391 protein-coding genes, 5 tRNA genes and 1 pseudogene (2 of these 397 only partly in view) are annotated in these 456,383 nt (G+C 63.6%); 181 read left to right on the forward strand and 216 right to left on the reverse strand.

Annotation, left to right across the window (positions count from 1 at the left end; all coding sequences use genetic code 11):
- The 4 genes from EAH73_RS02180 to EAH73_RS02195 form a co-directional block, all read right to left on the reverse strand.
- Positions 1-513: the 5' portion of a glycosyltransferase gene (locus EAH73_RS02180; RefSeq protein WP_140464763.1), read on the reverse strand. 192 nt of this gene lie to the left of the window's left edge; 513 of the gene's 705 nt are visible here — the first part of the coding sequence; the start codon lies at positions 511-513; the stop codon falls past the left edge of the window.
- A gap of 69 nt (positions 514-582) precedes the next feature.
- Positions 583-1,017, reverse strand: a complete 435-nt coding sequence (locus EAH73_RS02185; protein WP_140464765.1) for an arsenate reductase ArsC — start codon at positions 1,015-1,017, stop codon at positions 583-585.
- Positions 1,018-1,062: 45 nt separating this feature from the next.
- Complete coding sequence (locus EAH73_RS02190; protein ID WP_140464767.1) at positions 1,063-1,521, reverse strand: DUF6428 family protein; 459 nt, start codon at positions 1,519-1,521, stop codon at positions 1,063-1,065.
- 28 nt (positions 1,522-1,549) lie between these two features.
- Complete coding sequence (locus EAH73_RS02195; RefSeq protein WP_140464769.1) at positions 1,550-1,900, reverse strand: ArsR/SmtB family transcription factor; 351 nt, start codon at positions 1,898-1,900, stop codon at positions 1,550-1,552.
- Between the two features lie 174 nt (positions 1,901-2,074).
- On the opposite strand from EAH73_RS02195, the gene EAH73_RS02200 reads away from it, so the two are divergent.
- The 4 genes from EAH73_RS02200 to EAH73_RS02215 all read left to right on the forward strand — a co-directional run bounded on the left by EAH73_RS02200 (position 2,075) and on the right by EAH73_RS02215 (position 6,940).
- Positions 2,075-3,403: an NAD(P)/FAD-dependent oxidoreductase gene (locus tag EAH73_RS02200; protein WP_140464771.1), complete on the forward strand. Its 1,329-nt coding sequence runs from the start codon at positions 2,075-2,077 to the stop codon at positions 3,401-3,403.
- Positions 3,404-3,525: 122 nt separating this feature from the next.
- Positions 3,526-4,878 (forward strand): 4Fe-4S binding protein, encoded by a 1,353-nt coding sequence (locus tag EAH73_RS02205; RefSeq protein ID WP_140464773.1) that lies wholly within the window; start codon positions 3,526-3,528, stop codon positions 4,876-4,878.
- 39 nt (positions 4,879-4,917) lie between these two features.
- Positions 4,918-6,369: a cellulose synthase family protein gene (locus EAH73_RS02210; RefSeq protein ID WP_140464775.1), complete on the forward strand. Its 1,452-nt coding sequence runs from the start codon at positions 4,918-4,920 to the stop codon at positions 6,367-6,369.
- A gap of 37 nt (positions 6,370-6,406) precedes the next feature.
- Positions 6,407-6,940 (forward strand): rhodanese-like domain-containing protein, encoded by a 534-nt coding sequence (locus EAH73_RS02215; protein WP_140464777.1) that lies wholly within the window; start codon positions 6,407-6,409, stop codon positions 6,938-6,940.
- A 34-nt stretch (positions 6,941-6,974) separates the two neighbouring features.
- Here EAH73_RS02215 and EAH73_RS02220 read toward each other — a convergent pair whose 3' ends face one another.
- The 3 genes from EAH73_RS02220 to EAH73_RS02230 all read right to left on the reverse strand — a co-directional run bounded on the left by EAH73_RS02220 (position 6,975) and on the right by EAH73_RS02230 (position 9,608).
- Positions 6,975-7,592, reverse strand: a complete 618-nt coding sequence (locus EAH73_RS02220) for a DUF6134 family protein (protein ID WP_240047107.1) — start codon at positions 7,590-7,592, stop codon at positions 6,975-6,977.
- A 133-nt stretch (positions 7,593-7,725) separates the two neighbouring features.
- A complete protein-coding gene (gene arsM, locus EAH73_RS02225; protein WP_140464779.1) occupies positions 7,726-8,694 on the reverse strand; it encodes an arsenosugar biosynthesis arsenite methyltransferase ArsM in 969 nt (322 codons plus the stop codon).
- A 113-nt stretch (positions 8,695-8,807) separates the two neighbouring features.
- A complete protein-coding gene (locus EAH73_RS02230; RefSeq protein ID WP_140464781.1) occupies positions 8,808-9,608 on the reverse strand; it encodes a DUF547 domain-containing protein in 801 nt (266 codons plus the stop codon).
- A 182-nt stretch (positions 9,609-9,790) separates the two neighbouring features.
- On the opposite strand from EAH73_RS02230, the gene EAH73_RS02235 reads away from it, so the two are divergent.
- The 6 genes from EAH73_RS02235 (at position 9,791) to EAH73_RS02260 (ending at position 14,624) form a co-directional block, all read left to right on the forward strand.
- Positions 9,791-10,480, forward strand: coding sequence for a TIGR04283 family arsenosugar biosynthesis glycosyltransferase (locus EAH73_RS02235; RefSeq protein WP_140464783.1), 690 nt, complete (start codon positions 9,791-9,793; stop codon positions 10,478-10,480).
- On the forward strand, positions 10,480-11,511 hold the full coding sequence (locus EAH73_RS02240; protein WP_140464785.1) for an NAD-dependent epimerase/dehydratase family protein: 1,032 nt from the start codon (positions 10,480-10,482) through the stop codon (positions 11,509-11,511). Before EAH73_RS02235 ends, EAH73_RS02240 begins: the two co-directional genes overlap by 1 nt.
- Positions 11,501-12,328 carry an SDR family oxidoreductase gene (locus EAH73_RS02245; RefSeq protein ID WP_140464787.1) on the forward strand — a complete coding sequence of 276 codons (828 nt, stop codon included), beginning with the start codon at positions 11,501-11,503 and terminating at the stop codon, positions 12,326-12,328. The genes EAH73_RS02240 and EAH73_RS02245 overlap by 11 nt, the downstream gene beginning before the upstream one ends.
- Before the next feature lie 54 nt (positions 12,329-12,382).
- Positions 12,383-12,715 carry an arsenosugar biosynthesis-associated peroxidase-like protein gene (locus tag EAH73_RS02250; RefSeq protein ID WP_140464789.1) on the forward strand — a complete coding sequence of 111 codons (333 nt, stop codon included), beginning with the start codon at positions 12,383-12,385 and terminating at the stop codon, positions 12,713-12,715.
- A gap of 92 nt (positions 12,716-12,807) precedes the next feature.
- Positions 12,808-13,854, forward strand: a complete 1,047-nt coding sequence (gene arsS / locus EAH73_RS02255) for an arsenosugar biosynthesis radical SAM (seleno)protein ArsS (protein WP_140465284.1) — start codon at positions 12,808-12,810, stop codon at positions 13,852-13,854.
- An 80-nt stretch (positions 13,855-13,934) separates the two neighbouring features.
- Positions 13,935-14,624 (forward strand): MIP/aquaporin family protein, encoded by a 690-nt coding sequence (locus EAH73_RS02260; RefSeq protein WP_140464791.1) that lies wholly within the window; start codon positions 13,935-13,937, stop codon positions 14,622-14,624.
- Positions 14,625-14,910: 286 nt separating this feature from the next.
- On the opposite strand, the gene EAH73_RS02265 is transcribed toward EAH73_RS02260, so the two are convergent.
- Positions 14,911-15,573, reverse strand: a complete 663-nt coding sequence (locus EAH73_RS02265; protein WP_140464793.1) for an HAD family hydrolase — start codon at positions 15,571-15,573, stop codon at positions 14,911-14,913.
- A 161-nt stretch (positions 15,574-15,734) separates the two neighbouring features.
- Here EAH73_RS02265 and EAH73_RS02270 point away from each other — a divergent pair, with 161 nt between their 5' ends.
- The 5 genes from EAH73_RS02270 (at position 15,735) to EAH73_RS02290 (ending at position 21,533) form a co-directional block, all read left to right on the forward strand.
- Positions 15,735-17,810 carry a VWA domain-containing protein gene (locus EAH73_RS02270; protein WP_240047108.1) on the forward strand — a complete coding sequence of 692 codons (2,076 nt, stop codon included), beginning with the start codon at positions 15,735-15,737 and terminating at the stop codon, positions 17,808-17,810.
- A 92-nt stretch (positions 17,811-17,902) separates the two neighbouring features.
- Positions 17,903-18,577 carry an NAD-dependent epimerase/dehydratase family protein gene (locus tag EAH73_RS02275; RefSeq protein WP_140464795.1) on the forward strand — a complete coding sequence of 225 codons (675 nt, stop codon included), beginning with the start codon at positions 17,903-17,905 and terminating at the stop codon, positions 18,575-18,577.
- 70 nt (positions 18,578-18,647) lie between these two features.
- Positions 18,648-19,763 carry an MBL fold metallo-hydrolase gene (locus tag EAH73_RS02280; RefSeq protein ID WP_140464797.1) on the forward strand — a complete coding sequence of 372 codons (1,116 nt, stop codon included), beginning with the start codon at positions 18,648-18,650 and terminating at the stop codon, positions 19,761-19,763.
- Between the two features lie 90 nt (positions 19,764-19,853).
- Positions 19,854-20,558, forward strand: coding sequence for a pseudouridine synthase (locus EAH73_RS02285; RefSeq protein ID WP_140464799.1), 705 nt, complete (start codon positions 19,854-19,856; stop codon positions 20,556-20,558).
- Positions 20,559-20,639: 81 nt separating this feature from the next.
- Positions 20,640-21,533, forward strand: a complete 894-nt coding sequence (locus EAH73_RS02290; protein ID WP_161599422.1) for an alpha/beta hydrolase — start codon at positions 20,640-20,642, stop codon at positions 21,531-21,533.
- A 15-nt stretch (positions 21,534-21,548) separates the two neighbouring features.
- On the opposite strand, the gene EAH73_RS02295 is transcribed toward EAH73_RS02290, so the two are convergent.
- On the reverse strand, positions 21,549-22,148 hold the full coding sequence (locus tag EAH73_RS02295) for an HAD family hydrolase (RefSeq protein ID WP_140464802.1): 600 nt from the start codon (positions 22,146-22,148) through the stop codon (positions 21,549-21,551).
- Positions 22,149-22,386: 238 nt separating this feature from the next.
- Between EAH73_RS02295 and dnaK the strand changes: the two genes are divergently transcribed.
- Complete coding sequence (gene dnaK, locus EAH73_RS02300; protein WP_140464804.1) at positions 22,387-24,321, forward strand: molecular chaperone DnaK; 1,935 nt, start codon at positions 22,387-22,389, stop codon at positions 24,319-24,321.
- Positions 24,322-24,446: 125 nt separating this feature from the next.
- Here dnaK and EAH73_RS02305 read toward each other — a convergent pair whose 3' ends face one another.
- Positions 24,447-24,845 (reverse strand): GNAT family N-acetyltransferase, encoded by a 399-nt coding sequence (locus EAH73_RS02305; protein WP_140464806.1) that lies wholly within the window; start codon positions 24,843-24,845, stop codon positions 24,447-24,449.
- A gap of 106 nt (positions 24,846-24,951) precedes the next feature.
- Between EAH73_RS02305 and EAH73_RS02310 the strand changes: the two genes are divergently transcribed.
- On the forward strand, positions 24,952-25,602 hold the full coding sequence (locus tag EAH73_RS02310; protein ID WP_140464808.1) for a hypothetical protein: 651 nt from the start codon (positions 24,952-24,954) through the stop codon (positions 25,600-25,602).
- A 21-nt stretch (positions 25,603-25,623) separates the two neighbouring features.
- Here the strand turns inward: EAH73_RS02310 and EAH73_RS02315 are convergent, their stop codons facing one another.
- The gene (locus tag EAH73_RS02315; protein WP_140464810.1) at positions 25,624-26,742 is read right to left on the reverse strand and encodes an endonuclease/exonuclease/phosphatase family protein; all 1,119 of its coding nucleotides are present in this window, start codon (positions 26,740-26,742) and stop codon (positions 25,624-25,626) included.
- Positions 26,743-26,843: 101 nt separating this feature from the next.
- On the opposite strand from EAH73_RS02315, the gene EAH73_RS02320 reads away from it, so the two are divergent.
- The 4 genes from EAH73_RS02320 (at position 26,844) to EAH73_RS02335 (ending at position 29,569) form a co-directional block, all read left to right on the forward strand.
- Positions 26,844-27,464, forward strand: coding sequence for a MarC family protein (locus EAH73_RS02320; protein ID WP_140464812.1), 621 nt, complete (start codon positions 26,844-26,846; stop codon positions 27,462-27,464).
- 64 nt (positions 27,465-27,528) lie between these two features.
- Positions 27,529-28,557, forward strand: coding sequence for a uroporphyrinogen decarboxylase (hemE, locus tag EAH73_RS02325; protein WP_140464814.1), 1,029 nt, complete (start codon positions 27,529-27,531; stop codon positions 28,555-28,557).
- A 99-nt stretch (positions 28,558-28,656) separates the two neighbouring features.
- A complete protein-coding gene (locus EAH73_RS02330; RefSeq protein WP_140464815.1) occupies positions 28,657-29,310 on the forward strand; it encodes a class I SAM-dependent methyltransferase in 654 nt (217 codons plus the stop codon).
- Positions 29,311-29,359: 49 nt separating this feature from the next.
- Positions 29,360-29,569, forward strand: a complete 210-nt coding sequence (locus EAH73_RS02335) for a zinc ribbon domain-containing protein YjdM (RefSeq protein ID WP_140464817.1) — start codon at positions 29,360-29,362, stop codon at positions 29,567-29,569.
- A gap of 55 nt (positions 29,570-29,624) precedes the next feature.
- Here EAH73_RS02335 and EAH73_RS02340 read toward each other — a convergent pair whose 3' ends face one another.
- The 5 genes from EAH73_RS02340 to EAH73_RS02360 all read right to left on the reverse strand — a co-directional run bounded on the left by EAH73_RS02340 (position 29,625) and on the right by EAH73_RS02360 (position 35,283).
- Complete coding sequence (locus EAH73_RS02340) at positions 29,625-30,620, reverse strand: bifunctional heptose 7-phosphate kinase/heptose 1-phosphate adenyltransferase (protein WP_140464819.1); 996 nt, start codon at positions 30,618-30,620, stop codon at positions 29,625-29,627.
- A 227-nt stretch (positions 30,621-30,847) separates the two neighbouring features.
- Positions 30,848-32,062, reverse strand: coding sequence for a pyridoxal phosphate-dependent aminotransferase (locus EAH73_RS02345; RefSeq protein ID WP_140464821.1), 1,215 nt, complete (start codon positions 32,060-32,062; stop codon positions 30,848-30,850).
- Between the two features lie 65 nt (positions 32,063-32,127).
- Complete coding sequence (locus tag EAH73_RS02350; RefSeq protein ID WP_205012952.1) at positions 32,128-34,152, reverse strand: glycosyltransferase family 2 protein; 2,025 nt, start codon at positions 34,150-34,152, stop codon at positions 32,128-32,130.
- Positions 34,153-34,275: 123 nt separating this feature from the next.
- Positions 34,276-34,890, reverse strand: coding sequence for a recombination mediator RecR (recR, locus tag EAH73_RS02355; protein ID WP_140464825.1), 615 nt, complete (start codon positions 34,888-34,890; stop codon positions 34,276-34,278).
- A 111-nt stretch (positions 34,891-35,001) separates the two neighbouring features.
- Complete coding sequence (locus EAH73_RS02360) at positions 35,002-35,283, reverse strand: ATP-dependent Clp protease adaptor ClpS (RefSeq protein ID WP_140464827.1); 282 nt, start codon at positions 35,281-35,283, stop codon at positions 35,002-35,004.
- 210 nt (positions 35,284-35,493) lie between these two features.
- Here EAH73_RS02360 and EAH73_RS02365 point away from each other — a divergent pair, with 210 nt between their 5' ends.
- Complete coding sequence (locus EAH73_RS02365) at positions 35,494-36,051, forward strand: hypothetical protein (protein ID WP_140464829.1); 558 nt, start codon at positions 35,494-35,496, stop codon at positions 36,049-36,051.
- Positions 36,052-36,087: 36 nt separating this feature from the next.
- Positions 36,088-36,798, forward strand: a complete 711-nt coding sequence (locus tag EAH73_RS02370) for a hypothetical protein (RefSeq protein ID WP_140464831.1) — start codon at positions 36,088-36,090, stop codon at positions 36,796-36,798.
- 93 nt (positions 36,799-36,891) lie between these two features.
- Here EAH73_RS02370 and EAH73_RS02375 read toward each other — a convergent pair whose 3' ends face one another.
- A complete protein-coding gene (locus tag EAH73_RS02375; RefSeq protein WP_140464833.1) occupies positions 36,892-37,500 on the reverse strand; it encodes a YceI family protein in 609 nt (202 codons plus the stop codon).
- Between the two features lie 76 nt (positions 37,501-37,576).
- Positions 37,577-38,038, reverse strand: a complete 462-nt coding sequence (locus EAH73_RS02380; protein ID WP_140464835.1) for a MarR family winged helix-turn-helix transcriptional regulator — start codon at positions 38,036-38,038, stop codon at positions 37,577-37,579.
- A 156-nt stretch (positions 38,039-38,194) separates the two neighbouring features.
- Here EAH73_RS02380 and EAH73_RS02385 point away from each other — a divergent pair, with 156 nt between their 5' ends.
- Positions 38,195-38,770 carry a DUF6799 domain-containing protein gene (locus EAH73_RS02385; RefSeq protein ID WP_140464837.1) on the forward strand — a complete coding sequence of 192 codons (576 nt, stop codon included), beginning with the start codon at positions 38,195-38,197 and terminating at the stop codon, positions 38,768-38,770.
- Between the two features lie 77 nt (positions 38,771-38,847).
- Here the strand turns inward: EAH73_RS02385 and EAH73_RS02390 are convergent, their stop codons facing one another.
- Positions 38,848-39,852 (reverse strand): enolase C-terminal domain-like protein, encoded by a 1,005-nt coding sequence (locus EAH73_RS02390; protein ID WP_140464839.1) that lies wholly within the window; start codon positions 39,850-39,852, stop codon positions 38,848-38,850.
- A gap of 173 nt (positions 39,853-40,025) precedes the next feature.
- On the opposite strand from EAH73_RS02390, the gene EAH73_RS02395 reads away from it, so the two are divergent.
- The 4 genes from EAH73_RS02395 (at position 40,026) to EAH73_RS02410 (ending at position 45,345) form a co-directional block, all read left to right on the forward strand.
- Positions 40,026-41,438, forward strand: coding sequence for a dicarboxylate/amino acid:cation symporter (locus EAH73_RS02395; protein ID WP_140464841.1), 1,413 nt, complete (start codon positions 40,026-40,028; stop codon positions 41,436-41,438).
- Between the two features lie 259 nt (positions 41,439-41,697).
- The gene (locus EAH73_RS02400) at positions 41,698-42,243 is read left to right on the forward strand and encodes a hypothetical protein (RefSeq protein ID WP_140464843.1); all 546 of its coding nucleotides are present in this window, start codon (positions 41,698-41,700) and stop codon (positions 42,241-42,243) included.
- A 50-nt stretch (positions 42,244-42,293) separates the two neighbouring features.
- The gene (locus EAH73_RS02405) at positions 42,294-42,917 is read left to right on the forward strand and encodes a hypothetical protein (RefSeq protein ID WP_161599423.1); all 624 of its coding nucleotides are present in this window, start codon (positions 42,294-42,296) and stop codon (positions 42,915-42,917) included.
- Positions 42,918-42,969: 52 nt separating this feature from the next.
- Positions 42,970-45,345, forward strand: coding sequence for a GAF domain-containing protein (locus EAH73_RS02410; protein WP_140464847.1), 2,376 nt, complete (start codon positions 42,970-42,972; stop codon positions 45,343-45,345).
- Positions 45,346-45,349: 4 nt separating this feature from the next.
- On the opposite strand, the gene EAH73_RS02415 is transcribed toward EAH73_RS02410, so the two are convergent.
- Together EAH73_RS02415 and EAH73_RS02420 are read right to left on the reverse strand one after the other, a co-directional pair.
- Complete coding sequence (locus EAH73_RS02415) at positions 45,350-46,072, reverse strand: phosphatase PAP2 family protein (RefSeq protein ID WP_140464849.1); 723 nt, start codon at positions 46,070-46,072, stop codon at positions 45,350-45,352.
- Between the two features lie 122 nt (positions 46,073-46,194).
- Positions 46,195-46,276: transfer RNA gene (locus tag EAH73_RS02420), tRNA-Leu, on the reverse strand.
- Positions 46,277-46,447: 171 nt separating this feature from the next.
- Here EAH73_RS02420 and EAH73_RS02425 point away from each other — a divergent pair.
- Both EAH73_RS02425 and EAH73_RS02430 read left to right on the forward strand, forming a co-directional pair.
- The gene (locus tag EAH73_RS02425; protein ID WP_161599424.1) at positions 46,448-47,164 is read left to right on the forward strand and encodes a class I SAM-dependent methyltransferase; all 717 of its coding nucleotides are present in this window, start codon (positions 46,448-46,450) and stop codon (positions 47,162-47,164) included.
- Positions 47,165-47,286: 122 nt separating this feature from the next.
- Positions 47,287-49,251, forward strand: a complete 1,965-nt coding sequence (locus tag EAH73_RS02430; protein WP_140464852.1) for a M61 family metallopeptidase — start codon at positions 47,287-47,289, stop codon at positions 49,249-49,251.
- A 39-nt stretch (positions 49,252-49,290) separates the two neighbouring features.
- On the opposite strand, the gene EAH73_RS02435 is transcribed toward EAH73_RS02430, so the two are convergent.
- Positions 49,291-49,593 (reverse strand): putative quinol monooxygenase, encoded by a 303-nt coding sequence (locus EAH73_RS02435; RefSeq protein ID WP_140464854.1) that lies wholly within the window; start codon positions 49,591-49,593, stop codon positions 49,291-49,293.
- Between the two features lie 315 nt (positions 49,594-49,908).
- Here EAH73_RS02435 and EAH73_RS02440 point away from each other — a divergent pair, with 315 nt between their 5' ends.
- Entirely contained in the window at positions 49,909-50,925 is a 1,017-nt protein-coding gene (locus EAH73_RS02440; RefSeq protein WP_140464856.1) for an MBL fold metallo-hydrolase, read from the forward strand.
- Between the two features lies 1 nt (position 50,926).
- Here EAH73_RS02440 and EAH73_RS02445 read toward each other — a convergent pair whose 3' ends face one another.
- A complete protein-coding gene (locus EAH73_RS02445; RefSeq protein ID WP_140464858.1) occupies positions 50,927-52,120 on the reverse strand; it encodes a thioredoxin family protein in 1,194 nt (397 codons plus the stop codon).
- Positions 52,121-52,276: 156 nt separating this feature from the next.
- Between EAH73_RS02445 and EAH73_RS02450 the strand changes: the two genes are divergently transcribed.
- From EAH73_RS02450 to rpiA, 5 genes are all read left to right on the forward strand, one after another.
- Positions 52,277-53,779 (forward strand): sodium:solute symporter, encoded by a 1,503-nt coding sequence (locus EAH73_RS02450; RefSeq protein WP_140464860.1) that lies wholly within the window; start codon positions 52,277-52,279, stop codon positions 53,777-53,779.
- Between the two features lie 42 nt (positions 53,780-53,821).
- A complete protein-coding gene (locus EAH73_RS02455) occupies positions 53,822-54,271 on the forward strand; it encodes an energy transducer TonB (protein ID WP_140464862.1) in 450 nt (149 codons plus the stop codon).
- A 69-nt stretch (positions 54,272-54,340) separates the two neighbouring features.
- Complete coding sequence (locus EAH73_RS02460; RefSeq protein ID WP_140464863.1) at positions 54,341-56,185, forward strand: ABC transporter ATP-binding protein; 1,845 nt, start codon at positions 54,341-54,343, stop codon at positions 56,183-56,185.
- Positions 56,186-56,739: 554 nt separating this feature from the next.
- Positions 56,740-57,633 (forward strand): DUF2911 domain-containing protein, encoded by an 894-nt coding sequence (locus tag EAH73_RS02465; RefSeq protein ID WP_140464865.1) that lies wholly within the window; start codon positions 56,740-56,742, stop codon positions 57,631-57,633.
- A gap of 201 nt (positions 57,634-57,834) precedes the next feature.
- Entirely contained in the window at positions 57,835-58,599 is a 765-nt protein-coding gene (gene rpiA, locus EAH73_RS02470) for a ribose-5-phosphate isomerase RpiA (protein ID WP_140464867.1), read from the forward strand.
- A gap of 105 nt (positions 58,600-58,704) precedes the next feature.
- Here rpiA and pgl read toward each other — a convergent pair whose 3' ends face one another.
- The 6 genes from pgl to EAH73_RS02500 all read right to left on the reverse strand — a co-directional run bounded on the left by pgl (position 58,705) and on the right by EAH73_RS02500 (position 68,761).
- Complete coding sequence (gene pgl, locus EAH73_RS02475) at positions 58,705-59,427, reverse strand: 6-phosphogluconolactonase (protein WP_140464869.1); 723 nt, start codon at positions 59,425-59,427, stop codon at positions 58,705-58,707.
- 3 nt (positions 59,428-59,430) lie between these two features.
- The gene (zwf, locus tag EAH73_RS02480; protein WP_140464871.1) at positions 59,431-60,945 is read right to left on the reverse strand and encodes a glucose-6-phosphate dehydrogenase; all 1,515 of its coding nucleotides are present in this window, start codon (positions 60,943-60,945) and stop codon (positions 59,431-59,433) included.
- Positions 60,946-62,475: an NADP-dependent phosphogluconate dehydrogenase gene (gene gndA / locus EAH73_RS02485; RefSeq protein WP_140464873.1), complete on the reverse strand. Its 1,530-nt coding sequence runs from the start codon at positions 62,473-62,475 to the stop codon at positions 60,946-60,948.
- A gap of 105 nt (positions 62,476-62,580) precedes the next feature.
- Complete coding sequence (locus EAH73_RS02490) at positions 62,581-64,533, reverse strand: CocE/NonD family hydrolase (RefSeq protein ID WP_140464875.1); 1,953 nt, start codon at positions 64,531-64,533, stop codon at positions 62,581-62,583.
- 119 nt (positions 64,534-64,652) lie between these two features.
- Positions 64,653-66,035, reverse strand: coding sequence for an aspartate kinase (locus EAH73_RS02495; RefSeq protein WP_140464877.1), 1,383 nt, complete (start codon positions 66,033-66,035; stop codon positions 64,653-64,655).
- 140 nt (positions 66,036-66,175) lie between these two features.
- Positions 66,176-68,761 carry a PIG-L family deacetylase gene (locus EAH73_RS02500; RefSeq protein ID WP_140464879.1) on the reverse strand — a complete coding sequence of 862 codons (2,586 nt, stop codon included), beginning with the start codon at positions 68,759-68,761 and terminating at the stop codon, positions 66,176-66,178.
- Between the two features lie 144 nt (positions 68,762-68,905).
- Here EAH73_RS02500 and EAH73_RS02505 point away from each other — a divergent pair, with 144 nt between their 5' ends.
- The 3 genes from EAH73_RS02505 to EAH73_RS02515 all read left to right on the forward strand — a co-directional run bounded on the left by EAH73_RS02505 (position 68,906) and on the right by EAH73_RS02515 (position 72,363).
- Positions 68,906-70,648, forward strand: coding sequence for a S8 family peptidase (locus EAH73_RS02505; protein WP_240047109.1), 1,743 nt, complete (start codon positions 68,906-68,908; stop codon positions 70,646-70,648).
- Positions 70,649-70,837: 189 nt separating this feature from the next.
- The gene (locus EAH73_RS02510; RefSeq protein WP_140464880.1) at positions 70,838-71,665 is read left to right on the forward strand and encodes an MOSC domain-containing protein; all 828 of its coding nucleotides are present in this window, start codon (positions 70,838-70,840) and stop codon (positions 71,663-71,665) included.
- Positions 71,666-71,682: 17 nt separating this feature from the next.
- Complete coding sequence (locus EAH73_RS02515) at positions 71,683-72,363, forward strand: DUF2461 domain-containing protein (RefSeq protein ID WP_140464882.1); 681 nt, start codon at positions 71,683-71,685, stop codon at positions 72,361-72,363.
- A 33-nt stretch (positions 72,364-72,396) separates the two neighbouring features.
- On the opposite strand, the gene EAH73_RS02520 is transcribed toward EAH73_RS02515, so the two are convergent.
- Entirely contained in the window at positions 72,397-73,017 is a 621-nt protein-coding gene (locus tag EAH73_RS02520) for a deoxynucleoside kinase (protein WP_140464884.1), read from the reverse strand.
- Positions 73,018-73,231: 214 nt separating this feature from the next.
- Here EAH73_RS02520 and EAH73_RS02525 point away from each other — a divergent pair, with 214 nt between their 5' ends.
- The gene (locus EAH73_RS02525) at positions 73,232-73,684 is read left to right on the forward strand and encodes a hypothetical protein (protein WP_140464886.1); all 453 of its coding nucleotides are present in this window, start codon (positions 73,232-73,234) and stop codon (positions 73,682-73,684) included.
- On the opposite strand, the gene EAH73_RS02530 is transcribed toward EAH73_RS02525, so the two are convergent.
- Entirely contained in the window at positions 73,681-74,139 is a 459-nt protein-coding gene (locus EAH73_RS02530) for a hypothetical protein (RefSeq protein ID WP_140464888.1), read from the reverse strand. The two genes, EAH73_RS02525 and EAH73_RS02530, sit on opposite strands and share 4 nt — an antisense overlap.
- 137 nt (positions 74,140-74,276) lie before the next feature.
- Here EAH73_RS02530 and EAH73_RS02535 point away from each other — a divergent pair, with 137 nt between their 5' ends.
- Together EAH73_RS02535 and EAH73_RS02540 are read left to right on the forward strand one after the other, a co-directional pair.
- Complete coding sequence (locus tag EAH73_RS02535; protein ID WP_140464890.1) at positions 74,277-74,813, forward strand: GNAT family N-acetyltransferase; 537 nt, start codon at positions 74,277-74,279, stop codon at positions 74,811-74,813.
- A gap of 32 nt (positions 74,814-74,845) precedes the next feature.
- Positions 74,846-75,076: a CDGSH iron-sulfur domain-containing protein gene (locus EAH73_RS02540; RefSeq protein WP_140464892.1), complete on the forward strand. Its 231-nt coding sequence runs from the start codon at positions 74,846-74,848 to the stop codon at positions 75,074-75,076.
- 71 nt (positions 75,077-75,147) lie between these two features.
- Here EAH73_RS02540 and EAH73_RS02545 read toward each other — a convergent pair whose 3' ends face one another.
- The 3 genes from EAH73_RS02545 to EAH73_RS02555 form a co-directional block, all read right to left on the reverse strand.
- On the reverse strand, positions 75,148-75,516 hold the full coding sequence (locus tag EAH73_RS02545) for a hypothetical protein (protein ID WP_140464894.1): 369 nt from the start codon (positions 75,514-75,516) through the stop codon (positions 75,148-75,150).
- A 61-nt stretch (positions 75,517-75,577) separates the two neighbouring features.
- Positions 75,578-76,624 carry a hypothetical protein gene (locus EAH73_RS02550; RefSeq protein ID WP_140464895.1) on the reverse strand — a complete coding sequence of 349 codons (1,047 nt, stop codon included), beginning with the start codon at positions 76,622-76,624 and terminating at the stop codon, positions 75,578-75,580.
- Positions 76,625-76,750: 126 nt separating this feature from the next.
- Positions 76,751-77,005 (reverse strand): acyl-CoA-binding protein, encoded by a 255-nt coding sequence (locus EAH73_RS02555; RefSeq protein ID WP_140464897.1) that lies wholly within the window; start codon positions 77,003-77,005, stop codon positions 76,751-76,753.
- A gap of 100 nt (positions 77,006-77,105) precedes the next feature.
- On the opposite strand from EAH73_RS02555, the gene EAH73_RS02560 reads away from it, so the two are divergent.
- The 3 genes from EAH73_RS02560 to EAH73_RS02570 all read left to right on the forward strand — a co-directional run bounded on the left by EAH73_RS02560 (position 77,106) and on the right by EAH73_RS02570 (position 81,075).
- Positions 77,106-78,401, forward strand: a complete 1,296-nt coding sequence (locus tag EAH73_RS02560) for a metal-dependent hydrolase family protein (protein ID WP_140464899.1) — start codon at positions 77,106-77,108, stop codon at positions 78,399-78,401.
- A gap of 636 nt (positions 78,402-79,037) precedes the next feature.
- Complete coding sequence (locus EAH73_RS02565; RefSeq protein ID WP_140464901.1) at positions 79,038-80,258, forward strand: zinc dependent phospholipase C family protein; 1,221 nt, start codon at positions 79,038-79,040, stop codon at positions 80,256-80,258.
- A gap of 58 nt (positions 80,259-80,316) precedes the next feature.
- Entirely contained in the window at positions 80,317-81,075 is a 759-nt protein-coding gene (locus tag EAH73_RS02570) for a peptidylprolyl isomerase (RefSeq protein ID WP_140464903.1), read from the forward strand.
- 70 nt (positions 81,076-81,145) lie between these two features.
- Here the strand turns inward: EAH73_RS02570 and EAH73_RS02575 are convergent, their stop codons facing one another.
- Positions 81,146-83,215, reverse strand: a complete 2,070-nt coding sequence (locus tag EAH73_RS02575) for a M13 family metallopeptidase (RefSeq protein ID WP_140464905.1) — start codon at positions 83,213-83,215, stop codon at positions 81,146-81,148.
- 423 nt (positions 83,216-83,638) lie between these two features.
- On the opposite strand from EAH73_RS02575, the gene EAH73_RS02580 reads away from it, so the two are divergent.
- Both EAH73_RS02580 and EAH73_RS02585 read left to right on the forward strand, forming a co-directional pair.
- On the forward strand, positions 83,639-84,898 hold the full coding sequence (locus EAH73_RS02580) for a helix-turn-helix transcriptional regulator (RefSeq protein WP_140464907.1): 1,260 nt from the start codon (positions 83,639-83,641) through the stop codon (positions 84,896-84,898).
- A gap of 278 nt (positions 84,899-85,176) precedes the next feature.
- A complete protein-coding gene (locus EAH73_RS02585; protein ID WP_240047110.1) occupies positions 85,177-87,582 on the forward strand; it encodes a TonB-dependent receptor in 2,406 nt (801 codons plus the stop codon).
- A gap of 161 nt (positions 87,583-87,743) precedes the next feature.
- Here EAH73_RS02585 and EAH73_RS02590 read toward each other — a convergent pair whose 3' ends face one another.
- Entirely contained in the window at positions 87,744-89,855 is a 2,112-nt protein-coding gene (locus EAH73_RS02590; protein ID WP_140464909.1) for a M13 family metallopeptidase, read from the reverse strand.
- A gap of 161 nt (positions 89,856-90,016) precedes the next feature.
- Here EAH73_RS02590 and xseA point away from each other — a divergent pair, with 161 nt between their 5' ends.
- Entirely contained in the window at positions 90,017-91,354 is a 1,338-nt protein-coding gene (xseA, locus tag EAH73_RS02595; RefSeq protein WP_140464911.1) for an exodeoxyribonuclease VII large subunit, read from the forward strand.
- An 88-nt stretch (positions 91,355-91,442) separates the two neighbouring features.
- On the forward strand, positions 91,443-91,811 hold the full coding sequence (xseB, locus tag EAH73_RS02600) for an exodeoxyribonuclease VII small subunit (RefSeq protein WP_140464913.1): 369 nt from the start codon (positions 91,443-91,445) through the stop codon (positions 91,809-91,811).
- A 27-nt stretch (positions 91,812-91,838) separates the two neighbouring features.
- Here the strand turns inward: xseB and EAH73_RS02605 are convergent, their stop codons facing one another.
- From EAH73_RS02605 to EAH73_RS02620, 4 genes are all read right to left on the reverse strand, one after another.
- A complete protein-coding gene (locus tag EAH73_RS02605; RefSeq protein ID WP_161599425.1) occupies positions 91,839-94,175 on the reverse strand; it encodes a TonB-dependent siderophore receptor in 2,337 nt (778 codons plus the stop codon).
- Between the two features lie 152 nt (positions 94,176-94,327).
- Positions 94,328-95,452 carry a PepSY-associated TM helix domain-containing protein gene (locus EAH73_RS02610; RefSeq protein WP_140464917.1) on the reverse strand — a complete coding sequence of 375 codons (1,125 nt, stop codon included), beginning with the start codon at positions 95,450-95,452 and terminating at the stop codon, positions 94,328-94,330.
- A gap of 51 nt (positions 95,453-95,503) precedes the next feature.
- Positions 95,504-96,034, reverse strand: a complete 531-nt coding sequence (locus EAH73_RS02615; RefSeq protein WP_140464919.1) for a hypothetical protein — start codon at positions 96,032-96,034, stop codon at positions 95,504-95,506.
- 224 nt (positions 96,035-96,258) lie between these two features.
- Positions 96,259-96,633 carry a hypothetical protein gene (locus tag EAH73_RS02620; protein WP_140464921.1) on the reverse strand — a complete coding sequence of 125 codons (375 nt, stop codon included), beginning with the start codon at positions 96,631-96,633 and terminating at the stop codon, positions 96,259-96,261.
- A gap of 211 nt (positions 96,634-96,844) precedes the next feature.
- On the opposite strand from EAH73_RS02620, the gene EAH73_RS02625 reads away from it, so the two are divergent.
- Positions 96,845-98,875 carry a S9 family peptidase gene (locus EAH73_RS02625; RefSeq protein ID WP_140464922.1) on the forward strand — a complete coding sequence of 677 codons (2,031 nt, stop codon included), beginning with the start codon at positions 96,845-96,847 and terminating at the stop codon, positions 98,873-98,875.
- A 69-nt stretch (positions 98,876-98,944) separates the two neighbouring features.
- Here EAH73_RS02625 and EAH73_RS02630 read toward each other — a convergent pair whose 3' ends face one another.
- The 3 genes from EAH73_RS02630 to EAH73_RS02640 all read right to left on the reverse strand — a co-directional run bounded on the left by EAH73_RS02630 (position 98,945) and on the right by EAH73_RS02640 (position 100,777).
- Positions 98,945-99,355: a DUF983 domain-containing protein gene (locus tag EAH73_RS02630; protein ID WP_240047111.1), complete on the reverse strand. Its 411-nt coding sequence runs from the start codon at positions 99,353-99,355 to the stop codon at positions 98,945-98,947.
- 91 nt (positions 99,356-99,446) lie between these two features.
- Positions 99,447-100,325: a helix-turn-helix transcriptional regulator gene (locus EAH73_RS02635; protein ID WP_140464924.1), complete on the reverse strand. Its 879-nt coding sequence runs from the start codon at positions 100,323-100,325 to the stop codon at positions 99,447-99,449.
- 68 nt (positions 100,326-100,393) lie between these two features.
- A complete protein-coding gene (locus tag EAH73_RS02640) occupies positions 100,394-100,777 on the reverse strand; it encodes an MGMT family protein (RefSeq protein ID WP_140464926.1) in 384 nt (127 codons plus the stop codon).
- 194 nt (positions 100,778-100,971) lie between these two features.
- Here EAH73_RS02640 and EAH73_RS02645 point away from each other — a divergent pair, with 194 nt between their 5' ends.
- From EAH73_RS02645 to EAH73_RS02655, 3 genes are all read left to right on the forward strand, one after another.
- Positions 100,972-102,054, forward strand: a complete 1,083-nt coding sequence (locus tag EAH73_RS02645; protein ID WP_205012953.1) for an efflux RND transporter periplasmic adaptor subunit — start codon at positions 100,972-100,974, stop codon at positions 102,052-102,054.
- 83 nt (positions 102,055-102,137) lie between these two features.
- Positions 102,138-105,251: an efflux RND transporter permease subunit gene (locus EAH73_RS02650; RefSeq protein ID WP_140464928.1), complete on the forward strand. Its 3,114-nt coding sequence runs from the start codon at positions 102,138-102,140 to the stop codon at positions 105,249-105,251.
- A 177-nt stretch (positions 105,252-105,428) separates the two neighbouring features.
- On the forward strand, positions 105,429-106,715 hold the full coding sequence (locus EAH73_RS02655; RefSeq protein WP_161599426.1) for a TolC family protein: 1,287 nt from the start codon (positions 105,429-105,431) through the stop codon (positions 106,713-106,715).
- A gap of 95 nt (positions 106,716-106,810) precedes the next feature.
- On the opposite strand, the gene EAH73_RS02660 is transcribed toward EAH73_RS02655, so the two are convergent.
- The 10 genes from EAH73_RS02660 to mltG all read right to left on the reverse strand — a co-directional run bounded on the left by EAH73_RS02660 (position 106,811) and on the right by mltG (position 115,794).
- Positions 106,811-109,150, reverse strand: a complete 2,340-nt coding sequence (locus tag EAH73_RS02660; protein WP_140464932.1) for a xanthine dehydrogenase family protein molybdopterin-binding subunit — start codon at positions 109,148-109,150, stop codon at positions 106,811-106,813.
- Between the two features lie 29 nt (positions 109,151-109,179).
- Positions 109,180-110,163 (reverse strand): FAD binding domain-containing protein, encoded by a 984-nt coding sequence (locus EAH73_RS02665; RefSeq protein ID WP_140464934.1) that lies wholly within the window; start codon positions 110,161-110,163, stop codon positions 109,180-109,182.
- A gap of 128 nt (positions 110,164-110,291) precedes the next feature.
- The gene (locus EAH73_RS02670) at positions 110,292-110,918 is read right to left on the reverse strand and encodes a (2Fe-2S)-binding protein (protein WP_140464936.1); all 627 of its coding nucleotides are present in this window, start codon (positions 110,916-110,918) and stop codon (positions 110,292-110,294) included.
- Between the two features lie 144 nt (positions 110,919-111,062).
- The gene (locus EAH73_RS02675) at positions 111,063-112,334 is read right to left on the reverse strand and encodes a zinc dependent phospholipase C family protein (RefSeq protein ID WP_140464938.1); all 1,272 of its coding nucleotides are present in this window, start codon (positions 112,332-112,334) and stop codon (positions 111,063-111,065) included.
- Between the two features lie 196 nt (positions 112,335-112,530).
- A tRNA-Ser gene (locus EAH73_RS02680) sits at positions 112,531-112,615 on the reverse strand.
- 72 nt (positions 112,616-112,687) lie between these two features.
- Positions 112,688-112,774: transfer RNA gene (locus EAH73_RS02685), tRNA-Ser, on the reverse strand.
- Between the two features lie 103 nt (positions 112,775-112,877).
- Complete coding sequence (locus EAH73_RS02690) at positions 112,878-113,855, reverse strand: YihY/virulence factor BrkB family protein (protein ID WP_140464940.1); 978 nt, start codon at positions 113,853-113,855, stop codon at positions 112,878-112,880.
- Positions 113,856-113,865: 10 nt separating this feature from the next.
- Positions 113,866-114,354: an acyl-CoA thioesterase gene (locus tag EAH73_RS02695; RefSeq protein WP_140464941.1), complete on the reverse strand. Its 489-nt coding sequence runs from the start codon at positions 114,352-114,354 to the stop codon at positions 113,866-113,868.
- A 3-nt stretch (positions 114,355-114,357) separates the two neighbouring features.
- Positions 114,358-114,675: a hypothetical protein gene (locus EAH73_RS02700; RefSeq protein WP_140464942.1), complete on the reverse strand. Its 318-nt coding sequence runs from the start codon at positions 114,673-114,675 to the stop codon at positions 114,358-114,360.
- Between the two features lie 30 nt (positions 114,676-114,705).
- Positions 114,706-115,794: an endolytic transglycosylase MltG gene (mltG, locus tag EAH73_RS02705; protein WP_140464943.1), complete on the reverse strand. Its 1,089-nt coding sequence runs from the start codon at positions 115,792-115,794 to the stop codon at positions 114,706-114,708.
- Between the two features lie 183 nt (positions 115,795-115,977).
- On the opposite strand from mltG, the gene EAH73_RS02710 reads away from it, so the two are divergent.
- Complete coding sequence (locus tag EAH73_RS02710) at positions 115,978-116,610, forward strand: L-threonylcarbamoyladenylate synthase (protein WP_140464944.1); 633 nt, start codon at positions 115,978-115,980, stop codon at positions 116,608-116,610.
- A gap of 94 nt (positions 116,611-116,704) precedes the next feature.
- On the opposite strand, the gene EAH73_RS02715 is transcribed toward EAH73_RS02710, so the two are convergent.
- Both EAH73_RS02715 and EAH73_RS02720 read right to left on the reverse strand, forming a co-directional pair.
- Positions 116,705-117,607 (reverse strand): lysophospholipid acyltransferase family protein, encoded by a 903-nt coding sequence (locus EAH73_RS02715; protein ID WP_240047112.1) that lies wholly within the window; start codon positions 117,605-117,607, stop codon positions 116,705-116,707.
- Entirely contained in the window at positions 117,604-118,467 is an 864-nt protein-coding gene (locus EAH73_RS02720; protein WP_140464945.1) for a hypothetical protein, read from the reverse strand. Before EAH73_RS02720 ends, EAH73_RS02715 begins: the two co-directional genes overlap by 4 nt.
- Positions 118,468-118,500: 33 nt before the next feature.
- On the opposite strand from EAH73_RS02720, the gene EAH73_RS02725 reads away from it, so the two are divergent.
- The 7 genes from EAH73_RS02725 to EAH73_RS02755 all read left to right on the forward strand — a co-directional run bounded on the left by EAH73_RS02725 (position 118,501) and on the right by EAH73_RS02755 (position 128,387).
- A complete protein-coding gene (locus EAH73_RS02725) occupies positions 118,501-119,136 on the forward strand; it encodes a WbqC family protein (protein ID WP_140464946.1) in 636 nt (211 codons plus the stop codon).
- 157 nt (positions 119,137-119,293) lie between these two features.
- Positions 119,294-121,897: an ATP-dependent Clp protease ATP-binding subunit gene (locus tag EAH73_RS02730; RefSeq protein WP_140464947.1), complete on the forward strand. Its 2,604-nt coding sequence runs from the start codon at positions 119,294-119,296 to the stop codon at positions 121,895-121,897.
- Positions 121,898-122,025: 128 nt separating this feature from the next.
- The gene (locus EAH73_RS02735) at positions 122,026-124,158 is read left to right on the forward strand and encodes a S9 family peptidase (protein WP_140464948.1); all 2,133 of its coding nucleotides are present in this window, start codon (positions 122,026-122,028) and stop codon (positions 124,156-124,158) included.
- Positions 124,159-124,235: 77 nt separating this feature from the next.
- Positions 124,236-125,801, forward strand: coding sequence for an acyl-CoA carboxylase subunit beta (locus EAH73_RS02740; RefSeq protein WP_140464949.1), 1,566 nt, complete (start codon positions 124,236-124,238; stop codon positions 125,799-125,801).
- Positions 125,802-125,813: 12 nt separating this feature from the next.
- Positions 125,814-126,281 carry a hypothetical protein gene (locus tag EAH73_RS02745; protein WP_140464950.1) on the forward strand — a complete coding sequence of 156 codons (468 nt, stop codon included), beginning with the start codon at positions 125,814-125,816 and terminating at the stop codon, positions 126,279-126,281.
- A gap of 23 nt (positions 126,282-126,304) precedes the next feature.
- Positions 126,305-127,375: a M42 family metallopeptidase gene (locus EAH73_RS02750; RefSeq protein WP_140464951.1), complete on the forward strand. Its 1,071-nt coding sequence runs from the start codon at positions 126,305-126,307 to the stop codon at positions 127,373-127,375.
- Positions 127,376-127,598: 223 nt separating this feature from the next.
- The gene (locus tag EAH73_RS02755; RefSeq protein ID WP_240047113.1) at positions 127,599-128,387 is read left to right on the forward strand and encodes a helical backbone metal receptor; all 789 of its coding nucleotides are present in this window, start codon (positions 127,599-127,601) and stop codon (positions 128,385-128,387) included.
- Here EAH73_RS02755 and EAH73_RS02760 read toward each other — a convergent pair.
- Entirely contained in the window at positions 128,371-129,480 is a 1,110-nt protein-coding gene (locus EAH73_RS02760; RefSeq protein WP_240047114.1) for a 3-phosphoshikimate 1-carboxyvinyltransferase, read from the reverse strand. The genes EAH73_RS02755 and EAH73_RS02760 overlap by 17 nt on opposite strands.
- Positions 129,481-129,680: 200 nt before the next feature.
- Positions 129,681-130,721 (reverse strand): 3-dehydroquinate synthase family protein, encoded by a 1,041-nt coding sequence (locus EAH73_RS02765; RefSeq protein WP_140464953.1) that lies wholly within the window; start codon positions 130,719-130,721, stop codon positions 129,681-129,683.
- A 313-nt stretch (positions 130,722-131,034) separates the two neighbouring features.
- Here EAH73_RS02765 and EAH73_RS02770 point away from each other — a divergent pair, with 313 nt between their 5' ends.
- Complete coding sequence (locus tag EAH73_RS02770) at positions 131,035-134,256, forward strand: SusC/RagA family TonB-linked outer membrane protein (protein WP_161599427.1); 3,222 nt, start codon at positions 131,035-131,037, stop codon at positions 134,254-134,256.
- Between the two features lie 11 nt (positions 134,257-134,267).
- Complete coding sequence (locus EAH73_RS02775; protein WP_140464955.1) at positions 134,268-135,950, forward strand: SusD/RagB family nutrient-binding outer membrane lipoprotein; 1,683 nt, start codon at positions 134,268-134,270, stop codon at positions 135,948-135,950.
- Between the two features lie 72 nt (positions 135,951-136,022).
- Here EAH73_RS02775 and EAH73_RS02780 read toward each other — a convergent pair whose 3' ends face one another.
- Complete coding sequence (locus tag EAH73_RS02780; RefSeq protein WP_140464956.1) at positions 136,023-137,153, reverse strand: chorismate mutase; 1,131 nt, start codon at positions 137,151-137,153, stop codon at positions 136,023-136,025.
- A 117-nt stretch (positions 137,154-137,270) separates the two neighbouring features.
- Between EAH73_RS02780 and EAH73_RS02785 the strand changes: the two genes are divergently transcribed.
- The 6 genes from EAH73_RS02785 (at position 137,271) to lysS (ending at position 145,720) form a co-directional block, all read left to right on the forward strand.
- Positions 137,271-138,464 (forward strand): proline dehydrogenase family protein, encoded by a 1,194-nt coding sequence (locus tag EAH73_RS02785; RefSeq protein WP_140464957.1) that lies wholly within the window; start codon positions 137,271-137,273, stop codon positions 138,462-138,464.
- Positions 138,465-138,665: 201 nt separating this feature from the next.
- Positions 138,666-139,034, forward strand: coding sequence for a hypothetical protein (locus EAH73_RS02790; RefSeq protein WP_140464958.1), 369 nt, complete (start codon positions 138,666-138,668; stop codon positions 139,032-139,034).
- Positions 139,035-139,177: 143 nt separating this feature from the next.
- The gene (locus EAH73_RS23950) at positions 139,178-140,011 is read left to right on the forward strand and encodes a hypothetical protein (RefSeq protein ID WP_317129368.1); all 834 of its coding nucleotides are present in this window, start codon (positions 139,178-139,180) and stop codon (positions 140,009-140,011) included.
- Between the two features lie 233 nt (positions 140,012-140,244).
- A complete protein-coding gene (locus EAH73_RS02800; RefSeq protein WP_140464959.1) occupies positions 140,245-142,407 on the forward strand; it encodes a carboxy terminal-processing peptidase in 2,163 nt (720 codons plus the stop codon).
- 431 nt (positions 142,408-142,838) lie between these two features.
- Complete coding sequence (locus EAH73_RS02805) at positions 142,839-143,930, forward strand: hypothetical protein (protein WP_193560173.1); 1,092 nt, start codon at positions 142,839-142,841, stop codon at positions 143,928-143,930.
- Positions 143,931-144,190: 260 nt separating this feature from the next.
- Complete coding sequence (gene lysS / locus EAH73_RS02810; protein WP_140464960.1) at positions 144,191-145,720, forward strand: lysine--tRNA ligase; 1,530 nt, start codon at positions 144,191-144,193, stop codon at positions 145,718-145,720.
- 275 nt (positions 145,721-145,995) lie between these two features.
- On the opposite strand, the gene EAH73_RS02815 is transcribed toward lysS, so the two are convergent.
- Entirely contained in the window at positions 145,996-146,346 is a 351-nt protein-coding gene (locus tag EAH73_RS02815) for a YtxH domain-containing protein (protein ID WP_161599428.1), read from the reverse strand.
- An 86-nt stretch (positions 146,347-146,432) separates the two neighbouring features.
- Entirely contained in the window at positions 146,433-146,867 is a 435-nt protein-coding gene (locus tag EAH73_RS23955) for a CsbD family protein (RefSeq protein WP_140464962.1), read from the reverse strand.
- Positions 146,868-147,036: 169 nt separating this feature from the next.
- Between EAH73_RS23955 and EAH73_RS02825 the strand changes: the two genes are divergently transcribed.
- Positions 147,037-147,975 carry a GNAT family N-acetyltransferase gene (locus tag EAH73_RS02825; protein WP_161599429.1) on the forward strand — a complete coding sequence of 313 codons (939 nt, stop codon included), beginning with the start codon at positions 147,037-147,039 and terminating at the stop codon, positions 147,973-147,975.
- A gap of 20 nt (positions 147,976-147,995) precedes the next feature.
- The gene (locus EAH73_RS02830) at positions 147,996-148,370 is read left to right on the forward strand and encodes a cupin domain-containing protein (RefSeq protein ID WP_140464964.1); all 375 of its coding nucleotides are present in this window, start codon (positions 147,996-147,998) and stop codon (positions 148,368-148,370) included.
- A 143-nt stretch (positions 148,371-148,513) separates the two neighbouring features.
- On the opposite strand, the gene EAH73_RS02835 is transcribed toward EAH73_RS02830, so the two are convergent.
- Positions 148,514-149,284: a DUF1223 domain-containing protein gene (locus EAH73_RS02835; protein ID WP_140464965.1), complete on the reverse strand. Its 771-nt coding sequence runs from the start codon at positions 149,282-149,284 to the stop codon at positions 148,514-148,516.
- 215 nt (positions 149,285-149,499) lie between these two features.
- On the opposite strand from EAH73_RS02835, the gene EAH73_RS02840 reads away from it, so the two are divergent.
- The 7 genes from EAH73_RS02840 (at position 149,500) to EAH73_RS02870 (ending at position 156,050) form a co-directional block, all read left to right on the forward strand.
- Positions 149,500-150,222, forward strand: coding sequence for a cytochrome b/b6 domain-containing protein (locus EAH73_RS02840; protein WP_140464966.1), 723 nt, complete (start codon positions 149,500-149,502; stop codon positions 150,220-150,222).
- A 12-nt stretch (positions 150,223-150,234) separates the two neighbouring features.
- Positions 150,235-151,047 carry a molybdopterin-dependent oxidoreductase gene (locus tag EAH73_RS02845; protein WP_140464967.1) on the forward strand — a complete coding sequence of 271 codons (813 nt, stop codon included), beginning with the start codon at positions 150,235-150,237 and terminating at the stop codon, positions 151,045-151,047.
- Entirely contained in the window at positions 151,047-151,682 is a 636-nt protein-coding gene (locus EAH73_RS02850) for a sigma-70 family RNA polymerase sigma factor (protein ID WP_140464968.1), read from the forward strand. The genes EAH73_RS02845 and EAH73_RS02850 overlap by 1 nt, the downstream gene beginning before the upstream one ends.
- 19 nt (positions 151,683-151,701) lie before the next feature.
- On the forward strand, positions 151,702-151,968 hold the full coding sequence (locus EAH73_RS23340; protein WP_193560174.1) for a hypothetical protein: 267 nt from the start codon (positions 151,702-151,704) through the stop codon (positions 151,966-151,968).
- 101 nt (positions 151,969-152,069) lie between these two features.
- Entirely contained in the window at positions 152,070-153,170 is a 1,101-nt protein-coding gene (locus tag EAH73_RS02860; RefSeq protein WP_140464969.1) for a lipase family protein, read from the forward strand.
- 36 nt (positions 153,171-153,206) lie between these two features.
- The gene (locus EAH73_RS02865; protein ID WP_140464970.1) at positions 153,207-154,064 is read left to right on the forward strand and encodes a dienelactone hydrolase family protein; all 858 of its coding nucleotides are present in this window, start codon (positions 153,207-153,209) and stop codon (positions 154,062-154,064) included.
- A 78-nt stretch (positions 154,065-154,142) separates the two neighbouring features.
- Positions 154,143-156,050, forward strand: coding sequence for a right-handed parallel beta-helix repeat-containing protein (locus EAH73_RS02870; RefSeq protein WP_140464971.1), 1,908 nt, complete (start codon positions 154,143-154,145; stop codon positions 156,048-156,050).
- Between the two features lie 9 nt (positions 156,051-156,059).
- On the opposite strand, the gene ilvA is transcribed toward EAH73_RS02870, so the two are convergent.
- The 10 genes from ilvA to EAH73_RS02920 form a co-directional block, all read right to left on the reverse strand.
- Complete coding sequence (gene ilvA, locus EAH73_RS02875; protein WP_140464972.1) at positions 156,060-157,331, reverse strand: threonine ammonia-lyase IlvA; 1,272 nt, start codon at positions 157,329-157,331, stop codon at positions 156,060-156,062.
- A gap of 176 nt (positions 157,332-157,507) precedes the next feature.
- Complete coding sequence (ilvC, locus tag EAH73_RS02880; RefSeq protein ID WP_140464973.1) at positions 157,508-158,569, reverse strand: ketol-acid reductoisomerase; 1,062 nt, start codon at positions 158,567-158,569, stop codon at positions 157,508-157,510.
- Between the two features lie 94 nt (positions 158,570-158,663).
- Positions 158,664-159,269, reverse strand: a complete 606-nt coding sequence (gene ilvN / locus EAH73_RS02885) for an acetolactate synthase small subunit (protein WP_140464974.1) — start codon at positions 159,267-159,269, stop codon at positions 158,664-158,666.
- 160 nt (positions 159,270-159,429) lie between these two features.
- A complete protein-coding gene (gene ilvB, locus EAH73_RS02890; RefSeq protein WP_140464975.1) occupies positions 159,430-161,172 on the reverse strand; it encodes a biosynthetic-type acetolactate synthase large subunit in 1,743 nt (580 codons plus the stop codon).
- A complete protein-coding gene (gene ilvD / locus EAH73_RS02895; protein WP_140464976.1) occupies positions 161,138-162,856 on the reverse strand; it encodes a dihydroxy-acid dehydratase in 1,719 nt (572 codons plus the stop codon). Before ilvD ends, ilvB begins: the two co-directional genes overlap by 35 nt.
- Positions 162,857-162,891: 35 nt before the next feature.
- Entirely contained in the window at positions 162,892-163,584 is a 693-nt protein-coding gene (locus tag EAH73_RS02900; RefSeq protein ID WP_140464977.1) for a class I SAM-dependent methyltransferase, read from the reverse strand.
- Between the two features lie 241 nt (positions 163,585-163,825).
- Positions 163,826-164,947, reverse strand: coding sequence for a 3-isopropylmalate dehydrogenase (leuB, locus tag EAH73_RS02905; RefSeq protein WP_140464978.1), 1,122 nt, complete (start codon positions 164,945-164,947; stop codon positions 163,826-163,828).
- On the reverse strand, positions 164,935-165,531 hold the full coding sequence (gene leuD, locus EAH73_RS02910) for a 3-isopropylmalate dehydratase small subunit (protein ID WP_140464979.1): 597 nt from the start codon (positions 165,529-165,531) through the stop codon (positions 164,935-164,937). The genes leuB and leuD overlap by 13 nt, the downstream gene beginning before the upstream one ends.
- Positions 165,531-166,922 (reverse strand): 3-isopropylmalate dehydratase large subunit, encoded by a 1,392-nt coding sequence (leuC, locus tag EAH73_RS02915; RefSeq protein WP_140464980.1) that lies wholly within the window; start codon positions 166,920-166,922, stop codon positions 165,531-165,533. The genes leuD and leuC overlap by 1 nt, the downstream gene beginning before the upstream one ends.
- Positions 166,923-166,934: 12 nt before the next feature.
- Positions 166,935-168,101, reverse strand: a complete 1,167-nt coding sequence (locus EAH73_RS02920) for a 2-isopropylmalate synthase (RefSeq protein ID WP_140464981.1) — start codon at positions 168,099-168,101, stop codon at positions 166,935-166,937.
- Positions 168,102-168,269: 168 nt separating this feature from the next.
- Between EAH73_RS02920 and EAH73_RS02925 the strand changes: the two genes are divergently transcribed.
- The 3 genes from EAH73_RS02925 to EAH73_RS02935 all read left to right on the forward strand — a co-directional run bounded on the left by EAH73_RS02925 (position 168,270) and on the right by EAH73_RS02935 (position 170,994).
- A complete protein-coding gene (locus tag EAH73_RS02925; protein ID WP_140464982.1) occupies positions 168,270-169,814 on the forward strand; it encodes a hypothetical protein in 1,545 nt (514 codons plus the stop codon).
- A gap of 217 nt (positions 169,815-170,031) precedes the next feature.
- Complete coding sequence (locus tag EAH73_RS02930; RefSeq protein WP_140464983.1) at positions 170,032-170,442, forward strand: hypothetical protein; 411 nt, start codon at positions 170,032-170,034, stop codon at positions 170,440-170,442.
- An 84-nt stretch (positions 170,443-170,526) separates the two neighbouring features.
- Positions 170,527-170,994, forward strand: a complete 468-nt coding sequence (locus EAH73_RS02935) for a Spy/CpxP family protein refolding chaperone (RefSeq protein ID WP_140464984.1) — start codon at positions 170,527-170,529, stop codon at positions 170,992-170,994.
- An 80-nt stretch (positions 170,995-171,074) separates the two neighbouring features.
- On the opposite strand, the gene EAH73_RS02940 is transcribed toward EAH73_RS02935, so the two are convergent.
- The 3 genes from EAH73_RS02940 to EAH73_RS02950 form a co-directional block, all read right to left on the reverse strand.
- Positions 171,075-172,460, reverse strand: coding sequence for an MFS transporter (locus EAH73_RS02940; RefSeq protein WP_140464985.1), 1,386 nt, complete (start codon positions 172,458-172,460; stop codon positions 171,075-171,077).
- A gap of 183 nt (positions 172,461-172,643) precedes the next feature.
- Positions 172,644-173,351, reverse strand: coding sequence for a hypothetical protein (locus tag EAH73_RS02945; RefSeq protein ID WP_140464986.1), 708 nt, complete (start codon positions 173,349-173,351; stop codon positions 172,644-172,646).
- Between the two features lie 127 nt (positions 173,352-173,478).
- A complete protein-coding gene (locus tag EAH73_RS02950; protein ID WP_240047115.1) occupies positions 173,479-175,077 on the reverse strand; it encodes a M28 family metallopeptidase in 1,599 nt (532 codons plus the stop codon).
- A 250-nt stretch (positions 175,078-175,327) separates the two neighbouring features.
- Here EAH73_RS02950 and EAH73_RS02955 point away from each other — a divergent pair, with 250 nt between their 5' ends.
- From EAH73_RS02955 to EAH73_RS02970, 4 genes are all read left to right on the forward strand, one after another.
- Positions 175,328-176,707, forward strand: coding sequence for a TolC family protein (locus EAH73_RS02955; protein ID WP_140464987.1), 1,380 nt, complete (start codon positions 175,328-175,330; stop codon positions 176,705-176,707).
- A gap of 18 nt (positions 176,708-176,725) precedes the next feature.
- Positions 176,726-177,889, forward strand: coding sequence for an efflux RND transporter periplasmic adaptor subunit (locus EAH73_RS02960; RefSeq protein ID WP_140464988.1), 1,164 nt, complete (start codon positions 176,726-176,728; stop codon positions 177,887-177,889).
- 100 nt (positions 177,890-177,989) lie between these two features.
- Positions 177,990-181,244 carry an efflux RND transporter permease subunit gene (locus EAH73_RS02965; protein ID WP_140464989.1) on the forward strand — a complete coding sequence of 1,085 codons (3,255 nt, stop codon included), beginning with the start codon at positions 177,990-177,992 and terminating at the stop codon, positions 181,242-181,244.
- A gap of 234 nt (positions 181,245-181,478) precedes the next feature.
- Positions 181,479-182,417, forward strand: coding sequence for a D-2-hydroxyacid dehydrogenase (locus EAH73_RS02970; protein WP_140464990.1), 939 nt, complete (start codon positions 181,479-181,481; stop codon positions 182,415-182,417).
- Positions 182,418-182,631: 214 nt separating this feature from the next.
- Here EAH73_RS02970 and EAH73_RS02975 read toward each other — a convergent pair whose 3' ends face one another.
- The 8 genes from EAH73_RS02975 to EAH73_RS03010 all read right to left on the reverse strand — a co-directional run bounded on the left by EAH73_RS02975 (position 182,632) and on the right by EAH73_RS03010 (position 190,960).
- Positions 182,632-183,453, reverse strand: coding sequence for an enoyl-ACP reductase (locus EAH73_RS02975; protein ID WP_140464991.1), 822 nt, complete (start codon positions 183,451-183,453; stop codon positions 182,632-182,634).
- Between the two features lie 140 nt (positions 183,454-183,593).
- Positions 183,594-185,267, reverse strand: coding sequence for a DNA repair protein RecN (gene recN / locus EAH73_RS02980; RefSeq protein WP_140464992.1), 1,674 nt, complete (start codon positions 185,265-185,267; stop codon positions 183,594-183,596).
- A gap of 145 nt (positions 185,268-185,412) precedes the next feature.
- On the reverse strand, positions 185,413-186,333 hold the full coding sequence (locus EAH73_RS02985) for a DUF4835 family protein (RefSeq protein WP_140464993.1): 921 nt from the start codon (positions 186,331-186,333) through the stop codon (positions 185,413-185,415).
- Positions 186,334-186,344: 11 nt separating this feature from the next.
- Positions 186,345-187,001 carry a phosphopantothenoylcysteine decarboxylase gene (locus EAH73_RS02990; RefSeq protein ID WP_140464994.1) on the reverse strand — a complete coding sequence of 219 codons (657 nt, stop codon included), beginning with the start codon at positions 186,999-187,001 and terminating at the stop codon, positions 186,345-186,347.
- A 184-nt stretch (positions 187,002-187,185) separates the two neighbouring features.
- Complete coding sequence (locus EAH73_RS02995) at positions 187,186-187,767, reverse strand: flavoprotein (protein WP_317129370.1); 582 nt, start codon at positions 187,765-187,767, stop codon at positions 187,186-187,188.
- Between the two features lie 12 nt (positions 187,768-187,779).
- Positions 187,780-188,127, reverse strand: a complete 348-nt coding sequence (locus EAH73_RS03000; RefSeq protein ID WP_240047116.1) for a DNA-directed RNA polymerase subunit omega — start codon at positions 188,125-188,127, stop codon at positions 187,780-187,782.
- A gap of 122 nt (positions 188,128-188,249) precedes the next feature.
- Positions 188,250-189,089 carry an outer membrane protein assembly factor BamD gene (locus EAH73_RS03005; protein ID WP_140464995.1) on the reverse strand — a complete coding sequence of 280 codons (840 nt, stop codon included), beginning with the start codon at positions 189,087-189,089 and terminating at the stop codon, positions 188,250-188,252.
- Between the two features lie 119 nt (positions 189,090-189,208).
- Positions 189,209-190,960: an OstA-like protein gene (locus EAH73_RS03010; protein WP_140464996.1), complete on the reverse strand. Its 1,752-nt coding sequence runs from the start codon at positions 190,958-190,960 to the stop codon at positions 189,209-189,211.
- A 97-nt stretch (positions 190,961-191,057) separates the two neighbouring features.
- Here EAH73_RS03010 and EAH73_RS03015 point away from each other — a divergent pair, with 97 nt between their 5' ends.
- The 3 genes from EAH73_RS03015 to mdh all read left to right on the forward strand — a co-directional run bounded on the left by EAH73_RS03015 (position 191,058) and on the right by mdh (position 194,027).
- Positions 191,058-191,618, forward strand: a complete 561-nt coding sequence (locus EAH73_RS03015) for an adenylate kinase (RefSeq protein WP_140464997.1) — start codon at positions 191,058-191,060, stop codon at positions 191,616-191,618.
- A 21-nt stretch (positions 191,619-191,639) separates the two neighbouring features.
- On the forward strand, positions 191,640-192,968 hold the full coding sequence (tilS, locus tag EAH73_RS03020; protein WP_140464998.1) for a tRNA lysidine(34) synthetase TilS: 1,329 nt from the start codon (positions 191,640-191,642) through the stop codon (positions 192,966-192,968).
- A gap of 117 nt (positions 192,969-193,085) precedes the next feature.
- Positions 193,086-194,027: a malate dehydrogenase gene (mdh, locus tag EAH73_RS03025; RefSeq protein WP_140464999.1), complete on the forward strand. Its 942-nt coding sequence runs from the start codon at positions 193,086-193,088 to the stop codon at positions 194,025-194,027.
- Between the two features lie 153 nt (positions 194,028-194,180).
- Here the strand turns inward: mdh and EAH73_RS03030 are convergent, their stop codons facing one another.
- From EAH73_RS03030 to mutL, 3 genes are all read right to left on the reverse strand, one after another.
- Complete coding sequence (locus EAH73_RS03030; RefSeq protein ID WP_140465000.1) at positions 194,181-195,086, reverse strand: rhomboid family intramembrane serine protease; 906 nt, start codon at positions 195,084-195,086, stop codon at positions 194,181-194,183.
- Positions 195,087-195,158: 72 nt separating this feature from the next.
- Positions 195,159-195,956 carry a rhomboid family intramembrane serine protease gene (locus EAH73_RS03035; RefSeq protein ID WP_140465001.1) on the reverse strand — a complete coding sequence of 266 codons (798 nt, stop codon included), beginning with the start codon at positions 195,954-195,956 and terminating at the stop codon, positions 195,159-195,161.
- Positions 195,957-196,004: 48 nt separating this feature from the next.
- Positions 196,005-198,047, reverse strand: a complete 2,043-nt coding sequence (gene mutL / locus EAH73_RS03040) for a DNA mismatch repair endonuclease MutL (protein WP_140465002.1) — start codon at positions 198,045-198,047, stop codon at positions 196,005-196,007.
- Between the two features lie 295 nt (positions 198,048-198,342).
- Between mutL and EAH73_RS03045 the strand changes: the two genes are divergently transcribed.
- Positions 198,343-201,390, forward strand: coding sequence for a glycoside hydrolase family 3 N-terminal domain-containing protein (locus EAH73_RS03045; RefSeq protein ID WP_240047117.1), 3,048 nt, complete (start codon positions 198,343-198,345; stop codon positions 201,388-201,390).
- Positions 201,391-201,647: 257 nt separating this feature from the next.
- Here EAH73_RS03045 and EAH73_RS03050 read toward each other — a convergent pair whose 3' ends face one another.
- The gene (locus EAH73_RS03050; RefSeq protein WP_161599430.1) at positions 201,648-203,789 is read right to left on the reverse strand and encodes a T9SS type A sorting domain-containing protein; all 2,142 of its coding nucleotides are present in this window, start codon (positions 203,787-203,789) and stop codon (positions 201,648-201,650) included.
- Between the two features lie 195 nt (positions 203,790-203,984).
- Positions 203,985-205,874, reverse strand: a complete 1,890-nt coding sequence (locus EAH73_RS03055) for a M1 family metallopeptidase (RefSeq protein WP_240047118.1) — start codon at positions 205,872-205,874, stop codon at positions 203,985-203,987.
- 207 nt (positions 205,875-206,081) lie between these two features.
- Between EAH73_RS03055 and bshA the strand changes: the two genes are divergently transcribed.
- Complete coding sequence (gene bshA / locus EAH73_RS03060; RefSeq protein ID WP_140465004.1) at positions 206,082-207,218, forward strand: N-acetyl-alpha-D-glucosaminyl L-malate synthase BshA; 1,137 nt, start codon at positions 206,082-206,084, stop codon at positions 207,216-207,218.
- Positions 207,219-207,667: 449 nt separating this feature from the next.
- On the opposite strand, the gene EAH73_RS03065 is transcribed toward bshA, so the two are convergent.
- Both EAH73_RS03065 and EAH73_RS03070 read right to left on the reverse strand, forming a co-directional pair.
- Positions 207,668-208,201 carry a 5' nucleotidase, NT5C type gene (locus EAH73_RS03065; RefSeq protein ID WP_205012954.1) on the reverse strand — a complete coding sequence of 178 codons (534 nt, stop codon included), beginning with the start codon at positions 208,199-208,201 and terminating at the stop codon, positions 207,668-207,670.
- A 33-nt stretch (positions 208,202-208,234) separates the two neighbouring features.
- Positions 208,235-208,771, reverse strand: coding sequence for a hypothetical protein (locus EAH73_RS03070; protein ID WP_140465005.1), 537 nt, complete (start codon positions 208,769-208,771; stop codon positions 208,235-208,237).
- A gap of 215 nt (positions 208,772-208,986) precedes the next feature.
- Between EAH73_RS03070 and EAH73_RS03075 the strand changes: the two genes are divergently transcribed.
- Both EAH73_RS03075 and EAH73_RS03080 read left to right on the forward strand, forming a co-directional pair.
- Positions 208,987-209,334: a HesB/IscA family protein gene (locus EAH73_RS03075; RefSeq protein WP_140465006.1), complete on the forward strand. Its 348-nt coding sequence runs from the start codon at positions 208,987-208,989 to the stop codon at positions 209,332-209,334.
- 54 nt (positions 209,335-209,388) lie between these two features.
- Positions 209,389-209,580, forward strand: coding sequence for a hypothetical protein (locus EAH73_RS03080; RefSeq protein WP_140465007.1), 192 nt, complete (start codon positions 209,389-209,391; stop codon positions 209,578-209,580).
- Between the two features lie 66 nt (positions 209,581-209,646).
- Here EAH73_RS03080 and EAH73_RS03085 read toward each other — a convergent pair whose 3' ends face one another.
- The 9 genes from EAH73_RS03085 to EAH73_RS03125 all read right to left on the reverse strand — a co-directional run bounded on the left by EAH73_RS03085 (position 209,647) and on the right by EAH73_RS03125 (position 218,080).
- The gene (locus EAH73_RS03085) at positions 209,647-210,642 is read right to left on the reverse strand and encodes an MBL fold metallo-hydrolase (RefSeq protein ID WP_161599432.1); all 996 of its coding nucleotides are present in this window, start codon (positions 210,640-210,642) and stop codon (positions 209,647-209,649) included.
- Positions 210,629-211,264, reverse strand: a complete 636-nt coding sequence (locus EAH73_RS03090) for a hypothetical protein (RefSeq protein ID WP_140465009.1) — start codon at positions 211,262-211,264, stop codon at positions 210,629-210,631. The genes EAH73_RS03085 and EAH73_RS03090 overlap by 14 nt, the downstream gene beginning before the upstream one ends.
- 15 nt (positions 211,265-211,279) lie before the next feature.
- Positions 211,280-212,164, reverse strand: coding sequence for a ChaN family lipoprotein (locus EAH73_RS03095; protein WP_240047119.1), 885 nt, complete (start codon positions 212,162-212,164; stop codon positions 211,280-211,282).
- Positions 212,165-212,468: 304 nt separating this feature from the next.
- Positions 212,469-213,887: an ABC transporter permease gene (locus EAH73_RS03100; protein ID WP_140465011.1), complete on the reverse strand. Its 1,419-nt coding sequence runs from the start codon at positions 213,885-213,887 to the stop codon at positions 212,469-212,471.
- Positions 213,888-213,902: 15 nt separating this feature from the next.
- Positions 213,903-214,838 (reverse strand): ABC transporter ATP-binding protein, encoded by a 936-nt coding sequence (locus tag EAH73_RS03105; protein WP_140465012.1) that lies wholly within the window; start codon positions 214,836-214,838, stop codon positions 213,903-213,905.
- Between the two features lie 62 nt (positions 214,839-214,900).
- Positions 214,901-215,521, reverse strand: coding sequence for a hypothetical protein (locus tag EAH73_RS03110; protein ID WP_140465013.1), 621 nt, complete (start codon positions 215,519-215,521; stop codon positions 214,901-214,903).
- Positions 215,522-215,533: 12 nt separating this feature from the next.
- The gene (locus EAH73_RS03115; protein ID WP_140465014.1) at positions 215,534-216,043 is read right to left on the reverse strand and encodes an RNA polymerase sigma factor; all 510 of its coding nucleotides are present in this window, start codon (positions 216,041-216,043) and stop codon (positions 215,534-215,536) included.
- Positions 216,044-216,283: 240 nt separating this feature from the next.
- Complete coding sequence (dnaJ, locus tag EAH73_RS03120) at positions 216,284-217,423, reverse strand: molecular chaperone DnaJ (RefSeq protein ID WP_140465015.1); 1,140 nt, start codon at positions 217,421-217,423, stop codon at positions 216,284-216,286.
- A 120-nt stretch (positions 217,424-217,543) separates the two neighbouring features.
- Complete coding sequence (locus EAH73_RS03125) at positions 217,544-218,080, reverse strand: nucleotide exchange factor GrpE (protein WP_140465016.1); 537 nt, start codon at positions 218,078-218,080, stop codon at positions 217,544-217,546.
- A 210-nt stretch (positions 218,081-218,290) separates the two neighbouring features.
- Between EAH73_RS03125 and EAH73_RS03130 the strand changes: the two genes are divergently transcribed.
- Positions 218,291-219,022, forward strand: a complete 732-nt coding sequence (locus EAH73_RS03130; protein WP_140465017.1) for a LytR/AlgR family response regulator transcription factor — start codon at positions 218,291-218,293, stop codon at positions 219,020-219,022.
- Between the two features lie 109 nt (positions 219,023-219,131).
- Here the strand turns inward: EAH73_RS03130 and EAH73_RS03135 are convergent, their stop codons facing one another.
- Positions 219,132-222,188, reverse strand: a complete 3,057-nt coding sequence (locus EAH73_RS03135) for a PAS domain-containing protein (RefSeq protein ID WP_140465018.1) — start codon at positions 222,186-222,188, stop codon at positions 219,132-219,134.
- 947 nt (positions 222,189-223,135) lie between these two features.
- Here EAH73_RS03135 and rfbF point away from each other — a divergent pair.
- The 4 genes from rfbF to EAH73_RS03155 all read left to right on the forward strand — a co-directional run bounded on the left by rfbF (position 223,136) and on the right by EAH73_RS03155 (position 227,099).
- Positions 223,136-223,987, forward strand: a complete 852-nt coding sequence (gene rfbF / locus EAH73_RS03140; protein WP_140465019.1) for a glucose-1-phosphate cytidylyltransferase — start codon at positions 223,136-223,138, stop codon at positions 223,985-223,987.
- Positions 223,988-224,055: 68 nt separating this feature from the next.
- Positions 224,056-225,150, forward strand: coding sequence for an NAD-dependent epimerase/dehydratase family protein (locus EAH73_RS03145; RefSeq protein WP_240047120.1), 1,095 nt, complete (start codon positions 224,056-224,058; stop codon positions 225,148-225,150).
- A gap of 33 nt (positions 225,151-225,183) precedes the next feature.
- Positions 225,184-225,732: a dTDP-4-dehydrorhamnose 3,5-epimerase gene (gene rfbC / locus EAH73_RS03150; protein ID WP_140465020.1), complete on the forward strand. Its 549-nt coding sequence runs from the start codon at positions 225,184-225,186 to the stop codon at positions 225,730-225,732.
- Between the two features lie 41 nt (positions 225,733-225,773).
- Positions 225,774-227,099, forward strand: coding sequence for an NAD(P)H-dependent oxidoreductase (locus tag EAH73_RS03155; protein ID WP_140465021.1), 1,326 nt, complete (start codon positions 225,774-225,776; stop codon positions 227,097-227,099).
- A gap of 101 nt (positions 227,100-227,200) precedes the next feature.
- On the opposite strand, the gene obgE is transcribed toward EAH73_RS03155, so the two are convergent.
- The 6 genes from obgE to EAH73_RS03185 all read right to left on the reverse strand — a co-directional run bounded on the left by obgE (position 227,201) and on the right by EAH73_RS03185 (position 235,430).
- Positions 227,201-228,199, reverse strand: a complete 999-nt coding sequence (obgE, locus tag EAH73_RS03160) for a GTPase ObgE (protein WP_140465022.1) — start codon at positions 228,197-228,199, stop codon at positions 227,201-227,203.
- Positions 228,200-228,328: 129 nt separating this feature from the next.
- Positions 228,329-228,952: an adenylate kinase gene (locus EAH73_RS03165; protein WP_140465023.1), complete on the reverse strand. Its 624-nt coding sequence runs from the start codon at positions 228,950-228,952 to the stop codon at positions 228,329-228,331.
- An 85-nt stretch (positions 228,953-229,037) separates the two neighbouring features.
- Complete coding sequence (locus tag EAH73_RS03170; RefSeq protein ID WP_140465024.1) at positions 229,038-229,580, reverse strand: phosphoribosyltransferase; 543 nt, start codon at positions 229,578-229,580, stop codon at positions 229,038-229,040.
- Positions 229,581-229,637: 57 nt separating this feature from the next.
- Positions 229,638-231,881, reverse strand: a complete 2,244-nt coding sequence (locus EAH73_RS03175; RefSeq protein ID WP_140465025.1) for a sodium-translocating pyrophosphatase — start codon at positions 231,879-231,881, stop codon at positions 229,638-229,640.
- Between the two features lie 254 nt (positions 231,882-232,135).
- Positions 232,136-234,217 carry a GDSL-type esterase/lipase family protein gene (locus tag EAH73_RS03180; protein WP_140465026.1) on the reverse strand — a complete coding sequence of 694 codons (2,082 nt, stop codon included), beginning with the start codon at positions 234,215-234,217 and terminating at the stop codon, positions 232,136-232,138.
- Positions 234,218-234,515: 298 nt separating this feature from the next.
- On the reverse strand, positions 234,516-235,430 hold the full coding sequence (locus EAH73_RS03185) for a M20/M25/M40 family metallo-hydrolase (RefSeq protein WP_140465027.1): 915 nt from the start codon (positions 235,428-235,430) through the stop codon (positions 234,516-234,518).
- 102 nt (positions 235,431-235,532) lie between these two features.
- Between EAH73_RS03185 and EAH73_RS03190 the strand changes: the two genes are divergently transcribed.
- Both EAH73_RS03190 and EAH73_RS03195 read left to right on the forward strand, forming a co-directional pair.
- A complete protein-coding gene (locus EAH73_RS03190; protein ID WP_140465028.1) occupies positions 235,533-236,792 on the forward strand; it encodes a tol-pal system protein YbgF in 1,260 nt (419 codons plus the stop codon).
- Positions 236,793-236,799: 7 nt separating this feature from the next.
- Positions 236,800-238,155, forward strand: coding sequence for a hypothetical protein (locus tag EAH73_RS03195; protein WP_140465029.1), 1,356 nt, complete (start codon positions 236,800-236,802; stop codon positions 238,153-238,155).
- Between the two features lie 42 nt (positions 238,156-238,197).
- Here the strand turns inward: EAH73_RS03195 and EAH73_RS03200 are convergent, their stop codons facing one another.
- The 14 genes from EAH73_RS03200 to EAH73_RS03265 form a co-directional block, all read right to left on the reverse strand.
- Positions 238,198-239,271: a glycosyltransferase family 4 protein gene (locus EAH73_RS03200; protein ID WP_140465030.1), complete on the reverse strand. Its 1,074-nt coding sequence runs from the start codon at positions 239,269-239,271 to the stop codon at positions 238,198-238,200.
- Between the two features lie 9 nt (positions 239,272-239,280).
- Complete coding sequence (rffA, locus tag EAH73_RS03205; protein ID WP_140465031.1) at positions 239,281-240,417, reverse strand: dTDP-4-amino-4,6-dideoxygalactose transaminase; 1,137 nt, start codon at positions 240,415-240,417, stop codon at positions 239,281-239,283.
- A gap of 43 nt (positions 240,418-240,460) precedes the next feature.
- The gene (locus EAH73_RS03210; protein ID WP_140465032.1) at positions 240,461-241,159 is read right to left on the reverse strand and encodes a GNAT family N-acetyltransferase; all 699 of its coding nucleotides are present in this window, start codon (positions 241,157-241,159) and stop codon (positions 240,461-240,463) included.
- 26 nt (positions 241,160-241,185) lie between these two features.
- Positions 241,186-242,127: a glycosyltransferase family 2 protein gene (locus tag EAH73_RS03215; RefSeq protein WP_140465033.1), complete on the reverse strand. Its 942-nt coding sequence runs from the start codon at positions 242,125-242,127 to the stop codon at positions 241,186-241,188.
- Positions 242,128-242,163: 36 nt separating this feature from the next.
- Positions 242,164-243,387 (reverse strand): glycosyltransferase, encoded by a 1,224-nt coding sequence (locus tag EAH73_RS03220; protein WP_161599433.1) that lies wholly within the window; start codon positions 243,385-243,387, stop codon positions 242,164-242,166.
- 32 nt (positions 243,388-243,419) lie between these two features.
- On the reverse strand, positions 243,420-244,688 hold the full coding sequence (locus tag EAH73_RS03225) for a glycosyltransferase (protein WP_140465035.1): 1,269 nt from the start codon (positions 244,686-244,688) through the stop codon (positions 243,420-243,422).
- 8 nt (positions 244,689-244,696) lie between these two features.
- Positions 244,697-245,728, reverse strand: coding sequence for a glycosyltransferase family 2 protein (locus EAH73_RS03230; protein ID WP_140465036.1), 1,032 nt, complete (start codon positions 245,726-245,728; stop codon positions 244,697-244,699).
- The gene (locus EAH73_RS03235; protein WP_140465037.1) at positions 245,725-246,846 is read right to left on the reverse strand and encodes a glycosyltransferase; all 1,122 of its coding nucleotides are present in this window, start codon (positions 246,844-246,846) and stop codon (positions 245,725-245,727) included. Before EAH73_RS03235 ends, EAH73_RS03230 begins: the two co-directional genes overlap by 4 nt.
- Positions 246,771-247,823: a glycosyltransferase gene (locus EAH73_RS03240; RefSeq protein ID WP_140465038.1), complete on the reverse strand. Its 1,053-nt coding sequence runs from the start codon at positions 247,821-247,823 to the stop codon at positions 246,771-246,773. Before EAH73_RS03240 ends, EAH73_RS03235 begins: the two co-directional genes overlap by 76 nt.
- Before the next feature lie 144 nt (positions 247,824-247,967).
- The gene (locus EAH73_RS03245) at positions 247,968-248,924 is read right to left on the reverse strand and encodes a glycosyltransferase family 2 protein (protein ID WP_140465039.1); all 957 of its coding nucleotides are present in this window, start codon (positions 248,922-248,924) and stop codon (positions 247,968-247,970) included.
- A gap of 19 nt (positions 248,925-248,943) precedes the next feature.
- On the reverse strand, positions 248,944-249,819 hold the full coding sequence (locus EAH73_RS03250) for a glycosyltransferase (protein ID WP_140465040.1): 876 nt from the start codon (positions 249,817-249,819) through the stop codon (positions 248,944-248,946).
- Between the two features lie 91 nt (positions 249,820-249,910).
- Positions 249,911-250,951 carry a glycosyltransferase family 2 protein gene (locus EAH73_RS03255; protein WP_140465041.1) on the reverse strand — a complete coding sequence of 347 codons (1,041 nt, stop codon included), beginning with the start codon at positions 250,949-250,951 and terminating at the stop codon, positions 249,911-249,913.
- 108 nt (positions 250,952-251,059) lie between these two features.
- Positions 251,060-252,010 carry an NAD-dependent epimerase/dehydratase family protein gene (locus tag EAH73_RS03260; RefSeq protein ID WP_140465042.1) on the reverse strand — a complete coding sequence of 317 codons (951 nt, stop codon included), beginning with the start codon at positions 252,008-252,010 and terminating at the stop codon, positions 251,060-251,062.
- Between the two features lie 70 nt (positions 252,011-252,080).
- Positions 252,081-253,232, reverse strand: coding sequence for a glycosyltransferase family 4 protein (locus EAH73_RS03265; RefSeq protein WP_140465043.1), 1,152 nt, complete (start codon positions 253,230-253,232; stop codon positions 252,081-252,083).
- Between the two features lie 84 nt (positions 253,233-253,316).
- On the opposite strand from EAH73_RS03265, the gene EAH73_RS03270 reads away from it, so the two are divergent.
- Positions 253,317-254,216 (forward strand): alpha-1,2-fucosyltransferase, encoded by a 900-nt coding sequence (locus EAH73_RS03270; protein ID WP_140465044.1) that lies wholly within the window; start codon positions 253,317-253,319, stop codon positions 254,214-254,216.
- Between the two features lie 13 nt (positions 254,217-254,229).
- On the opposite strand, the gene EAH73_RS03275 is transcribed toward EAH73_RS03270, so the two are convergent.
- The 11 genes from EAH73_RS03275 to asnB form a co-directional block, all read right to left on the reverse strand.
- Entirely contained in the window at positions 254,230-254,784 is a 555-nt protein-coding gene (locus EAH73_RS03275) for an acyltransferase (RefSeq protein ID WP_161599435.1), read from the reverse strand.
- Between the two features lie 68 nt (positions 254,785-254,852).
- Positions 254,853-256,124, reverse strand: a complete 1,272-nt coding sequence (locus EAH73_RS03280; protein WP_140465046.1) for an ABC transporter ATP-binding protein — start codon at positions 256,122-256,124, stop codon at positions 254,853-254,855.
- 49 nt (positions 256,125-256,173) lie between these two features.
- Positions 256,174-257,076: an ABC transporter permease gene (locus EAH73_RS03285; RefSeq protein WP_240047121.1), complete on the reverse strand. Its 903-nt coding sequence runs from the start codon at positions 257,074-257,076 to the stop codon at positions 256,174-256,176.
- 94 nt (positions 257,077-257,170) lie between these two features.
- Positions 257,171-258,106: a GDP-L-fucose synthase family protein gene (locus tag EAH73_RS03295; RefSeq protein ID WP_140465047.1), complete on the reverse strand. Its 936-nt coding sequence runs from the start codon at positions 258,104-258,106 to the stop codon at positions 257,171-257,173.
- Between the two features lie 206 nt (positions 258,107-258,312).
- Positions 258,313-259,428: a GDP-mannose 4,6-dehydratase gene (gene gmd, locus EAH73_RS03300; protein ID WP_140465048.1), complete on the reverse strand. Its 1,116-nt coding sequence runs from the start codon at positions 259,426-259,428 to the stop codon at positions 258,313-258,315.
- 804 nt (positions 259,429-260,232) lie between these two features.
- On the reverse strand, positions 260,233-261,159 hold the full coding sequence (locus EAH73_RS03305) for a glycosyltransferase family 2 protein (protein ID WP_140465049.1): 927 nt from the start codon (positions 261,157-261,159) through the stop codon (positions 260,233-260,235).
- Positions 261,160-261,250: 91 nt separating this feature from the next.
- Positions 261,251-262,360: a DegT/DnrJ/EryC1/StrS family aminotransferase gene (locus EAH73_RS03310; protein WP_140465050.1), complete on the reverse strand. Its 1,110-nt coding sequence runs from the start codon at positions 262,358-262,360 to the stop codon at positions 261,251-261,253.
- Positions 262,361-262,420: 60 nt separating this feature from the next.
- Positions 262,421-262,840 carry a sugar 3,4-ketoisomerase gene (locus EAH73_RS03315; protein ID WP_140465051.1) on the reverse strand — a complete coding sequence of 140 codons (420 nt, stop codon included), beginning with the start codon at positions 262,838-262,840 and terminating at the stop codon, positions 262,421-262,423.
- A 65-nt stretch (positions 262,841-262,905) separates the two neighbouring features.
- Positions 262,906-263,853: a UDP-glucuronic acid decarboxylase family protein gene (locus EAH73_RS03320; protein ID WP_140465052.1), complete on the reverse strand. Its 948-nt coding sequence runs from the start codon at positions 263,851-263,853 to the stop codon at positions 262,906-262,908.
- A 103-nt stretch (positions 263,854-263,956) separates the two neighbouring features.
- Complete coding sequence (locus EAH73_RS03325; protein ID WP_140465053.1) at positions 263,957-265,297, reverse strand: UDP-glucose dehydrogenase family protein; 1,341 nt, start codon at positions 265,295-265,297, stop codon at positions 263,957-263,959.
- An 82-nt stretch (positions 265,298-265,379) separates the two neighbouring features.
- The gene (gene asnB / locus EAH73_RS03330) at positions 265,380-267,284 is read right to left on the reverse strand and encodes an asparagine synthase (glutamine-hydrolyzing) (protein WP_140465054.1); all 1,905 of its coding nucleotides are present in this window, start codon (positions 267,282-267,284) and stop codon (positions 265,380-265,382) included.
- Positions 267,285-267,407: 123 nt separating this feature from the next.
- On the opposite strand from asnB, the gene EAH73_RS03335 reads away from it, so the two are divergent.
- Positions 267,408-267,851, forward strand: coding sequence for an acyl-CoA-binding protein (locus EAH73_RS03335; RefSeq protein WP_161599436.1), 444 nt, complete (start codon positions 267,408-267,410; stop codon positions 267,849-267,851).
- A 95-nt stretch (positions 267,852-267,946) separates the two neighbouring features.
- Here the strand turns inward: EAH73_RS03335 and EAH73_RS03340 are convergent, their stop codons facing one another.
- The gene (locus EAH73_RS03340; protein ID WP_140465056.1) at positions 267,947-269,359 is read right to left on the reverse strand and encodes an FAD-binding oxidoreductase; all 1,413 of its coding nucleotides are present in this window, start codon (positions 269,357-269,359) and stop codon (positions 267,947-267,949) included.
- Positions 269,360-269,487: 128 nt separating this feature from the next.
- Here EAH73_RS03340 and EAH73_RS03345 point away from each other — a divergent pair, with 128 nt between their 5' ends.
- From EAH73_RS03345 to EAH73_RS03365, 5 genes are all read left to right on the forward strand, one after another.
- Positions 269,488-270,123: a C40 family peptidase gene (locus EAH73_RS03345; RefSeq protein ID WP_240047122.1), complete on the forward strand. Its 636-nt coding sequence runs from the start codon at positions 269,488-269,490 to the stop codon at positions 270,121-270,123.
- Between the two features lie 154 nt (positions 270,124-270,277).
- A complete protein-coding gene (locus EAH73_RS03350) occupies positions 270,278-273,805 on the forward strand; it encodes a TonB-dependent receptor (protein ID WP_140465057.1) in 3,528 nt (1,175 codons plus the stop codon).
- A 350-nt stretch (positions 273,806-274,155) separates the two neighbouring features.
- On the forward strand, positions 274,156-277,326 hold the full coding sequence (locus tag EAH73_RS03355; protein ID WP_240047123.1) for a carboxypeptidase regulatory-like domain-containing protein: 3,171 nt from the start codon (positions 274,156-274,158) through the stop codon (positions 277,324-277,326).
- Between the two features lie 187 nt (positions 277,327-277,513).
- A tRNA-Ala gene (locus EAH73_RS03360) sits at positions 277,514-277,587 on the forward strand.
- 168 nt (positions 277,588-277,755) lie between these two features.
- Positions 277,756-277,962 (forward strand): heavy-metal-associated domain-containing protein, encoded by a 207-nt coding sequence (locus tag EAH73_RS03365; RefSeq protein WP_140465059.1) that lies wholly within the window; start codon positions 277,756-277,758, stop codon positions 277,960-277,962.
- Positions 277,963-278,065: 103 nt separating this feature from the next.
- On the opposite strand, the gene cysK is transcribed toward EAH73_RS03365, so the two are convergent.
- Both cysK and EAH73_RS03375 read right to left on the reverse strand, forming a co-directional pair.
- Positions 278,066-278,989, reverse strand: coding sequence for a cysteine synthase A (gene cysK / locus EAH73_RS03370; RefSeq protein ID WP_140465060.1), 924 nt, complete (start codon positions 278,987-278,989; stop codon positions 278,066-278,068).
- A 63-nt stretch (positions 278,990-279,052) separates the two neighbouring features.
- Positions 279,053-279,892: a serine O-acetyltransferase gene (locus EAH73_RS03375; RefSeq protein ID WP_140465061.1), complete on the reverse strand. Its 840-nt coding sequence runs from the start codon at positions 279,890-279,892 to the stop codon at positions 279,053-279,055.
- 154 nt (positions 279,893-280,046) lie between these two features.
- Here EAH73_RS03375 and EAH73_RS03380 point away from each other — a divergent pair, with 154 nt between their 5' ends.
- Both EAH73_RS03380 and EAH73_RS03385 read left to right on the forward strand, forming a co-directional pair.
- A complete protein-coding gene (locus EAH73_RS03380) occupies positions 280,047-280,382 on the forward strand; it encodes a cupin domain-containing protein (RefSeq protein WP_140465062.1) in 336 nt (111 codons plus the stop codon).
- A 165-nt stretch (positions 280,383-280,547) separates the two neighbouring features.
- Entirely contained in the window at positions 280,548-281,264 is a 717-nt protein-coding gene (locus EAH73_RS03385) for an energy transducer TonB (RefSeq protein WP_140465063.1), read from the forward strand.
- A 17-nt stretch (positions 281,265-281,281) separates the two neighbouring features.
- On the opposite strand, the gene EAH73_RS03390 is transcribed toward EAH73_RS03385, so the two are convergent.
- The 3 genes from EAH73_RS03390 to EAH73_RS03400 form a co-directional block, all read right to left on the reverse strand.
- Positions 281,282-282,085: a mechanosensitive ion channel family protein gene (locus EAH73_RS03390; protein WP_140465064.1), complete on the reverse strand. Its 804-nt coding sequence runs from the start codon at positions 282,083-282,085 to the stop codon at positions 281,282-281,284.
- A gap of 128 nt (positions 282,086-282,213) precedes the next feature.
- Positions 282,214-284,268: a peptidylprolyl isomerase gene (locus EAH73_RS03395; protein ID WP_161599437.1), complete on the reverse strand. Its 2,055-nt coding sequence runs from the start codon at positions 284,266-284,268 to the stop codon at positions 282,214-282,216.
- 113 nt (positions 284,269-284,381) lie between these two features.
- Positions 284,382-285,443: a glycosyltransferase family protein gene (locus tag EAH73_RS03400; protein WP_140465066.1), complete on the reverse strand. Its 1,062-nt coding sequence runs from the start codon at positions 285,441-285,443 to the stop codon at positions 284,382-284,384.
- A 106-nt stretch (positions 285,444-285,549) separates the two neighbouring features.
- Here EAH73_RS03400 and EAH73_RS03405 point away from each other — a divergent pair, with 106 nt between their 5' ends.
- The 3 genes from EAH73_RS03405 (at position 285,550) to EAH73_RS22965 (ending at position 287,277) form a co-directional block, all read left to right on the forward strand.
- Positions 285,550-286,482 (forward strand): hypothetical protein, encoded by a 933-nt coding sequence (locus tag EAH73_RS03405; protein WP_140465067.1) that lies wholly within the window; start codon positions 285,550-285,552, stop codon positions 286,480-286,482.
- A 105-nt stretch (positions 286,483-286,587) separates the two neighbouring features.
- Positions 286,588-287,064 (forward strand): nucleoside deaminase, encoded by a 477-nt coding sequence (locus tag EAH73_RS03410; protein WP_140465068.1) that lies wholly within the window; start codon positions 286,588-286,590, stop codon positions 287,062-287,064.
- A gap of 39 nt (positions 287,065-287,103) precedes the next feature.
- Positions 287,104-287,277 carry a hypothetical protein gene (locus tag EAH73_RS22965; protein WP_161599438.1) on the forward strand — a complete coding sequence of 58 codons (174 nt, stop codon included), beginning with the start codon at positions 287,104-287,106 and terminating at the stop codon, positions 287,275-287,277.
- Between the two features lie 65 nt (positions 287,278-287,342).
- Here EAH73_RS22965 and EAH73_RS03415 read toward each other — a convergent pair whose 3' ends face one another.
- Positions 287,343-287,720: a hypothetical protein gene (locus EAH73_RS03415; RefSeq protein ID WP_140465069.1), complete on the reverse strand. Its 378-nt coding sequence runs from the start codon at positions 287,718-287,720 to the stop codon at positions 287,343-287,345.
- A 586-nt stretch (positions 287,721-288,306) separates the two neighbouring features.
- On the opposite strand from EAH73_RS03415, the gene EAH73_RS03420 reads away from it, so the two are divergent.
- Entirely contained in the window at positions 288,307-289,362 is a 1,056-nt protein-coding gene (locus EAH73_RS03420) for a cyclic nucleotide-binding domain-containing protein (RefSeq protein WP_140465070.1), read from the forward strand.
- Between the two features lie 10 nt (positions 289,363-289,372).
- Here the strand turns inward: EAH73_RS03420 and EAH73_RS03425 are convergent, their stop codons facing one another.
- From EAH73_RS03425 to EAH73_RS03450, 6 genes are all read right to left on the reverse strand, one after another.
- Entirely contained in the window at positions 289,373-290,380 is a 1,008-nt protein-coding gene (locus EAH73_RS03425; protein ID WP_140465071.1) for a Brp/Blh family beta-carotene 15,15'-dioxygenase, read from the reverse strand.
- Entirely contained in the window at positions 290,367-291,203 is an 837-nt protein-coding gene (locus tag EAH73_RS03430) for a bacteriorhodopsin (RefSeq protein WP_140465072.1), read from the reverse strand. Before EAH73_RS03430 ends, EAH73_RS03425 begins: the two co-directional genes overlap by 14 nt.
- Positions 291,204-291,810: 607 nt before the next feature.
- The gene (gene uraH, locus EAH73_RS03435) at positions 291,811-292,149 is read right to left on the reverse strand and encodes a hydroxyisourate hydrolase (protein WP_140465073.1); all 339 of its coding nucleotides are present in this window, start codon (positions 292,147-292,149) and stop codon (positions 291,811-291,813) included.
- A complete protein-coding gene (locus tag EAH73_RS03440; RefSeq protein ID WP_140465074.1) occupies positions 292,146-292,403 on the reverse strand; it encodes a hypothetical protein in 258 nt (85 codons plus the stop codon). Before EAH73_RS03440 ends, uraH begins: the two co-directional genes overlap by 4 nt.
- Positions 292,404-292,612: 209 nt before the next feature.
- Positions 292,613-293,257: a DUF4136 domain-containing protein gene (locus EAH73_RS03445; RefSeq protein ID WP_140465075.1), complete on the reverse strand. Its 645-nt coding sequence runs from the start codon at positions 293,255-293,257 to the stop codon at positions 292,613-292,615.
- A 266-nt stretch (positions 293,258-293,523) separates the two neighbouring features.
- Complete coding sequence (locus tag EAH73_RS03450) at positions 293,524-294,444, reverse strand: cation diffusion facilitator family transporter (protein ID WP_140465076.1); 921 nt, start codon at positions 294,442-294,444, stop codon at positions 293,524-293,526.
- Positions 294,445-294,651: 207 nt separating this feature from the next.
- Between EAH73_RS03450 and EAH73_RS03455 the strand changes: the two genes are divergently transcribed.
- Complete coding sequence (locus EAH73_RS03455) at positions 294,652-295,272, forward strand: Uma2 family endonuclease (protein WP_140465077.1); 621 nt, start codon at positions 294,652-294,654, stop codon at positions 295,270-295,272.
- A 16-nt stretch (positions 295,273-295,288) separates the two neighbouring features.
- On the opposite strand, the gene EAH73_RS03460 is transcribed toward EAH73_RS03455, so the two are convergent.
- Positions 295,289-295,663: a hypothetical protein gene (locus EAH73_RS03460; RefSeq protein WP_140465078.1), complete on the reverse strand. Its 375-nt coding sequence runs from the start codon at positions 295,661-295,663 to the stop codon at positions 295,289-295,291.
- 92 nt (positions 295,664-295,755) lie between these two features.
- Entirely contained in the window at positions 295,756-297,639 is a 1,884-nt protein-coding gene (locus EAH73_RS03465) for an ABC transporter ATP-binding protein (RefSeq protein WP_140465079.1), read from the reverse strand.
- 430 nt (positions 297,640-298,069) lie between these two features.
- Between EAH73_RS03465 and EAH73_RS03470 the strand changes: the two genes are divergently transcribed.
- Both EAH73_RS03470 and EAH73_RS03475 read left to right on the forward strand, forming a co-directional pair.
- The gene (locus EAH73_RS03470; RefSeq protein ID WP_140465080.1) at positions 298,070-298,534 is read left to right on the forward strand and encodes a hypothetical protein; all 465 of its coding nucleotides are present in this window, start codon (positions 298,070-298,072) and stop codon (positions 298,532-298,534) included.
- A gap of 437 nt (positions 298,535-298,971) precedes the next feature.
- Entirely contained in the window at positions 298,972-300,054 is a 1,083-nt protein-coding gene (locus tag EAH73_RS03475) for an exostosin family protein (protein WP_140465081.1), read from the forward strand.
- 140 nt (positions 300,055-300,194) lie between these two features.
- On the opposite strand, the gene EAH73_RS03480 is transcribed toward EAH73_RS03475, so the two are convergent.
- Positions 300,195-301,367 (reverse strand): SGNH/GDSL hydrolase family protein, encoded by a 1,173-nt coding sequence (locus EAH73_RS03480; protein WP_140465082.1) that lies wholly within the window; start codon positions 301,365-301,367, stop codon positions 300,195-300,197.
- Between the two features lie 144 nt (positions 301,368-301,511).
- On the opposite strand from EAH73_RS03480, the gene EAH73_RS03485 reads away from it, so the two are divergent.
- The 9 genes from EAH73_RS03485 to EAH73_RS03520 all read left to right on the forward strand — a co-directional run bounded on the left by EAH73_RS03485 (position 301,512) and on the right by EAH73_RS03520 (position 316,372).
- Complete coding sequence (locus EAH73_RS03485; protein ID WP_140465083.1) at positions 301,512-302,117, forward strand: hypothetical protein; 606 nt, start codon at positions 301,512-301,514, stop codon at positions 302,115-302,117.
- A gap of 51 nt (positions 302,118-302,168) precedes the next feature.
- Entirely contained in the window at positions 302,169-303,380 is a 1,212-nt protein-coding gene (locus EAH73_RS03490; RefSeq protein ID WP_140465084.1) for an MFS transporter, read from the forward strand.
- 139 nt (positions 303,381-303,519) lie between these two features.
- On the forward strand, positions 303,520-305,514 hold the full coding sequence (locus EAH73_RS03495; protein WP_161599439.1) for a transglutaminase domain-containing protein: 1,995 nt from the start codon (positions 303,520-303,522) through the stop codon (positions 305,512-305,514).
- A gap of 70 nt (positions 305,515-305,584) precedes the next feature.
- Positions 305,585-307,657 carry a DUF3857 domain-containing protein gene (locus EAH73_RS03500; protein ID WP_140465086.1) on the forward strand — a complete coding sequence of 691 codons (2,073 nt, stop codon included), beginning with the start codon at positions 305,585-305,587 and terminating at the stop codon, positions 307,655-307,657.
- 42 nt (positions 307,658-307,699) lie between these two features.
- Positions 307,700-309,658 (forward strand): DUF3857 domain-containing transglutaminase family protein, encoded by a 1,959-nt coding sequence (locus EAH73_RS03505; protein ID WP_140465087.1) that lies wholly within the window; start codon positions 307,700-307,702, stop codon positions 309,656-309,658.
- A 149-nt stretch (positions 309,659-309,807) separates the two neighbouring features.
- The gene (locus EAH73_RS23835; RefSeq protein WP_140465088.1) at positions 309,808-312,042 is read left to right on the forward strand and encodes a reprolysin-like metallopeptidase; all 2,235 of its coding nucleotides are present in this window, start codon (positions 309,808-309,810) and stop codon (positions 312,040-312,042) included.
- Between the two features lie 232 nt (positions 312,043-312,274).
- The gene (locus EAH73_RS03515) at positions 312,275-314,569 is read left to right on the forward strand and encodes a M60 family metallopeptidase (RefSeq protein ID WP_140465089.1); all 2,295 of its coding nucleotides are present in this window, start codon (positions 312,275-312,277) and stop codon (positions 314,567-314,569) included.
- 245 nt (positions 314,570-314,814) lie between these two features.
- On the forward strand, positions 314,815-314,943 hold the full coding sequence (locus EAH73_RS23840) for a hypothetical protein (RefSeq protein ID WP_262711070.1): 129 nt from the start codon (positions 314,815-314,817) through the stop codon (positions 314,941-314,943).
- Positions 314,944-315,385: 442 nt separating this feature from the next.
- Entirely contained in the window at positions 315,386-316,372 is a 987-nt protein-coding gene (locus tag EAH73_RS03520; protein ID WP_140465090.1) for a DUF5694 domain-containing protein, read from the forward strand.
- 55 nt (positions 316,373-316,427) lie between these two features.
- Here the strand turns inward: EAH73_RS03520 and EAH73_RS03525 are convergent, their stop codons facing one another.
- Together EAH73_RS03525 and EAH73_RS03530 are read right to left on the reverse strand one after the other, a co-directional pair.
- Positions 316,428-318,533, reverse strand: a complete 2,106-nt coding sequence (locus EAH73_RS03525; protein WP_140465091.1) for a ComEA family DNA-binding protein — start codon at positions 318,531-318,533, stop codon at positions 316,428-316,430.
- Entirely contained in the window at positions 318,530-319,465 is a 936-nt protein-coding gene (locus tag EAH73_RS03530; protein WP_140465092.1) for a hypothetical protein, read from the reverse strand. The genes EAH73_RS03525 and EAH73_RS03530 overlap by 4 nt, the downstream gene beginning before the upstream one ends.
- Positions 319,466-319,587: 122 nt before the next feature.
- Here EAH73_RS03530 and EAH73_RS03535 point away from each other — a divergent pair, with 122 nt between their 5' ends.
- On the forward strand, positions 319,588-320,322 hold the full coding sequence (locus tag EAH73_RS03535) for a M48 family metallopeptidase (RefSeq protein WP_140465093.1): 735 nt from the start codon (positions 319,588-319,590) through the stop codon (positions 320,320-320,322).
- Between the two features lie 10 nt (positions 320,323-320,332).
- Here the strand turns inward: EAH73_RS03535 and EAH73_RS03540 are convergent, their stop codons facing one another.
- Positions 320,333-321,475: a DUF4357 domain-containing protein gene (locus tag EAH73_RS03540; protein WP_140465094.1), complete on the reverse strand. Its 1,143-nt coding sequence runs from the start codon at positions 321,473-321,475 to the stop codon at positions 320,333-320,335.
- Between the two features lie 86 nt (positions 321,476-321,561).
- Here EAH73_RS03540 and yidD point away from each other — a divergent pair, with 86 nt between their 5' ends.
- Positions 321,562-321,786, forward strand: coding sequence for a membrane protein insertion efficiency factor YidD (yidD, locus tag EAH73_RS03545; protein WP_140465095.1), 225 nt, complete (start codon positions 321,562-321,564; stop codon positions 321,784-321,786).
- A gap of 133 nt (positions 321,787-321,919) precedes the next feature.
- Here yidD and EAH73_RS03550 read toward each other — a convergent pair whose 3' ends face one another.
- Entirely contained in the window at positions 321,920-323,434 is a 1,515-nt protein-coding gene (locus tag EAH73_RS03550; protein WP_140465096.1) for a RagB/SusD family nutrient uptake outer membrane protein, read from the reverse strand.
- Between the two features lie 23 nt (positions 323,435-323,457).
- Positions 323,458-326,556: a SusC/RagA family TonB-linked outer membrane protein gene (locus EAH73_RS03555; protein WP_140465097.1), complete on the reverse strand. Its 3,099-nt coding sequence runs from the start codon at positions 326,554-326,556 to the stop codon at positions 323,458-323,460.
- Between the two features lie 550 nt (positions 326,557-327,106).
- On the opposite strand from EAH73_RS03555, the gene EAH73_RS03560 reads away from it, so the two are divergent.
- Positions 327,107-328,057, forward strand: a complete 951-nt coding sequence (locus EAH73_RS03560) for a hypothetical protein (RefSeq protein WP_140465098.1) — start codon at positions 327,107-327,109, stop codon at positions 328,055-328,057.
- Positions 328,058-328,143: 86 nt separating this feature from the next.
- Here EAH73_RS03560 and lgt read toward each other — a convergent pair whose 3' ends face one another.
- The 7 genes from lgt to EAH73_RS03595 form a co-directional block, all read right to left on the reverse strand.
- The gene (gene lgt / locus EAH73_RS03565; RefSeq protein ID WP_140465099.1) at positions 328,144-329,190 is read right to left on the reverse strand and encodes a prolipoprotein diacylglyceryl transferase; all 1,047 of its coding nucleotides are present in this window, start codon (positions 329,188-329,190) and stop codon (positions 328,144-328,146) included.
- A 119-nt stretch (positions 329,191-329,309) separates the two neighbouring features.
- A complete protein-coding gene (locus EAH73_RS03570) occupies positions 329,310-329,603 on the reverse strand; it encodes a hypothetical protein (RefSeq protein ID WP_140465100.1) in 294 nt (97 codons plus the stop codon).
- A 13-nt stretch (positions 329,604-329,616) separates the two neighbouring features.
- Positions 329,617-330,231, reverse strand: a complete 615-nt coding sequence (locus EAH73_RS03575) for an RNA polymerase sigma factor (protein ID WP_240047124.1) — start codon at positions 330,229-330,231, stop codon at positions 329,617-329,619.
- A 196-nt stretch (positions 330,232-330,427) separates the two neighbouring features.
- Positions 330,428-332,356 (reverse strand): NAD(+) synthase, encoded by a 1,929-nt coding sequence (gene nadE / locus EAH73_RS03580; protein WP_140465101.1) that lies wholly within the window; start codon positions 332,354-332,356, stop codon positions 330,428-330,430.
- 146 nt (positions 332,357-332,502) lie between these two features.
- Positions 332,503-333,228 carry a ribonuclease III gene (gene rnc / locus EAH73_RS03585; protein ID WP_140465102.1) on the reverse strand — a complete coding sequence of 242 codons (726 nt, stop codon included), beginning with the start codon at positions 333,226-333,228 and terminating at the stop codon, positions 332,503-332,505.
- 15 nt (positions 333,229-333,243) lie between these two features.
- The gene (gene fabF / locus EAH73_RS03590; protein ID WP_140465103.1) at positions 333,244-334,491 is read right to left on the reverse strand and encodes a beta-ketoacyl-ACP synthase II; all 1,248 of its coding nucleotides are present in this window, start codon (positions 334,489-334,491) and stop codon (positions 333,244-333,246) included.
- A 96-nt stretch (positions 334,492-334,587) separates the two neighbouring features.
- Positions 334,588-334,824 carry an acyl carrier protein gene (locus tag EAH73_RS03595; protein ID WP_068229068.1) on the reverse strand — a complete coding sequence of 79 codons (237 nt, stop codon included), beginning with the start codon at positions 334,822-334,824 and terminating at the stop codon, positions 334,588-334,590.
- Between the two features lie 170 nt (positions 334,825-334,994).
- On the opposite strand from EAH73_RS03595, the gene EAH73_RS03600 reads away from it, so the two are divergent.
- Positions 334,995-335,426, forward strand: coding sequence for an IPExxxVDY family protein (locus EAH73_RS03600; RefSeq protein ID WP_240047125.1), 432 nt, complete (start codon positions 334,995-334,997; stop codon positions 335,424-335,426).
- Between the two features lie 68 nt (positions 335,427-335,494).
- Positions 335,495-336,934, forward strand: a complete 1,440-nt coding sequence (gene pyk / locus EAH73_RS03605) for a pyruvate kinase (protein ID WP_140465104.1) — start codon at positions 335,495-335,497, stop codon at positions 336,932-336,934.
- 575 nt (positions 336,935-337,509) lie between these two features.
- Here the strand turns inward: pyk and rpsT are convergent.
- Positions 337,510-337,767 (reverse strand): 30S ribosomal protein S20, encoded by a 258-nt coding sequence (gene rpsT, locus EAH73_RS03610; RefSeq protein ID WP_140465105.1) that lies wholly within the window; start codon positions 337,765-337,767, stop codon positions 337,510-337,512.
- 224 nt (positions 337,768-337,991) lie between these two features.
- Between rpsT and EAH73_RS03615 the strand changes: the two genes are divergently transcribed.
- A complete protein-coding gene (locus EAH73_RS03615) occupies positions 337,992-338,978 on the forward strand; it encodes a YheT family hydrolase (protein WP_140465106.1) in 987 nt (328 codons plus the stop codon).
- 10 nt (positions 338,979-338,988) lie between these two features.
- On the opposite strand, the gene rsmG is transcribed toward EAH73_RS03615, so the two are convergent.
- Positions 338,989-339,618: a 16S rRNA (guanine(527)-N(7))-methyltransferase RsmG gene (gene rsmG, locus EAH73_RS03620; protein WP_140465107.1), complete on the reverse strand. Its 630-nt coding sequence runs from the start codon at positions 339,616-339,618 to the stop codon at positions 338,989-338,991.
- A gap of 191 nt (positions 339,619-339,809) precedes the next feature.
- Between rsmG and EAH73_RS03625 the strand changes: the two genes are divergently transcribed.
- On the forward strand, positions 339,810-340,556 hold the full coding sequence (locus EAH73_RS03625) for a DUF2975 domain-containing protein (protein WP_161599440.1): 747 nt from the start codon (positions 339,810-339,812) through the stop codon (positions 340,554-340,556).
- Positions 340,556-340,789 carry a helix-turn-helix domain-containing protein gene (locus EAH73_RS03630; protein WP_140465109.1) on the forward strand — a complete coding sequence of 78 codons (234 nt, stop codon included), beginning with the start codon at positions 340,556-340,558 and terminating at the stop codon, positions 340,787-340,789. Before EAH73_RS03625 ends, EAH73_RS03630 begins: the two co-directional genes overlap by 1 nt.
- 62 nt (positions 340,790-340,851) lie before the next feature.
- On the opposite strand, the gene EAH73_RS03635 is transcribed toward EAH73_RS03630, so the two are convergent.
- Positions 340,852-341,478, reverse strand: coding sequence for an RNA polymerase sigma factor (locus EAH73_RS03635; protein ID WP_140465110.1), 627 nt, complete (start codon positions 341,476-341,478; stop codon positions 340,852-340,854).
- Positions 341,469-342,623, reverse strand: coding sequence for a glycosyltransferase (locus EAH73_RS03640; protein ID WP_161599441.1), 1,155 nt, complete (start codon positions 342,621-342,623; stop codon positions 341,469-341,471). The genes EAH73_RS03635 and EAH73_RS03640 overlap by 10 nt, the downstream gene beginning before the upstream one ends.
- Positions 342,624-342,693: 70 nt before the next feature.
- On the opposite strand from EAH73_RS03640, the gene tgt reads away from it, so the two are divergent.
- From tgt to EAH73_RS03660, 4 genes are all read left to right on the forward strand, one after another.
- Complete coding sequence (gene tgt, locus EAH73_RS03645) at positions 342,694-343,824, forward strand: tRNA guanosine(34) transglycosylase Tgt (protein WP_140465112.1); 1,131 nt, start codon at positions 342,694-342,696, stop codon at positions 343,822-343,824.
- Between the two features lie 150 nt (positions 343,825-343,974).
- The gene (locus EAH73_RS03650) at positions 343,975-345,054 is read left to right on the forward strand and encodes an LptF/LptG family permease (RefSeq protein WP_140465113.1); all 1,080 of its coding nucleotides are present in this window, start codon (positions 343,975-343,977) and stop codon (positions 345,052-345,054) included.
- A 186-nt stretch (positions 345,055-345,240) separates the two neighbouring features.
- Positions 345,241-346,176 (forward strand): DMT family transporter, encoded by a 936-nt coding sequence (locus EAH73_RS03655; protein ID WP_140465114.1) that lies wholly within the window; start codon positions 345,241-345,243, stop codon positions 346,174-346,176.
- 211 nt (positions 346,177-346,387) lie between these two features.
- On the forward strand, positions 346,388-347,707 hold the full coding sequence (locus EAH73_RS03660; protein ID WP_140465115.1) for a DASH family cryptochrome: 1,320 nt from the start codon (positions 346,388-346,390) through the stop codon (positions 347,705-347,707).
- A gap of 156 nt (positions 347,708-347,863) precedes the next feature.
- On the opposite strand, the gene ispE is transcribed toward EAH73_RS03660, so the two are convergent.
- On the reverse strand, positions 347,864-348,688 hold the full coding sequence (gene ispE, locus EAH73_RS03665) for a 4-(cytidine 5'-diphospho)-2-C-methyl-D-erythritol kinase (RefSeq protein WP_140465116.1): 825 nt from the start codon (positions 348,686-348,688) through the stop codon (positions 347,864-347,866).
- A gap of 222 nt (positions 348,689-348,910) precedes the next feature.
- Here ispE and EAH73_RS03670 point away from each other — a divergent pair, with 222 nt between their 5' ends.
- From EAH73_RS03670 to EAH73_RS03690, 5 genes are all read left to right on the forward strand, one after another.
- On the forward strand, positions 348,911-349,561 hold the full coding sequence (locus EAH73_RS03670) for a sugar transferase (RefSeq protein ID WP_140465117.1): 651 nt from the start codon (positions 348,911-348,913) through the stop codon (positions 349,559-349,561).
- Between the two features lie 69 nt (positions 349,562-349,630).
- Complete coding sequence (locus EAH73_RS03675) at positions 349,631-350,323, forward strand: NeuD/PglB/VioB family sugar acetyltransferase (RefSeq protein WP_161599442.1); 693 nt, start codon at positions 349,631-349,633, stop codon at positions 350,321-350,323.
- Positions 350,324-350,482: 159 nt separating this feature from the next.
- Positions 350,483-351,649, forward strand: a complete 1,167-nt coding sequence (locus tag EAH73_RS03680; protein WP_140465119.1) for a DegT/DnrJ/EryC1/StrS family aminotransferase — start codon at positions 350,483-350,485, stop codon at positions 351,647-351,649.
- A 94-nt stretch (positions 351,650-351,743) separates the two neighbouring features.
- Positions 351,744-352,295: a hypothetical protein gene (locus tag EAH73_RS22970; protein WP_161599443.1), complete on the forward strand. Its 552-nt coding sequence runs from the start codon at positions 351,744-351,746 to the stop codon at positions 352,293-352,295.
- A 66-nt stretch (positions 352,296-352,361) separates the two neighbouring features.
- Positions 352,362-353,249 (forward strand): SDR family oxidoreductase, encoded by an 888-nt coding sequence (locus EAH73_RS03690; RefSeq protein WP_140465120.1) that lies wholly within the window; start codon positions 352,362-352,364, stop codon positions 353,247-353,249.
- A 155-nt stretch (positions 353,250-353,404) separates the two neighbouring features.
- Here the strand turns inward: EAH73_RS03690 and EAH73_RS03695 are convergent, their stop codons facing one another.
- The 4 genes from EAH73_RS03695 to EAH73_RS03710 all read right to left on the reverse strand — a co-directional run bounded on the left by EAH73_RS03695 (position 353,405) and on the right by EAH73_RS03710 (position 357,174).
- Positions 353,405-354,154, reverse strand: coding sequence for a fatty acid desaturase (locus tag EAH73_RS03695; protein ID WP_140465121.1), 750 nt, complete (start codon positions 354,152-354,154; stop codon positions 353,405-353,407).
- A 65-nt stretch (positions 354,155-354,219) separates the two neighbouring features.
- Positions 354,220-354,900, reverse strand: a complete 681-nt coding sequence (locus EAH73_RS03700) for a DUF4166 domain-containing protein (RefSeq protein WP_140465122.1) — start codon at positions 354,898-354,900, stop codon at positions 354,220-354,222.
- 27 nt (positions 354,901-354,927) lie between these two features.
- Positions 354,928-355,893 carry a DoxX-like family protein gene (locus EAH73_RS03705; RefSeq protein WP_140465123.1) on the reverse strand — a complete coding sequence of 322 codons (966 nt, stop codon included), beginning with the start codon at positions 355,891-355,893 and terminating at the stop codon, positions 354,928-354,930.
- 126 nt (positions 355,894-356,019) lie between these two features.
- A complete protein-coding gene (locus EAH73_RS03710; protein WP_140465124.1) occupies positions 356,020-357,174 on the reverse strand; it encodes a trans-sulfuration enzyme family protein in 1,155 nt (384 codons plus the stop codon).
- 107 nt (positions 357,175-357,281) lie between these two features.
- Between EAH73_RS03710 and EAH73_RS23845 the strand changes: the two genes are divergently transcribed.
- Together EAH73_RS23845 and EAH73_RS03720 are read left to right on the forward strand one after the other, a co-directional pair.
- Positions 357,282-361,028, forward strand: coding sequence for a PKD domain-containing protein (locus tag EAH73_RS23845; protein ID WP_140465125.1), 3,747 nt, complete (start codon positions 357,282-357,284; stop codon positions 361,026-361,028).
- Positions 361,029-361,203: 175 nt separating this feature from the next.
- On the forward strand, positions 361,204-364,905 hold the full coding sequence (locus EAH73_RS03720; RefSeq protein ID WP_140465126.1) for a PKD domain-containing protein: 3,702 nt from the start codon (positions 361,204-361,206) through the stop codon (positions 364,903-364,905).
- 125 nt (positions 364,906-365,030) lie between these two features.
- On the opposite strand, the gene EAH73_RS03725 is transcribed toward EAH73_RS03720, so the two are convergent.
- From EAH73_RS03725 to atpD, 3 genes are all read right to left on the reverse strand, one after another.
- Complete coding sequence (locus tag EAH73_RS03725) at positions 365,031-366,119, reverse strand: AI-2E family transporter (protein ID WP_140465127.1); 1,089 nt, start codon at positions 366,117-366,119, stop codon at positions 365,031-365,033.
- Positions 366,120-366,261: 142 nt separating this feature from the next.
- Positions 366,262-366,507, reverse strand: coding sequence for an ATP synthase F1 subunit epsilon (gene atpC / locus EAH73_RS03730; RefSeq protein ID WP_140465128.1), 246 nt, complete (start codon positions 366,505-366,507; stop codon positions 366,262-366,264).
- A gap of 96 nt (positions 366,508-366,603) precedes the next feature.
- A complete protein-coding gene (atpD, locus tag EAH73_RS03735; protein WP_140465129.1) occupies positions 366,604-368,109 on the reverse strand; it encodes a F0F1 ATP synthase subunit beta in 1,506 nt (501 codons plus the stop codon).
- A gap of 281 nt (positions 368,110-368,390) precedes the next feature.
- Here atpD and EAH73_RS03740 point away from each other — a divergent pair.
- The 3 genes from EAH73_RS03740 to EAH73_RS03750 all read left to right on the forward strand — a co-directional run bounded on the left by EAH73_RS03740 (position 368,391) and on the right by EAH73_RS03750 (position 370,086).
- A tRNA-Gln gene (locus EAH73_RS03740) sits at positions 368,391-368,463 on the forward strand.
- 140 nt (positions 368,464-368,603) lie between these two features.
- Positions 368,604-369,530 carry a ribose-phosphate pyrophosphokinase gene (locus EAH73_RS03745; RefSeq protein ID WP_140465130.1) on the forward strand — a complete coding sequence of 309 codons (927 nt, stop codon included), beginning with the start codon at positions 368,604-368,606 and terminating at the stop codon, positions 369,528-369,530.
- Between the two features lie 163 nt (positions 369,531-369,693).
- Entirely contained in the window at positions 369,694-370,086 is a 393-nt protein-coding gene (locus EAH73_RS03750) for a VOC family protein (RefSeq protein WP_140465131.1), read from the forward strand.
- Positions 370,087-370,292: 206 nt separating this feature from the next.
- Here the strand turns inward: EAH73_RS03750 and katG are convergent, their stop codons facing one another.
- Together katG and EAH73_RS03760 are read right to left on the reverse strand one after the other, a co-directional pair.
- Positions 370,293-372,590 carry a catalase/peroxidase HPI gene (gene katG / locus EAH73_RS03755; protein ID WP_140465132.1) on the reverse strand — a complete coding sequence of 766 codons (2,298 nt, stop codon included), beginning with the start codon at positions 372,588-372,590 and terminating at the stop codon, positions 370,293-370,295.
- 332 nt (positions 372,591-372,922) lie between these two features.
- A complete protein-coding gene (locus tag EAH73_RS03760) occupies positions 372,923-374,830 on the reverse strand; it encodes a CocE/NonD family hydrolase (RefSeq protein ID WP_140465133.1) in 1,908 nt (635 codons plus the stop codon).
- A gap of 191 nt (positions 374,831-375,021) precedes the next feature.
- Between EAH73_RS03760 and EAH73_RS03765 the strand changes: the two genes are divergently transcribed.
- Both EAH73_RS03765 and pth read left to right on the forward strand, forming a co-directional pair.
- Positions 375,022-375,594 carry a 50S ribosomal protein L25/general stress protein Ctc gene (locus tag EAH73_RS03765; RefSeq protein WP_140465134.1) on the forward strand — a complete coding sequence of 191 codons (573 nt, stop codon included), beginning with the start codon at positions 375,022-375,024 and terminating at the stop codon, positions 375,592-375,594.
- Positions 375,595-375,781: 187 nt separating this feature from the next.
- Positions 375,782-376,348 carry an aminoacyl-tRNA hydrolase gene (gene pth / locus EAH73_RS03770; protein WP_140465135.1) on the forward strand — a complete coding sequence of 189 codons (567 nt, stop codon included), beginning with the start codon at positions 375,782-375,784 and terminating at the stop codon, positions 376,346-376,348.
- A gap of 67 nt (positions 376,349-376,415) precedes the next feature.
- On the opposite strand, the gene metG is transcribed toward pth, so the two are convergent.
- A complete protein-coding gene (gene metG, locus EAH73_RS03775) occupies positions 376,416-378,458 on the reverse strand; it encodes a methionine--tRNA ligase (RefSeq protein WP_140465136.1) in 2,043 nt (680 codons plus the stop codon).
- A gap of 246 nt (positions 378,459-378,704) precedes the next feature.
- Here metG and EAH73_RS03780 point away from each other — a divergent pair, with 246 nt between their 5' ends.
- On the forward strand, positions 378,705-379,502 hold the full coding sequence (locus EAH73_RS03780; RefSeq protein ID WP_140465137.1) for a hypothetical protein: 798 nt from the start codon (positions 378,705-378,707) through the stop codon (positions 379,500-379,502).
- 96 nt (positions 379,503-379,598) lie between these two features.
- Here EAH73_RS03780 and EAH73_RS03785 read toward each other — a convergent pair whose 3' ends face one another.
- The 3 genes from EAH73_RS03785 to msrB form a co-directional block, all read right to left on the reverse strand.
- Positions 379,599-379,946 (reverse strand): hypothetical protein, encoded by a 348-nt coding sequence (locus EAH73_RS03785; RefSeq protein WP_140465138.1) that lies wholly within the window; start codon positions 379,944-379,946, stop codon positions 379,599-379,601.
- Between the two features lie 85 nt (positions 379,947-380,031).
- The gene (locus EAH73_RS03790) at positions 380,032-380,820 is read right to left on the reverse strand and encodes a DUF3050 domain-containing protein (RefSeq protein ID WP_140465139.1); all 789 of its coding nucleotides are present in this window, start codon (positions 380,818-380,820) and stop codon (positions 380,032-380,034) included.
- A 156-nt stretch (positions 380,821-380,976) separates the two neighbouring features.
- Positions 380,977-381,528, reverse strand: a complete 552-nt coding sequence (gene msrB, locus EAH73_RS03795; protein ID WP_140465140.1) for a peptide-methionine (R)-S-oxide reductase MsrB — start codon at positions 381,526-381,528, stop codon at positions 380,977-380,979.
- A 242-nt stretch (positions 381,529-381,770) separates the two neighbouring features.
- Between msrB and typA the strand changes: the two genes are divergently transcribed.
- The 4 genes from typA to galB all read left to right on the forward strand — a co-directional run bounded on the left by typA (position 381,771) and on the right by galB (position 387,279).
- Positions 381,771-383,582: a translational GTPase TypA gene (gene typA / locus EAH73_RS03800; protein WP_140465141.1), complete on the forward strand. Its 1,812-nt coding sequence runs from the start codon at positions 381,771-381,773 to the stop codon at positions 383,580-383,582.
- A 99-nt stretch (positions 383,583-383,681) separates the two neighbouring features.
- Positions 383,682-384,197 carry a hypothetical protein gene (locus EAH73_RS03805; protein WP_140465142.1) on the forward strand — a complete coding sequence of 172 codons (516 nt, stop codon included), beginning with the start codon at positions 383,682-383,684 and terminating at the stop codon, positions 384,195-384,197.
- A 107-nt stretch (positions 384,198-384,304) separates the two neighbouring features.
- A complete protein-coding gene (cynS, locus tag EAH73_RS03810) occupies positions 384,305-384,748 on the forward strand; it encodes a cyanase (protein ID WP_140465143.1) in 444 nt (147 codons plus the stop codon).
- Positions 384,749-384,801: 53 nt separating this feature from the next.
- Positions 384,802-387,279 carry a beta-galactosidase GalB gene (gene galB / locus EAH73_RS03815; RefSeq protein WP_140465144.1) on the forward strand — a complete coding sequence of 826 codons (2,478 nt, stop codon included), beginning with the start codon at positions 384,802-384,804 and terminating at the stop codon, positions 387,277-387,279.
- A 77-nt stretch (positions 387,280-387,356) separates the two neighbouring features.
- On the opposite strand, the gene EAH73_RS03820 is transcribed toward galB, so the two are convergent.
- Positions 387,357-388,187 (reverse strand): TrmH family RNA methyltransferase, encoded by an 831-nt coding sequence (locus tag EAH73_RS03820; RefSeq protein WP_140465145.1) that lies wholly within the window; start codon positions 388,185-388,187, stop codon positions 387,357-387,359.
- A gap of 69 nt (positions 388,188-388,256) precedes the next feature.
- Here EAH73_RS03820 and EAH73_RS03825 point away from each other — a divergent pair, with 69 nt between their 5' ends.
- From EAH73_RS03825 to EAH73_RS03850, 6 genes are all read left to right on the forward strand, one after another.
- Positions 388,257-389,822 carry a sensor histidine kinase gene (locus tag EAH73_RS03825; RefSeq protein WP_140465146.1) on the forward strand — a complete coding sequence of 522 codons (1,566 nt, stop codon included), beginning with the start codon at positions 388,257-388,259 and terminating at the stop codon, positions 389,820-389,822.
- Positions 389,823-389,892: 70 nt separating this feature from the next.
- Entirely contained in the window at positions 389,893-390,303 is a 411-nt protein-coding gene (locus EAH73_RS03830; RefSeq protein WP_140465147.1) for a response regulator, read from the forward strand.
- A 106-nt stretch (positions 390,304-390,409) separates the two neighbouring features.
- On the forward strand, positions 390,410-391,423 hold the full coding sequence (locus tag EAH73_RS23345; protein WP_193560175.1) for a hypothetical protein: 1,014 nt from the start codon (positions 390,410-390,412) through the stop codon (positions 391,421-391,423).
- A gap of 37 nt (positions 391,424-391,460) precedes the next feature.
- Positions 391,461-392,276, forward strand: coding sequence for an endonuclease III domain-containing protein (locus tag EAH73_RS03840; protein WP_240047127.1), 816 nt, complete (start codon positions 391,461-391,463; stop codon positions 392,274-392,276).
- An 18-nt stretch (positions 392,277-392,294) separates the two neighbouring features.
- Entirely contained in the window at positions 392,295-392,579 is a 285-nt protein-coding gene (locus tag EAH73_RS03845; protein ID WP_140465148.1) for a DUF167 domain-containing protein, read from the forward strand.
- Positions 392,580-392,722: 143 nt separating this feature from the next.
- Positions 392,723-393,232 carry a pyridoxamine 5'-phosphate oxidase family protein gene (locus tag EAH73_RS03850; RefSeq protein ID WP_140465149.1) on the forward strand — a complete coding sequence of 170 codons (510 nt, stop codon included), beginning with the start codon at positions 392,723-392,725 and terminating at the stop codon, positions 393,230-393,232.
- Between the two features lie 99 nt (positions 393,233-393,331).
- Here EAH73_RS03850 and EAH73_RS03855 read toward each other — a convergent pair whose 3' ends face one another.
- The 3 genes from EAH73_RS03855 to EAH73_RS03865 form a co-directional block, all read right to left on the reverse strand.
- Positions 393,332-395,164 (reverse strand): polysaccharide deacetylase family protein, encoded by a 1,833-nt coding sequence (locus EAH73_RS03855; protein ID WP_161599444.1) that lies wholly within the window; start codon positions 395,162-395,164, stop codon positions 393,332-393,334.
- 233 nt (positions 395,165-395,397) lie between these two features.
- Positions 395,398-396,600 (reverse strand): threonine synthase, encoded by a 1,203-nt coding sequence (locus EAH73_RS03860; protein ID WP_140465151.1) that lies wholly within the window; start codon positions 396,598-396,600, stop codon positions 395,398-395,400.
- Between the two features lie 69 nt (positions 396,601-396,669).
- Positions 396,670-397,575 carry a LysR family transcriptional regulator gene (locus EAH73_RS03865; RefSeq protein ID WP_140465152.1) on the reverse strand — a complete coding sequence of 302 codons (906 nt, stop codon included), beginning with the start codon at positions 397,573-397,575 and terminating at the stop codon, positions 396,670-396,672.
- Between the two features lie 203 nt (positions 397,576-397,778).
- On the opposite strand from EAH73_RS03865, the gene EAH73_RS03870 reads away from it, so the two are divergent.
- The 5 genes from EAH73_RS03870 to EAH73_RS03890 all read left to right on the forward strand — a co-directional run bounded on the left by EAH73_RS03870 (position 397,779) and on the right by EAH73_RS03890 (position 408,027).
- Positions 397,779-403,265 (forward strand): alpha-2-macroglobulin family protein, encoded by a 5,487-nt coding sequence (locus EAH73_RS03870; protein WP_140465153.1) that lies wholly within the window; start codon positions 397,779-397,781, stop codon positions 403,263-403,265.
- Positions 403,266-403,432: 167 nt separating this feature from the next.
- Entirely contained in the window at positions 403,433-404,317 is an 885-nt protein-coding gene (locus tag EAH73_RS03875; protein ID WP_140465154.1) for a hypothetical protein, read from the forward strand.
- Positions 404,314-406,698 carry a penicillin-binding protein 1C gene (gene pbpC, locus EAH73_RS03880; protein ID WP_140465155.1) on the forward strand — a complete coding sequence of 795 codons (2,385 nt, stop codon included), beginning with the start codon at positions 404,314-404,316 and terminating at the stop codon, positions 406,696-406,698. Before EAH73_RS03875 ends, pbpC begins: the two co-directional genes overlap by 4 nt.
- Positions 406,699-406,875: 177 nt before the next feature.
- Positions 406,876-407,415, forward strand: a complete 540-nt coding sequence (locus EAH73_RS03885) for a glycine zipper domain-containing protein (protein ID WP_140465156.1) — start codon at positions 406,876-406,878, stop codon at positions 407,413-407,415.
- 105 nt (positions 407,416-407,520) lie between these two features.
- Positions 407,521-408,027 (forward strand): YybH family protein, encoded by a 507-nt coding sequence (locus tag EAH73_RS03890; RefSeq protein WP_140465157.1) that lies wholly within the window; start codon positions 407,521-407,523, stop codon positions 408,025-408,027.
- Positions 408,028-408,094: 67 nt separating this feature from the next.
- Here EAH73_RS03890 and EAH73_RS03895 read toward each other — a convergent pair whose 3' ends face one another.
- The 3 genes from EAH73_RS03895 to EAH73_RS03905 all read right to left on the reverse strand — a co-directional run bounded on the left by EAH73_RS03895 (position 408,095) and on the right by EAH73_RS03905 (position 410,585).
- Positions 408,095-408,487 (reverse strand): DUF779 domain-containing protein, encoded by a 393-nt coding sequence (locus EAH73_RS03895; RefSeq protein WP_140465158.1) that lies wholly within the window; start codon positions 408,485-408,487, stop codon positions 408,095-408,097.
- A 24-nt stretch (positions 408,488-408,511) separates the two neighbouring features.
- The gene (locus EAH73_RS03900) at positions 408,512-408,925 is read right to left on the reverse strand and encodes a hypothetical protein (RefSeq protein WP_140465159.1); all 414 of its coding nucleotides are present in this window, start codon (positions 408,923-408,925) and stop codon (positions 408,512-408,514) included.
- 130 nt (positions 408,926-409,055) lie between these two features.
- On the reverse strand, positions 409,056-410,585 hold the full coding sequence (locus EAH73_RS03905; protein WP_140465160.1) for an aldehyde dehydrogenase family protein: 1,530 nt from the start codon (positions 410,583-410,585) through the stop codon (positions 409,056-409,058).
- A gap of 155 nt (positions 410,586-410,740) precedes the next feature.
- Between EAH73_RS03905 and EAH73_RS03910 the strand changes: the two genes are divergently transcribed.
- Positions 410,741-411,667 carry a helix-turn-helix transcriptional regulator gene (locus EAH73_RS03910; RefSeq protein ID WP_140465161.1) on the forward strand — a complete coding sequence of 309 codons (927 nt, stop codon included), beginning with the start codon at positions 410,741-410,743 and terminating at the stop codon, positions 411,665-411,667.
- Between the two features lie 37 nt (positions 411,668-411,704).
- Here the strand turns inward: EAH73_RS03910 and EAH73_RS03915 are convergent, their stop codons facing one another.
- Entirely contained in the window at positions 411,705-412,733 is a 1,029-nt protein-coding gene (locus EAH73_RS03915; RefSeq protein WP_240047128.1) for an SMP-30/gluconolactonase/LRE family protein, read from the reverse strand.
- A gap of 168 nt (positions 412,734-412,901) precedes the next feature.
- Here EAH73_RS03915 and EAH73_RS03920 point away from each other — a divergent pair, with 168 nt between their 5' ends.
- The gene (locus tag EAH73_RS03920; RefSeq protein ID WP_140465162.1) at positions 412,902-413,993 is read left to right on the forward strand and encodes an SMP-30/gluconolactonase/LRE family protein; all 1,092 of its coding nucleotides are present in this window, start codon (positions 412,902-412,904) and stop codon (positions 413,991-413,993) included.
- 89 nt (positions 413,994-414,082) lie between these two features.
- Complete coding sequence (locus tag EAH73_RS03925) at positions 414,083-414,874, forward strand: carboxypeptidase-like regulatory domain-containing protein (protein ID WP_161599445.1); 792 nt, start codon at positions 414,083-414,085, stop codon at positions 414,872-414,874.
- A 21-nt stretch (positions 414,875-414,895) separates the two neighbouring features.
- Here the strand turns inward: EAH73_RS03925 and EAH73_RS03930 are convergent, their stop codons facing one another.
- Positions 414,896-415,420, reverse strand: a complete 525-nt coding sequence (locus tag EAH73_RS03930; RefSeq protein ID WP_140465164.1) for a GreA/GreB family elongation factor — start codon at positions 415,418-415,420, stop codon at positions 414,896-414,898.
- Between the two features lie 114 nt (positions 415,421-415,534).
- Between EAH73_RS03930 and EAH73_RS03935 the strand changes: the two genes are divergently transcribed.
- A complete protein-coding gene (locus EAH73_RS03935; protein WP_140465165.1) occupies positions 415,535-416,737 on the forward strand; it encodes an MFS transporter in 1,203 nt (400 codons plus the stop codon).
- Between the two features lie 233 nt (positions 416,738-416,970).
- Here the strand turns inward: EAH73_RS03935 and rfbD are convergent, their stop codons facing one another.
- The 5 genes from rfbD to EAH73_RS03960 form a co-directional block, all read right to left on the reverse strand.
- A complete protein-coding gene (gene rfbD, locus EAH73_RS03940; RefSeq protein WP_140465166.1) occupies positions 416,971-417,825 on the reverse strand; it encodes a dTDP-4-dehydrorhamnose reductase in 855 nt (284 codons plus the stop codon).
- A 99-nt stretch (positions 417,826-417,924) separates the two neighbouring features.
- A complete protein-coding gene (locus EAH73_RS03945; RefSeq protein WP_140465167.1) occupies positions 417,925-418,839 on the reverse strand; it encodes a TIGR03915 family putative DNA repair protein in 915 nt (304 codons plus the stop codon).
- On the reverse strand, positions 418,836-419,702 hold the full coding sequence (locus EAH73_RS03950; RefSeq protein WP_140465168.1) for an alpha/beta fold hydrolase: 867 nt from the start codon (positions 419,700-419,702) through the stop codon (positions 418,836-418,838). The genes EAH73_RS03945 and EAH73_RS03950 overlap by 4 nt, the downstream gene beginning before the upstream one ends.
- Before the next feature lie 192 nt (positions 419,703-419,894).
- Entirely contained in the window at positions 419,895-420,077 is a 183-nt protein-coding gene (locus EAH73_RS03955; RefSeq protein WP_140465169.1) for a hypothetical protein, read from the reverse strand.
- Between the two features lie 35 nt (positions 420,078-420,112).
- A complete protein-coding gene (locus EAH73_RS03960; RefSeq protein WP_140465170.1) occupies positions 420,113-421,381 on the reverse strand; it encodes a putative DNA modification/repair radical SAM protein in 1,269 nt (422 codons plus the stop codon).
- A gap of 151 nt (positions 421,382-421,532) precedes the next feature.
- Between EAH73_RS03960 and EAH73_RS03965 the strand changes: the two genes are divergently transcribed.
- The gene (locus tag EAH73_RS03965; protein WP_140465171.1) at positions 421,533-423,464 is read left to right on the forward strand and encodes a hypothetical protein; all 1,932 of its coding nucleotides are present in this window, start codon (positions 421,533-421,535) and stop codon (positions 423,462-423,464) included.
- 254 nt (positions 423,465-423,718) lie between these two features.
- Here EAH73_RS03965 and EAH73_RS03970 read toward each other — a convergent pair whose 3' ends face one another.
- Positions 423,719-424,180, reverse strand: coding sequence for an energy transducer TonB (locus EAH73_RS03970; protein WP_140465172.1), 462 nt, complete (start codon positions 424,178-424,180; stop codon positions 423,719-423,721).
- A gap of 196 nt (positions 424,181-424,376) precedes the next feature.
- Between EAH73_RS03970 and EAH73_RS03975 the strand changes: the two genes are divergently transcribed.
- Positions 424,377-425,207 (forward strand): S1 RNA-binding domain-containing protein, encoded by an 831-nt coding sequence (locus EAH73_RS03975; RefSeq protein WP_140465173.1) that lies wholly within the window; start codon positions 424,377-424,379, stop codon positions 425,205-425,207.
- 254 nt (positions 425,208-425,461) lie between these two features.
- Here the strand turns inward: EAH73_RS03975 and EAH73_RS22975 are convergent, their stop codons facing one another.
- On the reverse strand, positions 425,462-425,605 hold the full coding sequence (locus EAH73_RS22975; RefSeq protein ID WP_161599446.1) for a hypothetical protein: 144 nt from the start codon (positions 425,603-425,605) through the stop codon (positions 425,462-425,464).
- 437 nt (positions 425,606-426,042) lie between these two features.
- On the opposite strand from EAH73_RS22975, the gene EAH73_RS03980 reads away from it, so the two are divergent.
- The 4 genes from EAH73_RS03980 (at position 426,043) to EAH73_RS03995 (ending at position 428,976) form a co-directional block, all read left to right on the forward strand.
- Positions 426,043-426,552, forward strand: coding sequence for a sigma-70 family RNA polymerase sigma factor (locus EAH73_RS03980; protein ID WP_140465174.1), 510 nt, complete (start codon positions 426,043-426,045; stop codon positions 426,550-426,552).
- Positions 426,553-426,752: 200 nt separating this feature from the next.
- Positions 426,753-427,061 carry a hypothetical protein gene (locus EAH73_RS03985; RefSeq protein WP_140465175.1) on the forward strand — a complete coding sequence of 103 codons (309 nt, stop codon included), beginning with the start codon at positions 426,753-426,755 and terminating at the stop codon, positions 427,059-427,061.
- Between the two features lie 83 nt (positions 427,062-427,144).
- Positions 427,145-428,188 (forward strand): sialidase family protein, encoded by a 1,044-nt coding sequence (locus tag EAH73_RS03990; protein ID WP_240047129.1) that lies wholly within the window; start codon positions 427,145-427,147, stop codon positions 428,186-428,188.
- Positions 428,189-428,331: 143 nt separating this feature from the next.
- Positions 428,332-428,976: an NAD-dependent epimerase/dehydratase family protein gene (locus EAH73_RS03995; RefSeq protein ID WP_140465176.1), complete on the forward strand. Its 645-nt coding sequence runs from the start codon at positions 428,332-428,334 to the stop codon at positions 428,974-428,976.
- Between the two features lie 98 nt (positions 428,977-429,074).
- On the opposite strand, the gene EAH73_RS04000 is transcribed toward EAH73_RS03995, so the two are convergent.
- From EAH73_RS04000 to EAH73_RS22980, 6 genes are all read right to left on the reverse strand, one after another.
- Positions 429,075-429,371, reverse strand: a complete 297-nt coding sequence (locus tag EAH73_RS04000) for a hypothetical protein (RefSeq protein ID WP_193560176.1) — start codon at positions 429,369-429,371, stop codon at positions 429,075-429,077.
- 212 nt (positions 429,372-429,583) lie between these two features.
- Positions 429,584-430,261: an OmpH family outer membrane protein gene (locus EAH73_RS04005; protein WP_140465177.1), complete on the reverse strand. Its 678-nt coding sequence runs from the start codon at positions 430,259-430,261 to the stop codon at positions 429,584-429,586.
- A 44-nt stretch (positions 430,262-430,305) separates the two neighbouring features.
- The gene (locus tag EAH73_RS04010) at positions 430,306-431,262 is read right to left on the reverse strand and encodes a succinylglutamate desuccinylase/aspartoacylase family protein (RefSeq protein ID WP_140465178.1); all 957 of its coding nucleotides are present in this window, start codon (positions 431,260-431,262) and stop codon (positions 430,306-430,308) included.
- A gap of 23 nt (positions 431,263-431,285) precedes the next feature.
- Complete coding sequence (rimK, locus tag EAH73_RS04015; RefSeq protein ID WP_140465179.1) at positions 431,286-432,224, reverse strand: 30S ribosomal protein S6--L-glutamate ligase; 939 nt, start codon at positions 432,222-432,224, stop codon at positions 431,286-431,288.
- A gap of 128 nt (positions 432,225-432,352) precedes the next feature.
- Positions 432,353-432,832, reverse strand: coding sequence for an ATP-dependent zinc protease (locus EAH73_RS04020; RefSeq protein ID WP_140465180.1), 480 nt, complete (start codon positions 432,830-432,832; stop codon positions 432,353-432,355).
- Positions 432,833-432,981: 149 nt separating this feature from the next.
- Positions 432,982-433,266: a 2TM domain-containing protein gene (locus EAH73_RS22980; RefSeq protein WP_161599447.1), complete on the reverse strand. Its 285-nt coding sequence runs from the start codon at positions 433,264-433,266 to the stop codon at positions 432,982-432,984.
- 193 nt (positions 433,267-433,459) lie between these two features.
- On the opposite strand from EAH73_RS22980, the gene EAH73_RS04030 reads away from it, so the two are divergent.
- The gene (locus tag EAH73_RS04030) at positions 433,460-434,014 is read left to right on the forward strand and encodes an O-acetyl-ADP-ribose deacetylase (RefSeq protein WP_140465182.1); all 555 of its coding nucleotides are present in this window, start codon (positions 433,460-433,462) and stop codon (positions 434,012-434,014) included.
- Here the strand turns inward: EAH73_RS04030 and EAH73_RS04035 are convergent.
- The 6 genes from EAH73_RS04035 to EAH73_RS22985 form a co-directional block, all read right to left on the reverse strand.
- Positions 434,011-434,718, reverse strand: a complete 708-nt coding sequence (locus EAH73_RS04035; protein WP_140465183.1) for a hypothetical protein — start codon at positions 434,716-434,718, stop codon at positions 434,011-434,013. The genes EAH73_RS04030 and EAH73_RS04035 overlap by 4 nt on opposite strands.
- A gap of 49 nt (positions 434,719-434,767) precedes the next feature.
- Positions 434,768-435,649 (reverse strand): 4-hydroxy-3-methylbut-2-enyl diphosphate reductase, encoded by an 882-nt coding sequence (locus tag EAH73_RS04040; RefSeq protein ID WP_140465184.1) that lies wholly within the window; start codon positions 435,647-435,649, stop codon positions 434,768-434,770.
- A gap of 101 nt (positions 435,650-435,750) precedes the next feature.
- On the reverse strand, positions 435,751-436,443 hold the full coding sequence (cmk, locus tag EAH73_RS04045; protein ID WP_140465185.1) for a (d)CMP kinase: 693 nt from the start codon (positions 436,441-436,443) through the stop codon (positions 435,751-435,753).
- Positions 436,444-436,475: 32 nt separating this feature from the next.
- Positions 436,476-436,883, reverse strand: coding sequence for a hypothetical protein (locus EAH73_RS04050; RefSeq protein WP_140465186.1), 408 nt, complete (start codon positions 436,881-436,883; stop codon positions 436,476-436,478).
- A 7-nt stretch (positions 436,884-436,890) separates the two neighbouring features.
- Complete coding sequence (locus EAH73_RS04055; RefSeq protein ID WP_140465187.1) at positions 436,891-437,553, reverse strand: hypothetical protein; 663 nt, start codon at positions 437,551-437,553, stop codon at positions 436,891-436,893.
- Positions 437,554-437,580: 27 nt separating this feature from the next.
- Positions 437,581-437,730, reverse strand: coding sequence for a hypothetical protein (locus EAH73_RS22985; protein ID WP_161599448.1), 150 nt, complete (start codon positions 437,728-437,730; stop codon positions 437,581-437,583).
- Between the two features lie 92 nt (positions 437,731-437,822).
- On the opposite strand from EAH73_RS22985, the gene ade reads away from it, so the two are divergent.
- Positions 437,823-439,481: an adenine deaminase gene (gene ade / locus EAH73_RS04060; RefSeq protein WP_140465188.1), complete on the forward strand. Its 1,659-nt coding sequence runs from the start codon at positions 437,823-437,825 to the stop codon at positions 439,479-439,481.
- 147 nt (positions 439,482-439,628) lie between these two features.
- Here the strand turns inward: ade and EAH73_RS04065 are convergent, their stop codons facing one another.
- Both EAH73_RS04065 and EAH73_RS04070 read right to left on the reverse strand, forming a co-directional pair.
- On the reverse strand, positions 439,629-440,030 hold the full coding sequence (locus EAH73_RS04065) for a response regulator (protein ID WP_140465189.1): 402 nt from the start codon (positions 440,028-440,030) through the stop codon (positions 439,629-439,631).
- 92 nt (positions 440,031-440,122) lie between these two features.
- Positions 440,123-441,097 (reverse strand): annotated as a pseudogene (locus EAH73_RS04070) (PLP-dependent cysteine synthase family protein); the annotation flags it as partial.
- Between the two features lie 182 nt (positions 441,098-441,279).
- Here EAH73_RS04070 and sucD point away from each other — a divergent pair.
- The gene (sucD, locus tag EAH73_RS04075) at positions 441,280-442,161 is read left to right on the forward strand and encodes a succinate--CoA ligase subunit alpha (protein ID WP_070746395.1); all 882 of its coding nucleotides are present in this window, start codon (positions 441,280-441,282) and stop codon (positions 442,159-442,161) included.
- Between the two features lie 105 nt (positions 442,162-442,266).
- Here the strand turns inward: sucD and EAH73_RS04080 are convergent, their stop codons facing one another.
- From EAH73_RS04080 to EAH73_RS04090, 3 genes are all read right to left on the reverse strand, one after another.
- Positions 442,267-442,731 (reverse strand): lipocalin family protein, encoded by a 465-nt coding sequence (locus EAH73_RS04080; protein WP_140465191.1) that lies wholly within the window; start codon positions 442,729-442,731, stop codon positions 442,267-442,269.
- Between the two features lie 140 nt (positions 442,732-442,871).
- Positions 442,872-443,303 carry an organic hydroperoxide resistance protein gene (locus tag EAH73_RS04085; RefSeq protein WP_140465192.1) on the reverse strand — a complete coding sequence of 144 codons (432 nt, stop codon included), beginning with the start codon at positions 443,301-443,303 and terminating at the stop codon, positions 442,872-442,874.
- A 134-nt stretch (positions 443,304-443,437) separates the two neighbouring features.
- Positions 443,438-444,214 (reverse strand): hypothetical protein, encoded by a 777-nt coding sequence (locus EAH73_RS04090; RefSeq protein WP_140465193.1) that lies wholly within the window; start codon positions 444,212-444,214, stop codon positions 443,438-443,440.
- Between the two features lie 85 nt (positions 444,215-444,299).
- Between EAH73_RS04090 and EAH73_RS04095 the strand changes: the two genes are divergently transcribed.
- Complete coding sequence (locus tag EAH73_RS04095) at positions 444,300-445,718, forward strand: mercuric reductase (RefSeq protein WP_140465194.1); 1,419 nt, start codon at positions 444,300-444,302, stop codon at positions 445,716-445,718.
- Between the two features lie 22 nt (positions 445,719-445,740).
- On the opposite strand, the gene EAH73_RS04100 is transcribed toward EAH73_RS04095, so the two are convergent.
- From EAH73_RS04100 to pheT, 6 genes are all read right to left on the reverse strand, one after another.
- Entirely contained in the window at positions 445,741-446,706 is a 966-nt protein-coding gene (locus EAH73_RS04100; RefSeq protein ID WP_140465195.1) for an N-acetylmuramoyl-L-alanine amidase, read from the reverse strand.
- A 35-nt stretch (positions 446,707-446,741) separates the two neighbouring features.
- Entirely contained in the window at positions 446,742-447,509 is a 768-nt protein-coding gene (locus EAH73_RS04105) for a hypothetical protein (RefSeq protein ID WP_140465196.1), read from the reverse strand.
- A 147-nt stretch (positions 447,510-447,656) separates the two neighbouring features.
- Positions 447,657-449,324, reverse strand: coding sequence for a ribonuclease Y (rny, locus tag EAH73_RS04110; protein ID WP_140465197.1), 1,668 nt, complete (start codon positions 449,322-449,324; stop codon positions 447,657-447,659).
- Positions 449,325-449,452: 128 nt separating this feature from the next.
- Positions 449,453-449,746 (reverse strand): cell division protein ZapA, encoded by a 294-nt coding sequence (locus tag EAH73_RS04115; RefSeq protein ID WP_140465198.1) that lies wholly within the window; start codon positions 449,744-449,746, stop codon positions 449,453-449,455.
- Between the two features lie 26 nt (positions 449,747-449,772).
- The gene (locus EAH73_RS04120) at positions 449,773-450,069 is read right to left on the reverse strand and encodes a hypothetical protein (RefSeq protein ID WP_070746400.1); all 297 of its coding nucleotides are present in this window, start codon (positions 450,067-450,069) and stop codon (positions 449,773-449,775) included.
- 97 nt (positions 450,070-450,166) lie between these two features.
- A complete protein-coding gene (pheT, locus tag EAH73_RS04125) occupies positions 450,167-452,602 on the reverse strand; it encodes a phenylalanine--tRNA ligase subunit beta (protein ID WP_140465199.1) in 2,436 nt (811 codons plus the stop codon).
- A 174-nt stretch (positions 452,603-452,776) separates the two neighbouring features.
- On the opposite strand from pheT, the gene EAH73_RS04130 reads away from it, so the two are divergent.
- Both EAH73_RS04130 and EAH73_RS04135 read left to right on the forward strand, forming a co-directional pair.
- Positions 452,777-453,427, forward strand: coding sequence for a sulfite oxidase-like oxidoreductase (locus EAH73_RS04130; protein WP_140465200.1), 651 nt, complete (start codon positions 452,777-452,779; stop codon positions 453,425-453,427).
- On the forward strand, positions 453,424-454,164 hold the full coding sequence (locus EAH73_RS04135; RefSeq protein WP_140465201.1) for a ferredoxin reductase: 741 nt from the start codon (positions 453,424-453,426) through the stop codon (positions 454,162-454,164). Before EAH73_RS04130 ends, EAH73_RS04135 begins: the two co-directional genes overlap by 4 nt.
- A gap of 22 nt (positions 454,165-454,186) precedes the next feature.
- Here EAH73_RS04135 and EAH73_RS04140 read toward each other — a convergent pair whose 3' ends face one another.
- Positions 454,187-454,792 carry a DUF1684 domain-containing protein gene (locus tag EAH73_RS04140; RefSeq protein WP_140465202.1) on the reverse strand — a complete coding sequence of 202 codons (606 nt, stop codon included), beginning with the start codon at positions 454,790-454,792 and terminating at the stop codon, positions 454,187-454,189.
- Between the two features lie 163 nt (positions 454,793-454,955).
- Between EAH73_RS04140 and EAH73_RS04145 the strand changes: the two genes are divergently transcribed.
- A protein-coding gene (locus tag EAH73_RS04145) for a M1 family aminopeptidase (RefSeq protein ID WP_140465203.1) crosses the window boundary here: on the forward strand, positions 454,956-456,383 show its 5' portion. The gene runs 1,050 nt beyond the window's last position; only the first 1,428 of its 2,478 coding nucleotides appear in the window; it begins with the start codon at positions 454,956-454,958; the stop codon falls past the right edge of the window.

The raw sequence follows: 456,383 nt of genomic DNA on the forward strand, positions 1-456,383 counted from the left end.
GCGGGCCAGCGCCGCAGCCGTGACGGCGCGGAAGGGCCCCAGGTCGGTGTGGGTACCGCCGTAGCGCAGGCGCAAGAGGCGCGCCGCCAGCCAGTTGCCGAAGCGCTGCTGGGGCAGCAGGGCCCCGCGCTCGCGCTGGCCCAGCGCCCGCGAGCCAATAACCAGGTCGGCCGCACCGGCCAGCAGCGGGGCCAGCAAGGCGGGCATTTCCTCGGGAAAGTCGGAGTGGTCGCCGTCCAGAAATACGATGATTTCGGGGGTGAGGGCAGCGGGCTGGGCGGCGTAGTAGGCTAGGCCGGCCAGGCAGGCTTGGCCGTAGCCGGGGCGCGGCTCGGCCACCACGGTGGCCCCGGCGGCGCGGGCGGCGGCGGCGGTATCGTCGGTCGAGGCATTGTCCACCACCACCACTTCCTGGGCCAAGCCGGCCGGGATTTCGTGCAGCACCAGCGCGATGGATTGCCCCTCGTTGTGAGCCGGAATGAGGACGCCGATGCGGGGTAGGGAAGCTGACAAACCAGGAACAAGCGCGAGTGAGCCCGTAAAGAAAGCGGCTACGCTTCAGCTCCTTCGCGCGCCGCGCTGCTAGGCCGCTGCACCCACCCCGAAGTAGGTGCCCGCAAACGCCTGCGCGTAGGCCTTCACTTGGTTGCGCACGGCCCGAAACTGGCCCAGGATTTCTTCTGGCGTGCCCGTGGCCTTGGCCGGGTCGGGGAAATTGTGGTGCAGCTGCGTAGCCGCGGCCGGAAACACTGGGCACACCTCCTGCGCATGGTCGCACACGGTGAGCACGTAGGCGAAAAGCACGGCGGCGTACTCGTCCACGTGGTTACTGGTGTACCGGCTGATATCCACGCCATCCTCGGCCATCACCTGCACGGCTTTCGGGTTCACGCCGTGCACCTCCACGCCGGCCGAGTACACGGCGGCGCGGTCGCCAAGCAGCTGCTGCAAGTAGCCGTGCAGCAGCTGGCTGCGGCAGGAATTACCGGTGCATAGCACCAGAATATTAGGCTTCATATTATTGGAAATTAATTGCTAATACAGCAGCAGGCCAATAGCACACTAGCAGCACCCGCCGCCGGGCGTGCAGCCGGCCATCTGGAGCTGCGGCAGGGCAAAGGCCGCATCGGGGATGCCGCAGGCGTCCTGCGCCAGGCAGGCCGTTTGCTTGGGCGTCAGTTGAAAGTTCTGGCCATCGAAGACCAAGCCGAATTTGCCGATGGTGGCCTGCTGGTATTCTACCTCGATGTCCAAATCTTCCTGGCCCAGAATGCGCGCCGAGAGGTCCAGAATGTGCAGGAATTTCTGCGGGGCCAGGCGGTGGTCGTAGTCGCCGGCTTCCCAGAGCTGGAAATTAGCCACCGTTTCGCGGCGCTCGGTGCCACCGCAGTCGATGAAGTGCTTGGTGACAAGGCCCACCTCCGTCACGTGAAAGTGCGGGGGCAGGGCCGTGCCGTCGGGCAACCGAAAATTGATGGCTTTTAGTCCCGCCAGGGTTTGCTTCAGCTCGGAGATTTTCATGAGAAAAGGAGGGGTAAAAAGGTAAAAGCTAACAGGCGCAGGCCCCATCGGGGCCGCAGGCAGCGCCCGCGGTAGCCGCATCGAAAAAGGCCGTAAACTGCTGCTGCACTTGCCGCAGCAGCGCCGTATTGAGGCAGTAGCAGACGGTGAGGCCGTCGATTTCACCGCGTATCAAATCCACCGCCTTCAACTCCTGCAAGTGCTGCGACACGGTGGTGCGCGCCAGCGGCAGCTCGGCGGCAATGTCGCCCGAGATGCAGGTCGTCTGCCGGGCCAGAAATTGAATGATGGCCACCCGCGCCGGGTGGGCCAAGGCTTTGGCTACCCGCGCCAGCTGCTGCTGCTCGGCGGTGAAGGCGGCGGTTTTGGCGTGGGTCATGGGGAAGAGTAGCGGCGGCTATTAGAGTATGACGTAAATTTACGTCATAATATGTCGTATTTATACGTCATTACGAAAAGTGATTCTCCTACCCCCCGCAAACCCGGCCCCCGAGTGCGGGCGTAGGTAAGGCGGCGCGCCGCAACCGGGTGTTTTGGCGTTCATTTACGGCTTATGCACCTCGTTATCATTGGCAACGGCATTGCGGGCGTTTCGGCGGCCATCACGGCGCGGCGGCTGGCGCCGGCGGCCCGCATCACGCTGGTGGCCGCCGAGAGCGCGCACCACTACTCGCGCCCGGCGCTCATGTACCTGTATATGGGCCACTTGCGCTACGATGATGTGAAGCCCTACGGCGACTGGTTCTGGGCCGAAAACCGCCTGGAGCTGGTGCACGCCGAGGCCGTGGGCGTAGACACCGCCGCCCGCACCGTGCAGCTGGCCACCGGCCCGCCCCTGGCCTACGACCGCCTGCTGCTGGCCACCGGCTCGGTGGTGCGCACGCCCGACTGGCCGGGCCGGCAGCTGGCCGGCGTGCAGGGCTTCATCGGCCTGCCCGACGTGGAAAGTATGGCCCGCGACACCCACGGCATCACGCACGCGGTGGTGGTGGGCGGCGGCCTCATCGGCGTGGAGCTGGCCGAAATGCTGCACTCGCGCGGCATCCGGGTGACGTGGCTGGTGCGCGAGGGGCGCTACTGGCAGTCAGTGCTGCCCCCCGAGGAATCAGCCATGCTGGAGGCGCATTTCAGAAACTATCACATTGATTTACAGAAAAATACCGAGCTGCGCGAAGTACTGGGCGACGACCAGGGCCGGGTGCGGGCCGTGGCCACGACCACCGGCCGGGAGCTGCCCGCCGAGTGGCTGGGCCTGGCCACCGGCGTGATGCCCAACCTGACCCTGGCGCAGGCCGCCGGCCTCGATACCGACCGCGGCATCTTGGTAAATGAGCTGCTCGAAACCAGCGCGCCCGGCGTGTACGCGGCCGGCGACTGCGCCCAGCACCGCCAGCCCGCCCCCGGCGAGGTGGCCGTGGAGCAGCTCTGGTACACCGGCCGCATGCAGGGCGAAACCGTGGCGCACACCATCTGCGGGGCCCCTACCCCCTACCGCCGCGGCGAGTGGTTCAACTCGGCCAAGTTCTTCAACCTCGAATACCAGACTTACGGCCGCGTGCCCGCCCAGCCCGAGGCGGGCCTTGCCAGCTTCTGCTGGCAGCACCCCAGCGGCAAGCACCTGCTGCGCATCAATTTCCAGGAAAAAACCCAGGCCGTAACCGGCGTGAATGCCCTCGGCCTGCGCCAGCGCCAGGACGTATGGGAGCACTGGCTGGGCGAGAAAACCCCCATCGGCACCGTGCTGGCCCAACTGGCGGCGGCCAACTTCGACCCCGAGTTTGCGCGGCAGCACGAGGCCGCTATCCGGCAGGAATTTGGGCTGCAGTTTCCAAAGATTGAAGTGGCTAAGCCGCGGCGCAAAGGGCTGTTTAGCAAGTTGTAGCTTGGACGGTGCAAGTCCGAGCGCGCGCGACGCGCGCGGGCAAAACCGGCCGATTACCAGCGCCAGATGCTCACTGACGCTCACGCTCGGGCTCGCGGAGTCCAAGCCACTTTTCTTTCCTTATGTACGACCTCCCTACCCCCTCCTTTGCCCTTGCCCAGCCGCCGCCCGCCGCCGTACCGGCCGGCGAGAAGCTGCCCCTGGCCGCCGTGGCCCTGGGGCTGCTGGCGCTACTGGCCGCCGTTGCCGATGCCGACGCCGGGCGCGCCCGCCTCAGCCTGTACCTGGCCCTGGCGCTGGTGAGCGCAGGGGCCCTGGGCTGGGCCTGGCTGGCGTTTGGGCAGCGGCCGGCCGGCTGGCACCCGCACGATTTATGGCGGCGGGCCAGCACCGCACGCGGCGCCGTGGCCTGGGCTACGGGCGTGGCCCTCACGGGCTTCTACGTGGTGCTGTACTGGTTTCCGTGGCTGCTCGAAAACCTGATTAGGGCCCTGGACCCATTCAGCCAGGCGCTGCGCCACAAGGCGGCCGACCAGTGGTTTCTCTACGGCACGTTCTACACGCTGGCGGTGCTGGTGATGGGCGGCCGGGGGCTGTGGAAATACCGGTTTGCGCGCTACCACCTGGCGCGTACGGCCTCGGTGATGTTCTTTCAGCTGGGCTTCGGCTTCCTGCTACCGGGGCTGCTGCTGGCCTTGCAGCAGCCCGAGTATTATTTCTCGTATTTCTGGCCCTTAAAGTACGATTACCTCTTTCCGGGCACCGTGGCGCAGCTGCTGCAGGGCGGGGGGCTGGGCGTGTTCATGGTCTTTTGGGGAGTAGTGATGTCGCTGGTAGCCACGCCTATCCTCACGTATTTCTTCGGCAAGCGCTGGTACTGCGCCTGGGTGTGCGGCTGCGGTGGCCTGGCCGAAACGGCCGGCGACGCCTACCGCCACCTCTCCGACAAAAGCCGCCAAGCCTGGCGCTGGGAAGTGCGCCTCATCTACCCCATTCTGGGGCTGATTGTGTTGCTCACGGCGCTGCTGTGGCTGGGGGCCTCGGGCATGGTGCCGGCGCTGGGCGTGGTCACGGGGCCCCTGGGACAGTTTTATGGTTTTGCCATTGGCAGCGTGTTTTCGGGGGTGATAGGCGTCGGGTTTTATCCGCTCATGGGCAGCCGGGTGTGGTGCCGCTTCGGCTGCCCCATGGCCGCTTACCTGGGCCTGCTGCAAAAGCACTTCTCGCGCTTCCGCATCAGCACCAACGGCGGCCAGTGCATCTCGTGCGGCAACTGCTCCAACGCCTGCGAAATGGGCATCGACGTGAAGCAGTACGCCCAGCGCGGCGAGTCCATTGTGCGGGCCGCCTGCGTGGGCTGCGGCCTCTGTGCCACCGCCTGCCCACGCGGCGTGCTGAATCTGGAGAACGGGCCACGCGAAGGCCGGCTGGCCGGCTCAGCATTTATTCACGCCGATTCGCTGCGAATTTTGTAGTAGAAACGCCCTGCGCGGGGGGCACCTCACAAGACCCCTATGCTCTTTCTCGAAACCAGCCTGGTCGTCCTCTACGGCCTGTGTCTGGTGTTTATGCTCGGCTTCAGCGGCACGCAGTGGCAGCTCACGCGGCTGGCGCGCCGGGCCCTACCCCCCGCCCCGCCGCCCACGCCAGCCGCGTGGCCGCGCGTGACGGTGCAGCTGCCGGTGTACAATGAACTGAACGTGGTGGCCCGCCTTATCGACGCGGCCGCCGCCCTCGACTATCCTCCTGACCGCCTGCACCTGCAAGTGCTCGACGACTCGACCGATGAGAGCGTGGCCGTAGCGGCGGCCCGCGTGGCGCACTACCGGGCGCAGGGCGTGCACATCACGCACGTGCGGCGGCCTACCCGCGAGGGCTACAAGGCCGGGGCCCTGGCCCACGGCCTGGCCGAAACCGACGGCGAGCTCATCGCCATTTTCGACGCCGACTTTCTGCCCGAGCCCGATTTTCTGCGCCGCGTCATCCCGTATTTCGACCAGCCCAAAATCGGCATGGTGCAGACGCGCTGGGGGCATCTCAACGAGCATGACTCGCTGCTGACGCGCCTGCAAGCCTTTGGGCTGAACGCGCATTTTTTGGTGGAGCAGGTGGGGCGGCAGGCGGGCGGGCACTTTATCAACTTCAACGGCACGGGCGGCGTGTGGCGGCGCGCCTGCATCGCGGACGCCGGCGGCTGGCACGCCGACACCCTCACCGAAGACCTCGACCTGAGCTACCGCGCCCAACTGCGCGGCTGGCGCTTCCGGTACCTGCCGCAGGTGGTGGCCCCGGCTGAGCTGCCCGCCCACCTCGACGCCCTCAAGTCGCAGCAGCACCGCTGGAACAAGGGCGCCGCCGAAACCGCCCGCAAGCACGTCGGCCGGGTGTGGCGCGCCCCGGCCCTATCCCTCGCCACCCGCCTGCACGCCACCTTTCACCTGCTCAACAGCTCGGTGTTTGCCGTCATCCTGCTAATGGCTTTGCTGAGCGTGCCGCTGGTGGTGGTACGGGCGTACCGGCCCGATTTCGGACCGGTTTTCCGGCTGGCGTCGGCCTTCGTGCTCACGCTGCTGCCGCTCACGTATTACTACTACGTAGCCTGGCGGCGCAGCGGGCCGCCGGCCGGGCGCTGGTTTGCACCCATATTTTTGCTGTTTATCTCGCTCTCGATGGGCCTGGCGCTGCATAATGCGCGGGCCGTGGCACAGGGCCTATTGCGGCGCGCCTCGCCCTTTGTGCGCACGCCCAAGCTGGGCGCGGCCGGCGCACCTACCCCCGCCCGCCGCTACCGCGTGCGCGAAACCGGCCAATTGCCCCTGGGCGAGGCGCTGCTGACGCTGTATTTCCTGGCCGGGCTGGGGGCCGATTTTTACTACGCCGACTATGGGCTGCTGCCCTTCCACGTGCTGCTGGTGGGGGGCTTTGGGGCCCTAGCGGGCTACGCCTGGCGCGAGCGGCGGGGGTAGGGCAACCGCCGGGGCCCCGGCCTGCGTAATTACGGGCATGACGACCTCCTCCTTCGTGCTGCGGCTGGGTGGCGTGCTGCTGCTAGTGGGCCTGGTGGCCGCCTGCCAAAGCCGCCAAGCCGACGCCCCGCCCACCACCAACAAGCTCTACTCGGCCATGCTCAATGGCCTGCTCAAAGAGTCGGTGCCCTTCGTGAGCGTGGCGCAGCTCAAGAGCCAGCCCGCGCCCGTGCTACTCGACACGCGGGAGCCCGCCGAGTTCGCCGTCAGCCACTTGCGCGGGGCCAAGTGGGTCGGCTACGATAATTTTTCGCTGGCCGAAGTGGAGGATATTCCCAAAAACACGCCCATCGTGGTGTACTGCTCGGTGGGCGTGCGCAGCGAAAAAATAGGGGCCCAGCTGCAAGCCGCCGGCTTCACCAACGTGCGCAACCTCTACGGTGGCCTCTTCGAGTGGATGAACGAGGGCCAGCCCGTTTTCACCGCTGATAATGAGCCTACTGACCGCGTGCACGCCTACTCGCCCACCTGGGGCATCTGGCTCCAACGCGGCCAGAAGGTGTACCAGTAGCAATGGTACAGTAGCTCGGATTTTGCAGTTCGAGCTACTTCTCCAGCCTGATAATGAAGTTCTTAAGCGGGTTCTTTTTGACAATAGTCACCAGTTCGCCGTTGGTGTATTGGTACTCGTCTTCGCGGCCGTCGCGCACGGCGTGCCAGGTGCCGGGCTTCTCGCGGCTCAGGGCGAAGTAGTCGCCGAAGTACTCGGCGAAAGCCCGCGCCTGCCCGGCCGGCGGCTCGCTGAAAAACATGTTGGTGACGGCGTAGCGAATCGGCTGCGTTTCGGTGGCCCGGTAGTGGTGCTTGTATTGGTCGGCCACGATGTCGTAGTGGTCGCCCTTCCACTCGGCTTTGGAAGCAAAATCGCCCTGGTTGGTGTGCGCCTCTACGGTCGAGAGCAGCAGTTGGCCGTTGTGGAAGTGATTGACTACCCGATAGTAAATCTTGAGGTGATAGAACAGAAAGTTCACTTTCACGTCGCTCACCAGCGAGTAGGTCACGTCGGCGCCCACCGGCGCCTGGCGCGTGGCCGTCATCGTGCCCACCCGAATGCCCGCCACCTCAATGCCGTAGCGCCGCACCTCGGCCGCCGCTGCTTTGGGGCCCTGGGCCGCCACGGCCAGGGGGAGGGAGCTCAGGAAAAGTAGGGCAGGAAGAGTCATAAGCTTTAGGTAGGATAAAGAAGAACGTCATGCTGAGCTTGTCAACGCATCTTGGTCGCTTCATCCAACGATGCGACCAGGATGCTTCGACAAGCTCAGCATGACGTTCTTTTTCAACAACTAAGCCAACTGCCTAGCAGCAGCCACCGCCGTCGTAGTGGTAGGTCGAAGGCGAAATAAAGATGTCATCGCGGCCCAGGGCGGCTAGGTTGCCGGCGGTTTTGTCGCACACGGCCAGGGGCTGGTTCTGCATGAGCACGTGGCCCTTGTGGTCGTCGAAATACTCGTCGCCGCCGTAGAAAATGGCGGTGCGGCCCGTGAAAATGCAGGGCCCATCGGCCGGCATGGGGTCCTTGATGGCGCAGACTTCCACGCTCTCGATGAAGATAACCTCGTCGGTGGCGTAGTGCTGGGGCGAGAGTACGCGGTAGGCGCGCTTGGCCCGCACCTCAATGGTGCCAAAACCGACTTCGGCAATCATATCGAGGTATTGTTGCAGGGGCAGCGAGCCGGTGAGGCAGAGGGCGCGCAGGCGCTCGTCGGCGCGCAGCTCGTCGCTCATGGGCTGCTCGCAGGTGGGGTCCGACATCACCAGGCGGCCGTGGGGCTTGAGCACGCGATAGGTTTCCTGGAGGGCGCGCTTGAGGTCGTCGAGCTTGAAGATGTTGAAGAGGCAGTTTTGAGCCGCCACGTCCACGCTCTCATCGTCCACGGGTAGGTGCAGGGCGTCGCCGGCGCGCAGGTCGATGAAGTCGCTCTTGAACCAATCGTTCTGCTCCTCCGCCGTTTGCATGTTCTCGCGCGAGGCGTCGAGCATCTCGCTCACCACATCCACGCCAATCACGGCGCCCGGCCGGCGGCTGAAATAGGCAAATTGCAGCAGCTCCATGCCGCCGCCCACGCCCACGTAGAGCACGGTGGGCGAGTTGGTGAGGTCGCGCGGGTTCACGGTGCTGCCGCAGCCGTAGTTCATGCTCAGCATGCGCTGCGGAATGCTGAGGCCGGGCAGCTGCCACACGGGGTTGGTGGTGCAGCACAGGCCCACCTGGGGCTCTTGGGCCGCCTGGCGGTACACGTCGGCGGTGGTATCTAAGTAGCTCATTTCAGGGAATTAGGGGGAGGGAATAGTTGAGCCAAACCTACGGCGCTAGCAGCGCTTTTGGGCCAAGACAAAAACCTAACAGCACGACGGTCTTTAGTGCGAAATCCCGGCCGCTACTGCTTGTTCAGGCTCCAGTTGTAGTCGAGGTAGGAAATCTTGGTATTGTCGTCGATTTTGATGGTCGAGTACTTGTTCACCCACTTCACCACCGACTGGCCGTTGTTGCTCCAATCGCCTTTGTACCAGTCGAAATACTTGGAGAGCTGGGCGGCCGACTTGCTAATCTTGTTTTTGGCCGGGTTGTTCAGAAAGTCGCGGCCTTGGTCGTCGAGCTGGGCGCTGAGCTTGCCGGCGGTGTAGGCCTCGTTGCGCAGCCGGGGGCACGACATGGAAGCGCAAACCAGCGAAAAGTGGATGCGCGGGTCGTCAAATTTCTTGCGCAGGATGCCGTGCTCAATGTTGTCGAGGCTCATCTTTTCGCCGCCGATGCTGAAAAACTTCGCCGCCCAGGGCGTGGTCACGAACGGAATCTTGATTTTGGAGCCAATGTCCTTGATGCTTTCGACCGGGTAGTGGTCGAGGATAAGGCGGATGGTGTAGGCGTTGTAGGCGTTTATCCAGTAGGCCATCTGGTCGGCTTTGGGCCAGTTGGCGGCGGGCGGGTTCTTGCTCAGCATAGCCAAATACTGGTTGAAAGCCGCCTCATCGGCCTTAAAGCCCTTGTAATCGACGAGGCCCTGGGCGTTGACGTGCTGGTGAAGCAGCTTGTCGAAGGCCGTATGGTCCACGACGGCGCTGGCGGCGGCCACCGCGTAGGTGGGGGCCGGCACGGGGTTGAGGCGGGGCCCCACCACGGCCACGGCGGTGAGCGTGCCGGCGGCCAGGGCCAGCACTGCGATAGTCGAGGTTTTCATAAGCTTGTTCATTAAATGTACCTACGGCAAAAGGGGACAGAAAAGATTAGTTTCCAGCCGCATTGCCCAAACTAGGGCCCCTGAAGCCCCTAATTCGGGCAATGCGGCTGGGGGGCTCGGCCGGCCGGGGCCCCGGCTTTGCCAATTGCGCCGGAAGTTGCGGCTCCGTAGCCCTACTACCCATGCTCAGCGTCATCATCCCGACTTACAACGAAGCGGACAACATCGGCCGCCTGGTAGCCGACCTGCGCCGCCACGCCCCGGCCGAAACTGTCGAAATCCTGGTCGTGGATGCCAACAGCCCCGACGGCACCGCCGAGGTGGCGCGCCAGGCCGGGGCCACCGTGCTGGCCGCCCCCAAGCCCGGCCGCGCCGCCCAAATGAACCACGGCGCCCACCAGGCGCGGGGCGATGTGTTCTATTTCGTGCACGCCGACGTAGGCATTCACCCCCATTACGCGGCCACCATCGCGGCGGCCGTGGCGCGGGGGCACGCGGCGGGCTGCTACCGCTTCCGGTTCGACTCGAAGCACCCGCTGCTGCGCATCAATAGCTACGGCACTCGCTTTAAGGGAATTATGAGCCGCGGGGGCGACCAGACGCTGTTCGTCACGCGGGCGCTGTTTGAGCGGCTGGGCGGGTTCAACGAGCGGTTTGTGATAATGGAGGACTTCGAGATTATCCAGCGCATCCGGCGGGTCGCCTCGTTCTACATCGTGCCGCAGGAGGTCGTGGTGTCGGCCCGCAAGTACGAAACCAACAGCTGGCTGCGCGTGCAGCTGGCCAACCTCACGGCCTTCGCCATGTACTTCCTCAAGCTGCCGCCGCCGCGCATTGCCCGCACCTACAAGGCCCTGCTCAACTACCGCTGATGCCCGCCCAGTCTGCCCCGCTGCCCCGCGTGCTCGTGACCGGCGCCAACGGCTTTTTGGGCCGTCACCTCGTGGCCGAGCTGCTGCGCCGCGGCTACCCCGTGCGGGCGCTGGTGCGGCCCGGCGGCGCGGCGGCCGGGGCCCTACCCCCGCTTGCTTCGCTGCCCATTGAGGTATGCGAACTGGACCTGGCCCGCGTGGCGCGCAAAGGCGAGCTGGCGGCGGCCAGCGGTGGTTGCGGGGCCATCATCCACGCGGCGGCGCTGGCGCAGGTGAACCCCGCCCGCAGCCGCGCCGTGCGGGCCGCCAACCTGGGCGGTACCGAGCAGGCCATTGCGTTGGCCCGCGCCGCCGGGGTAGGGCGCTTCGTGTACGTGGGCACGGCCAACGTCTTTGGCTTCGGCTCCAAAGCGCGGCCCGGCGACGAAACCCAGCCCTACGCCGGCCGCCGCTACGGCCTCGATTACATGGACAGCAAGCGCGCCGCCACCGACCGCGTGCTGGCCGCCGTGGCCCGCGAGCAGCTGCCCGCGGTGCTGGTGCACCCCACCTTTATGCTGGGCCCCGGCGATGCCCGCCCCACCTCGGGGGCCCTGTTGCTGGAGCTGCACGCCGGCCGCCTGCCCGGCTACCCGATGGGCGGCAAAAACTACGTGCACGTGCACGACGTGGCCGTGGCCACCGTCAACGCCCTGACCATGGGCCGCGTGGGTGAGTCGTATATTCTGGGCAATGAGAATTTGAGCTATAAAGAAGCCTTCGGTTTGATGGCCGAGATACTAGGGGTAGGCCCCCCGCGCTGGCCGGTGCTGCCGCCGCTGGCTAGCTTTTACGGCGTAGTATGCGACCTCAAAGCCCGCTTCACCGGCCGCCCCGCCCAGGTCAACTCGGCCATGACCAGCGTGGCCAACGACGGCCACTACTTCACGCCGCAGAAAGCCCGCCTCGAATTGGCCTTGCCCCAAACCCCCGTTTCCCAAGCCGTGGCCGACGCCTTTGCCTGGTTTAAAAGCCACGGCTATGTCCGCTAACAATGCTGGCCCGCTGGCCGGCCAGGTCGCCCTCATCACCGGGTCCGAGTCGGGCATCGGGCGCGAAACGGCGCGGGCCTTTTGCCGGCACGGCGCGGCCGTGGTGCTCAACGGCCGCCAGCCCGCCCGCCTCGAGGCCACCCGCCAGGCCCTGGCCGCCGAGGGCTACCAGGTGGCCGCGTGCCTGGCCGACGTCACCGACTACGCCGCCGCCGAGCGCCTCATTGCTACGGCGATAGATACCTTCGGCCGGCTCGATATCCTGGTCACCAACGCCAGCATTTCGATGCGCGCTTACTTCCGCGACATGGCGCCCGAGGTGTTCCGGCAGGTGCTCGACAGCAACGTGTACGGCTCGGTATTTCCGCTCAAGGCGGCCCTCCCCCACCTCATCCGCGCGAAGGGCAGCGTCACGTTTATCTCGTCCATTTCGGCCCTGAATGGCGTGCCCAGCGGCTCGGCCTACTGCGCCGGCAAGGCCGCGCTGGCCAACCTGGCCCACACCCTGCGCCTGGAGCTGGCCGACACGGGCGTGCACTTCGGGGTGGTGCACATCGGCTTCACGCAGAATGACCCCGACAAGCGCGTGCTCGACGCGGCCGGCCAGCCCGTGCCCATCGCGCACCGCTCGCCGCGCTGGCAAAAGTCGCAGGCCGAAGTGGGAGCCATCATCCTGCGGCACGTGCGGCGGCGGCGGCGGCGCACCGTCATTTCGGGGCTGGGCAAGCTTATCTTGGTGGTGCACACGCTACTGCCGCGCCTCGGCGACTGGGTGGTGCTAACTTCCCAGCGCCGCCTGCGGAACTTCTACGAATGAGCCCAGCTTACAAACTGTCCCCCACCCTTTTCTCGTAATTACTTAAAACGCAGCATGGAAACCTATTACAACCCCGCCGACCTCAAGAAATTTGGCAACATCGGCGAGTTCCAGAAGGAATTTGCCGACAAGTTTTTCACCTACTACGGGGCCGTATTCGCCGAAGGGGCCCTCACGGCCCGCGAAAAATCACTCATCGCCCTGGCCGTATCGCACGCCGTGCAGTGCCCCTACTGCATCGACGCCTACTCGGCCGACACGCTCGAAAAAGGCTGCACCGAGCCCGAAATGATGGAGGCCGTGCACGTGGCCGCCGCCATTCGCGGCGGTGCCACCCTAGTGCACGGCGTGCAAATGATGAACAAGGTCAAGGAGTTGTCCATGTAAGTGTTGTTTAAAAGAACGTCGTGCTTCGCTGCGAGCTGCACGACGTTCTTTTTTGGTTGAAAAGCCTATTTGCCTGCTTCTACCCGTCCATGATAAAGTCCCTCAAAGCCACCGGCAACCAACTGGCCGACTCGGCTTTCCAGCTCACCGTCTTGCGCCAGGAAGTGGTGGACGTGCTGCACCTGCCGCCCTTCCACCAGAAGATGCAGGAGGCGGGCCTGTTTCCGCTGAAGCCGGTGCTGCCGGCGGTGCTGCAAATCAACGTGGGCAAGATGTGCAACCAGGTGTGCAAGCACTGCCACGTGGACGCCGGCCCCGACCGCAAGGAAATCATGACCCGCGACACGATGCAGCTCTGCCTCAACGCGCTGGCCGCCACCGATATCCCAACCGTGGACCTCACCGGTGGGGCCCCCGAGATGAACCCCGATTTCCGGTGGTTTGTGGAGGAAATCAGCAAGCTGGGCCGCAAAGTGCTGGTGCGCTGCAACCTCACCATCATTGTGGCCAACAAGAAGTACCACGACCTCCCAGAGTTTTTCAAAAAGCACGGCGTGGAGGTGGTCAGCTCCCTGCCCTTCTACTCGGCCGATAAAACCGACCGCCAGCGCGGCGACGGCGTGTTTGACGACTCCATCAAAGCCCTGAAAATGCTGAACGCTGTGGGCTACGGCCTGCCCGGTAGCGGCCTGACGCTGAACCTGGTGTACAACCCGGCCGGCGCCTTTATGCCGGGGCCCCAGGTGGCGCTGGAGCGCCAGTTCAAGCAGGCGCTGCTCAAGGACCACGGCATCGTGTTCAACAGCTTGTTTGCCATTACCAACCTGCCGGTGAGCCGTTTCCTCGACTACCTGGTGGAGTCGGGCAACTACGCGGGCTACATGGAGAAATTGGTAAATGCCTTCAACCCCACCGCCGCGGCCGGCGTGATGTGCCGCGACACCATCTCGGTGGGCTGGGACGGCGGCCTCTACGACTGCGACTTCAACCAGATGCTCGACCTGCACGTGGCCAGCACCAGCCAGCACATCCGCGACTTCGACGCCGATGCCCTGGCCCGCCGCCCCATCGTGCTCAACCAGCACTGCTACGGCTGCACGGCCGGCGCGGGCTCGAGCTGCGGCGGTACAGTGGCGTAAGGCGGCTTTACCTTGCCGCCCATCCAGCCGCCTGCGCCCGCCCGGGCGCTCACCCTCCAGGCCCCAACGCTGGCTACCGCATGACGATTCCCACCCTCCGCCAATGCCTGCTGGCCGAAGTGCTCGGCACCGCTTTTTTAATGATTTTCGGAACCGGCGCGGTGGTCGTGGACGAGCAGTTCCACAACATCGGCCACAGCGGCGTAGCCGCCGCCTTTGGGCTTATCGTGCTGATTATCATTCAGGGGCTGGGCCACGTGAGCGGCGCGCACGTCAACCCGGCCGTCACCATTGGCTTCTGGGCGGCGGGGCGTTTTCCGGGGCGCCGCGTGGGTCCCTACGTGGCGGCGCAGCTGCTGGGGGCCGGCCTCGGGAGCGCGGCCGTGCGGCTGCTGGCCGCCCCCGGCTCGCTGCTGGGGGCCACGCTGCCGGCCCACGGGGCGGGCGAGGCCTTCGCCGTCGAGCTAGGCCTTACCTTCTGGCTAATGTTTATTATCCTGCGCGTTACGTCGAGCTACTACGAGCAGGGGCTAATGGTGGGCCTCACCATCAGCGCCGTGGTGGGGCTGGAGGCGCTGGTGGGCGGCCCCCTCAGCGGGGCTTCCATGAACCCGGCGCGCTCGCTGGCCCCGGCGCTGGTAAGTGGCAACTGGACCGCCGCTTGGGTATACGTGGCCGCCCCGGTGGCCGGCGCGCTGCTGGCCGTGTGGGCCGACCGCTTGCTGGAACCCAAGCCCGCGCCAGCGGCCCCCACCTCTTCGCCTTCATAAGCAAGCGTTAGGGCCCCAGCGCCACCTGGGGCCCTAACGCTACTGTCTTGCTAAAGCAGCGCTGATAGGGTTTACGCAAGCATACCAAGGATTAGCCCCAGCGGGGCGGCCCAACTGCCTGCAACGGTTTTGGGTCGCCCCGCTGGGGCTTTAGCGTTATTAATCAACATTTTACTACCGATAGGCCACCCCGCTGGGGCTAGTCGGCAACTTATTCGCGTAAATCCTATTGATATAAATGACTGCCAGCAATATTATTAGCCATAAGCCAATATCTAACAGCTAATTATCCCACCTGAATGGCGCGAATTTTTTCCGCCGACAGCTCGGAGAAGTGCTGGATGATCATATTGGCCTGGTGCAGATCTTGGCCGGCCGAGTGCGGGCTGGCGTAGCCGATGCAGTAGATGCCCGCTGCTTTGGCCGCCGCCACGCCGTTGGCCGAATCCTCGATGACGACGCACTCCGACACGGGCGTTTCGGCCAGGGCGGCGGCGTGCAGGAAGATGGCGGGGTCGGGTTTGGAATGCGCAAAGTCTTCGCCGCTGACGATGTGCCCAAAGTAGGGCCCCAGGCCAAAGCGCTTGAACACCCGCCCAATGGTGGCCTTGGAGGCCGACGAGGCCAGCACCAGCGGCACTTGGTGGGCGCGCAGGTCGTCGAGCAGGCCGCGCACATTATCGAGCAAATCCAGGTCGGGGTCGTTGTCGAAGCGCTGGTTGAACAGCTCGCGCTTGCGCAGGAGCAGCGCGTCGATTTCCTGGGGCAAGCCGAACTGCTCCTTGAGCTGCTGGAACACGTTGCGCGTAGACGAGCCCAGGTACGAGGCGTACTGCGCGTCCGAAACGGTGATGCCCAGCTCGGCAAATTGGGTGAAAAAGGCGTGGTGGTGGATGGGCTCGGTGTCGATGATGACGCCGTCCATATCGAAAATCACGGTTTGAATCATGAGGCCGCTTACGAAGGTTGCGGCCAAAGGTACCGGGACGCCGGGGCGCAAGTCCCGCCGCTGGGGCCCAAATTGCCGGGGCGGGGGCCCGCGGCGGGACTATTTTTGCTGCGGGCCGCGTTGCGAAGCCCGCCCCGGGGCCCTTTTTTTTGCCGCTGCTTTTGCTCACGACCCAATATTCCGCCTGGTTTATCCCGCTGTGCCTGTTGGTGGGCGCGGGCTACGCCGCCCTGCAATACTCGGCCCGGGCCCCCTGGGGGCCCCGCCTGAACTACGCACTGGCCGCGCTGCGCTGGGCGGTGGTGAGCTTTTTGTGCTTCCTGCTGCTGGCGCCGTTCGTGAAATCGACCACCACGCGCACCGAAAAGCCCACCGTGGTGCTGGCCGTCGACAACTCGCAGTCGGTGGAGCTGTTCACGCCCAAGCCCGTGCTAAGCCAGGCCACCGCCGGCCTCGCCCAGCTGGCCGCCACGCTGCGGGCCAAGGGCTTCGCAGTGGAAACCCGCGCCCTGACGCCCGGCCGCACGCCGGGGCCCGATTCGCTGCGCTTCACCGCCGCCAGCACCGACCTCGACCAGCTCCTGGCCGGCACCCGCGCCGCCTACGACGGCCGCAACCTGGCCGCCGTGGTGCTGCTCAGCGACGGCATCGCCAACCAGGGCCGGGGCCCCGCCTCGGCCGACTACACGTTTCCGATTTACGCCGTGGCCGTGGGCGACACCGTGCCCAAGAAGGACCTGCGCCTGACGGACCTGGCCTACAACCGGGTGGCGTTCAGCGGCAACAAGTTTCCGCTGGAGGCCGAGCTGGCCTTTGAGGGCTACGCTGGCGGCACGGCCACCGTGGAACTGCGCGAGGGCCCCCGGGTGCTCGAAACCCGCCGCGTGGCCCTGCCCGCCGGGCGGCGGCGCGCGAAAGTGGCGTTCCAAATCACGGCGCCCGCGCCCGGCAAGCGCCGCTACGAGGTGCGCGTGGTGCCCCAGCCCGGCGAATTCACGGCCCTGAACAACGCCCGCCCGGCCTTCGTGGAAGTGGTGAAGGGCAAGCTGCGCGTGCTGCTGGCCGGCGCCGCCCCCCACCCCGACCTGAAGGCCCTGCGCGCCGCGCTGCAAACCAACGACAACTTTGACCTGACGCTGGCTGTGCCCGGCGTGGCCCCGCTCAAGGCCGGGGCTGATTTTGACGTGGCCATCCTGCACCAGCTGCCGGCCCAGGGCGGGCTGGGGACCGACATCCTGGCCCAGGTGCAAGCCAAGGGCGTACCGGCGCTCTACGTGGTGGGGGCCCAGTCGGACCTGGCGGCCTACAACCGGCTCGGCACGGGCCTTAGCATCCAGCCCCGCGGGGCCCAAACCGACGCCGTGACGCCCCTGCCCAACCCCGGCTTCACCCGCTTCGCCCTCGACGAGGAAACCGCCCGGCGCTTTGCCCAGTACCCGCCCGTATCCGTGCCCTTCGCCGACCTGCGCCTGGGCCCCGGGGCCGAAGCCGCGCTCTGGCAGCAGGTGGGCCGCGTGGCCACCCAGCGGCCGCTGTTGGTGTTTGGGGGCCCCACCGGCGCCCGCCGGGCCACGCTGCTCACCGACGGCGGCTGGCAGTGGCGCCTGAGCGAGGCCGTGGCCCACGACGACCGCCCCGAAGCCTACGACCGCCTCATCGTGCGCACCGTGCAGCTCCTCACCCAAAACGCCCGCAAAAAGCGCCTCGACGCCTACCCCACCCAAGATGCCTTCGGCACCCAGGACGACGTAACGCTGGCCGCCGAGACTTACAACGCGGTATTTGAGCGCATTTACGACCAGAAAATCGACCTCACCCTCACCAGCGACAGCCAGCGCGTGCGCCGCTTCTCCTTCAGCAACGGCGCCGATGGGGCCCCGCTGCACCTGGGGCCCCTGCCCGCCGGCCGCTACCGCTACCAGGCCCGCGCCACCCTCGGCGGCCAGGCCCAGCAAGACGCCGGCGAGCTGCTCGTACAAAACCAGCCCCTCGAAGCCCTCGAATCGAAGGCCAACCCCAACCTGCTGGCCCAGCTGGCCCGCCGCAGCGGCCAGCGCCTCTACTACCCCGCGCAGTTCGCGCAGCTCACCCAGGACTTGCTGAAGGCCAACTACAAACCCATCCTTTCTAGCGAGGAAGACCTAAAGGATTTGATTGACCAGAAGTGGATTTTCTTCTTAATTCTGGCCTTCGTGACCGCGGAGTGGGCCGTGCGCAAGTACTCGGGCAGCGTGTAGGAATGCGGTTTGGCAGGACGGCCCAATTGCCGTAAGCTCCCGTAAAGTAGAAACTCGTTTCAAACGTCTCCGCTCCTACTTTACCGAACCCCATGAAACTACGAGTCATCCTCACCGGCGCGACCGGGATGGTGGGCGAGGGCGTGCTGCTCGAATGCCTGGAAAACCCCGCCGTGGCGCACGTGCTGGTGCTCAGCCGCCGGCCCAGCGGCCGCAGCCACCCCAAAATGACCGAGCTGCTGCACGCCAACTTGCAGGACTTGGGCCCCATCGAAGGCCAGCTTACGGGCTACGATGCCTGCTTTTTCTGCGCCGGCACCTCGTCGGTGGGCGTGTCGAAGAAAGAGTACGAGCGCATCACCCACGACCTGACGCTGGACTTTGCCCGCACCCTGGCGCGCCTCAACCCGGCCCTGACGTTCGTTTACGTGTCGGGCGCCGGCACCGACGGCACCGAAAAGAGTCGCCAGCACTGGGCGCGGGTGAAGGGCCGCACCGAGAACGAGCTACTGGCCCTGCCCTTCCGGCGCGCCTACATGTTCCGGCCGGGCTTTATGCGAGCCACGCCCGGCCAGCGCAACCTGCTGAAATGGTACCGCTTCATTGCCTGGCTATACCCGCTGGCCCGCCGGTTGGCCCCGGCCTACGTCAGCACCATGCAGGAAGTGGGCCGCGCCATGATCAACGCCGCCAGTGCTGGGGCCCCCAAGCCCGTGCTCGAAGTGCGCGACATTGTGGCGCTGGCCCAAAATTCAGCGAAAAGTTAAAAATGCAGCGTTAAAATCAATCGAGTTTTTAACGCTGCATTTTTAACTTTCAACTACCAAATCTCACCCTTTGAAAACGTTTCTCTTGACCACTGGCGGCATTCTTGGGGCCCTGTTACTGGCCATGGTGGCCTTCACCGGCCTCAGCCCGCAGCTGGGCGGCACGCCCACCAAGGCCGACCGGCAGCGCTTTGCACAATCGGGCCACTACGCGGACGGCGAATTCCAAAACCTGCTGCCGACGAAACAGCTGACCGATGGCAGCATGGGGTCGGTGCTCTGGAACATGCTGTTTCGCAAGCACCCCAACACCGAGCCTCCGGGGCCCCTGCCCACGCAGCCGCTCGACTCGCTGGCCATCGTGCAGAAGTCGCCGGAGCTGGTGCGCGTCACGTGGTTTGGGCACTCGGCCAGCCTGGTGGAAATGGCTGGCCAAAACATTCTGCTCGACCCCATGCTGAGCGTGAAAATGGGGCCCCTAGCGCTGGTCACGCCCAAGCGCTACAACCCCAGCCTGGCCATCACACCCGAGCAGCTGCCGTCCATCGCCGCCGTGCTCATCTCGCACGACCACTACGACCACCTCGACTACGAAACCATCCGCAAAATCAAGGACAAAGTGGGGCGGTTTTACGTGCCGCTGGGCATCGGGGCGCACCTGCGGGCCTGGGGTGTGCCCGCGGCCCGCATCACCGAAATGAACTGGGGCGACAGCGCCCGGCTAGCCGGCGGCGTGCTACTGCGCTGCACGCCGAGCCGCCACTTCTCGGGCCGCGGCCTCACCAACCGCAATTCCACGCTGTGGTGCTCGTGGGTGCTGCAGGGCCCCACGAAGCGCATTTTTTACACCGGCGACGGCGGCTACGGGCCCCACTTCGCCGCCATCGGGGCCCAGTACGGGCCGTTCGATTTGGCCCTGGTGGAGTGCGGGCAATACGACCGGCAGTGGGCCGAAATCCACATGCGGCCCGAGCAGAGCGTGCAAGCCGCCCGCGACGTGCGCGCCGCCGCCATGCTGCCCGTGCACTGGGGCGCCTTCACCGAAGCCAACCACCCCTGGAACGAATCCGTGACGCGCGCCAGCGCCGAGGCCGCCCGCCTCGGCCAGCCCCTCACCACGCCGCACCTCGGCGAGCCCGTAACTTTGGGCCCCGGGCCGCTGCCCACGGCGCCGTGGTGGCGCTAGCTTCTGAGTTGCTTGTTGTTAGTTGTCAGTTGCTAGGCGCTTGTGAGAAGCTGATAACAAACAACTGACAACGAGCAACCGACAACTAACATGCGCTACATCCTCCTCAACAAGCCCTACGAAGTCCTCACCCAGTTCACCGACGAGGCAGGCCGGGCCACGCTCAAGGATTTTGTGCCCGTGCCGCACATCTACCCCGTCGGCCGGCTCGATTTTGACTCCGAAGGCCTGCTGCTCCTCACCGACGATAAAGCCCTCCAGCACCGCCTCAGCGACCCGCGCTACAAGGTGTTCAAAACCTACTGGGCCCAGGTAGAGGGCGAAGTGACCACCGAAGCGCTCGAAAAGCTGCGCCGCGGCGTGGTCATCAAAGAAGGCCGCACCGCCCCCGCCCAGGCCACCGACATGCCCGAGCCCGAAGGCCTGTGGGCCCGCAGCACGCCCATCCGCTACCGCGCCAGCATCCCCACCACCTGGCTGGAAATCCGCATTTCGCAGGGCATGAACCGCCAGGTGCGCAAGATGTGCGCCGCCGTGGGCCTGCCCTGCCTGCGCCTCATCCGGGCCCGCATCGACGAGTTGGACCTTGGCGCCCTGGCCCCCGGCGAGTGGCGCGAGCTCACGCCCGAAGAGTCGCGCAAGCTCAAGGCCAAGTTCTCGGCCACCAAAGACCCTGCTAACCGCCAAGTAGCTGCCAAGCCCGTTCCCGGGGCCCCGGCGGCCTCAGCTGCGCCGCCCACGCGCCGCCCGGGCGGCGGCCCGGCCGAGCGCGGGGCACCGCGCCGTCCGCGCTAGGGCCCCGGCGTTATGTCGAGCAAGCGCTTACTGCGTCATCTGTTAAGCACCAGCCTTGTATTGTTCGGGCTGGCGAACGTCGTGGTTTTCTTTCATGCCTGGCAACTCACGCACTTCAGCGCCGACGTAGGGCCCCGCACCAAGTCGCCGGAGAAACTGTCGGCCGCTGCCAAGCTGGGCCTTATTCTGACCGGCGTGCGCAACCCGCGGCCCGTTACCGGGGCGCCGCCGGCGTTTCCTTACCAAAGTGTATTTTTTGAGGGCCCCAACGGCCGGCTCGCGGCGTGGTACAGCTTGCCCGCGGGCCCGGCGCGCGGCACGGTGGCCCTGTTCCACGGCTACACCAGCGAAAAATCGCACCTGGTAACGGAAGCCGCTTTTTTTCGCAGCCTGGGCTACGCCGTGCTGCTGGTCGATTTTGCCGGCGGCGGCGGCTCGGCGGGCACCCACGTGACGGTGGGCTACCGCGAGGCCGACGACGTGGCGGCCGCCACGCGCTGGCTGGCCGCCCGCCCCGGTGGCCCGGGTCCCCTGGTGCTTTACGGCGTGAGCATGGGCGCGGTGGCCATCCTGCGGGCCGAGGCCGCGCTAGGCGTGCACCCGGCGGCCAACGTGCTCGAATGCCCCTTCGGCAGCCTCCGCCAAACGGCCCGCAACCGCTTCGCCGCCCTGCACGTGCCCGCCTGGCCCCTGGCCGATCTGCTGGTGTTTTGGGGCGGCTTGCAAAACGGCTTCTGGGGCCCCGGCCTCTCCGCCGAGCGCTACGCCGCGCAAGTAGCTACTCCCACCCTGCTGCTGTGGGGCACCGCCGATACCCGCGTGACCCGCGCCGAAACCGCCGCCGTCTTCCACAACCTCCGGGGCCCCAAGCAGCGGCACGACTTTGTGGGCGCGGGCCACGAGCCGTACTGGCACCGCTACCCAGCCGAGTGGCAGAGGCAGATTAGCGACTTTTTACTGGGCGTTAAACAATAACAACAACCTGTCTATCTACCCAGGCGTCACTTCGTTGCCAGCAAGAAACTGTTGCTTCCAATGCCGCTTCTCAATACTTCTAACATTCTGCACATCGTGCAGGGAATGCAGAAATTGGGCAAGAACAGCTAACTCGTTGTCGTCCGGGTCTCCCAGAAAAGGAGTAGGATAAATGGCATTTCCGTAGCAATTGCGCACTTTTTCCGGCGTATCGTCCACAATCAATACTCGCTCAAGATCGAAGCCAAGCCGCTTTACTTTCTTGAGAATCTTGGCATATTCGTAGTGACTGGCACCGTCCAGATTGTAGTAGCCGTACTCATCAAGCCGCGGCAAAACCAACGGTGTGCAGCGCGAGCGGCCCCACACAAATACGGGCTTTACTGCCGTTGGGAATATTTGCGCCACTACTTGCTTCACGTAGCCATCGCTGGCCGATGACCATACAGCTAAGTCAAATTTTTCCGCACAAGCGGCGATAAATGCATCCAAACCGGGGCGCTTGTACACATAGTGTTGGTAGAGTTCAAACGCAAAATCATCGCCGAGTTTGTTTACTGTCGCGTGAATCAGCGTTTCGTCAAGATCTAAAATAAGCAGGATTTTATCCTCCATCGCGTCCTTAAGTAAAGAGGGGCAATTTAAGGAAACGGAGATTCTGCACACCTGTCAGGAAAGCTTTCCCGAGGCAATGTAAACCCGGCCACCTCGGCGGATAAGTGGCCGGCTGGGGGCCCAATCGGTGACACATTGTCACCAAAATGGGGTTGGTACGTAGCTTGTAAAAGGACTCTCAGCTACCCACGGGCAGCTTCCTATTGACAAACTATCCACTTAACCTGAACACCCCAACATGGGCAAAATAATCGGCATCGACCTCGGCACCACCAACTCTTGCGTGGCCGTGATGGAAGGCAACGAACCCGTTGTTATCCCCAACTCCGAAGGCCGCCGCACCACGCCGTCCATCGTCGCATTCCTCGACAACGGCAAGGGCGAGCGCAAAGTGGGCGACCCGGCGAAGCGCCAGGCCGTTACCAACCCCAAAAACACCATCGCCAGCATCAAGCGTTTCATGGGCCGCCAGTTCTCGGAAGTATCCGCCGAGAGCAAGTACGTAGCCTATGACCTGGTGCCCGGCGCCAACAACACGGTGGCCGTAAAAATTGGCGACCGCAACTATACCCCGCAGGAAATTTCGGCCATGGTGCTTCAGAAAATGAAGCAGACCGCCGAAGACTACCTCGGCCAGCCCGTTACCGAAGCCGTTATCACGGTGCCCGCGTACTTCAACGACGCCCAGCGCCAGGCCACGAAAGAAGCCGGCGCCATTGCCGGCCTCGACGTGAAGCGCATCATCAACGAGCCCACCGCGGCCGCCCTGGCTTACGGCCTGGACAAGAAGCACAAAGACCAGAAAATTGCCGTGTACGACCTCGGCGGTGGCACCTTCGACATCTCGGTGTTGGAGCTGGGCGACGGTGTGTTTGAGGTGCTGAGCACCAACGGCGACACCCACCTCGGCGGCGACGACTTCGACCAAGTCATCATCAACTTCCTGGCCGACCAGTTCAAAGCCGATAACGAAGGCCTCGACCTGCGCAACGACCCCATGGCCCTCCAGCGCTTGAAAGAAGCCGCCGAGAAAGCCAAAGTGGAGCTGTCAAGCTCGAACGAAACCGAAATCAACCTGCCCTACGTGACGGCCACCGCCAGCGGCCCCAAGCACTTGGTGGTGAAGCTGAGCCGCGCCAAGTTTGAGCAACTCTCGGACGAGCTGGTGCGCCGCTCGATGGAGCCCTGCAAGAAGGCCCTGCAAGACGCTGGCCTCTCGGCCAGCGACATCGACGAGGTAATCCTCGTGGGTGGTTCGACCCGCATCCCCCGCATCCAGGAGGAAGTGGAGAAGTTCTTCGGCAAGAAGCCTTCGAAAGGCGTGAACCCCGACGAAGTGGTGGCCATCGGCGCCGCCATCCAAGGCGGTGTGCTGACGGGCGAAGTGAAGGACGTGCTACTGCTCGACGTGACCCCGCTTTCGCTGGGCATTGAAACGATGGGCGGCGTAATGACCAAGCTCATCGAGTCGAACACGACCATTCCGACCAAGAAATCGGAAACCTTCTCGACGGCGTCGGACTCGCAGCCTTCGGTGGAAATCCACGTGCTGCAAGGCGAGCGGCCCCTGGCCAGCCAGAACCGCACCATCGGCAAGTTCCACTTGGACAGCATCCCGCCCGCACCCCGCGGCGTGCCGCAGATCGAAGTAATCTTCGACATCGACGCCAACGGCATCCTGAACGTGACCGCCAAGGACAAAGGCACTGGCAAGGAGCAGAAAATCCGCATCGAAGCCAGCAGCGGCTTGTCCGACCAGGACATTGAGCGCATGCGCCAAGAGGCGGCCAGCAACGCCGACGCCGATAAGGCCGAAGCCGAGCGCATCAAGAAGGTGAACGACGCCGACTCGATGATTTTCCAGACCGAGAAGCAGCTAAAAGAGTACGGCGATAAGCTGAGCGGCGGCAACAAAACCGCCGTGGAAGGCGCCCTCGCCGACCTCAAGAAGGCCCACGAGAGCAAAGACCTCGGCGCGATTGAAACCGCTATGACGGCCATCAACGCCGCTTGGCAGGCTGCCTCGCAGGAGATGTACGCCGCCGCGGGTGCCGATGGCGCCGGCGCTGGCCAGGGCTTCCCCGGCGGGGGCGAAGGCCAGCCGCAGGGCGATGGACAGCCCGCCGCCGACCACGTAACCGACGTGGACTACGAGGAAGTGGACGGCAAATAAATCACTGATTGGCGGTGATTAACCGTGATTTCGCTGATTGATTTTAGGATGTTAAAAGGGCCGGAAGCGCATTGCTTCCGGCCCTTTTTTTGTGCGCGCTGGGGCCCTAACTCGTACCTGGGGCCCTACACAGCCCGCCGGATGAGAAAGCCGTCGACCATGGTTTCCATGCCCAGTTTGGGATAATACTCCCGTGCTTCGGGGGCAGCCCGCAGGACAAGGGCACTGCCGGGCCCCGCTTTTTCTTTGGTAATGGTTACCAAACGCTTACCAATGCCCTTGTGCTTGTATTCGGCGCGCACGGCCAAATCGCTAAGGAAGCAGCTGAAGCAAAAATCGGTGAGGGAGCGGGCCACGCCCACCAGCACCTCCCCGTCCCAAGCCGTGGCGATGAGGTTGCTATTGGCGTACATCTGGGCAATGCGGGGCGCGTCGTGCGTGGGGCGTGCCAGGCCAGCGCTCACGTACAAGTCGATGATTTGTTCGGTAGTGGGCAGGCGGTCGAGGTGATAGGTAACGGTCATGACGGGAACGAGGAGAAGATTTTCGGCGCAAGGTAATTCAGCTGAAACAGAGCGTAAATTGCCCCGGGTTAGGGGCCCTGCCGCCGGCCTTCCGCTTTTCTGCCGCATGGATTCCGTTGTCATTGCCTACCAGAAGTTTGCCACGCCCGAGGCGGCCCAGCCGCTGCTGGCCCTGCTTGAGGCTCACCGCATTGCCCACGAGGCCCACCACTCGCGGCCGCGCTTCAACGCCGTGCTGGGCACCACTTCAGCCGAGCAGTTTGTGGTGAGCCTGCTGCCCGAGGACTTCACCCGGGTGCGCCAGCTTGAGGAAAGCCAGGCCGCCAACACGCCCAGCAATTTCCCGTCGGACTACTACCTCTTTGGCTTCACCAACCCCGAGCTGTGGGAGCTGCTGAGCCAGCCCGACGCCTGGAGCAGCCACGACGTGGCCCTGGCCACTCACCTGTTGCGCGAGCGCGGCGAAGACGTATCGGACCATATTTTACTGAACCTCAGGGCCCTGCACACCGAAAACCTGGCCGCCCCCAACCCCCGCCCCACCGCCTGGATTGTGGCCGGCTACCTACTGGCCCTGGCGGGCGGCGTGTTCGGGCTGGGCATTGGCTGGTCGTTGTGGCGCTACCGCAAAACCCTGCCCGACGGCCGCCAGGTGCCCGGCTTCGCCCCCGCCGACCGCGCCCACGGCCGCCGCATTTTGTGGCTGGGCGCGGCGGGCGTGGTGTTTTGGGTGGCCGTGCGGATCGTGGCCGGCTGACCCCGCTACGGCGCCGGGGCCCTAGCTGGTGATTTGGGCTGGGTTTTCGGCGGCATCGGCGATGCCTTCCTCAATTTTTTCGGCGGCCTCCTGGCGGTCTTCCGCGTCGGGCATTTCCAGCTCCTCGGTTTGCTCGCGCCAGCCGGTGGGCTCGTAGCTGAGGCGGATGTAGATGGGGAAGTGGTCGGAGCCCATGTGAGTGAGGCGCTCGAGGTGCTGCAAGCGGAAGTGCGCGGAGTGAAACACGTGGTCGAGGGGCCAGCGCAGCAGCTTGTGGTCGGCGTGGAAGGTGGGCAGCAGGCCCCGGCCGATGCGCGGGTCGAGCAGCCGCGAGAGCCGCCGAAACAGCTCGGAGGTGTGCGACCACGCCACGTCGTTCAGGTCGCCGGCCACGATGGTGGGGCCGTTGTGGGCCTCAATCTCGCGGCCTACTACCAGCAGCTCGGCGTCGCGGCGCACGCTGGTTTTGGATTCGGCCGGGGCCGGCGGGCGCGGGTGCAGGAAATGCAGCCGCACGGGCACGCCGTTGGGCAGCACCACCTGCCCGTGAAACGAGGGAACGTCGGCCTCCAGCAAGAACCGGATTTCGGCCTGGCGCAGCGGCAGGCGCGAAAACACGAGCATGCCGTAGGTGTTGGGTAGCGGGGCGTGGCAGGTGTAGGGGTGCGATTTGGCGAGCGGCTGCAGCTGCTCCAGCCACCAAGCGTCGGTTTCCACGGCCAGCACAATGTCGGGCTGCCGCAGGCGGATGTGGCCCATGATTCGCGCCGAGTCGCGGTTGTACATTAGCACGTTGGTCACCAGCAGGCTCAGGTGGTTGTCGAGGTCGGCGGCGGGGCGGCTGGCGTCGGCCACCTGCTTGCCGTGCAGCGGCGTGTAGGGCCAGATGCGGTAGCCCTGGTAGCCGATGGCCACCGCCAGGGCCCCCAGCAGCCCCCCCTGCCAGGGGCCGGGCAGCGGCGGCAGCAGCAGGGCCCCCAGCAGGCTGGCGGCCAGCCCGGCCACAATTTGCAGGCGCGGGAAATCGCAGACCCGCACCCACCAGGCCGTTTGGCGGAGCAGCGGCAACACGGTGGCCAGCAGGGCGGCCGCGCCCAGCAGCCACGTCAGCCACTGCGCCAGGGTAAGCAATAAATTCATAAGTGGCAAAGGTAGGCGGCGGCCCCAGCGGCACCGCCGCCTTTAAACGGCCCGGGCGCGGGCCACGTTGGGGCCCCGGGCCCGGCTGCTACCTTTGGGGCATGGAAATCCTGCTGGCCACGTTCACCACCCTGTTCTCGCTCGTGAATCCTTTCGGGGCGATGCCGGTTTTCCTCACCCTCACCAGCGACGACAGCGGCACCGAGCGCTTGCGCATTGCCTTGCGCGCCTGCCTCTACATGGTAGCCATCTTGAGCGTGGCCTTTTTGGGCGGGCAGTACATTCTTAACTTCTTCGGCATCAGCATCCAGCACCTGCGCATTGCGGGCGGCATCCTGCTCATGCGCTCGGCCTTCGACCTGCTCACGCCCGGTGCCAACCGCGACCGGGTGGGCCCCGCCGCCCTCGAAGAAAGCAAGCTCAAGGACGACGTGAGCTTCACGCCGCTGGCCATGCCCATGCTCTCGGGGCCCGGCTCGATGGCCATCTGCATCGGCCTCATCCGCCCCAGCTACCCTGACAAGCTACTGACGCTACTGGGCTTTGCGCTGGTGGCGCTGGCCAGCTTCGCGGTGCTGGCCTCGTCGCTACGCCTCACGCGCCTGCTGGGCCGGCCGGGCATGGCGGCCCTGGCACGCATCATGGGCTTTATCACGCTAGCCATCGGGGTCAATTTTTTCGCCACCGCCATCGGGGCCCTATTCCCGGGGTTGACGAAATAGCGCCCTGCGCTTGCAACGAACAATGGCGGGGCCCCGGCGCCGGCTGTACTTTTGCGCCCGACTTATGACGACCAAGAACGACCTCTACCTGCGCGCCGCCCGCGGCGAAACCACCGAGCGGACGCCCGTGTGGCTCATGCGCCAAGCCGGCCGCATCCTGCCCGAGTACCGCGCCCTGCGCGCCCGCCTCTCCGGCTTCAAGGAGCTGGTGGAAACCCCCGAGCTGGCCGCCGAGGTCACCATCCAGCCCATCGACGCGCTGGACGTGGACGCGGCCATCATCTTCTCCGACATCCTGGTGGTGCCCGACGCCATGGGCCTGCCCTACGAGATGGTGGAGGCCCGGGGGCCCCTGTTTCCCAACGTCATCAAAACCGCCGCCGACGTAGACAAGCTGCGCATCGCTGACCCCGAAGAGCACCTCGGCTACGTGCTGGAGGCCCTGCGCATCACCAAGCGCGCCCTCAACGGCCGGGTGCCGCTCATCGGCTTCGCCGGGGCCCCCTGGACGATTCTGGCCTACATGGTGGAGGGCCACGGCTCCAAAACCTTCAGCAAGGCCCGCGGCATGCTCTACCGCGAGCCCGCCCTGGCCCACCGGCTGCTCGAGAAAATCACCGCCACCACCATTGCCTACCTGCAAGCCCAGGTGGCCGCCGGGGCCCAAGTGGTGCAGGTGTTCGACTCGTGGGCCGGCATCTTGCCGCCCGCGCACTACGCCGAGTTCTCGACGCGCTACATCGCCCAGATTTGCGCCGCCCTCGCCCCGCTGGTGCCCGTCACGGTATTTGCCAAGGGCGCCTGGTGGGCCGTGGAGGACTTCGCTGCCCTCCCCTGCCGCACGATAGGCCTCGACTGGAACCAGGACCCCGCCGCCGTGCGCCGCCAGGCCGGCGACAAAACCTTGCAAGGCAACCTCGACCCCTGCGCCCTCTACGGCACCCGCGAGCAGGTGCGGGCCGCCACCCAGGCCATGCTGCGCCAGTTCGCCGGGGGCCCCCACATCGCCAACCTCGGCCACGGCGTGTACCCCGACACCGACCCCGACAACGTGCGCGTGTTTGTGGACACGGTGAAGGAGTGGCGGGGCTAGGCGGCCAAGCAATTATTCCGAATACTAGGAAAACTGGTCCGGTGGCTAGCAAAGCCGCCGGACCAGCTCGTTTTACGCCACCGCCTTACTTGCCGCCGAATGGAATTATTTCGCCCTGTTTTACTGCCGTCCAAGTTTCGGTTTATCGAGCGCTTTTATGGCCAAAAGCCGTTCCGGCTATTGGACATTGGGGCCGGTAATCATTCGGCCTCGAACACCAAGAAATGGTTTCCGGCCTGCGAGTACCACGGGGTAGATTTAGATAAAAACTACCACAACGACGAAAACGATTTCCGGCTGATGACGGCCTTCTACGAAATGAACCTGGAAGCGCTGGATTTCGCCGCCATTCCGGACAATTATTTCGATTTCATCGTTATGGCCCACGTCGTGGAGCATTTAAAAAATGGCGACGACGTGATTGCAGGCTTATTGCCCAAGCTCAGAAAAGGCGGCCTCATTTACCTGGAATTTCCTGGCTACCACTCCACTACGCTGCCCCGCATGCAGGGAACGTTAAACTTTTTCGACGACGATACCCACGTGCGCATTTATTCGCTGCAAGAATTTTACAACCTGTTCCTGCGCCACCAATTCCAGGTAGTGGCCGGTGGGGTGCAACGGCGCTGGCACAACATTTTATTAATTCCGCTTAAAATTCCGCACAATTTAATTAAGTACAAACGCATTGTTCCCAGCATCTTTTGGGATTTGCTGGGCTTTGCTGAATACGTGGTGGCAAGGAAAAAATAATTAATAAGCAGCCCCTACTTTATTACCGCCGCTCTCCCAAAAACCAGGTATGGAAACTAAAGACAGTAACGGGGCCCTACTCGCCGACGGCGATTCGGTCACGCTCATCAAAGACCTGAAAGTGAAAGGCTCATCGCTGACGCTAAAGCGCGGCACGCTGGTCAAAAACATCCGCCTCACCAACTCGCCCGCCGAAATTGAGGGCCGGGCCAGCGGCAGCACCATGGTGCTGAAAACCGAGTTTCTGAAGAAAGCCTAGCCACGTCTGCGCCGGGTGGGCGGGGGCCCTGGGGCCCTAAAACAGGGCCCCGGGGCTACAAACCGGCTTCCTGCGCTTCTTCCAGCAGCCGCTGTTTCTCAATTGGCACTACTCCCACTTGCTCGCACACGAGCCCGCCGCCCAAGTTGGCCAGCGCGGCCAGAAACGGCGCCGGCTGCCCCAGCGCCACGCACAGCGCGGCAATGCTGATAACCGTATCGCCGGCCCCCGACACGTCGGAAATCGTGCGCAGGTGGGCCGGCAGGTAAGTTTTCTCATTGGCTTGCTGGGCAAATACGCCGTGCTCGGAAAGCGTGACCAGCACAATTTCGGGCTGCAATTCGGCGCGCAGCCGGGCCACGCCGGTTTCGAAGCCCGGACGGTCGGTGGCGGGGTCGCCAAACTCCAGCTTGAGGCCTTCGCGCAGTTCCTTCAGGTTGGGCTTGAACAAGGTGCAGCCGCGGTAAGCCAGGAAGTTCTTCTTCTTAGGGTCCACCACCGTCGGGATGCCCCGCTCCCGGGCCCGCGCAATGCAGGTGGCGATGATTTCCTCGCGCAGCACGCCCTTGTCGTAGTCCTCAAACACTACCACGTCGGCCTGGGCCAGCAGCGCGTCGTAGGCCTCCAGCAGCTGCGCCGTTTCGTCGGCGTTGAGGTCAGTTTCCACCTCCGAATCGATGCGCAGCAGCTGCTGGCCCTGGGCCAAAATGCGCTGCTTGACGGTAGTGGGCCGGTGCGGGCTGCGGATGAGCCCCTCGGTGGGCAGGCCGCACTGGCGCAGCAGTTCCAGCAGCTGGTCGCCGCCGGCATCGTCGCCAATCACGGCGCAGAGCAGCGGCGTGGCCCCCAGGGCCTGCACGTTCAGGGCCACGTTGGCGGCCCCACCGAGGCGGTTTTCGGTACGGGCCACGTGCACCACCGGCACGGGGGCCTCGGGCGAGAGGCGCGTGGCGCGGCCCCACACATAGGCGTCCACCATCACGTCGCCCACGATGAGGACGCGCAGGCGGTTGAAATTGGCAAAGAGCTGGGAGAGCGTATCGGCAGGCATTGCGGCAAGGATAATAGGGCCCCAAAGGTAAAGGCCCGCGGCAGGAGCGCGCCGGGGCGCACCGCTGCCACGGGCCTTGCACTTAAGCTGCATTCACTAATCATCAGCAAAAATGTAGCGCGGACTTTGTGGTCCACGGCTCTGAACAGTAGCTGCACGATTAATCGGCAGGACGAAGCGAGAGCCGCGGACTATAAAGTCCGCGTTACATTTTTACGCTACAAAAACTACAATTTGGCCAGGCTCTTCTTAATGCGCTGGAAGGCTTCCACCAGCTTGTCGTCGGCGGCGGCGGTGCTGAAGCGCATGCACTGCGGGGCCCCAAAGGCCTCGCCCGACACGGCGGCCACGTGGGCGTCGCTGAGCAGATAGAGAGCCAAATCGGCCGAATCTTTGATAACCTGGCCCTCGGCCGTGGTGCGCCCGAAGAACGCCGACACGTCGGGGAATACGTAGAACGCGCCGCTCGGCGTGGGCGTCACCATCCCGGGGATGTCCTTGGCAATGTCCAATACCAGGTCGCGGCGGCGGTGGTAGGCCGTTACCATCTCGTCGGCGCTGGCGTGGCCCCCGAGCAGGGCGGCGGTGCCGGCCTTCTGGGCGATGGAGCAGGTGCCGGACGTGATTTGGCCCTGGAGCTTGTCGCAGGCCGAAGCAACGTCGGCGCGGGCGGCCAGGTAGCCCAGGCGCCAGCCGGTCATGGCGTAGCCCTTCGAAAAGCCATTGACGGTGATTACCTGGTCTTTAACCTCGGGGAAACGGGCCAGGCTGTAGTGCTCGCCCACGAAGTTGATGTACTCGTAAATCTCATCGGCCAGGGCAAACACCTGCGGGTGGCGAGCCAGCACGGCGGCCATTTCGCCCAGCTCCTCCTGGCTGAACACCGAGCCCGTGGGGTTGCAGGGCGAAGAGTACATGATGAGCTTGGTGCGCGGCGTGATGGCGGCTTCGAGCTGCGCGGCGGTGGCCTTGTAGTCGTTTTCGAGGGTGCCCACCAGCGGCACGGGCACGCCCTCGGCCAGCTTCACCATTTCCTCGTAGCTCACCCAGTAGGGCGAGTAGATGATGACCTCGTCGCCGGGGTTCACCAGACTAAGGATGGCGTTGGCCAGGGCCTGCTTGGCGCCAGTGCTCACCACAATATTGGCGGGTAAGTAATCTAAGTCATTCTCTTTCTTGAGCTTGGCGCAGATGGCCTGGCGCAGTTCCAACGTGCCGGGCACCGGCGTGTAGAACGTAAAGCCGTCGTCGACGGCCTTTTTGGCGGCGTCTTTGATGTACTGAGGCGTCTGAAAATCGGGCTCGCCGAAACTCAGGCTGATGACGTCGACGCCCTGCGCGGCCAGCTCGCGGGCTTTTTTGGCCATGGCAATGGTCGCCGATTCGGTCATCGCCAGCAGGCGGTTGGAGAGCGGCGACGCGGGGGCAAGTACTTCGGGCATAGCGGACAGCGGAAAAAGTTGCATTGCAAAGGTATTGGCTGGGCTTAGCCAAACCGCGCGCCGTTTTATTTTTCCGCCGCCGGGGGCCCCAGGGCCTGCCCCAGCCGCCGCCAGCAGCGCCACAAAACGCCCAAATCCTGTCCTGGGGCGTAGTTTTTGGCGTACAGCAACTCTAGTTGGCGCTTAGCCCCCACCCCGAGCGGCCCACCGGCGGCGTCGGCGGGCGAGAGCACGGCGGGGCGCGCTTGGGCCGGGCCGGGCGTGTGGCGCAGGCCCACCCAGGTGGCGCGGCCCCGCAGCACGGCCACCGCATTATGCATAAAGCCTTGCCGATCAGCCTGAAACCACACGAGCAGGGGCCCCAGCAGCAGCAGGGCGGCGGCGCTCAGCGCGTCGAGCAGGCGCTTGGCACGGGCGGGGCCCGGCTGGTGCAGGTTCAGGGCGCTGTGCAGGGCGTAGTAGTTGCCGGGCGCGTCTTTGCGGCTGCTGCCGATAATGTAGGCGCTGGCTTCGGGCAGGATTTTGTAAGCCACCGGCGGCGTGGCGGGCAGCGCCAACATTAGGCCGATAATCTGGCTGGCGGGCAGGTCGCGGCCGCAAAAAATCAGCTCGTCGAGCGCGTACAGGCGCACCAAAGCGGGCAATTGGCGCAGCTCGCCCAGGGCCTCGGCCGGCGCGGGTGGGGCCCCGGGCAGCGGCGCAGCGGCGGCCAGCCCGCCGCCCGCCGGGGGCCCCACCGCCACGTAGCCAACGACGCGGGCCGGCACGGCGGCGGCTTCGAGCAGCTGGCGCACGCGCTGGCTTTCGGCCGCCGAGCCCACAATGGCAATGTTTTTGGGGCGGGGCTCGCCCAGGCGCAAGTTGTGGTACTTTGCGAAGTGCGTGGCCACCTGCCGCGCCACCAGCGCCACCAGCGCCCAGGCCCCGCCCAACACAATGAGGGCCTTGGAAAACCGCCAGGCATCGAGAAAATTCGACGCCGCCGAAATCAGCACCGTGCCCACCAGGATGCCCCGCGCCAGGGGCCCTAGCTTGAGGGGGCGGCTGTAGCCGCCGCTCAGGTAGGCCGAGGCCAGCCACACGGCTACGTAGCCCGGCACCGCCACCCGCATAAACTGCGGCGGATAGGGCCCCGGCGGCACTTTCTGGTGGGCCTCCCAGTACGTTTTCAGCAAGAAGATGCCGCCGTACACCAAGCCGGCGTCGAGCAGTACCGGCGCGGCACGGCGCACGAATCGCTCCGCAATGGCCGCGCCCGCCCGCAGCCAGATGGCGGTGTTGATGAGCAGCGACACCACCCCAGCGGGGCCCGGGGCGAAGTGCTTGCGGGCAAAAATCACCATCGCCCGGTAAAACACCAGCACGTAGTTCACGCTCGTACGCCGGGTACTTTCGCCCTTGTAGTGAATGATACGGGCCCCGGGGAAATAGTAATTTTTCCAGCCGCCCAGCGTGAGCCGGTACGAAAGGTCAATGTCCTCGCCGTACATGAAGTAGTCTTCGTCGAGCAGGCCCACCTGGGCCAGGGCCGTGCGGCGCAGCAGCATAAACGCCCCGCTGAGTACGTCGACTTCGTGGGTTTGGTTCTTGTCCAGATACCCCAAATGGTAGCGGCCGAAGATGCGCGAATTGGGCAGCAGGCGGCTCAGGCCCAGCATTTTGCAGAGAGCCACGGCGGGCGTGGGCAGGCCACGCTTGCTCTCGGGTAGGTAGTGGCCCTGGCCGTCGAGCATGTGCACGCCCAGGCCCCCACCGGCGGGGTGCGCGTCCAGAAAGTCGCAGCAGGCCCGGAAGGTATCTTCCTCCACCACGGTATCGGGGTTGAGCAGCAGCTGGTACTGGCCGGTGGCGCGGCGCAGGGCCTGGTTGTTGGCTTTGGCAAAGCCCGGGTTGTGCTTGTTTTCAATGAGGACGACCTCCGGAAACCGGGCCCGCACCATCGCCACCGAGTGGTCGGCCGAGTTGTTGTCCACCACAAATACCTCCACCGGGGCCCCCAGCTTTTCGGCCGCCCGCCGCACCGACAGCAGCGCCTGCTCGAGAAAGTAGCTGACGTTGTAGCTGACGACGACGACGGAGAGTTTGACCACGGCAGGCGAAATTAGGGCGCGCCGGCCGCCGGCCGCACCGGCCCTGGCGCGGCCCCAACAAAAAGCCCCGCCGCCAAACCGGCCGCGGGGCTTTTTCCGAAAGTTTTCAGTCGGCCCGGGGCCCTAGCTCACCTGCCGCTGGCGGTCGACGATGCTGCGGCCGAGGGTGATTTCGTCGGCGTATTCCAGCTCGCCGCCCATTGGAATGCCGCGGGCGATGGTGCTAATGTGCACGCTGGGCAGGTCGCGCAGGCGGCGCGAGAGGTAAAACGCGGTGGTGTCGCCCTCCATGGTGGGGCTGATGGCGAGGATGACTTCGCGCACGTCCGAGCCTTCGGCCGCCGCCCGCTCCACCAGCGAGTCGATGTGCAGGTCGGTGGGCCCCACGCCCTCGATGGGCGAGATGACGCCGCCCAGCACGTGGTACACGCCGCGGTACTGGCCCGTGTTTTCGATGGCTATGACGTCGCGCACGTCGGCCACCACGCACACTTGGGCGTGGTCGCGCAGCGGGTTGGCGCAAATGCTGCACTCCTCGGCGTCGGAAATGCTGTGGCAGGTGCGGCAGTAAGTAATTTCAAAGCGCATTTTAGCCAGCGCCTCGGCCAGCGAGGCCGTGGTGTCGGTGCCAGCCTTTAGCAAGTGCAGGGCCAGGCGCAGGGCCGTTTTCTTGCCAATACCGGGCAGGCGGGCTAGCTCGCCCACGGCGTTTTCAATCAGCTTGGAAGGGAAATCCATTTAGTAGGTAGCTGTTAGCTTATAGCTGTTGGCTGTTAGCTTTTTAGCCGGGCTTATTCATTCGATTCGAACGAAAAGCCAACCGCTAATGGCTACAAGCTAACAGCTCAATCAGGAGATATCCGCCGAGATGCCCCGGTCGTGGATGGCCGTGCACAGGGGCTCCAGCTCCTCGTACGAGCCGTTTTTAACGCTGCACTTGCCTTTGTAGTGGATGAGCAGCGTGCACTGCTCGGCCTGCTCGGGCTGGTGCTGGCACACGTCAATCAGGGTTTTTGTGACGTGGGCGAAGGTGTTCACCTCGTCGTTGTACACCACAAGGCTGCGCGGCTCGACGGTTTCTTCAAGCAGCAATACGTCCTCATCGAACTCAATTTGGGGGCGGGTCGTCATGGGGCAAATTTACGGCGGCGGCACCGGGTTGGCGGCATGTGTAAACGCCCAGGCCCCACAAATCGTTTCGGGAAATGAGCCCCCGGGACGCGGGGCCGGCGTAATTTTCGGCGGCCAAGGGCCCTGCCCCGCCGGCGGCCCGCCAACTGGGGCGCAATGGGGCCCTGGGGCCCCGCCGGCACCTTGTTCACCGCTTCCTTTTTTTTGCCCATGCCCGTTCCCGCGCCCGAATTCAAAAAAGCCATCAAGCGCCTCGGCGAAGCCGAAAAGGAAGCCCTGCTGCTGCGCGCCGTGCGCCGCGACGCCGAGCTGTACGAAACCTTCCGCTTCGAGCTGCTGGCCGACGTGTCGCTGGCCCAGATCCAGGAGGAAACGGCCGACCGCATCCACGAATTGTTCAACCTGGCCGTGAGCGGGCGCCTGCTCAACCGCAGCCTCGTGAAGGCCCTGCGCGCCAGCGTGCAGGAAGCCGCCCGGGCCCGGCGCATCACCAAAAGCAAGCAGCTCGAAATTGACCTGCTGGCCTACACCCTGCGCCTGTGCCTCGACCATTACTCGGGCCAGTTCGATAGCGTGTACGACGGCTTTTATAAGGCTGTGGCGCGGCTGGCAGCCCGCCTGCCAGCCCTAATTCTGAAGCACCTGCACGAAGATTTATGGGTCGAATACAAGCCCGATTTAGATGATGTTCTGAAGGACTTGCACCGCCGCAAGAAAAGCGCGAACCTGACCTTCGAGCTGCCCCGGGAATTGGTTGTTCCGCAGTAGCTTGCGCCACATTCATCTTCCTTTCACCCTATTTATATGCTAAAACGCTACCCTTCTTTTTGCGCGGGCTTAAGCTTGCTCGCGCTGGCTACCGGCTGTGCCGGCTCGTACACCTCCATCCGGCCCGACCGCATCGCCACTTACCAAGCCTCGGCCGCTAATGCGCCCGTCGAGTTTGGCTACCAGTACGACGTGCTGCGGCTGCACGGCAACAAAAAGTATGTTAAAAAAGAAGCCAAGCGCGGCTACCACGTAACTGCGGTGCGCGTAACCAACAATTCGGGCCGGGAGTTGAACTTCTCGCGCGACCTGAACCTGCTGTACGGCGACCGGCCCGTTATGCCCGTGGGCGGTACCGCGGCGGCCCAAGACATGAAGCAGGGCGTGGCCGTCTACCTGCTGTACCTGCTGCTCAACTTCAACGTGGGCGGCACGGTGGACGCCCGCACGGGGGCCACCAGCGGGGGCACTTTCATTCCCACGGGGCCCTTCATTGCCGGCGGCAACATGCTGGGAGCCAGCCAGGCCAACAAAAACATGCGCCAGGAATTTGAGGAGTTCGACCTTACCAACCGTATCATCAAGCCCGGCGAAACCGTGTACGGCATCATGAGCCTGCGCGAAACCTCGGTGGCCCCCATGCGACTCGAGCTGCGCCCCGGCACCGAATCGACCTACGTGCCGGCCGCCGCGCCGGTGGTGCTGCCGGCCCCTCCACCCGCGGCCTCGCCCCGGCGCGACGACTAGCGTGCGCACCGCTACGCTAGCCAGCATTTACCAAAAAAGAGGGGCCCCACCAATTGCTTGGTGGGGCCCCTTTTAACTAAACACGAGCAATAATTATTGCTTGGCAACCACGTTGAAATCCAGCGTAAAGTCATCGTTGATGGCTTTGTCGCCGATGCTGTCAAAGAACGACTTCGAGCCGTACTTCAGGCCAAACTTGGTGCGGTCGATGGTCATTTTGCCGCTGGCGGCAGCCACCCCGTTCTTCACGCCCACTTTGGCGGGGAACGTGAGGCGGTTGGTTACGCCCTTGATCATCATGTCGCCCACGATGGTGGCGTTATCGGCGGTGGCAGCAGCCCCTTTGATGGGGGTGATGCTCACGATTTTAAACGTAGAAACGGGGTTTTTAGCGGCGTCGAAGAAATCCTCGCTGCTCATGTGGCCCACAAACTTGGTCTGTGTGTCAGCGTCTTTAATATCGGTGGCCTTGATGGTCTTCATATCCACGGTGGTGGTGCCGCCCACTACCATGTTGTTTTTCACCAGCAAATCGCCGCCGGTAAACTGGATGGTGCCGTTGTGACCGTGGGTCACGGCTTTGCCTTCCCAGCCCAGGGTGCTCAGCTGGGGCTGGAGCTTGTAGGCGGTTTGGGCTTGCGCAGCGGGAGCGGCTACGAGGCCAGCAAAGGCCAGCAGGGCGGGAAACAGAATTTTTTTCATGGTTGAAAAAAGGTAAAAGAAAAAGGGGAAAAAGGCAAAAGAGGGCCCCGGGATGGGGCATTGAAAAGCAAATTTGTTAATCCGACGCCCGCATTTTATCGAGCAAATCGTTGAGCTGCTGCAACTCGGCTTCGGAGAAGCGGCCCATGCCCAGGCGCATGGGCTCCAGCACGTCTTCGGTTTCGAGGCGCGTGAGCAGCGCCAGGCCCGCATCGGTGATGCGGATGTCGACGGCGCGGCGGTTGGCGGGGCACACGGTGCGCGTCACCAGTTGCTTCTCCTCGAGCCGGTCCACGATGCGCGAGGCGTTGCTGGTTTTGTCCAGCATCCGGTCGATGAGCAGGGCCACGGTGGCCGGCCGCGGGTGTTGGCCGCGCAAAATGCGCAGCAAGTTGAACTGCGGCAGCGTGAGGCCGAAGGGCTTGAAAGCCCCCGCCTGCCGCACCGCTAGCCAACCGGCGGTGTAGGTGAGGTTGATGATGGCCTTTTCGTAGGCGTTGCGGAACACAGGTTGCTTGATTTCGTCTTCGATGCGCATAGATTATCTGCGATTGACAGTGCAAATATAATGTACGTACATTTAATGTTGCAACATTGTTCCGCGTAATTTTCCTTTATTTTCTTCGAGCCGCCCACGGCTGGGTCCCCAAAAACCCGTAATGGAGCGTAATTATACCTAAATCGCTAGTTTTATATGAAACATTTTCTTTTGATGATGAGCGCAGCCGGCGCCTTGGCCGGGGCCCCGCACCGGGCCGCGGCCCAGCAAGGCGGCTACCCGGTGGCCACCACGGCTCAAACGCAATTCGTGTACCAAAACGGCGCGGTGCTGCGCCGCGAGGGCGCCACCACCACGCCCCTCACCCAAAACGTGCGCCTGGCCAACGGCACCAAAATCAACTACAAGAGCGGCATTGTGGAATTTCCGGGCGGCAAGCTCACCACGCTCGCCGAGGGCGACTTTGTGCGGCCCGACGGCGGCCTCGTGTTTGCCACGCCGGCCAGCGCCGCCGCGGCCGCTGGCAGCGGCCCGGCCCCCGCCGGCGCGCCGGCGTTCAGCACCTACACGCTGCCCACCCGCGTGGTGCCCAGCAACGCCACGGCCGAAACCGCGGCCCTCCAGCTGCGCGTGCAGCTGCTGGAGCGCAAAGTGGCGCTGCTCGACCGCAAGGTGGCGCTGCTGGCCCAGGGCCAGGCCGCCTCGCCCGACACCCGCCAAATCGACCTCGACCTGACCGCCCTCGACGCGCAGCTGCAAACCGGCAAGTAATTTTTGGGATTTCCCAAGTGGCGCGTGGCCTGGCCCGGGGGCCCTAAAGCAGGGCTGGCGCCGCTTGGCGGGGGGCGTCAGGCCAGCACCAGGGCCCCAGCAGCTTCGTGCACCAGCCCAAACGGCTCGTCTTTGATAATGAGGATCCCGTCGAGGTCGTGCACGTCGGCCAGGGCGCTGATTTGCAGGGCGGCGGCGATGCCCAAGCTGGTTTCGACCATGCAGCCCAGCATGGGGCGCAGGCCGTGGGCGCGGGTGCGGCGCAGCAGCTCAATGCCGCGCCGGAAGCCACCGGCTTTCATCAGCTTCACGTTCACGCCGTGGAACTGCCGGGCAATTTCTTCAAAATCAGCCGTATCCGTCACCGACTCGTCGGCCAGCAGCGGCACGCCGGCCCGGGGGCGCAGGTAGCGGTAGTCGGCGGCGCAGGCGGCGGGCAGGGGCTGCTCCAGCAGGGCCATTTGCAGGCCGGGCACGGCGCGGGTGTGCTCAATAAACTGCAACAGGCCGTCGGCGTCGGCCCAGGCCTCGTTGCCGTCCACAAGCAGCGGGTGGCCGGGCAGCACCCGGGCCACCTCGCGCAGTAGGTCGAGCCCCCCGGCGGCGTCTACCTTCACCTTTAGCAACTCAAATCGCGCCGCCCGCTGCGCGGCTAGGAATGCGGCCACCTCGCCGGGCGGCATAATGGGCAGCGTGAAGGCCGTGGGCGTGGCGGCGGCCGGCGGCGGCACGCCCAGCCACTGCCACACCGGCTGCCCGGCACGGGCGGCCAGCCACTGCACCAGGGCCGCCTCCAGGGCAAAGCTCAGGGCGTGGGCCACGGGGTGGGCTCCCAGCAGGGCGTCGAGGTCGTCCAGCGTTTCAACTTGCTCCAGTCCGGCCGCGTGCAGGGCCCCAAACTGCTCGGCCAGCAACGCCGGCGACTCGGCGTAGCGCACGTTGGGCGCGGCCTCGCCCCGGGCGGTGTGGCCGTGGCCGGCCACCTGCACAATCAGGTTGGTTTTGGACGAGGAGGCGTTGCGGGAAATTTTCCAGACAAAGCGCAGCGGCAGGTCGAGGGCGGTGAGGGTCCAGGTGGGCATGGGCGGGGCAAGGGGCACGGGCGGCCCGAAGATGCGGCAAAAATGGCACTGGGCGCGCCGCCGGGGCCCCGGCGGCGCGCGCCGGACCGGCACACCGGGCGGGGGCCCCCGCCCTTACCTTTGCCTGGCCCGCGTTTTCTTCACCCGGGCCACATTTACTTTCGTCGTTGCCCATGAAGCTTTCACGCGTTACCGTGCTTGCCCTGGCCTTGCTGCTACTGGCCGTTTTGCTCACCGTATTAAGCGCCACCGGGCAGCTGGCCCTGCCGGCCGCCGTGCCCGTGGCCGCCCGCTGGGCCGCGCTGGGGGCCCTGGCGCTGGCCGTGGCCCCGCGCCGCTCGCTCACGCTCTGGATTGTGCTGAGCATGCTGGTGGGCATCGAAATCGGGCACGACGCCCCGGCGGTAGCCCTGCCCCTGAAGGTGCTCAGCGACGCCTTTTTGCGGCTCGTGAAGACCATCATCGCCCCGCTGGTATTTGCCACGCTGGTGGTGGGCATTGCCGGCCACGCCAACCTCAAGCAGGTGGGCCGCATGGGCCTCAAGGCCCTGATTTACTTTGAAGTAGTAACCACCTTTGCGCTGTTCATCGGGCTGGCGGCTATCAACTTCACCAAGGCCGGGGTGGGCATTAAGAATACCATCGTTGCCGAGAAAGCCGACGCCATTGCCGCCGCCGCGCCCCAAACTGCGGCCGACATCATCCTGCACATCTTCCCCGAAAACATTGCCAAATCGGTGGCTGAGGGGCAGGTGCTGCAAGTGGTGGTATTCGCCATCCTCTTCGCCATCGGCCTGGCCCTCACGCCCGAAAAGCCCCGCCGCCTGATGCTCGACATGTGCGAAAGCCTGTCGGAAGTAATGTTCAAGTTCACCAACGTAGTGATGTTTTTTGCGCCCCTGGGCGTGGGCGGCGCCATGGCCTACACGGTGGCCAAAATGGGCTTCGGGCCCCTACTGAATGCGTTTCAGCTGCTGCTTACGCTCTACGGGGCCCTCATCGGCTTCGTGCTGCTCATCCTGCTGCCGGTAGCGCTGATTATGCGCATCCCGCTGCGGCGCTTCGTGGCGGCAGTGGCCGAGCCGGTGAGCATCGCCTTTGCCACCACCAGCAGCGAGGCCGCCCTGCCCCGCGCCATGGAGGCCATGGAGAGCATCGGGGTGCCGCGCCGCATCGTGGCCTTCGTGATGCCCACGGGCTACTCCTTCAACCTCGACGGCACCACGCTCTACCTCTCGCTGGCGGCCGTGTTTGTGGCCCAGGCGGCGGGCGTCAACCTCTCCTTTGGCGACCAGATGCTGCTGGTTTTCACGCTCATGCTCACCAGCAAGGGCGTGGCCGGGGTGCCCCGCGCCTCGCTCGTGATTTTGCTGGCCACGCTGCCCTCGTTCAATTTGCCGGCATGGCCGGTGTTCATCATCCTGGGCATCGACGCGCTGATGGACATGGCCCGCACCGCCGTGAACGTGCTCGGCAACTGCTTGGCCTCGGCCGTGGTGGCCCGCTGGGAAGGCGAGTTCATCGACGATTACCAGGGCCCCGACCCGGCCGCCCTGCCCGAGCCGGCGGTGGCCGCCGGGCACTAATCCCTGCGGATTTAATCTTTCCGTTACCGCCGGCATTTCCCGGCAAACTGCTACCTTGGGCATCGCCGCGCCATAAAAGGTCTTTTTGCGCTTTTCAGGCACTTTTATCCGGCAATTATCTATTAAGTCCCGAGTTTACAGCGCGCATTCCATGAAAATATATTTGCATTATACTTATATAATCTTAGCAATTGCCGGGCTGGCGGTTAGCGGCTGCAAGTCGGCCAAAGTGCCGCTAGCGGCCACGCCTTCCGCCCCCTTGCGCGAGCGCCTGCCCCCGCTCGAAACCGCCGCTGACCCGGGGCCCCTGGCCCTGAGCGACGGCATCCTGCCCGACGACCCCATGCGCCTGCTCACCAACGAGCTGCAGCGCAACCTGGCCGAGCCCACCGACTCGGCCACCTACGGCTACGTGCGCTTCGTGGTGACCCAGGCCGCCGAGCGCCGCCTCAACCGCGGCCTCCAGGCCCTGCAAATGACGCTGCTGCTCACCCCCACCTTCCTGGGTGTGCCCTTGGAGACGTACCAGACCGATTTGACGGCCGAATTGCAGATTTCGGATGCCCAGGGCCGCCTGCTGGGCACCTACGCCGGCAAGGGCCGGGGCCGGGCCCGGGTGGCCATGTACCACGGCTACGCCCAGAAAAACGCCCCCCGCCTGGCCGACGTGCTGGCCCTGCGCGACGCGCTGGCCCACATCCGCCCACAGCTCGACACGGCCGCCGCCCGGCTCCGGCCCCTGCTACTGGCCCACCCCGTGGACAACCCCACGCTGCCCACCACGGCGGCGCGCGGCCGCCGCTAGGGGCCCCGGCGTATCTTTGGGACATGGCTGGGATGTTCCGATTGATTGCTTTGCTGGGAGTTGCCGGCGCGCTGGCTGGCTGCTGCGCCAACAACGTGTGCGACTGCGACGACGCACGGGCCGACGCGTTCTATTTCAAGTTTGACACCGGCCCGAACGGCTTTGTACCGGCCACCGAACTTGACACGGTGGTACTTAAGCGCTACACCTTGCAGCTGGACGATAAGGGCCGGCCGGCGCTCATCAAAACCAACAAGAAGACGTACACGGCCTACGCCGACTCTCTGGACAACGCGGGCGTGTTCGACCAGGCGAACGTGGTGCGCTACATCCCGCCGGCGTCGGCAACGCCCCTGCGCCCCCGGGTGGCCACCGACACGGTGATTGTCAACAACAACGCCCCGTTTACGCAGGCCGGGCCGCGCAAGCTCAACACCTACTTGTACCGCGTTGAGGTACGCCGGGCCCCGGGGCAGCTGCTGCGCAACAACCCGCGCCGCTACGAGCTAAGCAAGATTTCGCTAACGGGCGAGTTTTACGGCACGGGCTGCTGCACTTGCTACCGCAACCTTTCGAAAACGGGCGTGCTGATTAACCTCGGCGTTCCCAACAGCGATACACCCGTCGTCGCCACCGAAACCGGCCAGGTGATGCCGGTGCTCATCCAAAAGTAAGCGCCGGGGCCCTGGGGGCCCTGTTGCCGTCTTTTTCCGTTTCTTCACTGCCATGCCCGTCTCTGCTGTTGATGCCGCCGCGGCGGCCCCCTTCGTAACCGGTGCCGCGCCGGAAGGCCCCGCGCCGGGAGCCCCGGCGTTTCCGTTTGCTACGGCCCTCAGCCTGGAGCCGCTGCTGGCCTACTGGCGCGCCCGCGAAAACGACCCCAACCCCGGCCTGGCGCTGCTGGCCCGCGCCATTACCCGGCAGGCGGCGCGCACGCCCGCGCTCCGGGGCCCCCTGCCCGACCCGGCCGTGCTCGACGAGGCGCGCGACCTGCTCGAGACCATGATGCTGGCCGTATTTCCGACGGCCGCCGCGGGCGCCAACATCAGCGGGGCCGTGTCGCCGCTGGGGCGCACGAGCTTTTACTACACGCCGCGCTTCGCGGAAGTGCTGCTCAACAAGGAGCGCGTCATCAAGCAGCCCCTGAACCTGAACCTGGCGCAGATGGAGGTGTACATGGTGCGCATGGCCTACCAGCTCGTGCTGCACCGCGTGTACGGAGTGGAGCTGCCGGCGGCGGGGGCCATCATTTTCACGGTGCCCGACTACAAAATCGGCCTCTACCGCCACTACGGCGTCAGTGTCGACTCGTCGTTTATGCAGGTGCGGGTGGTGGGCGAGGCCCCCGTGCTTACGCCGGCGCAGTGCGAGCAACTGGGCCACCAGCGCCACAACCTGGCCGTGTGGCGCGAGCTGCTGCCGCCCGAGCACTTCGCGCTCGAAGGCTTCAACGTGCTGCAACTGGTGGACGTAACGGACCAGGAGGTGCTCTCCGAGTTGAAGTACGACCTGCTGGAGCGCGACGTGCTGCAAGCCTCCGACCGCCTCGAGCAGATTCAGGAGAAGCTGCGGGTGCTGTTTGCGCGGCCCGCTCTACAGCTCGGCATTGCGGCCTACGACGAAAAAAAGAAAGATTTTGTGGACTTCGGCCGCAAAATCAACCACAGCTTCCTCACCAAGCAGGTGCAGCACAACCGGGCCGACAGCGGCTTCCGGCAGATATACGAGCGGCTGCTGCGCGAGCGCCGCCCACTGGTGCTCTCCGACGTGGCGCGGGCCGACATTCCAGACGATTTGCGGGCCCAGATTCTGGAGCTGGGCATCCAATCGGCCATCCTGGCGCTGCTGCCCTACGGCGGCGACACGGTGGGCTTGTTGGAGATTGGCTCGCCCACGGCGGGCGACCTGGATGAGTTTGACTTAGAGAAAGTTGCGCAGTTTGTGCCGCTGTTTGCCGTGGCCGTGAAGCGCAACGCCGAGGACCTGCAAACCCGCATCCAGGCCGTGATGCAGGAGCGCTTCACCCCCATCCACCCCACCATGGAGTGGCGCTTCACCGACGCCGCTCGCCGCCTGCTGGCCCGCCACGACGAGGGCGAACGCGCGGCCGAGATGGAGCCCATCGTGTTTGCCGACGTGTACCCGCTGCACGGCTCCTGCGACATTCGCGGCAGCAGCACGGCCCGCAACGCGGCCATCGAGGGCGACCTCATCGAGCACCTCACCCTGGCCAACCGGGTGTTGAAAAAAGCCTCCGACCACCGGCAGCTGCCCATCCTCGACGAGCTGAAGTTCTATGTTAACAAGAACTTGCGCCGCCTGCGCCAGGGCATCATCAGCGGCGACGAGCTGAGCATCTACGAGTCGCTGCGCCAGGAAGTGGAGCCGCTGTTTGAGTACCTAGCCCAGCACACGCCCGAGCTGCGGCCAGTCATCACGGCCTACTGGGCGAATATTGACCCGCGCCTGGGCATTCTCTACAAGCGCCGGCAGGCGTTTGAGCAGAGCGTGACGGCCATCAACGACGCGGTGAGCACCTACCTTGACGACGAGGAAGCCAAGGCCCAGGCCATGTTCCCGCACTACTTCCAGCGCTTCCGCACCGACGGCGTGGAGTACAACATTTACGTGGGCGAGGCCCTGGTGCAGGACAAGCCGTTCGACTTGGTATTTCTCAAAAACCTGCGGCTGTGGCAGTTGCTGACAATGGTGGAAATCACGCGGCTCACCCACGCGCTGGCTGCCACGCTGCCCGTGCCGCTCGAAACCACCCAGCTCATCTACATCCACGGCCAGCCGCTGAGCATCCGCTTCCGGCAGGACGAGCGCCAGTTCGACGTGGACGGGGCCTATAATATTCGCTACGAAATCATTAAGAAACGCATCGACAAGGCCACCGTACTTGGCACCAGCGAACGCCTCACCCAGCCCGGCCGCCTGGCCCTGGTGTACGCCCAAACCCGCGAGGCCACCGAGTACCGCGAGTACATCGACTACCTCCAGGACCGCGGCCTGCTGGAGCCCGGCGTGGAAGAACTGGAACTAGAAGAACTGCAAGGCGTGAAGGGCCTACTGGCCTTGCGCGTAACAGTGAAGCTGTAGGGATCTAGCGCTCGGCGGGCAATTCCGCTGCTTCCACTTCCTTTTTCTCCTTCCAAAACAGCCGCACGCCGGTGCGCAGCAGCACCAGCCACGCAGCGCCGCCGGCAAAACCGGCCACCACATCGGTGGGGTAGTGCACGTGCAAGTACATGCGGGTGAGGCCGATGAGCAGCGCGAAGGCCACCAGCGCGATGCCCCAGCCCCAGCGGCCGGTGTGCTGCACCACCAGCCAGGCCAGGCAGCCGTAGTAAGCCATGCTCATCATGGCGTGGCCGCTGGGAAAGCTCAGGCCGTACTGGTAGATGAGGGCCGAGGAAGGGCGCGGGCGCTGGAAGTAGAATTTTAGCAACTCATTGAGGCCCAGACCACCGCCCATGGCCAGCAGCAGCTCGACGGCGTAGCGCACGAAGCCGCGGCGGTGCAGCACCAGCGGCACCAGCAGGCTGGCGGGTATGAAAAACGCCACCGATCCGAAGAACGTGAACTTGAACACCCACCACGTCAGCCACGGGGCGGCGGCCCGCAGGCGGTCCATCTGGGCGAAGCCCCAGTCGTCGAACACCGCCGATTTTTCGGCAAACACCTCGCGCGCCAGGTAGAAAAATACCCCGAACGCCAGCACGAACACCAGGGCCCCGCCCACGGCTTCGGCGGTGAGCAGGCCGGCCAGGGCCCCCCAGCGGGACGGCGTGGGCGGCGGCGTGGGCGAAGCGGAAGCGTTGGGCATGGGCGGCAGGCAAAAAGTACGTTGAACGGAATTGCTCCAGAAACGGCCACCACCGGGGCCCCTGGCCTGGCCGCAGCCTAACGAAAAAAGGCCAACCCGTACGGGTTGGCCTTTTTAAAACGTGCGCTCGGGGAGACTCGAACTCCCACACCTTGCGGAACTGCCGCCTGAAGACAGCGCGTCTACCAATTTCGCCACAAGCGCAGCGGTACCGTGGCGGCAAACATCCCGGGGGAGGTTGCCGTTTGGTGCTGCAAAGGTAGGTGGCCGGCGCGGTGCGGCGCAAGCGGGGCCACGTTTTTTTCCGTCGCAGCGGCCGTTGGGGCCCCGGGCGGGTTGTTTTTCAACCGGTTGACGCCGCACTTTTTTTTTAACTTGACCGCAAACCCACCCAATTCCCGCCCCGAACTGCCCGCCGGGGCCCCCGCGGTCCGCCTCAGCGGCAACTTCGACCGCATTGCTTGGTGCTACGATGCGCTGGCGGGCCTCGTGTTTGGCGGCAGCCTGCGGGCAGCGCAGCGGGCCGCTCTGGCCGGGCTGCCCGCCGGGGCCCCGCGCGTGTTAATACTGGGCGGCGGCACGGGCTGGGTGCTGGGCGAGGTGCTGCGCCGCCGCCCCGGCGCGGCGGTGCTCTACTTGGAGGCCTCGGGGCCCATGCTGGCGCGGGCCGCGGGCCGCCTGCGCCGCGAGCAGCCGGGCGCGGCCGGGCAGGTCGAGTTCCGGCTTGGCACCGAGGCGGCGCTGGCACCCGAGGAGCGGTTCGATGCGCTGGTGACGTTTTTCGTGCTTGATTGCTTTGCGCCGGCCGCGTTGGGGCCCGCCCTGGCCCGCCTAGCGGCGGCCCGGCGGCCCGCCGCCCCTTGGCTGCTGGCCGATTTCAGCCGGCCGCGGCGGGGCTGGCAGCGGGCGCTGCTGGGCACGATGTACCGGTTTTTTGGGGCGGTGGCGGCACTGCGGGCGCAGCGCCTGCCCGACTTGCACGGGGCCCTGGCCGGGCTGGGGCTGCGGCCGGGGCCCCCGGCCTACTTCTTTGGCGGGGCGGTGGAGGGCACGGTGTTCCAGCCCGTGGGGCCAAGCGGAACGGGCGCGTAGGAAGGGCCGGTTATTTTCCTACATTTGGGGATTCGATAACGGAAAATACTTATTGCGGCGGCCTTGCCAACCAGTTGGCGCGTCCTGCCCTTGCTATTGTACCAAAATCTCGCCCCTGCTGCATGAGCAACCCGAAGTACGCCCTGCATTTGCTGGCCCTGGCCTTGTGCGCCGGCCTCGCCCCTGCCGCGCTGCGGGCCCAGACGACGCGGCCGCGGCCCGCCCTGCCCCGCCCGGCGGCTAAGGCCCGCCCTGCTGCCCCAGCCAAGCCGGCCGCTGCCGCCCCGGGGGCCCCAGCCAAAGCCGCCCCGGTGGTGGGGCCCGCCGTGCGCTACGCGGTGGCATTTCCGAACGCGGCGCACCACGAGGCGCGCATCACGGCCACCTTCGCGGGGCTGCCGCCGGGGCCCCTGCGGGTGCGCATGGCGCGCAGCTCGCCGGGGCGCTACGCGCAGCACGATTTCATCAAAAATGTGTATTATGTGGTGGCCACCGATGGCGCTGACCACCCGCTGCCCACGGCCCGTCCCGACGCCTACGGCTGGGACGTGACGCCGGGCCCCGACGGCACGGTGGTGTTTCACTACACGCTGTACGCCAACCGCAGCGACGGCACCTACGCCGGCGTCGACGTGCAGCACGCGCACCTGAACGCGCCGGCCGTGTTTTGCTACGCGCTGGGGCTGGAAAACCGCCCGGTGGAGGTGCAGTTTGGGGCCCTGCCCGACTGGAAAATTGCCACCCAATTGCGGCCCGCGGGCGAGAAAAACACCTTTTCGGCCCCCAACTGGGCCTACCTCATGGACAGCCCCGCGATGCTGGGGGCCCAGCAGGTGCACACCTGGGAGGAGGGCGACCAAACCCTGGCCCTGGCCGTGATGGGCCCCGACGCGCCCGCTGCCGTGGACGCTTACGCGCAGCGCGTGCAGCAGGTGGTGAAGGAAGAAAAAGCCATTTTTGGCGAGCTGCCAACGTTTGATTTTGGGCGCTACACCTTCCTGGCCGATTACTTGCCGCAGGCCACCAGCGATGGCATGGAGCACCGCAACTCGACGTCGCTGACGGCCCCGCGCGACTTGCAGGGCGCCAACGCCCTGCGCAACCTGCGCACGGTGGCGCACGAGTTTTTCCACGCTTGGAACGTGAAGCGCCTGCGGCCCAAAGACTTGGAGCCCTTCAACTTTCAGCGCACCAACATGAGCGACGCGCTGTGGCTGGCCGAGGGCTTCACGCAGTACTTCGGCGAACTCACGCTGCGCCGCACCCGCGACTACGACGACGCGGCGTTTTTTGACAAGGTGAGCGACTGGGTGAGCGAGCGCCTCAACAGCCCCGGGGCCCGCTACACCTCGGCCGTGGGCATGAGCCAGCAGGCCGTGTTCACCGATTCGGGGGCGAGCATCGACCCCGTGAACACCGACAATACGTACCTCAGCTACTACTACTACGGCGCGGGCCTGGCCCTGGCCCTCGACCTGGAGCTGCGCCGCGACCACCGCGCCACCCTCGACCAGTACATGCAGGCGCTATGGCAGCAATACGGAAAAAAGCAGGCCAACTACGCCCCCGCCCGCCCCTACACCCTGCCCGATTTGCAGCGGGTGCTGGGCGAAGTGGCCCACGACACGGCCTACGCGGGGCAGTTTTTCCGGCGCTACGTGTACGGCCACGAGCAGCCGCGCTTTGCCGAGGACTTGCAGGCCGCAGGGCTGGCCGCGGTGCCCACCCACCAGCTGGCCCTGGCCGAGCAGGTACGGTTTGACCAGCAGGGCCGCTGCCTGGTGGCCGGCAACGCCCTCATCGGCTCGGGCCTTTACAAGGCCGGCCTCGACGTGGGCGACCAGCTAACTATGCTTGACGACAAGCCCCTGCGGGCCCCCGCCGACCTCGACGCCGTGCTGAAGCGCCACGCGCCCAACCAGATTGTGAGCGCCCAAGTGCGCACCCGCGCTGGCGCCGAGCGCGCCGTGCAGCTGCTGCTTAACGAAACGGCCACCGTGCAGGTGCAGCGCGCCGACGCCAAAACGCCCGCCACCCCCGCCCAGCAAGCCCTGCGCGATGCTTGGCTGGCCAGCCAGGTGCGCTAGGGGCCCTGGCGAGCGGGCCACCGCCCCGGGTGGCGGCGGCTACAGGGACAGCAAGGTTTTCAAAAAATCCTGCGTCATTTCGCCGTCGAGCATCTTCTCAAGCTGGGGGCCCGCCGCTATCATCGTGGGCGACTTCATGTGGGCGGCCAAGGCGGCCTCGTCGCGCCAGGCTTCGTAGGTTATGAACCGGCCGGGGCGCTTGAGGTCCTCGTGCAGGGCGTACGAGAGGCAGCCATCTTCCTGGCGGAAAGTTTTGGTGGCCGTTACCAGCAAGTCCCGCAGGGCGTCTTCCTGCCCGGGTTTAGCGCTGAGGGTGGCGACGATGTACAGGTCTTCAGGCATGGAAGGGGTTGTTGAAAGGTGAGGACTACTGCGGGACGGCCGCCGGGCGTGCGCCTCGCGGAGCCCCTTTTGCAAGAAGCAGTGGGGTGGGCAACGGGGCCTGCCGGCCCCCCGGCAGCCAGAACCGCTCTGGCAGCACTTGTACGCGGCGTTCGTGCGAAAGGCTTAAACGCGGCAAAGCCCCGGGCAACGACCCGCGCGTGCCAGGGCCGCACCTGGCCCCCACTTCGGCCCCAAAAGGTGGGCCCGGCGGGTTTTGCAGGCGCGCTGGGGTCCCGGGGCCCTACGCGGCGGGCCCTTTTGCGTATGCCCCGCATGGCATCTGTTTCGTACCTGAATAACCCCGCCTTGTCCACCGTGCGCCCCGGCTACCCGGGCAACAAGCGCATCGGCAGCCAATTTGCCAACGGCGAAACGCTGTTTGCCCCCACCCTGGCCGATGCGCTGAAGTGGCAGCTGGCCACCAATCCTCAGAAGGAAGCGAAAAAGCGTGACCTCTGGGTGCCCCGCGTGGTGGACGCCACGGGGGCCCTGGCCGGCACCGACGACGTGCTGCTGTGGTTGGGCCACGCCAGCTTCGTGCTGCGCATCGCGGGCCAAACGCTGCTCTTCGACCCCGTGCTGTTCAGTTCGGTGGGGCTGCGGCGCCGCCACCCCCTGCCCTGCCGGCCCGAAGATTTGGTGGGCATCGACTGGCTGCTGCTCTCGCACGGCCACCGCGACCACCTAGACGAAGCTTCCATAAAACTGCTGGCCCGCCAGAACCCGCAGCTGCGGGCGCTGGCCCCCCTGGGCATGGGGCCCCTACTGCGCGGCATGGCCCCCGGCCTGCCCGTGCAGGAAGCCGGCTGGTGGCAGCAGTACGATGTGGGCCCCGGGGCCCCGTTCGAGGTGTATTACCTGCCCGCTAGCCACTGGCACCGCCGCGGGCTGTTCGACGTGAACACCGTGCTCTGGGGTAGCTTTCTGATCAAAGTTCTCGCCACGGATAAGCTCATCTACTTCGCCGGCGACACGTCGTTCGGCAGCCATTTCGAGCAGATCGAACGGCAGTTTGGGCCCCTGGACGTGGTGCTTATGCCCATCGGGGCCTACAAGCCGCCCTACATGATGGCCAAAAGCCACGTGAACCCCCACGAGGCCGCCAAGGCCGCCAATGTGCTGCGCGCCGGCCACCTGGTGCCCATGCACTACGGCACCTTCGACCTGAGCGACGAGCCCGCATCGGAGCCCCTGCGGCAACTCACGGAAATTGCGGCCGGCGGCATGCTGCGCGGCGAGCTGCACGCCCCCGCCGTAGGCGAGGCCCTGCCCTGGCCGGAGTGGGAGTAGCCTAGCCCGCCTTTTTTTGGTTGATTTCGGCCAGCAATTCGGTGGCTTCTTCGGGGTTTTGCTTGTCTTTGGCAGCCAGCGCCGCAGCTTCCTGGGCGGCGCGGGTCGCTTCCCGGTCGCGGCCCAGCTTGTGTAGCAGCTTGGCCCGCGTGCAGAGATTATCGTAGCTGCGGCTAGCGGCCAATGCTTGCCGGATAATTTCATCTCCTTTGGTTAGCAGTACTTTGTCCTTCACGAAGAACGCCAGGTATACACCAGCCTCGCGCAAAGTGAAGTTGTCTTGGCTGGCGTATTTTTTTCCGTAAGCCAGCACGGCGTTAGTGTACGCCGGCCAGTCACGCTTCGGCTCGCCCAGCAAGTACCGGATATGGGCCAAGCCTTTCAATTGCATCGCCTCGGTAGGCATAAGGCGCACAATAATTTGCTGGAGCCGATCAAGGCCGGACAAATCGTTTTTAAGGCCCAGTTCCGCAGCTTTATTACCAATAATTAGCCGTCTCTTAGCGCTTACCTCAACTTGGCCGAACTGGGCCACGAATGCCGGCTGGTGCGCGAGGAAATATTGGGTCGTCGGAGCGTAAAAGCTCGTCCCTAATTCGAAGAGGTAATCCAGGTTTTTCTTTGAAGCCAGCTCCGCCGCCGTTTGGCTTTTCAGGTAGTCGGCGCTCACCTGGTCGTACAAAGCCTCCTGCTGCGAAAGCGCCGGCGACGTGCCGAACACATACAGAAACGGGGCACTGCGGTCGCCAGCCTCGTAGCGTTCCTTCAAAGTAAAAAATGCTTTATTCGGGTCGAAGGCGTCTTTGCCGTCTTGCAGAAAAGCAGTGGGCGATTTGTAATTGCCGCTCATGTGCAGCAGCTTGCCTTCGGGGCTGAAGTACAAGTACGTGGGCATGGACCTGACTTCGTAGCGTTCGGCTAACGCTTTTCCCTCGCCTTCGTCCACGTTTATCTTGTAACTCACAAAGGTTGCCGTGTAATACTGGCTAACCGCCGGGTCGGTAAAGACGTCCTTCTCCATCGGCTTGCACCAGTGGCAACTAGGCGAAGCAGCGTACAGGAAGATGCCTTTGTGCGCCTGCCGGGCCGTGGCCTGGGCGTCGGCCCAGCTGCCGCCGGCGAAGGCAATGGGCCCGCTTTGGGCCTGGGCCAGGGCACTGCCCAGCGAAAGGATGACAGTAAATGCGTGGCGCATAGGTGGGCAAGAAAAGTGGGCCCCTGGGCGCGGCCAGCGGTGGGGTGCTGCGCTAAAGCTACTGCCACACACCGGATAAAACCTTGTCCTGCATGCCCCTAGGGGCCCCAAGCGGCAGCGTGGCGCCCGCTGCCCGGGGGCCCTACCTTTGCGCTCATGTCGCCAACCCTCGTTTTGAGCCTCATTGCGGGCTACTTCGCCGTTCTGATTGTTATTGCGGTCCTCACTTCGCGGAAAGTCACGAGCGAGAGCTTCTTCGTGGCCGACCGCAACGCGCCCTGGTACATGGTGGCGTTTGCCATGATCGGCACCTCGCTCTCGGGCGTCACCTTTATCTCGGTGCCGGGCAACGTGTACGGCAAAAGCTGGAGCTACCTGGCCGTGGCCCTGGGGTTTGTGGCCGGCTACCTGGTCATCGGCACCGTGCTGCTGCCGCTCTACTACCGGCTGCAACTCGTGTCCATCTACTCCTACCTCGAGCAACGCTTCGGCTACTGGAGCTACAAGACGGGGGCCCTATTCTTCCTGATTTCGCGCTCGTTGGGTTCGGCCCTGCGGCTGTACCTGGTGGCGGGCGTGCTCCAGCTGGCGGTGTTCGACGCCATGGGCGTGCCGTTTGCCGTCACCGTCGTGGTCAGCATCCTGTTCATCTACCTCTACACCTTCAAAGGCGGCCTCAAAACCATTCTCTGGACCGATACTTTCCAGACGCTGGCCATGCTCAGCTGCGTGGGGCTAAGCATCTACTTCATGGCCGACGAGCTGAACTACTCCTTCAAACAGCTCGTGAGCAGCGTGCGCGAGAGTTCGATGTCGCAGGTGTACTTCTCGGATTTCCGCGACGATAAGTTCTTCTGGAAGCAGTTTGCTTCGGGCATGTTCATCACCATCGTAATGACCGGCCTCGACCAAGACTTGATGCAGAAAAACCTGAGCTGCCGCAGCCTCGGCGAGGCCCAGAAAAACCTGTTTTGGTTTACGCCGGTCATCGTGTGCGTCAATATTTTGTTCCTGACGTTGGGCGTGCTCATGTACCAGTACGCCGCCGCCCGGGGCTTGCACCTCAGCGAGTTGCCGCAGCTCCTCAACCTAAAGGGCGGCCTCGATACCGACAAGGTATTTCCGTACCTGGCCACTACGCAGTTCTCGCTCGTGGCCGGCGTCATCTTCATCCTGGGCATCATCGCCGTCACCTACGCCTCCGCCGATTCGGCCCTCACGGCCCTCACCACGTCGTTCTGCGTCGATTTTCTGGACATCAAAAAGTACCCCGAGGCGCAACAGACGCGCCTGCGCCAGCTCACCCACCTGGGCTGGTCGGCGGTGCTCATCGTCATCATCCTCATTTTTAGGGCCCTCAACGAGCAAAGCCTGATCGACGCCGTGTACAAGGCGGCGGGCTTCACCTACGGGCCCCTGCTTGGCCTGTTTGCGTTCGGCATCTTCACCCGGCGCAGCCTGCGCGACCGCCTGGTGCTGCCCGTGTGCGTGGCCGGGGTGGGCCTCACGCTGCTCATCGTGCAAAACTCGGTGGCGTGGCTGGGCGGCTACAAGTTCGGCTTCGAAATCCTGCTCCTCAACGGGGCCCTGATTCTGCTGGGCCTGTTCGCCATTTCGCGCCCCGCCCCGCTGAACCCCGCGCCCGTTGCCGCGGTTTAGCACGGGGGCCCGGCACCCACCCCGCCCGCTAATGTTCTGTTAATGAAAACCTCACTGTTGCTCTTGCTTCTTGCCGGCCCCGTAGCGGCGTGGGCGCAAACGGCTCCCGCCCCCACCGTGCTGCGCGCCGGCCGCATGCAGGCCCAGGCCCGCGGCGGGGCCCCCAACCGCCCCGACAAAGCCCCGCAGTACCCCGGGGGGCCCCAGGCGCTGGGTGCATTTTTCCAGGAAAACCTAAAGTATCCCGAGGCCGCGCGCGTCAAAAGCATCACCGGCAACGTGCTGCTCGGCGCCACCGTGGGCCCCGACGGCCGCCTCGGCGACCTGAAAGTGGCCCAGTCGCTCTCGCCCGAGTGCGACGCCGAGGCGTTGCGCGTGGCGGCGCTGCTGCCGCCCTGGCAGCCGGCCACCCGCCTGGGCGTGCCCCTGCCGGTGGCCATCCAGCTGCCGGTGCCGTTTGGCAACGGCGCCACACTCAAAGTATTGAAATAGGGCCCCCGGGCCCCTATCCTACCCAGTTTATTCATCTTACGGCGCACCCCGATACCTGCGCCACCAGCTATGGCCCGAAGCGGACTTAACACCAGCGGCGCCGACCTTGCGGCCGACGCCCCCAAGCCCAAAGTAACCAAAGAGTCGTTCAAGCGCAGCCTGCGGATTTTCCGGTTTGTGCTGCCCTACCGCACCAAATTCCTGGTGGGTCTGCTGATGCTCGTGCTCAGCAGCAGCACGTTCATGGCCTTCCCGTGGGTGGCGGGCAAGCTGGTGGATGCGGCCAACAACAAGCCCTACGTGCTGCCCGGCGGCGTGGTGTTCGACATCAACCGCATTGCCCTCACGCTGTTTCTGGTTATTGTGCTGCAAGGGTTTTTCTCGTTTGGGCGGGTGTGGTTTTTCACGCAGGTGAGCGAGTTTGCAGTGCGCGACCTGCGGCAGGCCATCTACGCCAAATTCGTGCAGCTGCCCATCCCGTTCTTCGAGCAGAACCGCGTGGGGGCCCTCATTTCGCGCATCACTTCCGACGTGGCCCAGGTGCAGGACGCCTTTTCGCTGACGCTGGCCGAGCTGTTCCGGCAGGTATTCACGCTGGTGGGCGGCATCGTGTTCATCATGGTGGTATCGGTGAAATTGTCGCTCTTTATGCTCATCACCTTCCCACCCATCGTGCTGGTGGCGGGGCTGTTCGGGCGCAAAATCCGCACCCTGGCCAAAACCACGCAGCTGGAGCTGGCCAACGCCAACGTCATCGTGGAGGAAACCATCCAGTCCATCAACTCGGTGAAAGCTTTCACCAACGAGCAGTTTGAGATTGGCCGCTACTACGCTTCGCTGGGGCGCGCCGTGCAGGCGGCGCTGCAAAGCAACCTCTACCGGGGCGGCTTTATCTCGTTCGTAATCATTGGGTTGTTCGGCGGCATCATCCTGGTGCTGTGGCGCGGGGCCACCCTGGTGCACGCCACTGGCCCCGACCACCTCGAAATCGGCCAGCTCGTCACCTTCATCATCTACACCGCCTTCATCGGGGCCTCGGTGGCGGGCCTGGGCGAGCTCTACGGCAAGGTGCAGAGCATTCTGGGGGCCACCGAGCACATCCGCGAGGTGCTGGACGAAACGCCCGAGCCCACGCACCTCGCGCCCACTGTGGGCCTGGTACCGGCGCAAATAAGCGGCGACATTCGCTACGAACACGTGGCCTTCCACTACCCCACGCGGCCCGACATTGCGGTGCTGCAAGACATCGATTTCCACATCAAGCCGGGCGAAAAGATTGCGCTCGTGGGCCCCAGCGGCGCCGGCAAAAGCACCATCGCCAGCCTGCTGATGCAGTTCTACCAGCTCAGCGGGGGCCGTATTTTGGTTGATGGGCACGACGTGCGCGACTACGACCTGACGGCCTTGCGCCGCCACATCGGCATCGTGCCGCAGGAAACGCTGCTCTTCGGCGGCACCATCCGCGAGAACATCGCCTACGGCAAGCCCACCGCCACCGACGATGAAATCATGGCCGCCGCCCGCCAGGCCAACGCCTGGCAGTTCATCAGCTCCTTCCCCGAGGGCCTCGACGCCGTGGTGGGCGACCGCGGCATCAAGCTCTCGGGCGGGCAGCGCCAGCGCGTGGCCATCGCCCGCGCCATCCTGAAAAACCCCGCCATCCTCATCCTCGACGAAGCCACCTCGGCCCTCGACAGCGAAAGCGAAAAGCTCGTGCAAGGGGCCCTGGACGAGCTACTCCAGCACCGTACCAGCATCATCATCGCCCACCGCCTCAGCACCATCCGCAAAGTCGATAAAATCCTGGTCATCGACGGCGGCCGCATCGTCGAAGCCGGCTCGCACGACGAGCTGAGCGAGCGGGAAGGCGGGCTGTACGCCAATTTGCTGCGCTTGCAGTTTGAGCTGAGCTAGAATGCGAACGGCGCTGCCTTTATTATTGATTGCGGTAAGCCCAGTAATCGCACAACGTTCACAAATTCCAGTCATTCCTCAAAAGATAACTCGATTACAAATAATTGAGTCGGCACCTTTTGGAATGGACAAAGAGTATTTAATCACTTCAGATTCTGTAATTATAGACTTCAAAACGATCGAGGGTCACGCTCTTTATTCAAGAGCACTTACCAATTCCGAACGTGAAGATCTTTTATCGCCATTTAATAAAATCTATCTATCGGGCATCAGGTCCTCGTACAAGCCCAAGACAATTAACATCGCTGATGCAGCCAGTTTTAATATTACCCTTATCAAAGGGAAATCAATTAAAGCAACTACTGTCTACTGCGTCAAATGGGAGCCATTCTACACATTTAGTAAAAAACTGAACAAGCTGTTGCCATCTAGTTTTAAAATAAATTACGCTACTGCGTACTTCTACAAGTGAGTAGCATTTCTACCCCAAAACCCGCGCCCCCAGCGCGGGTTTTGTAGTTTTGGGGCCTCAACCATACCTTTTTCCAAGTTCAATGAATTTTCAACTGCTGACTTTCTCCGCTGCTGCCGCTACGGCCGTTACGCTGCTGGGGGCCCCCGCGGCTCAGGCTCAAATCAATACCCCCCAGCCCAGCCCCAAAAGCACCGTGATGCAGCGCGTGGGCCTCACCGACGTGACCATCGTGTACTCGCGGCCAGGCGTGAAGGGGCGAGCGGCGTTTGGCAACAAAACCCCCTTGGCCCCTACTGGAATGCGCTGGCGCACGGGCGCCAACGCCACCACCAGCATCAAGTTTTCGGACGATGTAACCATTGAGGGCAAGAAGGTGCCCGCCGGCGAGTACGGCCTCTACACTATTCCCGCCGCGGCGGAGTGGACCGTGGTCCTCAACAAAAGCCTCAAGCAAGGCGCTGATGTGGAAGGCTTTAAAGACGCCGACGACGTGGCCCGCTTCACCGTCAAGACCTACAAGCTGCCCGCCAAGGTCGAAACCTTCACCATCAACTTCGCCGACCTGACGCCCGCCACGGCCAACGTGGAAATGACCTGGGCTACGACGGGCGCGAAATTCAAAATCGTGTCCGATGTGGACGGCAAAATCGCCGCCCAAATCGACGAAAAAATCACGAAAAACGCCAACCCCGCTCCCGCCGACCTCGCTGCGGCCGCCGTGTACTACAACGACAACAATAAGGACCCCAAGCAGGCCATGGCCTGGATTCAGAAGGCCAACGCCGCTGAGCCCACCAAGTTTTGGAACTTGAACACGGAAGCCAAGATGCGCCTGAAAATGAAGGATTACAAGGGCGCCATCAGCACCGCCGAAGCGTCGAAAAAGGCCGCCCAGGCTGCCACGCCGCCCAACGCCGAGTACGTGAAGATGAACGAGGACCTGATTGCCGAGGCCAAGAAAATGGGCAAGTAGGGCCCCTGGCTAGCGCACGAAGCCAATAGGCCGTCGTGCTGAACGAAGAGAAGCATCTTGCCCGCAGCAGTAATCAGTTGCTTACGCGGGCAAGATGCTTCTCTTCGTTCAGCACGACGGCCTACTTTTGTTTTGCCTTAGCAGGGCAAACCCCGCCTTACTGCCCCAAGGCCTCACCTAACCAAGCCCCCTAGCACGCCCATGAACCCTACCGCCCCCTCCACTGCCCCCGCCGGGGCCCTCACGCTGGCCCAGGAAAAGCAGGTGGCCGCCGCCACCGCCCTGCGCTGGGTGCGCGACGGCATGCTGCTGGGCTTGGGCACGGGCAGCACCTCGGCCCAGTTCATCACGCAGTTGGGGGCGGCGGTGCAGGCCGGCCTCAAGGTGCAGGGCACCGCCACGTCGATGGCCAGCGAGGCGCTGGCACGGCAGCTGGGCATCCCGCTGGTGGCACCCCAGCGCGGCCTGCGCTTCGACCTGGCCGTGGACGGGGCCGACGAGCTGGACCCGCAGCTGCGCCTGATAAAAGGCGGCGGGGGGGCCCTGCTGCGCGAAAAAGTATTGGAAACCGCCTCCGACTACCTGCTGGTCATCGGCGATTCGTCGAAGCTGGTGCCGGTGCTGGGCCGCTTCCCGCTGCCGCTGGAGGTGGTGCCGTTTGCCCTGCCTTGGGTGCTCGATGCGGTGGAGGCCCTGGGTGGGGCCCCGGTGGTGCGCATGGCCCAGCCGGGCGCGCCCGATTACTACTATTCTGACCAGAAAAACCTGATTGTGGACTGCCATTTCGAACAGATCACCGATGCGGAGCAACTGGCGACGCGGCTCAAAACCATCCCCGGCATCGTGGAGCACGGCTTGTTTATTGGGCTGGCCAAGGCCGCCATTGTGGTGCGCGACGGCGCGGCGCTGGTGCTACGACCCGGCGAAGCAGCCCGGCCAGCGACGGACTTTACGGAGCTGCCGTAGGGCCCCTGACAACAGGGCCCCTGGCAACAGTGCCCCAGGGCCCCAAAATGCAAAAAGGCCTTGCCACTACGGCAAGGCCTTTTTTATGCGGTTTCCGCTTAGCGCTTACTTCAAATCAGCGGCAGCAGCTTCGTCCAAGAACCAGTGCACATTACCGCCGGCGGGCGCGATGAGCTGGGCGGGGTACTGGTCCACGTCGCGGGGGCCCCGGAGGATTTGCTGCACGGCAATGGCCTTGCCGGCCCCGTACACGAGGAAGGCCGTGGCCCGCGCCTGGTTGAGCAGCGGGGCGGTGAGGGTGATGCGGGTCGTGTTCAGCTCGGCCACAAACACGTCCTTCACGCCCACCGCTTGGTCGTGGAGCACGGGCGTGTGCGGGAAGAGCGAGGCCGTGTGGGCGTTGTCGCCCAGGCCGAGCAGCACGAGGTCGAACCGGGCCGGCTCATCGCCGAAAAACTCCTCGATGGCCACGCCGTACTGCGCCGCCGCCTCGGCCGGGGCCAGGGCGGTATCAACGGCAAACACGCGGGCGGGCTTGATATCCAGCGGGTCGAACAGCGCCTTCTTGGCCATCAAGTAGTTACTGTCGGGCGAGGTGTGGGGCACGGTGCGCTCATCGCCGAAGAAGAACGACACCTGGCCCCAGGCTACTTGCGCCCGGTAGGCGTCGGAGGCCAGCAGCTCGTAGAGCTTTTTGGGCGAACTGCCGCCCGACAGCGCCACCGCGAAGCGCCCGCGGGCGGCAATGGCCTGGTTGGCGGTGGCCACGAAGTAATCGGCCAGGGCCCCTAGCACGGCGGCTTCGGCGGAAAAGATGTGGAGTTCCATGGGCTATTTCTTGCCGTTGAGCGGGAGCGTGAACCAGTGGAAGCCGTCTTTGGCCACGAGGGCTTCGGCGGCCTCGGGGCCCCACGAGTCGGCCGAGTAGTTGGGGAAGTCCTGGCTAGTGCGCGTCTGCCACGAGTTCAGGATGGGCATTACCAAATCCCACGCTTCCTCCACTTGGTCGGCGCGCATGAACAGCGTCTGGTCGCCGAGCATCACGTCGAGCAGCAGGGTTTCGTAGGCCTCGGGGGCCTCGCTCTGGTACGTGCCTTTGTAGTCGAACACCATGTCCACGGTGTTCAGCATCATGTCCACACCGGGGCGCTTGGCCTGCACTTGCAGGCGGATGCTCATTTCGGGCTGAATGCTGATAATGAGCCGGTTCTGGCGCATGGTTTCCGCCGTTTCGGGCGAAAAAATCAGGTGCGGCACGTCCTTGAACTGGATGGTGATGACCGACGCCGAGCGGTGCAGGCGCTTGCCCGTGCGCAGGTAGAACGGCACCCCCTGCCAGCGCCAGTTGTCTACAAAAAACTTCACCGCGGCGAAGGTTTCGGTGTTCGAGGTGGGGTTGGCGCCGGGCTCTTCGCGGTAGCCGGGCACCTGCTGGCCCTCCAGCCAGCCGCTGGCGTACTGGCCGCGCACGGCCTGTTCGCGCACGCTCTCGGGCGTGAAGCGGCGCATGGCGCGCAGCACGTCTACCTTACGGTTGCGCACTTCCTCGGCCGAGAAGCTCACCGGCGGCTCCATCGCCACGATGCACAGCAGCTGCAAGAGGTGATTCTGGATCATGTCGCGCAGGGCCCCCGAGCCGTCGTAGTAGCCCGTGCGCTCGCCTACGCCGAGGCTCTCCGTCACCGAAATCTGCACGTGCTCGATGCTGTTGCGGTTCCAGAGCGGCTCCATGATGGCGTTCGCAAAGCGGAAGGCCATGATGTTCTGCACCGTTTCCTTGCCCAGGTAGTGGTCGATGCGGTAAATCTGCTTCTCCTGGAAGATGCTGCCCAGCAAGGAGTTCAGCTCCTTAGCCGAGGCCAAATCGTGGCCAAAGGGCTTCTCGATCACGATGCGCGTGCAGCTGGCATCCTCCGTCAGGCCGGCCTTGGCCAGGTTTTCGGCGATGATGGGGAAGAAATTGGGAGCCACCGCCAGGTAGTAAATCACGTTGGCTGTGGCCTTCCATTCCTTCTCTAAGGCCTTGATTTTCTTACCAAAGTCCTTAAAGGTGTCGGCGTTCTGCACGTCGGCCGGCTGGTAGTAAAGGTTGGGCGCGAAGCCCTGCCATTGCTCGTCCTTCACCTTGCCGCTGCGCGAAAACTTGTTCACGTCGCCCAGCAGCCGGGTTCGGAAGTCATCGTCGCTGAGCTTGGTGCGGCCCGTGCCGATGCAGGCAAAATGGTCGGGCATCCAGCCTTCGAGGTACAAGTTGTACAGCGCCGGGGCCAGCTTGCGGGCGTTCAGGTCGCCGGTGCCGCCGAAGATGACGAACACCGTCGGCTGCGTTTTCAGAAGGGCGTTCATCTAAGCTTGGGTTTTAGAGGGCTCCGTGTTCGACTCCTTGGTGCCGGGCACGGGGGGCGTAGTGGGCGTTTCGTTGGCTTGGGCCCCGGCGGGGGCCTCCGGCTTGGCGCGCAGGCCGGTCCACTGGGTGTGGAACACGCCCTCCTTGCCAATCAGCTCGTAGGTGTGGGCCCCGAAGTAGTCGCGCTGGGCCTGGATGAGGTTCGAGGGCAGGCGAGCGGTGCGGAAGGCATCGAAGTAGCCCAGGGCGCTGGTGTAGGCCGGCACGGCCAAGCCAGCGGCCACGGCGGCGCCCACCACGGCGCGCATGCCGGGCACGGCGCCTTGCACCAGGCCGGCCACGCCGCCGTCGAGCAGCAAGTGGGCCAGGTTATTATCGCGCTCGAAAGCGTTGAAAATGTCGTTCAGGAACGTGGAGCGGATGATGCAGCCGCCGCGCCAGATTTTGGCGATGGTGGCCAACTGCAGGTCGTACTTATACTCGGCTGAGGCCTGGGCCAGCAGGTGCATGCCCTGGGCGTAGCTCATGATCATGCTGAAGTAAAAGGCCTGCTCCAGCTGCTTGAGCAGCTCGTCCTTGTCGCCGGCCAGGGCCCCAGCGGCGGGGCCGTACTGCTCGGCCAGCTGCCCGCGCAGCTGCTTGTACTTCGAGAGGTCGCGCATCGACACGGCCGTGTCGATGGTCGGCACGGGAGCCTGCAAGTCCATGGCCACCTGCGAGGTCCACTTGCCGGTGCCCTTCGAGCGGGCCTCGTCCTTGATGTCGTCGAGCAGCAGGTGGTCGGTATCGGGGGCCATGAAGGCGAAAATGTCTTTCGTGATATCCACCAAAAACGACTGCAAGCGGCCCTCGTTCCACTGCGTGAACACCTGGCCGATGGCGGCGTTATCCAGGCCAAGGCCGGTTTTGAGCACGCCGTAGGTTTCGGCAATAAGCTCCATCAGGCCGTACTCGATGCCGTTGTGCACCATTTTCACAAAGTGGCCGGCCGCGCCGGGGCCCATGTAAGCCACGCAGGGGTCCCCGTCCACTTTGGCCGCGATGGCCTCAAACACGGGCTGCATCGTTTTGTAGGCTTCGGCGTCGCCGCCGGGCATCATGCTGGGGCCGAACCGAGCCCCTTCTTCGCCGCCGCTCACGCCCATGCCGAAGAAGTGAAATCCTTTGGTTTCCAAATCTTTGGCCCGACGCTCGGTGTCGGTGAAGTGCGAGTTACCGCCGTCCACGAGGATGTCGCCGGGGCTCAGCAGGGGCAGTATCTCGGCAATCACGCTGTCCACGATGGCGCCGGCGGGCACCAGCATCATGATGGCGCGGGGCGTTTTGATGCTGTGCACAAAGGCCTTGGGGTCGGTGAAGCCCTGTACGGGCTTGCCCTGGCCTTCCTGGGCCAGCAGGTCTACCTGCTTCTGGTTCTTGTCGTACCCGGCGACGGCAAACTGGTGGTCGGCCATGTTCAGCAGCAAGTTGCGGCCCATGGTGCCGAGACCAATCATGCCGAACGCAAATTCCGTGGGGTTGGGGCTCATGAAGTTGGAGAGTTTTGGGGAAATTAAACGCCCGGGCGGCCGGGCAACGGTAAGAGCAAGCTGGCTATACGGAAGCCGGTACAGTTGGGCTATCCCAAGCGGGGTTTACGGCAGCACCTTCAGCACGAGTTGCGAGGCTTGGCCCGGCGCGTGGTACAGCCGGTGCGTGGCGCTTTGAAAGTCGCTGGCGTCGGCCTCGAAGATGTTGGGTACGTACTTCTGCGGGTTGCGGTCCACGAGCGGAAACCAGGTGCTTTGCACCTGCACCATCAGGCGGTGGCCTTTTTTGAAGGTGTGCATCAGGTCCTGCACCGTGAAGGGCACGGCCGTGACCTGGCCCGCCACGAAAGGCTCGGGCCGCTCAAAACTGTTGCGAAAGCGGCCGCGCATCACCTCCGAGCGCACCATTTGCTGGTACCCGCCAAGGTGCACATTGGGCAGGTTGTGGGGGTTGTCGGGCGTGTCGTCGGGGTACACGTCGATGATTTTTACTACCCAGTCGGCGTCCGTGCCGGTGGTGGCCACTTGCAGCCGGGCCTGTACGGGGCCCGCCAGGGTCAGGTCTTCGGCCAGCGGCTCGGTTTGGTAGGTGAGCACGTCGGGCCGGCGGCTGGCAAAGCGCTGGTCGTCGGTCATGTACTCGCGGGTCATGGCCGGGGCGGTGGCTTCGGTGTAGGGCACGGGGTGGGCCGGGTCGCTGATGAACTGGTCGAACTCGAAGTTGATGCCGGCCATGCGGCGCTCGTTATCGCCACTGGTGGGCGGGCTAAAGCTGAGGCCCCCGGCCTGGCGGAAGTACAGCACCTTGTCCTGCGCTTCCTTGGGCGGCCAAGCGCCAAACTGGCGCCAGCGGTTGGTGCCGCTCTCGAACACGGTGGCTTCGGGCAGGTCGGCGGGCTTGTTGTCTTTCAAGTACGCCTTGAAGAACGGGGCCTCCACGTTTTCCTGGTACCACAGCGACGTGGCGGCCCCGTAGGCCACGTTGCCCACGTACTCGCCGGTGAAATTGGCCCACCCGCCGTGCACCCAGGGGCCCATCACGAGGCGGTTGGGCAGGCCCGGGTTTTGCTGCTCGATGGCCGCGTAGGTGTGCAGGGCCCCGAACAGGTCCTCGGCGTCGTTGAAGCCGCCCACGGTGAGCACGGCGGTTTTCAGGTCGTGCAGGTGCGGGCGCGGGTTGCGGGCCTGCCAAAAGGCATCGTAGTTGGGGTGGGCCACCAAGTCGTTCCAGTGCTTTACCCGGCCGTGAAAGAGCTGGGCATTCACGTTTTTAAGCGGGCCCAGGCGGTAGTAGTAGTCGTAGCCATCGGGGGTGCCCAGCTGCAATTCGGGGGCGGGCGCGGCAGTGGGCTGCGGCCGGGGCTGGCCAAAACCGGCCCAGAAGCCCACCCCGGTGAGGAAATACGCGCCGTTGTGGTGGTCGTCGTCCCAAAACCAGTCCGTGACCGGGGCCTGGGGCGAAGCGGCTTTCAGGGCCGGGTGGCGGCTAAGCAGGCCCGCCGTGGTGTAGAAACCGGGGTACGAAATGCCCCACTGCCCCACGCGGCCGTTGTTGCGGGGCCCCTTCTTGGTCAGGTACTCAATGGTGTCGAACGTGTCGGTGCCCTCGTCAATGTCCTTTTTGGTGGCGTGCTTTTCCAGAGCCGGGCGCACGTCCTCAAACGTGCCTTCCGACATGAATTTGCCCCGCACGTCCTGAAACGCGAAAATGTAGCCTTCGTGCAGCATGGCGCTGCTGGGGCTGATGCGCAGCGAATACCGGGGCCCGTACGGCGCAATGGAGTACGGCGTGCGCTTGAGCATGATGGGGTAGCGCACCCGGTCCGCGTCGCGGGGAGCGTACACGATGGTGTAGAGCTTCACCCCGTCGCGCATCGGCACCTGGTACTCCGTCTTGGTGAAGTGCTGCTGGATGTAGAGCGTATCGGCCAGGATGGTGGCCAGCATGGCCTTTTCCGCGTCGGACGGCAACGGGTAGGCGGGGACCTGGGCTTGGGCCGGAGCGGCCGAGCTGGCCAGGCCCAGGGCGAGCAGGCCGGCCGCAATCAAGTGCTTCATATGCAGCAAAGTTGATTAAATGGTTTACGGAAGGGCCCCAACTTGCCCGCCAAAGGCGTTGAATAATTGGCGGGTACTCCTTCGCTGCCCACGGCCCGGCGCAACGGCAACGCGGCCGGCTAGCCGTCGGCCAGGCTCCTGTTTAAGGCAATGATGGCCGCTTTGTAATCGGCGCGGTCGATGATGAACTGGATGTTGACCTTGCGCAGCGCAAAGCCCGCGCTCATGATGTTGATGCCCGCTTCGGCCAGGGCCCCGGCGGCCTGCGCCAGTAGGCCGGGCCGGTCAATGTTGGAGCCGATGAGGCAGACCATGGCCGTTTTCTCCACCGTCACCTTCTCATACTTGGCCTCCAGTTGCTGCACCAGCTGCTTGTTCAGGTCCTTCTCCCAAATCAGCACCGAGATGCTGTTGGCACTCGTGGCCTTGAAAGCGTAGCTGATGTCGAGGGCGTAGAAGATTTGCATAATGGCCAAGTCGAAGCCGGCCGTGCCCACCATTTGCGGGTCGTACACGTCCACCATCACCACCTTGTCGGTGCCCGTAATCACCTCCACTCGCGTCTGGGCCGACACAAAGTCCTTGGTAATGAGTGTACCGGCGTGGGCGGGCTCGAAGGTGTTCTTAATGCGCAGGTTGATGCCGTTGATTTCGAGCGGCTTCGACGCCTTGGGGTGGATGGCCTCCATGCCCACGTCGGCCAGCTGGTCGGCCACGTCGTAGTTGGTGGCCCCCACCGGGCGGCAGTGGCCGATGCCCACCAGGCCGGGGTCGGCCGAGCACAGGTGGTACTCCTTGTGGATGATGGCCTCCTGGGGCCGCACCGCCACGGCTATCTTACTGAACGTCACCTCCGAATACCCGCGGTCAAACTCGCGCATGATGCCCTCCGTGCCCTTGGTGTAGCCGGTGGCAATGCAGATGGTTTCGGCAAACGTGATGCCCTTGAAGGCTTTGCTGATGCGCTCGTCGATAGTGTAGGGGTGGTGGTCGTGGAAGCCGCTCAGGTCCACCAGCGTGGCGTGCACGCCCTTGCTTTGCAGGATGTTGACGGAGTTGAAGGCCGAGTGCGCCTCGCCGATGGAAGCCAGGATTTCGCGGGCCGCTTGCAGAATGTTTTCGCTGCTCACGTAGCCCGAGGCCAGCACGTTTACCAGGCTATCGAGGTAGGTTTTGGCGTCCTGCATCCGCGCCTCAATAAAAGCATCGGCGGCGGCCAAGTCGAGGCCCAGCGGCACGTACTGTTGGTTCAGGGCCTTGAGCTGGGCCGTCACGTCGCGCAGCGCCTGGTGGAACTCCTTGAACTCGCTGATGCGGTGGTACACGCCGGGCGCGCCGGTTTTCTTGTTCTCCAGCAGCCAGTTGGTCACGCCCGCGTAGGCCGACACCACGAAGATGCGGTTGTACAATTCGGGGCCCCGGCGGTTATAAAAGATGATGTTGTTCAGCACGTCGCCAAAGGCGCTCATCGACGTGCCGCCGATTTTTTCTACTGTCAGCACTGTGGTTTGCAGAATGGATGAGCGGCAAACTTAGCCACAGGGCCCCAGTACACGCATGAACAGGGCAACTGTACCGAAACCAGCTAGGCCCTAACGCCAGAGTGGCCCGACGACGGAAAAAGCCACCGGACCACTTCGGCCTACTTGCCCAGCGACACCATATTGGTGAGTAGGCGGTAGGCGCCGGGCACGCCGGCGGGCAACTCGCGGAACAGCGAGAGGCCCGTGTAGATGTAGTGGCCCTTGCCGTAGTCGGCCACCAGGATGGCGCTTTGCTTAGGCGTTTCGCCAGGGTCGCTGCTGGCGATGATGGGCGTGTAGTGCGCGTCCCAGGCCGAGGGGTAGTACAGGCCCTGCTCCTGCACCCAGCCCTGGAAGTCCTTCTCGGTGATTTTGTTGGGCGTATTCAGCAGCGGGTTTTTGGGTTGCAGGAAGGTCACTGGGGCCCCTTCCACCGTCACTCGGTCGTTGGAAAGCGTCATCGGATAGGGCCCGATCTGGGGCAGCACGGTGCCGCGGTTCACCACGTACTGCACCACCAGGTTGCCGCCGTTTTCGACGTACTTCAGCAGCGCGGGCTGCTGGGTTTTGAGGCGATCGAGCACGTTGTAAGCCCGCACGCCGAGCACCACGGCATCGTAGCGGGCGAGGTGGTCGGCGGTGAGGTCGGTGGCGGGGTTGAGCAGCGTAACGGTGTAGCCGAGCTGCCGCAGGGCCTCGGGCACCTCGTCGCCGGCGCCCATCAGGTAGCCGATTTGCTGGCCCCGGCGCTGCACGTTCAGCTTCACCAGCGGCGCCGTGGCCTCCGGAAACAGCGTTTGGGTGGGGATGTGCGGGTAGATGATTTGCTGGATGCCGCGGCTGTAGGCCTGGCCGTCCACGGTGGCCACGGCGCGCAGCTCTGCCTTGCCCTCAGGGGCCCCTGGGCCGGGGCGCAAGGTGAAGTTCACGGTCTGCTCGTCGTCCTTGTTTTTGAGGTCGAACGGCGCAGTGGCCGGCTCGGCCAGCCAGCCGGCGGGCACCTGCAAGGCCAGGGCCCCGCGCACCCCGGCCCGGCCGGCGCGCAGCGTCACGGGCACTTGCTTGGGTTGCTGGTCGGCAAACACGTAGGCGCGGGCGGCGGGAATATTCACCATCACGGCCGGCACTACGGCCAGCGGCTGGTACAGCTCGCCCAGCACCGGGTCGGTGCGCTTGTATTGAACAGGGACGGTGAGGTAGAGCGAGGTGCCTTGCAACGTGATTTCCAGCGTTACGTTGGGAGAAATCGGGTTTTCGGGCCGCCCAATGAGGTGCTGCCGGTCAACGGTGAGCCAGGTTTCGGGCTTCGATTTCTTGCGCGCTGCCGGGTCGGCTTGCACCAGGGGAAACAAGGCCGGTACCGTGTACATGCCCACCGTACCCGGTTCGCGCAGCCAATAGGGCTGGGAGGCTGGCACCTGCGGGCTAACCGGTAGCCGCAATGCCACCCGCAGCGTTTGGCCTGGCCGTAGCTCCTTGGCCACGAGCGTATCGCGGCCAAAGCCCTCGGCCCATACCTGCCGCACCGTAACGGGCACCGCGCCCTGGTTGACGGCCTCAACTGCTACCTCGGCGGTTTGGCCGGCGGTAATGGCCATTGCCGGCGCACTTGCCTCGATGTGCAGGCCTAAGCAAGCTTGCAGCAGGACTTCTACTTCCTGCATTTTCTCCAACTGCCAGGATCCTTCCTTCGCGGCGGCCTGCAATTGGCCGTGCACCTTCAGCAACCCTGCCACGCTAGCGCTCGGGTTGCCCGCGTCGTACTTGCGAATCACGTCGTCCACCAGCTTGCCGATGGCCGCGCCGCCGGGCACGCGGTTCCAGGTCAGGTCCACGCCGTCGAACAAATCCTTCGTGGCGGGGGCCCCTTTAACGGGTTGGAAGTACTCCAGCGCCTCGCCGCGGGTGGCGGCTGAGCCGAAGCCCTGGCTGCGGTGCTGCGAGCGGGAATGGGCCGCGATTTCGCCGTAGCTCTGCCCTAGCAGCGGGTTGTAGCCGCCGGCGTCGAGGCTGAGGTAGCCGGCCATACTTTCGCCGGGCTTCACGAAGTAGCTGCCGGTGTTCCAGAGTAGGCGCTTGGGCTGCCAAGCTTGCACGTACTTGAGCTGCTCGGGGAAGCGCTTGGGGTCGCCGGCGGCGTCGAAGGCTTCGGCGGCTAAGATGGCGCTGGCCTGGTGGTGGCCGTGGCCGGCGCGCGCATCGGGCGGGAAGCGGGTGATGAGCACGTCGGGCCGCCGCTGGCGGATGACCCACACCATATCGGCCAGCACCTGCTCCTTGTCCCAGATGGTGAAGGTTTCGGCCGGCGTCTTGCTGAAGCCGAAGTCGTTGGCGCGGGTGAAAAACTGCCGGGCCCCGTCGATGCGCCGCGCCGCCAGCAGCTCCTGCGTGCGGATGACGCCGAGCTGCTCGCGCAATTCGGGGCCGATGAGGTCTTGGCCGCCGTCGCCGCGGGTGCAGCTCAAGTAGTTGGTTTCCACGAGGCGGCCGTTGGCGAGGTAGGCCAGCAGGCGGGTATTTTCGTCGTCGGGGTGGGCGGCGATGTACATCACCGAGCCCACTACGTTGAGCTTCTTCAGGCCCAGCAAAATTTCGGACGACGTGTAGGTTTTAGGGGCCTGGGCTTTGGTTTCAATTAACAGTGAGCAGTTAACAGTGAGCAGGGCCAGGCAGAGGCGGGCAACGGAGCGGAGCGAGAGGGGCATATAAGAGCAAACCGGTTCGGGGCGCGAAGTTACCGGGCAACCCCTCCCCGTATCATCCGCAACGTTTAGGGCCCCGGGCACGTCTTTCGCCCGCTTGCCGTTCCTTTGCTCGTGGCCGCACCGCCGCGGCGTTTTCCCTCCCGCATGACCGTTTTCACCTTCCGCCCCTGGGCGTTTGCTCTGTCCGCCCTAGCTTTCTCGGCTTGCACCCGGGCCGTGCCCACTACCACTGCCCAGGGCAACCCCAGCCCGGCCACCGCCACCAGCGCGATGGCTACGCCAGCCCCGGTGGCCCCTGCCGCCACGCCGCCCCCCGCCCCCGCAGTTCCCCCGGGGCCCACGGTGGCCGAAGCTGCCGCCGCCCAGTGGTACCTCCAAGACCCCAAGCTCGACGGTGTGCCCGGCATCGGCGATACCCGTGCCTACGCCGAGCTGCTGAAAAACCGCACCCCTACGCCCGTGATTGTAGCTGTTATTGACGGCGGCATCGACACGGCCCACGTCGACTTGAAGCCCATTCTGTGGACCAACGCCAAGGAAATCCCCGGCAACGGCCTCGACGACGATAAGAACGGCTACATCGACGACGTGCACGGCTGGAACTTCCTGGGCGGGGCCGACGGCCGCAGCGTGGGCGACGAATCGCTGGAGGTAACGCGCATTGTGGCCAAGTACCGGCCGCGCTTCAAGGGCAAGGTGCGCACGGCCATCCCAGCGGCCCAGCGCGCCGAGTTTGATATGTACACCAAGGCTGAGAAGGCCTTCACCGCCCGCACCAAGCAGGAAACCGACCGCGCCTCCCAGGTAGAAGAGATGGCCGGCCCGCTGAAAATGATGGTGGGGGCCCTGAAGAAGGACCTCGGCGTGGAGCGCCTCGACACGGCCACGCTGCGCAAGGCCCAGTCCAGCAACGCAAACATGCGCAACCTGAGCCGGGCCCTCGACCAAAACCTGCGCCAAATGGGCCTGGCCGATACCGACGCCCTGGAGAAGGAGCTGGAAAGCGGCGCCAAGGAAGAGCGCAACCTGCTCGACAACTCACTGAACCTGAGCTTTAACCCGCGGGCCGACATTGTGAAGGACGACCCCGAAGACGTGAACCAACGCTTCTACGGCAACAACGACCTGCACGGGCCCGACCCGCTGCACGGCACCCACGTATCGGGCATCATCGCCGCGGTGCGCGACAACGGCCTCGGGGTGCAGGGCGTGGCGGGGCCCCTGGTGCGCATCATGACGGTGCGGGCCGTGCCCAACGGCGACGAGCGCGACAAGGACGTGGCCAACGGCATCCGCTACGCCGTGGACAACGGCGCCAAGGTCATCAACATGAGCTTCGGCAAGGAGTTTTCGCCCCAGCGCCCGGCCGTGGAGGCCGCCTTCAAGTACGCCGCCGACCACGACGTGCTGCTGGTGCACGCCGCCGGCAACGAGAACGACAACCTCGACGTGAGCAACCACTACCCGGTTGCCTTCACCCTCGCCGGCCAGCCCTTCCCCAACCTGCTCACGGTGGGCGCCAGCGGCGCGAAGGACGACGCCAGCCTGCCCGCCGAGTTCTCGAACTACGGCAAAAAACAGGTGGATGTGTTCGCGCCCGGCGTGGCCATTTACAGCACGCTGCCCGGCAACACCTACGGCATGGAAAGCGGCACCAGCATGGCCTCGCCCGTGACGGCAGGCGTGGCGGCGGCCCTCAAGTCGTACTTCCCCACCCTCACCGCCGTGCAGCTCAAAGACATCATCCGGCGCTCGGCCCAGGTGCACCACACCATGGTGCGCGTGCCCGGCTCCGACAAGAAAGTCGACTTCACCACCCTCTCCATCACCGGCGGCGTGGTCGATTTGTACGAGGCCATCAAGCTGGCCGAAACAGTGGCAAAGTAAGTTTTTAATGGCCTGACCCCGGGTGGTCCTGAGCACTGCGAAGGACCTGAGGAGCACAGAACGGATGGCAGTAACTATTCGCTGCACGTCGTTCTACGCTCCTCAGGTCCTTCCCCGCGTTTAGTACGACCCGGGGTTATTCTTGCACCGGCTGGGGCCCCGCCGCCGCTGGCTGCCTAATTTTGCGCCATGCTCGACGCCGCCCTCCTCCTTTCGCAGCTCTTTATTTACCCCGTAAAGTCGCTCGGCGGCGTGGCCGTGGCCGAGGCCGACGTAACGCCCCAGGGCCTGCGCCACGACCGCCGCTGGCTGCTGGTGGACGCAAAAAACCAGTTCCTCACCCAGCGCCAGCACCCCGAGCTGGCCCTGCTGGCCGTGGCCGCCGCCCACAACGGCTGGCTGCTCACGCACCGCCAGCGGCCCGAGCTGCTGCCGCTCTACATCCCGTTCGAGGCCACGCCCGAGCGCACGCTGTTCGTCACCATCTGGGATGATTTGGTGTGGGCCTGGCGGGGCCCCGCAGTGGCCGATGAGTGGCTGAGCCAGGCGCTGGGCCATGAAATCCGGCTGGTGTACATGTCCGACATGGTGCGGCGCGACGTGGAGCCGGAGCGCAACCCCGAGGGCCAAATCGTAAGCTTTGCCGACGGCTACCCCTTCCTGCTCATCGGCGAAGCGGCCCTGGCCGACCTCAACCAGCGCCTGCCCGCGCCCGCGCCCCTGAACCGCTTCCGGCCCAACCTGGTGTTCAGCGGGGGCCCGGCGTACGACGACGACCAGTGGGCCAACTTCCAGATTGGCGAGGTGCCGTTTCGGGCCGTGAAGGGCTGCGCCCGTTGTGTAATGACCACCATCGACCAGCAAACCGCCGCCAAAACCCCGCAGGGCGAGCCCCTGCGCACGCTGGCTACCTACCGCCAAATAGGCCACAAAACCATGTTTGGCCAGAACGTGACGGGCCCCGGCCACGGCCACCTGCGCGTGGGCGACGCCGTGACGGTGCTCCGCCGCCAGTAATTTCCTGCTTTCCCTAAATGGACCTCGCCTACCTACTCGATTTCCTGCGCCGCCTGGCGGCCAACAACAACACGCCCTGGATGGCCGAGCACCGGCCCGAGTACCAGCGGGCCCGCGCCGCCTTCGCCGAGCTCATCGGCCAGGTGCTGGCCGAAGTGGCCCGAACCGACCCGTCGCTGGCCGGCCTCACCCCCACCGAGGCCATGTTCCGGCTGCACAAAAACGACCGCGGCCACCGCGACCCCGAGCCTTACAAGCGGCGCATGGGCGCGGGCCTGCTGCACGGCGGCCGCCACGCGGCGCGCGCCGGCTACTACCTGGGCGTGCAGCCCGACGGCAAATCGTCGCTGCGGGTGGGCTTTTACCACACCACGCCGGCGCTGCTGGGGGCCCTGCGCCAGGAAATCCACTACAACGCCGACGAGTTCCACCGCCAGCGGCAGGCGCCGGCGCTGCTACACCACTTCCCCGCCGGCCTCGCCACCGACGGCGAGCAGTTGGTGCGCCCGCCCAAAGGCTACCCCGCCGACCACCCCGACCTGGCCTGGCTCAAGCTCAAAAGCTTCGGAGCGGTGCGCACGTTCGCCGACGACGAAGTGGCCCAGGGCCCCGGCTTCGTGGCGCTGGCCGTGGCGGCCATCGCCGCGGCCCGGCCGCTGGTCGATTTTTTCAACGAAGCCTTGGTGCCCAACGAGTAGGGGCCGTAGGGCCCCGGGGCCCGGCCGGATACCCTAGAACAGGCCGAACAGCGTGGCGTTGATGCGCTCGATGATGGTGCCCAGGTCCTCGGGGTTGCGCACGTAGTCCAGCTCGCTCACGTCCACGATGAGCAGGCGGCCGGTGTAGCCGGCAATCCACTTTTCGTAGTGCTCGTTGAGGTTTTTGAGGTATTCGATGCTGATGCTGTTCTCGTAGTCGCGCCCGCGCTGCTCAATCTGGCGGATGAGTTTTGACAAGTCGGCGCGCAGGTAGAGCAGCAGGTCGGGCGGCTCGACGAGGTTGATCATCGACTCGAACAAGCCACAATAGTTGTCGTAGTCGCGGGTCGAGAGCAGGTCCGACTCGTGCAGGTTGGCGGCGAAGATGTGGGCGTCTTCGTAGATGGTGCGGTCCTGAATTACGCCCTTGCCGTCCTTGGTGAGGGCCTTAATGCGCTGGGTTTGGCGGAAGCGCCCGTTGAGGAAATACACCTGCAAGTGGAAGGCCCACCGCGGCATGTCGTGGTAAAAATCTTTGAGGTAGGGGTTATCGTCCACGTCTTCCAGGAATACTTCCCAGCGGAAATGGTGGGCCAGCTTGTGGGCCAGGGTGGTTTTGCCGGCCCCAATGTTGCCGACGATGGCAATGTGCATGTGTGCGTGCGCTAGTAATTTGGGCAAAATTTGCGAACCCCAAAGGTAGGAAGGGGGCCGTGCCCACCGGGGCCCCAGCAGCGCCTAAGCCGTACGGTTCAGCTACGATATACAGGTTACTATTTATTAGCCCGGGGGCCCTACATGTGCGTCTGGGGCCGCTGTCGTAGCATTGCACTGCACTTCTGCCGCCGCCCTCGCCCACGCCCTCGCCATGCAACCCGCGCCCTTTATTTTGCTGCACAAGCTGGCCGACGACTACGGCGCGCCGGTGGCCTCGTTTTACCAATGCCCGTCCGACGACCTGCTCTACGTGCGCTGGCACGGCCACCTCACGGCTGCCGAAGTAGTGAAAGGGTTTCGCAGCCTGCTGGCCTGGCAGCAGCAGCTGGCCCCCACCCGCCTGCTGCTCGACCGCAGCCGCAGCACCGGCGAGTGGGCCGACGCCCTGCCGTGGCTACGGTTTGAGTGGCTGCCGGCCGCACGGGCCGCGGGCCTGCAAGCCGTGAGCTACGTGTATTCCACCGACTTCCCGAGCCGCCACGACAGCGAGGCATTTTTGGAGAGCGTGCGCGGCTACGTGCCCGTGGAGCTGTTTGGCAGCAGCCACGAGGCCCTGGCTTGGTTGTGCCACCCGCACAAGCCCAGCAGCGCGCTACCGGCTTAGTTTTCGAGGTTTTTCTTCATCCGGCGGGCCCCCAGCAAGGTGTGGAATTCGGCCTGGGCCGAGCGAATGTTCAGGCGCTCTTGGAGCGAGAGGTCGGCGCGCACCTGGTCGTAGCGCTGGTTGAGGCGGGCCAAATCGTCGGCGGCGGCGTCCCAGTCGGCCTCGCCCCAGCTGCGGCGCTGCGCCTGGCACTTCTCGATGAACTGCTCGTAGAGGCCGGGCAGGTCGGCGGCGCGGGCACGGGCCGGGTTGATAGCGGCAGAGTTGGCGGCGGGCGCGGCGGCCATGGAGCGGGCCCGGGCCCCGGCGGGGCGGTGGGCGCTGGGGCGGCTGCCCACCAGCTCGCCGGCGCGGCGCAGGCTGTCGGGCACGTTGGCGATTTGGGCGTGGGCGGGGGCCCCGGCGGCGAGCAGCAGGGCGGCCAGGGGCAGGGTCAGTTTGAGGGCGTGGGGCATGGCGGAAAGCAAATAAGAAGCGGCAGCGCCAGAAAGCGCCGGGCCAAGTGAACGTTGGAAACGGCCATCTCGTACAAAAAGTGGGCTGGTTTTGGTTTTTTTGGCCCCAATTTCGCGTTTTGCTCCGCTGTACTGCTATGAATACCCCGCCCGCGCTGCCGCGCATCGTGCCCGCCACCCTCCGCGACATTCCCGCCATCATCCAATTGGCCGAGGGCACCTGGGAGCCCACCTACCGCTTCATCCTCTCGCGCGAGCAGATCGAGTACATGTACCGCGTCATCTATACGCCCGCCGCCCTCAAGCGCCAGATGGCCGAGCAGCACCACACGTTTTTGCTGGCGCACGTGGATGGGCAACCGGCCGGCTTTGCCTCCTTCTCACCCCAGCCGCCCGCCGATGGGGCCCCCACCGAGGCCGCGCCCACCGAGTACAAGCTCCACAAAATCTACGTGTTGCCCACCCAGCAGGGCCAGGGCCTGGGCTTGCACCTCATCGAGGCCGTAGAGGACGCCGTGCGCAGCGCCGGCGGCCGCACCCTCGACCTGAACGTGAACCGCTACAACCCCGCCCTGAGCTTCTACGAGCGGCGCGGCTTTGTGCAGCAGCGCGCCGAGGACGTGCCCATCGGCCCGTACTTCATGAACGACTACATCATGCGCAAAACGCTTTAAACCAAGTCACCAATAATCAAATCATTCTAAAAATGGCTACTAAACTCACTGTACTTTCCAACGGCTCGCTGCGCGTAGAAGGCGAAGACATCGAACTCGTTGACGCCCAGGGCCAGCCCTACGGCCTCGGCGGCCGCCAGCGCATCAGCATCTGCCGCTGTGGCCTCTCCAGCCAGAAGCCGTTCTGCGACGGCTCGCACAAAGGCCACTTCGAGCACCCCGCCGTGGCGTTTGATTTGCCCGCGCCCAAGCCGGCCGTGTAGCTTCCGGCTGCACACGCCCACAAAAAAAGGCAGCTGCCCCGGCTCGGGGCAGCTGCCTTTTTTTGTTGCGCCTAACTGGCGGGAGTGGCGAGGCGGGTGAGCAGGGCCACGGCGGCGTCGGGGTCTTCGACCTCGATGATGAGGCGGTTGAATTGCTCGTCGGCCAGGTCCACCACGATGGTGTTGGCGGCGTGCTGCACGTCGATGAACGAGGGCTTGCTGTCGAAAAAGCCGTCTATGTAAAACGTGCCGGCCTTCAGGAAGCCCGGGATGTGGGTGCCGGGCATGCGCAGGCCAGAGGCGTGCGCGGCCTGGGCATCGCGCCGGGCCCCCTTGATGTGGGCCTGCGGGATGCGTAGCTCGCTGCGCAGCGCCCAGAGCTTGTGCCAGCCTTCGACCACGAACACCACCACATCATCTTGTTGCTCAATCTTTACCATAGCGAGAAAGGTGGCTGCCGCCAGTAAGTACGCGCGTTGAAATGGTGTATCGCCGGGGGCCCTACGTCATTACAGTGGACAGGGTGCGGGGCCCCAGCATGAGCCACAAGTTTTGCCGCACCAAGTCGCCCATCGAGTCGCAGTGGTCGAATTTTTGGGTGCGGTGGTGGTGGTTGAGGGCCGCTTTCAGCTCCTGCACTTTCTCGGGCGGCGCCAGGTCGTGAGCGCGCATCACGTCGAGCAGGGCGCGCAGGCGGTGGCGCTCGGTGCGGGCGCGGCGGGCCATCAAGGTGCGCTCCTCGGTTTGGTACTGGCGCACGTTTTCGGGCTTCAGCAAGCGGGCGCACAGGTCCACCACCGCCGCATTGTCGGCGAAGTAGCGGGGCTGGTACATGCGCTGGTTGCCCTCGTAGCTCTGCTGGTCGAAGTCGATGGCCCGCACCCGGTACTGCTCGTCCTCGAAGTCGGGCGTCACGTCAATCACGTAGTTGTAGGCCCGCATGTCGCCCAACAGCCGGGCAAAGCAGCGCTCGTTAAACTTCACAAACTCCTTGGCGATGCGCACTTGGTTGAGGTGCGGCTGGCTGAGGCGCAGGCGAATAAAATCGTCGCCCGGAATGCCGGCAATGTGCTCCTCAATGAGCGTATTGGTGCCGTCAACCAGGAAGTTCATGGAGTTGGGCGAGAGCACGTGCTCCAGTTCCAGGCCGTAGAGGCGCGAGGCATCGGCCTGCTTCACATAAAAGAAATCGTAGTTATCGTTGAGCTGGTTGAGGATGCGCACCCGGAACGGCTGCGAGTTGCCGAAGTGGCAGAAGTCGATGCGGTCGGCCACTAGGTGCTCGGTAAACGACAGGTCACCGCCCATTTTCAGCAGCGCGTACACCTCGGCCAGGCCCGCGCTGAGCTCGTGCATGGCCTGGGGCTCGTAGTACACGGTTTGCCACAGGGTATCGCGCCCGGTGCGGTCGCGCAGCGGAAACGAGTTGCTGTAGCGCCGCAGGTCGGCGTAGCTCACCGGCAGTGGCGTGTCGCGGTCGTAGTCGCGCAGGTACTGCCGCAGCGCGGGCGTGAGGGGGTACGCGGGCTTTTTGCGGGAAATGTGCATTTCTGTAGGCTGTGGGGGTAGGCGGGTTTGGGGGTAGGAAGTATAAGGTTGGGAGGGCTTAGGCCGCAAACCTTGGGGTTTGCCCCATCCGCTTACCCCCCTACCTTCCCACCTTCCTGCCCTATTTTACCCCGCCAGCTCGGCCACCAGCGCCACGTACTGCTGGCGGGCGGCGTCTTTGCTGAGGCCGCGCTGGGCGGCCCAGGCGTCGTACTTGGCAATGGCTTTGAAGTCGAAGCCGCCGGGGCGGGTGCCGGCCACGTCGCCGTCGGTGGCCTGCTTGTAGAGGGCGTAGAGCTGGAGCAGCACCGTGTTGGCGGGCTTGCCGGGCAGCTGCTGGGCGCGTTGGGCGGCGGTTTCGAATTCTTCCTGGGTCGTCATCAAATGGGCTTATTAAAAGATTAGTTGGCAATGGGGCGGGGAAACTTGGCGGCCGCGGCCAGCCCGGGGTGTACCTTCCAGCCCCACCTTTAGCAAACCTATGATGCACAAGTTTATTCCCTGCCTGGCCGCCGCCCTGCTGCTGGGGGCCCCCGCGGCTTTTGCCCAAAAAACCTACCTGCACTGCGGCCACCTGCTCGACGTGCGCAGCGGCCGGCTGCTGGCCCAGCAAACGGTAGTGGTTGAGAAAGACCGCATTGTGGCCGTGCAAGCCGGCTACGCCGCCGGGGGCCCCCAGGACCAGGTCATCGACCTCGAAAGCCGCACTGTGCTGCCCGGCCTCATCGACTGCCACGTGCACCTGGAGTCGGAGTTCAGCAAGAACGCCTTCGCTGAGCAGTTCACCCTGAACCCGGCCGACGTGGCCTACCGCGCCCAGGGCTACGCCCTGACGACGCTGCGCGCGGGCTTCACCACCGTGCGCGACTGCGGCGGCTCGGGCGTGAACATTGCCCTGCGCAAGGCCGTGGCCCAGGGCCTCGTGCCGGGGCCCCGCATCTACTCGGCGGGGGTGGCTATTTCGGCCACCGGCGGGCACATGGACGGCACCGACGGCCTGAGTGATTTTATGATGGACAAGCTGAACCCGGGCCCCGTAGAGGGCGTGGCCAACGGCCCCGACCAGTGCCGCCAGGCCGTGCGCGAGCAGTTCAAGCGCGGGGCCGACCTCATCAAAATTGCCAGCACCGGCGGCGTGCTCGACCTGAGCAAGAACGGCAGCGGGCCCCAGTACACGGAGGAGGAAATTCGGGCCGTGGTGGAAACCGCCCGCGACCTGGGCATGCGCGTGGCCTGCCACGCCCACGGCCCCGAGGGCATCAAGCGGGCCCTGCGCGCGGGCGTGAGCAGCATCGACCACGGCTCGCTGATGGACGACGAAGGCATTGCGCTGTTCAAGAAAAGCGCGGCTTGGTACGTGCCCACGCTCATCGCCGGCAAGTCGGTGGCCGACTCGGCCCGCAAGCCCGGCTACTTCCCGGCGGTCATTGCTACCAAAGCCGTGAGCATCGGCACCCAGATGCAGGGCACCTTCGGGCGGGCCTACAAGGCGGGGGTGCGGGTGGCGTTCGGAACCGATGCGGGCGTGTTCCGCCACGGCCAGAATGCCCGCGAGTTTGGCTACATGGCCGAGGCCGGCATGCCGCCGCTCGAAGCCATCCGCAGCGCCACCCTCAACGCCGCCGCCCTGCTCGACGAGTCGGCCAACCTGGGGGCCCTGGAAGCCGGCAAGCTAGCCGACGTGGTGGCCCTCGACGGTAACCCTCTCCAGGATATTACGGCCCTCATGCGCCCCCGCTTCGTGATGAAGGCCGGCGTGGTGTACGTGGGCAAGTAGCGCTTAGGCCCTGAGCTATTGGCTGATGGCTGTGCTTATCAGATTGGGGGCCTGGGTAATCAGGCGCGTGTAGAGGCACATCCTTGCGTCTCCCGCTAGGCGGTCATCGTTCAGCGAGGAGACGCGAGGATGCGTCTATACACCTCCCGGGCACTGACCTGCTAAGGCAGTGCTACGCCCCGTTACCGAATTAGAAAAGCCGGAAACTTATCCGATACCTTTTAGGGCCCCTGCAAAGCAGGTTTGCCAGAGGCCCTAAAACCAAAATGCCCGGCTCCCTTGGCAGGAAGTCGGGCATTCTGTTAGCCGCTTGCGCGGCAAAGGCTGGGTGGGAAAGAGAATTCGATACACAAATGTAATACATGCCGCGCAATGGATTGCGCAAATGGTTAAAAAAATTTCAATCGATTGATTAGATGGAGTATTGGGACGAGGTACCAATCGCGGAATATTACCGGTGCCAGCTAGGGCTGCCCCGGCTGGCTGGGGGCCCCAGCGGCCCGGGGGAGGCAGTTATTTTGCGCAATAGGGCCATTTTTGGCTACTTTTTGGGCCCCGGTGCTGCACAAATGCCGGCTGCTGCCGACCTTCGCCAATGAGCCGCCCGTGGTGGCATTTATCCTATTTCGCTGCATTATGAAAAAATTATTGTTACCCCTGGCGCTGGCGCTGCTAGCGGTGGGTTCGGCCGGGGCCTGGGGCTTTTTTGGCCACCGCCTCATCACGCAGGTGGCCGTGTACCGGCTGCCGGGCAGCATGCAGGCGTTTTATTTCCGCCACATGGCCGAGCTGGTGCGCCAGAGCACGGCCCCCGACGAGCGCCGCAACACCGACCCCGACGAGGCTGGCCGCCACTTCATCGACATGGACCACTACTCGGAGGACAACCCCTTCGGCAAGGTGCCGCAGGACTACGCGGCGGCGGTGGAGAAATTCTCGGCCGACACGCTGAAGAAGTACGGCACCGTGCCGTGGGCCATTGCCGAGAATACCGAGAAGCTCACCAACGCCTTCCGGGAGCGCGACACGGTGGCCATCATCAAGTACTCGGCCGAGCTGGGGCACTACGTGAGCGACGCCTTTGTGCCGCTGCACACCACCATCAACTACGACGGGCAGCTCAGCAACCAGGCCGGCCTGCATAGCCTCTGGGAGAGCGCCTTGCCCGAGAAATACATCGCCGAGTACAACATCACTTACGGACCGGCCACCTACATCAAAGACCCGCTGGCCGAGGCCTGGGGCACGGTGCAGCGCAGCTACGGCTTCCTGACCGAGACGTTTGACCGGGCCGGCAAGGTGGAAAAAATCCTGCCGGGGGCCGAGCGCTACACGTTTTCGCACCGCTACGGCAAAACCCAGCGCCGCTACTCCGACGCCTTCGCCGACGAGTACGAGAAGCTGGTGGGCGGGATGGTGGCCAACCGCCTCAAGCTGGCCCCCACGGCGGTGGCCTCGCTCTGGCTCACGGCCTGGCAAAACGCCGGCAAGCCCGACCTCGACCAGCTCATGACGCCCAACCGCCTCAGCAAGGACGAAAAGGCGCACCTCGAAACCGAACTGGCCGCCGCCAAGAAAAACACCCTCGCCCAAGACCACCTGCTGCTGGCCCAGCGCACCGAGAAGCGCGTGGAAAACCCCGACGAGATAAAGGCCGCCCAAGAGGCCCCCGCCGTGCAGGCCGAAGACGTGCCCGAAACCGCCACCCTGCCCGACCCCAGCGCCACCCCGGCCGGGGCCCCCGCCCCTGCCAAAACCGCCGCCAAAGCCGCCGCGCCGGTCAAGGTCAAAACCAAGAGCAAGGGCCCCAGCGGCACCACCAAGAGCAAAACCACCAGCACCAGCATTCCCTGGTAGTCCCCCGTTTATTGGCCCGGCCCCGCCGTTATTGGCGGGGCCGGGCTTTTTTTGCGCCATGAAACGTTTGCAATTCTTTGCTTTGGCCCGCGGCGCGGCGCGGTGGGGGGCCCTGGCGCTGCTGGCCACCGCCTGCAACCAGGCCCCGCCGCCCGCCGCCGCGCCCGCCGCCCGGCCCGTGGTGCCGGGCCCCGACATTGCCGCCCTCACCGACGAAACGGCCCCCGCCGCGCTGCTCGCCTACGGCCGGCAGTACCCCGGCTCGGAGGTGCTGTTCACCACGCGCTTCGGCAAAATCCGGGTGCACTTGTACGACGACACGCCCATCCACAAGGCCAACTTCTTGCTGCTCACCCGCAAGGGCGTGTTCAGCGAAACCATGTTCAACCGCGTGGTGAAGGGTTTTGCCGTGCAGGGCGGCCAAACGGCGGGGCCCCGCACCATCCGGCTGCACCGCTACCGCCTGCCACCCGAGTTCCGGCCCGGCCACTTCCACCACCGGGGGGCCCTGGGCATGGCCCGCTACGACGACGACGAGAACCCCAGCCGCCTGTCCTCCAACACCGATTTCTTCTTCGTCATCGGCGAAAAGCTCGACGCCCGCCAGGCCCAGGCCATGACGCCCCGCCGCCTGACGCCCGAGCAGCTGCGCGCCTACGCCACGCAGGGCGGCACGCCCTCGCTCGACGGCCAGTACACGGTGTTCGGCGAAATAACCGAGGGCCAGGACGTGGTGGACAAGATTTCGCAAGTGCCCGTCGAGCCCGATAAGTGGCCCGTGCAGGACATTACCATGAAGGTAGAAGTGGTGAAATAGGGCCCCGGCGACCAAAAAAAAGCCCCGCCAGAACGGCGGGGCTTTTTTGTAAACCATTGCTATTGAAAGCTTACCAGATGCGCGAGCGGTCGGCGGTGGCGCGCACCATCTTGGTGCCGTCCTTGCAGCCGAAGGCTTCGTAGAACTCGGGCATGTTCATGAGCGGGCCGTTGGTGCGGAACTGCTCGGGCGAGTGCGGATCGGTTTGCACCTGCTGGCGCACGTACTCGGGGCGCGAGTTGGCGCGCCAGATCTGGGCCCAGCCCAGGAAGAAGCGCTGCTCGGGCGTGAAGCCGTCGATTTTCTGGCCGCCCTTGGCCTGCTGCGTTTTCTGGAAGGCCTGGTGGGCGATGGTGAGGCCCCCAATGTCGGCCAGGTTCTCGCCCATTGTCAGCTTGCCGTTCACGTGCACCGAGTCAATCGGCATGAAGGCGTCGTACTGCTTGCCCACCATGTCGGCCTTGGCCGTGAACTTCTCGTTGTCCTCCTTGGTCCACCAGTCGCGCAGGTTGCCCTTGGCGTCCGAGCGGCGGCCTTGGTCATCAAACCCGTGGGTCATTTCGTGGCCGATTACCGCGCCCACGCCGCCGTAGTTCACCGCGTCGTCGGCCTTGGGGTCGTAGAACGGCGGCTGGAGAATGCCGGCCGGGAACACGATTTCGTTCAGGCTGGAGTTGTAGTAGGCGTTCACGGTGGGCGGCGTCATGCCCCACTCGCCGCGGTCAATCGGCTTGCCAAACTTGCCCAGGTTGTCGGCCCGGCGCCACTCGGAGGTGGCAAACAGGTTTTGCAGCGCGCTTTCGCGGGTAATTTTCAGCTTCGAGTAATCCTTCCACTTGTCGGGGTAGCCGATTTTCACCGCGAAAGCGTTCAGCTTCTCCAGTGCCTGCTTCTTGGTGTCGGCGCTCATCCAGTCGGTGGCCATGATGCGCTCGGCGTAGGCGGCGCGCAGGTTTTCCACCATTTGCTTGGCGCGGGCCTTGGCGGCGGGCGAGAAGGCTTCGTCCACGTAGAGCTGGCCGAAGGCTTCGCCCAGGGCCCCATCGGTGGCGCGGAGCGAGCGTTTCCAGCGGGGCTGCTGCACTTTGGCGCCCGTCAGCACCTGCTGGAAGCGGAACTGGGCATCGCCGTAAGCCTTGGGCAGGGCCGAGGTCACGTCCGACACCAGGTTCCAGCGCAGGTACTGCTGCTGGTCGGCGATGGGCGTGCTGGCCATGAGCGTGTTCACGGCCGCCAGGAATTCGGGCTGGCCGATGATGACGTCCTGGGCCCCCGTGAGGCCGGCATCCTTAAGGCGCAGGGGCAGGTTCAGGTTCGGGTAGTCCTTCACGGCCTGGGCCACGGGCACCTTGTTGTAGTTCTTGATGCGGTCGCGCAGGTCCACGCGGCCGCGGCTGGCCTGGGCCAGCTTGGTTTCCAGGGCCATCACCGTTTCGGCGTTGGTGGCGGCCAGGGCCGGCGCGTCGCCCAGCAGCTGGAATACGCTGGTCATGTACGTCTTATAGCCCGCCCGCACGGCTTTCGAGCGCGCGTCGTCCTTCAGGTAGTAGTCGCGGTCGCCGAGGCCGAGGCCCCCTTGGCGCAGCTGCACCGCGTACACCGTGCTGTTTTTGCTGTCCTGCCCCACGCCCATGCCGTACCAGCCGGTCGACATCGACTTCGGGCTGGCCATGTACTGCTGGATGGCGGCCAGGCTCTTGAGACCGGCAATCTGCGCCAGCTTCGGCTGCAAGTACTTCAGGCCCGCTTTCTCAATGGCCATCGAGTCCATGGCGGCGGCGTAGAAGTCGCCCACCTTCTGCTCGTTCGAGCCCGGCTTGGCCTTGGGAGCCGCCGCGGCGGCCTTCAGCAGAATGCGCTTCTCAATGGCCTGGTTGCGGTCGGCTAGCTCGTTGAACGAGCCCCAGCGGCTTTCTGCGGCTGGCACCGGGTTGTTTTTCAGCCAGTTGCCATTGGCGTAGTGGTAAAAGTCGTTGCAGGGCTGCACCGAGTTGTCGATGTTGGCCAGGTTGATGCCGATGCCCTGCTGGGGCGGGGCGGGCTTGGGCTTGGCGGGGGGCCCGGCGGCCACGGCCGCGGCCACGCCGCTCAGGCCCAAGGCGGCCAGGCTCAGCCGGCGCACAATAGTAGTTGAAAACATAGGGGAGCTGGCTTTGAAGAGAAAACGTTGCGTTAACGGCAAGGACATCGTTTCTTAACCGGCGTTGCAGCGGCGAGCTGCCTGGGGGCCTACACAATTTTGGCCTTACCGGCCGTTGGTGGCTGGCGCGGCGCGGCGTTTCATTTACCCGGGAGTTGTTTTGTAGCTACAAGCACCGGGCACGGGCTGAAACAGTAAATGCCGGCCAACAAAACGGAGTCGGCAGGTGGCCTTAAATAACGTCCGCATCAGAAGCCTTTTCCCCCGTTACCTAATACGGTGGTGGTTTGGCGACTTTTTCCGTTGCCGGGCCACGCTGACTACGGCCCGGGGCCCCCGTTCAATCGTCAGCGTGGCCCGCTGAAGCCCTTCGGGTAATTCACTGGACCACCTTTGTTTTAGTCCCCCGCAACTAATTCATTTATGCTATTTAATTTCGGGGCTCATAGCTCGTTGCTGCTGCCGGCCGTGGCAACTGGTGCACTGGCCACGGGCTGGCTGCTGCTGCGGGCGCTCCAGCGCCGCACCTTGGCCGATGTGCTGCTGGCCATGCTGTTGGCCGTGCCCACACTGAACATCGCGCAACAGATGCTGGGCTACGCCGGCTGGTACGACCGCCACGACGGGTACACAACGGCCATGCTGTACGGGCCCTGGCAGCTCAACCTATTGCTGGGGCCGGCCTACTACCTCTACTTTCGGAGCCTCACCAACCAGGAGTTCCGGCTGGGGCCCCGGGCCTGGTGGCACCTGCTGCCGGGCCTGCTGCAGCTCGGGCTGGTGGCCGGGGCCCTGAGCTACGACCTACTGTGGCTGACCGGCATCCGCGGGCAGCCCCTGCCGAACCAGGCCGCCACCATAGGGCCCGCGTTGGGGGCAACGGAAGTCTTCGGCCACTACCTCGGCTATGCGCAGTACGTGCTGCTACCGGCCTACTGCTGGCGGGTGCTGGCCGACTACCAGCGCTACAACCACTACCTCCAGGACAACTTTTCGGACACCGAGCGCCTGCGCTTTGCCGGGCTGCGGCAGCTGCTGCTGGTGCAGGTACTCGCCCTGGTTTTGAGCCAGTTTTTTACGCTAGCGAGCTGGAAATTTGGCTTGAGCGATGCCGTTTCCTGGTACTACTTTTTCTTGCGCGGCTTCCTGATTTATTGGCTGGTTGCGGTGGGCCTGCAAGCCAACTACGCGGCCGCGACGACCCCACTGCGCTTCGATACCGCCCCCGACCTGCCCGTAATTCCCGAGCCGGCGGGTGAGTTGCACCCGGCCCCAGCGGCCGACGCCCCGGGGCCCCAGGCGCAGCCCGCAGCCGGGTTGCCGGCGCCGCCGCTAGCCCCAGAGCTGCTGGCCTGGCGCGGCAAACTGCTGGCGCTAATGGCTGAGGAGCAGCCCTGGCTTGAGCCCGAGCTGACCCTAACGGAGGTAGCCAAGCGGCTGCGCATCACACCCGGGCTGCTGTCTAAAGTCATCAACACGGGCTGCGGCCAGAACTTCAACGACTTCGTGAATGCGTACCGGGTGCAGGAAGCGCAGCGCCTGCTCGCCGACCCCCGCTTTGCGCACTACTCACTGGTGGGCGTGGCCCTGGAAAGCGGATTTAACTCACGCTCAACGTTTAACCGGGTATTCAAGAAAGTGACGGGCCAGGTGCCGAGCGAACTGAGTCGCCCCAAAATATAGATTGGGGCAGGCCAATGCATGTACTGGGGCAGGGCGGTGCAGGGCCAGCGGGAGTTTTGCGGCATCGTTTCACTAGCCCGCTGCCTGCCGTGCGCCCTTGCTTCCCACCCCCCTTTTTTCACGCTCATTATAGCGCTTGCCCGGGCCTGCTGGCGGCTGCCCGGGGCCCCCACGGCCCGGGGGGGCGGGCGCCCGGCCCGGTCCTTTTGGCCCGGGCACTTTGCCTGGCGGCCCTCGTCTTTCCTCGGCGCCGGTGGCGGCTAGCGCACGCGCTGCTCTTGTGCGGCTGGCTGACGGCCACGCTGCCGGCCTTCGGGCAGGGCCCCGCGCCCATCACCGGCGCGGTGCGCGACCCCGCCGGGGGCCCCGTAGAGTTTGCCACCATCACCCTGCACCGGGTGGCCGATTCCGCCGTGGTGAAGTCGGAGTTCAGCGATGCGCAGGGGGCCTTTGCGCTGCGGGCCCCGGCCGGCACCCGCTACCGGGTATCGGCGGCGCAGGTGGGCTACGTGCGCTACTGGAGTGCCCCGTTTGAGCTGCCCGCCGCGGGGCTGGCCCTGCCCCCGATAAGCCTGCGCACCAGCGCCGCCACGGCGCTCCGGGAGGTGGTGGTGCTGGGCCAGAAACCGCTGTTCGAGCACCTGGCCGACCGCACCGTCGTGAACGTGGAAAACTCGCCGCTGGCGGCCGGCAACACGACGCTGGACGTGCTCGCCCGGGCCCCCGGCGTGACCGTGGACGGCAGCGACAACCTGGCGCTGCGCGGCCGGCAGGGCCTGCTGGTGCTCATCGACGGCAAGCGCCAGCCCATGACGGGCACCGAACTGGCCGACTACCTGCGCACGCTGCCGGCCGAGCAGCTCAAAAGCATCGAGCTGATTACCAACCCGCCGGCCAGCTACGACGCGCAGGGCACGGCCGGCGTTATTGCCATCAACTTCAAAAAAGACCAGCGCCAGGGCGCGAACGGCAGCGTGAACCTGGGCTACGGGCGCGGGGTGTACGGCCGCCTGACCACCGGGGCCACCCTGAACTACCGGCGGGGCAAAGCCAACGCCTACGGCACGTACACCTACGCCGACCGCAGCACGTACCTGCGCCTGGCCAGCCACCGGGTATTTTATGGCCAGGGCCAGCCCACCGGCGGCAGCCAGCAGGAAGACTACCTCGCCACCCGCACCCGGGCCCACAACTGGAAAGCCGGGGTGGACTACGCCTTCACTAGCCGCACTACGCTGGGGGCGGCCCTTACCGGCCAGGCGGCCCGCAGCACCGGCCAGGGCACCAACGCGGTGACGCTGCTGGACGCCAGCGGGGGCCCCAGCCGCGCCCTGGTATCCGGCGCTTACCGCAACGCGAACACCCCCAACCTGGCCGCTAACCTGAACCTGCGGCACGCCTTCGCGGACTCCAGCAACAGCCGCGCCCTGACGGCCGATGCCAACTACGCCGCGTACCGCCTGGGCCGGCAGCAAGGCCTGTCGGCCCTGCCCGAGGCCGGCAGCGGGGCCCCCACCCTGCTGAGCAGCGACCAGACGGGCCGCCTCACCTTGCTCACCGGCCAGCTTGACTACGTGCAGCCCCTGGCCCACCGCCGGCTCTTGTCCGGGGGCCTCAAAGTCAGCCGGGTGCAGTCCGGCAACGACGCTGTTTTTCAGCAAACTGCCAACGGGCTGACCACCCTGGACACGGCGCAAACCAACCAGTTTCGCTACACCGAAACCGTCCGGGCGGCCTACCTCAGCTGGCAGCAAACCGGGGCCCGGGCCACCTGGCAAGCGGGCCTGCGGGGCGAACAAACCACCGCCCAGGGCGTGCAGGAAGTGGGCAACCAGCGTTTCGACCGGCAGTATATTCAGCTGTTTCCCAGCGCCTCGCTCAAGTACACGTTTTCGCCCAAGCACGAACTGACTTTTGCCCTGAGCCGCCGCCTCGACCGCCCCGGCTACGACCAGCTCAACCCCTTTCGCATCTACCTCAACGCCACCACCTACCGCTCGGGCAACCCGGCCTTGCTCCCCCAAACCAGCTACAACGCCGAAGTGACGCACACCTACCGGCAGAAATACACCGTCGGCCTGAGCTACAGCCGCACGCAAGCCCCCATCCTGATTGTGGTGCAGCCCGCCACCGCCACTAGCCGCTTCGTGCTGGCCCGCCCCGTCAACCTGGGGCCCCAGCACTACGCCGCCCTCACCCTGACCGTGCCGCTGACGCCCACCAAGGCCTGGTCGATTTACAACAGCGCCGTTTTCTACTACAGCCGTTTCACGGGCGAGCTGGCCGGCACGACGCTCAACCGGGCAAAGCCTTCCCTCAACCTGAGCAGTACGCACACCCTCGCGCTGGGCCACGGCTGGAGCGCCGACCTGAGCGCCACCTACCAGTCGCCCGAAGTGTACGGCTTTATCACCTCCCGCGCCAACGGCGACGTGACCCTGGGGGCCCAAAAAAGCCTGCTGAAGGGCCAGGGCACCCTAAAACTCAACGTCACGGACGTCCTGTACACCAACCGAAACATCGCCACTTCCACCTACGACAACTACGTGGAAAACTTCACGCAAAGCCGCGATTCCCGGGTTGCCACCCTCTCGTTCAGATACCGCCTGGGGCGCGGCCAGGCAGCCGCCAACCGCCGCGCGGACGGCGCGGAAGAGGAAAAACGGCGGGCCGGCGGCCAGTAGCGGCGTTGGTTTGAGAGTTGAGCTGGGCGGTGCCAGTTTTGCTAGCGAACCTACCTGGCAATCCGTGCCCGGCCGTTGTCAACAGGGCCCCCAGCCCACAAAAAAGCCCCCGCTGCCGGGGTGGCAACGGGGGCTTAAGGGAGCAAATGCGCCGGGGCCGCTTACCAGATTTTGGCGCGGTCGGCCTGGGCACGCATCATCTTGGCCCCGTCCTGGCAGCCGAAGGCTTTGTAGAACTCGGGCATGTTTTGCAGGGGCCCAATGGTGCGGAACTGGTTGGGCGCGTGCGGGTCGGTGAGGATGCGCATGCGGGCGGCCTCGGGGCGCATGTTGCTGCGCCACACCTGGGCCCAGCTCAGGAAAAAGCGCTGCTCGGGCGTGAAGCCGTCGAGCTTGGCTTGCTCCTTGGCCTGGGGGGTTTTCTCAAAGGCCTGGTAGGCGATGGTGAGGCCCCCGAGGTCGGCGAGGTTTTCGCCCATCGTCAGCTTGCCGTTCACGTGCACCGAATCGAGGGGCGAGTAGGCGTCGAACTGCTTGCCTACCACGGCGGCGCGGGCGTTGAATTTCTCGCCGTCCTCCTTGGTCCACCAGTCCTTCAGGTTGCCCTGGGCGTCGTACTGGCGGCCTTGGTCATCGAAGCCGTGGGTCATTTCGTGGCCAATCACGGCACCGATGCCGCCGTAGTTCACCGCGTCGTCGGCCTTGGGGTCGTAGAACGGCGGCTGGAGGATGCCGGCCGGGAACACGATTTCGTTCATGCCCGGGTTGTAGTAGGCGTTCACGGTGGGCGGCGTCATGCCCCACTCGGTGCGGTCAATCGGCTTGCCGAACTTCTTGAGGTTGTCCTTGGCGGCCCAGGCGCGGGCGGCCAGCACGTCGTTCAGGTAGCTTTCGCGGCTGATGGTGAGGGCCGAGTAGTCCTTCCACTTATCCGGGTAGCCAATCTTCACGGCGAAGGCGTTGAGCTTCTTGATGGCCTCCACTTTGGTGGGGGCGCTCATCCACTCCGTGGCGTTGATGCGCTCGGCGTAGGCGGTGCGCAGGTTCTCAATCATCTCCTTGGCGCGGGCCTTGGCGGCGGGCGAGAAGGCCTTCTCCACGTAAATCTGGCCGAAGGCTTCGCCCAGGGCCCCGTCGGTGCTGCGCAGCATGCGCTTCCAGCGGGGCTGCTGCTTTTTGGCACCGCTCAGCGTTTGCGAAAAGCGGAACGACTCGTCAACGAATTGCTGCGGCAGGGCCCCCATCAGGCTGCTGGTGAGGTGCCAGCGCAGGTAGGTTTTCTGGTCGAGCAGCGGCTCGGCTTTCAGCATGGCGCTCACTTCCTTCAGGAACGCGGGCTGGCCCACAATCACTTCCTTGGCCGTGCCCAGGCCTTCGGTTTTCAGCATCAACGGCAGGTTAAGGTTCGGAAATGCCTTATTGGCCTGGGCCACCGTCATTTTGTTGTAGTTGGCGTAGGGGTCGCGCAGGTCCACGGGCTTTTTGCTGGCCTTGGCCAGGCGCGTTTCAATGCGCATCACGGCGGCGGCGTGGGCCTTGGCGGCGGCGTCGAACTCGCCGAGCAGCTTAAAGGTGTTCACCAAATACGTCTGGTACGCGGCGCGGATGGATTTCGAGCGCGCATCGTCGTCGAGGTAATAGTCGCGGTTGGGCAGCGTGAGGCCCCCTTGGTAAAACTGCACCGCGTACTGCGAGCTGATTTTGTCGTCGGGGCTCACGCCCGACTCAAACCAGGCGCCGCCGAGCGACACGGTGGGGTCGGCGAGCAGGCGCTGCATCTCGGCCAGGTTTTTCACCGCGTCGATGCGCTTGAGGTGCGGCTCGAGGTAGCGCAGGCCGGCCGTGTTGATGGCGGCCGAGTCCATGGCGGCGGCGTAGAAGTCGCCCACCTTTTGCAGGTTCGAGCCCTTAGCGGCCGTGGGGGCCTGCTGGGCCGCCTCGTCGAGGATGGCGCGCAGGGTGGCGTTGTTGTGCTCGGCTAGGATGTTGAACGAGCCCCAGGCGCTCTCGGCGGCCGGAATGGGCGTGTTCTTCATCCAGTTGCCCGACGTGTAGTGGTAAAAGTCGTCGCAGGGGTTCACCGACGTGTCCATGCCGGTCAGGTCGAGGCCCACGCCCTTCACCACGGGGTCGGCGGCCGGGGCGGCGGCAACGGGGGAGGCGACCGGCGCGGGCGCGGCGGCCGTGGGGGCGGGCTTGCTGCCGGCGCAGCCGGCCAGGGCCAGCGCGGCAGCGGCCACGGCCGCCAGGGGCAGGTGGGATGCTTTTGACATAAAAAAATAAGAAGAAAAATGAGGGGAGGCGCCGCAGCCGGCGTCCGCGCCAAAATTGTGTGGGCGCAAAGTAAAGGCCCAAAGCACATAAGCCGCGCCGGGCCCGGCCAGGGCCCCGGGGCCCCAAAACCTGCGGGGCCCCCGGCCTGTATCTTGCAGCCATGCCGCTCTACAACCGCCGTTCCGAAGCGCCCATTCCCGTGCCTACGCCGCCCGCCCCGCTGGGGCTGGCCGAGCTGCTGGCCCGCGTGCGCCTGGCCCTGCACCGCCAGTTCCCTGAGTCGTACTGGGTGGTGGCCGAGGTGGCCGACCTCACCAAGCCGCGCTTTGCGGGGGGCCACTGCTACCTCACCCTCACCGAGCAGGCCACCGATGAGCGCGGCCAGCCCGCCAAGGCCCAGGCCCGCGCCACGCTCTGGAGCCAGCGCTACCAGCAGGTGGTGCCCGCCTTCGAGGCGCACACCGGGCAGCCCTTGCGCCCGGGCCTGCGGCTGCTGCTGCGGGTGCAGCTGCGCTTCCACGAGCAGTACGGGCTGAGCCTCGACGTGCTGGCCCTCGACCCCAGCTACACCGTGGGCGAGCTGGCCCGCCAGCGCCTGCTGGCCCTGCAAACCCTCGAAATAAAGGGCCTGCTGGAGCGGCAGAAGCGGCTGGCGCTGCCCCTGGCCCCGCAGCGGCTGGCCGTCATCTCCTCCCCCACCGCGGCGGGTTTCCAGGATTTTGTGCGCCAGCTCGAAGAAGCGCCCTACGACTTCGCCCTTACCCTGTTCCCGGCCATGATGCAGGGCGACGAGGCCCCCGCCAGCATCCGGGGGGCCCTGGATGCGGTGCGCGGCCGGCGCCGGCAGTTCGAGGCCGTGGTAATTATCCGCGGCGGGGGCAGCAAAACCGATTTGCTGGCCTTTGACGACTACGGCCTGGCCGCCGCCGTGGGGGCCTTCCCGCTCCCCGTGCTCACCGGCATCGGCCACGAGCGCGACGAAGCTCTGGCCGACCTGACGGCGCACCGGGCCCTAAAAACCCCGACCGCCGTGGCCGCCTTTCTGGTCGAGCGCCTGGCCCGGGTTGATGGGTTGCTGCAACACCTGGCCACCGAAATCCGCGCGGCCGCCGGCCACCACCTGCGCCAGCACCACGCCCACCTCGACCGCCTCACCGCCCGCGGCCGCGCCGCCGGGCAGCGCCACCTGGCCGCCGCCCGCACCGCCCTGTACCAGCGCGCCCGCCAGGCTGCCCAGGGCCCCCGCGAGCAGTTGCGGCAGCAGGCCCAGCGCCTCGAACGCTTCCGCTACCAGGTGCCGCGGGCGGCGCGCCGGGCCCTGGCCCACGAGCAGCAGCGGCTGCGCCAGCGTGCCCGGGCGCTGCAGCAGCGCTTCGCCCGCCACCACCGGCGGCGGCGCGAGCACCTGCTGCGCCTGCGCTACCAGCTGGAGCTGGCCAGCACCCGCCTGCTGCACCGCGCCGAAAAGCGCCTTTGGGCGCTGCAAGCCAAGCGCTAATCTATTAGTTGTCAGTTGCTCGTTGTCAGTTATTAGCTGATTGACAATGGGTAACTAACAAAGAGCAACTGAAACTAACAACTACCCTATGCCCACCTACGCCGAATCTTTAGCCGAACTCGAAACCATCCTGCGCGCCCTCGAAACCGACGCCGTGGACGTGGACGACCTCACGGCCCGCGTCGAACGCTCGGCCGAACTCATCCGCCTCTGCCGCCACAAACTGCGCCACGCCGAAGCCTCGCTCGACCGCGTATTTGACGACCTCGACAACGACGAAGAGGGCCCCGAGCCCGACGAGGAAGACGACGAAACGGACGACGAAGAAATCCCAGAGGACGATACCGACGAGGAAGAGGACGATGAAGACGGTGGCGACAGCGAGGACGACGAAGACGACGACCGCGACCAAGCGGGCGGCGCCGGCCGCCCCGCCCCGCCCGCCTGGAAGTTTTAGCTCCAAACCAAGGCCCGCCCCGTGGCGCTACAGCGCGTAGCTCACCGAGAGGCGGCCGTTGGCACCAGCTTGCGGCACCCAGTAGTACAGCCCGTTGCGCTGCCAGGGCGTGGCAATGAGGTCGTGGTTCAAAAGGTTATTGACCAATAGGTTCACCTTGAGGTGGGCCGACTGCCAGCCCACGCCGCCGTCGAGGCGGAAGTAGTCGGGCGTGGCGCGCGGGGTGGCCACAGCGTAACGCTCGCCCCGGCCGGCCTGGTACTGGTAGCCGAGCGAAAAGCTCAGGCCGCGCACCAGCCGGGCGGGCAGCTCGTAGTTGAGCCAAGTGTTTTGCACGTGCTTGACGTAGAGCGGCGTGCGGGCCCCCACCAGCAGCGGGTTCGCGTCGGCGTCGATTTTGGAGTCGTTGTAGGCGTAGTTGACGACCACGTTTAGGCCGCGCACTACCTGGCCCACCACGTCCACGTCTACGCCCTGGGCATGGTTTTCGCCCACCTCGATGCGGTAGAGGCTATTGTTGGGGTCGGTGGCCACAATGCTGGAGCGCTTGATGTAGTACACGGCCACGGCCGACGTCCAGCGCCCATCGAACCAGTTTTTCTTGAGGCCCAGCTCGCGGTTGCTGCCCCGCAGCGGGGCAATGGCCGCGCCGGCGCTCGTGGTGCCGGCCTGGGGCACCAGCGTACGGTCGTAGAGCCCGTATACCGACAAGCTGGGCAACAGGCTGTAGCTGAGCCCCAACCGCGGCGTGAGCACCTGGTCGCGCGAGGCGCTGACCACGCCCGACACCAAGTTGCTGGTTTGCACCGCCGTGTAGCGCAAGCCGGGCGTGATGCGCAGCTTGTCGCCGAGCAGCGCCACCTCGTCGAGGGCGTAGGCCGAAGCGTAATTCACGGTTTGCTCGGTGTTGCGGGCGGCCAGGCCCTCGGGCGCGCGGTAGTCCGGCACCGCGGCGCCGTACGCGGGGGCATTCACGTCGAGCGGGTAGTACACGAGCGCGCCACTGTCCGTTTTGTTGTACTCCACGTAGCTGGCGGCCAGAAACTTTTTCTGGTTGGCATCGACGCCGGCCAGCAGCTGGTGGGTTAGGGCCCCGGTGGTAAACTTGCCGTTCACAAAGGCTTGCTGCGACAGCACTTGCGAGCGATTGAGGTCGTACTTAGGGTTGCGCAGCAGCACGCTGGGGTTGGCCGCGTTGGCGCCCGTCACCCAGAGGTAAATGCCCTCGGCGTTGTCCACCAAAAAGGCCCCGCGGGCCGTGAGCTGCCAGTTGGGGCTGAACCGGTGCCCAAGCGTGAGAAACCCCGAATGGTCCTGCACCCGGATGGGCGGCAGGCTGGCCTCGCTGATAGTGAAGTCGCGGGGCAGCGAGCCGTAGCCGTTGGGCGTCATCACGATGGGGCTGTACAGGCCGTAGCTGAAGGCCTGAAACGTGTACTCGGCCGCCAGGTAGGTGCGGTCGCTGAGCTGGTACTTCAGCACCGGCGCCACCAGCAGGCGTTTGTTGAAGTCGCCCTGCACGAAGGAGTTGCTGCGCATGGCCATGGCGTTGAGGCGGTACTGCAGCTTGCCCGACTTGGTGAGCGGGCCGCCAAGGTCGGCCGCCAGGCGGTAGAAGTCGTAGCTGCCCAGCAGGGCCGTGGCCGCGTAGTGCGGGGCGTCGGTGGGCTGCTTCGTCACGGTATTGAAGCTGCCGGCCGGGTCGCCGATGTTGTTCATAAACGACGAGGGCCCCTTCACAAACTCCACCCGGTCGATAACGGCCGCGTCGTCGGGCACGGGGCCCCGGTAGATGGGCGTCAGGTCCACGCCGTTGCGCAGCGAGGCAATCTGGCCGCCGCGCATGAAGAGGTAGGGCCCTAGGTTGTTGGAGATTTCGAGCCGCGTTACGCCGCTCACGTTGCGGCTCACGCCCTCGGTCATATTAAAGCTGCCCTGGTCAAAAATTACCTCCGGCGTCACGGCCTGGATGTCTTGCGAGAGCGCCAGCAGCGGGGTTTGCAGGCGCAGCGCACTCGACACGGTTTGGGTGGTGTACTGCCGGTAGTACTTCGAGGTGACGATGGCCTCGCCAAGCGTAGTGGCCCCAGCCGCCGCCAGCCCAACGGTGAGCGGCTGGCTCGCCCCGCTCACCTGCACCAACTGGGGCAAATAGCCCAGGTGGCTGACGGTGAATGTGGTAATGGCCGTGCGGCCGCGCAGCTCGAAGCGGCCGGCGCTGTCGGTGGTGGCCACCTGGCTGGCCTGCGGGCTGCTGACGGTGGCCCCGCCGAGCGGCGAGCCGGCCCGGGGCCCATCGGTTTCGCGCACCACGCCGCGCACCACGCCGCGCACCACCGTTTGGGCAAAAGCAAGCGAGGACAATAGGAAAAGAAAGCAAGCAAGTACAAGTTTCATAGACAAAAGCCAGGCAAAACCACGGGCCAGCGGCCCGGGGTAATTGGTGAAAAAGCATGAGAGAAATGGCCGGCGGCCCCGCACCAAGGCGGGGCCCCCAGCCGTGGCGCAGCGGGCACCTAGCGTCCGGCCCGCGCAGCACCAACCAGGCGCGGCCGGCGCCGGTACCACAGCGCAAAGCCCGTGAGCGCCAGCAGGCCTGGCGTGAGGCCCACCACCACGTAGAGCACGCGCATGGGCAAGCCGCCGAAGGTGCCGAAGTGCAGGGGCCCCATCAGCGCCTCCCACTGCGCGGGCCAGGCGGCCTCCCAGGCCCGGCGCACGGCCCGCACGCGGCCGGTGGTGGCATCTACCTGCACCGCCGCACCTGCCCCCCAGGGCAGTGCATGGCCGGGCACCGTGCCGTCAACCTCAAATGGGGCCCCCGGCTGGGTGGGCAGGCGGATGCGGGTGGGCACCAGCGCCGGGTAAGCGGCCCGGGCCGTGGCCAGCAGCTCGTCCACCGGGCGGGCCATGAGCTGGTTGGGCGGGGCCGGGTGGGTTTGCGCCCGCCAGGCGGCGGGGTCGAAGCCGAACAGGTTCATCCAGAAGCCCGTGAAGCAAATCAGGGCGTTGAGCAGCAGGGCCCAGGTGCCCACGTAGCGGTGCAGGTCGGAGGCCAGTACGCGCCAGTTGTGGCGGCGCAGCGGGGCGCGCAGCGTCAGCACCTTGCCCAGGTGCTTGCGGTACACCACCGCGCCCGTTGCCACCGAGGCCAGCAGGGCCAGGCCCAGCACGGCCGTGAGCAGCACGCCCCCCATGCCCAGCTGAAAGCAGAAATGAAACTGCAACAGCCAGTTGAGGGCCCCGCCCGCCAGCCCGGTGTTGGGCCCCTCCTGCAGCACCCGGCCCGAGTAGGGGTCGACCCACACGCTGGCCAGGTCGTAGGTGTTGGGATTACCGTCGTTGCCGTAAAGGCGAAACTCGTAGCTGTCGCCGGGCTGCTGCGGAAACCCCACAATGGCCATCTTCTTGAGGGCCGGGTAGCGCCGGCCCACCAGCCGGTACAGCGAATCGAGGGGCACGGCGGCGCGGCCGACCGGCGGCGCGGCCACCCGGGGCGCCAGCAGCTGGTCCAGCTCGGGCTTGAAAACCAGGGCGGCCCCACTCAGGCCTAGCAGCAGCAGCGGCACGCCCGTGAGTAGCCCCAGCCAGCTGTGCCACCGGAAAAGCCGCCGCAGCCAAGTGTTCTTCAATGTGCTCATACAAGCATTGCGTCTTGATGGAAAAGGATTTTGAGCCGGGCGCTGGGGCCCTTAGCGCAGCGCCCGGGCCGAGTCGAGGGCGGCTGTGGTGCGCTGGTCGATTTTCCGCAGCACGGGCAACTGCTGCTGCCAGTAGGCCGCCACCTGGGCCCCCGAGTGGCTGGTAGAATCGGGCGCGTGGGCGTTGTGCATCCAGTCCATCATTTGCCCATCGGCCGCTTCGAGGGCGGCCACGGTGCGGCGCAAACGGGCGGCCCGGCCCGGGTTGGCGGGCTTAGCGGTGCCCAATTGGGCCAGGGCCCCGGCCAAGCGCTGGCGCTCGGCGGCCAGGGCGTCCATGCGGTTCATGGCGGCGTCGTGCAGGCGCATGGCCTGGGCGTAGGGGCCCTGGCCGGCAGCGGCAGCGGGTGTAGCGGCCATGCCGGCCATGTGGTCGTGCTCCGCCATCATGCCGGGGCTATTTTCCATCAAATCGGGGCCGGTGCCGCTGGCGGTGGTGGCGGGTGCGTCGGGGGCCGACGCGGGCTGGCAGCCGGTGGCCAATAAGGCCAGCAGGCTGCCAAACAGCAAACTATTTTTCACGCGGAGGGGTGCCGGGCGATGGCCCGGGCGTTCAGCCAAGAAATTGATTCACAACCAGAACAGCCCTTTGCTACGCGCAGCCCCGCCGCTCCTGCTCGGAGCTGGGCGCCGAGGGCTGGGCCGGGCAGAAATGCCCCGGCCGGCCTCGGCTACGCAAGCGCTGGCTCACCGGGGCCCTGGGGGCCCGGCTGCGCAACGGCTGTTTCGCAATGTAGAAGTTGGCTTTACGCCTGGGGCGGGCGGAACACGCCCAGCGGGGTGCGGGCGGGGGCCCCGACGGGCCGATAGGCGGCGTGGCCGGCGGGGGCGCTGGCCCAGCGCACGGGCGCCCCCGGCACCAAGGCGCGGAACGCCGAGGGCAGCATTTCCAGCTTTTCCTTGAGGGCGTTGGGGGCCTTGGCTTCGCGGTCTTCCTGCTGCTTGAGGCGCTTGGCGAAGTAGCACTTGCCGTCGCAGTGCAGCTGGGGCCGGGCCTTGTTCACGCAGAAGCGCGCCGTGATGGTGGCCCGGTTCAGCGCAAAATCCACCACCAGCAGCTCGCGGCTGAAGGTTTGCAGCAGCACGAGGGCTACGAGGAAATGGGCGAAGAATGCCTTCAAGGCGGGGCCGAACGGTGGAAGCGCAAAGGTAGGGCCCCCGGGCGGCAATGTGGCCGCCAAAAAGCGCCCGGTGGGCTGCCCAGGGGTTAAAACACGGCGCACTTTTGAACCAATAGCGGGGGCCAAGGCCAGAAACCAAGTGATAGTATATTAATATCCGACTATTATTTAGTAACTAGCCATTAATCTTCTAGCCCTCACTTTTATTCCCATGCGCAAGCTCTTCCCCCTGCTACTGGCCCTGGCCTTGGTCGCGCGTTCGGCCGCGGCCCAAACCGCCTTGCCGCCGCTCATCGACCGCGAGCTGCTGTTTGGCGACCCCGAAATTTCGGGGGCCCAACTCTCGCCCGATGGCAAGTTCCTGTCCTTCATCAAGCCCTACCACGGCACCCGCAACCTGTGGGTGAAGGAGTTGAAAGCGCCCTTCGCCAGCGCCCGGCCCCTGACCAATGACCAGGCCCGGCCGGTGCGCGACTACTTCTGGAGCCGCGACAGCAAGTACCTGCTGTACGCGCAGGACAAGGGCGGCGACGAAAACTTCAACATTTACGCCGTGGACCCGGCGGGGGCCCCGGCCGCCGGCCAGGCCGTGCCCGCCGCCCGCGACCTCACGGGCCTGAAGGGCGTGCGGGTGCAGATTCTCAACGTGCCCCTGGCCGACCCCAACGTGCTCTACATTGGCCTGAATGACCGCGACAAGGCCTGGCACGACCTCTACAAACTGAACTTGGCCACGGGCGCTAAAACGCTGGTGCGCCAGAACAACGACCGCATCGGCAGCTGGGTGTTCGATTGGAACGACCAGCTGCGGCTGGCCGCCCGCTCGAACCCCGACGGCAGCACCGAATGGCTGCGCGTGGAAGGCGAGAAAATGACGCCGTTCTACAAAACGTCGATTGACGAGGCCAGCAGCATTGAAGGCTTCGCCAAGGACAACCAGCACGTGTACCTGGCCACCAACCGCGGCGCGGCCCGCGACCTGGTCGAAATTGTGCTCCTCGACCCCGCCACCGGCCAGGAGCAGCCCTACCAGGCCGACCCGCTGAAGCGCGTGGACGCGGGCGAGCTGCTGCTCTCGGAGAAAACGCACGAACCAGTGTACGTGGGCTTTGAGGACGACCGGATGCGCCGCGTGTGGAAGGACAAGGCCTTTGAGCAGGACTTTGCCAACGTGGGCCGGCAGCTGCCGGGGTTGGACGTGCGCCCGGTGTCGAACACCACCGACGAGCGGCTGTGGCTGCTCTCGGCCAGCGCGGCCACCCAGCCCAGCGTGGCCTACCTCTTTGACCGCCAAACCAAGCAGCTCACCAAGCAGTACGAAACCTGGCCCCAGCTGCACGCCGCCGACCTGGCCGACATGAAAGTGGTGCGCTACAAGTCGTCGGACGGCTTGGAGATTCCGGCGTACCTGACCTTACCCAAGGGCGTGCCGGCCAAAAACCTGCCCGTTATCGTGGTGCCCCACGGCGGGCCGTGGTCGCGCACGGCCTATGGCTTCAGCGCCATGCACCAGTTCCTCGCCAACCGAGGCTACGCGGTGCTTTCGCCCAACTTCCGGGCCAGCACCGGCTACGGCAAGCGGTTTCTGAACGCGGGCAACGGCGAGTGGGGCCGCAAAATGCAGGACGACCTGACCTGGGGCGTGAAGTACCTGGTGGCTGAGGGCCTGGCCGACCCGCAGCGGGTGGGCATCATGGGCGGATCGTACGGCGGCTACGCCACGCTGGCCGGCGTGGCCTTCACCCCCGATTTGTACCGCGCGGCCGTGGCCATCGTGGCCCCGTCCAACCTGACGACTCTGCTCAATGCCATTCCGCCCTACTGGGAGGCCGGACGCAAGCAGATGTACGCCCGCATGGCCGACCCCGGTACCGCGGACGGCCGGGCGGCCCTGGCCCGCATGTCGCCGCTGGGCGCGGCTGATAAAATCAAAACCCCGCTCATGGTGGTGCAGGGCGCCAACGACCCGCGGGTGAACAAGGCCGAGGCCGACCAGATTGTGGTGGCCCTGCGCGACCGCAACTACCCCGTGCAGTACCTGCTGGCCCCCGACGAAGGCCACGGCTTCGCCCGCCCCGTGAACAACCTGGCCATGTACGCGGCCGCCGAGAAGTTCCTGGCCGGCCAGCTGCACGGCCGCTACCAGGCCAGTATGTCGCCCGCCGTGGCCCAGCGCCTAGCCGAAATAACGGTGGACCCCAAAACCGTGACGCTAGCCGCGCCGGCAGTGGTGAGCAAGTAGTCAGGTAACTGAGTCAGCACCAAAAGCCGGGGCCCCAACCTGCACAGGTTGGGGCCCCAGCTTTTGACGTTAGGCGCGGGCGGCGGGCGCGGGCCGGTGGGCCCGCCCAGGCTGGTAGTGCACGCCGCCGAACCAGTACAGCATCAGGGCCCGGGAGTAGCGCAGGGCCAGCGGGGTGCAGGCGGTGGCCACGGCGCCCACCCCCACGATGTACACCCACAGCGCCGGGTCGCCGGCCAAGAAGTAGAGCGCCGCCGTGGTGACGGCAAAAATGGCCACCGAAAAGGCATAGCTCACGAACATGGCGCCGAAGTAGAAGCCCGGCTCGGGCTCGAACGCCTGGCCGCACACGGGGCACGCGGCGGGCATGTCGGCAAACTTGGTGAGGTGGTAGGCGGGGCGCGAAAACAGGTGGCCTTCGTGGCAGCGGGGGCAGCGCAGGGCCAGCAGGGCGGCGGCATCGGATGCAATAGGAGCCATAAGTGACAGGGCATTTTTTACCCTACAAAGGTCCGGCGGCCCGGCCGGGGCCCCCAGCCCAATTGCGGGCACCTACCGGACAAATCAACGATTACCCCCCGGCCGGCGGGTGTTGGCGGAAGTCCTCCGGCGTTTGGCCCGAGTACTTTTTGAAGTAGCGCGTGAAGTACGAGGCGTCGTCGAAGCCCAGCGCGTCGGCCACCGCGGCCACGGGCTCCGCCGAGTGCACCAGCCGCCGCTGCGCCTCGGCCACCACCCGCTCGTGGATCAGGGCGCTGGCGGTTTTGTTGAGCACGCGCCGGCACAGGGCGTTGAGGTGGTTGGCCGTGAGGGCCAGGCGGCCGGCGTAGAAGCCCACCGTTTTCTCGGCGCGAAAGTGCGCGTCGAGCAGCTGGCCGAAGGTGCGCACCTGCTGCGCGGCCAGCGCCGTGGGGTGCGGGGCGGCCTGCGCGGCGTAGGGGCGCGCGGCCAGCTCCAGCACCAAGTACAGGTAGGCCCCCACCACCTCGTACTGGTTATCGGCCGGCGCCTCTTTTTCCGCCAACATGCTGGCGAATAGGGCCCGGATGGTGGTTTCGTCGGGCGGCAGGTACAGCACGGGGGCCCGGGCGGGGTCGAAGAACGGGTAGGCCGCCAGGCGGTCGGCCGGGTACTGGCGCAGGTAGAAGGCAGCGCTGAAGAAGAAGATGTAGCCCCGCGCCTCGGCCGGCAGGGCCCAGCTGTGGGCCTGCCCGGGCGTGAGGAAAAACAGGCTGCCCGGCCGCAGGTCGTGGGTCACCAGGTCGATGGTGTGCGTGCCGTGGCCGTGCGTGACGTAGAGCAGCAGGTAGAAATTGTGGGCGTGCGGCGTGCTCACGATGGGGTAGCGCACGAGGTGGTCTTCGAGCCGCTCCACGTAGTAGAAGTGTGCCCGGCGGTCATCGGCCGGAAACTGGTCGAGGCCCAGCACGGGCAGCGCGGTTTTTTTCATGGCGTGGCAAGTAAAGGCAGGGCCCCGGCGGCCGGTCGCCGAGGCCCTAAACGGGCAGCTCCGGGGCCCTACGGCAACTCAGTGGCTGGGTTCCAGAACAGCTTTTCAAAGTCCACCACCGCGTCGTCGGCCACTTGCACACCCTCGGCTTCGAGGCGCTCCTGCATGGCGGTGGGCGTGGGGAAGTGGCCGCGCCCAGTGAGCTGCCCCAGCCGATTTACGACGCGGTGGGCAGGCACGGCTTCTTCGCGGCGCAGGGTGGCGGCGTCGAGGTTGGCGGCCATCAGGGCATAGCCCACGGTGCGGGCCCCGCGGGCGGCCCCCAGGTAGTGGGCAATGGCGCCGTAGCTCGTGACGCGCCCCGGCGGCACCAGGCGCGTGACGGCGTGCACGTCGGCGAAAAAGTTGCGCTCCGGCGGCGGAGCGGCGGGCGGCAAGGCGGGCGTTTTCATGGGCTGAAAGTAAGGCGCGGGCGGCGGGCGGGCGGTGCAACCCCGGCCGGGGGCCCCCGTCCTTGCCTTTCGCTGAACCCAACTACTGGGGGCCCCGTTAGCAGGGCGCGCGGCCGGTTCCCGCTGGCCGCTAAGCAATTCGTTTTCATGGGCGTTGTCTTCCGCGCCCCCACCTTCCAGCCCCGGCCCGCCGCTTGCATTATTTCCCTTCCCTGCGCTTTCTGCCCTCGGCCCGCCCCCTGCTGGCCTGCACCACCCTGGCCCTGCTGGCCGCCTGTGGCTCCAAGGCCGACGAAAAAGGCGGCAAAGACGCCAAAAAGAACAACGGCCCCGCCCTGGTGGACGTGCTGGTGGCCCGCCCCTCGGCCGTGACCGACTCCATCGAGGCCAACGGCGCGGTGGTGGCCAACGATTTCGTGGAGCTGCACCCCGAGGTGAGCGGCCGTCTCACGTATCTGCAAGTGAACGAGGGCCGGCGCGTGGCCAAGGGCAGCGTCATTGCCCGCATCAACGACGCCGATTTGCAGGCCACGCTGCTGAAAACCAGGGCCCTGCTGCAAGTCTCGCGCCTCTCGCAAAGCCGGCTGGAGAAGCTGCTGAAAATCCAGGGCGTGAACCAGGCCGACTACGACCTGGCCGTGAGCCAGGTGCGCAGCAACGAGGCCGACGCCGCCTACACCCAGGCCATGCTGGCCAAAACCGTCATCCGGGCCCCCTTTACCGGGGTGCTGGGCCTGCGCCAGGTGAGCCCCGGCGCCTACGTAACGCCCACCACCGTCATCGCCACGCTCCAGGCCGACACCAAGCTCAAGGTCGATTTCACGCTGCCCGAGGCCAACGGTGGCGTGGTGCACCCCGGCTCGGTGGTGCTGGTGCGCCTGGCCGGCACCCCGCCGCGCCGCTACCCGGCCACGGTCATCGCCCAGGAGAGCCAGCTGAACCAAACCACCCGCAACCTCACCGTGCGGGCCCAGCTGCCGGCCGGCGCGCAGGCCAGCCCGGGGGCCTTCGCCAAGGTGAGCGTGAGCACCGGCTCGGCCCGCCGCAGCGTGCTGCTGCCCACCAACGCCATCATGCCCGGCGACAAATCGGACCAAGTGGTGTTGGTGAAAAATGGCAAAGCCAAGATGCAAAACGTGCGCACCGGCGACCGCAAAGACGACCAAATCGCCGTCATCAGCGGCCTGGCCGCTGGCGATTCGGTGGTGACTAACGGCGTGCTCTTCACCCAGCCCGGCAAGCCGGTGAAGGTGCGCAAGGCCACGGCGAAAAAGTGATTTAGGGCCCCCGGGGCCCGGCGGGGCAACGCCGCCCCAGTATTTTAATCCCGCCGCACCGCAATGACATTCTTCCCTCCGCTATGAATATCTCCGAGTTATCCCTGAAGCGGCCCGTGCTCGCCACGGTGTTCAACCTGCTGCTGCTGCTGTTCGGCGGGGTGGGCTTCTCGTTTTTGGCCCTACGCGACTACCCGGCCATCGACCCGCCGATTATCAACGTCAGCACCGCTTACACGGGGGCTAATGCCGACGTGATTGAGAACCAAATAACGGAGCCGCTGGAGAAGCAGATCAACGGCATTCCGGGCATCAAGTCCATCACCAGCAGCTCGTCGCTGGGCTCCAGCAACATTACGGTCGAGTTCAACTTGGGCGTCGATTTGGAGGCCGCCGCCTCCGACGTGCGCGACAAGGTGGGCCAGGGCGTGCGCTCCCTGCCGCAGGACATCGACGCGCCGCCGGTGGTGTCGAAATCGGACGCCAACTCCGACAACATCCTCATTTTGGCCGTGCAGAGCCGCACCAAGAGCCTGATGGACCTGAGCGACTTTGCCGAAAATAACCTGCAGCAGCGTTTTCAGACCATCGACGGCGTGTCGGCCATCAACATTTTTGGACAGCAGCGCTACGCCATGCGCCTGTGGCTCGACCCGACCAAGATGGACGCCTACAAAGTATCGTTCACGAACGTGCAGACGGCCCTAAACGCGGAAAACGTGGAGGTACCGGTGGGTAAGGTTTACGGCGGCAAAACCGAGCTGACCATTCGCACCATGGCCCGCTTCTCGACGGAGGAGCAGTTCCGCAACCTCATTCTGCGCGAGGACAAAACCGGCATTGTGCGCCTGGGCGACGTGGCCCGCATCGTGCTGGGGCCCGAAAACTACGAGCAGAGCTGGAAGCTGAACGGGGCCTACGCCGTGGGCTTGGCCATCGTACCCCAGCCGGGCTCAAACTACGTGAAGATTGCCGACGAGTTCAACAAGCGCCTGGCCCAGGTGCAGAAGGAGAACAAGTCCGACATCGAAATGCACGTAATTGTGGACAACACCAAGATTGTGCGCGGCTCGATTGAGGAAGTGGAGGAAACCCTGGCCATCTCGTTCGGGCTGGTGGTGGTGGTAATTTTCTTCTTCTTCCGCAACTGGCTCACGGCCCTGCGCCCGCTCATCGACATTCCGATTTCGCTGATTGCCACGTTCTTTATCATGTACCTGGCGGGCTTCACCATCAACATCCTCACGCTGCTGGGCATTGTGCTGGCTACCGGCCTGGTGGTGGACGACGGCATTGTGGTGACAGAGAACATTTTCCGCAAGCTCGAAGAGGGCATGAGCATTCAGGACGCGGCGCGCGAGGGCAGCAAGGAGATCTTCTTCGCCGTTATCGCCACCTCGCTCACGCTGGCGGTGGTGTTCTTGCCGGTTATTTTTCTGGAAGGCTTCACCGGGCGCTTGTTCCGCGAATTCGGGGTGGTGGTAGCCGGCGCGGTGCTGATTTCGGCCTTCGTGTCGCTCACCATCACGCCGGTGCTCAACGTGGTGCTGCACCGCGAAAACAAGGACGGCGGCAGCGGCCACGGCAAGCTCTACGACCGCACGGAGCCCTTCTTTAAGGGCATGGAGAGCTGGTATGGGCGCATCGTGGGCAAGTTCCTGCAAGTGCGGTCCCTGGCCTGGGTGGTGGTGGCGGCCTGCGCCGGCATTATCTATTTCATCGGCAAGGACCTGCCCACCGAGCTGGCCCCGCTTGAGGACCGCAGCAGCGTACGCATGGTTTTGACCGGGCCCGAGGGCACGAGCTTCGGGGCAATGGAGAAAATCAGCGACCAAGTAGCGGCGTTTGTGAACGACTCGGTGCCCGAAAACGAATTTGTGTTTGCCCGCACGCCCGCCGGCGGCAGCGCGAACACTTCGCAGGTGCGCGCCGGCTTGGTGCCGCCCGACCAGCGCAAGCGCACCCAAGAGCAGATAGCCAAGTACCTCACCCGCAACACGAAGCGCTTCAACGACGCCCGCATCTTCGTGGTGCAGGAGCAGACCATTGCCGTGGGCTCGGGGGCCAAGAGCAGCGTGCCGGTGCAGTTTGTGCTGCAAACCACCGACCTCGAGCAGATTCGCGCAGCGCTGCCCAAGTTCATGGCCGCCGCCCAGCAAGACCCCACGTTTCAGAACGTGGACACCAACCTCAAGTTCAACAAGCCCGAAGTGCAGTTGACGTTTGACCGCCTGAAAATCAGGGACCTGGGCCTCACTACGCAGGACGTGGCGGCGGCCGTGCAGGGTGCCTTTGGCGGCCGCCGCATGGCCTATTTCCTGCGCGATGGCCGCCAGTACCAGGTGATTGGCCAGGTGGACCGCGACGACCGCAGCGCCCCCAACGACATCAGCCGCCTCTACGTGACGAACAGCCGGGGCGAGAGCATCCCGCTCTCGGCGGTGGTGCACCAGACGGAAAACTCTAACCCGGCCACGCTTTACCACTTCAACCGTTTCAAGGCGGCCACCATTTCGGCGCAGCTGGCCGAGGGCAAAACCGTGGGCGACGGCGTGCGCGCCATGCAGGCCATCGCCGACAAAGTATTGGACCCCGACGTGTTCCAAACGGCCCTCACCGGCTCGTCGCGCGACTTTGCCGAGAGCGCGGGCAACACCACGTTTGCCTTTTTGCTGGCGCTGGTGCTGATTTACTTGCTGCTGGCGGCGCAGTTTGAGAGCTTTCGCGACCCGCTCATCATCCTGCTCACGGTGCCGCTGGCGCTGGCGGGGGCCCTGCTCAGCCTCTGGGCGTTTGGGCAAACCATCAACATCTTCTCGCAGATTGGGATGATTATGCTGATTGGCTTGGTAACGAAAAACGGCATCCTCATTGTGGAGTTTGCCAACCACCAGCGCGAGGCCGGCTTGCCCCTGCGCGAGGCCGTGCAGCTGGCGGCCCAGCAGCGCCTGCGCCCCATCCTGATGACGTCGCTGGCCACCGCGCTGGGGGCCCTGCCCATTGCCATGAGCCTGGGCGCGGCCAGCACCAGCCGCAAGCCGCTGGGCACCGTAATCGTGGGTGGCATCCTGTTCTCGCTGGTGCTCACGCTATTGGTCATTCCGGCCATCTATACGTTTATTGCCAAAGAGCACCAGCCCGACGCGGCCGACGGCTCGGCGGTGCCCGCGCACGCGCCGGCCGAAGTGGCGGCCTAGCGGTTGTGTCGGGGGCCCCGGACTTCCCGGGGCCCCGGCCGCAGTTGAAACGATTCTATAAGCCGCGGGCGGCCTTCGGCCCTTCGCCCATCCGATTCGATGAAAGTATTCTTTGCCTGGCTTTTTCTGCTCGCTTGCGCCGCGCTGCCACCCGCCGGGGCTCAAACGCAGCCTACTTTGCCCTCCTCCCTGCCGCCGGCCGACAGTGTAGCGCGCCCCGAAGCCCCCACCCTCACGCTGCGCGAGGCCCTGCAAACGGCGCTTAAGAACAGCCTTGACATCCAGATTGGCCAGACCAACGTGGCGGTGCAGGATTTGTACAATTCGGCGGGCTTTGCCGGGGGGCTGCCCACGGTAGGCATTGCGGCCAGCAACAACGTGGTGGTGAACAACACGCAGCAGGAGTTCAACACCGGCCTGGGGGTGACGCGCGTGGGGGCCCGCTCCACGCAGTACAACGTGGGCCTGACGGGCTCGTACCTGCTCTACAACGGCGGGCTGGTGGTGGCCACCCGCAAGCGCTTGGGCGAGCTGGAGCAAATCAGCCAGCTCCAGCTGAACTCGACGGTGCAGAACGTGCTGGCCGACGTAAGCCTGAAGTACTACGCCGTGGTGCAGCAGCAGCGCTACATCCGCACGCTGGAGGCCTCAACTGAAGTGTCGCGGCAGAAACTGACTCTTATCAAAGCGCGCCAAAGCGTGGGCTTGGCCAACAACGCCGACCTGTTCCAGGCCCAGCTCGACCTGAACGCGCAGCTGCAAACCCAGCAGCAGCAAGCCCTCGCCGCCCAGCAGGCCACCGCCGATTTGCTGCGGGCCCTAACGCTGGACCTCGACACGCGGGTGGCCGTGGAAGACACCATTCCGGTGAACCGCGACCTGCACTGGGCCGACATCGAAACCTCCCTCACCCGCAACCCCGACCTGCTGGCCGCCGAGCGCCAGGTGCGCGTGAACGAACTGCTCGAGCGCGTGGCCCGCGCCAACCGCTACCCGTCGCTGTCCCTCAACTCGGGCACCAACTTCGCCCGCAACCAGAACGCGGTGGGCACCACGCTCTTCAACCAGAGCTACGGGCCCTTCGCTGGCCTTAGCCTGGGCGTGCCCATCTACACGGGCGGCACCAACAAGCGCTTAGTAAAAATTGCCCGGCTCAACACCCAAACCGCGCAGTTGCAACGCACGGCTCTGGAGCGCGACTACCGCACCAACGCCCGCAAGGCCTGGGAGGCCTACCAGCAAACCCTGGCCTTGGTGAACACCGCCCAGGAAAGCTACACCACCGCCAAAAAGCTCCTCAACCTAGTGCAGCTGCGCCTCGACGCCGGCCTCTCTACGCTGGTAGATGTGCGCATTGCCCAGCAGAGCTTCGAGGACGCCGGATACCGCCTGGTGAATTACCGCTACAACGCCAAATCGGCCGAAATCACCCTGCAGCAGCTCGCGGCGCTGCTCGCGCCGTAGCGGCACAGTGGGGCCCCTGGGGCCCTAAGGTTGCCCAGTAAAAAGACCGGCCCCATTTCTGGAGCCGGTCTTTTTGTTGTCTTCTGAATGGCCTTTTACGACGGCATATTCTTCGCCCCCAGCACCTTGTCGGGCGTGATAGGCAGGCTGCGCACGCGGTGGCCGGTGGCGTGGGCCACGGCATTGGCCACGGCGGCCGACACGCCTACCATCGAAATCTCACCAATGCCCTTCACTCCCATCGCGTTGATGTAAGGGTCGTGCTCGTCCACGAATTCCACGGTCATTTCCGGGATGTCGGCGTTGGTCGGGATGTGGTAATCGGCCAGCGAGGCGTTGGTGTAGCGGGCCAGGTTCTGGTCGCGCACGGTGCCTTCCATCAGGGCGCAGCCGATGCCGAAAATGCTGCCGCCGATAATCTGGCTGCGGGCCGTTTTGGCATTCAGGATGCGGCCGGCGGCGTGCACGCTCACCCAGCGGGTCACGCGCACGGTGCCCAGCTCGGGGTCAACTTTCACCTCGCAAAAGTGGGCTCCGAAAGAGTGCATAGAGTGGTGGCCCACCTCATCCTTTTTGGCGGGGCCGGCGTTAGCAGCGGCCTGGGCGTCTTCGTAGCCGCTGCCGTAGCGGCCCTGGCCATTGCCCTCAATGTCGCTCAGGTCGGCCCGCTTCATCACGTCGGCAAAGCCTTCGCCCTTATTGGGGTTGGCCTTGAGTTGCAGACGGCCGGCTTTGGCCTCCACGTCGGCAATCTTGGCCCGGTACAGGGGGGATTTTTTGTCGAGCACCGCCACTTTGATGAGCTTCTGCCACACGTCCTGGCAAGCCAGGTACACCGACGACGACACGGTGCCACCGGCCACGGAACCGCCCGAGTTGGGGGCCGTGGGCATTTTGGTATCGCCCAGCTCGAAGCGGATTTTCTCCATCGGCAGGCCCAGGCCGTCGGCGGCCACCTGCGTCATCACGGTGTAAGTGCCGGTGCCCAGGTCGGTGGCGCCGCTCTGCACCACGGCGTGGCCGTCGGCGTAGAGGCGGGCGCGGGCCGTGCCCTGCGAGTTGTGCACCGGGTAGCTGGCCGTAGCCATGCCCCAGCCCACTAGTAGCTTGCCGTCGCGGGTAGCGCCGGCTTTGGGGTTGCGCTTGCTCCAGCCAAAGAGCTCGGCCCCGCGGGCGTAGCACTGGCGCAGGCTCTTGCTGCTCCACGGCTGGCCGGTGCTGGGGTCCTTCTCGGCGTAGTTGCGCAGGCGGATTTCCAGGGGGTCGATGCCCAGCTTTTCGGCCAGGTCGTCCATCGAGCACTCAATGGCGAACGAGCCGGGGGCCTCGCCCGGGGCCCGCATGAAGGTGGACGTCATTACGTCGGCCCGGGCCAGCTGGTACGTCGCCTCAAACGTGGGGCACTCGTACAGTAGGTTGATGATCTTGCTATTAGACTCGGCGTAGTTGTCCCAGGGCGAGGTCGTTGAGGTCTTCTCGTGGATGAGCGCCGTGAGCTTGCCGTCCTTCGTGGCCCCGATCCGCAGGGTTTGCTCCTGGTCTTCGCGGTGGCCCATGCTCGTGAACATCTGGGGCCGCGTGAGGGCGAGCTTCACCGGCCGGCCCACCGCCTTAGCGGCCTGCACCGTGAGGATGGTGTGGGGCCACGTCGAGCCCTTGCAGCCAAAGCCGCCGCCAAGGTACTTCGTCACTACCCGCACCTGGTCAGTGGCCAGGCCCAGCATGGTGCTCAGCGACTTCTGGGTGCGCGTCACGCCCTGCGTCGATTCGTACACCGTCAGCCGGTCGGGTGCCTCCCAGTGCGCCGTGGTGGCGCCGGGTTCCATCGGGTTGTGGTGGTTGATGGCGTGGGTGTACTTGTGGGTGAGCTGCACCGGGGCCGCCGCGAAGGCCGCCCGGGCGTCGCCGCGCCGGGTATGGCCGTCGGCCTTGCCATCCTGGATCTTCTCAGGGTCAAACAGCTTGGCCTTAGGATCTTCGTAAGAAGCCACCGGCTTTTCGGCCGTCACCTGCACTTTCAGCAGGGCCGCGGCGTACTGGGCATGCTCTAGCGTATCGGCCACCACCACCGCTACGGGCTGGCCAGCGTAAAAAATCTGGTCGCCGGTGAGCGGCAGAAAGCCCATGGGGGCCCCAATGGCTTTCTTGCCCTCCGCATCATTAGGAGTTTTGGCCAGCTTCGGAATGTTCTGGTGGGTGAGAATGGCCAGCACGCCCGGCTGTTTCTGAGCCGCACTGGTGTCGAAGCCCGTGATGCGGCCCCGGGCCACGTCGCTGGTTTTAATTACGGCATGCACCAGGCCCGGCAGGTTGTTGTACTCGGCCGAGTACTTAGCCGCGCCCGTCACCTTGGCGCGCCCGTCGATGCGGGTCACCGGCTGGCCCACCACGCCACCGGCGGGGTTGGTTTCAAAAAATTTAGGTTCGATATCCATCAGATGGTAAGGCTAAAGGCACAGAGAAATTACCCGGCGACTTTCGTCAGGGCCTGCACGAGGGTGTTCTGGGCCAGCTCCACTTTGAAGCGGTTGTCGTCGCGGGGCTGGGCGCCACGCAGCGCGGCAGCAGCGGCGGCGCGGAAAGTGGCCTCGGTGGCCGGGGCCCCCGTCAGCACTTTCTCGGCCTCGGGGCTGCGCCAAGGCTTGGTGCCCACCCCGCCCAGGGCCACGCGGGCCGAGCGGATGGTACCGCCCTGCACGTCGAGCCCCACCGCAGCCGAGGCCAGGGCGTAGGCATAGCTGGCGCGCTCGCGCACCTTCAGGTAAGTCGAGCGGCGAGCGTGAGCCGCGGCCGGAATGGTCACAGCCACAATCAGCTCGCCGGGCTCCAGCACGGTTTCCTTCTGCGGGGTTTTGCCCGGCAGCACGTAAAACTCCGTGACGGGCACGCGGCGCTGCTTGCCCTTGGCGTTCTCCAGGGTCAGCACGGCGTCGAGGGCGGCCAGGGCCACGCTCAGGTCACCGGGGTAGGCGGTGGCAATGCAGGCGTCGGAAGTGCCCAGAATGGCCAGGTTGTGGTTGTCGCCCTCAATGGCCGGGCAGCCCGAGCCGGGCACTCGCTTGTTGCACGGAAAGGCTGCGTCGCGGAAGTACCCGCAGCGGGTGCGCTGCAAAATGTTGCCCCCAATGCTAGCCATGTTGCGCAGCTGGGGCGAGGCCGCCAGCAGCAGCGACTCCGACACGGCCGGGTACTGCTGCAACACCAGCGGGTGCTCGCCCACGTCGCTCATGCGCTCCATTGCGCCGATGCGCAGGCCGTCGCTGGTCTGCTCAATGCCTTTAAAAGGCAACATATTGATGTCCACCAGCTGGGAGTGCTCCTCCAAGTTGGACTTCATCAAATCCAGCAGCGTGGTGCCGCCGGCAATGTAGGCGGCCTGGGGGGCCCCCTGGCGGAGGCTAGTGGCCTCCTTGGCCGTTTTGGCCTGGGTGTAGCTAAAGTTATTCATCGGGATAGTAGTTGAGATGCAGTGGGGCAACCAAGGCCTGCGGCACCTGCGCAGGCAGGCAAACCGCGCGGCGGGGGCCCTAGTAGCAGGCGCGCCAACGGCGCACCCGTGGGGCCCCAGCGCCGGGCTTAGGCCTTGCCGGCCACCTCCCGCACGGCGGCCACAATGTTGGGGTAGGCGCCGCAGCGGCACAGGTTGCCGCTCATCCACTCACGGCACTGGTCGTCGGAAGTGGCGTGGCCTTCCTTCACGCAAGCAACGCCGCTCATGATCTGGCCCGGCGTGCAATAGCCGCACTGGAAGCCGTCGTGCTTGAGGAACGCCTCCTGCATCGGGTGCAGCTCGTCGCCCTTGGCAATGCCCTCGATGGTGGTAATCTCCTTGCCCTGGTTCATCACGGCAAGTGTGAGGCAGGAATTAACGCGGCGGCCGTCCACCAGCACGGTGCAGGCGCCGCACTGGCCGTGGTCGCAGCCTTTCTTAGAGCCCGTAAGGTCGAGGTACTCGCGCAGGGCATCGAGCAGCGTCACGCGGGGCTCGGCGCGCAGGGTGCGGGCCGCGCCGTTGATGCGCAGCGTGAGGTCGGTGGGGCCCTCCAGGGTTTTGGCGGGGCCGGCCAGGCGGTCGGCAAAGCCGGTAATGGGCGGGGCCAGGGCCAGGCCCAGCAGGCCCCCGGCCTGCTTCACAAACGAGCGGCGCGAGCCGTCGGCTGCGGCGCCGTCGGCGGCCGCGTCGGGAGTAAGGTCGTGGTTCATCAGAAAAGGGAGGTTAGCGGTAAATGCTGGCGCTACGGTCTTCACTGTATACGCACGCAGTGCCCCTTCTGACAACCAGCAACCCCGAAAAGTTACCAGTTTTTATAATTTAGATACTGTCTTAATAACCAATTAATCAATATCTTATTTCCCTGTTTCCGCGGCGGGCAGCGCCTTCAACTCGGCCAGGGCCTCGGCGGTTTCTTTGCGGTTGTCGTCTTCCTGCTCCTCTTTATCGACGGGCTTTTCCTTGGCTGAGGCAAAGAACGTGAGGATGTTGGAGCGCACAAGCGGCGTGATGCCGGCAAACTTTTCGCGGGCCAGCTTGCGCACCCACTCGCCGTACGTCTTGTCAGCCAGCGCGTACTCGCCAAAGTGCGTGGCGCTGCCAGTGTCAAAATCCTCGTTGGCCAGGGCGGGCGCGGGCGGCTGGGGCCCCTGCTGGCTCAGCAGGCCACAGTAGGTTTTGAGCACGGTGGCGAAGCTGGCCCGGAAAATCTTCAAAGCCTCGGGCGTAGGCGGGCGGAACGCGAACGGCTTCAGGGGCCCCACCTTGGGCAGAATGCCTACGAACACCGACAGTACCCGAGCCCCAAATCCGGGCCGCTCGTACTTCTTGCCGTAAAGCTCGCGGTACTCTTTGCGGTTTTGGTGGTACACAAAAGCGCGGCGCTTAATGCCGGGGGTCAGCTTGCGGATATCTTTCTTCTGGTAGTGCCAAGCCGAGCGCGAAGCCAGGGGAATGACGCTTTGCACGGCGAAGCGGAAAGTAGCGATGCTTACGTCGGTGTTGAAAAATACCTTACTCAGCGGCAGACCGTAGGTTTTTTCAAAGGCCCGCTCCAACACTTCCTTGGCCACCTCAAAGCCAATGGCGTCGTGGTAATCCTCGGTGCGGTAGCGGCCGGCGGCCACCTGCGTCACGTCGAACGCGAACTCCAGCTGGTTGTGTTGCTTGGGGGCATCCTCGTAGGTAATGATGTTGCCAAACTTGGCCTTCAGTTCGGGGTACACCAGGGCCAGGGCGCGGTTGGTGCCCTCGGAGTGGCCTTCCAAATCGGCGGCGTAGTGCGCCAGGGCCCCCAGCGCGAAGGCGTATTCGTTGCGGTCGTGGGCCTCGTTGAGCAGGTTGCGCACGAAGTCGCCCGAGCGCACATAGTGGGTAAGGTTGGTGAACAAGGCGGCCCCCAGCGGGTAATAGCCCATATCTTGGATAATGGCCCCACCGTAGGCAAACGCCTTGGCCTTAACGAGTTCCTCGGCCGTTGAGCCGGGGTAGCGGCGTTGCAAGGCCGGCAGCAGGCAAGGCTTCCAGCACGAATCGACGTTGGCTTGGTGCGTGAGCACGGAATAGGCGGCGGCCGGCGCGAGGCCCAGGGCGCTCACCAGCAGCAATAGCGTAAAGAACCGGAACATAGAATACCTAAAAAGCGAGGGGTAGTACGGAAATAGAAATAGTAGACAAACGTAGTATAGAAGCCCAACAATAAATGGCCCAAACGGCAAAGCCGGGCCCCGCGTTGCCCCGGGGCCCGGGCCGAAAGTAATAGCCAATAAAAAATCCCCGCCTCCAAAACGGAAGCGGGGATTTTTGCGCCAGCAAGCGACGGTGCAGAGAAGGAGGGATTCGAACCCCCGGACCTGTTACAGTCAGCGGTTTTCAAGACCGCCGCAATCGACCACTCTGCCACTTCTCTGGGTGAGAAAAGCCTGCAAAGCCGGTTGCTGACAACAAAAAAGGCTCTTTCTGAAGTAGAAAAAGCCTTTTGTAGAGAAGGGGGGATTCGAACCCCCGATACCGTTGCCGGTATAACGGTTTTCGAAACCGTCGCATTCGACCACTCTGCCACCTCTCTATCGGTCCCCCGAGTGGTTCGGGGACCGCAAAAGTAAGAACGGCAGCGCAGTGAACAATAAGGCGCGCGCATTTTTTATTGCCAGGGCCCCAGCGTGCGGGCCTTAGCGGTTCATTTTCAGGGGCTCCTTGGCCGTTATTTTTTTCAGGCGGCCCGTCACCGCATCCACGCTCACGTTCACTTCGAAGCCGATGATGAGCGTCATGCACACAAATTCGAGCCACACCATGAAGCCCACCAGGGCCCCAATGGAGCCGTAGAAGTGGTTGTAGGAATCGAAAATGCGCACGTAGAGCGTGAACAGAAACGAGACCAAAAAGATAAGCAGCGTGGCCACGATGGCCCCGGCCGAGAGCAGCGGCCATTTGTCGTGCACGGGCGGCACGAAATAATAAATCACGCACGTCGTACTTAAAAACAGCCCCAGCAGCGAGCCAAACCGCACGGCCGTTAGCACGAGGTCGGTGTAGCGCTCGGGCACGATTTCGTAGTACACCAGCCCGTCGATGAGGTAGGTACCGAAGAAGATACCGGCAATGGCTAGCACTAGGATGGACGCCAGCACAAACGTCAACGCCGTGGCAATGAGCCGCTTGCGGATGTAGCTGCGGTGCTTGAAGTTGGGGTACTTCTTCTCGAAAGCGTCGAGCAGGGCCATGATGCCGTTGGAGCTGAGCACCAGCGCGGTGCCAAACCCGAACGAGAGCAGGCCCCCGTGCGGAATGTTCACAATGTCCTCGATGGTGGAGGCCGTGGCGGCGTACAGCTCGGGCGGCATAAAGTCGCCCAGGAACTGCAGGATGTCCACGTTCAGGTTCGGCACCGGGATGTACGGGATGAGCGTGAACAGGAAAATAATGGTCGGAAACAGGGCCACCGTGAGGTTGAAGGCCATGTAGGCGGCGCGCTTTTCCAGGCTATCGAGGCGCAACTCCAGCAGTACCCGGTCCAGCACGTCGTAGAGCGAGGCCTGGCCCCCAAACAGCCGGAACCGCTTCAACCCCACGATGGCGCGCCGGTACGCCCGCTGCTGGCGCAGGTCGGGCAGGCGGGTGCGGCGGCGGAGGGCGGGTGGGTGCATGGGCAGGGCGTTACTTACCGAATGCCGCCGGCGCGGGCGCGTCCGTCGGCACGGGCAGAACACCGCCGAGGGGCCCCGCCGTTTCGTCGTCGCTAAAATACGGGGCCAGCTTGCCGGCAATGGCGGGCGGCACCGGCACGGGCCGCCCGGTGGCCGTGCTCACGAACACCATCAGCGTGTGGCCCTCGGTAAGCAACTCGCGGGCCTCGTTGTACACCTCGTACTCAAAAAGCACCCGCGAGCCTTCAGCGGGCTGCTTCAGCAGCAGCCGCACGGTGAGCAGGTCGTCGTAGCGGGCCGGGCGGCGGAAGCGCGTGCGCAGCTCGCCCACCGGCATTCCTACGCCGTCGGCCTCCAAATCTTTGTAGCGGATGCCCAGCTGCCGAAACGCCTCGGTGCGCGCCACCTCAAAAAACGCCGCGTAGTTGCCGTGGTACACGTAGCCCATCTGGTCGGTTTCGGCGTAGCGCACGCGGATTTGGATGTCGGAAGTGTACATCGGTTATTCTTCTGTTAAACCGTAAAGCGTGACCAGATCCAGTAAGTGGTAACCGTAAATTTCCGGGCCAGCTAAGCTGAGTACGATGACTAAAAATACGTTCTTATCGTCAGTGCCAATCAGCACATGCTCAAAGGCATTGCTGTTATTCCTATACACATACGCTACGTCTTTCAGCATAAATCCGCCCAAACCCGCGACTGGAATTGAGCCAACATATGGCCAGATATCAATTACCTGCTCCGCAGTGGCCGTTACGTCCTGCATTGGCGGTTGAAACGTTTGGCTGTAATCAGCTGCAGTTAACTCATTAGTAATCATAGCCTAAATTCAACCATCGGCGCCAAACAGTTACCTAATCCCCGCCCGGTTCAGGGCCGCTTGGTAGCGGCGGGCGTTTAGGATGTGGTCGCGCTCGTTGGTGGCGAAGGCGTGGTAGCCGCTGAAGTCTTCCTTGGCGCAGAAGTAGAGGTAGTCGTTGTCCTCGGGGTGCAGCACGGCGTCGATGCTGGCGATGCTGGGCAGGTCGATGGGGCCCGGGGGCAGGCCGGCGTACTTATAGGTGTTGTAGGGCGAGTCTTTTTGCAGGTGCACGTTCAGCACGCGCTTGATGGTGAAGTCGCGGTTGGCGTATACCACGGTAGGGTCGGCTTGGAGCTTCATGCCTTTTTTGAGGCGGTTGAGGTACACGGCCGCGATGCGGGGGCGCTCGTCGGCGTGCTGCTGCTGCTCGGCCTCCACGATGCTGGCCAGGGTGCTCACCTCGGCCCGGCTGAGGTGCTCCTTCTCGCGGGCCGCGTCACGGGCCGGCGTCCAGAACTTCTCGTACTCCTTCTTCATGCGCTGCATGAGGTTCTCCGCCGACGTGTTCCAGTAAATCTGGTACGTGTTGGGAATGAACATGGTGAGCACCGTGGTGGTATCAAAACCCAAGCTGCGGGTGTAGGCCGGGCTGGCCAGCAGCGAGTCGATGTGGGCGGGGCGGGCGTCAATCTGGCGGGCCAGCTTGGCGGCTAACTCCTGGCGCAGGCGCACGTTGGCAAACGTGAGCTTGAGCGGCGACTGGATGCCGGCCCGCAGCACCCCGATGACTTGGCGGTTGGTGTAGCCGTCCTTTAGTTCGTAGCGGCCGGGCTTCACGGCCCCGGGGCGGTTGTACTTCATCAGCTTGGCCACGAAGTGCAGCGAGAGCCGGTCCACCACCACGTCGGTGTGGTCTATCGAATCGAGCACGGCCTTCCAGTCCTCGCCCCGGTGCACGAGCACGTAGGTGGGCTTGCCCTTGGTTTCGATGTTGGCCGTGAAAAAAATCTGGTAGAAATAGTACGAGAAGCACACCAGCGTCAGGCCCAGGACGGAGACGATGGCGGCGTTGCGGTTGCGGCGGCGCACCGATTGGTCGCGGCGCTCAACGCTTGACAGTTTGGCAGGTTCGGGCATGGAAAAAGCGAGGGTCAGCGGAAGTGCAATCCCAAAAGTACGCACCCGCGGGCCGGGGCCCCGGCGGGCAGCGGGGCCCCGGCCCAGAATTTTATGCGGGCACGAAACGGAGTTGTTGCTTACTTTTCCGCCCGTTTTGGGCCTTCGCGGTCCGCCCCTCCCCTACTTACCCTACCTAACCATATGGCTGCCACGCTCCTTCGCATCCACCCCGACAATCCGCCCATCAACCGCATCCAGCAGGCCGTGGACGTTCTCCGCAAGGGCGGCGTGATCATTTACCCCACCGACACGGTGTATGGCATCGGTTGCGACGTGACCAATGCCAAGGCCGTCGAGAAGGTGTGCCGCATCAAGGGCCTGAACCCCGAAAAGGCCAATCTGAGCTTCATCTGCCACGATTTGTCGCACATCAGCGACTACGCCCACGGCATCAACACGACCACTTATAAGGTCATCAAAAAAGCCCTACCTGGGCCCTTCACGTTCCTCTTCGAGGCTAGCGCCAGCGCCCCGCGCCACGGCGGCGTGAAGCGCAAAACGGTGGGCATCCGGGTGCCCGACAACCAGATTATCCTGAGCCTGGTGAAGGAGCTGGGCAACCCCATCGTGAGCACGTCGGTGCGCAGCGACGAGAACACGCTCGAAGAATACGTGACCGACCCGGACCTGATTTTCGAAAAATACCGGTCCCTAGTGGACCTAGTTATCGACGGCGGCTTCGGCGGAAACGTGCCCAGCACCATCATCGACTGCACCAACGACGACTTCGAACTGATTCGCCAGGGTGCCGGCGACATCGAGCAATACCTGTAGGGCCCCACACTAGCCTTCCAGCCGCAAAAGAGCGTCCCCGCCGCACCAGCTTCTGCTGGTGCGGCGGGGACGCTCTTTTGCGGCCTAGGCAGTCTTATAGCCGCTTGTGTTTCCAGCGGCGGTGCGTCCACAGGTACTGCTCGGGCGAGGCCTGAATGTCGCGCTCCAGCTGCCGGGCAAAGGCCTCGGTGATGGGGGAAGTGCCTTCGGGGGCCCCAGCCACGGTGGGGCCCCAAGGCATTTCGGTGAACTTGATTTCGTAGTGGCCGCGCCGCACCCGCCGGATGCCCACGTACAACACCGCGCAGTCAAACTGCGCCGCCAGCCGCTCGGCGCTGCTGTAAAAGCCGGTGTCCTGGTGCAGGAAATTGGTCCAGTAGGGCCGGTCTTCGGGGCCCGCGGCCTGGTCGGTGAGCAGGCTGATGTTGCGGCCGCCGCGGCGGTGCTGCACTAGGTAGCGCAGGGTGCCCAGCATGGGCACGGCCTCGGCCCCGGTGCGGGTGCGCACCCGCCGCATGAAGGCTTCCACAAACGGGTTTTTGAAGGGCTTGTACACGCCGGCCATCACGCCGGGCAGCGCCAGGGCCCCGCTGCCCAGGATCCATTCCCAGTTGCCCATGTGCGAGCCCAGCGTGATGACGGGCCGCTGCCGCGCCAGGGCCCCGGCCATCAGTTCGGGGTTTACCCAGGTGGCCCGGCGCGCCAGCTCGGCGGGCTTGATGGCCGCCAGCTTCAGAATCTCCACCACGAGCTGGCTGAAATGGCGGTAGAAATCTTTGCGGATGCGCTGGATTTCCGCCTCGCTCTTGTCAGGAAACGAGCGGCGCAGGTTTTCCTGCACCACCCGGCCGCGGTAGCGCAGGCCAAAGGCCAGTAGGTAGTAAAGCCCATCGGCCACCACGTACAGGGCCCCCAGCGGCAGGTGGGCCAGGCCCAGCAGCAGCCAGTTCAGCGGGGCGTAGTACCACGGGTAAGGTCGGCCCTGGGGGCCCCTCACCGCGACGCGGCCCCGGCGGGGGCGTACTCGGTGGTGCTGCGGCGGCCGGTGGCCCGGTGGCTGGTGAGCAGCTTTTTGCCGCTGTACACGTCCACGAGCAGCGTGAACTCGCCCTCGGGCAGGGGCCCAAACGGCAGCTGCCCGATGATGGTGGTGGGCCGCCCGGCCTGGGGCGTGAGGGGCGCATCGGCGTCGGCCGCGGTGCCGTCGGGGGCGGCCAGGTGGTAGTGCAGGCGCAGGGGCTGGCCGGCGGGGGCCCCTTGCAGCTCGGTGTAGAAATACAGATTATCAGCCCCGCGGCCGAAGAAGCCGCTGGGGGCCCGGGTGAGCAGGTAGCCGCCCCGCAGGAAGGCGTCGTCGCCGTTGCTTTTCACGGCGGGGCGGGCCAGCAGCAGCACGTCGCTCAGGGTGGGGCCCGCGGGGGCTTCCAGCACCAGGGGGCGCTCCACCGTGGCCTCGCCGTTGGCGGCGCGGTACTGGTCGCGCACGGTGCCGCGCAGCGTGTAGTGGCCGTCGGGCAGCGGTATGCGCTTGAGGAAGCTGACCGGGTTTTTCAGGGCCAGCGTGGTGTCGTTGATGACCGGCGGCTTCAAAATGACGGTTTCCTTGTAAGCCGATTTACCGTCCGCCTTGAGGATTTCGAGCGTGACGGTGGCCGCCGACTGAAACGCCCGGGGGGCCCGCTGCCGGTAGGTAAGCGACTGGGTGGGCACCGTGACGTACAGCTCCACCTCGGCCCCTTTTTCCACTTGGTTCAGGTTGCGGAAGCGGGCCACGTCGAGCAGCAGGCGCGGCGGGCCACCGGCCCGGGCGGCCAGCGCTGGGGCGAGGCAAGCCCATAAAATTAGGAGGAAACGCATGGTGCAAAAATAGCGTTGCCGTTACTTCGCCCCATGCTCATCCTTTCTGAACTACCGTACCACCCACCGGCGGCGTTTTTTGCGGCCCTGCTCCAAGCCGATGGCCTAGTGCTGGAAGCCCAGGAAAACTACCGCAAGCAAACCTACCGCAACCGCTGCCTCATCCGCACGGCGCAGGGCGTGCAGGCCCTCACGGTGCCGGTGGTGGACGGCAACCGGGCCGAAAAAGTCAAAACGTCCGACATTGACATCGATTACCGCCAAAACTGGGTGCACCGCCATTGGCGCACCCTGCAAACCGCCTACGGCAACAGCCCGTACTTCGAGTACTACGCCGATTACCTGCACGACATCTACCGCACCAAGCCCGCCCGGCTCTTCGAACTGAACCTGGCCTTCTTGCGCTTGGAGCTGCGCTGCTTTCGCCTCACGCTGCCCGTTGCGTTTACTGCTGATTACCGCCTCCCCGGGCAGCCGGGGGCCCCGGGTACGCTTGACCGGCGCGACTGGCTGAGCCCCAAGGCTGGGGCCCTCGGGCCTGACAGTCCGGCAGACTTGGGGCGGGTGCGGCCCTACCCGCAGGTGTTTGGCCCAGGTTTTGAGCCCGGGTTAAGCGTCCTGGATTTGCTGTTTGCGCAGGGACCAGCGGCGGGCGCATATTTAGGTTGAAGGTTTAGCAAACTTCGCCCGCCCGTTTTCGTTTCTCTTTTGCCCGAACCTTCGCCCGAACCGGCTTGTTTTCAAGCTACCCCGGCCTAACCCGTCTTCGTCAATTATTTCTATTCCCGACGCGGGGCTATCCATTTTTTTCATTACGTTTATCCGCATGGAAGCTAAATTCTCAAACCGCGTCAAGGAAGTCATCTCCCTGAGCCGGGAGGAGGCCATCCGCCTCGGCCACGATTACATCGGCACGGAACACCTGCTGCTGGGCATGATCCGCGAAGCCGAAGGCACCGCCCTCGGCTTGCTGCGCAAGCTGGGCGTAGCCCTCGACGAGCTAAAGTTCTCGCTCGAGCAGGCAACCCGTAACACCGCTACGCAGGGCAACAGCATCACGGGCTCGATTCCGCTCACCAAGCAGACGGAAAAAGTCCTAAAGATCACCTATCTCGAAGCCAAGATCTTCAAGTCGGAAGTGATTGGCACCGAGCACCTGCTCCTCTCGATTCTGCGCGATGAGGACAACATTTCTTCTCAAATTCTCAGCAAATTCAACGTGAACTACGAAACCGTCCGCGATTCGCTGGATTACCACGGCAACGCTACCCCCGCCGCTAAGGCCCCTGACACCGACGACGACGACAACGACCGTCTCTTTGGTGGCCAGCAGGGCCGCGGCCAGGGCGCTGGCAATGCCCCCGGCGGCGCCAAAAAAGCCGGCGAGAAATCGCGCACCCCGGTGCTCGATAACTTCGGCCGTGACCTCACCAAAATGGCGGAGGAAGACAAGCTCGACCCCATTGTGGGCCGCGAAAAGGAGATTGAGCGCGTGGCCCAAATCCTGAGCCGCCGCAAAAAGAACAACCCTATTCTCATCGGGGAGCCCGGCGTGGGCAAAACGGCCATCGCCGAAGGCCTCGCCCTGCGCATCATCCAGAAGAAAGTGAGCCGCGTGCTGTTCAACAAGCGCGTCGTGACCCTGGACCTGGCTTCGCTGGTGGCCGGTACCAAGTACCGCGGCCAGTTTGAGGAGCGCATGAAGGCCGTGATGAACGAGCTGGAGAAGTCGCCCGACGTGATTCTGTTCATCGACGAGCTGCACACCATCGTGGGCGCCGGCGGTGCTTCGGGCTCGCTCGACGCTTCGAACATGTTCAAACCGGCTTTGGCCCGCGGCGAAATTCAATGCATCGGCGCCACCACGCTCGATGAGTACCGCCAGTACATTGAGAAGGATGGGGCCCTGGCCCGCCGCTTCCAGATGGTGATGGTGGACCCTACCACGCCCGAGGAAACGATTGAAATCCTGCACAATATCAAGGATAAGTACCAGGACCACCACCACGTGGTGTACACGGACAAGGCCATTGAGCAGTGCGTGATGCTGAGCGACCGCTACATGAGCGACCGTTTCTTGCCGGACAAAGCCATTGACATTCTGGACGAAGCCGGGGCCCGCGTACACATCAACAACATCGTGGTGCCCGAGGATATTCTCACGCTTGAAGAGCAAATTGAGAACATCAAAGGCGAGAAAAACCGCGTGGTGAAATCACAGAAATACGAGGAAGCCGCTAAACTCCGCGACACTGAGAAGAAGCTTTTGGACCAACTCGAAACGGCTAAGAAGAGCTGGGAAGAGGAGACTAAGAAGAAGCGTTACACGGTGAAAGAGGAAAACGTGGCCGAGGTAATCGCCATGATGACCGGCATCCCCGTTTCGCGCGTGGCCCAGAACGAAAGCCAGAAGCTGCTCAACATGAACGAGGAGCTGCAGGGCAAAGTAATCGGCCAGGACAAAGCCATCAAGCAGTTGGTGAAAGCAATTCAGCGCACCCGCGTAGGCTTGAAGGACCCCAAGAAGCCGATTGGCTCGTTCGTGTTCCTGGGCCCCACGGGCGTAGGCAAGACGGAGTTGGCCAAGGTATTGGCTACGTATTTGTTCGACAAGGAAGATTCGCTGGTGCGCGTCGATATGTCGGAATACATGGAGAAATTCAGTGTGTCGCGCCTGGTGGGCGCGCCTCCCGGCTACGTGGGCTACGAAGAAGGCGGCCAGCTGACGGAGAAAATCCGCCGCAAGCCGTACTCGGTCATCCTGCTCGACGAGATTGAGAAGGCGCACCCGGACGTGTACAACTTGCTGCTGCAAGTGCTGGACGACGGCATTTTGACCGATGGGCTGGGCCGTAAGGTTGACTTCCGCAACACCATCATCATCATGACCTCGAACATCGGGGCCCGTGACTTGCAAGACTTTGGCGCCGGCATCGGCTTTGGCACCAAGGCCCGGCAGGATAACATGGACGAGATTACGAAGGGCACCATCACCAACGCCCTGAAGAAAACCTTTTCGCCGGAATTCCTCAACCGCTTGGATGACGTGATTGTCTTCAACTCGCTGGAGAAGAAGGACATCCACAAGATCATCGAAATCAGCCTGCGCAAGCTCCTCTCGCGTGTTAGCGCCCTGGGTTACCAAGTGCAGCTGACCGATAAGGCCAAGGATTTTGTGGCAGAGAAAGGCTATGACCCCAAGTATGGGGCCCGGCCACTGAACCGTGCTATCCAGAAGTACATCGAAGATCCGATTGCTGAAGAAATCCTGAAAGCCCAAGTGTTGCACGGTGACATCATCACCGCCGACTACGAGGATGGCAAGGACGAGCTTATCTTCTCGGTAAGCAAGAGCGACGAGAAGCCCAACCTGGCCAGCGACGAGCGGCCTGCTGAAGCCCCCGAATCGCCCGATACGGACAAGAAGTAAGCGCTAGGCGCGACCACAAGAAGCCGGTTCCTGCAAAGGGGCCGGCTTTTTTGTTACACCGCTGTTACCTTAACCCCGTCATTAGCCGGCAGCGGCCGCCTTGTTAGTATCCTCATTTTTCTGGTTTTATGCGAATTTTACAACGAGCCGCTGTGGCTAGCGCTGGCGCGGCCCTAACCACTGGGGCCCTGGCGCAGCCGGCCCCCGTCGCGGCCATCAAGCCCAAGGTATTCACCAACTTCGGCGTCACGCGAACGGACAATTATTACTGGCTCAACCAGCCGGAAAGCCCGGAAGTGCTGGCCTACTTGAACGCCGAAAACGCCTACTACGACCAGCAAATGGCCGGCACCAAAGCGTTGCAGCAGAGGCTGGTGGCCGAAATCAAGGGCCGCATCAAGGAGGACGACGCCTCAGTGCCCTACCGCGACAACGGTTATTATTACTACACGCGCTTTGAGCAGGGCGGCGAGTACCCTATTTACTGCCGCAAAAAGGGCAGCCTGGGGGCCCCCGAAGAAATATTACTGAATGCCAACCAGCTGGGCCAGGGCAAGTCATACTTCCAACTTGGCGGCTGGGCCGTGAGCGACGACAACCAGGTGCTGGCCTATTCGGACGACGTGGTGAGCCGGCGCCTTTACTCGCTGCGCTTTAAGAACTTGGCCACGGGCAAGCTCTACCCCGAAAGCATTGCCAACACCGGTGGCGAGGCCGTGTGGGCGGCCGACAACAAAACGGTGTTCTACACCAAAAAGGATACTACCACGCTGCTGCCCTACCAGGTGTACCGCCACACGCTGGGCACCGACCCGCAGCAGGACGCTTTGGTGTACGAGGAGAAGGACAACACCTTCCACGTGGGAGTAAGCCGCACGAAATCAAAGAAGTACATCGGCATCGATTTAGCTAGCTCGCTCTCTTCAGAGTACCGCTACCTCGATGCGGGGGCCCCAGCGGGTGCGTTCAAAGTACTGGTGCCCCGCGAACCCGACCACCTGTATGAGGTGGAAAACATGGGCGACAAGTTTTATATCCGCACCAACTGGCAGGCCCCCAACTACCGGCTGGTGGTAGCGCCCGTGGCCAACCCCGCCAAGGCTGGGTGGCAGGACGCGCTACCACGCCAGCCCGAGGTTTTCCTGGCTGGCTTCGACTTGTTCAAGGATTACCTGGTGCTGAACGAGCGCAAGGAAGGCTTGCTGCAGTTGCGCGCCATCCGCTGGAAGGACAAGCAAGAGCAAAAAATTGCCTTTGACGAAGTGGCGTACACGGCCACTATTGGCGTCAACCCGGAGTTTGATGCGCCTACGCTGCGCTACAATTACACGTCGCTCACCACGCCTTCGTCGGTGTACGATTACGATTTTGCAACTCACCAGCGCACCTTGCGCAAGGAGCAAGCCGTGCTCGGTGGCTTCAACCGAGCTGATTACGTGACGGACCGGGTATTCGTGAAGAGCCGGGACAATGTGATGATTCCCATGTCCATCGTGTACAAAAAGGGCACGCAGCTCGATGGCAGCGCGCCGCTGCTGCAGTACGCCTACGGTTCCTACGGCTACTCGATGGACCCCACCTTCAGCGCGGCGCGCCTGAGCTTGCTCGACCGCGGGTTCGTGTACGCCATCTGCAATATCCGGGGCGGGCAGGAAATGGGGCGACAGTGGTTTGAGGACGGGCGGATGCTGCACAAAATGAACAGCTTCACCGACTTCATCGACTGTTCGGAATACCTCACAAAGCCCCACGCCGCGCCCGGCGGCCAACGCCAGTACTCGTCCACGGCCAAGCTCTTTGCCATGGGTGGCAGCGCCGGGGGCCTGCTCATGGGCGGCATCGTGAACCTGCGGCCCGACCTCTACAAGGGTGTCATCGCCGCCGTGCCGTTTGTAGACGTAGTAACCACCATGTCGGACCCCAGCATTCCGCTCACCACCGGCGAGTACGACCAGTGGGGCAACCCCGCCGACGAGCCTTACTTCAAATACATGCTCTCGTACTCGCCCTACGACAACGTGAAGGCCCAGTCCTACCCCAACTTACTGGTAACTACCGGCTTGCATGACTCACAGGTGCAGTACTACGAGCCGGCCAAGTGGGTAGCCAAGCTGCGCGCCACCAAAACCGACCGCAACCTGCTGCTGCTGCACACCGACATGGCCGCCGGACACGGCGGCGCTTCCGGCCGGTTCAAGTCGATTGACGACACGGCCCGGCAGTTTGCATTCATGCTGCTGGTGCTGGGCTTGAATTCCTAAACTGATCTTCCGGCGCTTTTGCTGGGCCCGCCGCCTATCTTTGGGGCCCTACTTTTCTCGCCTCGCTCCCACCCGCAATGCCCGATCCGCACGCCCACGACGCCCTTTCCAAAACCGATTTACTGGCCCGCAAAAACGAAGAAGCTCTGCTCGGCGGCGGCCAGGCCCGCATCGACGCGCAGCACAAGAAAGGCAAGCTCACGGCCCGCGAGCGGCTCGATTTGCTGCTCGACGAAGGCTCGTTTGAGGAAATTGGCAAGTTTGTGATGCACCGGGCCCGCGACTTCGGCCTCGACCAGGAGCACTACCTCGGCGACGGCGTGGTGACGGGCTACGGCACGGTGCACGGCCGGCTGGTGTATGTATTCTCGCAGGATTTTACGGTGTTTGGGGGTTCGCTAAGCGAAACCCACGCCGAAAAAATCGTGAAGATCATGGACCTTGCTTTGAAAAATGGGGCCCCCGTGATTGGCCTTAACGACTCGGGCGGGGCCCGCATTCAGGAAGGCGTGGTAAGCCTTGGCGGCTACGCCGATATCTTTTACAAGAATACGCTGGCCAGCGGCGTGGTGCCGCAGCTCTCGGCCATCATGGGGCCCTGCGCAGGCGGCGCGGTGTACTCGCCGGCCATCACCGACTTTATCCTGATGGTGGAAGACACGAGCTACATGTTCGTGACGGGGCCCAACGTAGTGAAAACCGTGACCCACGAGAACGTGACCAGCGAAGAGTTGGGCGGCGCCAGTACCCACAGCACCAAGAGCGGCGTCACCCACTTCACGGCTGCCAACGAGGTGGTGTGCATCCAGCAGCTCAAGCAGCTGCTGAGTTACCTGCCTCAGAACTGCGAGGAAACGGCTCCGGCTATGCCCTACACCGCGGGCGACGAAAGCCGCCCCGCGCTCGATACCATCATTCCAGACAACGCCAACCAGCCCTACGACATCCGCGAAGTAATTGACGGACTGGTGGATGCGGGCTCATTTATGGAAGTGCACCAGAACTTTGCCGAGAACATTGTGGTGGGCTTTGCGCGGCTGGCAGGCCGCAGCCTAGGCATTGTGGGCAACCAGCCGGCGGTGCTGGCCGGCGTGCTCGACATCAACGCCAGCACCAAAGCCGCGCGTTTTGTGCGGTTCTGCGACTCGTTCAACATCCCGCTGCTGGTGCTGGAGGATGTGCCCGGCTTCCTGCCCGGCACCGATCAGGAGTGGCGCGGCATCATCACCAACGGGGCCAAGCTGCTCTACGCTTTCTGCGAGGCCACCGTGCCGCGCATCACCGTCATCACCCGCAAGGCCTACGGTGGGGCCTACGACGTGATGAACTCCAAGCACATCGGGGCCGACCTAAATTTTGCCTGGCCCACCGCCGAAATTGCCGTAATGGGCGCCAAGGGGGCCGCCGAAATCATTTTCAAGCGTGAAATCGCCGCTGCCAACGACCCGGCCGCCAAGCTCCAGGAGAAAGTAGCTGATTACCAGGAGAAATTTGCCACGCCCTACCGCGCCGCCCACCGCGGCTTCGTTGATGAAGTGATTCTGCCTTCACAGACCCGGCAAAAGCTCATCCGTGCCTTTAAAATGTTGGAAAACAAGGTAGCTACCTTGCCGCGCAAGAAACACGGAAACATTCCGCTGTAAGCTCCGCTGGCAATGGCAGAAACCCTAGTGCGCTTCCGGCAATGGCTGTTTTCGGTGGATAAAGAGGCTACTGAAACGACATACGCCGCTTCGCTTGCCAGTGTGCCAACGGCCTGCGGGTGCCACGACTGCCTCAATTTTGAAGCCGCCCGGGAGCTAGCGTTCCCGCCCGAAGCGCTGGCTCTCTTTACTGAGCTAGGCGTAGATTATCGGCGTGAAGGAGAGGTTTTTCAATACCAACGGTTACCTGATGGCCGGCACCATTATGGCGGCTGGCTGCATTTTCGGGGTGCCATTCTAGATGGCCCCGATTTTTTCTCAACTGCAGAGAATAAAATCGCGTCGCTAACCGATTTATTCAGCATTGGTTTCACTGCTGGCAACGCTCCCAGCATCTTTCCCAACCTGCATCACATAGTACAGATTGAGATTGAAACGTACATCCCTTGGTTACTAACCGATGTACCTGAGCCTGATTAACTTGTCTTACTCACTTCTTCCCTATGCGTACTGAATCGTTCGACTTCCTCCAGAAATACCTCAATAATCCCTCCCCCACCGGCTTCGAGAAAGAGGGCCAGAAGCTGTGGCTAGAGTACATCAAGCCCTACATCGACAGCTACTTCGTCGATACCTACGGCACGGTAGTAGGCGTCGTCAACCCCGACGCCAAGTACAAAGTGGTCATTGAGGCCCACGCCGACGAAATCTCCTATTTCGTCAACTACATCACCAAGGAAGGCTACTTGTACCTGCGCCGCAACGGCGGCTCCGACCCGTTGGTGGCCCCCAGCAAGCGCGTCAACATCTTCGGTACCAAGGGCATTGTGAAAGCAGTGTTTGGCTGGCCGGCCATCCATGTGCGCAAAGCGGAGCAGGATAAGGCCCCCACCATCGAAACGGTATTTCTGGACTGCGGGGCGGCCAGCGCCGACGAGGTGGAAGAAATGGGCATCCACGTGGGCTCGGTCGTCACATTTGAGGACGAGTTCACGGTGCTGAACGACAAGTTTTACGTGGGCCGGGCCCTCGATAACCGCGTGGGCGGCTTCATGGTGGCCGAGGTGGCCCGCCTGCTGAAGGAAAACGGCAAAACGCTGCCCTTCGGCCTGTACATCGTGAACGCCGTGCAGGAGGAAATTGGCCTGCGCGGGGCCGAAATGGTGGCCCACCGCATCAATCCCGACGTGGCCATTGTGACGGACGTGACCCACGACAGCCAGTCGCCGATGTACGACAAGAAGACGGCCGGCGACATTTCCTGCGGCAAGGGCCCCGTGATTACCTATGGCCCAGCCGTGCAGAATAACCTGCGCGACCTTATCATCACCACCGCCCAAGACCGGGGCATCGGCTTCCAGCGCGCTGCTGCGACCCGCTCGACCGGCACTGATACCGACGCCTTTGCTTATTCCGGCTCCGGCGTGGCTTCGGCCCTTATCTCGCTGCCGCTCAAGTACATGCACACCACCGTAGAAACGGTGCACAAAGACGACGTGGAAGCCGTCATCCAGCTGATCTACGAAACCCTGCTGCGGATTGAGGACGGCCACGACTTCCGTTACTTTGCCTGAACCACGGATTCGTCGGATTTTGGGAACGATCTGGATTGATTCTTTATAAAAAAAGGCCGCTTTTTAGCGGCCTTTTTGTTGTTGTATCCATGCCCAGGGCAGTTTCCGGGGTGGTATAATTAGCGCCGCTAGCCCGTGCCACCCCGGAAACAGCTTTTAAGAAAACCATATCCCTCACCAATCGTCCCCAAAATCCGTGGCATCCGACCAATCCGATACATCCGTGGTTCAGACACCGCTCACCGTTACTGACCAGCTGGGGCGGCGGGTGGTGGTACCGTTTCCGCCGCAGCGCATCGTGTCGCTGGTGCCATCCCAAACGGAGCTGCTGTTTGATCTGGGGCTGGGCGCACGGGTGGTGGGCGTCACCAAGTTTTGCATTCACCCTCCGGAGGCGCGCCAGCAAGCAACGGTCGTCGGTGGCACCAAGAACTTTGATTTTGCCAAGATTGCCACCTGCCAACCCGACCTCATCATTGGCAATAAGGAGGAGAACTACCAAGCCGGCATCGAGCAGCTGGCAGCGCATTACCCGGTGTGGCTCAGCGATATATCCGATCTGCCGGGGGCCCTGCGAATGATCAAGCAAGTGGGGCTAATTACGGGCCAGGGCCCCCGTGCCGCTGCCCTGGCGGCCACCGTGGCCGAGCGGTTTGGGGCCCTGGGGGTGGCCTTGTCGCCCCCCGAATCGGTGGCCTACCTCATCTGGCGCAAGCCCTACATGGCGGCAGCAGCCGGCACATTCATCGACGACCTGTTGGCACGGGCCGGCTTCGCCAACGCATTTGGGGCCCTGGGGCGCTACCCCGAAATTGCGCCGGAGCAGCTGGCCCACGCCGCCCCCCAGCGCATTCTCCTGTCCTCCGAGCCGTATCCGTTCAAGGAAAAGCACGTGGCCGAGTTGCAAGAAATTTGCCCCGCGGCTCGCATTCAACTGGTTGATGGCGAATTGTTTAGTTGGTACGGGAGCCGACTGCTGCACGCGGCGGCGTACCTCAGCCAGCTTCGCTGACGGCAAAACCCGCCTTATCCAACTCACGCCAGAACTGCGGGTACGACTTGCGCACCACCTGCGGCGCGGCCACCTCCAAGGGCCCCAGCAGGGCCAGCGGCGCGAAAGCCATGGCCATGCGGTGGTCGTGGTAGGTAGCCACGGTTTGCCCGTCCACGCGAAAGCCCTCGGACACGGCCCGGAATACGCCGGCCTCCACTTCCTGCAAATCGCCGCCGAATTTGGCCAGCTCGGTTTGCAGGGCGGCAATGCGGTCGGTTTCCTTGATGCGCAGGCTTTCCAGCCCGGTCATGTCGACGGGTAGAGCCAGAGCGGCGGCCACCACGGCTACGGTCTGGGCTAGGTCGGGGCAATTGGTGAAGTCCAGGCGGAGGACGTCCGTACGTTCCGGCCGGGGGCCCTGGCGCAGCAGCACGCCTTCCTCGGCGGGCAGGTAGGTGGTTTCGACGCCGAAATGCGCCATGATGCCCGCAATGGCCTGGTCGCCTTGCAACGACTGCTGCCGCAGGCCGGGCAGCGTAATTTCGGAGCCAACGGGGCCCAGGGCCACCATTGCGTACCAGTAGCTAGCGGCCGACCAATCGCTTTCCACCGCGTAGTTGGCGGCTTGGTAGCGGCCTGCGGCCACGGTTAGCTCAGTGGCGTCGGCGTTGGCTTGGCACGGGGCCCCAAAGCGGGCCATCAGCGCCACCGTCATGTCGATGTACGGGCGCGAGCCGACGGGGCCGGTCAGGGTCAGCACGAGGCCGCCGGGCAGGTAGGGTCCCACCATCAGCAGGGCCGAAATGTATTGGCTGCTGATGTCGCCGCGCACACTCAGGCGCGTGGGCCCGTCAGCAGCGGCGGCCGAAGCAAACCCATTCAGCCGCAGCGGCGGGTAGCCGTCGTTGGCCACGTAGGCAATGTCGGCCCCGGCCTGGCGCAGGGCCCCCACGAGTACGCCGATGGGCCGCTCCTGCATTCGCGGCGTGCCGGTCAGCTCGCCGCGCCAGCCGGTTACGGCCAGGTAGGCCGTCAGGAACCGCATCACGGTGCCCGCATCTTCGGCGCTGAGGCGGTCGGTGCCGGGCGCGGCGGCCAGCAGTGCCTGCATTAGCTGGGTATCGTGGGCGTCGGAGAGGTTGCTGAGTTGGCCGCCGCCGGCCAGCGCGTGCAGGATGAGGGCACGGTTGGCCTCGCTTTTGGAAGCGGGCAGGTGGGCCAGGCCGCGCAGGGGGGCCCCGGGCCAGCGCAGGGAAATGGAAGCGTCGATGGGATTCGTATATATAAGGTTAAAAATGAGCCGTAGGGGCCCTACAATTTGTGGTAGTAGCGCAGGGCTCCCGCAATGTCGGCTTCGGTGATGGGCTGGTCGTACACGCCGTGGCCAATGCCGTGCAGCAGCGTGCAGTTGATGACGCCAGCGGCGTTCTTCTTGTCCTGCCGCGCAAATTCAGCAATGGCTTCGGTTTCAAGCACCACGAACTGAATTTTGTCGAACACCGAAAACACGAAGGTTTCGATGCGGTCCAGTTCCTCGGGGCTCAGCAGGCCGCGCTGGGCCGAGAGCCAGCTCTCGCAGACCAGGCCCGCGGCCACGGCTTCGCCGTGCAGCACCTCGCGCCCGGGCTGGGTAAGGAGGTAGCTTTCGAGGGCGTGGCCCACGGTGTGGCCAAAGTTGAGCAGCTTGCGGGGCCCCGATTCGAGCGGGTCGCTGGCCACCACGCGCTGCTTCAGCGCCACCGACTCTTCAATAATGGGCGTCCAGTCGTCGGTGAGCCAGCCTAGGCGGCGCTGCCGCTCAAAGGCGTCGGCGTCGGCAATCAGCCAATGCTTCAGCACCTCGGCGTAGCCGGCCTTCATCTGGCGCGGGTCAAGAGTGTTGAGCAGCACCGGCGCGATGAACACCGCCAGCGGCTCCTGAAACACGCCCAGGTGGTTCTTAAAACCCTGGTAGTCAACGCCGGTTTTACCACCCACGCTGGCGTCTACCTGGGCCAGCAGCGTGGTGGGCACTTGCACAAAGGCCAAGCCCCGCTTATACAAGGCCCCGCAAAACCCGCCCAGGTCCGTCACCACGCCGCCGCCCACGTTCACGAGCAAAGCGTGGCGGTCGGCCTGCCGCTGAGTGAGCACATCCCACACCAGGCTGCACGTAGCCAGGGTTTTGTACTCTTCGCCGGCGGGAATCTCGATGATGTGGTGGCCCTGGGGCAGCTGGGCTTCCAGCACCGGCAGGCACAGCCGGGCGGTGTTGGCATCAACCAGCACGAAGACCTGGCTAAAAGCCGGGCGGCGCACATAAGTGGCCAGCTCGGCCAAGGCGGCGGAGCCAATGGTGACGGGGGCGTTCATGCGGCAAAAGTCAGCACAAAACCCGGCAATATTCCCAGACCTTGCCGCAACATTTGGGTAACAGCCTGGCAATCCAATGTTATGTATGCCAACTATCGAGCTAATTTATAGAACTGCCATGTCCTTGATATTCGAGCAATTGGTTAACACAAACGTTACCAAATTAAAAGCTAATCTTTAATTAATTCTTCCGAGGCATACTCTAAATGAAAAACAAATGATAATTTGCCTTCAGGTTTCATAGCCATAGTCTTCATTTTTCTCACTTTTTTTCATTTATATGAAAAAGTTTACTCTTTTATTCCTTCTGGCGATGACCAGCCTGTTGCAGCAGGCTTTCGCCCAGAACCGGAGTATTTCTGGCCGGGTAACCGACCGGACCAACAGCCAAGGCCTACCCGGGGTAACGGTGCTAGCCAAAGGCACCACCGTTGGTACTTCGACCAACAGCGACGGCACGTACGTGCTGAGCGTGCCGGCCACTGCCACTACCCTCACGTTTAGCTTCGTTGGGTACACCAGCATTGAACGGCCCATCGGCACGGCAGCTACCGTCAACGCAACGCTGGCACCCGATGCCAAAGAGCTGGGCGAAGTAGTGGTAACGGCTGCGCTCGGTATTCAGCGGCAGCAGAAGGAGATTGGCTACGCCACCGCCACCCTTGACACCAAGGAAATCACCCAGGCTCGCGTGACCAACGTGACCAACGGCTTGGCTGGCAAGGTTTCGGGCCTGCAGATCCAGACGATTGGCTCGGGCATTAACCCCCAGGTACGGGTGACGCTGCGCGGCTCGCGCTCACTCACCGGCACCAACGAAGCCCTCATCGTGGTCGACGGTGTGATTACGACCAACGACGTGCTCTCGACCCTCAGCCCCGACGACATCTCCAACATCTCGGTGCTGAAAGGTGCCAACGCCGCGGCGCTCTACGGCTCGCAGGCATCGAACGGGGCCCTGATCATCACCACCAAGAAAGGTGGCACCACCCCCCAGATCACCCTTTCGCAAACCTCGCAGTTCGAGTCCGTATCGTTCCTGCCCAAATTTCAGTCTGACTTTGGCCCCGGTGCCAACTCGTGGAACGGCCAGCGTCCCGGCCAGAACTCACGTGCCGATTTTGCCCCCAACGGCGCCATCGACACCAACGAGGATTACGCTTATAACAGCTTCGAGAACCAGCAGTTCGGCCCCCGTTTCGACGGTTCGCTCCAGCCTTTCGGCGAGAAGCTGGCCAACGGCGACATTCAAATGGTGACTTACGAAGGCCGCCCCAACGAGAAGCGGGCGTTCTGGAACAATGCGTTCCAGGTCCAAAACGGCGTTACGTTCTCGGGCGGCGATGAGAAAAGCAAGTTCTTTGCTTCGTACCAGAACGTACACAACAATGGCATCGTCCCCAAAGACAAGTTCGACCGCAACACCTTCCGCATCAACGCGTCGCGCGAGTTGGATCGCCTCACCATTGGCTTCAACGTTTCGTTTTCGCAGCAGCGCATCGACCAGACGAACAACTTGGATGCCGCTAACTCGGTGTACTACAACTGGTTCAACACGTCGTCGATGGCCCCGTTGACCTCCTACAAAAACTGGCAGACGGATCAGTTCGCCAACCCCAACGGCTACTACAACGCCTACTACTTCAACCCGTACTGGGTAATCGATAACAACCGCACCAACAGCCGCCAGAACACGCTGCTCGGCAACATCGACCTGTCGTACAAAGTGCGCGATTGGTTGCGCGTGCAGTACCGCCTCGGCACCACCAACATCAACCAGTCGAGCCTAGTCACGCAGAACAAGTTTGTCTACAACTCCTACATCGCTGGTGGCAACACCAACAAGGGTGGCGCGGGCACCACGGGCTTCGTGCAGGACCTGAGCAGCAACCTGAACCGCATCAACTCGGACCTGTTCGTCAGCATGGACAAGACCTTTGGCGACTACTCGGTGCAGGCCATTGTGGGCAACAACATCCAGCAGCTCGACAGCCGCTACAACTCTGTTTCGTCGACGGCCCTGGCTACCCCCGATCTGTTCAACCTCTCGAACCGGGTGGGCAACCTGGCCGGTGGCGATGCCAACGCCAAATCGCGCCTGGTCGCTTTCTACGCCGACGTAACCCTAGGCTACAAAGACTACTTGTACCTGCACGGTTCGGGCCGCTTCGACAACACCTCGGTGCTGGACGCCAACAACCGCAGCTTCTTCTACCCTGGCGTAGATGCCTCGTTCATCTTCACTAATGCCATTCCGGCCCTCAAAGACGTTTCGTTCCTTGACTACGGCAAGCTCCGCGGCGGCATCTCGAAGGTTAGCCAAGTGAACTTGCCCAGCAGCACCGGCATCGGTGTGTACCAGACGGGCGGCGCTTACGCCCTGAACTCTACCTACTCGCTCGGCTCGGGCTTCCCATATGGCTCGTTGGCTTCGTTCACCGCCAACGGCGGCTTGGTGCAGCCGGGCCTGCTGCCCGAAACGACGCGCTCCATCGAGGCAGGCATTGAGCTCAGCTTCCTCAAGCGCCGGGTATCGGGTGCCGTTACCTACTACGCCCAGAAAAGCACTGCCCAGACGGTGCAAACGAGCATTTCGACCGCTTCGGGTTATAGCAGCCTGCTGCTCAATGCCGGCGAAGTGCAGAACCGCGGCGTTGAAGTTGACCTGAACCTGGTGCCGGTACGCCTCGACAACGGCTTGGTGATCACCGTGGGTGGTAACTTTAACTACAACAACAACAAAGTGGTTTCGCTGCCGGGTGGCCTCAGCCAGTTGGCCCTCTCTACGGGTGGCAACGCCCAGCTCTACGCCAAGCCCGGCCAGTCGTACCCTGTGCTGTCGGGCTCGCACTACCAGCGCACCGACGACGGCCGCGTTAAAATGGCCACAGTTCGCAATGCCTACGACGCCAGCGACCCGACCATCTACTACTACCCCCTCAAGGCTACTGACAACATTGACTTCGGCAACACCCAGCCCAAGTTCAAGTACGGCTTCAACGCCAGCGCTACCTACAAAGGTGTGACCCTCTCGGGCCAGGGCGAGCTGCGCACCGGCTACGTGGTGTACAACGGCATCGGCGAAGACCTCGACTTCACGGGCAGCGGCGCACGCAGCGCCATGTATGGCCGCCAGGACTTTATCTACCCCAACTCGGCCATCTCGAACGACAACGGCGCTACCTACGTGCCCAACACGGCCGGCTTCACGCCCGGTGGTGCTGAGTTCTGGGCGCAGAACTCGACCTGGAACCGTACGGTGGCTGAGAACTACGTAACCTCCGGCAAATTCTTCAAAATCCGGGAAGTGTCGCTGAGCTACGCCCTGCCGGCTGCTTTGCTGACGCGGACGGGCTTCGTGAAAGGTTTGTCGTTGAACGTTTTCGGCCGGAACATCTTTACCTGGGTTCCCAAGGAGAATATCTACACCGACCCCGAGTTCAGCTTCTCGAACTCCAACGCTATCGGCATCAACACCAACTTGCAGACGCCGCCTACCAAATTCTACGGTGCTAGCCTCAACGCAACTTTCTAATATAATCAGCGATGAAAATACTTTTTAAGATGCTTACAGCGGCAGCGCTTACTACTGCCGCCTCCAGCTGCTCGTCGTTTCTCGACATTAACAATAACCCCAACCAGGCCCTCACCGTGGCCCCCAGTGCCATTCTGGCAACGGCCCTATCCACTACGGCTGCTAACTACACCGGCAACGCCCCTAGCTACAACAGCTACGCCAGCTGGGTGGCCAGCTACTGGGGCAAAACGGGGGTGGTGAGCGGCTACGGCGAAGAGCTGACCTACAACTACTCCTCTTCGTACTATGCCGGCCTGTTTGCCAACACGTACGACAACCTGAACGATTACAACATCATTCAGACGCAAGGAGCAGCTAATGGCTACCCCTACCATGCGGCCATTGCCCGCATCATGAAAGCCTACAATTTTCTGCTGTTGGTGGACGAATACGGAGACATCCCGTATTCGCAGGCCCTGCAAGGGGGTACTAACGTGAGCCCTGCCTACGACAAAGCCGCTGATATCTACAAGGACCTGCTTGTGCAGCTGACGGGGGCCATTAGTGACATCAAAGCGACAGCCGCTACGGCCACGGCCACGTTCACCCCGCTCGCGGTGGGCCCTGAGGATATCGTTTTCGGCGGCAACATGACCAAGTGGAGACAGTTTGCCAATAGCCTAAAGCTGCGGATTCTGCTGCGCGAGTCGCAGACTTCCGACGCTACCCTGACCGCCTCTGTAACCCAGCAGTTGGCTGCGCTGCAAACGGAAGCCGCCACGGACAACGTCGGCTTCATCACGGCTGATGTGGTGGCGCAGCCCGGCTACGCCCAGAGCGCCGGCCAGCAAAACCCGCTCTACAACCGTTACGCCTACACGGCCGCCGGTACCAGTGCCACGGAGCGGCAGTACCAGATTCCGACCCAGTACATCCTCAACCAGTACAGCAGCAACAACGACCCGCGCCTGTCGCAGCTGTACACCATTGGGGCCCGTACCACCGGCACCGATCCGAACTTGGTTACCACCCCCGAGTACATCGGGGCCCAGCCCGGCCAAAGCAACGCCCCTTCGTTCGTTGCTCCCATCGTAGCCTCGCGCATCCGCGGCGCCAACGCCTCGACCGCTACGGGCGGTATCCTGAAGGGCCTCGTTGCCCCCACCGCCCTCATGCTGCTCTCGGAGCACCTGTTCTCGAAGGCTGAAGCCGAAACCCGTGGCTTGTTCACGGGCGGCAACACCGCGGCTAAGTCGGATTACCTCGACGGCATCAAGGCCTCGTTCATCTACTTCTACCGGGCGGCGGCTACCACCAATGCTTCGATCAACGCTTCGACGCTGGCCGCTTCTACTACGGCCGGCGCGGCGGGCATCGACCAGTACAACACGTACATCAACGCCGCCAGCAACGCCACCAACCCCTTGGTGAGCTTTGATAACGCCGTGGTGAACGGTGCGCTGGGCAAGCAGAACATCATCATCTACCAGAAGTACCTGGCCCTGAACTCGGTGGCCAGCACGGAGGCTTGGGATGATTACCGCCGCACGGCCCAGCCGAAGCTGCCCGCTTCGTCGCAGTCGCAGTCGCCCCGCGCCGACAAGCTGCCGACCCGCTTGTTCTACCCGCTGGGCGAAACGAGCACCAACGCAGCCAACGTTCCAGCCAACGTTACGCAGTACACCAAGATCTTCTGGGATGTGGTGGATTAGCCCAACACGGCTTTAGAAGGCAAAAGAAAAGGGCTGCTCAATCGAGCAGCCCTTTTCTTTTGCCTTCTGGCCTTACAGGCCAGGGCCCAAGTGGAGGCCCTCCGCGGTGGGGGCCCCGTTCAGCACTTCGGTTTGCTTGCGGATGCTTTCGAGGTGCACCAGCTTATAGAGCTCGCCCACGAAGTCCTTGTTCAGATGCAACGTGTCAGCCCAGGCCGAGCGGGTGGCGAAGATTTCTTTCCAGCGGTCAAACTGGAGAATCTTGACGTCGTTGGCCTTCTTGTACTCGGCCAGCTCCTGCACCAGGGCCATGCGGCGCGCCAGGGCCTCCACAATCTCGCGGTCGGCCTCGTCCATCTTCTGGCGCAGCTCGTCGGCCTTGGCCTGGTAGTCTTCGTTGCTGGAGGAGCGGCGGCGGTACTTCAGCGCGCTAAAAATCTCGCCCAGCCGGGCCGGCGTCACCTGCTGCTCGGCGTCGCTGAGGGCGTGGTCGGGGTCGGGGTGGGTTTCGAGGATGAGGCCGTCGTAGTCCAAATCGAGCGCCTTTTGGGCGATGGGCAGCAGCAAGTCGCGCCGGCCGGCCATGTGGCTGGGGTCGCAGATAAGGGGAATGTGCGGGAAGCGCGTTTTCAGCTCAATGGCCAGCATCCAGGTAGGTGGGTTGCGGTATTTGCTGGGCGCAAACGTGCTGAAGCCGCGGTGGATGGCCGCCAGGTCGGTGATGCCGGCGCGGGCCAGTCGCTCCAGGGCCCCGGCCCACAGCGATACGTCGGGGTTCACGGGATTTTTCACCATCACCGGCACGCCGGTACCGGCCAGCGCGTCGGCCAGCTCCTGCACCGCAAAGGGGTTGGCAGTGGTGCGGGCCCCCACCCAGAGCACCTGGATGCCGTGGGCCAGGGCCTCTTCTACGTGGCGCGGGGTGGCCACCTCGATGGCTACGGGCAGGCCGGTTTCCTGCGTCACGCGCTGGAGCCACGGCAGCGCCGCCGACCCGGCCCCCTCAAACGAGCCCGGGCGGGTGCGGGGCTTCCACACCCCGGCCCGGAACAAATCGACATTGCCCAGCGCCTGCACGCCGCGGGCCGTGGCCAGGGTTTGGGCCTCGGTTTCGGCCGAGCAAGGCCCGGCGATAAGGATTGGGTGCCCCTTGCGGGCCAGTAGGCGGGTAAAAAAAGTCGTCGGCGAATCAGTCGTTTCCATGGTGCCGCAAAGATGGGGCCCTGCCCACGAAACGTTCGGCCCCCGGCCTGCTGTTTAGCGGCTAACTTCGCACCTGCTGGGGCCCCTCGGCATCCACCGCAACCCGCCGCTTCCGCCATGACCGCTCCCACCCTACCTTCCCCCGTTTCGTTCGACAACACCCAGATTGCCTTCGCGGCCAAATCGGACGCCCAACTGCGCAAAACCTACGGCCTGTTTGCGGCCATGAACAACAACGGCCTGGTGAAAACTGGCAGCGGCCTGATGCAAGCGGCCCTGAAATGGGGCGTGCCGGGCACCAAGTTCCTCATCCGGCACTCCATTTTCGAACAATTTTGTGGAGGCGAAACCATCGCCGAGTGCCGCCCAGTGGTGGCCGCCCTGGGGCGCTACGGCATCGGCACCATTCTCGATTATTCGGTGGAAGGCGAGGGCACCGACGCCAGCTACGACCGCACCCGCGACGAGCTGCTGGCCACCATTGAGGAGGCGCACCGCTCGGCCCACATCCCGTTTTCGGTGTTCAAGGTAACGGGCGTGGCCAGCGCCGCCATTCTGGAAAAAATCCAGGCCGGCCAAGCCCTCACCGCCGCCGAGCAAGCCGCCCATACCCGCGCCGTGGCTCGCGTGGAGGCCCTCTGCGCCCGGGCCCACCAGTACGGCATCCGGCTGTTCGTCGATGCCGAGGAGAGCTGGTTCCAGCACACCATCGACGCGCTGGCCGACGAGATGATGGCCAAGTACAACCGCGAGCAGGCCATTGTGTGGAACACCTACCAGCTCTATCGCCACGACCGCTTGGAGGCCCTGCAAGCCGCCCACGACGCGGGGGCCCGGGCAGGTTTCTTCGTGGGGGCCAAGCTGGTGCGCGGGGCTTATATGGAAAAAGAGGCCCGCATTGCCAAGCAACGCGGCTACGCCACGCCCATCAACCCCAGCAAGCAGGCCACCGACGACCTCTACGACGAGGCCCTGCGCTACTGCGTGCAGCACGTGGCCCGCATCAGCTTTTGCGCCGGCACCCACAACGAGGCCAGCTCGCTGCTGCTCACCCAGCTTATGCACGAGGCCGGCCTGGCCCCGGGCGATGCGCGCGTCTGGTTTGCCCAGCTCTACGGCATGAGCGACAACCTGAGCTACAACCTGGCACACGCTGGCTACCACGTGGCCAAGTACTTACCCTATGGCCCCGTTGAAGCCGTGATGCCGTACCTGCTGCGCCGCGCCAACGAAAACACGGCCATTGCCGGCCAAAGCAGCCGCGAGTTTTTGCTCGTGCAGCGCGAGTTGCGCCGGCGCCGGGGCCGCTAATAGGGCCCCAGCGCGCAGCTTGGCATTACAATTGCGTGTGATAACTTGCCGGTCGCGGCTGGAATCGTCCAGCCGCTCCGTTTCCGAACCGTGGTGCCATATCCCTTGCTAGGGGTGGCACCACCCGGTTCGGCTATTTTTATGGGCCGGTGCGCCGGCCCCCTGTCGCTGTTTGTACAGGCTGCCCCCTTTTCGTTTCCTATGACTGGTCGCATCCGCACCTACCTCATCCGCTACGCCCGCCAACAGACTGGCACCGTCAGCTACCTCACCCTGGTGCAGGAAGCCGAGTTGGGCTTGAACCTCGAGATTTCGCACGAAAAGTCGCGCCTGAACGAGATGCTTGCGGAAATATCCACCGTCGAGCACACCGAAGGCCGCCCCCCCTTGAGCTGCCTAGTGAAGGTGCCCGGCTCGAAAGGCCAGGGCGACAACTTTTACAAGCTGTGCGAAAAGCTTGGCATGGGCGAATGGCGCACCCTTAAGCAGGACGAGGATTTCCTGAAAAACCTGATCCGCACGTGTCGAGATTTTTGGTTGGACGACGCCAATTTTCAAGAGTTTTCGTGAGCCCCGCGCTCAAGTAAGGTGGAACCGTTCGCATAGCGAACAAGAAAGATAAATGCAACCCCCAATGGGGCGGTCCCGTTACAAACACAGCCCACGGCTCGCCGGGGCTACTGTTTTCTTTCATTTACAATTCCCACACTACTATGAACACCAACGATCGTAACAACCCGCAAAATTCAGGTACTGGCGCTGGCGCTAACTTCGGCACGGCCGCTACTGGCACCGGCGTAGGCAACAGCACCGGCCTCAGCAACGAAGGCACCAGCTACAACGCTGGAACGGGCGCTTCCTCCACAGATGCTACCAACAGTGACCATGATTACAGCGCCACCCAGAAAGGTGCTGCCGTAGCTGGCTCGGCTGGTGCCGCTGTTGGCGCTGGCATCGATGCTGTACAGAATACTGCTTCTGATGCTGCTAACGCAGTAGGAAATGCTTTTACGGGCGATAAAGATTACACCGAAGGCAGCACGATGAGCGGTATTTTCCGCGACCGCGCCAGCGCCGAGAAAACCTACGATTCGCTGCACGCTCGTGGCTACGGCAAAGACGACGTAAACCTGCTCATGTCGGATGAGACTCGTAAAGCACACTTCGGCGATGACACCGCCCATACCGACTTGGGCGACAAGGCCATGGAAGGCGCGGGCGTAGGCTCGGCCATCGGTGGTACTGCTGGTGCCATCATCGGCGCCATTGCGGCCATTGGCACGTCGGTAGCCCTACCCGGCTTGGGCCTAATCATTGCCGGTCCGCTGGCGGCTGCACTGGCCGGTGCCGGCGCGGGTGGCCTCACCGGCGGTCTGGTAGGGGCCCTGGTGGGCTCGGGCATTCCCGAGGAGCACGCTGCAGAGTACGAAACGGGCGTGAACAACGGCGGCATTGTGATGGGCGTGAAGCCCCGCAACGCCGAGGATGCCCAGTACTTTGAAGAGGAATTCCGCCGCAACAACGGCGACAAGATCTACCGCTACTAGTTTTCCCGTAGCACTGCTTAGTGAAAAGGCCTCTCCCATAGGGAGGGGCCTTTTTTTATTACGCCACGGCATCCGCAAAAAACGGCTTTACGTAGAGCCAACGAAGCTTTTTAGTTGGCCGGGGCAGGGCACTTATTCCCCCACTGCGGGCGTTTAAGTGGCGTGCAACCGCGCTGCTAAGGCCGCTGCCGATTTCGCGTATATTTGATTTTTCTATCGTTTTCTCTTCGCTGATGTCATTTCCTCGCCTAAAAATTGGACTTTACGCCTTCCTGGTGATGGCAGTATTCGTCCTGGCTTCGTACCGGTTATTTCGCCGCAACACTTCGGCGGGCCCCACCAAGGAACAAGTCCTTATCGGCACTATGGTGCAGGGCCTCAACAGCGCCCATTACCAGCCCGAAAAGCTGGACGATACGTTCTCTAAGCGGGTATTTGACCTATCGCTGAAGCGCGATGATTACCGCAAGACTTTCTTGCTCGCCAGTGACATCGAGAACTTGCGCCGGTACCAGAACGACATCGACGATGAAGTAAAAACCGGCCGCCGTGAGTTCTTCGACCTCAGCACCCAGCTGATGGCCCAGCGTGTGAAGGAGATGCAGGTGCTGTACCGCGAAATCTTGGCCAAGCCCTTCGATTTCACTACACCCGAAACGTTTCAGACGGACTTTGAAAAAGCTACCTGGCCCGCCGATAAGGCTGCTCAGCGCGAGTTGTGGCGCAAAATGTTGAAGTTCGAAACCCTGAGCCGGGTATCGGAGATGATGGACGCCCAGGAAAAAGCCAAAACTGCCAAGCCTTCGGCCGCTACTGCCGCTCCCTCGGCCGCCAATGCCAAGGCCCCCACGGCCCCCGAACCGGTGCGCACCCCCGCACAGATGGAGGCCGAAGCCCGCAAGCGCGTGCTGAAGACTTATGACGACCAGTTTGATGAGTTGCTGGATGTTAGCGCTAACGACCAATTGGCCAGCTACGCCAACGTTATTGCTAACACCTATGACCCGCACACCGACTACTTTGCGCCTAAGGCTAAGGAGGATTTCGACTACCAGCTCACCGGCCGTTTTGAAGGCATTGGGGCCCAGTTGCGGGAAAAGGATAATTTGATTTACATCGAGGACATTCTACCTGGTTCGGCTTCGGCCCGGCAGGGCGAGTTGAAGAAGGGCGACGCTATTTTGCGCGTGGCCCAGGGTGCCGCCGAGCCGGTAAGCATCGAGGGCTGGCGCATTACGAAGGCCGTGACACTGATTAAGGGCAAGAAGGGCTCGGAAGTGCGCTTGACGGTGCGTAAGCCCGACGGCACGACTAAAGTGGTGCCCATCATCCGCGACGTAGTGATCAACGACGAGGCGTATGCTCGTTCAGCGGCCATCACCAGCAAAAATCAGAAGTTTGGCTATCTGGATTTGCGCACGTTCTATGCCGACTTTAACAACGATGGTAGCCCCAACTCGTCGCAGGACGTGAAAAAGGAATTGGCCAAAATGAACCAAGAGGGCGTGAAGGGCGTGATTTTAGACCTGCGCTACAACGGCGGCGGCTCGCTAAATGACGCCGTGGACATGGGCGGCCTCTTCATCGACAGCGGCCCCATTGTGCAGATCCGCGACGGCCGCGGCCGCACCACCGTGCTGGAAGACAAAGATCCCCAGGTGCAGTACAGTGGGCCCCTGGTGATTCTGGTGAATAAGTACAGCGCCTCGGCTTCGGAGATTTTGGCCGCCGCCATGCAGGACTACAAACGCGCCGTGGTGGTGGGCTCGGCTAGCACTTACGGCAAGGGCACGGTGCAGCGTATAGTAGACTTGGACGAGAGCCTACCCAACGAGTTGAACAACCTTAAGCCTTTCGGCTCGCTGAAATTCACCACCTCAAAATTCTACCGTGTGAATGGGGGCTCCACCCAGTTCAAAGGCGTGGTGCCCGACATCATCCTCCCCGATATGTACTCGTACCTGGAAGAGGGCGAAAAGGGCTCGGACTACCCGCTGAAGTGGGACGAGATTGCCCCTGCCCGCTACCGCCCCTGGAATACCCAGCCGGCCTACGATAAGCTGCGCGCCGCTAGCAAAGCCCGCGTGGCCACCAGCCCCGGCTTCAACGTGATGACCGAAACCAGCCAAATGATGCTGGCCCGTAAGAAGGAATCCATCGAGTCGCTGAACTTGGTGACCTACCGCACCCGGCAGCGTCAGAATAAGGTGGAGGCCGAGAAGTACGAAGCCGCTCAGAAAGCCACGACGGCCCTCGCCTTCTCGCCCCTGCGCGCTGATGTTCAGGCCGCCAATGGCGACACGATTAAGATCAACCGCGACCAGCGCTTCACCAAGAATCTGAAGAAGGATATCATTATTGGCGAAGCCGTTTCGATCATCGAAGACCAATTGTAGGGCCCCCATCCCTGTCAATTTTAGGGCCTCCAGCTTCGCAGCTGGGGGCTTTTTTTGCGCGTTGCTTTGGCTATTAGACGTGTTCTTTTTCTGCAAAGCGGTAGTCTAACACGAGGTGGTCCGGTGAATTTTTCAGTCGTTGGGCCACGCTTACTACCGCCCAGGGCCCTTGTTCAATCGCTAGAGTGGCCCGACGAAGCCGTTCGGACAATTCGCCGGACCACTTCGTTTTATATCGCCACCTTCCGTGATTATTAGCAAGCAATGGTGCTACTATGCCACTTAGTAAATCGCCTGCTAAAAATATTTTTCATCCAATAGAATTACCATTTTACAAATTACTGATAATCAATAAAATGATAATATTATTAGCTTAGTAAAATTATTAGCAAATAGGCAACTAAAAAGCCGGGGAAATGCGTTTATCTGGTATGACAACGACGCACGAAGAAACCCGCATAATTCCGCTCATCCCGCAGGCTGGCCTGGGGGCCCCCGAGCCGCAGCCGCTGGTGGCCGATGAGGCCTGGCGCAAGTCCATCCCGGCGCAGGTATTCCTGAACTACTTCTTTGCCATCAACTACCACATCCAGGAAAGTGGCGACGTGCTGGGCGGCTTGCCCCAGTTGCCGTTTTTCCGCAACCACGCGGCTGAGTTGGGCGACGCCGACGTGGGGGCCCTCACCAAACTGCTGCACACGTGCTGGAGCACGGAGTATGCCCTGCGCGCCACGGCCGAGTTAGGCGACGACAACTTCCTGCGTAACGCCCTGCACTGGACGTTTCCGCAGGCGTACCACGCCATACTTTCGGGCCTTCAGGCCTTTTTGTACACCACCGGTGTGCGCAGCAACAACAACCAGCTGGTGCGCCGCGAGGTGGGCCGCTTGGTGGTGAAGAACGCTTACCCGCGCCCGGTGTCGTTTTACGCCGCGGGGGCCTACGGCGACTTTAGCATTCACCGTTTGCCGCTGGCAGGCTACAAGGCCGGCTTGCACATTGCCAGCAAAGAGATTGACGCCCAGGCCCAGATTGGTCAGTTCCTGCGCACCACGCGCAAGATGAAGGCCCAGTGGACCCGCGCCCAAGTGCAGGCTAACCCCAACACGGCCATCCGCAGCCAGAAAACCGGCCGGCCGCTGGATAAGTGGACCGCCGCGCACTGGCAGCAGATTACCTGGCGGCTGGGCTACACCACCATCTTCGACCTGCTGGGCCGCCTGCGCATCTCGCAGAGCAGCCGCGAGATTGAGCGCTACGTGGAGGCCGACATTGACTTCAAGCTGTTCCACGCCTCGCTGCTCAACATTGTGAGCTACCTCAACGGCATTCACGAAACCTACGTGGCCAAGGCCCTGGGCCTGGAGCGCTACCGCCAGCTGGTGGCCGAGCTGCCCGCTCACTTGCAGGCCGGCTTTGTGCAGGAGCGCCTGCGCACCCGCGTTGAGCCCGTGCTGGCCCCCACGCCGCCTGCGGCCCCGGCCGTCGCCGTGGAGGCCCCCACCTACCGCATGGCTGCCTAAGGCGCGCATTGCACGAACTTGGAAAGGTTAAGCGGAGCCCCAGGCATGCCGCTCGCCCTTGCCAGAATTTTTGAATCAGCAGTAAAGCCGCTCCGGTTCGGAGCGGCTTTTTTCGCGCCGTACTTTTGCGGCGGGGCCCCTGCGCTGCCGCTGCTTGCGGGCTGGCAAAACATGCAGCGGCGCAAACTGTCCCTACTGCACCGGCCCAAAGGCGTGGGGCCCCAAAAAATCCGTTCAATCCGTTAAAATCCGTTAAATCTGTGGTCCATTTAAGCGAACAAGAAATCCAGCGCCGCCACAAACTCGAAGAGTTGGAAAAGCTGGGCGTGGAAGCCTACCCGTCGGAGCTGTTCGACGTGACGTTTTACGCCAAGGAAATCCTCGACAATTACCACCCCGAGCTGAACAACTTCCAGGAAGTGAGCTTGGCGGGCCGCTTGATGTCGCAGCGCGTGATGGGCAAGGCCTCGTTTGCGGAGCTGATGGACACCTCGGGCCGCATCCAGCTATACATCAACCGCGACGAAATTTGCCCCGGCGAGGACAAGACGCTCTACAACAACGTGTTTAAGAAGCTGCTCGACTTGGGCGATTTCATTGGCGTGAAGGGCCACGTGTTCGTGACGCAGGTAGGCGAAACGTCCATCCACGTGACGGAGCTGAAATTGCTGGCCAAGGCCCTACGCCCGCTGCCCGTGGTGAAGGAAAAAGTGGACGAGGTGACCGGGGAGAAGGTCGTTTACGACGCCTTCACGGACCCCGAGCAGCGCTACCGCCAGCGCTACGTAGACTTGGTGGTGAACCCCAGCGTGCGCGACACTTTCATCAAGCGGACGCAGCTGGTGCAATCCATGCGCAACTTCTTGAACGACAAAGGCTACCTAGAGGTAGAAACGCCGATTCTGCAGCCGCTGTACGGCGGCGCGGCGGCGCGGCCCTTCAAGACGCACCACAACACGCTGGACATGGCGCTGTACCTGCGCATTGCCAACGAACTGTACCTCAAGCGCCTGATTGTGGGCGGGTTCGACGGCGTGTACGAGTTCAGCAAGGACTTCCGCAATGAGGGCATGTCGCGGTTTCACAACCCCGAGTTCACTCAGATGGAGTTGTACGTGGCGTACAAGGACTACAACTGGATGATGGACCTGGTGGAGGAAATGGTGGAGCGCGTGGCCATGACGCTGCACGGCAAAACCGAGGTGCAGGTGGGCGAGCACGTCATCAACTTTCAGCGGCCCTGGCAGCGCCTGACGATGTTCGAGGCCATCGAGAAGTTCACCGGCCACGCCATTGGGGCCCTGGACGAAGCGGCCCTGCGCGACGTGGCCGACCAGCTGCACGTGAAGCTGGACCCCAGCATGGGCAAGTCCAAAATCATCGACGAGATTTTCGGTGAGTACGTGGAGCCCAAGCTCATCCAGCCCACGTTCATCACTGATTACCCGGTGGAAATGTCGCCGCTGGCCAAGAAGCACCGCGACCACCCGGGCCTGGTGGAGCGGTTCGAAGCCATATGCAACGGCAAGGAAATCTGCAACGCCTTCTCGGAACTCAACGACCCCATCGACCAACGCAAGCGGTTCGAGGAGCAGTTGGAACTTGGCAAGCGCGGCGACGTGGAGGCCATGGTGCTCGACGAGGACTTCCTCCGGGCCCTGGAGTACGGCATGCCGCCCACGGCTGGCTTGGGCATCGGCATCGACCGCCTGAGCATGATCATGACCAACTCCAACTCCATCCAAGACGTGCTGTTTTTCCCGCAGATGAAAGCGGAGAAGCTGGACTAACCGGAGAATACAAAACGCAAAAAAGGCCCGCACGACGAATCGTGCGGGCCTTTTTACGTCAGCTTAACCAATGGGGCAGCTTTAACTATGGGAAGTTTGCGATGGGTACGTCTGATTTTACTACTGAAGTGTTTGACCAATTCCAATAGAAGCTCCTACGACCGGCAATTTTACGAATAGCGCGGGCAGCCTTCTTTTAAAGCTGTTGTGTTGGTTTTTACGCGCCGCTTAAAGGAAGAGTTGCGCTTGGGCAAAAATATTTTTTGATTCTTGCCTTACAGCGTGCCCGTGTGGCGGATTTCCTCGTCTATTGCTTTGTAATCCGCGTTGCGCTGCGCAAAATCCGTGGGTGGGGCCCCGGCACTCAGGCCGTCCAGGAGGCGGTCGGCGGCTTCCTTGTCCTCGCTCACGGCAGCGTCGGGGTTGGTGTGCCCTTCTTGAGCGGGTATTTTGCCAAGCAAGCCGTTCACCCGCTTGCTTAGGTCTTCACGCAGCTTGGTGGCCGAGCGGAGCAGGCTGCTGCGGGCCTCGTCGCCGGTTTCAGGGGCAAGCAGGAGGCCAGCTACTATACCAGCCGTGGCACCGGCCAGCAACGAGAAAATTACTTTGCCTTTGTCGTCATTCATAGCAGTAGGGTACTGGGGGTAAAACAAGTAGGAGCCCTGCACCATATTGGCGCAGGGCTCCTATAACTATGCTAACTTATTGGCAACTAAGCCTTCAAGTCGTTCAGCATCTTGGTGATTTCGGCTTTGCCTTTGCCAAGCTTGTCTTGCAGCTTGCCCACCAACTCGTCGCCTTTGCCTTCGGCATAGGTCAAGTCGTCGTCGGTGAGTTGGGCATACTGCTGCTTCAGCTTGCCTTTCAGGTCGTCCCAGTTGCCTTGCAGGCGCAAGCCGCCGGCACCGGTCAGGTCTTCGAGCTTGTCCGAGTACTCTTTGAATTTAGCTTCGAGGTCCGAGCCAATTTTGGTGGCCTGGTCGCCCAGCTGGCTGCTGTACTTGGTGGCAGCGCCTTTCCAGTTCTCGAGGGTGTTCGAGCCCTTATCGGGAGCGAGCAGGATACCGGCGATGATGCCAGCGCCGGCACCGGCGAGGGCGGCGAGGAGAATTTTGCCGGCGTTGTTGTCTTCTTCGTGGTACGACATGGGGAAGGGGTAAAGAATGTGAAGGAATCGTGAAGGAACTGCGGGCCAGGGCCCCCAGCAGGGTGTCTTGGAGCCTAATACGCTACGGCGCGGCGAGGGTTGAGCTGGCGCGGCAAATTTTATGGCCCCGCGCCGGGGGACGCGTATTTTCGCCCCCCTGCCCTACTCCATGCCCACCCACGCCGCCTACCGCGCCTTCTGCCGCACTGCGCCCGACCTGCCGGTGTTTGCCCAGCCGTGGTACCTCGATGCCTGCGCCGCGGGCGGTACCTGGGGCGTGGCATTGGCCCACGAAAGCGGCCGTGTGGTGGCCGCCTGGCCGTACTTCCACAAGCGGCGGGGCCCCTGGCGCTACGCCACCATGCCGCCCTTCGTGAAGTGGCTGGGGCCCTACTTGCTGCCCGAGCTGCGCACCGACCCGCGCCGCGAAGCGGCGGCCCTGGCGGCGCTGGGGGCCCAATTGCCGCCGCTGGCCGCGTTTAAGCAGAACTGTTACCCTACGCTCGCCGATGGGCAGCTGCTACGCGGGCAGGGCTTCGAGCACGCCACCGCCTACACCTACCGCCTGGGGCCCCTGCACGACCTGGCACGGGTAGAGGCCGGGCTGCACCGGGGCATCCGGCGCGACATCCGGCAGGCGCGGGGCAAGGTGCGCGTGGTGCACGACCTGGGCTTGGACACGTTTTGGGCGGTGAACGGGCTGAGCTTCGCGCGGCAGGGCCTGGCGGTGCCGTATTCGGAGGCCCAGTTCCGGCAGCTCGACGGGGCCCTGGCGGCGCAGGGGGCCCGGCAATTATTTTTCGCCGTCGATGCCCAGGGCCGGGTGCATTCGGTGGCCTACCTGATTTGGGACGCCACCACGGCCTACTACCACTTGGCCGGCGACGACCCCGCCTTGCGGGCCAGCGGGGCGGGCATTTTGCTGGCCTGGGAATGCATCCGCTACGCCAGCGAAGTGCTGGGGCTCAATTGCTTCGATTTTGAGGGGAGCATGCTGCCGGGCGTGGCGCGGGTGCGGGTACGGTTCGGGGCCGTCCAAACGCCGTACTTTTTCATCTGGAAGTACCATTCCCGCCTGTTTGAATGGCTGGATAAATTGAAAAACTAACCGCCCTACCGACCCTCGCCATGCTCACCGAAAAACGCTACGTGCTCAACCCCGCGCCCTTCGTGGTGCCCACCACCGACGGCAAGCTAATTGAGGAGCACGTGGGCCAGGCCAGCACCGGCACGGCGGCCTACAGCCTGGCCCACATGGTGGCCCCGCCCCACTGGAGCGAACCCCACCAAACGCCCACCTTCGACGAAATCACCATCGTGGTGCGGGGCCGCAAGCGGTTCGAAATCGACGGCGACACCGTGGAGCTGCACGCCGGGCAGGCGCTGCTCATCAAGGGCGGGGCCCGGGTGCGCTACGCCAACCCCTTCGACGAGGAGTGCGAGTACTGGTCGATTTGCGTGCCCGCCTTCAGCCCCGACACGGTGAACCGCGAGGACGACTGACTGATTATGAAATTTTTGCCTAATAGCAAACCCTAATCGAACGGAGCCTTTACGCAAATGCCCCCTGGCTTTTAGCTCTGCCAAGGCTGGTCGCCAGCTCGTTTGCATAAAGAACCCAACAGCTAACGTCCACTGCCTAATGGCTAGTTAGCGGCTACGCCGGCCGCCAGCGGCAGGCTGGCCACGCCCACGATGCGGCGCGTGGCATCGTCCTGCACCAGCACCACGGCGCGCAGGTTTTCGGTTTTCCAGCCGGGCAATAGGGCTAGCGGGGCGCTGAACGTGGCGGGGCCGCGGGCGGGCCCCAGCGGCCGCAGGGCCCGCACCACGGCGGCGTGGCGCAGCAGGCGGCCTGCGTTTTCGCCCCGGCCCACCTGGGTGGCCAGGCCGGTTTCGGTGATGGCCAGCAGCACGGTGGCGGCCGGGGTGCCGGCGGGCAAGGCGCCCACCGTTACGGCCAGGGCCCCGGCGGTGCGGGCCAGCTGCACGGTGGCGTGGGGGCCCCGGGCGGCGTTGGCAATGGCCGCCACCAAGGCCGCGTGGTTGCTGCCCACCAGCTCGTACTGGCCATTTACCACCGCCTGGGGCGTGTAGGAGCCCGTGCCGAAGCCCGCCGCGTAGGCCTGCTGGCGGCTGGTGAACTGGGCCGACGAGAACGGGTCTTTCCAGCCCAGGCGGTTCCAGTAATCGACGTGCTGGCCGAGGGCGATGACCTCCACCCCGGGCACCGACTGGGCCGCTTCCAGCTCGCGCAGGGCCGCATCGGCGGCCGGGCAGCTGGAGCAGCCTTCGGAAGTGAACAGCTCCACCACCACCGGCACCCGGGTGGCGGCGGGCGGCGTGAGCGGGCGGTAGGCGGCCAGGGCCCCGGCCGCGGCCAGCAAGGGCAATCCAACGAGCACGAAACGTTTCATAGCAAACGGGGCTTAAGGTGAACGGGTGGGCTTTGGATGGGCAGACGCCGCCCGGGGACCGGCCTTACAACCGCGGTTCGAAAAAAAACATCTCCCCCGGCTGTAAGGGCCGCGGCGGGTGGGCGTCTGCCCAACTGGCTGGCCCGGCCGCCGCTGGGATTGCCGGGGCCCCGGTATCTTTCCTGAGAATTCCTCCGACCCATTTTTTACCGCCCATGAAACGCCTCGTCGAGAAGCACCCGCTGGCCATCCGCTGGTTCCACTGGCTGAACTTCCCCATCCTCGCGCTCATGATTTGGAGCGGGCTGCTCATTTACTGGGCCAACGACGTGTACCGCATCGGCTGGGGCCCCACCACGCTGTTCAAGTTCTTCCCCGAGAGCTTCTACAAGGCCTTCAACGTGCCGCAGCGGCTGGCCCAGGGCATGAACTGGCACTTCGCGCTGATGTGGCTCTTCGTCATCAACGGCCTGCTGTACGTGGGCTACACGCTGGTGTCGGGCGAGTGGCGCCACCTGCTCCCGGACCGTAACTCCTTCAAGGAAGCCATTTTAGTGACGCTCCACGACCTGGGCCTGCGCAAGGGCGAGCCGCCGGTGGTGAAGTACAACGGGGCCCAGAAAATTGCCTACACCGCCGTGGTGCTCATGGGCGCGGGCTCGCTGCTCACGGGCCTGGCCATTTACAAACCGGTGCAGTTTGCCTGGCTCACGGGCCTGCTCGGCGGCTACGAATGGGCCCGCGCCGAGCACTTCATCCTCACCATCGGCTACGTGCTGTTCTTCGTGGTGCACATCGCGCAAGTGGTGCGGGCCGGTTGGAACAACTTCCGCTCGATGGTGGCCGGCTTCCAGATTGTGGACGCGCAGCACCCGGCCCCCGGCGAACCGGTGGCCGGGGCCCCCGGCCGGCCCTCTTCTCCTACCCTGCCCGCTTAGCTTGTTACTGTGATGGATAATACGACCGATTATTCTGCCCCGCCGCTGCCCGAGTCGCCCGCCGGCCTGCCCGAAGCCGACGTGGCCCGGCAAGCGGCCAGCCGCTCGCGCCGCGCCTTTATTATTGGGGGCGTGGCGGCCCTGGCCGGCGTGGGCGGCTGGCGCTGGCTGCTCACGCGCCCCGCCGACGAAGGCACGCCGTGGCCTTTCCGCCGGGTGCTCGACGCCAACGGCCGCCTCTCGCAGGCCTACTTCCGCGAAACCCGGCTGGCCCCCACGTTCCCGAAGTCGATGGCTACCTTCCGCCAAAACGGCAACATTGGGCTGAAGGACTCCTTCGTAACCGCCGACTGGCGCATGCGGGTGCAGGCCTACGCCCCGGCCGGGGCCCCAGCGCGCGTGCAGGAATTCACCATCGACGACATCAAGGCCCTGCCGCGCGTGGACATGACCACTGAACTGAAGTGCATCGAGGGCTGGAGCATCAAGGTGAACTGGGTGGGGGCCCGGTTTTCCGATTTCCTGGAGAAGTACCCGCTAGCCACCGCCAACGGCAAAGAAGCCCGCTACGTCAGCCTCGTCACGCCCGACGAGAAATACTACGTGGGCCTGGATTTATCCAACGCCGTGCACCCCCAAACGCTGCTCTGCTACGAAATGAACGGCCAGCCCCTGACGGGGCCCCACGGCGCGCCGCTGCGCCTGGTCACGCCCCTCAAGTACGGCATCAAGCACCTCAAGCGCATCGGCACCATCGCCTTTGTGGACGAGCGGCCGGCCGATTTCTGGGCCGAGCAGGGCTACGACTGGGACTCGGGCCACTGATGCCGGCGCCGCTTGCCGTGCCGCTGGGCCCCCAGGGCCCCGGCCAGCCCCCCTACCCTGCCCCCGAGCCAACGCAGTGGCTGGCCCGCTACGGCAGCGAGCTGTACCGCTACGCCCTGGCCCGCGTGGGCGGGGCCGACGCCGCCGAAGAGCTGGTGCAGGCCACCTTGCTCCGGGCCCTGCAAGCGCTGGGCAACTTCCGGGGCGAGGCGTCGGAGCGCACCTGGCTGTTTGCCATTTTGAAGCGGCAAGTGCTCGATTATTACCGCCGGCAAGCCCACCACCCGGAAGTGTCGCTCGCCGAGCTGGCCCCCGAGGGCCCCACAGAGGCCGATTTTTTTGAGGAAGGCAACGGCCACTGGCGCGCCGCCCAAGCCCCCACCAGCTGGCAAACCGCCGATGGGGCCCTGGAGCAGGCGGAGCTGCAAGCCACCCTGCACCGCTGCCAGCAGCGCCTGCCCACCAGGCACGCCGCGGTGTTCGCGCTGCGGTTTGTGGAAGAACTGCCGGCCGAAGAAATCTGCCAAGCCCTGTCGTTGTCGGCGGCCAACTACTGGGTCATCATCCACCGGGCCAAGCTCCAGCTGCGCCGCTGCCTCGAGCAGCACGGCCTGGGCCGCCGCGCCGGGGCCTAACCTTACCACCCCGCTTGCCATGCTACGCCTGCTCTCCTGCCAACACGCCACCTTGCTCATCGAGCAGCGCGCCGACGCGCCCCTGGCTCCGCGCGACCGGCGTAGCTTGTGGCTGCACCTGCACTACTGCCCCTATTGCCACCGCTACGCCCGCCAAACCGTGCTGCTGGTGCAGCTAGCCCAGGCGCGGGCCGCGGGGGCCCCAGGTGCACTGCCTGGCCTGCCCGAAGCCGCCCGGCAGCGCATCCGGCAGCAGCTGGCAGGGGCCGGCCTCGATGCCCTGTGACGGCAACGGCCGGTGAATTACAATAGTAATTTACGCTGGTTCAATTAAATAAATCCGATATTCGCCGGGCCACTAGTTTCCACCCCTGGGGGCCCCAACGGATGCGGCTTACCGTTTTTTTACTCGTACTGCTCGCGGGGCTAGGGGCCCCCAGGGCGCGCGCCCAGGTGTTGAAGCCCGGCTTCGACAAGGCCGAATACCTGGAGATGATTCGGCTGCATTGCCGGCAGGGCGGCACCGATTCGATGTGGTGGGCGGGCATCCCGAAGCCCCAGCGGTTTGCCCTGGCCTACCGCTCGCCCACCAGCCCGCTCGACAACCGCTGGGACCTGTGGGCCCACCCGGGGCCCCAGCCGCAGGCCGTCATCAGCCTGCGCGGCACCACTGGCAAGGCCGAGAGCTGGCTGGCTAATATGTACGCGGCCATGCTACCGGCGGTGGGTGAATTGCAGCTTGGCGGAGGGCGCAAATTCGTGTACCACCTGGCCGACAACCCCCAGGCGGCCGTGCACGCGGGCTGGCTGCTGAGCCTGGCCTTTATGGCCGACGGCATCGTGCACACCGTGGACTCGTGCTACCGGCACGGCACCCGCGACTTTATCATCATGGGCCACAGCCAGGGCGGCGGCGTGGCGTTTTTGCTCACCTCGTACCTGCGCAACTTGCAGCAGCAAGGCCGGCTGCCGGCCGACCTGCGCCTCAAAACCTATTGCAGCGCCGGCCCCAAGCCCGGCAACTTGTACTACGCCTACGACTACGAGCGCGCCACCTACGGCGGCTGGGCCGTGAACGTGGTGAACCCCGCCGACTGGGTGCCCGAGGTGCCCCTCACCACGCAGACCGTTGGCGACTTCAACCCCGTCAACCCGTTCGTGGGCGTGTCCGAAATCATCAAAAAACAGAAGTTTCCGAAGAACTTGCTGGCCCGCCACGCCTACCGCCAGCTCGACGGGCCGGCGCGCCGGAGCCAGCGACGCTACCAGCGCTACCTGGGCGGCTACGTGGGCAAGGCCATCGCAAAAGCGGTACCCGGCTACCGGGGCCCTGCCTTCTACCCCAGCAGCAACTACATGCGCGCCGGCAATACCGTGGCTTTGCCCGCCGACGCCGCCTACTACGCCAAATACCCCAACGACCCGAGGCAACTCTTTCGGCACCACTTGTTTCAGCCGTACTATTACCTGGCGGAACGCCTGCCGTAGCCTGCCTTTTTCTTCCTCATCCCACCCCCGCCCCGCATGGATCAGCGCATCATCAACCTGTTCGACGAGTACACCCACGCCCCGCTTTCGCGCAAGGACTTCCTGGAGCGGCTGGCCAAGCTGGCCGGCGGCACCGCCCTGGCCCTGGCGGCCCTCGCCGTGCTGGAGCCCGGCTACGCCCAAGCCGCCACCGTGAGCACCTCGGCCGACGACCTGGTGCTGGAAGACGTGACTTGGCCCGGCGACGGGGGCCCTGTGCAGGGCTACCTGGCCCGCCCCAAGGGCAAGAAAAAACGCGGGGCCGTGGTGGTCATCCACGAAAACCGGGGCCTCACGCCCCACATCAAGGACGTGACGCGGCGCGTGGCGCAGGCCGGCTACCTGGCCCTGGGCGTCGATGCCCTCTCGCCCCTCGGTGGCACGCCCGCCGATGAGGACAAGGGCCGCACGCTCATCGGCCAGCTCGACCCTGCCAAGAACCTGAACAACTACCTCGCTGCCCTTGCCTACCTCCGCGCCCGGCCCGACAGCAACGGCCGCACCGGTTGCGTGGGCTTCTGCTGGGGCGGGGGCCTCAGCAACCAGCTGGCAGTGCACGACCCCAAGCTAAATGCCGCCGTGGCCTACTACGGCGCGCAGCCCAAGGCCGAAGACGTGCCCCAGATCAAGGCCGCCCTCATGCTGCACTACGCCGGCCTCGACGAGCGCATCGACGCCGGCATTCCCGCCTACGAAGCCGCCCTCAAGGCCAACCACACGCCCTACGAGCTGTTCGTGTACCCCAACGTGAACCACGCTTTCAACAACGACACTTCCCCCGCCCGCTACAACGCCGAGGCCGCCCAGCTGGCTTGGGCGCGCACCCTGAAGCTGTTCAAGGACAAGCTGGCGTAGGGCCCCGGGGGCCCCGGGCCGGATTATTTTTGCCGCTCACTACACCATTTTGGGCCCAGCCGAGTTAGGGCGAGCGGTATGAAGACACTCCGAATGACAACGAATGGCTGGGCCGGGGCCCTGCCCTGGCTCCTTTTGCTGACGGGCCTGGCGGGCCTACTGCTCGGCGGCCGGGCCTACGCCCAGGGGCCCCCGGCGGTGCTGCGCAAAGACTTGAAGCAGGATTTTGGGGCCCGGGGCGACGGCAAAACCAACGACCAGGCCGCTTTCACCCGGGCCGCCGACTTCTTCAATAAACGGGCCCAGACGCCGGCCGGCGCGGGGGCAGCCGTGCTCACCATCCCGAAGGGCGTGTACCTGGTGGGCCAGCAGGATGCCGCCGGCAACACGCCCGACGTGCTGCGGCTGGTGGGCTGCCGCAACCTCACCGTGGCGGGGGCCGACAGCGCCACCACCGAAATTCGCTACGCCGCCGGCCTACGCTACGGGGCCTTCGACCCCAAAACCCGGCGGCCCTACGAGGCCCCCACCGGCATGTTTACCGACCCCGCCTACGCGGCCCGGGGCGGCACCTGCGTGGTTTTGCAAGGCTGCGACAACGTGGTGGTGAGCGGCTTACGCCTCAACGGCAACAGCACTAAATTGGTACTTGGCGGGCACTGGGGCGACACTGGCATCCAGCTGCCCGCCGACGGCATCTTCGTCAGCGACTCGCGCCGCGTGTCGCTGCGGCGGCTGGCGCTGCACCACTTCGGGCGCGACGGCATCCAGGTGCTCAACCACTTGGCCAAAAGCCTCGACGATCCGCAGCGCGAGGCTATCTTGCTCGAGAACCTGACCTGCACTTACAACGGCCGCCAGGGCCTCTCCGTCACGGGCGTGAGCGGGCTGCGGGCCGTCAATTGCAGCTTCAGCCACACCGGGCGGGCGGTGGTGGCGGCCACGGGCAAGGCCCTGTCGTCCAGCCCCAGCGCGGGCGTCGACTTGGAGCCCGAAGGCGGCGTCGTGGCCAACGTGCGCTTCGAGAATTGCCGCTTCGTGAACAACGCCGGCGTGGGCCTCGTGGCCGACCGCGGCAACGACAGCCAGCCCAACGCTACCAAAAACGTGGTGGTGGCTGGCAGCCTGATCTGGGGCCCCACCAACTGGTCAGCCTGGGTCACACAGCCAGGGTTCCTGTTCACCGACTGCCGCCTCTACGGCGCGTTCGTGCACGGCTGCAAGGCCACCACGGCGGCCGAGGCCACGCGCTTTGTGCGCTGCACTTTCGAAGACCGCCCCTACCACGGGCAGCCGGCCTACGGCTCGTTCACGATGCACTCCGACGCCCACGCCCGGTACATGAGCTTTACCGATTGCCGCTTCGTGGGCACCCACAGCTACCTCGCCTGGGCCATCGTGGCCAAGCCCGACACCGCCAGTTTCTTTCACTTCCGCGGCAACACCTTTCTCTACGATTACGCACAGCTGCCCCAGGGCTCCTACAACAACTTGCAGGGCACCGTTTTCACGGGTACAACGGTTTTTCGCGACGGACCTCACCGCACGGCCCTGGGCCGCACCAACGCCACAATGGGCAACGGCGGGGCTCCGCAGTCGACGGTAGTTAGGGCCCCCGGCAGCCTCCAGCTGCTGGCCAGCAACTGCGTATACGGCGTGATAACGGGGCTTGACATCGGCCGGCAGCCGGCGCGGGCCCGCGATTCGGCCAGCGTGGTGGTGGGCCCCAACAACGCCCTGGTGATGAACGAGCCGATTTGGCAACCCTCAGAGCTGTACATCGGCCCCACTTCACGCCTGATCGTTAAGAAAGGCGGCTCGCTGGCGCTGCTGCGGCACGCCAAGCTGGTGGTAGCCGGCCAGCTGATTGTGGAAGACGGGGCCTATTTTTTCCTCGACCCGCAGGCCGAAATGGTCACCACCGGTCGGGGCCGGGTACGCATGGGGCCCCAGGCCATCAAGGCCCGCCACCCAACGCTCAATTAACCAGGCGGTTCACACCAGCAAGCTCAAAAAATCCTGCTGCCCGTTCAGGTACTCAAATCCAAAACCTTCCTCCGTCATGCGGGCCTTAATGCCCTCCACATCGTGCGGGCTTTTGACCTCGACGCCGATGAAAACGGGGCCTTTTTCCTTGTTGTTCTTCTTGATGTACTGAAACTGAATGATGTCCTCGCCCTCAGCCAGCACGTTGTTTACGAAGCGGCGCAGGGCCCCTGGCGCCTGGTTGAAGCGCACCATGAAGTAATGCTTGAGGCCCTGGTGGCGCTGGGCGCGCTCCTTGATGTCCTCCATGCGGGTGATGTCGTTGTTGGAGCCGCTCACGATGCAGACCACCGTTTTGCCCCGAATCTGGTCGGCGTAGGCGTGCAGGGCCGAGATGGCGAGCGTGCCCGCCGGCTCCAGCACCATGCCTTCCTCGTTGTACATTTTGAGGAGGTCTTCGCACACCTGGCCCTCGGGCACGAGGTGCACCTCATCGAGTAGCGCCTGGCAAATCTCGAAGTTGAGCTCGCCGGGGCATTTCACGGCCGCACCGTCCACGAAGGTGTCGAGGTGGGGTAGGGCCTGGCGCTGCCCGGCGCGCAGGGCGTCGTGCATGCTGGGGGCCCCAAGGGGCTGCACTCCAATGAGTTTGGTGTGTGGGCTCAGCTGCCGAAACACGCTCGACAAGCCCGAGGCCAGCCCGCCGCCCCCAATGGGCATGAAGCAAAAGTCGATGGGTTCTTTGGCGGCTTTCAGGATCTCAAGCCCCACCGTGGCCTGCCCCTCCACAATGGCTAGGTCATCAAACGGATGCACAAACGTGCTGCCGCGCTCGTCGCAAAACGCCTGCGCCGCCTGGTAGCAGTCGTCGAAGGTGCGGCCCGTGAGGTGCACCGTTACCATGTCCTTGCCGAAAAGGCGCACTTTGTCCACCTTCTGCGCGGGCGTCTGGGCAGGCATAAAAATGTCGCCCTGCAAGCCCAGCAGCTGGCAGGCGTAGGCCACGCCCTGGGCGTGGTTGCCGGCGCTGGCGCACACTATCTGGCGGCCCGGCACGGTAAGCGGCAGCGTCGAAATCTTGTTGTAAGCCCCTCGGATTTTGTAGGAGCGCACCACCTGCAAGTCCTCCCGCTTGAGCAGAATGGTGGCGTCGTAGCTGCGCGAAAGCCCCAGATTCAGCATCAGGGGCGTTTTGGTAATCACGCCTTTTAGGCGGCGGGCGGCGGCTTCGACGTTTTCCAGGGTGACGGCGGTGGCCGCCGGGGCTAGCAGGTCGGGCATGGGGGTAGGGCTGGCCAAGGCCAGTAATAATGAGATAAAAAAGAACGTCATGCAGAGCGCAGCGAAGCATCTCGCTCGCTTCTTCGGGGTAGTAAATCCTAACGATTGGGTTTACTGCCGCGAGCGAGATGCTTCGCTGCGCTCTGCATGACGTTGTAGGTCAGTGCAAAAGCAGCTTACGCCTCCACGCTGGCGCTGCTGCGTGAGCGCAGCTCGCGCACTTGTGCGCCGGTGGCCCACAGTTCCGATTCGCGCACTTCTTTCAGCTCGGCTTCCAGCTCCTGGCGGTAGTTGGGGGTACTGCCGCGCTCAATGGTGCGGCGGGCTTCCTCGCCGCTGGCCACGCTGTCGTACAGGTCGTTGAGCACGGGCAGGGTCGCGTCGCGGAACTTACCTTTCCAATCGAGGGCCCCGCGCTGGGCAGTTACTGAGCAGTTGGCAAACATCCAGTCCATGCCGTTTTCGCCCACTAGGGGCACGAGGCTCTGGGTCAGCTCCTCCACGGTTTCGTTGAACGCCTCGGAGGGCGAGTGGCCGCGCTGGCGCAGCACCTGGTACTGGGCCTCGATGATGCCGGCCAGGGCCCCCATCAGCACGCCACGCTCGCCGGTGAGGTCCGAATACACTTCCTTCTTGAAATCAGTCTCGAACAAGTAGCCCGAGCCCACACCAATGCCCATGGCAATGGCCTTTTCCCAGGCTTTGCCAGTAGCATCTTGGAACACCGCGAACGACGAGTTCAACCCGCCGCCGGCCACGAACAAGCGACGCAGGCTGGTGCCGCTGCCCTTGGGAGCCACCAAAATCACGTCGATATCCTTGGCCGGGATGATGTTGGTCTGCTCATTAAACGTGATGCCGAAGCCGTGCGAGAAGTACAGCGTTTTGCCCGGCGTGAGGTACTTCTGGAGCGTCGGCCACAGCGCAATTTGCCCTGCATCGCTCAGCAGGTTGCAGATAATGGTGCCCTTGTCAGCAGCTTCCTCGATGCTGAACAGCGACTCGCCCGGCACCCAGCCATCCTTGATGGCACGCTCCCACGAGGGCGTGCCTTCGCGCTGGCCCACAATGACATGGAAGCCGTTGTCGCGCATGTTCAGCGCCTGGCCGGGGCCCTGCACGCCGTAGCCGATAACGGCAATGGTGTCGTCTTTGAGGAAGTCGAGCGCCTTTTGCAGCGGAAATTCGTCGCGGGTGATTACGGTTTCGGGTACGCCGCCAAAGTTGATGGTTGCCATTGGTTGGGAGGTGTAGCGCGGACTTTTAGTCCGCGAGTTGAGTGAAAAAAGGTGTCTTATTAAATCGTTTTGGGCCGCGGACTGAAAGTCCGCGCTACATGGTAAAGACCTGCTCGCGGTCGTTCAAAAACTCATTCTCTGCCACGTCTTCGCTCGGCTCGCGACGCTCAAACTCCTTGAGCTTGTGGTGAAAACCGTCGCTGGCCTTAATGATGGCAATGCGCGCCGAGCGCACAAACTCAATCAGCCCATAAGGCTGCAAAGCCTTAATCAGGTTATCCGTTTCCTCGCGGTGGCCGGTGGTTTCAAACACCGTGTAGTCCTTGCGAATGACCACGGCGCGGGCCCCGTTTTCGCGCAGCAGGCGCTCCACGAGCACCTTTTCGGCAATCACGTCGGTAGGCACTTTATAGAGCGCCATTTCCTGCCAAATCACGTCGGCGTTGGTGTTGTAGTACACTTTGAGCACCTCCACCTGCTTCTCGATTTGCTTGGCGAGCTTTTCCACCACCTCCTCCGTTTCCACAATCACGATGTTGAAGCGGTGGATGCCCTCAATCTCTGAGGGCGACACGTTGAGGCTCTCGATGTTGATTTTGCGGCGCGAAAAGATGATGGCAATGCGGTTCAGCAGGCCCACCTGGTTTTCAGTGTACGCGGTGATGTTGTATTCCTGGCGGTCGGCGGGTTCGGGACTCATGGTACTTATTATCTGTTTTAGAACGTCAGTTCCTGGGTTGTCATGCTGAGCGCAGCGAAGTCGAAGCATCTCTACCGCCTCGTTGAACGGTGCGGAGGAAGCGGCCAAGATGCTTCGGCTGCGCTCAGCATGACGACCTTATTTGCTAGTTGCCAATTAATTAGCGCAGCCGTATTTCCGCCACGCTACACCCCTGCGGCACCATCGGGAAGATATTATTCTCCTTGGTCACCATCACTTCGAGCAGGAAGGAACCCGGATGCGCCAGCATCTTTTCCAAGGCCGGGCGTAGCGCGTCACGCGCATCCACGCGCTGGCCGGCGATGCGGTAGCCGGCCGCTACGGCCACAAAATCAGGACTTTGGATATCCACAAATGAGTAGCGGCGCTGGTGAAATAGCTCCTGCCACTGCCGCACCATGCCCAAAAACTGGTTGTTGAGAATGATGATTTTCACATCCACGCCCGTCTGCATGATGGTGCCCAGCTCCTGAATCGTCATCTGCACGCCGCCGTCGCCAATGACGGCTACCACCGGCCGATGCGGGGCCCCAAACTTGGCCCCGATGGCCGCCGGCAGCGCAAAGCCCATGGTGCCCAGCCCGCCGCTCGTGACGTGGCTGCGCGACTGGTTTTGCAGCGCGTAGCGGCAGGCTACCATCTGGTGCTGCCCCACGTCAGACACGATAACGGCCTCGCCGCCAGTTATTTCATTGAGCTGCTGAATGACTTCACCCATCGTCAATTCCTCCGACGTCGGAAACAACTCCTCCCGGATTACGGCGTCCACTTCCTGCGCCATGTGGTCATTGAAGCGGGCCAGCCAGGCGGCGTGCTCCTTGCGCTCGACCAGCGCCGTAAGCAGGGGCAGGGTTTCCTTGCAGTCGCCCCACACCGGCACGGTGGTTTTCACGTTCTTATCAATCTCCGTGGGGTCGATGTCGAGGTGCACGACCTGCGCCTGTTTGGCGTACTTATCCAGCCGGCCGGTCACGCGGTCGTCGAAGCGCATGCCAATGGCAATCAGCACGTCGCACTCGTTGGTGAGCACGTTGGGGCCGTAGTTGCCGTGCATGCCCAGCATCCCCACGTTCAGCGGGTGGGCGGTGGCCAGGGCCCCTACCCCCAGGATGGTCCAGGCCGCCGGAATGCCCGATTTCTCCACAAACGCCTGAAACTCGCGCTCGGCCTGGCCCAGCACCACGCCCTGCCCCCAGAGGATAAACGGCCTTTTGGCCCCGTTAATCAGCGCCGCCGCCTGCTCGATGTACTCGTTCCGCACCACCGGCGCGGGCCGGTAGCTGCGGATGTGCGTGCACGGCTCGTAGGCCGGCGCGTCGAAAGTCTGCATCTGCGCGTTCTTGGTGATATCCACCAGCACGGGGCCCGGTCGGCCGCTGCGCGCGATGTAGAAGGCCTTGGCCAGCGCCTCGGGTATCTCTTCGGCCCTGGTTACCTGATAGTTCCACTTCGTAACGGGCGTCGTGATGTTGATGATGTCCGTTTCCTGAAACGCATCGGTGCCCAGCAAATGCGCAAACACCTGCCCTGTAATGCAGACCAGCGGTGTGCTGTCAATCAGCGCGTCGGCCAGCCCTGTTACAAGGTTGGTGGCGCCCGGCCCGCTTGTAGCCAGCGCCACGCCCACCCGTCCCGAGCTGCGCGCGTAGCCCTGCGCCGCGTGGATGCCGCCCTGCTCGTGCCGCACCAGCACGTGGTTGAGCTGCTCCTTGAAGTCGTAGAGCGCGTCGTAAATCGGGATAATGGCCCCACCGGGGTAGCCAAAAATCGTGTCTACGCCCTCGGCCACCAGCGCTTGCAGCGTGGCTACCGCGCCCGTTATGGACGTGGTGGGGGCGGCGGCCGGGCTAGCGGCGGGCTGGGCTAAGGTCTGCGGTGACATAATCTTCTTCTGCTAAATCAGTTATACAACCGTGGCTGGCGTCGCTCACGGTGCGGATGTACTTGAGCAGCACACCCTGCTTGGCGGGCAGCGGCGGGCGCTGCCAGGCGGCGCGGCGGACGGCCAGCTCGTCTTTGGAAAGCTGCACGTCGATGGTGTTGGCGCTGGCATCCAGAATAATCCAGTCGCCGTCCTGCACCAGCGCGATGCCGCCGCCGTCGAAGGCCTCGGGGCAGACGTGCCCAATCACGAAGCCGTGGGTGCCGCCCGAAAAGCGGCCGTCCGTTATCAGGGCCACTTTATCGCCCAGGCCCGCGCCCATAATGGCCGAGGTCGGCTTAAGCATTTCGGGCATGCCCGGCCCGCCCTTGGGCCCCACGTAGCGAATGACGACCACCTGCCCGGCCTTGATTTTGTGGTCGATAATGCCCTGGTTCAGTTCCTCTTCCGAGTTGAACACTATCGCCGGGCCCTCAAACCGCAGGCCTTCCTTGCCGCTGATTTTGGCCACGCTGCCCTTGGTAGCAAGGTTACCGTACAGCATCTGAATGTGCCCATCGGCCTTGATGGGGTTGCTCAGGGGCCGCAGCAAATCCTGCTCGGCACCTAGGGACGGCACGTTGGCGAGGTTTTCGGCCAGCGTGCGGCCGGTCACGGTCATCAGGTCGCCGTTGAGCAGACCGTAGTTGAGCAGGGTGCGCTGCACGGCGGGCACGCCGCCGATTTTCGATAGGTCTTCCATCAAATACTTGCCGCTGGGCTTGAGGTCGGCCAGCACCGGCACGCGGTTGCTCACGGCCTGGAAGTCCTCCATGGTGAGGTGCACGCCGGCCGCGTGGGCAATGGCGATGAGGTGCAGCACGGCATTAGTCGAGCCGCCGAGCACAGTTATCACCACCATGGCATTCTCAAATGCCTCACGAGTAAGGATATCGCGCGGCTTGAGGTCCAGCTCCAGCAAATTGCGCAGATAGGCACCGGCATCGAGGCACTCCTGCACCTTAGCGGCGCTTTCGGCCGGCAGCGACGACGACGCGGGCACGCTCATGCCCAGAGTTTCGATGGCCGCGGCCATGGTATTGGCCGTGTACATGCCGCCGCAGGCGCCGGGGCCGGGGCAGGCATTGTGAATAATACCTTGGTAATCCTCGTCCGAAATCTGGCCGTTAACTTTCTTACCATAAGCCTCAAAGCACGATACAATGTTGAGCTGTTGGCCTTTAAACTCGCCGCCCTTAATGGTGCCGCCATACACCATCAGCGACGGCCGATTGAGCCGCGCCATGGCGATGAGCGCGCCCGGCATGTTTTTGTCGCAGCCCACCACCGTGGCCAGGGCGTCGTAGTAGTGCGCGCCCGCCATCGCCTCAATCGAGTCGGCGATTATCTCTCTGGATACCAAGGAGAACCGCATGCCTGCGTTGCCATTCGTAATGCCGTCGCTCACGCCGATGGTGTTGAAGCGCAGCCCTACCAAGCCCTGGGCGGCCACGCCGCGCTTCACCTCGTCAGCCAAGCCGTTAAGGTGCATGTTGCAGGTGTTGCCCTCGAAGCCCGTGGAGCAGATGCCCACGAATGGCTTGCGCAAATCCGCATCCGACAAACCCGCGCCGATGAGCATGGCTTGCGAGGCCGGCAAGCTGTCGTCCTGGGTGTAGATGCGGCTGAATTTATTGAGTGCCATGTGTTTCAGTGCGTAGTGCCTTGGTGCAAGCCGCGTTAATTCCAGTTAGTAATGGTGTCTTTCACGGCGGCGAGCACCACGAAATTCAGATTCTTGTACACGCAATCGACTTCTGCAAAGCCAGCTGTTTCCAGCATCTGCAATTGCGCTTCTAGGGTGCCAAAGTCATCCAGTTTGATGCGCTCGAAAGCCCGTTCAATAGCCTCATTAGGTAGGCCCGACGCTTGCACAGTGCGTGCCCAGTGCTGGCGGTTAAAGGCGTCGAAGCCAGTGGTACGCCCCAGCACCTGGTCGGCATTAATGAATAGCCCGCCGGGATTTAGCACGTCGTATATACGCTGATACAGAGTTGCCTTTTCCGCATCTGGCAGGTGGTGAATGGCCAAGCTCGAAACAACCACGTCATAGCGGCCGGGTAAGGGCTGAGTGGCAAAATTCAACTCTTGAAAATTGAAGCCTGGTAGCCCTGCGAACCGCTGCCGAGCTACCGCTAGCATCTCTGGTGCCAGGTCCACGAGCATAAATTCCAACTCAGGCCGCTGCTGGTAGAGGAAGTACGAAAACAGCCCCGTGCCTGCGCCCACATCCAGCACCGTGCGCGCCAGCGGTTGGTTGGCCAGTAGGGCATTGGCCGCGCCATAAAAGTCATCAAAGCACGGAATGAGGTACGGCCGCTGCTGGTCATACTTCGCCGATACCTCGTTGAACTGTTCCTTTATAGCGTTCATAATCAGGTAAATAAATTATGTTGAAATTCCGACAATGTCCTAAAAAAACCTCCCTAGCAGCGGGCTAGGAAGGTTCTCTTATGGGTAAGAAGTACCTGCTAGCCCGCGGGGGTAGGAATAATGACCTCGGAAATGACTAGCAGGAAGGGACGCATGGCGGGTAGTAGCGTGGACTCTGCGAGTCCGCGCGTGGGTTTTTTGGTATCGTTCAACGCGCGGACTCACAAAGTCCACGCTACACTCAGATAATCGTGCTCACGCCCACCGCAATGTTGTGAGCGTTCCACTGCTGCTCGTTCGAGTCCGCAATCCAAAACGCCACGTAGCTACCCACTTGCTCCGTGGTGTAAGGCGCGGTTGGGTTCAGCTCCGGAGTCAAAATATTGTTGGTCAGGGCTTCATCTACCGCTTCGCGCACCAGCTCGGCTTCGGCCGTGAGGCCCAGGTGGTCGAGCAGCATGGCGGCCGAGAGGATGGCGGCCAGCGGGTTGGCAATGCCCTTGCCCTTGGCCTGGGGGTAGGAGCCGTGAATAGGCTCGAATACCGCCACTTCCGCGCCCACCGAAGCCGAGGGCAGCAGCCCCATCGAGCCGGCAATAACCGAAGCCTCGTCCGAAATAATGTCGCCGAACATGTTCTCAGTCAGCACCACGTCGAACTGCCGGGGGTTGGTAATAATCTGCATCGCGGCATTGTCCACGAACAGGTAATCAACCGTTACATCGGGATAGTGCGAGGCAATTTCGCGCACCACTTCGCGCCATAAGCGCGAGGTTTCCAGCACGTTGGCCTTATCAACCAGCGTAAGGTGCTGCCGACGGCCGGCGGCAGCCTGAAATGCCAAGTGCGCGATGCGCTCAATTTCGGGGCGCGAGTAGGTGCAGTTATCATAGGCGGCGCCGTCGGCGGTGCGGCCCTTCTCGCCGAAGTAAATGCCGCCCGTCAGCTCCCGAAAAATCACCATGTCGGTGCCCTCGATGCGGTCCGATTTCAGCGGCGAGTGCTTCAGCAGCGCGTTATATGCCGTCACGGGTCGGATATTGGCAAACAAGCCCAGCTCCTTGCGCATCTTCAACAGGCCCTGCTCGGGGCGCACTTTGGCACTCGGGTCGTTGTCGTACTTGGGGTCGCCGATGGCGCCGAAGAGCACCGCATCGGAGGCGCGGCAAGCGGCCAGCGTTTCGTCGGGCAGCGGGTTGCCGGTGGCGTCGATGGCGCAGGCGCCTACGAGGTGTGAGGTAAATTCAAAGCGGTGGCCGAAGCGTTCGGCTACGGCGTCGAGCACTTTCACGGCCTGCCGACAGACTTCCGGCCCGATGCCATCACCGGGCAGCAAAGCTATTTTCTTGGTTACCATGTCCATGCGCGTTGTTTTTCAAAGGCCTCAATGGCCGATTTTTGATTCACTAAAAAGTCGATGTCGTCGTAGCCGTTAATCAGGCACTCCTTTTTGTAGCCGTCGATGGCGAAGCTGAACGTCTCCCCCCAGGCCGGCACGGCCAGCGTCTGCGAAGGCAAATCGACCACCAATTCCAACTGCGGATTCTCTTCGATAGCGGCCAGCAGACGGGCCAGCACCTCGTCGCTCACCTGCAAGGGTAGCAGGCCGGTATTCAGCGCATTACCCCGAAAAATATCGGCGAAGTAGCTCGAAATAACCGTCCGAAAACCAGCATCATACAATGCCCAGGCGGCGTGCTCGCGGCTGCTGCCGCAACCGAAGTTTTTGCCGGCTACGAGGATGGAACCAGTATAGCGCGCATCGTTCAGCACGAAGTCGGCTTTGGGCGAGCCGTCGGCGTTGTAGCGCCAGTCGCAAAACAGGTTTTCGCCGAAGCCCTCGCGCGTAGTAGCCTTCAGAAACCGGGCCGGGATAATCTGGTCGGTATCAATGTTTTCCAGCGGCAGCGGACGGCCGGTGGTGTGCAGGGTTTGAAATTTTTCCATTAGTTCAAATACTGCGTAATGTCTACGATGCGGCCCTGCACGGCCGTGATGGCGGCCACTAGCGGGCTCGCCAGCAGCGTGCGCGAGCCGGGCCCCTGGCGGCCTTCAAAGTTGCGGTTGGAGGTGGCCACGCAGTACTTGCCGGCCGGAATTTTGTCTTCGTTCATGGCCAGGCAGGCGCTGCAACCGGGCTCGCGCAGCTCGAAGCCAGCGGCGGCAAAAATCTTGTCGATACCCTCGGCAATGGCCTGTTGCTCAACCTGTTTAGAGCCGGGCACGATGAAGGCGGCCACGTGGTCGGCCTTTTGCTTGCCTTGCACGTATGCTGCCACGGCGCGCAAGTCTTCGATGCGCGCATTAGTGCAGCTGCCAATGAACACGTAGTCAATCTGCTTGCCGAGCAACGACTCGCCGCGCTCGAAGCCCATGTATTTCAGCGATTTGTCAAAACTCTCGGCCTCACTGGCGGGCACCTCGCTCGGCACGTGGCCGGTGAGCGGAATGCCCATGCCAGGGTTAGTGCCGTAGGTAATCATCGGCGTGATGTCGGCCGCCTGGTAGGTGTACTCGGTTTCAAACGTGGCGTCGGCATCCGAATACAACGTTTGCCAGTAAGCTACGGCGTCGTTCCAGGCCGCGCTTTTGGGGGCAAACGGCCGGCCCTCGACGTAGGCAAACGTGGTGGCATCGGGGGCGATGAGGCCGCCACGGGCCCCCATCTCGATGCTCATGTTGCAGATGGTCATGCGGCCTTCCATGCTGAGGCTACGCACCGCGCTGCCCGCGTACTCCACGAAATGGCCGGTGGCGCCACCCGTACCGAGCTGCGAGATAACGTAGAGAATCAAGTCCTTAGCCGTAACACCCGGCCGCAACTCGCCCTCTACCGAAATCCGCATCCGTTTGGGCCGGCTTAGTAGCAGGCACTGTGAGGCCATCACCTGCGCCACCTGGCTGGTGCCGATGCCGAAGGCCACCGCGCCAAACGCGCCGTGGGTGCTGGTGTGGCTGTCGCCGCACACCATAGTCAGGCCCGGCTGGGTTAACCCCAGCTCCGGCCCAATGATGTGCACGATGCCCTGGCGCGGGTGGCCAAGGCCGTATAATTCGATGCCGTATTTCTCGCAGTTCTCAGTCAGCTTCTCCACTTGCAAGCGTGAAAGCGGCTCCTGGATGGGCTGGTCTTGGTGCAGGGTGGGCACGTTGTGGTCAGCCGTAGCCAGAATTTGGCTGGGGCGAAACAGCGGCAGGTTGCGGGCCGCGATTTCATCGAAAGCCTGGGGGCTAGTGACCTCGTGAATCAGGTGGCGGTCGATGTACACCACGTCCAGCCCCTCAATGGAGCGGACGACGTGGGCATCCCAGATTTTATCGAATAAGGTACTAGGCATTACGGTGTTGACTTAGTTAGCGGCCACGAGTTTTTCCTGCTCTACGAGGGCGTGCAGGTCCTCGTCGCCCACTTCGCGCTTGCGGTCGGCGAGCGTGAGGAAGCTGGCGTAGGCGGCGTTGAGGGCCGGGCGCTCGAAGTCGTAGCCCAGCTTTTGGAGGCGGTAGGCCAGGGCGGCGCGGCCCGAGCGGGCAGTGAGCACGATGCTGGAATCGACGACACCCACTTCTTTGGGGTCGATGATTTCGTAGGTTTCGCGGCACTTAATCACGCCGTCTTGGTGGATGCCGCTGCTGTGCGAGAAGGCGTTAGCCCCCACAATGGCCTTGTTGGCTTGCACGGGCATACTCATCAGGTGCGAGACCAGGGCCGAGGTTTCGGCCAGGCGGCGGGTTTGCACGTTGGTGCTGAGGCCGAGGTCGGGGTGCTGGCGCAGGATCATCACCACTTCCTCCAGGGCCGTGTTGCCGGCGCGCTCCCCTACTCCGTTGATGGTGCACTCGATTTGCCGGGCCCCGTTGGTGACGCCGGCGATGGAGTTGGCCGTGGCCAGGCCCAGGTCGTTGTGGCAGTGCGTGGAGAGGATGGCGCGCTCGATGCCGCGCACGTTCTCGTACAGGTACTTAATCTTGGCGCCGTACTCGTGGGGCAGGCAGTAGCCGGTGGTGTCGGGGATGTTAAGCACGGTGGCCCCGGCAGCAATTACGGCCTCGCAAACGCGGGCCAGAAACTCGTTGTCGGTGCGGCCGGCGTCCTCGGCGTAGAACTCGACGTCTTCCACGAAGCTCTTGGAAAGCTTGACAGCGGCCACAGCGCGGGCCAGCACGTCTTCTTGGGTAGTGCGCAGCTTCTGGAAAATGTGCAGGTCGGAGGTGCCGATGCCGGTGTGGATGCGCGGACGCCGGGCCCCACGCAGGGCCTCAGCGGCCACGCGGATGTCGTTTTCAACGGCGCGGGTGAGGCCGCAGACGGTTGCTTCTTTGGTTTGGGCTGCGATGGCGGCCACGGCGGCAAAGTCGCCGGGGCTCGACACGGGGAAGCCGGCCTCAATCACGTCGACGCCCAGGGCTTCGAGCTGGCGGGCGATGACGAGCTTCTCGGCTTGGTTTAGCTTGCAGCCCGGCACCTGTTCGCCGTCGCGGAGCGTGGTATCGAATATTTGGATTTTTTGGACCGACATAGTGTGGCTGCTCCTGCGGGAGCACTATACAAAGTGGATATTGCACTGCAAGTACCGTTGTTAGGCACGCCGCCGAAAATTATTTTCTAGGCGTTGTACTATTTCCAATCGTTCGCTCTTTTGGTTTAATTAATTGTTATTAAAGCGGTTAACCCAACCGTTGCTACAATGCCCAATAAGCCCACCGACCCAGTTTTTCAGCTCATCAAGTCGCTCACACGCTCCGAAAAGCGGCATTTCCGACTGTTTACCGACCGGCCGGGGGCCGGCGAGGGCCTAAAATTCCTCCAACTTTTTGACGCCCTCGACGCGCTGGACGGCTACGACGAGGACCGCATTGTGGCGCAGGTGCCGGCCCTGAAGCGAGCCCAGCTGGCCAACCTTAAGGCCAACCTGTACAAGCAGCTGCTGAGCAGCCTGCGCGTGTACCACGCCGGCCAGAACCCCGATATTCAGCTGCACGAGCAGCTGGACTACGCCCGCGTGCTGTATAACAAGGGCTTTTATCAGCAGAGCCTGCGGATGCTGGAGAAAACCAAGGTAGCTGCCCAGCAAGCCGAGCTGCCGCACGTAGCGCTGCTGGCCATTGATTTTGAGAAGCTTATCGAGTCGCAGTATATCACACGCAGCCTGAAGGACCGGGCCGAAACGCTGGCCACCGAGGCCTTGGACACCGTGACGCACCTGGCCCGGATGCACACGCTGTCCAACGCGGCGTTGCGGCTGTACGGCTTCTACCTCAAGGCGGGGCACGCCCGCAACCAAGCAGACCACGAGCGGATTACGGCGTTTTTTGAAGCCAACATGCCGGCGGCAGTGGGGCCTGACAGCACGTTTTTCGAGAAGCTCTACTTTTACCAGGCCCACGTGTGGTACCACACCCTGAACCAGGATTTTAAGGCCTGCTACCGCTACGCCCAGAAGTGGGTAGATTTGTTTGAGGGGGCCCCACACCTGAAGGATACGCAGGCTATGCTGTATATAAAGGGGCTGCATAACCTGCTGGCTACGCTCTTCAACCTCCAGTACTACAGCAAGTTCATGGCGGTGCTGCAGCAGTTGGAGGACTTTGCGGCCAACCAGACGCGGCGGGCCAGCCCCAACACCGAGGCGCTGCTGTTCCAGTACATCTACACCAACCGCATCAACGCCTACTTCCTGGAGGCGCGCTTTACCGAGGGGCTGGCCATTGTGCCGGAGCTGCTGGAAAACCTGGTGCTGTACCGCTCACAGCTCGATCTGCACCGCACGCTGGTCTTTTACTACAAAATTGCCAGCCTGTACTTCGGCAGCGGGCAGTTCCGCAAGGCCATCGAATACCTGAACCTGATTATCGACCAGAAGGACCTGAGCCTGCGCGAGGATTTGCAGTGCTTTGCGCGCATCCTCAACTTGGTGGCGCACTACGAGGCCGGCGACGACGCCAGCCTGGAGTACCAGGTGCGGTCGGTGTACCACTTCCTAGGCAAGATGGACGACCAGCAGCCGATGCAAGTCGAGATTTTCCGGTTTTTGCGGCGGGTGGGCAATTTTGCGCCCAGCCGGCTCAAGGAGGAGTTTATTAAGCTAAAAGACAAGCTCGTGGCCATCTATGCCAACCCGTACGACCGGCGGCCTTTCCTGTATTTCGACCTGATTTCGTGGCTGGAGAGCAAGATTGCGGGCGTGCCGGTGCAGGACGTGATGCGGCGCAAGTTCGCCAAGCTGCGCTAGGGCCCCGGGCGGCTTTGGCGGGGTTGGGCGGGGTTTTGCGGGGGCCCGTCGAGGGGATGGCGGGGTTGGTCTAGGCGGCGGGAAAAGTGGGCGATGTGGATTCAGGTTTGCAAAGGGTAGGGTACGAACGGCTTGCTCCGGTCTTCGCCAATCGGGCGGATAGCAAGCCCCGCCAATGCTCCCCTTCCCAACCCACCTTTCCCCCTCCCCCACTCCGATGAAAACCTCCTTTTTCTCCGCCTTCGCCGCCATTGCCTTGCTCGCCAGCACCAGCGCTTTTGCCGCCCCCGCTCCCGCCGCTAACCACGACCGCGACGACCGCCGCCCGGCCCAGGGCCCCGGCAACCGCTACGACGACCGCAACAGCAAGGACTTCAACTACGGCTACGACCGCAAGCACCGCGTGACGCCCCAGGAACGCGCCCGCTGGGAAGCTGCCCACCGCAACGACCGTCGTGACGACCACCGCGATGACCACCGGGGCCCCGCCGTGGCCGTGGTAGCGCCCTCGCAGCAAGCCCGCTGGGAAGCCGAGCGCCGCAACAACTACGGCTACGCCAAGAACCACCGCGTGACCGACCAGGAGCGCGCCCGCTGGGACGCCGCCCACCGCTACGACCACCGTTAAGCTTTGGGGCCCCCGGCCAATCCAACCCGCCGGGGGCCCTATTTTCTCTGTTTCTCCCCCAATTTATTTATAGTTAAAACCACCATGAAAAAGTACATGTTTCCGCTGCTGGCCGCTTTCGCACTCACCATCGGCGCCGCCAGTGCCCAAACCACCCCGCCGGCCGGCGGCCGCCCCTCGCCCGAGCAAATGGCCGCTCGCCAGTCGGAGCGCATGACCCAAGAGCTGGGCCTGAGCGCCGACCAAACCAACAAGGTGCAGCAGATTATGGCCGCCCGCGACCAGGAAATGCAGGCCATGCGCGGCCAAATGCAGGGCGGCACCGCCACCCGCGAGCAAATGCGCGACCAGATGATGGCCGGCCGCACCAAGTACGATGCCCAGTTCAAGACCGTGCTCACGCCCGACCAGTACACCAAGTACACTGCCATGCAGGCCGAACGGATGCAGCGCGGCCGCGGCGGCCGCGGCATGGGGCCCCGCCGCGACAGCACCGACACCAAAGGCAAGGTGAAAATCAAAAAAGACAAGCTGAAGGTGAAAGCCGAGTAGCTTTTAGCCAACCATTGCCACTAAAAAAAGCGTCCCTGCTACGTAGCAGGGGCGCTTTTTTGCAGCTATTTAGCAACGTCTTAAGCCGCGGCGGGCTGCGCGGGGCCCGACGATTCGGCTTGGTCACGGGTTTCGGGCATCATCACCCAAAAGAAGGCCAGGCCCACGGCCGCGATGGCAGCCAGGGTGAGGAAGGTGAAGTTGTCGCCGCGGCTTTTGGCCAGGTAGCCGGCCACCGAGTTGCTGAGGAAGGCGCCCAGGCCCTGGGCCGTGGCAATGGCGCCCTGCGCGGCGTTGAAGCGGCCGGTGCCCTTGGTGAGGTCGGCGATGATGAGCACGCCCACCACCCCAAAAATGCCCGCCCCCAGGCCGTCCATGCACTGCACGGCGATGAGCGCGGCCGGCGCGTGGCTCACGGTGTAGAGTATGCCGCGGGCCGTCAGAGCCCCAAACGCAAAGAGAAACAGCGGCTTGCGGCCCAGCTTGCCGGCCAGCTTGCCGCTCGCGGCGGCCACCACCATGAACACCAACTGCGAGGCCAGCATGTAGCCCGAGGTGTAGAGCACCGCTTGCTTGGCACCCACGCCCCGGGCCAGCAGCTGCGTGACGAGGGGCACCATGGCGGCGTTGGCGAAGTGAAAGATGACCGCCGACACCAGAAAAATCAGTACGGGCTTCTGCGTCAGCAAGTCGCGGAAGCCGGCCAGCACATCCTGCACGCCGTCCCACACGCTACCCTTGGGGGCCCCGGCGGCTGCTTGGGCATCGTCGTTTTTAGCGTCCGCGCCGGCACCTTTTGGGTCGGCGCCGCGGGCCAGGTCGAAGTCGATGTCGTCGTTGTTGATGCGCAGCACGCACAGCACGGCACCCGCGCACAGGGCCCCCACGAGGTAAAACATCCAGCGCAGGTTGAAGTAGTAGCCCACCGCGCCCAGGGCCAGAGCGGCAAACATGTTGCCGGCCGCGTTGAAGGCCTGGTTGGTGCCCTGCGTCTGGTCGAAGCGCTGGCGACCAACGAGGCCCAGGGCAATGGCGGCCAGGCACGGCGGAAACACCGCGCCCGCCACGCCAATCAGCGCCTGCCCGCCCATCACCACGGGCCGGGTGGTGAAAAAAGCGGTGGCCAGCACGGCCATGGCAATCAGCGCAATACCGATCAGCAGCAAGTTGCGCTTCTGGCGCAGGCGGTCGATGAGGGCCCCGGCGGGGGTTTGGGCCAGCACCTGGGCGATGTTGCCCGCGGCCAGGGCCGAGCCGATTTGGGCGGGGCCCCAGCCCGCGCTCGATTGCAGAAACAGCGCCATGTAGGGCCCCATGCCGTTTTGCACGTCGGCAATGAAGAAGTTGAGCACCCGCAGCGCCCGGATGCTGCCGCCCTTGGGGTCGTCGGCGAGGTCGGGCGCGGCGTTTTCGGCGGGAGCTGTCTCAGCGGCGGCGGGGGCCGCCAGATTTTCGGGGGGAGGCATAGGGGTGGGCCAGCGGGTTGGGTGGGAAGCCAGGGGCTTGAGATTGACGAATTGCCCGTGCATACGGCCGTGCTTTAACTACGGCTGATGGCGTGCAGCAAAAGGCCATTCCGCCGCCGAAAAGCACGCAGAATGGCCCGTTGCGAAGAAAAAAGATGGCGCCACCGGCGGCAGCGCCGAAGCTTAGCGCACCAGGAACGACTCGCCGGCCACCGTCAGCAGTTCGAGCTGCAGGGGCGCGGGGGCCCCGGGGGAACGCACCTCGCCGGGGCGGTCGGCGCGGCGCACGGCGCTGGCCTGCACGGCCGTGCCTACCACCAAGTAATCAGCCAATTGCTGGCCCAGGTGCGGCGGGAAGCGCAGTTCAGCGGCTTCGCCTTCGAGGCGCACGGCGCGCAGGTGGCCTTTGGGGTCGAGCAGCAGCTCAGTTACCAGGCCGTGCAGTGACACGGCATCGGCGGGGGCCCCGGCGGGCTGGGGGCGCAGGGTGCGGCCATCGGCATCGAGGCTGGCCAGGTGCAGGTGCTCGTCGCCCTTGGGCGTGGTGTGCGGGAAGGCCAGCACCTGCACCGCTTGGCCGGGCTGCGCAGCAGCGTGCAGCGCCTCGCCGAAGTGGGGTGGGAATTTCACGGCGCGGGGGCCCTCGGCGGTGGCCAGCTCGAAGCGGTCGTACACGCCGTCGGGGTTGGCCCCGTAGGTGCCTACGGTGCCGGCATAGGTGTGCAGCGGGTGCAGCTTCGGCTTGGGTTTTTCGGCCTTGGGGTCGGGCTTTTTGGACTTGTCGTCCTGCCCGGGCTTTTTGGGCTTGTCGTGGCCAGGCTTGGCGGGGCCCTCGGCGTTGGCGGCGGGCTTGGCGGGTTTTATAGCGGGGTTTTGGATTTCAGTAGACATAAAAAAAGGAGGTTTGCAACGCAGTAAAAACTTACTGTGCTGCAAACCTCCGCTGGGCAGGTAAGCCCGGCCTTAAGCCCGAATTAATTTATCCTTAGAAGCATGTGCGTTGGCTGAAAAGGCGCCTTTACTGGGCCCGGGGCGGCGTGGGGGCCGGCATGGGCTTGCGGGGCAGCTTCTGGTCGCGCATGGCGGTGTTGTACACAAACGAAGCCACCACCACCGAGGCCTGCTTGAGGTCGTCGGCCACGAGGCGGTCGTAGGTGTCCTGGTTGGAGTGGTGGGTGCGGGCGAAGTAGTCGAGGCCGTCCTGGATGAACTGGAAGCCGGGCAGGCCCACGGCGTCGAAGGCCACGTGGTCGGTGCTGCCGGTGTTGCGCAGCGTCACGGTGGTGGCGCCCATGTCGGCAAACGGCGCGAGCCAAGTGGTGAAGATGGGCTTCACGGCCTCGTTGCCCTGGGCATAAATGCCGCGGATTTTGCCGGCCCCGTTGTCGAGGTTGAAGTAGCCGGCCAGCTTCTCGTGGTCGGGCTTGAGCTGCATGGTGGCGGGGTCGGCAAAGTGGTTCTTCACGTAGTTGCGCGAGCCGTGCAGGCCCTCCTCCTCCTCGCCCCACAGGGCAATGCGGATGGTGCGGCGCGGCTTCAGGCCACTGGCCTTGAGAATGCGGACGGCCTCCATCATCACGGCGCAGCCGGCGGCGTTGTCGGTGGCGCCGGTGGCCGAATGCCACGAATCAAGGTGGCCGCCGAGCATTACCACTTCGCTTTTCAGCTTGCGGTCGGTGCCCGGGATTTCGGCCACCACGTTGTAGCCCTTCAGGTCCTGGGTTTGGAAGCGGGTTTTGGTTTCCATCTCCACTTCCACCGGAATGCCGGCCTCGGCGAGGCGGATGAGGCGGAGCTGATCTTCGCTCGACATTTCCAGCTCGGGCAGCACAGGCTTGGCGTCGGCGGCGTAGGGGGCCCCGTTGGTGGTGAACACGGTGCCGTCGGTGCCGCGGCCGGGGCTGAGTACGGCGGCGGCGCCCTCGGCAATCAGCATGTCGGCCATTTTAGCACGCAGCTCGCGGGCCGTTTTCAGCGCGGCCATGCGCTCGGCGGTGGCGGGCTCCACGGGGCGGTTGGCGGCCGTGGTGGGGGCCGTGGCGGGGGCGTCGGCCAGCTTCTGGAGGTCTTCGGCGCTGAGGCGCTTGGCGTCGGGCTCGAAGTTGGGCTGGGGCGGGTTGGCCACGGGCAGCAGCACGATTTTGTCGCGCAGCTGGCCTTTGTACTTGGCCAGGTCGGCTTCGGTGGTGGCGCGCACCACCACTACTTGCTTGCGCAGGGCCCCGCCGGGGGTGCTGGGCGTCCAGGCCTTGGGCACGCCGATCATGGCGTGGTAGTAGGGCTTGGTCATGGCCACGTAGCTCTTATCAATGTCCCAGCCGCGGCCGAAGTCGCCCCAGGGCTCCACGGCGGCGTTGGCCAGGCCATACTCGGCCAGCTTTTTCTGCGTCCAGGCGTTGGCGCGGGCCAGGCCCTCGGAGCCGGCCAGGCGCGGGCCGCACACGTCGGTAAGGTAAAAGGCCGTTTCCATCACTTTGGAGCGGTTCATGCCCTCGTCCTTGATCTTGGCCAGGGCGGCGGCGTCGGTTTTTTCGGGCGTTTGGGCCCAGGCGGGCGCAGCGGCCAGGGCCAGGAGGCTGGCCAGCGGCAGCAGTTTGTGCAGCGAAGAAGTAGGCAAAGGGCAGGTTTTAAGGTGAGGGGAAAAAGCCCCTAACGACACCCCCGGCCGGGGCGGGTTGCACGGCCGCCGGGGCCCCGGGCAGCGTATTGCCACCGCCAGACAATTGTTATCAATACATTAAGCTATTGATTACTATGGGTCTATTGCATCGTGGCAGGGCCCCGGCCGCGGGTGGCAAGCAACCCCAGCGCATAAAATGCGTCTTAGCCCGGATAACTTTTGCTGACCAAACGGGTTGTGTCCCCCTATGAGTATTGTAACCAACGCGGTGCGCGTACAAGGCCAGCTATTTGCCCTGCTCGCGTGCCTTTTGTGGCCAGGGCTGGTGGGGGCCCAAACGGCCACTACGCCCCCCCCGCCCGCTCCCGCAGGGCCCCTCACCCTGCCCGAGTGCCTGCACTACGCCCTGGTGAACCAGCCGCTGGTGCGCCAGGCCCGCCTCGACGAGGTGAGCAACGAGGCCGATATCCGCATCTCGCTTTCGGGCTGGCTGCCCCAGGTGGGGGCCACGGGCACGGCGCAGCACTACTTCGGGCTGCCTTTCACCGTGTTTCCTGACCCCACCACGGGCATCAGCACCCCGCGCCAGCTGGGCGTGAAAAACGTGACGACGCTGGGCCTCTCGGGCACCCAGGTTATTTATAACAACGACGTGAACCTGGCCGCCCGCAGCGCCCGCTTCACGCGGCTGGCCGCCGGCCAGAACACCGTGAACACGACCATCAGCACGGTGTCGGACGTGAGCAAGGCGTTCTACACGGTGCTGCTCTCGCAGCGGCAGCTCGATGTGTACCGGGAGGACATCTTGCGCTTGCAGCGCAACCTGCGCGACGCCAAAGCCCGCTACGACGCCGGCATTGTGGATAAGACGGACTACTTGCAGGCCGAAATTTCGCTGAACAACTCGCTGGCCGGCCGCAAGCAGGCCCAGGAGGCCATCAAGGCCAACACCGCCAACCTGCAGCAGCTGATGGGCATTTCGGCCGAGCGGCCCTTGCAGCTGCAGTACGACACGCTCAGCCTGGAGCGCGACGCGGTGGTGGACACGCTGGAGCCGCTGGACCCCGCCCGCCGCATCGAGTACCAGCAGGTGCTCACCCAGAAGTCGTTGCAGGGCCTCACCATCGACTACTACCGGCTGGGCTTCCTGCCCTCGCTCTCGGCTTTTGGCAACTACAACTCGGTGTACCAGGCCAATAACGTGAGCGACCAGTACAACATGCGCTTCCCCAACTCCTACGCTGGCGTGCAGCTGGGCCTGCCTTTATTCACGGGCTTCCGCCGCACCCAAAACCTGCGCAAGGCCCGCATCCAGGACCAGCGCATCGATCAGGACGTGCTCTACGCCCGCAACCAGATCAGCTCGGAGTACGCGGCGGCCTTGGCCAACTACAAGGGCTACTTCAACGACTACCTGGTGGGCAAGCGCAACCTGGAGCTGTCCAAGGAAGTGTACAAGGTGGTTGACTTGCAGTACCGCGAGGGCATCAAAGCTTACCTCGACCTGCTGGTGGCCCAAACCACGCTGCGCACCTCGCAGCTAAATTATTACAGCGCCCTGTTTCAGGTGCTGAGCTACAAGGTGGAGCTACAGCGCGCGCTGGGGGCCCTGCCCACCAATTATTAATCCCTCCGCTTTCGCTCGATGAACACTAAATACCTGGCCTTGTGCTGCACCTTGGGCCTTGTGGCCGGCGCTGCATGCGGCAAAAAAGACGACGACGCCAAGAAGAACGCCGCCCCGCCGCCCACCCCGGTGAGCGTGGTGGATGCCCGTACTACCGACGCCATTTACTACGACGAGTTTCCCGCCACCGTCGTGGCCCTAAACAGCGTGGAGCTGCGCGCCCAGGTTACGGGCTTCGTCACGGCCCTTCTCTTCAAGGAGGGCGACCTGGTGCCCAAGGGCAAGGCGCTTTACGAAATTGACAAGCGCCAGTACGAATCGGCTTACCAGCAGGCCCTGGCCAACCTGAGCAGCGCCCGCGCCTCGGCCCAAAACGCCACCGTGAACCAGGCCCGCTACCAGCGCCTGCTCCAGCAAGACGCCGTGGCCCGCCAGCTGGCCGAAAACGCCACCACCACCGCCGCTACCGCTGGCAGCCAGGTGGCCGCGGCCCAGGCCGCCGTCAACATTGCCCGCACCAACCTGAGCTTTGCCACCATCACGGCCCCGTTTGCGGGGCGCATCGGCATCTCACAGGTGCGGCTAGGCACGCAGGTGAGCGCGGGCACCACGGTGCTGAATACGATTTCGAGTGAAACCCCGATTGGGGTGGACTTTGTGGTGACGGAAACGGACATCCCCCGCTTCACGGCGTTGCAAAACCGGGCCGGCGGCGCGGGTGATTCTACCATCCGCTTTGTGCTGCCCAACGGCCAGCCCTACGGCCAGCCGGGTAAAATCCGGGCCATCGACCGCGGCGTGAACGCCCAGACCGGCACCATCACGGTGCGGGTGGAGTTTGCCAACCCCGACCGCCGCCTTAAGGACGGCCTGAGCGGCGTTATCAAAGTGCTCAACAAGGAATCGGGCAACCGCCTGGTGATTCCCTACAAAGCCATTGTGGAGCAGATGGGCGAAAACTTCGTGTACGTGGCCGCCGGCGATAGCGCCAAGCAGCGCAAGGTGCAGCTGGGGCCCCGGCTCGTCGACCAGGTAGTAATCCTGAAGGGCATTGCCGCGGGCGACAAAATTGTGACCGAAGGCGTGCAGAAGCTGCGCGACGGTGCCAAAATCAAGGTGAGTGCCCCGGGGGCTGCCGTGGCACCGGCCGGGGGCCCCGCCGGGGCCCCCGCGGCCAAGTAATTTACTTAGCTGTTAGCTGATGGCTGTTGGCTATTGGCTCTACTCGGCTGGCTTTTGTAAAGCCATCGGCTAACAGCTACCAGCTAACAGCTCCAACGCAATGATTGCAGAAACCTTTATTCGCCGGCCCGTCCTGGCCATCGTCGCCTCGCTGGTGATTGTGCTCGTGGGCTTGCTGGCCATGCGCAGCCTGCCCATCGGGCAGTACCCCGAAATTACGCCCCCCACGGTGTCCGTTACCGGCAGCTACATCGGGGCCGACGCCCAGACCGTGGAGCAGACCGTGGCCACGCCCGTGGAGGTGCAGGTGAACGGCACGCCCGGCATGACCTACCTGCAGAGTAACAGCACCAGCAACGGGCAGATGAGCATGACGGTGAACTTCGAGGTGGGCACCGACATCAACATTGCCGCCCTCGACGTGCAGAACCGCGTGGGCATTGCCCTGCCCACCCTGCCGCAGGACGTGCAGCGCCTGGGCCTGACGGTGCGCAAACGGAACCCGAGCATCCTGATGCTGGTGGCCATGTACGCGCCCAAGGGCTCGCACAACACCACCTTCCTCGACAACTACGCCAACGTATTCATCAAGGACGCCCTGCTGCGCACCAAGGGCGTGGGCGATATCGTGTCGCGGGCCGACGACTTCTCGATGCGCCTGTGGCTGAAGCCCGACAAGCTGGCCCAGCTGGGCATCACGGCCGGCGATATTTCGGCTGCCCTTTCCGAGCAGAACGCCCAGATTGCCGCCGGCTCCATTGGGGCCCCACCGGCCGAGAAGGGCCAGCCGTTTGAATACATCGTGACGGTGCAGGGCCGCCTCGTCACGCTGGAGCAGTTCGGCAACGTCATCGTCAAAACCAACCCGCAAAACGGCCAACTGGTCTACCTCAAGGACGTGGCCCGCCTGGAGCTGGGCAAGTTCAACTACGCCAACAACTCGTTTGTGGACGGCAAGCGCGCCGCCTACCTGCTCGTGTACCAGGCCCCCGGCGCCAACGCACTCGAAACCTACGACAACGTGCTGGCCACCATGGACCAGCTCAAAAAGCAGTTCCCCGCCGACCTCAACTACATCGTGCCCTTCGAGGCCGCGAGCGTGGTGAAAGTATCCATCAAGGAAGTGGTGGAAACGCTGGCTGAGGCCCTGCTGCTGGTAGTGGTAGTGGTGTTCCTATTCCTTCAGAACTGGCGCTCCACGCTCATCCCAGTCATCGCCATTCCGGTGTCCATCGTCGGCACGTTCACGTTCTTCATTCCGCTGGGCTTCACCATTAATACGTTGACGCTCTTTGGCTTCGTGCTAGCCATCGGCATCGTGGTGGACGATGCCATTGTGGTGGTGGAAGCCGTGGAGCACAACATGAACGAGCGCAATATGAACGTGCTCGACGCCACGCTGGAGGCCATGCGCGAGATTTCGGCCCCGGTTATCGCCATTGCCCTGATTCTGGCGGCGGTGTTCGTGCCGGTGGGCTTTATCCCGGGCATCACGGGGCGCCTGTACCAGCAGTTTGCCATTACCATCGCCATTTCGGTGCTGATTTCGGCCTTCGTAGCCCTTTCGCTCACGCCCGCCCTGTGCGTGCTGCTGCTGAAGCCCACCAAGCGCGACGAAAGCTCGACGGGCCTCAACAAGCTGTTTTTCAAGTTTAACAACTGGTTTGGGCGCGTGACCGAGAAGTACGGCAACGGCGTGGCGAGTGGCATTAAGCACTCGCGCTTCGTGGTCATTATCCTGGTGTGCATCGTGGCGGGGGCCGGGCTGCTGTTCCGCAGCAAGCCCAGCGGCTTCCTGCCCACCGAAGACGAGGGCCGCATCATCATCACCTTCAACCTGCCCGAAGGCGCCTCCACAGGCCGCACCGTGGCCACGCTCCAGGAAATGATGAAGGAGCTGAGCAAAACTGAGGGCATCGCGCACTACGCCGCCCTGGGGGGCCTAAACGCGGTAAACTTCTCCTCAAAATCCAACTCGGGCACCATTTTCTGCCAGCTCAAGCCCTGGGAAGACCGCAAGGAAAAAACCCTGCAGCTGCAGGGCCTGATGGCCACCGTGCAGCAGCGCATGGCCCGCTTCAAGGAGGCCACCACCGTGGTTATTTCGCCGCCCGCCATCCCGGGCCTGGGCAACACGGGCGGCTTCTCGTTCATTTTCCAAGAGCGCGAGGCCGGCGGCGACATCCAGACCTTCGACGCCAACCTGCAAAAATTTCTGGCCACCATCCGCCAGCGGCCCGAAATTGCGTCGGGCTTCTCTTTCTTCACGGCCAGCACGCCGGGCTACAAGCTCGACATTGACCGCGAAAAAGCCAAGAAGCTGGGCGTGTCGATTGCCGACATCGGGGGGGCCCTGCGCACGTACCTGGGCAGTGCCTACATCAACGACTTCACGCTCTACGGCCGCACGTTCCGGGTGGTGGCGCAGGCCGATTCCAACTACCGCGCCGACATTGCCAACCTCGGCAAGTACTACGTGCGCAACTCCGCCGGTGGCATGGTGCCCCTCAGCACCCTCACCACCTACAAGCGCCAGGAAACCGCGCCGCTCATTTCGCACTACAACCTGTTCCGCTCGGCCGAAATCAACGGCAACCCGGCCCCGGGCTATAGCTCCGGCGACGCCATTAAGGCCCTGCAAGAGGCGGCGGCCCAGAACATGGCGCAGGGCTACGGCTACGAGTTTTCGGGCCTGAGCCGCGAAGAATTGCTGGCCGGCGGCCAGACGATTTACATCTTCGCGCTGTCCATCATCTTCGTATTCCTGTTCCTGGCTGCCCTCTACGAGAGCTGGTCGGTGCCGTTCTCGGTGCTGCTGGCCGTGCCGGTGGGCATCTTCGGGGCCATCCTGGCGCTGTTTTTCCTGCCCAAGCTCACCAATAACGTGTACGCCCAAATCGGTATGATCACGCTGATTGGCCTTTCGGCGAAGAACGCCATCCTGATCATCGAGTTTGCCAAGGAGCGCGTGGACCGCGGCATGCCGCTGGTGCAGGCCACCCTGGAGGCCGTGCGCCTCCGCCTGCGCCCCATCATCATGACGTCGCTGGCCTTCATCCTGGGCATTTTGCCGCTGGTGTTTGCCTCGGGCGCGGGCGCCCAAAGCCGCCAGACCCTGGGCTGGACGGTGCTGGGCGGGATGCTGGCGGCCACGGGCCTGGCCATTTTCATCGTGCCGGTGCTCTACGTCATCATCACGCGCTTCGCCTACGGCAAGGAAAAGCTGGCCGAGATGGAGAAAAACTACAAGCCCGATGAAGAGCACGGGGGCCCTAAAAAGGACGACCAAACGCCCCAGGATACCGCTGCCAAGGACGGCGGGGCCCCGGCCGAAGGCACTGTTGCCCCGGCTTAGCCTCCCCGCTTAATAAGCAGTCGAACGTCGTGCAACGGTCTTCCGGGCACGACGTTCTTTTTTAGCGGCAATCCAAAACGAGGTGTTCTGGTGGCTTTTCAGTCATCGGGCCACGCTGATAATTGCACAGGGGCCCCAGATTATAGTAAGAGTGGCCCAACGAAACTCTTCGGGCAATTCGCTGGATCACCCCGTTCAGCCACTACTTTTTTTCGGTTCTATTCATTTTTACCCATGCGCCTCTTCATCTATTCGCCCCTCAGCCCCGCCGCCCGCACCTACCTGCACCAACACCTGCCAGCGGGCCACACCGTTACCTACAATGCCGACGTGCCGGCCGAGCAGCAAGCAGCAGCCTTCCAGCAGGCCGAGGCGGTGCTGGGCAACGTGCCGCCCGCCTGGCTGGCCGCCGGTGCCCCGGCGGGCCTGCGATTCTGGCAGATTGATTCGGCCGGGTTTGAGCGCTACCGCGGCGTGCAGCTAGGCGTACCGGTGGCCAACATGGGCGACTTTTTTGCCTGGCCCTGTGCCGAAACCATGGTGGCCGGCCTTCTGGCCCTGTACCGCCACCTGCCCGAGCTAGCGGTGTTCCAGGCCGAGAAGCGCTGGGTGGGCGGGGCCTTCGTGCGCAACCGCGCCGGCCTGCTGCGCGGCAAGCGGGTAATTATCCTCGGGGCGGGGGCCATTGCGCTGGCCATCCGCCAGCAGCTCAGCGGCTTCGGGTGCCCGGTGCAGCTGCTGGCCCGCACCAGCCCCAGTGCCGAGCTGCACTCCGTGGACGAACTGAAGGCCGCCTTGCCGGAAGCCGATATCGTCATCAACACCCTGCCCGGCAGCGCCGACGGCTTCTTCTCGGCCGACCTCGTGGGGGCCCTGCGCCCGGGCAGCATCTACGCCAGCGTGGGCCGCGGCAACACCACCGACGAGCCCGCCCTCCTGGGGGCCCTGCAGGCCGGCCGCCTCGGCGGCGCCGTGCTCGACGTGACGGCCACCGAGCCGCTACCCGCCGCCAGCCCCCTTTGGGCCTTGCCCAACGTGCTCCTTACCCAGCACACCGCCGGCGGCCAGCCCCTGGAAGACGAAGGCAAGGTGGATACGTTCCTCGCCAACCTGGCCCATTTCCAGGCCGGCGAGCCCCTGGAGAACCTGGTGGACTTGGCGCGCGGCTATTAAGGCGTTTCAAAAACTGAGAGCGTGAGCATGACGCTGTTCAGAAATAGCTCCCACTCTTTCTGAGCGGCGGGTGAGCTGGCCTGGAATTAAGCGGCGCTCGTGACCAAAACTAGTCCTTTTCTCCGGAATCGTTGCCGGCAAAAATGCGGTTGGGGCCCCACAAAAAAGCCCGGCCAGTTACGGCCGGGCTTTTTTGTGGGGCCCCAACGGGCAATTAGCTGTTGGCTTTTTCCATCAAATCGGCCATTTCCTGCGAGATGCCGGTAGTGCTGAAGCCGCCGTCGTGCATCAGGTTTTGCATGGTTACGTAGCGGGTGAGGTCCGAAAACAGCGAGATGCAATAGTCGGCGCAGGCCTCGGCGGGGGCGTTGCCCAGCGGCGACATTTTATCGGCAAACTCATAGAAAGCGTCGAAGCCGCTGATGCCGGCGCCGGCCGTGGTTTTGGTGGGCGACTGCGACACGGTATTGACGCGCACTTTCTTGAGCTTGCCCAGGCGCTGGCCGTAGCTGCGGGCAATGCTCTCGAGCATGGCCTTGGCCTGCGTCATATCGGTGTAGTCGAGGAAGGCGCGCTGGGCGGCGATGTAGCTGAGAGCCACCACGCTGCCCCACTCGTTGAATGCATCCTGCTTCTCGGCCACGGCCAGCATTTTGTGGAACGAGAGGGCCGAAATGTCGATGGTTTGCTGGAACCACTGGTAGTTCAGCTCGCCGTAGTTCTTACCCTTGCGGATGTTGGGGCTCATGCCGATGGAGTGGAGCATGAAGTCGAGCTTGCCGCCGAGCTGCTCCTGGGCCCCTGTGAAGAGCTTTTCCAAATCCTCCACCGACGTGGCATCGGCCGGAATGATGGGGGCGTTGCACTCCTCGCTCAGCTTGTTGATTTCGCCCATGCGCATGGCCAGCGGGGCGTTGGTGAGCACGAAGCGGGCACCCTCGGCGTGGGCGCGCTGGGCCACTTTCCAGGCAATGGATTTCTCGTTGAGGGCGCCGGAGATGATGCCGACTTTGCCGGCGAGCAGGTTGTTGGACATTGCGTGAATGAGTGAATGGGTGGATGAGTGAATGAGAAAGCAACCCGGCTTTTTCGTTCGCCATCCGGTTCAGGGCGGCAAGTTAGCCACTTACCTTTTCATTCACTCATTCACCAACGCAGCCATTGGCCCCCGGGGCCCTACCCCGCCACGGCCTCGCCGCGCAGCGCCAGCAGCTCGCGGGCGCTTTGCAGGGCGTTGGCGCTGGGCTTGGCGCCGGCAATCATGTGGGCAATTTCCCGGATGCGGTCCTCCTCGCCGAGCTGGCGGATGCGGCTCACGGTGCGGTCGGCGCGGTCTTCCTTGTACACGAAGTAGTGGGCATCGCCGGCCGCGGCCATCTGCGGCAGGTGCGAAATGGCCACCAACTGGTGCTTGCGTGCCATTTGCTGCATCATGCGGCCCACCTTCACGGCAATTTCCCCGCTGATGCCGGTGTCGATTTCGTCGAATACAATCGTGGGCAACGCCGTCTTATCGGCCAGCATGTACTTCACGCACAGCATCAAGCGCGAGAACTCGCCGCCCGAAGCGGCCTTGCTCAGCGTCTGGGGCTGGGCCCCCTTGTTGGCCGTGAAGAGGATGTTCACCACGTCGGTACCACTGGCGCTGGGGGCCCCGGCGCGGTGGTCCACCACGATGCGGGCGTTGGGCATGCCCAGGTCGGCCACCAAGTTGCGCAGCTCCTGCTCGAAGCGCGGGAACGACTTGCGCCGGCTCTCCGAGAGCTTGGCCGCCTGCTTGGTCACCGAGGTCAGGGCCGCCTCCACGTCCTTGCGCACCTTGCTGATTTGCTTGTCGAGGTTGAGCACGTTGCCTACTTTCTGGCGCAGCTCGTCGCGCACGGCAATTAGGGCCCCCAGGTCGCGCACCGTGTGCTTGCGCTGCAAGGTGTAGAGCACGTTCAGGCGCTCCTGCAATTCCTCGGCGCGGGCAGGGTCGCCCTCGGTGCGGCGCTCGGCGGTTTCCACCTCGTCGGCAATGTCGTGCAGCTCAATCAGGCAGCTTTCCAGGCGCTGGCGCAGCTCGCGGAAGTTGTCGGAGTAGCTCGAAACCTGGCCCAGCAGCGTCGAGGCGTCCTTCATGGTGCCGGTGGCGCAGCTCTCGCTGTCGCGCAGCCCGTGCAGGGCCTGGCTCAGCTTGTACTTAATTTCCTCGGCGTGCTCAAGCTGCTTCACCTCTTGCTCCAAGGCTTCCTGGTCTTCGTTGTCGAGGCTGGCCTCTTCCAACTCATTCAGCAAAAAGCTGTTGTAATCGAGCTGCGCATTGGCCTGGTTCGACTGGTCCTCCAGGGTTTTTAGCTCGGCCTCCAGCTTGCGGTACTGCCGGAAGGCGTTGCTGTAGTGCGTGCGCTGCGGCACCAGCCCGGCGTAGAGGTCGAGCAAATTGAGCTGAAACACGGTGTCGCCGAGCAGCAGCGTGTCGTGCTGCGAGTGGATGTCCATCAGGTTGGCCCCGATTTTCCGCAGGGCCTCCAGCGTCACCGGCGTGTCGTTCACAAAGGCCCGCGACTTGCCCGTGGGGCTGATTTCGCGCCGCAAGATGCACTGCGCGTCGTAGTCCAGGTCCTCGGCCTCAAAAATATCTTGCAGCTGGTAGCTGGCAATGTCAAACTGCCCCTCAATCACGCACTTGCGCGCCGTGTCGAACAGCAATTTGCCGTCGGCCCGGTTGCCCAGCAGCAGCCCAATGGCCCCCAGCATGATGGATTTGCCGGCCCCCGTTTCGCCCGTGATGATGTTGAGCAGCGGCGATGGGCGCAACTCCAACGACTCAATCAGGGCGTAATTCTGAATGCGTAAATCGACTAACATAGGTCGCAGATTATGCAGATTAGACTGGATTTCGCTGACTCAATCGCAGATTTCACCGATTAGAATCACTGATTTTAACTGACTAACCGTGATTTCGCTGATTTTAATCGTTGCTAAGCAGCGAAATCACGGTTAATCTGCATAATCAGCGATTAAGGATGGCTTGGTACTTCTGCGCGTTGGTCGCGTCGATGTTGACCAGCATCGTTACCAGTTGTTGCTTCTGGTTCTGGTCGGAGCTGGTGCGGAAGATGTTGGCGATTTCATCCGATTTCGCGTCGAAGAAATACCGAAAAATGGGCTCGCTCACCCGTAGCGACGCCGCCGCGTTGATGCCGGTTAGGGCCCCCAGCACGGCCGCGCGCGCCTCCTCGGGTTTCTCGATGAAGATGTCCATGCCCTGCCGGTAGTAGGCGTAGGAGCCGGTGCGGAAGGCCTCCAGCTGCGGGTCGGTAAGGTTGGTGAGGAGCTGGTAGCGGCTGCGCAGGCCCCCGCCGTTGGTCCAGCTCGGGTCCTGGCCCTCGCTGCTGCTTTGCGAGGCCGAGTACGTCATAATCAGCCGGGCGTTTTCAAAGTACTGCGTGCCCCCGAGCTTGCTGAACGTATCACGGTCAAGCCCGATGATAATATTGGCGTAGAAACCCAGCAGCGACGAGAGGTTGGAAACGAAACTGTTGGGTGAAAAATCGAGCGAGTTGGGCGGCGGGTAGTTGAAGTTGAAGCTCTTGTCGACGATGCTGACGACGTTGGTTTCGTAACCCGTGCCGTAAATCGGGCGGGTCGAGAGCAGCCGCATCGTGGCTTGGTACGCCGGGGCCGCGCCGCCCGTAATCACCACGAACATGCGGCACTTGATGCGCTCTTTTTCCTGGTACGTGGTGCTCGTCCAGGTGCGCGTGTTGAGGAACGCCGAGATGTCGCGCTGCATATTGGCCACAATGCTCTGGTCGGTAATCACTACGCTGGGCCCGATGGATACCTCCACGGTGCAGTTCAGCTCCTGGGCCCGGGCGGGGGCCCCCAGCAACAATAGCAGCAGCGGCAGCAGGGCCCAAATCTTACGCATTTTCTTATCAATCAAATATTTATACGATCAGTCCGGCGGGCAAACACCAGCCGTACCAACTCAGTGGCCAGGTCGGTTTTGGCCATCAACTCAAAGGTAACCACCTGGCCGGCGCGGTCCAGCACGCTCACCTTGTTGGTGTCGTGGCCAAACCCGGCGCCGGCGTCGCGCAGTGAATTCAGCACCACGAGGTCGAAGTTTTTGCGGTGCAGCTTGCCCTGGGCGTGGGCCAGCTCGTTCGTCGTCTCCAACGCAAAACCGACGGCAAATTGTTCAGCCCGCTTGGTTTGGCCGAGCGTGGCGGCAATGTCCACGTTCTTCACCAGCTCCAGGGTCAGGGTGTCGCCGGCTTTCTTAATCTTTTCGGCGGCCACCTGGGCGGGCCGGTAGTCGGCCACCGCGGCGGCAAACACCCACACGTCGGCCGTGGGGGCCCCAGCGGCGGCGGCGGCATACATCTCGGCGGCAGTTTCTACGCGCGTGAGCTGCACGGCCGGGTGGGCCGGCGCGGGCAAGGCGCTGGGCCCGCTGATGAGGTCCACCTGGGCCCCCGCCGCCGCAAACGCCGCCGCCAGCGCGTAGCCCATCTTGCCCGTCGAGCGGTTGCCGATAAACCGCACCGGGTCCAGGGGTTCGTAGGTGGGGCCGGCGGTAATCAGGACGCGCATTTTTTCAGTTGACAATTAGTAGTAGCTGGCAACGCGGTGATCCGGCGAATTGCCCGAAGGGCTCTGTCGGGCCACTCTTACTACGGCCCGGGGCCCCTGTTCAATCTCTAGAGTGGCCCGACGAAGCCCTTCGGGCAATTCGCCGGACCGCCGCAGGTTGGGTCACCCCCATCCCAAAAGCCATTCAGCCAAGCTGACTAAAAAACGCTGCTAATTCGGCCACGATCTGCTCGGGCTCCAGCATGCGGCCGGGGCCCACGAGGCCGCTGGCCAGCTCACCGCTGGGCGAGTCGAACACGTGGTTGCCGAAGCTGCGCAGGCGCGCCAGATTCTGCGTCACGGCCGGGTGAGCGTACATGTCCAGGTCCATGGCCGGGGCCAGAAACACCGGGCAGCGGGCCGACAAGTACACCGCGCTCAGCAAATTAGGACACAAGCCATTGGCCAGCTGGCCAATGGTATTGGCGCTGGCCGGCGCAATAAGCAGCGCATCGGCCCACAGCCCCAGCTCGACGTGGTTGTGCCACTGCCCGGACGCCGCATCACGCAAAAAGCCCGTCAAGACGGGCTTTTTGGAGAGGGTACCCAGCGTGAGGGGCGTGACGAAAGCGGCGGCGGCTTCGGTGAGGATGACCTGCACCTCGGCCCCGGCCTGCACCAGCAGCCGCGTAAGGGCAGCGGCTTTGTAGGCGGCAATGCTGCCGCTCACGCCCAGCAGCAGGCGGCGGCCCGCCAGCGGCGACGAGGGCAACGAAGCGGGCGGCACTACCGGCAAGGCTTAGAACAGCTCGCGGGCCAGGGGCACTTCCACCGGGGCGGGGGTGGTGTAGTGCAGCTTGCCGTCCAGGAACTCCTCGATGGCGAGGCTGGTGGGCTTGGGCATGCGCTCGTATTGCTTCGATACCTCGATTTGCTCGCGGTTCTCGAACACTTCCTCCAGGTTGTCGACGGTAGAGGCGAACTCGGCCAGGCGGTCGTTCAGCTCTTCCTTCAGCTTGATTGAGAGTTGGTTGGCGCGCTTCGAGATGACGGAAATGGCTTCGTACACGTTGCCGCTTTCGATGCTGAAATCGGCCATGTTGCGCGTCACGATGGAGCTGGATACGGCGTTGGGAGCGGGTTTCATGGGCATTTAATTAATTGTTTTATTATTGAATGATCTGATTGTCAACTGGTTTTATTATTGAGTTACTGGTGGTTAATTTCTGGCCAGCAATCAACAAGGCAACAATAAAACCATTTAACGCATTACTTGGCCGCGGCGGCCTCGGCCCCGGGAATACTTTTTAGCCGCTCCAGCTCGGCGCGGCTGTCGTCGTACATGGCCTGGGCCAGCTTGAGGTTTTTGCTCTGCGGGAAGGTATCGATGTAGTGCTGGTAGAACGCCACGGCGTCAAGAAACCGTTCGCGCTGCTTTGACTCTATGCTTTCCTTGGCCCAAGCGTACTGGGCGCTCAGGCGCAGAAAATCGGCCTGGTCGATGAACGGCGAGGCCGGGTAGTTTTGCTCAAACACACCCATCGCCGTCACGGCCGCCTGGTTGTAGCGCAGCTTATAATACAGCTCAGCCGAGCTGAATGCCTTGCTTTCCAGCTTCTTCTGCAGTTCCTGCGACATGCTTTCCGTTTCCGGCCGGAATTTGCTTTCGGGGTAGCGGTTGATAAAGTCCTGGATGACTTCAAGCGCCGACGTGGTGTTGGTCTGGTCTAATTCGAAGCCCGGCGAGTCGCGGAACAGCGACTTGGCGTGCATGAACGAAGCCTCCTCGGTGTACTCCGAGTTGGGATACGTATCGGTGAACTGCTTGAAGTAGTAAGCCCCCAGCACGTAGTTGCGCTGCTTAAAGTTGGTGTTGGCGAAGTAGAACTGGGCCTTCTCGGCCTCGGGGCGGCCCTTGAGCAGCGGAATCAGGTCTTCGAGCAAGGTGCCGGCGCGGAAGTAGTCGCCCGCGTCGTAGTAGCGGATGGCGGCCTCGTACTTTTTATTCACGTCGCCGCTTTTGAGCAGCTTCTGGTAGCCAGGGTTGCAGGCCCCCAGCAGCAGCGCGGCCAGGCAGAAGAAAACGAGCGTTAAGCGGGAAAATGGCATAAGTAACAACAAAGGTACGATGGCAATCACAAACCGGAAACGGCCGCTGGGCCCCCGAGCCGGGGGCAGCAGGCCACTGGCTTTGGGCTAGACCGCCGCTGGGGCCCCAAGGGTTGCATTCAGGGCCGGGCGGCGGGCTTGGCGGGGGCAGGCTTGGGGCCCCCGGTGGCGGATTTGGCGGCGGGGGGCTTGCGCGAATTGGCGCTGGGGGCCCCGCGGGTGGTTTTTTTGGCCGGACGCTTGGGGCGGGCGGGCGTTTTTTTGGCAGCGGGCTTGCGGCGGGGCGGGCGGTCATCGAACTGCTTGCCCAGCACCTGGCGGCGGGTGGGCCGCTCGTCGTCGCGCCAGCGGTAGCCCTTGAGGCGCGTATCGGGCTCCTTTATTTCGTGCGGCGGGATGAAGTTGGCGTCGGGGTTGGCCAACATCGTGATTTTTTGCAGCTTGTTGTTGGCAAAGCGCAGCGTCATCGTGGCCGACACGCCCTTGTTCATGCCTGTTACCACGGTGTCGCCGTCGAGGGCGTAGGCGATGCTTTCGGCGTTGCCCAGCACGTCGATGCGCCCAATCTGGCCCCCGCGGAAATAGGCCATAATGTTGCGGCCCTTCATCTGGTTGAAGTTCATTAGCGTGTCTTGGTTGATGACGAACGAGTTGGCGTACAGCCGCATCTGGTCAATTTTGCCGCGCTTCTGCCGAATTTGCATCGAGTCGGCTACCATCTGGGTGTGGCCCTGCCACAGCACCGGGTCGCGGTTCAGGTAAATGATGCTGTCCTGGCGGTCATAGGTCAGCGAATCGCAGCGCCCCTGCAGGTTGGCCTTGAAAATCCGGGCCTTGGGGTAGGCGTACAGCACCTGGCGCACGTTGGGCGTGCCGGGGCGGCTTTCCACGCTCAGCAGCGTGTCGGCGGCCATGTACAGGGTGTCTTTGCCCGAAATATTGCGTACCACCGGCCGGCCGCCGTACAGTTTGGTGCGCCCCAGCCCGCGCCAGTGCCGGCCAAAGTCGCCGCGCAGCGTGATGTTGTCCTTCTTGGAAACGAGCGTGACGTGCCCCGCCGCCTCGCCGTAGAGCCGGCCCTCGTCGTACACCAGCCGGTCGCCGCCGAGCAGGTAGTTCGGCGTGTCGATTTTAGCGCTTTTCTGGAAGTTCGACACCCGCGTGACGGTGTTATAGTTGCCCTTCTCAGCGTACAGGTTGCCCTGCTGGCCCCGGATGCGGGTAGGCCCGTCAAAGTAAGCTATCTTGCTGATGGTGTTGTAGGTCAGCGTATCGTTGTTGAGGTCGGTGCGCTCGTTTTTGGCATCGATGGACACCAGGCGCACGTCGCGCTTGAAGACGAAGACTTTGCTATTAGTGTCGTAAAAACCCTGCTGGCTGTCGAGCGTATTTTGCGGGTCGGTGAGGTGGCCGGTTTCGAGGTAGGTGGCCGTTTTGCGGTTCAGGTCGTAGTTGAGCGTGGGCGTGGTCAGGGTCATGCGCGGGTCGCGCATCACCACGTTGCCCACCATGCGGGCCGTGCGCAGGTTGCCGTTGTAGTAACCCTTGTCGCCGGTAATGGTCACGGTATCATTCTGGATAACGCGCACGTTGCTGAACGCCTCAATCTCGTTGCGGTCGATGTACTGATAGGCCGAGTCGCAGTACAGAAACGTGTCGCCCTGCTTAAAGCCCACGTTGCCCAGCACCTTGCGGATTTTCACGCCTTCGGGCGTCGTCACGCCCACCAGCAAGCCAGCGCCGGGCAGCAGCGACACAGGCGTGCCCTTGGCGGGCTGGCCCCCCGGGCGGGGTGCGGCACCGGGCCGCTGGGCCCAGGCCAAGGCCGGCAGCAGCAGCAAGAGCAGGATAAAAAAGCGGAAGCGGGGCATCTAACGGGCAAAGGTACGGCGGCCGGCGGGGCCTAACGCGCATCTTTGCGGCTTAGTGCCCTGGGGCCCTGGTTCAGGTTAGTCGTTCACTGCCGCTATGAAAATCCATCTCTTCGGGGCCTCCGGGGCGGGCGCCACCACGCTGGGCACGGCGCTGGGGGCGGCCCTGGGGGTACCGTACTTCGACAGCGACGATTACTTCTGGGGGCCCTCCGTCGTGCCCTTTACCGTGCGGCGGCCCGAGGGCGAGCGCAACGCCCTGCTGGCCCACGACTTGGCGCAGGGCCCCCGCTGGGTGCTGGGCGGCTCGCTGCTGGGCTGGGGCCCCTGGGGCGAGCAGCAGCTGGCGGCGCTCGACTTGGCCGTGTTTCTGTGGCTGCCGCCGGCCTTGCGCCTGCACCGCCTGCGGCAGCGCGAACATGCCCGCTACGGCGACGTTATTACCACCGACCCCACCCGCGCCGCCCAATCCGAAGCCTTCCTGACCTGGGCCGCTGGCTATGACAACGGCTCCTGCGGCGGCAGCCGCACCCTGGCCAACCACACGGCTTGGCTCGGCCGCTTCGCCTGCCCGGTGCTGGCGCTGCGCGGCGACCTCACGGTGGCCGAGCGGCTGGCGGCGGTGCAGGCCAAAATGGCCCGTCTGGGCTTACACTGATTCCATTAATTTTCCCCTACTATGCTTGACCAAGTTCGCCAGTTCATTGAAACCCACCAGCTGTTTTCCATCGAGAATGACCCCGTGCTGGTGACCGTCAGCGGGGGCCTCGACTCGGTGGTGCTGCTGGATGTGCTGCACCGGCTGGGGGCCCAGGTGGCGGTGGCGCACTGCCACTTCGGCCTGCGCGGCGAGGATGCCGACGCCGACGAGCAGTTTGTGCGCAAGCTGGCCAAGCAGTACGATGCGCCCTACTTCGCCGAGTTTTTCCAGACAAAGGCCTTTGCCGAGCGCGAGGGCATCTCGACCCAGATGGCGGCCCGGCTGCTGCGCTACCAGTGGTTTGAGCAGGTGCGGCAGCGCGAGGGTTTGGCGGCCATTGCCACGGCCCATCACCAGCGCGACCAGGCCGAAACGATGATTTTGAACCTGACGCACGGCACCGGCTTGGCCGGCCTGCACGGCATCCAGGCCAAGAACGGCGCCGTGGTGAGGCCCCTGATGGGCCTGGGCCGCGACGACTTGCACGACTACCTGGTGGCCAATGGCTTGCGCTGGCGCGAAGATGACTCCAACGACAGCCCCGTGTACCAGCGCAACCTGCTGCGCCACGAGGTGCTGCCGGTGCTGCGCGAAATCAACCCCGGCCTCGATCAGACGATGGCCGCCACCGCCGAGCGCGTGGGCGGGGCCGAAGAAATTGTGCGCCGCTACGTGGCCGACACCGCCGCCCAGGCCCGCCGCGACGCGCCCGAAGCCACCTATTTCAGCATCGCGCTACTCCAAAACACAGCCGCCACGGCCCTGGTGCTGCACGAAATGCTGCGGCCCTTCGGCTTCTCGTGGGTGGTGACGAAGGAAATTGTGGCGGCCTTTGGGGGCCTGTCGGGCAAGCAGTTCGACTCGCCCACCCACCGCCTGGTGAAGGACCGCGACCAGCTTGTCATCACCCCACGGCGGCTGGCGCAGTATGGCACCTTCCAGCTCGCCGAGGGCCAGGACGACTTGCTGGCCGACGGCATGCGCCTGCGCGCCACCGCCCACGACGGCGCGGGCTACGCCATTCCGCGCTCGCGCAGCACCGCCGCGCTCGATGCCGACAAGCTAAAATTTCCGCTCACGCTGCGCCGCTGGCAGGAGGGCGACTGGTTCATGCCCCTCGGGATGCAGGGCAAAAAGCACCTCAGCAATTTCCTGATTGACCAGAAAGTACCGCTGAACCTGAAGGACGACGTGCGCGTGCTGGCCTCGGCCGACGGCAAAATCTGCTGGGTGGTGGGCCTGCGCGTGGACGACCGCTTCAAGGTGACCGAGGAAACGGCCCGGGTGCTGGCCGTGCAGCGGCTGTGAGCGGAGCCGGTGCGCTGTAGGATTCGTCCTGGAAAAAGCCCGGATTTTCTGGCCGCGCAATCCCCCGGGGGCCCTACTTTTACGGCGCAACCCGTTTTCTCACCCAACCCGTTTTTTATGAAAGTTACCGTTGTCGGCGCCGGCAACGTTGGCGCTACTTGCGCCGATGTGCTCGCCACCCGTGAAATTGCCAACGAAGTCGTGTTGGTGGACATCAAAGAAGGCATTGCCGAAGGCAAAGCCCTGGATATCTGGCAGAAATCCCCCATTATCGGCTACGACTCGCGCACCGTGGGCGTCACCAACGACTACGCCCGCACCGCCGGTTCGGAGGTGGTGGTCATCACCTCGGGCCTGCCCCGCAAGCCCGGCATGAGCCGCGACGACCTGATTGCCACCAACGCCGGCATCGTGAAATCGGTGACTGAGCAGGTGGTGGCCCACTCGCCCAACGCCATCATCATCGTCGTGAGCAACCCGCTCGACGTGATGACTTACCAGGCGCACCTCACCGCCAAGCTGCCCCGCGAAAAGGTGTTCGGCATGGCCGGCATCCTCGACACGGCCCGCTACCGCGCCTTTTTGGCGTCGGAGCTGAACGTGAGCCCCAAGGACATTCAGGCCGTGCTGATGGGCGGCCACGGCGACACCATGGTGCCCCTGCCCCGCTACACCACCGTGGGCGGCATTCCAGTTACGGAGCTGATTTCTAAAGAGAAGCTCGACGCCATCGTGCAGCGCACCGCCGTAGGCGGCGGCGAGCTGGTGAAGCTCATGGGCACCTCGGCCTGGTACGCGCCGGGAGCGGCCGCCGCCCAAATGGTGGAGGCCATCGTGCGCGACCAGCGCCGCGTGTTCCCGGTGTGCCTGGAGCTACAGGGCGAGTACGGCATCAACGGCGTGTACCTGGGGGCCCCAGTTATCCTGGGTAAAAATGGCGTGGAGCGCGTGATTGAGCTCCAGCTCAACGACGAGGAAAAGGCCATGCTCGAAACCTCGCGCGGCCACGTGAAAGAAGTAATGGATGCCCTAGATAAGATGGGCCAATCGGCGGCGTAAGCAGTTGCAGTTAAAAAAGCTAACTCCATCTGTAAAAACCCATTGATTCTGTCATGCTGCCGAAGGAAGCATGACAGATGGGCATTTGGAAAGCATAAAAAAAGCCCCGCTGGCCAAATGCCAGCGGGGCTTTTTAGTGCGTATTGGCAGGCCCTACTGCTGGCTGGCGCGGAAGAGCTTCTGCTTTTCGTCCTTAGACAAGCTCTCGTAGCCGGAGCGGGAGATTTTTTCCAGAATGGAGTCTACCTCGTCGGGGTGGGGCTGGCCGGCGGCGGCGGCCGGGCGGGCCCCACGGGCGGCGGTGGTCACGGGCTCGGGGCGGCGGGTGGTGCTGGCGCTTATGGTGGGGCGGCGGCTGAACAAGTTGCTCACCCAATCGCCGATGGCCAGGACGGGGCGGCCCAGGTCGCGGCCAGCCTTAAGCTGCTTGATGAACACGAAGCCCAACAGGGCCCCGCCGAGGTGGGTAATTTCCCCGCCGGGGTTGCCGCCGTTGATGCCGGCCAGCGAAATGAGCACCACGGCCACCGCTATCCACTTGATTTTGACGGGCCCCAGCAGAATCAGCATGAACGTGTAGTCGGGCAGCAGCGTGGCCGCCGCCACGATGATGGCCGTGACCGAGGCCGAGGCCCCCACCACCGACGTACCCAGCCCGGGCCGGAATGCGGGCAGAAAATTATAGCTCAGCAAGAACACCAAGCCCCCCGCCAGGGCCCCCAGCACGTACAAGCTCACGAGTCGGCGGTTGCCCAGGTACTCGCGGATAATCTGCCCGAACCAGTAGAGGTTCAGTAAGTTGAACAAGATGTGCAGGAAGCCCTCGTGCGTGAAGGCGTAGGTGAGCACCGTCCAGGGGTGGCGGGCCAGCACGGGCAGCGACGAGGACAGCTCAAACTGCCGCAGCACGGGCTCGTAGTAGCCGCCCACGCCGCCGATGGTGAGGCCGGCGTGCAGGATGATGAGGGCCGCAAACACCAGCACGTTCAGCAGCAGCAGCTGGTTCAGGGCGTTGTCGCGCCGGTCGAAGGCGGTGCGGATTTCTTGAAAAACACTCATAAAATCGCGGATTTTACAGCTAAGGCAGCGGCCCCGGCCCGGAAAATCCGGGGCCCGGGCGGGGGATTAAAGTTAATAGAACTCCGCCCGGCCGCGCTCCCAGTACTTGAGCACAAGGAAGCCGATGAGCAGGCCGCCGAGGTGCGCAAAGTGGGCCACGTTGTCGCCGGGGGTGCGGTGCACGCCGTTATACAATTCGTAGATGGCGTAAAAGAACACGAAGTACTTGGCTTTGATAGGAAACGGAAAAAAGAGCAGCATCAGTTCGGTGTTCGGAAACAAGTAGGCAAACGCGAACAGCACGCCAAACAGGGCCCCCGAGGCGCCGAGCATTGGCGAGGCCAGCACGGATTGGTACAATTGCTGGGTTTGCTGCACCACCGTAGCCCGCAGCGTGGGGTCGTTGGGGCTGCGCACCAGGGCGTCGGCCAGGGCCATTTCGTCGGCGGCGTAGGCCCCGCTGCCACGGGCAGTGCGCACGAGCTCGGCAAAGTCGCCGCCGGTAGGGTTTTGCACCAGGTCGCGCCGCAGCTCCGTCAGGGGCCGCAACTCGTAGGCGCGCACGCCCTCGTAGAGCAGGCCGGAGCCGAAGCCGCAAATCAGCCAGAAAAACAGGAAGCGCGGGCCGCCCCAGCGCTGCTCCAGCAGGGGCCCAAAGGAAATGAGGCCGAACATGTTACCGATTAAATGCCCCCAGCCGCCGTGCAAAAACATGTACGTAACGAACTGCCAGGGCTGGAAAAAGACCGAGCCCACCGGAAACAGGGCCCCGTACTCAACCACAGGAATCTGAGATAAATTGAGGGTAATGACGAGCAGCAAGACGTTCGCAATGAGCAGGTTGCGGACGGTGGGCGTGAGGTTGAACATGCGGGTAAAAATAGCGCCCGGGCGGAGCCGGGCGCGGGCGGGGGTGTTTTAGGAGCGAAAAAAATCGGCCAACTGGGCAGCGTTGAGCAGCACCAGGGTTTTGCGGCCGTCGGGGGTGTAACCGGGCACCTGGCAGGCAAACAGGCGGTCGGCCAGGGCATTAAGCTCGGCGTCGGGCAGGCGGGCGGCGGCGGTGCCGGCGGCCACGCGCCGCGCCAGGGCCCGCGCCAGGGCTTCGTGGCGGTCGAGGCGTAGGGGCCCCGCGGCGGTGCGAAACTGCTCGATCAAGCTTTCGAGCAGCTCCTTTTCGCCCTGGGCGGGCATGCCGGCGGGCACGGCCTCCACGGCAATAGTGTGGGGCCCAAACTCGACGAAGCGGAAGCCCAGCGTGTGCAGCGGCTCCGTCAGCTCCATTAGCACCGCAAAATCGGCGGGCGAAAAGCTTACCGTGCGCGGAAACAGCAGTGTCTGCGAGGCTCCATCGGCGCGCTCCAGGCCCTGCGCGTACTGCTCGTAGAGAATCCGCTCGCGGGCCGCTTCCTGGTCAATCAGCAGCACGCCCGACTTCACGGGCACCAGTACGTAACGCTCCTGCACCTGCACGGCGCGGTGGCCGGGGCTGGTCCTTAGCTGCTGGCTGCCAACCGTCAGGGCTGAGCCCTGGGGCCCCAACGCCTCCTCGGGAAAGCCCAGCGGCAGGGCCCCCGGGGTCCCTTCGGACGCAGGCGGCGCGGCGGGCGCGGCGTCCTCGGCAGGTAGGTCGTCGGCGGAGCGCACGGGCTGGCCCAACTCGCGGTAAAATGCTTCGAGGTCGCGCTTGGCCTGCTCGGTGGGGCGCGCCGGGGCCTGGCGTGCGAAGCCGTCGGTGCGGGTATCGGGATCGAAGTTGGCGAAGCCGCCGGCCGCCGCCGGCCGGGCCGTGGGGGCCCCGGCCGGCAGCAGGGGCCCCACCGGAAAGTCGTCGCGGTCGGCGGGCGTCACGGCGGGCAGGTTGTCTTCGGGGCGCAGCCAGCGCGAGGCCCCGGCAGCCGGCTTGCCGGCCCGCAACGGCCGGATGGGCGCGAAGTTCACGTCGCCGTCGAAGTCGAGTGAAGGCGCAATGTTATGCAAGCCCAGGCTCTGCTTCACGGCCGAGCGCACCACGGCGTACACCGTTTTCTCGTCCTCGAACTTGATTTCCGTCTTGGTGGGGTGCACGTTGATGTCAATGGCCTTGGGGTCCAGCTCCAAAAACAGCACGTAGAACGGGTGGGCGTCGCGCGGGAGCAGGCCCTCGTAGGCCGCCAGCACGGCGTGGTTGAGGTAGGCCGAGCGGATGAAGCGGTTGTTGACGAAGAAAAACTGGTCGCCCCGGCTCTTCTTGGCCGACTCGGGTTTGCCCACGTAGCCGCGCACGGCGATGAAGGGCGTCACCTCCTCGCAGTTGGCCAGCTGCTCCTTGTAGCCATTGCCCAGCAGCTGCACAATGCGCTGGCTAAGCTTGCCGGCGGGCAGCCCAAACACCTCCAAGTCGTTCTGAAACAGCGAGAAACCCACCTGCGGATTGGCCAGCGCCACGTGCTGGAACTCGTCGAGCACGTGGCGCATCTCCACGGCGTTGCTCTTGAGGAAGTTGCGGCGGGCGGGCACGTTGAAAAACAGGTTTTTCACGGCGATGCTTGTGCCATCGGGGCAGGCCGTGGGCTGCTGGCTGGTTACTTGCGAGCCCTCCACGAGCAGCAGCGAGCCCGTTTCCTGCGCGGGCTGCTTGGTGCGGATTTCGACCTGAGCCACGGCCGCAATGCTGGCCAGGGCCTCGCCCCGGAAGCCCAGCGTGCGGATGCGGAACAGGTCTTCGGTACTGCGGATTTTGCTGGTGGCGTGGCGCTCCAGGCTCATGCGGGCGTCGGTGGGGCTCATGCCCGTGCCATTGTCCACCACTTGCACCAGCTGCTTGCCGGCCTCTTTCACAATGAGTTGCACCTGTGTGGCGCCGGCATCCACGGCGTTTTCCAGCAGCTCCTTCACCACCGAGGCGGGGCGCTGCACCACTTCGCCGGCCGCAATCTGGTTGGCGAGGTACTCGGGAAGCAGGCGGATGATGTCGGGCATGGGCGGGGCCGGCCAGGGCCGGCGGGTAAACAAAGAAGCGGGCAAAGTAGCCGGGGGCCAACGCGAAAAGCCAGCGGGTGCCGCAAAGCAACGCCACGGCGGGCCGTTCTAAATCCGCCCCCCCGTAGTTTCTGCGTACCTTCGCGATTAAACGGCGGCATGCCAACGGCCCGTTGCGGAGCAGTTTTTGCCCCGTTTGGGCCGGGTGGGCGGCGGGGTTGGAACGGCCAACCCCCGCCTGTCAGTTCCGCAGCTTTCCACGACAAAAGTACGGCCCCCGGGGCCCGGTTTTCCTTTGAAGCTTTCCCTCCGCCCCCCGGGCTCGCTGCGCACCACGGTATGGCCGGCCATCGCGGCGCTGCTGCTGGCGGCGGGCACGCTGCTCTCCTTTGCCGGCCTGCGCAAGCTGCCCGCCGACCCGCTGCCCAGCTCACCGCTCGAAATGGCGTGGGTCGACAGCGTGTTCAACTCGCTTACGCCCGACCAGCGCCTAGGCCAGTTTTTTATGGTGGCCGCCTACTCGAACCGCGAGAAGGCCCACGCCGACCGCATCGAGCGGCTGGTGCGCAACCAGGGCGTGGGCGGGGTGATGTTCCTGCAAGGGGGCCCCAAGCGCCAGGCCCTGATGACCAACCGCTTGCAGGCCGCTGCCAAGGTGCCGCTACTCATCGCCACCGACGCCGAGTGGGGCCTCGACATGCGCCTCGACTCGTCGGCCCACTTCGCCAAGGAAATGACGCTGGGGGCCCTCGACGACCCGCAGTACGTGTACCAGATGGGCCAGGCCATTGCCCGCAAGCTGCGGGCGCTGGGCGTGCACATCAGCTTCGCGCCGGTGCTCGATGTGAACTCGAACCCCAACAACCCGGTGATTGGCAACCGCGCCTTTGGCGAGAACCAGGACCACGTAGCGGCGCTGGGCCTCCAGTACATCAAGGGCTTGCAGGACCAGCGGGTGATGGCCGTGGCCAAGCACTTCCCCGGGCACGGCGACACCGACACCGACTCGCACGTGGCCCTGCCGGTGGTGAATACCGACATGGCCCGGCTCACGAAGGTGGACTTGGTGCCCTTTCAGCAGGCGTTCGACGCTGGGGTGATGGGCACGATGGTGGCCCACCTCTACATCCCGCTCTTCGACACGACCAACGCCAAAACCACGACCCTCTCGCACGCCCTGGTTACAGACTTGCTGAAGGACAAGATGGGCTTTAAGGGCCTGGTGTTCACCGATGCGCTGAACATGCGCAGCGTGAGCAAGCTCTACAAAGACGGCGAGCTGGACGCCATGGCTTTGGCCGCGGGCAACGACGTGCTGCTGTTTTCGGAGGACGTGCCGGCGGCCCTCACCCGCATCAAGGAGGCTACGGCGGCCGGCAAGCTGCAGCAGGCCGACCTGGACCTGCGGGTGAAGAAAATTCTGCGGGCTAAGTACTGGGCCGGCCTGAACAAGTACCACCCCGCCAACCTGGCCACCTTGCACGACAGCCTGAACCAGCCCAGCACGCGGGTGCTGGCCCAGCGCATTTTCGAGCACGCCACCACCGTGGCGAAGAACGACGACAAGCTCCTCCCCTTCCATCGGCTTGATACCCTGCGCATTGCGGCCATCACCATCGGCACGCCGGCCGAGGGGCCCTATGCCACTATTTTCAATAAGTACCAGGCCGGCCCGGTGTACGCTGTGGCCGACCGCTACGCGCCCGACTCCACGTTTGCCCGCCTGCTGCCCCGCCTCCAGCCCTACAACGTGGTGGTGGTGAGCCTGCACCAGATGAACAACACGCCTGGCCACAGCTACGGCCTGGGCGACGGGGCCCTGAAATTCCTCAAGCAACTCCAGACCACCAAGGGCATCAAAACGGTGGTAGTGGCCATGGGCAATGCCTACGGCCTTAAGTACTTGGAAGGAGCCCGCACGCTGGTTTGCGCCTATGAGGACCACTACGCCGCCCAGCTAGTGGTGCCGCAGGTGCTGTTCGGGGCCCTGCCGGCGCGGGGCAAACTGCCGGTCACGGTATCGCCCACGCTGCCGATTGGCACCGGCCTAGCCACGCCCGACCTACATCGCCTGCGCTATGCCACGCCCGAAAGCGAGGGCCTCGACTCGCGGGTGCTGGCTGGCATCGACAACATTGCCCTCGAAAGCCAGACCTACGCCGCCGCCCCCGGCTGCCAGGTGCTGGTGGCTAAAAATGGCACCGTGGTGTTCGACCAGAGCTACGGCTACGGCACCTACGACCAGTCGCAGCCCATCACTAGCAGCACGTTGTACGACTTGGCGTCCGTCACCAAAGTCGCCGGCACCTTGCAGGCCGTCATGTACCTCAAGGACCAGGGCCGCCTGAACCTCGACGAGAAAGTAGCCACCTACCTGCCCGAAATGCAGCGCACCAACAAGCGCGACATGACCGTGCGCGACGTGCTGCTGCACCAGGCGGGCCTCAAGCCGGGCATCCCCACTTGGGAGCGCACCGTGCGCGACGGCAAGCTGAAGCCGACCTTCTACGCCGACCAAAAATCGGCCGATTTTCCCAATGAGGTGGCCCCCGGCGAGTACAGCCTCAAGGCCGCCGACGACTCGGTGTGGACATGGACGCTGCGCTCGGGGCTGCTGCCCAAGGTGCGCGGCAAGTACCCAGTGGAATACTCCGACCTCAGTTTCCTCATCATGAAACGGTTGAGCGAGAAACTGTTGAAGCAACCAATCGACGTCTTTTTACAGGCCAACTTCTACCGCCCCCTGGGCCTGGCCAACATGACGTATAACCCGCTCGCGCGCTTCCCTAAGAGCTGCATTGCGCCCACCGAGAACGATACGTACTACCGCCACGAGCAGCTCCAAGGCACCGTGCACGACCAAATGGCGGCCTTGGTGGGCGGCGTGGGGGGCCACGCCGGCCTCTTCGCCACCGCCAACGACTTGGCCGTGCTGATGCAGATGAATTTGCAAAACGGCAACTACGGCGGCACCCGCTACTTCCAATCGCCGGTGGTTTCGGAGTTTGCCCGGCCCCAGGTATCGGGCAATAAGCGTGGCCTGGGCTGGGACCACGGCGACCCCAGCAAGCCCCAGGGCCCCACCAGCAACCTGGCCCCGGCCAGCACCTTCGGCCACACCGGCTTCACTGGTACCTGCGTGTGGATGGACCCCGATAATCAGATTTTGTACATTTTCCTCTCTAACCGCGTGTACCCCGACGCCGGCAACAACAAGCTGCGCCAGTACAACATCCGCACCCGCATCCACGAGGTCATTTATAAATCCCTGGCCGCCGGCCAGTTGACGGCCAGGGCCAGTAAAGGTCTCGGCGCATCCACTGGAGCAACTGGCAGCCAATAAGTACTTGTTATTGGATGCGAGGCAGAAGTAGGTGGAAGCAGACCACCTTTAATGTATTTATAAATAAGTGCTTACGGCTCCACAGGCATATTTCGTCGGCCTACTTGCGTAAGCTCTATTGAATAAAAAAGGGGAAACGCTTCACTGCGTAGCGTTTCCCCTTTTTTGTACAGTTCTTATCCAGCAAAAAACTTACAATTTTTTCCCGCGGCCGTTCCAAAAGGTGGGGCCCCAACTGGGGCCCCACCTTTTTTCACTTACTCTGCATCGCGCTTGAAAAACCGGTACTGGGTCCGGCTTTGCGCGCTGGTCGTTTCTAAGTAGTACACGCCGGGCTTCAAATCGCTCAGGGAAAGCGTGTTCAGGCCCGCTGCAGCGTGGCCGGCCAGGGCCGGCTGGCCCAGCACGTCCAGCACGCGGTAAGCGTCGCCGGCCGCCGCGTAGAAGCTGAGGGAATGGTGGGCGGGGTTGGGAAATACCCCGGCGGCGGGTTCCGTTTTCACAGCCGCTACCGGCGAGTACGTGCCGGTACCGTCCGTATCTACCTGGCGTAAGCGGTAGTACACCAAGTCATTGAGCGCGCTAGGCGCATCCAGCCAGGCATATTCCTGGGCGGCGAAGCTGTTGCCGTGGCCAGGCAGCGCGCCCACTACCGTAAAAGCCTGACCGTCAATGCTGCGCTGCACCTCAAAGCGGCTGTTGTTGCGCTCAGTGGCGGTGGCCCAGCGCAGCCGTATCCCAGCCGCCTCGCGGTGCACCGTGAAGCGCAGGAGGCTGACGGGCAGCGGGTTGCTGCCAGAGCCCCCGGTAGCCCCCAGCACAAAATCGCTGAACGAAGTAAATGCCACCGTGGACGTGATGCTGCCCATGGGGGCCCCAGAACCGGTGCCGCCCAAGTCGAGCCAGTTACCGGCGTTGTCGCTCTTGGCAATGCGCAGCTTATCGGGCGCATCTACCTTGTCATCAACATCATAATTGAGCGTAATACTGCCTTGCTTGAAATTACTGGCGTTACCATTGGTCACGTTGAAATACCGCACAGCCGATACCCGCTGCAAACTGCCCGCCGCCGTGGGCCAAGCCCGCACCGCGGGGGCCCGGTTGAACTGCTGGGCCGTGTAGGCAGTGGCGGTGGCATCCGTTTGCTCGGCGCGCAGGATGAGCGGGCGGTAAGCCGTGCCGCTGCCGATGGGAAAAAGTAAGTCGGTGGCCGCGTTGGCCGTGGCCAGCACCCGGCTCAGCGGGCCATTCACGAAACTGCCGGTGCTGCCGCCACTCGTGTTAGCTTGGGGCCCCAGCGTGAGGCTGCTGGCGGCGGTAGTTGTCAGCAAGCCCTGGGTGAGCGTGAGGGTTGCGTTGACCAGCAGGGGGTGCTGGAGCGTGAGTCCCGCCGCGTTGTTCAGCGCCACGCTGACGCTGGGGCCCATGGTGAGCGTGCCCGTACCGGCAATGCTTTGGGCGGCGTTGCCGTTGAAGGTGAGCAAGGTGGTTGGGTTGGGTACGGGGTTAGCGCTGTTATCAACCGACGTAAAGACCAGGTTGCCGCCGTTCAACACCAGGTTGCCCTGCAATTCCAGGTTCTGCACGTTGAACGTGTGGGTGCCGGCGGCAACGGTTAAATCGTTGGCAATAGTCGTCTTACTTGCCCCGTACGTAGCCACGGGTGCCGTCCGGTTGGCGCTAATGGTAAGGTTGCCAAATGTGCGGCCACTCAACCCTACCGAACCCGAAGTAGCCGAAAACAAGAATGTGCTGCCTGGTTCAAATATGGATACTGACCACGTTTTGCCTCCAAATGCGCTGCCGCCGTTGGCCTGCTCGAAGGTGGCCCCGCTGTGAAAAACCACGGCCCCCGTGCTAGTCTTCAACTCGCCAAAAGGCGGGCCGGTAAACCTCGTCCCGGCCAGAAAGTAGCTGCCGCTCGCAAATTCTACGGCGCCGGGCGTGCTGGAAACCAGCAGGTGCGGGCAGCCGGTTGAGATGCTGGCCAGGCCCAGAAACTCCAGGCGCCCGGCAATAGCTGCCTTGGTACCGGCGGCCAACTGTACGGTCAGCGACGAGGCATTGCCTTGCGTACCAACAATTTTTACCACCGTGCCCGCGCCCAGCTGTAGGCCCGGGGCGGGCGGCTGGGCCCCCAGGGTAAGGGTACGGTCGATGTCGGTGCTCAGGGTTGCGCTCACTGCATTGGTAAACAGCAGTTGCCCAACGGTTTGGCTGGTGGCAAAATCGACATTAACGGCTACGGTCTTGGCCAGGGACCCGTCAAACACCAAAACGTCGGTGGTTGCCGGTATGGTGCGGGCCGGGCTCCAGTTGCTGCCGTCGGCCCAGCTGGTGCTACCGTTGGCGGGCTGCCAGGTATAGCGCGCTTGCCCGAAGCTGTTGACATAAACCAAGATTAAGCATAGAGATAATAATGCTTTGTAGATTACAAAAGAGCGACTATTAGGAATAGAAGTACGGTGCATAAAAGGCGTTAAGTTTAACGCCAAATTTACCGAATGATTATCAGTAACAATTACTTTATTTACAGATAATTAAATTATAATTTTATACATAATAAAACTCCAATATTGTCCACTAGTAGTACCTTATCTAGCCATTTCCCACACATTATCCTTGGGGAAGCTATCTGGTACGTAGAGGCTGCCGAGCAAGATTTTACTAATTGTCTTTTTACTGGATACGGGCACGACTACGGCATGGGCCCCGGCCTGCCATACGGCGATGGTGCGGTGGATTTTTTGGGTGGTGCCGTCGGCGAAGGTGAGCAGCAGGTCGATGGGCACGGGCTTGGTGCCCTTGGCTTCGATGGTGATTTCGCCGCCGCTGGGGCCCTGGGCCACGCGGGCAATGGCCAGGTCGGGGTAGCCGTCTTCGAAAAACCAACGCCGCCAGAACCAGTTCAGGTTTTGGCCTGCCCCGGCGTTCATCGAGTTGAAGAAATCGTGGGGCATGGGGTGCTTGCCGTGCCAGTTGCGGATGTAGGTGTGCAGGGCCCTGGTGAAGAGCTCGTCGCCGAGCAAATCCTTCACAAACAGGTAGCCCAGCCCCGGCTTGGGGTACGAATTCAGGAAAAACGCCTGGTCGGTTTGCTGGCTGCTGAGCGTGACGATGGGCGGATCAGCCTCGGTGCCGGCGGCGGCGTTGTATGGCTGCATTCCGTAAGAATCCACCAGCGTGGGGTCAATCATGCTGGAAATCAGCCACTCGCCGATGGTGGCCCAGCCTTCATCCATCCAGCCGTACTTGGTTTCGTTGATGCCCAGGTAAAACGGGAACATCGTGTGGAAAATCTCGTGGTCGGTGAGGGTGATGGCCTCCTGGCGGGTGGCGCTGGGGTTGTCGTTCACCATCATGGGATACTCCATCTGGTCGCGGCCGTCGAACACCGTTTCGTGGGCGTATGGGAAGGGCCACTTCGGGAAGGTGTAGCTCATGGCCAGCACCGTGCGCCGGGCAATGTCTATCACGTCGCGGTAGTCGCGGTGCTGGGGCGAGTACACGGCATCGACGCGGGTGCGGCGCTGGGTTTTGGGGTCCACCACGGGGCTGGCGGCCTGCCACACGTAGTGGTCGGCGGTGGCAAACACGAAGTCCGGTACGTCGCGGGCCTCGAAGCGCCAGGCGTTCTGGGCGTCGGGGTTGGTGATGTCGCGGCGGCGCACGTCGGTGCTGTCGATGATGGTGGTCACGCCCTCGCTCTGCTCGGCGCGGTGCAGGCGGTCGATGTACTTCTTGGTCAGCACTTCGCCGGGGTTCACAAGGTCGCCGGTGGCCCACACCACGTAGTTGCGCGGCACGGTGATGGACGCCTTGAAGGTGCAGAAATCGTTGTAAAACTCGGCCACACCGGTGTAGGGCCAGCGGTTCCAGCCGTCGAGGTCGTCATACACGGCGATGCGCGGAAAGAAGTACGCCACAAAGGCCGACCCCGGCTCTACCTCGCCGGTGCGGTTGTGCGAGCCCTGGTTGAGCGTGTAGGCGTAGGTGATGGCCACCTTTAGGCTTTGGTGGGGCAGCAGTGGGGCCCCCAGCGGCACCACCATGTTAGTGGCGTCGATGGCCAGCTGGCGAACGTCGAGGCGCTGGCCGTTGAGGGCCATTTGCTGGATTTGCACGCCGTCACCAATGTCTTCCGGCGCGATGCGGTTCACGCGGGGGGCCCCTTCTTGGTAGAGGTTGGGGTAGAGCTTGAACCAGATTTGGCGCAGCGTATCGGGGCTATTGTTTTGGTACACAATATCTACCGTGCCCGAGAGGCGGCGCGACGATGGGTTGTAGGCCACGTCGATGTCGTAGGCGGCCGTATTTTGCCAGTAGTGGGGCCCCGGGGCCCCGTTTTCAGCGCGGGTGCCGCGGGCGTAGGTGGCGCGCAGGTTGCGGGCAATGGGCAGCGCGGGCTGGGCCCCAGCGGCCAGCGCCAGCGCGGCCAACAGCCCGGCCAGCAGGGCGCTACGGAGAAGAAACAGGGTTTTCAAGCGGCGAAAAAACGCGAGGTAACGAAAGCAAAATATACGCAAAGCAAGGCGGCCCCGTCCGAAAAACGGTTTTTTATTGCGTTTCCGTGCAACACCCGGCCCATTTATCCGACCAACTACGTAGAACCCCCTGCCCAATCCCATCCGCGGGGCCCCGGCAACATCTGCCGCGCCCGGCGGTTACCCCCGCGCTTCTTTTCTCCTTTTATGAACATCGGCATCGTCTGCTACCCCACCTACGGGGGCTCCGGCGTGGTGGCTACTGAGCTGGGCAAGGCCCTGGCCCAGCGCGGCCACCGCGTCCACTTCATCACCTACAGCCAGCCGGTGCGGCTCGACTTCTTCAACGAGAACCTGTTTTACCACGAGGTGTACGTGCCCGCGTACCCGCTCTTCCAGTTTCCGCCCTACGAGTCGGCCCTGGCCAGCAAGATGGTCGACATCGTGCAGAACGAGAAGCTCGACGTACTGCACGTGCACTACGCCATTCCGCACGCCTCGGCGGCCTTTTTGGCCAAGCAGATTCTGCGCTCGCGCGGCATCGCGGCGCCCGTTGTCACCACGTTGCACGGCACCGACATCACGCTCGTGGGCAAAGACGCCAGCTACGAGCCGGTGGTTACGTTCAGCATCAACCAGAGCGACGGCGTGACGGCCGTATCGGCCGATTTGCGCCGCGAAACCTACGAGTCGTTTCCCATCGACAAGGAGATTGAAGTGATTCCCAACTTCATCGACCTCACCCGCTTCCGCAAGCAGGACAAGAGCCATTTCCGGGCCGCCATTGCGCCCGACGGCGAGAAGCTGCTCATCCACACCAGCAACTTCCGGGCGGTGAAGCGCGTGGAAGACGTGCTGCGCATCTTCGCCGGCGTGCGGGCCGAGATTCCGGCCAAGCTGCTGCTTGTGGGCGACGGCCCCGACCGCTCACGCATGGAAAAGCTGGCCCGCGAGCTGGATTGCCAGCGCGACATCCGCTTCCTGGGCAAGCTGGAGGCCGTGGAGGAAGTGCTCAGCGTGGGCGATTTGTTCCTGATGCCCTCTGAGAACGAGAGCTTTGGCCTCGCCGCCCTGGAGGCCATGGCCTGCGAAGTGCCCGTGGTGAGCACCAACGCCGGCGGCATCCCCGAACTGAACATCCACGGCGTAACCGGCATGGTGAGTCAAATCGGCGACGTGGCCGACATGGTGAAAAACGCCCTTTACGTGCTCGACGACGCTAACCTGCCGCGCTTCAAAGCCGCCGCCCACGCCCGCGCCGAGGAGTTTGCCGTCGGCAGCATCGTGCCGCTGTACGAAGATTGCTACCGCCGCGCCATCGCCGCTACCCTGGCCGCAGTGTAGCGCGGGGGCCCTATAGTAGCGCTGGCAAATGCTTGCTGATTCGTACTGACCAATAAAAGAACATACCGTAGGAGGACAGCATGATTAGGCCGTAGCCTACGAGGTCGGAAGCGTTGATGGCAACGCGCTCGGCGGGCGTTATAGTAAGCCGATTGGGAAAAATGAACGGCCGGCCGTTGAGACGCTTGCTGAGTTGATTAACCAGCCCAAATGCTGCCACCAAGGTGAATGGCACCAGCAGACCCGCCGAGATGCTGGTGCCAGGGTAGCGCAAGGGCCTTGCGTAGCAGTACCCAAACGCCGCGGCTAACAGGAGGCCGCCCAACAGCCAGCACTTGTAGACGCCGGGCGCGTACAGACTGCGGTACCACCCGAACACCAACATTAGTATTGGCAAAGACAGGCCCGCGGTAGCCAACATGCTTAACAACTTCACGGTAGCCGTTGGCCTACAAGAAGATGCCCGCTATTTCCTGCCAGCTGTGCACGCGGCGGTAGCCCGTTTTGTGCACGTTGTGCGGGGCGTTGAACAGGATGCCTTCGCCCCGGAAGTGGTCAAAGTTGTAGGCGTTGTCGTCGATAAGGAAGTCGGCGTTGATGATGCTTTTATCGCCGCAGAAGACGTAGTGCGACCACGGAATAAAGGGAAAGTGCTGCTGCAACCAGTTGTACTTATCGAGAAACGAGTTGGAGAACTCCATGGCCGCCGTGGCGATGAACAACTCGTAACGCTCTGACATTTGGCGCAGCACGTCTTGGCTGTCGGCCATCACCGGCAGGTCTTTGAAGAAGCCGGGCGCGTTGGGATAGGCGCGCAGGGCGGCCTGGTGCTCGGGGGCCACGGCATCGGCGGCGTTGCGGCCATGCAGCGCTTCCAGGGTCAGTTCCAGCTGAAAATCACGGCCGTACCACTCCTGAAAGCGGGCGATGGAGTCGGCCATTACCTCGTCCATATCGACGGCAATGCGGGTCTTTTTTTCCATAAATAATGAGGCCCAGGGCCCCGAGCTAAACGGTTAGAACAAGCCGAACGCCTCGTGCTTCACGGCAGCCAGGGCCTGGGCGGTGGGCTCGGCGGCGTCGGTCATCAGGCCCTCCAGGATGCGCTTGGCCAGCTCGGTGCCGCGGGCCTGGCCGGGGTTGGGCAGGCCGTGGAAGGCGCGGTTCACCATCGTGAGCACGTTTTCCTTGGCTTCCTTCACCAGCACCCAGGCATCGGCCGACACGTAGAGCTGCTGCGAGAGGTTGTGGTCGTACTCGGCCCGAATTTCTTGTTGCAGCAAGCGGTGGTATTCGGGGGCCGACTGGCCGGCGCTGCTCAGGCGCACGAGCACATTATTGGGTGAAATGCGTTCCAGCATCAGCACTACCCGCTCGTAGGCTTGCAGGCGCAGGGGCAGCGTTTCCTTGCTGCTGGCCAGGCGCAGCTCGATGAGGCGGCGCTGCTGGTCTTTGTCGAGGTACTGCTTGAAGAGCAGGTAGATGGTCCCGGCCACGACGAGCGCCGGCAGAATAATTTTGAGCAGTTCGAACAGGTACGCGGAAGAATCCATGGGGGCAGCGCCCGGCTCCAGCCGGGCCGAAAGTGGGCCGGGCGCCGGCAGGGGCCCCACGCGGGGCCGGCCGGCGGGCCGCGCTGGAGCCCGGCCGCCGGCAAAACTACGCCGTGAACCGCCGCCCGCCCCGCGCTGTTTACCTTGCCGCGGGGCCCCAGCCCGGGCCGGTGTATATTTGTTATTGTTCTAATTAACCTAACCTCGACTTTCCTATGGCCAGCGTCGCCACCCTCGCCCCCATCAGCCTCACCGACCGCGCCGTGGTCGAGGTTAAAAATATCATCATGGAGAAAAACGTGCCTGATAACTACGGCCTGCGCATCGGCGTGCAGGGCGGTGGCTGCTCGGGCATGAGCTACTTGCTGGGCTTCGACCAGGCCAAGGAGCAGGACGAAACCTACGACCTCGACGGCCTCAAGCTCATCATGGACAAGAAACACGCCATGTACGTGCTCGGCATGGAGGTCGATTTTCAGGATGGCCTCAATGCCCGCGGCTTCGTTTTCAACAACCCCCAGGCAAAAAGCACCTGCGGCTGCGGCTCGTCGTTCTCAGCCTAAAACCGCTGCTTTTGGCTGATTAACCGTGCTTTTGCTAATTTTTTCCAAATTGTTATGGACGTAAAATATTTGTCGGACGACAAGGGAAAAATAACCGGCGTTTTCCTGTCCATCGAAGACTGGGAGCAACTGCAAAAGCAGTACAGTATTTCGCTTGATGCTGCCGGGGCCCCTAGCGCTCAGCTACAAAACGGCCTCAGCGCCGCCCTCGCCAAGGCCAAGCCCGGCGCTGCTGGCAACGAGTAGCGGCGGCCCGAACCAATAAAAAAAGCCCGGACGAGCCGGGCTTTTTTGTGTCCATTTTCCAACGGTTCAGAACTGTAACCGCTGGCCTTGCACCGGGTATAGCAGCCGCAAGCCCAGCGCGTTGGCCGCCGCCAGCTGCCGGGCAATGGCAGCCTCGTTAGCGGCCGGCGGCTTGCGGTGGGTGATGACGATGGGCACCGCGCGCAGGGCCCCGGGGCCCGCCACCTGGGCCAGCGCGGCTAGCTCCTGCATCAGCCGGGCGGGCGTGAGGTGGCCGAACAGCAGCTTCTCGGGCTGCTCGTTGGCGTAGGAGGTTTCGATGAACAGGGCCCGGAGCTGGCCAGCCCGCACCAGGGGCCCCACGGCTTGCCACAGCGCTTGCAGCTGGTGGCCCTGCTCCAGTTCGTCGGCCCCGGTGTCGCCCAGGTACAGCAGGTAATCGTCGTGGCTGCGCAGCAGCAAGGCGGCGCTTTCGTAGGGCCGGGCGTGGCTCAGGGGGAAGGTGCGCAAGCGCAGCGCGGTTTCGGGCAGAACCACTTCGGGGCCCGGCAGCAGGGCCTGGAGGCGGTACTTGCCCAGGGCCGGTGGGGCCCCGGCGGGGCCGAAGTTGGGCCAGGCGCGCCAGTTGAAGTAGTCGTTTTGCAACGTGGCCAGGCAGCTGGGCAGGCCGTAAATCGTTTTGGGGGCGTCGTCGGGTGCGTTCAGCAGCAGGCCGGCCACGTGGTCGAGGTGGGCGTGCGAGATGAGGTAGGCCTTGATGTACGTCTTGAGCACGGCGTCGGCGTCCACGGCAAACACCTGGTTGGCCACAGCCTTCTCGAGGCCGGTGCGCAGGCTGCCCGCATCGAGGCACACGTAGGCCGAACTGCCGGCCGGCGCCACCAGGTAGGCCGATAGGTTGCCTTCGTCCAGGCCGCCGCGCACGCCCAGCGGCACCACGTCGAAGGCCGGGCGCTGGGGGCCCTGCGCCAGGGCCCCCAGCGGCAGAAGCCCCAGTAGCAGGCCCGCGCAGGCGCACCCGAGGCGGCCCATTACCCCAGCCAGGGCCCTAACTGAAATCATGCGGATACCCGATTTCCTGCAAGTCGGCAGCGAGCATCGTCCAGTCTTCCAGCTCCTCATTAATGGCCAGCACCCGTTGGCGGGTCAGGGTTTCGTGCTGGTACACAGGGGCTACGGCGGCGGGCGCGATGGGGCGGCGGTCGGTTTCGTCGAGGTAATACTCGGTGGCCCACTCGGCGTAGGTAGCGGGCTGGCTGTCGAAAATGGCGAGCAGGTCTTCCGAGCCGTCGTCGTCATTCTCCACAGTACCGGTCTGCCAGCCGCCGGCAGGCGTGTACCAAAGGCAAAACGTGGTGCCGATGGAGGCCACCGGCTCGCCGGCCATGAAGTCGGCAAAAACGGCGGGCAGGCCAGTGGTTACCTGAGCCTTGGCGGGCTGGTCGTACTCGTGCAAGAAGCCGTTGATTACGCAGCCCTCGGGGCGGAACAAGACCAGCATTTGGTCGCCTTCGCCGTCGGTCATTTCGAGCAGCTCCTCGTTTTCGCCCCAGTGCGGGTTGTAGGAATAGTAGCGGTATTCCCAGTCAGGCGAGTTGATGGCGTCGAGCGCAGCCAGGGCCTGGCACAGGCGCCGGAGGGCGGGGGCGGCGGGCAGGGCCGCGTAGTTGGTCGTCGAAATCATGCGCAAAGCAAGCACTTAGTACGTCTTGTTCATGTCCTCGGGCACCACCACCACGTAGTCGGCCAGGTCCACGTTTTCCTTGGCCAGGCGGTCGAGCTGTGCCTGAGTGGCCACGCTGATGGTGCGTATTTTCAGCGCGGGGCCCCCTTGGCGGAGGTAGGCCACGATGCCGTCGTGGTGGTCGGAGTGGTAGCTGCCGTTGAGGTGCAGCAGGGTTTGGCCGGGCTGGCGGCTGCTGCGGATGAAGTAGGCCATCGTTGCGTCTTTCAGGGCCTGGGCTTGGATGATGGTTTGGGCCCCGCCGCCGTGGGGGCTGCCCGCACCGCCGCCGAACATGGCGGCCATGTTTTTGTAGCCGGGCAGCTCATAATCCACTTTCAGCGGCAGCGGGGCCAGCAGGGCCCTATCAGCGGCGGGCAGCTTATCGAGGGCGGTGAGGCTGCCGCGGGCCACCTGCTGGGCAAAGGGCCGCGGGGCATTGGTGCCCACCACTGCAATGCCACGGGCCTGTGCGAATTGCAGCAGCGGGCGGTAGTCGGTGTCGTAGTTGGGCCAGGGGCGCGCCTGGCGCTCGAAGGCCGAGTCGGGCAGGGTGCCGGCGGCGTAGCGGGCCACCAGCGGCTGCACGTCGCGCTCAAACATTTCCATTCCCAGTACCAACTTGCCGGGCCCCTTGAGGCGCTGCAAGTCCTTGGCTACCTGGAGCTCCAGCCAGTGCGCCAGGGGGTCGTTGTGCTGCTCGCCGAAGAGCACCACGTCGGCCTGAGCCAGGTCGGTGAGCATCTGGTCGTAGTCGGCGGGCTTGCCGTCGGCGGCAAAGAGGCGGTAGGCGGGCCGGTCGCCCAGCGTGAAGCTGCACAGGGCCAGCAGGCACACGATTTTTAGCGCAAGGTTTCGCAAGGTTTGGGGGATGTTTCGCGGAAGGAATGGGGCCGGGGTCCCCTTGCGGCTACGAACAGCGTCGGCCCGACGTGGGTTGCGAAAATCGGAAGAACTACTTGTTAGGGCGAGTGATGGGCTCTTACCAAGGACGTCCAGTTCATTCAGCGTTCCGGCTATGGCTAGCCCTAAAGCCGTCATGCTGAGCGAAGCCGAAGCATCTCTACTGCTCAAGTAAACCCAGTTGATTGAATTACTTAAACGGTAGAGATGCTTCGGCTTCGCTCAGCATGACGGCTTTTAATATTAGCCTTGGGGCCCTATCCTATCCTTTGTAGAACATCCACTTGCCCAGCTCCTTATAGGTTACTTTTTTGCCGTACATGAGGATGCCCACGCGGTAGATGCGGGCGGCCACCCACGTCACGGCCACGAAGCCGACGATGAGCAGGGCCCCCGAGAGCAGCACCTGCCACAGCGGCACGCCAAAGGGCAGGCGCATCACCATGGCGATGGGCGAGGTGAAAGGAATCATCGAGAGCCAGAACGCCAGGGGCCCGTTGGGGTCGCCGTTGATAATGACATTGATGCTCACGATGTAGCTGAGGATAAGCGGAATGGTGACCGGGAACATGAACTGCTGGGCATCGGTCTGGTCGTCCACGGCCGAGCCGATGGCCGCGAACATGGCCGAATACAGCAGGTAGCCGCCCAGAAAAAAGAATAGGAACCCACCGATGATGCTGCCAATCGGTAGCCCGTCCAGCATCTGCCAGATGCTGAACGGGGCCCCAGCGCGCGGCGCGCCAGCGGGCAGCCCGTCGGCATCAGCAACCGCGGCGGCGCTGCTGGGGCGCGCGTCAATGGCGGCTGGAGCAGCGGCGGCGTCGGGAGCAGTGGCGGCCGAAGCGGCGGGGGCCCCAGGGCGGCTGGCGGCGGCCACCACGGGGGCTTTGTCCTTCAGCAGCAGCGGCACGAGCACCGTGGTAAGGCCCCATGAGAGTGCCAGCCACAGCCCAAACTGCGTGAGCACCACGCCCGCAATGCCCAGGATTTTACCCATCATGAGTTGGAACGGCTTCACCGACGAAATCATGACCTCCATAATGCGGTTCGACTTTTCCTCGCTCACGCCGCGCATCACCTGCACACCGTAGATGAAGATGAAGAAGTACACCAAAATGGACAGCGCGTAGGCCATGCTGGTGGTCACGCCCACGTCGTTGCGGCGGCCGCCTTGCTGCGTCAGGTCAATGGTAGTCAGCTCGATGCGCGCTTGCAGGGCGTCGATGGTGGACTGCTTCAGGCCGGAGCGCTCCATTTTTAGGGCCCCCAGGGCTTTGCTCACGGCGCCGCGCACGTCGCGCTGGCGCTTGAGCGGCACGTTGCCGTTGCCCAGCAGCTGGATGCCGCGGGTGCTGTCGATGCTGGTGGCGGCGGGCACGTAAAGCAGGGCGTCTTCCTTGGTTTTGGACTTCTTAAACGATTCCTGTGCGGCGGCCAGCGACGTGCCCAGGGCGGGCACAAACTGCACGTCGTCGTTGCTCACGAGCTGCGCGAGCAGGTGCAGCTGGCTCTCGTCGTACACGGCCACGATGTCGGGGCCCCCGCCGGTGCTCAGCTTGCCGATGGCCAGCGACGAGGCTGCCAGCAGCACCGGGGCGAGGAGGGAAATGACCAGAAAACTCTTTTTGCGCACCCGCGTGAGGTATTCGCGCTGAATGATGAGCCAGATTTTATCCATGACGGCGGGAGGGTATTAGTTGGCGTAAGTGGCGGTTTCGGGCATGGTTTCGCCTACGCGCTGAATGAAAATCTCGTTGATGCTCGGGATTCGCTCGCGGAAGGCGTGCACCTCCACCTGCCCGATGAGGAAGCGCAGCAGCTCATTGGGCGTGGTGCCGGCGTGCAGCCGCACCCGGGCGTAGAAGTGGTCGTTCTCGCGCGCTTTCTGTTCCACCACCTCAAAATCGGGGTGCGAGAGAATGGGCCGGCCCTTGCCCTCCACCTCGTAGGTGTTGGTTTTGAACTGGTTTTTGATGGCCGACACCGGCCCGTCGAGCACCTTATGCGACTTGTTAATCAGGGCGATGCTGTCGCACAGCTCTTCCACCGATTCCATGCGGTGCGTCGAGAAAATGATGGTGGCCCCCTGCTCGCGCAGCGCCAGAATCTCGTCCTTGATCAGGTTCGCGTTGATCGGGTCGAAGCCCGAAAACGGCTCGTCAAGGATGATCAGCTCGGGCTGGTGCAGCACCGTGGCGATGAACTGCACCTTTTGCTGCATGCCCTTGCTGAGGTCTTCCACGTTTTTCTCGGCCCAGGGCACCAGGTCCAGGCGCATGAGCCACTGCTTGATGCGGGCCTTGGCGTCGGCGCGCGTCAGGCCGCGCAGCTGGGCCAGGTACAGCAGCTGCTCGCCCACCTTCATCTTTTTGTAGAGGCCGCGCTCCTCGGGCAGGTAGCCGATGCGGCCGATGTGCTCGGGCCCCAGGCGCTGCCCGCGGAAACGGATTTCGCCGCCGTCGGCCCCCGTAATCTGGGTAATGATGCGGATGAGCGACGTTTTGCCCGCCCCGTTGGGCCCCAGCAGGCCGAAAATGCTTTGCTCGGGAATGGCGAGGCTCACCCCGTCGAGGGCGGTGTGGGCAGCGTAGGTTTTGCGCACGTCCAGCGCTTCAAGGATTGGCGTCATGGCAGAAAGAAGGAAAGAATAGGAATTTGCAAGAATACGCATGAATGGCCGGGGCCCCAATGTCAGGCCCCGGGGCCCAGCTCGCGCAGATTGGCTTCGAGGCGGTCGAGGTGCTGGCCGTAGAGGTGTTGCAGGTACTTTTTGGTTACGCTGCCCACAGGCAGGTACAGCAGCGCCGGCAGCAGCAGCACCAGGCCCACTACAGTGAGCACGCCGGGCACGGTAGCCAGGCCGATGGGGTGCCGCGCGGTGGTAAGCACCATCAGCACGTTCAGCAGCCCCGCCACCGGCAGCATGGCCAGCGTGAACCAATAGTAGAACTGGATGAGGGACCGCAGCCCGCTGGCCAGCCGCGCCAAGTGCGCCCACAGGTCGCCGGCGGGGTCGTCCAAGCGGTGCAGCAGGCGCAGCTTGCGCAGCAGGTAGCCGATGCACACCGCCCCAATGGCCACCAGCAGCCCGCCGCATACCTGCAGCCACAACGGCCGGGCCAGCACCGCCAGCGCCAGGGCCCCCACTATCACCCCGCCATTCAGCCACAACTCCAACCGGGCGCTGCGCCGCAACTTTTCGATAATACCATCCGACTGCCGGGCCAGCAACCGAGTAAGCGCGGCCGCATCAAGTGCGGCAGTTGTTTCGGTAGGCTGCTGCCACTGCCGGCGCAAATCGTCGAGTTCCATAGTGAATAAGGCTTAGCGGCGAACCAATAATTGACGGAGCTTTTCTTGCACGCGGTGCATTTTCACGCGCACGTTGTTTTGGGTAATGCCCAATATGTCAGCCATTTCCTCGTACGTCCGGTCTTCCAAGTACAGCAGCACAAAGGCCTTGTCCACCTCCGAGAGCCGGGCAATGGCGCGGTAGAGGGCGGCGGTTTCTTCGGGCTCGTAGGCGGCGGCTTCGGGGGCCTGGGCCACTTGCAGCGCGTCGGCCCCCAGGGCCCCCGGGGCGGGGTGGCGGGTGCGGTGGCGCAGGTTGCTCACAGCCACGTTTAGGGCCACGCGGTAGAGCCAGGTGCTAAGCTTGGCGCCCGGCTGGGGCACGTAGCGCGGCCAGGCCCGCCAGAGCTGCAGCACCATTTCCTGGAACAAGTCCTGGCGGTCGTCGGCGTCCTGGCAGTAGAGGCGGGCCACCCGCCGCAGCAGCGGCTGGTACTCGTTCAGGGCCCCCACAAAGTCGGGCGAGGTAGCAACGGCGGTCATGCGGAGCGGTAATTTCGGGAAGTTAATCGCCGCCCGCCGCCGCGCATTACAGGGCCCCCAGGAAAAATTTAGGATAGCCCCGGGCGGCCGGCTTTCCACCGACTGCCCGGTAATCGCCAGGGGCCCTGTGGGCCTCCTCAAGTGGCCCTGGGGCTCCTGCCCTTCCTACCATGGCCCCACAAAAAACGCCCCACCCGGCCGAAGCCAAGCGGGGCGCTTTCCTCAACAAGCGGCCGGCGCTTATTGGAAGTATTCTTTCACTTTTTCGAAGAAGCCCTTCTCGTTCTTGCCGGGGTGGGGCACGAAGTTTTGCGACTCGCGCAGCTTTTCGAGCAGGTCGCGTTCCTCGTTGCTCACGCTTTTCGGCGTCCACACGTTCAGATGGATGAGCTGGTCGCCGCGGCCGTAGCCGTTCAGGTCCTTGATGCCCTTGCCGCGCAGGCGCAGGATTTTGCCCGGCTGGGTACCGGGGTCCACCTTAATTTTCACCTTGCCCTCGATGGTGGGCACCTCCAGGTTGGCGCCCAGGGCGGCGTCCACGAACGAGATGTACTGCTCGAACATGATGTTGTTGCCGTCGCGCTTCAGGAACTCGTGCGGCTCCTCCTCAATCTGAATGAGAAGGTCGCCGGGCACGCCGCCGCGCTCGGGGAAGTTGCCCTTGCCGTTCATGCTCAGCTGCATGTCGTTGGCCACGCCGGCGGGAATGTTGATCGGAATCACCTCCTCGTGCAGCTGGCGGCCTTCGCCCTTGCACACGTCGCAGGTGGCCGTGATGGTTTTGCCCTCGCCGTGGCAGGTGGGGCAGGTGCTGCTGCTCATCATCTGGCCCAGCATAGTGTTCACCACCTTTTTCACCTGGCCCTGGCCCTGGCAGGTGGCGCAGGTTTTCAGCTCGGTGCCGTTTTTGGCGCCGCTGCCGCCGCAGGGCTGGCAGGCCACGTAGCGCTTCACCTTAATCTTTTTCTCGACACCGTTGGCTACTTCCTCCAGGTCGAGCTTGAGCTTGATGCGCAGGTTGGAGCCCTTGCGCACGCGCTTGCCGCCGCCCTGGCGCCCGCCGAAAAAGCCCTCAAACCCGCCGCCGCCGCCACCGAAAATGTCGCCGAACTGTGAGAAGATATCGTCCATATTGGGGGCCCCGCCGCCACCGCCGCCCTGCTGGTGGCCAAAGCGGTCGTAGCGCGCCCGCTTGTCGGCGTTGCTCAGCACTTCGTACGCCTCCGCAGCCTCCTTGAATTTGTCCTCAGCCGAGGGATCGTCGGGGTTTTTGTCGGGGTGGTACTTGATGGCCATCTTGCGGTACGCCGACTTAATCTCGTCGCCGGCCGCATTGCGGGTCACGCCCAATACTTCGTAATAATCTGCCTTCGTTGCCATCTTTTTTATTGCTATTCACTATCGAACGTCCTGCTCGTCTGGGGTCTACGCAACCGGAGCGGTGCTTCAGCTGCGCAGACCCCGGACGAGCAGGACATCCTTATAGGGTTAATTTATCTTTTACTGGCCCAGCACCACTTTGGCGTGGCGAATCACCTTATCGCCTAAGTAGTAGCCTTTTTCTACCTCGTCAACAATCTTGCCGCGCAAATCGTCGCTCGGGGCTGGAATCTGGGTAATGGCCTCGTGCAGGTCAGCGTCGAAGTCGCCGCCCTTCACTTCCATCGGCACCAAGCCCTTCTGCTGCAAAGTTTTACCCAGCTTGTTGTAGATAATGGCGATGCTCTCGCGCACGGTGTCGGCGTCGGGGGTGGTGAGGGTGGCGGCGCGGGCCCGCTCGAAGTCGTCGAGCACCGGCAGCAGGGCCGTCATCAGCTCCTGGTTGGCGGTTTTGAACAGCTCGATGCGCTCCTTGGTGGTGCGGCGCTTGTAGTTCTCAAACTCGGCGGCCTGGCGCAAGTATTTGTCTTTGAGGTCGGCCAGCTCGGCACTGGCGGCGCTGGTATCGGGCGTTTCGCCGTCGGCCATTTCGCCAGCGGCGTGGGCGGGGTCAGCGGTCAGGTTGTCGTCCTGGGGCAGGTTGTTATCGTTAGCCATTGTCGGAAATATGCGTCGGAATGGGTTTTTCACGGGGTTGGGCCTTGCGGCAAGGGGCCTGGCGCAAGGAGTTTGCCAAAGGGCGTGCGGCTGCCAGTTTGGCACGGCCCGCACGGCCGGCCCGCGCCCCTCGGGGCCCCATTTCCGTACATTGAGCTGGCAACGACCTACCGCGTTGCCGCGCACTCATTCACCGCCTGGCCCTTTCCCATGCCCCCCGCCCCGCCCCTCACCTGCGTTGTCGTCGACGATAACGAAATGAACCGGCTCACATTGGAGCACTTAATCGAACTTACGGACGGGCTTGTGCTGGTGGCGTCGCTGGGCGATGCCATGGGGGCCCTGGACTTTTTGCGCCGCCACCCGCCCGTCGATTTGCTGCTGCTCGACATCGAAATGCCCCACCTCTCGGGCCTGGAGCTGGCGCGCATCCTGCCCACGCCGCAGCCCGAAATTATTCTCGTCACCTCGCACCGCGACTTTGCCGTGGAAGCCTTTGCCCTGCACGCGGCCGACTACCTAGTGAAGCCCGTGGAGCCCGCCCGCTTCCAGCAGGCCGTGCGGCGCGCCGCCGCCCGCCGCGCCGCGCCGCCCGCCGCTACGGCCGAGCTGCCGGCCCCCGACGATCAGGACCAGCACCTGTTTGTGAAGGTGAATAACAAGCTCGTGCGCCTCGACTTCGGTGATGTGCTGTTCATCGAGGCCCTCTCCACGTATTCGGTGCTGGTAACGGCCACGCAGCGGTACATCGTCTACGCCACGCTCAAGGCGCTGGCCGAGCGGCTGCCCTTTGGGCACTTCCAGCGCGTGCACCGCTCCTACATCGTCAATACCCAGCGCATCGAGTCGGTGGAAGACCATCTGCTGCACCTGGGGCCCTACGAAGTGCCGGTGGGCAAATCGTACCAAGAGGCCTTTTACCGCAGCCTGCGCAGCCTGTAGGGGCCCCGTGCATAGCTATGGCTGATGGCTTTAATAACAGGACTTACGCGCTTGTAGCCCCAGCGGGGCAGCCCGTCGGCAGTGATTGGCGTGAGTTCTCTATAGCTGCTTAGGCGGGCAGTTCGGCGGGCAGCTCGCGCAGGGCTTGCTCGGCGGCCGCCAGCAGGACAACCAGGGCCTGGGCGTGGGCCGCGGAGGGCCCTTCGGCGGGGCGGGGGGCGGTGAGCAGGGCCACGGCCGCCGCGGGCCGCGTGATGCCCAGGGCCACCAGGTTGGGCTTGATGTGGTGCACCACGCGGGCCACTTGGGGCCAGTCTTGGGCGGCGGCGGCGGCACGCAGCTGCGCCAGGCTCGTGGGCGCATTGGCCAAAAACGAGCGAATAATTTTTAGCACAAACGGGGTACGGCCCTGGGCCAGGCGGCGCAGGTGGGCCAAGTCGTAGGCCGGGGCGGACGGCGGCAGCAGGGCCACTATTTTGTGGTAGAGCGTGGCCTCGTCGTAGGGTTTGGCCAGGTAGTCGTCGAAGCCCGCGGCGAGGTAGCGCTCCCCATCGGCCCGAAAGGCGTTGGCCGTGAGGGCGATGACCGGCGTAGCGGCCCGGGCCGGGTCGGGCAGCTGGCGCAGGCGCGCCGTGGTGTCCACGCCGCTTAGGCCGGGCAGCTGGATGTCCATCAGCACCACGTCGTAGGGCGGGGCGGCGGCCAGCTGGGCCAGGGCGGCGGGCCCGTCGGGCACTTCGTCGAGCTGCGCGCCCCAAGGCTCCAGCAGCATCCGCACCACGGTGCGGCTGATTTCGTTGTCTTCCACCAGCAGCACGCGCGCGCCGGCCAGGCGGCCGGTGTCGTAGGGCGGGGGGCCCCCAGCGGGCACTTCGGCGGGCACCTCGGCCTTGGGCAGCACCAGGGTGAAGGCGAAGGTGCTGCCCACCCCCAGCGTGCTGGTGAGGGCGAGGGTGCCGCCCATTTGCTCCACTAGGGCGCGCGAGATGCTCAGGCCCAGGCCCGTGCCGCCGTAGCGGCGGGCGGTATCGGCCTGGGCCTGGGCAAAGCTCTCGAACACGAGGGCCTGCTGGGCGGGCCCGATGCCGGGGCCCGTATCGGCCACGCTGAAGCGCAGGGCCACGGCGCTGGCCGTTTCGCTGAGCTGCTCGGCCCGCACCACCACGCGGCCACATTCGGTGAATTTCACGGCGTTGCTCACCAGGTTGAGCATGATTTGGTTAAGCCGGTGCGCATCGCCCACCACCCACGGCGTGGGGCAGTCGGAGCCCAGCGGCAGGCCCTCAAAGGCCAGGCCTTTTTCGTGGGCCTGCGCCACCAGCGGCTGCAAGGCCTGCCCCACCGAGTCGCAGAAGTTGAAGCCCGTGGCCGCCAGCTCCAGCCGGCCGGCCGTGATTTTGGCCATGTCGAGCACGTCGTTGAGCACCGCTAGCAGGTGCTGGCCGGAGGTGTGCACCACGCGCACCAGTTCCTGCTGGCGGGCATTGAGGGGAGTTTTGGCCAACTGGGCCGTCATGCCCAGCACCCCGTTCATGGGCGTGCGAATTTCGTGGCTCATGTTGGAAAGGAAGTTTTCGCGGGCGCGGGCCGTGGCCTCGGCCTCTTCGCGGGCCCGCTGGGTGGCTCGCTCGGCCAGCACCCGGTCGGTAATGTCGTGGGCGTGCGATATGACGTAAGGGGCCTGGCCATCCTCGCGCACCATTACGTTACGGTACAGCAGGTGGCGCTCCCCGCCGGGGCCCTGCACCCGCACCACGCCCTCGGCCTCGCCGGTGGCCGAGGCGGCAATGCGGGCCAGGTACCGGGCAAAAGCGGGCCGGTCGTCGGCCAGCAGGTAGGCCGCCACGGGCTGGCCGGGCAGGGCCTCGGCGGGGGCCCCCAGCAGGGCGGCCAGCACGGGGTTGGCCGAGAGCAGGGTGCCGCACAGGTCGTAGGTGCAGATGAGGGCCTGGGCGTAGTGCATCAGGTCGCGGTAGCGTTTCTCGCTGCGCTCCAGCGTGCTCTGGGCTTGCTTAAGGGCCGTAATGTCGGTGCTCACGCCCAGCACGTGCACCGCACCGTCGGGGCGCAGCAACGGGCGCTTCACGGTGTGGTACCAGCGCACCTCGCCCGAGGGCAGCGTCAGGCAGTCTTCGGCCACTATTTCCTGCTGGTTGTGCACCACGCGGGCGTCGTCGGCGGCGTAGGCCCGCCGCTCGCTGGCGGCCGTGCTGCCCGGGGCCAGGGCGTTGCTGGGCACCACTTCGGTCCGCAGCACGCGGCACGCGTCGTTCTGAAACAGGAAGTTCTGGTTCAGGTCGCGGACGTAGATAACGTTGGGCGTGGTGTTGAGTACTAAGGCAGTAAAAGCCTGCTGCTCGCGCAATTGCGCCTCGGCCTGCACCCGGCCAGTAATGTCGGCATTGTGGGCAATGATGAATTCCAGGGCCCCCGTTGCACCAAATACGGGCTGGTAGTAGCGTAGAAAATGGCGGATGCCGTCGCTGTCGCTGGGGTAAGCCTCCTGCCATTCCACGGCGCGGCGCTCCGCTACGGCCTGCATCATCAGGTTGTGGCGCAGGGCCGCTACTTCCGGCGGGCGGCCCATGAAGCCGGCCGTGTCGAGCATGGTTTTGCCCATCCATTGCCGGCGATCAGCCTCGTCGGGCACGCTGCGGGCGTTGAGGTAGCGGTAGCGCGTGTCGGGGCCAAATACGGCGATCTGGCTGGGCAGCTCGTCCAGCACTCGCTCGTAAAAAGCCTGCTGCTCGCGCATTTGGCGCTCGGCCAGGTGGCGGGCCGTCACGTCGGTCACGTACACGTTCACGGTTCCATCGGCCATCGTCGGCACCAGCGCCACGTGCAGCCCGTAGGGCTCGTGGCGCAGCTCCGTTTGGTAGGGCTGGCCGTCGCGCAGGCTCTGGGCAGCCAGCGCCCGCAGCTGCGCCCGCAGCACCGCCGCCACCGGGGCCCCCAGCTGGTGGCGCAGGCGCACGGCGGCGGGGTTGGCGTAGATGCGCTCAGCGGCCGCGTTGTAGCGCAGCACGGGGTTAGGGTTTTGGTCGGGCAGGCACGAGGCCAGGGCCAGCTGCTGGTTGGCGGCCTGGGCTTCCCGCAGCGCCGCCTCCAGCGCCTGTATGCGGGCCTGGGCCGCGGCAAGGGGCGAAACAACGGGGGCATCGGGCATGGGCGGGGCGGCTGGTTGGGTAGCGGAAAGTACGCACGCGCCGCCATCTAAGGCTTAAGGCCCGGCGCACCGGCCCCCAAGCAGCCCCTGCGCCCGCTCGCCCAATCCCAAGCACGAAAAACCTAAGGGCAAAGCCAGTCCCCTTAAATTCTGTGCTACAAACAATAGCGCTGGTGGCGGCCGTAATCACGCATTCTAAAGCCAGCAGCTGTACCAACCAGCAGCCCAAACAGGGCCCTAGGGGCAACTATGCGCAGGAACACTTCGGCTGGCCGGGCTCCCACCTGGGCACTCCCATGCGTAGCACCGGCCGCCCGCCCATGCGCCTAGCGACCACGGCGGGCAGTGAGCCCAAGGCACCAGGGGCCCTGCTACACGCTCGGCGGCGGGGCCGTTTCTGCCTGCCATGGTTACTCAACGCGCAAGCATTTCAAAAACAAGTTATTACATGGATTAGGAAGTTTTTTGCTGGCCGGGGCGGTGGCTTCCAATACCAAAGGCCAGTTGCGGGGCAAAGGACCGCTGGTTTGGTAAAGCTGGAAGTAGCAAAAAACCAATTTCATTCTTCATGAAGCAATAGCTCCGGGGCTGCTTTGGCTTGGCAAACCGGTGGCGCGACCCGAACCGTTCAGGGGGGCAAAGGCCCGAATATTTCGACGAAAATGAAGATTGTCTAAACTTTTTTTAAGCTGTAATCCGGCACGTTACTACCAATTGTGCTAGAAACGCCGTGGTTTCACTTGAAATAAGCACAAAAAGCTATGTTTCACCAAAAGAGCCGAAAAAGCCCATTGTGTGCTGAATGAATTTGGTATTAATTTTCATCAAGATCAGCAGGATTCACCCAACAATAATTTGCGTTTTGCTACACCGGTTTATGCACATTTTTTAGTTGCACCTTATTGTTAATCAATCCTTCATCCAAAATTCATTTTCTACCAAATCAAATGAAAGCAGTAATTCTGGCGGGTGGCTACGGCACCCGCATCAGCGAGGAAAGTGGGGTGCGCCCCAAGCCCATGATTGAGATTGGGGGCAAGCCCATTCTCTGGCACATCATGAAAATTTACGCCCACCATGGCATCACCGAGTTTGTGGTGTGCTGCGGCTACAAGGGGCACATGATTAAGCAATACTTCGCTGATTATTTCCTACACAACTGCGATGTCACGTTTCGCATGGACCGCGACGAGATGCAGATCCACCGCACCCACGCCGAGCCCTGGACCGTAACGCTGGTGGACACCGGCCAGGAAACCATGACCGGCGGCCGCCTGCGCCGCGTGCGCGAGTACGTGGGCAACGAAACGTTCTGCCTCACTTACGGCGACGGTGTGAGCGACGTGGACGTTCGCGCGTCCATCCGCCACCACCAGGCCGAGGGGGCCCAGGCCACGCTCACGGCTGTGCACCAGCCGGGCCGCTTTGGCATGTTCAACCTGGCCGAAAACGACGACCGGGTGGGCAACTTTGAGGAGAAGCCCGAGGGCGAGGCCACGCCGTGGATCAACGGGGGCTTCTTCGTGCTGGAGCCCAGCGTGTTCGACTACATTGCGGACGACACGACGGTGTGGGAAAAAGCGCCCCTCGAAACGATGGCCGCCGCCGGAACCCTTTCGGCCTACCGGCACACGGGCTTTTGGCAGCCCATGGACACGCTGCGCGACAAGAACGTGCTGGAGGACATGTGGAAAAGCGGCCAGGCCCCGTGGAAGGTGTGGGACAAAGACCCCGTTACGCCGGCCGACGACGTGAATGTGCCCCTGGCCGGCCTGCTGGCCGCCACCGCCCCCTGCTAGGGCCCCGGCGGCTGAGCACCTTTCCTTAATAGCTGTATTTCCTTACCAGCGTACCTTTTACGTATCGCATGAACACTCCTATGCGCATTCTGATTACGGGCAACATGGGCTACGTGGGCCCCGGCGTGGTGCGCCACCTGCGCCACACCTTTCCCGCCGCTGAGCTGATTGGCTACGACGCGGGCTACTTTGCCCACTGCCTCACCGGGGCCCCCCGGCTGCCCGAGGCCTACCTCGACCGCCAGGAGTTTGGCGACGTGCGGACGCTACCCGCCGAACTGCTGGCCGGCGTGGACGCCGTGGTGCACCTTGCCGCCATTTCCAACGACCCCATGGGCCAGACCTACGAAGAGGCCACGCTGGCCGTGAACCACCGCGCCGGCATCCGGCTGGCCGAGCTGGCCAAGGCGGCCGGGGTGCGCTCCTTCGTGTTTGCCAGCAGCTGCAGCATCTACGGGGCTGGCGGCGAGGGGGCCAAAACGGAAGATTCGACCCTGAACCCACTCACGGCCTACGCCCGCTCCAAGGTGCTGAGCGAGCAGGATTTGGCCCCACTGGCCGGTCCGGGCTTTACCGTTACGTGCCTGCGCTTCGCTACGGCCTGCGGGTGGAGCGACCGGCTGCGGCTGGACCTGGTGGTGAATGACTTCGTGGCCGGCGCCGTAGCCAGCGGCGACATTAATATCCTCAGCGACGGCACACCCTGGCGGCCGCTCATCCACGTGCTCGACATGGCCCGCGCCATTGAGTGGGCCGTGGCCCGCGAGGCCAGCAACGGCGGCGAGTACCTGCGCGTGAACGTGGGCACCGACGTGTGGAACTACCAGGTACGCGAACTAGCCGCCGCCGTGGCCGAGGCCCTGCCCGGCACCAGCGTGCGCCTGAACGCCGACGCGCCGCCCGACAAACGTTCGTACCGCGTCGATTTCAGCTTGTTTAAGGAGCTGGCCCCCGACCACCAGCCCCTGCGCACGCTGGCCGGCACCATCGCCGAGCTGCGCGACGGCCTGCAGGCCATGAACTTCCACGACGCCGAGTTCCGCAGCTCGACCTTGATGCGCCTGCGGGTGCTCGGCGACCTGCGCGCCAGTGGGGCCCTGGGCCCCGACTTGGCCTGGGCCCCCGCCCCTGCCGCGCCCGCCCTGGCGGAGGTGCCGGCGTAGCCTTTTCCCCACCCATTCCCTTTCCTTCTATCAATGATTTTTACCGAAACCAAGCTGTCGGGCGCGTTCATTATCGATGTGCAGCGGCTGAGCGATGAGCGCGGATTTTTTGGCCGCTCGTGGTGCGAAGATGAGTTTGCCGCCCACGGCATTGCCATGCCCCCGCTGCAAGCCAACCTATCGTCGAACCCCAAGCGCGGCACGCTGCGCGGCATGCACTACCAGTTGCCGCCCCACGAAGAAACCAAGCTAGTGCGTTGCACCCGCGGCGCCATCGTGGACGTGATTGTGGACCTGCGCGAAGAATCGCCGACTTACAAACAATGGATTGCGGTGGAGCTGACGGCGGACAGCTACCGCATGCTGTTCGTGCCCGGGCGATTTGCCCACGGCTTCCTCACCCTCGAAGACAACACCGACGTGGCCTACCAGGTATCGGCCAAGTACGCGCCCGGCGCCGAGCGGGGCCTGCGCTGGAACGACCCCGCCATTGGCATTGAGTGGCCGTTTGAGCCAGTGCTGGTGTCGGCCAAAGACGCGGTACACCCCGACTTCCAGCCACTGCCCGTCGCGGCCAGCTAGGCAATCCACTTTCTCTATAACAGCCTTTTGTTCAGCTATTCATGATTATTGTTGATAACGCTTTAGCGGCGCGCGCGCGCTCGGGCAACCCTATCCGGGTGGCCATGATCGGGGCCGGGTTCATGGCCAAGGGCGTGGCCCGCCAAATCTGCCGCTACGTGCCCGGCATGGAGTTGGTGGCCATCGCCAACCGTACCCTGGACCATGCCCGGCAGGCCTACGCCGATACCGATGTGCTCGGGGTAGCCGAAGTGGGCACCGTAGGGGCCCTGGAAGCCTGCATTGCCAGCGGCCAGCCTGCCATCACCGACGACGCCCTGCTGGTTTGCCAAGCCGCGGGCATCGACGCCATCATCGAGGTGACTGGGGCCGTGGAATACGGGGCCCACGCCGTGATGGAGGCCATCCGCCACGGCAAGCACGTGGTGCTACTCAACGCCGAGCTCGACGGCACGGTGGGGCCCATCCTGAAAGTGTACGCCGACCGCGCCGGCATCATCTACACCGTGGCCGACGGCGACCAGCCCGGCGTGACGCTCAACCTGGCGCGCTTCGTGCAGGGCATCGGCGTGACGCCCGTGCTCTGCGGCAACATCAAGGGCCTGCACGACCCTTACCGCAACCCCACCACCCAGGCGGGCTTTGCCAAGCAGTGGGGCCAGAACCCGAGCATGGTCACGAGCTTCGCCGACGGCAGCAAAATCAGCTTCGAGCAGGCCGTAATTGCCAACGCCCTGGGCATGCGCGTGGCCCAACGCGGCATGCTGGGGCCCACCGTGGCCCCCGGCACCCCCGTCACGGAAGCCGCCAACTGGTACCCCCACGAAGAGCTGCTGAGCGGCGGCCCCGGCATTGTGGACTACGTGGTTGGCGCCAGCCCGGGGCCGGGTGTGTTCGTGCTCGGCACCATCGACGACCCGGTGCAGCGCCACTACCTCAACCTGTACAAGCTCGGCGCGGGGCCCCTGTACTGCTTCCACACGCCCTACCACCTGTGCCATTTTGAAACGCCCACATCGGTGGCGCGGGCGGTACTGTTCCACGACGCGGCGCTGGCCCCCCGGGGCCCCATGTACGTGGAGGTGGTGACGGCCGCCAAGGTGCCGCTGACCGCCGGCCAGGTGCTCGACGGCATCGGCCACTACCACACCTACGGCCTGGCCGAAAACGCCGACGTGGCCCAGCGCGAAAACCTGCTGCCCCTGGGCGTGGCCGAGGGCTGCACCCTGCGCCGCGACGTACCCAAAGACCAGGTGCTGACCTACGACGACGTGGTGCTGCCCGAAGGCCGGCTCATCGACCAGTTGCGGCGCGAGCAGGCGGCGTACTTCCAAACGGCCCCGCAGGCCGCCGCGGTGGCGAAATAATAGCCTTGCCGTAACCAAAAAGGTCCGGTGCCCGAGCTATAGTTCGGGCACCGGACCTTTTTGGTTACCAGCGCCTTATGTCAGCAGGCATTTGCCGTGGCTTAGCCCGTGTGCAACGCCTTCCAGATCATGTCTTTCAGGGGCTGGATGTTCTTGTTGGTCAAGCTGGAGATAAACACCGTGGGCGGCATATCGGCGGGCAGCGAGGCGCGCATCTCGGCTTCCAGCTCCTCGTCGAGCATGTCGGTTTTGGTGATGGCCAGCAGGCGCGTTTTGTCGAGCAGTTCGGGGTTGAACTGCCGCAGCTCACCCAGTAGTATTTCGTACTCGGCGGCAATGTCGGGGCTGTCGCAGGCTATCATAAAGAGCAACATGGAGTTGCGCTCGATGTGGCGCAGGAAGCGCGTGCCCAGGCCCCGGCCCTCGGCGGCCCCCTCGATGATGCCGGGGATGTCGGCCATCACAAACGATTTGTAGTCGCGGTAAGCCACCACGCCCAGGTTGGGCACAAGGGTGGTGAAGGCGTAGTCAGCAATTTTGGGCTTGGCCGCCGACACCACCGAGAGCAGCGTGCTCTTGCCCGCGTTGGGGAAGCCCACCAGGCCCACGTCGGCCAGCAGCTTCAGCTCCAGCACAATCAGGGCCTCTATGGCCGGCTCGCCGGGCTGGGCGTACTCGGGAGCCTGGTTGGTAGAGGTCTTAAAATGGTCGTTGCCCAGGCCGCCGCGGCCGCCGGGCACCAGCACCAGGCGCTGGCCGTGCTCCGTAATTTCGAGCAACTGCTCGCCGGTTTCGACGCTGCGGGCCACCGTGCCGAGGGGCACTTGCAGCACAATATCGGCCCCCTGGGCCCCCGAGCGTAGGTTTTCGCCGCCGCCCTCGCCGTCTTTGGCAAACACGTGCTTCTGGTACTGCAAGTGCAGCAAGGTCCAGAGTTGCGAGTTACCCTCCAGGATGATGTGGCCGCCGCGGCCGCCGTCGCCGCCGTCGGGCCCCCCATTGGGCAGGCCCTTGGCGCGGAAGAAGTGGTGCGAGCCCGCCCCGCCCTTGCCCGAGCGGCAGACCAGCTTAACGTAGTCGATGAAGTTATTGGAAGCCACAGTAGTAATTATGAGTTTTGAATTATGAAGTATGAGTTGGGGTAGGGGCCAATAAATAAATGAGTTATGAGTTCCGGCCGCATGGGCCGAAACTCATAACTCATCCCTGGCAACTCATAACGGACGCCGCTAGGCCTTTACCTCTTGGGTAGCGGCGGCCGGGGTTTCGTCGGCGGCGGCGCGGTGCTGGTCAATCACGGCGCACACCTGGCCAAAGATGTCGTCGATGGCCCCGATGCCGTTGAGGGCGTGGAACTTGTGCTGGGCGGCGTAGTAGCCGGCCACCTGGGCGGTTTCGGTGTTGTACACCGTCACGCGGCGCCGAATCTTGGTTTCATCCTGGTCATCGGGGCGGTTGCTGGTTTTGCCCCGCTCCAGCAGGCGCGTCACCAGCTCCTCCTCCCCTACTTCCAGGGCCACCATGCAGCCGATGGTGGCCTGGTGCTGGGCCAGCAGCTGGTCGAGGCGCTCGGCCTGCGGCACGGTGCGCGGAAAGCCGTCGAAGATGAAGCCCGCGGCGGTTTTGTTGTCGTTCAGGGCGCTGTCGATCATGCCAATCACCACTTCGTCGGGTACCAGCAGGCCCTCGTCCATCAGTTTTTTGGCGCGCAGGCCCAGCTCGGTGCCCTGCGCAATCTGGGCGCGCAGCAGGTCGCCGGTGCTCAGGTGCACGAGGTGGTAGTGGGCGATGAGCTTCTGGCTCTGGGTGCCTTTGCCCGCACCGGGCGGGCCGAACAACACAATATTCAGCATGAAAACGGGGGATGGGCGCAAACGCGCCGGGTGGGTTGGGGTGGGAAGTTAATGAATCCTTAACAAAGGCCGGCCGCTGGGGGCCCTATGCGGCCACGTACACTTCGGGCAGGTTGCGGCCCAGCCCGTCGTAGTCGAGGCCGTAGCCTACTACAAAGTCGTTGGGGATTTCCAGGGCGATGTAGTTCAACTTCAAGGGATAGCGCAGGCTGGCGGGCTTGAAGAACAGGGCGGCGATTTCCACCGAAGCTGGTTTTTTGGCCAGCAGCGTGGGCAGCAGGTGGTGCAGGGTGGTGCCCGTGTCCACGATGTCTTCTATCAGCACCAGGTCGCGGCCCTGCACGTCTTCGCGCAAGCCCAGCACTTCCTGCACTTGGCCGGTGCTGCTCGTACCCTCGTAGGAGGCCACCCGGATGAAGACAATTTCGCAGTCGCCGGTGTAGCGCTTGAGCAAATCAGAAGCAAACATGAAGCCTCCCGTGAGCACAACCACGAACAGGGGCCGGCGGCCGGCGTAGTCGGCGCTGAGGCGGGCGGCCACCGCCTCAACGGCCGTGGCCAGCTCGGCGGCCGACAGGTACGGGCGAAACGCTTTGTCGTGGAGGGTGATGTTGGGGGACGAGCCCATGCGGTGCGGGGAAAAATGGAGCCGCAAAGCTACTGCCTGAATCCGGGGTTCGGCTCACTACTCCCGGTGCAAGGCCGTGCGCAGCAGGCGGGCCGCGGCGGGCACCAGCGTTTCGGAGTAGCGCACGCGAGGGCGGAAGGCCTGCTCGAAGCGCGGCGGTGCAGGGGCGGGGGCGGCCGATGCCCCGGGGCCCCCGGCGTGCTCGGCGATGTGCGGGGCGATGACCAGCGACACGATGCTCATGAGCTTAATGAGAATGTTCATGCTGGGCCCCGAAGTGTCCTTGAACGGGTCGCCCACGGTGTCGCCGGTCACGCTGGCCTTGTGGGCCTCGGAGCCCTTGTACTGCATCACGCCGTCGATGAGCACGCCTTTCTCGAACGATTTCTTGGCGTTGTCCCAGGCCCCGCCGGCGTTGCTCTGGAACATGGCCATCAGCACGCCGCTGACCGTGACGCCCGCCAGCAGGCCCCCCAGCACCTTGGGGCCGAAGAGGAAGCCGATGACGATGGGCGTGAGCAGGGCAATGGCCCCCGGCAAAATCATCTCCCGAATGGCAGCGTTGGTGCTGATGGCCACGCATTTCTCGTATTCGGGCCGCCCCGTGCCCTCCATGATGCCCGGGATTTCGCGGAACTGCCGGCGCACTTCCTGCACCATGGCCATGGCGGCGCGCCCCACGGCGGCAATGGCCAGGGCCGAGAAAATGAACGGAATCATGGCCCCCACAAACAGACCGGCTAGCACGTCGGCGTTGCTGATGTCAATCGTATCGATGTGCGCCGTGCCCATAAAGGCCGCAAACAGCGCCAGCGAGGTGAGGGCCGCCGAGGCGATGGCGAACCCCTTGCCCGTGGCCGCCGTGGTGTTGCCCACGGCGTCGAGTACGTCGGTGCGCTCGCGCACTTCCTTGGGCAGCTCGCTCATCTCGGCAATGCCGCCGGCGTTGTCGGCAATGGGGCCGAAGGCGTCAATGGCCAGCTGCATGGCCGTGGTGGCCATCATGCCGGCCGCCGCAATGGCCACCCCGTACAGGCCCGCCGCCCGGAAGCTGAGCACAATGCCCGCCGCCAGCACCAGAATGGGCAGCACCGTGCTTTCCATGCCCACGGCCAGGCCCCCAATCACGGTGGTGGCGTGGCCCGTGCTGCTCTGCTGCACAATGCTCAGCACCGGGCGCTTGCCCATGGCCGTGTAGTATTCAGTGATGATGCTCATCAGCGTGCCCACGCCCAGGCCCACCAGCACGGCGTAGAACACGTGCATGGCGTCGAAGCTCACGCCGCGAATGGCGAGGGCCCCGGCGGGCAAAATCCACATAATCAAGCCGTAGGAAGCAGCCGCCGACACAACGACCGAAATGTAGTTGCCCAAGTTTAGGGCCCCCTGCACATTGCCGCCTTCCTTCACCCGCACGCACAAAATGCCGACGAGCGAAGCCAGAATGCCCATCCCGGCAATGGCCATCGGCAGAAAGATGGGCGACAGGCCCCCGAACTGGTCCGCGCTGCCCAGCTGCACCTCGCGGCCCAGCACCATGGTGGCCAGGATGGTGGCCACGTACGAGCCAAACAAGTCGGCGCCCATGCCGGCCACGTCGCCCACGTTGTCGCCCACGTTGTCGGCAATGGTAGCGGGGTTGCGCGGGTCGTCTTCCGGAATGCCGGCCTCGACCTTGCCCACGAGGTCGGCCCCCACGTCGGCCGCTTTGGTGTAGATGCCGCCGCCCACGCGGGCAAATAGGGCAATGCTTTCGGCCCCGAGCGAGAAGCCGGTGAGGACCTCCAAGGCCTTTTCCATCTCCTGCCCATTGGCTAGGCCGCTGGGCACAAACATTTTATAGAACACAATGAACAGGGCCCCCAGCCCCAGCACGGCCAAGCCCGCCACGCCCATGCCCATCACCGAGCCGCCCGAAAACGATACGTTCAGGGCCGTGCTCAGGCTGGTGCGAGCCGCCTGGGCGGTGCGCACGTTGGCCTTAGTGGCGATTTTCATCCCGATGAAGCCCGCCAGCGCCGAAAACACGCCCCCAATCAGAAAGGCAATGACGATGACCGGGCTGGAGTTGCCGCTGGTGCTGCCCAGGTAAAACAGGAAGGCCCCGGCAATCAGCCCAAACAAGCCCAGCACCTTGTATTCGGCCGTGAGGAAGGCAATGGCCCCGTCGGCTATGTAGCCGGCAATGGTAGTCATGCGCTCGTTGCCGGCATCCTGGCGGGCCACCCAGCCGGCCCGCACCCAGGTATAAATAAGGGCAAATACGCCCAGCGCGGGCACCGCGTAGAGGTAAGGGGTCATACCGGCAGGAGGTTAGGTGGGAAGGAGTGCCGGTAAATGTAGGCAAGTATTACAGCTCGCGCAACAGCACCTGGCAGAGCGCCAACATACTGGCAATGTCGCGCTTATCCACCAGCCCGTCGGGGGTGGGCGCCTACTTTTGACCATTGCCTACACCGGATGCATGAGTAGCGGCACCTGCTCGCAAATGCGCCTATTCTATGCCTGTGCAGTGGGCCTGCCGCTGCATTAAGCAAAGGCACTAACGCGATTACTTATTTACTCAGGATTAGATGCAGGCTTTGACTATCTGAGCCTGCACTCAAGCGCACCACGTACAATCCATCCGGTAACGAGCGAGCATCAATGTAGTAATTAATTCGCTGTCCCATTTCGCCCACCGCTAAGTGCTGAACTAATCTACCAGTTCCATCATAAAGCTCCAGCGTGTACACCTGGGTCGAAGGCAAGTTTACCTCAACAGTAGCTTGACTACTGAATGGGTTAGGATATGCACTTAGCACTGGCGCGTTTGAAGTAAAAGAAGCATCCAAGCAGTTTCTCACCACAACTGCCAGAGGCAGGCGGGTACTTTCGCACGTGCCAACGGCCTGTGCCACGTAATACATCTGGGTGCCGGCTACAGTAGTGACCGGAGTGTAATCAGAACCCGCACCTAGCGCCGTACCACCGGCAGGGCTGGTGTAGAAGCGAAACGAAGCCCCTGCCATCGCGTGGCCAAGGCTATTTCCTAAGGGTGCAGCAAATGCCCCCTGGCAGTAGTTTATGGCCAAACCACCGCTCAGGATGTGCCCAATGTTGGCGTAGATGTAGTGCGCAATCAAATCGCTGCCGATTACATTGGGATGCAAAAAATCCCGACGCAGCGAATTAGGCGGAATATCGGCGTTGTGATCAGCTACGTCGTACGCATCGTTGGGATTATATGCTGACACTAAGTAGCTACGCACGTTCAGGTAATGGCTGCCATAAGTTTGCGCCAGCGTATTGTTCAGCTTTGTTATTTGCTCGTACGTGGCCGTGCCTTTCCCCTCTCCTTCTCCGTTGCAAACGGATAAAACCAGGTAGTTCGTGTGCGATAAGGCCGCTACCATCGTCGCGATGCTAGCTTGTACCTGCGCTGCGTTGTCCAAATCGTTACGGCCCGCCCAAATGATGGTAGGCCAAATGTGCTTAGCAGCATCGGCTACCATGCGGTCTTTAACTTGTACTGACGTTTGCCCCCCAACGCCGCCGTTATAAACGACACGGCCGCTGAGTTGGGTCAACGTTTGAGGATAGCGGCCATAATTAGAATCGGTAAACGAGTCGCCCCAGGCTGCAATGTTGTTGCCATCGATGGCAAGGGCAGCAGCTGGAGTGGGTATTCCGACTGCGGCCGCAACTGTAACCGTCAGCGGCGTTCGTGTACTCTCGCAGTTGCCAACCACCTGCGATGCATAATAGGTGGTGGTACCTACGACCGCCGTGGCGGGAATGTATGCATTTGCAAGAGGCGTGCTGGCCGTCGCACTAGCATAGAGAAGAAGTGACGCCCCGGCTAGGGCCCTGTAGTTGCTACTCAGTGGGGCTGCCGTACTCCCCTGGCAGTACGTCGGGGCAGCCACTGTTGCAGGCGGTGAGAGGGAGCATACAACTGAGCGCCTTAGCAGCTTGCTGATAGCCCCTACGCCGTTGCTTTGGTCGGCAGCCGCTGTTACAGTATTCGGCAAAGCACCAGAATGGGTGGTGGAGCGACCATTAGTGGCTAGGTTAAACTTAGCTAACGTGTTGATAGCCTGGATTTCACCAGCTATTCGAACTTCTTCCTTTCCAAAGGCAGTACCCCCGCCTCCGAAAGTCATGTTTGCTGAATCAAATTCCACCGAGAGGAGGTGGATTAGGCCCTGGTCAGCAAACGCTTCTGTCAAGCCGATCCCAAGGTCACAGCAAGAGTTGGGGCGATAAGCTGTCAGAACATGGGGGGTACTGATGGTTGCCTGCACAAAATTTACACCGGCCCCACCCAAGGTGCGTCTCAGTGTGCATTCGCGGGCGTAACTCACCAGTAGTGGCGCCGGAGCTACCTGCAGTAAATGTGTTTTCAAGCAAATGCGAGGAGCATTTCCCGTGTATAATTTGCCGTAATTATCGTGCTGGGCATAAAGTAGGAAACGACCTGCTTCTGGGGATGGAGCGGCAGCTTCGGCAGAATACCAGCACAGCAGCAAACAAGCCAACAGCCAAGTCACGTAAATAGCCTTACCCTGCGCGGCTGGATTTTTTCGCCGGGCACCACCTGAAGCGATGTTAAATAGCAAAAAACCACTTCGTTGTATGAGGTAAAATTGTTTCATAAGTAGGAATATGCGAAGTGGTTACCAGCAGCCGTTATATCCGCTTACACATAGCGGCGCATTTCGCAAATTTCCTGCTTAATAATTTTTTAGGCAAATTGTTTTAATGATTATCAAGCAAGTACCATCACGACTGACGAGGCATGGCACCGTGGCCAATAGCGGTTATGCACACGGCTTTACTAGCAGCAATAACCCCAAACGACAGCTAGCAGACGCAAGCCAAGGTCTTGGTGGGAAGAATGCTTGAGGCAACCCTGCTCAAAGGGCGTGTACAGTGGCTGCCGGGCATGGCGCCCTACAGCTCGCGCAACAGCACTTGATACAGCGCCAACATGCTGGCAATGTCGCGCTTATCCACCAGCTCGTCGGGGGTGTGCACGTGGTCTTCGGGGGCCCCCACGAAGCACCAGTCCCAGGGCTGGGCGGCGCGCTGCAGCTCCTTGGCGTCGGAACCGCCGATGTCCTCCACCTCCAGCTGCACCGCAATGCCGGCCCGCGCCGCAATGGCCCGGATGCGCTCCACGTAGGTGCGGCGCGGGATGAGCGAGTCGCGCAACGAAATCACGCAGCCCTGGCCCAGGTGCACGCCCTCGGTCACCCAGGTAATGTCGCAGATTAGGGCCTGGCGCACGCCATACGTGTCGTAGATGTGCTGGGCCAGGAAGGGCACCGTGCCGCCGCCGTGCTCCTCGCCGCACGAAAAGGCGATGATGCCGTGCTCCAGCGTCTCGCACAAGCGCAGGGCCGTCCACACCCCCAGGCGGTTGTCGAGGTAGCAGCTCTGCACGGTAGTATCGGTTTCGCGGAAGTTGCAGCGAAACGTGAGCTCGGTGCCGCGGGGCAGCTCGCGGCTGAACTCGTAGCCCAGGGTTTCGGTTTCCTCGTTGATGGTCAGCGCACAATCTATTTCCCCTTCCGCATCGTGGCCCACCAGGCGGTAACCGGCCTGGGTTTCGGGGCCCCCAATGGCCACCAGCTGCCGGCCGTAGCGCACCATGAAGCCGATGCTGTCGAGGTGCGCAAACACGGCCGTGCGCGGCTGCCCGAACACAAGCACCACGCAATCCTGGAAGCCCTCGCCGGCCAATACCTGCGGCTGGTGCTGCCAACTGGCTTGGTTTTGGTGCACGTAATCAAGCACAAAGGCCGTCATCGCGCCTTCGTGGCCGGACGGGGCCGCGAGGCGGCACAGGGTTTCGAGCAGTTGCATGGGCCGGGGGAAATTGGCCCAAAGCTAGGCCAGAGTCCGTACTTTAGGGCCCCCGCCGGCACGGGCCGGTTTCCCTGGGGCCCTGTTCTCCCGCTTTTTTCTATGGTTCGATTGCTTTTCTGCTGGGTTTTCTGCTGCGGATTGCTGCTGCTGGGGCCCCTGGCGGCCCGGGCACAAACCGCCGATACCGTGCGCCGCCCGGGCACCATGCGCGTGGTGCACCTCGACAGCGTGGCCGTGGCCCCCCAGGCCATCGACACCAAGGGCTGGCTGCTGCTCAACAAGGATATTCAGCAGGAGCTCGACGGGGCCGTGCACAACCTCTACAATTTCAAGTACGACCGGGCCGAAAAGCAGTTCCGCTCCCTCAAGCGACGCTACCCCGAGCACCCCCTCGCCTACCTCATGCTGGGCCTGAACACATGGTGGAAAATCCGCCCCACCAGCTTCCAGACCAAGGTGTACGACCGGCCATTTTTTGCCTATATGGACTCGGCCATTACCAAAGCCGAGGCCCTCTACAAGGCCGATAAGCAGAACTACGAAGCCACGTTTTTCCTGGCTGCGGCCTACGGCTTCAGCGCCCGCCTGCACGCCGAGCGCCACGACTGGCGCCTAGCCACCGTGGACAGCAAGCGGGCCCTGAGCTACCTGCAAAAGAGCCAGGAAGCCAACGGCCTGAGCCCGGAATTCCTCTTCGGCCAGGCTTTATTCAATTACTACGCCGTTTGGATTCCGGCCAACTACCCGCTGCTCAAGCCGGTGCTTTTGTTTTTTCCCAAGGGCAACAAGGAGCTGGGCCTCCAGCAGCTGCGTACCGTGGCCACCACCGGCTTCTACACCGCCACCGAGGCCAAGGTGTTCCTGATGGGCATCCTCAAAAACGAGGAGAACAACAGCGTCGACGCCCTGCCCGTGGCCAAGGAGCTGGCCACCACCTTCCCCGACAATGGCTACTTCCAGCGCTTCTACGCCCTGCTGGCCTACGACCAGGGCGAGTTTGTGGAGTGCGAGCGGGTGAGCAAGGAAATCCTGGCCAAAATCAACCAGGGCCTGCCCGGCTACGAGGCCATTAGCGGGCGCTACGCCAGCTACTTCCTGGGCTACCTGATGCAATACCGCTACCGCGACGCCGCCAAGGCCCGCGACTACTACCAGCGCTGCATCGTGTTTGCGGAAAGCAGCGGTGACACCAGCGGCGGCTTTTACTTATTTGCCAATGCCAACCTGGCCCGCCTCGCCGACAAGGAGCGCGAGCTGGCCACCGCCCGCCGCTACTACACCGTGGTAAAAGACATTGCCGACCACAAATCGGAGCAATACAAAGAGGCCACCACTTGGCTGAAAAAGAACAAGAGCTAAGCCAACCATGGAGTTTTCCGACCTCTTCCTCGCGCCGCTCTACCTCGGCATTTTCTACGCCGTGGCGTTTGGCATCCGCGGGCGGGTCACCAACCACTTCACCAAGCCGTTTTTCATCCCGGCCCTCACCCTCAAGTTCGTCGGGGCCATTGCGCTGGGGCTTATCTACCAGTTTTATTACGGCGGCGGCGATACCTATAATTACTACTTCCACACCAAAATCATCTATTCGGCCTTCGGCGATTCCTTCGCCAATGGCCTGAAGCTGCTGCTTGACAACGGCGGCAGCACCGACCCCGCCACGGCCAAGTACGTGGCCCAGATGTACTGGCACCAGCCCCATTCCACGGAGTACGCCACAGTGCGGGTTGCGGCATTCTTCGGAATATTTTGCTTTAATAATTACTCCGTCATCGCCCTGTTTTTTGCCGCCGCCAGCTTCAGCGGCCTGTGGGCCATGTACGTCACGTTTGCCACCATCCGGCCCCACGTGTACAAGCAGCTGGCCTGGGCTATTTTCTATATCCCGTCGATGTTTTTCTGGGGCTCGGGGCTGATGAAGGATTCGCTGGCCGTGGGGGCCCTGGGATGGCTTTTTTATGCTCTGTACCGGGGAGCTATCCAGAAGCGTGGCATTATCAAAGCGGGCATTGTGGGTTTCTTAGCGGCCTATGCTTTGCTATCCATCAAGGTCTACATCCTGCTGTGCTTCTTACCGGGGGCCCTGCTGTGGGTATTCAATGAGAATAACGCGCTGATCAAAAACCAAACGGTACGACTTTTAGCCAAGCCTGTGTTTTTTGTGGTGGGCGGCCTCATTGCCATTTATGCTGCCACCAACCTTACCAAAGGTGATGATAAATACGACGTCGACAAAATTGGTGAGCGCAGCAAAATCACCGCCGATTACCTCTACGAAACCAGCGTGAAGCAAAACGGCTCGGCCTACAACTTAGGCAAGCAGGACGGCACCATCGGCGGCATGGCCAAGCTGGCCCCGCAGGCCATCGTCACGGCCCTGTTCCGGCCCATGATTTTTGAGGCCCGCAACCCCATCATGCTGCTTTCGGCCTTGGAAGCCGGCTTTTTCCTGATTTTTACGCTCCGCATTTTTTGGCGCACGGGGGTCGTGGCCACCATTAAGTTTGTGGCCACCACGCCGGTGCTGGTGATGTGCTTCGTGTTTTCGCTAATTTTTGCCGCCTCGGTGGCCATCAACAGCTCCAACTTCGGCACGCTGGTGCGCTACAAAATTCCGATGATTCCCTTCTACCTCGGCGGCCTCTACATCCTCCAGAGCATGCTGGACGCCCAGACGGCCAAGCGCCGCCAGCCCGCCGCCCGGCGTCGGGTGGCGGCGTAGTCCCCGGCCCCCCGCGCCGGTTTAGGGCCCTGGAGGCCCACTCTAGGCGAAGAGGGCCAGAAAGTTGGGTGTGTTAGCGGCCACCGAGTAGCGGGCCTCCACAGTGGCGCGGGCGGCGCGGCCCAAGTGCTGGCGTAGGGTGGCGTCGGCCAGCAGCTGGCGCAGCCCCGCCTCCCAATCGGCGGGTGTGGCACACACGAAGCCGTTCTGGCCGTGCTGCACCACCTCGGTGTTCATGCCCACCGGCGAGACGAGCGGTGGCACCCCCAACGCCATGTATTGCAAGGCCTTAAAAGCGCACTTGCCCTTGGCCCAGGCGTCGTCTTCCAGCGGCATTAGTCCCACGTGGAAGCCCAGCAGATCGGCCATCTCGGTTTCTTTGCGCCAGGGCAGGTACACCAGCGACTGCAAGGGCAGCGCCGGCGGCTGGTTGGAGATAACGCGGAACTCAAAATCGAGCCCCTCGGCCTCCAGCTTCGCCAGCACGGGCACCACCTGGTCGAGGTACTTGAGGGTAGAGTGCGTGCCCGTCCAGCCGATGACCAGGCGGCCGGGCGCGGCCTGGTCACGCACCTGGTTGTGCAAGCCGGTGGTATCGATGGTGGTGGGGTTGACGACGGTACGCGGGTTGAAGCGCCGGGCGTAGGCGGCCAGAAAGGCGTTGCCACAGCTGTTTTTGTGGGCCCAGCCGCAAATCTGCCCTACCTTCTGGGACCACTTGAGGCCGGCGGCCAGCTGGTTGGCTTCCGACGTGTTGGCCAGCCAGATGGCGTCGTCAAAATCATAAACCAGGCGCTTGCGCAGCACCCGGGCCAGCAGCCACTCAAACACCGGGGGCCCAAGCGGCGCGGCCTCGCGGTGCACAAACACAAAATCGTAGCGCCGCGCCGCCCACACGTGCCCCAGCCGCCGCCCGAAGCCCCGCAGAATGCCCGCCACCTTGGCCCCGGCGCGCCCCGGCCGGTACAAAATGCCCCAAGTGGCCTCGTCCAGAAATGAGAGCTCGCGGTACTGGTGCCCGTGGGACCCCAAAATGCCCAAGTATTGCTCAAAGCGAAACCGCTGCGACGGGGCCCGGCCGGCCGGGTACGGGGTCAGAAATAAAATACGCGCCATGGAGTAGAATTAGCGGCGATGGTAAAAATCAAGGACGCCCGCAATCACGCGCGCCTGGCCGTCGGCGCTCAGCTCGTAAAATAAGGGCAGGCGCACCAGGCAATCGGTGTAGTGCTCGGCCCAGGGCAGCGGGCGGCCGCCGTGCCGGGCGGCGTAGTACGGGCTGCGGTGCAGGGCCAAGTAGTGGAACACGGCCAGAATGCCCAGCTGCCCGAGGTGGGCAATCAGGGCATCGCGCTCGGCCCGGCTGCGGCACACGAGGTAGAATAAATGGCCGTTGTTGGTGGCATAATCCGGCAGCACGGGCAGGCCCACGCCCAGGGCCCCCAGTGGGGCCAGGGCCGCGTAATAGTTGGCCCACAGGGCAGTGCGCTGCCGCTGGATGCCGGCTAGGTTTTCAATCTGCGCCCAGAGGTAGGCCGCCGTCAGCTCCGAGGGCAGGAACGACGAGCCCACGTCCACCCAGTTGTACTCGGTGGCCTCGCCTCGGAAAAAGGCCGACCGCGTCGTGCCCTTCTCCCGAATAATCTCGGCCCGCCGCGCGAACTGCAAATCATTGATGGCCAACAGGCCGCCTTCGCCGGCAATGATGTTTTTGGTTTCGTGAAACGAGAAGGCCGCCAGGGCCCCCAGCGTGCCCAGCCGCTGGCCGCTATAAAAACTGTCGATGGCGTGGGCCGCGTCTTCCACCACGGCCAGGCCGTGGCGGGCGGCGGTGGCCAGCACAGTACCCATGTCGCAGGCAATGCCCGCGTAGTGTACCGGCACCACGGCCCGGGTGCGGGGCGTGATGAGGCTTTCCAGGGCCCCCGCGTCGAGGTTGGGGTTCAGGGCCGTGCTGTCGGCAAACACGATGGTGGCGCCCCGCAGCACAAAGGCGTTGGCGGTGCTCACGAAGGTGAAGGCCGGCACAATCACTTCATCCCCCAGCTGAATGTCCAGCAGCAGGGCCGCCATTTCCAGCGCATCGGTGCACGAAGTGGTGAGCAGCGCCTTGGCAAAGCCCCACTCCTGCTCGAAGTAGGCATGGGCCCGCCGGGTAAACTGCCCATCGCCGGAAATCTTGCCCGAGCGCACCGCCTGCTCGATGTAGCGGGTTTCGTTGCCAGAAAAATACGGTTTGTTAAATGGGATGGGGGCGTCCATGGGCCCGGCAAAGGTACGCCGGGGCCCCGGCCGAGCGGCCCCGTCACAGCCACCAATGGTAGATGTGCTCCTCGTGGGCCAGCGCGAAGCCGCACTTCTCGTAGAAGCGACAGGCCGGCTCGTTGTCGCGCTGGGTCACCACCTGCAGCTCCTGGTAGCCCCAGTCGCTGGCCTGGGCCACGGCGGCGGCCACCAGGGCCTGGCCCACGCGCTGCCCGCGGGCCCGTGCATCCACGGCCAGCAGACCAATGTCGGCCCGGTTGTTTTTTTCGCCTAGGGTCAGCAGGCCCTGCTCGGTGCCGGCGGCATCGCGCCACACCAGCACCCGCCGGGCAATGGTGCCCGCCAGGGAGCTGCGCAGCCACCGGCTGTACAAGTCTTTAAACACGTGCAGGGCAAAGCGCGCATCGAGCCGAAACCGGGAATACTCGCCGCTTTGCCAGGCCAGCGACTCGAGCTGTGGCGTGTACTCAGTGGCCGTGCCCACCGCGGCCGCCGGCGCCCCCCCGGCACCGGGGGCCAATAAGGACATGGCAAACGTGGCCTTACGGTCGAAGAGCTGGGCCCCAGCTTGCTGCATGGCCGCCGGCACAGGCGCGTCGGCCGGCACGGCCACCACATATACTAGGCGAAACCCAGCGTGGCGCGCGGCGGCCATTGCCGCGGCCAGCTCCGCAGGCGCAAGCCCGGCCGCCGCTAGGCGCGCCACCGGAAACCCCAGAAAGTCAGTATCCCAGGGCAAGGCACAAAGGGCTGCGTGCGCCTTTGTCATTGGTTAGGGGCGGGGTCGGTGGCAGAATCAATCACATAGATGGGGCGGTTTTTTACTTGCTCGAAGGTTTTGCCGATGTAGAGCCCCACCATGCCCAGCACCGACAACACCAGGCCGGCAAAAAACCAGATGGAGATGATGATGCTGGCGTAGCCCGGCTCCCAGGTGTGGCCCAGCAGGTAGCGCCCCAGCGTGACGAGCACCATGGCGAACGCGCCCACCGAGATGCCTAGGCCCAGCTTCACGGCCAGCCGCAGCGGCTTGTCGGAGTAGGCCAGCATCACGTCCAGGGCCAGGTTGGCCAGCCGGCCCCAGGTGTAGCTGCTGGGCCCCACCGGCCGCTCGGCGTGGGCCACGGCCACCGTCGCGGCCCGGAACCCCACCCAGCGCACCATGGTCGGAAAGTAGCGCAGGCCCTCGCGCATGGCCAGCACGGCGTCAACCACTTTGCGGTGGTAGAGGCCGAAGTTGCCCACGGCCGGGTCCTGCGGCGTTTCGGTGAGGTAGGCTAGCAAACGGTAGAATACCCGCGACACCAGCTTCTTGCGCCACGAATCCTGCCGGTTGATGCGCCGGGCCAGCACCAGGTCGTAGCCCTGCTGGGCCTGGGTAAAAAGGGCTGGGATTTCCTCGGGCTGGTCCTGCAAGTCACAGTCCAGCACCACGACCCACTCGCCCCTGGCCAGCTCTAGCCCCGCCGTAATGGCCCGGTGCTGGCCGAAGTTGCGGCTCAGGCGCAAGCCCCGCACGCGCCCGTCCTGGGCCGCCAGGGCCTGGATGCGGGCCCAGGAGCCGTCGGTGCTGCGGTCGTCCACGAGCACAATCTCGAAGCTGCCGCCCAAGGCCTCACCCGCCAGCGCCAGGCGCCGCACCAGCTCCGCCAACAGCCCCTCGGCCTGGTACACGGGGCTGACGAAGGAAAAAGTGGGGGGCGGCACGCTGCAAAAACTAGGGTAATCTGGAGAAAAAGATGATCAAAGTTGAGCAAAAATATCTTCTGCTATGGGCAAGTACTGCGTCAGCCCACGGTAAGCAATGCCTGCTTCGCGGCAGCGAATTCTCGACTGTTCTTTATTTTCGGCCAGCAACTGCTGGATCCCAGGCCATACCCGCGCCGCTTCCGCAGTGCTAAACTCACTGACTACTACGCCCACATTGTATTGCCCTGCCACTCGGTCGTCTTCTGAAACCCCTGCGCATACCAAGTAAGGCAAGCCACAGCACAGGTACTCCCCCACCTTGATCGGTGAGCGAAAACGCTGGGAAGGAAATGAAGGCACGGCCACCACCCCAAAGTCAGCCGCCGAAATATAGTCCGGCACCTGCTCGTACGGGCTGCGCGTCACGGCAAACTGCTCGGGCAACAGTCCTTCGGAAGTCATCAGGTTTTGAACGTAATCGGCCGCATCGGGGCTCACGATTAGAAAAAACAAGTCGGGCCGTTCGGCCAAAAAGGCTTTGAATAGCGTGGCCACCTCCCGCTCGTAGTAGATGCCGCCGAACTTGCCCAAGTACAGGATAACGGGCCGGTCTTCGGCCACACCAATCTGGTGGCGAATGCGCTGGCGACCAGCGGGCCGGAACTGCATTTTGGCTTCGTCTACGCAGCTCGGCAATTTGTATACCTGCGCCTGACTGCCCCAGCTACGAAGTCGTTGCACCATGTGTTCGGTGCCGGTAGATAAGATGTCTGCGTTCATGCCCGACACCTTTTCCAAGTAATGCAGCCCCTTGTAAGCCAAACTATTCTCAGACCACACCCGGCAATCGAGCATAAATTCGCTGTGTGGCTCGTACTGGTAGCCGTAATAGCGCAGGCCAAACATGCGGGCCATGAGGTAGGCAAAACTGCCCGATATCGTGCCCAATGAGACGATGGACCGAGCCTTCGAGAATAGCTTCAAACGCAACACAAGGCCGATACCCATCACCAAATCGTAAGCTTTCTTCACCAGCTTGAACCGGCCGGAGTGCCATTTCAATGGGTGCCAGTAAATGTGATAGTGGGCAAAATCCTGGTGCCGCTGCTGCTGTTGGGACGGCGACAGCGCGTACTCGACTTGTTCGTAAGTAATCAGGTGCAGACGCAAATCGGGCTGTTGCAGGCCCACGTGCTGAAGCAGCAGCAGCAAGTTCCCCTTAAACAGCGGGTCGTCGCAGCTATTGTAAACGTAAATAATGATGACGCGAGGCTTCATTGGAAATGTCAAGTACAGCGAAGGAAAGCACCTTAGAGCGTCTGGATTACGGTTTCCCACTGCTGCATAATGGGACCTGGGGCAAAGTGCTGCACTCGTTGCAAGGCCTGGGCAGCATACTGCTGGCGCCGCACCGGCTCGCGTAGTAAGCTGGCCAGGGCGCCGCTCCATTCGGAGGTGTTCTGCGCCACCAAGGTGCCAGCAGTAAGCAACGGAAGCAGCAGGCCATACTCTGCCCATTCCGCCTGCTCCGCGCGCTGCGTAGCCGGGGTATCTGGAGCCAGAATTTCGCGGGGCCCTGTCGGGCAATCGGTGGCCGCCACGGGCACCCCACACGCCATTGCCTCGCACAGCGCCATTGGGAAGCCTTCGGTGTCGGAGGGCATCACCGAAACCGTGGCGCGGGAAATGTAACGGAAAGGATTAGCTTGAAAACCAAAAAGGAACACGTCGTATAGTACCGGGTCTGGGGGGCCCTGGATGGCCTGCCATGCGCTCCAGGCCCGCAAGCCCAGCTGCTGGCAGCGCGCCAGCAGTTCCTCCCGCTGCGGCCCGTCGCCGAGCAGTACCAACCGCGCCTGCGGCATCTGCCCTTCCGTTTGCAACAGCCGCAGCACCGGCAGCAAGCCCAGCTGGTTTTTCTCGGGCGATAGCCGGCCAGCGCTAATAAGCACTGGGTAATTGCTGAATAAATCTTCTTCCTCAGAAGGCAGCACTTCACGGCTTTTCGTCCGGATTCCCTCCACGTCAAAGAAGTTGTTGATGGTGACCACCTGGGCCGGCTGCAGCCCAAACGTGTCTAATAACTCCTGCCGCAAGTCCCGGCTCACCGCCACTACCAGGTCGGCCGCCCGGTACAGCACCGGCATCAGCACCCGGCGGCGCAGCGCGCCTATTGCCCCCTGAATATTGGGGTCGTGCCGCTTGGAGTTGTGGATGCAGAGCACCACTTTCTCGGTCCCTTTGCTCAGCAGATTTAAGTAATCTGCGCCCTCCAAGTGGCTAATGCACAAGTCAATCTCATGCTCTCGTTTCAGTGCTCTCACCCGCTGCACCCGCTGCACCAGCGCCCGCAGCTTGCCCAGGGGCCCCGTACCGGCTGGCACATCAAGGGCAACCAGCTGATTTTGCGTGGGGAAAGCTACTTCGGTACGGCTGTCAAATACGCACTCTATCACCCGGTGGTGGCGGGCCAGCTCCTGGCCGTGGTCGTGGAATACCCGCTCGGCTCCACCGTAAGTAAGCTGCGGAATCAATAATAGAATATTCTTACGGCGCAGCTTGTTAGATACGGTTGACATTATCAATATTATATATGTCGCAGCACAAAGCTTTTAAGCAAGAACTTTCCGTACTGCTTAGTAGTCGGCTTAAAATGCCGCGCTAGTTCTTGCCGCCGGTACTCATTAAGTGAATTAGTCTGCTTATCTGGATTAAGGTAGCAGGTCAGGAACCAGCGCTCTGCTACGCACCGGAGCATGGCCGCCGGCTCCGCATACCGCTGCTCTTGATTATGGGCTTGCATTTTCCACAGCCAGGTGTGCACTTCGGCAAGCGAAATATCACCGAGCGTGAAAGGGTAGTACGAAATGGTATTGTGCACGTGCAGCTCGCGCGCCGTGAACGGAATGCCAAACCCTTGCAGCAGCTTCTCCCGAATTTGGTTGGACTTGGCATTGCGCCGGGCGTGCACATCGGCCTTGACCGACTGGGGCAACGTGCGGTAGTTGAGCAACACCTCCGGCTGATTGGCAATACCAACCACTTGCGCAGCCCGCGCAATAAATTCGTAGTCTTCGCCAAAAGTATCCTGGATGGTATCGTCGTAGCGCAGCCCGTATTCCTCCAACAGCGAGCGGCGGAAGCAAACGGCGGGGTTGGCTACTGGCATATTGAAAAGCAGGAAGCTGCGCACCTCGTCGGTGGTCACCGGGTACGTGTAAACAATATCCGACTCGCCAAAAGCCTGCATAAAGCCGCTGCTCAATCCCACGGAGGGGTTCTTCTCCAAAAAATCGACCTGCGCTTGCAGTCGATGCGGCAAGGCTACATCGTCGGCGTCCATCTTGGCGATGTAGCGGCCGCGGGCGTGTTCTGCACCGTAATTATCACTGAAAGAGCGTCCCCGGTTTTGGGCGTTGGCCAGCACCTGCACCCGCGGGTCGGCTTCATAGTTGCGCGCTATAGCCAAGCTATTATCAGTCGAGCAGTCATCAACCAAAATGAGTTCGATGCTGCGAAACGTTTGGTTCAGAATACTTTCAATAGCTTCACTGAGGTACTGCTCAGCATTGAATACAGGTAGAATAACAGATACAATTGGCGGCGAGAGGCGCTTCATAAACGAGCAATTGGAGCAGGATGCGCCTGCAAGTTTAGTTGCAACATTTTCACTCTTTTAAAAATACGAAGTGCCTCTTTCCAACGAGTCAGCCCCATTCGCAGTCGATATAGCATCCTCAACGAATCGAATGTATCCGGGGCAAGCTCGTTGTGGCGTTGCATCAAATAAACCACCAGTTGCTTCGGCTGTCGCAGGTGCTGCCAGCTTAGCCACACCAGCCATCGGTAATAATTTCGCCGAAAACCTGCAGTATCAAGGTCAGGCGTGCGATGCAAAAAATAGTACACGAGACTAGTTAAACCTGAAGAGGCCGTGCCTTGCCCAATGCGTTTCAAGTATTCCCAAGTCAAGCGCTCCTTGTACATATAATGCCGTAGTCGCAACCGCTCATCATACCAGAGCGAATAGCCAGCCAAGCGCAGAGCATCGCCCAATTCCACATCTTCACCACTCACAATAATTTTGCCGCGCTTAGTCGAAGTACTAAAGGCAAAACCGTTGGCTCGCAAGTGCTGCCATCCTGAACGCCGCACTACTGAGCCAGCTCCGTACAAGTACGCATCGGGCGCATTTAGCGGCCCATTCTGTGCCGCCTGGGGCCCTACGGCATACACCGCCTGAAACCGCTCAAACCAAGCTGGGGGAGGTATCTCAAACGCCCCCTCCGCCTGGGCCCCCAAAATACCAATTTCGGGGTGCGCACCCATTAAACCCATCACTTGCGTTACATAATCCGGGTACAGCCAATTATCATCATCCACAATGCAGATGTATTCATAATTTGCCGCATCAAACCCCCGCACCAATGCGTTTTCTTTACCAGGCATTGGCTCATCAAGCACCCGCAACGGAGCAGTGCATTGGATTGCGGCCCATAAGCGCGGTGCTGCTATCAGGGTATCGTCTTGCGAAGCATTGCTCACCACTAATACCTCCCAAGGAATATCAGAAGACACCTGCTGGCCTGCTACGTGGCGGAGGGTTTCGGGGAGCCTATTTGCTCCATTGTAGGTGCAAATAAGAATAGTTACGCCCTTCACTACGCGCGGTGCGAAGACGTGTTCAACCGAGTGGTCAGTTGCTGGACTTGAATGAACTTGGGGTCTTGTTTCCACGCTTTGTTAAAGTATAGCCATACCTCATGCCAGTAGAAGGCCGCTAGCAAAAACTCTCGGTTACCTTCCCTAGGAAAGAACTGTTTCTGGCGAATAGCCCGCCAGCTGGCTTTTAAAGCAAAACGGCCAGCGTACAGCCCGTTGCGGATCCATGGTAGCACGGGTACATCGGTCCGTTGCATGAAGTGCCTATACGGCCGTAAGCTGACTTCTGATGCAGCATTTCCTTTGTACAAGCGGCGCACGTAATTCCAATTAAGCCGTTGCGCCGGAATAAAATGCTGAAATTTTAGTCGCTCGTCGTACCAGATGCGGTAACCCGCTAACGCCAATACGTAACACAACTCATTGTCTTCGCCCGAATTGAGATTGTTGCCATACCGGCCGGTAAGCAATGAATGAAAACCTGCCTCGCGCACCTGTTCCCATGCTGCCCGCCTAATTACAGAGCCGGCACCGTATAAAAACCCGGGTTCCGAAGTGATATCACCCGAATAATCGGCCTGCCGATCGGCTGCGTAGTCGATGGCGAACCTGGAAAACCAACTTGGTGGTACCACTTCACATACTGGGGCCCCGACTCCACCCAAGACCCCAATTTTAGGGTTGGCCTCCATCAATGCATTGGCCAGTAATAAGTAGTCTGGTGCAAGCCAGTTATCGTCGTCCACAATGGCAATGTACTTGTACTGCGCCTCTTGAAGTCCCCGTTCTAAAGCATGGCTTTTACCTGGTTTTTGCTCATATAACACCCGACCGTTATAAGGAAAATCGGGATCTTCCAGCAAAGACTTAGCAGTCGCATACGTTTTATCTTTCGAAGCATTATCAACCACTAATACTTCAATTGCAAACTCTGCAATATCTGGTCGCAATTGCTCAGCTAATGCACTTATTGTTCGTGGCAATCGCTGTTCACTGTTATAACAGCATATCAGTACTGATATACCATTCACGTAGTTTTTGTTATATGGCATTCAAATACTTGCAAAAGGCCTAAAAAATCAGAGTATTTATTTATAAAGTATACGGAGACATTTCGCAATTTGCAATAAACTTTTCTGATATTATTTTAAAAATACTGAAATACCAACATTTAACTAATATCGATTATCCAACTTCTACTTTTTCAATTGATCCAATAATACGTAACCTAATAATTTGATCAAGAGCGTAGCATCGGACGAATATAAAGACCGGAGCCCATGCATTACTCCAACTAAATTTTGATTTTTTCTATTTTTGATTTGATTAAATAGAAAGGATTTGAACTCATTTTTTATCTGACGAAACAATACTGTCTTCTGATCATTATGATTGGGCAAATTATTCAATGCGAAGGAAATACATTTAAATCTTTCTAGAAATATTTTGCCAGTTGCCACTGCTTCTACACTCACGTTTTCCGTATGAGTACGAAAAAAATTAAGACTCCGTGAGACATAAATAATATTCGCTTTCAAACAAAGCGCAATAAACGCAAACCAGTCGCCAGCATATCGAAAATCTTGAATTTTATCGATTACTTGTAATAGATTTTTTTTGCGAAAAAGGACTGCACTTGTATTATTAATTGTACAATCATACATCAGATAATCAGCAACTTCATTTTCGCCATTATTAATATAATCATTATTCCATCTATCAGTTTTGAAAGTTGCATTTTTCCATTCACTCCACTCATTCAGCAACATACCATTGCCATCTACTTTTCTCGAATTTGAATACGCAATTGCAGCATCCTCATTAGCAATTAGTAATGGTGCCAAAGTTGCAAGAAAATTCTCATTAGCGTAATCATCCGATTCGGCAATCCAAACTAAGTCGCTTGAACACAAGGCCAAACCTTTTTTCCATTGTTTGAATGTACTTCCGCTATTAAATTCATTAGCCACCACGCTAATTCTTTTATCTAAAAGTGCATAACTATTTATAATAGCTAAACTATCGTCTATCGAACAATCGTCAAGAATAAAAATTTCAATATTGCTATAAGTTTGATTCAATACACTTTCAATTCTTTTAGCTAGATAACCAGAATGGTTGTAATTAGGTATTATAACAGATATTTTTTTCATCGGATTATTGCTTTAAAATTTATTGCTGCTTAAAATTTAGATAATACTTAATATAATTCCTTATAAGCCAAAACGTGTTTCGATTAAAAGGGAAAATTTGGAAGCAATTAAATAAATACTTGAAACCGATATGAGGATCAATGTTCCGCTTTACTATTTCCAGAACAAAGTCTTTACAAACATTATATTCACGCGAGCGCAAATAATTAGGGCCTGACAATATATTTCCCATTGGCAATCTTTGCTTATGTTTATTATAAAATTTATCAGCATTTATAAACCAAGAGTCATTAATATTACCACGTGAAAAATGCCTTATATTAATATCGTACGTCACGCATATTCTGTATTCATTAAATATATTGGCACAGTAATCGATATCGTAAAAATGGAAGTCAGTAAATGTTACAGCATCGAAAGGATATTTTTGCCAAACATCTTTTTTTGAACATATCCACAGACCATCAAGCCCTGCAACATCCACTAATTTACTTTGCTCTGGATTTGAATAAGTTACTTTGTTGTAACCTTTTTTGTCATTTTCATCGATATTGATACTCACATACTTATTTCCACACCCCCACCAACTAATAGGTGCTTTGATATTCCATTTTCCTCCAGCGACACCTAATGCTCCAATTGAGTTATCTTTTAGTATTTCAGCTACTAACTGCCCCCAATTATTAGTGTTGAATTGCAAATCTTCGTGCATGAAACACAAAATATCGTATTTGCTTTGCGAAGCCCCTTTGTTGTAAGCTGCACATATACCATATTGGCCTTGGCTATTATCAATTGCAATAATTTCGTAAGGCAATCCAATAGTATCAGCCACGTTTTGACTAGCTAATGCAAGCACATTCTTATCGCGAGAACAAATGATAATTGAAATCATAATTTAAAAATCATTAGGTGCTCCTCATCCACCGTGTTTTCAAAACTAGAAGAATCGCACTTCAATGTTATTAATCAAAAGACAATGAAATTTAATGTCTTTTGACAATACGGTTTATGACATATTTTTTTACTAAAAACTTCAATCCGCTTAAATTATTGGACAAAATTTTATCATTGAAATTCGACCAAAATCGCTGATGAAAACTAGTATCCAGTTGTTTGAGATTATAATAAAGGTATCTATGCCTAGCCAGAGGAATATTATATTCTATTATTCCTGCTACCCAAAGACCAACAATTGAATCGAGCATTTTATTATAAAAAAAATAATCTAGAGCAGCGATTTTTTTTATAATATGTAATAATCGAACTTTTTCAATTAAAGCAGTGCCGTCCATTATAGTAGCACTACGCACGTTATTGGTGTGCTGACGAAAAAAATTAAGCTTTTTAGCAGAAAATGCTATTTTTGAAATAGCGAGGATTTTAGCCCAAAACACCCAATCTCCATTAACTCGAAATGATTCATCGGCTAAACCAGCTTGCATTATTATTATTTTCCTAATTACTACCGCACTTGCGTTAGGAATAATATTGCGATAACTCATGAATTTATTAAGCAATTGGCTTCCTTCTAGCACGAAATCACTTGTCCACAACTTATTGTCTAGCTCTGAATAGAAATCAACCCAGTCGCCAATAACGCGGCTATGTTCGTCTACGCTCCACGAGTCACAATAAGCTACACCAATATTTTCGTCTGCTTCTAACTGCTCAACTAGTGTTTCTAATAATCGCTCGTCAGCATAATCGTCACTCTCCGCTAACCATATATACTTACCATTAGCTAAGTTAATTCCCTTATTCCATTGCTTAAAAGTACTCCCACTATTTTTTTCGTTAAATATCAGTTTGATTCGATTATCGCGGGCTGCATAAGTGGCAAGAATTTCGCGACTATTGTCGGGTGAGCAATCATCAAGCAGCAGTAATTCAAAATCCTGATACGTCTGCTTTAATACTGACTCTATTCGCTGCGGTAAGTAACGCTCGTGATTGTAGTTCGGAATGATTACCGTAACCATAGGTAATTCATTCAACAAACTTTCTATGGCATTTTTGATAATCATACTATTTTTTACTAAGCTATCTATTTTTCTATTAATTATTAAACAACTAAACTATATAATATAGAGCAAATTAATAATAAACAAAGTGGCATTCGTAATTATGTGTACCTACTTCTGTTTAGTATACCAAGACCAAGTTTGAGCTAAGGCCTCCACAAAGGTAAGCTGCGGCTGCCAACCAGTTTCCGTACGTAGTTTGGTACAGTCCAGAACGTTTACTGGCACATCAAACGGCCGCGATGGCAGTACCCGAACATCCATATTATAACCTGCTTGAGCCGCCAGCGGCACTAATTCGTCCAACACTTGCCGATTACTCAAGCCCTGACCACTGCCGAGGTTATACACTTCTCCTGGCTGACCATGCATCAGCGCCGCTACGATACCTACTGCCATGTCAGTCACATGTAAGTAGTCGCGAATGGTGCCCTTTTCACCAAACAGCAGCAACTCGCGCCCATCTAGGACAGAGGCGATAGCCGTAGCAATAAAACCCTGCCCTGAGTACGTGCGCTGCCCTTCACCAAAGGCATTTGAAGGTCGCACGCATACAATAGGTAATCCTTTACTTTCAAAGTACATGTGCGCATACTTCTCAATAGCCAATTTAGTTATACCGTAGGGAGATAGTGGCAGTGTTGGATACGTTTCAGGAATTAAGTCAATCGACGTGCGCCCGTACACCGTACCACCCGAAGATATCCAGACAAACTTCTTTAGTGGCATAGCTGATGCCATCTCGAACAGACGCACCGCTTCAGGCAAATTTACTAGGATATCATTTACTGGGTCTTGAAAACTTGTTCCTGGAACCGTAGCGTAAGCTAAATCAACTACTTCATCACAGGCTACTAGTGCTTGATTAAAAGCAATCACGCTACCATCAATAGCATTTTGTATATACCGCACGCCCTTGGGCAGAGGCGGTGTAGGGGTCAATTGTCGGCCTACTACTACAACTTGTCGTCCTTTAGCGAGTAGTTCCTTGACAACTGCCCTTCCAATGAAACCTGTCCCACCAATAACACAGGTTGTAACAGCCGTTAATGAATTAGACAATGTACTTTTGTTTTAAAAGCCTAAAATTGCTCTTAAAGAGTCTAATCGAGGTAAATCTGATTTCCAAGTATTATGCATGTTCCAAGGCTATTAGGCGAGCAATACGTACTGCCACTTGCGGAGTATCGTACTCTGACTGCACAGTAATACGAGCATGTTCACCTTTGCGGTACCGCATTGATGAATCCTGCAAAAGGGCTTCTATAGCATCACTTAGCGCTATGACATCGCCATAAGGGACAACCGTTCCGTTTTTAACTCCCACAAAACCTGGTGTACCACCTGAATCTGCAAAACAAACTATTGGTTTGCCCGCTGCGGCCGCTTCTAATACGACTAGAGGAAATGGATCTTCGCGAGAAGTTAAAACAAACAGCTCGGCGGCAGCTATATAATTTAAGTAATCCGGTGTGACTGCTACTAAGTGGACTCGGCCATCTAAGTGGTAATGCTCAATTTCATATCTCATACGGAGGTGCTCTAGCGTACCAGCCGACACACCTACCCAAGCGAAATGTAATTGTGGCTGCATTTGCACTAAACGAGCAGCCATTTGAATGAACAAGTCGTTGCCTTTACGCCAATCGGCTGTACCTACTGCTACTATTAATTGTTCATGAGGCTGTAAGCATAAGGAAGCTCTAATGCTATCGACGTCAGTAATGGCTAGTTTTTCGGTGATAGCTGCGACGGGAATACTAGATGGCACTACGTGTACAAGATCATTAGCTACGCCTAAACTCAGTAAATTCTGCAATACTGCATTTGATCCGGCAAGAAACAAACTAGTTTGTTGCAAGGCCTTGTTTATTTCCGCCGAATTAAATGTTTGAATAGTATATGCCAGTTCGTGTACATACGTAATAACACGAGCTTTATTGAAGCTTAGTATTTCTTCTACCAGTTTTCCATTAACAATGGTATTAGAAAAAATAACTTTTACATTTTCAAAACTTAGCGCATTCTTACGTCTCCTATTATTATAGCTATTTAACAGCCGCAGACGACGTAGATTATTCGCAAATCGCCCACTAGCTAATAAGCTTGGGGCCACTACTACGTGAGCTAACTCTTCAAATTGTGGGCGAAGCGGTCCGTCTTTACCAAGCACAACTATAAAATCCTCTCTCAATTCACCACGCAAACACCGAATTATATTTAGCAGTAAGATAGGCGCACCAGTAAGAGTAGCTTCGTGTGAAACAAAAATGATTTTTTTCATAAATTACATCCAAGCGTCTGTGAACTTCTCAGAATAAGAAAGTATTTTTGTCACTCTTTTAACAAAAAAACTCGGTTCAGTTATATGATAATCGTTAGAATCACCGGCGGCTTGGGTAATCAAATGTTTCAGTATTCTGCAGGCCGTGCTGCATCATTACGCAACAAGACAACGCTAGCTTTAAATATTGATTTTTTTAGAGGGGCATTTACGAAACAAATACATGAGCAAGCTCTATCTGTAGAATTATTTCCTGAAATTCAATCACAGCACTTATTAAAACTTACTGGTGACGACCTAAATCGAATAGAAGATAAGAGCCGTGGATTTATCCGACGAAAATATAACAGGATACGTAATTCTTTTGGATTATCAACTTCCTTTAAAACGTTAGCAGAAACACAACTTTTATGTTTTCAACCAGATTTCAAGCAGCACAAAGCAGATACATTATACTTGGCGAGTGATTGGCAAAACGAAAAATATTTCAGTGATTATGAGTCGATAATTAGAAAAGATTTTACTTTTCCTAAAATTGAAACTAGCTCACAAAATTATTTCTTACTCGAAAATATTAATAAAACAAATTCTGTATCAATTCATGTTCGTCGGGGTGATTATCTACTATCAGTAACACATCAGCCAACCTCATTAGATTACTATAAACAAGCGATTGATTTAGTATTAAGTAAAATTATTAATCCATGTTTTTTCATATTTTCTGATGACATAGGCTGGTGTCAAGAAAATTTAGCTATACCAAACGCGCTTTATATAAATCATAATATTGGCGAAAATAGTTACTTAGATATGCAGTTGATGAGTAACTGCAAGCATAATATTATTGCTAATAGTTCTTTCAGCTGGTGGGGAGCTTGGCTAAATATCAATCCGAGTAAACTAGTTATTGCCCCCAACATATGGCTTGCAAGCCACCATATCAAATCTGAAAATATTATTCCTGAATATTGGATAAATTTATAACCACTATAATAAATCAAATATTTAATGGTTTTATTACTCTACAGGGATTGCCACCAGCTATAACATTTGCTGGTATATTCTTTACTACTACACTCCCTGCAGCAATTATAGAGTTCTTGCCTATATGTACTCCTTTCATTATTATGCTTCCTGCGCCAATGAAAGCATAATCGTCTATTTTGATAGGAGCTGTTTTAACATCTGTATCAGGAGCAGTAGTTCTTAAAATAGGATCCAATGAGTGAAAGTTAGTATCCCAAATTTTTACACCTCCTCCTATCATTACTTTGTTACCGATTTCAATTTTTTCCCAGGCCAAGATTGTTGAGTTAGATATACCCACATCATCACCAATAATGATTTTAGCATTTTCATTGACCGTAATTAGCCGTAATACTGTATCACCACCGATGGGATTATTGTTAACTCCAGAATTTGCTTGGAAATTCTGGCCAATTTGTATATGACCTTTATTTTCAATATATATTTCACCATTAATATATAATTGTCCCGCGTATTGCACTCCTTTTATTCTAAATTCCCTGATGTTTGGATTTTCATCAGACATACCAAAGATATGCTTCTTTACATTTCTCTTAACGAAGTTAATGCTACGCTTTATCATACAAATACGCCTTAGCAAACTGGATACGTGACCATCTGTAATTGATTCAATACGATACCTGTAGATGCATCATAGCTCACAACTGTCGCGTCAGCACTTTTGATTACTGGTATTATATTAAAGCTAGCAACGTCTTCTAAAAATTGAATATTCTGCGTGCCACCTATACTCAAAGCTACAAATACTCGATATTTACCCGCTGCAAATTGCACATCATTCTGCTTAAATTCAGAGCAATAAACGCCGGGAACAAAATCCATAGGCTCTTGCCAAGAAGTGCATATTGAGATATCTGCTGGACTCACTATTCCAATGGATGACACCATTCCTTTAATAACTTTATCTACTTGAAATGTTAACTTCACTATCCATTTTTTACCTATAGCAATTTCATAAACAGATTCGCCATCCTCATCAATTATCTCTACTTTAATGATACTAGCTGACTGACCTGTCTTGGGTTCTAATATTACTGAATTTCCATTATAAAAATTATTTGCTAAATACATATCAACGATAGGGTCAATCCCTTCATTAGCTAATACCGTCCCATTTTGAAGAAATAGGCCTGAAGTACATAGTTTTTGAATAGCAGCCATATTGTGACTCACAAACAGCACCGTTCGCCCGTCATTAACACTTACATCTTTCATACGCCCCAAGCACTTCTTCTGAAACTCGGCATCACCAACTGCTAGTACCTCATCTACTATAAGTACTTCCGGTTCCAGAAATGCAGACACCGCAAATGCTAAGCGCACATACATGCCGCTGCTATAACGTTTTACAGGGGTATCGATATAGCGTTCAACACCCGAGAAATCCACGATTTCATCGAACTTGCTACGAATCTCGGTTTTGGTCATTCCCAAGATAGCCCCATTCAGGAAAATATTTTCCCGGCCTGTTAGTTCTGGGTGAAATCCAGTGCCTACCTCCAGCAACGAGGCGATGCGACCATTCACTTTGATCTTGCCAGTAGTAGGAGCCGTTATTTTCGAAAGGATTTTGAGTAGTGTGGACTTACCTGCCCCGTTGCGGCCGATTATACCCAATACCTCTCCCTTTTTAACCTCAAAGTTTATGTCTTTTAGTGACCACACAAAGTCACTATTCCCTTTGCTGGTGCGGTCATTAGTTTCCCCAACAGTGGCAAAAGGGTCTTCCTTACCCCGCACGCTAGCCCACCAGCGATTCAAATCCTGGCTCATGGTACCTGTGCCCACCTCTCCTAAACGGTAGAGTTTACTCAGGTTTTCAACTTTTATTGCAATATCACTCATCAGTTTCGACTAAATAATTCTACACGCTGCCTTAAAGGCAAAGTTCACGCTATACAGTATCTGTAAAGCTTTTTTGAACCCGGTTGAAAATGATTGTTCCTAGTATTAGAATCACAACTGTAAATCCCAAGCTATAAGCCAAATACGTCCAGCTGAAAGAACCCGAACCTAAGAAGGCATAGCGGAAAGTCTCCACAATTGAAGTCATCGGGTTGGCTAGGATGACCCAACGGTACTTGCCAGTAATGCTAGACAGCGGATAAATAACCGGCGTGGCGTACATGAGCAATTGTACTCCAAATACCAGCAACATAGCCAAGTCACGGTATTTAGTAGTTAGGGCGCTGAATATCATTCCCAGCCCCAGCGACATCAAGCCCATGGTCACTACCAGCAACGGTGTGAGTAGAATCAGCCAGTTGGGATGGATGCCACTATTTCCCTTGAGCAGGTAATACAGCCAAATTGCGAAGAATAGCCCAAACTGAATGGCAAACCTCACTAAGTTGGAAATAACGATGGACAATGGCATCGTCAAGCGCGGAAAATACACCTTACCAAACATGGCGGCGTTGTCACGAAAAACCGTCGAAGTATTGGTTAGCGTCTGCGCAAAGTAATTCCAGATGGTAATGCCAGACATGTAGAATACTGCCTGGGGCAGCCCGTCCGTCGAGAGCTTAGCTACATTACCGAAGATGATAACGTAAGTAATCGTAGTGAGCAGCGGCTGGATAAAAAACCAGATTGGCCCCAGCACCGTCTGCTTGTAAGTGGAGACGAAATCACGGCGCACGAACAGCATTACGAGGTCGCGGTAGCGCCATACATCAGCTAGCCCCAGGTCAAGCAGATTGGTACGGGGTTGGATTACCTCGGTCCAAGTCTCGTCCTGCGGGCTATTTTCAGCCTGCAGCGGTTGTTGTTTTTCTAGTACGTTTATCGTGTCCACTGGAAATAACTTAATAAAAAATACGCCCGGAAGCAGCTTCTTCCGGGCGTAAAGGTAACTAGCAGGCGGGATATAGCTGCCGCAGAGAATTGCACTATGCGACGGGTGCCGTCAGAAATGCCTCCTGATACACGGCCCGGACGCCTTCGGGCAGGCCGGTGGTGTAGCGCCAGCCAGCTTCGGCGAGCTTCGACACGTCGAGCAGCTTGCGGGGCGTGCCGTCGGGTTTGTCGGTATTGAAGCGGACGTTGCCTTCGTAGCCCACCGTGCTACGCACCAGCTCCACCAGCTCACGGATGGTGAGGTCTTCGCCGGTACCCACGTTCACGGGCTCTTTGCCGTCGTAGTGCAGCATTAGGTGCAGGCAAGCATCGGCGAGATCGTCCACGTGCAGGAACTCGCGGCGCGGCGTACCGGTGCCCCACACTTCCACTTCCGGCGCGTTGTTCTCCTTGGCCTCGTGGAACTTGCGCAGCAGGGCGGGCAGCACATGCGAGTTCTTCAGGTCGTAGTTGTCGCCGGGGCCGTAGAGGTTGGTAGGCATGGCGCTAATGAAGTTGCTGCCGTGCTGGTCGCGGTAGGCTTCGCAGAGCTTGAGTCCTGCTATTTTAGCCAGGGCGTAGGGCTCGTTGGTGGCCTCCAGGGGCCCCGTCAGCAGGTATTCTTCCTTGATGGGCTGGGGAGCCATTTTGGGGTAGATGCACGACGAGCCCAAGAACAGCAGCTTCTTCACGGCCTGCTTGTGGCTGGCGTTGATGACGTTGTTCTGAATCTGGAGGTTTTCGAACAGGAAATCGGCGCGGTAGGTGTTGTTGGCCATGATGCCGCCCACCTTGGCGGCGGCCAGTATCACGTAGTCCGGTTTCTCTTCGGCAAAAAAGCTGTTGACGGCTTCTGTATTGCGCAGGTCCAACTCTTTGGAGGTGCGGTAAACGATGTTTTGGTAGCCGGCTTTTTGCAGGCGGCGCACCACGGCGCTGCCCACCATGCCGCGGTGGCCAGCTACGTATATCTTGGCGTTCAGTTCCATAAAGGAAATTTTGTAAGTATTCGCGGTTTTAAATAAGTCAGGCCGTCACGCCGAGCTTGTCGAAGCATCTCTTCCGCTGCGTAAATCCAAGTGATTGGTTTACTGCCGCAGTAGAGATGCTTCGGCTGCGCTCAACATGACGGCCTGGTTGTACCCCATTGTGGGCCGGTTTTTAGCAGCTTGGGGAAGCTGCACGGCCCGACCAGCTATTCGGCGTAGTTCTTCAGTATGGTGTGGCCACCTTCGCGCAGGTACTCATCGCGGCGGGCGCCTTCGACGTCCGACTGCATCATTTCCTTCACCAGGCCTTGGAGGTCGTACTGCGGTACCCAGCCCAGCTTCTGCTTGGCCTTAGTGGGGTCGCCGATGAGCAGCTCCACTTCCGTGGGACGGAAGTAGCGCTTATCAACCTCCAGCACGATGGTGCCCGCGGCAATCTGGTACTCGGGGTTGTGGCAAGCCACTACGCGGCCTTTCTCTTCCACGCCTTCGCCGCTGAAAGCTACTTCAATGCCGACTTCCATGAAGGCCAGGCGAATGAACTCGCGCACCGTGGTGGTGACGCCGGTGGCAATCACGAAGTCTTCGGCCTCGTCCTGCTGCAGCATGCGCCACATGGCTTCCACATAGTCTTTGGCGTGGCCCCAGTCGCGCTTGGCGTCGATGTTGCCCAGGAACAGGGCGTCTTGCAGGCCGAGGGCGATGCGGGCCACGGCGCGCGTGATTTTGCGCGTCACGAAGGTTTCGCCGCGCAGGGGGCTCTCGTGGTTGAAGAGGATACCGTTGCAGGCATACATGCCGTAGGCCTCGCGGTAGTTCACCGTAATCCAGTAGCCGTAGAGCTTGGCCACGGCGTAGGGCGAGCGGGGGTAGAAGGGCGTCGTTTCCGACTGGGGCACTTGCTGCACCAAGCCGTACAGCTCCGAGGTCGAAGCCTGGTAGATGCGCGTTTTCTCGGTCATGCCCAAGATGCGGATAGCTTCGAGCAGGCGTAGCGTGCCCACGCCGTCCACGTCGGCGGTGTACTCGGGGGTGTCGAACGACACTTTCACGTGCGACATGGCCCCCAGGTTATAAATCTCGTCGGGCTGCACTTCCTGCACGATGCGGATCAGGTTGGTCGAGTCGCTCAAGTCGCCGTAGTGCAGCTTGAAGTTGACGTTCTTCTCGTGCGGGTCTTGGTAGAGGTGGTCGATGCGCTCGGTGTTGAACAGCGAAGAGCGGCGCTTGATGCCGTGTACTTCGTAGCCTTTGCTTAGTAGTAGTTCGGCCAGGTAGGAACCGTCTTGGCCCGTGATGCCCGTGATAAGTGCGCGTTTCATGATTTATGAAATGATGTTTTGGATTATAGAATGATGCTGTTGACTATTATTTAACTTACGTCGTACGCAACGACTGTGGATTGTTTGCGGCATGCGGCCGCTCTTTGTTGCAATTAACATCAAAGATATAAGATGCTATGTCAATATTTTACCGCTCCACAACCCTGGGTTGGGTGTTGTGCTGCACTCAGGCCCCAGGGTGTTTTCCACCCCGCCGCCTGCCCAGTCGGTGAAACCGCTTATTCAGCAGCGTAGTGCTTGATTGGCCGGGCGACCCAGGCGGCCGGCGCGCTTGGTTACGTGGGGCCCTGGGCCGACAAAAATATTTCAACCGGTAATTAAACTTTGGTGGTAAAACAGCAGCGAGTATTTACCTATTATTTGAATTTATTCAAGTTAGCCGCGTCCTGTCACCTGCCCGGTAGATTTCCCTTATTCGTCCAATCCGGCTGCTACGCATTCGCTTGCATCCCCGCTTTTTTCCAACTTTTCGAGCATTTTGCTCACTATTTAAACTGGGGTTTGAGTATGGCTAGAGCTAGGTTAGAGGTAGGCTAGAGCTACCCTCGAGCTAGTCTGTCAATTGTGGCGCCACCGTACCGCCATTACCATTCATTACGCAGGGCTCCATGCCCTCATTAAGCGCCGCTTAATGAGCCAGCCAGTAGGTGCGACAAAATTGAGAGTATAACTTTATTAATAAATCGACCTGGTTGTTGCTAGCTTCGCCGATTGCTTGGGCCTTGCTGGCGGGCACTACCGATGGCGACGGGTAGCAGTGGCACATATCACTAATAAGTTGTTCTATAACACTTCTTTAACTACGTATAAAGGCCTATTACGAGCGGCATCGAGCCCCCGCCATACGTACTCGCCGATGACGCCCAGGGCTATCATCTGGAAGGCCGATACGAAGAGCAGCACCACCATGAGGGTGGTCCAGCCGGCCGGCTCGTTGGGGTGCACCAGCTTGAGGACGATGACGTAAAGGCCGTAGAGAAAGGCGAGCAGGCCCAGGCCCAGGCCCACCACCGAAATGGCGCGGATGGGCACGAACGAGAACGAGACGAGCGAGTCGATCAGGAGGGTGATTTTTTTGGTGAGCGTCCAGCGCGAGCGGCCAATTTGGCGCTTGCGGCGGGTGTAAGGCAGGCTTACGTGCGCGAAGCCCAGCCACACCATCAGGTAGAACACGTTGGAGTTGCGCTCGTGCAGCTTGAGGATTTCGGTGGCCACCTGGCGGTCGAACAGGGCGTAGTCGAAGCCGCCGTCGGGGATGTTGCGCAGGGCCAGGCGCTTCATCAGCCAGTGGAATACCTTGGCTAGCCGCTCGCCCGCGCCAGTTTCCTCGCGCTCCTGCCGGTTGCCGATAACGAGCTTAAAGCCCTGCTGCCAGTGGCCGTACATCTGGGCCATGAGGGCGGGGGGGTCTTGTAAATCGGCGGTGATGATGGCCAGGCAATCGCCGGTAGCATAGGCCAGGCCGGCCACAATGGCGTTGTAAGAGCCCACGTTGCCAGCCAAATCCACGATGCGCAGGCGGCCAGGATATTGGGCCTGGGCCCGGCGCAGGGCCCCCAGGGTATCGTCGCCCGAGCCGTCGTTGACGAATACGTACTCGAAATCTACTTCGGGGCCAAAGTTGGCCTCGTTGGCCACCAGCTCGGCCACCGTCACCGGAATATTCTCCTCGTTGTAGTAGCAAGGAATGACAACGGAGAGCTTGGGCATGGGGTTTTCGGTTGCGGAAACGGGCGCGGCAGGTAGTTAACTAGTGGGCCCAAAGCCCCGCTGCCCGCACTTCAGCCGGCGCAAAACTGCTTCAAAATTGGCGAATGGCGGTGGCTACGGCCGCTACCTGGCCTTCCGTCATGCCCGGCCACAGGGGCAGGCTGAGGCAGGTAGCGGCCAGGGCTTCGGCAATGGGCAGGGCCCCGGCGGCCAGCCCGAGCCCCGCGTAGGCAGGCTGGCGGTGCGGCGGCACGGGGTAATGGATGAGCGTGCCGATGCCCTGCGCCGCCAGGTGCTGCTGCAATGCATCGCGGCGCGGGGTGTGCACCACGTAGAGGTGGTGCACGTGGGTGGCCCCGGGGGCCACGGCGGGCAGGCGCAGGCCGTCGAGGCCGGCCAGTTGCTGGCCGTACCAGGCGGCCAGCTGCCGGCGTTGGGCCGTCCAGGCGGCCAGGTGCCCGAGCTTTACGCGCAGCACGGCGGCCTGCAGCTCGTCGAGGCGGGAGTTGTAGCCGACGACCTCGTTGTGGTACTTGCGCGCCGAGCCGTAGTTGCGCAGCGTGCGCACCTGTTCGGCCAGGCCCGCGTCGGCGGTGGTAAGGGCCCCGGCGTCGCCGAGGGCCCCCAGGTTTTTGCCAGGGTAGAAGCTGGTGGCGTTCAGGGCCCCAAAGGTGCCGGTGAGCTGCCCGCCGAAGGCGGCACCCTGGGCCTGGGCGTTGTCTTCTACTACGTGCAGGCCGTGCTGCCGAGCGAACTGCATGATTTCGGGCATACGGCACGCCTGCCCGTAGAGGTGCACCGGCATAATGGCGCGGGTGCGCGGCGTGAGGGCCCCCGCCAGCCGCGCCGGGTCGAGGTTGCTGGTGGCGGGGTCGGGCTCGACGGGCACGGGCCGGGCCCCCACGTGCGTGACGGCCAGCCAGGTGGCGATGTAAGTATTGGAAGGCACCAGCACGTCGTCGCCGGGGCCCACGCCCAGGGCGCGCAGGGCCAGCGTCAGGGCATCGAGGCCGTTGGCCACGCCCACCGCGTGCGGCACCTGGTTGAAGGCCGCGTACTCGCGCTCGAAGGCCGCGACCTCATCGCCCAGCACGTACCAGGCCGAGTCGTAAACCCGGGCCACGGCGGCCAGCACTTCCTCACGCAGCGGCGCGTGCTGGGGCACAATCGAGAAAAAAGGAATCGGCAGGGGCCCGGGCATGGTGCAAGCAGCGACCACCGGCGTAGCCTGCCGGCGGCCCGGGCAAAGATAGGCCCTCCCCTACCCCGGGCGCCCCAGCGCCCGGAACTGGTCGTAGTCGCGGATGTAGTCGGCTTCGTCGTAGGGCAGCGAGGCCAGCACCAGCTGCACCGCCGAGTGCGAGTACTGCATGGTGTGCCACATGCGCGGCGGCACGTAGAGGCCCACGTGGGGGTCTTCGAGCCGGAAGGTCTTCAGGGCCCCCGCCGCCGTTTCGGTAACGACGGTGATGCGCCCGGCCACGGCCACCAGCACCTGCTCGGTGCGGTGGTGGGCGTGGCGGCCCCGCACAATGCTCTCGGGGGTGTAATACGTCCAGAATACGCGCTGCACGGCGAAGGGCAAGGCCAGCCCGGGCCCCTCGGCCACCGAGATGTAGCCAATGTTAGGGGCCCCCAGCTTGGGCAGCGTGATGAGGTAAGGATCGGCGAAAGCAGGCATGGCGCAACAAAAAAAGCGGGAACGGCTTGGCGCCGCTCCCGCTTCAAAATAACTACCCGGGGGCCCTATTTCACGTGCTCCTTGAAATACTCCAGGGTGCGGCGCAGGCCCTCGGCCCGGTCTACCTTGGGCTCCCAGCCCAGAATTTCCTTGGCCTTGGTGATGTCGGGCTTGCGCTTCATCGGATCGTTTTCGGGCAGCGCCTGGTAGGTGGGCTTGAACTCGACGCCGGTGAGGCGGGCAATTTCTTCACCGAATTCCTTGATGGTGATTTCCGACGGGTTGCCGATGTTCACCGGCATGTGGTAGTCGCTGAGCAGCAGGCGGTAAATGCCTTCCACCAGGTCGTCCACGTAGCAGAACGAGCGGGTCTGCGAGCCGTCGCCGAACACGGTCAGGTTCTCACCGCGCAGGGCCTGCGAGAGGAACGCCGGCAGCACGCGGCCGTCGTCGAGGCGCATCCGGGGCCCGTAGGTGTTGAAGATGCGGATGATGCGGGTTTCCAGGCCGTGGTGGTTGTGGTAGGCCATCGTGATGGCCTCCTGGAAGCGCTTGGCCTCGTCGTAGCAGCCGCGGGGCCCCACGGGGTTCACGTTGCCCCAGTACTCCTCCACTTGGGGGTGCACTTCTGGGTCGCCGTACACTTCCGAGGTGCTGGCAATCAGCATCCGGGCGCCCTTCACGCGAGCCAGGCCCAGCAGGTTGTGGGTACCCAGCGAGCCCACTTTCAGGGTCTGGATCGGAATTTTCAGGTAGTCAATCGGCGAGGCCGGCGAAGCAAAGTGTAGGATGTAATCCAGCTTGCCGGGTACGAACACGAACTTGCTGACGTCGGCGTTGTGGAATTCAAAGTCCTTGTTACCGAACAGGTGCTCAATGTTTTGGAGCGACCCGGTAATCAGGTTGTCCATCGCAATGACGTGGTAGCCTTCGGCCAGGAACCGGTCACAGAGGTGCGACCCCAGGAAGCCCGCCCCACCAGTGATGAGGATGCGTTTTTTTTCTTCAGCCATTTTAAGTTGAGCTGTTAGCTAATAGCTGCTAGCTGTTAGCTTCTTTTGAAGAAGTAGTAAGTAATAACGAAGAGCTAACGGCTAGCAGCTGTTAGCCAATAACTTAGATTGCGGGCTCCTTGTGGTCGGTTTTCACGCCGATGCAGTGGTAGGCAAAGCCCAGCTCGTTCAGCTCCTTAGCTTCGTAGATGTTGCGGCCGTCGAAGATGGCTTTTTGCTTCATCAAGCGGGCCACCACATTAAAGTTCGGCACCCGGAAATCGGGCCATTCCGTCACCACCAGCAGGGCATCGGCGTCGATCAAGGCGTCAAACTCGTCTTTGGCGTAGGCAATCCGGTCGCCCAGGCTGTGCTTGGCTTCGGGCATGGCCACCGGGTCGTAAGCCGTCACGGTGCAGCCGGCGGCGAGCAGCTTCTCGATGATAACCAGCGAGGGCGCTTCGCGCATGTCGTCGGTCTTGGGCTTGAAGCTGAGGCCCCACACGGCAATGTGCAGGCCGCGCAGTTCGCCCTTGAAGTGGCGGCTCAGCTTATCGAACAGCACCGATTTCTGGGCGTCGTTCACCGATTCTACGGCCCGCAGTACCTGCATGTCGTAGCCGTTTTCCTGGGCTGTTTTGATCAGTGCCTTTACGTCTTTCGGGAAGCACGACCCGCCGTAGCCGATGCCGGGGTAGATAAACTTGGTACCAATGCGGGCGTCGGAGCCAATGCCGCGGCGCACCATGTTCACGTCGGCCCCCATGATTTCGCAGAGGTTAGCCACGTCATTCATGAACGATATTTTCGTAGCCAGCATCGAGTTGGCTGCATATTTCGTCATTTCAGCCGACGGAATATCCATGAAAATAATCGGGTGGCCGTTGAGCAGGAACGGCTTGTAGAGCTTGGTCATCACCTCTTCGGCACGCTCCGATGAGATGCCCACCACAATGCGGTCGGGCTTCAGGAAGTCGTCAATGGCCGCCCCTTCTTTCAGGAACTCGGGGTTGGAAGCCACGTCAAACTCCACCGTTGCGCCGCGCTTTTGCAGGGCCTGCTCCAACTCGGTGCGCACTTTGGCGGCCGTGCCCACGGGCACGGTGCTTTTGGTTACCACCACGCAATAGTCGTCGATGTTTTCGCCGATGCCGCGGGCCACGGCCAGCACGTATTTCAGGTCAGCTGAGCCATCTTCGCCGGGCGGGGTGCCCACCGCGATGAAGGCCACGTCGCAGCCCTTAATGGCTTCGCTCAAGTTGGTTGAAAAATGCAAGCGGCCTTTCTCGACGTTGCGCGACACCATTTCCTCCAGGCCCGGCTCGTAGATGGGCAGGATGCCGTTGTGGAGGTTATCGATTTTTTTCTGGTCGATGTCGATGCAGGTCACGTCGATGCCTACTTCGGCAAAGCACGTACCCGTCACCAGGCCGACATAGCCAGTGCCTACTACTGCAATCTTCATTTTAATTGGTTAAGGTTTAACATTCGGAATTATAAAGAACTAAGCAACGCCCTTAGAATGGGCCAACAAAGGTATTCATCTATTATAGCATATAACGCTTCCACCACGTCTGAAATACGATAAGGGCCCAAATGCGGGCGTGGACGTCGCCCGGGCTGCGCGAAAAAAGCTGGGCCTTGAGCTGGCGCACCGCCTCGACGTCGAAAATGCCCTGGCTCGCCACGAACTCGTCGGCTAGCAGGTCGTTTTCGATGAGGGGGCGTAGCTCGTTGCGCATCCACTTCAACAGGGGCACTTCGAAGCCGTGCTTGGGACGGTCGTAAAGCTCGGTCGGCAACTCCGCCCGAAAGGCGTCCTGCACGATTTTTTTCTTCATCGCGCTATCCACCTTGCTGCTGACGGGCAGCGAGAAGGCAAAGTCCACCACCTTGTAGTCGAGGAACGGGGTGCGAACCTCCAGCGAGTTCGCCATGCTCATCATGTCCACTTTCGTGAGCATATCGTAGGGCAATACCAGGGTCATGTCGGTGAGCAGCACCTCGTTGAGGTCGCCGTCGGCGTGCAGGTTTTCCAGGATGTCCTTGCGGCGCTTCTCGGCCAGCTTCTTACCTATTTTCTGGCGGCTGGCGGGGCTGAGCAGGGCCCGGGCATCCTTCTCGGAGGCGAAGGTGGCCCAGTCCCAGTAGCGGTCCTTCACGCCGGACAACATGCCGCGCGAGAAGCGCTGGAGCTGGCGCACCTTGTTGCCAAAGAAGCCGTTGCGCGACTTCGGCAGCGCGTCCCATAGGAAGTTCAGGCCCGTCACGGCTTCGGCCTTGAAGCCGCCCTGACGCACCTTGAACTCGCCCATGTGCTTATTGTAGCCCCCAAAAATCTCGTCGGCCCCGTCGCCGCTCAGCGCCACGGTCACCTGCTGGCGCGTGCGCTGGCTCAGGATGTACACGGCCAGAGCCGAAGAATCGGCAAACGGCTCATCGAGGTAGTCCAGCATATCGTGCAGGTGCTCGTACAAGTCGTTGTTGGTGAGGGAAAAGACCGTATGGTTGGTCTTGTGCCGGGCCGCCACCAGGTTGGCGTATTTGGTTTCGTCGAAGAAGGGCTCGTCTTTGAAGCCGATGCTGAACGTGCTCAGGTGCGGGGTGTGGCGGGCGGCCAGGGCCGTAATGACGCTCGAGTCGATGCCGCCGCTCAGGAAGGCCCCCAGGGGCACGTCGGCCACGAGGCGGCGCTGCACGGCGCCGTCCATCAGCTCGACTAGCTTTTTCTGCTGCTGCTCGTAGCTGAGCTTGTTTTTGGCAACCTTCTTGGGATCGTATGGAATCTTGTACCAAGCCTTGCCCACCACCTTGCCGTCCTTCACGTACAAATAATGGCCGGGCAACAATTTCTTCACGCCTTTAAAAATACTGGCGGGCCCGGGGATGTAGTTGAGCTGCAAATACTGGCTCAGCGCCACGTAATCAATTTTGCGCGGCACGCCCAAAGCCAGCATCGACTTCATCTCCGAAGCGAAAAACAGCTGGTCTTCGTCGCGGTACACCAGCAGGGGCTTCACGCCGTACCGGTCGCGGGCAATGAAAAGCGAATTTTCCTCTTTGTCGTAGATGGCAAAGCCGAAAAAGCCGTTCAGCTTTTTGATGAAGCTGCGGCCCTCGGTGATGTAGAGCTGGAGGATAACTTCGGTGTCGGTTTGCGAGTGAAACCGGCAGCCTTTTTTGATCAATTTCTCGCGTAGCTCGCGGTAATTGAAGATTTCACCGTTGAACACGATGGTGTATCGGCCGGCCTCGTCGGTCATCGGCTGGTTGCCGTCGGCCGACAAATCGAGGATGGCCAGGCGGCGAAAACCCAGCCCGCACTGGTCGTACACGAAATGGCCCTGCGAGTCGGGCCCGCGGCGGACAATGGCGTCGGTGGATGCCTGCAAGCGCGTCAGCGACTGGCGGCCGGCATCAGAAAAGGCAAAAACTCCGGTAATTCCACACATAAGCTGTGGACGAAAGTACGCACGGCCGGCGGTTGGGGCCCCAACGCGGCGCAAAACCTGCGCCGCAACCCGCGCCCGGCGAAGGCAGTACACCCGGCAGTTTCCACCCATTTTCCCTACCCTATGAATTCCGCCGACGCCACCCTCGACCAACAATTCCAAGCCGCCGTGGAGCGGGTGAACAACCTGCCGCCCGACGCCGCTGCCGCTCAGATGACTGACCTCTACGGCCTATACAAGCAAGCCACCGACGGCGATGTGGACATGCAGGGCGACGCCGTGGCCGCCGATGAGGCCACCGAAGCCAGCGGCCCCGGCGGCCTCTCGCAGGGCCAGTGGGACTCCTGGAACAAGTACAAGGGTACGCCCCAGGAGGAAGCCAAGCGCCAGTACGTGGCCCGCGCCGCCGAAGCCGCTGGGGGCCCCGCCGGGGCCGCCCCCGCCCAAACCGTGCCCACCGACGGCCGCACCGGTGCCCCCGCCCCCACCGACCACGGCGGCCTGCGCGGCGATATCACCGAAGGGGCCCCGTACGGCGGCGAGGATACGTTGAAGGACGCCCAGTAGCCTCACCAGGGCCCCTGACGAACATGGCCCCGTTCTGCACTGTGCAGAACGGGGCCATGTTCGTCAGGGGCCCTAAAGTGGTAGCAATGGGCCGGTTAAAATATCTTGCCGGGATTCATAATTCCTTGCGGGTCAAATACTTGCTTAATGCCGCGCATTAGGTTGAGGTTGATGTCGGGCAGGGCGATGCCGATGTAGCCTTTTTGTACTAGGCCGATGCCGTGCTCGCCGCTGATGGTGCCGCCGAGGCGTACGCAGAGCCGAAAAATCTCGCTGATGGGCTCGCGCAGGCCCACGTTCCACTTCTCGTCGTCGAGGTCGCCGCGGATGATGTTGACGTGCAGGTTGCCGTCGCCGGCGTGGCCGTAGCACACGGTTTTGAAGCCGTACCGGGCCCCTATTTCCTTCACGCCGGCCAGCAGCGTGGGCAGTTCGGCACGGGGCACCACGGTATCTTCCTCTTTATACACGGAATTATAGCGCACCGAATTGCCGATGTTGCGCCGGATGCGCCACAGCTCGTCCTTCTGGGCGGCGGTGTCGGCCAGCAGAATTTCGCCCACGTCGTAGCGCTCCAGCACTTCATACACCTGCTCGGCTTCCTTATAGAGATACTCCAGGTCCTGGCCGTCGAGCTCGATGAGCAAGTGGGCCTTGATGTCTTCGGGCAGGGTGAGTGGGATTTTTAGGTAGTCCGACGACCAGGCGATGGCCTCGCGCTCCATAAATTCCATGCCCGACGGCACGATACCGGCCCGGAACACCGCCGACACCGCCTCGGCCGCCTGCGCCTCCTGGCGGAAGGGCACCAGCATCAGGATGTTCTGCTTCGGGTAGGGCAGCAGGCGGAACACCACTTTGGTGATGATGCCCAACGTGCCCTCCGAGCCCACCATGAGCTGGGTGAGGTTGTAGCCGGTGGCGTTTTTGAGGGTGTTGGCGCCAGTCCAGATGATGTCGCCGGTGGGCAGCACCACTTGCAGATTCAGCACGTAATCTTTCGTCACGCCGTACTTCACGGCCTTGGGGCCCCCGCTGCTCTGGCTGAGGTTGCCGCCCAAAAAGCACGAGCCCTTGCTGGCCGGGTCGGGCGGGTAGAACAGGCCCACGGCCTGCACCGCGTTCTGAAACGCCTCCGTCACCACGCCGGGCTCGACGGTGGCTTGCAGGTTGCGCTCGTCGATTTGCAGAATCTTGTCGAAGCGCGCCATGCGTAGCACCACGCCGTGGTGCACCGGCAGGGCCCCACCGCTGAGGCCCGTGCCTGCCCCGCGAGCCGTGACGGGTACCCGCGCCGCGTGGCACAGGCGCATGATTTCGCTGATTTCCTCGGGCGTACCGGGCGTTAGCACCACGTCGGGGGCAAAGTGCAGGTCCTCGGTGTGGTCCTGGCCGTAGGCGGCGTATTCCTCGGCGGGCACGCGCTGGGCCGTGGCCACGTGGGCGGGCCCCACAATGGCTTCGAGCTGCACCAGCAGCGCAGGGGTGAGGGCTTGAAACTCGGGCATGGGTCGTAAAAGAAAGATGAGATTTTGCAGTTAGGTGATTGGTTGCTAGCAACAATCGGCAGCAAAGGATGGCACCAGCGGCGCAAATGTCTTACTCCAAACGGCGAATAAAAGTATATTTGCGGCCGATGGGTAGGAGGACGACGAAGATACTGCTGCTGTTTGGGCTCTGGGCCGCGCTGGTGCTGGGCGCGTGCAGCCGCAAGCTCAATTACCGCGACGGCCGCTACCGCTCGGCCCGCGACATGGTGCGCCTCAAGCACAGTAGCCGGGGGCCCTCCCGCCCGGCCTTCAAAACCAAGGACAAGTACAGCCCCGCCGGCGGCGCCACCACCAAAACCGTGGCCAAGCGCCCATTTCGGGCCGGCAACGCCACCGGTACGCTGGCCACCGTCATCGGCGCGGCCCGCGCCTACCAGGGCACGCCCTACCTGTTTGGGGGCACCACGCGGCTGGGGCTCGATTGCTCGGGGCTGCTGCAGCTGGCCTTTGGCGAAGCGGGCGTGGCCATCCCGCGCTCGTCCAACGAGCAGGCCGTGTGGGGGGCCCCCGTAGCAGCCCCCGACCTGCGCCCTGGCGACCTGATTTTTTTTGGGGCCTCGCCTGGCAGCCGCACCATCACCCATGTGGGCATGGTAACGGTGGTGGACGCCGAGGGGGTGGACTTCATCCACGCCTCCAGCTCGCTGGGCGTGGTCGAAAACAGCTTTGAGTCCGACTATTACCTGAGCCGGTTCATCCGCGCCGTGCGGCCCCGCCTGTAGCGCGCCCAGCAGAAGGGGTTTCGCAATCCATTGTGTAAAATACCGGGATTAAATACCTGTTTATCAATTGGTAACAATTCGGTAACATTGGGCATTGCTGCGTTAATTTTACCTTTGTGGCCAAAATGGCTCTTTGTTTCACCCATTATTTTCTATGAAAAGTCTTCTACTTCGCCACTTTTTATTGCTAGCGCTCACGCTGTTGGCGGCCCGCCCGGGCTGGAGCCAGGGCACTACCACGGCCTCCATGAACGGGGTTATTTCGGACAAGACCGGCATGGGCCTGCCCGGGGCCACGGTGATTGCCGTGCACACCCCCACCAATACCCAGTACGTGGTGCCCACCAACTCCGATGGCCGCTTCAACCTGCAAAACATGCGCGTGGGGGGGCCCTACACCGTGAAGGTGACCTTTGTGGGCTACCGCGACGTGCAGCGCAACGGCTTGTTTCTGAGCCTGGGCCAAAACCTGCGCTTCGACGTGAAGCTCGATGATTCTTCGACCGAGCTGACCGAGGTGACCGTGAGCGGCCGCCGCGACCCGGTGATGAACGCCGACCACACCGGCGCGCAGACCACCGTGCAGCGCGAGGCCATCGAGCGCCTGCCCACCATTAACCGCTCGTTTGACGACTTCACCCGCCTCACGCCCCAGGCCAACGGCCAGAGCTTCGGCGGCCGCAGCAGCGGCTTCAACAACGTCACCATCGACGGGGCCATCTTCAACAACGCTTTCGGCCTAAGCTCCACGGTGGGCGGCCAGGCCAATGCCCAGCCCATCTCGCTCGACGCCATCGACCAGATTCAGGTGAGCATCGCGCCCTACGATGTGCGCCAGGGCTCGTTTACCGGCGCAGGCATCAACGCCGTGACGCGCAGCGGCACGAACAAATTCAGCGGCTCGGTTTACACGTTTTACCGCAACCAAGACTTCGTGGGCAACAAGGTGGGCAACTTCACCCAGGACTACCCCAACTTCAACCTCAAGAACTACGGCTTCCGCGTTGGGGGCCCTATTATTAAGGACAAGCTATTTTTCTTTCTCAACGCCGAGCAGGAAGACCGCATCGACCCGCCCACGGGCAACTTTATTGCCAACCGCGCCGGGGCGGCCGCCCCGGGGGGCAACTCCACCACTTCGGCGGCGGCGGCCCGCGACCTGGACGTGCTGAGTAACTTCCTGGCGAGCAACTACGGCTACAACCCGGGGCCCTACGAGAACTACAACCTGCGCTCGTTCAGCCGCAAGGCCACGGCCAAAATCGACTGGAACATCAACGCCAACAACCGTTTCAGCATCAAGTACAACTACCTGAAGTCGTACCGCGATGTGACGCCGAGTGGCTCGGGGGCCCTGGGGCCCAGCAACATCGGCCGCTCGCAGTCGCAGTTTGGCCTGCCCTTCTTCTCGTCGTACTACACCATCAACAACAACCTGAACTCGCTCATCGCCGAGCTCAACAGCACGATTGGGGGCGGCCGGTACTCCAACAACCTGACCGCGGGCTACTCGGCCTTCCGCGACTACCGCGAGAGCCCGGCCGGCGGCAGCTTTCCGCTGGTTGACATTGGCACGGCCACGGGACGGACGGCCGCGGGCGGCGGCGTAAACGCTGCCAACAGCCTGACCTCGTTCGGCTACGAGCCCTTTTCGGCCTTCAACATCCTGAACTCGGACGTGTACCAGCTGGGCGACAACTTCACGGCCTTTTTGGGCAAGCACAACGTGACGGTGGGCACCTACAACGAGTTCTATAAGTTCTCCAACGGCTTCTCGCCCAACTACTACGGCAACTACTCCTTCAACGGACTCGACGATTTCTACGCCGCGGCCCGCACCACGGCGGCGCCGCTGGGCTACACCCGCGACGCCAACGGCAACCCAGTGGCCAACACCACCGGGGCCCTGGCCTACCCGCAGCGCTACCAGCTCTCCTACTCGGCCCTGCCCGACGGCTCCTTCCCTTTCGCCGTGACGAAGGCTGCTCAGTTTGGCCTCTACGTGCAGGACGAGTGGAGCCCGAAGAGCAACCTGAAGGTGACGGTGGGCCTGCGCGGCGATTTGCCGGTCATCTATTCGGACATTGCCCGCAACGAGAACGCGGCCAACCTCACCTTCCGCGACGGGGTGAAAATTGAAACCAACAAGCTGCCCGACCGCAAGCCCCTCTTCTCGCCCCGCATCGGCGTGAACTGGGACGTGAACGACGACCGCAAAACGCAGCTGCGCGGCGGCACGGGCATTTTCACCGGCCGTATTCCGTTTGTGTGGCTCTCCAATCAGGCCGGCAACAACGGCGTGCAGTTTGGCTCGTTTTCGCGCACCGGGGCGGCCGTATCGGCGGCGGGCAACTACTTCAGCCCCAACGTGGACGCCTACCGCCCTAGCGGCGCGGCGGCCAACACGCAGTACAACCTGGCCGTAACGGCCAAGGACTTTAAGTTTCCGCAGGTTTGGCGGAGCAACCTGGCCCTCGACCAAGACCTGGGCGGCGGCGTGATTGCGACGGTTGAGGCATTGTACACCAAAGACGTCAACGCCGTTTACTTCCAGAACGTGAACCTGCCCCAGGCGGCGGGCCGGGCCACCGGGGCCGACAACCGCCCCATTTTTTACACGTTTGGCGCGGTTAATACCACGGGTAGCAACGCGGGCCTCTACACCACGTCCCCCGTCGGCAGCGGGGCCAGCGCCCAGCCCAGCCTGATTGCCAACAACCGCATTTACAACGGCCAGGGCGGCGCATCGGCCACGAACCCCGTCATCACGGACGCCATCCTGATGAAAAACACCAACCTGGGCTACTCCTACTCCGTGACCGGGCAGCTCCAGAAGTCGTTCAGCAACGGGCTCTACGCCAGCGCGGCCTACACCTACACCGATTCGCGCTCGGTGAACGACGGCGGCACCATTGCCCAAACCAACTGGCGCGACCGCTCGGTAGCGGGCGACCCCAACGATAACGTGCTGAGCTACTCGCAGTACCTGCAGCAGCACCGCGTGATCGGGTCGCTGTCGTACCGCCGCGAGTACCTGGGCCACCTGGGCACCACGCTCTCCATGTTTTACGAAGGCGCGGCGGCGGGCCGCTTCTCTTACACCTACGCCGGCGACATGAACGGCGACGGCTCGGGCGGCTCGGGCAACGACCTGATGTACATCCCCCGCAACCAGGGCGAGATTGCCCTGCGCGACCTCAACCTCACGGCCGCGCAAGGCGGCGGCGTGTACTCGGCCGCCCAGCAGTGGGCCGACCTCGATAAGTTCATCGGCCAGGACGACTACCTGCGCAAGCACCGCGGCGAATACGCCGAGCGCAACGGGGCCGTGCGCCCCTGGCAGAACCGCCTTGACGTGCGGTTGCTGCAAGACATTTTCACCAACATCGGCACCAGCCGCAACGCCCTCCAGCTGAGCATCGACATTTTCAACATCGGTAACCTGCTCAACAGCAACTGGGGCACTTTCCGCACGGCCAACGTCACCAACCCCCTCACGTTCATCGGCTACGACCAGCAGGGGCGGCCCAACTTCAACTTCCCCTATCTCACCAATCCCGTCAGAAACGCTGACAACACGGTGAGCCCCGCTACTTCGCTCACCAACAGCTTCCGCAACGACACTGGCGGCCTGGGTTCGCGCTGGCAGGCCCAGGTAGGCCTGCGCTACCTGTTCAACTAGGAACATTAGCAAATTGTAGTTTTTTAAAAAAGGAGCAGGAATTTTTCCTGCTCCTTTTTTTTAGGGCCCCGGCCGTCCCGGCGAGGGCAATGCATGATATTTTGAAACCCGGGGGCATATAATATAATTATTCGCAGCCAACCCACGACTAAGCTGCTTTTTTAAGGATTATTTTTATTAATATTATATTATATATATTTTTTAATAATTAACTATTTCAGTTCGGCAGCGAGCAATTATCGGGGTAAGGCTTGCGCGTGCCGTGTACATTTGTACTCACGTTGGTACAATGCCCTTTTTAACCATTTTTCCATTTTATGAGAAATCTACGTTTACACCATTTCTTGCTAATGGCGGTTTTGCTGCTCACGGCCCACTTAGGCTGGGGGCAGGGAGCCACCACGGCATCGATTAACGGGGCCATTACCGATTCGAAGGGCGAGTCTTTGCCCGGGGCCACGGTGATTGCCGTGCACACGCCCACCAACACCCAGTACGTAGCCCCGACGAACTCCGACGGCCGCTACAACATCCAGAACATGCGCGTTGGGGGCCCCTACACGGTCCGGGTTAGCTTCGTCGGCTACCGCGACGTTACCCGCGACGGCATCGTCCTGGCCCTGGGCCAGAACCTGCGCCTGGACATCAAGCTCGACGACGCCACGACGTCGCTGAACGAGGTGACCGTGGTTGGCCGCCGCGACCCGGTGATCAACTCGGGCCGCACGGGCGCCGAAACCAGCGTGAGCCGCGAGCAAATCAGCAACCTGCCCACCATCAACCGCTCGCTCACCGACTTCACCCGCCTCACCCCGCAGGCCGGCGGCGGCGGCAGCAGCTCGTTTGGCGGCTCCAACAACCGCTACAACAACATCACCATCGACGGCGCCGTGAACAACGACGTGTTCGGTTTGGCTGCCTCGGGCACGCCCGGCGGGCAGGCCAACACCAACCCCATCGCCCTCGACGCCATCGACCAGATCCAGGTCGTGCTGGCTCCTTACGACGTTACCCTGGGCTCGTTCACCGGCGCCGGCATCAACGCCGTGACGCGCTCGGGCTCCAACAACTTCTCGGCTTCGATCTACGGCTTCGGCCGCAACCAGAACACGACGGGCCTGAGCGTGACGGAGCCGCGCACCAAAGCGGGCGACTTCTACAACTACCAGACGGGCTTCCGCGTGGGCGGGGCCCTGGTGAAGGATAAGGTGTTCTTCTTCCTGAACGCCGAGCTCCAGCGCGTGAACACGCCCGTGAGCTTCCTGCCCGGCTCCCCGGAGTCGAGCATCAGCGTTGCCGACGTGCAGCGCATTGCCACCGCGGCCAACACCGACCGCTACGGGCGCTACGACGTGGGCAGCTCCGGCGACCTGGTGCGCAACACCCAGAGTAACAAAATCTTTGGCCGCCTCGACTTCAACTTGTCGGAAAACAACACCCTGACGCTGCGCCACAACTTCGTGAAAGCGTTTGACGACAACATCACCCGAACGAATAACAACCTGCGCTTCGGCAACAACGCTTACCGCTTCAGCAACATCACCAACAGCACGGTGGCCGAATTGAACTCGCGCTTCAGCGGCGGGCTCTCCAACAAGCTCATCCTGACGTACACGGCCATCCGCGACTCGCGCGACGTGCTGGGGGCCCCCGGCCCGGCTTACCAGATCACGGACAGCGGCAACACCTACAACCTGGGCCAGGAGCGCAGCTCGGTAGCCAACCAGCTCGACCAGGACATCGTGGAAATCACCGACAACCTGACCAAGGCGTTCGGCAAGCACACCATCACGCTCGGCACGCACAACGAAGGCTTCAAGTTCCGCAACCTGTTCCTCAACAACGGCGCGGGCTACTACACCTTCTCCTCGATTGCCAACTTTGAGAACGGCCGCGCCACCCGCATCCAGGCCAGCTACCCCACGGCCGAGAACGGCGAAGCCAAGTTCAAGGCCGCCCAGCTAGGGGCCTACCTCCAAGACGAGTACAGCCCGACCGAAAACCTGCGCCTGACCTTGGGCATGCGCATTGACGTGCCCGTGTTCTTCGACAAGCCCGGCTACAACGCCGGCGTGACTGAAGGCACGACTGTATCGGGCCGCGCTTACCCCGGCTTTGGCGACCAGTACAAAACCAGCAACACCCCTAGCGGCCAGGTACTGTACTCGCCGCGCATCGGCTTCAACTGGGACGTGAACAATGACAGCAAAGTGCAGCTACGCGGCGGTACCGGCATCTTCTCAGGCCGCGCACCGTTCGTGTGGCTGTCTAACAGCTACACCAACAACGGCCTGATTCAGGGCGGTGTGGACCAGACGGCGGCCTCGGGCACCTTTTTGCCATCCATTCCGCTCACCCCGGCTGACATTCAGCGCGTGTACACCACGAGCCCTTACGCACCCGTTGCCACTAGCCAGATCAACCTGGTTAGCAACAACTTCAAGCTGCCCCAGGTGTGGCGCTCGAACCTGGCCGTGGACTTCCGCCTGCCCGGCGACATCGTAGCCACGGTGGAAGGCCTCTATACCAAAACCCTCAACGACATCTACTACAAAGACCTGAACCTAACTGCCCCAGTGGGCCGCCTGGCGGGCCCCGACCAGCGCCCCGTGTACGCGGCTACCACGGCGCTGCGCCGCATCAACCAGAGCTTTACCAACGTGTACTTGCTCGACAACACCAGCAAAGGCTACCGCTACAACGCCACGGTGCAGTTGCAGAAGCAGTTTGCCAGCGGCCTGAACACCATGGTGGCCTACACCTACGGCGTGTCGAAGGAAATTAACAGCGGCTCGAGCAGCACGGCTTCCTCGAACTACGGCTTCAACCAGATCATCAGCGACCCGAACAACCCGGAGCTGGGCTACTCGCGCAACGACCAGCGCCACCGCTTCATCGCGTCGTCGGGCTACACCTTCCGCTACGCCAACAACCACATGGCCACGAAGATCTCGCTGTTCTACGAAGGCTTGTCGGGCCAGCCCCTCACCTACATCTACGGCCAGAACACGGACCTGAACCGCGACGGTAACCCCAGCAACGACCTGTTCTACATCCCCACCAACGTGCGCGATGCCAGCCAGATCGTATTGGTGCCCAGCGGCAATACCGATACCCGCAGCGTAGCCACCATCCAGAACCAGCTGGATGCCTTCATCGAGAACGACCCCTACCTGCGCACCCACCGCGGCGAGTACGCCGAGCGCTTTGCCGCCCGCTTGCCGTGGACGCACGAAGTGGACATGCGCATTGCCCAGGACTTCTTCCTGGCCAACAAAAACATGCTGGAAATCTCCTTCGACGTGTTCAACGTGGGCAACATGTTGAATAAAAACTGGGGCCGCCAGTTTGTGGTAAACAACAACGCCGTGGAGCTACTGCGCGTGGAATCGACGAACGCCGGGGCCCAGCCCACCTTCTCGTTCCCCACCAGCTTCGCCAACAGTGGCCAGTCGTACGGCTTCGCGCCTTTCCTGTCGCGCTGGCAGGGCCAGTTGGGCGTGCGCTACTCGTTCAACTAAGCCTTCCAGGCCCCTGTTATCCCGGAAAGCGGGCGGAACTTCGGTTCCGCCCGCTTTTTTTATAGCTGATTAGTTGGGCGTTGGCGTTGGCGAGGCAAAAAAAGTAGCGGGGGCCCTTGCCTATGTGCGCCGGGGCCTTACTTTTGCAGAACCAAATCGCAATAGGCGCCGCGGTAACCCACAAAATGGGGGATTAGCTCAGTTGGCTAGAGCGCTTGCATGGCATGCAAGAGGTCATCGGTTCGACTCCGATATTCTCCACTTTCTCAAAAGCCCGGTTCGCTTGCGTACCGGGCTTTTTTGTGTCCGGGCCAGGCCAAATTGCATTGCCTGCGCGCACAATCCTGCACCGGGGCCCCGGCACGGAAAGCCGCCCTGGCGCGTTACCCACCCGGCCGCGCATTGCGGCCCCGCTCCTACTTTACACTTATGAATACCCTGCACTTCAAAACCACCATCAATTGCGCCAACTGCGTGCGCGCCATCACCCCCGCCCTCAACGGCGAGCCCGCCATCGAGGCCTGGCAGGTCGACACCGCTAATCCCGATAAGCTGCTCACGGTGCACACCACACTGGGGGCCCCGCAGGTAGCCGCGCTGGTGCAAGAAGCCGGCTTCGAGGCCCAGGCCGTTTAGCGCCGAATACTTCTGAAAACGAAAAGAGGGCCCCGCCGAAGCGGGCCCTCTTTTCGTTTGCACCCAGCGGGCCTGTGCGCGCCGCAGTGGGGGCCCCGGGGCCCTACACAAACAGGCCGTCGACCGACAGGTACCGCTCGCCGGTATCGTAGCAGAAGGTGAGAATGCGGCCGCCCTGGGGCACGTCGGGCAGTTTTTTGGCGATGGCCGCCAGGCTGCCGCCCGACGAGATGCCGCAGAACAGGCCCTCCTCACGGGCGGCGCGGCGCGTCATCTCATAGGCCTCGGCCTGGCTGATTTGGATGACGCCGTCCAGGATGTCGGTGTGCAGGTTTTCGGGGATGAAGCCCGCGCCGATGCCCTGGATGGGGTGGGGCCCGGGGGCCCCGCCGCTGATAACGGGCGACGCCTCAGGCTCGACGGCGAAGGTTTTCATGTTCGGGAACAGCGGCTTGAGGGCCTCCGTGACGCCGGTGATGTGGCCACCGGTGCCCACGCCGGTGATGTGGAAGTCGAAGCCCTCGGGCATGTCGTGCAATATTTCCTGGGCCGTGGTTTCGGCGTGGATGCGCACGTTGGCGGGGTTATTAAACTGCATGGGCATCCAGGCGCCGGGCGTAGCGGCCACAATTTCGTGGGCCTTCTCGATGGCGCCCTTCATGCCTTTTTCGCGGGGCGTCAGCTCGAGGCCGGCCCCGTAGGCGGCCATCAGGCGGCGGCGCTCGATGCTCATGCTCTCGGGCATGACGAGCGTGATTTTGTAGCCCTTCACGGCGGCCACCAGGGCCAGGCCCACGCCGGTGTTGCCGGAAGTGGGCTCCACGATGAGGCTGTCGGGGGTGAGGATGCCGTCTTTTTCGGCCTGCTCGATCATGGCCAGCGCGATGCGGTCCTTAATGGACCCGCCGGGGTTGGTACGCTCCAGCTTCACCCACACCTCCACGTCGGGGCGGGTGGCGGCAAATAGCTTGTTGAGGCGCAGTAGCGGCGTGCGGCCAATGGTTTCGAGGATGTTATTGACTTTCATTTGGTTTAATTGTTCGATTGTTGGGGGGATAAATCGTTGGCCGGGCAGCCTAAGCACCAACCATTAAATCGAAAACATGAGTTCGTTGGCGGGGTCTTCGGTGCGGGAAATATGGATTTGGGCGCGGTGGTACACGCGCGAGTGCGAGGGTACGCTCTCGGTGAGCCACACGTTGCCGCCGATGATGCTGCGCGTGCCCACCACCGTGCTGCCGCCCAGGATGGTAGCGCCGGCGTAGATAACCACTTGGTCTTCAATGGTGGGGTGGCGCTTGTGGCCCTGCAAGCCCTTGGTCACACTGAGGGCCCCCAGCGTGACGCCCTGGTAAATCTGCACGTTGGACCCGATTTCGGCCGTTTCGCCGATGACGATGCCCGTGCCGTGGTCGATGCAGAAGGCCGGGCCAATGCGGGCCCCGGGGTGGATGTCGACGCCCGTGCGCTGGTGGGCGTGCTCGGCCAGCAGGCGCGGCAGGCGCGGCAGCCCGCGCTGGTGCAGGGCGTGGGCCAGCCGGTGCAGGGCCGTGGCGTAGAAGCCGGGGTAGGTGCTGATGACCTCGGCGCGGTTCTGGGCGGCGGGGTCGCTGGCGAGGATGGCGGTGGCGTCGCGCAGCAGGGCCTCGCGCAGCAGCGGCAGCTGGGCCGCAAACTCTTCGGCCAGCGTAGTGGCCGGTGCGGGCAGGCCCGGCACGGCGGCCAGCAGGGCCCCCAGCTCGGCCCGGAAGCGGTGCAGCTCGGCGGCTACGGCGTCGGCGCCGGCCAGGGGGCGCTCGGCCCGCTCGGGGAAGAGCAGGGCCAGCAGGTTATCGGCCAGGGCGCAGAACGCGGCCCCGGGCAGGGCATCGGGCACGGCGGCGTGGGCCTGGGCGAGGTGGGCAGCAAAACCAGCAGAAGCAGCGGTCACGGCAACGAAAGCAAAAGGGTGAACAGGCAAAGGCAAACCGTTTCAACCCCGGCGGCGGCGGAAGGTTTGCGGCCGGCCGGGCAACCGCTGCCCGGTGCCGGCCGTTAGCCTAGCAGCAATCAGTGCTTTTCTTTTTGCTTTAAATCCTTCTAAAATGTCCGATACCACCATCACCAAAGTTGATTCGCGCCACTCGCCCAAGGGCCCCGAGGGCGAAAAATTCCTAGCCTCCGGCAAGCACGTATCCATGCGCATGTGGGAAAACGAGCAGCCCGGCGAGCCCAAGGCCCCCAGCGCCGCCGCCTACGAAACCGTGGGCTACGTGCTCAGCGGCAAGGCCGAGCTGCACTTGGCCGGCCAGGTGGTCATCCTGGAGCAGGGCAACTCGTGGGTGGTGCCCCAGGGCGCCGAGCACACCTACAAAATCCTCGAAAGCTTCTCGGCCGTGGAGGCTACCTCGCCCCCCTCGCAGGTGCACGGCGGCAAGTAACCTCGCGACGCTTTTATCCAAATAAGCGCGGCCCCGGGGCCCCTAGTTATTACGCTAGGGGCCCCGGGGCCGCGTTGCGTTTAGGCGGGCATTCACGCGCGCTACACGCGGCCGATTTTTTCTTTACTGCACGCTCCGCAACTATCCTTGGCGGCGCGCTTCTGCATGAAATTCTGCCTTTTGCTAACCCTGGGGTTGGGCAGTGCCGGGGCCTGGGCGCAGGCGCCGCCGGCCCGGCGCGACACCACGTTTTTCGACGCCGGCTGGCACCACGTAAGCCGGGCCAACGCCGTGTTTTTTGGGTGGGTGACGCCGCTTGAAGCGGGCCGCTGCCGCATCCAAACTTACTACCTCACCGGCGAGCGGCAGTTTGAGGCCATGGGCCGCCCGGGGCCCCCGGTGGTGCGCGACGGCCCCGCCACGTTTTACTACCGCTCGGGCCAGCCGGAGGCCACCGGCCGGTACGCCAACGGCAAACGGACGGGCAATTGGGATTATTGGCACGAAGACGGCACGCCCAAGCCCAGCCTCACCTTTATCCCCCAGCTCCCCACCTCCGACGGCGGCGTGCCCCAGCTGGTGGAGCAGATGCCAGGGTTTCCCGGCGGCCAAGCGGCCCTGATGCGCTACTTGGCCACGCACGCCCGCTACCCCACCCCCACCGATAAAACCCAGCCACGCCCCGCCGGCCAAGTGCTCGTGCAGTTCGTGGTCGATTCCACCGGGGCCGTGGTGCGGCCCATTGTGCTCAAAAGCCTCACGCCGGCCTGCGACGCCGAGGCCCTGCGCGTGGTGGCCAGCCAGCCCCGCTGGAAGCCCGGCCGCCGCAACGGCGAGCCCGTAGCGGTGCGCTTCGTGGTGCCCCTCACCTTCCGGCCGTAGCCGCCCGCCCGGGGGCCCTACGCGGCGGCCGGCTTGGGCGGAAATATTACTGGCTGCAACTTTTCGAGGAGGCGGCTGGAAGCTTCCCCGTCCTGCCCGGGCAGGGTGTGGGCCCGGAACGCCAGCGTGGTGGTGCCGGCCTTGATGGCCACCACGTCCACCGCCGGGGCGGGAGCGGCCAGCACCTGCGGGTCGGCTCGCAGCACGGGCAGGGCGCGGGCGCGCAGGGCGGCCACGTCGGTACTGGCGTCCACGTCTACCTGGATTTCCACCAGCGCGTGCTTGCCCGACGACTTATTGACAATCACACCGTTGGACGTGGAGCCGTTGGGCAAAATCACCGTGTCGCCGTGGGGCGTGAGCAGCAGCGTGTTGAAGATTTGGATGGCCTGCACTACGCCGCTTTTGCCCTGGGCCTCGATGGCGTCGCCCACCACAAACGGCTTGAACACGAGGATGAGCACCCCGCCCGCAAAGTTGGCCAGCGTGCCTTGCAGCGCCAAGCCCACGGCCAAGCCCGCCGCCCCCAGAATGGCCACGAACGACGTAGTTTGCAGCCCTACCATGCCGGCTACGCTAATGAGCAGCAGCACCTTAAAGGCAATGCTGAACATGCTGGTGAGGAACGAGCGCAGCGACACATCGAGCCGTTCGGTGGCCACGGCCACTAGGCGGCTGGCCCAGCCAATCAGCCACCAGCCCACCACCAGCACCAGCACGGCCACCGCCAGCCGGGGCAAGTACAGCACCACCAGCGACACCAGCTGCGTGGCGTAGCCCGCCAGCCGCTCGCTAGTAAAAGGATTGTTAATCAACAGCATAAATACTTGTTAATCAATGCAAAATGATTTATTAAAGCTATTTAAGAAGTAGTTAGAACGTCATGCTTCGACTAGGCTCAGCATGACGTTCAATTCTGAAAACCCTAACTTCCAAAACAGCTTTGCTCTCACAGGTTGGCTACCAGCTCTACGGCCACGATTTTATCCCCGATTTCGAGGCGGTGCACCACGGCCATTCCGCTTACTACCTGGGCAAAAATGGTGTAGCGGCCGTCGAGGTGCGGGGTGGGCGTGTGGGTGATGAACCACTGGCAGCTCTCGGTGTCTTTACCGGCCGAGGCCAGGCCCACGCTGCCTTCCTGGTAGCGCAGGTCGCCGAACTCCGAGCGCAGCGTGTAGTCGGTGCTGCCCGAGCCGTCGCCGCGGGGGTCGCCGCCCTGCACCACAAAATCGGGCACCACGCGGTGGAAATACAGCCCGTTGTAGAAGCTCCGCCGCACCAGCGCCACGAAGCTGGCCACTGAGCCGGGCGCATCGTTCACCTTCAATTCCAGCACGATGTCGCCCTGGGTAGTGCTGATTTTTACGCGCTGGTTGGCCGGAATGCCCTGCACCAGGGCCCAGTCGATGGGGTGCTGGCGGGCCTGGCCCACGGGGCTGGGCGTGGGCTGCGGGGCGTGGTTTAGCTTGTCGAGGGCCTGCTGCAAGCCCTGCCAGGCCTCAATGTCGCGCGGGAGCTGCAGGTTGGACTGGGCCCGGCGCAGGGCTTCCAGGTCGGCGGGCGCGGCGGCGGGCACCAGCGCGGGGTCGGCAAAAGCCTCGGCCGCGGTGCCGAGCTGGGCCACGTCGCCACCGGCCAACGCCTGGCGCAGGGCCCCCGCGAAATCGGCCTGGCGGCCGGCCGGGAAATCGGGCTGCCGGCGGGCGGCCACCAGGGCCCCCAGCGCGTAGCCGCCCACCACCGGCGACTGCCCCGCGGCGAAGGCCTCGCGCTGCAAGAAGTCGAAGCTGCCCGCGTTTTCGCCCAGCGCTTGCAGCAAATAGCCCTTTTCGTACACCGAAGTAGCCGCGCCGTAGCGCTTCTCCACGGTGCCCGCGATGCTGGGGCGGCTGGCCGGGCTGGCCACCTTGAGGGCGGCGGCCAGCAGCGTGGCCCGCACCCGCCAGGCGTCGTGCCGGGTGGCTTCGGCGGCCAGGGCGTCGCCGGTTTCGCCCCGGGCGTGGGCCAGCAGCCACTCGGCCGCCGTGAGGGCCACGGGCTCGCGCCGGTCGTTCAGGGCCCCCAGCACGGTGGCGCGGCTGGCGCCGTACTCGGCGGGGCCAGCGGGCAAGCCGCGCAGCGCCACCACGCGCACCCGGTAGTCGGCGTCGCGGGCGGCGGCGCGGCGCAGGGCCCCGGCGGCGGCGGGCAGCGGCGCGGGGCCCCCAAGGGCCCCCGCCGGGGCCCCGGCGGGGGCAGCCAGCGGGCTGGCCAGCCGGCCCAGCGCAGTGGCGGCGGCGGCGCGCACGGCATAGGAGCGGTCTTGCGCTAGCAGGCGCAGCAGCGGGCTGCCGCCCAGCCGGGCCAGGTCGGCGTTGAGGATCCGGGGCGTGCGGGCAAGGGCCGTGGCGGCGGCTAGGCGGGGGGCATCGTTCAGCTTAAAGTCATTGAGCAGCACCACCGTGCGCCGGATGGCCTCGGGCGAGCTGAGGCCGCGCAGCGCGGCGCGGGCCAGGCCCCAGGCCTGGGCCCCGGCGCGGGCCGTATCGGTGAGCACGGGCACGCGCCACAGCTCGGGCAGCGAGGCGCGCGTTACGCAGCGGCCCAGGGCCTCGTGGGCGTAGCGGCGCGCCAGCGCGTCAGGCTCTTGCAGCACCCGCACGCGCAGGCTGTCCACGGCCAGGCTGTCGCCAGTTTGGCCCAGGGCGTAGGCGGCGGCGCGGCGCACGCCGGGATCGGCGTCGCGCAGGGCGGGCAGCAGAGCGGGCACAGCGGCGCGGGCCTGCACCGATGCCAGGGCCAGGGCGGCCTCGCGGCGGTAGGCGGGGCGGTCGTTTTTCAGGAAGGGCAGCAGCGCGGCGGCGTTGCGCTCGTCCTGGGCGGTGCCAATTTCGCGCAGCGTGGCGTCGGCGTATTTGTTGGGCACCAGGGCCCCGGCGCTGGGCCGTGGGGTGCGGGCGCAGGCGGCCAGCAGCAGCACGGTGGGCACCAAGCCCCAGCGGCGCGAAAGAAGTAACGTCATGCGAAACAAGGTATTAAACGATTTTTTAGTTATCAACTGGTAGTTGCCCATTGTAAGTCAGCGATGTACAAATCAGCCGGCAGCTAAATAATGGACAGCTAGCAACAAACAACTTACTCGGCGGCCAGTCCGGCCAGGCAGGCGTCGAGGTTGGCAAACAGCACGGCGTTGCCGTCCTGGGCGTAGCCGGCCAGGGCCCCCGCGAAGCCCGGCAGCCCATCCACAAAGGCGCGGATGTTTTCGGCCGTGATGGCCCCAAAGTGGCGGCCGTAGCCCAGCTTTTCTACCTCGGCGGCGTTCAGCCACTGCTCAAACTGCGCCGGGATGGGCACCGCGCAAATGGGCTTGTGCAAGAACACAGCCTCCGAAATCAGCGAAAAACCGCCGTTGGTGATGATGGCGCGGCTGCTGGCCAAATCGGCAATAAACCCGGCTTCGCTGAAGGCCTTGAGCTGTACGTTGCCGTGGCTTTCCTCCTTGTTGAAGCCGTACACGCGAAACTCCTGCTCGGGCAGTTGCTGGAGCAGGGCCACCAAATCGTGCTGCGTGGTGGCGGACTGGTACACCAGAATATGGGCCCCCGCGGTAGGACGGGCGGCCAAAATTTCGGGCCGAATGATGGGCGGCACCAGCGTGGTGCGCGCCTTGCTCACCGGCGGCGTGAAGAATGTGGCCACGAAGTAGTGCCGGCTGCGGGGCACCTTCAGCCGCACGATATTTTTGGCCAGCTGGAAGTTGCCGCGCTCCTCGCGCGGCACGGCCACGTCGAGCCGCGTACGACTGATAATCTGCATATTATCAATACTGACCACCGGCAGGCCGTGGGCCTTGGCGTAGAAGTAGCTGAACGACTCGAAGTCGGACACCACCGCGTCGGGCTCAAAGTCGTGCAGCAGCTGCTGGTACTGCCGGAAGTTCTGCTGCAAGCTTGCCGGAGCCGTGCGCAGGATCAGGGCCGAGGTGCGCGACTTGCTCACGGCCAACCCTTTGTAGGCCAAGTGAAAACCCCGGATTTCAAGCACCCGCCCGGGAAACGCGGCGTCGAGCACGTGGAAGGCGCGGCTGCTGCTCACGGCCCGCACGTCGTGGCCTTGGGCCAGCAAGTGGGCCATCACCACCTTGCTGCGGGTGGCGTGGCCCAGGCCCTCGCCGGGCACACCGTAGAGAATGTTCATAATGTTTTTTCTGGCGGGAGAAGCCGCAAAGATGCGCACGGGGCCCCGGGGCCCCAATTTCGGCCCGGTTTTCGTTTTGCCGCTCCCAACTCCCTTTTTTTGCTGTATGAAAACCCGCCTACCCCTCCCCTCCCGCCTCCTACTTGGGGCCCTGGCCGGCCTGATGGCCGCCTCGTGCTCGGCCCCGCGCGCCATTGTGGCCACGGGCAAAGTCACGCCCCAGGGCGAATTTCGGGTGGCCTACAACCAAGGCTTTAATATTGCCTCCGCGCCTCTGTCCAAGGCTACTTCGGCCCTGAAGGACGCCGCCAGCCAGGCCGTGGGCAAAGACACCGTGGGCTACGGCGGCTCGGTCAAAAACCTGCAAGCCGCCGCCCTGGCCTACATCCTCGACCCGGTGCAGCCCACCGCCGACCTCAGCATCCGCTACGGCATTGTGCCCCGCCTCGACGCGGGCTACAAGTACGCCTTCGGCTCGCACGTGTTCGATGCGCAGTACCAGTTTTTGGGCCCCGTGGGCTCGGTCGAGAACCCCGGGCGCGGGGCCGCCAGCGGCACCACCTACGCCAGCATCGGGCTCCAGTTTGCCACCCAGCGGGCCAAGCTGCCCTCGCTGCCGTTCCTCTCCGACATCAACTCGCTGCTGAACCTGCGCGCCAGCCGCAACGACCTGCTCATCCCGGTCATTTTCAGCCAGTCGTTCGGGCCCGAGGAGGAGATTGGCGCCATCAGCTACGGCGTGGTGTACGCCCACAGCTGGGTTACGTACGGGTTCGCGCCGAGCAAAATTTACGGTTCCAACAACCAAGTTGTCAGCGCCCTGCCCACCACCAGCCGCAACTTCTCGTCGTTCGGCGGCTTCGTCAACCTCAAGCTCGGCTACCGCTACTTCTACGTCATCCCGGCCGTGTCGCTTTTCTACCAAAATTACGGCGACTACGCCCTGCTGAACGGGGCCAGCACCTCGCTCAGTGGCCTCACCGTAGTGCCCTCGCTGGGCTTCCAGTTCCGCATTCCCACGGCGGCCAGCCGGCGCTAGGGCACTGGCCAGGAACAATAACCCGGGGCCCGGCGCTTGTCTTAGCGCCGGGCCCCTTATTTTTACCTTTCTGGCCCGCTTTTTTTTATTCTACTACCCACTTTTATGGAAGCTCCCAACCCCGAATTCATGCGCGAAGCCATTCGCCTGTCCATCGAAAAAATGCAGGCCGGCTTAGGCGGGCCGTTCGGGGCCGTGGTGGTGAAGGACGGGCAAATCATTGCCCGCGGCTTCAACCAGGTCACCACCACCCACGACCCTACTTGCCACGCCGAGGTGGACGCCATCCGCAAGGCGTGCCAGGTACTGGGCACGTTTCAGCTCGACGGCTGTGACCTCTACACCAGCTGCGAGCCGTGCCCCATGTGCCTGGGGGCCATTTATTGGGCCCGGCCGGCGCGGGTATTTTTCGGCAATACCAAGGCCGACGCCGCCGCGGTGGGCTTCGACGACCAGTTCATCTACGATGAGATTGAGCAGCCCCTGCCCCAGCGCAGCATCCCGATGCAGCAGCTGCTGCACACCGAAGCCCAAGCCAGTTTCCGCGCCTGGGAGGCGCACGAGAGCCGCACGCAATACTAGCCGCGTTTACAATCAGCTGTCTGCCCCAACGGCCAGCCCGTGCGCACGGCCAAGCTGCCCGCCAGCACCCTGCTCGACTCTGTGCGCTGCCACGAGCACTTGGTGGGGCCCCCAGCGGCGCGGAGCCGCACGCCACCGCTTCGCCTAGCAGCCACGCCCGAGGACAGAACGACCACTACCATTCGCGCTTTACCAGCGGATTTGCTGGTGTAACGCCGCGGCCCCACAAAAAAACCTCCCGGCGACAGGAGGTTTTTTTGTGGGGCCGCGGCGTTGGGCTACTTGAGCAGCTCGGCTTGCGCCCGCACTACCTCGCGGGCAATGGCCAAGTTGGTATCGCGGGGGTTGACGGCGAGGTGGATGAATTTCTTGCCGTCGTTCACCAGCTTTAGCAAGTGCAGCTGGTTGGTGAGGGTGATGAGGATGTCGTCGATGGCTTCGCCTTGCAGCTTGAGGGCGTTGATGGCTTTCTGCTTCTGCTTCACCACTTCGGTGTTGTAGGCGGCGGCGGTATCGGGGTTGATGCTGGAATTGGTGTGCGACGCCAGGCTCATGCCGGAGCTAATATCGACGACGGCCACGGCGAGCAGGGCCGGCAAGTCGTTGAGGATGTTCTGGACGGCTTGTCCGGCGGGGATGGTGGTAGAATAGGCCATTGAGTTGTTAAAAAATAAAAAGTAAACAGATGTAAGCGGTGAGTATAGCAGTGGTTGTTAGCTTATGAACGCTTGGATGGGCAGCGGCCGGAGCAAGCCCGCGGCGCCCCCCGAGCGGGGAATGGGGGCAGTGGCCGAACTTTGCGCGGCACCTAACCACCCGTCACACCGGACGGGGCCAGCGTATTGGTTGGTTGCCCAGCCCGGCGCAGGGGCCCCAGGAGTTGGCACGGGCGTAAAAGGCCACATCAATAGAGAGTATGAAAGCAGGATAAGCAATGCTGCCGTGGCAGTCGATGGCGCAAAAGTATCCCGGGGCCCCGGGGGCTTGCGTGACCGCCGTTACCCAAACCGGTGAGAATTATCACCCGCCCGGCTGATGGCTGTTATAGGCCACCACGCGGCAAGAGAAAGCCTCCGTCGGCGCAGGTGCAGCCGCACCCCAGGGCCCCACCAATTAATAATCAAAGTATTATATACCAATGCTTTGAAAATAAAACAAGGTTGCTCCGGCTATTGCCCGGCACCGGGGTTGCCGCTATCGCTGCGCAGGGGCCCTGCCCCACAAACACTCCTTCTACCCGCTATGAAAACCATTCTTTTAATCGACGGCGACGACGCTGCCCGCCAAAGCACGGCCGAGCTGCTGGTGCTGGCCGGCTACGCCGTGAGCACGGCCGGCAACGGCAAAACCGGGGTCGAGCAGGCCCGCACCGCCCGCCCCGACCTGGTGCTCTGCGCCATCGACCTGGACCTACTCGATGGCTACGGGGTGCTCTACAGCTTCCGGCAAAATGCCCGGCTGGCGGGCACGCCCTTTATCTTCCTCACGGCCCGGGCGGCGCGGGCCGATGTGCGCCGCGGCATGGAGCTCGGAGCCGACGACTATCTTACCAAACCCTTCGTAAACAGCGAGTTGCTGGGGGCCATTGCCGGGCGCCTCGCCCGCTTTCAGCACCTGCACCCCGACGAGGAGGCCCCCGCTGCCAGCAGTGCGCCGGCCGAATTTGTGGCCTCGCAGCGCAGCAACCTACTCACCCTCGTGGCCGACCGCAAACCCCACCCGGTGCCGCGCCGCCAGATTGTGTACGCTGAAGGCGACGAGCCAGCGCGGCTCTACTTCGTGCAGGCCGGCCGGGTTAAAATTGTGAAAACCACTGCTTCCGGCAAAGAGCTAATCACAGGCTTCTACCAGGCGGGCGAGTTTTTTGGCTACAAAGCCCTGCTCGAAGGCACCGTGTACCACGATGCGGCCGTGGCCGTCGAAGACTCGACGCTGTTCTACATTCCGGCCGACGACTTTGCGCAGCTGCTGCGCAACCCCGAGGTGAGCCAGCAGCTGGTGCGCCTGCTGGCCGGCCGCAAGCGCGAGCGCGAAGACCAGCTGCTCGACATGGCCTACAACTCGCTGCGCCGCCGCGTGGCCAATGCCCTGCTCGGTTTCTACGACCACGCCCGGCCCGACGAAGCGGCCGGCGCGCTCATCCAACTCTCGCGCGACGACCTAGCCGCTGTGGTCGGCATTGCGCCCGAGTCGCTGAGCCGCACGCTCAGTGAGTTTCGGCACGATGGCTTATTGGAAGTTACGCCCAAGGGAATCAAGCTTTTGCAGCCTGATAAACTCCGACGGACCGACTGGTAGCGGCTAGCGGCTAGCCGACGGCACGCCGCCAACGGGCAGCGTCGAGGCCCAGCGTCACGAGCAGCGCGTGGGGCAGCGTCACGACGGAGGCCACGAGCAGCGCCAAGCTGATGAGCGCCGGGCCGCCCGCCGCCCGCGCCCACTCCCAGCCGTAGAGGGCGGCCAACGCGGCCACGCTCACCAGCAATAGCGGGGCCGAGCGCCGCAAAAAGAAGCCCAGCTGGGGCCCCAGCGCCCCCCAGCTGCCGGCAAAGGGCCGGCCCATCAGGGCATTCATGCGCAGCACGTGCTGCAAGCTGTGCCAAAACACAAAGTACACGCCCGCCGACAGCACCGGCGGCAGCACCACCAGTAATCCGCTGAGCAGCAGCACTTCCAGCACATCGGTACGGGCCAGCCGGTGCTGGCTGGTGAGCCAGTAGCTGGCCCAGAGCAGCGCGTGGCCGGCCAGCACCAGGGGCCCCAGCCAACGCGCGGCCGCGCCCACGGCCGCCGCGCCCACCGGGGCAGCCCCGGCCAGTGCGAGCAGGTCGTTGGTGAGGGTGCGCGTTTCGGTGGGCCAAAACCAGAGCGGCACCACGAAGATGAGGCCGCCGCGCAACAGGCTGTGGGCCAGCCACTGCGCCCGGTAGCGGGCCGCCGCCGGCGCATCGCCCGACCCCCAGTGCCAAGCTGAGAGCCCGAAGAAAAACGCCACGGCCAGTGCCGGCCGCCACCACCACAGCAGCCCCACCGCCGCCGCCAGCGCCAGGTAGCCGCCCAAAAACACCGCCCAGTACCGCCCCGGGCGGCGGGCCAGCGCCGGGTGGGTAGCCGGCACCACGTACTGGTCGCAGGCGCCGTGGGCCACGCCCAGCAGCACCAGGCCCAGCAGCAGCGCGGGCCCCAGCAACCAGCCGGCCCAGCCGGGCAGCAGCCAGCCCACGGCCGTGGCCGCCAGCACCACCCCGTAGGAGTAGCGCTGGGGCCCCGCCGTGGGCTGGCGCAAGTAGCTGCCCGTCAGGCTAGGCCGTGGCATAGCCGTCGAGCACTTTCTGCTCGTCGAGGCGCTCGTCGAGCAGGCGCTTGCCCACCAGGTAGGCCACCACCGATATGCCTACTTTATTGAAGACGTCGAAAATGCTGAAGGCGATGTGGATGTAGTTCAGGTCGATGCTCGTCATGGTGAGCATGTAGCCCAGCGGGTACACGCCCCAGGTAGTCACGGTGGTGATGCCGATGAACTTGAAGCCCCAGCGCTCGATGTCATTGCCGCGCGCCGCAAACTTCTTGTACAGCCCGTAGAGGGCCACCACGGCCACCACGTAGCCCACCGTCGAGATGGCACCCCACAGCAGCTTGCCGCCGACGATGATTTCGCCCGTCGCCGTCAGCTGTTGCTCGCCGATGTAGCCGGTGAGTACCATCAGGAAATCGGCTACCAGCATCACTGTGATGGCCGTGGCGGCCTCGCTGTAGCGGATGCGCAGCATGGAGGCCGCCTTGAGTAGCAGCAGCGGCGTGGTCACGGCCCAGTCCATGTAGCGGTACTGGCCGATGGCCTGGTAACTATGCCGGACGAGGGCGGCCCGCGCCTCGGGCGACTCTAAGTGGCTGAGGTCTTGCAGCATGCCGTGGTAGAAGCGCGTGATGAGCAGGTACGACACCCCCGCCACAATGGCAATAACCCCGCCGTAGGCCCGTGAAATGCGGTGCTCGGGGGCCACACTCTGGTTGGTGAGGATGCTGAAAAACACGTTGCCCAAAAAGCAATACGCCGCAATGGTCATGAAGAAATACGTCAGCATCGGCACGATGCCCACCTCCCCAGCGGTAGGGACGAATTCAGTAGCGAAGGTCATGGAAAAATGAATAAAAGAGCGGGAAAAAGATTATTATTTGGATGGCTCCTTTACGCACCTATCACAACAAAAGTTAAACATTAACTGCTTATTAATCTGCGAATTACAGATGAAAATCTCATGAAAAACGCTTACTATACTGGGCCGGCCGGGGTTGCAAGCCACTCACTGCCAACGGCAAGAGCCCCGGTGGCCGGCGGCCCTACGCACTGCGTGGCCACCGGCCACCGGGGCCCTGCACAAAAAAATAGCGCGCCAAGACGGGCGGCGAAGACCGCAGCCTCGTGCTTCAGCACTGGCAATTGCGCGCGCGGCAGCTGCCGCACGCGGGCCATCTCCACAAAATTGGGCGCGTAGGCTTGGAGGCCGCGCAGGGCGATTCTATCCACCCGCACGCAGCTATCAGCCCTGAAAAGGCTGACAGTCGGGCCAGTGGCCGGGGCATTTTATTTAGAAGGCACGGTTGGCCGCGCCTGGCTGGTCGGGCAGGGCCGCTTGGCCGGTGTTGGCCGGGCGGTGTTTCATGGATAGAACGGAGCGGTGCCGCGTCTCCCCGCGAATGACTTGCGCAAGGGTAAACGGAGTACTACTCTGTTTTACGGCTGCCTCATGAGCCGCGGTAAGTGCTGTAGCCGAAGGGGTTGAGCAGCAGCGGCACGTGGTAATGGGTGTCGCCGGCCACAGCGAAGCAGATTTCTACCAGGGGGTAGAAGTGGGCGCGGCCGTGCTTAGTGAAATACTCGAGGGTAAAGAATTTCAGCTTGTACACGCCGGGGGGCAGCACGGTGCCGGCGGGCAGCAGGTCGGTTAGGTGGCCGTCAGCGTCGGTGGTACCGCGGGCCAGCTCGGGCCAGTTGCTGCCGTCTTGGCCAAGCAGCGCCACGGCTACGTCAGCGGCGGGCTCGCCGCGGGTGGTGTCGAGGATGTGGGTGGTTATCTGGCTCATAGAAGGGTTTTTTCGAGGCGCAGGCGCGTGGTTTTAGCCTGCTCGCCCATGGCAATGTGGATTTCGGCGGCCAGCTTACCGGTGGCGCAGCCGATAAAGATGTGGCTAAGTTTCGCATTGTAGACCGTGCTGCCCGTCGCCAGGGCCCCCACATCGCCAATTTTGTGGTGGTGCACGAAGGCAGCGCGCCAGTCGGCTTTCACCGGGCCGTGCCACGCCGCCACGGCCGCGGCCAGCGCCGCCGCCGCGGCCAAGTTGCGCCGCGCACTGGCCGCCAGAGGCTTCCCGGCCGCAGAGCTGGCCCGCCCTCGGGGCCCCATCGGCGTGGCCGCCGGCAACTGCTGGCCGTGCGCAACGGGGCCCCGGGGGCAGGCGGGTAGGGTAGCTTAGGCTACAAAAAAACGGTCATGCTCAGCCGGCAGACGCTAGCTGAGCATGACCGTTTTTTGTAGTCTAAGCTGCCCTACGGCTTTTCGCCGTCGGCGTCGCCGCCGCCAGCGCCGCCGTCCACGTTGCCGCCCTGGAAGTAGTTTTCGGTGAAGATGCGGTAGCGGTCGAAGATGGAGCGCACCGAGCGCACGAGCACTACCTCGCCGCGCAGGCCCTCGGGCACGGTCACGCCCGAGGCGTAGCCATTCCAGACGGCGCGGTTGGTGCGGGCGTCGATGAGGGTGACGAGCAGCGTGCCCTCGGCCAGCAGCAGGCGCACGGGCTGGTACACGTGGCGCTGCTCGTCGGGGGTTTCGTCCTCCTCGGCGTCGTTGTTTTTCACCCACGTCGTCAGCTCCTCCTGGTTGAAGCCGTGGAAGTGCATGTCGCCCTCAAAAATGCGGAAGCTCACCAGCAGATCGGGGCGGTTGGTGCCGCGCGTCGGGCGGTAGCCCTGGCTGCGCATGCGCTGCCGGATGGCGTCGCGCAGGGTTTCGCCCAGGTGGCTGGTATCGGCGGCCAGGCCCGTGCCGGTGATGAAATTGTAGGAGCGGTAGCGGCGGAAGCGCCCGCCGTAGCTGTAGTCTGACTCGACGCGGGCTTCGCGGGCCGCGATGCAACCGGGTAGCAAACCGGCCGCCAGCAGGCAGCCCAGCCAAAAAGCAAGGGTAAGTTTCATCTCAAATGGAAGGGAAAGAAGATTGAACCCCCAAGTTACAAAACCTCACCCAATTTCCATGCGCCGCCGCGGGCATAACGCATTCATAATGCAAGCGCTACCTCGGGTAACTGGCGCGGGGCGGCCCGCCGACCATTGTAGGGCCCCGGGCCCCCGTTTTGGCTTTGTAGGTGCAGCCACCGAGGCCCCCAACTGCCGCCGCGCCCTCATTTATTTGCCGGTGGTGGCCAGCCGGTTGGTTTTTGCCCCCGCCGCGGCGCCGGGAGCTACGCCGCAACGCCGGTTTCGGCCGGGGGCACGGGCTGCATGTAGGCGTGCTTCACGGCCGGAAACTCCTGCCGGATGGCGGCGTGAATGCGCCCGATGGCCGCGGTGATGCCCTCGGTGGTGAGGCCAGGGCGGAAGGCGACGCCCTGCACCAGCGTGATTTCCTCGGGGCCCAGGTAGATGGTGGCGATGCGCACGGCCTGCGCCACGGCGGCGTCGGCCTCGGTGAGGGCCACGAGGCGGCGTCGGGTGGCGGCGTCCACGCCTTCGCCCAGCAGCAGGCTCTTGCTTTGGGCCGCCAGGGCCCCGGCCACGCCCATCAGCAGCAGCCCGATGAGGATGGAGGCCCCGCCGTCGAAGTACGGATTGTGCAGCGTATGGCCCAGAAACACCCCCAGAAAGGCAATGAGCAGCCCCAGCACGTCGGAGGCATCTTCAAACAGCACCGTGAACGTGGCGGCATCCTTACTGCTTTGCAGGGCCGCCCAAAACGACTGCTGGCCCCGCTGCGCGTTGAAGGCCCGCCAGGCCGTCAGCAGCGAGTAGCCGTCGAGGGCGAAGGCGATGCCCAGCACGACGTAGTTCCAAAACGGGTCCTTCATCGGCTCGGGGTGCCGCAGGTGCGCCACGCCTTCGTAAAAGGACAGGCCGCCGCCGACCGCAAAAATCAGCAGCGCCACCACGTACGACCAGAAGTACTGCTCGCGGCCGTAGCCGAAGGGCCGGCGCTCGTCGGGCGGGCGCTGGCTGCGGAGCAGGCCCAGCAGCAGCAGCAGCTCGTTGCCGGTATCCACCAGCGAGTGAATGCCCTCGGAAAGCATGGCCGAGCTGCCCGTGATACTGGCGGCCACAAACTTGGTGGCCGCAATGCCCAGGTTGGCCGCCAGAGCCGTGTAAAGCGCGGTTTTAGAAGATGCCATGCGTTGGGTAATTGGTGCGGCCACCGGCCACTGGCGCCTTTAACGCAGCCGGGGCCCTGGCGGTAGCCAGTGGCTGGCGCGGCAAGCGCGTGCCCCTGGCCACCAGCTGGGCTGGGGGCCGTATTTCCCAATCTTAGCCGCCGGGCACCGCGCCCGGCACGGGTGCCGGGCGCAGTTTTTTGTTGCCTGGGGCCCCTATTTTTGGCTATGGGACAACAACCGCACCGCTACACCGCCGAAGAATATTTTGCCTTGGAAGAAGGCAGCGATGTGCGCCACGAGTTTTTCGAGGGCGAGGTGTTTGCGATGGCTGGAGCCAGCATCGCGCACAACACCATTGCCGGCAACGTGTACATGAGCTGCCGGCAGGCCCTGCGCGGCAAGCAGTGCCGGGTGCAGATGGAAGCCGTGCGGCTGGCCGTGCAGGAAAACCGCCACTACGCCTACCCCGACGTGATGGTGAGCTGCGACCCACACGACCAGCGCGAAAGCCAGCAGCTGCACCGCCCGGTGCTCATCGTGGAGGTGCTCTCGCCCTCCACCGAAGCCTACGACCGGGGCCTGCAATTCAACCAGTACAAGAAGCTGCCGAGCCTGCGCCACTACCTGTTCGTCTCGCAAAAAACCTGGCTCGTGGAGTGGTACCAGCTCACCGAGCACGGCGTATGGGCCCACACTGCCCTGGCCGAAGCCGAGGACGCCGTCATCATCCCGAAATTGAACCTGACGATGACGCTGGTCCAGATTTACGAAGAAGCGGGCGTAGCGCCGCTGCACGTGGCCCCACTGCTGGAGCTAGGGCCCCCAGACGAGCCGAGCTATTTGTAAGAGCTTATTAATCAAACTATTGGCTTTGATCTTGATAATCCGCTAGCGTTTTCTGAGCAAATGGAGACAGCGGGCACCCTTTGGCCTTGAATAGCGCAAGAAACTGGTACAGCTGGGCTTTCTTTTCAAAATTGCCCGTGAAGGTGGTGAGGCCCGTTCGGGGAACGATGGTTAGGTTATTGGTGCCGCTGCCCACGAAGGCAACGTTCAGCAGCTCAATGCTGGCATATGGTAAGCTGTTGGTAAAAAAAGCCCCTCGATACTCCACGTGGCCATCGTGCAGAATGAGTTTGGGGTTCAGGTTATTGGTCCCAATGGCAATTAATTCCGGCAGAAAACGCAGGCCAACAAAGCCCGCCCGCAGGTTGGCGGTATAAACGGTTGATTGCATAGGTAAGGGTGGTGGCGGGCCGATGAAAGAGGCCCAAAATGATTTTGAGCAAACGTAAGCTTCCTGCTCGACGCATCTCCGCCACTGGGCCCCTACCGATACCCGGCGGCTTGCAGCGCAAACAGCTCCGCGTAGCGGCCACCCTTGGCCAGCAGTTCTTCGTGGGAGCCAATTTCCACAAACTGGCCGTTTTCGATGACCAGAATGCGGTCGGCCATGCGCACGGTGCTGAAGCGGTGGCTGATGAGGACGGCGGTTTTGCCCTGGGTGAGCTCCTTGAAGCGCTCGAAGACTTCGAACTCGGCGCGGGCGTCGAGGGCGGCGGTGGGCTCATCAAGGATCAGGAGCTGGGCGTCGCGCATGTAGGCGCGGCCGAGGGCGATTTTCTGCCACTCGCCGCCGCTCAGGTCTACGCCGCCGCTGAAGCGGCGGCCAATCATCTGGTCGTAGCCGCCGGGCAGCTTGGCAATCACCGAATCGGCGAGGCTCTGGTGGGCGGCGGTTTCGATGCGGGGCTGGTTGTGGCGCTGGTCGATGCGGCCCACGGCCAGGTTTTGGCCGGCCGGCAGCTGGAAGCGCACAAAATCCTGGAAGATGACGCCAATTTCCTGGCGCAGCTCGGCGGGGTCGTACTCGCGCAGGTCGTGGCCGTCGAGCAGGATGCGGCCCTCCGCGGGGTCGTAGAGGCGGGCCAGGAGCTTGACGAGCGTGGTTTTACCGGCCCCGTTTTCGCCCACCAGCGCCAGCTTTTCGCCGGCGTGCAGCACGAAGGAGAGGTTGCGAATGGCCCATTTTGTACCATTCTTGTACTGGAACCCGACGTTTTCAAACTGAAACCCCTGCCGGATGGGCCGGGGAAAGGGTCGGGCTATTTCGACGCCCACCGCCTGCCGCGTGATTTTGGGCCGCAGGGCAAAGAAATCAAAGAAATCCTGCAAGTACAAGGCCCCGTCGGCCACCGAGCTGAAGCGGCTCAGAATACCTTCGAGCAGGCCCCGCAGCCGCGCAAACGAGCCGGCCAGAAAGGTAAGCTGCCCGATGGAGATTTGCCCGGCCACGGCCCGCGCCAGAATGTAGACGTAGGCCCCGTAGTAGCCGGCCGCGCCCACCGCCGCGAACACCGTGCCCCAGCCCGCCCGCCGCAGCGCCAGGCCCTTGTTCTGGGCGTAAAACTTATCGGACAAGGTGCGGAAACGGTCCACCAAAAAGTCCGAGAGGCCGAAGATTTTCACCTCCTTGGCCGTTTCGTCGGAGGCCCCGGTCTGGCGCAGGTAGTCCAGTTCGCGGCGCTCGGGCGTCCAGGAGTGGCTGAGGGAGTAGCTGCGCTCGTTGAAGTGGCTCTCGCCGAGGAAGGCCGGCACTACGGCCAGCAGCAGCAGCCCCAGCAGCCACGGCTGGAAGGCTACCAGCCCGGCGGCCAGCAGCACGAGCGTCACGGCGTCCTGGCCCTGGGCCAGCACCTGGCTCATCAGCACCGAGCGTGAGAGCGTCTGGCGGCGGGCCCGCTCCAGCTTGTCGTAAAAGGCGCTGTCCTCAAACTGGTCCAAGTCGAGTTCGGCGGCGTGCTCCATCAGGCGGATGGAGGAGGCGTTGGCAAACAGGTCGCCGAGCAGCGAATCGAGCAAAGCCACGGCGCGGCCCGAGGCATCGGCCAGCAGCACTAGGCCAAACTCCAGCGCCACCAGGGCCCCCACGGGCCCCAGGGCCCGCTCGGCAGCGGGCAGCCGCGTGAGCTGCACCACGTCGTCGAGGATGAGCTTGCCCACGTAGAGCGTGGCCAGCGGCAGGGCGGCCCGCAGCAGGCGCAGCAGCACGTTGCCCACCGTGAGGGCGGGGCTGGTGTGCCAAATCAGTTTGAGGAAGGCCGGCAGGTGGCGCAGGGCCCCCACCCGCTCGCGCACGCTCACGGCGGGCTTCTCGGGGCCCCGGCCGCCGTTCGGGTTTTTGGCGGAGATAGTTTTCAGAAAGTCAAGCATTACCGGGGCCCCGGCAAGGTTGGGGCCGGAAGGCCGGGGCCGCCGTTTTGGCAGGGCGGGGCGGGCCGCCAGGGCCGCGTGCCAAACGCAGCAATGGCCCGCAAGCGGTTCTTCTATCCCTCCAGTCCTGCCTTGATTTCAGCAATGCGCACCAACCCACCAGTTGTGTGGGCCCCTCCCGTGCCCCCCGCAGCATCTACCAATCAAGCTGAACAGAATACCATAATCTATTGGCAATCAGTATTATATTATTTAATAAGCAAATGCAAAAACTTCATTACCCCGTGGCAGGAGTATATTTCGGAAGATTTGTATGTATCCATGAGAAAACTAGATTATTAGCCCACCCCGGCTTCTGAGCAAGTGCTACCCCAGGCGGTAGGAAAGCCCCGGAACGCCGCTAAAAGCAGTGCTTTACACCTTCCCCTCTATGCCCAAGCTTTACCGCCTATTTTGGCTGCTGCTGCCACCTTTGGCGGCCTGTTCGGCCAACCAAGAACTACTAAACCGGGAGCCCAGCACCACCCGCTACAAGCGCGAAGGCGTCACCGCCCAGGTGCCAACCCGGGCGGTGTACGAGGGCGGCCGGCCCGATGGCACCGACGTACTAACCATCATCGTTGGGCGCTCCCCCCGCCCCGGCGACGGTTCCTTTATCATTAGCTACGCCAAGCCCACCGGGGCCCCCATTTCGGGCTACAAACCCACGGTGCTCACGTACACCTACGTAGAAAACTCGGTGGTCATTGGCACCAACTACAGCGCCCACCTGCGCGGCACGCTCACCCCAACGCCGCGGGGAGGGTATTCGGGCACTTTTCACGGGACGCGCCGGGGCGACGATTCCGACAAACGCAGCACCATCAAGGGCACCTTCACCGACGTGCGCCCCTGATCCAGCAGAGCACCACGGCTTCGGGCCAAGCGTGGGGCACGCCGTTTGCTTAAAATTCGCTTAAGTAAAGGTAAAGGCAGGAATTAAGCCACAGCTTTCATTCAAGCCCATATCCATTAGAGCTTATATTTGCATGTACGCTCGCTTCACATTATTGATATAAGAATGCGTACCCGTATCAAAAATGTACTATTATTCGATCAGCTAACTACAGTTAATTCTACTAATTAAAGTGGAACAAATACGAGGCAGAGCATTAACTATTTAAATACAGTTAATTTTTATTTAAAAGTCATTTATAAATTTTCAGGGCGTCGTTTTTGGCCTACTAAAGCATGTATACGACGTCATTCTTTGAATTTTAGAATCCCCCAGACAGCTTGTTTAAGTAGCTTTATTTCTACCAAACCCTAGCATTAAAAAAATAAGATAGAAGCATGAAGTTAAAACTCTATACAGACTTGAGCCTTTTGGGAAAAGGTCAGCCTGTTGAACTACTGATACCCTTCATAGGCGACTTCGAAGCAGGTGCCGAATCAATCAGGCATGGCAGATACGACGATTTTCTAAAAAATGGGAAATCATTCTTAGAGCTAACCAGCATCGAGGAATGTGATGCCTGCTTATTGCCGATCTTCTACGATGTCATTGACAATCAAGCGAAGTTCGAGAAAGATATAGCGGAGTTTATAGCAAAAGTGGAGCAATCGGGCAAAAAGATATTAATTTTTGTTGGCCACGATGTCTTGGAAATCAATATTCCCGTTAAAAACTCCATCATCTTCAATAGTGCGATAAGCAAATCAAAGCAAACCAAAAATGTCCATCCTTGGCCGCATTTTTTCGAAGATTTTTTAGAAAAATATAATAACGGGAAACTAAACCCAAGGAATAAAGACGCGAAACCAATTGTGGGCTTTTGCGGATACGCACCGCCCCTGAACATTAAAATGGGCAGGGAAAAAATAGTCGGCATTGCAAAATTGCTCGCCAACTACGCCGGGCTCCTTCAAAGGTACCCGGATAGAATATCGCACTCTTACAGAGCGCGAGCAATAATAGGGCTGCAAAAGGCAAAAAATGTTACCACCAACTTTAGGTTGAAAAGTAATTTTGCTTTTGGCCCTACGGGCATGAACACTGGAAATACCGTAGAAAGTAATCAGGAGTTTCGGAATAAGTTTTTCGAAAACATAGTAGACAGTGACTACACGCTATGCGTCCGTGGCTTGGGCAATAACTCGGTTCGTTTTTTTGAAACGATGTGCTGCGGCAGAATTCCGGTGTTTGTGAACACGGACAGCACCTTACCTTTCGACGATTTGATTGATTGGAAGAAACTGTGCGTGTGGGTAGAAGAAAAAGATATAGATAGGATAGGAGATATTGTGGCTGAATTCCACAGTAAGATTTCAGAAGAAGATTTTATTGAGCTGCAGAAGGAACTCCGCAGGATTTGGGAAGAGTATTTAACGCCAACCGGATTTTTCAAGCGGTTGAACTACTTCATCAACCAATAACGCAGCAATTGCTGGCCCCGGCGAGGTAAGAAACTGGCCGCTGCTTAGCTTCTTGGCGTTGTGCAAAGTGTGAGGGCCCCGGGGCGACAGTTTATCACTGTTGTCCCGGGGCCCTCTGCTTGCTTTTGTGGCACCACAGCTTACTCCTTCCCCACCAGCGGCCGGAAAAAAGGCTCCAGCTCTTTGGCCAAGGTGGCGTGATCTTCCACGTTGGGGTGGCCGCTGCAGCCGCGGGGCTGCATGGGCTGGAAGAAGAACAGAGCCACGGGCTGGTCGGCGGGGTGGGCGGCGTCGGTGCGGGCTTTGACTGCCGTCAGGCAGTTTTGCAGCTTGGTGCGGTTCTGGCCGTTGGCCATCGGGCTGCTGAGCAGCGCAATGCGGGCCTTGGGGTACTTCGATTTCACCAGGCCCACAAAGCCAACGTAGCGGCCCACAAATTGGGCGCTGTCGAAGGGCAGGCGCGGGCGCTTGCCGTCGCCGTTGCTCAAATCATTGGTGCCCAAGGCAATGCTGACCACCTGGGGCGTAAAGGCGCTGAAGTCCCAGCGCTGCGGACTGGCTTCCTGGAAATCCGTCTTTTCGTACACCTGGGGCATGGTGGGCCCGTCGCTGTTCCAGTTGCGGTAGGCCCCAATGCCGCTCACGCTGCTCAGCACAAAGCGCGTGTGCAGGGCCCGGGCCACCCGGGGCCCGTAGGCCTGGTAGGCGTTGTGCTGGTCGTGGTAGGCCCCCGTGCCGCAGGGCACCTCCGAGGCGTCCATGGCCGCGCCGCAGGTGATGCTGTTGCCGATGAATTCGATGAGCGGCGCGGCCGGTTCGCGCAGGGCTTTCAGGCGCTGGCCCGTGATTTTCTGGACGAAGATGGGCCCCGTGTGTGCCTCGGTGGCCTTATACACCCACACCGTGTGCCGGCCGGGGCCGGGGGCCGTGATGGTCAGCGGGTTTTTTGCATTGCCGTCGATGCGCAGGCGGCGCTGGTACACGCCGTCGAGCTCGTATTGCAGGTAGTTGTGGCTGCCGGCGTCTGGCAGGGAGGCGAATATTTCGCACTGGGGGCCCTCGAAGCTGAACCCAAAGTGCACCGCCGAACTGATGAGCTCCAGCTGCTTAGCTTCGGTGAGGCGGTAGCGGCCGTAGGCGGGCAGGGCGGTAGCGGGCAGGGTGCTGGGGCCCTTGGTGGGCACGGCGGCGGGCGCGGCAATCAGGCCCAGGCCGCAGAAAGCGAGGCGTACGTACTTGTTGAGCATTCTCATGGTGAAGCGGGCCACCGCCGCGGGGAGGGGCCCCGGGCACGGCAGCAGCGAAGGTAGCACGGCGAGCTAGCCCGCAAATGCCCCGTTTTTGGCAGGCACGGCCCTATACTCGCACTAGCTTTTGGCCGGGGCCCCGGCCCGCGGGGGCGCTTACCGGGGCCCCTAAGGCCGGCTAATTCCCTCACTGTCAAGCCCTGTTTCCCCATGCCACACCCCGCCGCAAAACTCTCCCTCAGCAGCTTTTTGGTGCTGCTTTCCGTTTCGGCCGCCACGGCGCAGGCCCCATCGCCAGCGGATGAGTGTGAGAAGCTAAAAATAGAAGTAGCCAAGCTCAAGTTTGAAAACGCGAACCTGCGCAAGGGCCTGCTGGCCACCCCCGGGCACCAGGCCGCGCTGGCCGGCACGGCCGGCGGGCCCGCGCAGAGCGGCCCCGCCCCGGCCGAGCAGCGCCAAACGGTGCAAAAAGTGACCCTGGCGCTCGTGAAGTGCGCGGGCAACGCCAAGGCCCAGACCGTCGCCGTCACGCTCCTGCTCACCAACGCGGGGCCCACCCAGGACCTGCAATTCGAGCAAGTGACGGCTGTTGACGAGCAGGGCCAGGAATATAGGACGTTCGACATGCACATCGGCGCGGGCGGGGCCCGCAACAAGCTGGCCACCGGCGTGCCCGTACGGGCCACCTTCGTCATCCCCAAAGTGCTGCCCACCACCAGGTCTTTCAAGCTCCTCTCGTGCCCGGTATATGACAATGCGAGCCCGGGCCGGACGCTCGGCGTGGAGTTCCGCGACGTGGCCATCGCCTGGAAATAGCCAGCGCGCGCGGCGCTAAACTCCCGCCCAAGGCCCGACCTTTGGGGCCCTATGCCCGCTGCTACCACCACCACGGCCCCCGCCACCCGGCCTTACACCGCCGGCTTCTGGCTGATGTGCCTGTCATCGTTCCTGTTTTTTGCCAGCTTCAACCTGTTGCTGCCCGAGCTGCCCGACCATCTCACCCGGCTGGGCGGGGGCCAGTACAAGGGCTTCATTATCGCCCTGTTTACCCTCACGGCGGGCCTGAGCCGGCCGTTCAGCGGCAAGCTGGCCGACACGGTGGGGCGCATTCCGGTGATGGTGTTCGGGTCGCTGGTGTGCTTCATCTGCGGGTTTTTCTACCCGTTTGCGCTCACGGTCACGGGGTTTCTGGGGCTGCGGCTGCTGCACGGCTTCAGCACGGGCTTCAAGCCCACGGGCACAGCCGCGTTCATCGCCGACATTGTGCCCGTGGCGCGGCGCGGCGAAGCCATGGGCTTGCTCGGCGTGACGGGCAGCCTGGGCATGGCCGCCGGTCCGGCCTTCGGCTCGTGGGTGGCCGAGCATTACTCGCTCAACACCATGTTTTACTGCTCCAGCGCGTTGGCGCTGCTCTCGCTGCTGGTGCAAGGCACCCTCACCGAAACGCTGCCCCAGGCCCAGCGGCAGCGCTTTAGCTTTTCGCTTCTCAAGCTAAACTGGAGCGAAGTACTGGAGCCCCAGGTGTTTGCACCGGCCCTCACGACGCTGCTGTGCATGTTTCCGTACGGGGCGGTGCTGACGGTGATACCCGACCAGAGCCGGCTACTGGGCCTGGCGGGGCCCACCAAGGGGCTGTTCTACATCTGCTTCACGTTGGCCTCGCTGGCGGTGCGGCTGGTGGCGGGCAAATCGTCGGATACCTACGGCCGGGTGGCGGTGCTGCGGTGGTCGGCAGGCATCTTGGCCGGGGGGGTGGCGCTGCTGGTCTGGGCCCCGTCGGTGCCGGTGTTTCTGGCCGGCGCGGTGGTATTTGGGCTGGGCACAGGCCTGAATTCGCCCACGCTCTACGCCTGGACCATTGACCTGAGCCACCCCGAGCGCCGGGGCCGCGGCGTGGCCACCATGTACATCGCCCTCGAAACCGGCATCGGCGTGGGGGCCCTGCTGGCGGGCTGGGTGTTTGATAACCAGCCCGGCCGCCTGCCGTGGGTGCACGCCGCCAGCCTGGCCAGTGTGCTAGGGGCCCTGGCGTTTTTGCTGCTGCGGCGCCCGGCCCCGGCGGGGGCCCCTGCGGCGTAAAAAAGACTGAAAAAAGCTGGATGAAGAATGCGGGAATTTTAGGCGAAGGCGGTAGTTTTAACCGCCCTTTCCTACTTTTTTCTGCTTTATTTGGATGCAACTATCTTTACTAATACGCTGTAGTGCTATAGTTATATTTATGGGCGAATCAGCAATCGCCCACGCCCAAAATGAGCCCATTAAGTTTGGTCAAATTGACGCCAAAGATTTGACGGCGGCACCATTTATGGCCGACAGCGCCGCCGGGGCCGTGGTGCTGTGCGACTACGGCCGCTCGCACCTGGTGGGTTACCGCGACGGTTTCCGGGTGGTGTTCGAACGGGTGACGCGGGTGAAGATTCTCAAGAAATCGGGCTACGACGCGGCCACGGTCGAAATCCCGCTCTACCACCGCGACGGCGACCAGGAGCAAATCACCAACCTGCGCGGCTTCACCTACAACCTGGTCGGCGGACAGGTGCAGAAAACCAAGCTCGACGCCACCGGCGTATTCCTCGAAAAGCGCAGCCCGCGCGTGAACGTGCGCCGCTTCACGCTGCCCAGCGTGCGCGAGGGCGCCGTGGTGGAGTACGCCTACACCTTGTCGTCGGACTACTTGTTCAACTTCCAGAACTGGGTGTTTCAGGGGCCCTACCCGGTGCGCTGGAGCGAGTACCGCACCAGTATTCCGGTGTTCTACAAGTACAAAATCATCTACCAGGGGCCCCAGCCGGGGCCCCTCGACCAGCCCTCGGTGGGCTCGACCAGCCTGGTGGTGGACCGCCAGTCGATCAGCATGGGTGGGGGCCCCAGCGGCTCGTACGCCATTACGGCCCCCACCGAGCAGCACCAGTGGGTGCTGAAAAACGTGCCGCCGCTGCGCGAAGAAGCCTATACCACCGCGCGGACCGACTACGAGGCGCGCCTCGACTTCCAGCTGCTGGGCGAGCAGTGGCCCGAGCAGCAATACCGCGACCTGGCCGACAGCTGGACGAAAATCAACGCCCGCTTGCTAGCCGACGAGAACTTCGGCCAGCAGCTGGAGCGCGGCGGCTTCCTGAAGGAGCAGATGGGGGCCCTGGCCGCCCAGCACCCCGACCCCGCCGCCCGCGCCGCCGCCGTGCGCCAGGCCATTATGGCCACCGTGCGCTACAACGGCACCAACCAGTACGCCACCGAGGCCAACCTTCGCAAGGCCTACGACGCCCACAGCGGCAGCTCGGCCGACGTGAACCTGCTGCTCATTGCGGCCCTGCGCCAAGCCGGCCTGCCCGCCCAGCCGGTGCTGCTGAGCACCCGCAGCCACGGCCGCGTGAGCCAGGCCTACCCGCTGCTCGACAAGTTTAACTACGTAGTGGCCCTGGTACCCGATGCCGACGGCAAAGACCTGCTGGTGGACGCCACCGACCCCGCCCTGCCCTGCGGCACGCTACCCGAGCGCTGCCTCAACCAAACCGGCCGCCTTATTGCGCCGGGGCCCGGCGCGGCCGACGGCCGCTGGGTGGACCTGCGCCCCAGCCAGCGCCACGTGCACTTCCGCCAGGCCCGCCTGACGCTGGACGCCCAGGGCGGCCTCGCCGGCCAGGTGCACGAAGAGTACGCCGGCTACGCCGGGGCCGACGCCCGCGGCGAGCTGGCTCAGCTCGGCGACAAGAAGTACGCCGCCCAGCTGGCGCGCCAGCACGCAGCCTGGGCCCTGGCCCCCATAGCCGTGGGCGCCCGCGAAGAAGTGCACAAACCCCTGGCCCTGGACTACGCCTTCACCCGTGCGGCCGACGATGGGGCCCCGGCGGGCACACTGTACCTGAGCCCGCTGCGCGAATTTTTGGACGGCCAGAACCCCTTCACTCAGGAAGACCGAAACTTCCCCGTCGATTTTGGGGCCCCGCAAGAGGAAACGCTGCTAGTAGCCCTGGCCCTGCCCGCGGGCTACGAGCTGGCCGAAACCCCCAAGCCCGCCGTGGTGGACCTGCCCGACGACGGCGGCCGCTTCGTGTACCAGGTCACCAGCCTCGGGGGCACGGTGCAGCTGGCCAGCCGCCTGGCCCTGCGCAAGCCCGTGTACTCGGCCGCCGAGTACGCCCACCTGCGCGAGTTCTACCGCCTTATGCTGGAAAAGCAGGCTGAGAAGCTTGTCATCAAGAAAAAAGCCTAACCCGGGCCCCGGCCCTTGGGGCCCCACCCATCCTTACCCCATCCCTTTCCATCCCCCTTCTTTTCTGCGTATGATTGCTTCGTTACTTTCCTCGCGCCGCTGGGCGCTGCTGCCGGCCCTGCTGGCTACCACCGGGGCCCTGGCCCAAGCCCCGGTCGACCCCATCAAGCTGGGCAAGCCCGACCCGCTGGACTTCAAGGCCGAATCCTTCAAGGGCGACAGCGCGGCGGCGGCCGTGGTGCTGTGCGACTACGGCGTGACGCGCTTCCGCCTCAACGGCACCAGCTTCCAGTTCGAAACAGACCGCGTGACGCGCGTCAAAATTCTGAAAAAAGCCGGCTACGACGCCGCCACGGTGCTCGTGCCGCTCTACCACCGCAACAACTCGGAGGAGCGCCTCAGCGGCCTGCGCGGCACCACCTACAACATGGTGGCCGGGCAGCTGCAAAAAACCAAGCTCGACATCAGCAAAACCTTCGTGGAAGACCGCACGGCCAACCTACGGGTGCGCAAGTTCACGCTGCCCGACGTGCGCGAAGGGGCCGTGATTGAGTACGCCTACACCGTGACGTCGGACTTCTTGGTAAACCTCCAGGATTGGACGTTTCAGGGGCCCTACCCGGTGCGCTGGAGCGAGTACCGGGCGGCCATTCCGGAGTACTTCGACTACAAAATGCTGATGCAGGGCTACGTGCCGCTGGCCGTGAGCACCCGCGAGGAAGGCGGCGGCCAGTACACGGTGCACACCGCGGGCGGCTTCGCCGAGGGCGGTGGCAGCTTCCGCGGGGGCAGCGGGCGCGAGGCGGCCAGCAACGACGTGCTCACGGGGCGCGTGACCAACTACCGCTGGGCCATGAAGGACGTGCCCGTGATGCGCGACGAGCCCTACATGACCACCACCGACGACTACGTGGCGCGCATCGACTTTGAGCTGGCCGGCACCCACATGCCCGGGCAGGCCTACCAGGCGGTGCTCGACACTTGGGAAAAAATCAACACGGACCTACTGGACGACAACGACTTTGGCCAGCAATTCGGCCGCGGTGGCTTCCTGAAGGAGCAGGTGCAGGGCCTGGCCGCCAAATACCCCGACCCCACCCAGCGGGCCGCGGCCGTGCGGCAAATCATCCTGGCCGCCGTGCGCTACAACGGCACCAACCGCTACGCCACCGATGGCAACCTGCGCAAGGCCTACGACGCCCACAGCGGCAGCTCGGCCGACGTAAACCTGCTGCTCATCGCCGCCCTGCGCCAAGCCGGCCTGACGGCTCATCCCGTGCTGCTGAGCACCCGCGCCCACGGCCGCGTAAACCAGAGCTTCCCGCTGCTCACCAAGTTTAACTACGTGGTGGCCCTGGTACCGCTGGCCGACGGCAAGGACCTGCTGGTGGACGCCACCGACCCAGACCTGCCCTGCGGCACGCTGCCCGAGCGCTGCCTGAGCCAAACTGGCCGCCTCATCATGCCCCAGGCCAGCGCCAGCCGCTGGGTCGATTTGAGCCCCAGCCAACGCCACGTGCACTTCCAGCAGGTGCAGCTGGCGCTGGACGCCCAGGGCGGCCTCGCCGGCAAAGTGCACGAAGAGTACGCCGGCTACGCCGGAGCCAACGCCCGCGGCGAGCTGGCCAAGCTGGGCGAGAAAAAGTACCTGGCCGAAATTGGCCGCCAGCACACGGCCTGGGCCGTGCCGCAGGCCGCCGTGGCCAAGCACGAAACGACCGAAGCCCCGTTTGCGCTCGACTACTCCTTCACGCAGCCCGCCGACGACAACGCCACCGCCGGCACCTTGTACCTGAGCCCGCTGCGCGAGTTCGGCTCTAGCCAGAACCCGTTCCGGCACGAAGACCGGCAGTACCCGGTGGACTTTGGGGCCCCGCAGGAGGAAATGCTGCTCGTGGCCCTCACCCTGCCCGACGGCTACGAGCTGGCCGAAACGCCCAAAAACGCCATCATCGACCTGCCCGACGGCGGCGGCCGCTACCTCTTCAACGTGGCCACCATTGGCAGCACGGTAAATTTCACCAGCCGCCTGGCCCTGCGCAAGCCCGTGTACTCGGCCGCCGAATACACCCACCTGCGCGAGTTCTACCGCCTGATGCTGGAAAAGCAGGCTGAGAAGCTCGTCATCAAGAAGAAGGCCTAGTACCGCCTTGCGGGGCCCTATTTTATTGGAATTATATAGTTTATGAAAGCTAAGAACTTGCTCGCACTGCTGTTCGCCGTGCCCTTGAGCGGCGCTCCGCGCTTCGCCCCGGTGGGGGCCCCCGAGCCGAAGTATTCCGTGGCAACCATTCCGGCGGCCCTGCGCGAGGGGGCCCACGCCGTGCTGCGCGCCGACGACGAAGTGGTGACCGTGAAATCGGCCGGCCGCCTGGTGCACACCGTGCACAAAGTCATCACGGTGCTCGACGCGGGCGGCGACGCCTTCGGCCGTACCACCGTGGGCTACGACGCGCTGAACGCCATCGGCTACCTGCGCGGGGCCGTGTACGACGCCGATGGCCGCCTGCTGCACCAGCTGCGGGCCAGCGAAATCCGCGACCAGGGCGTAGGCGACGCCGGCGGCAGCCTGATGACCGACGTGCGCGTGCGCTACGCCGACCTGCGCCAGCCCCAGGTGCCCTACACCGTGGAATTTGACTACGAAGTGGTGTCGGACAATACCCTCTTCTACCCCACCTGGCAGCCCCAGGACGAGGAAGGCCTGGCCGTGCAAAGCGCCACCCTGCGCGTGAGTACGCCCGCCGCCCTGCCCCTGCGCTACCAGGAGCGGCAGTGGCCCGCCGGGGCCCCCTTGCAGCACACCCGCGCCGGCAGCCAGGAGCAGTACGCCTGGGCCCTGGCCGACCGCCCCGCCCTCGACGAGGAAGACAACGCCCCGCCCCTGGCCGATACCACGCCCGGCGTGGCCCTGGCTCCCGGCGCCTTCGAGGTGCAGGGCCACGCCGGCTCGGCCAGCACCTGGCAGTCGTTTGGCCAGTGGAACTACGAGCTGAACGCCGGCCGCGCCGTACTGCCACCCGCCACCATCGCCAAGGTGGCCGAGCTGATTAAGGACGCGCCCGACCCGCGCACCCGGGTGGCGCGGCTGTATAACTTGCTGCAGGGCAGCACCCGCTACATTTCGGTGCAACTGGGCCTGGGTGGCTGGCAAACCTTTCCGGCCAGCGCCGTGGCCACCAGCGGCTACGGCGACTGCAAGGCCTTGAGCAACTACACCATGGCGCTGCTGGCCACTGCCGGCGTGCCCGCCTACGTGGCCCTCATCGGGGCCGGCTCCGACCACGCCGACCTGCGGCCCGATTTCCCCAGCAACCAGTTCAACCACGCCATTGTGTGCGTGCCGCTGGCCAGCGCCGGCCGGCCCGATACGCTGTGGCTGGAATGCACCAGCCAAACCACCGCGCTAGGCTACATGGGCAGCTTCACCGGCAACCGCCACGCGCTGCTGCTCACGCCCAAGGGCGGGCAGGTGGTGGCCACGCCCCGCTACCGCTGCGCCGACAACCGCCGCGAGCGCCGCATCGACCTGTACCTCGACGCCGCCGGGGCCGCCACGGCCACCGCCCGCACCCTGCGCACCGGCCAGGAGCAGGACACCTACGCCCAACTGCTGCACGAGCTGGGCCCCACCGAGCAGAAGCAGTACGTGGCCGAGCACCTGCGGCTGTCCACGTTCACCATCAGCAGGTTTGGACTGGCGGCGGCGCCCGGCGCGGGCACGCCCGGGGTGGTTGAAACCCTCGGGCTGGCCCTGCCCGGCTACGCCCCGCCCAGCGGCAAGCGCGTGTTCGTAAGCCCCAACCTGCTGAGCCGGCTGCCCGCTTTGCCCGCGCAAGTCGGCACTCGTCAAACGGCGCTGTGGGTGCCCCGCGCCAGCCTCCAGGCCGATACCGTGCAGCTGCATTTCCCCGCCGGTTTTCAGCCCGAAACCTTGCCCGCCCCCGTGCAAATGGCCACGGCCTACGGCAACTACTCGGCCCAGTACCAGGCCCTGCCCGACGGCACCGTGCGCTACGTGCGCCGCCTCGAAATGCCCCGCTTGCACCTGCCCGCCGCGTCCTACGCCGGCTACGTCGATTTCCGCCGCAAAATCAGCGCCGCCGACCGGGCCCAGGTGGTACTGTTGAAAACCGACGTGTAGCCTGCCCACAGTACGCTACGCGTCACGCATTACCAAGGAGCGCGGGCTTGATAGTCCGCGCTCCTGCTGTTTTATGGGCCGTTGAAAGTCCTTTCCTAAACGTACCTTGGGGCTGGATACCAGTCCCACTTTTCGCTCGTTAACGGCCCATGACCTCATTTTTTACCACGACGGGCCTGGCCACCCGCGCGCGCGGATTGGGGGCCCTGGCCACACTTTGTTTCCTGCTCCTTGCTACCGGGTCCGCCCGCGCCCAGCAAGCCTGGTTTGCCGACCAGCCGCTGGCGCGGACGGCCGCTGCCCGGCTGCCCCAGGCCCTGCGCCAGGGCCGCACCTTGGGCATCGACTTGCCCGCTGTGCGCGCGGCCCTGCGGCCGGCCGGCGCAGTGCTGCGCCTGCCGCTGCCCGAGGGCGGCACCCAGCGCTACCGGGTACGGCCAGTGCCGGTGCTGGCCCCGGCGCTGGCCGCACGCTTCCCCCAAATCCAGACCTACGAAGCCCAGGGCCTCGACGACCCCACCGCCACCGCCCGCCTCGACGTGGGGCCCACCGGCTTTCACGCCCAGGTGCTCAGCGCCGGCCGGGCTTACTACATCGACCCGGCCGGCGACAGCGCCCACGCCGTGGCCTTTAACAAGGGCGCTGGGGCCCCCGGCGATGGCTGGGCGTGCCTGACGGGCGGCCGGGGCCCCGGCGCGGGGCTGGCCGCCACGGCTGGGCAGCCCAACGGCGCGCAGCTGCGCACGTTTCGGCTGGCGGTGGCGTGCACGCCGGAATATTCGCTCACCCAGGGCAACACGGTGGCGCGCGTGCTGGCCGCCGTGGCTACGTCCATCAACCGCGTGAATGGGGTGTACGAGCGGGAGCTGGCCGTGCGCCTGGTGCTGGTGGCCAACGAGGACCAGGTCATTTTCCTCAGCGGCGCGGGGGCCCCAGCAGCCAACCCGGTGTACTCGAACAACAACGGCACGGCCATGCTGGGGCAAAACCAGACCAACCTCGACCGCATCATTGGCACGAACAACTACGACATTGGGCACGTGTTCAGCACCGGGGGCAGCGGCATTGCCTACGTGGGCTCGGCCTGCGACCCCACCGAAAAGGCCGGCGGCGTGAGTGGCCAGGCGCGCCCCACCGGCGACGGCTTCGACATCGACTACGTGGCCCACGAAATCGGGCACCAGCTTGGCGCCACCCACACCTTCAATGGCACCGGCGGCGACTGCGGCGGCGCCAACCGCTCGCCCGCTTCGGCCTATGAGCCGGGCAGCGGCGCCACCATCATGGCCTACGCCGGCATCTGCGCCCCCGAGAACGTCGTGGCCAACAGCCTGCCCTACTTCCACTCGCGCAGCTACGACGAAATCCTGGCGTTTCTGGCCACCCAGGGCACCTGCGCCACCGTTACGAGCACCGGTAACCGCCCGCCGGTGCCGGTGGCGGGCCCCGGTTACCGCATCCCCCTGGGCACGCCCTTCGCCCTCACCGGCCGGGCCACCGACCCCGACGGCGACGCGCTGACCTACGCCTGGGAGGAATTTGACCGGGATTCCGTGACTTCGCCCATTGCCAGCCCCACCGGCAACGCGCCGCTGTTCCGGCCCTTCGCGCCCAGCCTTTCGCCCACCCGCACCTTCCCGCAAATCAGCGACGTGGTGAACAACGTGCAAACCATTGGCGAGCTGCTGCCCACCTACGCCCGGCGGCTGCACTTCCGACTGGTGGCCCGCGACAACCGCGCCGGCGGCGGGGGCGTCGATTACGACTCGCTGAGCCTGGCCGTCGTCGGCACCGCGGGGCCCTTCCGGGTGCAGCAGCCCAACGCCGCCAGTGCGCAGTGGCAGCCCGGCACCAACGCCGCTGTGGTCTGGGACGTGGCTGGCACCGCCGGGGCCCCCATCAGCACCGCCCAGGTCGACATTCTGCTGAGCACCGACGGCGGCTTCACCTACCCTACCGTGCTGCTGGCCGGGGCCCCCAACACCGGCGCGGCCACCGTGGCCGTGCCCGCCGGCACGCCCCTCACTGCCAACGCCCGGGTGATGGTGCGGGCCGTGGGCAACGTCTTCTTCGATATTTCCGACCAGAACTTCAGCATCGTGCGCGTGCTGGCCACCCAGCCCGGCGCCACCGCGGCCGGGGCATCGGTGTTTCCCAACCCCAGCACCGGCGCGGCTACCCTGGCCCTGGCCAACGCCCAGCGGGGCCCCGTAGCCCTGCAACTCTTCGATGCGCTGGGCCGCACCGTATGGGCCACCCAAGCCACCAAAACCACCGACACCTGGCAGTACCCGCTGGATTTAGGCCCCCTGGCGGCGGGCGTGTACGCGCTGCGCGTAGCCCTGCCCGCGGGGCCCCTAGTGCTGAAGGTGGTTCGGCAGTAGCGGGCGAAACCGGAGATGATTGGCTTAGCACTGGCTTAGCAATTTTCAAGTTTGAGGGCCGCTAGATAGGATTCACTTGAAAAATGAGAATAGCGCCCGTCAAGAAATCTGAGCGCAAGAAGCTGACGGGTGGAGCACCGAAAGACCCATACGTTGGTGCGCACGAACTGCTCCGCTTGCTGGCCCGTGATGGCCTTACTTGCGCAAGAATCTACCCCATCGCCCTTTCCTTTTGAGAACCTCGTTCCTTTGCGCCCACTGCCAACATTTGTTTGGGTGGTTGTTCGTGCTACTCGTGCTGGGCAAGCCTACTGGGCTGGCCGCACAGGGCTTAGACAAGACCATTCTGCTGCAAGGGGTGGGGCCGGTGCCCTTACCAGTCAAACCGGATATTATCAGCACCACGATTACGCTCACCGAGCAGCCGGAAATCATCCTGACCGCCCCGGTTGAGACGGGCCTGCCAGGCTCGTCGTTTCAAACAATCGGGCTGGCTACTAGCCGGCTCGGCAAGGGGAAGCTCGTGGTGTTCAGCACGGCGGCCTATTTTCGCCAGCCCCTGGTGCAAAATGGCCAAGTACAGAAACTGCTCGTAAACTGCCTCAACTGGGGCAGTAGCGCGCGCCCGAAGCGCGTGCAGGTGTGGGGCGGCGATGGCACGCTACGTAGTTTTCTGACCCAGCAAGCCGGCGTCAAACTGGTTGGGACCGCCACCGCCCTCGACGTGACGGCAAATGTGTTGCTGCTTAATCAGGAGGTAACCGATACGCTGCTGCTACGCCCGCTGGAGCAATTTGTCCGGCGGGGGGGCACCCTGCTCTACGGCTTTCCGCCCTCCAGCAACCCCAACGCGCCGGGGCAGCTCAATCGCCTGCTGGTCCAAGCCGGGATTTGGCAAAGTGCCTATTACACCTTGCAGTACCCCACGGTGCACTTTCTGAGCGCGAGCCCCGCCCCCGCGTACCTGGGCATGCGCAATATCCTGCACAGCCTGCGCACGCACCACTACCCCACCGTGGGGCCGTGGCAGGGGGGCGAGCTGTTTGGCTACACGCTGGAAACGGCCGTGGCGCAGTTGGCGCCCACCTCGCCGGTAGTGCAGCAGTTGCGCCACACGGTGTATTACAACTCCGACTCGCTGCTGGTGCCCACCCCGGAACGCCCCCTCGAGCAAGGCAAAGGCCCACGGTACTTGGCTTACCAGGTGCAGCACCGCCTGCTGGATAAGGAGCTACGTGCCCACCTCCCCCCCACGTACCAGGCCCCCGCGGCCGCTACCTTTCCCGGGGCCGTACCCGCCGCGGCCCCCCGCCTCACGACGGAGCTGGCGCTGCCGGTGCGCGTGGGCCCGCAGGGACTGCTGGAACCGCCCCCCGGCTACCGCCGGCCGCACAGTACGGGCCTCTACGTGCCGGCGGGAGAAATCGTGCGTATTTCCTTGTCGGCCGCGGATGCGCACCGGCACCTAGAGGCCCAGATCGGGGTGCACGATAACGATGCGAGCCACTTGGCCACGCTTACCCGCGAGGCCTTTAACCTGACGCGCCGCTTTGAGCTCACGCAAGGCCACACCGATATTTACTCGCCCTACGGCGGGCTGCTGCTACTCAATGTGCCCGATACCTCCACGCTCCACGTGGTGCGCCTGCGCGTGCAAGGCGCGGTGCAAGCCCCGCGCTTTGAGCGCGGCAAAACCAGCCTGGCCGAGTGGCAGCAGACGATTCGCCACTACCCGGCGCCCTGGGCCGAGCTGGCCAGCGATAACATCAGCCTGACCGTACCGGCGGCGCGCATCCGCGCGCTCGACAACCCCGAGCAACTGCTGGCCTTCTGGGATGGCGTACTCGCCACCGAAGCCCAACTCGCCGCCCTGCCCTTGCCCCGGCGCCACCCCGAGCGCCTGATCGTCGACCAACTAGTATCGAGCGGCGCTTACATGTTTACCGACGCGGAAAAGATTGTGGTGCCCAACGACACGTATGGCTGCCAGAATATGTTGGACGTGAACTACATGCAGCAAAAGGGCTCCTGGGGGCATTTCCACGAGCTCGGGCACCGGCACCAGTTTCATGGCATCGACTTCAGCGGGCTCAAGGAAGTCAGCGTCAATCTCTATACCCTGTACGTGTTTGATAAGTTGTTGCACAAAGGCCTCTATCAAGAGTTTGGCCCGAAAAGCCGGCAGCAGGTAGCCGAAGAAGTAACGCGTTACCTCGACGATGCCCCTTCTTTTGAAAAGTGGCAGGCCAATTCGTCCCTGGCCTTGTGCATGTACCTCCAACTAATCAGTTCCTTCGGTTGGGGGCCTATCGAGCAGGTGTATCGGCAGTACCGGCAACTGCCGCGCAGCCAATACCCCGCCACCGAAGCGGCCAAGCGCGACTACTGGTTTTCGGCTATCTGCGCCGCTACCCGCCACAATTTAGGACCCTTTTTTAAGTTATGGCGGGTGCCCATTAGTCCGGAAGCAGAGAAGGCTGCCGCCGCCTACCCTAGTTGGCTGCCCCCAGAAATGCAACCTAAATAGGTGCAACGGGTTGTTATCAAGCCTCTCATTGTCTAGTCATGGCCGTTGTTTGAACGATTTTACACACTGCAAACGGTCTTTCACAACACGTAAAACCACTCGGGCAAAGCCCCCCACATCCCCCCTAAAACTTATACCGCAACTGCGCCTTCACTTCGCTGCGCACGGGGCCCCCAATGGTTTTCAGGCCGGTGCCAATAGTGGCTTGATGGCAGTAACAGGTTTCGGCGCAGCGCAGCCACAGCGTGGGAACCATCAAAACCACCGACGCCTGGCAGTACCCGCTGGATTTAGGGCCCTTAGCGGCAGGCGTGTACTCGCTGCGCGTGGCCCTGCCCGCGGGGCCCCTGGTGCTCAAGGTAGTGCGGCAGTAGCTGATGATTTAATTACTAGGTTTTAAGCCAATCCTGATTAACAGGACATCTTTGGGAACTGACGCTGGCCAAATATCCGCGGCCAACAACAATGCCTATCGTTCATTCGGTAGGACTACTAGATTTTTGTCTACTGCTTTGAATTAGCTCACGGGTTTGCATTATGCCTTTTTTCTACAAAACCCTGCCCGCTGCTCTTAGCTACGCGGCGCAGGGCTTCGGCCGCCTGCGCTTACCGCAAATCATTCGTTGCGGACCGTACGCGGCGGGCAATGGCGCTGTTGGCCTCGGGTTATTAGTCGGGGCCCTCTTGGGCCTGTCTGCCTGCAAGGCAAACCAAGCGGGGGCCGCAGCTCCCGGGGCTCGGCCCGCAACGGCTCAACTGCCGCCGTTCGACCCGGCGGGGGCCAAGCAAAAATTGGCCATTGCCCCAACCAAAGTGATGATTTTTGGTCTTGGCCACCTCGATACTGCGCCGGCGACGTTTCAAGTCAGTTGGCTGGAACCTGTTTTGTGCCGCCTACGGGCCTACAAGCCGGACATTATCCTGACGGAGGCCATGCCCGGCGAGCAAGTCATGGGCTTAGAGGCGTACGCGGCTTACCACGGCGATGCGGGCAAGTACGCTGGCCCAACCTTGCAAATGGCGAAAGCGGCCCAAGCCGACCTGCACCTAACCGCTGCTCAAGCACTGGTGCAGGCCAATGAATTATGCAAAAAAGGCGACCTGACCGCAGCGGAACGGCGGCGTCTGGCGGGCTTATTTGTCGCGGCGGCCGAACCGTTGTCCGCCGCCGTTCAGTGGCTGCGCTTGCCGGCGGCGGAGCGCATCGGGGCCGATGGCATTTCCCCGGCCCTGGCTAAACAGGTCACCCTTTGGGCCGGTCTGCGCAACGAAATGGCCTCGGTGGCGGCTCGCCTGGCCGCGGACCTCGGGCTGGAGCGGGTGTACGGGGCTGGGGACCACCTCAGCGACGTTGCCCAACCAGACTTTGCGGCGTTCAAGGCCGCCGTCGCCGCCGAGCCCGGCCAAGTGGACTTGTTCAACCACAACACACCCACATTTCGGGCAATACCGGAGGAAGCCATGAAGCTCGCCACGGCCGCGGAAGTCATGCCCGTCCTAAAGTGGAAAAACTCCCCGCGCTTCGCCGCGCTGGACGCCGATGCCCAGTGGCTGTCGATGGGCCGCAGCGAGAAGATGGGCCGCGTGGGCCGGCAGCGGCTAGCCGCGTGGGAAGCCCAAAACCTGCGCATGGCCGTGGCCATCCGTGAGGCCACGGCGCCGATTGCGGGCGGCCGGGCCCTCCTCATCGTAGGCGCATCGCACAAGCCATTTGTGGAGGCTTACCTGCGCACCTTCGCCGATGTAGAGCTGGTTTCTGTTCCGGCCCTGCTGGAGTCAAAACCTACTGGCTGCACGGAATAGCGAGACCAAGCAATTTTTCAATCTTCAGACTAATAAGTAGTTATTTTCAAAAACACTAAAATTTGTAGCGCAGCTGCGCCTTCACCTCGCTGCGCATGGGGCCCCCAATGGCCTCCAGGCCGGTGCCGACGGTGGCCTGGTGGCGGTAGCGGGTTTCGGCGTAGCGCAGCCACAGCGTGAGGGCCTTGCCCAGGCGGATTTCGGCCAGCGCGTAGGCCCGCGTGCCCTGCCCGTAGAGGGCCGGCACCGACACGGCCAGCCACACGTCCGACTCGTACACGTACTGGCGCACGTCGTAGTTGTCGGCGTCGAACACGGCGTAGCGGGCCGTCAGCTTCAGGGCCCTCCCGAAGCGGTAGGCCATGTCCTGGGCCAGCACGTAGCCGGCGCGCCAGGGCTGGCCGTCGTCGAGGCGCAGGCGCGAGGCTTGCAGGCGGGTGCGCACTTCCAGGGCTGGGCTGAGGGCGCTGGCGTAGTACAGCAGCAGGCTCTGCTGCAAGTAGTTGCCGGGCAGCGGCACCGGGAAGTCGGAGCTCGTGGGCAGGTTGCGCGGCTTGAGGCGCTGGCGCAGCTGGGCCAAGAGGATGGTGGTTTTGCTGGGCGTGTAGGCCAGGCGCAGCAGCGCGTCGTGGCCGCGGCTGGGGGCCCCCACGCGGTAGCGCAGCCAGGGGAAGCTGAATTGGTCGTAGTAAGTGGCAATTTCCCAGCGGGCGGCGGGCCGGATTTTCAGCCCGAAGTACACGCCACTCTCGTTGATGTTGCGGTAGTTTTCGCCGAACGCGTTGCCGTAGAGCGAGTGGAAATCGGCGGGGTAGTGGCGCACCAGCACGGCCGCGTCCACGGCGGGCCCGAGGCTGGCGAGCAGACCGTTCACGGTGCCCAGGGCCCCGCTCGAGGTGCGCGCCGTTTCGCCAAACAGCAGCAAGTTGCGCCACACGTAGCTGTAGTGCAGGCCCAGGGCCAGGTTGTTCTTCCCGCTGAATTCGAAGAGGTTATACGGTTCGGGGCGCTTCAGCAACGCCGTGCCGTAGTGCGTGCCCACAGCACTGAGGCCCACGGCCAAGTCGCCGTTGGCGCTGGCGTAGCCGAGGTGGCCGCCGCCCACGGTTTCGGCCAGGCGGTGGCGGTTGGCCAGCTCGGTGGCCGTGCGGTGCAGGCCGGTGTAAATCAGGCCCGAGCTGTACTCGTCGTACTCGGCCAGCGAGTCCTGGGTTTGGCGCAGGTTGGCGTCGGCGTTGCGGTGCGAGGCAAAGGCCGTGGCCTCCCACCGGGGCCCCAGCTGGTAGGTGGCGGCCCCGCCCCGGAAGAAGGAGTTTTCCAGCAGCCCTGCGTAGGGCCGCACGCCCACCGACGAGCGCCGCACGGTGGTAATCACCTCCGCGCCCTTGCCCACCGCGAAGCCCGACGAGAGCAGCAGCCCCTGCCCGAACTGCAGCTGGTAGTCGCCCAGGGCAATGGTTTTCCAGCGGCCGCGCGCTTGCAGCACCAGGTGCGCCGAGAAGTAATCAAACCCCACCCGGCCCTGGCCCGGCTGCCAGGCCCAGGGCTCGCCGGCGTCTTTTTCGAGCGAAAACCCAACGCTAAAATCTTGGCTGTGGCTGGCCCGGTAGCGCACGGCCAGCTTCTCGGGGCCGCCGAGGTAACGCAGCGTGGGCCGCCCCTGGTAGAGCGTGGGCGTGGTGTAGCCCTGGCGGGTTTGCAGCACCCGCTCGTAGCGCAGCAGCGCGTAATTGTTGTCTTCGTGCAAAATGCGCTGCCACAAGGGGCCCCGGGCGGCGCGGCCGTCGCCCCCGGCCACCGCCACAAACGGCAGGATGCGCGTGATGGTGCGCAGGTCAAACCCCTCGATGCTTTGCAACTCGTACACACTCAGCAGCAGGCCGTTGGCCTCGCGGTGGCGCAGTAGGTTGGTAATCTGCGTTTCGGACAGCAGCAGCAGGGCGCGCAGGTCTTCGCGGGTAGCGGCGTTGAGGTTGACCGGGGCCTGGTAGTAGTTGAGCAGCGTTTCGTAAATGTCCTCCACCGGCACTTGGTCGCTCTGGATTTCGGCAAACAGCTCCTGCGTCAGCCGGTCGAGGTCGGGCGGGCGGCGCGGGTAGTCCTGGGCACGGGCGGCCCCGGCCAGCAGCGCCAGCGCCGCGGCTACAATCCAGGTTTTCATTTTTTAGGGCCCCAGGTTTTCGTCACGCTCAAGTGCTGGCTGAAGCCGAGCACCGATTGGAACGCCGCGGCGTAGTCCAGCCCAAAGTCGCGCAGCCGCACCCCAATTCCGGCGCTAACTTCTTCGTTCAGCGAAGCCACGCCCACGCGGGCGGCCAGGGCCCCCACCGGCCGGTACTCCACCCCAGCTTTGAAGTTGGCGGGGCGCTCCACGTCCTTCTCGGTTTCGAGGGCCAGCAGCACCTGCGCCGTGGGCCGGTAGGCCAGGCCGGCCCGCAACACGGTGGGCACCCGCTCGTCCTGGTAGCTGGCCAGGCGCGCCTGGCCCAGGTTGTAGCCGTGCACACCGAGGGTGAGCTTGCCCGGCAGCACCTCGATTTGCCCGCCCAACGAAGCCAGCGCCACGCGCCGGCTGCCCAGCCCTTCAATGCTGATTTGCAGCATTTCCAGGCGCCCGCCCACGCTGATTTGGCCTAGCCGGTAGCCATAGCCCAGGCCCACCCGCGTCTCGTTGTAAAGCTGCCCGCCGAAGCGCTGCGCCTCGAAAGCCACCACGCCGCGGCGGGCCCAGCCGGCCGCGGGGGCCCCAGCCGGGGCTGCTACCGGTGCCGCGCCGGGCTCCTCGGCGACCGTTTCGGGGCCCCGGGGGCTCCCCAGTGGCAGCGCCACCACGGCCGCAACCACGTTGAGGGCGGCGCTGAAGTAGCGGTTTTGAGCATAGAAACCGACCGTGGGCCGGGCCAGGCTGCCCAGACCGGCGGGGTTGTTGGCCACGGCCCAGGCGTCACCGTCAAGAGCCACGGAAGCGTTGCCGAGGGCGGCGGCGCGGGCCCCGCGCACGCCCGGGCCGTTGCCCTGCGCCTGCGCAGCAGGAGCCCCGACCCACCCTATTGAAACCCCTAATAATACAAGTATAAGTAGCCGTTGGGGCATATAATAACTGATATGGATAGTTAGGGTACAAGATAGGGCCCCTGGTGCAAACGCGCGGACCAAGCCTCCGCGCCGCGCCCGTTCCGGCCGCGTATCGCGCCGGTTGCCGAACTTGCTTTCCCATGCCCCGCTTCCCCGCTGTGGCCCCGCGCCACGAAACCGTCTTTCACCAGGGCCAGCCGCTCAATTACACGCTCGTGTTTCGGGCGCGGCGCACCATTGGCTTCGCCGTGCGGCCCGACGGCAGCGTGCACGTATCGGCCCCGGCCGGGGTGCCGGCCGATTGGGTGGCGGCGCAGGTGCTGAAACGGGCCGACTGGATCCGGCAGCACCTGGCCGACTTCGCCCGCCGCACGCCGCCCGTGCCCGCCCGTCGCTACCACGCCGGGTCGTCGCACCACTACCTGGGGCGGCCCCTGGCCCTGCGCCTGGCCGAGGGGCCCCGGCCCGCCGTGGCCGTGGCCGGCAACGAGCTGGTCATCACCTACCCCGCGCCGCACGCGCCCGCCCGCACCGAGGCTGTGCTCCTGGCTTGGTACGCCCGGCAGGCCCCAGCGCTATTTGCCGAATCGCTGGCCCGCGTGTGGCCCGCGTTCGAAGGGCTGAATTTGCCCCGGCCCACGCTATTCGTGCGCCACATGCGCACGCGCTGGGGCAGCTGCACGCCCACCACGGCCCGCATCCGCCTCACCCCCGACCTGGTGCGCGCCACCCCCGGCTGCCTCGATTACGTGCTGTTGCACGAGTGCTGCCACCTCAAAGTGCCCGACCACTCGCCCGCCTTCTACGCCCTGCAATCCCGCCTCCTCCCCGACTGGGAGCTATGGAAACAGCGGCTAAATGCGCTACCGAAGTAGCCCACGGCCGCTACTCAAGGAAGTCGCGCACCTGCTTGCCGCTGGGGTGCTGCCAGGCCGTTTGGGCGTTGACGGAACGAGCCACCAGCACGGTAGCCGCCGAATTGGCTGAATCAAACAGGTGGTCAATAGCAAAAACCAATTGCTCGCCGTGCGGCTTTAGCACCCCACTCGCCAACAGCTTTTTACGCAGTGCTACCCCGCCCGCCGACAAGCTGGCGGCCTCCGCAGCGGCAGCTACCGAGCCGGCCAGCACCAGCAGGGCCCCACCGGGCTGCAGGTGCGCGGTGGCGTGCGCGGGGCCCTGCTTCAGTACGAACCGCTCCCCACCCGGCGCTTGTTCGGCAGGCGCGGGCCCCGCCGGCAGCGGCGCGGCCTTAGCCACTGGCTGCTTGCGGAGTGGGCGCTCGGCTGGTCTCCCAGTAGCTGGCGCCGCCACGGCCACAACCGGCGCGGGGGCCCCAGCGGCGGCCAGCGCCGTGCCCATCAAAAACGCCTGGGCCTCAGCCGGGGTGATGGTGAGCACCTTGGCGGCCAGCAGTTGCACCATAGCCACGGGCAGCGACGGAAACGGCGGCTGCGACACTAGCTTCTGGGCGTCGGGCAGCACGTCCTGCATGGCGCGCTCCTTCTTGCCCAGCATCAGGTAAGCCTCGGCTTTGCGGCGGGCCGAGTGGTTGAGAATGTTGTCGCGGAGCAGGAACGTGTCGAGATAGCCGGCAGTTTCGTCCGGTTCATCCTCTTGCAAGTCGAACTTGCAGAACAGCTTATCCTTGAATTCGCCGCTCGTGAAGGAGAAGTAAAACCGCCAATGCCGGCCATCGGTGATGACGGTGAAAAGCGCCGTGTGGTCGCGATTATAGTCGCGCAGCTGCCGTTCCACGGCCGCCAAATCGGCCGCGAACGCCCCCACGGCCTTGCACTCGATGAAGACGGCCGTGGCCTCAAAATCGTGGGTGAACAGGGCCACGTCTACCCGCGTGTTGTCTTCCTTTTTGGTGGCTTTGAACTCGGTGTACACCTCCGTAGGGTTCCACACGTCCCAGCCCAGCGCCTGCACCACCCGCGCCACCAGCGAGAGGCGCACGTGCTCTTCGTTTTTATACTCTTGGCGGCTTAGGCGCTGCCGGATGTCCAGTAAAATCTCTTGCATCGAAGCGGATCGGTGTGGGGCCCCGGGCCAAAGAACGCACCAAAACCCGCAAGCCCGGGGGCCCCAAACCGCCGTAACTTTCGGTAATGGTTCGCTCCCTGGCCCGCTCGTTTTTCTTGGCCCTCATCTGGCTCTACCGGCACCTGGTTTCGCCCCTCACGCCGCCCAGCTGCCGCTACACGCCCACCTGCTCGGCCTACGCGGCCGAGGCCATCACCAAGTACGGGCCCTGGCGCGGGGGCCGGCTGGCGCTGCGGCGCATCGGCCGCTGCCACCCCTGGGGCGGCCACGGCTACGACCCGGTGCCGTAGGCCAGGGCCCCCGGCGGGCCCCCAATTCAGCAAGTTCATTCCCAAAAAAGCCGCTTGCGCCGCCCGCTTTTAGCGCGAACAAGGCAAGCGGCTTCGGATGGAAATTCAGGGCCCCAGCTGGGGACCTAACTACTTACCAGTCCGCATTTTGCTTGATGTTGGGGTTGGTATTCAGCTCGCCCTGGGGGATGGGGAAGTAGGCGTTTTTGGCCGTGAAGAACTCGCGACCCACTTTGTCGCTGTTCTTGATTTCCTGCGCCAGCAGGCCCCAGCGCTTCAGGTCGTAGAAGCGCTGGCCCTCGCGGAAGAACTCCAGCATGCGCTGGTGCTGGAGCTCGGCCAGCATTTGCGGGGCCCCCAGGCCGGTGGCCAGCGCCGCCAACTTGGCGCGCGCCCGCACCCGGTTCACGAGTGGGTAGGCCTCGGCGGGGCGGCCCTGCATGGTCAGCGTTTCGGCGTAGAGCAGCAAAATATCGGCGTAGCGCAGGGCCTTTTCGTTGATTTCCGAGATGTAGATGCCCTCGTTGGCTTCGCGCCAGTTCTGGTACTTGCGCACCATCGACTTATAGCCGAACACGAGCTTAAAATCGGTGAACGGCCGGTTGTAGTACGTGGCGCCGGGATAGTCCCACACCAGCGTGGCGTACATGCGCGGATCGAGGTCGCCGCCCACGGCTTTCTCCTTCTGGAACTCGTTGAAAACCTTATCCGTCGGCGACACCTCAAACCAGCCAGCCACTTCGGTGGGGGCAAATTCCTGGGCCGTCGTCACGCCCAGCGACTCGTTGGCGTTTTCGCCGGCCCAGGGCTGCGAGCCGCCCACGTTCTGGTTCTGAATCTCGAAGAGCGACTCGGCGTTGTTGTCGCCGGTTTTCACGAAGTTGTCCTCAAAGTTCGGCATCAAGTCGTAGGCGTAAGGCGACTGCGCCACCCCGCTGGGCAGCGCCAGCTGCTTGAAGGCCTTCTCGGCCTCGGCCCAGTTTTTCTGGTACACGTAGGCCTTGCCCAGGAAGCCGATGGCGGCCCCTTTGGTGGCGCGGCCCACCATGTTGGCCGAGTAGGCCACGGGCAGGCCGGCGGCAGCAGCCTGCAAGTCGCTCACGGCCTGGGCCCACACGGCGGTTTCCGGCGATTGGCTGGCGAAGTAGTCGGCCCGCTCGACGGGCACCTTCGTGATGATGGGCACCGAGCCGAAGTTCATGGCCAGGTAGTAGTAGTTCAGCCCGCGCAGGAACTGGGCTTCGGCGATGTACTGCTTTTTAGAGGCATCGGGGAGCGCCGAGAGGGGCGCGTTCTCGATGATTTGGTTGGCCCGGAAAATGGCCGTGTAGAAGCCCGTGAACAACGAGCCCGGCGTGCCCGTGGTGGCGTTGTTGGTGAAGGTGGAGAGCTGGTACAAGTCCTTCACGTCGTTGCGGATGAAGAAGTCGTCGCCGCGGCCGTTGGTGGTTTCAATGCCGCGCACGCCGAAGTAGCCGTTGTTCACGTCGTGGAACACCTTGTAGGTGGCGGCTAGGCCCGACATAAAGTCGGCGTCGGTCTTCCAGAAGTTGGTTTGCACCACCGAGTTGGGGCTCACCTGGTCGAGGTTTTTGGTGCAGGCGGCCAGGCCCAGGGCCAGGCAGGCAATGTAAATAGCTGATTTCATGACAGTGATGCGTTTAGAAATACCTAGAAGGAGACCTGCACGCCCAGCAACGAGTTGCGGGCCAGCGGGTAGGCCACGTGCGGGAAGTCCACGCCGCGGTCGAGGATGCCGCCGCCCGGGCTGCCGGCGTTGTAGCGCCCCAGGTCGGGGTTGAAGCCCGTGTACTGGGTGATGGTGAACAGGTTATCAAAGCTCACGTAAAAGCGGCAGGCGCTGATTTTGGCGCTCGTGAGCAGGTTTTTCGACAGCGTGTAGCCCAGCTGCAGGGTGCGCAGGCGCAGGTAGGAGCCGTTTTCCAGGAAGCGGTCGGAAGTCTGGCTGTTCAGGTTGGGGTCGTTGATGACGGCGCGCGGGAAGTTGGTGTGGTTGTCGGGCGTCCAGGCGTTCAGCGTGGCCGGCGAGTAGTTGAATTCCAGGTTCATGCCTTCCAAATCTTCCCGGGCCCCGTTGTAGATTTTGTTGCCCTGCGTGCCCTGGAAGAACAGGCTCAAGTCGAAGTTTTTCCACCCCATGTTGGTGCCGAAGCCGTAGGTGAAATTGGGCGTGGGGCTGCCGCAGTACTGGCGGTCGTTCTGGTCGATCTGGCCGTCGCCGTTCGCGTCCACGAAGCGCACGTCGCCGGGCTTGGCGCTGGGCTGGATCAGCTTACCGTCGCGGCTGTGGGCGTTCACCTCGTCCTGCGAGTTGAAAATGCCGTCGGTTTTAATCAGGTAGAACGCGCCGATGGGGCCCCCGGCCTGCGTAACGGTGGCCGAAGCGCCGTGGTGGGTGGGCTGGCCGCCAAAAATCTGCTGGGTGCCGGTGCCCAGGAAGTCTACGTTGTTATTGATGGCCGTGAACGTGCCCGTTACCTGGTAGGTGAAGTCGCCCACTTTGTGGTTGTAGGCCAAGCCGGCCTCGATGCCTTTGTTGGTGATTTGGCCGGCGTTGACGTAGGGCGGCGAGCCGCTGGCGCCCGTGGTGAGCGGGATGGGCACTTGCAGCAGCACGTCGGAGTTGCGGCGCACGAAGTAGTCCAGGGTCAGGTTCAGCTTGTTGTCGAAAAAGCCCAGGTCGGTGCCCACGTCAAACGTTTTCGAGGTTTCCCACTTGATGTTGGGCGTGGCAAATGTGGTTTGGATGGCCCCCGACCACAGGTGCTGGTCCTGGCCAATCACGTAGTTGGTGTTGGAGGCGATGAGCGGGATGTAGCGGTAGTCGTTGATTTCCTGGTTGCCCAGGATGCCGTAGCTGCCCCGCAGCTTGAAGTTGCTCACCACGCCCAGCGCCGATTTGAAGAACTGCTCGTTGGCCACGTTCCAAGCCAGGGCGATGGACGGGAAGTTGCCGTACTTATAGGCCGGGCCGAAGCGCGAGGAGCCGTCGCGGCGGAAGGTGCCCGTGATGACGTAGCGGTCGTCGTAAGAGTACACCAGCCGGCCCAGGTACGAGAGCAGGGCGCTCTGGTAGGCGTTGCCGCCGCTGGCAATGTTGGTGATGCCGGCGTCGAGCTGCTGAATGCCCGTGGGCATGCCGCTCTTCGAGCCGCTGAGGATTTCGTACTTGGTGTTCTGGTAGGTGTAGCCAGCCAGGGCGTTGATGCTGTGCTTGCCCACCACGGTGCTGTAGTTCAGGGTGTGCTCTTGCAGGAAGTAGTTCATCTGCGAGCGGTTCTGGAAGAGGTCGGCGTCGGCGTTGTTGAACAGCGCGTTCTGGCCTTTGGCGTCGCCCAGGGCGTAGGGGGCCGTGTAGTCGTTGTAGGCCCCGAAGGTGTTGGTGTAGCCCACGTTGAAGCGGTACTTGAGGCCCTTGAACAGCGACACTTCCGCGAAGGCGTTGATGATGGCGGCGTTGCTGTTGGTCTCGGGGCTCTCCAGGTTTAGCTGGGCCACGGGGTTGGCCACGTTCACCACGGGCCCGTAGGCCCCGCCGTAGCCGCCCACCGCGTCGGGGGCGTACACCCCAAACACCGGAATCATTTTCAGGGCCGAGCCCACCGGGTTGCCGCCCTGGCCGCCCCAGCCGCCAGCCATGCCGCGCCAGTATTCCTTGGTCAAAATCACCGTTTCGCCCACCCGGAAGCGGCCCTTGGTGAAGTCCGTTTTCAGGCGCAGGTTCCAGCGGTTGTAGTCGGTCTGCTTCACGATGCCCTGCTGGTCGAGGTAGGCCCCCGAGAGGCTGTAGGTGAAGTTGTCGCCGCCGCCGCTGGCCGCCGCGGTGTAGTTCTGCATCGGCGCCACGCGGTAGATTTCCTTCTGCCAGTCAGTGCCGGCCCCCAGCGTTTCGGGGCTTTTGGCGATGTCGAGGCGCGGCAGACCGGCGTTGTCGTGGGCAGCGTTGCTGACGCCGGCCCACTCCGAGGCGTTCAGCACCTTGATTTTGTGGGCAATCTGCTGGGCCCCCACGTAGCCGCCCACGTCGATGCGGTTCTCGCCCTTCTTGCCGCCCTTGGTCGTAATCAGCACCACGCCGTTGGCCGCCCGCGAGCCGTAGATGGCCGCCGCCGAGGCGTCCTTCAAAATATCAAGCGAGGCAATGTCGGTCGGGTTCAGGTTGTTGATGTTGTCCACCTGCACGCCGTCCACGATGTAGAGCGGGTTGTTGTTGTTGAGTGAGCCGGCCCCCCGCACCAAGATGCGCACCCCGGAGCCGGGGTCGCCGCCCGCCGATTCGATCTGCACGCCGGCCACGCGGCCCTGCAGCGACTTCTGCACCGTGTTGGAGCCCTGGGTGCGCAGGTCTTCCGCCTTCACCGAGGCGATGGCGCCCGTCACGTCTTGCCGGCGCTGGGTGCCGTAGCCCACCACCACCACTTCGCCCAGGGCCTCGGTATCGGGGGCCAACGAGGCCCCCACGGTGCTGCGGCCGCCAATGGCGGCCTCCTGTGCCTTGTAGCCCACGAAGGAAAACAGCAATACCCCGGTGGCCGCGTTCGGCACGGCCAGGGCGTAGTTGCCGCCCACGTCGGTGGCCGTGCCCACCGAGGTGCCCTTGAGCAGCACCGTCACGCCGGGCAGGCCCGTGCCGGAGGCATCCGTAATCTTGCCTTTCACGGTGATGGCCTGGGCATAGGCCCCGGCCGCCGACCATAAAAAGAGCAGCAGGCACCAAAGGCCAGCTTTTTGGAGGGTAGTGTTTTTCATAAGCTGCGCTGGTTGGTAAGGTGAAGGATAAAAAGAGCCTTGCGGCCGGGTAATTGATCTGGTTGCCAGGGGCAGCGGCAGGGCGTTGCGGTCAGACCTGCGCCGAACAGGTGCCGTGATTATTAAAAACCATCGCAGCTAAAACAATCGTTTGCTTTAATAAAAAAGGGATTGCCTAATAGCCGGTGGGCACGTGGCTGCCACACTCCTGAACGGGCTAAATGTGTTGGACGGGCAAGGACAATCTTTCAGCGAGTTATCCAGCCGAAATCAATCTCTACAGGACCCCTGTCGCGTGGAAAACGCCAAGGATTGAGAAAGGAATTTTTAGAATAATACCGAGGCAAATTACAGGACGGCCGCCCAACAACGCAAACGTTTGTTAAAAAAATATTAATACTTAATATTCATACTACCAATAATGAGCGTGCACACGCCCAGCGTGGGGCCCTGGGCGGCGCGCTACTTTTCATAGGTGCCGCCATTGGGGAGTGCCTTTTTGCCTTTGGCACGAACAAAACGGGGCCCCGGCTGCGTAAAAGGGCAGCCTATGAAATCTTCCCTCTTTTTGCTACTGGCCGCTTCGCTCTCCGCCGCGTGCTCCCAAGCCCAACCAGACCAGACCGCCACAACGCCAACCGACGGCACCACCCAGCAGCAGGACCCCGACCAAGGCCAGCAGACCGGCGGCAAAAAGAAAAAAGGCAAGGGCGGCGACCGCCGCAAAGACAAGGATGCCGCCGCCCAAATCCAGGGCTTGCGCCAGGTGGGCTCGCTCAAAGGCGTGGTGCCCGAAAGCTCGGGCCTGTGCCCGGCCGACCAGCCCGGCACATACTTCAGCTTCGGCGACGAGGGCAACGACGCCACGCTCTACCGCCTCAGCGCCACCGGGCAGCTGCGGGGCACCCTGTCCCTGGGCACCACCAATTCGGACTGGGAAAGCCTGAGCCGCGACGACCGGGGCAACTACTTTGTGGGCGACTGCGGCAACAACGAAAACGACCGCCGCAACCTGGTCATCCACCGCTTCCGCCCCGAGCAGCCCCGGCAGGTGGCCGACATCAAGTTTAAATACCCCGACCAAACCGAGTTTCCGCCCGAGAAGAAAAAGGCCCGCAACTTCGACTGCGAGGCCAGCCTCTGGCACGGCGGCAAGGTATGGCTTTTCAGCAAAGACCGCGGCGCCGATGCCACCAGCAAGGTGTACAGCGTGCCCGACCAGCCGGGCAGCTACACCGCTCAGCTCGTGACGAAGCTCGCCATCCCGGGCCAAGTGACCGATGCCGCTTTGCGCCCCGACGGCCACCGCCTCGTGCTGCTCGGCCGCGGCGAGCTGTTCGTGCTCGACGGCAACTCGTGGGAGGAAATAATCAAAGCCACGCCCCGCCAGGTGAGCCTAGCCGGCGCCGGCCAAACCGAAGGCGCCGTTTTCAAAGATGCCAACACGCTGCTCATCAGCACCGAGCAAGGCAGCTTCTACGAGTTCAAGCTACCGTTTTAGAAAAGAGTTAAAAATTAAAAGTGAAGGGTTAAAAGAATGTCCTCTGGTTGGGAGTGTTCTTTTAACCCTTCACTTTTAACTCTTTTCTACTTGCGGCCCGCTAATGGCGTGGCAACGGGGCCCCCAGCGGCGGCAGCTTCGGCGGCGTCGAGGTCGCGCGGGGCGTAGCCGTAAGGGTTTTGGGGGTCTTTGCCGGCCCGCAGCAGCACCCAGATGCCAATGAGGATGAACGGGATGCTGAGCAGCTGGCCCTGGTTGAGGAAGTTGCCGTTTTCGAACGATACCTGGTTTTCCTTGAGGTACTCAATCAGCAGGCGGAAGGTGAAGAGCAGCACCACAAACAGGCCGAAGAGCTGCCCGCGGGGTGTTTTCTCGCGGGTGCGGTTCCACATTGAGTACAGCAGTGCGAGCAGGAACACGCAGAAGAGCGACTCGTAAATCTGGGTGGGGTGGCGCGGCACGGCCATCGGCGCGTCGGGGGCCACGGGGGTGCCTTCGGGTAGTAGGCGGTAGCTGCTGGTGCCGTCCACGAGCTGCACGGGCACGGCGGCCACCTGCACGGCCCCGGCGGGCAGCGGGCGCGTCACGGGCACGAGGTGCTCCACGTCGCGGGGGAAGGTGAAGGCCCACGGTGCATCGGTGGGCTTACCCACAATTTCGGAGTTCATCAGGTTGCCCATCCGGATGCAAGCCCCGCCTAGGGCCACCACAATCACGATGCGGTCGAGCGTCCAGAGGTAATCAAACTTGTTGTTGCGCGCAAACAGCCACACGGCCAGCAAGATGCCGATGGTGGCGCCGTGGCTGGCCAGCCCGCCGTGCCAAATCTTGAACACCTCCAGCGGGTCCTTCAAAATGGCGGGTTCGTAGAACAGCACGTGCCCCAGCCGGGCCCCCACGATGGTGCCCACCAGCATGTACACGGTGATGACGTCGACCCAGGCGGGGGAGGTTTTCTCCGACTTGTAGATGTAGCTCAGCACGAAGGTGCCCAGCACGAACGGGGCCATGAACAGCAGCCCGTACCAGCGCGGCGTGAGGGGCCCTATTTCCAGTCCAAACACGTGCCAGGGCCCCGCGGTGAAGATGGTGGGGTCAACGTTCCAGAAAATACTCGCGAGGGAAGATAACATGCGCAGCGAAGGTGAAAGATGGTTTCAAAGGTACTCAGCCCCTGGGCTTGCGGCCAGGCAGGTCGTTTTTTGGGCCCCAGCAGCAGGCGCCACGGCGTTGCTCAGCCAGGGTATATAAATCAGCGCGGGAGCAGCCGTGGCGGGCCGGCATTTTTGGGCCCCTGCAGGGCCGGGCGAAGCGTGGCCCCGTCGCCGCTCAGGACCAGCACTACCCCGCCGAGCAACACGGCGTAGGCCGGCCGGCGCAGCCAGCCGGGCAGGGCCAGGGCTGCCGCGGGGGCCCTGGTGGCCAGCCGGGCGTGCACCCGCTGGTAGAAATACGGGCGGGGCTGGGCCAGCGGCTGGGCGCGCAGCTGGCGCAGCAGGTCGTCCCATTCTTCGTCGGGAGCCGGGCGGGCGGGAATATCGGGCATGGCAGGCAGCGGGTTACAGGTAGTGGCGGAGGGTTTGGCGGGCCCGGAACAGCAGCGACTCCACGGCGGGCACGCTGGTGCCGAGCACGGCCGCAATTTCGGCGTAGCTCAGCTCCTGCTCGTGGCGCAGGGTGAAGGCCACCTGCTGGGAGTCGGGCAGGCGGGCCACGCGGTCCAAAAGCAGTTGCAGTTGCTGCTGGCCTTCGAGCAGCGCCAGTGGGTGCGCGTGGTCGGGCGGGTGGTGCAGCACAGCGTTGTTGAAGCCGAGCAGGCTAGTGAAGTAGGCCAGGCGCTTTTTGGTGCGGGCCCGCCGGCGGCTTTTTAGGGCCCCGGAGGTGGCCAGTCGGTACAACCAGGTGCTGAGGCTGGCCTCGCCCCGGAACCGGCCAATGGTTTGGTACACTTCCACAAAGACTTCCTGGGCCACGTCTTCGGCCTCTTCCGGCGAGCGCAGCAGGGCCAGCGCCGTCCGGTACACGCGGCCCTGGTAGCGCGCCACCAGGGCCCTAAAGGCCGCCTCGCTGCCCTGCTGGAGCTGCGCCACCAACTCGGCATCGGCCACCGGGGCGCTGGCCCGGGCGGTGGACGGCGGGCTGGGGGCCTCAAGCAGCGGAACGGGGTGGGCCACGGTAAAAATTCGGTAAGGGGTGCGCTGCGCGCTGGCCCACGCCACAGCGGCCGGGGTTGCAGGAGCTTAGGGCCGGCCCAACCCCGAAACTTGCGCCACTGCTCAATTTTATTCCGCAAAACACTGACTGTCAACGCCAATATTTTTTCGCAGGCGACAGCAGCAGGCCCGCCACCAGCCCGCGCCGCCTGGGGCCCTACAGCGCTGCCAGCTCAGCCCCGAACCCGCCGCTGAGGATGGGGAAGCGCAGCCACGAGCGCGGGTCCACGTTGTAGTCGTCGAGGTGGAAGCTGGGGGCGTACCGCTCGCGCTTCCACTGGTTGCGGCTCCAAAGGGTGTAGAAGCGGCGCACGTAGGTGCGCAGCTGCTCGGCGTCGGCGCCGGGGGTTTCGGCCACCAGCTGCGCCAGCACGGCGGCCGGTGCCAGGCGCTCATAGAACGCCAGGCGCTCGATGCGGTTGAGCAGCGGGTAGGGCATCAGGTCGCGCTCGTCGGTTTGCTTGTCGGCCAGCGGGCGTAGCTCGGCGGTGGGCTGCAGGGCGTTCACGTGGCGCAGGGCCCCGTAGCCCAATTCGGTTTCGGCCCAGCGCAGCCACTGCTTCACAAAGGCCTTATCGACGCCCGCAATAGGCGAGATGCTGCCGGCCGTGTCGCCATCCATGGTGCAGTAGCCCACGCTGGCCTCCGAGCGGTTGGAGGTGGTGATGAGCAGGCAGTTCTGCACGTTGGCCAGCAGCCAGATGCCGGGGGCCCGCACCCGTGCCTGGATGTTTTGCAGGGCTAGGTCGTCGGTGTCCCAGGCCAGCGCGCGGCCCAGGGCCCCCGAGATTTTGCCCACGTAGCCGGCCACTTCCTCGTCGATGGTCCAGTTGAAAAACCGGGCCCCCAAGCTGTCGGCCAGTTCCTTGGCCGATTCAAACGTGTCGTCGGAGGAGTTGACCGTACCCTGGTAGGCGCACGTCAGCAGGGCATTTACTATTTGCTGGTTCTCGCTCAGCGCCGGCGGCGCGGGGGCCCCCTGCGTGGCGGGCGTGTCCTGCAGCTCCTGCTTTGCCGGCCCCCCCGCCCCTTGCTGCACTGCCACGGGGGCCCCATCGAAGCAGCCGCTGCGCCGCTTGAACTCGTCCACGCCTAGTTCCTCCACGCCCAGGCGCACCATTTCGGCCACGCCCACGGCGCAGAAGCACGAGTCCGCCCCGCCGCTCAAGCTCAGCACGAAGCCGCGGCTGCGGGCCTTGCGCAGGTAGTCGAACAGGGCCAGGCTCATGGCTTGGTTGAGTTCCTTGTACTCGTCGGGCGCGGGCAGCGGCACAATTTCCGCGGCCAGGGCCAGGTCGTGGCCAAAGTCCACGTCGGTCCATTCCAGGTCCACTTCCTTGAAGCTGAGCAGCTGGTTGCGCTTGAGCAGGTGGCCGTTGCGGGCCACCAGGATTTCGCCATCGTAGATGATGCGCCCCGCCTCGTTGCCCAGCATATTGGCGTAGAGGTAGGTGCAGTGAAAATTGCGTGAGGCCTTGACCACCAGCTGGTAGCGCAGGTCAGTCTTGCTCATGGCAAAATGGCTAGCCGAGGGGTTCACAATCAAATCTACTTTGCCGCGCAGCCGGCAGGCCGGGCGCACGTCGTCGGCCCGCCACGCGTCCTCGCAAATCTCGAAGCCGAACCGCACGTCGCGGTGCTCAAAGGTGAGGTCGCCCAGTGGCCAGGTTTCGCCCTTAAATTCCACCGTTTTCTGCTCACCCGCGGGCCAGGCCACGAAGAAGCGCGGCTCGTAGTGCACCCCATCGTTGGCCAGAAACTGCTTGGCCGCGAAGCCCAAAATCTGGCCGTCGCGCAGCACCGCCGCCGTGTTGTAGGTGCGGTGCTGCAAGCGCACGGGCAAGCCCACGCACACACAAATCCCGTCCGTCCAGGGCCGAATGTCCTGCAAGCGCGCCAGGGCCTCCGCCGGCAGCCAGTCGCTCAAGAACAGGTCTTCGCAGCCGTAGCCGGTCAGGCACAGTTCGGGCAAGCACAGCAGCTCCACGCCCGCGGCTTTGGCCTGTTCAATGGCCGCGCGGATGGTGCGCAAGTTGTTGTCCCAGTCGAACGGAATTTGGTTGAGGGCGGCGCCGGCGATACGCATAGCAAGTGGCTGGTAGTTGATGTGGTCAATGCACAACTTACGGCAAAAACGGGGCGCAAGGCCATAAAGAGGGCCCCACCGGCCCGGCCCCACTGCTTGGGCCGGGCCGGTGGGGCCCGTCGATTGTCCACGTTCAACGGGGGGCCCTACGCCACGCCCAGCGCCGCTAGGGCCCGCTCGGCGGCCAGCTGTTCCGCCTGCTTCTTGCTGAGGCCCATGCCGGTGGCCACAATTTCCTCGTCAAGCAGCACCGTGGCGGTGAATTCCATGGTGCCGCCGGGCCGGGCCTCGCCGCTGAGGTCGTAGCGCAGGTTTTTGCCCTGGCGCTGGGCCCACTCCACCAGCTTGCTTTTGAAGTTGGCCGTGGTGGTGGTGAGCGTGTGCACGTCCACGAAGCCCTTGACGAGGCGGGTGAGGATGAACTTGCGGGCTGCTTTGTAGCCCAAATCCAAGTACACGGCCCCCACCAGGGCTTCCAGCGCGTTGCCGTTCACCGAGCGCGAGCGGGCCCCGCGGCCGCTGGCCACGTCGAGCTGCACCAGCTTGTCCAGCCCCAGCTTCAGCGCGATGCCGTTGAGGCTCTCGCGGTTGACGATGCGCGAGCGCACCTCCGTCAGGAATCCCTCCTGCTCGTAGGGGTACTTCTGAAACAGGTACTCGGCCACCACGGCCCCCAGAATGGCGTCGCCCAGAAACTCCAGCCGTTCGTTGGTTTGCTGGCGGTTTTTCTCGGGCAGTGCCCGCACCGCCGAGGCGTGCGTGAACGCCAGCCGGTACAGCCGGGCATTACCGGGGGCCTGGCCAGTAACGGTGCCGACGGCCTTGCGGAAGGCCTTATCCGAACCAAGCAGCCGCGAAACGAAACCTAACAAAACGAAGGCGAAAAATTACAGCTTGCGAAAAATCACCGACGTGTTGTGGCCCCCGAAGCCGAAGGTGTTGCTCATGGCCACGTTCACCTCGCGGGCCTGGGCCACGTTGGGGGTGAAGTTCAGGGCTTGGTTAATTTCCGGGTCGGGCGTGTGCAGGTTGATGGTGGGGGGCACCAAGCTGTTCTGCATCGCAAAAATGCACGCCACCGCCTCGATGCCGCCGGCCCCGCCCAGCAGGTGCCCGGTCATGCTCTTGGTCGAGGAAATGTTCAGCGCCGCGGCATGGGCCCCAAACACGGTTTCGATGGCCTTGATTTCGGCCCCGTCGCCGAGCGGCGTGCTCGTGCCGTGGGTGTTGATGTAGTCCACGTCTTCAGGCTTGATGCCGGCGTCGCGCAGCGCGTTCTGCATCACCAGCACCACGCCCGAGCCCGAGGGGTCGGGGGCGGTGATGTGGTACGCGTCCGACGACATGCCACCGCCGATGACCTCGGCGTACATTTTGGCGCCGCGGGCCTTGGCGTGCTCGTACTCTTCGAGCACCAGGGCCCCAGCGCCCTCGCCCAGCACGAAGCCGTCGCGGTCCTTGTCGTAGGGCCGCGAGGCAGAGGCGGGGTCGTCGTTGCGCTCGCTCATGGCCTTGAGGGCATTGAAGCCGCCCACGCCCGACTCGGTGATGGCCGCCTCGGAGCCGCCGGTCACGATGGCGTCGGCCAGGCCCAGGCGGATGTTGTTGAAAGCGGCAATCAGCGCGTCGTTGGAGGAGGCGCAGGCCGAGGTGGTGACGAAGTTGGGGCCCCGGAAGCCGTTTTTGATGGAGATGTTGCCCGACGAGGAGTCGGCAATCATGCGCGGAATGAAGAAGGGCGAGTAGCGCGGCGTGCCGTCGCCGCGCTCAAACTGGAAGCATTCTTCTTGCAGCGAGCGCAGCCCGCCGATGCCCGAGCCCCAAATCACGCCCACGCGGTCTTTATCCACGCCGTCCAGCAGGCCGGCGTCGGCAATGGCCTCGTCGGCGGCGATGACCGCGAACTGCGTGAAGAGGTCCATTTTGCGGCCCTCTTTGCGGTCGAAGTAAGTGTCGGGGTTGTAGTCCTTCACCTCGCAGGCAAAGCGGGTTTTGAACTTGGCGGCGGGGAAACGGGTGATGGGGGCCGCGCCGCTCACGCCGTTCTTTAAGCCCTCCCAGTAAGCCGGGACGGTGCTGCCAATCGGCGTGATGGCTCCAAGGCCGGTAACGACAACGCGTCGGATGGACGACATAAGCAAGCGCCAAAAGCGCAAAAAAGGGAGCAGACTAAAACCACGAAACCGGCCGGCGGCGAGCCGGCCGGTCATGGCAACTATAAGGCGTAGAGACTACTTGGCGTGCTCTTCGAGGTAGCTAACGGCCTGGCCCACGGTCTGGATGTTCTCGGCCTGGTCGTCGGGGATGCTTACGTTGAACTCCTTTTCGAATTCCATAATCAGCTCCACGGTGTCGAGCGAATCGGCGCCCAGGTCGTTGGTGAAGCTAGCTTCCGGGGTCACTTCCGAGGCTTCCACACCTAGTTTATCGATAATGATGGCCTTTACTTTTTCTGCGATTTCAGACATTTCCGTGGGGTTTAGGGAAGATTACAGCGCAAAGTAACGAGAGATTTTCTAACCAGGCCCGGTATTGGGGCCCAAAACGCGGGTGTAAGATTGTGGCCGGGGCCCGTGTTTGGGGCCCCAATCGCCCGTAGCTTTGCCCCGGCTGCCCAGTGAGGCGGCCGCCCGCTGCCGTGACGAAGACTTTTACCCTGGACGTGGAGCTGGCCTGCGATTTCGACCTGTTCGGGCTCGTGTCCAGCGCCCGCGACTACTCGCTGGCCTGGGCCCTCAACCGGGCCCTGCGCCTGCGCTTGTGCCGGCAGCCCGAACTGCTGCTGCCGCTGCCCGGGCGCGAGCCCCTCGTGTTCAGCCATTACTTGTACGTTACGGACGTGCTCACGCTGCGCTTGTTTCGCAACCGGGCCCTGGTACCTTCGGCCTTACCCAAGCCCTTCCTGGCCCCCGACGTGCGGGAATACGACTACCTGCTGGCCATTACTAACGGCGGCCAGGAGCTGGCCGGCGCGCCGTTGGTGCATCGCCTCCAGGCCCTGCCCGCCGTGCAGCACGCCGTCCAGTTCGACCCCGATACGCTTAAGTACAAAGAAAACTTGATTTTGTAGGGCCCCCAGCCCCGGCACCGGCCGGTTCCTTTTCCTTAAACTTGCAGCCCGAACCCTTCTCCCCTTCAATGGAAAACCGCCCCAGCTTTAATAAAACTAAGATCGTGGCCACCGTGGGCCCCGCCTCTAACACCTACGAGCGCCTCGGCACCCTCATCCGCGAGGGCGTAGACGTGTTCCGGCTCAACTTTTCGCACGGCAAGCACGAGGAGCACCTCGAGGTCATCAACTTGGTGCGCCGCCTCAACAAGGATCTGCGCACCAACGTGGGCCTGCTCCAAGACTTACAGGGCCCCAAGATTCGCCTAGGCGACGTGGAAGGCGGTGGCGTGGAAATCGCGCGCGGCGACAAAATCAAGCTCGTGTGCGGCGAGAAGGAGATCAGCACCGCCACCCGCCTGAGCACGATTTACCTGGGCCTGGCCCGCGACGTGAAACCCGGCGACGCCATCCTCATCGACGACGGCAAGATTGAGCTGAAGGTGCTGGCCACCGACCGCGAATCGGAAGTGGATGTGGAAGTGATTTACGGCGGCCTGGTGAAGCCCCGCAAGGGCATCAACCTGCCCGACTCGAAGGTGTCGGCCCCGAGCATGACGGAGAAGGACATCGAGGACCTCAAATTTGGCCTAGCCAACGACGTGGACTGGATTGCGCTGAGCTTCGCGCGCCGCGCCGAGGACATCCGCTTCATCAAGCAGCTGATTGCCGAAGCGGGCAAGGACACCCGCGTGGTGGCCAAAATTGAGACGCCCGAGGGCCTGGAAAACCTCGACGAAATCATTGCCATCACCGACGCCGTGATGGTGGCCCGCGGCGACCTCGGCGTGGAGGTGAAGATGGAAGAGGTGCCGATGGCCCAGAAGATGATCATCGCCAAGTGCAACGCTGCCGGCAAGCCCGTCATCGTGGCCACCCAGATGATGGAATCGATGATCACGGCCCCGCGCCCCACCCGCGCCGAAACCAGCGACGTGGCCAACGCCGTGCTCGACGGGGCCGACGCCGTGATGCTCTCGGCCGAAACCGCCGTGGGGGCCTACCCCGCCGAGGTCATCCGCTCCATGGTGGGCACCATCATGAGCGTGGAATCGCAGAGCCCGCGCCTGTTCTACCGCTGGCACACCATCGAGCCGGCCAGCACGTCGTTCATCGCCAACAGCATCTTGTCGGCGGCTTGCCACTTGGCCAAAAACACGGATGCCAAGGCCATCACCGGCCTCACGCACAACGGCTACACGGCCTTCCAAATCGCCAAGTACCGCCCCAAGGCCAGCATCTTCATCTTCACCGGCAACCGCTCGCTGCTCACCGCCCTAAGCCTCGTGTGGGGCGTGCGTGGCTTCTACTACGACCGCTATATCAGCACCGACAGCACTGTGGCCGATATCCGCTCGGTGCTCACCACCACCGGCCACCTGGCCGCTGGCGATGTGTTCATCACCACCGGCTCGATGCCAATGCAGGATAAGGGCAAGGCCAACATGGTGAAAGTGACCGTGGCCTAAGCCAGCAATTTCAGCAGCCGTCCACGGCTTACTGTTGAAAGAAGAACGCCCCGGCCGCAGTAGCAGCCGGGGCGTTTCTGCTGGGGGCCCATCGGGTATGTTATTAAGAATATTAGCCAACAACTAATTGTTAATCTTCTTAATATCAACAATTTACGCCAGAAGTAATAGCAGTTTACTTTTACGCAACTACTTACCGGGACCCATTCGAAAAGCAGTTGCAAAGCCAGCGCGCAGGGCCCCCAGATGACCTTGCGAGCCTCCCGCGAGGCCTTCTGGGGGCCCTGCGCGCCTACGGGCAGCATCAGCAGGCCGCTTGAACGCACCGCTCTCCGCAGGAGTGGGGCCGGTACGAGGGTGAGTGGGCCTGTAGGGTTCTCCAGGGGCCCAGCTGGTTTCAACGCTCCCACTTGGCCTTGCCTCAGTAGCCACTGCCAGCCGCCGCGTACGGGGAAGCTGCCTTATCCAGCCGGTCCAAACGCACAAGGGCCCCCGTTTCCAGCTGGAAACGGGGGCCTCTTGGTATAGAGCGGAGGACCGAACCTTGGGGCGGCGCAGTTCGGCCCTCCTATTCGTTACGCGCCAAGCGCATTAACGAACTTCGTGAGCTTGCTTTTGTTGTTAGCAGCTTTGTTTTTGTGGATGATGTTCTTTTTGGCCAAACGGTCCAACATCGACGACACTTTCTTCAACAGGTCCTGAGCGGCCGTTTTGTCGGTGGTGGCGCGCAGCTTTTTGATAGCCGTACGGGTCGATTTGTGCTGGTAGCGGTTCAGTACGCGCTTGGCTTCGTTGCTGCGGATGCGCTTGAGAGCCGACTTGTGGTTTGCCATGACAAGAAAAACTATAAAAATCGGCCGTTGGGCCGAGGATTTTTGCGTTTGGGAGAGCAAAGGTACTGAATTATTCTGAACCAGCAACCCCAGGCCCCAAGAAATTTGGGAAGGACTCGTTTCAAATAGCTTTTTGATGAAAAAGTGGCCGGCGGGCCGATTGCTTCCCACCTTTGGGCAGGGCCCCGCCGCTCGGTGCCGGGGCCCCAATTGCTTTTTTTGCCATGCCCCTCGTTTCGCACTCAGCCTACCAGCCGCCCCACTACCTGTTCAATGGCCACGTGCAGACCATTGTGCCCAGCCTGTGGCGCTCGGTGCCCGACGTGGCTTACGAGCGCGAGCGGCTGGAGCTGGCCGACGGCGACTTCCTCGACTTGGATTGGAGCCGCCTGCCCGCCGGGGCCCCCACCGATGGCCTCGTCGTCGTGTCGCACGGCTTGGAGGGCAGCAGCGACCGGGCCTATGTGCGCGGCATGGTGCGGGCCCTCAACCGCGCCGGCCTCGACGCGCTGGCCTGGAACTACCGCAGCTGCGGCGGCGAAATGAACCGCCTGCTCCGCTCCTACCACCTCGGCGACACCGAGGACCTGGACCTGGTACTGCGCCACGCCCTGGCCACCGGCCGCTACCGGCGGGCGTACCTAACGGGCTTTTCGGCGGGCGGCAACGTGACGCTCAAGTACTTGGGCGAGGCCCCCGGCCGGGTGCCGGCCGAAGTAAAGCGCGCCGCTGTGTTTTCGGTGCCCACCGATTTGCGGGCCAGCTCTATGCAAATTGCCCGGCCCCAAAACACGGTGTACATGCGGCGCTTCATGAAGACGCTGCGCCAGAAAATCCGGGAAAAAGCCGCGCTGCTGCCCGGCGAGGTGGACCTGACCGGGCTCGACGAGCTGCGCGATTTTCCGCAGTTTGATAACCGCTACACGGCCCCCATGCACGGCTTTGCCTCGGCCGATGCCTACTACGCCCACGCCAGCTCGGGGCAGTACCTGGCTGATATCCAGATACCCACACTACTAGTGAACGCGGAAAACGACCCGTTTCTGACGCCCTCATGCTTTCCGCGGGCCGTGGCGGCAGCCTCGGCTTTTATGTACCTCGAAACGCCGCCTGAAGGCGGGCACGTGGGCTTCGGCGAGGGGGCCCCCGACGGCGCGTACTACTCGGAGCGGCGGGCAGTGGAATTTCTACTGGGGCCCCTGCCGGCCTGATTACCCCCGGCTAGCGCACCCGCGAGTTGGCGGGCACGAACACGACTTTCTTGGTTTCGTAGAATTCTTCGGGGAAGAACTGTGCCAAGTCAGTGACGGTGGCCACCAGGCCCGATTCGGCAATTTCCTCGGTCAGGTCGCCGCCTTTTAGCAGGTACATCCCGCTCTCGCGCAGGCCCTTGGGCTTGAACAGGTGGGCTACCCAGGGGTGGAAGGTGGCGAGGCGGGCCACGGCGCGGCTCACCACAAAATCGTACTTGGGGCGCAACTGCTCGGCGCGGGTCTGCTCGGCCGTCACGTTGTCGAGGCCCAGGGCCCCGGCCATGAACTGCACCGCCCGGATCTTCTTCCCGATGCTGTCCACCAAGTGGAAGTGCACCTCGGGAAAGGCAATGGCCAGCGGTAGGCCGGGCAGGCCCCCGCCGGTGCCCACGTCGAGCACGGCGCTGCCCTTGGGGAACTGCACCACCTTGGCAATGCCCAGCGAGTGCAAGATGTGCCGCTCCGTGAAGTTGTCCATGTCGGCGCGCGACACCAGGTTCACCTGCTCGTTGATGAGACGGAACTCGGCTTCAAACTGCTTGAAAAGCTGGAGCTGCGCGGGCGTGAAGGCGGGGAAGTGCTGCTGGAGGAGGTTCATGGGTGCAAAGGTGCACGGTTCGGCGGGTTTGGGGTAGCGGCGGGGGCCCTGCGCTTGGCAAGGCGCGGTCAATTGTGAAAAATTTTATAGTTAATTGATTTACGATATAAATTTATTTTTTATCAACACATATTTATTGAATATCAATAAATATGTGTTGCTTTGCTGGCGGAAATTATTTCTTATTCGTCATGCAAAAAGAGCGATTGAAGCACTGGTTTGGCTTGAGAGGCATGCTGCTCCTCAGCCGGGTGGTGGTGGGCATGCTGTTGTTTGGTGCCTTTGTATTTTCAATTCAGGCAATTGGACGCACCTACGACATCGCCACCGGGGGCCCTGAGGTTCGGCTGGCGCTGAACACTTTTTCGCCCAATTTATTCCCTGCACTACACGATGCCAAAGCCGGGTTTGACGAGGGTTGGCAAGGCAATCCCATGCGCGAGGACCGGGGGCCCCTGCCCACACTGCAAGCTGCTACCACGGGTTTTGAGCTGGCGGCCAACCCACGCGAGCCGCTGCTTCGCTACCACGAGCCCACACCCTGGAAACGGGTGACGCTGTTTTACCTGGGGGCTTCCAATAGCTTGTTTTCATTGCCTTGGCTACTTTTCCTAGCCATTGGTAGCTGGCTGCTGTGGCGGCTGCTACTGGACGTGACGCCCGACGCACCGTTCACTTTTGCGAACGCCCGGCGGCTGAGCCAGTTGTCGCTGCTGGTATTGGGCTTAGCCATCTGGGAGAAAGTGGCCTATTACCTAGTCCGCGCCCTGGTGCCCACCTTTCGGGCCCCGGGATTAACCGAAACCCTCAACCATTACGTTTTCCTGAACACCGGAAACACGCTGCCGAACGTGTGGATGGGCATTGTGCTGGCCATTATCGCCATCGTATACCGGCGCGGCGTGGCGCTGAGCCAGGAAGCCGAACTCGTTATCTGATGCCAATTATTGTAAACCTCGACGTGATGCTGGCCCGGCGCAAGATGACGCTCAGCGCGTTGGCCGAGGCCGTGGGCATCACCCTGGCCAACCTCTCCATCCTGAAAAGCGGAAAGGCCAAGGCGGTGCGCTTCAGCACGCTGGCCGCCATTTGCCAGGCCCTGGACTGCCAGCCGGGCGACTTGCTGGCCCACGGCCCCGACCCGGCCGACCTGCGCCCGGGCACCGACTAGGGCCCCCGGGCGGGCACAAAAAAAGCCCCGGCTTGCGCCGGGGCTTTTTGCATTAAACCTGCTTAAATGATCTGGCGGGTGTGCTTCATCATGTCGTAGAGCAGCTCGCGGGCGCGGTGCAGCTGGGCCTTCACGGTGCCCAGGGGGGCCTTGAGCTCGGTGGCAATTTCCTCGTAGCTCAGCTCGTCGAAGTAGCGCAGGCTCACCAGGCGCTGGTACTTATCGGGCAGGCGCGACACGACGTGGCGCATGATTTCGATTTTCTGGTTGCGCACAGCGTGCTCGGCCGGGTTCAGGTCGTTGTCGCGGAAATCGATGGTGATTTCGTCGCCGTTGTCCACCTTGATGGCCGAATCAATCGACATCGTTTTGATTTTATTCTTGCGAATGAAATCGATACAGTTGTTGGTGGCGATGCGGAACAGCCAGGTGCTGAAGGCGTACTCGGGATTGAATTTGTGCAGGTTTTTGAAGGCTTTGGCGAAGGCCTCGATGGTGAGGTCCTCGGCGTCGTCCTGGTTGCGCACCATTTTCAGCACCACGTGGTACACGGGCTTCTTGTAAATCTGCATCAGCTCGGCGTAGGCCTTCTCGTCGCCGTGGTCCACGGCGGCGCGGATTAGCTTGAAGTCGTGCTTGGCTTTAGCAGAAAATTGCTTTTGAATATCTTGATTATTAGTTACTTCCATCGAAGGGAACGCTTGAATAGCAAGGAAAAGCTGATGGCAACGTATTGGGCGAAGTACAAGCCATCGAGCAGCGGTAGCCACGCGGACGGCAATTTCTGTTCCAATCGCCGGCCAAGGATGCCATACACGTAGGCCAGCGCGAAAGTTCGCAAGGCCCAAACTACCGCCAAAGGTACCCAATATTGGGGCGAAAATACTAGTCCCGCGGTGAGGGCGTAGGGCAGTAAATTGGCCATTACGAAGGTGCCGATGCGGGCGCGGTCGGCCAGGCGGTAGCGGCTGCCGGCCGAGAGGTGGCGGCGCTTCTGCGTCCACCAGGCCCCCCAGGTGGCGGCCGGCTCGCTCAGGGTGTGGGCGGGGGCATCGGCCACCACGGCGGCGCGCACGCCCTGGGCCACTGCATCTTGCACCAGCAAGTCGTCGTCGCCGCTGAGGCGGCGGATGTGGCTGGCGAATCCCTTAGCGGCCGCAAACGTGGCCCAGGTGTACCCCAGGTTGCGGCCCACGCCCATGTAGGGCCGCCCGCGCCAAGCAAAGCTGAGGTACTGGGCGGCGGTGAGCAGCGTTTCGTAGCGGATGAGGCGGTTGAGCAGCCCGGGGCCCTCGGCGTAGCCCGAGAAGCCCAGCACGAGGCCAGCCGGGGCCCCGGGGGCCCCAAAGCCGCGCTGCATCAGGCGCAGCCACTGGTTGGTGGCCGGAATGCAGTCGGCGTCGGTGAAGAGCAGGCGGGGGTGGGTGGCGGCCTTAATGCCCAGGGTGAGGGCGTATTTCTTGGGGGCGAAGCCGTCGGGGGTGCTTTTGATGGTGACGAGGCGGAAGCGGCCGGCGTAGTACTGGCCCAGCTGCTGGGCGTAGTCCTGGGTTTCGTCGTAGCTGCGGTCGTCGATGAGCACCACTTCGAAGCCCGCCGGGTAATCCTGCTTCAGCAATAAAGGCAGCAGGCGGCGCAGGTTTTCCAGCTCGTTGCGGGCACACACGACGATGGACACCGGCTCGTCGTCGGCGTGGGGCCCCGGGGCGTCGGCCGGGGCCTCGGCGGGGCGGCGGGCGAAGGGCCCGAAGTAGTAGAACCAGTAGTAGAACTGCGCCAGCACGCAGGCCACCAGCAACCAGAAAACAGGGGACTTGGGTAAATACGGAGGCAACGGCAGGCAACGCGAATGAGCGGGCAAAGGTAGGGGCCCCGGGCCGGCGGGGTTACCTTTGCGGGTGCTTATGACCTTTGACCTCATTGCCCGCGACCCCGCCACCAAGGCCCGCGCCGGCCTGCTGCACACGGCCCACGGGGCCATCGAAACGCCCATTTTTATGCCCGTGGGCACGGCCGGCACCGTAAAAGCGGTGAGCCAGCAGGTGCTGCGCACCGACGTGCAGGCCCAGATCATCCTCGGCAATACCTACCACCTGTACCTGCGCCCGGGCTTGGAGGTGCTGCAAGCCGCCGGGGGCCTGCACAAGTTCAACGGCTGGGACGGGCCCATCCTGACGGACTCGGGCGGCTACCAGGTGTTTTCGCTCAGCAACACCCGCAAAATCAAGGAGGACGGCGTGACGTTCCGCTCGCACGTCGATGGGTCGAAGCACTTGTTTACGCCGGAGGGCGTGATGGACATCCAGCGCGTGATTGGGGCCGACATCATCATGGCCTTCGATGAGTGCACGCCCTGGCCCTGCGACTACGACTACGCCCGCCGCTCGCTGGACATGACGCACCGCTGGCTGCAACGCTGCATTGCGCGCTTCGATACCACGGAGGGCCTCTACGGCTTCGAGCAGAACCTTTTCCCCATCGTGCAGGGCAGCACTTTTAAGGATCTGCGGGTGCAGTCGGCCGAGTTTGTGGCGGCCCAGGGGCGGGCCGGCAACGCCATTGGGGGCCTGAGCGTGGGCGAGCCCGCCGAGATGATGTACGAGATGACGGAGCTGGTCTGCGACATCCTGCCCGCCGACAAGCCCCGCTACCTGATGGGCGTGGGCACGCCGGCCAACATCTTGGAAAACATTGCGTTGGGCGTGGACATGTTCGACTGCGTGATGCCGACCCGCAACGCCCGCAACGGCATGCTGTTCACCACCCAGGGCATTGTCAACATCACCAACAAGAAGTGGGCGACGGACTTCACGCCCATCGACCCCAGCCTGCCCGGCGTGGCCAGCACCTTCTACTCGCGCGCCTATTTGCGGCACCTGTTCCAGAGCAAGGAGTTGCTGGGGCCCCAAATTGCCTCGGCCCACAACCTGGCCTTCTATTTGTGGCTGGTGCGCGAGGCCCGCACGCAAATCCAGGCCGGCACGTTTGGGCCCTGGAAAGACCGCATGGTGCAGCAAGTGATGACGCGCCTGTAGATCGCAGATTATGCAGATTAACCATGATTTTCGCAGATTCGACCGGGCCGTTCAACTGCGGCTGCGGCGGAATCTGCCATTAATCAGCTCCGTTTGAACGGTCCGTTAGAATCTGCGAAATCAGCTTAGAATCTGCATAATCTGCGATTTATGAATATCCTCGATAAATACATTATCAAGAAATTCCTCACGGCGTTCGTCTTCACGGTGCTCATCATCGTGTCGGTGATTTGCGTGATTGACTTCACCGAGAAGAACGACGACTTCATCCAGCACAAGCTGACGATGAAGCAGATCGTGTTCGAGTACTACGTGTTTCTGTTTCCGTACTTCTCCAACCTGCTGGCCCCGATCACCATTTTTATTGCGGTGGTATTTGTAACGGCCCAGCTGGCGTCGCGCACCGAGATTGTGGCCATCATGGCCAGCGGCGTGAGCTTCAAGCGGTTGCTGGCCCCGTACCTGGGGGCGGCCACGCTGGTGGGGCTGTTCATCTTTGCCCTCACGGGCTGGGTGCTGCCGCTGGCCAACAAGGAGCGCGTGCGCTTCGAGCGGGCCTACGTGAAGCTGCCCTACACCTTCAAGGGGCACGACGTGCACATCCGCATCGGGCCCCGCAGCTACGTGTACATGCAGAGCTACGACAGCCAGCGCAACGTGGGCTACCGCTTTGCCTTGGAGACGATTGACAGCACCATTCTGCACCGGCGCATGACGGCCGACGCCATCAGTTGGGACTCGACCAAGCAGGCCTGGCACATGTCGCCGCAGCTCATCCGCACCTTCCGGGGCCCCCAGGATGAGACACTGCTGACCGTGGCCGCCCGCGACACCACCCTGCGCCTCGTTCCCAAAGATTTCGCCAGCCACTACCGCGAGGAAGAAACCCTGACCTTGCCGCAGCTCAACGCCTTCATCCAGGAGATGGTAGACCGCGGCGCCGACGACACGGCCACTTATATGAGCGCCAAGTACGAGCGCTACTCCTACCCCTTCGCCACGCTCATCCTCACCCTCATCGGCGTGTCGCTCAGCGCCCGGAAGTCGCGGGCCGGGGTGGGCGGGCAAATTGCGCTGGGCTTCGTGCTGGCCTTCGTGTTCATCATTTTCGTGATGTTGAGCCGCAACCTGGCCCAGGTGGGCACCCTGGCCCCGCTGGTGGCCGCCTGGGTGCCCAACACCATTTTCCTGGTCATCGGCCTGGCCCTGTACCGCTTCGTACCGAAGTAAAGACCTGATTAGCAATTTTCTGTCATCCTGAGCGCAGCGAAGGACCTGAAGACAGCCGAACGGTTTGCAGTAATTACGAGTCACTGCGAATTGTTCAGCTGTCGTTAGGTCCTTCGCTGCGCTCAGGATGACAGCTTTTAACCGGACTACCTGCTTGCTGCTTTCCCCATCTGCCACTTTCCCAACATGCTAAAAGACTACCTCCGCCTTCATTTCATTGTGCTGCTGTGGGGCTTCACGGCCATATTGGGCAAGCTGCTGGCCCCCACGCCGGCCGTGGAGCTGGTGTTTTGGCGCACGCTGCTGGCCAGTAGCGGCCTGGGGCTGCTGCTGGCGGCGCGGGGCCTGGGCTGGCGCCTGCCGTGGCGCGAGGCCCTGAAGCTGCTGGGCGTGGGCACGCTGGTGGCCGCCCACTGGATTACGTTTTTCCTGGCCGCGCGCCTCTCGTCAGTGAGCGTGTGCCTGGCGGGGCTGGCCACGCTGGCGTTGTGGACGTCGCTGCTGGAGCCACTGCTGCTGTGGCGGCGGGTGCGGGCCTACGAGGTAGCCCTGGGCCTGGGGGCCATGCTGGGCCTGTACCTGATTTCGCAGGCCGAGCTGAGCCAGCTTACGGGCCTGCTGGTGGCGGTGGGCTCGGCGGGGCTCTCGGCTCTGTTCAGCGTGCTGAACTCGCAGCTGGTGAAGCGCCACGCGCCGGTCAGGCTTACCTTCTACGAGATGGCGGGGGCCTGCCTGAGCATCGCCCTATTCCTGCCGTTTTATGGGCGCTACTTCACCCAGGGCGCGGGCGTGCAGCTGGCGTTGCACGGCTACGGCTGGCTGTGGATGGCCTTGCTGGCGGGTGTGTGCACGGTGTACGCCTTCTCGTCGTCGGTGGAACTGATGAAGCGCCTATCGGCCTTCGTCGTCAACCTCACCATCAATCTGGAGCCGGTGTACGGCATTGTGCTGGCCCAGCTGCTGTACTGGCTGCGGGTGCCGGGCTTCGGGCAGGAGCGCATGTCGGGCGGCTTCTACCTGGGCACCGTCATCATCTTGGTGAGCGTACTTATCCACCCGGTAATCGAGCAGTGGAACCGCCGCCGGGCCCGCCGCGCCCAGGCCCTGGACGCGGTGGTGTAGCCCAGTTTGGAGCGCGGACTTTACTCCGCTGACCTTCGGTTGTAGTCCGCGGTGCTCGCTTCGTCCTGCCGATTGCCGTTCGGCGACCGTTCAGCGCCGCGGACCACAACCGAAGGTTAGCGGCGCTGAACGGTCGCGCTACAGCCGGGGGCCCTAAAGAAGTTTGCGGGGTTGCGCTGTTAGGGAGGCCAAACCCGCCGCTTCCCTTTCCATGACCACCGTTATTTACTGGCTGCGCAACGACCTGCGCCTGCACGACAACGAAGCCCTGGCCGCCCTGCCGCCCAGCGCCGGGGCCCTGCTGCCGGTGTACTGCTTCGACCCCGTGGCCCTGGGGCCCGATGCCTACCTGGGCCTGCCGCGCACCGGCCCGCACCGCCTGGCTTTCCTGCTCGAAACGCTGGCCGACTTGCAGCAGCGCTACGCCGCGCTGGGCTCCGGCATTCACTTCGCCGTGGGCCGCCCCGAGGACGTGCTGCCCGCCCTGGCCCGGCAGCTGGGCGCGCAGGCCGAGCACGCCAGCACCGAGCACACCACCGAGGAAGAGGAGGCTGAAGAAGCCCTCACCGCCGCGCTGGGGCCCCAGATTCCGCTGCGCCGCTTCGAAACCCTGACGCTGCTGCACCCCGCCGACCTGCCCATTCCCCTGCGCAACCTGCCCTTTTCCTTCAGCAAATTTCGGTTCGATGTATTTTCGAAAATGACGGTGCGGCCGCCGCTGCCCGCGCCGCGCCGGCTGCCACCGCTGCCGACGGACTTCGTGCCGGCCGCACTGCCCACGGCGGGGGCCCTGGCCGCGGCGCTGGGCCAGCCGGCACCAGCTACTGTGACATCCGACCAACGCTCGGCCCTGCCTGCGCTGGGCGGGGGCGAAACCGCCGGCCTGGCCCGCCTGCACGATTACGCCGTGGAGCGCCACCTCATCGGCCGCTACGATGACACCCGCAACCAGCTGCTGGGCGAGGCCTTCAGCACCAAGCTGTCGGCCTGGCTGGCCAACGGCAGCCTCTCGGCCCGCCAGATTTGGGCGGCCATTGATGGGTACGACGCCGCCCACGGCGCGCGCAGCAAAGGAGCTATGCAACTGCGGCTGGAACTGCTGTGGCGCGACTACTTCCGCCTGCTGGCCCACAAGGCCGGGCCCGATTTCTTCCGCTGGCGTGGCCTGCGCGGCCAGGTTCCCAAGCCCACTCAGCCCGATAGGGCCGTATTTGAGGACTGGGCCGCCGGGCGCACCGGCAACGCCTTCGTGGATGCCAACATGCGCGAGCTGAATGCCACCGGCTTCATGAGCAACCGCGGCCGCCAGAACGTGGCCAGCTACCTTATCCACGACCTGCACCAGGACTGGCGCTGGGGCGCGGCCTACTTCGAGCACCAGCTCATCGACCACGACGCGGCCTCGAACTGGGGCAACTGGAAGTACATTGCCGGCACCGGCACCGACGTGCGCGACACCGCCTTCGACGTGGCCCAGCAAGCCAAGCGCTACGACCCGCAGGGCCGCTACGTGCGCACCTGGCGGGCGTAGGCTGGTATTTTTTTCAAGATGCCGCTACCTGTATCGCCAAGCTGTGCTTGGCCTTGCCCATGCTGCCCTGGAACCTTGCGCTAGGGGCCCTGGGGCAGCATAGGCAAGGCCAAGCACAGCTTGGCGGCACAGGCACAGCCGGCCACCCCTGGGGCCCTACAGCACCCCGCGCCACACCAGGTACTCAGCGGGCCAATCCAGCGCGGGGGCCTCAGGCTGGCCGGGCCACAGGCCGTACACGGCCGAGCCCGAGCCCGATAGGCTGGCGTAGGCCGCGCCGGCGGCGTAAAGCTGCTCCTTGATGGCGGCCAGCACTGGGTAGGTGGGCGTGAGGGCGGTTTCGAAGTCGTTGGACACGGTGTGGCGCCAGGTTTCGATGGGCCCCCCCAGGGCCTCGCGCAACGGGTGGGCGGGCGCCTGCGGCACGATGCGGGCGTAGGCCTCGGCCGTGCTGATGTGCAGGCCGGGGTACACCACGGCGCAGGCAGTGCCGGCCAGATCGAGGCTGATTTCCTCGAACACGTCGCCTTTCTCGCGGGCCAGCACGGGCTTGTTCTGGATAAAAAAGGCGCAGTCGGCCCCCAGACGGCGGGCGTAGCCTTCCAGCACTTCCGTGGATAACTGCAAGCCAAACAGCTCATTAGCCGCCTTCAGGGCAAAGGCTGCATCAGCCGAGCCGCCGCCCAGGCCCGCCCCGATGGGCACCACCTTGTGCAGGTGCAGCTGCGCGGGCGGCAGCTGCGGGAAATCGGCTTGCAGCAGTTCGTAGGCCCGCACGCACAGGTTGGTGCTGGGGGCCCCGGGAATGGGGCGGCCGCTGAGGCCCAAGCTGGTGGGCTGGCCCGGGGCGGCGGGCAGCAGCTCCAGCGCATCGGTCCAGGGCAGGGGCACAAATACGGTTTCGAGGGTGTGGAAGCCGTCGGGCCGGCGAGCCGTGACGTACAGGCCCAGGTTGAGCTTGGCGTTGGGGAAGGTGAGCAAGGCGGGGAAGAGTGGGTAGAAGGTTGTTGAATGGCTCCGTTAGGCCGTCATGCCGAGCGCAGCAAAGCATCTTTACCGCGCCCGTAGTCAGCATTGGTTACGCAGTAAAGATGCTTTGCTGCGCTCGGCATGACGTTTTACTAGATATGCACCGGGGCCCTGTAGGTTGCCGGGCAACTGGCGACAAAGCCGCCCGCCCGGGGCGGCAGCCTATTTTTGTGCATGCCCGCGGCCGCCCAAAATTCAGCATTCCCCGCCCAAAGTTTCTACGTGCGCCGCGGCAAGCGCTGGCTCGACGTGGCCGGGGCCCTGGCGCTGCTGCCCCCGGCCCTGCCGCTGCTGGCGCTGGGGGCCCTGCTGGCCGCCGCCCAAAACCGTGGGCCCTGGCTGTTCCGGCAGGCGCGGCCAGGGCGCGGCGGGCAGCTGTTCACGCTCTACAAGCTCCAAACCATGACCAGCGCCCGCGACCCGGCCACCGGCCAGCTGCTGCCCGACGCCCAGCGCCTGCCGCGGCTGGGCCACTGGCTGCGGGCCACGTCGCTCGACGAGCTGCCCCAGCTCTGGAACATTCTGCGCGGCGACCTGGGCCTGGTGGGGCCCCGGCCGCTGCTGCCGCAGTACCTGCCGCTGTACTCGCCGGCCCAGGCGCGGCGGCACCTGGTGCGCCCAGGCCTCACGGGCTGGGCCCAGGTGAACGGGCGCAACGCCCTGGCGTGGGAAGAAAAATTCGCGTTTGATACTTGGTACGTCGACCACCTGTCGCTGGCCCTGGACCTGAAAATACTGTGGCGCACCGCCGGACGGGTGCTGGGCGGGGCGGGCGTGGCGGCCCCGGGCCAGGCCACCACCGAGGCTTTTCGGGGTTCGGCGTAGGCGATGTGGGGACCCGGCCCGACCTTTGCCGCTCACTTGCCCTTCACTCCGCTCCGCGCCCGCCGCCGCATGACCCAACTTTTCTTTTCGGATTACTACGCCGGGCCCGGCACCGGCCGGCCGCTCGTCATCTTTGGGGCCGGTGGGCTGGGGCGCGAGGTGCTGGGCCTGGTGCAGCAGCTGCCCCCGGGCCCCACCGGCGCCCCCGCCTGGGAGGTGCGCGGCTTCTACGACGACGCTGCGCCCGCCACGCCCACCGTGGCCGGCCTGCCCTACCTGGGCACCAGCGCCGACCTCAACGCCACCGCCGAGCCGCTGGCCGTGGCCGTGGCCGTGGGCAGCAGCGCCGGCCGGGCCGCCGTGGTGGGCCGCCTCACCTCGCCACAGCTGGCGTTTCCGGTGTTGGTGCACCCGGGCGTGGCCCTGGGCTCGGGCCAGCGCATCAGCCTGCGCGAGGGCTGCATCATCCAGCAGGGCTGCATTTTAACCTGCGACATTGCCCTCGACCGCTTCGTGTTCCTCAACCTGGGTTGCACCGTGGGCCACGACGCGGTGCTGGGCGAATTTTGCTCGCTGATGCCGCGCGCCAACGTGGGCGGGGCCGCCCGGCTGGCCCCCGGCGTGTACCTCGGCACGGGGGCCACCGTGATTCAGGGCGTGGCCGTGGGCGAGTACGCCACCGTGGGGGCCGGGGCCGTGGTGGTGCGCAGCCTGCCGCCCCGCGTCACGGCCGTGGGCGTGCCGGCCCGGATCATTAAGTAGCTGGCAACGATGTTTTAGCAAGTCAACACTTGGGGTATTCCGACAATCGTCCGAACGTCAGATGAGCACGACAGACTATTATTAAAATGTTCATTACAAATAGCTTCACGGCTAACTGCTAACTGATACTTGTTTACCGATAATTATTAAACTGACTAATTGCGCAGCCAAGACCACGACCGGATTTTCCTCTCCCCGCCCCACCTCGGCCGCCACGAGCTGAACTACGTGCACAAGGCCATCGAAGACAATTGGGTGGCACCCGTGGGGCCCAACCTGGTGGGTTTCGAGGCCGACATTTGCGCGGCGGCGGGCGTGGCCCACTGCGTGGCTCTGAGCTCGGGCACGGCGGCCCTGCACCTGGGCCTGCTGCTGCTGGGCGTGGGCCCCGGCGATGAGGTGCTGTGTCCTTCGTTCACGTTTGTGGCCACGGCCAACGCCATCCGCTACTGCGGGGCCACGCCGGTATTCGTTGACAGCGAGGCCACTACCTGGAACCTGTGCCCCGGGCACCTGCGCGAAGCCATTGAGGACCGGCTGCGGCGCGGCCGCAAGCCCCGGGCCCTGTTGCTGGTGCACCTCTACGGCATGCCGGCCCAGCTGGCAGAAATTGGGGCCCTGGCCCAGGAATTTGATATTCCCATCCTGGAGGACGCGGCCGAGGCCTTGGGCAGCACGTGGCAGCAGCAGCCGCTGGGCAGCTTCGGGCGGGTAGGCGTGTTTTCCTTCAATGGCAACAAGATCCTGACCACCAGCGGCGGCGGGGCCCTCGTGACCCAGGACCCCGCCCTGGCCGCCCGCGCCCGCTACCTGGCCTCCCAGGCCAAAGACCCGGCCCCCCACTACCAGCACTCGGAGGTGGGCTACAACTACGGCCTGAGCAACATCCTGGCCGGCATCGGCCGCGGCCAAATGGAGCTGCTGGCCGACCGCGTGAAGCGCCGCCGCGAGATTTTTCGGTGGTACCAGGAGCACCTCGCCGCCCTGCCCGGCCTGGCCGTGGCCCCCGCCGCCGAGCTGCCCGGGGCCCTATCCAACCGCTGGCTCACCACCGTGCTACTGGCCGAGCCGGCCGACCTGGCCGCCGCCGGGGCCCCCGCCGCCACCCCCGAAACCCTGCGCCTGGCCCTCGAAGCCCGCAACGTGGAGAGCCGCCCCCTCTGGAAGCCCATGCACTTGCAGCCGCTCTTCGCCGACGCGCCCATGTACGGCGGTGCGGTGTGCGCCGACTTGTTTGCCCGGGGCCTGTGCCTGCCCAGCGGCACCGCCCTCACGGATAGCGACCTACGCCGCGTGGCCGGGGCCCTGGCGGAAGCGTTGCGCTAGGCGGCGGCCCCGCGCAGCTTGGCCCCTTTATTGCCACGGGGCCCCCGCCGGGCTCCGTTTTGCCGTTAAAGGCCCAGCCAATCTTTTATCATCCATGAATAATTCCCGACTTTTTGCCGCCGCGCTGCTGCTAGCGCTGCCCGTGGCCGCCCACGCCCAAACCAAGCCCGCCGCCAAAACCACCACCGCGGCTAAGCCCGCCACCGAGCAGGTTACCGAGGTGACCGAGGACTTGGACCCGGCCACGGGCAAGGTCATCCGCCGCACTACCCGCACCACCACCCTACCGGCCGGCACCGCGCTGCCCAGCGGCAATGGCACTGCCGTGGCCGCCGATGGCCGCGCCACCGATGCGCAGGTGTCGGATTTTTTCCGCGAGAAAACCACCGTAGGCACCCTGACGGCCCCCGCCCTGCTCGACGCCTACACCCGCTTCATCGAGAAGGTGCGCAACGACCGCCGCACCTGGAACCCGGCCGACTGGTCGGCTGCCGCCGCCGTGCTCAGCAGCCTCAACGGCCGCTACGACCAGGTGCGCGCCAATTTTGTACTCGACGACAAGGTAACGATTCGCTCGCAGCAGGCTGAATTTCAGGCCCTGCGCACTACCCGCCAGATTTCCGATCAGGTATCGAACAAGCTATAATAGGGCCCCGAACGTGAACATTGGGCCGCGCCGCTGGGTTGTGGCCCTTCACCGTTTGTGTTTTCCATGCCCGTTTCCAAACCCACCGTCCTCATCACCGGCGCCACCGGCCAGATTGGCGGCGACACCCTGCGCCGCCTGCTCGCCAACGATTCCATCACACCCGTGGCCGCGGTGCGCTCAGCTGCCAAGGCCCAACCGTTTCAGGACCAAGGCATTCGCACCGTCATCCTTGACTTTGACAAGGAAGAAACCCTGGGGCCCGCCCTGCACGGCATTGACCGGGCCCTGCTCGTGACCGGCTACACCGTGGACATGCTGCGCCAGAGCAAGGCATTTCTCGACCAGGCCCACAAGGCCGGGGTGCAGCACATTGTGCACCTGGGGGCCTGCGGGCGCGACGACGCCACGGTGGCCCACTGGGCTTGGCACCAGCTCGTGGAGCGCTACATCGAGTGGCGCGGCTTCTCCTTCACGCACTTGCGCCCCGAAACCTTCATGCAAAACCTGCTGAGCTACGGCGGCACCCAGGTGGTGCGCCAGGGGCTGATTAAGCAGTTCGTGGGCGATGCGCGCATGAGTTGGGTGGATGCTGAGGACGTGGCTAAAGTGGCCGCGCAGGCCCTGCTGCACCCCGAGCGCCACGCCGGCCAAACCTACCGCCTAGGCTACGAGGCCAAATCGTACGACGAAATTGCCGCCACCATGGCCGAAATACTGGGTAAGCCCTTCCGCTACGAGGCCCAGTCTCCCGAGATTTTCCGCGAAAACATGCGCGCCGCCGGGGCCGAAATGGCCTACATGGATTGCGTGTATGACCACTACAAACGCTACGCCGCCCACACCATCCCCGGGGCCGACGACACATTCGACAACTTCCCCGCCATCACCGGCCAGCAGCCCACCTTGTGGGCCGATTTTGTGCAAAAGCACCGCGAGTCGTTCGATTACTAGCGTTTTTGGACGTTGGCAGTTAGCTGCCAGGGCCCCAAACGTTCGTCTGAGAAAGAACAAAAAGCAAGGGTTATGCAGCGCACAGCGAAGCATGACCCTTGCTTTTTACAGCCTTACCCAAGTGCCTTTCGCCTTGTCCAGAGCCCCTAGCCAACTCAATGGTGATGGTGCGCTTCCTCGGGCGGCGGGGGTAGCTCGGCGGCGGCGCGGTAGAGCAGGGCCGTGGGCACGCGCGGGTAGTGGTGGTGCAGGTGGTGGAAGGCGAACGAGGCCGTGATGGGCGTCCAGGCCTGGGCGAGGGCGGCGGCGGTGCGGGCTACTGGGTTACGCGACGACACGTGGTGCGGCACGTAGGATGCCCAGATGGGCATGGTGGCGCTCATGAAAAACGCCACGGCCCAGTACACCAGCCCCACCGGCGAGCCAGTAAGCCAGTACAGCACCACGAAACCCGCCAGCAGCGCCAGCGTGCCAGCCGTTTCCAGCAGCTGGATTTGCTTGGTGCTGGGCGCGATGCGCAGGGCTTCGCGGCGCAGCATCAGCGTGTGCCAGGGGCCCTGCCAGAGCACGCGCCCGAAGCTCCAGGTGGCGGGGGCGCCCTCGGGGTCGGCCTCGGTGAGGCAGCGGCCGTGGTGGCGCAGGTGCGTTACCTGCAAGCCGTGGCCACTTTTGAGGATGAGCAAACCGCTGAGGCTGAGCACCCGCTTGTTGGCGGCTTTGCTGAGGCCCAGGGCGTTGTGCATGGCGTCGTGCATCTGCACGAAGGCCGCCAGGCACACCACCACCACCAATGGTACGGCCAGCCACCACCAGCCCGCCGCGGCCAGCGCAATGTAGACGCCCAGCAGCACCCAGGGCCGGGCCAATTCGATGCGCCGCTGGGCGGGCGTGAGTTGCAGGTTCATGCTAAATAACGCTTGTTGAAAAATCTATCCTAGGGCCCCACGGCGCACCCGGGGCCCCACGCGACTCAGTCACGGAGCTCGTGGCGCACGGGCAGCGCGTAGGCCGGAATGTCGGCCGGGGCCACTTCGCGCCAAGTGGGCCGAAATGAACCGTAGTACCCGAAGAGCTTGCCAAACACCGGGTTGCTCACTTCCACCTGGATGCGGTAGCAATCTGCCTCGTCGTCGTACCACTCCTCCACGTCGGCCAGGCCCGAAAACAGCATCGGGAACCGGAACGTGACGGGGCCCTCGTGGAAGCGCTGCTCGCCCGAGCGCAGCCGCAGGCCGCCCCGCGCGGTCACGGCCAAGTCAATATCGACGGCCAGGTGTTGGTGCGTGCCCAAGTAATCGACGATGCGGCCGCGGGCCTCGCTGCGAATCATGGTGGCGTCGAAGCAGCGGGTGTGGCCTGGAAAGGCGAAGCGACGCACCCAGGTCACGGTTTCGCGGCCCAGCGGGTCGAGGTAGGCGTAGTTTTCAATGCGAAACGGCACGTTCTCGCCCGCGTCGGGGAACATGATGTTGCGGCGCAGCCCGATGCGCAAAAACGGTTGGGTGTAGAACGGCCCGTGCCACACCCGCTCCATCGTACCCTCGCCCACAAAGGCGCGGTTGTCCTCGCTGCTGAACGCCAGCCGCTCCTGAATGCGCGGGTGCAGCTTGCAGAAATCATCGCCGAGCTGCTGCTGGTAGATGGAGGCCATGGGCGGGGTTGGGAAAGTTAAAAGAAATCAAGCGAGCTGCTGCGCCGTCACTGGCGTTTTGGCAGCGGCCGTGGGGGCCCCGGCTGGCGGCTGGCGCAGGCACCGGGCGGCGCGGGGCACCATGTCGGCGGGTATTAGGAGGGCCACGGCAGCCAGCGCCATCAGCGAGACATTGAGGGTGAGCGGGTTGAAGGGTGCCACAAACACGGCCGGCTGGCTGAACAGGGCCCCGGCGCCCAGCACCAGCAGCCCCACCAGGTGCAGCCAGTACACGGGCCGCAACCGCCGCGCCGGCAGCAACCAAAACAGCAGGCCGAAGAGGATTTCGGCTACGCCCACCGCCGCCGCCACCCGGTGCGCCGCGGCCGCCGAAAAGCCCGCGCCCTGCAAAATGGCCAGCTCGCCGGTGTCCTGAAACAGCAGTTTGGGCACCACGCCCTGGTACACCCACACCGCGCCCAGCGTGGCGCGCGTCAGGCCATCCGCCAGGGCCAGGCGGCGCGACACGGCCGGCCGCTGCCCGGTTTCGAGCCACAGCCGCAGGCAATCGAAGCTCCAAGCCGTGGCCCAGCCGATGAGCGGCCGGAACGCCAGCCGGTCGAGCCAGCGGCCGGCGGCCCCCCCGCGCGTTTGGTAATCGTACTTGGTAAAGAACCGCAGGCCGTCGGCCGTGGGCACGTACTTCCAGTAGCCGGCGCCTTCGCGGATGAGCGACACCCATTCGTCGGACCAAAACTTGAGCACCGAGGTACGTTCACCGTTCTTTTCCTTGGTGCCCAGGCTCTCGCCGCGCCCGGCCACGCCCAGCCCAAACCCGATGCGCGTGGCGTACAGAAACTGCTGCGGCGCGGCCTCGGAGGGCCGGGGAAGGTAGGTGATTTCGGTGAACCGCAGGTCCCATTGCTGGTGCAATTCGGGCTGCTGGGTGTGCGCCCACAGCGCCTCCAGGGGGCAGCGAATGCGGGCTTCGACGTAGAGCGGCGGGTTCTTCATAGCGCGTGCGAAAGGTACGCCCGCACCCATCTGGAAGCCAAGCGACGCGGCTACTTATTCCGTTAAATACCAGCATAATACCGCGGCCGCTTGGCTTAATCCAACCGCTACTTTTGCCTGGGGCCCCTAGCTCAGCGCCTGGGCCAAATCGGCAAGCAGGTCGTTGGCTTCCTCGATGCCCACGCTGAGGCGGATGAGGCCCGGGGTGATGCCCAGGGACTGCCGGCGCTCGTCGGGGATGTGGCGGTGCGAGGTGGCCAGCGGGTACGAGCACGACGAATCGACGCCGGCCAGCGACGGGGCCAGCGGAAAGAGCTGGCTCTTTTGGATGAACGCATCGACGGCCGCGGCCGTGTCGTCGGCCAGCCGGAACGAGAGCATGCCGCCGAACTGGCCGCCGCGCAGCTGGGCCGCGGCCAGGGCGTGGCCGGGGTGGGTGGGCAGGCCGGGGTAGAACACCTGCCCCACGGCTGGCTGCTGGGCCAGGAACTGGGCCACGGCCAGGCCGTTGTCGGAGTGCTGGCGCATGCGCAGGCGCAGGGTTTTGGTGCCGCGCAACGTCAGCCAGCTTTCCAGCGGGGCCAGGGTAAGGCCGAGGCTGCCGCCCACTTGGCGCAGGCGCTGGGCCACGGCCGGGTCGCGGGCCAGCACGAGGCCGGCCGTCACGTCGGAGTGCCCGCCGAGGTACTTAGTGGCCGAGTGCCACACCAAATCGGCGCCCCAACTGAAGGGCTGGCTGATGGCGGGCGAGGCGAACGTGTTGTCAATCAACAGCAACACGCCCTGCGCCTGGCAGGCGGCGGCCAGCCGGGGCCCATCGAGCACCACCAGCAGCGGGTTGCTCAGGGTTTCGGCCAGCACCAGCTTGGTGTTGGGGCGGGCGTGGCGGCCGAGGTCGTAGAGGTCGGCCAGGGGCACGTAGGTCGTGTCGATGCCCAGGCGGGCTAGCTCGTTGGAGAGCAGCACCACCGAGCCGCCGTACAGCTCGGCGGGGCAGAGCACGTGGTCGCCGGCCTGGCAGGTGGCCAGCACGGCGGCCAGCAGCCCGCTCAGGCCCGCACCGGTGGCCACGCCGGCCAGGGCCCCGCCGGCCACGCCTTCGAGCAAGGCCACGGCGGCCACCAGCTCCTCGGTGTTGGGGTGCTCGGAGCGCGAGTAGCCGTAGCGGCCGCCGCGCCCGGGGGCCGTGTAGTACTCCTCCAGCTCGGCCAGCGAGGCAAATTTGAAGACCGAGGTTTGGTAGATGGGGGTGACTTTGGGGTGGATGTTGGTCAGGTTCATGGCGGGGGCCCGGCGCGGGCAAAAGAATGCGCCAAAGTAACGCCGAATTTGGGGGGCGGTGGGGGCCCCGGCGTATCTTTCCTTTCCCATTCTCACCCCATCTTTTTATGCATTATAAGATTACGCTACTGGGCCTGTGCCTGGCCGCCGCGCCGCTGCTGGCGCAGGTGGGGCCGGCCCCGGCCCGCGCACCGCGCACCGCCGTGGGGCCCCCCGCGGGGCCCCGCCCAGCCCCTACTGACCCCAACGCGCGCATCGGCGGCGAGCTGCAGCAAGTGTACCAGCAGTGGCGCGCCGGCGGCGGTGCGGCCGGCAAGGGCAGCCCCGGGCGGCTGGCCGCCGCGTTTCCGCAGCTGCACGTGGCCGCCACCGACGATGCGGTGCTGGTGCGCATCACGGCGAAGGACGTGGCCGCGCTGCGCCCGGCGCTGCTGGCCCGCGGCTTCGTCGTGGTGTCCGACCAAAGCAAGTTTCACTTCATCGAGGGCCGCTTGCCAGTGAGCCAGCTGGCCCCCGGTGCGGCCGGTATTGAGGCCCTGGCGGCGCAGGGCCTGCTGGGCGTGCTGCCCATTTACCTGCCCGTGGGGCGGGCGGGCAAGGTAACGAACCAGGCCGACTTTGTACTGGAAGCGGCCCGCGTGCGCGGCACCCGCCCCGGCGGCTACGACGGCACGGGCGTGCGCGTTGGCGTAATGAGTGACTCGTACAATGCCCTGAACGGAGCGGCGGCCGGCGTGGCCTCCGGCGATTTGCCCGCCAACGTGCAGGTGCTGCAGGAGTATTCGCGCGGCACCGACGAGGGCCGCGCCATGCTGGAGCTGGTGCACGACATCGCGCCCGGCGCCGGCAAGGCTTTCAGCTCGGTGTATTTCGGCGAGGCCGACTTTGCCACCCAGATTGCCCGGCTGGCCAGCCCCACGGGGGGCAACTGCAAGATTTTGGTGGACGACATTGGCTACTTCGCCGAGCCGCTGTACCAGGACGGCGTGGTGGCCCAGGCCATTGAGACGGCCGTGGCCGGCGGGGCAGCCTACTACTCGGCGGCCGGCAACCAGGCCGACGATGCCTCGGAATACGTGGCTCCCACGTTCACCAATGCAGCGCGGGGCGCGGACCTGGACTTCGGCCTTTCGACCGGGGCCCCTACCGATACGCGTCAGCCGTTCACGATTCCAGCCTCGGGCAAGTTCACCATCAGCTTGCAGTGGAGCGACCCGTTTTACACCGCCGCCGGCGTGAAGACCGACCTCGACGCCTACCTGGTCATTGCCCGCGCCGGGGGCCCCATCAAGGGCGACACGGTGGCCACGGCGGCCAACAACAACATCGCCAGCCAGGCCCCTTACGAAATCCTGAGCTTCACCAACGGCGCCACCAGCACCAATACGGCCTACAACCTGATCATCAACCGCCGGGCCAATACCGCCACCCCGGCCCGCGTGAAGTACGCCTCGTTCGGCGACTCGTTTGCCCCCACCAAGTACTGGACGCACAGCGGCACCATCACGGGCCACGCAGCGGCGGCCAGCGCCATGGCCGTGGCCGCGGCCCCGTCGTTCAACCGCCTCGCGGCCGAGTCGTTCTCGTCCATTGGCACCCCCACCATCCTCTTCAACCCCGACGGCTCGGCCCTGGGGGCCCCAGCCACGCGCCAAAAGCCCGATTTCACGTCGATTGACTACGTGAGCACTACGTTCTTCAGCGGCACGGTGTTTCCCGACCCGGCCGATGGGTTCATCTTCGCCGGCACCTCGGCGGCGGCCCCCAACGCGGCGGCCGTGGCGGCGCTGCTGCTGCAGGCGCGCCCCGGCAGCACGCCCGCCCAGCTCAACGCCCAGCTCAAGGCCACGGCCCTCGACCTGAACACCCCGGGCTTCGACGCCACCACCGGCGTGGGCCTGATCAATGCCTACGCGGCGGTGTACGGGCTGCCCACGGCGGCCGCGGTGCCGTTTATCGACGTGTTCGATGGGGCGGCGCTGGGGCCCAACTGGAGCGTTACGAGCCGCGGCGCGGCCCGGGTGGCCATCCGCCCCGACTTCGCGCCTGTTTCCAGCCCCGGCCATTTGGTGCTGGATGCCTTTTTCCCGTACTACGGCTTCGGCAGCTACACCGGGGGCCGGGTATCGCAGGCCGACCTGCGCCTGAACCTGGCCAGCGCCCCGGCCGGCGGCGCGCTGCTCACGTTTCGGCACAAGAAGATTCTGGGCGAAATCGACCAGGCGATGCCCGCCACCTTCACCGGCAGCAGCGACACCGACGGCGTGGCCCTGAGCGTGGACGGCGGCACCACCTGGTACAGCCTGGCCAGCCTCACGGGCACCAACGCCACCACCGACTACCAAACGGTGAGCGTGAACCTAACCCAGTTTGCCGCCGCCAACGGCCTGACCTTGGGCGCCGACGTGCGCATCCGCTTCCAGCGCACCGGCACCACGCAGGTTGATGCGGCCTCGAGCACCCTGCGCGGCGGCCGGGCCTTCGACGACATCGCCGTGACCAGCACCACCGCCGCCCCGGTGGCCTTGTTCAACGCCTCGGCCAGCGCCGGGGCCCCCGTGTGCCCGGGCACCGCCGTGCAGTTCACCGATGCCTCGCTGCTGGGGCCCTCGGCCTGGCGCTGGAGCTTCCCCGGGGGCACGCCCGCCACCAGCACCGCCCAAAACCCCGTGGTGACCTACGCCCGCGGCGGCACCTACGACGCCACCTTGACCGTGACCAGCGCCAACGGCACCGCCACCCGCACCACCGCGGGCATCGTGGTGGTATCGAGCGCCGTGCCCGTGGCCAGCTTCACGCTGAAACCTTCGCCGGTGTGCGCAGGCGGGGCCGTCACGTTCACCAGCACGTCGGGGCCCTGCCCCAGCACCTACGCCTGGACGTTCCCCGGGGGCACGCCCGCCAGCAGCGCCGCCCCGAGCCCCGTGGTGACCTACGCCACCGCCGGGGCCTACACCGCCACGCTGGTGGTGAGCAACGGCAACGGCAGCAGCGCCGCCGCCACCGCCACAGTGGCCGTGCAGGGCAGCGGCCAGGCCCTCCCCTACGCCGAGCCCCTGGCCAGCGGCATTCCCGCCACTTGGACGGTGGCCAACCCCGACAACGCCCTCACCTGGGGCCCCGCCGGCGGCGTGGTGCGCAAAGACGGCACCACCGGCACGGTGGCCGCCGTCCTGTTCTACAACTACTCGACGCGGGCCCAGCGCGACACGCTGCGCACCCCCGCCGTGGATTTGCGCGGCCAGGCCAAGGCCTTTTTGCGCTTCGATTTGGCCTACGCGGCCGTGTCGGCGGCCCCCGCGGCCAACAACGACTCGTTGGCCGTGGACGTGTACACCGCCTGCACCAACACCCGCCTCGGCCGCGTGTACTTGCAGTCGGCGGCCACGGGCCTGGGCACCACCGCCGTCCAGGCATCCGCCTTCATCCCCACGGCCGCCAGCCAGTGGCGCACCGAAAGCGTGGACCTCACGGCCTTCGCCGGCCAGCAAGTGTACTTCCGCTTCACGGCCTTCAACGAATACGGCAACAACTTGTACCTGAGCAATGTGCGGGCAGAAAATACCGTGGCCACCGCCACCCGGGCCCTGGCCGACTCGCCGGCGCTGCAGGTGTACCCCAACCCCGTGGCCGGCGGCCGCTCCCTCGCCCTGGCCCTGCCCCTGGGCTCCGGCACCGCCGCCCTGCGCCTGGTCGACGCCCTGGGCCGCACCGCCTGGCACGGCACCGCCCCCCTCAGCCCCACCGCCGCCGCCCGCCGCACCCTCGACGCCCCCCTGGCACCCGGCCTCTACACCGTCCTCTGCCAGGCCGCCGACGGCCAGCTCTACTCCCGCCGCGTGGTGGTGGAATAGTATTTTATTTATATCAAATATCCTTGAAAAGGCCGGCCGCAATGCCGGCTTTTTTCGGCTTAGGGCGGTAGTTGTCAATAAAATATTGCCTGGATATTGGGTGAACGTTATTTATTACGCCTACCTTGGCCTGGGATTTTTCCTACCCATTTCCTTTCTCACTTTACCCGCTTCTATGCGTAGCATTCTTACCCTTTTGGGCCTCGGAACCTGTCTGGCCGCCGTGCCGCTGCTCCCACGCCTGGGGGCCCCAGCCCCTGGCCTGACGGCTGAACCCCGCCCCGTGGCCGACCCCAACTCGCGCATCGGCGGCGAGCTGCAGCAGCTCTACCGGCTGTGGAACACCGCCGCCCGCGGCCAGGGCCCCCAGCTGGCCGCCGCCTTCCCCGAGCTAACGCTGGCGGATGGCAACGCGGTGCTGGTGCGCATCACGGCCCGCGACGTGGCCGCGCTGCGCCCGGCGCTGCTGGCCCGCGGCTTCGAGGTAGTGTCTGACCAAAGCAAGCTGCACTTCATCGAGGGCCGCTTGCCGATGGGCCAGCTGGCCCCCGGCGCGGCCGGCATCAGCGCCCTGGCGGCGCAGGGCCTGCTGGGCGTACTGCCCGTGTTCGACCCCATCAACAGCGCGGGCAAGGTGCTGAACCAGGCCGATTTCGTGCTCGAAGCCTCCCGCGTGCGGGGCGCGCAGCCCACCGGCTACGACGGCACGGGCGTGCGCATTGGGGTGATGAGCGACTCGTACAACGCGCTGGGCGGCGCGGCGGCAGGCGTGGCTTCCGGCGATTTGCCAGCCAACGTGCAGGTGTTGCAAGACCCCGCCACGGGCACCGACGAGGGCCGCGCCATGCTGGAGCTGATCCACGACCTGGCCCCTGGGGCCGGCAAGGCGTTCAGCGGTATCTACCAGGGCGAGGCCAACTTCGCCGACCAGATTTACAAGCTGGCCGACCCCACGCTGGGCAACTGCAAAATCATCGTCGACGACATCAGCTACCTCAACGAGCCCATGTTCCAGGACGGCGTGATTGCCCAGGCCGTGGAGGAAGTGGTGGCCACGCGCGGCGTGGCCTACTACTCGTCGGCCGGCAACTACGCCGATAAGTCGTCGGAGTACGTGGCCCCCACCTTCACCGCCACTACCGGCGGGGCCGCCGACCTGGACTTTGGCCTCTCGACCGGCGCGACGACCGACACGCGCCAGCCGTTCACCATTGCCGCGTCGGGCACGTTCCAGCTGGCCATTCAGTGGAGCGACCCGTTTTACACCACCAACGGGGTGAAGACCGACCTCGACGCTTACCTCGTGGTGGCCCGCGCCGGGGGCCCTGTGAAGGGCGATACCGTGGCCCGCGCCACCACCAACAACCTCGCCAACCAGACGCCCGGCGAAATCATCAGCTACACCAACCCCGCGGCGGCCACCAATACGGCCTTCAACCTAGTGATGGCCCGCCGGGCTGGCACCGCCGACCCCGCCCGCGTGAAGTACATCGGCTACGGGGCCTCGTTTACGCCCACCAAGTACTGGACGCGCAGCGGCACCGTGACGGGCCACCACGCTTCCGTGAACAGCATGTCGGTGGCCGCCGCGCCGTCGTACAACCGCCTCGCGCCCGAGTCCTTCACCTCGAAGGGCACGCCCACCTACCTGTTTGGGCCCCTGGGCGCGCCCCTGGCGGCTCCGGTCACGCGCCTCAAGCCCGATTTCACGTCGATTGACTTCGTGAGCAACACGTTCTTCGGCGGCAACGCCACGCCCGATCCGGCCGACGGCCTGTTCTTCTCGGGCACCTCGGCGGCGGCGCCCAACGCGGCGGCCGTGGCCGCGCTGCTCTGGCAGGCCCAGCCCGCCCTCACCCAGGCCCAACTCAACGACCGGCTGCGGGCCACGGCCACCGACATGCTGGCCGCCGGCTACGACGACCAGACCGGGGCCGGCCTGATCAACGCCTACGCGGCGGTGTTTGGGCTGCCCCTGGCGGCCACCGCCCCGTTCGTCGAAACTTTCGACAACGCCGGCCTGAGCCGCGCCTGGCAGATTGAGGGCCGCGGCGCCGGCCGCAGCTTGGTGCGCACCGACTTCGCGCCCGCCTCGGCCCCCGGCCAGCTCGTGCTCGACAACTTCATCCCGACCTTCACCATCGGGGTGGGTACCAGCGAGGCCACCCTGCGCCTCAACCTGAGCGCCGCGTCCGCCACGGGCTACGTGCTGAACTTCAAGCACAAGAAGATTCTGGGCGAAACCGACCAGGCCATGCCTGCCACCTTCACCACCACCAGCCCCACCGACGGCGTGGCCCTGAGCGTGGACGGCGGCACCACCTGGTACAGCCTGGCCAGCATCACGGGCACCAACGCCACCACCAGCTACAAAACGGTGAGCGTGAACCTGACCCAGTTTGCCACCACCAACAACCTGGTGCTGGGCGCCGACGTGCGCGTGCGCTTCCAGCGCTACGGCGCTAGCCTGCAAGTAGATGCCGCCGTGGCCACCCGCCGCGGGGGCCGCGCCTTCGACGACGTAACCGTGTCGGGCGGCACGGGGGCCCCAGTGGCCTTCTTCACGTCGTCGGCCACGGCCGCGGCGCTGTGCCCGGGCTCCACGGTGCAGTTCACCGATGCCTCGCTGCTGAGCCCCACGGCCTGGAACTGGAGCTTCCCCGGGGGCACGCCCGCCACTAGCACCGTTCAGAACCCCGTGGTGACCTACCCCACGGCCGGCACCTACGCCGCCACCCTCACCGTGACCAACGCCACCGGCACCGCCACCCGCACAACCGCGGCCGTGGTCACCGTGTCGGGGGCCCTGCCGGTGGCCAATTTCACCGCCCGCCAAGCCCTGATTTGCCCCGGCGGCAAAATCGGCTTCACCAACACCTCTACGCAGTGCGTGGGCAGCATCAGCTGGAGTTTTCCCGGCGGCAGCCCCGCCACCAGCACTGCCGCCAGCCCCGTCGTGACCTACGCCACGGCCGGTACCTACACCGCCACGCTCACGGCCACCAATGCCAACGGCAGCACCACCAAGAGCATTCCGGTAACGGTGCAGGGCACGGCGCTGGCCATCCCGTACACCGAAACGCTGGCCGCCGGCATCCCCGCCACCTGGGGCGTCCTCAACCCGGACAACGGCATCACCTGGGCCACGGCCACCAACATTCTGCTGAAGGACGGCACCCGCGGCTCTGCGGCCGACATGAACTTCTACGACTACGGCCCGGCCGTGGGCCAGCGCGATACGCTGCAAACCCCCGCCTTCAACCTGAACCAGCCGATGGCTTTCCTGCGCTTCGATGTGGCCTACGCCCCCGCGGGCCCCATCGCCGCCAACAACAACGACTCGCTGGCCGTGGACGTGTACACCGCCTGCACCAACACCCGCCTGGGCCGCGTGTATCTAAAATCGGCCGCCGATGGCCTGCCCACTACCCTGTTTCGGCAGGCGGCCTACGCCCCCACGGCTACCAGCCAGTGGCGCACCGAGAATATTGATTTGGCCGCCTACCTCAACAAGCAGGTATACCTGCGCTTCGTGGCCTTCAATCAATACGGCAACCACCTGTACCTGAGCAATGTGCGCGTGGGCAACACCGTGCTGGCCACCAAGGCCCTGGCCGATTCGCCGGCCTTGCAGGTGTACCCCAACCCCGTGGCCGGCGGCCGCTCCCTCGCCCTGGCCCTGCCCCTGGGCTCCGGCACCGCCGCCCTGCGCCTGGTCGACGCCCTGGGCCGCACCGCCTGGCACGGCACCGCCCCCCTCAGCCCCACCGCCGCCGCCCGCCGCACCCTCGACGCCCCCCTGGCACCCGGCCTCTACACCGTCCTCTGCCAGGCCGCCGACGGCCAGCTCTACTCCCGCCGCGTGGTGGTGGAATAGTCGTTAGCCACATATTACTGGTTACCAGGCTTTAAAAGGTTTTCAGCCTTTGGAGCCGTTCACAGAAAAGGGCCACCCAACTCAGTTGGGTGGCCCTTTTCTGTGAACGGCTCCGGGATAGGCCGCTACTGCTCCTCGGTGGCGGCCAGGCGCTTCAGGGTATCGGCAGCAGCGTTGCTGACATGGGAGCGGGCCCGGTTTTCGCGGGCGAATACTTGCATCAGCACGATAAAATACGAGAGCAGTAGGGGCCCCATCACCAGCCCCACAATGCCGAAAATCTCCACGCCCAGCGTGAGGCCCACCAGCGTAATCCAGGGGTGAATGTTGCCCATGCCCTTGGCCAGCCAGATGCGCAACACGTTGTCGGCGTTAATGATAACTACCAGGCCCACCACCAAAATACCGATGCCCTGGGTGGTTTGCCCCTGGGCAAATTGGTAGAGCGCGGCGGGGCCCCACACGAGCGGCGTGCCCAGCACCGGAATAAAGGCCATGAAAAATGCTACTAGCGTCCAGAACAGCGGGTCGGGCACCTTGAAAATCCACAGCGTGAGGCCCGTGAGCAGGCCCTGTACCAGGGCCACCAGGGCCTGGCCCAGCACGTTGGCGTTCACGTTGTTGCGCAGCGAATCACTCAGCTCGTTCAGCGTTTTCTCGCGGAAGGGCAAGTAGCGGTGCAGGCCGGCCAGGAAGGCTTCCTCCTGCATGAAGAGGTAGTAGAGCGTGAACAGCATCAGGCCCACCACCACGATGACGTTCAGCACGCTGCTGGCCAGCGTGGGAATCCACTGGCTGACGCGGGCGGCTCCCTGCTGCAAGAGCTGACGCACGTTGGCTTCCTCCGTCACCTGCATGCCCACCTTGCGCTCGATGCGCTGCACCACCAGCAAAATCTGGTCGGTGTTCTTCGCCAGGGTCTGGATGCGGTCGATGAGCAGCGAGGTGAGGGCGAAGAACGGGATGACGAGCACCACCACCGCAAACACCAGCAGCAGCACCGTCACGAGGGTGCGGTTCCAGCCGCGCTTGTGCACCAGGGCCGTAAACCAGGGCCGGAACACCACGTACAAAATGCCCGCCCCGAGGAACGCCGTCAGGTACGAGAGCAGCCCGAACAGGGCCAGCACGCCCAGCAGCACCAGCGCCACGATGAGCAGCAGGAACCGCTGGTGGGGCGTGTAAATATTAGTTTCGGTAGGGCTCGCGGCCATGGCAATGCCAGAATTAAGGTGAAGCGCAGGTTAAGCTGCCTGGGCCCCCATACGTGCAAACGCCCCAGCAGGGCCGAAAACAGCAGCGCCCGCCCCGGCCGAAGCCAGGGCGGGCGCTGCCCATTACCAGGGCCCCGGGGCCCTAGGCGCTGGCCCCTTCGGCCAGCACAATCACGTTGTTGCGCAGCACTTCCACCACGCCACCCTCGATGTGAAAAGTGTCGCGGCCAGTCGCGCTGGTCAGCGTCAATTCGCCGGCCTTGAGGGCGGCAATCAGCGGGGCGTGGTTATTCAGCACTTCGAACGAGCCGTCGGCCCCCGGAAACCTGGCCGACGTCACTTCGCCTTCGAACACCTTGCGGTCGGGGGTGATGATTTCTAGATGCATCTGCTTAATTGTCAGTTATTCGTTGTCCGTTGTTAGTACCGATTATCCAACCCATCCGAGTCTGACAACCAACAACTAACAACGGACAACTAAAAATTACTTGGCTTCGGCGATGAGGCGCTCGCCTTTAGCTACGGCGTCCTCAATGGTGCCCACCAGGTTGAAGGCAGCCTCGGGCAGGTGGTCGTACTTGCCGTCGATGATTTCGTTGAAGCCGCGGATCGTGTCCTTGATGTCCACGAGCACGCCGGGCAAGCCGGTGAACTGCTCGGCCACGAAGAACGGCTGCGACAGGAAGCGCTGCACGCGGCGGGCGCGGTTCACGGTCTGCTTGTCCTCCTCGCTCAGCTCGTCCATGCCGAGGATGGCGATGATGTCTTGCAGCTCTTTGTAGCGCTGGAGCAGTTCCTTCACGCGCTGAGCGGTGTTGTAGTGCTCGTCGCCGAGCACGTCGGCCGACAGGATGCGCGAGGTTGAGTCCAGCGGGTCCACGGCGGGGTAAATACCCAGCTCGGCAATTTTGCGGCTCAGCGTCGTCGTGGCGTCCAAGTGGGCAAAGGTGTTGGCCGGGGCCGGGTCGGTCAAGTCATCAGCCGGCACATACACGGCCTGCACTGAGGTGATGGAACCGCGCTTGGTGGAGGTGATGCGCTCCTGCATGGCACCCATTTCGGTGGCCAGCGTGGGCTGGTAGCCCACGGCCGACGGCATGCGGCCCAGCAGAGCCGACAGCTCCGAACCGGCCTGCGTGAAGCGGAAGATGTTGTCGATGAAGAACAGGATGTCGCGGCCGGCACCGGTGCCGTCGCCGTCGCGGAAGCTCTCGGCAATGGTCAGGCCCGACAAGGCCACGCGGGCGCGGGCTCCGGGGGGCTCGTTCATCTGGCCGAATACCAGGGTGGCCTGCGATTTCTCCATTTCCACCAGGTCCACCTTGCTCAGGTCCCAGCCACCGGCTTCCATCGAGTGCTTGAACTCGGAGCCGTAGCGGATGATGTCCGACTCGATGAATTCGCGCAGCAAGTCGTTGCCCTCGCGGGTGCGCTCGCCCACGCCGGCAAACACCGACAGGCCCGAGTAGGCCTTGGCGATGTTGTTGATCAGCTCCTGGATGAGTACGGTTTTGCCTACGCCGGCACCGCCGAAGAGGCCAATTTTGCCGCCCTTCACGTAGGGGGCCAGCAGGTCAATTACTTTGATGCCGGTGAAGAACACCTCCGACGTGGTGGCCAGGTCCTCGAACGCCGGGGCGTTGCGGTGGATGGGCAGGCGGGCGTCGCTCTTGGGCTGGGGAATGCCGTCGATGGCGTAGCCGATCACGTTGAACAGGCGGCCTTTCACGCCGTCGCCGGTGGGCATCGAGATGGGGGCCCCCAGGTCGCGCACCTCCGTGCCGCGGGCCAGGCCCTCGGTCGAGTCCATGGCAATGGTGCGGACCCGGTCTTCGCCCAGGTGCTGCTGGCATTCGAGCAGCACTACTTGGCCGTTGTCTTTGGTCACTTCCAGCGCATCGAAGATGTTGGGAAGCTTGGTGGCTTCCCCAGCGAAGCTTACGTCCACGACGGGGCCGATAACCTGGGTGATTTTGCCGGTATTCGCCATTGGGTTTTCTGTATAAAAAAGATGAAGTTGCGGATTTTCAGGCCGCAAAATTACGCCAGCGCGGCCGCTTTTCCAACCCCTACCGCACTGGTTTTGGGGCCCCCAGCCGGGGGTGCCCGCGCCCGCCGGTGGGCTGAAAACCAGGGCGTAGGAGGGGCGTGGTGCGCTTTTGTGCGGGCAGGGCCCCGGGTGGGGTCAGAAATTTTTTTCTGCTAAAACTTGCCTACAAACAAACCAGTCGTACATTTGCAGTCCCAAACGGCCACAAGCCCGCGGGAAATTGTCCGATGGTGTAACCGGCAACACGCTTGATTTTGATTCAAGAAAGTCCAGGTTCGAGCCCTGGTCGGACAACGACAAAGCTCACGTACTAACTGCGCAAGGCGCTGGCTTCTCTTTCCAGAGAGGTCAGCGCCTTTCGCTTTTTACCCCCGCCGGGGCCCTGCCCGGCACCGCCCCGCTCCTACGCGCATTCAACCAGCCCATTACCTCCCATGAAGCAAGTCAGAATTTTTGCCGGTAGCGCCTCCAGCGCCCTGGCCGAACGCATTGCCGCGGCCTACGGCCAATCCCTGGGCGACCTCACCCTCCAGCGCTTTGCCGACACCGAAATGGGCCCCAGCTTCAACGAGAGTGTGCGCGGCTGCGAGGTATTCCTCATCCAGAGCACCTACCCGCCCGCCGAAAACCTGATGGAGCTGATGCTGATGGTGGACGCGGCCAAGCGCGCCTCGGCCCACAAGGTGAACATTGTGATGCCCTACATGGGCTACGCCCGGCAAGACCGCAAGGACAAGCCCCGCGTGAGCATCGGGGCCAAGGTGGTGGCCAACATCATCCAGAGCGTGGGCACCGACCGGCTGATGACCTGCGAGCTGCACGCGGGCCAGATTCAGGGCTTTTTTGACATTCCGGTGGACCACCTCGACGGGGCCACCGTGACGGCGCCCTACATCAAGTCGCTGAACCTGGAGAACCTCATCTTCGCCTCACCCGACGTGGGCGGCGTGGTGCGCACCCGGGCGTTTGCCAAAAAGTTCGGGGCCGAAATCGTGGTCTGCGACAAGACGCGCCTGCGGGCCAACGAGATTGCCTCGATGCAGGTGATCGGCGACGTGACGGGCATGAACGTGGTGCTGGTGGACGACATGGTGGACACGGCCGGCACCATCTGCAAGGCCGCCGACCTGCTGATGGAGCGCGGGGCCCTCTCGGTGCGCGCCGTCATCACGCACCCGCTGCTCAGCGGCCCGGCCCACGAGCGCATCCGCGCCAGCGCCCTCACCGAGCTGGTGGTGACGGACACGATTCCGCTACAACAGGAGAACGACAAAATCCGGGTGATTTCGGTGGGCGACCTTTTTGCCCACGCCATCCGCAACGTGGTGACGCACGAGAGCATCAGCTCGCTGTTTGTGTAATTGTGTAACACAGTAAACGGATAGGGCCCCGGCCGGCAATTAGCCAGCCGGGGCCCTATCCGTTTACCAGCACGCGCTTTGCTTGCTTTTTAAGCGGCTATCGTGGCCAAGCTCGTCGGTTTGCCGTTAAATGAGGGTACTGCCTCACTCTTTTAGCTTGTTCATGTCCATCCAACCCAAAACCAAGGGCCTGGCGCACGTCGCCCTGCGCACCACCGATTTTGCCCGCGCCAAAGCCTTTTACCACGATCTGCTGGGCCTGCCGATAGCGCTCGAAACACCTGAGATCCTGGGCTTTCTGGTGGGGTCTACGTTCATCGGCTTCAAGCAGGCGGCGCCGACTTACCCCGGCGGCGGCACCTTCACGCCCTTCAACGTGGGCCTCGACCACATCGCCATTGCCTGCGAAGACGAGGCTGAGCTGCACCGCGTGGCCGATGCCTTGCAGGCGGCCGGCGTCGAGAACACCGGCGTCAAGGTGGACACCGTGAAGCCCATGAAGTACGTGGCCTTTAAAGACCCCGACCGCATTTCCTGGGAGTTTTACATGGTGTAAAGCGCCGCTGGTTCGCCCCGCATCAGGGGCCCCCAAAGCAGAAGAAGCCCGGCCAGATGGCCGGGCTTCTTCTGCTTTGGGGGGATGGGTAGAGAACGGCTGAAACCGTATTTTTCTCGGATATAAAACCAAGGTTTCCCCTTAACCAAAAGAGGAGCTGACCGCTATTGGCCAGCTCCTCTTTTGGTTTGACTAATGCTTTAAACTCAGATTTTTACGTCGTAGCGGTCGAGCATCATCACCTTGTCCCAGGCTTTCACAAAGGCTTTTACGAAGCGCTTGTGGCCGTCTTTGCCGGCGTACACTTCGGCTACCGAGCGCAGCTGGCTGTTGGAGCCAAACACGAGGTCGGCGCGGGTGGCGGTGTAGCGCTTTTCGCCCGTTTTGCGGTCGTCGAGCGTGAAGGTCATGGCCTGGCCGTCGGCTTTCGTCCAGTCGTAGTCGGTGCTGGTGAGCACGGTGAAGAAGTCGTTGGTGAGCACGCCCACGCGGTCGGTGAAGATGCCGTGCGCGGAGCCGTCGTGGTTGGCGTTCATGGCGCGCAGGCCGCCGGTGAGGGCCACCCACTCGGGCGAGGTCAGCGAGAGCAGGTGCGCCTTGTCGAGGAACATTTCCTCGGGGGCCACGCCCTGCGCGATGCTGCTGAAATCCTTGTCCAAGTAGTTGCGGAAACCATCGGCCACCGGCTTGAGCCAGGTAAACATTTCAATGTCCGTCAGCTCCTGCGTGGTGTCGCGGCGGCCCGGGGTAAAGGGCACCTCGGTGGCCACGCCAGCATCGGCGGCCGCTTTTTCGAGTGCGGCGCAACCGCCCAGCACGATGAGGTCGGCGAGCGATACCTTTTTGCCGCCCGTCTGCTCCCCGTTGAACTGCTCCATCAGCGGGCGCAGGGCCGCGATGACGGGCACCGTGCGGCTGTTCACCGCCCAGTCTTTCTGGGGGGCCAGTGCCAGCCGCCCGCCGTTAGCACCGCCGCGCTTGTCGCTGCTGCGGTGCGTGACGGCGGCCGAGAAGGCCGTGTACACCAAGTCAGACACCGAAACGCCGGTGGCCAGAATGCGCTCCTTCAGGGTTTTCACGTCGGCGGCATCCACCAGGGCGTAGTCGGCCACCGGAATGGGGTCTTGCCACAGCAGGTCGTTCTCGTTCACCTTTTCGGGGCCGAGGTAGCGCTCGCGGGGGCCCATATCGCGGTGGGTCAGCTTGTACCAAGCCTTGGAAAACGCCTGGGTGAAGGCGTCGAAGTCACCGAGGAACTTCTCGCACACCTTGCGGTATTCGGGGTCTACCTTGAAGGCGATGTCGGTCGTCATCATCATCAGGGCGTTCATCTGGCCGGGGATGTGCGCGTCGGGCGTCTTGGGGGCGTCCGGGTCGGTGGGGGTCCACTGCAGGGCGCCGGCCGGGCTTTTCACCTGCTTCCACTCGTACTTAAACAGGTTGGTGAGGTAGTCGTTGTCCCAGCGCGTGGGGTGGGGCGTCCAGCTGCCTTCAATGCCGTTGGTCATCGTGTTTTCGGCGTTGCCGCTGCCCTTGGGGTTGTGCCAGCCCAGGCCCATGGCCTCCATGGGTGCAATTTCGGGCGGAGCCCCAATTTTGGCGGCGGGCACCATGCCGTGGCTCTTGCCGAAGGCGTGGCCGCCGGCGATGAGGGCCACGGTTTCTTCGTTGTTCATGGCCATGCGCGAGAACGTCACGCGGATGTCGCGGGCCGAGCCCATCGGGTCGCCGTTGGCGTAGGGGCCCTCGGGGTTCACGTAGATGAGGGCCTGGTGCGAGGCGGCCAGCGGGTTTTCGAGGTCGTAGTCGGCGTCGCCGTTTTGGCCGCGCCAGCGCTTGTCGCGGCTCACCATGCTGTCAAACGAGTCAGCGGTTTTGAGGTCTTTCACTACCTCGGGGCCCCAATAGGTGCTGGTGTCGGCCTCCCAGGCATCGTGGCGGCCACCGGCAAAGCCGTAGGTGGGCAGGCCCATGATTTCGAGGGCGCAGTTGCCGGTGAGCACAATCAGGTCGGCCCACGAGAGGGAGGCGCCGTACTTCTGCTTGATGGGCCAGATGAGGCGGCGCGACTTATCGGTGTTGCCGTTATCCCACCAACTGTTGATGGGCGCAAAGCGCTGAAGCGCCTCGCCGGCGCCACCGCGGCCGTCGGCAATGCGGTAGGTGCCGGCCGAGTGCCAGGCCATCCGAATCATCTGGGGGCCGTAGTTATTGTAGTCCGAAGGCCACCAGTCGACCGAGGAAGTCAGGAAGCCTTTGATTTCCTGCTTCAGCTCTTCCAGGTTGATGGAATTGAAAGCCTCGGCGTAGTTGAAATCGTCGCCGAGCGGGTTGGCCTGCGGGCCGTTGTGGTGCAGCTGCTCCACTTGCAGGCGGTTGGGGTACCAGTCGGAGAGGGCGGGCGGGGTGCCGTCCACGCCGCCAATGCGGTCGCCGCCAAACGGGCATTGGCCGGCCATTTCAAACGTTTTGGTGTCAGTCTTATCGGGGCTCATGTCTTTCATAGGGTTCCTTCTGGGTTGTCAGCGTTGGGTGAGTGGTTGGGGGCGCAGTGTACTAGCAGAACCATTTTTTGGGCTAAAAAGTTGGTTTAGAAGCCGTATTTGGCCACTGCGGGGCCCTAATGGCGGAGCAGCAAGCCGTTGCGCCTCGCCCGGCGCAGGGCCCCAGTGCCCTCAACGCCGGCGCGGCTTAGGATTTCCTTAGCCCGGGCTTAAGATTTGGTTAAGCCGGCCCGCGCCGGGCCGGGGCCCCGGCCCGGCCGCCCCGCCCCTACGCAGAAGGCCGCCCAACGCAACGTTGGGCGGCCTTTTCAATTAGCCAAAACCTGGGGGCCCTATTGGGCGGGCGGCACGGCAGGCAGCACCTGCACGTCGAGGAAGCTGTCGCCGAACACGGTGTGGGTGGCCTTCACGTAGTCGCTCTCGGCGGCTTTGTAGGGGTTGGGCACGAAGGTCTGGGGGTTGCGGGCGATGAACGGGAACCAGGTGCTCTGCACCTGCACCATGATGCGGTGGCCCTTTTTAAAGGTGTGGAGCACGTCCTGCAAGCGGAAATCGACGGCCGTTTTCTGGCCTGCCACCATCGCCTCGGGCTTCTCGAAGCTGTTGCGGAAGCGGGCCGGCATCACCTCCGAGCGCACCATTTGCCAGTAGTTGCTGAGCATGATGCTCTTGTTGGGCATGTAGGGGTTGTTGGGCTCGTCGGCCGGGTACACGTCGATGAGCTTCACCACCCAGTCGGCGTCGGTGCCCGAGGTGGCCACCTTCAGGTTGGCCATTATCTCGCCGCCCAGCGTCACGTCGTCGGCCAGCACGTCGGTTTGGTACACCAGCACGTCGGGGCGGCGGCCGGCGAAGCGCTGGTCCTCGCTCATGTAGTTGTGGGGCGTGAAGCCCATGGTCGTCGTCAGGTCCTCGGTGTAGGGCACAGGCTTGAGCGGGTCGCTCACGAAGGTGACGGGCCCCGGGGCCCCCGGCTGCTTATCCAGCTTGCCGTCGGGGCTCAGGTACAGCTTCTGGTGGGTAGCGGCGGCGGCGGGCCATTGCGCAAAGGTGTCCCACTGCTTCTTGCCCGTGTCGTAGAGGTAGGCCTCGGGCAGGCCTGAGTTCTTGTCGCCGTTGCCTTTCAGGAAATGGGCGAAAAACTTGGCCTCGATGTTTTTCTGGTAGAACGTGGCGATGCTGTCGCCGAAGTACACGTTGCTGTGCATGGTGTGGCCCGTCTCGCGCGACCAGCGGCCGTGGCCGAAGGGGCCCATTACCAGGGTGTTGTAGGTACCGGGGCTCTTCTTCTCGATGGCGTGGTAAATGGCCAGGGGGCCCCGCAGGTCTTCGGCGTCAAACCAGCCGCCCACGGTCATCACGGCGGGCTTCACGCCGGCGGCGTAGTGCTGGGGCAGGCCACGCTTCTGCCAAAACTCGTCGTAATTGGGGTGGTCGATGGTTTCCTGCCAGAAGAAATTGTTGGCGTAGTACTTATCCGCGTTCTTCAGGGGCCCCAGGTCCAACAAAAACTGGTAGCCGTCCTTGGCCGCGGGCTTGATGAGCTGCGCGTTGTACCAGGCCGTGCTGGTGGTGTCAGTTTTCTGCACCCCAAACACGGGGAACGTGAAAATGTACGACTCCAGGAACGCGCCGTTGTGGTGGAAATCGTCGAAGAAAAAGTCCGACACCGGGGCCTGGGGCGACGACGCCTTCAGGGCCGGGTGGTTGGAGAGGATGCCGGCGGCGGTGTAGAAGCCGGGGTACGAGATGCCCCACTGCCCCACGCGGCCGTTGTTGCTGGCCACCTTCTTCACCAGCCAGTCGATGGTGTCGTAGGTGTCCGAGCCCTCGTCCACGTCCTTCTTGCCCTTCTTCTTGTCGATGACGGGCGTCATGTTCGTCCAGGTGCCCTGGCTTTTCCAGCGGCCCCGCACGTCCTGGTACACAAAGATGTAGCCCTGCTTCATCATGGTTTCGGAGGGCCCCAGGCGGGCCGGAAACCGGGCGGGGCCGTAGGGCGCCACGCTGTAGCAGGTGCGCTGCATCACGATGGGGTACTTCTTGCCCGCGCTGGCATCCTTGGGCGTGTAAATGGCCGTGAACAGCTGCGTGCCGTCGCGCATGGGCACGTACACCTCTTGCTTGGTGTAGTGCGCCTGGGGGTAGGTGGCGGCCGCGGGGGCCGCCGCAGGGGCCTGGGCCAGCAGCGGGCCGCTGCCCAGGGCCAGCAGCCAGGCAAGAATACCGAATTGTTTCATGGGCAAGGGGTTAGGGATGGAGAATGAGGGCAAACAACCAGGGCCGCGGCGGGGCCCCGCGGGCGGGGGCCCTACTTATATGTGGCCCCGGGGGTAGCAAATCTAGCAGCGATTCCGTACCTTTGCGCCCCGTTTGGGGCTGATTGTCAGCCCGGGCGGAATTCTTATTCCATTTCCCAAAAACTTCTTTTATGAAAAGCCTCGAGATTGTAGGGTTTAAAAGAGCGAATCTCGGTAAGACGGATGCCAAGGCCCTGCGCCTGGATTCGCAAGTGCCGTGCGTATTGTATGGCGGTACCGAGACGGTGCACTTTTCGGTGCCCGCCATTCTGTTCCGCGAGCTGCTGTACACCCCCGAAGCCCACATCGTGGACTTGAACGTGGAAGGCACGCACTACCGCGCCATTGTGCAGGATTCGCAGTTCCACCCGGTGAACGAAATGCTGCTGCACGTCGATTTCCTGGAGCTGGAAGACGGCAAAGAAGTGAAAATGGACATTCCGATCAAGTACGTGGGCGTGTCGCCGGGCGTGCTGGCCGGTGGCAAGCTGGTGAGCGTGCTGCGCAAGCTGAAAGTGAAAGCCACGGCTGAGAACCTCCCCGACTACGTGGAAGTGAACATCAGCGGCATGGAGCTGGGCAAATCGATCAAGGTGTCGGCCGTGGAGACCAACAACTTCACCATCCTCACCAACCCCCTGGCCCCGATTGCCACCATCACCATCCCGCGCGCCCTGAAAGGCGAGCTGGCCGGCAACAAGTAAAATCACTGATTTGAGCTGATTAACCGTGATTTCGCTGAATCAAGCGGAGTTTGGGAAATCAGTCGAAAAAGGCGCTTCTCCGGAAGCGCCTTTTTCTTTGTCAGGCATTTCCTCTTTTCATTCCGCCCGCAATCCGTTTCCGTCCGTGGTCAATCCGCGAAATCACGGTTAATCAGTTTAATCAGCGATGAAGATTTTAGTCCTTGCCCTGGGCAACATCGGCCCCGAATATGCCGACACGCGCCACAACATCGGGTTCATGGTGGCCGATTACATGGCCGCCAAATTCGACGCGCCCCGGTTTGCGGTGGGCCGCCACGCCTTCACCACCGAAATCAAAAGCAAGGGCCACACCTACGTCCTCGTCAAGCCCACCACCTTCATGAACCTGAGCGGCAAAGCTGCCGCGCACTGGCTCAGCACGTTGAAGATTCCAGTCGAGAACATGGTCGTCGTGACCGACGACCTGGCCCTGCCTTTCGGCAAGCTGCGCCTCAAGGGCCAGGGCTCGGCCGGGGGCCACAACGGCCTCAAGGACATCCAGGCCACGCTGGGCACCGACGTGTACGCGCGCCTGCGCTTCGGCGTCGACGCCAACTTCCCCAAGGGCCGGCAGATCGATTACGTGCTCGACCCGTTCAGCGCCGACGAGCGCATTGAGCTGCCCACCCGCATCGAGAAAGCCGCTGATGCTATACTAGCGTTTGGGGCCCTGGGCTTAGAGCGCGCCATGAACGTGGTGAACGTGAAATAGCGAATGGGGCCCCGCGGTGCGCAATTGCGCACCGCGGGGCCCCATTCGCTATTTATTAATTACCCTATTAATTAATTGCGCTGCCGTTGCGCACCGCTTTGCCGGGCTGCATCAGGGCCAGGCTGCCGTCGGCATTTTCGGCCATCAGCAGCATGCCCTGGCTTTGGATGCCTTTGAGCTCGCGGGGCAGCAAATTGAGCAATACTTGCACCTGCTGGCCAATTAATTCTTCGGGCGTGAAATGCTCGGCAATGCCGCTCACAATGGTGCGCTGCTCCAAACCCAAGTCGACAGTGAGCTTGAGGAGCTTCTTGGTTTTGGCCACCTTTTCGGCTGCTACCACGGTGCCCACGCGCAGGTCCATCTTCTGGAAATCGTCGAAGCTCACGGCGGGCTTGGCCTCCGCTACCGGCGCGTTGGCCAGCAAATTGGCCTGTTTGGTATCGAGCAGCTTTTGCACCTGCGCCTCCACCGTGGCATCCTCAATTTTAGCGAATAGCAGCGCCGGTTCGCGCAATTGGTGGCCGGCTACCAGGGCGTCGGGGCGGCCCGCAGCGGCCCAGGGCCCCGCTTCAATGCCCAGCATGGTACCCAGCTTTTCCGCCGATTCGGGCAGGAAGGGCCCCAGCGTAGGCACCAGGGCGGCCGCAATTTGCAGGGCCACGTGCAGCACGGTGCCGGTGCGTGCCGCGTCGGTCTTAATTAAATGCCAGGGCTGGGTATCGGCCAGGTATTTATTACCCAGGCGCGCCAAGTTCATCACCTCGGCCAGGGCGTCGCGGAAGCGGTAGTTCTCAATCAATTCGCCAATCTTGGCCGGGAACGCGGCCAACTGCCGCAGCGCCTCCTGGTCAATGTCCAGCAATTCGCCCGCAGCGGGCACTCGGCCCTCAAAGAATTTATGCGTGAGCACCACCGCCCGGTTCACGAAATTGCCCAGCGTGGCCACCAGCTCGTTATTATTACGGGCCTGGAAGTCCTTCCAGGTGAAGTCGTTGTCTTTGGTTTCGGGGGCGTTGGCGCACAGCACGTAGCGCAGCACGTCGGCCTGGCCGGGGAAATCCTGCAAGTACTCGTGCAGCCACACCGCCCAGTTGCGCGAAGTGCTGATTTTGTCACCTTCCAAATTCAGGAATTCGTTGGCGGGCACGTTATCGGGCAAAATGTAGCCGCCGTGCGCCTTCAGCATGGCCGGGAAAATAATGCAGTGGAACACGATATTGTCTTTGCCAATGAAGTGCACCAGCTTGCTGCCCGCGTCTTTCCAGTACAATTCCCACTCGTCGGGAAATGCCTCCTTGGTGGCCGAAATGTAGCCGATGGGCGCATCGAACCACACGTATAGCACCTTGCCCTCGGCCCCGGGCAGCGGCACGGGCACGCCCCAATCGAGGTCGCGCGTGACGGCGCGCGGGTGCAGGCCCTGGTCAATCCACGACTTGCACTGGCCGTACACGTTGGTTTTCCAGTCGTTTTTGTGGCCCTCCACAATCCACTCGCGCAGCCAGGGCTCGTACTCGTCGAGCGGCAGGAACCAGTGCTTGGTATCGCGCAGCACCGGGTGGGCCCCGCTGAGCATGCTGCGCGGATTAATTAATTCGGTGGGGCTGAGCGACGTGCCGCAGCGCTCGCACTGGTCGCCGTAGGCGTTTTCGTTGCCGCAATTGGGGCACGTGCCCACGATGTAGCGGTCGGCCAGAAACTGCTGGGCCTGCTCGTCAAAATACTGCTGCGTGGTTTGCTCAATAAACTTACCGTCGTGGTAGAGCTTAAGAAAAAACTCACTGCTGACGGCCGCGTGCGTGGCCGACGAGGTGCGCGAATACACATCGAACGACACGTTGAAATCGCGGAACGAATCGCGGATCAGCGCGTGGTATTTATCGACCACCTGCTGGGGCGTAACGCCTTCTTTCTGGGCCCGAATGGTGATGGGAACCCCGTGCTCATCAGAGCCGCAAATAAATTTTACGTCGCGGCCCGCCGCCCGCAAATAGCGCACATAAATATCGGCGGGCAGGTATACGCCGGCCAAATGGCCGATGTGCACGGGGCCGTTGGCGTAAGGCAAAGCCGCCGTAACGGTGTAGCGCTGAGGAAGAACAGCCATAAAAACGAAGGTTGAAAGCAGCAATTGAACTGCACCGGCTGAAAGAGAAATTAATTCCGGTGGCGCAGCGTCAAACGATTAATTAAGCAAAAGCAAAAAAGAATTAAAATTAAATTCAGGGGAAACTTCGGCAAACCTATTTGCGGTGGTATTTAAATTTTATATTTGGCGCTAACTAGTGACATTAACACCGAAGATTCTACCCTGTTTGGTGCGAGCGCACATTTCATTTACCTTTTTCTCATCATGAAAAAACCTGCTCCATCCGTGAAAGCGGAGAAAAAAACCAAGCGCACGCCGGCCGAAAAAACCCAGCAAAAATCTGAGAAGGCCGCTAACAAAGCCAGCGCCGACCTCAAAGATGACCAGGCCGACAAGAAAGCCAGCCAGAAAAAATCGTTGCGCTCGGCTGCCAAGCAGCTGCAGAAAGAGCTCGACGGCCGGATGAACGCAGTGGTAGCCCGCATCCGCAAAGAAACGAAGGCCAAGCTGAAGGAAGTGGTGCGCGAAGCCACCCGCCGCCTCGACGGCGACACGGAGCGCATGTTTGAGCAGGCGCTGCACACCATCATGCAGCAATACGACGCCCCCGCGCCCACCGGCGAAACCTTCGCCGGGGCCCCCAGCAAGGGTGCTAAGAGCAGCAAAACGAAGAAAAGCAGCCCCTCGCGCGAGGCTTCGGCCCCCTCCCCTGCCGCCACCGAGGCGCCCGCCACTGACACTGCCGCCGCCGAGGCCCCCGCCGAAGCCGCGCCCGCCGCTGCGCCCCAGGCTGCCACCGCTAACAAGCGGGGCCCCAAGCCCGCCGCTGCCGCCGCCGCTACCAAGCCGGCCGCCCCCGCCGCTAAGCGCAGCACCAAAGCCCCCGCCGAAACCGCCCCCAGGAAGCGGGGCCCCAAGCCCGGCACGCCGGCCACCGGCGCCAAGCGCGGCCCCAAGCCCCGCGCCGAGCAAGCCGCCCCCGAAGCCACGGCTCCCGAGCCGGAAACCACCGACCTGCTGAATTCATCGGACAGCGCCAGCACCGGTGAGGTTAGAGAATAGCTTCTGCTAGGCGCTACCCACCAAAAAGCCGGCCCGCTGCTTCCCTCTTGGGGACGCGGCGGGCCGGCTTTTTGGCGGGTGGGGGCCCCGGCGGGGCTACGGCTGGCGGCCCAGCGTGTCGCCCTCGTAGCGGATGCGGCGGATGCGGGTTTCGGGCGTGGTGGTGTTGGCCGAGTTGGTGCCCAGGGTTTCGACGCGCTGGCGGGAATTGATGTCGGCGGCCTGCTCGCCCAGGCGCACGCGGCCGAGGGTGGCGTCGGGCACGGCTGCGCCGGCCCCATTGTAGCCGCCGTTGCTGTTGTAGATGGCGCGGCGGTCGGCGTCGGAGTTGACGGCGGTGGGCGTGACGCGCGGGGCGGCCATTTCCGAAGTTTGCTCGGTGGCGGTGCAGGCCCCCAGGCCGGCGGCGGCGCTCAGGCCCGCGAGGAGTCGAAGTAGTTTCATAATTCCGGAATGACGCAAAACGGCCGCCCAGCAGTGGGCGGCCGTTGCTTCAAACGCGGGGCGGGGCCTGGGGGTTGGGGCCCGGCTACGCGGCCACCGGGGCCATTGCCGCCAGCACGCCGTCCCAGAGGGCCATGCGGGCCTCCAGGCTGCGCTGGGCCACGTTTTGGGCGGCCTGCCAGCGCAGTGAATCGTCGGCGCACAGCTCGCGCACCATCTGCTGGGCCAGGGGCGTGTGCACCTCCTCATCGAGCTGGATGTGGCGGTCGAGGTAGTAAATAAACGTGTCGAGCTGGCCGGGGAACTGCGTTTGCAAGCGCCCCACCAGCTGCCGGAACATGTCGGGAATTAGGTCCTCGCGGCCGTAGGTGAAGGCGGCGGCCACCGCGTGCGGCTGCCCGGCCCCGATGATGTCGAAGGTGGTGTTCACGAACTGCTGCACCGATGCGGGGGCCCCGGCGGCCTCCAGGGCGGCGGCCACCGGCTGGCCGGTGGCCAGCGCGGCCAGCAGCCGTTCGGCGGGCGCGGTATCGGCGCCGCACTCGCGCATGGCTTGCAAGTATAGCTCGAAGTGGCTGGTGGGGCGGCCCTGCGGGTCCACGTCCGACTCTTCCTCCAACACAATCTCGTTGATGAGGCGGCGGGTGGCGGGGTTGGCCGTGGGGTACCAGGGCAGCGTCACGCAAGTCAGGTCGCGCTGCAAGGCTTTCAGCAGCGACATAAAATCCCACACCGCAAATACGTGGTGCGACATGAACAGCCGCAGGTCGTCGAGCGACTGAATCTGGCCGTAGAGGCCGTGGGCCAGCAGGCGCTGGCGGGTGGGCAGCAGGCCCGCTTGCAGGGCCTCGGTGGTGTTGGAAGTGGGCGACATGGGCAGGGTAAGTATGGATAAATGAAGCTGGTTATAAAAAATCCCGCCGGGCCCCTACTTCACTTGCGGGCCGGGGCCCCGGCGGGCCCGTGCAAAAGCCGCCCCTGCGCAAAGGCAGAAGCGGCTTTGACGCCGGCAAACCAACGACTTAAAAAATTATTTCTTCTCGAACACCATCGCGTTGCCGTCCATGCAGTACCGCTCGCCGGTGGGCTTGGGGCCGTCGCTGAACACGTGGCCGAGGTGGCCGCCGCACTTGGCGCACACAATCTCGTCGCGGCTCATGCCGAAGCTCTCGTCCGACTTCACCTTCAGGCTATTGTTGTTGGCCGGGGCCCAAAAGCTGGGCCAGCCGGTGCCCGAATCGAACTTGGTGGCCGAGCTGAACAGCAGGTTGTGGTCGGCGGCGCAGTAGTAGGTGCCGGCGGCGTGGTTGTCGTGGTACTTGCCCGTGAACGGCCGCTCCGTGCCCTCCTCCCGCAGGATGTAGTATTGGTCGGGGGTGAGCTGCTTGCGCCATTCGGCGTCGGTTTTTTGCACCGGAAATTCGCCGGGCTTGCCCGTGACGGCGGCGGGCTTGGGGTAGGTGCCGGGGGCAGCCGTTTGGCCCTTGGGGGTGGCCAGGGCCAGGGCATCGGCCCGCTGCTGCGAGCAGGCCACATTGAGGGTGAGGGCGGAAACGACGAAAAACAACAGGGCGGAGCGCATGAGCGAAAGAGGATTGGTTTTAGGAGATAAGCTGAACTAACCCAACATACGAAGCCGGGCCCCAGTTCGGTCGGCGGGTGGCAATCGCAAACGCGCCGGGAACCATCCGCCCCACTTAACCAATTTAACGCTACGCCCTTGGCTGCGCGGCCGCACGCCAGGGCCCCCAGGGGTTAAGACTTGATTACCACGAGGCTTTGCGCCTTTTTATATGTACCTTTGCACCCGCAAAAACAACCCATATGGCCAACAATATTCGGAACATTGCCATCATCGCTCACGTTGACCACGGCAAGACTACTCTGGTGGATAAGATTATCCACGCTTCTAAGATTTTCGACGCCCACCAGCAGTTCGACGACCTGATCCTCGACGACAACCCCCTGGAGCGCGAGCGTGGCATTACCATCGTTTCCAAAAACGTATCGGTACGCTACAACGGCACCAAAATCAACATCATTGACACCCCTGGTCACGCCGACTTCGGCGGCGAGGTAGAGCGCGTGTTGAAGCTAGCCGACGGCGTGCTGCTGCTCGTGGATGCCTTCGAAGGCGCCATGCCGCAGACCCGCTTCGTGCTCGGCAAAGCCATTGCCCTGGGCCTGAAGCCCATCGTGGTGGTGAACAAAGTGGACAAAGAGAACTGCCGCCCCGACGAGGTGCACGAGCAGGTGTTCGACCTCATGTTCAACCTCGGCGCTTCGGAAGACCAGCTTGATTTCGTGACCCTGTACGGTTCTTCGAAGCAGGGCTGGATGAGCACCGACTGGAAGGTGAAGACCGACAACCTGATTCCGTTGCTCGACGCGGTTATCTCCTCGATTCCGCCCGCCCCGACCTTGGAAGGCACACCCCAGATGCAGATCACCTCGCTCGACTACTCGTCGTTCGTGGGCCGCATCGCCATCGGCCGCGTGCACCGCGGTACGCTGAAAGAAGGCTCGAACATGAGCCTGATGAAGGCGGATGGTAGCATCAAGAAAGTAAAGATTCGCGAGCTGCACGTGTTTGAAGGCCTCGGCCGCGTGAAAGTGGACGAAGTAAGCAGCGGCGAAATCTGCGCCGTGTCGGGCATCGAAGGCTTTGACATCGGCGACACGCTGGCCGACGCTGACAACCCCGAGCAACTCGAGCGCATCAGCATCGACGAGCCGACGATGAACATGCTGTTCACCATCAACAACTCGCCGTTCTTCGGCAAGGAGGGCAAGTTTGTGACCTCGCGCCACCTGCGCGACCGCCTGTTCAAGGAGACTGAGAAAAACCTCGCCCTGCGCGTGGAATCGACCGACAAAGAGGACACCTTCCTCGTGTTTGGCCGCGGCATTCTGCACTTGTCGGTGCTGATTGAAACCATGCGCCGCGAAGGCTACGAGCTGCAAGTGGGCCAGCCCCAGGTGCTGTTCAAAGAAGACGACAACGGCAAGCGCACCGAGCCCATCGAGCTGCTCGTGGTGGACGTGCCCGAGGAATCGGCCGGCAAGGTGATTGAGCTGGTGAGCATGCGCAAAGGCGAAATGACCATTATGGAGCCCAAGGGCGACTTGCAGCACTTGGAATTCACCATTCCGTCGCGTGGCCTGATCGGCCTGCGTAACAACGTGCTGACCGCCACCGGCGGCGAGGCCATCATGAACCACCGCTTCGTGGACTACGAAGAGCACAAGGGCCCCATCCCCGGCCGCATCGCTGGTTCGCTGATTTCGTTGGAGACGGGCCCCGGCACCGCCTACACGATTGACAAACTGCAGGACCGCGGCTCGTTCTTCGTCGATCCGGGCGAGGAAGTGTACGGCGGCCAGGTAATCGGCGAGCACACCCGCCCGAACGACCTGACCGTGAACATCCAGAAAGGCAAGAAGCTGACCAACATGCGCGCGTCGGGCACCGACGATAACGCCAAGATTGTGCCCAAGCGCCAGTTCTCGCTGGAAGAAGCCATGGAGTACATCCAGAAGGACGAGTACCTGGAAGTGACGCCGAAGTCGATCCGGATGCGCAAAATCCTGCTCGACGAAAACGAGCGCCTGCGCTACGCCAAAACGGCCGAGTAGTCTATTAGATTTTTTTGAAGAAAGGGGCGCGGCTTTGGTCGCGCCCCTTTTTTATTGGTCGTTGCCGTTAAAAGGCACTTCCCACCTTTTCCTCTCGATATGAACCCCACCCCCCTGCAGCAGTTCGTTCAACATTTCACCGGCGCCAACGCCGCCGCCACCGAGCGGGTGAGCGCCCGGCTGGCCCTGGTGCTCGCCGACCCAGAGGCGTACCAAACGGAGTTTGCTGAGGAGCTTGCCGAGCGGGGCATGGCCGGGGCCCTACCCGCGCAAGAACTGCGCGACGTGGCCCTGCTCGACGCCCTGCTGGCCGACGACCTGGCTTGGGAAAGCGACGAGCAGGACACCCCCGCCGAACTCACGGAAGCCCTCAACGACATCCTGGCGCAGCAGGGGCAGGGCGTGGCCTTGGCCCCGGGGGCCCTGGCCGGCCGCCGCGGCGCGGGCCCTGAGCAACTCGACGCCGTGCAGGACGCGCTGGAGGCGCTGGGCCGGGCGCTGGTGCTGTTCACGCTCGACAGCGACGTGTTTCCGCTGGGCGTGGTGGCCGATGCGCAGGCGGAGGCCGTGCGCCAGCAGGCCGGGGCCCTGGGCTTTGGCCTAACGGTGTACTAGCCCGCGCACCCTGGGGCCCTAAACAAGGCCCTGCGTAACTGGTTGAGAAACCGGTCCTGGCACTGCGGGACCGGTTTTTTCATTTCTCACCACTTGCCCTTACTGCCATGGACCGCGCTACCGTCACCACTAAAATCATTGCCGCCAAAGTGAGAAACGGCCTGCGCTGGGCCGACGTGGCCCAGGAAATGGGCCTGAGCAAGGAATACGCCACCGCCGCCCTGCTCGGCCAGATGAAGCTGACCGCCGACCAGGCCGCCGTGGCCAAGCGCGTGTTCGGCCTCGACGACGAGGAGACTGCGTGGCTGCAAATTGTGCCCTACAAAGGCTCGCTGCCCACCGCCGTGCCCACCGACCCGCTCATCTACCGCTGGTACGAGCTGGTGAACGTGTACGGCACCACCATTAAGGAATTGATCAGCGAGGAGTTTGGCGACGGCATCATGAGCGCCATCGACTTTTCGATGGACATCACCCGCGAACCGCACGCCAACGGCGACCGGGTGAACGTGGTGCTAAGCGGCAAGTTTTTGCCGTATAAATCCTACTAAGCGGCGGCGCAACCGGGGAGCAGGCGTAGCTTTCGGGCTAAATCTGCTTCCCCATGCCCCGTTCCGCTCCCCCGCTGAAGACCCTGGCCGCTGCCCTGCTGCTGCTGGCCGCCCGCCCCGCCACCGCCCAAACCCGGCACGAGTACCTGCTCGACACCGACTGGAAATTCAGCAAGGGCGACGTGGCCGGGGCCCAAAACCCGGCCTTCAAGGACGCGAAGTGGCAGACGGTGCGCGTGCCCCACGACTGGGCCATTGCGGGGCCCTTCGACGGCAACAATGACCTGCAGGAGGTGAAGATTGAGCAGAACAACGAGGCCAAGGCCACCCAGAAATCGGGCCGCACGGGCGGGCTGCCGTTCATCGGCACGGGCTGGTACCGGCGGCGGCTGGCGGTGCCCCAGTTTGGGGCCGGCCAGCGTGCGGTGCTTCTCTTCGACGGGGCCATGAGCAACGCCCACGTGTTTGTGAACGGCAAGGAGGTGGGTTTCTGGCCCTACGGCTACAACTCGTTCTCGCTGGATATCACCTCGTTTCTGAACCCCGGCGGCGACAACGTGCTGGCCGTGCGGCTCCAAAACCAGCCCGAGGCCTCGCGCTGGTACCCCGGCGCCGGCCTCTACCGCAACGTGCACCTGATTGTGACCGACGACGTGCACATCCCCGTGTGGGGCACGTACCTGACTACGCCCACCATCACCGCCGAGTTTGCCAAGGTGAAGCTGCGCACCACGGTGGCCACGCCCACGGGGGCCTTCCAGGCGCTGCGCCTCGACACGGAAATCCGCGACGCGGCCGGCCAGGTGGTGGCCACCACCAGCACGCCGCTGGCCGCCACCGACGGGCTGGAGTTTGAGCAAAACCTGGCAGTACCCAAGCCCAAATTGTGGTCCCCCGAAACGCCGGTGCTGTACACGGCTTCGTCGAAGCTCTACGCCGGCGACGCGCTGAAGGACACTTATACTACGCGCTTCGGCATCCGCTCGTTCAAGTTTGAGGCGGGCAAGGGCTTCTCGCTAAACGGGCAGCCGCGCAAGTTCAAGGGCGTGTGCAACCACCACGATTTGGGGCCCCTGGGCGCGGCCATCAACGTGGCCGCCCTGCGCCGGCAGCTCACGCTGCTCAAGGACATGGGCTGCGACGCCATCCGCACCAGCCACAACATGCCCGCCCCGGAACTGGTGAGCCTGTGCGACGAAATGGGCTTCATGATGATGGTGGAGTCGTTTGACGAGTGGAAGACGCCCAAGGTGAAGAACGGCTACAGCCAGTACTTCGACGAATGGAGCGAAAAGGACCTGGTGAACATGGTGCACCGCGACCGCAACCACCCCTCGGTGATTATGTGGAGCATCGGCAACGAGGTGCCCGACCAGAGCGCGCCCGGCGGCAACAAAATTGCCAAGCGCCTGCAAGACATTGTGCACCGCGAGGACCCCACCCGCCCCGTGACGGCCGGCATGGACCGCATCGACGCGGTCATCAACAACAACTTCGCCTCGTTGCTCGACATTGCCGGCTTCAACTACAAGCCCGCCCAGTATGAGAAAGCCAACGAGAAACTACCCCAGGGCTTCCTGCTGGGCACCGAAACGGCCTCCACGGTGAGCAGCCGCGGCGTGTACAAATTCCCGGCGGTGCTGGCCAAGCAGAAGATGTACGACGACAACCAGTCGTCGAGCTACGACCTGGAGGCCTGCGTGTGGTCGCAGACGCCGGACGAGGAATTTGCGAAGCAGGACGACCTGAAGTTTGTCATCGGCGAGTTTGTGTGGACGGGCTTCGACTACTTGGGCGAGCCCACGCCCTACGACGAGAAGTGGCCTTCGCACAGCTCCTACTTCGGCATCATCGACTTGGCCACCATGCCCAAGGACCGCTACTACCTGTACCGGGCCCGCTGGAACACCACCGCCCCCACCCTGCACCTGCTGCCCCACTGGACCTGGCCCGGCCGCGAGGGCCAGGTAACGCCGGTGTACTGCTACACCAACGCGCCCTCGGCCGAGCTATTTGTGAACGGCGTGAGCCAGGGCCGCCAAACCAAGGGGCCCTCCGACCAGCCCCAGACGCGCTACCGCTTGATGTGGAAGGACGTGAAGTACGCCCCCGGGGCCCTGAAAGTGGTGGCCTACGATGCCCAGGGCAAGGCCGTGGGCGAGGAAACCGTGAAGACGGCCGGCAAGCCCGACCACATCCGCCTGGTGGCCGACCGCCCCGCCCTCGCCGCCGACGGCCAGGACCTGGCCTACGTCACGGCTCGGGTGGAAGACGCCCAAGGCAACCTCTGCCCCGACGCGACCCCCGAGCTGAAGTTTGCCGTGAGCGGCGCCGGAACCTTCCGCGCCGTGGGCAACGGCGACGCCACCAACCTGGAGCCCTTCCAGAAGCCCCAAATGAAAGCCTTCGGGGGCCAGGTGATGGCCATTGTGCAAGCCAGCACCAAGCCCGGGGCTCTGCGCCTGAAGGCCACCGGCGCGGGCCTGAAGGGCGGCGAAATCGAAATCAAAACCAGCACTGCCGCGCAGTAGCCTTGCCTGAATTACAAACGCAGAACTGCCGCGTTGGGGCCCCCAGCGCGGCAGTTCTGCGTTTGTAACCAAAGTAATTAGGCGCCGGCCTGGCGCTGGCGCACGGCCTCGAAGGCCAGCACGGCGCCGGCCACGCTCACGTTGAGCGAGTCGATGCGGCCCATCATGGGGATGATGACGGTTTCGTCGCAGGCGGCTTGGGCGGCGGGCGTCAGGCCGTCGGCTTCGGTGCCGAGCACCAGGGCGGTGGGGCCGCGGAAGTCGCACGCGGTGTAGGGGCGGGCGCGGGGCGTGAGGGCGGCGGCATAGGTGCGCACGCCCTTTTCCTGCAAAAAAGCCAGGATTTCCGCCATCGGCGCGGCCACCAGCGGCACCGTGAACACGCAGCCGATGCTGGCCCGGATGGCGTTGGGGTTGAACAAATCGGTGCGCGGGTCGCCGATGAGCACGGCGTCGACCGGGGCGGCGTCGGCCGTGCGCAGGATGGCGCCGAGGTTGCCGGGCTTCTCCACGGCTTCCAGCACCAGCACCAGCGGGTTGGGCGGCAGGCGCAGGCTGGCCAGGGGGCGGGCGGGGGTGCGCAGCACGGCCAGCACGCCGTCGGAGCCCTCGCGGTAGGCCAGCTTTTCGAACACCGGGCGCGTGAGCTCCAGCCACTCGGGCCGGCCGGCCTCGGCGGCAAACAGGGCTTGCAGGGCCCCGGCGGTGGGGGCCCCGGCCAGCTCGGGGCAGGTGTAGAGGGCGGCCACGGCCACGCCCGCGCCCACGGCAATGGTGAGCTCGCGCAGGCCTTCGACGAGGGTGAGGCCTTGGGTGCGGCGCTCGGCGGCTTTTTGCTGGAGGCGGGCCAGGGCCTTCACGCGGGGGTTTTGGGGGCTGCTGAGGCGGTCGAGCGGGGCAAAGGGCATGGCGCGAAGGTACGGCGTACCTTCGCCCTGGGGCCGCCGGCGGGCCCTTTTCCGCCCGGCCTTTTGCGCATGTCCCTTCGCCCCGATACCAAGCTTACCCTGGGTTTTGCCGGGGCCCTGGTGGTGCTGCTGCTGAGTGGGGTGGCGGCCCAGCTCAGCATCCAGGGCTTGCAGCGGCAAACCGAGCAGGTGCAGCACACCTACCAGACGATCCAGGAAACCGACGCCGTGAACGCCGTGCTGCGCGACGCCCAGGCCGGCGTGCGCGGCTACCGCCTCACCGGCGACACGGCTTTTTTGCGCACCTACCACAAGGCCGTAACCCAGCTGCCGGGCCTGCAAGCGGGCGTGCGGCGGCTCTCGCAGGGCCACCCCACCCAGCAGGCGCGCCTCGATTCGCTGCGGGCCATGGTGGATTTGGAATTCCGGGTGCTGCGGCCCCTGGCCAACCCCGACGCCGCCCTCAGCCAGGCCGACCTGCTCACGGCCCTCAACACCGACCGCCTCACGATGCGGGCGGCGCGCGTCATTTTCCGGCGGGTGAAGGACGAGGAGCTGCGGCTGCTCAACCAGCGCAGCGCCACGCAGCTCGTGTTTGAGCGCACCGCCCCCCGGGTGGTGGGGGCCGCAGGCATCCTGGCCCTGGTGGTGGTGGGCTGGCTGCTGGTACGCATCACCCGCGAGCTGCGCGACAACCGCCGCCTGCAAGCCGAGCTGGCCGCCGTGAACGCCGACGTGGCCCGGCGCATCAGCGCCATCCGCGACCTGGCCGAGCAGGTGGTGCGCGGCGACTACACGGTGAAGATTACCGATGCGGCCGCCGACGGCCTCGGCAACCTGGCCACCCTGCTCAACCAGATGACCCAGAGCCTCGACCAGAGCTTCGAGGCCCTGGCCCTGCGCAACCGCGAACTCGACCAGTTTGCCTACGTGGCCTCGCACGACTTACGGGCCCCGCTGCGCGGCATTGCCACGCTGGTGAAGTGGCTGGACGAAGAGCACGCAGCCGAGTTTTCGCCCGAAGTGCGCACGTACTTCGACCAGGTGAAGGGCCGCCTGGGCCGCCTGGAAGGCCTCATCAGCGGCCTGCTGGCCTACGCCCGGGCCGGGCGCGTGGCCCGCGTGCCGGCCCCCACCAGCGTGGGGGCCCTGCTGCGCGAGGCCGCCGAGCTGGTGGTGCCGCCGGGCTTCGTGCTGGACTTGTCCCCTGACCTGCCCACCTTCTGCACCGACCGGCTGGGCTTGCAGCAGGTGTTCACCAACCTGCTCGACAACGCCGTGAAGCACCACCAGGGCCCCGGGGGCCGCATTGCCGTGCACTGCCGCGACGCGGGCGGCCACTACGAGTTTGCAGTGGCCGACGACGGGCCCGGCATCGCCCCGGCCCACCACCAGAAAATTTTCCAGCTCTTCCAAACCCTGCGCGAGCGCCACTCGGCCGCCGAAAGCACCGGCATCGGCCTCAGCATTGTGAAGAAGCTCGTGGAGGAACAGCCCGGCAGCGTGCGCGTGGAATCGGCGCGGGGGGAGGGCGCAACGTTTATTTTTACCTGGCCCAAGGAAGCCGGGGCGGCCCCCACCCGGCCCCCAGCGCCCGGGGCAACCGCTTACCTGGCCCCGGCGCTCGTGCCGTAGCCCGCGGGCCCGGCCGCGTTCATCAGGGCCCCACCGCTTCGCCTTTTCTTTCGCTTAAAATTCCTCCGCCATGCGCTCCGTACTGCTAATTGAAGACGACATTTTTGACACGATGACGGCCCAGAAATCCTTCGCCCGCTTCAACGTGCCCCACACCCTGCACACGGCCTTCAACGGCGAGGAAGCCCTCGACCTGCTGCTGGGCCGCCAGGGCCAAACCGCCCTGCGGCCCCTGCCCGAGGTCATCCTGCTCGACCTAAACATGCCCCGCATGAACGGCGCCGAGTTTTTGGCCGAGCTGCGCGCCGACCCCGAGCTGCGCGACATTCCGGTGTTCGTCACCACCACTTCGAGCATGGAGGCCGACCGCGCCGCTACCGGGGCCCTGGGCGTGCACGGCTACATCCTCAAGCCCCTCGACTTCGAAACCAGCCCCGACCTCATCGACAGCCTGAGTCTGCTGGAGCACCTGCTGAAGTAGGGCCCCCGCGTTTGCCCCGGGCCCGGGGAATTTCTGGCCGGGGGCCGCGGTTTGCCCCGCGGGGCCCCGGCCGCGGGCCGCTCGCATTTCTTTTGCTTCTTGCCGCATGAAACTTCCGGTTTTCTTCGCCTCTTTGCTCGTGCTGGGCGCCGCCGCCCGGGCCCAGGCCCAAGACGATGGCCCCCGCCAGCTGGGGGCCCCGCCCATCGCTGCCCCGGCCCCGCGCCGCCCGGCCCCCGCCGCCGCGCCCGCCCCAGCCGATACCGCGGCCCGCCAAATGGTGAGCCAGCCCGTGCCCGGGGCCCCCGCCCCGGCCAGCGTGCCCCCCGCCCCGGGCCCCATGGCGGGCCCCACGCCGGTGTACGCGCCCACGCCCGCCGGTCAGCTGCCGGGCGGCACCACGCGCCCCACCCGCTTCCAGGTAGGCCTGAAAAACGGCATGGTGTACAATGTGTACAACGTGGAGCAGCACAGCCCCATTTTTGGGCACAGCTACCTGCTGCTCGACGGCCAGCGCAAGGTTGACTTTGCCGACGTGGGCTTTTACGAGGACGAAAACGGCCACTTCGTGCGCACGTCGCTGCCCGGCTCCTCGCGCGAGACCACGTTTCGGCGCGACCGCACCGGCCGCATCAGCCTGTATTCTACCCTCAGCAGCTCCTACAGCCCCGGCTACGGCGGCTATGGCATGGGCGGCTACGGCCTCGGGGGCTACGGCATGGGCGGCTACGGCGGCTACCCCGGCGGGGGCTACGGCTCGCCCTACGGCGGCTACCGCACCACCAAAACCGAGTATTTCAGCAAAGACAACGGCCCCATCCAGAGCCTGAACTACCGCAACCTGGCCCTGGCCACCCGCGACAACGCCGGGGCCCAGGAGCTGCTGGCCCAGGGCCGCCACTACCAAACGGCCATCACGGCGGCCTACGTGGTGGGCGGCGGCCTGCTGCTGGCCGGCGTGCTGCAATCGCTGCGCGGCACCAACGGCCAGCAGACGATTTCGCCGCTGCTCTACGCCGGCATTCCCATCCTCATCGTGCCCATTGTGCTGCAAGGCAAGCAAGCCAATGCGCAGCGCCAGGCCATTTCCCTCTACAACGGCACGCCGGGCCAGCGGTAAGCGCGGCAGTAACTTGATTTTTGAAAAAAGGCCGCCCATGGGCGGCCTTTTTTTTGCGCCGGGGCCCACCGGTGGCAACCCGCGCCTGGCCCCGGCCCGTACCCCGGGCATGAAAGCCCCCGCCGCCCCACCCGAAACCGCCGAAGCTTTTGCCGAGCGCTGCGCCAAAGCGTTGCGCGTGCACGCCCAGCTCTGCGCCGAGTACGGGGCCCCATTTCGATTTTTCAGCACCAAAGACCCGCTGAGCGAGCTGATGAGCGCCCTGCTTTCGCACCGCACCAAAAACGCCGATTCGCACCGCGCCTACCAGGAATTGCGCGCCACGTTTGCGGATTGGGACGCCGTGCGCGACGCGCCGACAGAGGCCGTGCAGCACGCCATCCGGGCCTGCACCTGGCCCGAGCAGAAGGCCCCGCGCCTGCAAGCCGTGCTGCGCGAGGTGAGCCGCCGCTGCGACGGGGGCCCCTGCGGCGACCTGCGCTTCCTGGGCGATATGGAAATTCCAGAGGCGCGCAGCTGGCTGGAAACCCTGCCCGGCGTGGGGCCCAAAACCAGCGCCGCTACGCTCCTCTTCAGCGACTTGCGGCGGCCGGCCATGCCCGTCGATAGCCACCACCACCGCGTGGCCCAGCGCCTGGCCCTCATTGGCCCGAAGGTGGACGAGAAAGCCGCCCACGTGCTGCTGGCCAACCTGTTGCCGCCCGGCTGGGACGCCCAGCAGGTGTACGACCACCACGAGGCCCTCATGTTCCACGGCCAGAAGTGCTGCTACTACCAGGCGCCCGCTTGCACCCGCTGCGTGGTGCTGGCCGAGTGCCCCTTTGGCCAGGCCCGCCTGGGCCGGGCCGAATAGCGCAGGTTGAAGGGCATAATGGCCATCCTGCACCTCAAAGCCAAGCCCGGCAGCCGCACCAGCCAGCTGCTGGTAGGCCCCGACGGCGCCGTAACGGCCCGCCTGGCCGCCCCGGCCCACGACGGCCAGGCCAACGCCGCGCTGCAAGCACTGCTGGCCGCCACCTTCGGCCTGCCCAAGCGCGACGTGACGCTGCTAACCGGCCACACCGCCCCGTTCAAGAAAGTAGAGTTGGCGGGGCTGAGCGACGAAACCCTGGCCCAGGTGCTGGCCAGGCTGGGGGCCCCGGGGCAGGGTGCTTAGCCCGGCGAGCCAGTTGCGCGGCTTACGGTTGGGCTTAGCATTATTTTAAGGGGAAATCGGCTTTATTTTAGGCAAGAAGGGTAACCCACCCCCGGGACTGGGCCGTACTAAAGGACACCTTTCCACCCTTTCCATCCCCTATCATGGCTGAGCAAGTTGCCGTTACCCAAGACGTTAGTAAGCTTCTGGACAAGATCAAAGAAGTAAAGTACACTACCCTGACCACCCTCGACGCGCGCAACCGGCTGCACGGCCGGCCGATGTACACCTGCCAGTCGGACAACGACGAGGTCCTCTGGTTTTTCTCGGAGAAAGACGCCCAAAAAATCACCGAAATCCGGCACAACGCCCAGGTAGGCCTGGGATATTCCGACCCCGATAAGGCTACTTACGTCACCATTGCCGGCAAAGCCGAAATAGTGGACGACCAACACAAAATCAAGCAGTTGTGGCGCGAAGATTTCCGTGGCTTCTTCCCGAAAGGCGCCGAGGACCCCAACATCGCCCTGATCAAGGTGACGATTGAGAACGGCGAGTACTGGGATACGCCGGGCAATGTGCTCGTGCGGGCCTTTGCTTACGCCAAGGCCATCACGACCGGCGAGAAGCACCACGCCACGCCCGAAGAGCAGTCCAAAGTGGAGCCCAAGTAGGGCCCCAGCACATTGTTTTTGGGGCCCAGCGGCCCAACCGGCGCGGCTGCTCTTTCTAACGGAAGGGCAGCCGCGCCTTTTTGCTGAGGGCCGGCGTGGCTACTTGCCGCGCTTGCGGCGGTAGTATTTGCGGTACCAGGAGGCGGTTTTCTTGAATAAGCTGGCCGTGGTTTCGTGCGAAAACATATTGATGCGGAACACTTGCAGCCGGTCGTCTTCCAGGTGCAGGCCGCCGGTGTCGGTGGCCAAGCCGAAGGCGAAACCGGCGGCCTGCACGGCAGCTTTCAGATCGTCGTTGAGGTCGCCGTAGGGGTAGGCGAAGCTGACGATTTCGGTGCCCAGCGTGGTTTCCAGACTGTTTTTACTGCGCACGATTTCGGCTGTGGCGGCGGGCAGCGGCAGGGCGGGCAGGTGCGGGTGCGACATGGTGTGGGCCCCTATTTCCCAGCCGGCGGCTACGAAAGCGCGCTTCTGGGCCTCGTCCATGAGGTCGGCGCGGGGCTCGGTGGGGTCGGCGGCGAGGTCCCACTGGTTGTAGCGCACGTCAAAATCACCGAGCAAGTACAGCACACCGCGGTAGCCGTACTGCTGCATGAGGGGCAGCAGGTTGGTGTAGTTGTCGACGTAGCCGTCATCGAAGGTGAGCACCAGCGGCCGCCGCGGGAACTCGGCCAGGGGCCGCTCGCCGCAGGCAAATTGCAGGTAATCGGCGAACGTGATGGGGGTGAAGCGGCGGCTTTTGAAGAAGGCCAGGTGCTTGGCAAAGTTGTCTTTCGTGACGAACGTCTGGTGCTTGGTGGCCGGCGCTACGTCGGGGATTTTGTGGTACATGAGCACCGGCAGGAAGTCGGGCACGGCCTTTTGCATGCGCGCCGACTGGTACACGGCCAGCACTTCGGCGGCCACCCGAGCCAGGCTATAGTGCGCGCGCACCTGCGCCTGCAGGGCCCCCGGCACCGGCTGCGGCGCCGCCAGAAACGCCCGCGCATCGGCCAGCAGGGCCCCGAAATCGACGTCCGACGGCGCCACGCGGGCCGAGATGTCGCCGAAGTTGGAGGCTGCGGCATCGGCAAAGTTGGCTTCCGTGACGAGGCCAGCGTAGCTGGCTTCGCCCAGGGCCAGCACGGCGTGGCCGGCCCCCAGTGCCTCGATGGCCACCCGGCCCGCGCCGATGGTGAGCGTGGTGCGGGCTAGCCAGCCGGCCACGTCGTTGGTGAACCCCACGACCTCTACCCGCTCGCCGAACTGCGCTTGGAGCTGCGCCAGGGCCCCCTTGCCGGCGGCGGGCAGTTGCTCCAGCTCGCCACCGATAAGGGCCAGGCGCAGAGCAGGAAATTCGGCCAGCAGCGGTGGAAACACTTGCTGGAGCAGCGCCGCGGCCCGCTCGCCCTTGCCGCCGTTGAAGCGGCCGATGAAGGCGATGCGCGGGGGCCCCGGGGCCCCGGCTTCCGCTGCTTCGCCAAACCGCACGCCGTTGGGCAGGGCCACAATTTTGCGGGCCTCCATCTTCACTTCTTCGATCAGGTGCGTGCGCAGATTGGCGCAGATGGCGATGACCTTGTCCCCGTAAATATCGAAGAGCGACGTGGACGTGTGCAGGTGCTGGCGGCCGTGCACGGTGCTCACCAGCGGCACCCGGAGGCCGCGCAGGGCGGCGTAGCTCACCCAGCTGGCGGCCCGCGAGTGGGCGTGCACCACGTCGATGCCTTCGGTGCGCACCAGCTGGCGGATGAGGCGGGCGTTGCGCAGCCGCTGCCCGTAGCGGCGGTTGCTGATGGCGGCCTTCACCTGGGGGGCCCCGGTGGGCAGCTGGTCGGAATCGGACACCAGCCACACGGCGTGGCCCTGGGCCCGGTGGGCCTCGGCCAAGGCCACGGCGTAGGCCGCCGAGCCGGCAAAAAACTCAGCCGAGAGAACGTGGAGGATGCGCATCGGGCGCAAAGGTCGGGGGCCCCGGGGGAATCGGGAACCATCGTCAGCGGAAGCTTTTGCCTGACTAAAACGCTGCGTCAGATTCAGCCCCCTTGATTGCATTTAAAAGGCCGTCATGCAGCGCGCAGCGAAGCATCTCTACTGCTCTACTAATTATTTACTGCTGCGGTGGAGATGCTTCGCTGCGCGCTGCATGGCGGCCTTTTGAATGCAATCTATTTTTTGATGGCTGCTTACACCCGGCTGCGGCCCTGCACGTTGGCGAGGTATTTCTGGGCGCTGCCGGTGTTGAGGAGCAGGATTTGCTCGTGGTGCTGGAGCCAACCGGTGGCCAGGAGCTGGCGGGCGGCCATCCACACGGCGGCGCCTTCGGGGGCCACGAACAGGCCCTCCTGCTGGCCCAGCTCGCGCATGCCGGCCAGCATGCCTTCCTCGCTGATGGCCACCACCGTGCCCTGCGATTCGCGCAGCACTTGCAGCATCATTGCCTCGCCCAGGGGGTGGGGCACGGCCAGGCCGTTGGCCAGCGTGGGGCGGCCCTGGTAGTGGCTGCAATTGGGCTGGCGACCGGCGTAGGTTTCGAGCAGCGGACAGCAGTTTTCGGCCTGCACGGCCACCATGCGGGGCAGCTTGGCGTCGAGAGCCAGCCAGCCCAGGGCCTGCATTTCGCGGAAGGCTTTCCAGATGCCGATAAGGCCGGTGCCACCGCCGGCGGGGTACAGCAGCACGTCGGGCAGCTGCCAGCCCAGCTGCTCGGCAATTTCGTAGCCCATGGTTTTCTTGCCTTCGAGGCGGTAGGGCTCCTTTAGGGTCGAGACGTCGAGCAGGGCCCCGGCGGCGTTCAGCTGGCGCACCCGGGCCCCGCAGTCGCTGATGAGGCCGTCCACCAGCTCCACATCGGCCCCGTACCAGTAGCACTCTTCCTTGAAGGCGTCGGGCGTGTGGCGCGGCATCACCACGGTGGCGGGCAGGCCGGCGCGGGCGCAGTAGGCGGCCAGGGCCACCCCGGCGTTGCCGGCCGTGGGAATGATGCAGCCGGCCACGCCCAGCTCCAAGGCCTTCGACACGGCCATGCTCAGCCCCCGCGCCTTGAACGAGCCGGTGGGGTTCTGGCCTTCATCCTTGAGCAGCAGCGAGTTCAACCCGTGCAGGGCCCCCAGCCGCGGCAGCGGCAGGATGGGCGTGAAGCCCTCGCCCAGCGTCACCTTGTATTGGTCGTCGAGCAGCGGCAACAGGGCCCCGTAGCGCCACATGGAGGCATCGGCGGTGTTGATGCCGTCGGCGGGCGTCAGGGGCCCCGCGGTGTCGTAGTCGGCCACGAGCGGCACGGCGCAGCAGGCTGACACGCGTTGCAAGTCAAAGGCCGAGTAGGCGGTGCCGCAGGCCGAGCAGTGCAGGGCCCGCAAGCGGGAAACGGAGGGGGTGGCGACCAGCATAGTACCGGCAAAATTACCGGCGCCCCGGGGCCCTAGGTATGCCGAAACGAGATGGAATTTTGGAATAGCCTATGCCCGATCGGCATAGTAATGCTTGGTGAAGAGCAGGAAGTCCCGGTAGGGCTCGTTGTTTTCAGTACCCTTGCGCTGGATGAAATTGAAGTGCCGCCGCATGGGCAAGTCCTTGATTTTCACTTCTACCAGCTCGCCCGAGGCTAGCTCTTTCACCACCGCCTGGCGGGGCAAAAAGGCCAAGCTGCTATCCACGCGCACGAAGTTTTTGAGGGCCTCGGTGCCGCCCAGGCGCACGCGCACCGGCAAGGCTGCCAGCTTGAGGCCCCGGTGCGCCAGGGCCTGCTCCAGCACGGCGAGCGTGCCCGAGCCGTCTTCGCGCAGCGCCAGCGGAATGCTCAGCAAGTCGCGCGCTTCGAGTGTGCGGCTACCCAGCGGGTTGCCGGCCGCGCACACCGCCACCACGTCGTCGGCCAGCAGCGGCGTGTAGGTGACGTGGCTGACCTTGTGGATGCCCTCGACGATGCCCAGCTCGATTTCGTGGGCCAGCAGGGCCCTAAGGATGTTGTCGGAGTTGCGGTTTTTAAGGCTGAGCTGGCGGTTGGGGTGGCGCTGCAAGTAGGCCGACACCACCGGCGGCAGCACGTAGAGCGAGATGGTGGTGCTGGCCCCGATGACCAGGTGCAGCGCCGGCGCAAAGTCGGGGCTGAGGGCGCTCATTTCCTGGTGCAGCTCGTGCTGCAGCTGCTTGGCCTGCAGCAGCTTCTGGTAGAGGCGCTGCCCGGCCGGCGTGAGCAAAATGCTGCTACCCAGCCGCTCAAATAGCCCCGTTTTGTAGTGCTCCTCCAGGGCCTTCACCTGCTTGCTGACGGCCGACTGGCTGACGAACAGCGCCTGCCCGGCCTTGGTGAAACTGAGCTGCTTGGCAACTTCGAGGAAGACTTCGTGGGCTTGGGAAAGCATGGCCGAAGGTACTTGAAGGGCGGACTTTGTAGTCCGCGGCTCTCGCTTCGTCCTGCCGATTACCGTTGGGCGACCGGGCAGCGCCGCGGACTACAAAGTCCACGCTACAGGCAATGGCTTTTTAATCCTTTCCCTGCTTAAACCCCGCAGTATAGGAGATTTTAAGTATTACTTTTCGGCCGGATTTCTACCCCTTCCTTTCCATGCTGGCCCGCTTCCGTTTTCTGCCGCTGCTTTTGCTGTTGGCTACCTTCTCGTGCTCCAAAAAAACCGCCCAGGAGCAGGCCGCCGCCCAGGCCCAAACCGACGGCGACGAGGTGGACCCGCACTCGAACATCGTGTTCACCTTCGACGAGCCGGTGGTGGGCGAGGCCCAGCAAAACCGCTGGGACACCACGCAGTACGTGAAATTCACGCCCGCCGTGCGGGGCAAGTTCAAGTGGACCGGCGACCGGGAGCTGACGTTTTCGCCGCTGGAGGCGTTCCGGCCCAGCACCGTGTTTGCCGCCGACCTGCGGCCCGGGGCCCTGCCCAGCGGCAAGCAAAAGCTGGCCCTCAACCGCAGCCGCTTCCACACGCCGTACCTGCGCATGGGCGACCCCCAGGTGTTCTTTGGCCGCTCGGCCAAGGCCACGGGCACGGCCGAGCTGCGCGCCAACCTGCTGTTCAACTACCCCGTGCGGCCCGCCGACGTGCGCAGCCGTCTCAAGGTGAGCCAGGACGGCAAGCCGCTGGCCGTGAACCTCATCAGCGCCGAGCCCGACCAAACCTTGGGCCTGAGCTTTGCGCAGGACGTGCGCCCGGGGGCCCCCATCACCATTGAGATTGCACCCGGCCTGCGCCCCGCCACCGGCACCAAGGCCACCACCGCGCCGCTCGTGGCCCAGGCCCAGGTGCCCGACCAAAGTACGCTGGAAGTGCGCGAGCTGACCGGGGCCCTGCTCGACGGCCAGCCCGTGGTGACGATGAACCTGAGCCAGCCCGTGGCGGCGGCCGACGTGCAAAAGAACCTGACCGTGACGCCCGCCGTGGCGTTCGCGGTGGAAACGCAGGAGAGCGGCTTCACGCTGCGCGGCGGCTTCGAGGTGGGCAAAACCTACCAGGTTGCGCTGGCCGCCGGCACCCGCGGCCTGCTGGGCGGCACCCTGCGCGACGCCTTTCAGCAGGCCGTGTCGTTCGGCGACGAGGACCCGAGCATCACGTTTGCCAGCGGCGACAAGGCCTTGTACCTGAGCGCGCTGGGCACCCGCAACCTGGGTTTGCGCATCAACCAGGTGGCTAAGGTGAAGGTGACCATCGCCAAGGTGTACGCCAACAACATCCAGCAGCTGCTGCGCCAAGAGCAGCAGTACGGCTACCCCGAGTACGAGGAGGGCCAGCGCGAATCGAGCACCGACGAGGACGGCAACTACATCGACCGCAGCTACCGCTACTTCGACCTCGAAACCCTGGGCAGCGTGCTGTCCGAGCGCACGGTTTCGGTAGACGGGCTGCCCAAGGAGGCGGGGCTGCGCCTGCTCACGCTCAACCTGAAAGAACTGGAATTCCAGGGCCCCATGAAGGGGCTGTACGTGGTGAAAGTGGAGGACACCGAGCACCAGTACCTGCAAGTGAGCAAGCTGGTGGCCGTGACCGACGTGGGCCTAATTGTGCGGCAGGGCGCCACCGGCGGCACGGTGGTATTTGCCAACTCCATCCGCACGGCGCAGCCCATCGGCGGCGTAGCGGTGAGCTTGGTGAGCTCGAATAACCAGGTGATTGGCTCGGCCACCACCGACCAGGCCGGCGTGGCGCGGTTCGACTCGGCGGCCTCCATGAAGCGCTTCACGCTGGGCATGGTGACGGCGGCCAAGGACGCCGACTTCTCTTTTCTGGACCTGACGCGGAGCAAGGTGGAAACCTCGCGCTTTGAGGTGGGTGGCTTGCAGAGCAACGCGGCCCGCTACCAGGCCTTTCTGTACGGCGACCGCGACCTGTACCGCCCCGGCGACACCGTGCGCACCAACACCGTGGTGCGCACCGAGGACTGGAAAAGCCCGCCCGCCAGCCTGCCCATGAAAATCCGGCTGCTACTGCCTACCGGCAAGGAATACAGCAGCTTGCAGCAGAAGCTGAACGGCGCGGGCGCATTCGAGAGCCGGTTCATTTTGCCGCCGTCCGTGATGACCGGGCTGTACACGCTGGAAGTGCTGACCGGCAACGACGTGCTGCTCACTTCCAAGCAAATCAGCGTGGAGGAATTCATCCCCGACCGGCTGAAGGTGACCGTGACGGCCGCGCCCGCCGTGCTGCGCCCCGGCCAAACCGTGACGGCCAGCCTCGCGGCCGTGAACCTGTTTGGGCCCCCGGCCACCGACCGCAAGTACGAGGTCGAGTTCTCGCTCAAGCAGAAGGCGTTCAATCCCAAGGGCTACGCCGATTACAGCTTCGCCATCAACAACGGCCTGCGCCGCAAAACCACCAGCAGCGACGACGAATCGGCCGAAACCGCGCTGGGCACGCGCTTCGAGAAAACGCTGCGCGAAGGCCGCACCGACGCCGCCGGCCGCGGCACCGCCGCCTACCAAGTGCCGCAGTTTGCCGACATGGGCACGCTGGAGGGCGCGGCCTTCGCCACGGTGTTCGACGAAACGGGGCGTCCGGTGAACCGCCTGGCCACCTTCGAGGTGCATACCCAGGCCACCATGTTTGGCCTCCAAAACCTGCCCGACTTGGTGAACACCCGCCAGGCGGTGCCGTTGCGGGTGCTGGCCCTCACGCCGGCCGGGGCCCCCACTAGGGCCCCCGCGCAAGTGCGCGTGGTGCGCCTGCTCTGGGAAACCGTGCTCGAGCGCCAGGGCGGCCGCTTCGTGTACAACTCGCAGCAGCGCGAGCAAACCGTGCTCAGCCAAACCCTGACGGTGGGCCCTGGCACGGCCCTGAATTTCACCCCGATTTACTCGGGCGAGTACGAGGTGCGCGTGAGCCGGCCGGGGGCCCTGCCCTACGTGATGCAGCGGTTTTACGCCTACGGCTACGGCGACACGCAGGCCAACTCGTTCGAAGTCAACAACGAAGGCGAGGTGACCATTGAGCCCGACAAGGCCAAGTACGCCCCCGGCGAAACGGCCAACCTGCTGCTGAAAACGCCCTTCGCCGGCCGCATCCTCGTAACGGTGGAGCGCGACCACGTGCTCGACCACTTCTACGTGAACACCGACCAGAAATCGGCCCGCGTGAAGATTCCCATCAAGGCCGACCACGTGCCCAACGTGTACGTGACGGCCACCGCCATCCGCGCCATCACCGACCACAGCCTGCCCCTCACGGTGGCGCGCGGCTTCGTGCCCCTGACAGTGGAGCGGCCCGACGCCCGCCTGGCCGTGGCCATTGCCGCGCCCGCCGCCAGCCGCTCCCAAACCTTCCAAACCATCGAAGTGAGCACCGCGCCCGGGGCCCAACTCACGCTGGCCGTGGTGGACGAGGGCATTTTGCAGCGCAAGGGCTACCTCACGCCCGACCCCTACGGCTACTTCTACCAGAAGCGCGCCCTCGAAGTATCGGCCTACGACGTGTACCCCTTCCTGCTGCCCGAGCTGGGCACCAGCAGCACCGGGGGCGACGCCGCCGACCTGCGCCGCCGCACCACGCCCGTGCCCAGCCGCCGCGTGAAGCTGGTGGCCAACTGGAGCGGCCTGCTCACCGCCGACGGCAGCGGCAAGGTGCGCTACCGGGTGCGCGTGCCGCAGTTCTCGGGGGCCCTGCGCATCATGGCCGTGGCCTACAAAGACGATGCGTTCGGCGCCGCCGAGCACACGCTGAAGGTGGCCGACCCAGTGGTCATCAGCACCGCGCTGCCCCGCTTCCTCAGCCCCGGCGACACGATTGACGTGCCGGTGACGCTGACGAACACGACGAGCAAAGTGGCCCCGGGCACCGCCAGCGTCACCGTTTCAGGGCCCCTGCGCATCGTGGGCACGGCGGCGCAAAACGTTAGCTTGCCGGCCAACGCCGAGCAGCGGGTGGTGTTCAAAGTGCTGGCGTCGCCGGCCATCGGCGAGGGCCACATTGCCACGCTGGTAACCGCGCTGGGCGAAAAATTCACCGAGAACATTGACATCCCCGTGCGCCCCGCGGCACCGCTTGAGCAGCGCACCGGCAGCGGCGTGGCGGCCGGCGGCACCACAGGGGGCCTCAACCTGACGACCGATTTCTTGCCCGCCTCGCTGCAGAGCCAGGTAGTTATTAGCCGCTCACCGCTGACGGAGTTCAGCAAAGACCTGCGCTACCTGCTGCAGTACCCCTACGGCTGCCTGGAGCAAACCGTGTCGGCCGCGTTCCCGCAGCTGTACTACGGCGATTTGGCGGCCACGCTGCAGCAGAAGACCGGAGCCGCCGCCAAAGCCCAGCGCTACAACCCCAACGCCAACGTGCAGGCCGCCATCCGCAAAATTGAGTCGATGCAGCTCTACAATGGCAGCCTGAGCTACTGGCCGGGCGGCGACTACGACAACTGGTGGGCCACGGCCTACGCCGCCCACTTCCTGCTCGAAGCCCAGCAAGCCAACTTCGCGGTCAATAAATCAACCCTCGACAAGGTACTCAGCTACTTGCAGTTCCGCCTCAAAAAGCGCGAAACCGAGGAGTACCGCTACTTCGACGCCAGCAACATCGCCCGCCAGAAGGTCATCGCCAAAAAGGAAATTGCCTACTCGCTGTACGTACTGGCGCTGGCCGGCCGGCAAGACGCCGTGGCCCTGAACTACTACCGCGCCAACCGCGCCACGCTGGCCGAAGACTCGAAGTTCCTGCTCGCCTGCACCCAGGGCGTGCTTGGCAACCAGCGCCAGTTCCGCGAGCTGCTGCCCACCAAGTTTGGGGGCGAAACCGCCGCCGGCCGGGCCCTCGACGGCTCGTTCTACTCGCCCATCCGCGACGAGGGCCTGGTGCTGAACGCCCTGCTCGCCACCGATCCCCACAACCCGCAGGTGACCGCGCTGGCCCGCCAGCTCAGCCGCCAGGTGAAGCAGGCCCCTTGGCTGAGCACCCAGGAAAGCGCCTTTGCCCTGCTGGCCTTGGGCAAAATTGCCCGCCAAAACGCCCGCAGCACCGCCACTGGGGCCCTGGCCGCCGACGGCAAGCCCCTGGGCACCTTCACGGGCCCCGACCTCACGGTGCGCAACGTGGCCAACCGGGCCCTCACGCTGCGCACCGCCGGCCAGGGCAACCTGTACTATTTCTGGGAGATGGCGGGCATCAGCCCCACCGTCCCGGTGCGCGAGGAGGACGCCTATTTGAAGGTGCGCCGCCAGTTCCTGAACCGCACCGGCCAGCCGCTGGGGGCCCCCACCTTCGCCCAGAACGATTTGGTGGTGGTAAAAATCACCATCCAAGCCGCCGACGCGGCCGGCGACGTGAAGAACGTAGCCATCACCGACCTGCTGCCCGCCGGCCTCGAAATTGAGAACCCGCGCATCGGCGCCGTGCGCGAATTGGACTGGGCCAAGGACGCCGCCACGCCGGACTACCTCGACGTGCGCGACGACCGCCTGAACATCTTCACCACCGCCAGCGCCCAGCCCAAGACGTTCTACTACCTGGCCCGCGCCGTCAGCAAGGGCACCTTCAAGCTGGGCCCCATCAGCGCCGACGCCATGTACAACGCTGAATACCATTCCTACAACGGCGCCGGCACCGTGCGCGTGAAGTAGCGCGCTGTAGCGTGAACTCTGCGAGTCCGCGGCTCTGCCCGGTCGCTGCCCAATAGTCGGCAGGACGAAGCGAGAGCCGCGGACTACAAAGTCCGCGCTACAGCCCGGGCAGCGACCGTTCAACCGCACGGACTTGCAGAGCTTACGCTACCCCTAACTTGCGCCGCATGGCCGATTTCCTCCTTTACCAAGCCTACGGCAACCCCGATATTCTGAACGAAGCCTTGTTCAGCATCCTGTCGTATTTGCGGCAGCCAGTGGGGGCCCAAGTGGTGGTGTACACCGATAACCCGGCGCACTTCCAGCGCATTTTGGGCGACGAAAAGGCCGTGGAATACGTGCCCATCGCGCCCACCCAGTGGCAGGCGTGGCGCGGGGAAATCGACTTCGTGCACCGCGTCAAAATCGAGGTGTTGCAGCACGCCGCCGCGCGCTACGCCGGCAACCTGCTGTACGTCGATACCGACACCGTTTTTCTGCAGCCGCTGGCGGAGGTGTTTGGGGCCCTGGGGCGGGGCGAGCGGTTCATGCACGTGGGCGAGGGGCGGCTGCGCGACGGCAACTCACTGAACCGCAAAATCAACCACGCCTTGCAGCAGGACGCCGGCCGTACGGCCCTCGCCGGGGGCCCCATCAGCCCCGACACGCAGATGTACAACGCCGGGGCCCTGGGCCTGCGCAGCACCGACGCTCCGCTGCTGGCCCAGGTGCTCACCCTCACCGAGCAGCTCCACCGCCTCTACCCCAAGCACGTGATGGAGCAGCTGGCCTTCAGCGTGGTGCTGGCGCGGGCGGGCGTGGTGCACGCGGCCGCGCCGTGGGTGTACCACTACTGGGACCTCAAGGAAATCCGACCCGCGCTGGCGGAGCTGTTTGCGCCCGCGGGGCCCCGGCCGCTGGCCGCCTGGCAGGCCCGCGCCGGGGCCATCCACGTGCCCGCGCTGGCCGAGGGCAAGGCCCGCTTCCGCCAGAACCCCGGCTGGCGGCGCGCCGTGCTCCGCTGGCTCGGGCGCGACTGGCGCATGCCGGCCGTTGACTTCCCGAAGCCATGAAAACCGGGTTCCTGCGTAGCTGCGCCGCCTGGGGCCCCGGGCTGCGCCGCGCCGGATGGGCCCTGCTGGGGCTACTGGTGGCCGCCGTGTTGCTCGACCGGCTGTTTCCGCTGCCGCCCGCGCCGCAGTACTCGCCCCTGGTGACAGCGGCCGACGGCACGGTGCTCCACGCCTTTCTGAACCCGACGCAGAAGTGGCGCATGAAAACCGAACTGCACGAGATTACGCCGGCCCTCCAGCGGGCCATTATCTACAAAGAAGACCGCTACTTCCGCTACCATTTTGGGGTGAACCCGGGGGCCGTGGTGCTGGCGGCGGGGCGCAACCTGTTTGGGCGCGGGCGCACCACGGGGGCCAGCACCATCACCATGCAAGTGGCCCGGCTGCTGGAGCCCAAGGCCCGCACGTTCGGCAACAAAACGCTCGAAATGCTGCGCGCCGTGCAGCTGGAGGCCCACTACAGCAAGGCCGAAATCCTGCAGCTCTACCTGAACCTAGTGCCCTACGGCAGCAACATCGAGGGCGTGAAGTCGGCCGCGCTGCTCTACTTCCAGCAGCCGCCCGACTACCTCTCGCTGGCCCAAACCGTGGCCCTGGCCGTCATCCCCAACCAGCCGCGCGTGCTGGTGCTGGGCCGCAACAACGCCCAGATTTTGGCCAAGCGCAACCACTGGCTCCACCAGATGCAGCGCGACCGCCTCTTCCCTGCCCAGGACCTGGCCGACGCCCTGGCCGAGCCGCTCGACGCCCAGCGCCACGGGGCCCCCACGCTGGCCCCGCACCTGGCGCGGCGGCTGGTGGCGCAGTTTCCGGGGCAGCCCATCATCGCCTCCACCCTACGTCGGGGCCCCCAGGCCAAGGCCGAGGATCTGACGCTCAACTACGTGCGGCGCCTGCGGGCGCTCGGCATCACGCAGGCCGCCGTGCTGGTGGTGAACAACCGCACCCGCGCCGTGGAGGCCTACGTGGGCTCGTCGGACTTCCGCGACGCGGCCAGCGCCGGGCAGGTGGACGGCGTGCGGGCCGTGCGCTCGCCGGGCAGCACGCTCAAGCCGCTGCTCTACGGCCTGGCTTTCGACCGCGGCCTGGCCACACCCAAGGTGCAGCTGCCCGACGTGCCCACTGATTTCAATGGCTTTCGGCCCGAAAACTTCGACAAAAACTGCCAGGGCGAAGTGACCGTGGAGCGGGCCCTGGTGTACTCGCTCAACATCCCGGCGGTGCGCCTGCTGGCCGATTTGGGCGTGCCCGCCTTCACCGACAAGCTGCGCCAGGCGGGCTTCCGCACCGTGGCCCGCGCCGCGCCGCGCCTGGGCCTGAGCACCGTGCTCGGCGGCTGCGGCGCCACGCTGGAGGAGCTGACCGGGCTTTATGCAGCATTGGCCGATGGCGGGCAGTACGCACCGCTGCGGCTGACCGCTGGGGGCCCCCGCACCGGGGGGGAGATACCCGAGGCTACCAAAAAGGGCACGGGGCCGAGCGAGACGCCGCTTCTCTCCCCCGCCGCCGCCTTTCTCGTCACCGACATCCTGGCCCAGCGCACGCGGCCCGACCTGCCGCTGGGCTACGAAAACAGCCTGCGCTTGCCCAAAATTGCCTGGAAAACCGGCACCAGCTACGGTCGCCGCGACGCCTGGAGCCTGGGCTACAACCGCGACTACACCATCGGGGTGTGGGTGGGCAACTTCAGCGGCCAGGGCAGCCCGGCCCTCACCGGGGCCGACGTGGCCACACCGCTGCTCTTCGACCTGTTCAACGCCCTAGCCTACAACTCGCCCAACCACTGGGTCGCGCCCCCGTCCACCCTCGATTTCCGACTGGTTTGCGCCGAAAGCGGCCTGGTGCCGGGCGAGCACTGCGCCCACCAAATCCTCGATTACTACCTGCCCGGCCAGTCATCGGCGCGGCGCTGCGAGCACGTGAAAGAAGTGTTCGTCTCGGCCGACGGGGCCCTGAGCTACTGCCGCGCCTGCGTGCCGCCCGGTGGCTACCGCCGGCAGCTCTTCGCTAACCCGCTGCCCGAGGTGCTGGCGTACCGGGCGGCGCAGGGGCTGCCGGCGCCGCGCCTGCCCCCGCACAACCCCGCCTGCCGCTTGGTGCGCGGCGCTGACGACGGCACGGCGGCCCCGCTGGCCATCACCTCGCCCCTGCCCCACGCCGAGTACCTGCTCAACCGCGGCGAGCAGCAGCAACTGCTGCTCAGCTGCGCGGCGGGGCCCGAAGTGCGCCAGGTGTTTTGGTACGTGAACGACCGGTTCCTGCGGGCCGCCGGGGCCGCCGAGCGCGTGTTCTTCCGCCCGTCCCCGGGGCCCGTTAAGGTGTCGTGCGCCGACGACCACGGCCGCAACGTGGACGTGCAGCTGCTCGTGGCCGAGCAGTAGCGGCGGTTGGCCGGGGCCCCGGCGCCGTTGGTCGGCCGGTGCAAAACCGCGCTCAGCGGGGCTCCGTACTTTCGGCTGCTTGGCACGGTGCTTGTAAAATGCTCCGCCGGGGCCCAAAGCTCCTCGTTCTTTCCACCGCCTAATTCATTCTTTCCAACATCTTATTTCTTTCCCGTCATGAAAAATACTAGCTGGTTATTCTTGATTCCGGTCCTGCTGTTCAGCGTTTTTTTTAGCTCGCAGGCCCAAGCCCAGCGCAACTGGAGCCCGCAGGGCAAAGGCGCAGCCATCGGCGGGGCCGCCGGCATCTTGGGCGGGGCCCTCATCAACAAGCGCAACCGCGTGGTGGGCGGCGCCATCGGCGGCGTGGCCGGCGCCGGCGTGGGCTACGCCATCGGCAAGCACACCGACAACAAGCGCAAGAAAGCCGCCGCCCTGGCCAATGAGCGCGCCGCTGCCAACGAGCGCATCGCCGCTGCCAACGCCCGCGCCGCCGCTGCGGAGCGTGCCGCCGCCGAGCGCCGCGACGTAGCCGCCGCCCCGGGCAGCCTGGGCCGCGTGGCCGGGGCTACTGCCGTGGCCGCCGGCGCCACGGCCCTGGTGGCCAGCGCCACCCCGGCCAGCGTCACGCCCGCCTCGGGCTACTTGCCCAACCCTGATTACGGCAACGCGCAGACCGCCTACCCAGGCTCGCCCGTGCGCCGCAAAAGCTGGTAATCAGCTGCCTTCCTTTACAAAACCCGGGCCTTATCAGCCCGGGTTTTGCTTGTCCTTACCTTCGCATACCCTCTTTCACTCCCCGTTCTCTTTATTCTTTAAATTATGAAAAATTACCTGTTAGCGCTGGGTTCTGCCATCTTACTAGTTTCATGCGGCGGCAATAACGCCCCCGCTGCCAATGGGGCCCCGGCCGCTACCACTACCGCCAACACCAGCGGCAACGTGAGTGTGTCGGACCTCAACCAGCAATTCCTCAGCGCCTGGAACAGCAAGGACGCCGCCAAAGCTGCTTCGTTCCTGGCCGACGACGCACAGTTCCTGCAGGGCGCAACGCGCTTCAGCGGCAAGAACGAGATTACCAATAAGTGGATTACGCCCACCATCGGCACGGTGGCCAACCTGAAAACTAGCACCGCCAGCAGCGGCACCGACGCCAACCTGGCCTACGAAGCCGGCACGTTCTCGGTCGACGTACTGGCCACCGCCACCGAGCCCCAGGCCGGCACCGGCGAAGGCAATTTCCTGCTGCTCTGGAAAAAAGGTAGCGACGGCAACTGGAAACTCAGCTACGCCCAGCTCGAAGACTTGCCCGTACAGGCCAAAAAGTAATAAGCTTTTCGTAAACTCAAAAAGCCCCGGCAATCTTGGATTGCCGGGGCTTTTTGCGTCCGGGGCCCTACGCGGTTTCCAGGTATTCTTCGCCGTTCAGCACCGGGGCCATGTCCTTGGCTTCTTCCTCGCTGAACAGCCGGGAGCGGATGAGGAAGCGCACGCCGAGCGGTATCTCTAGTGAGAAGCTGGCACCGCGGCCCTTGGTCACGTCGATGGTGAGCTGCGTGTGCTGCCAGTACTCAAATTGGCTCGTGCTCATGAAAAAGTCGCAGCCGTGGATTTGGCCCAGCCACACGTCGTTGCCGCCAATGCGGAACTCGCCCTTGGCGAAGCACATGGGCGAGGAACCGTCGCAGCACCCGCCGCTCTGGTGGAACATCAGGGGCCCGTGCTCGTCGCGCAGCAGGTCGATGGTGGCTTCGGCGGCTTGGGTGGCGAGGACGCGGGGCGTGGACATAGTTAGGACGGGGGAATGTTTGAATTACTTGGGCACGCCGGGCAGGCGGTGCCATTGGCGCGCCGCGGGCCGGGGAGCCCGGCGGCCGTAGGTATACGTAGTGCCGGTGCGGTCGTCGCGCACGGTTACCGAATTTTGGGGCCCCAAGGTGCTGGTGTGGCTGGGCCATTCGTAGGCCAATTGCCGGGCGGCGTCCCAGTGGTAGCTGCGGTTTCCATTGCTCAAAACACTTCGTTGGCTAGCGTTGGGCATCCGGTCGGTGGTGACAGGCAGATTGCCGGGGGCGTGGCGGTAGGCGTCGGGCACGGTAGTTTCCAGGGCCCAATCCGGGTTGCGGGCGCCGGGTATGGGCAGCACCTGGGCCTGCGCCTGGCTGGCAAAGCCTGCCGTTCCGAGGAATAATAGGGCCCCTGGTAGCCACGTGTTGCTGTGCCGCATCGCCGTTGGAATGAGTGGTTGAACGCTAACGAATATACGCAGGGCCCTGGCAAGCAGCTGGTTCCCTTTCCAACAAAAAATGGCCCGGCAGCCAAACCGCCACCGGACCATTTCTTCGTTCACGCGTCGTCTAAAAGAAGCCCAGCTTTTGCTGGCTGTAGCTGATGAGCATGTTCTTGGTCTGGCGGTAGTGGCCGAGCATCATCTTGTGGTTTTCGCGGCCGAAGCCCGACGCTTTGTAGCCGCCGAAGGGTGCCCCGGCGGGGTAGTCGTGGTAGCAGTTCACCCACACGCGGCCGGCCTGGATGGCGCGGGGCATCTGGTACAGCTCGTGCGCGTCGCGGCTCCAGAGGCCGGCGCCGAGGCCGTAGAGCGTGTCGTTGGCAATTTCCAGGGCCTCTTCGTTGTCCTTGAACGTCGTTACGGACAGCACTGGGCCGAAGATTTCCTCCTGGAAAATTCGCATTTTGTTGTGGCCCCGGAAGATGGTGGGCTGGATGTAGTAGCCCTCGGCCAGGGCCCCGTCGGCCTGCTCGTAGGCCTCGCCGCCCACCAGCACCTCGGCCCCTTCGGCCTTGCCGATTTCGAGGTAGCTCAGGATTTTCTCGAACTGGTCGTTGCTGGCCTGGGCCCCCATCATGGTGTCGGTGTCCATCGGGTTGCCGAGCTTAATGGCCTTCACGCGCGCAATCACGCGGGCAATGAACTCGTCGTAAATGTCTTCGTGCACCAGCAGCCGCGAGGGGCACGTGCAGATTTCACCCTGGTTCAGGGCAAACATCACGGCGCCTTCAATGCACTTGTCGAGGAAATCGTCGTCGTGGTCCATCACGCTCTTGCAGAATATGTTGGGCGACTTGCCGCCCAACTCCATCGTGACGGGGATGATATTTTCGGCGGCGTACTGCAGAATGAGGCGGCCGGTGGTCGTCTCGCCCGTGAACGATACTTTTTGCACGCGCTTGTTACTGGCCAGCGGCTTGCCGGCTTCCAGGCCGAAACCGTTCACCACGTTGATCACGCCAGCGGGCACCACGTCCTGCAGCAACTCCATGAGGATCATGATGCTGGCGGGAGTTTGCTCGGCGGGCTTCATCACCACGCAGCAGCCGGCCGCGATGGCGGGCGCCAGCTTCCAGGTGGCCATCAGCAGCGGGAAGTTCCAGGGAATGATCTGGCCGATGACGCCCAGCGGCTCCTGAATTACCAGCGACAACGTGTTCTCGTTCAGCTCCGTAGCCGAACCTTCTTCGGCCCGAATGACGCCCGCAAAGTAGCGAAAGTGGTCGATGCATAGGGGCAGGTCGGCCGCCATGGTTTCGCGGATGGCCTTACCGTTTTCCACCGTTTCCACGGCGGCCAGGTACGGCAGGTTGGCTTCCATGATGTCGGCAATCTTCAGCAGCACACCGCTGCGCGTGGCCGCCGAGGCCTTGCTCCAGGTTTTGAAGGCTTCGTGGGCCGCGTCGAGCGCCAACTCGATGTCTTCCTTGGTGCTGCGGGCCACTTTGCAGAAGGCCTTGCCGTCGATGGGCGACGGGTTTTCGAAATACTGGCCCTTCACCGGGGCCACCCATTTGCCGCCGATGAAGTTATCGTAGTGGGATTTGAACTGGGGACGGGCCACCACGGTGGTGGATTTTTCGAGCACTTCGGCCATAACAGAAGGGATGAGATTGGTGGAGGTTGACGAATAACCAAAGGTCGTTGCACCAGTAGAACAACCGTTTGCGTTATCGTCGCAGAAAGTGCTGGAATTGTCGCAACTTGCGCTCGCCGGGCGGCGCTCCGTGGTCTTCGTCATTCGTTTAGCCTATGAATCCTCGCGTCCATTTGCCCACTGCCGTGGCCCCGCTGCCGCCCCACCAGCTGCAAAGCCTAGTTGAAAACCGCACCGTTTTCGCCCTGGATTCCTACGAGCTGAACATCTTCGAAACCCACCAAAAGGCCCACCGCGTGCCCCTGCGCCTCGATGGCCTGGCCCTGACGACCATGCTGCGCGGCAAAAAGGTGATGCACCTGCCCGGCCGCCCGGCGTTCGATTACTTCCCGGGCGAATCGGTGGTGGTGGGCGAAGACGAGCGGATGGAGATTGACTTTCCCGATGCCTGCGCCTGCCAGCCCACGCAGTGCCTAGCCGTGGCCATTGCCCCCGACACCATCCGCCACACCGTGGAGCTGCTCAACGAGCGTTACCCGCGCGCCGAGGCCCACACGCCTTGGGCCCTGGCGGGCCCCGAGCACGCCCACCTCACCAACACGCCCGAGCTGACCGGCACGCTGGAGCGCCTCGTGGCCGTGTCGCGCACCACCGACGCGGCTAAGGACGTGCTGGCCAGCTTCACCCTGCAGGAGCTGCTGGTGCGCCTGATGCAAACCCAGGCCCGCGAGCTCATTTTCCACGACTACGCGCGGCACCTCACCACCCACCGCTTCGCCGCCGTGGTTGACTACATCAAGCGGCACCTAACCGAAAACCTGTCGGTCGAAAAGCTCAGCGCGCTGGCCTGCATGAGCAAGGCCACATTTTTCCGGGTGTTTAAGCGCGAATTCGGCCTTACGCCCGTCGAGTACATCATCCGCGAGCGGCTGGCTGAGGCCAAGCGCTTGCTCCGCCAGCCCCTGGCCAACGTGGCCGACGTGTGCCTGCGCGCCGGCTTCAACAATCTCTCCCACTTCCAAGCCCTATTCAAAAAGTACGAGGGGCTGACGCCGGGGGCATACAAGAAGCTTACCGTTTAAAAAGAAAAATGGGGCCCTGGGGGCCCCATTTTTCTTTTTAATTGCCCACCTTGCCCTGGGCCAGCATTTTCACGCGGCACATAAAGGAGCCAGCCGTGATGTAGAGCGTGTGGCCGTCGTCGCCCCAGGCGCAGTTGGCGGCCGTCACGCCGGGGTCGAGGGTGCCGAGGTGCTGGCCCTGGGGCGAGAGGACGAGGATGCCGCCGAAGCCGCTGGCGTACACGTTGCCGGCGGCGTCGGTCTTCAAGCCGTCGGGCACTTCTTTAGGGCGGCGGCCGGCTACTTTGCTCATGTCGAAAAACGGGCGGCTTTTGCCCAGGCGGCCGTTGCTTTTCACCTCGTAGGCCAGGATGACGGGGCGCAGCGAGTCGGCGTTGGACACGTAGAGCGTGCGGCCGTCGGGGCTAAAAGCGAGGCCGTTGGGGCGGGTCAGCTCGGTGGTTTCGCGGGTCACGGTGCCGTCGGGGGCGCGGCGGTAGAGGGCCCCCACGGGCGCTTCGCGGCGCGGGTCCTTCTCCTGCTCGGGCAAGCCGAAGGGCGGATCGGTGAAGTACACAGCGCCGCTGCCGCTGGCCACCACGTCGTTGGGGCTGTTATAGCGCTGGCCCTGGTAGTTATCGGTGAGGGTGCGCTTGCCGCTTTTTTCGGCCAGCGGCAGCACCGCCAGGCGGCGGTCGCCGTGCTCGCAGATGAGCAGGTTGCCGCGGCCGTCAAGGGCCATGCCGTTGCTGCCGGGCTCCTTGCTGTAGGGCATCCGGCCGGTGTAGCCGCTATACTCCAAGAACTTGGTGCGCTTGTTGTCCGCCGTCCAGCGGTAAACAGTGCGGGTGGGCGTGTCGGAAAAGAGCAGCATGCTGCTGTCGGCCACCCACACGGGGCCCTCGATGTGACCGAAGCCCGAGGCAATGATTTCCAACTGGGCCCCGGGAGCTACCAGCTGGTCGAGCCCGGGGCCCTGCCGCACGATGCGGCCCGTAGTGAGAAACCGCGCCGGGGCCTGGGCCGCAGCCGGGGCGGCCGCCAGGGCCCCGAGGGCTCCCAGCAAGGAGAGAAGAGTTGAACGCACGGCCAAGAGGATAAAAGCAGGAAGAAGTATAGCCTTACCCAGCCCCGCCGCCGAAGGTTGCGCCCGCGCGCCGGCACCAACCCTGGCCGAAAGCTGGCCGTACGCCTCCTGGGGCCCCGATGCCTAGCTGGCCGTTAAACCCTCTTCCCTACCCGAAAATCCGTATTTATGAAATTCCCCTTGTACTTCTCGTTGGGCCTGGCCGCGGCCGCCGGCCCGGCCCTGGCGCAGCAACTGCCCGTGCCCCTCGAAGAAGTGGCCTCGTTTGGCCGCCAGCAGCCGCTGGGCGTGGGCGTGTCGCACCAGGGACGTGTGTTCGTCACGTTTCCGAAGAAGAAAAAGGACTACGACTTTGCCCTGGTGGAGCTGGTGAACGGCCAGCGCCGCCCCTATCCCAACGCCGACTGGAACCGCTGGGACTCGCTCCAGGCCCCCAACCGATTCGTGAACGTGCAGGCCGCCGTGGTTGATGCCACCGACAACCTCTGGGTGCTCGACCCCAGCAACCCCGACGACGAAGCGCCGCTCATCGCCGGCATCAAGCTGGTGAAAATTAACCTGGCCACCAACAAAGTGGAGCGCATCTACCGCTTCGAGGACCTGCCCCGTGAGCGCACCGGCCTAAATGACGTGCGCGTGGACCCAGGGCGCCAGGTGGCGTACTTGTCGGAGCCCAAGCTGGCGGCCCTCGTGGTGCTGGATTTGAAAACGGGCAAGAGCCGCTTGGTGCTGCAAGGCCACAAATCGGTGATGACGGAGCCGGGTTTCGTGCTGCGCATCGACGGCAAGGAAGTGAAGGACAAGACGGGCAAGCCGTTCAGCAGCAACGTAAACGGCATTGCGCTGACCCACGACTTCAAGTACCTCTACTACCGGGCCATCAACCAAACCAAGCTCTACCGCATCGAAACCGAGTACCTGCGCAACCCGGCCCTGAGCCCGGCCGAGGTGGCGGCGCACGTGGAAACGGTGGGCGAAGACGGCGTCTCGCACGGCATGCTGGCCGACGATGCGGGTAACATCTATACCTCCGACTCCCCCAACCACGCCATCCAGCGCGTGACGCCCGCCGACCGCTTCGAAACCGTAGCCCACGACCCGCGCCTGCTCTGGCCCGACACGTTTGCCCTGGGCCCCGGCGGCTACCTCTACCTCACGGCCACCCAAATCCACCGCTTACCCAAGTGGAACAACGGCGAAGACAAGGTGGAATACCCCTTCCGCCTCTACCGCGTGAAGCTGCCGCAGGGCCCCAAATAGTAGCGCGGGCAATGGCTAGGACCCTGGCGTTCTGCCCCATATATTGCCGCCGGTTCCTATCGCCGCCCCCTCGCTACTACCGCTTTCCTATGAAAACCCAACCACCGCACTACTGGCTGTTTGGCTTCTGTTGGGCGGTGGCGCTGCTCAGCGGCTGTGGTAAAAAAAACCAGGACCCTGCGCCGACGACCGGCATTGCGGGCACGGTGCAGGTACTTGACCAGAACAGCAAGGGCATATCCAAAGACGGTGTGACGGTGACGGTGCTGAACACCACGCCCGTGCTCACGGCCACCACCAACGATGCCGGGGAATTCATCATTGGGGCCGTACCGGCTGGCACCTACACCCTGGTGTTTGCGAAGCCGGGCTTGAGCACGTTCGTGTTGATCGGCGCGGCCCATCCGCAAGCGGAAGTGATAACCCGGCTGCCCGAAACCTACACGCTGGTGCAAGAGCCCACTGTTCGGGCCTCTGCCTTGCAGGCCACCAACCTAACCGCTCGCACCGGGGGTGGGGGCCCCGTACAGGCCGTTGAATTTAAGACAACGGTAACCACGCCGCAACCCGAACTTAGGCACAGCTACGTGCTCTATTTTGGCACCACGCCCGATGTGAGCTACCTCACGGCCACCGGGTCCATCGCCCTTTATAGCGGGAGCTCGCAGGCCTCAACAGCTTATTTGTCCACCTGGACGATGAGCCGCTCCGACCTATTAGACCGCGGCTTCAGCGCTGCCAGCGGCACCAAAGCCTACGCCGTGGCATACGGTGTAGGTCTAGCGGGCAGCTTGTACACCGATTTGGTCACGGGCAACAAGGTCGACTGGCCCGGCTCCAACCTCACGCCCTCGCCCATCGTCAGTTTCACGATGCCGTAGGTCACCGCGGTCAGGAAGATATTACGCGGCGGCGTAAGTAATGCTGATTACCTCCACCACTTCCGGCGGGGGCCCCAGCGGCAGCGTGGCCGTTTTGCCCAGCTTCACGCCGATGAGGGCGCGGGCAATGGGCGCCACGAAGCCCACCTTGCCAGCCGCCACGTCGGCCTCGTCCACCCCCACGATGGTGAAGTGGCGCTCGAAGCCCACTGTGCCGCCGCTCACGGTGCGCAGCCGCACAGTGGCCCCGAAACGCACTTCCTTGGCCGGTTGGGCCTGCGGGTCAATTACTTTGGCGCTGCTGATACGCTCGGCCAGCAGCGCCAGGCGGCCGTTTAGCAGCGAGAGGCGATGGGTGCGGTCAGTGTCGTTGTCGTGGTTGGCGGCGGCGGCCGCGTGGTCGGCTTCGAGGGCCGCGTGCTCGGCGCGCAGTTGGGCCAGGCCCTGGGGCGTGACGTAGTTGGGCGTGCCCGGCGGCAGCGCGGCGCGGGGCGGCACGAGGGGCGCGGCCTGCACGTCGTCTTCTTTGGTAAATGCGCGGCTCATCGGGGTTGAACGCAGGGGCCCGGGCCGGGTTGCCGACAACCATTGTGAGACCCCGGCGGTTAAGCATCTCTGCCCGGCTCGTGCCGTGGCCGCTTGTTACCTGTTTCCGTTGCTATGAATTCATCCCCAGTGGTCCCTTCGCCACTTGCTGCAAAATCCACTGCCCCCCGCCTCGACAACGCGTTGGTCTGGCTCATGGCCCTTACCTGCGGCCTCGTGGTGGCCAACATTTACTACAACCAGCCGTTGCTGGCCGCCATCGGCCGTGCCTTCGGCGTGTCCGACAGCCAGGCCAGCCTCGTGGCCACGGCCACCCAGATAGGCTACACACTGGGCATCTTGCTGGTAGTGCCGCTCGGCGACATGCTGGAGCGCAAGCGCCTGATTTTATGGATGCTGCTCGGGGCCGCGGGCTGCCTGGGCCTGGTGGCCGGGGCCCCCAGCTTCGGGGTGTTGGCGGGAGCCAGCGTGCTGGTGGGCATCTGCTCGGCGGTGCCGCAGCTGCTGCTGCCCATGGCCGCCCACCTGGCCCCGGAGGAAAGCCGCGGCCGCATCGTGGGCCGCATCATGAGCGGCTTGCTGGTCGGCATCCTGCTCTCGCGCACGGCTAGTGGCTACGTGGGGGCCCACTTCGGCTGGCGCGTAGTGTTTGAAGGCGCGGCGGTACTCATGCTGGCGCTCACGGCCCTGCTGGCCTGGCGCCTGCCCACCGACCGCCCCAACTTTGCGGGCACCTACGGCTCGCTCATGCGCTCCCTCATCACGCTGGCGCGCGAGCTACCCGACCTGCGGCGCTCGGCCCTGGTGGGGGGCAGCGTCTTCGCCGCGTTCAGCGTGTTCTGGACGACGCTGGTATTTTACCTCGGTAGCCCAGCCTACGGCTACGGCAGCGACGTGGCGGGTTTTTTTGGGCTGGTGGGGGCCGCCGGGGCCCTGGCCGCGCCGCTGGCCGGCGGCCTCACCGACCGGCGCGGGGCGGTGTACGCCGTCACGGCCGGGCTGGTGCTGGCGCTGGCCTCGTACCTACTGCTGGGGCTGGGCGGCGGCTACTTGGCCGGGCTGGTGCTGGGCATTTTGCTCCTCGATGTGGGCGTGCAGTCAGTCCACATTTCCAACCAGACGCTCATCTTTTCGCTGCGCCCCGAGGCCCGCAGCCGCCTCAACACGGTGTACATGACGGGCTACTTCACCGGCGGCTCGCTGGGCTCCATCGCCGGCGGCCTGGCCTGGACGCACTTCAGTTGGGCCGGCGTGTGCTTGGTGGGCAGCGCCTTCGTAGCCCTGGCGCTGGCGCTGCATCGGCTTTATGGGCGGTAGAATTTGGACGTTGTCAACCGCCTCTCCTTTCATCAAGGCCTTGCGTACCCGGCCATTAAGTAGCCCCAGCGGAGTGACCCATCGGTAGCATTCAATCTGTTATCAGCACAAAAGCCCCAGCGGGGCGACCCTACCGTTTGGGTCGTTCCGCTGGGGCTTTATCATTGACTTACAGCCATTTTCTACCGATGGGCTGTTTCGCTGGGGCCCTTGAATGACCGGATGCAAAAGTCTTACCCCAACCGCTCAATGCACGTCGCCAAGCTGGTGCGCCAGTGCGGGATGGCCACGCCGAGCACCGTTTTAGCCTTGGTCTTGTCCATCACGGAATAGGCGGGGCGGGTGGCTTTGGTGGGGTACTCGGCGGTGCGGATGGGCACGGTTTTCACCGGGGTGCCGCTCAGCTCGAAGATGGCCGTGGCGAAGTCGTACCACGACGTAACGCCTTCGTTGCTATAGTGGTAGATGCCGTATTGCTGGCTTTGCGACTCGATGATGGTGAGGATGCAGCCGGCCAGGTCGATGGCGTAGCAGGGCGTGCCGGTCTGGTCCCAGATGACGCGCATTTCGTCGCGGTCCTGGCCCAGGCGGAGCATGGTTTTCACGAAATTGTTGGCGTATTCGGAATACAGCCAGCTCGTGCGCAGGATGAAAAACTGGCTCGTGTGGGCCCCAATCACCTGCTCACCTTCGAGCTTGGTGAGACCGTACACGCTGATGGGCTCGGCGGCGTCGGTTTCCACCAGGGGCGTGTTGCCGGTACCGGCAAACACAAAATCGGTCGAAATCTGGATGAGCGTGGTGCCGAACTCGCCGCACAGCCGGGCCAGGTTTTCCACCCCGTCGCGGTTGACTTTGCGGGCCAGGTCTACCTCGTCCTCGGCCTTGTCCACGGCCGTGTAAGCGGCGCAGTTGATGCAGTAGGCTGGCTTGTGCTGCTCAAACAGGGCCCGTAACTTATCGGGGGCGAGGATGTTGGCGTCGGCCTCGGGCGGAAAGATCAGGCCCGGCGTGTTGCGCTCCTTGGCCACGTGCGCCAGGCACTGCCCCAATTGCCCGGAGGCCCCAAAAATCAGCGTGTCAGCCATCAATCAACTGTAAAAAGGTGGAGAAGAAGGGAAAGCCGCGCACTGCGCTCCTCCCCCTTCGGCCCGTAAAAGTAACCGCGCCCGCGCCTTACTCCGTGCCTAGCAGCGGGGCCCTGGGGTGGGCGGGCGCTTGTTTTGGATGGGCTGGAAGGGTTGGGCACGCGGTTGCTTCTCGCTCAGGTACTTCCAGTAGCGCAGGGGCATGTGGCGGCGGTGCAGCTTCAGGTTGCGGCGCTCGGGGATGTTCACGTGGTCGAAATACGCCTGCCACAGCACCTGGAACAGCGGCTCGCGCTCGTCCAGCACGGTGGCGGCCACATCGGTGGCCCGGGCCGGGGCCCCGGTTTCCTCGAATTGCACAATGTCAGTGCGCGTCAAATCGTAGTACAAGCCGTAGCGGCGGCGGCGGTCGTAAATCAGCCAGCGTTGGTCGGCGTAGCGCTTGGTGAAGTGCGGGGCGATGAGCGGCAGCACGTCGTAGTCGGGCTCGATGGTGGCGTGGAACAGGCCATCGCCGGTTTTCTCAAACCGCACGAACGCCTCCATCCGGTGCTTCTCGCGGAACATCTGCTGGGCCAGGCGCTGCACCCGCCGCACGGTGGCGTCGGTGTAGTTTTCCGCAATGTCGGCCGCCGTGCGCAAGGCCAGGTCCACGTACCTGAAAATCAGTAGTTCTCGTTCCGCATCTTCACTCAAAAACACGTGGTAGAGGCGGGCGCGGGCCTCTTCGGTCATCGTACGCAGCAAGCCGTCCCACACGCGGGCGGCCTGGGTTTCGTCGGTGGCGCGGTGCGCGGGCTGGGCAAACAGGCCCGTTTGGGCGGTGGCCTCGGGCTGGATGGAATTGGGCGCGGCCCGCCAGTCGTACACCGTGAAGAGCACCGTGAGCAGGCCCTCAAACGTGCCGTCGTAGGTGTAGTCGCGCGAGGCGGCGGTGAGGGCGGGGGCCCCCACGGGCCGGGCTGCCGCGGGGCCCACGGCCGCGGGGCGGCGCAAAGACGGGAACTTGCTCATGCCGGCGTTTCGCGTAAAAAGTCAATCAATAGCTGGTTCACCTGCGCCGCTTCCTCGTGCTGCACCCAATGGCTGGCGTCGAGGTACGTCAGCCCCCCATCGTCGCAATACGCCAAGCTTTCCTGGGCCAGGTTGGCGTTCAAAAACGCATCGCGCCGCCCCCAGATGATGTGCAGGGGCCCCACCACACGCCCCGCCGGGGCTTGCCGGCCAAACCGGGCCGCGGCCCGGTACCAGTTAATCATGCTGCGCAGGGCCCCCGGCCGGGTCCAAGCGGCCCGATATTCTACCAAATCCGCGTCGCTGAACGTGCCGGGGCGGCTGGTGCGCCGCAGCGCCTGGCGCGCCAGCCACGCGCCGCGCAACCGCGCCAGGGTTTCGGGCAGCCACGGCAGCTGGAAAAAGAACACGTACCAGCTCTTGAGCAGTTGCCGCGGCTGCCGGCGCAGGGCCCCGGCCAGCGCCCGCGGGTGGGGCACGTTCAGCACGGCGGTGCGGCGGATGCGGGCGGGAAAGTTGGCGGCCAGGTGCCAGGCCACGGCCGCGCCCCAGTCGTGGCCCACTACGGCGGCGGTGGTGCGGCCGGCGGCGTCGAGCAGGCCCAGCACATCGGCGGCCAGCTCATTGATGGCGTAGGCGCGCACGGGGCGCGGCTTGTCGCTCAGGTTGTAGCCGCGCTGGTCGGGGGCCCACACGCGGTAGCCGGCGTCGGCCAGGGCCCCCAGCTGCTGCCGCCACGCGTACCAAAACTCGGGGAAACCGTGCAGAAGCACCACCAGGGGCCCCGCGGCGGGGCCGCACTGCACCACGTGCAGCGTCAAGCCATTGGTAGGCACAAAGTGATGTTCGAGCGGGTAGGCCATAAGCGCATACCGCGGGCCGGGGCCCCAGGTTGCCGCCGCAGCGTGGGCGCGGCGAGTCCAGGCGGTTTTACGGTCTGTAGCGCGAACTTTTTAGTCCGCGGCTCTGGACGAGTATCTAACGATTCCCAGCAGGACGAAGCAGCAACGCAGGCCATAAAGGCCGCGCTACAGCGCGCACGGCCACCAAATCCTTTAAGCAGCCTGCTGGTTTTCCTGGGTTTGGCGGGCTTCGGCCTCGGCGCGGGCCATGCCGTGGAGCTGGCGCACCAGCGGCATCAGCTCGCTGATGTGGCAGCAGCACGAGAGGCGCGGGGCTTTGCCGGGGCCCCCATAGGCGAAGGCGCGGGCAACGTTTTGACGGTGCGAAACTTTCATAACCAAGGCGTTAAAGGGCGAAACTAAAAAGTCAATTAGCTGGCTTGGGCAAACAGATCGAGCTGCTGCGTGACCAAGGCTGAGCGCACCGAGCCGGCCCCGAACAGGATCTGGCGGCGCACCTGCTGCTCGGTCAGCTCGCCCAGGGCGGTGCGCTGCTCGCCGCGGCAGGTAAGGAAAAATTTGGCCCGTTTCAGCACCACGCCGAAGCTGTGCAGGTGCTCCAGGGTGAGCGGGGCGAAGCGCCGGGCCGCGATGATGCGCTTGGCCGACCGGGCCCCCACACCGGGAATGCGCAGGATCATCTCAAAATCGGCCGTGTTCACGTCGATCGGAAACACGTGGCGGTTGCGCAGGGCCCAGGCCAGCTTGGGGTCAATTTCCAGGTCGAGGTGCGGGTGCGCAGGGTCGAGTATTTCGTCGGCCTGGAAGCCGTAAAAGCGCATCAGCCAGTCGGTTTGGTACAGGCGGTGCTCGCGGATCACGGGCGGCTGCGTCACCTGAGGCAGGCGGGCGTCGTCGGTCACGGGCACGTAGCCCGAGTAGTACACGCGCTTCAGGCCGTAGCCCTGGTAGAGCGAGTCGGAGAGCTTGATGATTTGCAGGTCGGTTTCGCCGCTGGCCCCCACGATGAGCTGGGTAGTTTGGCCCGCGGTAGCGAAGGCCGGCACCTTCTTGAAGAGCGCCTTTTCTTCCTTATTCTGAATAATGCCGTCCCGAATCTGGGCCATCGGCGTCAGAATCTCCTGGTAGTTCTTCTCCGGCGCCAGCGTTTGCAGGGCCAATTCCGAGGGCAGCTCAATGTTCACGCTCAGGCGGTCGGCGTAGAGGCCGGCTTCCTGAATCAGCTCTTCGGAGGCCCCGGGGATGGTTTTGACGTGGATGTAGCCGTTGAATTTGTGCTCGGTGCGCAGCGTTTTCACAATTCGCACCAGGCGCTCCATCGTGTAGTCGGGGCTGCTGAAAATGCCGGAGCTCAGGAACAGCCCTTCGATGTAGTTGCGGCGGTAGAAGTTGATGGTCAGGTCCACGACTTCCTCCACCGTGAAGGCGGCACGCTTCACGTCGTTTGAGCGGCGCGACACGCAATAGGCGCAGTCGAAGATGCAGTGGTTGGTGAGCAGGATTTTGAGCAGGCTCACGCAGCGGCCATCCTCGGTGTAGCTGTGGCAAATGCCCATACCTTCGGCATTGCCCAGGCCCTTGCCTTCATTTTTGCGCTTGCCGCCGCTGCTGCTGCACGAAGCATCGTACTTCGCGGCATCGGCTAATATGCTTAGTTTTTCCTGAATGCGCTCGTTCATCGGGAATGGCTGCTTTTCGGTGTTAAAAGTAGTGCAAATCCCGCTAACGGGCAATACCTGTCAAGCTAATTTTATTAGAAAAAGTTTCTTAGCAGGCGTTCTTTAGCCTAGAGTTCTGCTAAAGTGGGCCCCAGCCTTGCGTATCTTGCTTATGGCTGCTCAAGGGGCCCTGTTTATGTTGTTGCGCGGCACCGTCTTTCTTTTTTTACTGCTGGGGCTGGGCGGCGCGGCGTGGGCGCAGTCGTTCGACCCACGCTCGGCGGTGCCGCCTGACTCGCTGCGCACCGACGCCGCCCTGCGCCGCGAGCAGCTCGACTCGCTGCGCCGCGACTTCGACGAGCAGCGCCTGCGCCTGAAATTGCAGGCCTACACCCGGCGCAAAACCATCGTGGGGCGGGCGGCGGCGGCGGCCCTGCGCCTCACCCGCCCCAAGGAGGAAAACGCGGGCCTCGACGCCGTGCTGCTCGACCGGCAGTTCGACCGCCACACCTTCAAGGTAGTGCGCCGCGTGACCGTGCGGCCCAACGACGCGTTCGGCTACAGCCTCACCGACTCGACGCGCCAGCCCCGCTCGCTGCTCGACCGCACCGGCAACTGGGTGCACATCCGCACGGCGCCCTCGCGCATCCGGCAGGTGCTGCTGTTTCGGCCGGGCCAGCGGCTGGCCCCCCAGGCCCTGGCCGAATCGGAGCGCCTGCTGCGCCAGACCGATGAAATCCTCGACGCCCGAGTGCTGGTGAACGAACGTACCTCGACCGCCGACAGCATTGATATTGAAGTACTTACTACCGATGTATTCAGCATCACGGGCAACTTCGAGCCCGGTGGGGCCGCCGCGGGCCGCGTGGACGTGGGCGACCAGAACTTCCTGGGCCTGGGCCACCACTTCAACAATACCTACCAGTACGGGCGCAACCTCGACCAGCGCTGGCGCTACAACGGCGACTACTCGGTGCCGTTCCGGCACTTTTTCCTAGCCCAGGCGCGCTACAACAACGAGTTCCGCGACGAGCACGGCGGCGTGTCGCTCCAGCGGGACTTCTACTCGGTGAATACGCGCTACGCCGGGGCCCTGTCGATGGATTCCTACAATCAGCAAATCACCCTCACGGTGCAGCAGCCGGGTGAAATCCTCACCTACTACAACCTGCGCTACAACCGGCAAGACCTGTGGGTGGGCCGGTCGCTGCGCCTGCGCTCCTACGACCTGGGCTACGAAAACCCGGGCCGCCTCATCGTGGCCACCCGCTTCACCCGCACCGACTACACCGTGAGCCCCAGCCCCGACTACCGCAACACGAACCTGATTTTGGGCACCGTGGGCTACTCCGTGCGGCGCTATTACAAGGACCGCTACCTGTTCGGCTTCGGCCGCACCGAGGACGTGCCCACCGGCACGCTGCTCAGCTTCACGGCGGGCCTCGACGCCAACGCCGTGGTGCCGCGCCGCTACTTCGACATACGCTTGGCGGCGGCCGTGTTCAGCCAGCGCCACGGCTACCTGTTCGGCAACCTGGAGTTTGGCACCTTCCAGCGCCTGGCCGACCATAGTGCCTGGGAGCAGGGCCTGCTCAACGCCCAAACCACGTACTTCACCCGCCTCTACCGGCTGGGCAACTACCAGTACCGCCACTTTTTGGGCACCACCACCACGGCGGGCTTCAACCGCCGGCCGGGCGAGCTGCTGCAAGGCATCTCCGATGAGCGGGGCATTCGGGGCTTTTCGCCGTCGGTGCCCATCCTGGCCACCAGCCGCTTCGCCTTCAATTACGAAACCACTGTGTTCACGCCGCTCTCGCTGCTAGGCTTCCGGGTGGCCGGCGTGGCCTTTGCCGACGCCGCCTGGATCGGTGAGAAAGTGGGCGGCGGCTCGCCCTTTGGCAACACGCCCTACACGGGCTTCGGCTTGGGCCTGCGCCTGCGCAACGAGTTCACGGCCCTGCGCACGTTCCAGATTTTGGTGGGCTACTACCCCCGCGGCCTCGTGTCGGCCAACGGCCTGCGCGTATTCGAAACCGCCCGCGAAACCGTTCAATTCACCGACTTCGGCGTGGGGGCCCCCGGCGTCACCATCTACCAGTAGGGCCCCCGGCTGGCGGTTACGGAAGCGGCCCGCTACGCCGCCATTCGCGCCGTGCCACCAGGGGCCCAAGCTATGCTTGCAGCACTTGGCCCCGCGTATTGCTTTTGCTGCGCTACGGCAGCCAAGCCCGGGCACAAAAAAAGGGCAAGCCGCCGCTTGCCCTTTTGTGAAGAATTGCCCACAGCTTTTGCCGGGGCAGGGCCAATAATTGGTCCCAAACTATATTTATCTAATGATCAGTTAAATACAGTAAATCATTTCTGCGTGTCGAAGTTGATGGGGATGGTGCAGGCCACGCGCACGGCCTGGCCCTGCTGGCGAGCGGGGGCCCAATTGGGCATGAGCCACACCAGGCGCAGGGCCTCCTCGTTGAGGCCGTAGCCGGGGCCCCGCACCACGTGGGCGTCGGTCACGCGGCCTTCGCGGTTCAGCACGAATGATACGTACACGCGGCCCGATACGTGCTGCCGCATCGCGGCCTCGGGGTAGCGAATGTTTTTGGTGAGGTAGGTGGTCAGCGCGGCGTCGCCGCCGGCGAAGGCGGGGCGGCTGTCGGTGTTAACATAAATAGAGTCGGGCGACACAATGGACGCCGGGGCCAGGGCGTCACCGCCGCCGGCGTGCGCGCCGGTCGTCAGAATGCCCTGGGCTTGCACCCGCCCCGCGCCAATCAGCAGCACGGCTATCAGAAATAGAAATTGCGTAAAGTTTTTCATACCAATAGTATTTTGTGGTGAATAACTTGGTTCTTTTTAAACGCCCTACGTTCAAATTTACAGCACTTTACGGGCATTAATGCAAGCAAAATATTAATTTTTTTATTGTCCACTTTAGTCTTTAAAAATTGCACTTGTACCGGCCGTAGCTTTGCGCTTCCGGCGGGGCCCGCCCGCTTCTTCTCTGCTTTTCTTTATGAACCTCGGCGATTACAACGACCTCGAAGTAGCCCGCGCCACCAGCGTCGGCCTCTACCTTACGTCCGACGACGGCGACTTGCTGCTGCCCAACAAGTACATCCCCGAGGGCACACAGGTGGGTGACGTGCTGCGCGTGTTCGTATACCGCGACTCGGAGGACCGCCTGATTGCCACCACCCTGCGGCCACTGGCGCTGGTCAACTCCTTCGCCGCCCTGGCCGTGCGCGACCACGGCCCCGCCGGCTCGTTCCTGGAGTGGGGCCTGGAAAAAGACCTGCTCCTGCCCTTCCCCAACCAGCGCCGCGACCTGCGCGTGGGCGAGCGGGTGTTCGTGTTTGTGTACCTCGACGAGGAAAGCGACCGGCTGGTGGCCTCGGCCAAGTGGAAGAAGTTCTTGTCTTCCGAGCCATTCCCCGGCCAGCCCGGCGACGCCGTACGCCTAATGGTAGCCGACGAAACCGACCTGGGCTACCCCGTCATCGTCGACGGCACGCACCAAGGCCTACTCTTTCACAACGAAGTGTTCCGGCCCCTGCGGCTGGGCGAAACCATCCCGGGCTTCCTGCGGCAGGTGCGGGCCGATGGCAAGCTCGACGTGCGCCTCCAGCGCGAGGGCTACGGCGAGGTTGAAACCGCCGCCGCCACGCTGCTGGCGGCCCTGCGCGGGGCCCCCGGCGGCACGCTGCCCATCGGCGACAAAAGTGAGGCCGACGACGTATACCGCCGCGTGGGCATGAGCAAAAAAGTCTTCAAAAAAGCCCTGGGGGCCCTATTCAAGCAAGGCGCCGTGGAGCTGGCCCCGCTCGAAACCCGCCTGCGCGCTTGATTTATCAGCCAATAGGCTTGTATCCCGAATTAGAGTAAGTAGGCCGTCATGCAGAGCGCAGCGAAGCATGACGGCCTTTTTTGTGACACCGCTCAACGAAAAACACCCGCCCCTGCAAGGGCTGGGGCCAGTGCGAGAGCGGGTGTTGGCAAGCGTGGTTGCGCTGGGGCCCCGGGGGCTACTCGGCCGCGTGCACGTAGGGCATGGCCAGGCGGCTGATGGCCAGCGGCCGTTTTCTGCACCTGGCTGGGACCCTACTGGGCCAGCAGCGCCGTGGGCCACCGCCAGCATACCCGCCGCGGGGCCGGCGCCATGCTGGCCCGCAGCCGCGCAAAAATGGCAGCCTTGGTGGCAGCCTCGGGGCCCAGCTGGTCGGCGTCCCAGGGCAGGTCGGGCATCTCGGCGGTGGCTAGGTAGGCCCCGAAGCGGGCGCGCTCCTCCGCCGAGCCGGTGCCGGTCAGATGCTTCTCGTAGAGCGCAATGTATTCTTCTTCGGTCGTGGCAGGGGCCCAGCGTGGTGCAGAGGGCGGCTACCTGAGGAGTGTCGTTTTGGGCCCCCCAACACGCACACTTTTTCTAAATAAATTTGAATAATTTCTTTAGAAAAATCATAAGTGGTTAATTTGCAGCAGCTAATTTCTGCGCGTTGCCGCTACATCTGGCCACTTGCTTTCCTGGCAAACGCTGCCGGTGAGCCCTGCAAAGTGGGCGGAGCCGGGGCTCCGGCTCCGGCGCCGCCCGCCTCCCCTGCTTCCCCCTTTCGCCCGCTTCCCTGCTTGTTTCGGACGCTGCTTTGTAGGAGGCCATCCAGCGCGGCGAGGCGGCGGCATCTGCAATGGTCTACGACCGCTACTGGCGGCGCACCTGCGCGGCGACCTACGCCCGCCTCGGCGACCAAGTGGTGTGCGAGGACATTGTGCAGGACATTTTCCTGACGCTCTGGACCGAGCGGACGCGCTTGCAGATTGCGGCGTTTCCGGGGCACCTGGCGGCGGCCGTCCGCTATCAGGCCGCCCGCTACCAGCGCGCCGCCGATGCCAGCCCTTTGCGCTACGCCGATGCCCTCGACACGCTGAGCACCGACGCCGCTCACAACCACGGCGAGTACCACCTGCTGTACCGCGACCTGAAGGGCCACGTGGCCGCCGCACTGGGCCAATTGCCGCCGCGCTGCCGCGAGATTTTCCTCCTCAGCCGCCTGCAGCACTTCTCCAACGACGAGATTGCGCAGCGCTTGTACATCTCGCGCCGCTCAGTCGAAACCCGGCTCACCACCGCCCTGCACCACCTGCGCCTCACGCTCAAACTCGTGGGGATGGTGTGGCTGCTTGTGCACCACGCGTAGCCCGGCCTGTGCGGGCCGCCGGGGCCCCAATTCACTAGTTTGGTCCGCGGTATTTTTTCAAGACGTAAAACATTATCCAGCAAATAATTAAATAATTTCAACAGATAGTAACACCGCCTCCACCGGGGCCTTAAAAAAACGGCCGTCGGGCCTTGCAATGCTGCGCTTATTGGGTAGCTTCGGCCCTTACTTTTTATACTATGATGCTACCGCTAATCACCTATAATACCTGCCTGCTGAGCCCGGCGCACGGCACGCATTTATACTACAACGACCCCACCCACCACTACCCCATGGTGTGCGGCGGCTCGAGCCTCGACCGCCTGCCCATGCTCGTGTGCACGGCCCACAGCGCCACGCACGTTGAGTTCGATGGCGTGCTCTTTGAGCTTGGCGAGTGGGTGAGCTGCCCGCAGTGCCGCGCCCGCTACCAGGCCGGTTTTGCGTCGGCGGCGCTGCCCACGCTCACCGCCGAAGCAGCCCTGCCGCTGCGCCTCGTGTCCAACTAAACCGGGGCCCCGGCGCGGGCGGCCCATATTCTTTGCATTTTGCGGGCCGGCGCGCCGGTGCATGCGGCGGCCGAGCCCGTAAAGTGCAACAACCGATTTTACTCGCCGCGGCGCTGCTGCTGGGCGCGCCGGCCTGCCTCAGGGCCCAGCCCACGTGGGCCAAGGTCAAGGAGGAGATGGTTTTTCCGCAGCCGCCCTTCCGGCAGTGCCACGCCTCCACGCTGGTACAAGCCGCCGATGGCCACCTGCTGGTAGCCTGCTTCGGCGGGGCTAACGAGGGGGCCCCCGACGTAGGCATTTGGCTGACGTCCCTCGGCAGCAAGGGCCCGGCCGCGCCGCGGCAAGTGGCCACCGGCGCCGTGGGCGACACGCTGCGCTACCCCGCCTGGAACCCGGTGCTGTTCCGGCCGCGCGGGGCCGGGCCGCTGTTTTTGTTCTACAAAGTGGGCCCCAACCCGCGCGAATGGTGGGGCATGGTGAAGACCTCGGCCGACAACGGCGCCACGTGGTCGGGGCCCCGGCGGCTGCCGCCCGGGGTGCTGGGGCCCATCAAAAACAAGCCAGTACAGCTGGCCAACGGCACCATCCTCTCGCCGTCGAGCCGCGAGGAGGCCAGCGGCCGCTGGCGGGTGCACCTCGAAAAATCGATGGACCAGGGCCAGACCTGGCAGGTAATTCCCGTTGACCCCGGCTCGGCGCTCGACGTCATTCAGCCCAGCATTTTGGTGCACCCCGGCGGCCGGCTTCAGCTGCTGTGCCGCAGCAAGCAGGGCGCGGTGGTGCAGGCGTGGTCGGAAGATGGCGGCAATACGTGGGGAAAACTATCCAAAACAACCCTGCTGAATCCCAACTCGGGCACCGACGCCGTTACCCTGCGCAACGGCTCGTTCCTGATCGTGTACAACCCCGACGTGCCGGGCAAGGACTGGTTCAACGGCCGCAGCAAGCTGCGCGTAGCCGCCTCCGCCGACGGCGTGGCGTGGCACGACGTGGCCGTGCTGGAAAACGGCACCACCGAAGAATTCAGCTACCCGGCCATCATCCAAACCACCGACGGCCTGGTGCACATCACCTACACCTACGACCGCAAAAACATCAAGCACGTGGTGCTCAGGGCCCCCAAATGATGGCTGGCACGTTTTCAGGGCCACTGCCCGGGGCCTTGGGTTGGACGTTGCGCCCGTCTTAGCGGTGGGGTAGCTATTTTGGGCCGCATGCGTACACGGCTGGGGCCCCGGGCGGCTACTTCCCGCCCGCGGGGCCCCGCACCATGCAAAAAACTGCCCTCCTGGCTGGGGCCACCGGCCTCATTGGCGCGGCCCTGCTGCCGCTGCTACTCGCCGATGTCCGCTACGCCAAAGTGGTGGTGGTGGGGCGGCGGCCCGTGGCCCTGGCCCACCCCAAGTTGGTGCAGGTCGTGACGGAGCTGAGCGATTTGGAAAGCCACCGCCTCCAGCTCATCGCCGACGACGTGTACTGCTGCCTCGGCACCACGCGCCAGCAGGCCGGCTCGAAGGAAGCGTTTTACCGGGTCGATTTCCTGTACGTGGTGCAACTGGCAGCGCTAGCGGCCAGCAACTTCGCCGGCCAGTTCTTGGTGGTGTCGAGTATTGGGGCCGACGCCGACAGCCGCGTGTACTACAGCCGGGTAAAGGGCGAGATGGAGGCCGCCGTGGGGGCCCTGCCCTTCCGGGCGCTGCACGTTTTTCGGCCGTCGCTGCTGTTGGGCCAGCGCGCCCACCCACGCCTGGGCGAGCGCATCGGGGCGGCGGCCCTGGCCCTTGCGGGGCCCCTGTTGCGCGGCAGCTGGGCCAAGTACCGGCCCGTGGCCGCCACCGCCGTGGCCGCCGCCATGCTGCGCGCCGCCCGCACCGATGCCACCGGCTTGCGCGTGCACGAGCCCGCCGGGGCCTAGCGCCGGGGCCCCGGGCCCGCGCATTGCCCCAACAAAAAACCCCGGCCGCAATGGCCAGGGTTTTCCTTTAATAGCCTAACTGATAACGCGGACGTTTATTAATAACGGCGGCCGTAATAGCCGCGGGGGCGGCCGTAGTAGCCGCGGGGGGGGCCGTAGTAAGGGCGCGGCGCGTAGTAGTAGGGGGCAGGGTACACCACGGGCACGGGCGGGGCGTAGTACACGGGCGGGGCCACCACCACCGGGCGCGGGGCGTAGTAGCGGGGGCGGTAGTAGGGCCGCGGGGCGTAGCCGCCACCAAGGGAAATGCCTACCCGCACCTGGGCCGAAGCCGCACCGCTGCTGAGCAGCAACAGGAATAGCGCCGAAACGAACATCATGGACTTGCTACGCATAGGATGGAAGCGCCGAAGCGCCTGGTTTAGAAGATGAAAGAAGGACGAACGATGAATAGGTTTGCAAATAAAATGCCAGGTTATGCTTGGTTAGAGGGCCCCCACCGGCCCGGGTTTAATGGGCCCTGATGGATTTTTTACGCGCAGGGCACAAAAAAAGTGGCGCACCCGGGGGTGCGCCACTTTTTTGGGGCGGCCAAGGGCCCGCCGGCTTACTTCGTGTACGTCTGGTTGAGGTAGGCGAGCACGGGCGTGGTGAGGTCAAGGTCTTTGCGACCGTAGGCGATGGTGCCGCTGGGGGCAGCCACCAGGATGAGCTTGTAGCCGTGGGCTTTGCCGTAGGCTTCCACCTTCTTGTTCACGCTGCCCAGCACGCGCTGGGTGAGCTTGCCTTCTTCTTCCTGGGCCAGGGCTTGCAACTTCTGCTGCTGCTCGCCCGACTGCTGCTGCTGGGCTTGGAGCTTCTGCTCGGCAGCGGCGCGCTGCTCGGGCGTGAGGCTGGGGGCCTGCTTCTGGTAGGCCTCCACGGCGGTGCGGAAGTTGGTGACCAGCACCTGGTTCTGGCGCTCCCAGCCCTTGGCCTTCACCTCAAACGAGCGGCGGGCGTCCTTCATGCCCTGATAGCCGTCGAGCAGCTTGGCCGACTCGATGTAGGCAATTTGGTCGGCGTTGGCGGCAGCTTCGGCGGCGGGCACGGTGGGCGGCGTCACGGGCTGCTCGGCCACGGCGGCCAGGGTGGTAGTATCGGCCGGGGCAGCGGCGGCGGCTTCGGTGGTGGCAGGGGCGGCGGCCACGGCCGGGGCGGCGGGCTGGCGGAAGTGCAGGAAGTACAGCACGGCCACGGCCACGAGCAGCACGGCGTTAAACGCCAGTTGGAGCGGGTTTTTCATGAAAACAAAAAGTAAAAGATGCACAAAAGTACGGCCGGGGGCCCTCACCCCGGCAAACCGATGTGCAGCAGGGCATCGCCCTGGTTCACCACGGGCATGTAGTTGAGGCCCACCACGTAGCCGCTCACCGGCGATTCGAGGCGCACGGTGCGCTCGCCGTAGGGGTCGGCCACGGAGCCGTACACCTGGCCCTTCTGCACGTAGTCGCCATTTTGCACCAGCGAGCGCCACAGGCCCGCAAACCGCGCCCGCAGCCAAGTGTGGCGCAGGCACACCACGCCAGCCTGCGCGGGCGGCGGCGCGGCGGGCCCCATGCCCAGGTGGTGCAGCACGCGCAGGGTACCGGCCACCGCCATTTCCACCCCGGCGTCGTCGATGCGCAGGCTCTCGCCAGTTTCGTACACAATCAGGCGCTTGCCCAGGCGCTGCGCAGCCTCGCGCAGCGAGCCGGGCCGCAGGGCGGCGTGCAGCGTAAATGGGGCCCCGAAGGCAGCGGCCAGTGCGTCGGTCACGGGGTCCACGTCCAGCTCGCAGCGCACCTGCGGGTGGTTGGCCCGGGCCGCGCCGCCGGTGTGGAAATCAATGCCGTAGTCGATCAGGGGCATGATTTCGCGCATGAAGCGATGGGCCACGCGGCTGGCCAGCGAGCCGCGTGGCGACCCCGGAAACGAGCGGTTCACGTCCTTGCCGTCGGGCACCTCGCGGCTAAAGTTCAGGAACCCGTAGATGTTGAAGATGGGGATGGCGATGATGGTGCCGCAGGTGGGGCGCAGCAAGTCGCGCCGCAGCATGCGCCGGATGGTCTCGATGCCGTTCACCTCGTCGCCGTGCATGCCGCCCATCAGCAGCAGCACGGGGCCCGGCACGGCCGAGCGCAGCACGTGCACCGGCACATCGATAAGGGTACCCGAGGGCAGGCGCGAAATCACCAGGCGCGTCAGTACCCGCTCGCCGGGCATGATGGTGAGGTCGTTGAGGTAGATGGGGTCGAGCGGGGGCATCGGGCAAAGGTAACGCCGGGGCCCTAGGCGGCGGGGGCGTCGGGGTGGGCATCGGTGGCCTTTTTGGCCTTGCCCTTGCTGCGTTTTTTAGCCACCAACGCGGCCGTGTAGTCGATGATGCGGCCGGCAATGTCGAGCTGCGTGGCCTTCTCGATGCCCTCCAGGCCGGGCGAGGAGTTCACCTCCAGCACCAGGGGCCCCCGCTTGCTTTGCAGCATGTCCACGCCGGCAATGCCCAGGCCCAGGGCTTTGGTGGCCAGCAGGGCGGCGGCCTTTTCGGCGCGGCTTAGCTTCACAAGGGTGCCGGTGCCGCCGCGGTGCAGGTTCGAGCGGAACTCGCCCTCCTTGCCCTGGCGCTTCATGGCGCCCACCACTTCACCGTCCACCACGAAAGCCCGCAGGTCAGCGCCTTTGCTCTCGGCAATGAACTCCTGCACGATGATGCGCGCCTTGAGGTTGTGGAAGGCTTCGATGACGGACTGGGCGGCTTTCACGCTCTCAGCCAACACCACGCCCAGGCCCTGGGTGCCTTCGAGCAGCTTGATGATGACGGGGGCCCCGCCTACTTGCTCGATCATGGCGGGCACGTCCTGCGAGAAGTTGGTGAAGGCCGTTTTGGGCATGCCCAGGCCGGCGCGGCTCAGGATTTGCATCGAGCGCAGCTTGTCGCGCGAGCGCACAATGGCCTGGCTGTCAACGGCGGTGCGCACTTTCATCATCTCAAACTGCCGCACCACGGCCGTGCCGTAGAACGTGACGGAGGCCCCGATGCGCGGCACAATGGCGTCGAAGTGAGCCAGCGGCTCGCCTTTGTAGATGATGCCGGGCTGGCCTTTTTCCAGCACTAGGTTGCACTGGAGGTGGTCGACGACTACGGCGTCGTGGCCACGGGCGGCGGCGGCGGCCACCAGGCGCTGGGTCGAGTACGATTTGGGTTCCCGCGAGAGAATGGCCAGTTTCATTGGTCGGAGAGTGAAGGTGCGGGCAGGAAAATAGGCAAAGGCAGCGGGCCGCAAGCGGGCCCGGGGCCCCTAAACAAGCGGCGCGCCCACTTGGCCGGCCCCGCCCTAAATTTAGGGCGGAACCCGGGCTACGGCGCCGCCCGGCGGGCCGCCGCCCGAACGGCTGCCTTGTGCGAAAGGTTGCGCCGGGCCACGTCCACCACGAAGCGTCCCTGGCGCAACAGGCTGCGGCCCAGCAACACGGGGTATTTCATGTCGGAGCGGTCGGAGAGCGAAAACTCGGCCCGAAAATCTTTGCCGTAGAGCCGCACCACGGCCTCAATCACGTAGCGTTCCTGCACCTCGCCGTTGGACGAGCGAATGTCGCGCCGCGTGAATTCGGCAAATTCCAGGGCCCGGCCGTCGAAGCCGGGGTGGTCGGGGTCGAGCAGGCGGCCGCGTAGCACGGGGGCCCCGGCGGGGCCGGGCGCTTCGTGCAGGTCGGTGCAGTGCAGGGCACTGGTGTAGGCCCCGGTATCCACCTTGGCTTCCACACCGAGCAGGGCGAAGCCCGGGAAATCAACCAGCTCGCGCCGGCCCACGGTGCGCTTGGCGGGGCGAGTTTTCATGCCGGCGAAGGTAGAACGCAAAACGCCCTTCCGTTGGCGGAAGGGCGTTTTGTTCGTTGTTAGTTATTCGTTGTCAGTTGTCAGTCGTTCGGGGCCCTTTGCTAATTGCCATCGACTGACAACTGACAACGAGCAACTAGTACCGCAGCTTAATAAGCCCCCTGCTGCTCGCGCACCAGGCGCTCGTACTCGCGCTGGGTGCGCTCGTCGCGGCTGTGGCCAGAATAGGCGGCCAGGCCTTGCGTCAGCAGCCCGAAGCCCCAGAAGGCCGACGTCCAGATGGGCCAGGGCAGCGGCTCGCCGCCGTGGGGCGTGAGGGCCCACAGCAACCACAGCCCGCCGTTCACGAGGCTGTAGATGAGCAGGTGGGATTGGAATTTGGTACGGGCTTTGGCTTTCTGCCACAGGTAGGGGTCGCGGGCTTGGGGTTCCATGGGCGGTGGGGTGAAGCGGTGGATGGATTTGATGCTCAAAACTATCCCGGGGCCCCGGGGCCCACAATTGCTTGTGGCCGAAGCGTCAGCTTCAGCGGACCAAGCGCCCAAAACGGTGACCGAAGCGTGGGGCCCCGGCAGCTTTTTCAGCCCTACTTTTCTTTGGCCCCTCTCCCCTTTGCTCCTGCTGTCCATGCCTACCGCCGCCGCCCTCACCGCCCGCATTCGCCTCGTGCAGGGTGACATCACCCGCCAGCCCGTGGCGGCCATCGTCAACGCCGCCAACTCCAGCCTGCTCGGCGGCAGCGGGGTTGATGGGGCCATTCACCGCGCCGGGGGCCCTAAAATCTTGGAAGAGTGCCGGCACTTGCGCGCACGGCTTTATCGCTCTGGTTTGCCAACGGGCCAAGCTGTAGCAACCACGGGTGGAAAACTACCTGCTAAGTATGTTATTCACACCGCAGGGCCAGTATGGCACGGTGGGAGACAGCACGAAGGGGAAGAATTAGCGGCCTGCTACCAAAGCTGCCTGAAGATTGCTTCGGCGCGTCAGTTCGACAGCGTAGCTTTCCCTGGCATCAGCACCGGCATCTATGGCTACCCAAAGGCCGAGGCGGCCATTGCCGTGCGCGAGGTGCGGCAGTGGCTGGGGGCCCACGCGGTGCCCGCCACGGTCACGTTCGTGGTATTCGACGACGAGAACCAGCGGCTCTACGAGCAAGCGCTGGCCGAGGCTGCCCGTAGTTAGCGGGCGGCGGGCAAGCCAGCGGCGCGGTGGCGGTTGTAGGCTTCCACAACGGCCACCATGTCGGGGTAGCGCACCTGCTCGCGCTGTAGCGCGGCCACTACCTCGGCATCGTCCTGGAAATAGTCCGTCAGCTGTTCGACGAAGTGCACACGCGATACTTTGAGAAGTTCGCCGTTGCGCCGCAGGTACCAGTGCCGCTCCTTGATGCCCCCTGCACCGGCCGCGGCCATTGCGCCACCGGCCACGGCACCTGCCACCACGGCCGTCACCAGCCCTGCCCCCGGCACGGGCACCACCATCGGGTCCACTTGCGTGTGGTTGAATAACTCCACCGGGCCATCGATGAGGCGCGTTGCGATGATGCGCTGCGGCTTGCCCTTCAGCACCATATGTTCCTGGTAAAGGCCGGCCACTTTCATCCACTTCACCTTATCCACGCTAATGGAAAGCGGCTCAGCCGCGCCGCGCCGGGTGGCTTCGGCGGTGCGGTGAAAGGCCAGCATGCCAGCGTAGCCGTTGGGATTGGGCCGCACGTACACGTAGTGCGGCTTGCCGTCGGGGCCCATTATTTCGGCCTGCGCATACTGGTGGCCCGGCGCGCTAGCGGCAGGGCTTGCCCCGGCACTGGCGGCCGAGTCGGCTACGGCCGAGCGTTGCTGGGCCAGGGCGCTTGTGCACACGCCCGCCAGCAGTGAGGTTCCCAACCCAATTATTCTCCGTGTGCGCATCCGTTTTGGTGGTACGGGCCCGTACCTACACCAGCTCGCCCACGGCTTCGATGCGCTCCTGCACTTGCTGCATTAGCCAGAGCGGGGTGCTGGTGGCGCCACAGATGCCCACAGTTTGGGCCCCGGCAAACCATTCCTCTTCCAGCTCGGTCTCGTTCTCCACGAAGTAGCTGCGGGCGTTGAACTGCTGCACCACCGAAAACAGGGCCTTGCCATTAGAGCTTTTGCGGCCGCTCACGAAGATGATAACGTCGTGCAGGGCAGCGAATTTAGCCAGCTGCGGCTCGCGGTTGCTCACCTGCCGGCAGATGCTGTCGTTGGCGTCGAAGCTATCCAGGGCCCCACCGGCGGCCTGGATGCGGGCCTCCATCAGGGCCTTCATTTTGTAGAAGCCGGCCGTGCTTTTGGTCGTCTGGCTGAAAAGCGTGACGGGCCGCGCAAAGTCAATCTGGTCGAGGTCGGCCTCCGTCATCACAATAATGGCGCGGTTGCCGGTCTGGCCCGTGAGGCCGGCCACCTCGGCGTGGCCAGGCTGGCCGTAAATCACAATTTGGCCGTCCTGGCGCTGGCTAAGGTCGAAGGCATGCTTGACGCGGTTTTGCAGCTTGAGCACCACCGGGCACGAGGCATCGATGAGCTCCAGGTTGTTGCGCAGGGCCAGGGCGTAGGTTTCGGGCGGCTCGCCGTGGGCCCGGATGAGCACCTTACAGTCGTGCAGCTCAGCGAGTTGGTCGCGGTCGATGATGCGCAGGCCCCGCTGGTGCAAGCGCTCCACCTCCATGCGGTTGTGCACAATATCGCCGAGGCAGTACAGCGTTTCCTCGTGCGCCAACTCGTCCTCGGCCATCTGAATGGCAAATTCGACGCCGAAGCAATACCCGGAATTCTTATCAATCGTGACTTCCATAGCGCTTATAAAACACGGTATAAGTAGATAGGGTTCTGGCCCGCGGCAAAGGTACGCCGGGGCCCCGGCCCTAGCCGCAACCGTGCCAGGAAGAAGCCGCGCTACGCCCGGCCGGCCGCAAACAGGGCCGACGATACCTGGTCAATCACGAAATCGACCTGCTCGCTGATGGTGATGTGGGTGGTGTCGAGCAGCACGGCGTCGGTGGCGCGGCGCAGGGGGCTTTCGGCGCGGGTCGAGTCGATGTGGTCGCGCTTGCGCAGGTTCTCGATGATGTCGTTCAAGGGCACGTGCTCGCCCTTTTCGGCCAGCTCCATTTGGCGGCGGTAAGCGCGCAGCTCCATGTCGGCGGTCATGAAAATCTTCACCTCGGCGTCGGGGAACACGGTGGTGCCGATGTCGCGGCCGTCCATCACCACGCCGCGCTTGCGGCCCATGCGCTGCTGCTGGGCCACCAGGGCGTGGCGCACCAGCGGGATGACCGAAACCTCGCTCACGGAGTTCGAAATCCGCATCTGGCGGATGTCGTCCTCGCGGTTTACGCCGTCCAGAAACAGCTCGTTGCGCCCCGTTTGGGGGTGGCGGCGGAAGCTGATGGTGAGGTCTTTGAGTACTTGCTCCACGGCGGGCAGGTCGTCGAAGGCGATGCCGTGCTCCAGCAAGTGGAGCGTAACGCCGCGGTACATGGCGCCGGTATCAACGTAGGCGTAGTGCAGCAAGTGGGCCACGGCCTTAGCGGTGGTGCTTTTGCCGCACGAGGAGTAACCATCAATGGCGATGACGAGCTGTTTCATATAGGAATGCGGGGGCCATTGGCCCCGCAAGATTACGAAATCCAGCGCTTACGCCCGGCCACCGGGGCCCCCAGCCGCCCGGGCACCGACGCAAAGAACGCGGCCACGGACGCCGCCTCGCCCTTATCCAACTGCTGACTAACCAAATAAAAAGGGTTGAAAAAAAGTCGGCCGGCTAGGCCCACGCCGGTGCTGCCGTCGGGCCCGGCCGCCCATTCGCCGCCGTGGGCCCGCACCAGGCATTCACCCAGGTAGCAGCCGAAGGCCTGCACCACGCCCTGGCGCTGGCCGGCCGCCACCTGCCCCCGCTGCGCCGTGATGAAGTGGTCGAGCCGGGCCACGCCCGCGGCGTCGAAGCCGGCCAGGCCCAACTGCTGGCGCACGGCATCGGCGGCCGCTTCGAGGGCGGGCACGGGGCTGGGATTGGGTTGGTCAGACATAGAAAAGTTATTTGGGCCGGGCGTTGAATTCCTGCCACCGGCTGTAAATCCCCAACACGCGCTGCAAGTCTTCGGGCTGAAACTCCTTTATTTTCAGTACTTCGGCTGCCAATTCAGGATAGCCCTGCACCATGTATGCCGCCAACCTTCGCATTTCTTGCGGCTTGGTGGGCACCACCACGGTGGTATCGGAGCGGCACAGCAGGGTGTACGGGTTCGCATACCGCAGGCCAACCTGGTAGTCGGTGTACTCGTTCGCTTGAACGTTGCCCGCCCGGTACACTTTTCGGGCAAAGCCGCTGCGGATGTACTCGCCCGTTTTGGGCACCGTGAAGCGGTGCACCACGCAAAAGGTATCGGCGCCGAAGGCAAACCCGCGCAGGCTGTCGATGGCGCAGCGCTGGGGCGGGGCCTTTTTGCTCTTGTTCTGCGGGTCGGCGATGTACAGGTTTTGCCAGTCGTAGTAAAACCGCCCCGATTGCCACGTGCCGTTAGCCAGCTGAAACGTGCCTTTGCGGTAAAACTCGCCGGGGCCCCGGAACTGGTTCTGACTCTTGGCAATGCCGCTGATAATCAGCCCCGTGATGGCCGCCGCCTGGGCCTGGGCCGCCGGGGCCCCCAGCAGGGCCGCGCCACCAATCAGCGCGAGTGAGCAGTAAAATTTATTCACGCGGAAGCGGCAAGGGTGGAAAAACAATTAGTGCCCCTCGCAGGGGCAGGGCACGTGCTTGCCGCCGCTGTGGTGCTTGTACCAGCTGGTTTTCTTCTGCATGGAGCTTTGGCGGGCGCAGCCGGCGCTGGCCAGCAGCAGCGGGGCCAGCAGCGCAAAGGCGATAATCTTTTTCACGGGAATACGGGGTTAGGATAACGGCTTGTTTAGCCAAATGTAAGGTTCTTTGCTGGCCCGAACCCCATTTTCCGGCCCGTCCGTTCCCGCCCATGCCCGCTGATTTTTCTTTGCTCGCCAACGTTGTTGATGTCTTTGCCCGCACCGTGCGCCCCGCCACCATCGAGGTGGCCGGTGGGCGCATTGCGGCCATCGCGCCCACCGGGGCCCCCGCGCCCGACGCGGCCCTGCCCTACGCCCTGCCCGGCTTCGTGGATGCGCACGTGCACGTGGAAAGCTCCCTGCTGGTGCCCAGCGAGTTTGCGCGCCTGGCGGTGGCCCACGGCACCGTGGCCACCGTGTCGGACCCCCACGAAATCGGCAACGTGCTGGGCGTGGCCGGCGTGCAGTACATGCTGGATAATGCGGCCGCGTCGCCGTTCAAATTTTGCTTTGGGGCCCCCAGCTGCGTGCCGGCCACGCCGTTTGAAACCGCGGGGGCGGAGATAACGGCGGCCGACATTGCCCGGCTGTTTGAGAACCCTAAAATTGGCTACCTGGCCGAGATGATGAACTGGCCCGGCGTGCTGAACCGCGACCCGGTGGTGATGGAGAAAATTGCCCTGGCCCAGGCCGCCGGCCGCCCCGTGGACGGCCACGCGCCTGGCCTGCGGGGCCCCGACGCTGCCCGGTACGCCAGCGCCGGCATCGCCACCGACCACGAGTGCTTTGCCGCCGACGAGGCCCGCGACAAGCTGGCCGTGGGCATGCACATCCTGATTCGGGAGGGCTCGGCGGCCCGCAACTTCGACGCCCTCATCGAGCTGCTGCCCGAGCACTTCCCGCACCTCATGTTCTGCTCCGACGATAAGCATCCCGATACGCTCGTGCTCGGCCACATCGACCAGCTGGTGCGGCGGGCCTTGGCGCTGGGCAACAACGTGTTCGACGTGCTGCAAGTGGCCTGCGTGAACCCCGTGCAGCACTACCGCCTGCCCGTGGGCCTGCTACGCGTGGGCGACCCGGCCGACTTCATCGTGGTGGACAACCTCACCGATTTTCGGGTGCAGCGCACTTACCTCGACGGCCAGCTAGTGGCCGAAAACGGCCAGTCGCTCCTGCCCGCCGCGCCCATTGCGGCGGCCAACAACTTCCACGCCCAGCCCGTGCAGCCCACCGATTTTGAGGTGCTCGCGCCGGCCGCCGGGGCCCCCACGCTGCGCGTCATCGAGTGCTTTGACGGGCAGCTCGTGACGGCCCGGCTCGACGTGCCGGCGCTCGTACAGTACGGCGCGGTTGTGGCCGACCCGGCGCGCGACGTACTCAAGCTGGCCGTGGTGAACCGCTACCGGGCGCACGTGCCGCCGGCGGTGGCGTTCATCAGGGGCTTCGGGCTGATGGGCGGGGCCCTGGCCAGCAGCGTGGGCCACGACTCGCACAACATCACGGCCGTGGGCTGCGACGACGCCAGCCTAGCGCGGGCCGTCAACCTCGTGGTGGGGGCCCGGGGCGGCCTGGCGGCAGTGGGCCCCGGCGGCGAAGAGCTGCTGCTGCCGCTGCCCGTGGCCGGCCTCATGTCGGACCAGCCGGGGGCCGACGTGGCGGCCGCCTACGCCGCCCTCGATGCCTTCTCCAAGCAGCTGGGCTCGCCGCTGGGGGCCCCGTTCATGACGCTCTCCTTCATGGCCCTGCTCGTCATTCCCAGCCTGAAGCTGAGCGACAAAGGCCTGTTCGACGGCGAGGCCTTCCGCTTCGTCGATGCTGTGGCTTAAGCCGATAGCTTGGCTTCTAGCGCGGGGTAGAAACGCACCCTTGCGTCTCTACCCCGCGCCAGAAGCTAAATACTGCTGAGCTAACTGGGCACAAAAAAGCCGCCGGATGCTACATCCGGCGGCTTTTTGTTTTTCAAGAAATAAGCTCTACGCCCGCTGGAAGCGCTTGTCCAGCAGCTTTTGCATTTTTTCCTCGGTCAGGGGCTTGGTAAGGTATTCCACGTTGGGGTACTCGGCCACGCGGGCGGTGTCGGCCTGGTGCATGGAGGTGGTGAGCACGGCCAGCACCGTTTTGGCTTGCACGGGCTGGGGCAGCTTGCTGTACATTTTCAGGAACTCGAAGCCCGACACGCCGGGCATTTTCAGGTCCACAAACACCAGATCGGGCGCCGGGGCCCCGTCGGCCCACAGCTTGGCGAAGGCCTCGTCGGCGCGGGTGTAGGTGGTTACCTGTTCGGCCACGGCCAGCCGCCCCAGCAGGCGATTGTTCAAAAAGCTGGTGGTTTCGTTGTCGTCTACCAACACAATGTGGTTTAAAGAGCTGGGCATAAACTAAATTGTATTGTTAAGTAAGGACGCACGAAATTACATGGCCGCCGCAACACTCGCAACATCAACATTAGGACAAAATAGGGGCCCTACAGCCAGCCCTGGGCCCGCATCCAGTCGTCGTTGTAGATTTTGCCGAGGTAGCGGGTGCCGTGGTCGGGCAGCAGCACCACCATCGTGTCAGTTTCCTTGAGGTGCTCGCGGGCGTAGGCCAGGGCCCCCGACACGGCCGAGCCGCAGCTCCAGCCCACGAACAGGCCTTCCTCCTTGGCCAGGCGGCGCGTCATCAGGGCCCCGTCCTGGTCGGTGACCTTGACGAACTGGTCAATCACGTCAAAATTCACGTTTTTCGGCAGAATGTCCTCGCCAATTCCCTCCGTTTTGTAGGGGTAAATCTCGTTGGGGTCAAAGATGCCGGTTTCCTTGTACTTCTTAAACACCGAGCCGTAGGTGTCGATGCCGAGCGTGAACACGCTGGGGTTCTGCTCCTTGAGGTACTTGCTCACGCCGCAGATGGTGCCGCCCGTGCCCACACCGGCCGCCCAGTGGGTAATCTGGCCCTCAGTACCTTCCCAAATCTCGGGGCCCGTGTGCTCGTAGTGGGCGGCGGTGTTCGAGAGGTTGTCGTACTGGTTGGGGTAGAAGGAGTTGGGCGTTTCCTGGTTGAGGCGGCGGGCCACCGAGTAGTAGGAGCGCGGGTCGTCGGGGGCCACGTCCACGGGGCACACCACCACCTGGGCCCCCACGGCGCGCAGGATGTCCTGCTTCTCCTTGCTCTGCTTGTCGCTCATCACGAAGATGGCCTGGTAGCCCTTGGCGATGGCAGCCAGGGCCAGGCCCATGCCTGTGTTGCCACTCGTTCCCTCGATGATGGTGCCGCCGGGCTGGAGCAGGCCGGCCTTTTCGGCGTCTTCCACCATGCGGATGGCCATGCGGTCCTTCACCGAGTTGCCCGGGTTGAAGTACTCGACTTTGGCCAACACGGTGCCTTTAATGCCTTCGGTAACTTTGTTGAGCCGGACGAGCGGGGTGTGGCCGACGGCTTCGATGATGTGATTATAATGCATGACCAACGTTGGGTAGGAAGTGGCAAAGGTACGGCATTCGGGCAGGGCCCCGGGGCCCCGGGCAGGGCAGGCGGGCCCCGGGGCTGCTATTTTTATGTGCCGCCGCCCACCGAATTAGCCCTACTTTTGCGGCGGCGCAGGCCACTCCTCCCCCATCGTTTTCATCCCCCAATCCCCCAAGAATGAGCGTTCTGGTCAACAAAAACTCCAAGGTTATCGTGCAGGGCTTCACCGGCTCCGAGGGCTCGTTTCACGCCGGGCAAATGATTGACTACGGCACCCACGTGGTGGGCGGCGTGACGCCGGGCAAGGGCGGCACCCAGCACCTCGACCTGCCGGTGTTCAACACCGTGGCCGACGCCGTGGCCGCGACCCAGGCCGACACCAGCATCATTTTCGTGCCCCCGGCCTTCGCCGCCGACGCCATCCTCGAAGCCGCCCAAGCCGGCATCAAGGTCATCGTGACCATCACCGAGGGCATCCCGACCAAGGACATGATTGCCGTGAAGCACTACCTCAAGGACCGCCCCGAAATCACGATGATCGGGCCGAACTGCCCCGGCGTGATGACCGCCGGCGAGTGCAAAGTGGGCATTATGCCCGGCTTTATTTTCACGAAGGGCCGCGTGGGCATCGTGTCCAAGTCGGGCACGCTCACTTACGAAGCCGTTGACCAGCTCACCAAGGCCGGCCTGGGCCAAACCACGGCCATCGGCATCGGCGGCGACCCCATCATCGGCACCACCACCAAGCAGGCGGTGGAAATGCTGATGAACGACCCCGAAACTGAAGGCATCGTAATGATCGGCGAAATCGGCGGCGGCATGGAAGCCGAAGCCGCCCGCTGGATCAAGGAAACCGGCAACAAGAAGCCCGTAGTGGGCTTCATCGCCGGCCAAACCGCGCCTCCCGGCCGCCGCATGGGCCACGCCGGCGCCATCGTGGGTGGAGCCGACGACACCGCCGCCGCCAAAATGGCCATCATGCGCGAGTGCGGCATCCACGTGGTGGATTCGCCCGCCGAGATTGGCGACACCATGCTGCGCGTGCTGGGCGCCAAGTAAGCAACGCAAGCTTTTAACAAGAGGCAGCTTCCGGCAACGGGGGCTGCTTTTTTGTTGCTAATGGGTTGGCAACCCGCCGCAGTTTACTTGGTGGGGGCCAGTCAATCATAACGCGGTGTAAGTAAAATCTTCCGTCCGGGTCGTCGCCGGATAAATGTTGGTGACCGTGCGCAAATGCAAAGCGGTGGCCGACAATTCTACCACATCCGCGTGCAGGATGAAACTGCTGTAGCCAACGGTGTGGGATGTTAGCTTGGCTTGGTCGGCGCTGATGCTCCAAGTGCCGGTCAGCGTCTGCGGCAGCGTCGTGCTGCACCGGGTGGGCCCCTCGTCAGTCGTCAGGGATTTATCGGCGTTGAACATGAGGTAATCGTCGCGCTTGCAGGCGGGCAGCGTCGCGTACGCATTCGTGGTGGTAGCAGTACCGCCAGCGACGTCGGTGTACGCATCAGCCGACAAGCGCCATTTCTTACTCGTCAGCAACTCAGCGCTCGGAGCGGTGTCGTCACCGCTTTTTTTACAGCTGCTGAATACGGCTGCAATAAGTAAAAAGAAGCAAGCTTTCTTCATAGCCTTTGCATAAAATCAATTTTTGCTAGGTGACTTAAATATAGCATAATCTTCTTTATGATAAACAGGGGCTTAACCTAAAAAACAGGGGCCCCGACGCAATGCGCCGGGGCCCCTGTTTTTATAATTCTAACCTCAAACTACGCGTTGGTCGTCGTGGTCAGGTTCACCTCGATGTTGCCGCGGGTGGCGCGCGAGTAGGGGCACACCTGGTGCGCCTTGGCCACGAGGGCTTCGGCCTGGGTCTGGTCCATGTTGGGGATGTTCACGGTCAGGTCCACGGCGATACCGTAGTTCTCACCGTCTTTGCCGAAGGCCACGTCGGCGGCCACGGTGCTGCCGGTGATGGGGGTTTTCTCGAGGCGGGCCACTAAGTTCAGGGCCCCGTCGAAGCAGGCGGCATAGCCGGCGGCGAAGAGTTGCTCGGGATTGGTGCTGTTGGCTTTGCCGGCGCCGCCCATCTCCTTGGGCGTGCTTAGGGGCAGGTCGATAACGTTGTCGGACGAAACGGCGCGGCCGTCGCGGCCACCGGTGGCCTTGGCGTGGGCCGTGTATAAGCGCTGAATGCTCATGGGGTTTGGGGATAATAAAAATTGAATTTGCAAGGTTAACTATAAACGGTTTTACAAGTTTAAGTTGTGCACAACTAATTTCTCATGCCATACTCAACCAACTGATTATCAGACCTTATTTTTTACTTAGCAGCTTAGTGCGCGCCCGGTTTCCAAGAATTGCTGCCTCCCAAGCCGATAATCAACCCGAGCTGAAACACCGAGTTGGCAGCCTTCAGGTAGTCGTTGGGATGGAAGCCGAAGGCTTGGCCGCTCATGAGCTGGAGCTGAAAGGGCCCCGCCAGCTGCACCCGCGTAAAGGTGATGGGCTCAAAAATGACGTTGCCGATGGGGGCCTGGCCCAGCCCGTCGATGCGGAAGTTGTTGAGTTGCACGTAGCTCAGGCGCAGGGCCGTGCCGTAGCTCAGGGGGAAGTCGTGGTGGCCGATATGCACGCTGCGCTTCTTTTTGCTGGCGTAGTTCACCTGCACAAACACCTTGCTCAGGCTGCCTTCGAGGCGGCGGGTGGTGAGCTGCTCAGGGTTGCGCTCGGTGCGGTCGGTGCTACCGCCGCCGGCCCCCAGGTACACCTCCAGCACGCGCTTGTCGGGTAGGCGGGTGAAGTAGCCCACGCTGGCCTCGGCAAAGTCGAAGTTCTGGGTTTTGTCGCCCTTCGAGCGGTGCAGCGACGAGAACGTGCCCGCTGCTGCTAGGTGGTCGGCAAAGGCGTAGGCCCCCTGGAAGGCGAAGTTATTCTGCTGGTTGGTACTGACGCTGCCGTAAAACTCGCTCTTTTGGGTGAGCAGCGGCGCGTGCGGCGGCGGCGGGAAGTAGAGCGACGTGCAGCCGGCCAGGCCCGCGGCGGCCGCGGGCACGCCGCCCCGCACCAGGGCAGTCAGCAGGGAACGAAATAGCTTCGGGGGCGGCACCATACCTCAACGGCGAAGGTAATGATTTCTTGCCCCACTCCGCCCTTTCGGGGCCCCGGCCCGTATGCGCAGGCAAACTCCTCCGTTTATGCCCGCTTCTACTAAGTACGACGTCCTTATTATCGGTTCTGGCCAGGCCGGCAACCCCCTCGCCACGGCCCTGGCCAAAGCCGGCCGCAAGGTTGCCCTCATCGAAAAAGCGCAGCTCGGCGGCTCCTGCATCAACTACGGCTGCATCCCCACCAAAACCCTGCTGGCCGCCGCCGACCGCCTGCACCTGCTGCGCACGGCCCCCGAGGTGGCCGCGCCCAAAGTGGCCGGGGCCAACGAGATGAAAGTGGACTTGGAAGCCGCCATGGCTCGCAAGAATGCGCTGCTGGCCAAGCTGCGCGCCGGCGTTGAGGAAAACCTGACCGCGCCCGAAGTGGGCGTGACGGTGCTGCACGGCCACGCCGCCTTCACAGGGCCCCGCACGCTGCGCGTGGAGCCCCATGGCGCCCCGCACGAGTATCAGGACCTGACCGCGCCGCTCATCTTCATCAACACGGGCACCCACGCGGCCGTGCCCGACGTGCCCGGCTTGGCCGAAGTGAAGTACCTAACCACTACCCAACTGCTTGACATTGACGAGCTGCCCGAGCACCTCATCATCTTGGGCGGCGGCTACATTGGGCTGGAGTTTAGTCAGATGTTCCGGCGCTTCGGCAGCCGCGTTACCATCGTCGAGCACGGCACGCAGCTGCTGGAGCGCGAGGACGACGACGTGTGCGAGGCCCTACAGACCGGCTTGGGTGCCGATGGTGTAGAGTTTGTACTGGGCGCGGAGGTGCGCCGCGTCAGCCAGGGCCCCGACGGCCACATCACCCTCACGGCCCACACCCCGGACGGCGAGCGGCGCATCCGCGGCACGCACTTGCTGGTGGCCACCGGCCGCACGCCCAACACCGGCGACCTGGGCCTGGACCTGGCCGGCATCGAAACCGACAAGCAGGGCTACGTGCAAGTCAACGACTACCTGCAAACCAACGTGCGCGGCGTGTACGCGCTGGGCGACGTGCACGGGGGCCCCCAATTCACGCACCTTTCCTACGACGACTACCGCATTGTGCGCGACGCCATTTTGCACGGCAAGAAGCGCTCGGCCAAGCAGCGGCCTCTGCCCTACTGCATTTTCACCGAGCCCCAAGTGGCCCGAATCGGCCTTAGCGAAGGCCAGGCGCAGGAGAAAAAGCAGCCCTATCGGGTGGCTACCATGCCGGTATCCGCTACCGGCCGCGCCCAGCAAACCGGCGAGAAAGAAGGCTTTTGGAAGGTACTAGTGGGTCCCGACGACCGCCTGCTGGGCGCCACTATCGTGGGGGCCGCCGCCGCTGAGGTGATGGCCATGCTCGAAATTGCCATGGCCGGCCGCCTCAAGTACCAGGTGCTGCAAGAGATGGTGCTGGCCCACCCCACCTGGGCCGAGTCGCTCAACAACGTGTTCCGCGACCTCAAAGAAGGGAAGTAATTAGGGCCCCTGGGGGCCCTAATTACAGGTACTTTTTGTAGAGGTTGAACAGCACGCGGCGGTCGTCGTGGGTGAGCACGGCGTTCACATTCTGCGGAATGAAATGCCGCTTGAACGCCGTGATGGCCGCGCCTAAATCGCGCGTGTCGTAGCCGATGATGCGCAGCGCCTCCCGCGGGTCGAAGGCATCCACTGGGCTCAGCGGGGCCCGGGCGGTGCTATCGGCTAGCCCCAGCCCGGGCGGGGTGAGGGCCCGCACCAGCGGCACGGGTTTGGCCGCTGGCGGGGGCCCCGGTATGGCCGGATAAACGACGGCCGACGGAACCACGACAATGGTATCGAGCAGCGCGGCTTCGTCGTACCACAGGCCGAAGCCACTGTCGGCCAGCCGCTTCCACGGGAAGGTTACGTTGGGGTCGTTCTTGCGGGTGGGCGCAATGTCGGCGTGGCCGATGAAGTTGGCCGTGGGAATGTTGTAGGTTTTTTTCAGGTACTCCAGCACCACCAGCAGGCTCTTGATTTGGGGCTCGGCGAAGGGCTCGGTGCCGTCGTTATCCAGCTCGATGCCGACGGACGACGAGTTGATGTCGCTGTCGTTGCCCCAGCGGGCCGCGCCGCCATGCCAGGCCCGCAGGTAGTCGTTCAGCAGGTGAAACGTGCGGCCGTCGCGCCCAATCACGTAATGCGCGCTCACTTGCGTGCGCGGCAGCGTGAAGGTTTTCAGCGTTTCCTCCGCCGAGTGCTGCGCCGTGTGGTGAATGACGACCAGGTTGGGCTTGCGCAGGCCGAAGTTGGTGGTGCCCACCCAGTAGGGCCCCGGGGCCAGGGCGCCGGGGCCCCCAGGCAGCTGCGGCTGCGCCCGGATGGTGCGGGCGTAGGCCTTGGCCTGCCGCTGGTACGATTGGTTGGTGGCGCGGTACGGGTTGGTGGCGCAGGCCGTGGCCAGGCCAGCGGCCAGCAGCAATAGCGCGGAGGAAGAGGATTTCATGGCAAACGGAAAGCACAGATTGCCACAATCGGGCATCAGGGGTTTCGGAACAGCGTATTCAGCGCCAGCCCCAGCCCGAAGGTAAAGTAAGTGCGCGGCTGCAATACCTGCGCTTCGGGCCCGGGGTCTTGCCGGCCCCACGGCCGGTTCAGCGCCTGCGAGGCCCCCATGCCAAACTGCACGTACACGGGCCGCTCGCCGCTGGGGCTACTGCCGAACGCGCCCCGCACAAAAAACATGGGCTCGCTGCGGAGCATGTGGCCAACGCTCACCGGCTTTCCCAGGTCCGTAAGGTGGGTAAATTGTACCCGGGTGATCCGGTATGCCAGGCCCAGGCTGACGGCGGAACCAAGGCGCACCGTTCCGTAGGCTTCCCCAAAGAGCTTATTGTAGCGGGCATCGAGCTGGTATTGCGTCGGGCGGGTAAACAGAAAGACGCCGTCCTTGTAGCGGGCCTCGCCGTGCGCCTGCCCAAAGCCGCCCAGGGCCCCCAGCAGCACCCGTTTGCCAAGAGGCCAGTACGTACCTAGCGCCACCTCGTATTGGCTGCCGCGGTAGTAGCTGCTGTCGGCTTTGTCGCCCAGGCCGCCCCCCGCGGCCCTCACCAGCAAGTGCCGCACCGGCGAGTAGTTGGCCCCAAACTCCAGGCGGCGGTTCAGGTAAAAGCCACCCGTCAGCTCCACTTGGCCCCGATCGTGCACCGCGGGCGCAGCGCACTGCATGGGCATGTACACGGCGCAGCCTGCCAGCCCCAGGGCCCCGGCCAGCAGCCCCACCAGGTTCGTCAGTAGCCGTTGTTTCATAGGGTTTGCGCGTTGGTTGTCAGAGGTTCAAAGGCAAGATAGCCTCCGGTAACCCAAGGGTTGCACGCGTTGATTTAGGGCCCCGGAGCCACAAAAAAAGCCCTTCGCGGCCGTAGCTGCAAAGGGCTTTTCAACCGGCGAAAAGTGCTATTTGGCGTAGGCCACCGAGCGCATTTCCCGGATTACGGTGATTTTAATCTGGCCGGGGTACTGCATTTCCTTCTCGATTTTCTGCGAAATCTCGAAGCTCAGCTCCGCGGCGCGCTCGTCGGTTACGTTCTCGGCGTCCACCATCACGCGCAGCTCGCGGCCGGCCTGGATGGCAAAGCACTGGTTCACACCTTTAAAGGCGCCAGCCGTTTCCTCCAGCTGCTTGAGGCGCTTGATGTAGCTCTCCATCATCTCGCGGCGGGCCCCCGGGCGCGAGCCCGAAATGGCGTCGCAGGCCTGCACGAGCGGCGAAATCATGGCCGTCATCTCCATCTCGTCGTGGTGGGCCCCAATGGCGTTCACCACGTCGGGGTGCTCCTTGTATTTCTTGGCCATCTCCATGCCCAGGATGGCGTGGGGCAGCTCGGGCTCCTCGGTGCTCACCTTGCCGATGTCGTGGAGCAGGCCGGCACGCTTAGCCTTCTTCACGTCGAGGCCCATCTCGGCGGCCATCGTGGCGCAGAGGTTAGCTACTTCGCGGCTGTGCTGCAGCAAGTTCTGGCCGTATGACGAGCGGAAGCGCATCCGGCCCACCATCCGCACCAGCTCGGGGTGCAGGCCGTGGATGCCCAGGTCGATGACCGTTTTCTCCCCGATTTCGATGATTTCCTCCTCTATTTTCTTGGTCGTTTTGGCCACAATTTCCTCCACCCGGGCGGGGTGGATGCGGCCGTCCTTCACGAGCAAGTGCAACGAAAGGCGGGCAATTTCGCGGCGCACCGGGTCGAAGCCCGAGATGATGATGGCCTCCGGCGTGTCGTCCACAATCACTTCCACGCCCGTGGCCGCTTCCAGGGCCCTAATGTTGCGCCCTTCGCGGCCAATGATTTTACCCTTAATGTCGTCGCTCTCAATGTTGAACACCGACACGCAGTTCTCAATGGCGTGCTCCGAGGCGGTGCGCTGAATGGTTTCGAGCACAATCTTCTTCGCATCCTTGGTAGCCGTCAACTTAGCCTGCGCCACGGTGTCCTTGATGAAGGAGCTGGCTTGGAGCTGGGCCTCGTTCTTGAGCGATTCCACGAGCTGCTCGCGGGCCTCGGCGGCGGTGAGGTTGGCCACGGTTTCGAGCTGGCGCTGCACAGCGTGAAGCTGCGCGTCGGCGTCTTCTTCCTTCTGCTTCAGCTCGGCCAGCATAGCCTCGTGGGCGGCGCGGCGCTTCTCGTTCTGGTCCTCAATCTTATCACGCAGCTGCTGGGTGTCGGCCTGGTTTTTCTCGCGGGCTCCTTCCAGCTCCTTCTCCTTGCGCTGCAGTTGCTCGAGCTGCTTCTGCGTGGTTTCGGTGAGCTTCTTAATGCCTTGCTCCTGCTCCATCACGCCCTGGCGGCGCTGGGTCAGCTCGGCTTCCAGCTCGGCTTTGAGGCGGCGGCTTTCCTGCTCAAACTCGTTGCGCTGCTGGCGGTTCTTGTCCTTCGACTGCTGGATGCGCTCGTCGCGGATGCGGTTGCCCTTCTCTTCAGCTTCCTGAAGCAGTTGCTGGGCCCGCGCTTGCGCTTGGCCCTCCAGGTCTTGCCGGGCTTTGCCGGCCAGCTGCCGGCCCACCACCAGGCCCGCCACAAGGGCGACCACGGCGGCCAGCAGACAGTATAATATTATGGTAGACATGTAGTTATGGTTTTGAAAAGGTTCAATACCCATAACCGGCAAACTTCCCCCTGCCGCGCTCGGTGCGGCCCCGCCGATTGCGGGGCCAGGGCCCGGGCGGGGCCAACGTGTGCCAGTGCCGGCGGCCGCTAAGCCGCCAGCACCACGCCCGACAACAGTCCGTCTAAGCGGGCCAGGCGCTCGGTCAGCGCCGCGTCGGTACCATCTTTTTCCTTGCTTACCTTCAGCTGGTCGGCCATCGTGGCTAAGGCCACCATTGCCAGCAAGTCCTGCTTGTCCTGAATGCCGTATTGCTCACGGAATTCGCGCAGCCGTTCGCTCAATTGGCGGCCGGCCAGGCGCAGCCGTTCTTCGTCGGCCACATCCACCCGCATGGGGTAGTCGCGCTCGGCAATTCGGATTTTTATGGCTAACTCGCTCATAAAGCGTCAGTTGAGAAAAAATCGAGTTATTCCTTCAAATAGGCAAGGCACTTATCCAGTTCGCGGATGTATTCGTTGAGGCGTTGTTTTAATTCGTTGGCGTGGGTGGGTTCCCCAGCTATGGTTTGCACAAGTTTAACGATATTTTCCTGGTTTTGCCGCTCCTTCAGCTGGCGGTCGCGCTCGCGCACGTCGGCCTGCAGCTGCTGCACGGTGGTGTTGGCGTCGGCCAGCTCCTCGCGCAGCTGCTGATAGGCAGCCACTAAAGTGGTCACCTGCCGTTCCAGGCGGTCGAGTTGAGCAAGCTGTTGGGACGAGGCCACGGAGGTAAGTTTTTTTCGGGACGTAAGGTACAGCGCGGGGTACGTTCGCGCTGGGCGGCGCGGCCCCGCGCAAAGGCCGCGCCAAAACCGCCGGCTCCTACTTCCGAATCAGGGCCCCCGCCTGCTGCTCAAACTGCGCAATCAGCCGCTGCATTACCTGGTCAATAGCCTGTTCGCTGAGCGTCTGCGAAAAGTCCTGCAAGGCAAAGCTCACCGAGTACGACTTCTTGCCCGCGCCCAGGTTGGGGCCCTCGTACACGTCGAACACGTTCACGCTCTGCAAGAGTTTCTTTTCGGTGCGCAGGGCAATGCGGCGCAGCTGGTCGAAGGTTACGCTTTGGTCCACCACCACGCTCAAGTCACGGCGCACCTCGGGGAACTTGGGCAGCTCGCGGGCCACCAGGGCGGCGCGGTACTTGCGCACCAAGCCGTCCCAGTCCAGCTCGGCGTACCACACCGGCTGGCCCACGTCGAGGCGCTTGAGCAGGGGCCCCGCCACGGCGCCGGCCTGGGCCACGGGCTGGTTGTGAGCGAGCAGGGCCAAGCCGCCGGCCAGGTACGGGTGGTCGGTGGGCTGCTGGCCGGGCTGGGCGTGGCCCAGGGCCCCCAGCACCTGCACCACGGCCCCGGCCAAATCGGGGAAAGCAGTTTTGCGGGCCGGGTGCTGCCAGGTTTCGGCGGTGGCGTTGCCCGTGAGGTACAGGGCCAGCACGTTGCGCTCCTCGGTGGTGCCGTCGGCGCGGCGGTGGTAGGTTTTGCCGAACTCGTAGAGCTTGAGGTCTTTCTGGCGGCGGTTAATGTTGTAGCGCACCGCTTCGAGGCCCGAGGGCAGCAGCGAGGGGCGCAGCACGTTCAGCTCGCCGCTGTTGGGGTTGAGCAGGCGCACCAGGGTTTCATCCGGGGCCCCGGGGCCCTCGAAGTAGGCGGCGTTCACCACCGAATTAGTCAGAATTTCCGAAAAGCCCTGGCCGCTGAGCAGCGCCGCCACCTTTTGGCGCAGCACTTCGGGGTCGGGGTTTGGGAACTTGGCCAGGAATGTGGCCGAGTTGTAGGGCCGCAGGGCCACGTTGTTGTAGCCGTAAATGCGCAGGATGTCCTCGATAACGTCCACCTCGCGGGTCACGTCCACCTTGTGGCGCGGCACGGCCAGCGTCCACTCTTCTTGGCCTTGCTCGTCGTGGTGCTCGGCAATGATTTCAATCTCCAAATCTTCCAAAATCTGCCGGATGCGGGCGGGCTCGATGGACTGGCCCACTAGCCGCTCGACGCGCGGCAGGCGCAGGCGCAAGACCGTGGGGCCCAGCGGCAGCGGGTACACGTCCACGACCGGGGCGGCGGGGCGGGCGCCGGCCACTTCCTGCAGCAGCAGGGCGGCGCGGTGCAGGGCCACGAGCACCATGTCGGGGTCGGTGCCGCGCTCGAAGCGGAACGAGGCGTCGGTTTTCAGGCCGTGGGTTTGGCTGGTGCGGCGCACGGCGGCGGGCGCGAAGTAGGCGCTTTCGAGGAACACGCGGGTGGTGCCCGCGCTCACGCCCGAGGCCTGGCCGCCGAACACGCCGGCCAAGGCCAGTGGGGCCCCGGTGCCGTCGGCCACCACCAAGTCTTCGCCCTTCAGGGTGCGCTCCACGCCGTCGAGAGTAACGAATTTTTCGCCCTCGGTGGCGCGCTTCACGATGATTTCGTGGCGCGCCAGCCGGTCGGCGTCGAAGGCGTGCAGGGGCTGGCCCAGCTCGTGCAGCACGAAGTTGGTCACGTCCACCACGTTGTTGATGGGCGAGAGGCCGATGCTGCGCAGGCGCCGCTGCAGCCACTCGGGCGAGGGCCCCACCTGCACGTTGTCAAGCAGTAAGCCGGCGTAGCGGGGGCAGGCGGCGGCGTCTTCCACAATCACGCCGATGGCGGTGCCGGCGGTGGTGGGGGCCCGGAAGCCGCTCACGTCGGGCAGGTGGGCGGGCTGGTGCAGCAGGGCGCGCAGCTCGCGGGCCACGCCGTAGTGCGAGGCGGCGTCGGCGCGGTTGGGCGTGAGGCCAATTTCGAAGGCCGTGTCGGTGCCCAGGCCGAAGTAGTCGGCGGCGGGCGTGCCGTTGGGCAGGTCGGTGTCGAGCACCATAATGCCGGCGTGCGAGGTACCCAGGCCGATTTCGTCCTCAGCGCAAATCATGCCTTCGGAGGCCGCGCCGCGGATTTTGCTCTTCTTAATTTTGAACGGCTCGCCCGTGGTGGGGTGCAGCGTGGCGCCCTCCAGAGCCACCACCACGCGCTGGCCGGCGGCCACGTTGGGGGCCCCGCACACAATTTGGCGCGGCGTGCCGTCGCCCACGTCCACGGTGGTCAGGCTGAGCTTGTCGGCGTCGGGGTGCTTTTCGCGGGTGAGCACCGTGCCCAGCACCACGCCGCGCAGGCCGCCGGGAATGCTTTCCAGCTCCTCCAGGCTTTCCACTTCCAGGCCGGAGCCGGTGAGCAGGGCCCCAATTTCGGCGGCGGTTTTGTCGGTGGGGAAGAGCGTTTTGAGCCAGTCGAAAGAGATGCGCATGGGATGGGGTCGGTTGTCAGGCGCGGGGCATTCGGCCGCCGCAACGGGGCAAAGGTACGGCGGGGCCTAAAGACGCATTTGGGGCCCCGCCCGTACCTTGCCCTGGCCTGCGGCGGCGCGGCGCGCACTGCCCCGCCGCGGGCCCCACCCTCCCCCACTTCTATTTCCTTCGCCATGCCCTTCGTCAACAAAGGCTTCCACGCCAAGCGGCCCACCGAGGGCCCCCACAAGCTGCCGCCCGGCCAGTACGAAACCCAGGATTTCCCGGTGCTCACGGCCGGCCCCACGCCGCGCATCAACTTGGCCAACTGGGAGTTTCGGCTCGAAGGCCTGGTGGAAAACCCGGTAAAGTGGAGCTGGAACGAGTTCAACGCCCTGCCGCAGCAGGACTTCAACCCCGACATCCACTGCGTGACGAAGTGGTCGAAATTTGACACCAAGTGGCGCGGCGTGAGCTTGGACACGCTGCTGGAGCACGTGCAGCTCCAGCCCGAAGCCGAGTTTGCGCTGGCGTTTTCCTACGGCGGCTACACCACCAACGTGCCGCTGGCCGACTTGCGCAACGGCCAGGCATTCATTGGTTTGCAGTACGAAGGCAAGCCGCTGACGCCCGAGCACGGGGGCCCCGCTCGGCTGGTGGTGCCGCACCTCTACTTCTGGAAAAGTGCCAAGTGGGTGCAGGGCCTGCGCCTGATGGGCGTGAACAAACCGGGCTTCTGGGAGGAGGCGGGCTATAGCATGTACGGCGACCCGTGGAAGGAGCAGCGCTACGGCAGCGACGACGACGCGGCCGAGGAGGCCAGCACCAGCAGCATCCGCCTGTGAGCCGGCTCGATTGGCAAATTGGCACCGTAACGGCCATCGCGGCCGACACGCCGCGCGTTAAAACCTTCACCATCGCTTTGCCCCGCTGGACGGCCCACCGCGCCGGCCAGCACTACGACCTGCGCCTGAGCGCACCCGACGGCTACCGCACCGAGCGCAGCTACTCCATCGCCTCGCCCCCGGAGCAAACCGGCGAAATCGCCCTCACCGTGGAGCTGATTGCCGACGGCGAGGTATCGGGCTACCTGCACGAGGGCGTGGCCGTGGGCGACCAGCTGGAGCTGCGGGGCCCCATCGGCGGCTACTTCGTGTGGCCCGCCGGGGCCCCCGACGCCCCGCTCCTGCTGGTGGCCGGCGGCTCGGGCGTGGTGCCGCTGATGGCCATGCTGCGCCACCGCCAGCGTGCCGGCCTGCACAACCCGGCCGTGCTGCTGTTCAGCATCCGCACGCCGGAAGAGGTTATCTACCAGCAGGAACTGGAGGCAATGGCCGCGGCTGATGCGGCTTTTACGCTGCTGCTTACCTACACCCGCCAGGCCCCGGCCGGCTGGGCCGGCTACCACCGGCGCGTTGATGCCGCCATGCTGGCCGAGGCCGTGGCCCACCTACCGGGGGCCCCGCAGTGCTACGTGTGCGGCCCCACCGGCCTGGTGGAAAGCGTGGCCACGCTGCTGCAAGCCCAGGGCCTGCCCGACGACGCCATCCGCACCGAGCGGTTTGGGCCTACGGGCAGCTAGGGCCCCGGCGCGCTGCAGTTGGTTAGTCGTGGAAGGACTTTTCGCCGGCGGGCACGGGGGCCGTCAGGTGGTTTTCGGCGGGCGGCACGGGGCAGCTGTAGCTGTTGTTGTAGGCGCAGTACGGGTTGTACACTTGGTTGAAATCCAACACGATGCTGGTGGCGCCTTCGGCTGGTATGGGGGCGTCGAGGTAGCGGCCGCCGCCGTAGGTTTCGCGGCCGTTGCTGGCGTCGGTGAAGGGCACGAACAGGGTCGAATCGGTGGTTTTGCGGAACAGCGTGAGCTGCTGGCGCTGGCCGTTCAGCTCGAAGGTGGCGCGGCCCCAGGGCGTGTAGGCCTCGGTGCGGCGGTCGGTCATCTGCATCGCCACCGGGGCCAGCCGGGCCAGGGGCGCGTACTGGGCCGTAACGACGTACTTTTTGTCGGGCGCGAAGTACTTCAGGCTGTCGAACTGCGGGCGCTGCGCCTCGGTCAGCGGCGACTCGTTGCCACCCCGGAAGGCGCGGTTTTTGGCCTTCCGGGCCACCTGCACTTGGGCAAAATACGGGTCGGGGCCCTGGGAAATGTCCCACACCGAGAAGGCTGCAACGGCCACGACGCCGCCAATGATCAAAAGCTTGGTTTTCATAAAACGGGCGTCAGATTCGCACAATATCGGCGAGGAAACAGGAGTTAGGACGGAGAGCGCACCTCCTTTTTCTCGCCTCAACCCGGTGCAAAACTACCCACAACCCCTTGCGCCGGCGAAGCATCAGCCGCTGCTACCGGGGCCCCCGTACCTTGCTCGCCTTATGCAAAAACTCTTACTGCTAAGCGCCGGGCTGCTGGGCGCCGCGCCGGCCGTGGCCCAACAGCCCGCCGGGGCCCCGTACCGCGCCGCCGCGCGCAAAGTGAACGACCTCGTGCACACCCAGCTTGCCGTGCGGTTCGACTACGCCAAGCGCTACCTCTACGGCCGGGCCACCCTGACGCTGAAGCCCCACGGCTACCCCACCGATTCGCTGCGGCTCGACGCCAAGGGCATGGACATTAAAACGGTGCAGCTTAGGGCCCTGGCGGGGGCCCCGGGTGCGGCGGGGCCGAACTTGAAGTACGACTACAACCAGCAGCAACTGCTCATCCACCTGGGTCGCACAATTCCGGCGGGGGAAGCCTACACCGTGTACCTCGAATACACGGCCAAGCCCGACGAGCTGAGGGCCAAAGGCAGCGACGCCATCGGCGAGGCCAAGGGCTTGTACTTCATCAACCCCGACAGCGCCGTGGCCGGCAAGCCGGTCCAGATTTGGACGCAGGGCGAGACGGAATCCAACTCCGCCTGGTTCCCCACCATCGACAAGCCCAACCAGAAAACCACCACCGAAATCAGCCTGACGGTGCCCGCTAAGTACGTCACGCTCAGCAACGGCCGGTTGGCCAGCCAGGTGCCCGCGGGCCCCGGCCTGCGCACCGACACCTGGAAAATGGACCAGCCCCACGCGCCCTACCTGATGATGTTGGCCGTGGGCGACTTCCGCATCACCAAGGACAGCTGGCGCGGCAAAGAGGTCAGCTACTACCTCGAACCAAAGTACGCGGCGCAGGCCCGGCAAATTTTTGGCCGAACGCCGCAGATGCTGGAGTTTTTCTCGGAGCGCCTCGGCGTGGCGTTTCCGTGGAACAAGTACAGCCAAGTGGTGTGCCGCGAATACGTGGCCGGCGCCATGGAAAACACCTCCGCCTCGCTGTTTGGCGAGCAGGCGCAGGGCTCGGCCCGCGAGCTGCTGGACTGGGAATACGGCGGGGTGGAGCGGGAAATTGCCCACGAGCTGTTTCACCAGTGGTTTGGCGACTACGTGAGCTGCGAAAGCTGGAGCAACCTGACCATGAGCGAGTCGTTCGCCAACTTCGGCGAGGTGCTCTGGGCTGAGCACGCCCACGGCGCCGACGCGGGGGCCGAGCACGCCGCCCGCAGCCTGCGCACCTACCTCCGCAGCCCCGCCAACCACACTAAGCCGCTGGTGCGCTTCGACTACGCCGACAAGGAGGACATGTTCGACAACGTGACCTACCAAAAGGGCGGCAGTATCCTCAACATGCTGCGCGCCGAGCTGGGCGAAGACGTGTTTTTTAGGGGCCTGCAGCGCTACCTCACCCAGAACGCCTTCGGCACCGGCGAGCCGCACCAGCTGCGACTGGCCTTGGAAGAAGCGTCGGGCCGCGACTTGAACTGGTTTTTC

Source organism: Hymenobacter nivis, assembly GCF_006439025.1.
Taxonomy (GTDB): Bacteria; Bacteroidota; Bacteroidia; order Cytophagales; family Hymenobacteraceae; genus Hymenobacter; species Hymenobacter nivis_A.

What these genes read in the sequence shown, in the direction of transcription:
- EAH73_RS02375 (WP_140464833.1), bottom strand. Translation starts at nt 37,500, where the DNA reads ATGAAAAAAATTCTGTTTCCCGCCCTGCTGGCCTTTGCTGGCCTCGTA.
- EAH73_RS03950 (WP_140465168.1), bottom strand. Translation starts at nt 419,702, where the DNA reads ATGGCCTACCCGCTCGAACATCACTTTGTGCCTACCAATGGCTTGACG.
- EAH73_RS03390 (WP_140465064.1), bottom strand. Translation starts at nt 282,085, where the DNA reads ATGCTGTTGATTAACAATCCTTTTACTAGCGAGCGGCTGGCGGGCTAC.
- EAH73_RS03555 (WP_140465097.1), bottom strand. Translation starts at nt 326,556, where the DNA reads ATGAAAAACACTACCCTCCAAAAAGCTGGCCTTTGGTGCCTGCTGCTC.
- EAH73_RS22980 (WP_161599447.1), bottom strand. Translation starts at nt 433,266, where the DNA reads ATGGAACCCCAAGCCCGCGACCCCTACCTGTGGCAGAAAGCCAAAGCC.
- EAH73_RS02530 (WP_140464888.1), bottom strand. Translation starts at nt 74,139, where the DNA reads ATGCCCCACGCCCTCAAACTGACCCTGCCCCTGGCCGCCCTGCTGCTC.
- typA (WP_140465141.1), top strand. Translation starts at nt 381,771, where the DNA reads ATGGCCAACAATATTCGGAACATTGCCATCATCGCTCACGTTGACCAC.
- EAH73_RS02370 (WP_140464831.1), top strand. Translation starts at nt 36,088, where the DNA reads ATGCTAAAACGCTACCCTTCTTTTTGCGCGGGCTTAAGCTTGCTCGCG.
- EAH73_RS02510 (WP_140464880.1), top strand. Translation starts at nt 70,838, where the DNA reads ATGCTCGACGCCGCCCTCCTCCTTTCGCAGCTCTTTATTTACCCCGTA.
- EAH73_RS03925 (WP_161599445.1), top strand. Translation starts at nt 414,083, where the DNA reads ATGAAAACCCAACCACCGCACTACTGGCTGTTTGGCTTCTGTTGGGCG.
- EAH73_RS03505 (WP_140465087.1), top strand. Translation starts at nt 307,700, where the DNA reads ATGAAAGCTAAGAACTTGCTCGCACTGCTGTTCGCCGTGCCCTTGAGC.
- EAH73_RS02295 (WP_140464802.1), bottom strand. Translation starts at nt 22,148, where the DNA reads ATGGAGGATAAAATCCTGCTTATTTTAGATCTTGACGAAACGCTGATT.
- EAH73_RS02860 (WP_140464969.1), top strand. Translation starts at nt 152,070, where the DNA reads ATGCGGCTTACCGTTTTTTTACTCGTACTGCTCGCGGGGCTAGGGGCC.
- EAH73_RS02500 (WP_140464879.1), bottom strand. Translation starts at nt 68,761, where the DNA reads ATGCCCCTCTCGCTCCGCTCCGTTGCCCGCCTCTGCCTGGCCCTGCTC.
- EAH73_RS02690 (WP_140464940.1), bottom strand. Translation starts at nt 113,855, where the DNA reads ATGCACCCACCCGCCCTCCGCCGCCGCACCCGCCTGCCCGACCTGCGC.
- EAH73_RS03975 (WP_140465173.1), top strand. Translation starts at nt 424,377, where the DNA reads ATGAACCTCGGCGATTACAACGACCTCGAAGTAGCCCGCGCCACCAGC.
- EAH73_RS03320 (WP_140465052.1), bottom strand. Translation starts at nt 263,853, where the DNA reads ATGGCTGAAGAAAAAAAACGCATCCTCATCACTGGTGGGGCGGGCTTC.
- recN (WP_140464992.1), bottom strand. Translation starts at nt 185,267, where the DNA reads ATGTTAGTCGATTTACGCATTCAGAATTACGCCCTGATTGAGTCGTTG.
- cysK (WP_140465060.1), bottom strand. Translation starts at nt 278,989, where the DNA reads ATGAAAGTCAATAACATCCTCGAAACCATTGGCCGCACGCCGCTACTG.
- xseB (WP_140464913.1), top strand. Translation starts at nt 91,443, where the DNA reads ATGCCCACCTACGCCGAATCTTTAGCCGAACTCGAAACCATCCTGCGC.
- EAH73_RS03265 (WP_140465043.1), bottom strand. Translation starts at nt 253,232, where the DNA reads ATGAAAAAAATCATTTTTGTTTCACACGAAGCTACTCTTACTGGTGCG.
- EAH73_RS02765 (WP_140464953.1), bottom strand. Translation starts at nt 130,721, where the DNA reads ATGAACGCCCCCGTCACCATTGGCTCCGCCGCCTTGGCCGAGCTGGCC.
- EAH73_RS02310 (WP_140464808.1), top strand. Translation starts at nt 24,952, where the DNA reads ATGGATTCCGTTGTCATTGCCTACCAGAAGTTTGCCACGCCCGAGGCG.
- EAH73_RS04065 (WP_140465189.1), bottom strand. Translation starts at nt 440,030, where the DNA reads ATGCCCAGCTCTTTAAACCACATTGTGTTGGTAGACGACAACGAAACC.
- EAH73_RS03495 (WP_161599439.1), top strand. Translation starts at nt 303,520, where the DNA reads ATGGGCGAATCAGCAATCGCCCACGCCCAAAATGAGCCCATTAAGTTT.
- EAH73_RS02230 (WP_140464781.1), bottom strand. Translation starts at nt 9,608, where the DNA reads ATGAAAACCTCGACTATCGCAGTGCTGGCCCTGGCCGCCGGCACGCTC.
- EAH73_RS03570 (WP_140465100.1), bottom strand. Translation starts at nt 329,603, where the DNA reads ATGCCCGATATTCCCGCCCGCCCGGCTCCCGACGAAGAATGGGACGAC.
- EAH73_RS03780 (WP_140465137.1), top strand. Translation starts at nt 378,705, where the DNA reads ATGAAAAAACCTGCTCCATCCGTGAAAGCGGAGAAAAAAACCAAGCGC.
- recR (WP_140464825.1), bottom strand. Translation starts at nt 34,890, where the DNA reads ATGGATTTCCCTTCCAAGCTGATTGAAAACGCCGTGGGCGAGCTAGCC.
- katG (WP_140465132.1), bottom strand. Translation starts at nt 372,590, where the DNA reads ATGAAAGACATGAGCCCCGATAAGACTGACACCAAAACGTTTGAAATG.
- EAH73_RS03520 (WP_140465090.1), top strand. Translation starts at nt 315,386, where the DNA reads ATGATTTTTGGTCTTGGCCACCTCGATACTGCGCCGGCGACGTTTCAA.
- EAH73_RS03785 (WP_140465138.1), bottom strand. Translation starts at nt 379,946, where the DNA reads ATGAAACTACTTCGACTCCTCGCGGGCCTGAGCGCCGCCGCCGGCCTG.
- EAH73_RS03650 (WP_140465113.1), top strand. Translation starts at nt 343,975, where the DNA reads ATGAATATCCTCGATAAATACATTATCAAGAAATTCCTCACGGCGTTC.
- EAH73_RS03115 (WP_140465014.1), bottom strand. Translation starts at nt 216,043, where the DNA reads ATGACCGCCGTTGCTACCTCGCCCGACTTTGTGGGGGCCCTGAACGAG.
- EAH73_RS03180 (WP_140465026.1), bottom strand. Translation starts at nt 234,217, where the DNA reads ATGAAACAATTTTACCTCATACAACGAAGTGGTTTTTTGCTATTTAAC.
- EAH73_RS02695 (WP_140464941.1), bottom strand. Translation starts at nt 114,354, where the DNA reads ATGTACACTTCCGACATCCAAATCCGCGTGCGCTACGCCGAAACCGAC.
- EAH73_RS02205 (WP_140464773.1), top strand. Translation starts at nt 3,526, where the DNA reads ATGTACGACCTCCCTACCCCCTCCTTTGCCCTTGCCCAGCCGCCGCCC.
- EAH73_RS02780 (WP_140464956.1), bottom strand. Translation starts at nt 137,153, where the DNA reads ATGGAAACGACTGATTCGCCGACGACTTTTTTTACCCGCCTACTGGCC.
- EAH73_RS03190 (WP_140465028.1), top strand. Translation starts at nt 235,533, where the DNA reads ATGGTTCGATTGCTTTTCTGCTGGGTTTTCTGCTGCGGATTGCTGCTG.
- EAH73_RS04030 (WP_140465182.1), top strand. Translation starts at nt 433,460, where the DNA reads ATGCCTACCGCCGCCGCCCTCACCGCCCGCATTCGCCTCGTGCAGGGT.
- EAH73_RS03535 (WP_140465093.1), top strand. Translation starts at nt 319,588, where the DNA reads ATGCCCCGCTTCCCCGCTGTGGCCCCGCGCCACGAAACCGTCTTTCAC.
- EAH73_RS02840 (WP_140464966.1), top strand. Translation starts at nt 149,500, where the DNA reads ATGAAACGCCTCGTCGAGAAGCACCCGCTGGCCATCCGCTGGTTCCAC.
- EAH73_RS02935 (WP_140464984.1), top strand. Translation starts at nt 170,527, where the DNA reads ATGAAAAAGTACATGTTTCCGCTGCTGGCCGCTTTCGCACTCACCATC.
- EAH73_RS03720 (WP_140465126.1), top strand. Translation starts at nt 361,204, where the DNA reads ATGCGTAGCATTCTTACCCTTTTGGGCCTCGGAACCTGTCTGGCCGCC.
- EAH73_RS02920 (WP_140464981.1), bottom strand. Translation starts at nt 168,101, where the DNA reads ATGTCGGTCCAAAAAATCCAAATATTCGATACCACGCTCCGCGACGGC.
- EAH73_RS02505 (WP_240047109.1), top strand. Translation starts at nt 68,906, where the DNA reads ATGACCGTTTTCACCTTCCGCCCCTGGGCGTTTGCTCTGTCCGCCCTA.
- EAH73_RS02380 (WP_140464835.1), bottom strand. Translation starts at nt 38,038, where the DNA reads ATGCGCATCGAAGACGAAATCAAGCAACCTGTGTTCCGCAACGCCTAC.
- EAH73_RS03090 (WP_140465009.1), bottom strand. Translation starts at nt 211,264, where the DNA reads ATGATTTCGACGACCAACTACGCGGCCCTGCCCGCCGCCCCCGCCCTC.
- EAH73_RS03175 (WP_140465025.1), bottom strand. Translation starts at nt 231,881, where the DNA reads ATGACCCCTTACCTCTACGCGGTGCCCGCGCTGGGCGTATTTGCCCTT.
- EAH73_RS02445 (WP_140464858.1), bottom strand. Translation starts at nt 52,120, where the DNA reads ATGCGCCACGCATTTACTGTCATCCTTTCGCTGGGCAGTGCCCTGGCC.
- EAH73_RS03595 (WP_068229068.1), bottom strand. Translation starts at nt 334,824, where the DNA reads ATGTCTGAAATCGCAGAAAAAGTAAAGGCCATCATTATCGATAAACTA.
- pth (WP_140465135.1), top strand. Translation starts at nt 375,782, where the DNA reads ATGAAGATTTTAGTCCTTGCCCTGGGCAACATCGGCCCCGAATATGCC.
- EAH73_RS04000 (WP_193560176.1), bottom strand. Translation starts at nt 429,371, where the DNA reads ATGCGTAGCAAGTCCATGATGTTCGTTTCGGCGCTATTCCTGTTGCTG.
- EAH73_RS02560 (WP_140464899.1), top strand. Translation starts at nt 77,106, where the DNA reads ATGATGCACAAGTTTATTCCCTGCCTGGCCGCCGCCCTGCTGCTGGGG.
- msrB (WP_140465140.1), bottom strand. Translation starts at nt 381,528, where the DNA reads ATGCGCTCCGCCCTGTTGTTTTTCGTCGTTTCCGCCCTCACCCTCAAT.
- EAH73_RS03955 (WP_140465169.1), bottom strand. Translation starts at nt 420,077, where the DNA reads ATGAAAGTTTCGCACCGTCAAAACGTTGCCCGCGCCTTCGCCTATGGG.
- EAH73_RS02340 (WP_140464819.1), bottom strand. Translation starts at nt 30,620, where the DNA reads ATGCCTGCCGATACGCTCTCCCAGCTCTTTGCCAATTTCAACCGCCTG.
- leuD (WP_140464979.1), bottom strand. Translation starts at nt 165,531, where the DNA reads ATGGAAAAATTTCAAACCCTGCACACCACCGGCCGTCCGCTGCCGCTG.
- arsM (WP_140464779.1), bottom strand. Translation starts at nt 8,694, where the DNA reads ATGAGCTACTTAGATACCACCGCCGACGTGTACCGCCAGGCGGCCCAA.
- EAH73_RS02725 (WP_140464946.1), top strand. Translation starts at nt 118,501, where the DNA reads ATGCTCATCCTTTCTGAACTACCGTACCACCCACCGGCGGCGTTTTTT.
- EAH73_RS02745 (WP_140464950.1), top strand. Translation starts at nt 125,814, where the DNA reads ATGGCAGAAACCCTAGTGCGCTTCCGGCAATGGCTGTTTTCGGTGGAT.
- EAH73_RS03065 (WP_205012954.1), bottom strand. Translation starts at nt 208,201, where the DNA reads ATGGAAAAAAAGACCCGCATTGCCGTCGATATGGACGAGGTAATGGCC.
- rfbF (WP_140465019.1), top strand. Translation starts at nt 223,136, where the DNA reads ATGAAAGCAGTAATTCTGGCGGGTGGCTACGGCACCCGCATCAGCGAG.
- EAH73_RS03765 (WP_140465134.1), top strand. Translation starts at nt 375,022, where the DNA reads ATGAAAAGCCTCGAGATTGTAGGGTTTAAAAGAGCGAATCTCGGTAAG.
- EAH73_RS03325 (WP_140465053.1), bottom strand. Translation starts at nt 265,297, where the DNA reads ATGAAGATTGCAGTAGTAGGCACTGGCTATGTCGGCCTGGTGACGGGT.
- EAH73_RS02830 (WP_140464964.1), top strand. Translation starts at nt 147,996, where the DNA reads ATGCTCACCGAAAAACGCTACGTGCTCAACCCCGCGCCCTTCGTGGTG.
- EAH73_RS02490 (WP_140464875.1), bottom strand. Translation starts at nt 64,533, where the DNA reads ATGAAGCACTTGATTGCGGCCGGCCTGCTCGCCCTGGGCCTGGCCAGC.
- EAH73_RS02570 (WP_140464903.1), top strand. Translation starts at nt 80,317, where the DNA reads ATGAAACGTTTGCAATTCTTTGCTTTGGCCCGCGGCGCGGCGCGGTGG.
- EAH73_RS03245 (WP_140465039.1), bottom strand. Translation starts at nt 248,924, where the DNA reads ATGAAAAAAATATCTGTTATAATACCTAATTACAACCATTCTGGTTAT.
- EAH73_RS02925 (WP_140464982.1), top strand. Translation starts at nt 168,270, where the DNA reads ATGCCCAATAAGCCCACCGACCCAGTTTTTCAGCTCATCAAGTCGCTC.
- EAH73_RS03625 (WP_161599440.1), top strand. Translation starts at nt 339,810, where the DNA reads ATGCAAAAAGAGCGATTGAAGCACTGGTTTGGCTTGAGAGGCATGCTG.
- EAH73_RS03075 (WP_140465006.1), top strand. Translation starts at nt 208,987, where the DNA reads ATGGCCAGCGTCGCCACCCTCGCCCCCATCAGCCTCACCGACCGCGCC.
- EAH73_RS03870 (WP_140465153.1), top strand. Translation starts at nt 397,779, where the DNA reads ATGCTGGCCCGCTTCCGTTTTCTGCCGCTGCTTTTGCTGTTGGCTACC.
- EAH73_RS02330 (WP_140464815.1), top strand. Translation starts at nt 28,657, where the DNA reads ATGGAATTATTTCGCCCTGTTTTACTGCCGTCCAAGTTTCGGTTTATC.
- EAH73_RS02315 (WP_140464810.1), bottom strand. Translation starts at nt 26,742, where the DNA reads ATGAATTTATTGCTTACCCTGGCGCAGTGGCTGACGTGGCTGCTGGGC.
- EAH73_RS03315 (WP_140465051.1), bottom strand. Translation starts at nt 262,840, where the DNA reads ATGCCTGCTTTCGCCGATCCTTACCTCATCACGCTGCCCAAGCTGGGG.
- EAH73_RS03460 (WP_140465078.1), bottom strand. Translation starts at nt 295,663, where the DNA reads ATGCAATCAACCGTTTATACCGCCAACCTGCGGGCGGGCTTTGTTGGC.
- gmd (WP_140465048.1), bottom strand. Translation starts at nt 259,428, where the DNA reads ATGAAACGCGCACTTATCACGGGCATCACGGGCCAAGACGGTTCCTAC.
- EAH73_RS02455 (WP_140464862.1), top strand. Translation starts at nt 53,822, where the DNA reads ATGAAAACCTCACTGTTGCTCTTGCTTCTTGCCGGCCCCGTAGCGGCG.
- EAH73_RS02360 (WP_140464827.1), bottom strand. Translation starts at nt 35,283, where the DNA reads ATGACGACCCGCCCCCAAATTGAGTTCGATGAGGACGTATTGCTGCTT.
- EAH73_RS03675 (WP_161599442.1), top strand. Translation starts at nt 349,631, where the DNA reads ATGACCCAACTTTTCTTTTCGGATTACTACGCCGGGCCCGGCACCGGC.
- EAH73_RS03465 (WP_140465079.1), bottom strand. Translation starts at nt 297,639, where the DNA reads ATGCTTGACTTTCTGAAAACTATCTCCGCCAAAAACCCGAACGGCGGC.
- EAH73_RS03695 (WP_140465121.1), bottom strand. Translation starts at nt 354,154, where the DNA reads ATGAACCTGCAACTCACGCCCGCCCAGCGGCGCATCGAATTGGCCCGG.
- EAH73_RS03965 (WP_140465171.1), top strand. Translation starts at nt 421,533, where the DNA reads ATGGCTGCTCAAGGGGCCCTGTTTATGTTGTTGCGCGGCACCGTCTTT.
- EAH73_RS02770 (WP_161599427.1), top strand. Translation starts at nt 131,035, where the DNA reads ATGACCAGCCTGTTGCAGCAGGCTTTCGCCCAGAACCGGAGTATTTCT.
- cynS (WP_140465143.1), top strand. Translation starts at nt 384,305, where the DNA reads ATGGACCGCGCTACCGTCACCACTAAAATCATTGCCGCCAAAGTGAGA.
- EAH73_RS02955 (WP_140464987.1), top strand. Translation starts at nt 175,328, where the DNA reads ATGAGTATTGTAACCAACGCGGTGCGCGTACAAGGCCAGCTATTTGCC.
- EAH73_RS02440 (WP_140464856.1), top strand. Translation starts at nt 49,909, where the DNA reads ATGGCATCTGTTTCGTACCTGAATAACCCCGCCTTGTCCACCGTGCGC.
- EAH73_RS02870 (WP_140464971.1), top strand. Translation starts at nt 154,143, where the DNA reads ATGAAGACACTCCGAATGACAACGAATGGCTGGGCCGGGGCCCTGCCC.
- EAH73_RS04050 (WP_140465186.1), bottom strand. Translation starts at nt 436,883, where the DNA reads ATGTCTGACCAACCCAATCCCAGCCCCGTGCCCGCCCTCGAAGCGGCC.
- mutL (WP_140465002.1), bottom strand. Translation starts at nt 198,047, where the DNA reads ATGCCCGACATCATCCGCCTGCTTCCCGAGTACCTCGCCAACCAGATT.
- EAH73_RS03415 (WP_140465069.1), bottom strand. Translation starts at nt 287,720, where the DNA reads ATGGCCTATTCTACCACCATCCCCGCCGGACAAGCCGTCCAGAACATC.
- EAH73_RS03305 (WP_140465049.1), bottom strand. Translation starts at nt 261,159, where the DNA reads ATGCCCAAGCTCTCCGTTGTCATTCCTTGCTACTACAACGAGGAGAAT.
- EAH73_RS03485 (WP_140465083.1), top strand. Translation starts at nt 301,512, where the DNA reads ATGCCACACCCCGCCGCAAAACTCTCCCTCAGCAGCTTTTTGGTGCTG.
- EAH73_RS02625 (WP_140464922.1), top strand. Translation starts at nt 96,845, where the DNA reads ATGCGCAAGCTCTTCCCCCTGCTACTGGCCCTGGCCTTGGTCGCGCGT.
- EAH73_RS03890 (WP_140465157.1), top strand. Translation starts at nt 407,521, where the DNA reads ATGAAAAATTACCTGTTAGCGCTGGGTTCTGCCATCTTACTAGTTTCA.
- EAH73_RS03850 (WP_140465149.1), top strand. Translation starts at nt 392,723, where the DNA reads ATGGCTGAGCAAGTTGCCGTTACCCAAGACGTTAGTAAGCTTCTGGAC.
- leuB (WP_140464978.1), bottom strand. Translation starts at nt 164,947, where the DNA reads ATGGACATGGTAACCAAGAAAATAGCTTTGCTGCCCGGTGATGGCATC.
- EAH73_RS03295 (WP_140465047.1), bottom strand. Translation starts at nt 258,106, where the DNA reads ATGGAACTGAACGCCAAGATATACGTAGCTGGCCACCGCGGCATGGTG.
- rsmG (WP_140465107.1), bottom strand. Translation starts at nt 339,618, where the DNA reads ATGAACCTCCTCCAGCAGCACTTCCCCGCCTTCACGCCCGCGCAGCTC.
- EAH73_RS02235 (WP_140464783.1), top strand. Translation starts at nt 9,791, where the DNA reads ATGCTCAGCGTCATCATCCCGACTTACAACGAAGCGGACAACATCGGC.
- EAH73_RS02555 (WP_140464897.1), bottom strand. Translation starts at nt 77,005, where the DNA reads ATGACGACCCAGGAAGAATTCGAAACCGCCGCCCAACGCGCCCAGCAG.
- EAH73_RS02415 (WP_140464849.1), bottom strand. Translation starts at nt 46,072, where the DNA reads ATGCCCAACGCTTCCGCTTCGCCCACGCCGCCGCCCACGCCGTCCCGC.
- EAH73_RS03660 (WP_140465115.1), top strand. Translation starts at nt 346,388, where the DNA reads ATGACCACCGTTATTTACTGGCTGCGCAACGACCTGCGCCTGCACGAC.
- EAH73_RS03790 (WP_140465139.1), bottom strand. Translation starts at nt 380,820, where the DNA reads ATGTCGCCCACTTCCAACACCACCGAGGCCCTGCAAGCGGGCCTGCTG.
- EAH73_RS03255 (WP_140465041.1), bottom strand. Translation starts at nt 250,951, where the DNA reads ATGATTATCAAAAATGCCATAGAAAGTTTGTTGAATGAATTACCTATG.
- EAH73_RS04080 (WP_140465191.1), bottom strand. Translation starts at nt 442,731, where the DNA reads ATGAAGAAAGCTTGCTTCTTTTTACTTATTGCAGCCGTATTCAGCAGC.
- atpD (WP_140465129.1), bottom strand. Translation starts at nt 368,109, where the DNA reads ATGGCGAATACCGGCAAAATCACCCAGGTTATCGGCCCCGTCGTGGAC.
- EAH73_RS23835 (WP_140465088.1), top strand. Translation starts at nt 309,808, where the DNA reads ATGACCTCATTTTTTACCACGACGGGCCTGGCCACCCGCGCGCGCGGA.
- EAH73_RS03710 (WP_140465124.1), bottom strand. Translation starts at nt 357,174, where the DNA reads ATGAACCTGACCAACATCCACCCCAAAGTCACCCCCATCTACCAAACC.
- EAH73_RS03445 (WP_140465075.1), bottom strand. Translation starts at nt 293,257, where the DNA reads ATGAAACTTACCCTTGCTTTTTGGCTGGGCTGCCTGCTGGCGGCCGGT.
- EAH73_RS02985 (WP_140464993.1), bottom strand. Translation starts at nt 186,333, where the DNA reads ATGCGTAAGATTTGGGCCCTGCTGCCGCTGCTGCTATTGTTGCTGGGG.
- EAH73_RS02610 (WP_140464917.1), bottom strand. Translation starts at nt 95,452, where the DNA reads ATGAGCACATTGAAGAACACTTGGCTGCGGCGGCTTTTCCGGTGGCAC.
- rpsT (WP_140465105.1), bottom strand. Translation starts at nt 337,767, where the DNA reads ATGGCAAACCACAAGTCGGCTCTCAAGCGCATCCGCAGCAACGAAGCC.
- EAH73_RS03805 (WP_140465142.1), top strand. Translation starts at nt 383,682, where the DNA reads ATGAACCCCACCCCCCTGCAGCAGTTCGTTCAACATTTCACCGGCGCC.
- EAH73_RS03450 (WP_140465076.1), bottom strand. Translation starts at nt 294,444, where the DNA reads ATGGCATCTTCTAAAACCGCGCTTTACACGGCTCTGGCGGCCAACCTG.
- EAH73_RS03345 (WP_240047122.1), top strand. Translation starts at nt 269,488, where the DNA reads ATGGGTAGGAGGACGACGAAGATACTGCTGCTGTTTGGGCTCTGGGCC.
- EAH73_RS03670 (WP_140465117.1), top strand. Translation starts at nt 348,911, where the DNA reads ATGCCCGCGGCCGCCCAAAATTCAGCATTCCCCGCCCAAAGTTTCTAC.
- EAH73_RS02650 (WP_140464928.1), top strand. Translation starts at nt 102,138, where the DNA reads ATGAATATCTCCGAGTTATCCCTGAAGCGGCCCGTGCTCGCCACGGTG.
- EAH73_RS04140 (WP_140465202.1), bottom strand. Translation starts at nt 454,792, where the DNA reads ATGAAAACCAAGCTTTTGATCATTGGCGGCGTCGTGGCCGTTGCAGCC.
- pyk (WP_140465104.1), top strand. Translation starts at nt 335,495, where the DNA reads ATGGAAAACCGCCCCAGCTTTAATAAAACTAAGATCGTGGCCACCGTG.
- EAH73_RS04005 (WP_140465177.1), bottom strand. Translation starts at nt 430,261, where the DNA reads ATGAAAAACCCGCTCCAACTGGCGTTTAACGCCGTGCTGCTCGTGGCC.
- rfbD (WP_140465166.1), bottom strand. Translation starts at nt 417,825, where the DNA reads ATGGCTGACACGCTGATTTTTGGGGCCTCCGGGCAATTGGGGCAGTGC.
- bshA (WP_140465004.1), top strand. Translation starts at nt 206,082, where the DNA reads ATGAACATCGGCATCGTCTGCTACCCCACCTACGGGGGCTCCGGCGTG.
- EAH73_RS04095 (WP_140465194.1), top strand. Translation starts at nt 444,300, where the DNA reads ATGCCCGCTTCTACTAAGTACGACGTCCTTATTATCGGTTCTGGCCAG.
- EAH73_RS03395 (WP_161599437.1), bottom strand. Translation starts at nt 284,268, where the DNA reads ATGACGTTACTTCTTTCGCGCCGCTGGGGCTTGGTGCCCACCGTGCTG.
- EAH73_RS02785 (WP_140464957.1), top strand. Translation starts at nt 137,271, where the DNA reads ATGACCGCTCCCACCCTACCTTCCCCCGTTTCGTTCGACAACACCCAG.
- EAH73_RS02940 (WP_140464985.1), bottom strand. Translation starts at nt 172,460, where the DNA reads ATGCCTCCCCCCGAAAATCTGGCGGCCCCCGCCGCCGCTGAGACAGCT.
- EAH73_RS03135 (WP_140465018.1), bottom strand. Translation starts at nt 222,188, where the DNA reads ATGCCCGATGCCCCCGTTGTTTCGCCCCTTGCCGCGGCCCAGGCCCGC.
- tgt (WP_140465112.1), top strand. Translation starts at nt 342,694, where the DNA reads ATGACCTTTGACCTCATTGCCCGCGACCCCGCCACCAAGGCCCGCGCC.
- EAH73_RS02285 (WP_140464799.1), top strand. Translation starts at nt 19,854, where the DNA reads ATGCGCTACATCCTCCTCAACAAGCCCTACGAAGTCCTCACCCAGTTC.
- EAH73_RS02320 (WP_140464812.1), top strand. Translation starts at nt 26,844, where the DNA reads ATGGAAATCCTGCTGGCCACGTTCACCACCCTGTTCTCGCTCGTGAAT.
- EAH73_RS03540 (WP_140465094.1), bottom strand. Translation starts at nt 321,475, where the DNA reads ATGCAAGAGATTTTACTGGACATCCGGCAGCGCCTAAGCCGCCAAGAG.
- EAH73_RS02565 (WP_140464901.1), top strand. Translation starts at nt 79,038, where the DNA reads ATGAAAAAATTATTGTTACCCCTGGCGCTGGCGCTGCTAGCGGTGGGT.
- EAH73_RS02200 (WP_140464771.1), top strand. Translation starts at nt 2,075, where the DNA reads ATGCACCTCGTTATCATTGGCAACGGCATTGCGGGCGTTTCGGCGGCC.
- uraH (WP_140465073.1), bottom strand. Translation starts at nt 292,149, where the DNA reads ATGAGCCAGATAACCACCCACATCCTCGACACCACCCGCGGCGAGCCC.
- dnaJ (WP_140465015.1), bottom strand. Translation starts at nt 217,423, where the DNA reads ATGGCAACGAAGGCAGATTATTACGAAGTATTGGGCGTGACCCGCAAT.
- xseA (WP_140464911.1), top strand. Translation starts at nt 90,017, where the DNA reads ATGCCGCTCTACAACCGCCGTTCCGAAGCGCCCATTCCCGTGCCTACG.
- EAH73_RS22970 (WP_161599443.1), top strand. Translation starts at nt 351,744, where the DNA reads ATGAATAATTCCCGACTTTTTGCCGCCGCGCTGCTGCTAGCGCTGCCC.
- EAH73_RS02720 (WP_140464945.1), bottom strand. Translation starts at nt 118,467, where the DNA reads ATGCGTTTCCTCCTAATTTTATGGGCTTGCCTCGCCCCAGCGCTGGCC.
- EAH73_RS02515 (WP_140464882.1), top strand. Translation starts at nt 71,683, where the DNA reads ATGGACCTCGCCTACCTACTCGATTTCCTGCGCCGCCTGGCGGCCAAC.
- EAH73_RS03900 (WP_140465159.1), bottom strand. Translation starts at nt 408,925, where the DNA reads ATGCGGCACAGCAACACGTGGCTACCAGGGGCCCTATTATTCCTCGGA.
- EAH73_RS02385 (WP_140464837.1), top strand. Translation starts at nt 38,195, where the DNA reads ATGAAACATTTTCTTTTGATGATGAGCGCAGCCGGCGCCTTGGCCGGG.
- EAH73_RS03750 (WP_140465131.1), top strand. Translation starts at nt 369,694, where the DNA reads ATGTCCATCCAACCCAAAACCAAGGGCCTGGCGCACGTCGCCCTGCGC.
- EAH73_RS03350 (WP_140465057.1), top strand. Translation starts at nt 270,278, where the DNA reads ATGAAAAGTCTTCTACTTCGCCACTTTTTATTGCTAGCGCTCACGCTG.
- EAH73_RS03550 (WP_140465096.1), bottom strand. Translation starts at nt 323,434, where the DNA reads ATGAAATCAGCTATTTACATTGCCTGCCTGGCCCTGGGCCTGGCCGCC.
- EAH73_RS02665 (WP_140464934.1), bottom strand. Translation starts at nt 110,163, where the DNA reads ATGAATAACTTTAGCTACACCCAGGCCAAAACGGCCAAGGAGGCCACT.
- EAH73_RS02190 (WP_140464767.1), bottom strand. Translation starts at nt 1,521, where the DNA reads ATGAAAATCTCCGAGCTGAAGCAAACCCTGGCGGGACTAAAAGCCATC.
- EAH73_RS02965 (WP_140464989.1), top strand. Translation starts at nt 177,990, where the DNA reads ATGATTGCAGAAACCTTTATTCGCCGGCCCGTCCTGGCCATCGTCGCC.
- EAH73_RS03225 (WP_140465035.1), bottom strand. Translation starts at nt 244,688, where the DNA reads ATGTCAACCGTATCTAACAAGCTGCGCCGTAAGAATATTCTATTATTG.
- EAH73_RS02835 (WP_140464965.1), bottom strand. Translation starts at nt 149,284, where the DNA reads ATGAAACGTTTCGTGCTCGTTGGATTGCCCTTGCTGGCCGCGGCCGGG.
- EAH73_RS02730 (WP_140464947.1), top strand. Translation starts at nt 119,294, where the DNA reads ATGGAAGCTAAATTCTCAAACCGCGTCAAGGAAGTCATCTCCCTGAGC.
- EAH73_RS02930 (WP_140464983.1), top strand. Translation starts at nt 170,032, where the DNA reads ATGAAAACCTCCTTTTTCTCCGCCTTCGCCGCCATTGCCTTGCTCGCC.
- EAH73_RS03310 (WP_140465050.1), bottom strand. Translation starts at nt 262,360, where the DNA reads ATGCCCGGGCCCCTGCCGATTCCTTTTTTCTCGATTGTGCCCCAGCAC.
- EAH73_RS02390 (WP_140464839.1), bottom strand. Translation starts at nt 39,852, where the DNA reads ATGCCCACCTGGACCCTCACCGCCCTCGACCTGCCGCTGCGCTTTGTC.
- EAH73_RS02660 (WP_140464932.1), bottom strand. Translation starts at nt 109,150, where the DNA reads ATGGATATCGAACCTAAATTTTTTGAAACCAACCCCGCCGGTGGCGTG.
- EAH73_RS23950 (WP_317129368.1), top strand. Translation starts at nt 139,178, where the DNA reads ATGAACACCAACGATCGTAACAACCCGCAAAATTCAGGTACTGGCGCT.
- EAH73_RS03130 (WP_140465017.1), top strand. Translation starts at nt 218,291, where the DNA reads ATGCCCCCCGCCCCGCCCCTCACCTGCGTTGTCGTCGACGATAACGAA.
- EAH73_RS03910 (WP_140465161.1), top strand. Translation starts at nt 410,741, where the DNA reads ATGAATCCTCGCGTCCATTTGCCCACTGCCGTGGCCCCGCTGCCGCCC.
- EAH73_RS03410 (WP_140465068.1), top strand. Translation starts at nt 286,588, where the DNA reads ATGGAAGCTCCCAACCCCGAATTCATGCGCGAAGCCATTCGCCTGTCC.
- EAH73_RS02365 (WP_140464829.1), top strand. Translation starts at nt 35,494, where the DNA reads ATGCCCGTTCCCGCGCCCGAATTCAAAAAAGCCATCAAGCGCCTCGGC.
- EAH73_RS04010 (WP_140465178.1), bottom strand. Translation starts at nt 431,262, where the DNA reads ATGCCCCCGCTCGACCCCATCTACCTCAACGACCTCACCATCATGCCC.
- galB (WP_140465144.1), top strand. Translation starts at nt 384,802, where the DNA reads ATGCCCCGTTCCGCTCCCCCGCTGAAGACCCTGGCCGCTGCCCTGCTG.
- EAH73_RS02670 (WP_140464936.1), bottom strand. Translation starts at nt 110,918, where the DNA reads ATGAACCACGACCTTACTCCCGACGCGGCCGCCGACGGCGCCGCAGCC.
- EAH73_RS02465 (WP_140464865.1), top strand. Translation starts at nt 56,740, where the DNA reads ATGAATTTTCAACTGCTGACTTTCTCCGCTGCTGCCGCTACGGCCGTT.
- EAH73_RS02675 (WP_140464938.1), bottom strand. Translation starts at nt 112,334, where the DNA reads ATGTTCCGGTTCTTTACGCTATTGCTGCTGGTGAGCGCCCTGGGCCTC.
- EAH73_RS02520 (WP_140464884.1), bottom strand. Translation starts at nt 73,017, where the DNA reads ATGCACATTGCCATCGTCGGCAACATTGGGGCCGGCAAAACCACCCTG.
- EAH73_RS03525 (WP_140465091.1), bottom strand. Translation starts at nt 318,533, where the DNA reads ATGAAAACCTGGATTGTAGCCGCGGCGCTGGCGCTGCTGGCCGGGGCC.
- EAH73_RS03630 (WP_140465109.1), top strand. Translation starts at nt 340,556, where the DNA reads ATGCCAATTATTGTAAACCTCGACGTGATGCTGGCCCGGCGCAAGATG.
- EAH73_RS02845 (WP_140464967.1), top strand. Translation starts at nt 150,235, where the DNA reads ATGGATAATACGACCGATTATTCTGCCCCGCCGCTGCCCGAGTCGCCC.
- EAH73_RS04040 (WP_140465184.1), bottom strand. Translation starts at nt 435,649, where the DNA reads ATGGAAGTCACGATTGATAAGAATTCCGGGTATTGCTTCGGCGTCGAA.
- EAH73_RS02630 (WP_240047111.1), bottom strand. Translation starts at nt 99,355, where the DNA reads ATGGCTCCTATTGCATCCGATGCCGCCGCCCTGCTGGCCCTGCGCTGC.
- EAH73_RS03985 (WP_140465175.1), top strand. Translation starts at nt 426,753, where the DNA reads ATGATGCTACCGCTAATCACCTATAATACCTGCCTGCTGAGCCCGGCG.
- EAH73_RS02195 (WP_140464769.1), bottom strand. Translation starts at nt 1,900, where the DNA reads ATGACCCACGCCAAAACCGCCGCCTTCACCGCCGAGCAGCAGCAGCTG.
- EAH73_RS03635 (WP_140465110.1), bottom strand. Translation starts at nt 341,478, where the DNA reads ATGGAAGTAACTAATAATCAAGATATTCAAAAGCAATTTTCTGCTAAA.
- EAH73_RS02525 (WP_140464886.1), top strand. Translation starts at nt 73,232, where the DNA reads ATGCAACCCGCGCCCTTTATTTTGCTGCACAAGCTGGCCGACGACTAC.
- EAH73_RS02240 (WP_140464785.1), top strand. Translation starts at nt 10,480, where the DNA reads ATGCCCGCCCAGTCTGCCCCGCTGCCCCGCGTGCTCGTGACCGGCGCC.
- EAH73_RS03270 (WP_140465044.1), top strand. Translation starts at nt 253,317, where the DNA reads ATGATAATCGTTAGAATCACCGGCGGCTTGGGTAATCAAATGTTTCAG.
- EAH73_RS02250 (WP_140464789.1), top strand. Translation starts at nt 12,383, where the DNA reads ATGGAAACCTATTACAACCCCGCCGACCTCAAGAAATTTGGCAACATC.
- zwf (WP_140464871.1), bottom strand. Translation starts at nt 60,945, where the DNA reads ATGAACGCCCTTCTGAAAACGCAGCCGACGGTGTTCGTCATCTTCGGC.
- EAH73_RS02220 (WP_240047107.1), bottom strand. Translation starts at nt 7,592, where the DNA reads ATGACTCTTCCTGCCCTACTTTTCCTGAGCTCCCTCCCCCTGGCCGTG.
- EAH73_RS02850 (WP_140464968.1), top strand. Translation starts at nt 151,047, where the DNA reads ATGCCGGCGCCGCTTGCCGTGCCGCTGGGCCCCCAGGGCCCCGGCCAG.
- rffA (WP_140465031.1), bottom strand. Translation starts at nt 240,417, where the DNA reads ATGGACGCCCCCATCCCATTTAACAAACCGTATTTTTCTGGCAACGAA.
- EAH73_RS03405 (WP_140465067.1), top strand. Translation starts at nt 285,550, where the DNA reads ATGAAAACCCGCCTACCCCTCCCCTCCCGCCTCCTACTTGGGGCCCTG.
- EAH73_RS02545 (WP_140464894.1), bottom strand. Translation starts at nt 75,516, where the DNA reads ATGGTAAAGATTGAGCAACAAGATGATGTGGTGGTGTTCGTGGTCGAA.
- EAH73_RS03705 (WP_140465123.1), bottom strand. Translation starts at nt 355,893, where the DNA reads ATGAAGAACCCGCCGCTCTACGTCGAAGCCCGCATTCGCTGCCCCCTG.
- EAH73_RS03935 (WP_140465165.1), top strand. Translation starts at nt 415,535, where the DNA reads ATGAATTCATCCCCAGTGGTCCCTTCGCCACTTGCTGCAAAATCCACT.
- EAH73_RS03080 (WP_140465007.1), top strand. Translation starts at nt 209,389, where the DNA reads ATGGACGTAAAATATTTGTCGGACGACAAGGGAAAAATAACCGGCGTT.
- EAH73_RS03000 (WP_240047116.1), bottom strand. Translation starts at nt 188,127, where the DNA reads ATGAAACCCGCTCCCAACGCCGTATCCAGCTCCATCGTGACGCGCAAC.
- EAH73_RS03905 (WP_140465160.1), bottom strand. Translation starts at nt 410,585, where the DNA reads ATGGCCGAAGTGCTCGAAAAATCCACCACCGTGGTGGCCCGTCCCCAG.
- EAH73_RS04105 (WP_140465196.1), bottom strand. Translation starts at nt 447,509, where the DNA reads ATGAAACAACGGCTACTGACGAACCTGGTGGGGCTGCTGGCCGGGGCC.
- EAH73_RS23340 (WP_193560174.1), top strand. Translation starts at nt 151,702, where the DNA reads ATGCTACGCCTGCTCTCCTGCCAACACGCCACCTTGCTCATCGAGCAG.
- EAH73_RS03655 (WP_140465114.1), top strand. Translation starts at nt 345,241, where the DNA reads ATGCTAAAAGACTACCTCCGCCTTCATTTCATTGTGCTGCTGTGGGGC.
- EAH73_RS03490 (WP_140465084.1), top strand. Translation starts at nt 302,169, where the DNA reads ATGCCCGCTGCTACCACCACCACGGCCCCCGCCACCCGGCCTTACACC.
- asnB (WP_140465054.1), bottom strand. Translation starts at nt 267,284, where the DNA reads ATGTGTGGAATTACCGGAGTTTTTGCCTTTTCTGATGCCGGCCGCCAG.
- EAH73_RS03970 (WP_140465172.1), bottom strand. Translation starts at nt 424,180, where the DNA reads ATGAAAAACTTTACGCAATTTCTATTTCTGATAGCCGTGCTGCTGATT.
- EAH73_RS03500 (WP_140465086.1), top strand. Translation starts at nt 305,585, where the DNA reads ATGATTGCTTCGTTACTTTCCTCGCGCCGCTGGGCGCTGCTGCCGGCC.
- EAH73_RS03615 (WP_140465106.1), top strand. Translation starts at nt 337,992, where the DNA reads ATGCCCCTCGTTTCGCACTCAGCCTACCAGCCGCCCCACTACCTGTTC.
- EAH73_RS03840 (WP_240047127.1), top strand. Translation starts at nt 391,461, where the DNA reads ATGGGCGGCCTTTTTTTTGCGCCGGGGCCCACCGGTGGCAACCCGCGC.
- EAH73_RS03860 (WP_140465151.1), bottom strand. Translation starts at nt 396,600, where the DNA reads ATGCTGGTCGCCACCCCCTCCGTTTCCCGCTTGCGGGCCCTGCACTGC.
- EAH73_RS02945 (WP_140464986.1), bottom strand. Translation starts at nt 173,351, where the DNA reads ATGTCTACTGAAATCCAAAACCCCGCTATAAAACCCGCCAAGCCCGCC.
- EAH73_RS03195 (WP_140465029.1), top strand. Translation starts at nt 236,800, where the DNA reads ATGGAGTTTTCCGACCTCTTCCTCGCGCCGCTCTACCTCGGCATTTTC.
- EAH73_RS02635 (WP_140464924.1), bottom strand. Translation starts at nt 100,325, where the DNA reads ATGAAAAAAACCGCGCTGCCCGTGCTGGGCCTCGACCAGTTTCCGGCC.
- EAH73_RS03530 (WP_140465092.1), bottom strand. Translation starts at nt 319,465, where the DNA reads ATGCCCCAACGGCTACTTATACTTGTATTATTAGGGGTTTCAATAGGG.
- EAH73_RS22975 (WP_161599446.1), bottom strand. Translation starts at nt 425,605, where the DNA reads ATGCCCGACCTGCCCTGGGACGCCGACCAGCTGGGCCCCGAGGCTGCC.
- EAH73_RS02345 (WP_140464821.1), bottom strand. Translation starts at nt 32,062, where the DNA reads ATGCCCGAAGTACTTGCCCCCGCGTCGCCGCTCTCCAACCGCCTGCTG.
- EAH73_RS03275 (WP_161599435.1), bottom strand. Translation starts at nt 254,784, where the DNA reads ATGTCTGATGAAAATCCAAACATCAGGGAATTTAGAATAAAAGGAGTG.
- EAH73_RS02535 (WP_140464890.1), top strand. Translation starts at nt 74,277, where the DNA reads ATGAATACCCCGCCCGCGCTGCCGCGCATCGTGCCCGCCACCCTCCGC.
- EAH73_RS04085 (WP_140465192.1), bottom strand. Translation starts at nt 443,303, where the DNA reads ATGAGCATTCAGCGCTTATACACGGCCCACGCCAAGGCCACCGGTGGC.
- EAH73_RS03855 (WP_161599444.1), bottom strand. Translation starts at nt 395,164, where the DNA reads ATGCGCATCCTCCACGTTCTCTCGGCTGAGTTTTTTGCCGGCTCGGCG.
- EAH73_RS03430 (WP_140465072.1), bottom strand. Translation starts at nt 291,203, where the DNA reads ATGACCTTCGCTACTGAATTCGTCCCTACCGCTGGGGAGGTGGGCATC.
- EAH73_RS04100 (WP_140465195.1), bottom strand. Translation starts at nt 446,706, where the DNA reads ATGAAATCCTCTTCCTCCGCGCTATTGCTGCTGGCCGCTGGCCTGGCC.
- EAH73_RS02210 (WP_140464775.1), top strand. Translation starts at nt 4,918, where the DNA reads ATGCTCTTTCTCGAAACCAGCCTGGTCGTCCTCTACGGCCTGTGTCTG.
- EAH73_RS03085 (WP_161599432.1), bottom strand. Translation starts at nt 210,642, where the DNA reads ATGATTTCAGTTAGGGCCCTGGCTGGGGTAATGGGCCGCCTCGGGTGC.
- fabF (WP_140465103.1), bottom strand. Translation starts at nt 334,491, where the DNA reads ATGTCGTCCATCCGACGCGTTGTCGTTACCGGCCTTGGAGCCATCACG.
- pbpC (WP_140465155.1), top strand. Translation starts at nt 404,314, where the DNA reads ATGAAAACCGGGTTCCTGCGTAGCTGCGCCGCCTGGGGCCCCGGGCTG.
- EAH73_RS02430 (WP_140464852.1), top strand. Translation starts at nt 47,287, where the DNA reads ATGAGCAACCCGAAGTACGCCCTGCATTTGCTGGCCCTGGCCTTGTGC.
- atpC (WP_140465128.1), bottom strand. Translation starts at nt 366,507, where the DNA reads ATGCATCTAGAAATCATCACCCCCGACCGCAAGGTGTTCGAAGGCGAA.
- EAH73_RS03380 (WP_140465062.1), top strand. Translation starts at nt 280,047, where the DNA reads ATGTCCGATACCACCATCACCAAAGTTGATTCGCGCCACTCGCCCAAG.
- EAH73_RS02460 (WP_140464863.1), top strand. Translation starts at nt 54,341, where the DNA reads ATGGCCCGAAGCGGACTTAACACCAGCGGCGCCGACCTTGCGGCCGAC.
- EAH73_RS03240 (WP_140465038.1), bottom strand. Translation starts at nt 247,823, where the DNA reads ATGCCATATAACAAAAACTACGTGAATGGTATATCAGTACTGATATGC.
- EAH73_RS02975 (WP_140464991.1), bottom strand. Translation starts at nt 183,453, where the DNA reads ATGTCCAACAACCTGCTCGCCGGCAAAGTCGGCATCATCTCCGGCGCC.
- EAH73_RS03340 (WP_140465056.1), bottom strand. Translation starts at nt 269,359, where the DNA reads ATGCCCGAGTTTCAAGCCCTCACCCCTGCGCTGCTGGTGCAGCTCGAA.
- EAH73_RS03980 (WP_140465174.1), top strand. Translation starts at nt 426,043, where the DNA reads ATGGTCTACGACCGCTACTGGCGGCGCACCTGCGCGGCGACCTACGCC.
- EAH73_RS02580 (WP_140464907.1), top strand. Translation starts at nt 83,639, where the DNA reads ATGCTATTTAATTTCGGGGCTCATAGCTCGTTGCTGCTGCCGGCCGTG.
- EAH73_RS03845 (WP_140465148.1), top strand. Translation starts at nt 392,295, where the DNA reads ATGGCCATCCTGCACCTCAAAGCCAAGCCCGGCAGCCGCACCAGCCAG.
- EAH73_RS02260 (WP_140464791.1), top strand. Translation starts at nt 13,935, where the DNA reads ATGACGATTCCCACCCTCCGCCAATGCCTGCTGGCCGAAGTGCTCGGC.
- nadE (WP_140465101.1), bottom strand. Translation starts at nt 332,356, where the DNA reads ATGCGTATCGCCGGCGCCGCCCTCAACCAAATTCCGTTCGACTGGGAC.
- EAH73_RS03250 (WP_140465040.1), bottom strand. Translation starts at nt 249,819, where the DNA reads ATGATTTCAATTATCATTTGTTCTCGCGATAAGAATGTGCTTGCATTA.
- EAH73_RS03100 (WP_140465011.1), bottom strand. Translation starts at nt 213,887, where the DNA reads ATGGATAAAATCTGGCTCATCATTCAGCGCGAATACCTCACGCGGGTG.
- EAH73_RS02865 (WP_140464970.1), top strand. Translation starts at nt 153,207, where the DNA reads ATGGATCAGCGCATCATCAACCTGTTCGACGAGTACACCCACGCCCCG.
- EAH73_RS03725 (WP_140465127.1), bottom strand. Translation starts at nt 366,119, where the DNA reads ATGGCCGCGAGCCCTACCGAAACTAATATTTACACGCCCCACCAGCGG.
- EAH73_RS03010 (WP_140464996.1), bottom strand. Translation starts at nt 190,960, where the DNA reads ATGCCCCGCTTCCGCTTTTTTATCCTGCTCTTGCTGCTGCTGCCGGCC.
- EAH73_RS02215 (WP_140464777.1), top strand. Translation starts at nt 6,407, where the DNA reads ATGACGACCTCCTCCTTCGTGCTGCGGCTGGGTGGCGTGCTGCTGCTA.
- EAH73_RS03220 (WP_161599433.1), bottom strand. Translation starts at nt 243,387, where the DNA reads ATGAAGCCTCGCGTCATCATTATTTACGTTTACAATAGCTGCGACGAC.
- EAH73_RS02900 (WP_140464977.1), bottom strand. Translation starts at nt 163,584, where the DNA reads ATGAACGCTATAAAGGAACAGTTCAACGAGGTATCGGCGAAGTATGAC.
- cmk (WP_140465185.1), bottom strand. Translation starts at nt 436,443, where the DNA reads ATGAAACAGCTCGTCATCGCCATTGATGGTTACTCCTCGTGCGGCAAA.
- EAH73_RS03355 (WP_240047123.1), top strand. Translation starts at nt 274,156, where the DNA reads ATGGCGGTTTTGCTGCTCACGGCCCACTTAGGCTGGGGGCAGGGAGCC.
- EAH73_RS02825 (WP_161599429.1), top strand. Translation starts at nt 147,037, where the DNA reads ATGCCCACCCACGCCGCCTACCGCGCCTTCTGCCGCACTGCGCCCGAC.
- dnaK (WP_140464804.1), top strand. Translation starts at nt 22,387, where the DNA reads ATGGGCAAAATAATCGGCATCGACCTCGGCACCACCAACTCTTGCGTG.
- EAH73_RS02750 (WP_140464951.1), top strand. Translation starts at nt 126,305, where the DNA reads ATGCGTACTGAATCGTTCGACTTCCTCCAGAAATACCTCAATAATCCC.
- EAH73_RS02275 (WP_140464795.1), top strand. Translation starts at nt 17,903, where the DNA reads ATGAAACTACGAGTCATCCTCACCGGCGCGACCGGGATGGTGGGCGAG.
- tilS (WP_140464998.1), top strand. Translation starts at nt 191,640, where the DNA reads ATGCTTGACCAAGTTCGCCAGTTCATTGAAACCCACCAGCTGTTTTCC.
- leuC (WP_140464980.1), bottom strand. Translation starts at nt 166,922, where the DNA reads ATGCCTAGTACCTTATTCGATAAAATCTGGGATGCCCACGTCGTCCGC.
- EAH73_RS04130 (WP_140465200.1), top strand. Translation starts at nt 452,777, where the DNA reads ATGCCCTTCGTCAACAAAGGCTTCCACGCCAAGCGGCCCACCGAGGGC.
- EAH73_RS02575 (WP_140464905.1), bottom strand. Translation starts at nt 83,215, where the DNA reads ATGTTTTCAACTACTATTGTGCGCCGGCTGAGCCTGGCCGCCTTGGGC.
- metG (WP_140465136.1), bottom strand. Translation starts at nt 378,458, where the DNA reads ATGGCTGTTCTTCCTCAGCGCTACACCGTTACGGCGGCTTTGCCTTAC.
- EAH73_RS02435 (WP_140464854.1), bottom strand. Translation starts at nt 49,593, where the DNA reads ATGCCTGAAGACCTGTACATCGTCGCCACCCTCAGCGCTAAACCCGGG.
- EAH73_RS03745 (WP_140465130.1), top strand. Translation starts at nt 368,604, where the DNA reads ATGAAGCAAGTCAGAATTTTTGCCGGTAGCGCCTCCAGCGCCCTGGCC.
- EAH73_RS03560 (WP_140465098.1), top strand. Translation starts at nt 327,107, where the DNA reads ATGAAATCTTCCCTCTTTTTGCTACTGGCCGCTTCGCTCTCCGCCGCG.
- EAH73_RS03820 (WP_140465145.1), bottom strand. Translation starts at nt 388,187, where the DNA reads ATGCCCTTTGCCCCGCTCGACCGCCTCAGCAGCCCCCAAAACCCCCGC.
- EAH73_RS03760 (WP_140465133.1), bottom strand. Translation starts at nt 374,830, where the DNA reads ATGAAACAATTCGGTATTCTTGCCTGGCTGCTGGCCCTGGGCAGCGGC.
- EAH73_RS02265 (WP_140464793.1), bottom strand. Translation starts at nt 15,573, where the DNA reads ATGATTCAAACCGTGATTTTCGATATGGACGGCGTCATCATCGACACC.
- pheT (WP_140465199.1), bottom strand. Translation starts at nt 452,602, where the DNA reads ATGCGCATCTCTTTCGACTGGCTCAAAACGCTCTTCCCCACCGACAAA.
- EAH73_RS03385 (WP_140465063.1), top strand. Translation starts at nt 280,548, where the DNA reads ATGAAATTCTGCCTTTTGCTAACCCTGGGGTTGGGCAGTGCCGGGGCC.
- EAH73_RS02335 (WP_140464817.1), top strand. Translation starts at nt 29,360, where the DNA reads ATGGAAACTAAAGACAGTAACGGGGCCCTACTCGCCGACGGCGATTCG.
- EAH73_RS03895 (WP_140465158.1), bottom strand. Translation starts at nt 408,487, where the DNA reads ATGTCCACGCCCCGCGTCCTCGCCACCCAAGCCGCCGAAGCCACCATC.
- EAH73_RS03420 (WP_140465070.1), top strand. Translation starts at nt 288,307, where the DNA reads ATGAAAACCATTCTTTTAATCGACGGCGACGACGCTGCCCGCCAAAGC.
- ilvC (WP_140464973.1), bottom strand. Translation starts at nt 158,569, where the DNA reads ATGGCAACCATCAACTTTGGCGGCGTACCCGAAACCGTAATCACCCGC.
- lgt (WP_140465099.1), bottom strand. Translation starts at nt 329,190, where the DNA reads ATGTTATCTTCCCTCGCGAGTATTTTCTGGAACGTTGACCCCACCATC.
- EAH73_RS02550 (WP_140464895.1), bottom strand. Translation starts at nt 76,624, where the DNA reads ATGCACATTTCCCGCAAAAAGCCCGCGTACCCCCTCACGCCCGCGCTG.
- ilvA (WP_140464972.1), bottom strand. Translation starts at nt 157,331, where the DNA reads ATGCCCGACCTGCTAGCCCCGGCGGCCACCGCCGTCACCCTGGAAAAC.
- EAH73_RS02815 (WP_161599428.1), bottom strand. Translation starts at nt 146,346, where the DNA reads ATGAATGACGACAAAGGCAAAGTAATTTTCTCGTTGCTGGCCGGTGCC.
- yidD (WP_140465095.1), top strand. Translation starts at nt 321,562, where the DNA reads ATGGTTCGCTCCCTGGCCCGCTCGTTTTTCTTGGCCCTCATCTGGCTC.
- EAH73_RS03280 (WP_140465046.1), bottom strand. Translation starts at nt 256,124, where the DNA reads ATGAGTGATATTGCAATAAAAGTTGAAAACCTGAGTAAACTCTACCGT.
- EAH73_RS03455 (WP_140465077.1), top strand. Translation starts at nt 294,652, where the DNA reads ATGGGACAACAACCGCACCGCTACACCGCCGAAGAATATTTTGCCTTG.
- ilvB (WP_140464975.1), bottom strand. Translation starts at nt 161,172, where the DNA reads ATGTCACCGCAGACCTTAGCCCAGCCCGCCGCTAGCCCGGCCGCCGCC.
- EAH73_RS03335 (WP_161599436.1), top strand. Translation starts at nt 267,408, where the DNA reads ATGAATTCCGCCGACGCCACCCTCGACCAACAATTCCAAGCCGCCGTG.
- EAH73_RS03920 (WP_140465162.1), top strand. Translation starts at nt 412,902, where the DNA reads ATGAAATTCCCCTTGTACTTCTCGTTGGGCCTGGCCGCGGCCGCCGGC.
- EAH73_RS23345 (WP_193560175.1), top strand. Translation starts at nt 390,410, where the DNA reads ATGAAACTTCCGGTTTTCTTCGCCTCTTTGCTCGTGCTGGGCGCCGCC.
- hemE (WP_140464814.1), top strand. Translation starts at nt 27,529, where the DNA reads ATGACGACCAAGAACGACCTCTACCTGCGCGCCGCCCGCGGCGAAACC.
- EAH73_RS02305 (WP_140464806.1), bottom strand. Translation starts at nt 24,845, where the DNA reads ATGACCGTTACCTATCACCTCGACCGCCTGCCCACTACCGAACAAATC.
- ade (WP_140465188.1), top strand. Translation starts at nt 437,823, where the DNA reads ATGCCCGCTGATTTTTCTTTGCTCGCCAACGTTGTTGATGTCTTTGCC.
- EAH73_RS02775 (WP_140464955.1), top strand. Translation starts at nt 134,268, where the DNA reads ATGAAAATACTTTTTAAGATGCTTACAGCGGCAGCGCTTACTACTGCC.
- EAH73_RS02970 (WP_140464990.1), top strand. Translation starts at nt 181,479, where the DNA reads ATGCGCCTCTTCATCTATTCGCCCCTCAGCCCCGCCGCCCGCACCTAC.
- EAH73_RS02395 (WP_140464841.1), top strand. Translation starts at nt 40,026, where the DNA reads ATGAAGCTTTCACGCGTTACCGTGCTTGCCCTGGCCTTGCTGCTACTG.
- EAH73_RS03110 (WP_140465013.1), bottom strand. Translation starts at nt 215,521, where the DNA reads ATGGAACTCGACGATTTGCGCCGGCAGTGGCAGCAGCCTACCGAAACA.
- gndA (WP_140464873.1), bottom strand. Translation starts at nt 62,475, where the DNA reads ATGAGCCCCAACCCCACGGAATTTGCGTTCGGCATGATTGGTCTCGGC.
- sucD (WP_070746395.1), top strand. Translation starts at nt 441,280, where the DNA reads ATGAGCGTTCTGGTCAACAAAAACTCCAAGGTTATCGTGCAGGGCTTC.
- EAH73_RS02805 (WP_193560173.1), top strand. Translation starts at nt 142,839, where the DNA reads ATGACAACGACGCACGAAGAAACCCGCATAATTCCGCTCATCCCGCAG.
- ilvN (WP_140464974.1), bottom strand. Translation starts at nt 159,269, where the DNA reads ATGAGTCCCGAACCCGCCGACCGCCAGGAATACAACATCACCGCGTAC.
- EAH73_RS02590 (WP_140464909.1), bottom strand. Translation starts at nt 89,855, where the DNA reads ATGTCAAAAGCATCCCACCTGCCCCTGGCGGCCGTGGCCGCTGCCGCG.
- EAH73_RS03035 (WP_140465001.1), bottom strand. Translation starts at nt 195,956, where the DNA reads ATGTTCAACCTCACGCCCACCGTCCGCAACCTGCTCATTGCGAACGTC.
- EAH73_RS04115 (WP_140465198.1), bottom strand. Translation starts at nt 449,746, where the DNA reads ATGAGCGAGTTAGCCATAAAAATCCGAATTGCCGAGCGCGACTACCCC.
- EAH73_RS03070 (WP_140465005.1), bottom strand. Translation starts at nt 208,771, where the DNA reads ATGGATTCTTCCGCGTACCTGTTCGAACTGCTCAAAATTATTCTGCCG.
- EAH73_RS03960 (WP_140465170.1), bottom strand. Translation starts at nt 421,381, where the DNA reads ATGAACGAGCGCATTCAGGAAAAACTAAGCATATTAGCCGATGCCGCG.
- EAH73_RS03005 (WP_140464995.1), bottom strand. Translation starts at nt 189,089, where the DNA reads ATGCCATTTTCCCGCTTAACGCTCGTTTTCTTCTGCCTGGCCGCGCTG.
- EAH73_RS03030 (WP_140465000.1), bottom strand. Translation starts at nt 195,086, where the DNA reads ATGAGTGTTTTTCAAGAAATCCGCACCGCCTTCGACCGGCGCGACAAC.
- EAH73_RS02990 (WP_140464994.1), bottom strand. Translation starts at nt 187,001, where the DNA reads ATGCGCGTCCTGATTACCGCCGGCCCCACCTACGAACCCCTGGACCCG.
- EAH73_RS02710 (WP_140464944.1), top strand. Translation starts at nt 115,978, where the DNA reads ATGGCTGCCACGCTCCTTCGCATCCACCCCGACAATCCGCCCATCAAC.
- EAH73_RS02740 (WP_140464949.1), top strand. Translation starts at nt 124,236, where the DNA reads ATGCCCGATCCGCACGCCCACGACGCCCTTTCCAAAACCGATTTACTG.
- EAH73_RS03475 (WP_140465081.1), top strand. Translation starts at nt 298,972, where the DNA reads ATGAAGTTAAAACTCTATACAGACTTGAGCCTTTTGGGAAAAGGTCAG.
- EAH73_RS02410 (WP_140464847.1), top strand. Translation starts at nt 42,970, where the DNA reads ATGCCCGTCTCTGCTGTTGATGCCGCCGCGGCGGCCCCCTTCGTAACC.
- EAH73_RS03015 (WP_140464997.1), top strand. Translation starts at nt 191,058, where the DNA reads ATGAAAATCCATCTCTTCGGGGCCTCCGGGGCGGGCGCCACCACGCTG.
- EAH73_RS03145 (WP_240047120.1), top strand. Translation starts at nt 224,056, where the DNA reads ATGAACACTCCTATGCGCATTCTGATTACGGGCAACATGGGCTACGTG.
- EAH73_RS02800 (WP_140464959.1), top strand. Translation starts at nt 140,245, where the DNA reads ATGTCATTTCCTCGCCTAAAAATTGGACTTTACGCCTTCCTGGTGATG.
- EAH73_RS03930 (WP_140465164.1), bottom strand. Translation starts at nt 415,420, where the DNA reads ATGAGCCGCGCATTTACCAAAGAAGACGACGTGCAGGCCGCGCCCCTC.
- mltG (WP_140464943.1), bottom strand. Translation starts at nt 115,794, where the DNA reads ATGCCCGAACCTGCCAAACTGTCAAGCGTTGAGCGCCGCGACCAATCG.
- rny (WP_140465197.1), bottom strand. Translation starts at nt 449,324, where the DNA reads ATGTCTACCATAATATTATACTGTCTGCTGGCCGCCGTGGTCGCCCTT.
- EAH73_RS02735 (WP_140464948.1), top strand. Translation starts at nt 122,026, where the DNA reads ATGCGAATTTTACAACGAGCCGCTGTGGCTAGCGCTGGCGCGGCCCTA.
- EAH73_RS03400 (WP_140465066.1), bottom strand. Translation starts at nt 285,443, where the DNA reads ATGAACATTCTCTACGGTGTGCCCGGCGAGGGCCTGGGCCACGCCACC.
- EAH73_RS03995 (WP_140465176.1), top strand. Translation starts at nt 428,332, where the DNA reads ATGCAAAAAACTGCCCTCCTGGCTGGGGCCACCGGCCTCATTGGCGCG.
- EAH73_RS02640 (WP_140464926.1), bottom strand. Translation starts at nt 100,777, where the DNA reads ATGAAAACGCCCGCCTTGCCGCCCGCCGCTCCGCCGCCGGAGCGCAAC.
- EAH73_RS23955 (WP_140464962.1), bottom strand. Translation starts at nt 146,867, where the DNA reads ATGTCGTACCACGAAGAAGACAACAACGCCGGCAAAATTCTCCTCGCC.
- EAH73_RS02700 (WP_140464942.1), bottom strand. Translation starts at nt 114,675, where the DNA reads ATGATTACTAATGAGTTAACTGCAGCTGATTACAGCCAAACGTTTCAA.
- EAH73_RS03365 (WP_140465059.1), top strand. Translation starts at nt 277,756, where the DNA reads ATGAATACCCTGCACTTCAAAACCACCATCAATTGCGCCAACTGCGTG.
- EAH73_RS02450 (WP_140464860.1), top strand. Translation starts at nt 52,277, where the DNA reads ATGTCGCCAACCCTCGTTTTGAGCCTCATTGCGGGCTACTTCGCCGTT.
- EAH73_RS04020 (WP_140465180.1), bottom strand. Translation starts at nt 432,832, where the DNA reads ATGAAAACTCGCCCCGCCAAGCGCACCGTGGGCCGGCGCGAGCTGGTT.
- EAH73_RS23845 (WP_140465125.1), top strand. Translation starts at nt 357,282, where the DNA reads ATGCATTATAAGATTACGCTACTGGGCCTGTGCCTGGCCGCCGCGCCG.
- EAH73_RS04090 (WP_140465193.1), bottom strand. Translation starts at nt 444,214, where the DNA reads ATGGTGCCGCCCCCGAAGCTATTTCGTTCCCTGCTGACTGCCCTGGTG.
- mdh (WP_140464999.1), top strand. Translation starts at nt 193,086, where the DNA reads ATGAAAGTTACCGTTGTCGGCGCCGGCAACGTTGGCGCTACTTGCGCC.
- EAH73_RS03700 (WP_140465122.1), bottom strand. Translation starts at nt 354,900, where the DNA reads ATGGCCTCCATCTACCAGCAGCAGCTCGGCGATGATTTCTGCAAGCTG.
- EAH73_RS02185 (WP_140464765.1), bottom strand. Translation starts at nt 1,017, where the DNA reads ATGAAGCCTAATATTCTGGTGCTATGCACCGGTAATTCCTGCCGCAGC.
- EAH73_RS02760 (WP_240047114.1), bottom strand. Translation starts at nt 129,480, where the DNA reads ATGCAGGCACTGCTGGCCGCCGCGCCCGGCACCGACCGCCTCAGCGCC.
- EAH73_RS03945 (WP_140465167.1), bottom strand. Translation starts at nt 418,839, where the DNA reads ATGAGCAAGTTCCCGTCTTTGCGCCGCCCCGCGGCCGTGGGCCCCGCG.
- EAH73_RS03690 (WP_140465120.1), top strand. Translation starts at nt 352,362, where the DNA reads ATGCCCGTTTCCAAACCCACCGTCCTCATCACCGGCGCCACCGGCCAG.
- EAH73_RS03230 (WP_140465036.1), bottom strand. Translation starts at nt 245,728, where the DNA reads ATGAAGCGCCTCTCGCCGCCAATTGTATCTGTTATTCTACCTGTATTC.
- EAH73_RS02960 (WP_140464988.1), top strand. Translation starts at nt 176,726, where the DNA reads ATGAACACTAAATACCTGGCCTTGTGCTGCACCTTGGGCCTTGTGGCC.
- EAH73_RS03155 (WP_140465021.1), top strand. Translation starts at nt 225,774, where the DNA reads ATGATTATTGTTGATAACGCTTTAGCGGCGCGCGCGCGCTCGGGCAAC.
- EAH73_RS03165 (WP_140465023.1), bottom strand. Translation starts at nt 228,952, where the DNA reads ATGCTGAATATTGTGTTGTTCGGCCCGCCCGGTGCGGGCAAAGGCACC.
- pgl (WP_140464869.1), bottom strand. Translation starts at nt 59,427, where the DNA reads ATGGAACTCCACATCTTTTCCGCCGAAGCCGCCGTGCTAGGGGCCCTG.
- EAH73_RS02790 (WP_140464958.1), top strand. Translation starts at nt 138,666, where the DNA reads ATGACTGGTCGCATCCGCACCTACCTCATCCGCTACGCCCGCCAACAG.
- EAH73_RS02245 (WP_140464787.1), top strand. Translation starts at nt 11,501, where the DNA reads ATGTCCGCTAACAATGCTGGCCCGCTGGCCGGCCAGGTCGCCCTCATC.
- EAH73_RS03825 (WP_140465146.1), top strand. Translation starts at nt 388,257, where the DNA reads ATGTCCCTTCGCCCCGATACCAAGCTTACCCTGGGTTTTGCCGGGGCC.
- ilvD (WP_140464976.1), bottom strand. Translation starts at nt 162,856, where the DNA reads ATGGCACTCAATAAATTCAGCCGCATCTACACCCAGGACGACAGCTTG.
- EAH73_RS03185 (WP_140465027.1), bottom strand. Translation starts at nt 235,430, where the DNA reads ATGCAACTGCTCGAAACCCTGTGCCGCCTCGCGGCCCCGTCCGGCCAC.
- EAH73_RS03865 (WP_140465152.1), bottom strand. Translation starts at nt 397,575, where the DNA reads ATGCTTTCCCAAGCCCACGAAGTCTTCCTCGAAGTTGCCAAGCAGCTC.
- EAH73_RS03885 (WP_140465156.1), top strand. Translation starts at nt 406,876, where the DNA reads ATGAAAAATACTAGCTGGTTATTCTTGATTCCGGTCCTGCTGTTCAGC.
- rpiA (WP_140464867.1), top strand. Translation starts at nt 57,835, where the DNA reads ATGAACCCTACCGCCCCCTCCACTGCCCCCGCCGGGGCCCTCACGCTG.
- EAH73_RS03105 (WP_140465012.1), bottom strand. Translation starts at nt 214,838, where the DNA reads ATGACGCCAATCCTTGAAGCGCTGGACGTGCGCAAAACCTACGCTGCC.
- EAH73_RS03470 (WP_140465080.1), top strand. Translation starts at nt 298,070, where the DNA reads ATGCCCAAGCTTTACCGCCTATTTTGGCTGCTGCTGCCACCTTTGGCG.
- EAH73_RS03875 (WP_140465154.1), top strand. Translation starts at nt 403,433, where the DNA reads ATGGCCGATTTCCTCCTTTACCAAGCCTACGGCAACCCCGATATTCTG.
- rfbC (WP_140465020.1), top strand. Translation starts at nt 225,184, where the DNA reads ATGATTTTTACCGAAACCAAGCTGTCGGGCGCGTTCATTATCGATGTG.
- EAH73_RS02540 (WP_140464892.1), top strand. Translation starts at nt 74,846, where the DNA reads ATGGCTACTAAACTCACTGTACTTTCCAACGGCTCGCTGCGCGTAGAA.
- EAH73_RS03830 (WP_140465147.1), top strand. Translation starts at nt 389,893, where the DNA reads ATGCGCTCCGTACTGCTAATTGAAGACGACATTTTTGACACGATGACG.
- EAH73_RS03125 (WP_140465016.1), bottom strand. Translation starts at nt 218,080, where the DNA reads ATGGCTAACGATAACAACCTGCCCCAGGACGACAACCTGACCGCTGAC.
- EAH73_RS03200 (WP_140465030.1), bottom strand. Translation starts at nt 239,271, where the DNA reads ATGGCGCGTATTTTATTTCTGACCCCGTACCCGGCCGGCCGGGCCCCG.
- EAH73_RS03170 (WP_140465024.1), bottom strand. Translation starts at nt 229,580, where the DNA reads ATGGGCTCGTCCCCCAACATCACCCTCCACGACAAAGCGTTTCGCCCG.
- EAH73_RS03425 (WP_140465071.1), bottom strand. Translation starts at nt 290,380, where the DNA reads ATGCCACGGCCTAGCCTGACGGGCAGCTACTTGCGCCAGCCCACGGCG.
- rimK (WP_140465179.1), bottom strand. Translation starts at nt 432,224, where the DNA reads ATGAAACTGGCCATTCTCTCGCGGGAACCCAAATCGTACTCGACCCAG.